Origin of the sequence: Micromonospora sp. HM134, from assembly GCF_007833915.1 — a bacterium.
Taxonomy (GTDB): Bacteria; Actinomycetota; Actinomycetes; order Mycobacteriales; family Micromonosporaceae; genus Micromonospora; species Micromonospora wenchangensis.
Genome location: NZ_CP041061.1, coordinates 4409996 through 4868672 on the forward strand (window position 1 = coordinate 4409996; position 458677 = coordinate 4868672).

Here is a 458677-nt window from a genome sequence, read left to right on the forward strand (position 1 = left end):
ACGGCTGCAACCGGCGGCGGGTCGGCGCGTCCCGGTCGGGCACCCGGTAGTCGAAGGTGACCTCGCGGCGGTCCCGGGCGGCGGCGGTGAGCGGGGCGAACGACGGGTCGACGGTGACCATCGGCTCCAGCCCCAGGGTGGCCTGCGGGTCGACGTCGACGCCGGCCGCGCGCAGCTTGGCCAGCCCCGAGGAGGCGGCGGCGGCCAGCCCGGCGTGCTGCCACAGCCGGGCGGCGATGCCCACTGCGGCGGCCTCGTCCGGTTCGAGCGGGATATCGGGCAGGGCGTACTCCCGGTGGGCGATCCGGTAACCGGGTTCGGCGTCGAACACGCTGGCCGTCCCGGTCTCCAGCGGCACCCCCAGCTCGCGCAGTTCCGCCTTGTCCCGCTCGAACTTGCGCTGGAACGCCTCGTGTTCCCGGGCGTCGTCCGGATCGTGCTCGTAGCCGGGCACGGTCGCGGCGATCTGCGCGGCGGTCAGGAACCGCCTGGTGGACAGCAGACAGATCACCAGGTTGACCAGGCGTTCGGTACGACTCCGCGACACGGGGTGAACGCTAGCAGCCCGGGCGGGATACCCGTGCACCCGCGCGGGGTGTGGCGTGACGGACAGCCCGCCGCCCAGCGGGGGCGGCCCGGCGGACTTACGGTGACCGCATGGCGGAGGCCGAAGTCAAGAGCGAGAGCGTCGGCACGGTCGTGGTGGCGGGGGCGGCGAACCTCGCCATCGCGGTGGCGAAACTGGTCGCCGGGATCATCTCCGGCTCGGCGGCGATGCTCTCCGAGGCGGCCCACTCGGTCGCCGACACCACCACCGAGGTGCTGCTCTACCTGGCGCTGCGCCGGGGTGCCCGGCCCGCCGACGTCCGGCACCCGTTCGGGTACGGCAAGGAGAGCTACGTCTGGGCGTTCCTGGCCGCGCTGTTCACCTTCGTGGCCGGTGCCGGCTTCGCGATCACCCACGGGGTGACCACCATCCTGGTGCACGAGCACAGCGGCGACTACCTGATCTCGTACGTGGTGCTGGCGGTCTCCTTCGCCATCGAGTCGGTGTCGCTTACCCGCGCGGTACGCCAGGTGCGCGGCGAGTCCCGCCGCTGGGGGACCACCCCGCGCCGGTTCCTGCGGCTGACCGCCGACACCACCGTCAAGGCGGTGTTCCTGGAGGACAGCGCCGCCCTGATCGGCCTGCTCATCGCCGGGGTCGGGCTGGGCCTGTCGCAGTGGACCGGCGACGAGCTGTTCGACGGCATCGCCTCGATCCTGATCGGCCTGCTGCTGCTCGTGGTCGCCGCCATCCTGGCCAAGAGCAACATTTCGCTGCTGGTCGGCCGGGCGGTGCCCGAGCGGCTGCACCACGAGATCGAACGCGAGCTGGCCGACCTGCCGACGGTGGACCGGGTCGACACCCTGCTGACCATGCAGCTCGGCCCGGACGACATCCTGGTGGCCGCCAAGGTCGACTTCCGGGACGAGGCGACCGGGGCCGACATCGAGGCCGCCGCCGACGAGGCCGAACGGCGGCTCACCGACCGCTACCCGGAGATCGGGTACGTCTTCCTCGACCCCACCCGGTCGCTGCCCGGCGCGGCCGGCCGCCACGCCCGGCGTACCCAGGAGGAGCCCGGCCCGGTGGGCGACGCCCCGCTCGGCACGGCGTACCCCGGCCCGGTCGCCGACGCGCGCCCGACCGGTGGGCCGTCCGATCAGGAGGCCGACGGGCGGGACTGACCGGCGGCGGCCCCGCACGCGGCCGGCCGGGCGGTCGGCGATAGCGTGCCGGGCATGGTGCGATGGCGGTCCGGGACGGTCACGGCGGTTCGGCGACGGTGGGCCGGCGCGGTGGAACTCGACGTCGCCCTGCCCGACGGGGCCACCATGCGCGCGCTGGCCTACCCGGAGCTGGTCGGGGACCCCGTCCCCGGCGACCGGGTGCTGCTCAACGCCGGCGCGCTGCTGATGGGCCTCGGCACCGGCGGGTACGCCCTGGTGGTCGCCCTGCCCGACCGGCTGCCCGCCGACCCGCCGCAGGCCGGCGACAGCCGCGACGCCGGTCACCTGGTCAAGGCCCGGTACACCCCGTTGCAGCCGATCATGCTCGGGGTCGACGAGGAGGCGTCGCCGCACCACGCGCTGCTCGCCGCCGTCGACAGCCTGGACGGGCTGCCGGTGGTCACCGCCGACCTGCACTCCGCCCTGCCGGCGGTCCTCGCCGGCATCCACGCCGACGCCCCCCGGGCCCGGGTGGCGTACCTGCTCACCGACGGTGGCGCGCTGCCGGCCTGGTTCTCCCGCACCCTCGACGGGCTGCGCGACGCGCTGGTCGGGACGGTCAGCGTCGGGCAGGCGTTCGGCGGGGATCTGGAGGCGGCCACCCTGCACACCGGTCTGCTGGCCGCCCGGCACGTGCTCCGCGCCGACGTGGCGATCGTCGCGCAGGGGCCGGGCAACCTGGGCACCGGCACCCGGTGGGGTTTCTCCGGCGTCGCCGTCGGCGAGGCGGTCAACGCGGTGGCGGTGCTGGGCGGCCGGCCGGTCGGTTCGCTGCGGATCTCCGACGCCGACGCCCGACCCCGGCACCAGGGGGTGTCGCACCACAGCCTCACCGCGTACGGCCGGGTGGCGCTGGCCCCGGCGGAGCTGGTGGTGCCGGACGGCCTGCCGACGGAGCTTGCGGCCCGGGTGGACGCCGCGCTGGCCCCGCTGGCCGCCCGGCACACCCTGGTCCGGGTGAACACCACCGGCCTGGACGCCGCGCTGCGCGCCCTGCCGGTGCGGCTGTCCACGATGGGTCGTGGGCTGGACGCCGACCACGCCTACTTCCTGGCGGCGGCCGCTGCCGGCCGGCACGCCGCCGCCCTGGCCGGCTGACCGGTCGGCGGCACCGTCCACCCGGGGCGGTGGACCAGCGGTCAGGCCGTGTAGCCGTGCTCGACGATCCGCGCGGCGGTCGCCTCGTAGCCCTCGCCGTCGGGGGCGTAGGTGCCCAGGCCGTCGACGTAGCGGTTGAACATGCAGAACGCGGCGGCGATCAGCACCGCGTCGTGGATCTCCAGGTCGGTGGCGCCCTCGGCACGGGCCGCGTCGACCAGTTCGGTGGTGACCTGCCGCCCGCCGGCCTGGACCGCCGCGCCGATGCGCAGCAGGGCGCGCAGCTTCGCGCTGATCGGCGCGGTGTCCGGGTCGGCCCGCACCTGGTCGACCAGGGTCATCCCGGTGGGCAGTTGGGCGGCGGCGAACGCCGAGTGGGAGGCGCAGCAGAACCGGCACTCGTTGAGCCCGGAGACGTAGGCGGCGATCAGTTCCCGCTCGCCCGGCGTCAGCGTCGGGTGCGGGGTGCGCAACAGCACCTCGGCCAGCTCGTTCAGCGGCTTCGCGGTCTCCGGCCGGTAGCGCATCGGCCCGGTGATCCCCGGGAACGCCTTCTCGTCGAGACCCAGATCGATGTGCGCCACCGGCACCCCCTGACTCGTCGGCCACCCCCGACGGGCCGCCGTCGCACCAGGGTGCCAGCACCGGTGGGCCGGCTCATCTTCCCGATTGCTCAATCGGGCCGTGTCGGCCCGACGGGCGGTGTGCGGCGCGGACCGCGGCGGCCGGTGGGGGCGTCAGCCGACCAGGAAGATCAACGCGAGCCAGCCGACCACGATGACGACCAGCGCCACGGTCAGCACCCAGGTCGGCACGGTGTACTCGCCCCGACGGTTACGGGCGATCTCGTCGCGGATCTTCGCCCGACGGCGGTCGATCCAGTTGAGCCGCTGGGTGTCGCCGCGCTCGCGGTCGGCGGGTTCGGAATCGTTCATCGCCCCGCCAGCGTACCGGTGGGCCGGCGGCCGTCACCGACCGCCGGCCCCCTGGTCACATGCTCGCGATCAACCGCTCCACCCGCTCGTCGTACGCCCGGAAGGGGTCCTTGCAGAGCACGGTGCGCTGTGCCTGGTCGTTGAGCTTCAGGTGCACCCAGTCGACGGTGAAGTCGCGCCGCTTCTCCTGGGCGTGCCGGATGAACTCGCCGCGCAGCCGGGCCCGGGTGGTCTGCGGCGGGGTCTCCTTGGCCTCGAAGATCTCCGGATCGGTGGCCACCCGGTCCACCTGGCCGCGCCGTTCCAGCAGCCCGTACAGGCCCCGGCCCCGGCGCAGGTCGTGGTAGGCGAGGTCCATCTGCGCCACCCGGGGGTGCGACAGCGGCAGGTCGTGCTTGCGCTGGTAGCGCTCGATCAGCCGGAGCTTGCTCACCCAGTCGATCTCCCGGGCCACCGGGTCCAGGTTGCCGCTCTCCACCGCGTTCAGCACCCGGCCCCACAGCTCCACCACCCGCTTGGCGGTCTGGTCGCCGCCCCGACGCTCCACGAACTCGGTGGCCCGCGCCAGGTACTCCTGCTGGATCTCCAGGGCGCTGACCTCCTTGCCGGAGGCGAGGCGCACCTTGCGCCGGCCGGTGATGTCGTGCGACACCTCCCGGATGGCCCGGATCGGGTTCTCCAGCGACAGGTCGCGCATCACCACGCCCGCCTCGATCATCCGCAGCACGATGTCGGCCGAGCCGACCTTGAGCAGCGTGGTGACCTCGTTCATGTTGGAGTCACCGACGATGACGTGCAGCCGGCGGTAGCGTTCGGCGTCGGCGTGCGGCTCGTCGCGGGTGTTGATGATCGGCCGGCTGCGGGTGGTCGCCGAGGAGACGCCCTCCCAGATGTGCTCGGCCCGCTGGGACAGGCAGTAGACCGCCCCGCGCGGGGTCTGCAACACCTTGCCGGCGCCGCAGATCAACTGCCTGGTGACCAGGAACGGGATGAGCACGTCGGCGAGCCGACCGAACTCACCGTGCCGGGACACCAGGTAGTTCTCGTGGCAGCCGTACGAGTTGCCGGCCGAGTCGGTGTTGTTCTTGAACAGGTAGATCTCACCCGCGATGCCCTCGTCGTGCAGCCGCTTCTCCGCATCGACGAGCAGGCCCTCCAGGATGCGCTCACCGGCCCGGTCGTGGGCGACCAGGTCGGTGACCGAGTCGCACTCCGGAGTGGCGTACTCCGGGTGCGACCCGACGTCCAGGTAGAGCCGGGCCCCGTTGCGCAGGAACACGTTGCTCGACCGGCCCCACGACACCACCCGGCGGAACAGGTACCGGGCGACCTCGTCTGGGGACAGCCGTCGCTGCCCGCGATAGGTGCAGGTGACGCCGTACTCGGTCTCGAGGCCGAAGATTCGCCGCTCCATGATGTGACACTAGCCGCCCGGAGGGTCGGTTCGTCACTGTCACAGCACAGGTCGTGTGCTCCGGTCGATCAGATCCCGTCGGTGTACGGCATCCCGTCCGGCCCCAGACCGGCCACGAACTCCCGGCAGGCGGCGTAGTCCGGCAGCGCTCCCGCCGCCCGGACCTGCGCGAACGTCGGTGCCGCCGCGTCCCGGGCGGACAGTTGCGGCACCTGCGCCGGCCACTCGATGCCCAACTCCGGGTCGAGCGGGTGCACCGCGTGCTCCCCGGTCGGGTTGTAGGTGGTCGAGCAGAGGTAGCTCAGGGTCGCGTCGTCGGTCAACGCGCAGAAGCCGTGCCCCAGGCCCTCGGCCAGGTAGACCGCCCGCCGGTCGGTGTCGTCCAGCCGGACGCCCTCCCAGCGGCCGAAGGTCGGCGAACCGGTCCGCAGGTCCACCACCACGTCGAGCACCGCGCCCCGTACGCAGGTGACGTACTTGGCCTGGCCGGGCGGGACGTCGGCGAAGTGGATGCCGCGCACCACGCCCCGGCCGGAGATCGACAGGTTGGCCTGGGCAAGCCGCAGCGGATGGCCGACCGCCTCGGCGAGCTGGTCGAACCGGTACCACTCCATGAACAGGCCACGCGGGTCACCGTGCTGCTGCGGGGTGACCTCCCAGGCGCCCTCGATGCTCAGCGGACGAATCTTCACCGCGCCCCCTCCGTTCCCGGCTGTGCCGCGCGCAGCACCGCCTCGTCGTGCTTGTCGGCCAGCAGACCGAGCAGGTAGTCACCGTAACCGCTCTTGGTCAGCGGCTCGGCCAGCGCGCGGAGCCGGGCGTCGTCGATCAGGCCGGCCCGCCAGCAGACCTCCTCGACGCAGCCGATCTTCATGCCCTGCCGTTCCTCGATCACCCGGACGAACTCGCCGGCCTGCATCATCGAGGTGAAGGTGCCGGTGTCCAGCCAGGCGGTGCCCCGGTCCAGCACGGTCACCGACAGCTCCCCGGCCTCCCGGTACGCCTCGTTGACCGCGGTGATCTCCAACTCGCCCCGGGCGCTCGGGGTGAGCTTGCCGGCGATCTCGACCACCCGGTTGTCGTAGAAGTACAGGCCCGGCACCGCGTAGCGGGACTTCGGCCGGGCCGGCTTCTCCTCGATCGACAACACCCGGCCGTCGGCGTCGAAGTCGACCACCCCGTACGCCTGCGGGTTGGCCACCGGGTAGGCGAAGACCCGCCCGCCGACCAGGTCGCCGTTGTCGGCCAACTGCCGGCCGAGGCCGACGCCGTGGAAGATGTTGTCGCCCAGCACCAGCGCCACCGAGTCGTCGCCGATGAAGTCCGCGCCGAGGACGAACGCCTGCGCGATGCCCTCCGGGCGGGCCTGGGCGACGTACTCCAGGCGCAGCCCCCACTGGCCGCCGTCGCCGAGCAGCCGCTGGAACTGGTCCTGGTCCTCCGGGGTGGTGATCACCAGGATCTCCCGCACCCCGGACATCACCAGCGTCGACAGCGGGTAGTAGACCATCGGCTTGTCGAAGATCGGCATCAGCTGCTTGGACACCGCCCGGGTGATCGGCCACAGCCGGGACCCGGTGCCACCAGCGAGAAGGATTCCACGCACCGGGGGAGCCTACCGGGACCGACGCGAACCGGACACCGGGGTCGCGGTCCCCGGAGCGGCGGGCCGATGCGCGTACACTTCCGTCCCCGTGAGGATTCTCGTCACCGGCGGAGCCGGATTCATCGGGTCGGAGTACGTACGGATGCTGCTGGGCGTGCCCGGCGGCGACGCGTCCGGGGTGCCCGCCGTCGAGCCTGCCACGGTGACCGTGCTGGACAAGCTGACCTACTCCGGCAACCTGGACAACCTCGCCCCGGTGCGCGAGGACCCCCGGCTGCGGTTCGTCCGGGGCGACATCTGCGACCCGGCGACGGTCGACGAGGTCGTCGCCGGCCAGGACGTGATCGTGCACTTCGCCGCCGAGTCGCACGTCGACCGCTCGATCGCCGGCGCCGCGCCGTTCGTCACCACCAACGTGCTGGGCACCCAGACCCTGCTGGACGCGGCGCTGCGGCACGGCACCGGCCGGTTCGTGCACGTCTCCACCGACGAGGTGTACGGCTCGATCGACGAGGGGTCCTGGACGGAGACCTGGCCGTTGGCCCCGAACTCGCCGTACTCGGCCTCCAAGGCCGGCTCGGACCTGCTGGCGCTGGCCTACCACCGGACCCACGGGATGGACGTGGTGGTGACCCGCTGCTCCAACAACTACGGGCCGTACCAGTATCCGGAGAAGGTCGTCCCGCTGTTCGTCACCAACCTGCTCGACGGGGGCACGGTGCCGCTCTACGGCGACGGCGGCAACGTGCGGGACTGGCTGCACGTGCACGACCACTGCCGGGGCATCGCGATGGTGGCGCACGCCGGCCGCTCCGGCGAGGTCTACCACATCGGTGGCGGCACGGAGCTGAGCAACAAGGAGCTGACCGGGCGGCTGTTGGAGGCGTGCGACGCCGGTTGGGACCGGGTCGTCCCGGTGACCGACCGCAAGGGCCACGACCGCCGCTACTCGCTGGACATCAGCAAGATCAACACCGAGCTGGGGTACGCCCCGAGCATCGACCTCGACGAGGGCCTGGCCCGGACCGTCGCCTGGTACCGGGACAACCGGGCCTGGTGGGAGCCGCTGAAGACGGCGTCGGGCGCATGACCCGGATCCTCGTCACCGGCGCGGGCGGCATGCTCGGCCGGGACCTGTGCGACGTGCTGTCCACCCGGGGCGACCTCAAGGTGACCGCCACCACCCGCGCCGACCTCGACCTCACCGACGCCGACGCGGTCCGGGCCGCCGTCGCCGGGCAGGACGTGGTGCTCAACGCCGCCGGGTGGACCGACGTCGACGGCGCGGAACGCGACGAGGCGGCGGCGACCGCGATCAACGGCGACGCGGTGGCCCACCTCGCCCGCGCCTGCGCCCACACCGGCGCGCGCCTGGTGCACGTCTCCACCGACTACGTCTTCGCCGGCGACGCGGACACCCCGTACGCCGAGGACGCCCCCACCGACCCGATCAACGCGTACGGCCGCAGCAAGCTCGCCGGGGAGCGGGCCGTGGTCCGATTCCTCCCCGAAACCGGCTACGTGGTACGGACCGCCTGGCTCTACGGGGCGCACGGGCGCAACTTCGTCACCACCATGATCGGCCTGGCCGCCACCCGGGACCACCTCGACGTGGTCGACGACCAGCAGGGCCAACCCACCTGGTCGTACGCGCTGGCCCGGCACCTGGTGGCGCTCGCCGACGCGGCCCTGGCCGGCCGTGCCCCCGCCGGGATCTACCACGGCACCTGCACCGGCCGGACCACCTGGTACGGACTGGCCCGCGCCGCCTTCGCGCTGGCCGGCCTCGACCCGGACCGGGTCCGACCCACCACCAGCGACCGGTTTCCCCGTCCGGCCGCCCGACCCGCGTACAGTGTGCTAGGGCACGACCGGTGGGCCGAGGCCGGCCTGCCCCCGCTGCCGGACTGGCGCGACACGCTGTCCGACGCCTTCGCCTCCCCGACTGCACCCGCCCCGTGGAAGGTCGCATGAAGCTCACCCTCGTCACCGGTCTGACCGGCCTGATCCTGCTCGCCACCATCGTCGAGCTGCTGCGCCGCCGCCAGCTCCGCGAGAAGTACGGCATGCTCTGGCTCGGCGTGCTGGTCATCGTCATCCCGTTGTCGCTGTTCCCCCGCCTGCTGGACAACGTGGCCGGCTTCTTCGGCGTGGTCTCCGGCGTCAGCCTCGTGCTCTTCCTCGGCATCGTCTTCCTGCTGCTGGTCTGCGTGCACCTGAGCTGGGAGGTCAGCGCGCTGGAGGAGGAGACCCGCACCCTGGCGGAGGACTTCGCCCTGCTCCGCGCGCAGATCGACGCGGAACGCGCCGCCCGCCTCGCCGACGGCGCGCAGGTCACCGCAGCCACCCGAGACGAACTGGTGTCCCACGATGGTTAACGGCAAGCGCGTCCTGATCATCATCCCGGCGCTCAACGAGTCCGGGTCGATCGCCGACGTGGTCGGCGAGGTCCGGGGCGAACTGCCCGGTGTCGACGTGCTCGTGGTCGACGACGGCTCCACCGACCGGACCGCCGCCGTGGCCGCCGCCGCCGGTGCCCGGGTGGCGAAGCTGCCGTACAACCTCGGGGTGGGCGGGGCGATGCGGCTCGGCTACCGGTACGCCCGGGACAACGACTACGACGTGGCGATCCAGATCGACGCCGACGGCCAGCACGACCCCCGCTACGTGCCCAAGCTGGTCGACCTGCTCGACGACAACGACCTGGTCATCGGTGCCCGGTTCGCCGGTGAGGGCGACTACTCCGTACGCGGTCCCCGACGCTGGGCGATGGTCATGCTGTCCGGGGTGCTCTCCCGGGTCGCGAAGACCCGGCTGACCGACACCACGTCCGGGTTCCGGGCCGCCAACCGGCGGGTCATCGAGATGTTCGCCGGCTGGTACCCGGCCGAGTACCTCGGCGACACGGTGGAGACCCTGGTGCACACCGCCCGACGCGGCTACCGCATCCGTCAGGTGCCGGTGGCGATGCGCAAGCGGATGGCGGGCACGCCCAGCCACTCCCCCGCCAAGGCGATGATCTACCTGGGCCGGGCCTTCGCGGTGCTCACGCTGGCGCTCATCCGCCGGTGATGCGGCGGCTGCTCCACCTCGTCCCGCCCGGCACCCTCGCCGTCGGAGGCGGGCTCGCCCTGCTCGGGCTCGCCTCCTACGTGCACCTCGCGGTGGCCGGGCACGCCCTCGACCTCGCCGACTACTCCTCGCTGTCGGTGCTCTGGTCGATCGTGTTCACCCTCGGCATCGGCGTGTTCATCCCCGTCGAGCAGGAGGTGGCCCGGGTCGTCGCCGCCCGCCGCAGCCAGGGGCTGCCCCCGGGACCGGTGCTGGCCCGGGGGGCGGTCGTCGCCGCCGTCGTGCTGGCGCTGCTGGTCGTGGTCACCCTGGCCGGCTACCGGGCGCTCACCGACCGGCTCTTCGCCGGTGACGGCAGGATGGTCGCCGTGCTGATCGGCGCGCTGGTCGGGATGGCCGTCGCGTACACCACCCGGGGCGTGCTGTCCGGCCTGCAACTCTTCCCCTGGTACGGCACCCAACTCGGCGTCGACGGCGGGCTGCGGATCGCGCTGGTCGCCGGGCTCGGCGTCGGCGGCGTCACCGACCCGGTCTGGTACGGCGTGGTGCTGGTCGTCGCCCCGCTGCTGTCGGTACTGGTGACCCTTCCGCCGGTGCTGCGGGCCGTCGGCGGGGGCGTCCCCGTGGCCTGGGGCACCCTGCTGCGCGGCCTCGGCCTGCTCACCGTCTCCAGCCTGCTCTCCCAGGTCGTGGTCAACGTCGGCGTGATCAACGCCCGGCTGATCGACCCGGCCGACGTGGCCACCGCCGGTGCGCTGCTCTCCGCCCTGGTACTGGTCCGCATCCCGCTGTTCGTCTTCGGCTCGATGCAGGCGTCGCTGCTGCCCGGCCTGGCCACCACCGCCACCACCGGCGACGTGGCCGGCTTCCACGGCCTGCTGCGCCGGGCGCTCGGCGTGGTCACCGCCCTCGGCGTCGCCGGGGCGATCGGCGCGGTGGCGCTCGGCCCGTGGCTGGTGCACCGGCTCTTCGACGCCCCCGGCGTGCTCGGCCACGGCGACTTCGCCTGGCTGGCCGTCGGCACCCTCGCCTACCTGTGGGCGATGGTGCTCGGGCAGGCGCTGCTCGCCCTCGACCGGCACCGCGCCCAGGCGGTCTCCTGGACGATCGGGGTGGCCGCCCTGCTCGCCGTCACGGTCGTCCCGGCCCCGGTGGCGCTCCGCGTCGAGTTGGCCTACGCCGTCGGTTCCGTCGTGGTGGCCGCCACCATGGCCGTCCTGCTGCTGCGCCGGGGCGCCCGGCCGGCCACCCCCACCCCCACCCGGCCGCTCGACGACGTGGTGGCCACCGGCGTCTCCGGAGGTCTGTAGATGTCCCGCCCCCAGGTGTCCGCGGTGATGCTCGCCTACGGTGCCGAGCCCTACCTGGTCGACGCCGCCCGCGCCGTGCTGGCCAGCGTCGACGTCGAGATCGAGCTGATCGTGGTCGACAACGGCTGCACCGGTGACGGCATCGACGTGGTCAAGGGCTTCGCCGGGGTGCGGGTGGTCCGCCCGGAGGAGAACACCGGCTACTCCGGCGGCTGCCGGGTCGGTGCCGCCGAGGCCACCGGCGAGTGGCTGGCCTTCGTCAACTCCGACGCCGTCGTCGCCCCCGACGCGCTGGCCCGCACGGTGGCGGTGGCCGGCGAGCCGGGCGTGGGCGCGGTCATGGCCTCGATCCGGCTCGCCGAGAACCCCGACCTGATCAACACGTCCGGCAACCCGCTGCACTACATCGGGCTGTCCTGGGCCGGCGGCAACGGCCAACCGGCCAGCGCCCACGCCCGACGGACCACCGTGCCGTCGATCAGCGGCTGCTGCTTCGTGATCAACCGGGCGCTGTGGCGGGAGCTGGACGGCTTCGCCGCCGAGTACTTCGCCTACCACGAGGACACCGAGATCAGCCTGCGGCTGTGGCAGCGCGGGCTACGCCAGGAGTACGTCCCGGACGCCGTGGTGGTGCACCACTACGAGTTCTCCCGCAACAAGCTCAAGCACTACCTGCTGGAACGCAACCGCCTGATCTCGCTGCTCACCGCGTACGAGACGCGGACGCTGGTGGTGCTGGCCCCGATGCTGCTGCTCACCGAGGCGGCGATGCTGGTGGCCGCGCTGCTCGGCGGCTGGAGCCGGGAGAAGACGCGCGGCTGGGGTTGGCTGTGGACCAACCGGGCCTGGGTGCGGGCCCGGCGTCGGCAGCTCCAGCAGGAGCGGACGGTCCCCGACGGGATCATCGCCGAGCTGATGACGGCCAAGGTCGACCCGTCGAACGTCGAGTCGCCGCCCGGGATGGGCATCTTCAACGTCATCGCCGCCGGCTACTGGGCCCTGGCCCGGCCGCTGCTGCGCAAGGCATGACCGCAGGAACACCGCAGGGGCCGGGGTGCGTCACCCCGGCCCCTGCCCACGTCTTCGGTCAGGCTTCCGGCTTCTCCTGCGGCTGACCCTCCAGGTCGGCCGAGCCGGCCGAGGTGGTGGGCTTGTGCGCCTCCTCGGTCGGCACCGTCGGGGTCTTGGCCCGGCCGTCGGCCGGCGCGGCGTCACCGGCCGCGTCGCCCTCCAGCAGCGCGGTCAGCGCCGCCCCGGTGATCCGCCGGAAGGTACGCCCCACCCGGCTGCGGTCCAGGACCGCCACCTCCAGCTGGTTGGGGGCGATCGTGCGGGCCGCGCCACCCTCGCCACCGACGCTGCTCAGCGCCTTCATCGCCACCCTGACCGCCTCGCTGAGCGACAGGTCGGGGCGGTGCTCGGACTTGAGCACGCCGGTGATCGCCTCGGCCTGACCGCCCATCGCCATCCGGCCCGGCTCGTCGTTGACCGAGCCGTCGTAGGTGAGCCGGTACAGCTCGTCCTCCTCGGCCGTGGCACCGACCTGCGCGACGCAGATCTCCACCTCGAACGGCTTGGACTGCTCGGTGAAGATCGCGCCGAGGGTCTGCGCGAACGCGTTGGCCAACGCCCGGCCGGTCACGTCGCGCCGGTCGTAGCTCAGGCCGTTGAGGTCGGCCATCCGCACCCCGGCGCGGCGCAGGTTCTCGAACTCGTTGTACCGGCCGACGGCGGCGAAGCCGATCCGGTCGTAGATCTCACTGACCTTGTGCAGGGCGCTGGAGAGGTTCTCCGCGACGAAGAGCACCCCGCCGGTGTAACTCAGGACCACCGCGCTGCGACCCCGGGCGATGCCCTTGCGGGCCAGCTCGGAGCGGTCGCGCATGATCTGCTCGGGCGAGGCGTAGAACTGCATGGCCACGGCGGCGGTTCTCCTTCTGGCGCTGTGCTGACGACTGCTGGCTGGTGGGGGTGGGGACGGCGTCAGCCGCCCGGGTTCTCCATCCGCCCGGCGACGACGGCCTCGGCGATGGTGGCCGTCTCGGCCTCGGTGAGCCGGTGGGTGCCCTCGGCGGTCGCCGTCATCACCACCGGGTAGATCCGCCGGGTCAGGTCCGGTCCACCGGTGGCCGTGTCGTCGTCGGCGGCGTCGTAGAGCGCCTCGACGGCGAGCCGGGTCGCGTCGTCGATGGAGATGCCGGCCCGGTAGCGCTTCTTCAACGCCGACTTGGCGAACAGCGAACCGGAGCCGATCGCGTCGTAGCCGGTCTCCTCGTAGGGGCCGCCGGTGACGTCGAAGCTGAAGATCCGCCCCGCCCGGGCCGGGTCCCGGGCGGCCAGGTCGAAGCCGGCGAAGAGCGGGACGACCGCGAGCCCCTGCATGGCGGCGCCGAGGTTGCCCCGGATCATCGCGGCGAGCCGGTTGGCCTTGCCGTCGAGGGAGAGCATCGCGCCCTCGATCTTCTCGTAGTGTTCCAGCTCCACCTGGAACAGGCGCATCAGCTCGATGCCGATGCCCGCCGTGCCGGCGATGCCGACCAGCGAGTACGCGTCGGCGGGGTGCACCTTCTCGATGTCGCGCTGCGCGATCAGGTTGCCCATGGTGGCCCGGCGGTCGCCGGCCAGCACCACGCCCCCGGTGGCCGAGATGGCCACGATGGTGGTGGCGTGGGGTGCCAGGTCGGCGGCCATGCCCGGCGGCAGCGGCCGTCGGCCGGGCAGCATCTCGGGGGCCACCCTGCTCAGGAACGAGGTGAAGGAGGACGTCCCCGCGTTGGTGAACACATCTGGTAGACGCCCGGATGGATCAAAGCCCGCTGCCACGTGGTTCCTCTCAGGTACGTGATCGCCCTGGCCAGCCTCGTGGGACTGTCACGGAACTGGCCAAGACCACCGTTGCAGTTGAAGCAGAGTATCCCGCGCACCCATCCGGTGCGGTGATCGTGGTCCACATGTTGAGGATCTTCCGCGCCACAGACGGCGCAGACCCCGCCCTGCTCGGCGAGCAGCTCCCGAAACTCCTTCTCGCCGATCCCGTAGCGGCGACGCAGGTGGTACTCCCGACTGCCGCCGTAGAGCCGCTGCCTGACTTCCTTGGTGCGGCTGTTGTGGCACGGCTTGCAGTACGTGGCATAGCCCGTACTGTCGGCCCGGTTGCGGGGGAAGTCGACCACGGGCTTGACGGTTCCACAGTCGGCGCAGAAGCGATGACCTTCCGGAACTTCCCGAGTCGGCCTCACCTCTCGACGATGCTTCTCCTTGACCCGTTTGGCGTAACTGGCCTTCGAACGGTTGTTGAAGCAAGGTTTGCAGTAGCTGCCACGACCGCTGGGACGCTTGCTGCTCACACAGAACTCGGCGAGCGGCTTCCATTCCCCGCAGTCGCGGCAACGACGACGGCCGTCCTGATCATCCAGGGGGAGCGGCATGTCCGTTTCGACCCAGTTTGTTCACTGGCCTCCTTTTTGCACGTAACCCCTCACAAATTCCTCGGCGTTCTCCTCCAGGACCGAGTCGATCTCGTCGAGGAGGTCGTCGACGTCCTCGGTGATCTCGGCGTGCCGCTCGGCGACCTCCGGGTTGGCCTCGGTGGTGACGTCGTCGATCTCCTCGGCCTGGTGCGACTTGCCCGACTGCGTCTGGCCGCCCTCTTGTGAAGCCATCTCGCTGCCTCCTCCACGATCGTCTGCGATGAACTTACCTCGCGGAGACGACGAAAAGCCCGTCGCGCGCCGGCATCCGACGCACGACGGGCCACCGTCACCGGACGGGTCAGCCGCCGGTCAGGGTCTCCAGCAGGTCCTTGGCGGTGTCGCACCGGTCGAACAACGCGCCGACGTGCTTGCGGGTGCCCCGCTCCGGCTCCATCATCGGCACCCGGACCAGCGACTCCCGGCCCACGTCGAAGATCACCGAGTCCCAGCTCGCCGCGACCACCTCGGAGGCGTACTGGGCCAGGCAGCGGCCCCGGAAGTAGGCCCGGGTGTCCTCCGGCGGCTCGGTCATCGCCCGGCGGGTCTGCTCGTCGTCCAGCAGCGTCTTCATCGAGCCCCGGGTCACCAGCCGGTGGTAGAGGCCCTTCTCCGGCCGGACGTCGGAGTACTGGAGGTCGACCAGTTGGAGCTTGTGCGAGCCCCAGCCCAGCTTCTCCCGCTCCCGGTAGCCCTCCAGCAGCCGCAGCTTGGCCACCCAGTCGAGTTCGTCGGCGCAGAGGAACACGTCGCGGCCCAGCCGGTCCAGCACCCGCTCCCAGCGGTCCAGCACGTCCCGGGTCTGCGCGTCGGCGTCGGCGCCGTAGCGTTCGTCCACGAAGGAACGGACCCGCTCGTAGTAGGCCCACTGGAGGTCCAGGGCGGTCAACCGGCGGCCGTCGCGCAGCCGCATCCGGTGGGTCAGGGACGGGTCGTGGCTGACCGCACGCAGCTCGGCGACCGGGTCGGCGATGCCCAGGTCGGCACCGAGCGCCTTCTCCTCGATCATGGTGAGGATCAGCGCCGTGGTGCCCACCTTGAGGTAGGTGGAGATCTCCGACAGGTTGGCGTCGCCGATGATGACGTGCAACCGGCGGTACTTGTCGGCGTCGGCGTGCGGCTCGTCGCGGGTGTTGATGATCGGCCGCTTGAGGGTGGTCTCCAGCCCCACCTCGACCTCGAAGAAGTCCGCCCGCTGGGAGATCTGGAAGCCGCTCTGCCCGCCGTCCTGCCCGATCCCGACCCGGCCCGCGCCGCAGACGATCTGCCGGGTCACGAAGAACGGCGTCAGGTACGCCACGATGTCGGCGAACGGGGTCTGCCGCCGCATCAGGTAGTTCTCGTGCGCGCCGTAGCTGGCGCCCTTGTTGTCGGTGTTGTTCTTGTAGAGGTGGATCGGCTGGGTGCCGGGGATGGTGGCCGCCCGCCGGGCCGCCTCGGCCATCACCCGCTCCCCCGCCTTGTCCCACCGCACCACGTCGAGGGGGTTGGTCACCTCGGGGGTGGAGTATTCCGGGTGGGCGTGGTCGACGTAGAGCCGCGCGCCGTTGGTGAGTATCACGTTGGCCAGGCCGAGATCCTCGTCGGCGAGCGCCTCCGCCGGGTCGTAGGCCGCGCCGGAGTAGGTGAACCCCCGGGCGTCGCGCAGCGGCGACTCCTCCTCGTAGTCCCAGCGGGCCCGGCCGCCACGGTTGAGTTCCGGGCGCGCGCCGTACGCGTTGACCACCTGGGACGAGGTGACCATCGGGTTGGCTCCGGCCTGGCCGGGCACGGAGATCCCGTACTCGACCTCGGTGCCCATGATCCTTCTGACGCTCATCGACCTACCCGCTCCGCTCGCCTCACCCGGTCCGCCGTCACGTCGAGCGTAGTCCGCCTCACCGGGGAAGGGGGCATGCCGCCTCGGCCGGGTCGGGTGTCGCGGTCTCGGTGCCCGGCGGGGGCGGCTCGTCGGAGGGGGCCACGTCGCACTCGGGGACGGTCAGCGGCACCCAGCTGAGCCGGTGCCGCAGGGCGGGTTCGTCGCGCAGCATCCGGTGCACCCGACGCTCGCCCTTGGGGTCGGAGGTGATGAACCGGATCGGCCCGGACACCCGGCGGACGATGATGTCGGTGCGGTCGGGTTCGAGGAACGGCAGGTTGTAGATGCCCGGGTCGGTGGCCGCGGTGGTGCCGTGCAGCGCCGACAGACAGAGCGAGATCAGGTACGACCGCATCGGGCCACGGTCGATGACCAGGGTGGTGGTGCCGGGCTTCTCGGGGTAGCGCTGCTGGGCGTCGGCGCACACCCAGGCCACTCTGGACGGCAGGGTGAGATCCTGGTGGACCCAGCGCTGCGCCCAGGTCTGCTCGTCGACGACCAGCAGACTGCGGTGCCACCCGGTGACCCCGCAGAGGGCCACCGCGACGGTCATGGTGAGCGCGGCGGCGAGCACCCCGGCCCCGGTGCTGCCGACCCCCCGCCAGCTCAACGCTGGCCGGGGCACCGGCAGCAGCCGGACCACCGCGGCGGTGCCGACGATCAGCAACGCGGTGGCCAGGTGGGTGGCCTTCACGAAGTAGTAGCCGGGCTGCACCCCGTCGTTGACGTTGAGCTGCGCGATGGTCAGCGGCAGGGCCGCGCCGACGACGCAGACCAGCAGCCAGCGCCGCCAGGCCGGGTCGGCGCGGGCGACCTGGACCAGCAGGGCCACCCCGACGATGCCGCCGAGCCAGATCAGCGCCCGCCAGCCCTCGACGGCCTGCGACGAGCCGATGACCAGCGCCTCGGTCTGCCCCGCCCGCAGCACGCCGAGCAGCGGGGCGACCAGGGCGAGGGCGGCGCCGGCCAGGCCGACCGTCAGCACGGTGAACCACCGGCGCAGCGCCTCCCGCCAGTGGGTGAGCACCCAGCAGAGCACCAGCACGGCGGCGGCCGGCAGGAACAGGTAGTAGGTGAACCCGAGGGCGGCGAGCAGGGCGCACAGCAGCACGACCTGTTCCCGGGTGCCGGGGACGGGCCGGGCGACCAGGGTGGCGATCAGCACGGTCAGCGTCAGCCCGAGCACCTCGGTGGGGTAGCCGGCGTTGAGCAGCCGGGGCAGCTGGGTGCCGAGGATCAGCGCGCCGACGACCACGGTGAGCACCGTGCGGTGCAGCAGGTGGATCGGGCCGGAGAGCCGCTGGGCGGCCCAGATCAGCACGAGGGTGAGCAGCCCGAAGCCGGCGATGGTCCAGCCGAAGTAGTGGGCGACGAGGTCGTCGGCGCGCGGTGCGGTGGGGGTCAGGAAGCCGTCGAGCAGGGCGGTGATCAGGTGCCAGCCCTGCGGGTAGTAGACGAGTTGGGCGGTGATCTGCTCCCGGGCGGCGGCCGGGTCGACGAAGGTGTAGCCGTCGAGGCGTCCCATCACGTCGAACAGGGCGAGGTGCCGCCAGTTGTCCTCGCCCATGCCGAGGACGGTGAGCCGCTCGGCGAGGTCGGCGGCACGCTGCCAGGGTTGGCGCAGGTAGATCACCATGGCGGCGGCGCCGGCCAGCGGGAACAGGTCGGCCCAGCCGGGTCGGGGCAGCCGGGGGCGGCGGCGCAGCAGCGCCGCGACGAGGACGAGCGCGGTGAGGGCGATCCCGGTGACCGGCACCGGCCGCATCCCCCAGGGCCAGACCGGGAAGACCAGGCCGGCGACGGCGGCCAGGCCGAGCAGCAGGCCGAGGGCCAGCATCAGCCGGTCGAGCAGGGTACGACCACCGCGCAGCACGCTGGCCGTGGCGAGCAGGACGATCGGTGGGAGGAGCCACTCCTGGTGCAGGGCGTGCCCGGCGAGGGGTACGGCCCACGCGGCGACGAGGGCGGCGAGCAGGAGGGGAATCCACCGCCACCGCCGGGCCGGCGGGCGCGTCGGGAGGGTGGGGGGCGCCTGGTCCACCACCGGGGACAGCGGCGGATCGGCGACGGAGAGCTCGGGCGGCACGCGGTTCCTCGGAGTCGACTACGCGGTGGGGGAAGTCTACCGACGAGTCCGGCATTCCACCCGCCGGACGCGGGGTGGCCCGGTTAACAGTGGGTGACGAAGACGAGCGGGCCCGCGACGCGTCGCGTCGCGGGCCCGTCCGATCGTCCGGTCAGAGGTACTGGCCGGTGTTGCTGGCGGTTTCGATGGAGCGGCCGGCCTCGGTGCCCTTGCCGCCGGAGACGAGCGTGCGGATGTAGACGATCCGCTCGCCCTTCTTGCCGGAGATCCGGGCCCAGTCGTCCGGGTTGGTGGTGTTGGGCAGGTCCTCGTTCTCCCGGAACTCGTCGACGCAGGCGTCGAGCAGGTGCTGCAACCGCAGCCCCTTGCGTCCGGAGGTGAGGAACTCCTTGATCGCCATCTTCTTGCCCCGGTCGACAATGTTCTGGATCATCGCGCCGGAGTTGAAGTCCTTGAAGTAGAGGACTTCCTTGTCACCGTTGGCGTAGGTCACCTCGAGGAAGCGGTTCTCCTCGGTCTCCGAGTACATCCGCAGGACGACCGCGTCGATCATGGCCGCCACGGTGGCCTGGGGCTCGCCGCCGTGCTCGGCCAGGTCGTCCGGGTGCAGGGGCAGCCCGGCGAGGATGTACTTGGAGAAGATGTCCTTGGCCGCCTCGGCGTCCGGACGCTCGATCTTGATCTTCACGTCGAGCCGGCCGGGGCGCAGGATGGCCGGGTCGATCATGTCCTCCCGGTTGGAGGCACCGATCACGATCACGTTCTCCAGGCCCTCGACGCCGTCGATCTCGCTCAACAGCTGCGGGACGATGGTGTTCTCCACGTCGGAGGAGACACCGGAGCCACGGGTCCGGAAGATCGAGTCCATCTCGTCGAAGAACACGATGACCGGGGTGCCCTCCCCGGCCTTCTCCCGGGCCCGCTGGAAGATCAGCCGGATATGCCGCTCGGTCTCGCCGACGTACTTGTTGAGCAGCTCCGGGCCCTTGATGTTGAGGAAGAAGCTGGTGTGCCGGTCCTTGCCCAGCCGCTCGGCGATCTTCTTGGCCAGCGAGTTGGCCACCGCCTTGGCGATGAGCGTCTTGCCGCAGCCCGGCGGACCGTAGAGCAGGATGCCCTTCGGCGGCCGGAGCTGGTGCTCCCGGAACAGGTCGGCGTGCAGGAAGGGCAGCTCCACCGCATCGCGGATCTGCTCGATCTGCGACTGGAGGCCGCCGATGTCGGTGTAGTCGACGTCGGGCACCTCCTCCAGCACCAACTCCTCGACCTCGCTCTTCGGGATCCGCTCGTAGGCGTACGCCGAGCGGGGCTCGATCATGAGCGAGTCGCCGGCCCTGATCGCGGTGCCGATCAGGGTGTCGGCCAGGTGGACGATGCGCTCCTCGTCGGAGTGCGAGACCACCAGCGCCCGGTCACCCGGAGCGCCCTCGGGACCCGCGAGGATCTCCTTGAGCATCACCACCTCACCGACCCGCTCGTAGCCGAACGCGTCGACGATGTTGAGCGCGTCGTTGAGCAGGACCTCCTGGCCGCGCCGCAACTCCTCGGCGTCCAGTGAGGGTGAGACGGCTACCCGGAGCTTGCGTCCGCCGGTGAAGATGTCCACCGTGCCGTCGTCGTGTCGCGCGAGGAAGACGCCGTAGCCGGACGGCGGCTGTGCCAGCCGGTCGATCTCCTCCTTGAGCGTCACGATCTGCGCGCGAGCCTCCTTGAGGGTGCTCACGAGCCGGTCGTTGTTCTCGGTGAGCCGCGCCAACTGTGCCTGGGTGGCCGCCAGCCGCTCTTCGAGCTGCCGGACGTGTCGGGGGCTTTCGGTCAACTTGCGCCGCACCAGAGCGAGTTCCTCCTGAAGGAACGCGACCTGCGTGGAGAGATCGTGGGCCTCCTTCTCCCACCGTGCGGCGCGCGAGTCCGCGTCGTCACTGCGTGCCACGTCCCACCTCCCCGGGGGGCTTGAACGTTCTGCCCTAACACTAGCCGCTATGAGGCCGATTCGGTCCCACGCAACGCCCTCGTCACCGAACCTTGATCGCCACGGGACGCCTGAGGGGCAGGTCCGGCCGTTCGGGTACCGTCGGGGAGTGGGACGGGAGAACATGGGGGGTGCCGGGTGACCGACGTCGCTACCGACCAGTTGCAGGTCTGGGTGGACCAGGATCTCTGCACGGGTGACGGGCTCTGCGTGCAGTACGCGCCGGAGGTCTTCGAGTTCGACGTCGACGGCCTGGCGTACGTCAAGGGCGTCGACGGTGAGCTGCGGCTCGCCCCCGGCAGCCGGGTCGACGTGCCGGAACACCTGCGGCTGGAGGTGATCGACTCCGCCAGGGAGTGCCCGGGTGAGTGCATCCACGTGGTGCGCGGCAGCGACGGCGTCGAGGTCGCCGGCCCCGAGGCCGAGGACGACTGACCGCCCCCGGGCCGGGGTCGCCCCGACGTCGCCCACGGCCCGGTCGCGGTGCTACAGCAGCGGGCGGCCGACCACCGAGGCGACCAGCCGGGCGAACTCCTCCAGCCGGGCGATCTGGCCGGCCCCGCCGTCGTCGAGCGTCTTGCCGAAGCGCAGCGCGTCGTGCCGGGGCGCGCCGACCATCTCGTCGCCGGGCGGGGCCTCGTCCAGCGAGGTGAGCAGCAGGTAGACGTCGATGCTGTCCACCCGGACCTCGCCGTTCTCGGCCCGGGTGAGCCGCCGCCGGCAGCCCACCTCGGTGACCGTGGAGACCGGCACCACCCGCAGCGACGACGTCATCGACCCGGGCGGGCCCTCCCCCGGCGGCACGTCCTCGCCGTGCCAGAGCACCAGCCGGCTGCCGTCGCAGACGACGACCTCCTGCCACACCCCGTTGACCTCGTTGACGAACCGTTCCAGGGTGAAGCCGAGCACCGAGGCGCCGCGCAGCACCCCGCCGAGCGCCTCCAGGGCGATGTCCGGGTCGCGCAGGTAGGCCCGCGCCGCCGACTCCAGGTCCTGGTACGGCGACCAGTCGGGGAACACGGCCGGCAGCTCACCACCGCCGAAGCCCGGCCGACTCATGCGCACTCCCTGCGGTCACACCGTCGGCCCGCACCGGCCGTCGGGTTCTGCCCGTTCACGCCCAGCTGCTCCGATCCGCCGTCACGGCCGGTCCTCCCCGTCGGCGCGGGCCCCCGACGCGGCGGCGGTGGCCTGCGCCGCCGCCTCCCGGGCCGCCGCCGCCTCCCGCAGCGCCTGCTTGCGTTCCGCGTACGCCTCGGCGCCCTTGCTGGGCTTGCGGCGGCGCGGCGGCGCGGTGACGCCCGGTGCGAGCTTACGCGCGGAGACCAGGAACGCGGTGTGCGCGATCATCCGGTGGTCGGGGCGGACGGCGAGCCCCTCGGCGTGCCAGTCGCGCACCAGCGACTCCCAGGCCCGCGGCTCGGTCCAGCCGCCCCGCTCGCGCAGCGCCTCGACCAGCTCGGACAGCTGCGGGGTGGTCGCCACGTAGCCGATGAACACGCCGCCGGGCAGCAGCGCCCGCTCGACCATGTCGAGGGTCTCCCACGGGGTGAGCATGTCCAGGATGATCCGGTCGAAACCGGTCTCCGGGCAGTCCGCGACATCGCCGACGTGCAGCCGCCAGGCCGGGTGCGGCGCGCCGAAGAACGCCTCCACGTTGCGCCGGGCGATCTGGGCGAAGTCGTCGCGCACCTCGTAGGAGTGCAGCTCACCGCCGGTGCCGACGGCGCGCAGCAGGGAGCAGCTCAGCGCTCCCGAGCCGGCACCGGCCTCCAGCACCTTCGCGCCGGGGAAGATGTCGCCCATGGCGACGATCTGCGCCGAGTCCTTCGGATAGATCACCTGGGCGCCGCGCGGCATGGACAGCACGTAGTCCGACAGCAGCGGACGCAGCGCCAGGAACGCCGTCCCGCCGCCGGCGGTGCTGACCACGCTGCCGTCGGGCTGCCCGATCAGCGCGTCGTGCGCCAGGATGCCCCGGTGGGTGTGGAACTCCTTGCCGGGCTCCAGGGTGACGGTGTGCATCCTCCCCTTCGGGTCGGTCAGCTGCACCCGGTCACCGGGGCGGAACGGACCCCGGTGCACCGGGGGGAGTTCCGCGACGGCGGTGGACGTCGGTGTGCCGTTGGGGGCCGGGAGGGCGGGGGGATGTGCTGCGGTCACCTGTTCATCTTCCGTGTGGGTTCGAGGACCTGGGCGAGATCCGCGATGTGCAGAACGCCGACCACATCTTCGCCTGACGTCACCACGTAGCGCGCGCCCGGGTGGGCCTGGACGGCCGCCATCAGCCGCTCGCCGTCGAGACCGAGCGGCACCGCCGGCAGCGCGGCCAGCGGCCGGGCCACCGCGTCCACCCCCAGCCAGGGCCGACGCTCCACCGGTACGGCGTCCGCCGCGGCCGGGTCGACCAGGGCGACCGGCCGGCCCGCGCCGTCGACGACCAGCACGGCGGACCCGGGTGGGCCCTGCTCGGCGTGCCGGCGCTGCGCCTCGGCCAGCGGCGTGCCGGTGGGTACGGCGACGACCGGGCGGGCCAGCCGGGCCAGGTCGAGCAGCGGTACCCGGCGGCTGATCCGGGCGTACCGGATCGACTGACCGGCGCCGCGCCAGAGGGTGACCGCGACCAGCAGCATCAGCGGCAGCGCCAGCGGCACCAGCACCCGCTCGACGGTGAGCAGCACGACCAGCCCGGCGGTGCCCACCGCGACGGCCCGGCCGACCCAGCCGGCGACCTCGGTGGCCCGGTGCCGGTCGCGGGTGACACGCCACAGCACGGCGCGCAGCGCCCGGCCGCCGTCCAGGGGCAGGCCGGGGAGCACGTTGAACACGGCGACGATGACGTTGCTCAACGCCAGTTGCAGCGCGAGCTGGTGGGCCAGGGTGTGGTCGGGGGTGGCCAGGGTGGCGGCCACGGCGAGCCCGCCGAGCAGCGCCGAGACGGCCGGGCCGGCCAGCGAGACCAGCAGCTCCACCCGGGGGGTGGGGGCGTCCCGGTCCATCTCGGTGTAGCCGCCGAGCAGTTCCAGGGTGATCCCGCGCACACCGATGCCGTGGTACCGGGCGGTCAGCGCGTGCCCCAGCTCGTGCAGCAGGACCGAGCCGAGCAGCGACACCACGAAGCCGAGGCCGATCAGGTAGCCGCCGAGCGGGGACAGGCCGAGCCGGTCCCGGGCGAACTCGGCGTAGGTGACGGTCACCAGCAGGGTGAGCAGCAGCATCGACACGTTGAGGTGCAGCGGCACCCCGAACACCCGGCCGACGGTCAGGCCGCTGCGGGGCCGACGCGGCGGGCGGGGACGGGACTCCACCGCCCCGATGCTACGCGCCGACCCGATCATGCCCGGTGCGGCGAGCACGGCCCTGTCACACCGGTGTCCTAACCTTCGGGGCATGACGGCGGAACCGGTGATCGACCAGCAGCATCCTCCGGCGGCGCTGCCCGCCACGGTCCGGGCCTCGCTGTCGCCGTCGCGGGCGGCCGACTTCAAGACCTGTCCGTTGCTCTACCGGTTCCGCAGCATCGACCGGCTGCCCGAGCGGCCCAGCGTCGAGCAGGCCCGGGGCACCCTGGTGCACGCGGTGCTGGAGCGGTTGTTCGACCTGCCGGCGGGCGGGCGCACCCCGGAGGCCGCCGGTGACCTGGTCGGCCCGCAGTGGGACCGGCTGGTCACCGAGCAGCCCGAGCTGGCCGGCCTGTTCGACCCGGGCGACGAGCCGGGCACCGCCGAGTTCCTCCGGTCGGCGGCGGCCCTGCTGGAGGGCTACTTCGCGGTGGAGGACCCGCGGCGGCTGGAGCCCGCCGAGCGGGAGAGCCTGATCTCCGCGGTGGTCGACGACGAGCTGCTCATCCGGGGTTACCTCGACCGGCTCGACGTGGCCCCCGACGGGGCGCTGCGGGTGGTCGACTACAAGACCGGCGGCGCGCCCCGGGAGGCGTTCGAGGCGCGGGCGTTGTTCCAGTTGAAGTTCTACGCGCTGGTGCTGTGGCGCACCCGGGGTGTGGTGCCCCGGGTGTTGCGCCTGCTCTACCTCAAGGACGCCGAGGTCTGCGACTACTCCCCCGACGCCGACGAGCTGCTGCGGTTCGAGCGCACGGTGGTGGCGCTCTGGCAGGCCATCGAGCAGGCCACCGCGCGGCAGGATTTCCGGCCCCGGCCGAGCCGGCTCTGCGACTGGTGCAACCACCAGGCGCACTGCCCGGCCTTCGGCGGCACCCCGCCGCCGTTCCCGCAGCGGGCCGGGGCGGCCGACCCGTTGCGCGACGCCCGGTCCCGACCGGCCACCCCGGGGGCCGACGAGTAGCGCCGGCACCCGCGGGGCGGAGGCCGGGTCCTCCGTGAGGAGGAGACGAGGTTCACCGTCGGCGACGACCGGACGCCCCGGCGGGCGGCTAGCGTCGCGGTATGACCGAGGGACCCGAGCGGTGGTGGGTACGCCGGCCGCTGGCCGGGGACGCCCTGTTCGCCGGCGCGCTGGTGCTGGTCGAGGTCGCCTTCGTCCTGCTCACCCCGCGCGAGTTCTGGCCCCGGCAGTTGTCGTCCGCGCTGGCCTGGAGCGTGCTGTGCGCGACGCCGGTGGCGTTGCGCCGGGCCGCGCCGTGGCCGGCGGTGGTGGCGGCGCTGGCCACCCTGGTGGTGCCGGCGGTGCTCGGGCACGCCCCGACCACGCAGAGCCTGACGTTCCTGGTGCTGACGTACACGATGGCGGTGCACCGGGCGGTGCTGCCGGCGGTGGCCGCCACGGTGCTGCTCTGGGTGCCGGTGGCCGCCCTCAACGTGTTCACCCCGCTGGACACCGGGCTCGACGTCGGCCCGGCGTACCTGGTGCTCAACAACCTGCTCACCGCCCTGCTCGCCTATGCGGTGGGGCGGGCGGTGCGGGCCCGGCGCACCTCGCTGCGGGCGCTGCGGGAGCGGGCCCGGGCGGCCGAGGACAACCAGCGGGCGCTGGCCGAGCAGGCGGTGGCCGACGAGCGGCGGCGGATCGCCCGGGAGCTGCACGACGTGGTCGCCCACCACGTCAGCGTGATGGGGGTGCTGGCCACCGGGGCCCGGCGGGTGCTGCACCGCGACCTGGCCGCCGCCGACGAGGCGATCGCCACCATCGAGGACACCAGCCGGGTCACGCTGCGGGAGATGCGCCGGCTGCTGGACGTGCTGCGCACCGACGCGGAGCCCGCCGCCGACCTCACCCCGCAGCCCGGCCTGGCCGGCATCACCGCGCTGGTGGAGCAGGTACGTGAGGCGGGGCTGCCGGTCACCCTGGAGGTCACGGAGCCGGTGCCGACGGTCGACGAGGGGGTGTCGCTGACGGTGTACCGGATCGCCCAGGAGGCGTTGACCAACGCGCTCAAGCACGCCGGGACGGCCACCGCGACCGTCCGGCTGGGCGTCGACGGCGGCGGCCTGACCGTGGAGATCACCGACACGGGGCGGGGGCCGGAGCCGGGGCCCGACCGGATCGGGCACGGTCTGGTCGGGATGCGGGAACGGGTGGCGCTCTACGGTGGAACCCTGCGGATCGGGCCTCGGCCCGGCGGCGGCTTCCGGGTGTACGCGAGAATTCCCGTGGAACCGGCCGGGACGGTCCCGGCGTGACGGGGGAACGGGGACAGCAGATGGGCCAGACGTACGGCAGCCCTGCGTCGTCCGCGCCGGACGGGCGGGCCGCCGGGCACCCGCCGGGGCGGCCGGTGCGGATCCTGCTCGCCGACGACCAGCCGTTGCTGCGCACCGGGTTCCGGATGGTGCTGGGCACCGAGGACGACCTGGACATCGTCGCCGAGGCCGGGGACGGTCAGGAGGCGGTGGAGTTGTCCCGGCGGCTGCTGCCCGACGTGGTGCTGATGGACATCCGGATGCCCCGGATGGACGGGGTGGCCGCGACCCGGGCGATCGTCGAGGCCCGGTTGCCGGTGCGGGTGCTCATCCTCACCACCTTCGACCTCGACGAGTACGTGGTGGGGGCGTTGCGGGCCGGGGCGAGCGGTTTCCTGGCCAAGGACGTGCCGGCCGACGACCTGGTCACCGCCATCCGAACGGTGGCCGCCGGGGAGGCGGTGGTGGCGCCGCGCATCCTCAAGCGGCTGCTGGACCGGTTCGCCACCGTGCTGCCCGACCCGGCGGCGAGCCCACCGAAGGCGTTGGGCACGTTGACCGAGCGGGAACGGGAGGTGCTCGTCCAGGTGGCCCGGGGGTTGTCCAACGCGGAGATCGCCGCCGCGCTGTCGGTCAGCGAGACGACGATCAAGACGCACGTCGGGCACGTGCTGACCAAGCTGCGGCTGCGCGACCGGGTGCAGGCGGTGGTGCTGGCGTACGAGTCGGGGCTGGTCCGCCCCAAGGCGTAGCCGGGCGGCGTCGGATGCCCCTGGGGGCGTACCCAGGGTGAGGCCGGTGGGGGACGGCGGCGTTGCCGCGCTCACCTACCGTGACGAAAGACGGCGTGGCGCGGTTGACCGTGACGTGGCGTCAGATCCTGACGTCGATGCCGGGGTCCCGCCGCAGGGTGGGGCGGCGCGACCCGTCGCCGGCTCAGGGACAACCCTGAGCCGTTCTCCGGGCCGACCCGCAGCGGGAAATCCGCGCCGGGTCAGTCCGTGGTCGGACGGATCCGCGCCGACCGGCACCGAGGATGGGATCGACCCCACCGACCAGCGGGGGCGGTGGGGGCACACACAGCCAGACGGAAGAGGTAGATGACGTGAGCGCGACGGTAGGCCGGCATGCGCAGGCCGCGGCCCGGGCGAACGACGTGTGGAAGGTGTACGGCACCGGCGAGGCGCAGGTCGCCGCGCTGCGGGGGGTCAGCGCCGAGTTCGAGCGGGGCAGGTTCACCGCGATCATGGGCCCGTCGGGCTCGGGCAAGTCGACGCTGATGCACTGCCTGGCCGGGTTGGACTCGGTGAGCAAGGGCACGGTGCAGATCGGCGACACCACGGTGACCGGACTGGGTGACTCGGGTCTGACGAAGCTGCGCCGGGACAAGGTGGGCTTCATCTTCCAGCAGTTCAACCTGCTGCCCACGCTCACCGCCCAGGAGAACATCCTGCTGCCGATGTCGATCGCCGGCCGCAAGCCCGACCCGGCCTGGTACGACACGGTGATCGACACCGTCGGCCTGCGGGACCGGCTGGGGCACCGGCCCGCGCAGCTCTCCGGCGGCCAGCAGCAGCGGGTCGCCTGCGCGCGGGCGCTGGTCGCCCGACCCGAGGTGATCTTCGCCGACGAGCCGACCGGGAACCTGGACTCCCGTTCCGGCGCGGAGGTGCTCAACTTCCTGCGCAACTCGGTACGCGAGCACGGGCAGACCATCGTGATGGTCACCCACGACCCGACGGCCGCCGCGTACGCCGACCGGGTGGTCTTCCTGGCCGACGGGCAGATCGTCTCGGAGCTGATCGAGCCGACGGCCGACACGGTGCTGGACACCATGAAGAAGCTGGACACCCCGGTCGAGGTGGCCGGCTGATGTTACGGGCCACCCTCAAGAGTCTGCTGGCGCGCAAGGTGCGCCTGCTGCTGTCCGGCCTGGCCGTGGTGCTGGGCGTCATGTTCGTCTCGGGGGCGTTCGTGCTCACCGACACGCTGGGCCGCTCGTTCGACGCGGTCTTCGCCGACGCGTACGAGGGCATCGACGTCAACGTCGCCGGCAAGCCCAAGGTGGCGCTCAGCGAGATGCAGGGCGAGCAGGTGCCGACCACGGTGCCGGCGGCGACGGTGCAGCGGATCGCCGGGGTGCCCGGGGTGGCCGAGGCCACCGGCGTGGTCGCCACCGACGGGGCCCAGCTGATCGGCAGCAACGGCAAGGTGGTCACCTCGTTCGGGCCGCCGCAGCTCGGGTCGAACTGGCAGGGCGAGAGCGACCTGGTGAAACTGCGGGAGGGCCGGGAGCCCCGGGCGGACGACGAGATCGTCGTCAACGCGGCGCTGGCGCAGGCGGGCAAGGTGAAGGTCGGCGACCGGGTCGGGGTGCTGACCCCGCTGTCGCCGAAGGAGACCTTCACCCTGGTCGGGGTCTTCGGGTACAGCGGTGACCGGGACTCGATCGGCGGGGTCAACGAGATCGCCTTCACCACGCCTGTCGCGCAGCGGCTGCTGCTGGGCGAGCGGGACGTCTTCACCAACGTCACGGTCCGGGCGGCGGCCGGGGTCGGCGACGCCACGTTGCGCGACGACGTGGCCCGGACGCTCGGCGGCGACTTCGAGGTCAAGACCGGCGCGCAGTTGTCGGCGGACGCCTCGGCGAGCCTGAAGGAGGGGCTGTCCTTCTTCAACAAGATCCTGCTCGGGTTCGCCGCCGTCGCGCTGCTGGTGGGCACGTTCCTCATCCTCAACACCTTCTCGATCATCGTGGCGCAGCGGACCCGGGAGCTTGCGTTGATGCGGGCGATCGGGGCCAGCGGCCGGCAGATCATCGGTTCGGTGGTGCTGGAGGCGGTGGCGATCGGCCTGATCGCCTCGGTGCTGGGGCTGGGCGCCGGCATCGGCATCGGCGCGCTGCTGGCGTTCGTGTTCGGCAACCTGGCCGGTGGGCTGACGCTGGCCGGGATCGGGGTGCCGGCGTCGGCGGTGATCGGCTCGTTCGCGGTCGGCCTGGTGATCACGGTGGTGGCGGCGCTGTTGCCGGCGCTGCGGGCGGCGCGCATCCCGCCGATCGCGGCGATGCAGGACGTGGCCACCCCGGACCGGCCGTTGACCAGGGTGACCGTGACCGGTGGGGTGATCACCGGGATCGGCGCGGTGCTGTTGTTCCTCGGGCTCAGCGGCAACGCCGGGGACAACACGCTGGCGGTCATCCTGGGCGGGGTGCTGTTCGCCTTCATCGGGGTGGCGCTGCTGACCCCGCTGATCAGCCGTCCGGTGGTGTCCCTGCTGGGGGCGATCTTCGCCTGGTCGGTGCCGGGCAAGCTGGGTCGGTTGAACTCCGGCCGTAACCCGCGCCGGACGGCGATCACGGCGGCCGCGCTGATGGTCGGCATCGCCCTGGTGACCGGGGTGACGGTGATCCTGGACTCGGCGAAGGGCAGCATCGGCGCGCTGGCCCAGGACACCATCAAGGCCGAGCTGGTGATCTCGGGGGCGTCGACCGGTCCGCGTCCGGCGAGCTTCGACCCGGCGGTGCTGACGAAGGTGGCGGCGCTGCCCGGTGTGCAGCTGGCCGACGGCGAGTACGGCGACATGGGCATGGTCGACGGGAAGGTCACCTGGCTGGCCGCGTCCAGCGACGTGACCGCGTTGCAGCGGATCTTCGGGGCCAGGACGACCGCCGGTGACATCAGCCGGCTCGGCCCGGACCAGATGCTGTTCAGCTCCGACGCCGCCAGGTCCCGCAACGTGTCGGTCGGCTCGACGGTGACCGTGCAGGCCTCCCGGGGCGAGCCGCGCACCTACACGGTCAGCGGCATCTACGAGAGTTCCGAGCTGACCAGCCCGGTGCAGTTGCCGCCGCAGGCGGTGAAGGACTTCGCCATCCCGAAGCCCAACCAGGGGTTCATCCAGCTCGCCCCGGGCACCCGGGTGGCGGACGTGCAGCCGCAGGTGGAGGCGCTGCTGGCGGACAGCCCGGAGGTGTCGGTGGCCGACCGGGACGCGTTCATCGAGCAGCAGACCGGGTCGCTGGACAGCCTGCTCACGATGATCCAGATCCTGTTGGCGCTGGCGATCGTGATCGCGGTGCTCGGCATCGTCAACACGCTGGCCCTGTCGGTGCTGGAGCGCACCCGCGAACTGGGCCTGCTGCGGGCGATCGGGCTGCGCCGGGCGCAGACCATGCGGATGATCACCGTGGAGGCGGTGGTGATCTCGGTCTTCGGGGCGCTGCTCGGGATCGTGGTGGGCGTCGGTCTCGGTGCCGCGGTGGTCCGGGCGCTCAAGGACGACGGCATCACCGACCTGATCCTGCCGTGGGGCCAGATGGGGTTGTTCCTGCTGCTGGCGGCCGTCATCGGCGTGGTCGCGGCGGTGCTCCCGGCGGTGCGGGCGGCCCGGATCAACGTGCTGGGCGCGATCGCGCACGACTGATCCCGTCCGCCGCGAAGGGGGTTCCGCCGGCCGGCGGGACCCCCTTCGTCGTGGCCGTGCGGGTCCGGGCGGCTCAGGCGGGTGGCTCGCCGAGCAGCGCCGCCAGCAGCTCCAGGTCCGCGCCGGTCAGGCTCTCCACCTGGTGTACGCCGTCGGTCGGCGGCACCGGCACCTCCGCCGGCACGGCCAGCACCGCCGCACCGGCGGCGAGCGCGCTGGCCACCCCGGTCGGCGAGTCCTCGATCGCCACGCAGCGGCCGATCGGCACGTCGAGCAGCCGGGCGGCGGTCAGGTACGGCTCGGGGTGCGGTTTGGCCGAGTCGACCTCGTCGCCGCAGACCACGGCGTCGAAGCTGTCCCGGCCGAGGGTGTCCAGGGCCACCTCGACCAGCGGCCGGCCGCTGGAGGTGACCAGCGCGGTGGGGATGCCGGCGGCGCGGACCGCCCGCAGCAGGGTCAACGCGCCCGGCCGCCAGCGCAGCCCGGTGCGGAACAGCTCCAGGATCCGCGCGTTGATCCATTCGGCGCTGGCCTGCGGGTCCCGCTCGGGTTGGCCGAGGTCGTCGTGGAGGATGCGCATCGACGCGGCCATCGCGGTGCCGATCATCGCCCGCCGGGCCGGACCGGTGAGCGTCCCCCCGTAGACGGCCGCCAACTCGTGCAGGGCGACGTCCCACAGCTTCTCGCTGTCGACCAGGGTGCCGTCCATGTCGAAGAGCACGGCGGCGGGGTGTGGGCTGCTCAGCGGAATCCTCCTGGCGCTCGCGGGTGGTCTCCGGGCGATCCTGCCAGGCGGACCCGGGGCGTCCGTCGCCGTACCGGCCGGACGTGACCTGCTCCTCAGCGCAGGTTGCAGGCGTCCAGGGACCGCTCGTAGCCGCGAAAGAACCAGTCGGTGCGCTGTTCGGCGGTGCCGTGCGAGCCCTCGGCGAACCACGGCTGGTCGGGGTCGTCGCCGACGGCGAGCAGCCCCTCCCGGAACTCGTCGAGGTCACCGGCGTCGAGCTTCAGGGTGCCGTCGCGGACGGAGTCGCCGAGGTACGCCCCGGCCATGCAGTCGGCCTGCAACTCCTGCTGGATGGTGAAGTCGGCGCGCAGGCCGAGGCGGACCTGGATGCCGTGGGCGTACTCGTGGCCCAGCAGGTAGAACACGAACGCGTCACCGACCTGCCGGAACGCCGACACCGACCAGTTGACGTCGTAGGCGATGAAGTCGCCCCGGGAGCAGTAGACGGCGTTGTTGCGCGGCAGCGCCTGCCCGGCGCAGGAGACCTCGCCCTCGCGCTGGTAGGGCACGATCCGGCTGATCGGGCGGAACTGCTGGCCGGAGGCCCGGAACTGGGCGGCCCAGTAGCGTTCGGCGATGGTGACGGCGTCGGCGATGTCGCTCTTGAACTCGGCCACGCTGGTCGTGCCGTCGGCGCGGGTGGTCTCCGCCTCGGGGGAGGCGGGGGCCGCCGGGCGCGTCGACTGCCGGGGGGCCGGTTCCCGGGGTTCCTGCGGGCCGCTCTCCCCCACCCCGCCGGCCGCGCAGCCGACCGCCACCACCAGCGCCGTCAGCGCGGCGAGCAGTGGTCCGTGCGAGCGGCGTCGCGAGCCTGCCGTCACCGTGTGCCTCCCAGGCGTGCCGGTCCTGCGGCCGGTTGGTACCCCGACCGTGGAACGATCATGCCCGGCCGGCGTCCCGTTGACCATGGGCGGCCCGGATCGACCCGGCCGACGGTCAGTGGTGCTCCTGGCCCCGGTGGATCGTGTCGCCCTGGGCGAAGTGGCGTTCCGCTTCGTACCGGTGCTGTCTGGCCTGGGCGTCCCGCCGGGCGGCGCGGTCCTCGGCCCCGACGGTGCGGGCCCGGTCGCGCCAGGCGGCCCAGCCGACCGTGCCGATCATCACCAGGGCCACCACCCCGAGCACCAGCCACATCGTCGTCATGCGGCCACGGTAGGTGACCGCCGCCACCGGCCCGGTCGGCGGTTAGCCTCGGGTCCGGTGTCCGGATCGGCCCGGCGGCTCCGACGTCCCGGATGTCCGGCCGCACCCGGCGGCCGAGAGGAGGGCCCGTGAAATACATGATCATGTTGTACGGCTCGCAGCGCGACTACGACGCCATGGCCGGCCGACCCGGGGCGCAGCCGCCGATGACGCCGGAGCAGGTCGCCGCGATGCACGAGCACATGGCGGCGGTGCACCAGGAGCTGGCCGAATCCGGCGAACTGGTCGACGGGCAGGGGCTGACCGCGCCGGTGCACGCCCGCCGGGTACGGCTGCGGCAGGGCACGACGGTGGTGACCGACGGGCCGTACCCGGAGACGCAGGAGGTGCTGGCCGGGTTCACCATCGTCGACTGCGCCGGCTTCGACCGGGCCACCGAGATCGCCGCCCGGTTCGTCGACCCGGACACCGAGGGCGGGTACGTCGACGTACGACCGGTCGCCGACGGCATCGACGACCTGGACGGCTGACCCGGCGCGATGGGACCGTCCACCGTCGAGGACCTGTTGCGCGTGCTCGCGCCGCAGGTCCTCGGCGCGCTCGTCCGCCGGTACGGCCACTTCGACACCGCCGAGGACGCCGTCCAGGAGGCGCTGCTGGCCGCCGCGACCCGCTGGCCGGTCGACGGGCCGCCGGAGCAGCCCAAGGCCTGGTTGATCACCGTGGCCGCCCGTCGGTTGACCGACCTGCTCCGCGCCGAGCAGGCCCGGCGACGGCGGGAGGACGACGCCGGCCGGGGGCGACGGTGGCTCGCCCCGCCGGCCGACCACCGGGAGCCGGGCGACGACAGCCTGGTGCTGCTGTTCCTGTGCTGTCATCCGGCGCTGCCGCCGGCCGCCCAGGTGGCGTTGACCCTGCGCGCCGTCGGCGGGTTGGGCACCGCCGAGGTGGCGCGGGCGTTCCTGGTGCCCGAGGCGACCATGACCCGCCGGATCACCCGCGCCAAGCAGCGCATCCGGGACAGCGGGCTGCCGTTCGCGCTGCCCGACGCCGACGAGCGCGCAGCCCGGGTCGACGCCGTCCGGCAGGTGCTCTACCTGATCTTCAACGAGGGGTACGCCAGCACCACCGGCCCGCGCCTGCGCCGGGTGGACCTGTCCACCGAGGCGATCCGGCTGACCCGGCTGCTGCACCGGTTGCTGCCCGACGATCCGGAGGTGACCGGGCTGCTGGCGTTGATGCTGCTCACCGAAGCCCGGGGCCCGGCCCGGGTCGGCCCGGACGGTGAGCTGGTACCGATGGCGGAGCAGGACCGGAGCCGCTGGCGGGCCGACCAGATCGCCGAGGGGGTGGCCCTGGTCAGCGCGGTGCTGCCGCGCGGCGACATCGGGCCCTACCAGCTCCAGGCGGCGATCGCGGCGGTGCACGACGAGGCGGCGAGCGCCGGGGCGACCGACTGGGCGCAGATCGAGGCCCTCTACGGGGTGCTGCTGGGAATGTCGGACAACCCGGTGGTGGCGCTCAACCACGCGGTGGCGGTGGCCATGGCCCGGGGTCCCGCCGCCGGGCTGCGCCTGCTCGACGCGCTGGCCGACGACCCCCGCGTCGGCGACGACCCCCGCCGGCACGCCGCCCGCGCGCACCTGCTGGAACGCTGCGGCGACCTCGCCGGCGCGCGGGCGGCGTACGCCCACGCGGCCCGCCGCTCGACCAGCCTGCCCCGCCAGCGCTACCTGTACGGCCGGCTGGCCCGGCTGGCCGACGCCGGGGACGGTGAGCACGGCAACGGATGACCGTCACCGGGCGGCGCTGCGATGGTGGACGGGTCGCCTGGCCAGGCCCGTCACTGTCTTCGAAGCTGGAGGGCTCGATGGACCATCCGCGCGATCTGCTCGACGCCGCGACGAAACTGCGCACCGAGATGGTGGACCGGCTGGGTGTCCTGGTCGCCGCCGAGTCGGCCCCCGGCGACCTGCCCCACCTGGAGTCCTGCGCCGACCTGCTCGCCCGCTGGGGCGAGGAGGTGCTCGGCCGGCCCGCCGAACGCATCGTCGTCGACGGGCTGCCGCACCTGCTGTGGCCGGCGGCCCGGCAACGGGTGCTGCTGCTCGGCCACTTCGACACGGTCTTCCCCACCGGCACCGTCCGGTCCCGGCCCTTCACCGTACGCGGGGACGTCGCCACCGGCCCCGGGGTGTGCGACATGAAGGCCGGGATCGTGCAGATGTTCACCGCACTGGGCCTGCTGGCCGACACCTCCCGGGTGGGGGTGCTGCTCACCTGCGACGAGGAGAGCGGCTCCGGCACCTCCCGGCCGCTGATCGAGCGCGAGGCGCGCCGCTCGGACGCGGTGCTGGTCTGCGAGGCGGCCACCCCGGACGGGCAGGTGAAGGTGGCCCGCAAGGGCGGCTCGGTGTACCGGGTCATCGTGCAGGGCCGGGCCGCCCACGCCGGGGTGGAACCCCAACGGGGGGTGAACGCCACCGTCGAGGTCGCCCACCAGATCCTCACGCTGCGCGCCCTCGGCGCGGGGCACAGCGCCGGCACCTCGGTCACCCCGACCCTGCTGGCGGCGGGCACCACCACCAACACGGTGCCGGAGCTGGCCAGCCTGGCCGTCGACGTCCGGGCGTGGACCAGTGCCGAACTCGAACGCGTCGACCGGGCCATCCACGGGCTGGTGCCGTTCCTGCCCGAGGCGACGGTGGCGGTGGAGGGTCGTATCGGCCGGCATCCGATGCCCCCGGAGCTGGCCCGGCCGCTGCTGGAGGTCGCCCAGTCGGTCGCCGGCCGGCTCGGCCTGCCGGCGCTGGGCGGGGCGCACGCGGCGGGCGCGTCCGACGGCAACTTCACTGCCGCGCTGGGGGTGCCGACCCTGGACGGGTTGGGCGCGGTGGGTGGTGGGGCGCACGCCCGCGACGAGTACGTCCACCTCGACCGGATGCCGGAGCGCACCGCCCTGCTGGCCGGTCTGGTCGACCAACTGTCCATGAAGGAGTGCGCCTGAGCGCGGTCCGGCCGGCGGGGCCGTAGGCTACCCCCTGTCGGCGAGCGACCGACGGGCAGGGGTCGGACGCGCGCATGAGTACGGCACAGCGGTCGGGGTCGTCCGTTCCCCTGCTCGGCGTCGAGGAGGAGTTCCTCGTCGTCGACGCCGAGCGGGGCGAGGTGACGCCGCACGCCGCCACGGTGGTCGACCGGGCCCGCCCGGCGCTCGGCGGCCGGGTGGGTGGCGAGATCACCGAACTGCAGATCGAGACCCGTACCGATCCCTGCCACGCGGTGGCGGATCTGCACGCGCAGCTCGTCGAGGCGCGTGCGGCGTTGCAGGCGGCGGCGGGTCGGGACGGGCTGCGGGTGGTCGCCACCGCCTCCCCGGTGCTCGGTCCGGCGGTGCCGCCGCCGATCACCCAGGGGCCCCGGCAGGACCGGGGCAACGCCACCTACCGGGGGCTGCACGACGACCTGGCGATCTGCGCGGTGCACGTGCACGTGGAGCAGCCGGACCGGGACCGGGCGGTGCTGGTCGGCAACCACCTGCGTCCGCACCTGCCGGTACTGCTGGCGCTCACCGCCAACTCGCCCTTCTGGCGCGAGCGCGACACCGGCTACGCGAGCTGGCGCAGCCTGACCTGGCAGCGCTGGCCGGTGGCCGGGCCGCCGCCGTTCCTGACCTCGGCCCGGCAGTACGACGCGCACATCGACCTGCTGCTCGACGCGGGCGCGATGGTCGACTCGGGGACGATCTTCTGGGACCTGCGGCTGTCGGCCCGCCATCCCACCCTTGAGGTGCGGGTGGCCGACATGCCGATCACCGCCGCCGAGTCCGCCGGGTTCGCCGCGCTGGTCCGGGCCCTGGCGATGGTCGCCGCGATCGCCGTCGAGCGGGGCGACGAGGGGCCCCGCACCGACCCGGACCTGATGCGGCTGGCGTACTGGCGGGCGGCCCGCGACGGGATGGGCGGCCACGGTGTCGAGGTCGGCACCGGCCGGCTGCTGCCCGCCGGGGTGCTCGCCGCGCAGCTGGTCGAGCTGGCCCGGCCGGCGTTGGAGGAGACCGGCGACGGCCCCCGGGTGCAGCGGTGGCTGGCCGGGCTGGCGGCCGACGGCGACGGGGCGGCCCGGCAGCGGGCGGCGGCGGCCACCCGGGGCCGGCTCACCGACGTGGTCGCCGCGCTGGTCACCGCGACCGCTCCGGACGTGCCCGATGGGCAAGACAGCACACTGGCGTAACGACGAACCGGCGCGCCTCGGAAATGCTGGGAGCAGCCGGCCCACGCAGCCCTCGCGTCCACTGTGGACTGAGGACAGGCGGTGGTCGGCGGTGGTTCTCCCAGGGAGGCGACAGATGGCCGACACGGTCCTGCTACCCACCGTCCCGATCCGACTCGAACGCCGTCCGGCGGCGGACATGGTCCGCGCGGCGGAGGCGTTCGCCGAGCAGATGGCCCGCCGCCGTTCGGTGCGCGACTTCGCCCCCGACCCGATACCCGAGGGGGTGATCGAGGCGGCGATCAGGGCCGCCTCGACCGCCCCCAGCGGGGCCAACGTGCAGCCGTGGCGGTTCGTCGTGCTGACCGACCCGGCCCGCAAGCGCCGGCTGCGCGCGGCGGCAGAGGCCGAGGAACGCGACTTCTACCAGCGGCGCGCCCCGCAGGAGTGGCTGGGTGCGATCGCCGCGCTCGGCACCGACTGGGAGAAGCCGTTCCTGGAGACCGCACCCGCCGTCATCGTCGTGTTCGAGGTGCACCAGGGGCCGCACAGCCCCAAGCCGTACTACGTCAAGGAGTCCGTCGGCATCGCGGTCGGCCTGCTGATCACCGCGCTGCACCAGGTCGGGCTGGCCACCCTGACGCACACGCCCAGCCCGATGCGGTTCCTCAACGAGGTGTGCGAACGCCCGCCGGAGGAACGACCGAACCTGGTGCTGCCGGTCGGGTACCCGGCGCCGGACGCGCGGGTGCCCGACCTGGCCCGCAAACCGCTCGACGAGATCATGATCCGTCAGTGAGGTCCCTGCTGAGGAAGCGCACCAGTGGCTCCACGTGCCGGTCCGGCCGCCGCCACTCGGCCAGCAGGTCCTCCAGCAGGTGCTGCTCGGCCACCAGTTCGCCGTGGCGGTACCGCCGGATCACCGGGTGGATGAAGGCGCTCTCCCGGGCCCGGTCCGGGATCGGGTGCCGTTCGATGGCGAACACGTCGCCGTAGTCGTCGCGGCCCCAGCGCAGGGCCAGGGTGTAGCAGTGGGCGGAGTCGGCGAACCGCTGCACGGCGTAGTCCTCCGGCAGGTCCTCGTAGTGCCGGAAGTCGCCGGTGGCGTCGTCGCGGACGAAGACGTCGCAGAGGTACTCGAACTGGGTCCACAGCGCCGAACTCCAGTTGACCCGGTCCAGCATCACCTTGGTCAGCGAGGCCGGCTCGCCCGACGCGGTGGCGACGGGCAGCGGCACGTCGTCGTACCGCTCCCGCAGCAGCCGGGTGAAGGTCCGCAGGTTGTACCGGAACCCGTCGATGAACGGCGACGAGGCGTGCTTCACGTCCCGCGCCTGGGCGATGGTGCCGGCGAAGTACAGGTCGTCGACGTTGCTCGACTGCCAGTCGGGGCGCAGGCCCGGCATCCGGCCGTCGCGCACCATGTCCGGGGCGCAGGAGGCGTCGAACAGGGAGGTGTCCATCCGGAAGCCGGTACAGCGCAGCACCTCGTGATAGTCGAGTTCGGCGGTCTCGCCCTGGGCGTGGGTGTAGGTGATCGAGACGCGGAACCTGCCGTCGACCGGCCGGATCTCGTCGATGGTGCAGTCGAGCACCGAGTGCAGCGTCTTGAACTGGTAGCTGTCGAGGATCGCGCCGTACTGGCCCCGGACGTCGCCGGGGTGCTTGGTGTTCCAGGCCAGCCGCAGCGGCTGCCGGCTGGCCAGGTGCACCATCGAGGCCTTGCCGAGGATCGACGAGGCGGTCTCGAACGCCGAGTTGCCCTTGCCGATGATCAGGACCCGCTTGCCGGCGTACCGGTCGGGGTCGACGTCCATCTCCTCGTAGCCGGTGGCGTGCTCGATGCCCTTGATGTCCGGCACGAACGGCCGCCCCCAGCCGGTCGCCACGATCAGGCACCGCGCCCGCACCACCCCCCGGTCGGTCCGGACGGTGAACCCGTCGTCGTCGCGGGAGACGTACTCGACGGTGGTGCCGTAGCGGACCCGGAGCTGGTGCACCCGCTGGAACTCGGCGAGGTACCGCACCAGGTCGTCGGCGGCCGGCAGGTACTCCTGGCTGAACTTCGGGAACAGCAGCTCCGGGTCGTCGTTGAGCAGCGAGTTCCAGTCCCACCGCAGCCGGATCTCGGGGTCGCTGCTGTCGGTGTGCACCTTGTTGAGCGAGATCAGGCGGCGGTGGCGCGGGAACCGCCGGAAGAAGCCCCCCGGCTCGGCGCCACGTTCGAGCGTCAGGTAGTCGGCGCCCTGCTGCTGAAGGTAGTAACTCAGCTGTAGGCCGGCGGGCCCGGCTCCGACGATGACGTACGTGTGCGCGGTGTCGACCATCAGGTAACCCTTCGATGCGGAGGCGGTTCCTCCGACGATGAAGTGGACCACGAGATGTGTCAATGGTCGACGGCCGGGCGACGGCGGTCGGTCCCCCGGGGACGGCGGCGGAGGGCCGCCGGCTACGACGCGATGGTGAAGGCCGCCACCACGCCGTTGTGGTCGGACCTGGTGCCGCTGACGATGCTGTAGTCGGTCATCCACATCTCGCGGTACTCCTCCAGGCGCTTCCAGAAGTAGACGTAGTCGATGTGCCGGTTGCCGTGCGTCCCGGTCCCCTTCTCGCCGTACAGGTTGTAGCAGGAGCGCAGGTTCGGCAACTCGTTGGCCTCGAACACCTGCCAGGGGAACTTCTGGTAGCCGTACGCCCGGTCGGCGCTGAAGTCGACGTTCAGGTCGCCGCTGACGATGACCTGGCCGGAGTCCTTCTTGGCGGCCGCCAGCGTCTTGAGGGCCTGGAACTGCTGCTCGGCGCAGGCGGTCCGGGGCAGATCCTCGGGCCGGCCGTTGTTCTCGATGCTGGCGTTGGCGTGCGCGTTGAGGTGGTAGACGCTGCGTCCGGTCGCCTTGTGCCGGTAGCGGACCCAGTTGTTGTAGCGGGCCGGCGGCACCTCGCCCGGCCCGTTGGTGTCGCACACGAAGTTCGACCCCTTGTCGAGCACGTCGAACATGCTCTTGCGGGCCAGCAGCGCCTCGTTGGCCGCCTGCGTGGGTTCGGGCGCGTACAGCCACCAGCCGTTCGCGGCGGCCCAGTCCTTCAGGTACGCCTTGCGGTTGCCCACCTCGTTGAGCCCGACCAGGTCCGCCTTCGCGGTGACCAGTTCCAGGTCGTGGACGAAGTCGGCCTGGTTCAGCTCGTTGAGGATGTTCAGGGTCCCCGCCGTGAAGGTGGAGTTCGCGGCGGCGGGAGTGGCCGGCACCAGGCTCACCAGCAGCACCGCCGCGCCGACGAGCGCACCTGCGCCACGCGCCGACCATCGTTGTCCGCGTGCCATGGCTGTCCTCTCCGGAGCGCTGACGACCGGCGCGACACGATCCGACCGTGAAGGAAGGTTACCTTTGTCAACTCCGGGCAGGTAGCTTAGTTTCACTCTCCGGACAACGGGAACGCATTGTCGGCAGTGAATAACCGATTGCTGCCGGGGAGATCCCATGCACCCACGAAGGACCTGGCGACCGGCGCTGATCCGCCGGGCGGGCCGTCGTGGGCCGGTCAGTCGTCGCGCTGGCGGCCCGACCGGCGGGTGGCACGGGCGACCACGACGGCGGCGGCGAGGCTGAGCGCGGCGGCACCCAACTGCAACAGGCCGTCGAGCAGATCGACGAGGTCGGCGAGAGAGGTGGATTCCACTGTGGCCTCCGGGGGTTGGTCCCCCGCCGTCCGCGTGCTGCGGAGGCGGCCCCCCGGGCCCGACGGTGACATCCACGGGCGCCACCGGAATTATGGCACGGCGGTCCGAACGGCGTCACCCGCCGACCACTGCCCGTCGCCGGGCCGGGCCGGCACCGGGGCGACGCCGGCCGGTCAGAGCTGGCCGGGGTAGAAGCCGTACCGGGCCAGGGGTTCGACGATGTTCCGTTCCTCGTAGGACAGGTGCGACAGCAGGGTGTCGGTGAGCACGTCCACCGCCTGCTGGAGGTCGGTGAGCCGCCCCGGGTCCCCGATCAGCGCGACCAGGGCCCGGTCGACGCCCTCGACGACCTCGTGGATGACGACGTGTTCCTGCTCCAGCCGGTCGATCACCGGGGCCAGCCCCGGATCGGCCCGCCGCAGGTGCGGGAAGATCGCGTCGTCCTCCAGCCCGTGGTGCTGGGTGACCAGCGTGCAGTAGGCGGCGCAGTACGCCCCCAGCGTCCAGTTGTTCTGCCGCAGGGTCATCCGGTTGAGCGCGCCCCGGGCGTCCCCGGCGGAGACCACCCCCCGGCGGACCTGGTCGAGCAGGTCGCGGATCTCCCCCAGTTCCCGACGCAGGTGGTCGTGCACGTCGACCAGGTGCCCGCCGACAGCCTGGGCCTGCGGGGAGTAGACGTGCCCGGCCGGGGCGGGCGGGGCGACGGGCCGGGTCGACTCGTCCCAGAGCCGGTGGTCGCTGTGCCGTACCTCCGGTGCGGGGGTGGGGGTGACCGCGAGCCCCGGCACGCCCCCGGCCCGGACGGTCTCCCGCCGGCCCTGCGCCGGTCCCGCCGCACCGGCCGGCTCCGCAGTACCACCCGCCGGCCCGGCCGGCTCCCCCGGCGGTGGCACGGCCGGCGCGGGGGCGGTCGTGCCGGCCCGCTCGGCGGCGACGAGTTCGCGGACGCCGGGGGCGACCTCCTGGGCGAAGAGCTGGATGCTGGCAGGGTCGTCGGTGCCGAGGACGAACCCGGAGGTGCCGTGCTCCAGCACCAGGTCGGTCAGCTCCCGCACCCACTGCCGGGGCGGCCCGTCGAGGAACCCCGTGCCGGTCCGGGCGAACCGGCCGGAGACGTTCAGCAGCCGCCGCACCTCGGCGGGGTCGCGCCCGGCCTCCGCCGCACCCTCGTCGACGAGCGCGTTGAGCCCGGCCAGGTCCGCCGGCCCGTTCGACAGGTACGCCAGCGACGGCAGCCAGCCGTCCGCCGTGCGCCCCACCAGCCGCAGCAGCCTCGGCTTGTACGCGCCGACCCAGATTCCCACCGGGTGCGCCGGGGCGGGGCCGCGCTTCGCGCCGACCACCCGGTAGTGCTCGCCGTCGACCCGTACCCCGCCGCGCCGGTCGGCGGCCCACACCTCCCGGATGATCCGGATCGCCTCGTCGAGGGCGTCCACCGCCTGCCCGGGGGTGCGCCGTCGGCCCCCGTTGGCCTCGATGGCGTCCCAGAACGCGCCCGCGCCGAGGCCGAGTTCGACCCGGCCGCCGCTGAGCAGGTCGAGGCTGGCGACGCTGCGGGCCAGCACCACCGGCTGCCGCAGCGGCAGGTTGAGCACGTTGCCGGCCAGCCTGATCCGGCTGGTCGCCGCCGCCAGGTAGGACATCAGCGTCCAGGTGTCGAGGAAGCCCGGCTGGTAGGGGTGGTCCTGGAACGTGACGAGGTCCAGGCCGACCTGTTCGCAGAGCCGGGCGCGGGCGACGACCTGCTCCGGGTGCCCGGCGTCGGGGGTGAGGAAGCCGCCGAACAGCAGCTCGTGTCCGTAGTCGGTCATGACGCTGCCGTCACCTGCCCCCTCGTCGCGTCCGGCGTCGCCCGGCCCGGTGGGGCGACCGGCCCACCGTAGCGCCGACCTGCGCCGACCCGCCGGGCGGTCGCGGGTTTCGGGTCAGCGCGGGGTGGGGCGCCGGTGCGCTCAGACGTCGACGGTGAGGTGCACGGCCACCCGGTCGCCCACCGCGAGCCCCTCGGCCGTCCGCACCCGGGTCTTCACCGGCACCAGGTAGCGCCTGTCACGGGGAAACAGCGACGTCCGCCAGCGGGTGTCCCCGATCCGGGCCGTGACCGGGACCATCCCCCAGCCGTAGCTGAACGCGGCGGACGCCGCCGCGAGCGCCGCGCACCCGTCGTCGGGGACGGTGACGAAGTGCCAGGGCGCGGGCCCCCTCCACCACCACAGTTCGCCGCTGAACGCCAGTTCCACCCGGTCAGGATAGGAACAGCGCCCCGGCACGGCCACCGGGACGATCACGACTGGCACATCTTGCGACCGCTTGCGAGGCTAGGAGCCGTGTATGACTACGACCTGTTGGTGCTGGGCTCCGGGCCCAGCGGTCAGAAGGCGGCGATCGCCGCCGCGAAGCTCGGTAGGCGGGTCGGCATCGTGGACCGCCGCGACATGATCGGTGGGGTGTGCATCAACACCGGCACCGTCCCCTCCAAGACGCTGCGGGAGGCCGTGCTCTACCTCACCGGCCTGAGCCAGCGGGACCTGTACGGCAGCAGCTACCGGGTCAAGGAGGAGATCACCGTCGGTGATCTGGCCGCCCGGACGCAGCACGTGATCAGCCGGCAGACCGACGTCATCCGCAACCAGCTCGCCCGTAACCGGGTCGCGTTGATCACCGGCACCGGCCGGTTCGCCGACCCGCACTCGATCTGGGTGGACGGTGGCTCCGGCCACGAGTCCAAGATCACTTTTGACAAGATCGTCATCGCTGCGGGCACCCGCCCGGCCCGGCCGGACAGCGTCGACTTCGACGACCGGACGATCGTCGACTCCGACGGGGTGATCAACCTCCAGGCCGTGCCGCGCAGCATGGTGGTGGTCGGCGCGGGCGTGATCGGCATGGAGTACGCCTCCATGTTCGCCGCGCTCGGCACGAAGGTGACCGTGGTGGAACGCCGCGACGGGATGCTCGACTTCTGCGACGAGGAGATCGTCGAGTCGCTCAAGTACCACCTGCGCGACCTGTCGGTGACGTTCCGCTTCGGCGAGGAGGTCGCGGCGGTCGAGAAACACGAGACGGCCGCGCTGTGCGTCCTCAAGAGCGGCAAGAAGATCGTCGCGGACACCGTCATGTACTCGGCCGGCCGGCAGGGGCAGACCGACGACCTGGCCCTCGACGCGGCCGGGCTGGAGGCCGACCGGCGCGGCCGGATCGCGGTGGACGAGCACTACCGCACGAGCGTCGAGCACATCTACGCGGTCGGTGACGTGATCGGCTTCCCGGCGCTGGCGTCCACGTCGATGGAGCAGGGCCGGATGGCGGCGCTGCACGCCTGCGGGGAGCCGGTGCGCGAGCTCCAGGAGTTGCAGCCGATCGGCATCTACACGATCCCGGAGATCAGCTTCGTCGGGAAGACCGAGGATGAGCTGACCAACAGCGCCACCCCGTTCGAGGTCGGCATCGCCCGCTACCGCGAGCTGGCCCGGGGGCAGATCGTCGGCGACTCGTACGGCATGTTGAAGCTGCTGGTGTCCCCGCAGGACGGGCGGCTACTCGGGGTGCACGTGTTCGGCACCGGCGCGACCGAGATCGTCCACATCGGGCAGACGGTGATGGGCTGTGGCGGCACGGTCGACTACCTGATCGACACGGTCTTCAACTATCCGACCCTGTCCGAGGCGTACAAGGTCGCCGCGCTGGACGCGTCCAACAAGATCCGCAACATCACCCGGATCGAGGGGTGACCCGCCGGCTGTCACGGGCCCGGCGTCGGGCCCGCGACAGCCGGCGGGCACGGTCACCGTCCGGGTACGCGAGGTGGCTGGCGGCCGTCGACGCCACTACCCTCGACGGGTAGTCAACCGCCGATCGACAGGGTCCGCCTCGTGATGCCGAGAAGTCCGACCGTGGACGGGCAGTCGCCGGGTGACAGCCGCCGCCGGAGCCTCGGGGCGCTGCTGCGGCGGGTGCATCTCGGTGGCCCGGTGTCGCGGGCCGGCCTGGCCGAGTGGCTGGGCGTCAACCGCAGCACGGTCCTGGCGCTCACCACGGAACTGGTCGCGGCCGGCCTGGTCCGGGAGGGCTTCCCCGAACTGACCGGGCGGGCCGGTCGGCCGTCCCTGGTGGTCCGGCCGGCCGCCGACCGGGTGTACGTGCTCGCCTTCGACATCGCGGTGGACCGGCTGGTCGCGGCCCGGGTGGGGCTGGGCGGGGCGATCCAGGACCGCCGCGAGGCGCACCGGGCCCGCGCGGGCGCGGACCTGGACACCGTCGTCCGCGTGCTGGCCGACCTCGGGCGGCAGTTGCACGGCACGGCGGCGTCGGGGGCGACCTGCGTCGGGATCGGCGCGTCGTACTGCGGGATGATCCGGCCGGGCGACGGGATGGTGCGCTTCGGGCCGGACATGGGCTGGGTGGATCAGGCGTTCGGCGCGGAACTGGCCCGCCGGCTCGATCTCGGGCTGCCGGTCCTCGTCGGCAACGAGGCTCACCTGGGCGCGGTGGCCGAGCACCAGCGCGGGGTGGGTGTCGGGGTGAACAACCTGGTCTACCTGCACGGCGACGTCGGGGTCGGCGGCGGGATCATCGTCGGTGGCGAACTGCTCGGCGGCGACGGCGGGTACGGCTCCGAGGTCGGTCACATGCTGGTCAACCCGTACGACGGCAGACCGTGCGGGTGTGGTTCGCGCGGCTGCCTGGAGGCGGAGGTCGGGGAGCGGGCGCTGCTCGACGCGGCGGGTCGACCCGCCGACCGGATCGGCCGGGGCGCCGTCCGGGAGGTGGTGGACGCGGCGGACCGGGGCGACCCGACGGCCCGGGAGGCGCTGCGGACCGTCGGCGACTGGCTGGGCATCGGGGTGGCGAACGTGATCAACCTGTTCAACCCCGGCATGGTGATCTTCGGCGGGATGCTGCGGGAGGTGTACCGGGGCTCGGCGGCGCACGTGCGGGAGCGGATCGCCGTCAACGTCCTGCCGGTCTCGCGTACCCGGGCGCAGCTGCGGGTGTCCGCCCTCGGCGACGACGCCACCCTGGTCGGCGCGGCGGAACTCGGCTTCACCCGGCTGCTCGCCGACCCGTTGGGGATGCCGGTCGGCTGAGCGGCCGGCCGAAAACCGGTTGGCGGGAGCGGTCCGGTGGGCCAGGCTGACGGGCATGACGTACTGACGGACACCTCCGCATCCCGCCCGCGCCGCGCCGCGCGCCCTCGCACGCCGTCGTGCCGCCGCGCGCCGTCCGTCCGTTCCCGTCACCCGAAACGAGCGTCCGTGTCCCCACAGCATTCCCTGCCGCCGTCGACCACGGCCACCGTCACCGTCTTCGCCTCCCCGACAGCTGGATCGAGTCCGACGCCGTCCGGCAGTGCCACCAGGTGGCCGCCCTCGACGGCATGCGGCACGTCGCCGCCATGCCCGACCTGCACCCGGGCAAGGGCGCCCCGATCGGCGCGGCGATGGCCTCGACCGTGCTCTACCCGCACCTGGTGGGCTCCGACATCGGGTGCGGCATCGCCGTCTTCCCGATCGGCCTGAAGCGGGCCGTGCCCGAGCGGATCGCCGCCCGGTTCCCGGATCTGGACCGGTCGCCGGACCCCGACGATCCGGCCCGGGCCGTCGCGCCCGGCGAGCCGCCCGCCGGTCACGTCGAGGGGCTCGGCACGGTCGGTCGGGGCAACCACTTCGTCGAACTGGCCCGGATCGACACCGTCCTCGCGGCGGACCACGCGGGCCGGCTCGGGCTCACCACCGGTGACCTCGTGCTCATCGTGCACAGCGGGTCGCGGGGCCTGGGCGAGCGGATCCTGCGGGCCCACACCGAGGCGTACGGCGCGGGGCCGGCCCCCGACCCGGCCGGCTACCTGGCGCGGCACGACGCGGCGGTCCGCTGGGGTGCGCTCAACCGGCGGGTGCTGGCCGCCCGGGTCGCGCACGCCCTGGGGGCCGAGCCCACCGAGCCGGTCGTCGACCAGTGCCACAACCTGGTCGAGGTCCGCGACGGCGGATACCTGCACCGCAAGGGGGCGGCCCCGGGCGACGGCCGGGACGTGCTGGTCGCCGGCACCCGGGGCACCCCGTCGTACCTGGTGGCCGGGCACGCGGGCCCGGCGGCCAACCACTCCGTGGCCCACGGCGCGGGTCGCAAGATGTCCCGCGCCGACGCGCTGCGCCGGGGGCGGGCCAAACACACCGTCGCGCAGCTGCGGCGTACGCCGGTGGGGTCGCTGGTGGTGTGCGGCGACCGGCAGTTGCTGTTCGAGGAGGCCCCGACGGCCTACAAACGCATCGAGCAGGTGATCGCCGACCTCGTCGCGCACGACCTGGCCACCCCGGTGGCGAGCACCGTCCCGCTGGTCACCTACAAGACGCCCGACCTCGGGCCGGCCCGCCGGGACGGGCGTCGGCGGGGTCGGGGGTGAGCGTCCACCTGCTCCTGTCGGCCGGGCGCGGCCCGCAGGAGTGCGCCTGGGCGGTGGCCCGGCTGCTGGGCCGGTTGGCGGCCGACGCCGCCCGGCACCGGGTGGACAGCCACCGGGTCGAGTCCGTCCCCGGTGACCGGCCGGGCACCTACCGGTCGGTCCTGGTCCGGCTCGACGGGCCCGGCGCGGCGGCGTTCGCCGCCGGGTGGACGGGCACCCTGTGCTGGCAGGCGCCCAGCCCGTACCGGCCGGCGACCGGTCGGAAGAACTGGTACGTCACCGCCCGGCCGTGCCGGGTGGACACTCCGAGCACCGCGTTCGTCGAGGCCGACGTGCACGTCGTCGCCTGCCGCACCGGCGGACCGGGCGGTCAGCACCGGAACAAGGCCAGCACGGCGGCGCGGGCGACCCACCGCCCCTCCGGCACCGTCGTCGTGGTCGACACCGAACGGCAGTTCAGCCTCAACCGCGCCGCCGCCCTGCGGCTGCTGCGGCGGCGCCTCGCCGAGGGCGACGTGCGCGCCGGCCGCGCCGTCACCGCCGCCCGCCGACGCCTGCACGACGAACTCGTCCGGGGCGAGCCCGTGCGGGTCGAACGTCCCCACCCGCCCGGGGCGACCGGGGACCGGGTCAGGAGCCGTCCCGCAGGTCGGCCAGCCGGTCGCGGGTGAAGCGGATGTCGTCGAAGACGACCCGGCAGCCGTCGCCGGTGGGCGACTGCGCCTCCAGGCCGATCGTGGCGGCGGTGGCCGCGCCGTCGATGCCGAAGTACCTGACCATCCGCCAGGTCCGTCCGTCGACCGAGGCGTGGTACGCGAACGCGTGGTCGATCCGGGACACCCGCAGCCAGACCGTACGGGCGTCGACGACGAAGGCGTTGGCGTCGTCGGCGACGCCCCGGGCGACCACCGAGACGATCATCGGTTCGCCGTCGGGAGAGAGTTCGAAGCAGAGCTTGCCCCAGTGCCGCTCGTCGACCCAGAGCAGCAGCACCCCGGCGTCGTAGGTGGCCGCGAAGTCGACGGTGACCCGGGCGCTGAACTGGAAGTCGCCGTCCGGAGGCGGGCCGAGCAGGGTCGCCGCATCGAGCGTCGCCCCGGCGGCCGGGTCACCCGCCGCCGGGTCGATGAAGATGTCGCTGCGCGGGGCCGCCGACCCGGTCACCGCGCCGTCGGCCTCGGCGAGCGTCCACGCCGCCTCGGGCGACGGTGACAGGGCGAACGGCAGACCCGGGACGTTCCAGCTGGTGGTCATGGCGGCCATTATCCGCCGACGCTGCGGCGCACCTCGCCCGGCCGGTCCCCTGCCGGGTCGGTGCCCGCCGCGTATCCGCCGACGCTGCGGCGCACCTCGCCCGGCCGGTCCCCTGCCGGGTCGTTGCCCGCCGCGTATCCGCCGCCGCCGCAGCGCGTCGTCCGGCCGGCTCCCCTGCGGGCCGGTGCCCGCCGCGGTCGGTCGGGCCGCCTAGGGTGAGGGCATGGCTGAGCGAGGTCTGACCCTGATGGCGGTGCACGCGCACCCCGACGACGAGGCGACGAGCACCGGTGGCGTGTTGGCCCGGTATGCGGCGGAGGGCATCACGACGGTGTTGGTGACCTGCACCGACGGCGGTTGCGGCGACGGCCCCGGCGGGGTCAAGCCGGGCGACCCGGGGCACGACCCGGCCGCCGTGGCGGCGATGCGGCAGGCCGAGTTGGAGGCCAGTTGCGCGGCGTTGAAGGTCAGCCACCTGGAGACGCTCGGCTACGCCGACTCCGGGATGATGGGCTGGTCGACCAACGAGTTGCCGGGCGCGTTCTGGACCACGCCGGTGGCGGAGGCGGCGCAGCGGCTGGCGGAGCTGATCCGCCGGTACCGGCCGGACGTGGTGGTCACCTACGACGAGAACGGCTTCTACGGCCACCCGGACCACATCCAGGCCCACCGGATCACCATGGCCGCCGTCGAGCTGACCGACATCCCGGCGAAGGTCTACTGGACCACCGTGCCGCGGACGGCGTTCGCGGAGTTCGGCCGGGTGATGAAGGAGTTGGGCGTCGAGTGGGCCGAGCCGGACGAGACGGAGGGCGCGGAGGGGGCGGGCCCGCAGCTCGGCCTGCCCGACGACGAGATCACCACCTGGGTGGACACCAGCAACTGGGGGGCGCAGAAGTTCGACGCGCTGGCCGCACACGCCAGCCAGACCGAGAACATCTTCTTCCTGCGGATGGGGCGGGACCGCTTCGTCGAGCTGATGGGCCGGGAAACCTTCGTCCGGGTCCGTGACACCACCGGGGCGGCGCTACCCGAGGACGACCTGTTCGCCGGTCTGCGCTGACCGGCCGGCGATTGTTGCCGGCGTGTTCCAGCCGTAACCGGGACGGAACACCTCGGGGGTGGCTCGCCGGTCATCACCTCGGGAAGATGGATACTTCGGTATGGTTATCCATCGATAACCGTCTTCCCAGACTCTCCACAGCCGACGATGATCGCGTCATCGAAAGATGCGAGAGCATCTCGGATTGGGGAGGTCAGTTTGAGATCAGCCCTAGCGCTGGCCGGCGTCACCATGCTGGTCGGCAGTGGTCTCGTGGTCACCACCACGGGTGCGTCCGCCGCTCCGCCCGCCACCCCGGGACCGGCGCTGGTCGCCGCCGCCGACACCGCGCTCAAGGAGCACTCCCGCGCCGTCCGGACCTCGGCGAAGGACCGCTACGCCGTGCACAGCAGCAAGCGGGACGCCCAGGGCCGGGGCACGGTCCGCTACACCCGCACCTACGACGGGCTCCGGGTCTACGGCGGGGACGTCGTCATCCGCACCGGGGCCGACGGTGACTACGCCGGCAGCTCGGTCGGCCTGGCCGCGCCGCTGAGCCTCGCCACCACCCCGAAGGTCAGCGCCGCCAAGGCCCGCAAGGCGGCGACCACCGCGTTCTCCGGCCGGATCACCGGCACCGGGGCGGCGGAGCTGTTCGTCGACGCGAGCAGCGGCACCGGACGGCTCGCCTGGGAGACCGTGGTCACCGGTTGGGCGCCGGACGGGCAGACCCCCTCGAAGCTGCACGTGATCAGCGACGCGCTGACCGGCGCGCGGATCGGCTCGTTCGACGAGATCGAGTCCGTGGTCGGCACCGGCAACAGCGTCTACGCCGGCCCGGTCTCGATCGACACCACGCTGTCCGGGTCGACCTACAGCATGATCGACCCGACCCGGGGCAACGGCCGTACCTGCGACATGAACAACGGCACCTCGACCTGCACCACCTTCACCGACGCCGACAACGTGTGGGGCACCGGGGCGGCCTCGAACCGGCAGTCCGCCGCCGTCGACGCGCACTTCGGCGCGGCCATGACGTTCGACTACTTCACGAACGTGCACGGCCGCAACGGCATCTTCGGCAACGGCACCGGCGTGCCGAGCCGGGTGCACTACGGCAACGCGTACGTCAACGCCTTCTGGGACGGCGCGCAGATGACCTACGGCGACGGCTCGGGCAACGCCCGGCCGCTGGTCGCCCTCGACGTGGCCGGGCACGAGATGTCCCACGGCGTCACCGAGAACGTGGTCCCCGGCGGCCTGACCTACTCCGGCGAGTCCGGCGGCCTGAACGAGGCCACCAGCGACATCTTCGGCAACATGGTGGAGTTCTACGCGAACACCACCGCCGACCCCGGCGACTACCAGGTCGGCGAGAAGATCAACATCAACGGCAACGGCACCCCGCTGCGCTACATGTACAACCCGACGCTGGACGGCTCGTCGCACGGCTGCTGGTCGAGCAGCACCAACAGCATCGACGTGCACTACTCCTCCGGCGTGGCCAACCACTTCTTCTTCAACCTGGCCGAGGGCTCCGGGGCGACCTCGTACGGCACCTCGCCGCTGTGCGGCTCCGCGCCGCCGGTGACCGGGATCGGTCGGGCGAAGGCGGAGAAGATCTGGTTCCGCGCCCTGGACGCGTACTTCGTCTCGAACACCCGCTACGTGAACACCGCCCAGCCGACCAACACCGCGCGGCTGCACACCCTCTCGGCCGCCACCGACCTGTACGGCCTGTGCTCCACCGAGTACAAGGCCGTGATGGCCGCCTGGACCGCGGTGAACGTCACCGGCACCGAGTCGTGCGCCGCCAACGACTTCACCGTCGCGGTCGCCCCGGCGACGCTGACCATCGACCCGGGCACCTCGGGCACCGCCACCGTCACCACCACGGTCATCCGGGGCACCGCCGAGACGGTCACCTTCTCGACCGGCCCGCTGCCGGCCGGGGTGAGCGTGTCGTTCTCCCCGGCGTCGGTCACCGCCGGTGGGTCGACCACGGTGACGGTCACCGCCGCCGCCACCGCCGGCAGCGGCACGGTGCCGATCACGGTGGTGGGCACCGCCCCCTCGGTGGCCCGGACGACCACGCTGAACGTGACGGTGAACGGGCTGCCGGGCTGCTCCGGCAGCAACGGCACCGACGTGCCGATCGCCGACAACTCGACGGTGGAGAGCACCATCGTGATCAGCGGCTGCGCGGCGACCCCGTCAACCACCAGCAAGGTCGAGGTGCACATCGTGCACACCTACATCGGTGACCTCGTGGTCAGCCTGATCGCCCCGGACGGCAGCGTGTACACGCTGCAGAGCCGCTCCGGGGGCAGCGCCGACAACATCGACCAGACGTACACCGTGAACCTCTCCTCGGAGGTGGCGAACGGCGCCTGGCGGCTTCGGGTGCAGGACGCGGCGAGCCTGGACACCGGTTACCTCAACAGTTGGAGCCTGAACCTCTGACGCGTCGGTGACACGGGCGGGCCATCCGGGTTTCCCGGGTGGCCCGCTCGCGCGTCGGCGACCCGACCCCACCCCGGTATAGTCATGTGCATCTATTGGTGTCGCCGTCCCGACGCCGGCAGGTCCCCCACCACCCCACCACCGAGGAGGTCCGGATGACTCCGTACCGATCCCGCCTGCGGGCCTGGGCCGTCGCGTTCCTCGCGGCGGTCGCCCTGCCGGCCGCCCTGCTCGGCCCGCCGACGTCGGCGTCGGCCGCGAACACGCTGACCATGCTCGGCGCGGACGTCTCCTCCGTGCAGCGCAGCCTGGACCTCGGCGCGCGGTACTACGACGCCGCCGGCACCGCCCGCGACCCGCTCGACATCCTCAAGGGCCTCGGCGTCAACTACGTCCGGCTCCGGGTCTGGAACAACCCGGCCAGCGGCTGGAATAACAAGGCGAAGGTGCTGGCGTACGCGAAGACGGTCAAGGCCAAGGGCCTCAAGCTCATGATCGACTTCCACTACTCGGACACCTGGGCCGACCCGGGCAAGCAGTACAAGCCGGCCGCCTGGGCCAACCACGGCATCGGCCAGCTCCAGACCGACGTCTACAACTACACCTACGACGTGTGCACCAGCCTGCGCAACCAGGGCACCACGCCGGACAGCGTGCAGATCGGCAACGAGATCAACGTCGGCATGCTGTGGAACGACGGCAAGGTCGTCAACAACGACTTCACCAACCTCAGCCTGCTGCTCAAGGCCGGCTACCAGGCGACGAAGCAGTGCAACGGCGGCACCCAGGTGATCATCCACACCGCCAACGCGGACAGCATGGACCACGCCCGCTGGTTCTACGACGGCATCCGGGCCAAGGGCGTGCAGTGGGACCTCACCGCCCTGTCGTACTACTGCATGTGGCACGGCACGCTGACCAACCTCTACAACGTCATCACCGACGTCCGCACCCGGTACGGCAAGCCGGTGGTGCTCACCGAGACGGCGTACCCGTTCACCGCCGCGAACGCCGACGGCGAGCCGAACGCGATCAACGGCACCGAACCGTGCGCGGGGCACCAGGCGAGCTGGGCCGGCCAGGCCACCGAGTTCTCCTGGGTGCAGGACACCGCCCGCAACGCCGGCGCGGTCGGCGTCTTCTACTGGGAGCCGACCTGGTACGCGGTGCCCGGCAACGGGTGGGACCCGGCGAACATCAACGGCACCGGCAACCAGTGGGACAACATGGCCATCTTCAACTGGACCGGGCAGGTGAACCCGAACATCCGCTGGCGGCCGTAGGCGTCGCCGGTGCCGGCCGGGGCGGGGCCGCCGTCCCGGCCGGGTGGGACGGCCCACCGTCGGCGACCCGCCGGCCGGGCACTACCCTGGCGCGGTGCGATACGACGAGTGCGACTCGGCCATCCGTGAGCTGGTCGACGCGGCCGACGAGGACGACCTGCACGCCTTCGGGCAGGCGACCGTCACCCGGGTGCTGGCGTCCGGCCTGGCCGACGGGGCCGGCGAGGACGACCTGGACGAGGACGCCTGGGCGGCGCTGACCGCCGCCCGGGAGAGCGTCGCCACGGCCGACGCGACCGAGCTGCGGGGGCACCTCGACCGCATCGACGCGGGCATCCTCGCCGACGGCGACATGGACCCGGGCCTGATCGTCGCCCTGTCGGCCCTGGAGCACTGGACCAGCTACCTCGAGGAGCACCGGCGCGGCGAGCTGTACGAACTCGCCATCCGTTCCCTGGAGGAGGTCGACCACCGGGTCCCGGCGGCGCTCGACGACTTCCTCGCCGAGCCGGAGATGGCCGCCGAGTACACCCGGATCACGGCGTCGCTCACCGCGTAGCGCGCCGCCACACCTCGTCGACCGCTCCTTTCGACCACCGGGTCCGGCCCGCATCGACGCCGGTCGGGCCACCGCGCCGCGGCGCTGCCGCCCGGTGGACGGCAGCGCCGCGCCGCGGGTTCAGCCCCGCCCGGTCCGGGCGCGTGCCGGCACGTCCACCGCCTGCCGGCCGGCGGCGACGGTCACCGGCCGCAGGCCAGGGTCAGCGCGCCGGGCGCACCGGTCCAGACGAGCATGCCGAACGTCGTGGTCGCGCCCGGGGCCAGCGTCCCGTTGTAGGAGGCGTTGCGCACCGTGACGTCGACGCCGGAGGTGCTGAGCACCCCGTTCCAGAGTGCCGAGATGCGTTCGTCGCCGGACCACCGCCAGGTGACCTGCCAGCCGTTGAGCGTCTCCGCCGCCGTGTTGCGCACGGTCACCGTGGCGGCGTACCCGCCGGTCCACCGGTTGTCGACGGTGATCGTCGCCCCGCACGTCGGCGACGCGGCGGACAGCGTCCGCACCGGCCCGCTGATCACGTACGGGTCGTGCTTCTCCCCCGCGCTGAACCGGAACCAGTACTCGCTGTCCGGGGTCAGGCCCTCGACGGTGATGTCCCCGTACCGTTGCGGGCCGGACACCGCCGAGGCCACCGGGTTCCGCCACGCCGTGGCGTCCTCGCGGCTGGCGAAGAGGACCAGGGTCATCGGCGGGTCGTACCCGCACGGCGGGCTGAGGAGCATCGAGTAGCGGACGGTGATGCTCGTGGTGGTGGCCGACAGGAACTGGCCGGAGACCGGCAGCGCCGGGGGGCACGCGTAGGTGGGGGTGGGCGTGGGGGTGGCCGACAGGACCGGCTGCGCCTGGGCGCCGGTGAGCGTACCGGCCCAGCCGGCCAGGGTCAGGGTCGTGGTCGCCAGCACCACGCCGAACGTGCGGAGCATCCGTACCTCCGAGGGGTTGCGGGGCGGAACCGGCGGCCGGGACGGGCCTGGGGTGCCGGATTCCGGGACTGTCGCCCACCGTGCGGTGGGCGGGTGGGGTGCCGCGCGACCGTCGACCGTCGTGGCCGGGGAATGCCGGCCGACCGGTCGGCCGCGTGCCCCGGTCGGGCGCGGGCGGGTGACCGGTGGTCAGCGTCGCGGACTGCCCGGCGCGGGATGGCGCGGCCACCTCGCGTGTCCGACGGACCGGTGCACGAGTGGTCACGCTGGCTCCCGAGCGTGACGACGCCAGAACAGTCTGGCATTCGATAAACATCGATGCAATGCCGTCCCGGCCGGCCGCCGCGCCGCCCCGGACGGGCGCGGGCGCGGGCGCGCCACCGCCGGGAGCGGATCGGATCAGCGGCTACGTGGCGGGGCGGCGCTGTCCCGGACGACCAGATCGGTGGCGAGTTCGATGCGTGGGCTCTCGATCGTCTCGCCCCGGGCCAGCCGCAGCACGGTACGGGCGGCCAGCATGCCCATCTCGGCCAGCGGTTGCCGGATCGTGGTCAGCGGCGGCGAGCACCAGCGGACCTCCGGCAGGTCGTCGAAGCCGACCACGCTGACGTCGTCGGGCACCCGCAGGCCACGCTTGCGGACCGCCTCGTAGACGCCGAGCGCCATCTGGTCGCTGGAGGCGAAGATCGCGGTGGGCGGTTCGGGCAGGCCCAGCAGGTGCATGCCGGCGGTGTATCCGGACTCGTGGTAGAAGTTGCCGGGCCGCACCAGCCGGTCGTCGACGGCGAGGCCGGCGGCGTCGAGCGCGGCCCGGTAGCCGTCCATCCGGGCCCGGCTGCACATCAGCTGCGGCGGACCGGCGATGAAGCCGATCCGCCGGTGGCCGAGGCCGAGCAGGTACTGGTTGGCGCGCAGGCTGCCCGCCCAGTTGGTGGCGCCGATGGTGGGGGCCTCCTGGGGGGCCACCCCGGCCGGGTCGACGATGACCACCGGCAGCCGCAGCCGGCGCAGCTCGGCCTGCAACGGCGGCTCCACCATCGAGGTCACGAAGATGACCCCCTCGGTGGAGCGGGTGCGCATGTTGTCCAGCCACTGTTTGGCCGACGAGGTGCGCCGGTGGATGGCCGACACGACCGTGCCGGCCCCACTGGCCTGCGCGACGTCCTCCACCCCACGGATGATCTCCACGGCCCACGGGCTGTCCAGGTCGTTGAAGACCAGGTCGATCAGGGCGGACTGGGTGCGTCGCGCCGCCGAGCGGGGACGGTAGCCGTGCCGGGTGAGCAGTTCCTCCACCCGTTCCCGGGTCTGCGGGGCGACGTCGGACCGGCCGTTGATCACCCGGGAGACCGTGGGCACGGAGACGCCCGCCAACCGCGCGATCATCGCGATGGTGACGTTCCTGCCGTTCTCGGAGCCCACGGTCGCCCTTTCGGTCGGGGGAACTACGGTCGCAGAAGGCTATCGCAGCAGGTCGGGGTCACCCCTTCACGCTGCCGGAGAGCCCACCGATGAGCTGACGTTCGGCGATGGCGTAGAAGCCCAGCGCCGGGATCATCGACAGCACGACGTAGGCGAGCACCTTCGCGGTGTCGTCGGAGTACTGCCCCTGGAACGCCTGGACCCCGAGGGGCAGGGTCCACCAGCTCTGGTCGGTGAACACCACCAGCGGCAGCATGAAGTTGTTCCAACTGCTCACCAGGGCCAGCACCGACACGGTGGCCAGGGCGGGCCGGGCCATCGGCAGCAGCACCCGCCAGAAGAAACCGAACGGGCCGCAGCCGTCGAGGGTCGCCGCCTCCTCGACCTCGCCGGGAATGGTCCGGAAGAACTGCCGCAGGATGATGATGGTGATCGGCAGGCCGAACGCGGCCTGCGGCAGGATCACCCCGAGCGGGTTGTCCAGCAGCCCCATCCCGCGCAACAGGATGAACAGCGGCAGGATCGCCACCGCGAACGGGAACATCAGCCCGATCGCGAAGACGGTGACCAGGAACTCCCGGCCCCGGAAGGCGAAGCGGGCGAAGACGTACGCGGCCATCGCCGCCGCGGCGACCACGACGAACGTGCTGGCCACGGCGATGAAGACGCTGTTGCCCACGTTGCGCCAGAACACCCCGGCGGTGACGATGTCGAGGTAGTTGCTCGGCGCCCACGGGTCGGGCAGGCCGAGCGGGTTGGTGGAGAGCTGCCCGTTGTCCTTGAACCCGCCGATCACCCCGAACCAGACCGGCACCACGATGAGCGCGCCGACGGCGATGGAGATGAGGTGCAGCAGGAGGCGGCGGGCCCGCTGGGCCGGGTTCGCCGGGCTGGTCATCGCTGGTCTCCTTGGACGGTGAGGGCGCCCTCGGTGTCGCGGCGCAGGACGATGCGCTGGTAGATGAGGGCGAAGACGAGGCTCAGCAGGAACATGATGATGCTGATCGCGCTGGCGTAGCCGACCTCGAAGCGGCGGAAGCCGTACTGGAACATCGTCACGGCCATGGTCTCCGAGGCGTGGATCGGGCCGCCGCCGGTGAGCACCCAGACCATGTCGAAGAGCTGGATGGTGCCGATGACCGACAGGAACACGCTGATCCGGATGGTCGGACCGAGCAGCGGCAGGGTGACGAGCCGGAACGCCTGCCACGCGTTGGCCCCGTCGGTGACCGCCGCCTCGTTGAGTTCCTTGGGGATGTTCTGCCGGGCGGCCAGGAAGAGGATCATGTAGAGGCCGAAGTACTTCCAGGAGACCACCAGGAAGACGGCGTACAGGACGGTGTCCGGGTCGGCGAAGACGGCCCCCGCGTCGGCCCCCAGGAACCGGGAGATCGCGTCACCGAACCCCCGGTTGGGCGAGAACACCAGGTTGAACAGGACCGCGGTGGTGACCTCGGAGAGTACGTACGGGGCGAAGAAGATCACCCGGTAGATGGCGCGTCCCCGCAGCGGCTGGTTGAGCAGCATCGCCAGGCCCATCGCGACCGGCAACTGGACGACCAGGGAGAGCACGATCAGCACGAGCCCGTGCCACAGGTCGCCCCGGAACACCGGATCGGCGAAGGCCCGGGTGTAGTTGTCCAGCCCGACGAAGTTCTCGGGCAGACCGAAGCCGTTCCACTTGTACAGGCTGGCGTAGCTGGCCACCACGATGGGCGCCAGCACCAGCAGCAGGAACAGCAGCAGGGACGGGGTGAGGAAGATGGCCAGGGCACGGCGACGGCCCGGCCGGGGCCGGCGGCCGGTACGGCGGACGCCGCCCGGCCCCGGCCCCGACGGTTCGGTCACTCGGCCGCCGGGTCCCGCATTCGACAGGATCGATGGCGTGGTCATGCCTGCTCCACTCAGTTCTCGCCGGCGGCTGGTGATCGGTGGGGGTGGGACGTCACTACTGGGTCTTCGCCACCTGGGTGATGTCCTTGAGGATCTGCGCGGGTGACTTGCTGCCGGCGACCAGGGCGGCGACGCTGTCGTTGACCTGCTGGCCGACGGCCGGCGGGTACGCCTGGTCGAGGTAGAGCTGGAAGCCGGTGGCGGCGGCCAGGGTCTGCGCGACGACCTTGGCGTTCGGGTCGGCGATGGCGTCGGTGGCTTCCTTGACCGTCGGCAGCACCGCGCCGGTCTTGGTGCTGCGGCGCTGCACGTCGACGCTGAGCAGGGTCTTGAGGAAGTCCATGGTGGCCGGCGGGGCGTCCTTGCCGATGGCGAAGCCGTTGCCCCCGCCGAAGACCTCGGTGGCCGAGCCCTTGCCGCCGTCGACGGCCGGGAACGGGAAGAAGCCGAGCTTGTCGCCGAGCCCCTTCTTGCTGGTCGAGCTGGACGACTGCACCGACGGCGCCCACTGCCCCATCAGCTCCAGCGCGGCGCCGCCGTTGCCCATGGTGGCGGCCTGGCCGTCCGGGGAGCCGTACTCGGCGCCGAGGAAGCCCTTCTGGAACGGCTGGAGGTCGATCAGCTCCTTGAACCGCTCGCCGGCGGCCACGAAGTCGGGGGTCTCGAAGTTCTTGTCCTTGGCGGCCTGCTGGAGGGCGCCCAGCCCGCCGATGCGCATGGACAGGTAGGCCCAGTAGAAGTGGGCCGGCCACTTGTCCTTGCCGGCCAGCGCCACGGGGGTGACCCCGGCGGCCTTGAGCTTGCGGACCACGTCGAGCAGCTCGGCCCAGGTGGCCGGCGGCGCGGCGATCTGCGCCTTGGCGAAGAGGTCCTTGTTGTACCAGAAGCCGACCATGCCGATGTCGAACGGCACCCCGTAGATCTTGCCGTCCACCGTGTACGGCTCCAGGGACAGCGGCAGCAGGCTGTCCTTCCACGGGGCGACGGTCTCGGTGAGGTCCTTGACCAGGCCCGCGTCGACCTGCTGCTTGAGCACCCCGCCGCCCCAGGACTGGAACAGGTCGGGCGGGGAGCCGGCCTGGGTGGCGGTGGTCAGCTTGGCCTTGAACGCCTCGTTCTCCAGCGGCTGGATCTCGATCTTCACGTTGCTGTGCGCGCTCTGGTACTCCTGGGCCACGGCCGCCCAGACCGGCAGCATCGGCTCGGTGTTCTGGATGTGCCACCAGTTGATCGTCTGGGGCGCGTCCGGGTCGTCGGACGCGTCGTCGCTGCAGCCGCTGAGCAGGTAGGCGCCGGCGCCGGCGCCGACGAGGCCGAGCAGCGATCTGCGGGAGAGGTGCGCTGTCATGATCCATCCCTTCAGGGACTCACGAGGTGCTCGGGCGCCGGCCGGGCCGGCGGGTTTCGAAACGTGTATCTCCGGAACTTTCAGAGCGTCGCCGGTATTACCGATCGATGGCGGGCACGCTACGAGTTGTTTCCACGCGGGTCAAGCCCTCTGTCCTATCGCGGCGAAAACGGCTAGCGTGTGCAGGGCTTCACCGACCACGGCCCTGATTCCGAAAGTTTCGAGAGCTGCCCGAGGAGTGCACGTGTCGACCGACACCGCTGAAGTGGCGACCGTTGCCCGGTCGATCCGCAATCCCGTCCTCGCCGGGTTCCACCCGGATCCGTCGATCCTGCGGGTCGGCGACGACTACTACCTGGCCACCTCGACGTTCGAGTGGTATCCCGGGGTCCGCCTGCACCACTCGCGCGACCTGGTGCACTGGCGACCGCTCGGCGGGATCATCACCGACCGCCGCCTGCTCGACCTGCGCGGCTGCGGCGACTCCAACGGCGTGTGGGCACCCGACCTGACCTACCACGACGGGCAGTTCCACCTCGTCTACAGCGACGTGGCCAGCTTCGCCAGCGGCTACTGGGACCCGCAGAACTTCCTGATCACCGCGCCCGACATCACCGGCCCCTGGTCGGACCCGGTGAAGCTGCACGGGCGCGGCTTCGACGCCGCGCTGTTCCACGACGACGACGGCACCACCTGGCTGCTGGCCATGAGCGCCGACTGGCGGCCCGGCCGGGACCGCTTCGGCGGCATCGAGATCCAGCAGTACGACCGGGCCGCGCGCCGGCTCGTCGGCCGGCCCCGCATCCTGTTCACCGGCACCCCGGTCGGGGTCACCGAGGGCCCGCACCTCTACCGCCACGACGGCTGGTACTGGCTGATCACCGCAGAGGGCGGCACGAGTTGGGAGCACCAGGTCACCGTGGCCCGCTCCCGCGAGCTGTTCGGGCCGTACGAGGTGGACCCGGACGGCCCGCTGCTCACCTCGGTGGGCCGACCCGACCTGCGGTTGCAGAAGGCCGGCCACGGCAGCCTGGTCCGCACCCCCGACGGCGGGTGGTACCTCGCCCACCTGGTCGGCCGCCCCTACTCCCCGCTGGGCAGCTGCGTGCTGGGCCGGGAGACGGCGATCCAGCGGGTCGAGTGGCCCACGGGCGGTTGGCCCCGGATTCCCGGCGGGGTGCCCGCCGACGAGGTCGACGCCCCCGCCCTGCCGGCGCATCCGTGGCCGGCGGAGCCCGCCACCGACGACTTCGACGCCGACGAGCTGGGCCCGGCGTGGTCGACGTTGCGCCGGCCGGCCACCCCGGACTGGATCGACCTGCGCTCCCGGCCGTCGCACCTGCGGGTCCACGGTGGGCAGTCGCCGGTGGGACGGCAGGCCCCCAGCCTGGTCGCCCGCCGGGTCGGCGCGACCCGGTGCGCCCTGGAGACCGTCGTCGAGTTCGACCCGGTCGACCACCGTCAGCTCGCCGGGATCACCGCGTACTACAACACCCTGAACTGGCACCACCTCTACCTGACCCGGGCCGACGACGGCCGTACCGTGCTGGAGCTGCTCAGCTCCGACAACGGCCGGCGCACCGCCTACCCGGAGCTGACCGTGGACACCGACGGCGTCACCCGGGTCGGCCTGCGCGCCGAGTTCGACGGGCCGGTGGTGCGCTTCGGCTACGACCTGGGCGCCGGCTGGCAGCAGCTACCGGCCGAGCTGGACGCGACCATCCTCTCCGACGAGCACGCCGCGCTGATCATCGACGGCGAGCCGGCCGCCTGGGGGTTCACCGGGGCGTTCCTCGGGCTCTGGGTGCAGGATCTCGGCGGCGACGGCGGGCACGCGGACTTCGACCGGGCCACCTACCGGGAGCGCTGACCGCCCGGCACACCACGATCGACCGCACCACGACCGGCTCCGGCGGGGCCGGTCGTGGTCGTGCCCGGAGCCGGTCGGCGTCGAAACTGTTGCGATCCACGGCCGGGGGCGTGACCAGGAGTTCCGGAAGTATCGATGGTTGACCCCGGGGGTCCGCGCTCGTAACGTTCCAGGCGACTTCCGGAAATCGATAGTTGACTATCGGTAGGTTCCGGCGCGGCCGTCCCCCCGCGCGCATCGGTGGCCGCACCGCGCCCCTGCCCCACCTCGCCGCCGTCGACCCGTCGACGTGCCTCGGGAAAGGAACGCAGATGATGCTCAGACGGTGGATGGCTGCCGGGTTGGTCGCCGTCGCGACCGCCGGTGTGTTGAACGCCGTACCGGCCGCCGCCGAACGGCCGTACGACCCGACCGCGCAGAGCCTGCGCGCCCTGGGCCAGCGCCACGGCCTGTACGTCGGCACCGCGGTCGACATGGCCGCCCTCGCCGACCCCGCCGAGCCCCGCTACCGGGAGATCGTGCGCGACGAGTTCTCCACGGTCACCGCCGAGAACGTGATGAAGTGGGAGTCCCTGGAGCCGACCCGGGGCAGCTACGACTGGTCGGCGGCCGACGAACTCGTCGCCACCGCCCGGCGCAACGGCCAGAAGGTCCGGGGGCACGTGCTGGTGTGGCACAGCCAGCTGCCCAAGTGGCTCACCGACGGGGTGGCCGACGGCTCCATCGACAACACCGAGCTGCGGTCGATCCTGCGCAGGCACATCACCACCGTCGCCAGCCGCTACCGGGGCAGGATCTGGCAGTGGGACGTGGTCAACGAGGCCGTCAGCGACCCCTGGGACACCCCGTCCACCCTGCACTACAAGGGGTTCTGGGCCGAGCACCTCGGCCCCGGTTACGTGGCGGACGCGTTCCGCTGGGCGCGCGCCGCGGACCCGACCGCCCTGCTGTTCTACAACGACTACAACATCGAGGCGTTCGGCTCCGGCGACCCGGCCAACGACAAGACCCAGTTCGTCTACGACATGGTCAAGGGCCTGCTGGCCCGGGGCGTGCCGATCGACGGGGTCGGCAGCCAGGGCCACCTGGGCACCCAGTACGGCAACTACGACACCCTCCAGGTCGCCGACGCGCTGCACCGGTTCGCCGGGCTCGGACTGTCCACCGCGTTCACCGAGGTCGACGTGCGCAGCCGGTTGACCGACGGGGTGCAGGCCGGTGACTCGGAGGAGATCAACCCCCGGCTCCAGGCGTCCGCGGCGAACTTCCACGTGCTGTTGCAGGCCTGCCTGGCCGAGCCGCGCTGCCTGTCGTTCACCGTCTGGGGCTTCACCGACCGGCACTCCTGGGTGCCCGGCACCTTCGACGACCCGCCGCAGGGCCTGGCCACCATCTACGACGAGAACTACCAGCCCAAGCGGGCGTACCAGGTGATGAAGGCCGACCTTATCTACGCCGGACCGCCGTACGTGCGGATGCGGGCGACGCCGAAGCCGCGCCGGTAGGCCGGCCGGTGAGCGCCGACATCCTCGACACGGCCCGGGGCGGCGGGCGGACGGTCAGCCTCACCTTCGACGACGGCCCGAACCCCACCGACACCCTGCGCCTGCTCACCGTCCTGCGGCGGCACCGGATCGCGGCCGTGTTCTTCCTCTGCGGCGGGCAGGTCGAGGCCCACCCCGAGGTGGTGCGCAGGATCGTGGCCGACGGCCACCGCCTGGGCAACCACAGCATGCACCACGACGACATGACCACCTGGTCGCCCGAGCGGATCGAGGCGGACCTGCGGGAAACCAACGAGGCCATCCGGCGGGCCGTGCCGGCGGCCAAGGTCCGGTACTTCCGGGCCCCCTACGGAGCCTGGGGTGCCACGCCGGCGGTGGCCGCCGCGCTGGGCATGCGGCCGCTCGGGTGGCGGCTGGCCGTCGGGGACTGGGAGCCGCCGGGCACCGACGAACTCGTCCGCCGGCTGCTCGACGGGGTCACCCCCGGCGCGGTGGTGCTGCTACACGACGGTGGCGGGGACCGCAGCCAGAGCGTCGCGGCGGTCGACCGGGTCGCGCCCGTGCTGCGCGCACGACGCTGGCGGTTCACCCTGCCTTCCGGGTGAAGCGCTGCCGGCCCGCCCAGGCGGAGCGGGCCGGCAGCGTACGGAACGGACCGGCCGACCGGTTACGGCCGGTGCGGGTGGTGGGTGGAGGGTCGGGGTGTGCCCGCCCACCCACCACGCCGTCGGGGTGCCGCCGGTCCACGTCCCTGGACGCGGCGGCACCCCGACCTGGACGCTCACGGCAGGCGTGACCTACCGGAGGACGCCCCCGCCACCACCGCTGTTGCCACCGCCGCCCCGCCGATGCTGGTCACGGGTGCGGTCGGACCCGTTGCGCCGGTTCACCGGCTCGTGCGACGAGCCGCTGTCGCGGCCGCTGGTGCGGGAGGTGTGGGTCCGCGACGTGTGGTTACGGGAGGTGGCCCCGCCCCTGCGGTGCGAACTTGCGGTGTCGGCGACGTCCCCCCGGGCCTCCGTGTCCTGCCGGGAACGCCTCGGCTGTTCCCGGGGGCCCCGGGTGACCATGAGCCCGGAGCCCACGCCGTGCACGATGGCCCCCGCGTTGCCGGCCGTGACGTCCTGGCCCGGCGCGTAGCCGACACCCCAGGTCATCGCACCTGCCGCAGCCACCGCGCCGTAGGCGGCCCGCACCAGGTCACCCTGCTGGCCGTTGCGCAGCGAGTTGATCACCTCCTTGCCCACCACGTACATGCCGGGGCCGGCGGCCAGGGCCAGACCGACGCTGTTGGCCACCGCGTTGCCCCGTAGCCCGGCGCTGCCCTGCACCCCGGGCGACGCGACCAGCGACACGAAGTTGACGATCTTCTCGTCGTTCTCGTAGACCCACCGGCCGGCCTGCTGTGCCCAGGTCATCACCCGGTTCTGGCTGTCCAGCGAGTGCTCGCTGGTCTCCCCCTCGTTCCACTGGACGCTGATCGAGTCCCCCGGGCCGGGGCTGCTGCGGCCGGAGGAGTTCGACGTGTTGTACGGCTGACCTACCAAGTCCTGGTAGTCGGCCGCGCCGTACTGGCCGTAGCCCGTCGGCCCGGAAGACGTGCTCGGGGCGCCCTGGCTGTAGTTGCTCGGCGTGTAGGCACCCGGGGCGTAACTGCCCTGGCTGTAGTTGCTCGGCGTGTAGACGACCGGCCCGTACTCGCTCTCGGTGGGCGGGTAGTGGATGCTGTTGTTCGCGCTGCCGGTGGGACTTCCGGTCCCGCCCGGTGGCGGCTGATGGGGTGAGGACACCTGGGCTCCTTGATGCTCGACCAGCGGTTGACACGCTCTCTACGACCGACCAGGCGGGCCGGTTCAGCCGACGGCGGGGGTTTCTCGCCGGTCAGTCGGCCACGGCGTCGTGGCGGCCTTGCCGGCCGCCCGCTCGGTGATCGCCGCGACCTCCTGCCGGGCCTGGGCCGAGATCCGCGCCGCATCCGGCTCCCTGTACCAGGGCCGCAGCCTGATCACGGCGGGCCGGATACCGGTGGCGAGCAGCAGCGCGGTCCCCTTCGGCAGGGCCCGGATCCGGTCCGGCGGCAACACGTGCTCCTGCCGGTACGAGGTCGACCGCGACGATCCGTCCCGGCTGCGGGAGACGCTGACCGTGCTCACGTCGTGCTGCCCGACCAGTTTGGAGACCTTCTCCACGAAGTCGGCGTCGTCGAGCCCCGCACCGAGCAGCTTGATGGTGGCCGCGCCCCACAGCGCGTCCATGCCTGCCTCGCCCCAGACCCGTGACCCCTGCCGGTAGCTCTGCAACAGGGTGACCACGTTGATCCCCCGCGATCCCAGGTGCGAGTAGAGGTCGGGCAGGTCCGAGATGCGGCACACGTTCGCCGCCTCGTCCAGCACCGCCGTCATCGGGGGGTCGAGCCGGCCGCCCATCCGTTCGGCGGCCACGACTCCCGCCCGCAGGGTGGCGTCGGCGAGGCCGGCGATCACCCCGGCGGCGGAGCCGCCCCCGTCCTTGGACAGCAGGAAGAGGGTGTCCCGGCCGAGCACGTGCTGTTCCGGGCGGAACTGCGGCAGGTACGGGTCCGGGGACACCCAGGCCAGGATCTCCGGGTCGAGCAGGCACGCCACGCACTGCCGGGCCGTCTCGTAGATGCCGTCGCGGGTCTCCACCGCCCCGCGTACGGTGCCCTGGAGCTGCTCGGCCATCGCCGGCAGGCCGGCGTCACGCAGCAGGTCGATCGGGGTACGGTCGGCCGGGTCGGCCAGCCAGCCGAGCAGTTCGGCGACCGGGGCCCGCCCCCGGGCGGCGGCCAGGAAGAGCGCGGTCAGGGTGTTCTGGGCCGCCGAGATCCAGAAGTCCTTCTTGGCGGTGTCGTCGTTGACCGACGCCACGAAGTGCCCGGCCAACCGACGGGCCCCCTCGATGGTGGCGCAGTCGGCGAGGATGTCCCACCACATCTGCCGGGGGACGTGGGCGATGCCCTGCGGGTCGAACGTCCACACCGTACCGACGCGTTCGCGTTCGGCCCGGGTCACCGCGTACACGTCGGACTTGTTGGAGGTGAGCAGCACCGCACCCCGGGCCCGCAGCACCCGGGGCACCGCGATGCCTGTGGACTTGCCGGCCCGAGGGGCCATCAGGTCCAACTCGACGTCCTCGAAGGAGGACCGCAGCTCCGGGCCGTTGGGCGACAGGTCACCGAGCAGGTTGCCGGTGTCGTCCGGGGTGAGCTGCCGTACCCCGGCCAGCGAGGGACGCAGCTCCCGGGCGCGGGCCGCGATCCCGGCGGGAGTCAGCGGGGCCAGGTCACGCACCCGGGCCAGCCCGACACCGCGTCCGCGCAGGTCCAGCAGCCGGCGTCCGGCCAGCACCGCCGGCACCACCAGCAGCAGCGCCACCACCAGCATCCCGGCGTAGACCGCGTACGGCGACGCGCCGGGCCAGAGCGTTCCGGTGTCCCCGGAGATCAGCGCCAGGTACGCGCCGAGCGTGAACGGCGGCGGGTGCCAGCCGTGCCCGGTCACCGCGGCGCCCAGGGTGCCGCCCAGCCAGGCGACCGTGAACAGCGCCGCGTTGGCGAGGACCACCAGGCAGAAGGCCCAGAAGAACAGGTCCGCCCCCCGGGGCGCACCCGACGACATCCGGCTCACGCCCGCCACCCCCGCTCGCCCGCGACCGCACCGTCGGCGAACTGCGCCAGCTCCGGCCGGGTGGCCAGGTTGCCCAGTTCCGCCTCGGCCTCGAAGGCCGCCTGCCGGGCCGCCGCCCGCTCGGCGGCCTGCTGGGCGGCGTAGCCGTTCTGCACCCAGCGCTGGTTGGTGTCGTGCAGCCGGCGCTCGGTGTCGGTGATGGACACCCGGATCGGGATGCCGGGCCGGCCACCCACCTTGATCAGGAACCGGCCCCGCCCGGGTGGCTCCTCGTTGCTGCCCGTGCTCGCCCAGCCCGGCGGCGACGACCAGGAGGAGACCAGTTCGATCTCCCGTTTGGACAGGCCGATCACCCGGCCCAGGTCGGTCATCTCCGCCGCCGGCAGCCCGGCGCAGGCGACGATCCCGGCCCGCTCCACGAAACCGCGCGCCTTGGCCCGGTCGGCGTCGGAACCCAACGCCTCGGCGTCCTTCAGGGTGTGGGTGATCTTGGCGTCGCCGAGGCCGAGCGACCGGTTGAGCCGGGTCAGCGCGTCGATCCGGTCGACGATGCCGGAGGCCGCCCGCAACGGTCGCCACAACTCGTCCAGGATCGTGAAGAACCAGCGGCGCGGGGCCAGGCCGGCGTCGGCCAGGGCGTGCGAGGCGGCGACCGTGCCCAGGCCCTCGGACCAGGCGGCCAGCATCGCCGCCGCGGTGAGCTGGGTGTCGGACTCGCCGATGCGGGAGATGTCGATGCACACCGCGGGGGCGTCCGGGTCGATCCGGGTGGAGGTCGTCGAGCCGAAGGTGTCGCCCAACGCGCCGTCGAGGATGCCCAGCAGCGACCGGTGCAGCGGGTCCACCGCGTCCCGGTAGCGGCTCTCCTGCCCCCGGTCCAGGGTCACCGCGCGGACCCGGTCCGGCCCCTCCTCCAGCACCCGCAACAGGTCCGGCAGCAGCGGGGCCCGGCCCTGCGGGGTGTGTTCGCGCAGGTGCCGCAGGCAGGCGGAGAGCACCGACTGCTCGTGGTCGTCCAGGGCCCGGCCCCGCACGATGGTCAGCAGCGCCGCCACCATGTTCAGCACCCGGCCGTGCGTCTCGGCGGCCAGCGCCCGGCCGGCCCGGCCGCCGATGCGTTCCGCGGCCAGCCCCATCGCCCCCGGGTCCAGCACGTTGATCCCGCCGACGCCACGGCCGATCGGGATCACCTGCCCGCCGAGGGCGCGGACCGTGTCCGCGTAGTCCGGCTTGAGATCGCCGAGCACCAGCGGCACCACCCCGGTCGCGGCCAGGCCCACCGCCATCCGGTTGATCAGGGTCGACTTGCCCAGGCCGGGCATGCCCAGCATGAACAGCGACGGGTTGGAGATGTAGCGGGCCCGGGTGAACCAGGAGATCGGATCACCGCAGACCGTGGCGCCGGTGTAGAGGTGCTGACCGAGCGGCACCCCGGACATCGGCGCCCCCGAGCCGGCCGAGAACGGCCACAACCCGCACGCCTGCACGGTGGTGGCCCGCCACATGGTGGGCGCGTCGAGGTAGCCGACCCGGCCACCGCCGGGCCCCTCCCACCCCCGGGCCGAGGTGGGCAGCTCCCGGCGGGGCCGGGGGGGCCGGGTGTTCTTCGGCGGTACGGGGGCCTCGTCGTCCGGGTCGCCGACAAGCCCGGTCAGCGCGGTACGCGCCCCCGAGGTACCGGCCGGCCAGCCCGCCCCGAGCCCGTCCACGCGGGCCACCGGTGCGCCGCTCACATCGCCTCCTGGAGTTCGTGTGGCAGCACGGTCTGCTCCCACGGAAGGATTCCGGCCGGCAGGGTGCAGGTGAACGCCGCCGCCTGCATCCGGTGGGCCGGCCGCATCGCGATCCGGGTCGCCCCGGTCATGTTGCGTACCAGCACCGACGCGTCGTCGAGCTGGGACCGGTCGTCGACGGTGACGGTGAGCATCAGTGAGAACTCCACCAGCCCCGCGCCGGTGGCCTCCTCGGCGGCGGCCTGCTCGGCGGCGCGGACCTCGGCCGCGGCCCGCGCCTGCACCATGCCCCGCCCGGAGGTGGCCATGAACTGCGCCGTACGCCGGTCGGCCTCCACGATCCGGGCCGACGTCGCCGGATCGATCGGCCGGTAGAGCAACGCCACCCGCTTGCGGCGGGTGCCGGCGGACGCGTCGAGCATGGTGCGCAGCACACTGGAGCGCACCGTGCCCCGGGGGGCCAGGGTGAGCAGCCAGGTCCGGGAGACCCCCGAGTCGTGCTGGTAGGCGTCCACCGACTCGACCGCGGCAACCGGACCGCAGTCGGCCCACTCCAGCCCGGTCCGCCCGTGCTCGGCCCGGACGCTGAGCACCTCGGCGGCGCACGCCGGGTCGTACGCCACCCGCACCACCTCGGCGATCTGCTCGGCGGACAGCGGCTCGGCGACACCCCCGCCGGCCCCGATCAGCCCGGTCAGCAGGCTCGGCACCCGGATGGCCAGGTCGGTGACCACGTCCTCCGGGTCCCGTCGCGCCCCGCCCACCGGGGCGTAGGTGAGGGTGATGTACGAGTTCATCTCCGACGACGCGGACGGGTAGTCGTCGACCACCTCCTCCAGCACGGCGCGCGCGGCGGCGGGGGCGGCGGCGTCCAGCCGGGGCAGCACCTCCGCCGCGAGCCGGGTACCCGGGTCCGGGGCGGTCTCCACCACCACCGACGCCCCGCGCAGCCCCGGCTCGTGGGCGAGCCGGGACAGCCACTCCCCCCACAGCGACACCCACGTGTCGACCTGCTCCGGGTCGACCAGCGACCCGCCGTCGGGCTCGCACCGCAGCACGATCGTGTAGAGGTTGCGGCTCTTGTGGTGCAGCACCCCGAACGGCCTGTCGTAGGCGTCCCGGCCCTCCCGGGCGAGCACCCCGCTGAGCAGGCCGGGCGGCGGGAACCGGCCACCCGGCCGGGCCGAGAGCGGCCCGGAGACGTACAGGTGCTCCCGGCGGGACACCCGACGCGACCAGCCGATCCGCAACGTCAGGAGCTGGTACATGTTGCGGCCGTCCTGGGTGCGTACGGCCATCGGCAGCAGCGCCACCACGAGCGGCACGCCGACCACGAACGCCGCCTGCAACGACGCCAGCGAGGCCAGCAGCACCAGCACCAGCCCGCCGAACACCCCGACCGTGCCGACCAGGCCGAGCGGGCCCAGCCCGGCCCGGCGCGGCCGACGCCAGTTGCCGTACGTCGGTTCGATGACGGCTTCCGTCGACATTGCCTCTCCCTCGTCTCACCGGGGCGACGACCGGCCGGCCGCCGCCCCGCGCTGTCAGTTGTGGCCGGCGTCGCCGTCCGCGCCGGACACGGTGCCGGCCGCCATGCTCCGGCCGGCGCGGGCCGCCCGGTGCGCCCCGTCGATCGCCGCCCCGACCGGTCCGGCCAGCCGGGCGGCGGAACTCGCGGCCGCCGCGCCACCGGCGGAGCTGCCCGCGTTACGGCCGGTCCGGCCCTCGCTGCCGGACGGTCCCTGCCGGCCGGTGTCGCCCCGGTTGCCCTGCGGCCCGCGTGCGCCGGACGGCGCACCACCGCCCCCGCCGCCGGAGGACAGGGCGGACCCGGCGACCCGTTTCGCGCCGGAGGCGACCATGCCGCCCGCAGCCGAGACGGCGGTGCCGGTCGGGTCGCCGGTGCCCAGCGCCGCCGTGGCCGGCACCACGATCTTGAGCAGCGCCGGCAGGGCGATCGCCGACAGCAGCAGGACGCCGATGCCGGCGATGCGGATGTGCGAGGAGTTCTGGGTCCGGCTGCCGACGGCGAGCATCTCCGCGCCGGAGAACATGATCAGACCGACGGCGGGCTTGTAGAGCAGCCAGGCCACCGTCCAGCCGATGTGCTTGCGCCACCAGCCGGCGCCCCAGTTCGTCATCGACGCGGCGGCGGCCAGCGGCAGCGTGCCGAGCATGATGGTCATCACGCCCAGCCGCAGATAGAGCATCAGCACGTGCACGATGGCGGCGATCAGCAGCAGGAAGGCCAGCACCAGCAGCAGGAACGACTCGATGGAGGAGCCGTTGTCCACACACGGCACACCCATGATCACCTGCATGGCCGCCGACCTGAGCAGGTGGTCGGAGAAACCGTCGGAGAGGCTGGCCGCCCGGCCCACCACCCACGAACCGGCCCCGGCGACCAGGATGACCCGCAGGAAGCCCTGCAACGCCGTCCGCCCGGCGGTGCCCTTGCGCTCCATCGCCATCCGGGCGGCGGCGAACAGCACCGACCCGATCGCCAGATAGGTGACGACCCACTCGATCTGGTCGCTGATCAGGCTCGGTACGTCGTCCGGGCCGCCCTCGGTCGTGGTGCCCAGGGTCGGCACCGAGGCGCTCAACTCGGCGAAGATGGAGATCGCGGCGGCCAGCATCAGGTTGGCGATCATCCGGACCAGGGTGCCGATCGGGTCACCGAGGAACGAGAAGAAGCCGGTGATGATGTCGAGGGGACTGGGAGGTGAACACCCGCCCATCTACTTCCTCCAGAGTGTGTAGCCGGCGCTGCCGGTGACCGTGCCGAGCGAGGTGTGCACCACCCCGGCCCGGGACGGGGTCAGCTTCCAGTCGCCGGCCTCCCAGCGCAGCGCGACCAGGGTCGCCACGTAGCCGCCGGCGCCGGTCTTGACCAGCAGCTGCACCTGGGCGGCGTCGGCCGCGTACCGGACCAGGGCGAAGCCTGCGTAGCTGCCGCCGCCACGGCTGGTGACGACCCCCGCGGCGGCCTCCAGCCGGGCCACCAGCACGTCCCGGCCCGGCCCCGGCAGCACCTGCCGGTCGGCCACGGCCCGCCAGGCGGGCCCGGCCAGCTGGGTGGGCACGGCGTGCGCCGCCAGCACCGCACCGATCGGGGTGTGCGCGAAGCAGCCCAGTACCCCGTCGGCGGTGCGCGACGGTCCCTGCGTCGCGGAGACCGGCACCCGGTCCCCGCCGTCGAGGGTCCGCCACGTCACGTCGTCGGGCGGCACCGCCGGCCCGGCCGCCACCACCGGTCGGGACGGACACTGCGCCACCTGCGCCTCGGCGGCGGTCCGGGCCACCGGGTCGACAGACGTCTGCCGGGTCGCCCCGGACGCCCAGACCCCCGCCGCCAGCAACGCCATGCCGGCGAGGAACGCCACGGACAGCAGCCAGCCGCGCTCGGTCCAGAACGGCGGGTCCGCCGGGGACCGGCCTCGCCCGCCGGTCACTGCGGTTGGCCTTCGGTGGTGCCGGCACCGCCGAGGAAGAAGTTGGCCAGCGGACCCGCGACGGCGACCAGGATGCAGCCGCCGAGCACCAGGCCGAGGCGGGACATGTGCTCGGAACTCTCGCCCCGCTTCACCGAGATCGCCATCATCGTGCCGGTGATCAGCACCCCGGCCACCCCGGCGGCGGTGCCCGCCCAGGCGATCAGGCCCAGCAGCTTGTTCACCAGGGTGGTCAGCTGGCCCGGGGCACCGGGCTTGGGGTTGATCCCGCTGCCGGGTCCCGGGTCGGGTGCCATCGGGAGGCGGGCGAACAGGTAGGCGGCGGCGTACTGGGAAAGGCTCGTGAACGACATCGGAGTTCTCCTTCGGGCAGGCACCGGCACCGGAGGCGTCGACGACGCTCCGGCGGTGCGGGGTGGGACTGGCCGGCAGTGCGGGGTGCGCTGTCCGGCCGGCGGCGATCCGGCTCAGAGTCCGAGGTCGCCGAAGAACGTGACGAGCGGTCCGGCGGTCGCGCCGAGCGCGCAGCCGATCGCGATGAACACCGCCCCGCGGAAGTGGTCGCTCATTTCCCCGGGTACGCCCCGGTTGAGTTGGATGGCCATCGAGATGCCGAGGATGAGCAGCCCGGCGACGCCCGCCGCGCTGACCCCCCAGGCGAGCAGGTTCAGCAGGTCGTCGGCCGCGCCACCGGCCGGGTTGTACGGCGGTGGGGGCTGGAACGCCGGCAGCGGGGAGGGCGCCGCCGCCGGACCACGCGCCAGGAACGCGGCGACGATCCCGTGCCCGGAGGTCACGGTGTCCTCCCCTCGCCGGCCAGCCCGGTCGCCGCCCGCAGCCGGTCCAGGGCCTTGGGCATCCGTGCGGGCTGCTGTCCCAGCCGCCACGCCGGAATCCACGGCACCCGGTGCACCGGCGCGACCGACCGCAGCACACGGATCCGGCGGGCCAGCGCCGGCGGCAGCCGGCCCGGGGCGTCGGCCAGCAGCACCAGGCCGACCAGCCGCATACCGGGCGGGTGACGCCCTTCCCGCAGCACGTTGAGCGCCCGGGACATCGCCCGCATGCCCTCGGCGTTGGTCCGGCCGACCAGCATCACCGTGGCCGGCTCCGCCCGCGCGGCGTCCGGCCACCGGCAGCCGAGATCGACGCCGCCGAAGAGCCGGGTCAGCGTCGTCGTGCCGGCGCCACCGTGCGCCGCGATCCAGCCCAGCCCCGTCTCGGACAGGGACCGCCGGGACGCCGCCGTCGCGGGACCGGTCCGGGCGGACGGCGGCCCCGGTGGCATCCGCGGTGCCGGGTCGGTCATCGTCGCGGACCCCATGCACCCACCTCCTCGGAAATGTCGCTCCACGTCGTCGCCGTCCCGGTTGAACCACCCCGGGTCCGGACCCGTCGGTACGGCGGGCCGGGCGGTCGACGGACGCCACTACGACGGGTCCCGCCCCCCGGTTCACGCCGGGGACGAACTTTTTCCACCGCGATGACGACCAGGCACGGGAGGCGACATGGCAGCGTCCGACAACGACGGCGCACAGCCGACGCAAGGGTCCAACCGGAGCAGCGCGGCGCTGATCGGCGCGGCGGTCGCGGCCGGGCTGAGCTGCCTGGCCACCCCGGTGGTCGGGGTGGTCGGGGCCGCCGCCGTGTTCGTGATCGGCGCGTTGGGCGTGCTGCTGGCCCCGCTCGTCGCGCTGATCCTGCTCTTCGGCGGCGGCGGGGGCTCGGCCGACCCGGTCAGCGTCGCCGACGACTCGCTGGCCGCCGCACAGGGCGACGGCAAGGGCACGCTCGACCCCGACCAGGTGCCCGAGGGGCTGGCGGACAGCATCGAGGACGCCGGGAAGACCTGCACCCAGATCGGACCCGTGGTGATCGCCGCGCAGATCGAGGTGGCCTCCGGGTGGGACCCGGCGAAGGTCGGCCCGAACGGGGAGAAGGGCATCTCCCAGCTCCCACCCGCGGTCTTCACGCAGTACGGCGAGGACACCGACGACGACGGCGACACCGACGCGGTCGACGAGGAGGACTCGATCGCCGCCCAGGCCAAGCACGTCTGCGCCCTGGCCGGGCAGGCCCAGGCCCTGCTGGACAACGGTGAGGCGATCGGTGAGGTGCTCGACCTGACGCTCGCCGCGTACGCCGTCGGCATCGACGAGGTACGCCGGGCCGGTGGCGTCCCCTCCACCAACGCCGCCCAGCTCTACCTCGCGCAGGTCCGGTCCCTGTTCGCCAAGTACCAGGGGCTCGGTGGTCCGCCGCCGTCGTTCCCGCCCACCGCCTCGCCCAGCCCCACCGCCTCGGGCGACTGAACCGCACCGACCGGCGGAACCGATCCGACCGGCAGACCGATGAGGAGTGTCCATGACGGTGACCACCCCGCAGGAGCAGACCCGCGCCGACGACGCGCCGCCGGACGACCGGCCGCCCACCTCACCGTTCATCCTCTACCTGCGCGACGACGAGTACGTCGAGGAGCTGGAGTTGCTCAGCAATTGGGTCCGGCTGCTGCTCGTGCCGATCTACGCCCGGGAGGCGTCCTCGACCGCGCCCTGGTGCGGGCAGTGGTGGCGGCACCCCGAGGCGGTGGCGCAGTTGCACGGACTGTGGTTGGCGTGGCAGGAACTCACCGGCCCGGAGGCGGGGCTGTGCGGCCCGGCCAACTGGCACCGCGACTACCTGGAACCGGTGCTGACCAGCCTGCGCAACCCGGCCGGGCCGTTCGCCGGCTGCAAGGCGGGCGCGCACCGGGCCAAGGAGGTCCCGCACACCGACCCGTACTGACCACGGCGTCCCGTCCGGCCCCGGACCTGACCTGCCGGTCCGGGGCCGGACGGGATCGGGCCCGGGCAGATCGGGGCCGGGCAGGGTCGGGCGGGTGGCTCAGCGGGAGATCGGGGCGGTGACGATCGCGGTGCCGTCCACCAGGCCCACGGTGACGAAGGCCAGGTCCGCGACCGGCAGCGACAGTTCGCCGGTCACCTCCTGCGGGCCGGTCGAGGCGGTCCAGTCCCGTACCACGTGGGTGACGCCGTCGCGGGTCACCGCGAACAGGCGGTACCGCAGGCCCTGGCGCAGGCCGGTGGCGGTGATCCGGATGGTGGAGCCCCGCCCCTCGTCGGTGGTGATCGCGACGGAGAGGCTCACCCCCTCGGCCGGCGCCTCCCCGGTCGCGGTGAGCACCACGCCGCTGCGGTCGCCGAAACCGGAGACCACGGCGATCCCGCCGGCCAGCACGACGGCCACCAGCGCGGCGGCCACCCCGCCCCAGAGGACCATCCGGCGACGGCGGGACGGATCGGCGGGACGGGTGCCCCCCGTGCCGGAGGCCGTCGCGGGCCGGTCCCCGCCGGGGCGGCTGCCCGCCCCCCGGCCGGTGGTACGCGGGCCGGCACCCCGACGGGCACCCCGGCGGGGTGCCGCGACCGGCGGTACCTCGGTGAGCGGCTCGGCGTCGACGGCCGGGGCCGGGCCGTCGGCTGTCACCGGCCCGCCGTCGGCGGTGGGTGACGTCGGCAGGGAGTCGGCGGGCGGACGCGCGACCGGAACCGGTGCCGCCGGCTCGTCGGCGGGCGGACGGGCGACCGGAACGGGCGTCGCCGGCTCACCGGAACCGGTGGGGGGCGGCGGGTCCACCGACGGCGGGCCGCCCGACAGCGGGTCGACCGGCGGCGGGGTCGCCGGGGCCTGGGCGCGGTCCGGCGGTGGGCCGAACTCGGGCGGCAGCGGGAACTCGGGCGTCAGGCCGGCGAGGTCGTCCCAGTCGGCGGCGTCCAGCCCGCCGAGGGCGCTGGTCACGCCGCCCATCTCACCCGCCGCGGACAGGCACTCGTCACAACCGGCCAGGTGGGCCTCGAACGCCACCCGGTCGGCGTCGTCGAGCGCGCCGAGCAGGTAGAGGGCCAGGGCGGCGTGCTCGGCGGTGGGATGTTCACCCCCGGTGCGCATCACGCCCTCCTTCTCGACCCGGAGACACCGGTGACGGTGTGACGACCCCCGGGACGGCAGCCGTCCGGCGGATCGAGCGGGAAACCGACACGTCGCGTCATCACGACGACTCGGTCGGGCCGATCGCTGCGTGCAGCGCGCGCACCGCATAGTACGTTCTGGACTTTACCGTACCCTCCGGGATTCCCAGTCGCTGCGCGGCCTCGGCGACCGAGGAGCCCTTGTAGTACATCTCGACGAGCACCTCACGGTGCTCCGGTTTGATCTGCTGCAACGCCAACCGGACGGTGTGGGTGCTGACCACCCGGTCCATCTCGTCGTCGGCGGAGGCGAGCCGGTTGAGGTCGGGGATGGCCACCTCGGGCGGGCGGGACTGCCGGGCGCGCATCGCGTCGATGGCCACGTGCCGGGCGACCGTGTAGAGCCACGGGGCGATCCGGCGCGGGTCCTCCGCCAGCGTCTCCAGGTTCCGCCAGGTACGCAGGAACGTCTCCTGGACCAGATCCTCGGCGAGTTCCTGCCGGCCGAGGACCAGCCGGGTGAGGAACCGCAGCAGCGGTCCCCGGTACTGCTCGTGGATCCAGCGCATCAGGGCCTCGGGGGAGGCCCGCTCGGTCGCCGCGTCGCCGGTCACCCCGGGCGCTTCGTTGGGCACCGCCGACACAGAACGCCTCCCCCTGACGTACGGGTCACCCCCGTACGGCCGCGCCGTCGTCTCGACGTCGAGCCCGCCTAGGAAGAGAGCATAACCGTGCTCATCGGACGGTCGACCGGGCCGTCGACCGGTCGACCGGTGACGCCGGGACGCGGCGGCGGACGGCGCGGCGGCGGACGGCGCGGCGGCGGCCCACCGGTCGGTGTCGTACGCCGGGGCGACGAGGGTGGCCGCGCTCATCGGGTGAAACGCAGCCAGCGGACGTTGACGAACTCCTCGGGTTGCCCGCTGGCGAACGTGAGGTAGACGTCGTGCACCCCGGTCACCGGGGCGAGGTTCCCCGGCACGGTGACCCAGTTCTGCCAGCCTCCGGTGCTGGCCACCGCGATGGTGCCCACCGGCGGCAGGCCGGGGGCGTCGAGGCGTACCTCGATCAGGCCGGAGACCCCCTGCGGCGCGCCGGAGGCCACCCGCACCTGGAACTGGGTCGCCGGCTCGCGACCGAAGTCGACCCCCCGGTATCCGGCCCAGTCGCCGTGGGCGAGGAAGCCCAGGTGCTCGCCGCCCTCACTGGACGGTTCGGTCCGTACGCCCTGCTGCCGGTCGAAGCCGGCCGCCGGGATCTCCTGGCCCACGCCCCGGGCCGCGGCGGCGACGACCGGTGGCCCCTCGACGACCTGGCGCTCGACGACCACCGGGCGCTCGACCTCGGGTTCCGGTTGCCCGGCCGCGCCCCCGCCGAACGGGGTCAGCGTGATGGTCACCTCCCGGGGCGCGGTGTCCTGGATGTAGGAGGCGTCGTCGGCGACGTCGTCGAACGGGAAGCCGTACGCCCGGCCGTCGGCGCTGTGCCGGTGCAGCACCCGGGAGTAGTGGTTGGTCACCGGATGCTGGTAGTAGGCGTCCCGACTGGTGGTCGGCTGGTCAGGCTGGTCGAGCACCGACCGGTTGAACCCGGCCCCGAGGACCGCCGCCACCGGCCCGGACCGCCCGTCGTTGGGTGCGGCGAGCGCCCCGTCGCAGTGGAACACGTTGAGCGTGGAGGGCCGGTCGAAGGCGCGTACCCCGCCGTCGAAGGTGAACCGTCCGTCGACGACCCGGCCCCGGAAGGTGCCCGTCGGCCCGTGGACCCGCAGCTCGGTACGGCTGTACCGGTCCCAGGTCTCGGCGATGTAACCGTCGTAGTACGCCGGGTCGAAGCGGCCCGTCTCGATGCCCTTACCCGGTGCGATGACGCGCAGCCCGTCGCCGAGCACCAGCCGCTCGAAGCCGGGCTGGCGGGCCAGCTCGGCGAAGATGGCGTCCCGGCCGCCGTCGACGAGCTTGCCGGTGGCCTGCTCCACGTCGCCGAGCAACCGGATCGACAGCGGGATGCTGAACATGTCCACGGTGGTGGTGTTGCAGAACATTCCCGAGGCGTTGTAGGTGAATTCACAGCAGTCGTGCAGCACGCCGAAGCTCGGGTCGTCGGCCATCCAGCCGACCGGGTACTGCAACGCCGGCCGGCCGTTGCCGTCGGTGACCACGGTGAACCGCAGCTGGCCGTCGATGGCGAAGTAGATCCGGCCCGACATCATCGGCAGGACGAACCGGGTCACCCCGGAGTCGGCCAGCCGGACGCCGATGTCGGCGGCGCCGTCCGGGCCGTTGTGCGCCGGGTCGGCCGGGGTGAACCGTCCGCTCTCCCGGACGTAGCCCATCGCCCCGGTCTCCGGGTCGGTGCCGACGACGTACATCCGGATCGCCGAGTTGGCGAACCGGCCCGTGCTGTTCACCACGTTCAGCGGCAGGCCGCCCGAGGCCCGCGCCCGCGAGATCAACGGGGCCGCCACCAGCGGCACGCCGACCACGGCGGCGCCGGCGAATCCCATCCCGAGTACCCTGCGGCGAGAAAGCATCTCAAGCTCCGATCAACGACACGGCCATCGCCGCCGATGCCCGGTGTGACTCCGGCCCGGCCCGGCGGTAGCCACGTTGACGGCCCGCTACGCCCCTCGGTTCAATGTCGACCGGACCAAAATCATCCGATCCGATTCGAGCCCGGTGAACCAAGGACATCGCGCATCCGTCACGACAGCGATGTCGCCACGCCGGAAGGGACACCTCCCGTGAAATCCGATCACCCCTCCGTACTCGCCCGACTGGGGTCGATCCCCCGTCGTACCGCAGCCTTCGTCGTCGCCGGACTCGCCGTGCTGTCCATGGTGGTGGCCGCTGTCGGCTGGGGCGCGGCCGAGGCCCGCGACGACGACCTGACCGGTCGGCCCGTCTCCAAGGAACACCTGACGACCATCCAGGCCGCCGCCCGTTCGTGCCCGACGCTCACCTCGGCCCGGCTGGCCGGTCAGCTGATGGCCGAGTCGGGCCTCGACGGCCGGGCCAGCCGGACGGCCTCCGGCGGGCAGGGCATCGCCGGTCTCGACGCCGCCGCGTGGAAGGCGTGGGCGCCGTGGCCCGGCGCGGAACGCTCCGACCCCGCCGCCAACATCCTCGCCCTGGCCCACCTGATGTGCGACCTCAGCGGCCAGGTCCGGCTGGCGGACGTCCCGGGTGACACCTGGCGGCTCTCGCTGGCCGCGTTCCACACCGGCCTCGACGAGGTACGCGACGCCAAGGGGGTGCCCACCGACGCGGTCAGGTACGTCGACCAGGCCAGCGGGTACGCCGCCTACTACGGCAAGCTGACCGCGTTCGGCGGTTCCGGCCAGGCCCGCCCCAGCTCCGGCGTGCAGCAGCCCAAGGCGGTGCCCGGCAGCTACACCGCGCTCGTCGTCCGGGCCGGCTCGGTCTGCCCCGAGGTGACGCCGCCGCTGGTCGCCGCGCAGTTGATGGCGCTGTCCGGGTTCGACGCCAACCTGCTCGGCCCCGAGGGGCAGCGGGGCGTCGCACAGTTCCGACCCGAGGTGTGGCAGGCGTACGGCCCGTCCGACGCCTCGGCCTGGGACCCGCAGGAGGCGATCCCGGCGTCCGGCACCGCCCTGTGCGCCCTGCACAAGGAGCTGTCCGGGCTGGAGGGTGACCCGTCGCTGCTGGCGCTGGCCGCGTACCGCAACGGGCCCGCCGCCGTCCGCCAGGCCGGCGGTGACCTGGACGCCGGGACGCAGGCGTACCTGCGGACCGTGCGGGAGCACGCCGACTACTACGCCCTCGACAACCGGCTGCGGCCGAAGCCGCCGTCGGCGTCGCCGTCCGCCAGCCCGACGGTGACGCCACCGGCGTCACCATCGCCCAGCCCGGAGGGCAGCTCGGCCGCACCGCCACCGCCCGCGAGCCCGTCGGCCAAGCCGGCGGCGGCGCCGACCCGACCGGCCGGCACCAAGCAGCTCGTGGGCAAGGAGACCGGGCTGTGCGTCACCGCCGGGACCAGCGACGGGGTACGGGCGGTGCTGAACAAGTGCCGGGAGGAACGCTCGCAGTGGTGGGACTTCCGCTCCGACGGCAGCGTCCGGGCCAACGGGCTCTGTCTCGACGTGGCCTGGGGTGAGAAGCGCGACGGCACGCCCGTGCAGGTCGCCATCTGTAGCGGCAACCCCGCCCAGAAGTGGGAGTGGATCGAGTACAACGGCCGCACCTCCCTGTTCAACCGGGAGACCGACCGCTGCCTGGACGTCGACGGGCACGGCGTCGGCGCGCCGATGATGTCCTGGATCTGCGTGTTCAATCCGAAGCAGACCTTCAGCCGGCGGTAGCCGACCCCGGGTCGCGGGCTCCGGTGGGCCGTCCTGGTCCACCGGAGCCCGTCGGATGTGGGGCCACCTCGGGGCGTTCCTCGTCGAGTTGTGGTGGCGGACAGGCGGACGCCGGCGTCAGCGGTCGGGCCGGTGACGGGCTCAGCCGGCGAACCGGCGGCGACGCAGCCGCAGGCCGAAGACCACGCCGACGCCGCAGAGCAGCGCGATGCCGAGGATGACGGCGAGTGCCGCGCCGGTGTTGCCCTCCTGCTGGCTGGCCACCTGGTTGCGGTCGTCCACCGCCACCGACACCGAGGCGGCCGGGTTGATCATGCCGGAGCCGTACTTGGCGTCGGGGGCCGCGCCGATCGCGTCGGCGGTGCTGCGGATGCGCTCCTTGACCTGGGCGGCGGTCAGGTCGGGCTGGGCCGCCCGGATCAACGCCGCCTGCCCGGCGACGAACGCGACGGCGAACTCGGTGCCGGTGTTGCTCACCGCCCGGCCACCGCCGACCCCGAGGCTCGCCACGTCCACCCCGGGCGCGACCACCTCCACCGCGCCCTCCACGTACTGCTCGGCGAGTTGGTCGCCGGCACCGACGCCGCCGGTGAACAGCAGCGCGCCGCCCCCGGACCGGCCGGCCGGGGACGGCGGCGTCATCGCCTTGGTCGGCGCACCGACCACCAGCAGGACGTCGTGGTCGAGGGCGGTGGCCACGGAGGACGCCACCGCCGGGTCACCGAGGTCGACGTGCGAGCCGACCGCGACGACCGACGCGCCGGCGCTGACCGCCACCTCGATGGCGTTCGCCGCGTCGGCCGCCCGCGCGGCACCCGAACCGCGCACCACCCGCACGGGCAGGATGGTGGCGTCCGGCGCGATACCCACCGGGCTGCCGTCGACACTGCTGTCACCGGCGATGATGCCCGCCATGGCGGTGCCGCTGCCCAGGCAGTCGGTGTCCCCGCGCCCGTTGCCGACGGTCACGTCCGCGCCGACCGCCACCCGGCCGCTGAGCTGCTGCACACTCGCGTCGACGCCGGTGTCGACCACCGCCACCTTGACCCCGTTGCCACGGGTCAGGGTCCAGGCGCTGTCGGCGGCCATCCGCAGCTGCGCCCAGTCCGACCGGCTGCTCGACCCGGTGGTGGCGGTGCACTTCGGGCCGGTCGCGCCCGGTCGCGGGCTGCCGCCCGTCCGGGTCGGGCTCGGATTCGGGCTCGGGCTGACCGCGTCGGGCGTGGGACCGGCCGCGCCGGAGGGCCGGGCACTCGGGGTGGGCCGCCTGCCGGTCGGGAGCTGGCCGTACTTCACCCCCTCACCGGCCGCGTCCCAGGGCAGCACCAGCTGCCAGCCGGCCTTCAGACGGCCCGGGTCGGTCAGCCGGGACCCGTCGGGCTGCACGCGGCCGGTGTTGAGGTGGTAGATCTCCGCAGACCGTTCGCCGCTGCCGAGGAACCGCCGGGCGATCGCCGTCAGGCTCTCCGGCTGGCCCTGGTACTGCGCCGCGACCACGTAGTACTTCACGTACGGCTGCGGATCGTTGGTGGCCTTCGCCACAGCCGGCCCGGTCGGCGCCATCAGCACGCAGCCGGCCATCGCCACCGCGAGCAGGCGGGCAAGGATCGAGCGCTTCGCCAGCACTGGGTGTCCCCCTTCAGTCACCATGGCCGAGCGTCACCGGCCTTCACCGTCTATTGCGGATCAGCGGCCGGTCCGTTCAAATCAATCTGAACCAGATTTCCATGATCCTCGTCATGAGGTCAGCCGAGGGTACCGGCCGCCGATGACGGGAACATCTCCTCGGGCCGTCCCCCGGTGGAGACGGGTGACCGGCAGGCGGACGTCCGTCCACCACCGACGGTGGCGACGAACGGCGGGCCGGGCGATCAGGTGCCGGTGGAGACGAAGGTGGGGCGGCGGTGAACGGGCTCGGGCGCACGGCGGAGCCGGCGGGCGGCAACGGCTTGGACCGGGTGCCGGCCACCCGCCGCTTCGACCCGCGCCGGCACCGCCGCATCGCCGGCCTGTACGACCTCTGGCTGGCCCCGGGCCCCGGCGGACGACTGGTGGTGCCCACCGCCCCCGGCCGGCCGCTCGACGCGCGGGCCGTCGCCACCCTGGTCCGGCACGGCGCGGACGCGGCGCAGGACGTCCGGATCCTCGCCGACGACGGGGCCCGGCACCTCGACCTGTTCACCGAGGTGGCCGGGCTGCTCGGGCACGACGTGCTGGTCAGCCCGGACGGCTCGGACATCAGGCACACCATCGACCGGTCGGCCACCGGCCCCGCCCGGCCGGCCCCCGACAGCGGGCCACTGGACGCGGTGCCGCTGGACCGGGTGACCCGCCAGCCGATGGACTGGCTCGTGCTCCAGCCACCGGATCTCGCCACCTCCCTGCCCGGCTGGTTCGCGGTGGACGACGGGCTGGTCCGTCCCCGTACCGGGGTGGTGGGGTTGCCGCTGCCGGACGGCCTCGCCCTGGCCACCAGGGCCGACTTCGTGACCAGGCGGGCCACCGCGCACCGCCTCGGCGCGTCGACCGGGGTGGTCACCGTCGCCGTCACCGCCCGCTCCGGCGGCTTCCTCGTCGGCACCTACAGCGGCACCCAGGACGTGCACAGCGGCGGGCAGCTCGCCGCGCTCCTCGGCGACCTGCCGCTCTACGGCGCCGACCTGCGGCTCTGGTTGACCTGGCCGTCCGACGCCGACGAGCAGGCCCGGCTCGTCGCGGAGGTGGCCGAGCTGGCCGAGACGACCGGGGCCACCGTCTGGACCCCGCCCGCAGGCGGCCGGGCCGAGCTGATCGACGACCGGCGTGACCTGCGGGCGTTCGACCCGACGGGCGCGGTCGCCGCGTGGCAGGCACACCGACCGAGGTACGCCGACGGCCCGTCGACCCTGGACGCGACCCCCGAGGGGCTGCTGGTGTCCCGGCGGGACCGGGAACGGATCGTGGTCGCCTCCCCCGCCGCCGGGGTCGTCGACAGCGGGCCGGCCGACGGGCACCCGGCACCGGCCCGCGTCGACGATCCGACCCCCGGACCGGACGGCACCGCCGCTTCCTCCCCGGCCGACGTGACCGCCCCGACGCCGGTCGGCGACGACGCCGGGGCGGCGGAACAGCCGGCCGTGCCCCTCCCCCGGCCCGCCCTGGTCACCGAGAGCCGCCGCGCGGCCGACTACGGCCCACCCTGGTTGCGGCGCGGCCAGCAGGTCAACGCCGCGACGTTCGAGGCGTACGTCCTCGTCGAGGGTGATCCGGCGCGGGCGGTCGGCGACGGGGTGCCCGGCGTCGAGTTGTTCGTGGCCGCGTTCCTCGATCCCCGGTCGGCCCCGGCCGGCAGCGACCTGCTGCGGGTGCGGATCTCCCCGGGCGGCGCGATCCCGATGGCGGTGCTGCGGGCGCACGTGCCGGCGCGGTTCAAGTACGTCCTGGGCAGCCCCGACACCTACCTGCTGCCGGCCGCCCGGCTGGACCGGGTCCGACTGGTGGGCGGCTTCCGCTCCGACGGGTTCAGCCGGCTGCTGCCCACCGTGGACGCCGACGGCGAACCCCTGCGGATCCGTGCCGCGCCCACCAACCGGTCGGTCGCCGGGATGCCGAACGACGTCCGCCGCTGGCCCGGCTTCGGCACCCGGCAGGCGTACGCGCTGCTGCCGGCCCGGTCCCGGGGGCTGCCCCGGGGCTGGTTGCCGCTCTACCAGCAGCGGCCGGTGGCCCGGCCGGGCCGGCTGCTGGTGGAGGTCCGGGTGCCGGCGGGACGCACCGTCGACGTCGGGGCCACCCACACCATGCTGGCCGGGCTGACCCTGGTCCGGACCAGGGTGGACCGGCTGCACCGGGCCGGGGTGGACCTGGTCCTCGGCAGCCGCTCGTACGACCGGATCGTGGTGCAGCGCGCCTTCCGGGCGCAGGCGGGCGGGTGGCAGCGGATCGGGGAGGTCACCCCGGGGCCGTTGCCGTCCGCCGTCGCCGGCCTTCAGTCCGCCGTACCGGCCCGGGTGGTGGACCCGCCGTCGACCGGGGACACCTGAACCGACCACCGGCCGGCCGGCACCGGTCCGATCACCACCGGCACGCACCGCCCCCCGGTGTCCGTGGCGAGTCGCCGTGCCCCGGCCAGCTCCGCACCGGCCAGGCCCGGGGTGAACACCACGTACGGCGCGGGCGGATCGACGCCGGGGGCGGTCGCCGCCGGGAGCCCCGACAGTGGACGGCAACCCTCCGGGGCCTGCCCGCCGAGCACGTCGCCCACCGTGGCCACGCCGATCCCGCCGGCCCGCAGCCTCCGGGCGAACAGGGCGGCCGTCTGCCGGCAGTCGTCGGTGTCGCCGACCAGGGTGAGCACGTCGGGCGCCCGTCCCAGGTCGACGTGCAACCGCCACGGCCCCAGGTGGCCCAGCACCAGGGGCAGGGTCGCCGGGGGCGCGGCCTCGTCCGGGCCGAGCCAGGCGTACGCGGGCGCGCCCCGGCCCGCCGCGACCCCGACCAGCCTGACCCGGATCGGCCCGAGTTCGGTCGCCAGCTCGGTGCTCAGGTACGGGACCTCGTTGCCGGTCGGCACCGCCGGACGCGGCAGCTCCACCCCGACCCACGCACCGTCGGTCCCGGTGGGTGCCACGCCGGCCGACGCGGCGGTAATCCCGGTGGATGCCGTCGCGGTCGGTGCGGCGACGGTCCCGGTCGACTGCGGCGTCGGGGCCGACGGCACCGCCGGAGCCGGGCCAGCCGGCGGCTGCGGGACGGCCGACGGCGCTGACCGGACGACCGCCGAGGGGACGGCCTGCGGCTGCGGTGGGACGGCCGGTAGGTCGACCGGGGTCGGTCGGGGTGGTGCCGACTGTGGTGCCCGGGGCGGCCAGACCGGCTTCACGGGCAGCCCGCCCGCCGTCGCCGGGGGCGACGGTCGGGTACCGGGGCCCGCCGCCTCCGGTGCCGCCACGTCGGTCCCCGGCCCCGGCACGGACTCCGACGCCGGCACGGACGTCGATCCCGGGACCTGTTCCGCCGCCGGGAGTTCCGCCGACCCCGGAGCCGACGTAACGGCCCGGCCTGCGGTCGACTCCGGTGGGGACGGCGGCCCCTCGACCGGTTCCGGCACCGGTGGTGCTACCGGCCCCGGCAGTGACGCCGATGCCGGCGCTGCGGTCGGTTCTGGCAGGGAGGCCGGTCCCGGCAGGACGGCCGGGTCCGGGCGGACCGATGCCGGCGGGGGCGCGGCGGCCGGCAGCGGTGCCGGTTCCGCCGCCGGGGGCGACGCCGACGGGGCGGTGGGCCGGACGGCGGTACGCGGTGCCGGCAGGACCACCGACGGCGGCGGGGGCAGGATCGGCGGGGTGACCGCCGGCGGGGCCGGTCGCCGTGCCGGTGCCGTGACCGGCCGGGTGAGCGGCGGTGCCGGCGGGGGCGACGGCATCGCCGCCGACGTCGACGCTGCGGACGACGGGCGGGTGACCGGGGGCGGCGGGGTGTCCCCCTCCTCGGCCACCGGTCCGGCGGCGAGTTCGGCGGGAGTCGGGGTGTGGTGTCGCTGCGGCGGCCACGGCCCGTCGTCCTCCAGCACCAGCCGGCGGGGCCCGCCACGACGCAGCAGCAGCACGGCCACGGCAGCGAAGAAGACCGCCAGCAGCCCGGCGCCGACCCGGATCAGCAGCGGGTCCAGCCCGCCACCGGCCTGCGGAGGGTCGGGGGGCCGGGCGACGGCCCGGGTGGTCGCGGCGGCGGTCCCGGCCGGACGGGAGGGCGCTGCGGAGGACGGGGCCGCCGTACGCGGGGTCGAGCTGGGGCGGGATGGGGTCGAGGCGCGTGGGCTCGGGCTGGCCGGAGCCGGTGACCGTGGGCCCAGTTGCGGCAGCCGGCCGATCCGTACCCCCTGGCCCTGTGCGTCCTTGGGCAGCACGAGCCGCCAGCCGGGGCGCAGGACCACCCCGTCGGTGAACGTCTCGCCGTCGGGCTGGACCCGGCCGACGTTGAGTTCGACGATCTCCCGGAACCGGTTGCCGTTACCGAGGGTACGCAGCGCGATGGCGTAGAGGTACTCCCGTTGCCCGTCGACGGGTGGCCCGACGACGTAGTACCGACCGGTTTCGGCCGGCACCGCGCGGACCGGCCGTACCGCACCCACCGGTTGCGTCACGCCCGCCGGCTGTGCCGCCTGCGCCGGCTGTGCCGCCACGAGCAGCGCGATCCCGGCCAGCAGCACCGTGACAAAGGCCCGCCGCATCCCCACCATCGCTTTCCACACCCTCGGTCCCACCGACATCCTCCCGTCCCGGCCCCCTTATACGAACCGGGGTGCCGACGGTTCAACCCGGGCCGGATCGTCCTGCGGGGCGGGCGCCGGTGCGCGCGGGGTCGTCCCGTCCGGCCGGTGGCACGCCGCCCGCGCGCACCGCGTCCGACGGTCATGCCAGGATGTGGCGATGTCGTACCCCCCTCAGCCGTCGTACCCGTCCGCGCCCGGCCCCGTCGCGCCGCTGATCGCCTACCCGCAGCCGATCCCCCCGCCGCCGGGGCACGCCGTGCTGGCCGTCTCGGTCAACCGGGGTCCGTATCTGGTGCCCGTCCCGTCCACCAGCCGTTTCAAGGTCGACAGACGGTTGGTGTCGATCCCCGGCGAGGGAACCTGGTACGTGGCCGTGCCGGCCGGGGCGCACGACATCCGTTACACGGACTTCATGGGCATCCCGATCGTCACCACCGCGCTCACCGTCCAGCCCGGAATGGTCTACCCGCTGTCGTTCCGCTTCGGCGGTTGGCGCAACCGGGTCCACGACGGGCAGGGCACCGACGTGACGAAGTTCGGGATGTGGTCGAACTACAGCATCCTGCTCGTCACGCTGGCCGTGCTGGGGGTGCTCTGCTGCGGGGGCTTCGGCCTGATCAGCACGCTCTCGACCTCCCCCTGAGCCGACCGGGGTCGGCCGGTCACCCGGGGCGGGGCGACCACCGGCCGGAGGCGGGGCGCGACCCGGTCCCGGGTGCGTTGGAGCAGCACCACGCTGACCAGCACCTGCCGGCCGCCGGCCGGGCCGGTGACCCGGTCACCGCCGACCGGTGAGGGCGCGCCGGGTCACCACCGCACCGCCGGTCGGACCGCGGCCGGGCCGGGCAGGGGGGTGCCGGTCGGGTGGCCGCCCGGACGCCGGGCCACGGGGGTCAGCGCAGCCGGCGGGCGGTGAACCGGGCCGGCGGGTCGGCGATGGCGTCCTGGGCGGCGACCAGTTGGATCTCCCGGGTGCCTGCGGCGAGGGTCCGCTCCAGCACGGTGAAGACCGAGGCGATGGTGCGTTCCAGCGCGATCGCGGGTGAGCCCGTCGTGCGCAGGTGGGCCAGGTAGAGCGCGGCGGTGACGTCGCCACCGCCGTTGGGGTTGATCGGCAGCAGCGGCGTGGTCACCGCCCAGGCGCCCTCGTCCGAGACGGCCACCACCTCCAGCGAACCGGCCGGCACGTCGTCGTGCAGCACGCTGGTCACCAGGACGTCCCGGGGCCCGGTGGCACGGACCACGTCGACGGCGTCCAGCACGGCGGTCAGCGAGGTGGTCGTCCGGCCGGCGAGGAAGTCCAGCTCGAAGTGGTTCGGGGTGATGATGTCGGCGCGCGGGACCACCACGTCCCGCAGGTACTCCGGAATGCCGGGCCGGACGAACATCCCCCGGCCCGTGTCGCCCATCACCGGGTCGCAGCAGTACACCGCGTCCGGGTTGGCCGCCCGGACCCGGTCGGCCGCGGCGAGGATGACCGCGCCCATCGCCGGGTCGCCCTGGTAGCCCGACAGCACCGCGTCGGCGGTGCCGAGCACCCCCCGGTCGGCGATGCCCTCGATCACCTCCGCCACGTCGGCCGGGGCCAGCAGCGGCCCGCGCCACGCGCCGTACCCGGTGTGGTTGGAGAAGTGCACGGTCAGCACCGGCCAGACCTCGTGCCCGAGGCGCTGGAGGGGGAACACGGCCGCCGAGTTGCCGACGTGGCCGTAGGCGACCGAGGACTGGATGGACAGGATCTTCACCGGCTCATCATGGCCGTTCCCCCCGACACCCCGGGGGCGGGCCCACCGATTCACCCCCGCGTCGTCGACCTCCCGGGGTCGGGCCGGGCTGTCGCGGTTGCGGCCGACCCCGGCGGCGTACGCGGGGTCGGCCGCAACCGCGCTCAGGTCAGATCGAGGGTGTACTGCGCGGTGTGCACCTTCCCGTCGACCTGGAAGTCGAAGAACGCCCGGTAGCGGCCCGCGCTCGGGGCGGTCAGCCAGAACCGCACCGTCCCGTCCACCAGTTCCTGGTCCGGGTGGACGTGCACGTAGCCCAGGTCGCCCTCGCGCACCACCACCAGGTGCCCGTACGCCCCCAGGTAGCGCTCCAGGCGGGCCGGGTCGACGCCGTCGAGCCGGAAGGACAGCGGCACGGTCACCCCGACCGTGGGGGCGCCGCCCATCGTCACCGTGAACGGTCCGGCCGTCGACTGCGACGCGGCCGGCGGCAGCGGGACCGGGGTGTGCGCGCCGGGTACCTGGTGGTCGACCCCCAGCACCAGCGGGACCGTGGTGCCGTCGACGCCGGTCACCGAGAAGTCGGCATAGATCCGGTAGCCGCCGGGCCGGGTCAGCGTCAGCGGGACGCTCCAGGTGCCGTCCGACGCCATGGTCGGGTGCAGGTGCTGGTAGCCGCTCAGGTCCCGCCCCACCACGACCAGGTGCAGCGGCTTGTCGTGGACGACCGCGAACCGGGTCGCCGGTTTGCCGTCCGCGCCGACGACGCGGAACCGGTAGTCGGCGCGTGCGCCCGCCGGCTGGGTCCGGGCCGCCGGCTGGAGGGTGTAGCCCCCGGCGTTGACCGACAGCCCGGTCACCTGTGCCTGGGCTCCACCGGCGTCGCCGGGATGGGTGTGCGCCCCGGTGCCGGGCCCGTGCTGGTGCCCGTCCCCGGCCGCCAGCGCCGCACCGGTGGCCGGCGGGGCGGCGGTGGTGCTGTCGGTGGGCCGGGCACCGGAGCCGATCCGGCCGAGCCCGAAGCCCGCGAGCAGGGCCACCACCAGCCCTCCGACCAGCAACGCGAGACCCGTGTTGCCCAGTCGACCCCCGGGGGTCGGCGCGGCTCCGGCCGGGGTGGACACCGTCCCGTCGGCGTCGGACGTCGTCGCTGCGGATGCCGTTCCCTCGGTGCCGGAGACGCTCCCGTCAGCTGCGGCACCGGCCGTGACCGGTGCCGCCTGCGTCGTGGCGGGTGCCGCGCCGGCGGTGGCCCGGGTCGCCTGCGTCGTCGCGGATGCCGCCCTGGCCGTGGCCCGGGTCGCCGGCGCCGGGGTCGTCCCGGTCCTGGTGGGTGTCGGCACCGGTGCGGTGACCACCGCACGCGGGGCGGCGGCGGGTCGGGCCGCCTTCCGGCCACCGCCCGCCGTCTTCGACCGGTTGACGCGGGCACCCGCACCGGGCCGGCCGGCCGTCCCCCGGGTACGCGCTCGACCGGCGGACCGGCCGGCGGGCCGGGTCGCCGGCACCGGGCGACGCCGCCACGCCGCGAAGCCGACCGCCGCCGCGACCAGCACCGCTCCGCCGGTCCAGGCCAGCCATCCGAGGCCGCCCTCGTCGTCGTCGGGGGCGGCGGCCGGTGGGGAGGCCGGCCCGGCGGCGGTCGCCGGGGCGGTCGGCACCGCGGAGGCCGACGGGCCGGCGGCGTGGCCGGAGGTGGCATGCTGTTCGGCGGCGGCCACCAGCGCCGGGTCCGGCTGGTCGACCGGGGGCTGCCAGCCGGACGGCGCGGCGGTCGCCGGTCCGGTGTAGCGGAAGGTCATGGTGCCCCGGACCGGCTCGCCGTCGGAGGCCACCGACAGGTAGCTGACCGCGTACTGGCCGGCCGCCGGCAGGTGGGCCAGCGTCACCACCGCCGGGTAGCCGGTGCTGTACTCCTTCGGCTCGAACTTGCCGTCGACCAGCAGGTACTCCCGGACCGGCTTGTCCAGGGGGCGGGGGGTGCCGTGCCGCCAGCCGTTGTCGACGCGGCCACCGCCGGGCCCGGTCACGGTGAAGTACGCGTTCGCCGCGACCTGCTCGGTGAAGTACAACTCCACCGTCGTCAGCGGCTCGGCCACCGTGGCGTTGGCCGCCGGGGTGGACATCGCCAGCGTGCCGTGCGCCTGCGCCGGGGCGGTGGGCAGCAGGACCACCGCCACGGCGAACACGAGGGCGAGCAGGCCGGCGAGGGTACGCCCGGCGGGTCCGGTGGCTGGAGGGGGACAGCGCATCGGATCATCCTCACGAAGAGCGGACTTCAATCAATAGTTCACTAACTTTTTACGCAGATAGCAAAAGTTTTGGCTACGGCGTCCCAACCTGAGGCCAGGATGATCAAAACTCGTCCACGGCTGCGCACCCCGTGCCCGGCTGGTCACGATGGGCCTCCGGTCCCGACACCCGGTACGGATGATCCGCCGACGCTTCCCGTCCGTACCAGTGGGCGGGGGTGACGCCGGGTATGCCGTACGCTCACCCGGGACCTACTACACCCCGTCGTTACCGTTGACGGACGACGACGGAGCACGGCAGGCGGCAGAACCGGACACGGAGGTGGCAGGTGGGCGACGACGACGCGGAGATCACCGCGTGGGCGCTGGCCGCCGGTCGGGGTGACCGGGAGGCCGCGGCCCGCTTCATCCGGGCCACCCAGCAGCACGTACGACGGTTCGTCGCGCACCTGATCAGCCCGGCCGAGGCCGACGACCTCACCCAGGAGACGTACCTGCGGGCGATGCGGTCGCTGCCGTCGTTCGCCGCCCGCTCGTCGGCCCGTACCTGGCTGCTCGGCATCGCCCGCCGGACCGCCGTCGACCACGTCCGGGCCGCCACGTCGCGTCCGCGTACGGTGCCGCTGTCCGAGTGGCACGACACGCCCGACACCCGGGGCAGCGGCTTCGACGGCGAGGTGGTCCTCAACGACCTGCTGCTGGCCCTGCCCGCCGACCGGCGGGAGGCCTTCGTCGCCACCCAGGTCCTCGGCCTGTCCTACGCCGAGGCGGCCGAGGTGTGCGGCTGCCCGGTCGGCACCATCCGGTCCCGGGTCGCCCGGGCCCGCGAGGACCTCGTCGCGGCGGTCGAGGGGAACCCTCAGGCGATCCGTCGCCGGCCGGGAAGCGCCGCCGGCTGACCGCCGACCCGGGCGGCGACCGTGCCCGGGGAGAGACCGCGGGAACCACCACGCCCTGCCGGCCGACTACCCGTACATGGGGTGTGAGCAGTGGCGGGAGATCCTGTCGGCACAGTTGGACGGCGAGGAGACCCCCGCCGAGCGGATCGCGGCGGACGCGCACCTGGACGGGTGCGCGGACTGCCGGGTCTGGTGTGACCGGGCCGCGACGGTGACCCGGCGGTCCCGCCTGACGCTCTCCACCGCCGACCGCTGCGAAGCGACGGTCGACACACCCCACCGGCTACGGTCGGCGACCGCCGTCCCGGCAGGGCCGGAGCCGGGAGCCACGGCGGCCGGTCCCGATCTCGCCGACGTCGTGCTGGCCGCCCTCCCCGCCCCCCGCCGGCTGCGGGACCGGCTCGTGCCGGGCCTGCGCACCGGGCTGGCCCTCATCGGCGCCCTGCAACTGGTGCTGGGGCTGGCCCAGGTCGGCCGGGGCCCGGCCACCGGGCACGCCCACGGCGCGCTCGACACGTTGGCGTCCGGGCACCTGTGGCACGAGTCGGCCGCGTGGAACATCGCCGTCGGCGCGGGTTTCCTCTTCGTGGCCGCCCGGCGCACCCCGACCGGGGGGCTGCTGCCGATGTTGAGCGCCTTCGTCGCCGCGCTCGTGCTGCTCTCGGCCAACGACCTGGTCACCGGCCGGGTGGGGCCGACCCGGCTGGTCAGTCACGGGTTCCTGCTCACCGGCTATCTGATCGTGGTCGCGCTGTCCCGGCCCCGGCTGTGGCCGGACGGCCCGGCCGGACGTGGCCGGGGCGACCGGCCCGCCTGGCGGCTGCGCGCGGACGACGTACCCGCCGCCGCCCCGACGTTGCGCCTGCTGCCGCCGCACGCGGGCTCGGCGCGGACCCGCGACCGGTCGGCCGCCTGACCCGGACGCCCGGCCCGGTGCCGCCGCCCGCAGGGCGGCGACGGCCGACGACGGCGGGACGGCCCGCCCGGTCACCCGGCGGGGCACAATCCCGACCGGCCGGAACTTTCGGTGAGCGGTGACCGACCAACGGGACAGAGCATCAGCACAACGGAGGAAGAACCCATGCGTCCCACCGGTCCACTCGGCGCGAATCGACGCGCGCCCGTCGTCTTCGCCGCCGTCACCGCCGCCCTGCTGGCGGTCGGCACCGCCGGCTGCGGCCCGGCCGACCCGGCGTCGGGCACCCGGGCGGGCGTCTCGGCCCCGGCGAGCACCCCCGCCGGGGTGATCGGCATCCGGGACCCGTGGGTGAAGGCGGCCGACAAGGGCATGACGGCGGCCTTCGGGACGCTGGTCAACGACAGCGACACCGACGTCACGCTCACCGGCGCCACCACCGCCGTGTCGGCGCTGGAACTGCACGAGATGACCATGCAGGACGGCAAGATGGTCATGCGGCAGAAGCAGGGCGGCATCGTGATCAGGGCGAAGGGCACCCACGTGTTGGAGCCCGGCGGCGACCACCTGATGCTGATGGACCTCCGCCGGCCGGTGCGGGCCGGCGACGAGGTCACCGTGACCCTCACCTTCGCCGACGGCCGGACCCAGCAGTTCACCGCCGTGGCCAAGCCGTTCACCGGGGCGCAGGAGAGCTACGCCCCCGGCCACGGCGCACCCGCGACGCAGCCGAGCGGGCAGCCGGAGATGAGCGGACAGCCGACGACCGGCCCGACGTCGTGACCGGACACCCGGGCGTCCGCGCGGTGAGCCGGCGTGGCCTGCTCGCCGGGGGGACCCTGGCCGCAGGGGGCGCGCTGGTCGGCGGCGCGGTGGTCGGCGCCGGGCGGGACGGGCCGACCGACGGGCCGGGCGCGCCGCAGCCGAGTCCGGTGGCGGCCGTCGGTGGCCTGGTCGAGCCGTTCCACGGGCCCCGGCAGGCGGGGGTGGCCACCGAACCGCAGGCCCACGCCGCGTTCGTCGCGTTCACCCTGCGACCGGGAACCGACCGGGCGGCGTTGGGCCGGCTGCTGCGGCTGCTCAGCGACGACGCCGCCCGGCTCACCCAGGGCCGACCGGCGTTGGCCGACACCGAGGCCGAACTCGGGCTGCTGCCGGCGCGGCTGACCGTGACCTTCGGTTTCGGTCCCGGCCTGTACCGGGCCGCGGGCGTCGACGACCGGCGGCCACCGTCGGTGGCCGACCTGCCGGCGTTGCGGATCGACCGGCTCCAACCGGCCTGGTCCGGTGGGGACCTGCTGGTGCAGATCTGCGCCGACGACGCGGTCACCGTCGCGCACGCCCAGCGGGTGCTGGTCAAGGACAGCCGGCCCTTCGCCACCGTCCGCTGGGTGCAGCAGGGCTTCCGGCGCAGCCCCGGCGTCGAGCCCGCCGGGCACACCCAACGCAACCTGTTCGGCCAGCTCGACGGCACCGCCAACCCCCGCCCCGGCGTCGCGTTGGACACCGCCGTCTGGGTGCCCGACGGTGCGGACTGGCTCCGCGACAGCACCACCCTGGTGGTCCGCCGGATCAGCATGAACCTGGAGACCTGGGACCTGCTCGGCCGTACCGACCGGGAACTCGCCGTCGGCCGCCGGCTCGACACCGGCGCCCCGCTCACCGGGACCGGCGAACACGACGAACCCGACTTCGCCGCCGTCGGCGACGACGGGCTCACCGTCATCCCCGACTTTTCCCACCTCACCCGGGCCCGGGTCACCGACGACCGGTTGAAGATCCTGCGCCGCCCGTACAACTACGACGGCACGCCCACCCCGCAGGGGCACGCCGACAGTGGCCTGATCTTCGCCTCGTACCAGGCCGACGTCACCGCACAGTTCCTGCCCATCCAACGTCGACTCGCCGACCGGGATCTGCTCAACGAGTGGACCACGCCGATCGGCTCCGCCGTCTTCGCCGTCCCGCCCGGCTGCCCGCCCGACGGGTGGATCGGCCAGCAGGTCCTCGGGTGAGCCGGCCCATGACGACCACGTCACCGTCCCGCCGGGCCGCCGGCCGGTTCGTCGCCGCGCTGCTGGCCGGCGTCCTGACCCTGTTCGTCGCCGCCACGCCGGCCCGGGCGCACAACGGCCTGCGGTCCGCCTCGCCGGCCCGGGACGCGACGCTGACCCGCGCGCCCACCGCGATCACGCTGGAGTTCCTGGCCCGGCTCGACCCGACATTCACCACCATCGTGCTCACCGACGGGACGAAACGACGAGTCCCCACCGGAGATCCGGTGGTTTCCGGCGCGACGGGTAGCGTCCGGGTGACCGGTCCCCTGCCCAACGGGACGTACACCGTCGCGTACCGGGTGGTCTCCGCCGACGGGCACCCGGTGCAGGGGTCGTACCCGTTCACCGTGGCGGACCCGGCCGGCCCGGCCGCGCCGTCGGCCGGCCCGGCCACCGCGTCGGCCGCGCCGGCCGCCGCGCTCGCGTCGGGGCGCGGCGGCGGCCGGGCCACCGTCGTCGGTGTCGCCGGCAGCGTGCTGGTCGTCCTGCTGGCGGCGGCGGCCGTGCTGGGTCGGCGACGCCGGTCGCCGCGCCCCTGAGGCCACCCTCCGCCGGTACGCCGCAGGCGCTTGCGGCCCCGCAGACCCGGTGCCGGTCCACCTTCGAGACGTCCGCCGTGGACCGGAGACGTCGCCGTCCCGGCCGGACATGTGCCGGGAACCGCAGGGACGTCCGCTGCGACTACCTCACCGGGCGACGCCGACCGTACGGACACCGGCTGACCCGCAAGCACGGGGCGACCATCGGATACATCCCGACACATCTGATCGGATGAATATGTCTGTCACTGAGTTGTCCGACCCGCCGAGGCCGGAACCCGCGTCATCCGCCGCCCCGCCCGCCCGGCCGGCCCGGGGCGCGTCCCCGTTCGGCGCGCTGCTGCTGCGGCTGCACTTCTACGCCGGCGTCCTGGTCGCGCCGTTCCTGGTGGTCGCCGCGTTGACCGGGCTCGCCTACACGGTGGCCCCGCAGGTGGACGCGGCGCTCTACGGCGACCGGTTGACCGTGACGCAGGTGGGTGAGCGCCCGTTGCCGGTGGCCGACCAGGTCGGGGCGGCCCGCAACGCCCACCCGGAGGGCAGCGTCAGCGCGGTGCAGCCCGGCACCGGTGACCGGACCACGAAGGTGGTGTTCACCGTGCCGGAACTGGCGGACAGGCAGCACACCGTGTACGTCGACCCGTACACCGGCCGGGTGCAGGGACAGCTCACCACCTGGTTCGGGTCCACACCGGCCACCACCTGGCTGGACGACCTGCACCGCAACCTGCACCTGGGCACGGTCGGCCGGCACTACTCGGAGCTGGCCGCGAGCTGGCTGTGGGTGCTCGCGCTCGGCGGGGTGGTGCTGTGGTGGCGTCGCCGCCGCGCCTCCCGGGCCACCGCGCGGCACCTGCTCGTACCGGACCTGACCGCCGCCCGGGGGGTACGGCGGACCCGGGGCTGGCACGCCACCACCGGAATCTGGCTCACCGTCGGCCTGCTGTTCCTCGCGGCCACCGGGTTGACCTGGTCCCGGTACGCCGGGGCGAACTTCGGCGCCGGTCTCGACGCGCTCGACGCCCGCGCCCCGCAGCTCTCCACCGCCCTCGCCGCCGGACCGGGCCCGACCGACACCGGCGGCGGCCACCACGGCGCCGCCGGGGCCGGCGGGGTGGTCGAGTCGGCCGCCTTCGACCGGGTGCTGGCAGCCGCCCGGACGGCCGGGCTGGCCGGACCGGTCGAGATCGCCCCCGGCGCGCCGGGCTCGGCCTGGACGGTCACCCAGGTCGACAACACCTGGCCGGTCGCCAAGGACCGCGTCGCCGTCGACCCCACCGCGGGGACGGTCACCGCCCGCAGCGACTTCGCCGACTGGCCGGTGCTGGCCCAGCTCAGTGGACTCGGCATCCAGGCCCACATGGGGGTGCTCCTCGGCCCGGTCAACCAGGTCCTGCTCGCCGCGCTGGCCCTCGGGCTGCTCTGCGTCATCGTGTGGGGCTACCGGATGTGGTGGCAGCGCCGGCCTACCCGGGCGGACCGGCGGGCCCGCACCGGTACCCCGCCACCCCGGGGTGGCGTACGCGGCCTGCCGTGGTGGGCGGTGCTCGTCGGCGTACCGGTGGTGGCGGCGGTCGGCTGGGCGCTGCCCCTGCTCGGGCTGAGCCTGCTCGCCTTCCTCGTCGTCGACGTCGCCCTGGGCGTGGCGGCCCGACGACGCCGCCGCGACACCGCCCCCGGCTCCCCCGCGCCGGTCGGCGGGTGACGTGCCGGCCCCGGCCGGCACGTCACATTCCCGGGGTGACGATTGACCGGTCGGGGGTCGCGCCGTTACGGTCGACCCACTATCTGCGGCGTCGCGAGGTAAGCCGGTGGGAATCCGGCGCGGTCGCGCCACTGTGAGCGGTTCCGTCGTCGACGGGCCCGCGAGCCAGGACGCTCGGTCGTCCGCAGCCTTGCGATGGGGACGCGTCATCCCCGGGAAGGTTCGAATCCCATGTCGAGTCCCACTCCTGCCCAGCCGCTGGTGCACCCCGTCGGGTCCGCCCGTCTGTGGTGGGCGGCCCTGGCCGTCGTCGGCGTACTCCTGCTGCTCACCTACCTGGTCGCGTTCGACCAGGGTGCGGTCTCGCGCAGCGGCATGTTCCTGCACGAGCTGATGCACGACGGCCGGCACCTGCTCGGTGTCCCGTGCCACTGACCCCTGCCCACAACCCACCCACCTTCGTCACCGTCCTGATCCGCGGGCTGCTCGCCGGTCTCGTCGCCGGCCTGCTCGCGGGGGGTTTCGGCTACCTCGTCGGTGAACCGCGCATCGACGCGGCCATCGCGATCGAGGAGGCCGCCACCCACACCGGGCCGGTGGCCGACGACCACCACGCCGACGACCTGGTCGGTCGGGACGGGCAGCGGTTCGGCCTGTTCCTGGCCACCGGGCTGTTCGGGACGGCGATGGGTGGCCTGCTGGCGACCGCGTACGTGTTGCTGCGCCGACGGTTCCCGGCCGCCGACGACGGCCGGTCGACGTTGCTGCTGGCGGGCGGCGCCCTGCTCGGCCTGGTGCTCGTGCCGTTCGGGAAGTACCCGGCCAATCCCCCGGCGGTCGGCAACCCCGACACCATCGACCAGCGCACCGCCGCCTACCTGGCGTTGGTGGTGCTCGGCCTGGTGGCCGTCTGGGCGGGCACCCTGGGCTACCGGTCGGTCCGCGCGGACGTGCCGCCCTGGCAGCGGTACGGCGCGGCCCTCGGCGGCTTCGTCCTGGTCGTCGGCGTCGGGTACGTCGTCCTGCCGTCGTTCCAGGAGGTGCCGGACGACTTCCCGGCGACGCTGCTGTGGAACTTCCGGCTGGCGTCGCTCGGCACCCAGGTGGTGCTGTGGACCGCCCTCGGTCTGCTGTTCAGCGCCCTGATGAGCCGACGCCCCGGCGGGCCGCGCCCCGACGACCGGGCCCGCGAGCCGCTGACCGGTCAGGGCACCCCGGCCCGCCCGTGACCTCGACCAGCCTGCGGCTGGTCGCCCACGCCCACACCGGCGCGCTACGGCGGGCGGTGTTCGGCTCGGGCGACGACGACCTGGACGAGGGCGGTCGACAGGCCGCTCTCGCCCTGGCCGGTCACGGGCGGACCGGGCCACTGGGCACGGTGGACACCTGCCTGACCAGCCCGGCGACCGCGGCGGTGCAGACCGCGTACGCCCTCGGGTTGCGGCCCACCGTCGAGGCCGCGCTGGCCGACTGCGACTACGCCGGCTGGGCCGGGCGCAGCCTGGCCGACGTCGGGGCGCGGGAGCCCGGGGCGTTGCGACAGTGGTGGGATACGCCCGGGGCGACGCCGCACGGTGGGGAGTCCCTCGCCGCGCTGCGCGACCGGGTCGCCGGCTGGCTCGACGACCGGCTCGGGCCGGGCCGGCGGATCGTCGCGGTGACCCATCCGATGGTGGTCCGGGTGGCGATCGTGCACGCGCTCGGCCTGCCGATGGCCGCCCTGCCCCGGCTGGACGTCGCCCCCCTGGCGGTGGTACGCCTCAGCCGGTACGGCCCCCGGTGGCAGCTCCGGTTCACCGCGCCGGCCGGGCCCGGGGACCGGCACCCACAATGACCGGCCGGTCCGCCTCCGGCGAATCCGGTGGCGGTGCGGGCCGGGTGGTGGCGAGACTCGACGTGTGCCAGAACCGGACCGTTTCCGCGTCGCCGTCCACACCTGGGCGGCCGGCGGCCCGGACTCGGCGCAGGCCGCGGTGCTCGCCCGCCGCCTGGCCGGTGCCGGGCTGACCACGGTGGTGCTCGTCGAGGGGGTCAGCGACCGCGGCGCGGTCGAGGCGCTGGCCGTACGGCGTGGCCGCGACCTGCCCGCCGAGGGCGTCTGCGTGCTGCCGATCGGCGGTGCGACGAGCGTCGGCCGGTTCCTGCGGCTGCTCGGTCCGCCGGGTCTCGGCCTGACCGTCCGGGGGCTGTGCGACGAGGCCGAAGAGGGCTGGTTCCGACGCGGCCTGGAGCAGGTCGGTCTCGGCGTCGACCTGGACCGCCCCGCGATGGAGGCGCTGGGCTTCCCGGTCTGCGTCGCCGACCTGGAGGACGAACTGATCCGCGCGTCGGGTCCCGCCGGAGTCGAGGACGTCCTCGCCGCCGAGGGTGACCTGCCCCGGTTCCGGGTCTTCCAGAACCAGCCCGCCCAGCGCGGCCGGTCCGTCGAGCGGCAACTGCGCCGGTTCCTGGGCACCACCAGCGGCCGCAAGGCCCGGTACGCCGCCGCGCTGGTGCACGCCCTCGACCCGGACCACGTGCCCCGGCCGTTGGACCTGCTGCTTCCCGCCCGACCACACCGCACCGACCGCCCCCCGGACGCACCCGGGCGGCGGGGGCACGGCCGCCGGCCCGGGTAGGGTCGCGCAGATGACCGGTGACCCGCCACTGCTCGCTGCCGACGATCCGCTGGCGGTCGCGGTGACCGGGGCGATCCGCGACGGCGACCTCGCCCGGCTGCGGTCGCTGCTCGACGCGCATCCGGGGTTGGCCGCCGCGCGCATCGCCGACCGGGTCGGCGGGGTCCGAACCCTGCTGCACGTGGTCACCGACTGGCCGGGCCGGTTCCCGCGTGGCGCCGCCACCGTCGCCGCACTGGTCGCCGCCGGTGCCGACGTCGACGCCCGGTTCGCCGGGCCGCACCGGGAGACCCCGCTGCACTGGGCGGCCAGCTGCGACGACGTGGACGTCGTCGACGCGCTGCTGGACGCCGGCGCCGACCTCGAAGCTCCCGGGAGCGTGATCGCCGACGGCACGCCGCTGGCGAACGCGCGGGCCTTCGCCCAGTGGCGGGCGGCGTACCGGCTGGTCGTCCGGGGGGCCCGCACCACCCTCGTCGACGCGGCGACGCTCGGCCTGCACGACCGGGTGGAGCGGGCCTGCACCGGCGACACCCCGCCGACGCCCGACGAGATCGACTGGGCGTTCTGGGGTGCGTGCCACGGCGGGCGGCAGTCCTGCGCCGGGTACCTGTGGGCACGCGGCGCGCGGCTCAACCGGGTACCGCCGTGGGAGCACCGCACCGCCCTGGACGCGGCCGTCCGGCGGGGCGCCACCGAGCTGGTCGGGTGGCTGCGGGCGCGGGGCGCCGTCACCGCCGCCGAGCTGGACCCGCGCCCGCCCGACGCCACCGGCTGACCCGGCACGCCTGTCGCGCGTCACGACGGGACGGCACCGTCGGCAGGGGGCTACTCCCCGGCGGCCAACTGTTCCTTGGCCTCGTCGTAGCCGGCCGCCGCCGGCGCGTCGGTCGGCGCGTAGATCACCCGGATCACCCCGGTCGGGTACACCTCGGTCGTGGTCACCCGCAGGTGGTACGGGGTGTTCCCGTCGTCGAACAGCCTGCGGCCCTTGCGCGCCGCCACCGGGTGCACCAGCAGCCGCAGCTCGTCGACGAGCCCGGCGGCGAGCAGCTGCTGCACCACCGAGATCGAGCCGGGGATGAGGACGCCGCCGACACCGGGGTCGTCACGCAGCGCGGCGACGACGTCGAGGAGGTCACCGTCGAGCACCTCGGAGTTGCGCCAGGGCAGCTCCCTCGCCTGCCGCGTGACGACCACCTTGCGCAGGTCGCCGAGCTGCTTGGCGAAGGGGGCGTCGTCACCGCCGGCGGCCTCCCGGTCGGGCCACGCCCCGGCGAAGCTGTCGTAGGTCTCCCGGCCGAGCAGCAGCACGTCGGCGGTGTCGTAGTCCGCGCTGACGGCCCGCCCCATGTTGTCGTCGAAGTACGGGAAGTGCCAGTCGGGGTCGATCTCGGCCACGCCGTCGGCCGAGATGAACAGCGTGGAGATGACCTTTGCCATCGGGAGGTCCCTTCAGGTCGGTAGCCGGACCGGCCCAGCATCCCAAACTTCCCGATCGGACATCGCCCATCCCCCGGCCGACGGTCCGGCCCGTCGTGAGCGGGCCCTAACCGCGCAGCCTGATCCGGTAGCGTCGGGTGGGGCCGAAGCGGGTGTCCCCGATGCCCTCGAAAAGGCCGCCGCACCGTTCGATCGTCCGGGCCGAGGCAACATTGTCGGTCGCGCAGACGACCAGCAGCCGTTCCCGACCGAGTAGCCGTGCCTCGGCGAGCATCCGTCGCACCGCCCAGGTGGCCAGCCCCCGGCGGCGTGCGGAGGGACGGATGCCGTACCCGAGATGGCCGGCCCAGTGCGCCTGTTCGTCGTGGTCGGGGCGCAGGGCGATCCCGCCGAGCACCTGCACCCGTCCCGGCTCCCGCTCGATGATCCAGCGGTACGTGCAGGTGTGGTCGGTCGCCCCGGACCGGTCCGGCGGTGGCGTCAGTCGTGCCAGCCAGGCGGCGAACCCGGCCGGCGTGTCCACCTCGTCGGACGGGCGCAGTCCGAAGCCGTCCTCGTGCTGCCCCGGCCCCCATTCCGCGTGCGCTTCCTGCCATGCGTCGCGCAGGTGGGCGGTGGGGGCGATCAGGTCGGGCATCCGCCGAAGGTACCCCCGCCGGACGAGGGGGTGGGCGCGCCGACGCCGCGGTCCGGTCGCCGGCGGAAAAGATCGTGGTGGGCGGTGAAACCGGGGGGCCGTTCCGGACGTCCTGAGGGGTGAGTCGGGTACCGGCGGCGACGACCGGGCCGGTACGTCGACGGAGATCCCCCACCAGAAGGAGCGAACGATGTCGACGAAACGATGGCTCGCGGGCGTCGGGCTGCTGGCCCTGACCGGCGCGCTGGCGGCCTGTGCCCAGTCGCGGCCCGGGGCCGACGCGCCCCCGGACGAGCCGCAGCGGAAGACGGCGGCGGTGGCGGTGGGGCTGTCCGCCACCCCGCCGAAGACGAGTTCCGCCCCGCGCGGGTTCACCGGCACCCGGCAGTACACGATCGTCCGGGTCGGTTCGTTCGAGGGCGGCCTGTCGCTGACCGACTCCGGGCGGCTGGCCGAGGTCGACGACGACCAGGGGCGGCAGCTGTTCGTGCCGACCCCGCTGGGCGGTGGGAAGTACCTGATCAAGGCGTACGCCCGGACCAGTGCCGGCCCGTTGTGCTGGCGGGTGCATAATCCGGGCAACAGCCAGCCGTTGGTGGTGCAGGCCGCCACCTGCCGGACCGACGACGCGCGCCAGCAGTTCGAGATCCTCGCGGCGGCCGGCAGCACGCCGTCGTACCTGATCAGCAACGCCGGGGCGTTCCTGCGGACCTCCGCCCGCTCCGGCCTCATCCTCGAGGAGCTGGGTGACGCCCCGCCGACGAGCAGTTTCCGGTTCACCGACAACGGGCCGGCACCGGCCGACCGGTGACGGTGGGCCGGTCGGGTCGGCCGGGGGCACGGCTCCGACCGACCCGACCGGAACGGGGATCGACAGGGGGCGGGCGGGGCAGGGCCGGGCGGGCCGCGCCCCGGGTGGGACGGGACCAGAGGCGACCGGGTGGGTGGAGAGCGTGATCGATGCGTGACGCCGAGGAGTTCGACGCGTTCTACGCCTCGTCGGCCCAGCGGGTGCTGGGGCAGGTGTACGCGATGGTCGGCAGCCGTACCGAGGCCGAGGACGCGGTGGCCGAGGCGTACGCCCGTGCCTGGGGCCGCTGGTCGACGGTGCGGGAGTGCGACAACCCCGAAGCGTGGGTACGCAAGGTGGCGTACCGGGTCGCGGTGAGCGCCTGGCGCAAGACGGTGAACCGGGTGCGGGCCCACCGCCGGGAGGCGGTCGCCCAGCAGGTCGAACCGGTCTCGGTCGATCACGTCGTGCTGGTCGAGGCGTTGCGGCGCATCCCCAGCGAGCAGCGCCGGGCGATCGTGCTGCACCATCTGGTCGGCCTCAGCGTGGCCGAGATCGCCGTGGAGACCCGGGCGAATCCGAACACCGTCAAGACCCGGCTGGCCCGGGGCCGCCGGGGCCTGGCCGGGTACCTGAGCGGGGACGGACAGCAGACGACGGCGGGGAGGGGCCATGGGGTCTGACGACATGCTCGACGACGCCCTGCGGGGGCTGGCCCGGCACGCCGGGCAGACCGGTCGGCTCGCCGCGGTCGCCGAGGTCCGTCGGCGGGGCGACCGCAGGCGTCGGCGTCGGCACGTCGCGACGGCCGCGGTGGGGGTCGTCGTGCTGGGGGCGCTGGGGGCCGGTTTCGCCGTGGCCCGTCTGGCGGGGCCGCCGCAGGCCACCGTGCCCGTCGGCCCGCCCGCCACGACGTCGGCGCCGCCCACGGCGACCCCGTCCACCGGGCCGACTCCGCGTACCCCGGCCACCGGCGGACCGACGCCCGGCACGACGGGCGCCACATCGGGTACGCCGCAGGGTTCGGTGTCCGCCGATCCGTTGCGGCTCGGGCAGCGCCGGTTCGCCCTGGTCCGGTCCACGGCGGCGGAGGGCGCGGTGTCCCTGCTCGACGACGGTCGGCTCGGCGAGGTCGACGGCGACGAGGGCCGGTCGCTGTTCGTCTTCGTGCCCCAGGGGTCCGGCGGTTACCTGGTCCGCACCGCCGAACCGGACGCCGACGGTGACCTGGCCTGCTGGCAGGTCCGCTCGTCGGGTTCCGATCCGCTGACCGTGGTGGCGGCCCCGTGCGCGCCGTCGGAGCCACGGCAGCTGTTCTCGATCGTGGTCGACGGCACGGACGGCGGCCAGCGGACCTACGCCATCAGCAACAACTCCGCCTACCTCCAGTACTCCAGCCGACGCGGGCTGATCCTGGAGGAGTTGGGCGACGCCCCGCTGACGACGGTGTTCCGGTTCGTCGACAACGGCCCCGCGCCGCAGCGCTGACCCCGGCCGGGCGCGGGGTGGGCCGCGCTCACCGCCGGGGCAGGCCGCCCACCCAGCGGTCCAGTTCCGCCGGGGAGTCGAAGCGCAGCACGGGCGGTCCGGTGGGGTCGGCCTGCCAGGCCCGCATCCGGCGGCGGGCCCGGCCGTACGCGCCGACGTGCCAGACCAGGATCGAGTCCCGGGACAGCACGCTGCCCAGCGTCTCCCGGTTGCCGTTGCAGATCTCCTCGCCGGTCACCAGCCGGCGGAGGGTACGGCGCAGCAGCCGGCCGAAGGATCGCCAGCGCGGGTAGTCCAGGGCGACGACCAGGTCGGCGCGGGCCAGCGGCACGTCCCGCCAGCCGTGGTAGGCCCCGTCGATGATCCACCGCTCGCCCTGGCAGATCTGCGTGATCCGGTGGCGTTGCTCGGTCACCGGCACCTCGACCCAGCCGGGCAGCCACAGCAGGTCGTCGACGGGGTGCCAGGGCAGGCCCAGCCGGTCGGCCAGCTGCGCGGCGAGTGTGGACTTGCCCGCGCCGTACACCCCGTAGACCAGGATGCGGGACGGTGCGCTCATCCGGGCAGCCTACGCAGCAGGTACGGGGCCCGCACGGTGTGCCCGGGGCGGTCCGGCGCGACGGTCGCCGGGCACGGGTGGTCCGTCGTCGGCCGGCACGGCGGGCGTCGATGCCTCTTGTCGGAATCTCCCGCCGTCCATTAGTTTGTTTAACATCCAGACCAACTAGCTCCACTTCCACCTGCGAATCCACCACCAGCCCTTTCCAAGGGGGGACCGATGACACCCCAGCAACCCGGCTCGACAGCCTCGCGCCGCCACTTCCTCGGCCTGGTCGGCCTCGGCACGGCCGCCATCGCCGGCGGCCCCCTGCTCGCCGGGTGCTCCGAGAAGCCGGCCGGCTCCGGCGCCGCGCAGAACCTGGACTCGTACGCCAACCTGCTGCCGACGCAGAAGGACCTCGCCCAGAGCATCAAGCCCGACATCATCGGCACCCGACCGGTGCCCGACGGCTACACGAAGTACCCGTCCGCGCTGGTCGACGCGATCACCGAGCGGCCCGGCACCAGCGGCAAGGAGATCACCGCGATGACCCCGGCCTGGGGTCCGGCCCCGCCCGGGGTCGCGCAGAACGCCTACCTCCAGGCGGTCAACGCGGAGCTGGGTACGCCGGTGAACTTCACCATCCAGGACGGCAACACCTACGCCGACAAGCTCAACGCGATGCTCGGCGCGCGGGACGTGCCGGAGCTGCTCTGCGTGCCGGGTTGGGAGGTGCAGAAGATCCCGCGCTTCTCCGAGGCGATCAAGGTGCTCTTCGAGGACCTCACCGACTACCTCAAGGGCGACGCGGCCAACGCGTACCCGATGCTGGCCTCGTTCCCCACCGGCGCCTGGCGCAACTCGCTGTGGAACGAGCGGCTGATGGCCGTGCCCAACCCGACCGACGGGCCGTTCCCCTGGGCGTTGTTCACCCGCAAGGACCTGCTCGACGCGCGCGGGCTGGCGGTGCCGGCGTCGCTCGACGACCTGCTCACCGTGGCCAAGCAGGTCACCGACCCGGCCAAGAAGGTGTGGGCGTTCGACAACGTCTTCGAGATGATCCAGATGTACCACAAGGTGCCGGCCTCCAAGCAGGGCTGGCGGCTGAAGGCCGACGGGACCCCGGAGTTCAAGTACGAGACCCCGGAGTACCGGCAGGCGCTGGAGGTGATGGCCAAGATCTACAAGGACGGTCTGGTCCACCCGGAGATCGTCGCCAGCAAGGGCGCGGACAACGTCCAACTGTTCGCCAAGAACGGCGCGATCGTCTTCACCCGCAACGGCGTGGGCTTCTGGCAGGGCGCCCAGGCCGAGCACCAGAAGGTCAACCCCAAGCTGAACATCCAGCCGGTGCCGGTCTTCTCGGCCACCGGCGGCGACCCCTTGGTCTGGGGCGACGACGAGCCGATCTCCTTCACCTTCGTCAAGAAGGGGCTGGGCAAGGAGCGGGTCGAGGAGCTGCTGCGGATCATGAACTGGTGCTCCGCGCCGCTGGGTTCGCAGGAGGCGCAGCTGCGTGACTACGGGGTGGCGGGCAAGCACCACACCAGCACGCCGAACGGGCCGGTCAAGACCGACCTGGCGTTCAAGGAGATCGCCAACCAGTACTTCTTCATCAGTGGGCGCAACCCCACCATCGGCCCGTACCCGGAGACCCCGAACTACGTGCCGGACCTCCTGAACTACTCCAACGCCATGGTGAAGTTCCTGGAGAAGGACCCCTGGGACGGGGTGAAGCTGGAGATGCCGGCCGCGTACAAGGCCAACCAGGTGCCCACCGAGGACAAGTTCACCGACCTCCTGCGCGGCCGCCGGCCGCTCTCCGACGTCGATGCCATCGTGCAGGAGTGGAAGGCCAACGGGGGCGAGGAAGCGCGGGAACTGCTCGCCAAGTCCCTGCCCAAGGCCGGGCGATGACCACTCGCGACACCACCGTCGCGGCCGGGTCCGACCGGACCCGGCCCGACGGGCCCACCCGGGCGGGACGCGGGCGCCGCCCCGCCCGCCGCCGGGTGCCGCTGGGCACCCGGCTCGCCCGGGACTGGCAACTGCTGGTCATGGTGACGCCCGGCTTCCTCGTCCTGCTGGTCTTCAGCTACCTGCCGATCCTGGGCAACGTCATCGCCTTCCAGGACTACAACCCCTACCTGGGCGACAACCCGTTGCAGGCGTTCGCCCGCAGCAACTGGATCGGCTTCGGGCAGTTCCAGCTTCTGTTCGAGGACTCGGCCTTCTGGGAGGCGTTGCGCAACACCCTGGCGATCACCGCGTTCCAGCTGGTCTTCTTCTTCCCGCTGCCGATCTTCCTGGCGATCATGCTGCACAACCTGCTCTCCCGCCGGTGGCGCGGCTTCGTGCAGACCGTCGTCTACCTGCCGCACTTCTTCAGCTGGGTGCTGGTGGTCAGCTTCTTCGTCGCCATGCTCGGCGGCGCCGGCCTGCTCGCGCAGACCATGCGCGAGGCCGGCATGCAGCCGTGGAACGTGATGACCAACCCGGACACCTTCATCATCCTGGTCACCGCCGAGGCGGTCTGGAAGGACGTCGGCTGGGGCACCATCGTCTTCCTCGCCGCGCTGTCCACCATCGACCCCAGCCTCTACGAGGCGGCGGCGGCCGACGGGGCGGGCCGGTGGCGGCGGCTGTGGCACATCACCCTGCCCGGCCTGCGCCCGGTAATCGTGCTGCTGCTCATCCTGCGGCTGGGCGACGCGCTCTCGGTCGGCTTCGAACAGTTCCTGCTGCAACGCGACGCGGTGGGTCGGCAGGCCGCCGAGGTGCTCGACACGTTCGTCTACCACTTCTCCATCGCCACCGGGAACTACGGCTACGGCGCGGCGGCCGGCCTGTTCAAGGCGGCGATCGGGCTCGGCCTGATCCTGGCCGCCAATCGGGTCGCCCACCTGCTCGGCGAACGGGGGATCTACTCGAAATGACCACGACCGTCGCACCGAGGGCCCGCGCGGGGCGCGACCGCCGGCCGGTCTGGGAGGAGCCACCGACCCGGATCGGCCAGGGACTCAAGGCCGTCTTCCTGGCCCTGCTCGTGCTCAGCGTACTCTTCCCGCTCTGGGTGATCCTGGTGACCAGCCTGTCCTCCCGGGAGACCCTCGCCGAGGCCGGCGGCCTCGTGGTCGTCCCCCGGGGCATCGACACCGCGGCCTACGAGACGATCTTCGCCGGTGGGGCGGTCACCCGGGCCCTGTGGATCAGCACGCTGGTCACCGTCATCGGCAGCGCGCTGGCGCTGACCGTGACGGTGCTGGCCGCGTACGGGCTGTCCCAGCCCCGTTCGGTCGGCTACCGCTGGCTGTTGATCTACTTCCTGATCCCGTTCCTGGTCTACCCGCCGCTGGTGCCGAAGTACCTGGTGGTGACCGGGCTGGGCCTCAAGGACACCATCTGGGCGCTGATCCTGCCGCCGGCGATCAGCGTGTTCAACCTGGTCGTGGTGCGGGGCTTCTTCCAGGGCATCCCGCAGGAGCTGCTGGACAGCGCCCGGGTCGACGGGGCCAGCCACTTCCGTACCCTGCTGCGGATCGTGCTGCCGTTGTCCCGGGCGGTCATCGCCGTGGTGGGGCTGTTCTACGCGGTGAGCTACTGGAACGTCTGGTTCGACGCGCTGCTGTTCATCGACCGCAACGACATGTACCCGATCCAGCGGGTACTACAGAGCTACCTGCTGGCCGGTCAGGCCCCGCACACCTCGGGCGGCACCACCGGGGTGTCCATGCCACCGACCGAGGCGATCAAGATGGCGGTGGTGGTGCTCACCGTCGCCCCGATCGTCGCGGTGTACCCGTTCATCCAGCGGCACTTCATCAAGGGCGTCCTGATCGGCGCGGTGAAGGGCTGACCGCTACGGCGGGCCGGGTCGGCGGGGGTGCCGGCCCGCGTGCGACAGTGGGCGGTTGTGAGCACACTTGCCGTACGCGGGTTGACCCGCCGGTTCGGCGCGCTGGTCGTCCTCGACGAGGTGCGCTTCCAGCTCGACGCAGGTCAGATAGCCGTCGTCGTCGGGCCCAACGGCTCCGGCAAGACCACCCTGCTGCGCTGCGTCGTCGGGGCGGACCGCCCGGACGAGGGCGAGGTCCTGCTCGACGGCCGGCGCTGCGACGAGACCGACCCCCGGGTCCGGGCGGCGGTCGCCGCCGCCCTCGACGACATCGACTTCTTCCCCGACCTGTCCGTCGTCGAGCACCTCGAACTGCTCGCCTACGCCCACGGCGGTACGGCCGATCCCGTCGCGGAGGTGCTCGCCGAACTGGGTCTCGAACCGGCCCGCGACCAGCTTCCGGCGACGCTGTCCAGCGGGCAGCGCCGCCGCCTCGCCCTCGCCTCCTGCTTCGTGCGCCCGCGCCGGCTGCTCGTCCTCGACGAGCCGGAGCAGCGCCTGGACGTCCGGGGCCGGGCCTGGCTGGCGCAGCGGCTGCTGCGGGAGAAGGCGGCCGGCACGGCGGTGCTGATGGCCTCGCACGACACCGAACTGATCGACACGGTCGCCGACCGGCGGATCGCGATCGGCGGTTGAGGTGACATCGACCAGGACCTTCCCGCCGGCGGTCGCCGGGCCCACGCCCCGGCAGCTGCGGGCCCGGCTACGCCACGCCCGCCGCCGGCACCATCCCGGTTCGCTGGGCGAGGTGCTCACCGACGCCTACGTCGTGGTCCTGTTCGTCGCCCTGTACGGCTGGTTCGCCGTCGCCGCGGTCCGCGATCACCTGGCGGCCCCGCAGGTCGCCCGGACCGACCCGGGTGACAGGTACTGGATCGCCGTGGCCGCCGTGACGGCGGGGGCCGGGCTCGTCTGGTGGGGCCTGCGGCTGACCGGGCCGCTGCTGGTCACCCCGGCGGCCCAGGCCTGGCTGGTCAGCTCCCCGGTGGACCGCCGGGCGTGGCTGCTCCCCCGGTTCGGCGGCCTGGTCGGCGGCGGCACCGTCGGCGCCGGTGTGCTGGCGGTGGCCGCCGCCGTCGCCGGTGGCCGCGACCGCCCCGTCGACCTGGCCTGGGCGGCGCTGGCCGGCCTCACCTGCGGGGCCGCCGCGACCGCATGGGCCGTCATCGCCCAGGGCGTGGCCCCCACGCCCCGCTGGGCGGGACGGCTCGGCGTCGGCCTGTCCGCCGCCGGAGCGACGATCGCGGTGCTGGTGGTGCTCGGGCACGCCACCGGATGGTCCCTCCCGCTGCCGCCGGTGCCGCTCACCCCCGTCGTCGGCCTGGTGCTGCTGCCGGTCGCGCTGGCGTCGACCGCCAGCGCGTACCGGCGGCTGCCCCGGGTGGACCGGGCGGCGCTGACCACCGGGGCGCAGTTCGCCAACGCCGCCACCACCGCCGCCGTGCTGCTGGACCCGTCGCTGCTCGCCGCGCTGGTGGAGAGCCGCCGGTGGCGCGCGGTCGGCCTGGTACGCGGCCGACCTTTCCGGGCCGGCGGCCGGTTCGCGGTGCTGCTCCAGGCGGAGGTACGCCGGTTGTCGCGCCGTCGGGGCGCCCTCGTCGGCTGGGCCGGGGCGCTGCTGACCATGTACGCCGTCGCGGTGGCGCTGCCGTCGATCGCGGGTCCCGCGCACCTGGTCCTGGCGTACCTGTCGACGGGTCGGCTCACCGGCGGGCTGCGCGCGGTGAGCCGGTCGGCGGGCCTGCGGCGGTCCCTCGGCGGCAACGACACCCTGCTGCGGCTGACGCACCTCGTCGTGCCGGGTGTCGGTGCCACCGTGTGGTACCTGGCCACCCTGCCGGCGCTGCGGCCGGTCCCCGTCCCGCTCGACGCGGTGCTGCTGCTCGGGGTCGTGACGGCCGCCTTCTGGGGCGGCACCCGCCCACCCATGCGGTACGGCGGGGCGATGGTCAACACCCCGTTCGCGATGGTGCCCGTCGACCTGGTCCGTCAGGTGCTGCGCGGCCCGGACCTGGTCGCCGTGCTGGTCGTCGTCCAACTGCTCGGGGGGTGACGGCGGCGGCCGGACACTCAGCGGGCCGGCAGGCAGACCTTCCCGGTGAACGCCGGGTCGGGTTGCCGGTTGCCCGCCCAGGCCGGGTTCGCCGCGATCGGCAGCGGCGGCGCCTGCCAGGCGGCGGCGAAGCTCTGCAACAGCGGGTACTCGGCCCGGGTGTGGGCGATCGGCTTGCCGAGCAGGAAGTCCATCAACCGGTCCTGGAGCAGCCTGCGGTCCAGCAGACCCCCGTGCACCCCGGGGATCTGGAAGACCGGGATCCGGCTGTACTCCCCCGGCGGTGCCTCGGTCGCCGTCGCGGTGGGCAGGAAGGCGACGATCCGGACCCCCGGCACGGGACACATCAGCTGGTTGCGGTAGAACGGCGCGTCGTCGAGCAGCGACCGGATGAACGGCTCGTCCGGGCCGCCGCCGACGTCGGCGAGACCGAAGATGGCCCGCAGTTGCCAGCCGGTGACCACCCCCCACCCCTCGTCGTGGTGCGGGGGCGGGTAGTAGGCCCGGCCGGCGTAGATCAACGGGCTGAACATGACGAGGATGTCGACCGCCGGGTCGCGTTGCCGGGCGAGATAGGTGCGGGCCACCATCGCCCCCTCGCTCTCCCCGATCAACGCCACCTGCCGTCCGGTGCGCCGGTGCAGCAGCTCCACCTGCCGGGCGAGCAGGGCCACGCTGTCCGCCATCGACCGGGTGGTGTCCGCCGACCGGTACGCCAGCGGCTTCCCGGCGGGGTCGAGCCCCCGGTAGGAGAAGCGCTGCACCCGGGGGTCGGACGGCTGCTCACCGTCGTAGTCCGAGCCGTAGCCGGTGAGCACGATCACCGCGTGGGTGACCGCGGCGGGCAGCGGTCGTTCCAGCACCGCCGTCCTGATCCACTGTTCGTTGCCCGGGACCAGGTCGGTCACCGGCGGGATGACCAGCGGCACGGCGACGGCCAGCAGCGCCGCCAGCGGGGTCACCGGCACCCGGGCCCAGCGCACCCGCGAGGGCAGCAGCGCCGCCCGCACGGTCCGGTTCCACAGCACCCCGTTGAGGGCCCCCGCCACGCCGGCCACCGGCACCGTCCACCAGCCGGGCACCACCCAGCACAGCGCGCCGGCCACGGTCAGCACCACGAAGTTCAGCAGTGACCAGCCGACCAGCGAGATCGACGGCAGCCCCCGCCACCAGTGCTCCACCACGGCCACCCGTTGCAGGAACGGTGCGAGCAGGAACATCGGCAGCAGCGACGCCAGCAGCACCCAGGACAGGGCGACCACCGACGCCGCCACCGAGATCGCCGCCCAGGGCGCGACGAACCCGCCGACCAGCACGCCGAGCACGACGTTGCGGCGCAGCAGCCACCCCAGCGACGGCCGGGGCACCCCGGCCGGCCAGGCCAGCAGCACCAGGCCGGTGGTGAACAGGCCCCGGGCGACCAGCACGTAGGTCAGCCAGAGCACGAACTCCCACCACGACCGGTGGTAGACGTAGAGCCACCGCAGGTCGTGGTAGGTGTCGTACGGCCAGAGGGCGGTGACCTGCGGGGGGATGCCCTCGGCGGCCCGGAATCCGAGGGCGACCAGCACGGTGGCCTCGATCATCGGCACCAGGCCGGTCACCAGCAGCAGCCCGACGAACCTTCGATTCAAGATCACCCCGTTCCGCCGTACCGTGCGCGATCGCGTCTCTCGCAGGCTCCACCGGAACGAGGGCCGGCGTCGGCGAAACCGGCACATTGCCCCGGTTCGACCGACGCCGGTGTGTTCCCGTCGGCGGCGACGACGCGACCGCGTTGCCCGGACGGGCCCGGGCGGCGCGGCGGACGGCGGCCGGCCCGGGGTGCCCCGGACCGGCCCCGTCGCGGATCACTGGACCAGGCAGGTACCCCCGTTGAACTGGAACGCGGCCGGACGCGGGTTGCTCGCGCCGGAGGTGCCCTGGACGCCGAAGCTGACCGTGCCGCTCTGCGGCACGCTGCCGTTCCACGCGGCGTTACGGGCGGTCACGGCGGCGCCGGACTGGGTGACCTGCGCGTTCCAGGCGTTGGTGATCCGCTGGTCGGCGGCGAAGGACCAGGTCAACGTCCAACTGGTGACCGGGAACCCCAGGTTGGTGATCGACACCTCGGCGGTGAACCCACCGCTCCACTGGTTGGGCTGCCAGACGACCCGGCACGAGACGGGCGGCAGGGTGGTGGGCGGAGGCGTGGTCGGCGGCGTGGTGGTGGGCGGAGGCGTGGTGGTGGGCGGCGGGGTCGTCGGCGAGGGGGTGGTGTCCCTCGGCGGGAAACGCAGGATGCGGTCGTCGGTCGCCGCCGGGGTGCCACGCCCGTCCCGGTTGCTGGTGGTGACCCAGAGCCAGCCGTCCGGCCCGTACTCGACGGTGCGCAGGCGGCCGTACGCGCCGGTCAGCTCGGCCGTCGGGGTGCCGACCCCGCCGGTGCCGGTGAGCGGCACGGTCCACAGCCGGGTGCCGCGCAGGGCGGCGACGAAGAGCCGGTTGCCGGCGACCGCCGCGCCGCTCGGGGACGCCTCCGCGGTCGTCCAGACCAGCAGCGGGTCCCGGAACCGGGGGTCGTTGGCCCGCCCCTCGACCGTGGGCCAGCCGTAGTTGCCGCCGGGCACGATGAGGTTGACCTCGTCCCAGGTGTTCTGCCCGAACTCGGCGGCGTAGAGCCGACCCTGGGCGTCCCAGGTCAGGCCCTGTACGTTGCGGTGCCCGAGGCTGTAGACCAGGGAGCCGGCCGTCGGGTTGTCCGACGGCGCGGACCCGTCCGGCCGCATCCGGAGGATCTTGCCGTTGCGGCTCTGCGGGTTCTGCGCGTTGGCGGTCTGCCCCGCGTCACCGACGCCGGCGTAGAGCATCCCGTCCGGGCCGAAGGCGATCCGGCCGCCGTTGTGGATGGTGGACCGGGCCAGGCCGGTGAGGACCGGCTCCTGGGTCTGCGGCGCGGTGAGCCGGAAGCGGACGATCCGGTTGTCGGTGGCGGTGCTGAGGTAGACGTAGACGTAGCCGTCCTGGGCGTACCCCGGGGAGACCGCGAGGCCGAGCAGGCCGCCCTCGCCGGTCGCGGTCACGCCGGAGATCTGGGCCACCTGCTCCGGGGCCTGCCCGGGGCGGACCCGCAGCACCTGGCCGGAGTTGCGCAGCGCCGTCAGGGCGCTGCCGTCGGGCAGGAAGTCCATCCCCCAGGGGACGGTCAGGCCGGTGGCCACGACCTGCGGACGGGTGAAGTCGAAGTCGCCGAGGGCCAGGGTCGTGGCGGCCGGGGCCGGGCCGGCCGGCGCGGCCCCGGCGAGCGTCGCGGTGCCGACGCCGGTGGCCGCGAGCCCCGCCGCAACCGCTGCCGCCACCATCGAACGGACTCTCACGTCGGGCACCTCCAGAGCAGTAAGTGACTTGCGTCAATATAGCCCGACCTCGGTGAAAGCCGCAGCGGTGGACGAAACCGACGCCTGCCGGCGGGTCCCCCGCCGACCGGCGCGGCGGGCCTGTCGGGGGCGGCGGTTAGCATCCGCCGGTGACCCTCACCCCTGACGAGCTGACCGGCTACGTCGAACGTGACCTCGACGCCGATCTCGCCCGCTGGTTCGCCGACCGTCCACCGGTCATCGTGCCCGCCTCGACCCGGCCGGTGACGCCGCTGCTCGACCGGCTGCCGCCCCCGGCCGCCTCGGCGTTGGCGGCGTTCGACCGCCGCGTCCGGTCCGGGCGGATGCCCCAGTTCCTCGACATCCACGACTGGTCCTACGGCTTCGACTTCGCCGGGAACGACTGCCAGCTCCTCGACGCCGACTACCGGCCGACGCTCACCGACGACGACGTCTACTCGATCGGCGCCGACGGTGGCGGCAACCTGCACGTGGTCCTCGTCACCGGGCAGGTCGGCCTCTGGTTCCACGAGGAGGAGGTCGTCGAGGGCGGCACCCGCTTCGACACCCTCGACGTCTTCCTCTGGTCGGTCGTGCGCTACCACGCGGTGCGGGCGGGCCGGCTGGAGCGGGCCGCCGTCGAGGCCGACTTCCGGTCGTTGGGCCAGGACGGCGCCCTGAGCCCGGAGGTCGGGCTACTGAGCACGATGGCCTGACACGACACCCCGACCCGGACACCCCCGATCCGTGGTCCCCGCCCCGGGCCGGGGTGCCGGGCCGTCGCGCTAGCCGGCCCGGCCGGCGTCGCCGGACTGGGCCCACTCCTTGGCCAGCAGCTGGTAGGACCGCACCCGGTCGGCGTGGTCGTGGGTGATCGTGGTGACCAGCAGTTCGTCGGCGTCGGTGACGTCCCGCAGGGTGCGCAGCCGCTCGGCCACCGTCTCCGGCGCGCCGACGAACCGGGTTTCCAGCCGGTCGGCGACGAGTTCCCGGTCGGCGTCGGTCCACGGCAGGGCGGCGGCCTGCCCGGGGCTCGGGTACGGGATCGCGCCCGCGCCGCTGCGGATGCTGCGTACCCAGTGCCCGTACGGGCTGGCCAGCCGACGCGCCTCGGCGTCGGTGTCGGCGACCACCACGTCGGCGGAGACCACCAGGTACGGCTTCGCCAGCGTCGCCGACGGCCGGAACGCCGCCCGGTACGCGGTGACCGCGTCGAGCACCGTCGCGGGGCTGACGTGGTAGTTGGCGGCGAACGGCAGGCCCCGTGCCCCGGCGAGCCGGGCGCTCTCCCCGCCGCTGCTGCCCAGCAGCCACACCTGCAGGTCCGCCCCCTCCCCCGGCACGGCGTGCGCGTCGAGGCCGTCGGCGTCCCGGTAGTCGCCGCGCAGCAGCGCGAGGATGTCGTCGAGCTGCCCGGCGAACCCGGGTGGTCGCGCGCCGGCCTGGTGCAGCAGCGCGGTGGCGAGGGCGTACCGGGGGGCGGCGGCGAGGTGGGCGTAGGAGAACGGGGCGGGGATCAGCAGCCCGTCGACCACCCGGGCCCCGGCCGGCGGTGCGGCGGGTGCGGCGGGTTCCCGGGCGGCGTCCGCGCGGGGTGGTCCGGACCGGCCGATGCCGAGGTCGATGCGGCCCGGGTGGAGGGTGGCGAGGGTGCCGAACTCCTCCACCACCGACAGGGCGGTGCGGTGGCCCACCAGCAGCGCGCCGGAGCCGACCCGCAGCACGCTGGTGGCCGCGGCGACCTGCCCGATCAGCACGGCCGGCGCGGAGCTGGCCACCCCGGCGGCCAGGTGGTGTTCGGCCACCCAGTAGCGGCGGTAGCCGAACTGCTCGACCCGGCGGGCCAGGTCGACGGTGTGCCGCAGCGCGTCGGCGACGGTGCCACCGGCGGGCACCGGGGACAGGTCGAGCACGGACAGCGCGGTCGATGGCATGGGTGACCCCGTTTCTGCTCAGAGCGGCGCGGCGGCGGACGCCGGCGGACGGAAGGGACGGCTGGGGATCTCCCGGCGCAGCACCGGCGCCACCTCGGCCTGGAACAGCTCCAGGCTCCGCCGGTGGGCCTCGGCGGTCAGGCCGTCCTGGTCGGCCCGCAGGTGCATCACCTCGTGGCCGAGCTGCCCGTGCTGGCGCAGCACCTTGTCGACGATCTGCTGCGGGCTGCCCACCAGTAGGGAGCTGCGGGCCACGGCGTCCTCGATGGTGGGGAAGACCGGCTCCACGCCGAGCTGGCGGGACGCGGCGACCCGGGCGTCGAAGATCGGCCGGTACGTCTCGACCGCCTCCTGCGAGGTGCGGGCGGCGTAGAAGCCGGCGGTGCCGGCCCCGACGAGGGCGTCCGCCGGATCGTGGCCGTGGTGCACCCACCGTTGCCGGTAGTACCGGACCAGCTCCGCGTACGGCTCGATCGGATTGACGACGTTGGCGGAGAAGATCGGGTCGCCGTGGCGGGCGGCCAGGTCGACCGATTCCCGGCTGGTGGCGCTGCCGTGCCAGATCCGGATGGTCTCCTGCAACGGGCGGGGCCAGGCCTCGGCCTCGGTCAACGCCGGTCGGTACCGGCCCGACCAGGTGACCCGGTCCTCCCGCCAGAGCCGGCGGAACAGCTCGTAGCCCTCCCGGCTGCGGTCCCACTGGTCCTCGGCGGTGACGCCGAAGAGCCGGGCCTGGGCGGCACCGTTGCCCTTGCCGATGATCAGTTCCAGCCGGCCGTCGGAGAGGTGGTCGAGGGTGGCGTAGTCCTCGTAGGCGCGGACCGGGTCGAGCAGGCTCAGCGTGGTGACCGCGGTGAACAGCCGGATGGTACGGGTCCGGGCCGCGATGTGGCTGAGCACCACCGGCGGCGCGGAGGAGATGAACGGGCGTTCGTGGCGTTCGCCGACGCCGAAGCCGTCGAAGCCGAGTTCCTCGGCGAGCACGGCGGTGTCGACCACCTCCCGGAACCGTTCGGTGGTGCTCCGCCGTCGCCCGGTGACCGGGTCGGGCAGGTGGGTGATCAGGGTGACCAGCAGGACCTTCATGCCGGGACCGGGGTCTTCCGCCGGGTGCCGGGCTGGATCACCAGCGCGAAGCAGCGGGAGTAGGGCAACGTGTCGTACGGCGGGAAGACCGCGATCGGCCGGTAGCCGGCGCGTTCGTAGCGGCGGACCGCGTCGGGCTGCCGGTCACCGGTCTGGAGCACGATCCGACCCGCGCCGAGCTGCCCGGCCGCCTCCCGGGCGGCGTCCAGGAGCTGGTCGGCGACGCCCCGCCCCCGGTGGGTGGGCGCCACGTACATCCGTTTGAGTTCCAGGTCGCAGCCGTGCCAGCGCAGCGCGGCGTGCCCGACCGGGGTGGCGTCGGCGGTGTAGGCCACCCCCGTCCAGGCCACCGAACCCGGCGGGAACACCCGGGCCGGGGGCAGGTGGATCGGGTCGTACGGGCGGTCGGCGTAGCGCTGGCGCAGTTCCCCGGTCATCGCCGCCCGCAGGGTCACCGCGTCCGGGTCGTCCGGGCGTAGCCGGCAGACGGTGACCGGCGTCGACGCCTGCGGGGTGGTCATGCCGCACCGACCGGGGTGACCGCCCGGGCGGCCCGCAGGCCGAGATGTTCCCGCAGGGTGGTGCCGGTGTACTCGGTGCGGAACACGCCACGGTCCTGGAGCAGCGGGACGACCCGGTCGACGAACTCGTCGAGCCCGCCCGGGGTCAGGTGCGGCACCAGGATGAACCCGTCGGCGGCGGCGGACTGCACGAAGTGGTTCATCCGCTCGGCGACCCGCTGCGGGGTGCCGATGAAGGACTGCCGGCCGGTGACCTCGATGATCAGGTCGCGGATGCCGAGGCCCTTCTCCTGCGCCAGGGCCCGCCACTGCCGGGCGGTGCCGACCGGGTCCGGGTACATGCCGGCCCGGCCCCGGCTGATCGCCTCGGCGGAGACGTCGGGGTCCTCGGCCGGCAGCGGGCCCTCCGGGTCGTACCCGGACAGGTCCCGGTTCCACAGCTGCTCCAGCAGCAGGATCGCGGTCTGCGGGCTGACCTGCTGGCGGCGGATGTGGTGGGCGCGTTCCTGCGCCTCGGCGTCGGTGTCGCCGAGCACGAAGGTCACCCCCGGGATGATCTTCAGGTCGTCGGGGGCACGGCCGTGCCGGGCCAGCCGGGCCTTCACGTCCCGGTAGAACTCCCGACCGGCCTCCAGGGTGCCGTGCCGGGAGAAGATCGCGTCGGCGCTGGACGCGGCGAACTCCCGGCCGTCGGGCGAGTCACCGGCCTGGAGGATCACCGGGTGCAGTTGCGGGCTGCGGGGCACGGTGAAGTGCCCGGCGATGTCGAACTGCCCGCCGTGGTGGGCGAAGGCCCCCGGGTCGGCCCCGCGGACGTACCGGCCGTCGGCACGGTCACCGACGATCGCGTCCGCCGGCCACGACTCCCACAACCGCCGGGCGACCCGGACGAACTCGGCGGCCCGCTCGTAGCGCAGCGACCGGTCGAGGTAGCCGCCCCGGCGGAAGTTCTCCCCGGTGAACGCGTCGGAGGTGGTCACCACGTTCCAGGCGGCCCGACCGCCGCTGAGGTGGTCCAGGGTGGCCAACTGCCGGGCCAGTTCGTACGGCTCCCGGAAGGTGGTGTTCAGGGTGCCGGCCAGCCCCAGGTGGGTGGTGACGGCGGCGAGCGCGGCCAGCACGGTGAGGGTGTCCGGCCGGCCCACCACGTCCAGGTCGTGGATCCGGCCGCGCTGTTCCCGCAACCGCAGCCCCTCGGCCAGGAAGAGGAAGTCGAACCGGCCGCGTTCGGCGGTGCGGGCCAGGTGGACGAAGGAGGCGAAGTCGATGTGGCTGCCGGAGGCCGGATCGCTCCACACGGTGGTGTTGTTCACGCCGGGGAAGTGCGCGGCCAGGATGATCTGCTTGGGCATGGGGTTCTCCCGGGGGGTCAGCGGGGGCCCGCGACGGCGTACCGGTTGGCCGGCCGGGGCAGGCCGAGCAGGCCGCGTAGCGTGCCACCGGGGTAGCCGGCGCGGAACAGGCCCCGGTCCCGCAGCGCGGGCACCACCGACCGGGTGATCCTGGTCAGGTCGTCGGGCAGCACGGCGGGGCGCAGCCGGAACCCGTCCACACCGGCCCGTTGCCACGCGGCGAGCAGGTCGACGAGTTGCGCGGGGCTGCCGGTGAAGGTGGCCGCGTCGGAGGTGTGCCCCGTCCCGTGCAGTTCGTCCAGCCGGTCCCGTCGCCGCCGGGCCGCCTCCGGGGTGTCGTCGACCAGCACCTCCAGGTCGGCGAGGACCCGCAGGGGCGGTCCACCCCGGCCGACGGTCTCCTCGACGGCCCGGACCTCGGTGACGACGGCTTCGGCGTGCCCGGTGTCGGTGGGGGTGACGAAGACGACGTCGGCGTGCCGGGCGGCGAACTCGTACGGCACCGTCGCGTGGGCCAGCACGGCGACCACCGGCTGCCCCTGGGGTGGCCGGGGCACGATCGACGGTCCCTTGACCGAGAACCACCGGCCGGTGAAGTCGGTGTAGTGCAGCCGGTCCCGGTCGACGAACCGCCCGGTGGAGGCGTCCCGGATCTCCGCGTCGTCCTGCCAGCTGTCCCAGAGTCGGCGGACCACCTCGACGGCGTCGGCGGCCTCGGCGAACAGGTCACCGACGAGTCGTGCCCGCTGCGGTTCGGCCGGTCGGGTCGGGTCCGGCGGGGGCAGGTCCCGGCGGCCGAAGTGCCCGGCCTCGGCGCGGCGGGCGGAGATCCGGGGTCGCCAGCCGGCCCGGCCGCCGCTGACGTGGTCGAGGGTGGCCACCGCGGTCGAGACGTGGAACGGCTCGGTGTGGGTGACGCTGGTGGTCGGGACCAGGCCGATGTGCCGGGTCAGCGGGGCGACCCGGGCGGCGACCAGCAGCGCGTCGAGCCGGCCCCGGACCTGGTCGACCCGGCCGTCCGGCCCGTCGGGCAGGGACGACTGGAGGTCCAGCGAGTCCTCGATGGTGACCAGGTCCAGGGCGGCCTGTTCGGCCTGGCCGACCAGGGCGGCCCACCAGCGGGGGAACAGCGGTGCCGCCGGGTCGGCGTGGGACAGTCGCCAGGCGGCGGGATGCCAGCCGAGGCCGTCGAGGGCGACGGCCAGGTGCAGGGTCGGATCGGGCATGGGTTCTCCTCCTCGGTCAGCCGGCGGTGACCAGCGTGGGCAGCGCGTCGAGCAGGGACCGGGTGTGGGCGTGCCGGGGGTAGCTGAAGACGTCGCCGACCGGGCCCTGCTCGACCACCGCGCCGTCGTGCAGCACCAGCACCCGGTCGGCGAGGTGGTGCACCACGCCCAGGTCGTGGGAGATGAACAGCAGGGCGGTGCCGTCGGCGGCCCGCAGGTCGGCCAGCAGGTCGAGGACCTGGGCCTGGACGGAGACGTCGAGGGCGGAGACCGGCTCGTCGCAGATGATCAGGCTGGGTCGGGGGGCGACGGCACGGGCGATGGCGACCCGTTGCCGTTGCCCGCCGGACAGCGACCGGGGGTGCCGGTCGAGCAGGTCCGGGCCGAGGCCCACCCGGCGCAGCAGGGCGACCACCCGGTCGGTGCGCTCCGGTCCCGGATCGAGGTTCTCGGCGACCAGCCGGCCGACGGTGTACCGGGGGTCGAAGGAGCCCAGCGGGTCCTGGGAGATCACCTGCAACCGGCGGCGCAGCGGGCGGCGGGTCCGCTCCGGCACCCCGGACCACCGGGTCGACTCGAAGGTGACGGTGCCGGCATCGGGGGCGAGCAGGCCGGCGACGAGCCGGGCGACCGTGCTCTTGCCGGAGCCGGACTCCCCCACCAGCCCCAGCGTCTCGCCCCGGGCCACGCTGAACGAGACGTCCCGGACGACGGTGTGCGGGCCGTAGCGTCGGGTCAGGCCGGCCGCGTCGAGCACGGTGTCGTCCGCCCGCACGGCGGGCCGCGCCGGCAGCGGGGTCCGCCCCAGCACCGGCACCGCGCAGCCGTCGCGCAACCGGGCCGGTTCGCCGAGTCGACGTCCGCGCGACGAGGCCGACGGCACCGCGGCGAGCAACTGCCGGGTGTACGGGTGCCGGGGCGCCTGCAACAGCCGGCCGGTCGGCCCCTCTTCGACGATCCGGCCGTCCCGCATCACCAGGACCCGGTCGGCCACCTGGGCGACCACCGCCAGGTCGTGACTGATCAGCAGCAGCCCGACCCCGGTGGCCCGGCGTTCGGCGAGCAGCCGCAGGATCTGCGCCTGCACGGTGACGTCCAGCGCGGTGGTCGGCTCGTCGGCGACGAGCAGGGCGGGTTCCCCGGCGATCGCGGAGGCGATCAGCGCCCGTTGCCGCAGGCCGCCGGAGAGCTGGTGCGGATACTGCCGGGCCCGCCGTCCCGGTTCGGGCACGTGCACCTGGTCGAGCAGGTGGGTGACCCGGCCGCCGCGTTCCCGTCGGCCGACGATGTCGTGCGCGGCGAGCACCTCGCCGATCTCCGCGCCGACGGTGCGTAGCGGGTCGAGGGAGACCAGGGCGTCCTGCACCACCAGCCCGGCGAGCCGGCCCCGCACCCGTCGCCAGTCCCGTGGCCGGTAGCCCCGCACGTCCCGGCCGGCGAGGTCGAGCCGGCCGGCGCGGACCCGGGCGTCGACGCCCGCCAGGCCGACCAGGGCACGGGCGGTGACGCTCTTGCCCGATCCGGACTCCCCGACGATCGCGACGCACTCGCCGGCCCCGACGGTGAAGCCGACGCCCCTCACCGCCGCCACCGGGCCGGTGGGGGTGTCGAAGGTGACGTGCAGGTCCTCGACGGCGAGCAGCGGGCCCATCAGGGACGCCGCCCGTCGAAGCGGGCCTGCCAGTGCCGGCCGACGACGGTCAGCGCGACCACCGTCGCGGTGACCGCCGCACCGGGCAGCACCGTCATCCACCAGGCCACCTGGAGGTAGTTGCGCCCCTCGGAGAGCATCGCGCCCCACTCCGGTGACGGCGGTTGCGGCCCGAGGCCGAGGAAGCTGAGCCCGGCGGCGGCCAGCACCGCCTCGCCGAGCCCGATCACGGCGAGGACCGGCACCGGGCCGACCACGTTGGGCAGCACGTGCCGCAGCACCAGTCGGGGCCGGGACAGGCCGAAGCTGACCGCCTGTTCGACGTAGCCGGCCCGGCGGACCAGCAGGGTCTGCCCGCGTACCACCCGGGCGTGGTGCGGGAGGGTGGCGATGCCGATGGCGACGACCAGGCTGGCGGTGCCGGGACCGGCGACCGTGATGAACAGCAACGCCAGCAGCAGCAGGGGGAACGCCGACAGCGCGTCGAAGGACCGGCTGAGCGCCTCGTCGGCGAACCGGTGGGTAAGCCCGGCGAGCAGCCCGAGCAGCACCCCGCCGGTGACCGCGATCGCGGTCGCGGCGAGGCCGATGGTCAGCGAGTGCCCCGCGCCGTGCACGACCCGGGTCCACACGTCCCGACCGAGTTGGTCGGTGCCGAACCAGTGTGCCGCGTCGGGTGCGGCGAGCACGGCGCGCGGGTCGGCGGCGAGCGGGTCGCCGGGGGCCGGCAGCGCCGGGAGGACCGCCGCGACGACCAGCAGGACGAGGTACGCCCCGGCGACGAGCAGGCCGGGTCGTGGCCGGGACCGGCGGCGGGCCGGGGCGGGCGGGTCGGTGGCGAGCGGGACCGCCGCGACGGCGGTGGCCGTGGGCCCCAGGGTGACGGTCATCGTCAGCTCCTTCGCAGGCGCGGGTCGACGAGCAGGTAGGTCAGGTCGGCGGCGGTGTTGACCACTACGTAGACGGCGGCGGAGAGCGTCACCACGGCCAGCACCACCGGCATGTCCTTGCTGGTCACCGCGCTCAGGGTGACCTGACCGAGGCCGGGTCGGCCGAACACCTGCTCGACGATGACCGCGCCGCCGAGCAGGATGCCGAACAGCCAGCCGGCGAGGGTGACCGCCGGCAGCAGGGCGTGCCGCAGGGCGTGGCGCAGCAGCACCGTCCGTTCCCGTGTGCCCCGGGCGCGGGCGGTCAGTACGAACGGCTCGTCCAGCGCCCGGTCCAGGCCGTCGCGGAGCACCTGGGCGAGCAGGCCGGCGATGGGCAGGGCGAGGGTGACCGCCGGCAGCACCAGGGCGGTGGGCCCCTGGTCGCCGGCGACGGGGAACAGCCCGTACCGGAAGGACAGCACGCTGAGCAGCACGATGCCGATCAGGAACGGCGGGGTGGAGACCAGCAGCAGCTCGGCTGCGGAGCTGACCCGGCGCGGCCAGCGCCGGCGACGGCCGGCGGTGCCGACCGCCGCCACCACGGCCAGCAGCACCCCGAGGCCGGCGGCGGCGACGGCGAGCGTCGCGGTGGGGGCGAGCTGCTCGCCGATGACCTCGGCGACCGGGCGTTGCAGCAGGTAGGAGCGGCCCAGGTCACCGCCGGCCAACCGCCGCAGGTAGTCGAGGTACTGCACGACCGGCGGCCGGTCCAGGCCCCACTCGGTGATGATCTGGGCCCGGATCTGCGGGGTGTCCGCGCCGTCGCCCACGATGCTGTCCACGGTGTTCCCGGGCGCGGCCAGCAGCGCCAGGTAGGCGGCGGTGGCGGCGGCCCACAACACGACGAGTCCGGCTGCGACCCGACGGGCCGCCGCCCGCAGCAGGATCATCGTGCGATCCACAGGTCGTACGCGCTGGCCGGCACCCCGGCGGTGGGCTCGAAACGTACGCCGCCGACGGCGGTGCTGGCGGCGATCTGGTCGGCCGGGGCGTAGAGCGGCAGCGCGAGCGCCTGGGTGGCCACGACCCGCTGTTGCAGCTGGGCGTAGCTGTCGGCGCGTCGGGCGGGGTCGGTGGCGGCCTGCCCGGCCTCCAGGAGCCGGTCCAGTTGCGGGTCGGCGACCCGGGTGCGGTTGATGCCGCCTCCGGAGTGCAGCAGCAGGTTCAACGCCGCCGCGGCGTCGGTGTCGGCGCGGGAGTTGTCGAAGACCTCGTACTCGTTGCGGTCGAACGCCTGCTGGGCGGTGCCCTGGTCGACCACGGAGACCTTCAGGTCGATACCGGCGTTCTGTTTCACCGCCGCCTGCACGGCCTGGGCGAGCACGTCACGGCGGTCCCGCACGTACGGGGCGGCCTGCACCAGCCGTACGGTGAGCCGCCGGCCGTCGCGGGTGCGGTAGCCGTCGGCGTCGCGGGTGGTCCAACCGGCCTGGTCGAGCAGGCGGTTCGCCGTGGCGGAGTCACCGCCGTAGCTGCCCTCCAGCCGCTTGTCGTAGAGCGGGCTGGACGGGCTGACCACGCTCCACGCCCGGGTCGCGGTGTCCCGGTAGACCGAGGCCAGCACGGTGTCGACGTCGACCGCCTCCCGGAACGCCTGCCGGACCCGCAGGTCGTCGAAGGGGGCGTGGGAGACGTTGAGGTAGTAGGCGTAGGCGGAGCCGGAGTTCAGCGCGCGGGTCAGCCGCAGGCGGGGGTTGCCGGTGATCAGCGGCTGGTCGGTGGCGGGCACGCCCTCGATGAGCTGCACCTGGTTGGCGGTGAGGGCGCCGACCCGGACGGCGGATTCCTTGAGGAACCGGTAGGTGATCTCGTCGAGGTGGGCCGGGCCGGTGTGGGTGGCGGTGGGCGGGGCCCAGTCGTAGCCGGGGTTGCGCCGGTAGTGCAGTTCCCGGCCGGGGACGTAGCGGTCGAGCACGAACGGTCCGGTGCCGACGACGTCGACGCCGCCGGCCTTGAGGTTCCTGGCTTCCCGCAGCGATCTCGGGGACACCTGGGCGCCCTGCGGGGAGGCGAGGAAGTCGAGGATGAGCACGTCGGGGGCGGTCAGGGTGAGTCGTACGGTGTGCGGGTCGACGACCTCGACGGCCTTGAGGTGGCGCAGTTGCACGGCGGCGACGGCGGGGGCGTACCCGGGTTCGCGGAGCTTGTCGAGGTTGGCCTTGACGGCGGCGGCGTCGAACGGGGTGCCGTCGGTGAACGTCACTCCGGCGCGCAGCGGGAGGGTGTAGGTCAGGCCGTCGGGTGTGGTCTGCCAGCCGGTCGCCAGCCAGGGCACCAGCGCGCCCCGCGTGTCGTAGGTGAGCAGCGACTCGAAGCTGTTCCAGACCAGCAGGCGGGCCTTGGCCTGGCTGTACTGGTGCGGGTTGAGGGTGATCGGTTCGGTCTCGACGGCCCAGGTGAGCGCGCCGCCGGGGCGGGGTTGCCCGGCGGCCTCGACGGCCGGGGCGGTGGCGGTGGCGCAGCCGGCGGCGAGGGCGAGCACGGCGGCGACGGCGAGGGTCCGCAGCGGGCGGACGGGCATGACGGATTCTCCTGTCCAGGCAGGCGATCGGGTACGCCGACACCCGGCCGGGCGTGGGGCGCGGGCCGGTGCGGTGTCGGGGAGGGTGCGGCGGTCGGCTCGGCGGTGAGCCCCACCTCGACGGGCCGATGGGGCGCGTCGGGTCCGGGTGTGGGTGCCGGGTCAGGCCAGACAGGAACTCGACCACACGCGACCGAAGTCGATGTGGCCGCGGATCGTCAGCCGCAGCTCGCTGGACATGGGTCGAGTCCACCTCCGGGGTGCCGGTGGTGTCAACGGAACGCGCGACGGATGTCGGCTATCGCACCGATGGATGCCGATCCGTTGACGCAATACCTACTAATACTATAGGGTTTGCAGGAATTGCGTCCGTCAGGCGGCGGGCCGCCGGGCCGCACCCTCCGGGCCACCGGACAGCCCGGCGTAGCGGCCCCGGTGGTAGAGCAACGGCGACCCCACGTCGGCCTGCTGGACCAGTTCCGGTTCGGCGAGCACGATCGCGTGGTCGCCCACGGGCACCCGTTCGACCACCCGGCAGAGCAGCCAGGCCAGGGTGTCGTCGAGGATCGGCACCCCCTCCGGCCCGGTCCGCCACCGGGTCGGCGCGGCGAACCGGTCGATGCCGCTGGTCGCGAAGGTACGCGCCAGGTCCTGCTGGTGGTGGGCGAGCAGGTGCACCGCCACGTGCCGGCTCCGGGCCACCGTGGGCCAGCTCGACGCCCCGAGGTTCAGGCAGAACGAGACGATCGGCGGGGCCAGCGACACCGAGGTGAACGAGGTGGCGGTGAAACCGACGGCCGGGGCGCCGGGGGCGGTGACCACCACGACGGTGCTGGCCTGGTGGCGCAGCAGCGTACGCAGGGTGTCGGCGTCGGCCTCGACCGGCGGTGGACGATGGTCGGACTCGGTCATCGGACGGCCTCCCGCACGGGGGTCGAAGGGTCACGGCGGCACGGCGGACGCCGCGCGGGCGTACGGAATCCTGCCTGCCGGCGGCGACGACGGCCGGCGCTGCGGTGCGGCGACCGCAGCCGGTCAGGCGGCGGGGGACGGCCGGGGACACCGCTGGGTGGCGACCCGCATCAGGTCGACGACCCGGCGGGAGGTGAACAGCCGGACGAGCAGCACCGGACCAGTTTCCTATCGAATCGATAGGATTTCAAGCCCCCACCCGGCGCCGGCCCCTCCCCCGCTGACCGACGGGTCAGGCGGGCCGGCCGGCACCGGACGGGCCCGGCGACCGTCACCGGCGCAGGGTGAGGGTGACCGCGCCGGTGGCCGCGCCCGACGGGTCCACCACGACGGTGTAGTCGCCGGTGGCCGGCAGGACGGTCGCGCCGATGCCACCGCTGCCGCCGACCACACAGCCGGCGGCCACCGTCGCGCCGTCGGCGTCGCGCAGGGTCAACGGGGAGCACTGGTCGGGCAGGGTGGCGTCGCCGGCCGTCACGGTCACCGACGTGCCGGCCGTGCCGGTGAACCGGTAGCTGAGCACCGCGCCGGGCCGGTCGACGGTGGCGACGACCGGCGGGCCGTCGACGGTGATCGCGCCGACCCGGTCACCGGTGACGAACAGCCGCAGCGCCACGGTACCGACGGTACGGTCCACCGGGTCCACCAGCACGGTGTACGTCCCGTCGGCGGGCAGCAGCGTGCCGTCGACCTCGCCGACGCCGCCGACGACACAGCCGCCGTCGAGCCGTCGCCCGTCCGGGTCGAGCAGTTCCAGCGGTGAACACTGGTCGGGCAGGGTGCTCTGCGGCACCTCGACGAAGACCCGCTGGCCGGCCGAACCGGTGAACCGGTACCGGGCCCGGCTGCCCGGCACGTCGAGCGTCGCGGTGACCGCCGGGGCGTCCGGTCGCAGGGTGCCGGTGCTGTCCCGGGCCGCGTAGACCCGCACGGTGGCCCGACCGGTGCCGGCGGTGGCGTCGACCACCACCGCGTACCGGCCGTCGCGGGTGAGGTCGGTGCGGTCGATGTGGCCGAGACCGCCGACGGTGCAGCCGCTGGCCACCTCCGTCCCGGTCGGGTCGAGCAGCCGCAACGGGGAGCATCCGTCGGCCAGGCCGGGCGCGCCGACGTCGACGAACACGGCGTCGCCGGCCCGGGCGGGAAAGGTCAGCGCGGCACCACCCGGGGTCAGCGACCCGGTGGCGAGCGGGGTCGCGGCGATCGGCGCGGCGGCCGGCGGCGCGACCCGCTCGGTGCCGACGCCACTGACCGCGAACTCGGGACGGCCGGTCACCCCGACGTCGAGGACACACTCGGCGAGCTGCCGGGCGTCGGTGATGCCGGCCCACCGGCACACCTGCTCGGCACGGGCCCGCCGGGCCGGGTCGAGGTCGTCGACGGTCACCGCCCGGTCCGGGAACGTCCGGTCGGTGAACGAGCCGGTGTCCTGCCCGTCGGCGTAACTGAACAGGGAGGCGTCCCCGGTGACCCGCCAACCGTCGGCGTAGGACGGGTAGAGCTGCTCGAACGGCACGGGTTGGCGCAGGGCCGCCCCGGCGGGGGCGGCGACGTCGTCGGCCGGGTCACCGTCGAAGTCGCCGAGCAGTCCGCGTACCTTCCCGGCCCGGCCCGGGGCGAGCTTCACCAGCACCCGGTAGCCGTACGGGCCGATCGGGTCGACGGCGGCGGCGGAGCCGTCGGGCCAACGCAGGTCGTAGCCGTCGGCGGCGCCGGTGTCGGAGTCGCGGCGGGTGAGCCCGGCCCCACCGGGCAGCTCCGTCCCGCCCGGCGGCACGACCCGGGCCGCGCCGTCGACGCGGACCTCGGTGCTGCCGTCGACCAGGGTGAGGGCAACCCGGTGCGCGCCGATCCCGAAGCCGACGGCGGAGTTCACCGACACCGTCCGCGAGTCACCCATCGGCGTCTGCCGGACCTGCACCGCCAACGGGTCGCCGGAGGTGGACGCGACCAGCACGAACTCGCCGACGGCCTGGAAGTCGTAGTAGTGCCGGTCGAAGGTGACCAGGTGCGGGTCACCGTTGGTGCCGCCGCAGTCGCCCCCGTCCTCGCAGAGTTTCACCGGCCCCTTGGGTGGCGGGGTCTTCTTCGTGGGCTTCTTGCACTCGTCCAGGCTCTTCGGCAGGGTCTTGCCGTCGTACTCGGTGCGCGGCGGCAGGCCCTTGGCGGCCCGGTACCGGTTCTCGGCCAGGGTCGCCTTGACCTCGGCGGTCCTGATCCCGGTGCCCCCGCACGCGCCCTGCGGCACGGCGTCGCGGGAGATGTCGTCGGAGTGGTTCAGCTCGTGGTACAGCGCCGCGCACGGGTCCCGGGCGACCCCGTCGCCGTACGGCTCGACCGAGGTCGGGTTCCAGGTCACCGTCGAGGAACCCTTGCCGTCCTTGCTGTCCGGGGTCTCGAACGAGCCCGATCCGCCGGGGGTGGGGATGATCCGCACCCGGGGGGTCTTGGCGTCCCTGAGCCGGGGCAGGATGCCCGCCGGGTCGCCGCCGGCAGCCGCGAACCCCTGGAGGCAGCCGTCGACGGCGGCCTGGAAGTCGACGCCGCTGACCGGCACCCCGGCGCTCGGGTCGACCTGGTAGTCGGCCCGGGCTGGCCGGGCGCCCCCGCCGACGACCGCCCCGACGGCGACGAGCAGCAGCGCCACGGCGGCGACCGGGCGACGGCGGGCCCGCCGCAGGAGCAGCAGTGCCAGCCCGCCGACCACGACCACCAGCAGCACCGCCCCGCCGAGCAGCCAGCGCCACCATCCCCGCCCGGCGGTGTCGCCGCCGACGGTGAAGCCGGTGGTCCGCAACGCCGTCACGCCCGTACACGGGGTGTCGAGACCGGTCACCGGCAGCGCCGTCCAACTCGCCGTCACCTGATAGCTGCCGGGTGACCCGACCGGCCAGAGGGTGTCCAACCCGCCGCCGTCCGGGGTCGCCGTCACCGACCGCAGCACCACGGCGTCGTCGCCGCCGCCGTCGTGCACCCGGACGCTGACCAGTGGCACGGTCACGCTCCGCCCCCGTGCCAGGGTGACCGTGCCGGCGGTGGCGGCGGCGCCGATGCCGTCGCCGTAGAAGCTGCGACCCAGGGCCGGGGTCAGCTCCTGCCCGTCCCGGCGGACCGAGGTCACCTGCACGGTGCCGTCGGCCACGGTGGCCAGCGTGCAGGCCGCCTGCGTCCTGTTGGTGACCGCGAGCGTCAACCGGACCGCCTCGCCCGGGGCGTACCGGGGCGTGCTGGTCCGCAGGTCCAGCCCGAGGCCCCCGGCGGGCGGCGCGGCGGAGGCCGGCACCGGCCCCGCCGCCAGCACCGCCACGAGGACGGCGCACCCGCCGACGAGTCGCACGATCAGCGTCATGCGCGGCACTCTAGGGCCGCGACGCCCACCGTCCGCGTGACTGTCGCGCATCGGTCGCCACCGCCCGACCGCCCCCGGTACGCGGACCGGACCGGCGGCGCCCCACCGTCACCCGGCGATGACCTCCCGCAGTCGGACGGCGAACCCGGCGGGGTCGTCGGCGAAGCCGATGTGCCCGCCGGGGAACATGGTGGGCGGCACGCCCAGTGCGGCGGCCAGCGCGCGGGAGCTGCGGTCGCACAGTTCCCCGGCCGACTCCTCGCCGAGGCCGACCAGCACCCGGGTCGGGCCGTCGCGCAGGGCGGTGACGTCCGGCTGGTAGCGGGTCGTGCCGCGCAGGGTGTGCAGGTACTGGTAGCGCTCGTCGGCGGCGTCCTGCGGGTCGGGTTCGCGGCCGAACATGCCCTGGACCATCTCCTCGGGCATGACGATGTTGGCGTTGGCGAGGAACTTCCGCCAGGCACCCAGCCGGTCCCCCCGCCGGTAGGTGGCGACCATGTCGTCCTCCCGGGCGAGCAGTTCGTCACGGTCGTCGAGCAGCAGCACCAGCGGCGGCTCGTGGGCGATCACGGTGTGCGCCGCCTGCGGGTGCGCCTGGGCGAGCGCCAGGACGGTGACCGCGCCACCGCTGGAGCCGAGCACCGCCGCCGGGCCCGCGTCGAGGTGGGCCAGCAGCCGGGCCAGGTCGTCGGCGCGCAGTTCGGGCGTGGAGTCCTGCTCCGGGTCGTGCAGCCGGCTGCGGCGGATGCCCCGTGGATCGGTGGTGAGCACGGTGTGGTCGGTGGCGAGCAGGTCGGCCAGCGGGGCGAACGCCCGGGCGTCCATCGGGGCGGCGACCAGCGCCACCAGGGGCCCCTGGCCGCGTACCTCGAAGTGCAGGGTCCCGTCGGGGACGGCCAGGGTGGCGGTGGTCACCGGCATGGTGGTGGAACTGCTCATGATCGGGTCCTCCGGGTCGTGACGTGCGGCTCTTACACGGTGCAGACTCCCGGCGTGGGGCAGAATCGTCGGTCGTGAGCACGATTCTTGCCGAGATCACGGCCGACGACCATGACGCGAAGCTGACCCGGGCCCGCGGTGGGGACGACGCCGCGTTCACCGCGCTGGTCGCGCCGCTGCGGCCGGAACTGCACGCGCACTGCTACCGGATGCTCGGTTCCCCGCACGACGCCGACGACGCGTTGCAGGAGGCCCTGCTGCGGGCCTGGCGGGCGCTGCCCCGGTTCGAGGGGCGCAGCTCGCTGCGGACGTGGCTCTACACCGTCGCCACCCGTACCTGCCTGGACCTGGCGACCGGGCGGGGACGGCGGGCGTTGCCGGTCGACCTGGGGCCGGCCAGCGAACACGCCGTGCCGGGCGGCGTCGCCGCCGACCACGTACGGTGGCTCGGCCCGTACCCCGACGCCGGCCTGGCCGCCGGCCCCGCCACCCCGGACGCCCGTTACGAGCAGCGGGAGGCCGTCGAGCTGGCGTTCGTCGCCGCGCTGCAACACCTGCCCGGCAACCAGCGGGCCGCGCTGCTGCTGTGCGACGTGCTCGGCTTCACCGCCGCCGAGATCGCCGCCATGACGGGCGCCACCACCGGGTCGGTCCACTCGGCGCTGGCGCGGGCCCGCCGGGTCGTCGCCGAGCGGGTGCCCGCCCGCAGCCAGCAGCAGGCGCTGCGTACCCTCGGTGACGCCCGGCTGCGGGAGGTCGCCGCCGGCTACGCCACCGCCCTGGAGAACGGCGACGCCGACGCCCTGGTCGCCCTGCTCACCGAGGACGTCACCTGGTCGATGCCGCCGCTGCCGCACTGGTACGCCGGCCGCGCCGCGGTGCTGGACTTCGCGCGGGCGATGCCGTTGGGCAGTTGCGGCAGTTGGCGGCACGTGCCGGTGGCGGCCAACGGCCAGCCGGCGGTCGCCAACTACCTGCGCGCGGGTGACACCGGCCCGCACCTGCCGTGGTCGGTCACGGTGCTGACGGTGCGCGACGGTCGGATCGCCGAGCTCGTCTCGTTCCTCGACGGCACCCTGTTTCCGACGTTCGGCCTGCCGGCCACCCGCTGACGGCCGGTGGGCGTGCCTCCCGCCCACCGGCCGACGCGCCCGGACGCTCAGGCCAGCGGCGCGGTGAGGGTGTAGGAGGCGTCCCCGGCGAAGGTGCTGCCGGCGGCGTACGGGTCGACCCGCAGCGCGTAGTCGTAGTGGCGCAGGTAGCGGCCGGGGTGGTTCCACGACTCGAAGGAGTAGCTGCCGCCCCCGGCCAGCCCGGTCCGGCTGCAGAAGGTGGCGTCCCCGGCGAAGACGGCGCTGCCGTCGTTGCCGGCGAGCCGGATGGTGAAGTCCCAGTGTCGCAGGTAGGAGCCGTTGACCGCGCGGAACGAGTAGCAGGAGGAGTTGGCGAGGCCGGGGACGATCTGGAAGGTGGCGTCCTGCCGGTCGGCCAGCGGGCTGCCGCTGCCGAGCACGTCGATGCGGGCGAGGTTGTCGCGGTGGCGGACGTACCGGTCGGGGAAGTTCGCCGAGCGCAGCGAGCGGTTGCCGGTGGGCGGGGCGGAGGTGTCCCCGACGCTCTCCCGCAGCACGGTGAAGTGGCGCACCGTGCCGGACAGCCCGGCCAGTTCGGTCTTGCCGGTGAAGCCGTACAGGTCGCTGCTGTCGGCGGAGTAGTAGCGGCCGGCGCCGTACTGGTCGAAGTAGATGCGCCACCGGTTGTCGGGCAGCCGGACCAGGGCGGGTCCTTCGAGGCCGGAGCCCCAGCCGGCCCAGTTGCCGGTGCCGACCCAGCTCCACGGGCCGGTCAGCGCGGGGGCGGTGGCGTGCTCGATGTACTTGGTGGTCTCGTTCTTCATGAAGTTGTGGTAGGTGTTGCCGACCTTGACGATGAAGCTGTCGATGTGGTTGGTGCCGATGCCGTTGAGCGCCGCCGGGGCGCTCCACGCCGACAGCGCGCTGTTCGTCGCCGTGATCCGGTAGGGCTGGAACTGCCCGGCGGTGCCGGTCTGCGAGACGGAGACGACGATGTGCACGCTGCCGTCGCTGTCGACGAACCACTCCGGGGCCCAGGTGCTGCCGTTGGCCGGTGCGACGGGGACGGTGACGTTGCGCTGGAAGGTCCAGGTCAGGTAGTCGGCGCTGCGGGCGATGCCGATGGTGTTGCCGGTCCAGCCGGTGGTATAGACGAGGTAGTAGTAGCCGTCGGTGTGCCGGATGACGCTCGGGTCGCGGACCAGCCCGGACGGCGGGGTGTAGGCGTTGGCCCGCTGGAGGGTGAACCGGGTGGCGTCGGCCGAGTCGTAGACGTACATGTTGGATTCGCTGCTGTTGGTGAACGCGGTCATCAGGTAGTGCGGGACCGGCCCGGCGGCGTTGGCCCGCGCCGGCCCGGCGACCAGCAGGCCACCGAGCACGCAGAGCACCGCCGCCAGAGCGCCGTACCGGAGACGTTCCATCGACACACCTCTCTCAATAAATCGATGGTTGTCATCCTGCACTATTGCCAACGGTTTTCGTAAGTGTTGCGATAAGCGCCATGGCCCGGACCTCCCGCGACATCCGCTCCGCCAACCGGCTCACCGTCGTCCAGCAGGTCGTCGCCGCCGGCACCACCAGCCGGCAACGCCTCGCCGTCGACACCGGGCTCAGCCTCGGCACCGTCGCCACCCTGGTCGCCGAACTCACCGACCTGGGGCTGCTCACCGAGGCCGGCCGGGAGGACTCCGGCGGCGGCCGGCCCCGCGGCCTGGTCACCGCCGACCCGCACGGCGGCCTGCTGGTCGGCGTCGACGTCGCCGAGACGTACGTGCACGTCGACCTCTTCGACACCACGCTGACCCGGCTGGCCGGCGCCGAGGAGGCGCTGCGCCCGCTGGAACGCCGCCCGCACCAGGTGGTCCGGCACATCGTCAGCGGCATCGACACCGTCCTGGCCGGCACCGGGGCCCGGGTGCTCGGCGTCGGCGTCAGCGTCCCCGGCCAGGTCGACCGGGAGGGCGGCGTGTCGGTGTTCGCGCCCAACTGGAACTGGCACGACGTACCGCTGCGGGACCTGCTCGCCGACCGCCTGCCGCTGCCGCTGCACCTGGACAACCCGCTACGGGCGGCGGTGCTCGCCGAGCTGTGGGCCGGGGCCGCCCGGGGCCGCGACGACGTCGCCGTGATCAACCTGGGCACCGGCGTCGGGGCGGGCCTCGCCTTCGGCGGCACCCTCTACCGGGGCAGCAGCAACAGCGCCGGCGAGTGGGGGCACACCACCCTGGTCCTCGACGGCCGGCTCTGCCGGTGCGGCAGCCGGGGTTGCGTCGAGGCGTACGTCGGCGCGCCCGGCATCATGCAGACGCTGCGCGACCTGGCCCCGACCAGTCCGCTGCTGCACCCCGAGGACCAGACCGCCACCCTCGACGCCCTCGCCGCCGGGCTCGCCGACGACGACCCCACCGCCACGAAGGTGGTCGCCGAGACCGCCCGCTACCTCGGCGTCGCCGTCGCCGACCTGGTCAACCTGATCAACCCGGAGGTCGTGGTGCTCAGCAGCTGGGTCGCCGACCGGCTCGGCGACCGGCTGCGCGACGAGGTCCGCGCCGTGGTCGCCCAGCACGCGCTGCGCCGCCCGCTCGCCGCCACCGGGATCGTCCGCTCCCCCGTCGCCGGCAACCCGGTCAGCCTCGGCGCGGCCACCCTCGCCCTGGAGGGCTTCCTCACGCAGGGACGGTAGCCCGCCGCATCCGCGGCGCGACGTCGACCCGGTGCGTCGATGCCGCCGCCGGTGCCGGCGGCGGCAGCTCCCCGCCGCCCCCGGCACCGACGGGGTCCGCACCCCGACCGCCCGACCCGATCCGGTCCGGCGCGGGTCTGGCGGGGCGCGGGGGTAGCGTCAGCGGCCGACGTAGGCCGCGAGGTGTTCGCCGGTGCGGGTGGACCGGGCGGCGACCAGGTCGGCGGGGGTGCCCTCGAAGACGACCCGCCCGCCGTCGTGGCCGGCCCCGGGACCGAGGTCGATGATCCAGTCGGCGTTTGCGATCACCGCCTGGTGGTGCTCCACCACGATGACCGAGGTGCCGCCGTCGACCAGTCGGTCGAGCAGGCCGAGCAGTTGGGCCACGTCGGCGAGGTGCAGCCCGGTGGTCGGCTCGTCGAGGACGTACACACCGCCGGGCTCGGCCATCCGGGTGGCCAGCTTGAGCCGCTGCCGCTCGCCGCCGGAGAGGGTGGTGAGCGGTTGACCGAGGCGCAGGTAGCCGAGCCCGACGTCGACGAGCCGACCGAGGACGGCGCTCGCCGCCGGGGTGCGCGCCTCGCCCGTGCCGAGGAACTCCGCCGCCTCGGTCACCGACATCGCGAGCACCTCGCTGATGTCCCGACCGCCGAGGCGGTACTCCAGCACGGCGTCCTGGAACCGGCGGCCCTCGCACTCCTCGCAGACGGTGGCGACCCCGGCCATCATCGCCAGGTCGGTGTAGATCACCCCGGCGCCGTTGCAGCCGGGGCAGGCCCCCTCGGAGTTGGCGCTGAACAGTGCGGGTTTCACCCCGTTGGCCTTCGCGAACGCCTTGCGGACCGGGTCGAGCAGACCGGTGTACGTCGCCGGGTTGCTCCGCCGCGACCCCCGGATCGTCCCCTGGTCGATCGCGACCACCCCGTCGCGCCCCGACACCGAGCCGTGGATCAGGGAACTCTTGCCCGAACCGGCCACCCCGGTGACCACCACCAGCACGCCCAGCGGAATGTCGACGTCGACGTCGCGCAGGTTGTGGGTGTCCGCGCCGCGTACCGCGAGCACGCCCGACGGCCTGCGCACCGCCGGCTTCACGGCGGCCCGGTCGTCCAGGTGCCGCCCGGTCAGGGTGCCGCTGTCCCGCAGCCCGGCGACGGTGCCGGCGAAGACCACCTCGCCGCCGGCCGAGCCGGCACCCGGGCCGAGGTCGACCACGTGGTCGGCGACCGCGACCACCTCCGGTTTGTGCTCGACGACCAGCACCGTGTTGCCCTTGTCCCGCAACCGCAGCAGCAGGTTGTTCATCCGCTGGATGTCGTGCGGGTGCAGCCCGACGGTGGGCTCGTCGAAGACGTAGGTGACGTCGGTCAGCGAGGACCCCAGGTGGCGGATCATCCTGGTCCGCTGCGCCTCCCCGCCGGACAGGGTGCCGGCCGGCCGGTCCAGCGACAGGTAGCCGAGGCCGATCTCCTCGAACGAGTCGAGAAGCCGTTGCAGCCCGGACAGCAGCGGGGCCACCGAGGGTTCGTCGAGGTCCCGCAGCCAGGCGGCGAGGTCGCTGATCTGCATCGCGCAGACGTCGGCGATGTTCTTCCCGCCGATCTTCGACGACCGGGCCTGCGGGCCGAGCCGGGTGCCGGCGCACTCGGGGCAGGTCGTGAAGGTCACCGCCCGCTGCACGAACGCCCGGATGTGCGGTTGCAGGGTGTCGACGTCCTTGGCCAGGTACGACTTCTGGATCTGCGGGATCAGCCCGGCGTACGTCAGGTTGATGCCGTCCACCTTGATCCTGGTGGGTTCCCGGTGCAGCAGGTCGTGCAGCTCGGACTTCGTGTACCGGCGGATCGGCTTGTCCGGGTCGAAGTAGCCGCAGCCCCGGAAGATCCGGCCGTACCAGCCCTCCATGCTGTAGCCGGGAATGGTCAACGCACCCTCGTTGAGGGATTTGCTGTCGTCGTAGAGCGCCGACAGGTCGATGTCGGTGACCGCGCCCATCCCCTCGCAGCGCGGGCACATGCCGCCGAGGCGGTGGAAGGTCGCCTTCTCGGTCCTCGTCCGGCCGGCGCCCCGCTCGACCGTGATCGCGCCGCTGGCCCGCACCGAGGGAACGTTGAACGAGTACGCGTTGGGCGGGCCGATGTGCGGCTGCCCCAGCCGGCTGAACAGGATGCGCAGCATGGCGGTGGCGTCGGTGGCGGTGCCGACGGTGGAGCGGGCGTTCGCCCCCATCCGCTCCTGGTCCACGATGATCGCCGTGGTCAACCCGTCGAGCACGTCGACCTCGGGTCGGGCCAGCGTCGGCATGAAACCCTGCACGAACGCGCTGTACGTCTCGTTGATCAACCGCTGTGACTCGGCGGCGATCGTGCCGAACACCAGCGAACTCTTGCCCGACCCGGAGACCCCGGTGAACACGGTCAGCCGCCGCTTCGGGATCTCGACGCTGACGTCACGCAGGTTGTTCACCCGCGCGCCCTGCACCCGGATCAGATCGTGGCCGTCGGCCCCGTCCGGCCCCGGCGAGCGGCCCTGCGTCATCGCGTCTCCCCCTCCGTCGGGCGGGTCCGGCCCGCCCCCACTGCCCGCATGATCCTCCCCCGCCCCGCCCCACCACCCCGGGCCGCCCTGCATGATCGACCCGATGTCGGAGATCCAGCGGTATCGGAGCGGTGGGATACCGCTGGATCACCGACATGGTGAGCGACCCGTCTCCCCCGGACCGGGACAGTCAGTCCAGGATCGCCGTCGCCTCGACCTCGACGAGAACGTCCGGCTCGAAGAGATAATCGACGCCGATGAGCGACGACGGAGGCAGCGGCTGCGGCAGGCCGAGCTCCCCCGCCACATCCTCCACCCCGGCCATGAAGTCACCGATCCGCTCCGGCGCCCAGTTCGTCACGTAGAACGTCAGGCGGACGACGTCGGCGAAGCTCGCCCCGGCACCGGCCAGCCCGTACCCCGTGTTGCGCAGCGCTCGGGCGACCTGACCCCGCAGGTCGCCGGTGGCGACCGGCCGGCCGGCCTCGTCCCGGCTGATCTGGCCGGCCACGTGGACGTGGCGCGACCCCGACGCCACCGCGACGTGGTGGTAGGGAACGGGCTGCGTCATGCCCGGCGCAGAGAAAAGCTGGACACCCATCTGACTTCCTCCCTCTAGGTATCTCATGGATACCTGGTGCACCGAGGGAACTTCAACGAGACTAGGTGTCATGCCCGAAACCACACCCCTGCCGGCGGAAGCCCTCCAGATCACCCCGCCCCACCGCGAACTGCTGGACCAGGTGCTCGACAAGTGGTCGCTGGAAGTGCTCAACCAGCTCTGCGAACGGCCCTCCCGGTTCAACGAGCTGCGCCACGCCATCCCCGCCGTCTCCCAGAAATCACTGAGCGCCACCCTGCGCCGGCTCGAACGCAACGGCATCGTCGCCCGGCACGTCCTCTCGTCGCGGCCGGTCGCCGTCGAGTACCGCATAACGCCGCTGGGAAAGACGCTCCGGCACCCGGTCGACGTGCTCCTCGACTGGGCCGGGCAGCACCTGCCCGCCATCGAGGCCGCCCGCCGCTCGTACGACGAGACCAGCTGACGGCGCGCGACCGCCACCTCCAGCGCCGGCAGCATCCGGTGGGGTTTGACCTGCTACGAACGAGCCGGGACAGCACCCGTCCGATGATCGTCATCCCTTCGCATCACGGCCCCTGCCCCGAGGGCCCGGCGGGGCGGGGGCCGTGATGTCCGCGCAGTTCAGTGCCGTCGAGGGGACGGCGTCACTTGGCGTTGAAGTAGTTCGCCTCCGGGTGGTGCACCACGATCGCGTCGGTGGCCTGCTCCGGCACCAGCTGGAACTCCTCCGACAACTGCACCCCGATCCGCTCCGCCCCGAGCAGCTCCACGATCTTCGCCCGGTCCTCCAGATCCGGGCAGGCCGGGTAGCCGAACGCGTACCGGCAGCCCCGGTAGTCGTTGCGCAGCAGCCCGGCAAGGTCGGTCGGGTCGCCGGTGGCGACCGTGCCGCCGCCCGGCAGGGTCAGCTCGGAGCGGATACGCCGGTGCCAGTACTCGGCGAGCGCCTCGGTGAGCTGCACCGACAACCCGTGCACCTCCAGGTAGTCGCGGTACTCGTTGGCGGCGAACATCTTCGCGGTGTAGTCGCTGATCGGCTGGCCGACGGTGACCAGCTGCAACGCCACCACGTCGAGCCCGTCGTCCTTCGGGCGGAAGAAGTCGGCCAGGCAGAGCCGCCGCTCCTGCCGCTGCCGGGGGAACGAGAACCGGGCCCGCTCGCTGTTGCCGTTCTCGTCCAGCACCACCAGGTCGTTGCCCTCGGAGTACGCCGGGAAGTAGCCGTACACCACGGCCGCCTCCAGCACCTGGTCGGCGATGAGCCGGTCCAGCCAGTAGCGCAGCCGGGGCCGCCCCTCGGTCTCCACCAGTTCCTCGTACGACGGGCCCTGGCCGCCCCGCGACCCGCGCAGCCCCCACTGGCCGAGGAAGGTGGCCCGTTCGTCCAGCAGCGCCGCGTACTCGGCCAGCGGCACCCCCTTGACCACCCGGGTGCCGAAGAACGGCGGGGTGGGCACCCCCACGTCGGTGGCCACGTCGGAGCGGACCGAGGAGTCGTGCAGTTCCGGCAGCACCTCGGTGACCATCGTGCGCTGCTTCTCCCGGCGGGCCCGCCGGGCCGCCAGGGCCGCCTCCCGCTCCGGGTCGATCACGGGTGCGCCGCCACGCTTGGCGGTCATCACCCGGTCCATCAGGGCCAGCCCCTCGAAGGCGTCCCGCGCGTAGTGGACCTGGCCGGGGAACATCGCCCGCAGGTCGTCCTCGACGTACGCGCGGGTCAGCGCCGCCCCGCCCAACAGCACCGGCCACCGCTCGGCGACCCCGCGCGACGCCATCTCGGCGAGGTTCTCCTTCATGATGACCGTGCTCTTGACCAGCAGCCCGGACATCCCGATCGCATCGGCCCGGTGCTCCTCGGCGGCGTCGAGGATCGCGCCGATCGGCTGCTTGATGCCGATGTTGACGACCTCGTAGCCGTTGTTGGACAGGATGATGTCGACCAGGTTCTTGCCGATGTCGTGCACGTCGCCGCGTACGGTGGCCAGCACGATCCGGCCCTTGCCGCCGTCCTCGACCGCCTCCATGTGCGGCTCCAGGTAGGCCACCGCCGTCTTCATCACCTCGGCGGACTGGAGCACGAACGGCAACTGCATCTGCCCGGAGCCGAACAGCTCACCGACGACCTTCATGCCGTCGAGCAGGATGTCGTTGATGATGGACAGCGGGGACCGGCCCTGCGCCATCGCGGTGTCCAGGTCGGCCTCCAGGCCGTTGCGCTCGCCGTCGATGATCCGCCGCTTGAGCCGTTCGTCCAACGGCAGCCCGGCCAGCTCCTCGGCCCGGGTGGCCCGCGCCGACGCGGCGTCGACGCCCTCGAACGCCTCGATGAACCGCTGCACCGGGTCGTAGCCCTCGCGCCGCCGGTCGTAGATCAGGTCGAGGGCGACCTCGCGCTGCGCCTCGGGGATCTTCGACATCGGCAGGATCTTGCTGGCGTGCACGATCGCCGAGGTCAGCCCGGCCTGCACGCACTCGTGCAGGAACACCGAGTTGAGCACCTGCCGGGCCGCCGGGTTGAGCCCGAACGAGACGTTCGAGATGCCCAGGGTGAAGTTGACCCCCGGGTAGCGGGCGGCGATCTCCCGGATCGCCTCGATCGTCTCGATGCCGTCCCGGCGGGTCTCCTCCTGGCCGGTGGCGATCGGGAAGGTCAGCGCGTCGATGAGGATGTCCGACCGGTCCATCCCCCACCGGCCGGTCAGGTCGTCGATCAGCCGGGCCGCCACCCGGACCTTCCACTCCCGGGTACGGGCCTGCCCCTCCTCGTCGATGAGCAGCGCCACCACGGCCGCCCCGTGCTCGGCGATCACCGGCATCACCCGCGCGTAGCGGGAGTCGGGGCCGTCGCCGTCCTCGAAGTTGACCGAGTTGACCACGCAACGCCCGCCGAGCATCTCCAACCCGGCCTCGATCACCGCCGGCTCGGTGGAGTCCAGCATGATCGGCAGGGTGGACGCGGTGGCGAACCGGCCGGCCAGCTCCCGCATGTCCTGCGTGCCGTCCCGGCCGACGTAGTCGACGCACAGGTCCAGCAGGTGCGAGCCGTCGCGGGCCTGGCTGCGGGCCACCTCGACGCACGCCTGCCAGTCGGCGGCGAGCATCGACTCACGGAACGCCTTGGAGCCGTTGGCGTTGGTCCGTTCCCCCACCATCAGCACCGAGGCGTCCTGGGCGAACGGCACCGGGTGGTAGATCGACGAGACACCCGCCTCGTGCCGGGGCTCCCGCGCCGCCGGGGTCGCGCCGTGCAACCGCTCGGCCAACGCCCGGATGTGCTCCGGGGTGGTGCCGCAGCAGCCACCGATCAGCCCCACGCCGTAGTCGGCCACGAACCGTTCCAGGGCGTCGGCCAGCTCCACCGGGCTCAGCGGGAAGTACGCCCCGTCGGCGGTCAGCACCGGCAGGCCCGCGTTCGGCATCACCGACAGCGGAATCCGGGAGTGCTGCGACAGGTAGCGCAGGTGCTCGCCCATCTCGGCCGGGCCGGTCGAGCAGTTCAGCCCGATCAGGTCCACCCCCAGCGGCTCGATGGCCGCCAGCGCCGCCCCGATCTCGCTGCCCACCAGCATGGTGCCGGTGGTCTCCACGGCCACGTGACAGATGATCGGCACCTGCTGGCCCAGCTCGGCCATCGCCCGCTTCGACCCGACCACGGCCGCCTTGACCTGCAACAGGTCCTGGCAGGTCTCGATGATCAGCGCGTCCGACCCACCGGCGATGAGCCCGGCCGCGTTCTCCTGGTACGCGTCGCGCAACGTCGCGTACGGGGCGTGGCCGAGGGTGGGCAGCTTGGTGCCGGGGCCGATCGAGCCGAGCACGAACCGGGGGCGCTGCGCCGTGGCGTACGCGTCGGCGACCTCCCGGGCGATCCGCGCGCCGGCCTCGGACAGCTCCCGGATGCGCTGCGGGATGTCGTACTCGGCGAGGTTGGCGAGGTTCGCGCCGAACGTGTTCGTCTCGACGCAGTCCGCGCCGGCCGCCAGGTAGGCCTCGTGCACGCCGCGCACCACGTCGGGCCGGGTCACGTTGAGGATCTCGTTGCAGCCTTCCAGCCCCTCGAAGTCGTCGAGGCTCAGGTCGGCAGCCTGGAGCATTGTCCCCATCGCGCCGTCGGCGATGAGAATCCGGTCGGCCAGCACATCCCGCAACGAAGTCCGCACCACATCAGGTTAGTGCGAGGAATCCGGTCACCGTCGACGCCCGGTCGCGTCCCACTATGTGTCCATCCGCTCCCCGTCCCGGTTCGTACCGGTTCGGCGGCGGGGTGGGCCTACGTCCCGGCGCGGCCGACGGGCCACGCGCCGCGCCGGGACGTAGGCTTGCGGACGTGAAGGACATCAGGGACGCCACCGTGCACGGCGGGCGGGTGACCGGGCCGACCCCCGGCGCCGTCGGCGACGAGCGGGGCGAGGTGACGGCGTGACCGAGTTCGACGGGCTGCCGGTGCTGCGGTCCCCGGTGGCGATCGCCGCCTTCGAGGGCTGGAACGACGCCGCGGACGCCTCCACCGCCGCCGTGGAACACCTCGAACAGGTCTGGCAGGCCCGCCAGATCACCGAGATCGACCCGGAGGAGTTCTACGACTTCCAGGTCAGCCGACCGACGATCACGATGTCCGACGGCGAGACCCGCCGGGTGGAGTGGCCCACCACGAAGTTCATGGTGGCCAGCCCCGAGGGCACCGACCGCGACGTGGTGCTGATCCGGGGCATCGAGCCGAGCATGCGCTGGCGCACGTTCTGCGAGCAGGTGCTGGAGATCTGCCACAGCCTTGAGGTGGAACGGGTGGTGCTGCTCGGCGCGCTGCTGGCCGACGTGCCGTACACCCGGCCGTTGCCGATCAGCGGCAGCGCCTCCGACGCCCAGGCGGCCCAGCGCTACCAGCTCACCCCCACCCGCTACGACGGTCCCACCGGCATCGTCGGGGTACTCCAGGACGCCTGCACCCGGGCCGAGGTCGACGCGGTGTCGTTCTGGGTGCACGTGCCGCACTACGCCAACAACCCGCCCTGCCCCAAGGCGACCCTGGCCCTGCTGCACCGGGTCGAGGACGTGCTCGACCTGCCGGTGCCGATGGCCGACCTGGCCGAGGAGGCCGCCGAGTGGGAGCAGCGGGTACGCGGCGCCGCCGAGCAGGATGCCGAGCTGGGCGAGTACGTGCGTGAGCTGGAGGAACGGGTCGGCGACGCGGGGATCACCCCGTTGACCGGTGACGAGATCGCCCAGGAGTTCGAGAAGTACCTGCGCCGTCGGGGCGGTTCCGCCGGCCCCACCGCCGGCTCCTGGTAGTCGTCCCCGACAGGCCCCGGACGTCGTGGCGTCCGGGGCCTGTCGGCGTGTCCGGGGTGGCGTCGTCGCCCCGTCTGGGGCATCCTAGGAACCTAGCTGTCAGGAGGAGGCGGGCGTGCAGATCAACCCGGGAGCCGCCGAGTTCCCGCACCGGCAGATCGCCGCGCAGCTCAAGGCCCAGGTGCGGCGGGGCGACTGGGGGCCGGGCGAACGGCTGCCGTCCATCCCGGCCATCGCCGAGATGTTCGGGGTGGCGAAGCAGACCGTGCAACGCGCCGTCGACCAGCTGCGGGTCGAGGGCATCCTGATCACCAAACCCGGCTCCGGCACGTACGTGCGGGGCACCCGGCGGCGGCTCAACCGGCTCTCCCGGGGCCGGTACGGCGGATTCCGGGGTTACCACACCGACCTCGCCGCACGGTACCGCCAGCAACTCGTCTCGGTCGGTCGGGCGCCCGCCCCACCCGAGGTGGCCGACGCGTTCGGGGTCGCCGACGGCACCGAACTGCTCTGCCGCCGGCACCTGGTGCGCACCGACGACTCCCCGGTGGAGGTAGGTGCGTCCTGGTTCCTGCCGAAGGACACCGCCGGCACCTCGCTGGAACGGGCCGAGGCGTTCGGCCGGCCGCTCTACCAGGAGGCCGAGGAGGCCACCGGCCGGCGGTACACCACCGCCGCCGACACCATCAGCGCCCGCCAGCCCAGCCGGGAGGAGGCCGAGACGCTCCAGATCCGCCCCGACACTCCCGTGCTGCACCTGCTGCACGTCGCCTACGACGCCCACCGCAAGCCGATCGAGGTCGCCCAGGCCACCTGGCCCGGCCCGATGACCACGCTGACCGAGGAGTACCAGGTTCCCGCCCCCGCGCCGGACCCCGACCCCGACCCCGGCCTGGTCCTCGGCTGATCCCGGCCGGGCACCGCCCACCGTCCCGGCCCGGCCCACGTACGGGGCCGGGCAGCACCGGACGGACGGGGGGCTGCCGGGCGGCGGCCACCGCAGGCCGGGCAGGGGTGGCGCAACCGCCGGGACGGCACCGGGCGTACGGGGCCAAGCCGTGCCTCAGGTGACCGCGGTGACCACGACGACGGTCGCTCCGAGCGCGACGACGATCAGGGAGGCGACCACCCCGAGCAGGTCGGCGACCCGTACCGGGACGGTGGCGCCCAGGGCCGCGCCGATCGTGGCGAGCCCGGCCTGCCAGAGCAGGGAGGCCAGCCCGGCGGCGACGACGAACACCCCGGGCCCCGTCCAACTGCCCGGCACGGCGTTCACCGTCCCGCCCAGGGCGAAGAAGTACACCAGGGTCAACGGGTTGACCGCGGTGAGGAGCACGAAGCGGACGAAGACCGGTCCGGCGGCGCTCCGGGCCGGACGCTCCCCGCCGGTGCCGTCCCGCTCGGCTCCGGCGCCGGTACCGCCGGGGTGTGCCGGGGCGCGGCGCAGGGTGACCAGTTGGTGGCAGCCCAGCCCGACGATCACCAGACCGGACAGGTAGCGGGGGGCGTCCCCCCACGAGGCGATCACCGGCGCGAGCGCCGCCCCGGTCAGCAGCGCGCCAAGGCAGTAGAGGGTGTCGACGGTGGCGACGCCGGACGCGGCGGCCAGGCCACTGCGGCGGCCGCGCAGCATCCCCTCCCGGACGATCAGCACCCCGATCGCCCCCAGGGGCATCGCCACCCCCAGTCCGGCGGCGAACCCGGCGACCGCCAGGAACACGATTCCTTCAGCCATCCGCCGAGTCTGGGTCACCCCGCCGGGCGCGACCGACAGATGAGCGGTGTCGGCGTACGATTATCGGTGTGGACCGGCTGGACGAGCAGATTCTCGGCATCCTGCAGGAGAACGCGAGGTGTTCGTTCAGTGAGATCGGTCGACGGGTCGGTCTGAGCACGAACGCCACCGCCGCCCGTGTCCGCCGGTTGGAAGCCGACGGCGTCATCCTCGGGTACACCGTCGTCACCGGCCACGACGCGCCGGAACTCCGGGGCGGGTTGGAGGTGTTCATCGACGTACGCCTCGACGCCGGGACCGCCTACGAGACGTTCGTCGACGCCATCGCCCCGATCGAGCAGATCGGCGACGCGGTGCACATGACCGGGCCGTACGACTACCTGCTGCGGGCCCGGCTGCGGGACACCGCCGCCCTGGACGCGCTGCTGCGTCGGCTCAAGAAGAGCTGCGGCGTGGTGCAGACCCAGACGCGGGTCGCACTGCGCCAACCCGCCCCGCCGCCCCGCAGCCGGTAACCCCGTTACCCCCCCCGTGCCCCACCACGCCCACAGCCGACCGGACCCGGGTCCCCCTGCGTCGATCATGGAGTTGCGGGGCTCCGCATAAGTCGCATGTGGGGGCTCAACCCCCACCACAACTCCATGATCGACGAGCCGCCCGGGACCACGCTGAGACGGGGCGGGTGGGCGCGGGCGTCAGAGGCGGATGCCGAGCAGGGCGTCGACGGTGCCGGCGAACAGCGCGGGAGCCTGCGGGTCGTCGCCGGTGCCGGCCAGGGCCGCCCCGGCCCAGTCGTCGGCCAGGACGAGGGCGCCCGGCGTGTCCAGGTCGTCGCCGAGGCGCTCGCGTACCCCGGCCAGGAAGGCCGCGCCGGACGGCCCGGACGGCGCGGCGGCGGCCCGCCGCCAGCGGTCCAGCCGCTGCTGCGCGGCGGTCAGCACGTCGTCGGTCCAGGCCCGGTCGTCCCGGTAGTGGCCGGACATCAGGCCGAGCCGGACGGCCATCGGGTCCACCTGGTCGGCGCGCAGCCGGGAGACGAAGACCAGGTTGCCCTTGGACTTCGACATCTTCTCGCCGTCCAGGCCGATCATGCCGGCGTGCACGTAGTGGTCGGCGAAGGGAGCCGTGCCGGTGAGCCGCTCGGCGTGCGCGGCGGAGCACTCGTGGTGCGGGAAGATCAGATCGTTGCCTCCGCCCTGCACGTCGAGCCGGTCGCCGAGCAGGTTCAGCGCGATCACCGTGCACTCGATGTGCCAGCCGGGCCGGCCGGGGCCCAGCTCACCGCCCGGCCAGGACGGCTCGCCGTCGCGGGCACCGCGCCACAGCAGCGGGTCCAGCGGGTCGCGCTTGCCGGCCCGCTCCGGGTCGCCACCGCGCTCGGGGAAGATCTCCAGCATCTGCTCCCGGGTCAGGTTCGACTCGTAGCCGAACGCCGGGGCGGCGGCGATGTCGAAGTAGACGTCGCCGGTGCCGTCGTCGAGCCGGTAGGCGGCACCGTCCTTGAGCAGTTCCTGCACCCGGTCGGCGATGTCCGGGATCGACTCCACCGCGCCCACGTAGTGCGCGGGCGGGATGATCCGCAGCGCCTCCATGTCCTCGCGGAACAGCGCCGTCTCCCGCATCGCCAGGACCTTCCAGTCCTCGCCGTCGCGCTCGGCGCGTTCCAGCAGCGGGTCGTCGATGTCGGTGACGTTCTGCACGTACCGGACGGTCAGGCCGGCGTCGCGCCACATCCGCTGTACCAGATCAAAGGTGATCATGGTGGCGGCGTGGCCCAGGTGGGTGGCGTCGTACGGGGTGATGCCACAGACGTACATGGTGGCGGGGCCGGCGGGGCGGCTCGGGTGGACACCGCGCCGCGCCGAGTCGTACAAGCTCAGGGGCCCGCCGTCACCCGGCAGCCGTGGCACCTCGTGTCCCGCCCAAGACTCCATGACCGCCAGCCTAACGAGCCGCCCGGCCGCCCGGAGAAACCGCCCGGGTGATCAACATGACAACGGCTCAGATCGGCGGCCACGGCATCGCCGGCCACTCCTGCGGCGGCAGCGGATACCGGCCGGTGTCCCGCAGCCGCCGCACCCGGGCGGCCACCTCGGCGACCTCGCCGAGGGTCAGGTGCTCGGCCAACTCCTCCCCCAGCTCGCCGGTGAGCTGCCGGTCGAGGGCGTCGAGCACCTGCACCGCGTCCGGTGGGAGCTGCCGGCCGGCCCAGCCCCACAGCACGGTCCGCAGCTTCTCCTCGACGTGGAAGCAGACCCCGTGATCCACCCCGTAGATCCGGTCGTCCGCGCCGGCCAGCACGTGCCCGCCCTTGCGGTCGGCGTTGTTGATGACCGCGTCCAGCACGGCCAGCCGGGCCAGCCGGGGGTCGTCGGCGTGGGCCAGGGCGTACGCCGCGCCGTCGTCGTCGCGGGCGGCGGCCACCGGGAACCAGCGCGGCGGCACCGCCTCGGCCGGCACGAACCCGACCAGCGGCTCGACGTCGTCCGGCTCGTCGATCCAGAGCTGGCACGACCCGGGCCCCAGCGGCCCGTCGCGCAGCACCGTCGGCGGGACCAGATCCCAGCCGGTGGCCCGGGAGACCAGGTAGGCGGAGACCTCCCGGCCGGCGAGGGTGCCGTCGGGGAAGTCCCAGAGCGGGCGCTCGCCGCGCACCGGCTTGTAGACGCACCGGGCGGTACGGCCGTCGAGGGTCAGGATCGCCCGCAGGGTGGTGTTGGAGGCGTCGACCAGCCGACCCTCCAGCTCCAGTTCACCGTCGCACAGCAGCCGGAGCGCGGCGCTGACCTCCTGGCGCTGCACCTCCGACGACGTCACCGGTGGTAGCCGTTGTGCCGGGGGCAGAGGTGACCGGCCGGGTCGAGCGGCTGGCCGCACAGCGGGCAGGGCGGACGGCCGGCGTTGACCACCCGGCGGGCCCGTTCGATGAACTCGCGGGTCGCCTCGGGGGTCAGCCGCACCCGCAGCCGGTCGAGGTCCTCGTCCGGTTCCTCGTCGTCGTCCTCGTCGACCTCGTCGTCGCCCAGCTCGACCTCGGCCTCCGCCTCACCGGCGGCGATCGCCTCGATCACCACGGTGGCGGAGTCCACGTCGAACGCCAGCCCGAGGGTGCCGACCCGGAACTCCTCGTCGACGGGATTGTCCAGCGGGTCGTTGTCGCCGACGGCCGCGGGCACCTCCGGCAGCTCGACGCCGAAGCGGCGCTGCGCCTCGGAGAGCAGTTCCTCCAGCTTCTCGGCGAGCAGGGAGACCTGCACCTTCTCCAGCGCGACGCTGACCAGCCGGCCGCCACCGCGGGCCTGGAGGAAGAACGTGCGCTCCCCGGGCGGCCCGACGGTCCCGGCGACGAACCGCTCCGGCGGCTCGAAGGCGTGCACCTGGTGGGTCATACCCACGACCCTATCCGGAGCGTGGAACGGTCGCGCAAGGCACCGACGCCGAATCAGCCGAGGGCGAAACGGCGCGACCCGCGACCGGCGGCGGACGGCCCCCGGCGGGCCGGCTCAGCCGGTGGCCCCCGCGCCCCCGCCGACGGCCGCGTCGGAGTCGGCCGGCCGGGTCGCCCGACGCCGCCGCTTCGCCGGTGGCGGCACCAGGGAGGCCAGGTCACCGCCGGTGTCGTTGAGCCGGACCAGGAACGGCCGCAGCGGGGTGTAGCGGATCGCGGTGACCGAGGCCGGGTCGGCGACGAGGCGCTGGAACAGGTCGAGGTGCAGGCCGAGGGCGTCGGCCACGATGGCCTTGATCACATCGCCGTGGCTGCACGCCAGCCAGACCGCCTCCGGTCCGTGGTCGGCGGTGATCCGGGCGTCCCAGGCGCGTACCGCGGCGACCGCGCGGGCCGACATCTGCGCCATCGACTCCCCGTCGGGGAAGACCGCGGCGCTGGGGTGCTGCTGCACCACCGGCCAGAGCTTCTCCTTGGCCAGCTTCTTCAGCGGCTGCCCCTCCCAGGCGCCGTAGCCGCACTCGATCAGGCCGTCCTCGACCACCGGGGTGGCCTGCGGAAGGGCCAGCTCCAGGGTCTGCCGGCAGCGGATCAGCGGGCTGGTCACCACCGCCGCCAGCGGCAGGCCGCGCAACCGCTGGCCGACCGCGCCCGCCTGGGCCCGCCCGGTGTCGTCCAGCTCGACCGGCTGCCGGCCGGCCAGCCCGCCGTCGGCGTTCGCGGTCGTCCGGCCGTGTCGCAGAAGCAGAAGGGTCGCCACGCCCCCACCATAGGGGCAGCCGGACCGCAACCGGCCCCCGACACCGGCGGTGGTGTCGGGGGCCGCAGGTCGACGCCGGTCAGGTGGCGCTGATCGTGCCGGTGAGCAGCAGCGCCTGCACCAGGGTGCCGAGCGCCACCCGGTAGAGCACGAAGACGTACAGGGTGTGGTGTGCCACGTAGCGCAGCAGCCAGGCGATGGCCGCGTAGCCGATGCCGAACGCGATGATCGTGGCGACCACCATCTGCGCCACCGAGGGCACCGAGGTGCCCGGGGCGGCCGGTTCGAAGACGTCCCCGACGCTGAAGATGCCGGACATCACCACCGCCGGGATGGCCAGCAGGAACGAGTACCGGGCGGCGGCCTCCCGGGTCAGGTTGAGCAGCAGGCCGGCGGTGAGCGTGCCGCCGGAGCGGGACACCCCGGGGACCAGCGCCATCGCCTGGGCGAAGCCCATCACGATGCCGTCGCGCATCCGGAAGTTCACCAGGGTGCGGGTCTGCCGCCCCCAGTACTCGGCGAAGGCCAGCACGAAGGCGAACACGATGAGCGTGGTGGAGACCACCCACAGGTTGCGTCCGGCGGTGCGGATCTGGTCCTTGAACAGGAAACCGAACAGCCCGATCGGGATCGAGCCGACGATCACGTACCAGCCCATCCGGTAGTCGAGGCTGGAGCGCACCGAGCGGTCCCGCAGCCCCACCAGCCAGGTACGGGTGATCCGCCAGATGTCCTTGGCGAAGTAGATGAGCACGGCCGCCTCGGTGCCCAGCTGGGTGACCGCGGTGAAGGACGCGCCCGCGTCCCGGTCGAAGAAGATCGCCGAGGTGATCCGCAGATGCCCCGACGAACTCACCGGAAGGAACTCGGTGAGCCCCTGGACGATGCCCAGGACGATGGCCTCGACCCAGGTCACTCGCCGACTCCCGAGAGGTCGAGGGCCTCGGCGACGGTCCGCAGCGTCTGCACGCCGCTGTCCCGGTCGGCCACGAACAGGGTGACCGACAGGGTGGTCACCCCGGCGGCCGCGTACTCCCGCATCCGCTCGGCGATGCGTTCCTTGGGGCCGAGCAGCGAGGTCCGGTCGATGAACTCCATCGGCACCGCCGCCGCCGCGTCCCGCTGCTGCCGGGCCAGGTAGAGGTCCTGCACCTGGCGGGCGGCGTCGCCGTAGCCCATCCGGGTGGCGAGCTGGTTGTAGAAGTTCTGCTGCCGGCTGCCCATGCCGCCGACGTAGAGGGCGGCGTACCAGCGGACCAGTTCGGCGCAGGTGGCGATGTCGTCGCCGACCACGACCGGCACCGAGGGGACGACGTCGAAGCCGGCCAGCTCCTTGCCGGCCTTCGCCCGGCCGGCGCTGACCGAGGCGAGCTGCTCCTCGGCGAACTCGGGGGCGTAGAAGACGGCCAGCCAGCCGTCGGCGATCTCGCCGGCCAGTTCCAGGTTCTTCGGGCCGACGGCGGCCAGGTAGATCGGGATGTGATCGCGCGGCGGGTGGAAGCCCAGCCGCAGCGCCTTGCCGGGGCCGTCGGGCAGCGGCAGGGTGTAGTGCTCGCCGGCGTAGGCGACCTCCTTGCGGGCCACCGCCAGCTTCACGATGTCGACGTACTCGCGGGTGCGGGCGAGCGGCTTGCCGAACCGGACGCCGTGCCAGCCCTCGGAGACCTGCGGGCCGGAGACGCCCAGGCCGAGGCGGAACCGGCCGCCGGAGAGGGTGTCGATGGTGGCCGCGGTCATCGCGGTCATCGCCGGGGTACGGGCGGGGATCTGCATCACCGCGCTGCCCACGTCGATCCGTTCGGTCTGCCCGGCCATCCAGGCGAGCATGCTCGGGGAGTCCGAGCCGTACGCCTCCGCCGCCCACACCACCGAGTAACCCAGGCGGTCCGCTTCCTGGGCAAGCGCCAGGTGGTCCGCCGGCGTACTCCACGCCGTCTGATATCCGAGGCTGAGCCCGAGTCGCACTGATCCTCCCCATCCCGCACCACAGGTCGCATCAGGTTACGCAATGCCCCGGGGCCCGCCGCCCACCGGCTCGCCACCGCCCGGCCGGGCATCCGGGACGCCGGGCGGGGCGGGCGGCCGGGAGGGGCGGGGCGGGTGGACAGCCAGCGACCGGACCGGCGCATCCGGTGCACAACGTGGCGTCGCGGGCGGCGGTGACGGTCGGATCGGCGACGCGACAGGCAGAGATGCCGGGAGCGAGGATATCGGTTGCGCCGCGTTCGAAATAAGGTTCACCCATGCAACAGCGACCGCTCGGCCGAAGCGGGCTGGCGGTTTCCCGGCTCGCGCTCGGCACCATGACCTGGGGCCGGGACACCGACGCCGACGACGCGGCGGCCCAGCTGAAGAGTTTCCTGGACGCGGGCGGCAACCTGGTCGACACCGCCGACGTGTTCGCCGACGGCGACGCCGAGTCGGTGCTCGGGTCGCTGCTGGGCACCCTGGTCCCCCGCGAGGACGTGCTGATCGCCACGAAGGCGGGGCTGCGGCCGGGCAGCGGCCGGCGGCGGGACGGCTCGCGCGGGCACCTGCTGCGTACGCTGGACGCCTCGCTGCGCCGGCTCGGCACCGACCACGTCGACCTGTGGCAGGTGCACGGCTACGACCCGGACACCCCGCTGGAGGAGACGCTGGCCGCGCTGGACCACGCGGTCGCCTCGGGCCGGGTCCGCTACGTCGGGGTGTCGAACTTCTCCGGCTGGCAGACCGCCCGTGCCGCCGCCTGGCAGGCGGCCTGGCCGGGGCGGGCGCCGGTGGTCGCCACCCAGATGGAGTACTCGCTGCTGGAGCGGGGGGTGGAGCGGGAGGTGCTGCCGGCCTGCGCCGCGTTGGGCCTGGGCGTGCTGCCCTGGTCGCCGCTGGGGCGGGGAGTGCTGACCGGCAAGTACCGCAACGGCCGCCCGGCGGACTCGCGGGCGGCCTCGGCCCACTTCGAGGCGTTCGTCGCCACCTACCTGGAGCCGCGCTGCTCCAGCATCGTCGAGGCGGTGAGCATCGCCGCCGGTGGGCTGGGCGTGTCGCCGCTGGAGGTGGCGCTGGCCTGGATCAGGGACCGGCCGGGGGTGACCGCGCCGGTCCTGGGTGCCCGCACGGTGGGGCAGCTGCTCGGCGCGTTGCAGGTGGAACGGATGACCCTGCCGGAGGAGATCACCACGGCGCTGGACGACGTGTCCGCCGTGCCGGTCGGCTACCCGGAGCGCGAGGGCTGACCCCTGCGCCGGCGCACAAGGTGGCGGACCGGACCAAAAGCACACCGGTACGTGTCAATTCCACCGAGCACGTGCCAACTCCACCGATCGTCCTTTACCAACTGCCACTCTCCCATATTTCATTAAGGCCGCTTGCGATGTTCCGTCCGAATAGGCGGCTTCGGGACCCCCTGGCGCTGTTGGCCCGGGTTTCGGCGTCCACTTTTCGGTGGGCCTGTCCGGAAAGCGATTCGGCCCGGCGGAAACTGCCCGATCCGGCTGCCGTAAACATTGTGGCGAACCAATGACGGTGCTCTAATGATTGCGGCGTGAGCGACCCCCGCCGCGTCGTTTCTCCCATTTCGTTGGAGGACCCGTGGACCGTAAGACCGACGTCAAGCGCAAGCCCGCCAAGGTCGTCGTGCGCAAGCTCGAGCGGCTCGAGACCACCGTCGCCATCATCAGCGAGCCGGGCTGCCGCAACGACGTCTGCGGCTGACCCACCCCGTTTCGGCCGGGGCGCGGCACGCCGCGCCCCGGCCGGCCACCCTCCAGGAGGTCTTCGCCCGATGCAGCGGCCCCGGATCAAGGGCATCCACAAGCCGGTACGGCTCCACCCGACCCTGATCAACATCGGTGGTCGGCAGCTGGGGGTCGGCGCGGAGATCGACGACGAGGACGGCAGCCTCTGGGAGCTGCTCGGCCTGATGGACGGCACCCGTACCCGGGCGGAGATCGTCGCCGCGCTGCTCGCCGCGCGCCCGGAGATGGCCGCCGAGGACGCCACCGACGCGATGCAGACGATCATCGACGCCGGGTACGTCGAGGACGCCGCCGCCCCGCCCCCGCCCGAGCTGAGCCCCGCCGAGGTCGACCGGTACGACCGGGCGTTCACCTACCACGCGTGGGTGGACCTGACCCCGCGCACCTCCCGCTACGAGGTGCAGGCCCGGCTCAAGGCGGGCCGGGTGGTGGTGCTGGGGCTCGGCGGCTCCGGTTCGGCGGTGGCCGCCTCCCTGGTGGCCGCCGGGGTCGGCGCGGTGCACTGCGTCGACTTCGACGTGGTCGAGGCGGGCAACCTGACCCGGCAACTGCTCTACACCGAGGACGACATCGGCGCCGCCAAGGTGGACACCGCGGTGGCCCGGCTGCGCCGGATGAACTCCCACGTCACGGTGACCGGCGAGGAGGCCCGGGTCGACTCGACGGCGGACGTGGCGGCGTTGATGCGCGACCGCGACCTGCTGGTGCTCTGCGCCGACCAGCCCCGGCACGCCATCCGGGAGTGGACCAACCGGGCCGCCCTGGCCACCGGCACGCCCTGGATGCTCGCCCAGTACGCCGGCCCGATGGCGGTGATCGGCCTCTTCGTGCCCGGTCAGACCTGCTGCGAGGCGTGCCTGCCGAGCGTCACCGACCGGCTGCGCGAGGAGCACGGCACCGAGCCGGAGGAGTTGTTCCCGTTCACCGGGCACGCGGTGATCGCCCCCACCGCCAACCTCACCGGGCACCTGGCCGCCCTCGACGTCGTCTACCACCTCGCCGGCATCCCGACGACCACCCGGGGCCGGATGTTCCACCTGAGCCTGACCGACCTGACCTACCACTACGTGGTCAATCCCCGGCCCGGCACGAAGTGCGACACCTGCGGCTGGTTCCAGGAGGAACGGTGACCGTGCTCGGGTTGGACAGCCGCCCTCCGGTGGCCCACCTGGTGGTCCGCCAGGAGGAGGACGACGAGTACGTCGTCGGCGACCTGGCCAGCGGGAACTTCGTGGTGGTGCCCGAGGTGGGGGCACGGCTGGTCGCGCTGTTCGCGGCCGGCCGGACCGTCGCCGAGGCCGCCGACGAGGTGGAACGCGAGACCGGTGAACCGGTCGACGCGCTGGACTTCGTGGAGGTGCTCGTCGAGGCGGGCGTCATCCGGCCGCCGTCCGACGACGGGCCGCCGCCGACGCAGGCCCGCCCCTGGTCGGTGTCCCGCATCCCGGCCCGGCTGGTCCGGCCGCTGTTCGGCCGGGTCGCCTGGACGGTCTACGTCGGCGCGCTGGTCGCCACGCTGGCGATGTTCGTCGCCGAACCGTCCCTGCTGCCGACCTACGAGGACACCTTCATCTTCCCGGACGTGGTGCTCAGCCTGCTGATCACCAACGTCACGGTGGCCCTGCTCACGGTGGTGCACGAGGCGTGGCACGCGTTCGCCGGGGCGGCCGTCGGCGTCCGGTCGCAACTGCGGTTGGAACGCCGGGGGATCTTCCCGGTGCTGGAGACCGACCTGACCGGGCTGTGGGCGCTGCCGCCGGAACGCCGCTACGGCCCCTTCCTGGCCGGCATGGCCATCGACGGCATCCTGCTGTTCGCCGCCGTCGCGCCGCGTTTCGCCTGGTCGCGGGGCTGGCTGGAGCTGCCGCCGGGAATGGTGCGGTTCCTGGCCATGGTGGTGTTCAGCCAGGCCGTCAAGCTGGCCTTCCAGACGCTTGCCTACCTGCGCACCGACATGTACCTGGTGATGGCCACGGCGACCGGCTGCCGCAACCTGCACGAGGTGACCCGGCTCAGCCTCAAGAAATGGATTCGCCGGCTGACCCCGGCTGAACGCACCGTGCTGCGCGACGCGCACGCCCGGGATCTGCGGGTGTCCCGCTGGTACCGATTGTTGTATGTCGCCGGAGTCATCTGGATGGTCTGGTTCGCCATCCATTTTCTGCTACCGGGGGCGAAAGTGACACTCGGGTGGGCCGCCGGGGTGCTGATCGGAGCGCCGTTCGGCAGCGCCTACTGGTGGGAGGGAATTGCATTGGCCGCATTTGCCTCGCTGAACGTGCTGCTTCCGCTCGGGGTGGTCGTCCGTAATCGTTACCGCGCCGGAAAGTTGGCCACGTGAACCGCAGATGGCTCGGCCCGGTGGTCAGTGTCGTGGTCACCGTGCTCAGCGTGGCGACCATGTCCAGCCTCGGGGTGGGGGTGCTGGTCGGGCTGGTCGACGGGGACACCGCGCTGCCCTGCGACCGGCTGCCCGGCACGGCGCAGCCGTTCGAGGGCAACCGGCACATCGCGTACGAGGGGGCGCCCCACGAGCCGTACCGGACGTTGCCGCCCACGTCGGGTCCGCACTCGCCCCGGGTCGTCGTGCCCGGCGTCTACCGCGACGCGGTGCCGGAGGAACTCCAGGTGCACGCCCTGGAACACGGGCACGTGCTGGTGCAGTACGCCCCGGACGTCCCGCCCGGCGACGTCGAGAAGCTGGAGCGGCTCGGCCGCCGCCATCCCCGGGACGTGGTGGTGGCCCCCTACCCGGCGCTGGGCCACGGCATCGGGTTGACCGCCTGGCAGCGGCTGGAGCGGCTGGACGCCCTCGACGAACGGGCGGTCGAGGAGTTCATCGAACGGCTCGCCGGCCGCTACGACCACTCCTGGCAGCACGGGGCGACCGACTGTGCGGCGGTCTGACCGGCGACACCGGGTGGCGCGACGCACCGGTCAAAGGGTGGCGCGGGGCCGCCGGGCTGGGCAGCATAGGTGCCATGGACTACGAATACGCGCCGCTGCGGTTGCCGCCGAATGTCGACCGGTTGACCGCCGCGGCGCAGCTGGCGATCCAGGCGGAGTTCTCCGGGTGGGAGCTGGCCCGGGTGCAGTTGTTCCGGGACGGCACCCGCAAGGTGGTGCTGCGCCGCCGTCGGGTCAACCAACCCCAACCGGGCCTGTCCTACTGACCCCGGCGGGCCGGCGGCACCGGGGCCGCCGGCCGGCCCGCGCCGGGCGACCCCGGTGCCGCCGCCGGGCGACCCCGGCCGCCGCCTAGTGCTGGTGCCCGGCGTGGTCGTGGTCGTCCTCGTCGAGGAACGGGTGCTCGTCGAGCCGGCCCACCAGCCGGTCGTCGGCGGCCGGCGTGAACGGGCCCACCGGGTCGTCGTCGTCGAACGACTCCAGGTCGACCGGGGTGCCGACCTCGCTGACCATCACCACGCCGTCCAGCGGCTCCAGCTCCGGCACGTCCAGGGCGCTGAGCGAACCGTCGCCGCTCTGCAACAGCTCCAGCACCGCCTCGCCGACCCCCTCGACCGGCGCCGGCTCGTCGTCCTCGGGGGTGCCCTCGCGGCGGGCCACCTCGGCGACCCGCAGCAGCGCCGAGACACTGGGCACCCGGTAGTCGCGGCGCTGGCGCACCGAGATGACCTGCGGGTGCGGGTCGGTGGCCTCGGCGTCCCCGGCCGCCCCGCCGAACCGCTCGTCGGCCTCGTCCGGGTCGATCGACTCGACGTCCCAGGGCGTGACCTCGCCGAACGCGTCGAGCAGCTGCTCGTCGTAGGCGAAGGAGGCGTTGTTCAACGCCACGTACGCCTGCCAGACGTCGTCGTCGTCGATCCGACCCTGCGCGGCCCGCACGGCCGTCAGGTGGGCGCGGGCCGCGTCGATCACGCGTTCCAGGGCGGCGTCCAGCTCACCGTGCTGGTCGGTCATGAGGCTGTCCCTTCGAGACATGGGGGGAGGTGCGGCACCGGGTCCGGTCAGCAGTTGCGGAGGAACCGGTCGAGCACCCGCACGCCGAACTGTAGTCCGTCCACCGGTACCCGCTCGTCGATGCCGTGGAACAACGCCGAGAAGTTGAGGTCGGCCGGCAGCCGCAGCGGGGCGAAACCGAAGCACCGCATGCCGAGCTGCGCGAACGCCTTGGCGTCGGTGCCGCCGGAGAGCATGTACGGCACCGGCCGGGCCCCCGGGTCCTCGGCCCGCAACGCCGCCGACATCGCGTCGACCAGATCGCCGTCGAAGGTCGTCTCCAGGGCGGGCTGACGCTGGATGTACTCGATCTCGATGTCCGGGCCGACCAGCTCGCGCAGCTGCCGTTCCAGCAGCTCCGACTGGCCGGGCAGGCTGCGGCAGTCGATGGTGGCGGTGGCCCGGCCGGGGATGACGTTGTCCTTGTAGCCGGCGGCCAGCCGGGTCGGGTTGGCGGTGCTGCGGACGGTCGCGCCGATGATGTTGGCGATCGGGCCGAGCTTGGCGATGGCGGTCTCCGGGGCGTCCGGGTCCAGCTCGACGCCGAGCACGTCGGACAGCTCGGTCAGGAACGCCCGGACGGTCGGGGTGACGGTGAGCGGGAACCGGTGCCGCCCGATCCGGGCCACCGCCTCGGCCAGCGCGGTGACCGCGTTGTCGTCGTGGACGAACGAGCCGTGCCCGGGGCGGCCCTTGGCGTGCAGCCGCATCCAGTCCAGCCCCTTCTCGGCCGTCTCGATCAGGTAGAGCCGCTGGGCGTCGCTGATCGAGTAGGAGAAGCCGCCGACCTCGCCGACCGCCTCGGTGCAGCCATCGAAGAGGTCCCGGTGCTGCTGGACGAGGAAGTGCGCGCCGTAGTCGCTGCCCGCCTCCTCGTCGGCGGTGTAGGCCAGCACGATGTCGCGGGGCGGGCGGACGCCGGTGCGCTGCCAGTGCCGTACCACCGCCAGCACCATCGCGTCGAAGTCCTTCATGTCGATCGCGCCCCGGCCCCACAGGTAGCCGTCGCGGACCTCCCCGGAGAACGGGTGCACCGACCACTCGTCGGCGTCGGCCGGCACCACGTCCAGGTGGCCGTGCACGAGCAGGGCGTCGCGGCCGGGGTCCGTGCCGGGGATGCGGGCGATCAGGTTGGCCCGGCCCGGCGCGGACTCGTGGATCTCGGCGGCCACGCCGACCTCGGCGAGCTTCTCCGCCACGTACTCGGCGGCCCGGCGCTCGCCCGCGCTGGTGTCGTTGTCGCCGGTGTTGGTGGTGTCGATGCGCAGCAGGTCACGGCAGAGGTCGACGACCTCGACGGTGGGGTCGGGCACGGCGGAGGCGGCATCGCTCGTCATCGCCTCTTTCTACCAGTCGCCGGTCCGGCCGCGAACGGCCCGGCCACCCGGGGACCACCCGCCGCCGGGGGTGCCGGCCGGCGGGGCCGGTAGCGGCGTGGGCGCCGCCCCGGTTTGCCGATCACCGGGTGCGGGTACCGGCGCTGGCGTCCCCGTTCCGCCCGCCGCACCGGCCGGCGACCCGCGCCGGCCCCGCCGAGGAGGACGTCATGTCCGCCGTTCCCCTGCCACCGCTGCCGCCGTCCGCCGACGACGCCTACCGCCCCGGTGGGCGGAGCATGGCCGACCTCGCCGACACCGAGCACCGGCAGCTGCTCGCCCTGGTCGACGAGGTCACCGACGCCACGGTGTCCCCCGCCCGGCGGCGGGAGGTGCTCCAGGTGCTCACCGCCATGGTGTCGCGGCACCTGTCGGCCGAGGAGCAGTACCTGCTGCCCACGGTCCGCGCGGCGCTGCCCGACGCCACCGCCCGGGTGGAGCGGGAGATCGCGGCGGACGCGGCGCTGCTGACCGCGCTGAAGGCCCTCGCCGGGCCGGACGACCCGACGCTGTCCGACGTCGCCGCCCGGGTCCGACGGCACGTCGCCGCCGTGGCCGAGCTGGTCACCCCGCTGCGCGAGGTGGCCTCCGACGCGGAGCTGATCCGGCTGGGCAACCGGTGGGAGATCGCCGAGGAGGCGGCACCGACCCGGCCGCATCCGGGCACCCCGGCCACCCCGCCGTGGAACCGGATCGTCGAACCGGCCGTCGGGGTGGTGGACAAGCTGCGCGACGCGGTGACCGGCCGGCGCACCCAACTGGCCGACCTGAACCGCCGTCCGCGAGAGTGATCGACCGGCCCCGATCCGTCAGGTTCACCGGCCCGGTTCGGTCCGGGGCCTTCCGTCTATCGACGTGTGGCCATACCGTCACCATATGAATCTGGAGCTGCGTCACCTCCGGGTGGTCTGCGCTATCGCCGAGACGGGCAGCGTGACGAAGGCCGCGTCCACCCTCGGCCTGGCCCAGCCGGCCCTGACCGCCCAGCTTCAGCGCATCGAGCGGGCGCTGGGCGGTCCGCTGTTCGAACGCGACCGGCGGGGCGCCCGGCCGACCGCCCTGGGCGAGCTGGTGCTGTCCCGGGCCCGGGTGCTGCTGCCGGCGATGAAGGGCCTGCAGGACGAGGCGGCCCGGCTGGCGGGGGCCGACGACGCCCTCGGCCGGTACCGGTTCGGCGGGGTGAACAGCCCGATCCTGGGCCGGCTGGTGCACCGGCTCGCCGCCGAGCAGCCGCACGCGCAGATCACCACGTACGCGTCCTGGTCGGCCGACGAGTTGGCCGCCCTGGTCGCCGGTGGCCGGCTCGACTTCGCGCTGACCGGCGTCTGCGGCGACGCCACCCCACCGGCGGAGTTCGGGCTGGCCTGGCGGGAGGTGGCGGTCGATCCGGTGCTGGTGCTGCTGCCGTCCGCCCACCCGTTGGCCGACCGCGACGAGGTCGGCCTGGCCGACCTGCGCCACGAGCAGTGGGTGGCCGCGCCGGGCGACGGCTGCTTCGGCGACTGCTTCGCCGCCGCCTGCGCCCGCGCCGGCTTCACCCCCCGCAAGGTGTACGAGACCGACGTGCGCGGCTGCATGGACCTGGTCGACGCCGGGGAGGCGGTGGCGTTGTGCCAGGCCACCTTCCGCCCGGTCGCCGGCCTGGTGACCCGGCGGCTGGCCGGCACCCCGCTGCGCTGGCGGCTGCTGCTCGGCTGGCACCCGGAGTCCCCGGCGGCCCGGGTCGCCGAGGCGGTGCTGGACGACGCGGTCGCCGCGTACACCGACTCGCTGGCCGCGCACCCGGACTACCTGGCCTGGCTGCTGCGGCATCCCGAGTTCGGGGCCCGGGACACCGGCACGGTCCGCCCGGCCTCGCGGGTGCGAACGGCGTGACGGCGGGTATCAGCCCTGCATGACCGATCTCTATCCGGCCGCCGACCAGCGGGAGCTGCTGCGTCGGGCGGCCAGCGCGCACACCGCCGCCACCCGCGACGTCGAGACGTTCCTGCGCCGGCTGCCCGAGGTGCCCGACCCGGCCGACATCACCGAGTACGCGACGCTGCTCACCCGGGAGGAGCAGACCCGCACCGAGCGGCAGGACGCCGCCGACGCCGCCGGCCTGCGACTGCCCAGCCTGGAATCCGAGTAGCCCGCCCGACGGACGCGGCACCCGGGACGGCGTCCCGGGTGCCCGCGCACGGGTCGGGTCAGCGTTCGACGAGGACGTCGTGGCCCAGATCGAGCAGGGCGTGCCGCCACTCGTCGTCGGCGTTGCCGTCGCCGGGTCTCTCGTCCACCAGCGACCGGATGCGGTCGATCGCCGTCCGCATCACCGCGACGTCGGCCGGGGTGAGGTCGACCTTGCGCTTGCGCAGCACCGCCAGGATCTGCCGGCCGGGCTCGGGCAGGTCGAGGTCCGGGTCGGGGCCGAACGCCTCCTCGCCCGACCCCCGGGTCAGCAGCCACTGCCGCAGCTGCTCGGAGGGGACGTTCACCTCGGCGTGGAAGTCCTCCCAGATCAGCTCGACCTCGGGGTCGAGTCGCTGTTCGCGTGCCATCACGCCTCCTCTTCCGGTGGCCCGGGTGGTGCCGGGTCCCCGTCGTCGGTCCACTGCCCCGGGCCCTCCGGCGGCACCTGGACCCGGGCCGGGTTCGCCGTCGGGGGCGCGAGGATGGGTGCGGTCCGCTCGGCGTACTCCTGCGGCTGCTCGGGTTCGGTCATCGCGGCCCTCCGGTCATCGCGGATGCGAGGTGCTGGCGGGGGTGTGGTCGCGGTCGCCGGCGGACACGTCGAAGGCGAGCGCGCCGTCACGCGCGTCGACGGTGACCCGCTGGCCCGGCGAGAGCTGGTTCTCCAGCAGCATCCGGGACAGCCGGTTGTCCACCTCCCGCTGGATCACCCGGCGCAGCGGGCGGGCCCCGAACTCCGGCTGGTAGCCGTGCTCGGCCAGCCAGTCGGTGCCGGCCGGGGTGACGTCGACCTGGATGTCCTGGGCGTGCAGCCGGCGTCGGGTCTCCTCCAGCAGCAGCCCGGTGATCTGGCGCAGCTGCTCGGCCTCCAACCGCTGGAAGATGATCGTCTCGTCGATCCGGTTGAGGAACTCCGGGCGGAAGTTCTCCTGGAGCCGGCGCATCAGCCGCTCCCGCAGCTCGTCGGCCTCCTGCTGGTCGCCCTGCGCGCCGACGCCGAACCCGACCGTACGCTGGCTGCCGGTGATCAGCTCCGAGCCCAGGTTGCTCGTCATGATCAGAACCGTGTTCTTGAAGTTGACCGTACGGCCCTGGCTGTCGGTGAGCCGGCCGTCGTCGAGCACCTGCAGCAGGACGTTGAACACGTCCGGGTGGGCCTTCTCGATCTCGTCGAGCAGCACCACCGCGTACGGGCGGCGGCGGACCGCCTCGGTGAGCTGGCCGGCCTCCTCGTAGCCGACGTAGCCGGGCGGCGCGCCGACCAGCCGGGCCACCGTGTGCCGTTCCTGGAACTCGCTCATGTCCACCCGGACCATCCGGTCGGCCTCCCCGAACAGCGCCTCGGCCAGGGCGCGGGCCAGTTCGGTCTTGCCGACGCCGGTCGGGCCGAGGAACAGGAAGCTGCCCATCGGCCGGTTCGGGTCGGCCAGCCCGGTACGGGAGCGGCGGACCGCCTCGGCGATGGCGCTGACCGCGTCGTCCTGGCCGATCACCTTCTGGTGCAGCTGCCCCTCCAGGCGCAGCAGCCGGTCCCGTTCCTCCTCGGTGAGCTGGCTGATCGGGATGCCGGTGGACCGGGAGACCACCTCGGCGATCTCGGTGGTGCCGACCGAGGGGACCTGGGTGTCCCCGCCGTCGCCCCGGGCCCGGCCGATCTGCGCCTCCAGCTCGGCGAGCCGGTCGCGTAGCGCGGACGCCTTCTCGTACTGTTCGTCGGCGACCGCCTGTTCCTTGTCCCGGCGAACGTCCTCCAGTTGCTGTTCCAGTTCCCGCACGTCCGAGGCGGGGGTGCGGGTGCGCAGCCGGACCCGCGCACCGGCCTGGTCGATCAGGTCGATCGCCTTGTCCGGCAGGAACCGGTCGGTGACGTACCGGTCGGACAGTTCGGCGGCGGCGACCAGCGCCTCGTCGGTGAACCGGACCTGGTGGTGGGCCTCGTAGCGGTCCCGCAGGCCGCGCAGGATCGCCACGGTGTCCTCGACGCCGGGCTCGGGCACCAGCACCGGCTGGAACCGGCGGGCCAGGGCGGCGTCCTTCTCGATGCTGCGCCGGTACTCGTCCAGCGTGGTCGCCCCGATCACCCGCAGCTCACCCCGGGCCAGGGCCGGTTTGAGCATGTTGGACGCGTCCATGCCACCCTCGCTGCCGGCGCCGCCCGCGCCGACCAGGGTGTGGATCTCGTCCAGGAAGATGATCAGCTCGTCCCGGTGGGCCCGGATCTCGTCGATCACCTTCTTCAGCCGCTCCTCGAAGTCGCCCCGGTAGCGGGTGCCGGCGACCAGGCCGGCCAGGTCGAGTTGGATGACCCGCTTGCCGAGCAGCGTCTGCGGCACGTCGCCGTCGCAGATCCGCTCGGCCAGGCCCTCCACGATGGCGGTCTTGCCGACGCCGGCCTCGCCGATGAGCACCGGGTTGTTCTTGGTACGCCGGGACAGGATCTCGACCGCCTGCTCGATCTCGTCGGCGCGCCCGATCACCGGGTCGATCTGGTCGTTGCGGGCCAGGTCGGTGAGGTCCTGGCCGTACTGGTCGAGGGTGGGCGTGCCCCGGTCCGGTTTCGGGCCGGCCATCGGCCCGCGTTCGGCCCCGGCCGCCTGCAACGACTCGGGCTGGATGCGGCCGGCGGCGAGCATCCGACCGGCGGGCGACTCGGGGTTGAGCGGCAGCGCCATCAGGATGTGCTCGGGTCCGATGTAGTTCGCCCCCATCGCCCGGGAGAGCTGGTGGGCGTCGAGCAACGCCCGTTTCGCCGCCGGGGTGAGGGAGAGGTTCGGGGGCACCTCGCCGCGCGGGGCGCCGTCGGCGCGGCCACCGAGCGCGTTGACCAGGGTGTCCGGGTCGGCGCCGGCACGGCGTACCAGGTCGCGCAGCGGTTCGCGCTGCAACGCCGCCCAGAGCAGGTGGTCGGTGTCCAGGTCGGTGCTGTGCTTCTGGGCGGCCCGCCGGGCGGCGTCGGCCAGCATCTCCCGGGCGTCGGCGGTCATCAGCCGGGTGATGTCGACCCGATGGGCCGGCCGGCGTCCGCCCTCACCCCGGCCGAAGTACCGGGCCAGGAACTCGTCCCACGGGTCGGAGCCGAAGTCACCGGGTCCCATCATGTCTGTCCCCTCCGCTCCTCGGGCGCGGCCGGGCCGCCGAGGGCGGCACGCAGGCGCGACACGATCGCCGGTGGCTACCCGACGGTCGCCCCGACAAACGCCGACAGGTGGCAGGGTGGGGGGCATGGACACCCATCCGCTGCTGATCGTCGACGGTGCGAACGTGGTCGGTTCCCGGCCGGACGGCTGGTGGCACGACCGGGCCGGTGCGGCGGCCCGGCTGCGCGACCGGCTGGTCCCGGTGGCCGACACCGGCGTACCCCCGGAGCTGCCGGCGCCCGTCGAGGTGGTGCTGGTGGTGGAGGGCGCGGCCCGCGACGTGCCGGGCGTGGCCGGGGTACGCACCGTCGCGGCCCCCGGTTCCGGCGACGACACCATCGTCGACCTGGTCCGGGCGGCGGCGGACCGGCGGCGGCTGGTGGTCACCGCCGACCGGGAGCTGCGCGGCCGGGTGGGCGAGCTGGGCGCCGAGGTGTACGGCCCGCGCTGGTTGCCCTCCTGACCCCCGTCCGGGGCGCGGGCGGGTGGTGCGGCACCCCGCCGGGGCGGTCCCGTCGACGGGATTCGGTGTCCCGCTACCGGGACGGGGTCGGCGGCTTCGCGCACGTCAGGGCGGTAACCGGACAGCGGGACGGCAACACCGCCAGGGCGGATGTTCTCTCCCCGTCGGGTATACGTTGTAATGGAGATCTCCCCGCCCCCAGGAGGTCACCCGTGGCGAGCGTCGCCGAGCTGAAGGCCGCGATCGACATCGCCCTCCAACAGATCGGTGACGGGCAGAGCGCCGTCCAGGCCGCCGGGGAGAAGCTCGCCGAGGCGCAGCAGACCCTCGCCGGGGCGCTGGAGGGCAGCGGGCACGAGACCGTCGAGGCCGCCCAGGCCTCCCTCACCCAGGCCGGCCAGGAGCTGGAGGAATGTCTCGCCGCGACGCTCGTCGCGGTGGAACAGGCGCAGCTCTACGTGTCGTCGCTGTAGCGGGGCGTCGTGTCGATCGTCGAGGACGTCGGAGCCCAGGTGCGGGCCGCCGCCGAGGAGTTCCCCCTCGCCCAGCTCGCCCTGGCCCTGGAGAAGTTCGGGCAGGCCACCGAGCGGCTGCGCTGGGTACGCCAGGAGTCGGCCAACCCGATGGGGGTGCCGGAACTCGCCGCCGCCACCGAACACGCCGAGTCGGCCGGGCACGCCCTGCGGGTCGCCCAGGAACAGCTCTCCGGCTACCTGGCCGCCATCGGGCTGGCCCCCGACGGCCCGCCCCCGGCCCGCGCCGACGGCCCCGCACCACGCCACGACGGGCCACGGGGCGACACCACCGCACCGCCGGCCGCCCCGGCGCCGGCCGCCGACGAGGACCCCACCGTCAAGCGCTGGTGGGCGGTCCGGGTCGCCGAGCTGACCGGCGGCCGGGAGGGCCCGCCCGAGCAGCCGGACGACCGGGTCGCCGACTCCCGGGAACTGCTGCACCGGGTCGTCGCCGGCATCCGCTCCGGCGACCGGGACCGGCTGCACCGGGAGCTGCGTGCCGCGCACGCCGACGTCGGCCTGGGGCTGGCCGCGATCGCCCCGCCGCTGCTGCGCGACCTCGCCGGGGAACTGCTCGGGCACCCGCCCCGCGCCGACGACCTGCCCCGGCTGCGCCGGGAACTGGACGGCCGGGTCCGCGACCTGCTGCCCGGCCTGCCGCCGCCGGTGCTGCACACCCTGCTCACCCGGGTCTGCCGGATGCCCCCGCCCCGCCGGGGCGAGGACGGGCAGGAACAACCGCACGCCGCCGACCCGGCCGTCACCGCCGGTGTGCTGACCGGCGTGCTGCTGGCCCGGCTCGGCCGTGACCTGCCCCGCGAGGAACGCGACCCGCAGCGGGAGCCGACGCCACGGCGGACACCGGAACCCGACCGGTCGCCGCCGCGCCCACCCGCCGACCGGCACACCGAGCCGCGCCGTCCCGAGCCGGCCCCGCGCCGTCGGCCCGAGCCGCCGCCCGCCGGGTCGGCCACGCCCCGCCCGAGGAGCCCGTGGGCGGACGGTGGGTCCCGTGGCTGATCTGCGGGCCCAACTGGCGACGCGGGTACGCGGAATGCTCTCCGAGGCGCTCGGCGTCACCCGTACCCGGGTCGCCACGGCCGAGTCGGAGCTGGCCGCCGCCCGGGACCGGCTCGCCCGGGTCCGGCGGGCCGCCGCCGGCGTGCCGGAGCGGGTCGGCGTCGAACGCGACCGGCGGCTGACCGAGATCGACAGGCGGCACGCCGCCCGGCTCGCCGAACTCGCCCACCGGGCCGCCGAGGCGGCCCGCCGGGAGGCCCCCGGCGCGGCCAGCGCCCCCTGGTCCCACTGGCAGGTCACCCCGGCCGGACGCGGCGAGAGCCCCGGCCCGCTGCGGGTCGGCACCCTGCGGGTCGCCGACGCCGAACCGGTCCCGGCGCTGGTGCCGCTGCTCGACGCCGGGCACGTGCAGCTGCACGGCGACGACCGGGAGGGCGCCGAGGCGGTGGTGTCGGCGCTGCTGCTGCGTGGTGTCGGCCGGACCGACCCGGGCGCGGTGCGGCTCTACGGGTACGACCCCGAACACCTCGGCGGCGGACTCGCCGGCTTCGCCCCGCTGGGCACCGCCGGGCTGCTGACCTTCGTCGGGCCGGGCGGATTGGCCCGGCTCCTCGACGACCTGGTCGAGCAGATCCGCCGGATCAACGAGACGGTGCTGGCCGGCGAGTACGGCTCGCTGCGTGCCCTGGCCGCGGCCACCGGCCGGCGGCCCGAGCCGTGGCGGGTGGCGGTGCTGCTCGGCGGGGACGAGCTGTCCCGGCACGAACGCGGCCAACTCGACCGGGTGGTCCGTACCGGCGCGGCCTGCGGCGTGCACCTGGTGGTACACGGCATCGACCTGCCCGACGACCCCAGCCTGACCCGGGTCCGCACCGGCGTGGACGGAACCCGGATCGGCACCCCGCCCGGCCCCCGGTACGCCTCGACCCGCCCCCGCCGGCCACCCTGGTCACCGAGACCTGCCGCGAGATCGCCACCCGGGTCAACGCCGGCCCGCCGCCGACCCCCTTCACCGACCTGCTCCCCCCACCGGAGCAGATGTGGAAGGAGGACTCGGCACCCGGGCTGACCGCCCCGATCGGCGAGGGGCCACACGGCCGCCCGGTGCTGCTGACCCTCGGCGACTATCCCCCGCACGCGCTGATCGGCGGGCCGTCGGGCACCGGCAAGACCAACCTCATCTTCGCCTGGATCGGCGCGCTGGCCGCCCGCTACTCCCCCGCCGAGCTGGAGTTCTATCTGCTCGACTTCAAGGAGGGGGTGTCCTTCGCCCGGTTCGCCCAGGGTCGGCGCGACCCGAGCTGGCTGCCGCACATGCGGCTGGTCGGCATCAACGTCAACACCGACCGGGAGTTCGGCCTGGCGCTGCTGCGGTTCCTCGCCGAGGAACTGCGCCGGCGGGCCGACGCGGCCAAGAAGCACGAGGTCACCAAGCTGTCCGAGCTGCGGGCGGTGGACCCGACCGGGCACTGGCCCCGGATCGTCGCGGTGGTCGACGAGTTCCAGGCGCTGCTCGCCGGCCGGGACGTGGTGGCCCGGGAGGCCGCCGACCTGCTGGAGGACCTCGCCCGGCGGGGCCGCTCGCAGGGCATCCACCTGGTGCTCGCCTCGCAGGACGTCCGGGGCATCGAGGCGCTGTGGGGCCGGCCCGCGCTGGTCGCCCAGTTCACCCTGCGGATCGCGCTGCCCAAGGCGCTGCGCATCCTGGCCGAACGCAACGACGCCGCGCAGGCGTTGCCCCGCTACCACGCGGTGGTCAACGCCGAGTCGGGCCTGACCGAGGGCAACGAGGTGGCCCGCATCCCGTCGGCCAGCGACTGGGAGACGTGGAGCGAGTTGCAGCACCGGCTGTGGCGGATGCGGCCCGCCGATGCCGCCCCGGCGCGGCTCTTCGACGGTGACGCCATCCCCCGCCTCACCGAGGCCCCCGACTTCCGGGCCCTCACCCCGCCGCCGGGCGACACCGCGCCGCGCGGCCCGGTGGCCGTGCTCGGGGAGATCATCGACGTGCAGTCCCGGTCGGCGGCGCTGCGGCTGCCCCGGGCACCCGGCCGCAACCTCGCGGTCCTCGGCACCCGGGTCGACGAGGCGTGCGCGGTGCTCGACGCCGCCGCCCGGTCGCTGGCCCGGCAGCACCGCCCCGGCACCGCCCGGTTCTCCATCGCCTGCCTCGACCCGGACGCCGACCCGGCGGCCCGCGCCCTCTACGAGGACCTCGCCGACGACGCCGCCTGGTACGACGAGGAGACCGTCGCCGAGCTGATGGCCGAGACGGCCACCGCGCTGACCCGCCCCGGCACCTCGGGCACCCCGCACTACCTGCTGCTGTTCGCCGTCGACGCGGCGGCCGGGGCCCTGGCGACCGGCTCACCCGGCTCGACCGGCCTGGACCGGCTGCGCCGCATCCTGCACGACGGGCCGGAGCGGCGTACCCACGTGCTGGCCTGGTGGCGCGGGGTGGCCCGGATGCGGGCGGACCTGGGCGGGCCGGCCGCCCGCACCGACCAGATCGGCGCCTGGGTGGCCCTGGACGTGCAGGGCGGCGAGCTGGGCTCGGCGCTCTACCCGGGTTCCGGCGGGCCGGACTGGTACCCGCGTCCGTGGCGGGGGCTCTTCTTCGACCGGGCGGTGCACCGCACCGGACAGGTGATCATCCCTTATGGTCCGTCCCGATGAACGAACCCGTCCCCAGTGACACCTACGCCACGTACGTGCGCCGGCTCGCCGAGCTGACCGGCCGGGTGGCCGCCCAGCGGGCCGAGGCGCAGGCCTGGCACGACCAGCAGTGCGCCGCCGCCGAGCGGGCCGTCGCGCAGGCCACCGCCCAGCTCCACGACGCCGAGCAGGAGGTCGTCGACGCCCGGTCGATGCTGGAGCGGGTCGACGCCGAGGTGGGGCACCTCTGGGCCGAGCTGCGGTCCCGGCTGGGCACCCGGCGACCGGGCGACCCGCCGGGGCCGGCCCGGGACGTCGCCGGTGACCCGGTGCCGCTGCTGCGCGGGGTCCGCGAGCTGTTGGACCGGGCCGGCCAGCGCGGTGAGCTGCCGGGGTCGGTGAACCCGCTGCTGGCCCTCTGCGGGGTGGCCGGCGCGGTCGTCGCGTACGCCCTGGGGGCCGCCGCCCGCGCGGTGGGCCAACGCTACGGCGGCGACCTGGCGGTGGGCATGCCGGTGCTGGCGCTGGTGGTGACCCTGCTCGGCCCGGTGGCCGGGCTGGCCCCGGCGAAACGGTTGGCCGACCGCCGGCATGCCCTGCTCGGCCCCCGCCCGCTGGCGATCGTGCTGGCCGCCGGGGTGCTGACCACGGTGCTGCTGCTGGTGTCGGCCCGCTGACCGCCCCGGGCGACGCCCGGGGCGGCAGGGTGACTCAGGCCGGTACGGCGACCGCCTCGCGCAGCAGCCGGCGGGCCAGCACCAGCCGGTCGGCGTCGTCGTCCAGGCCGGGCAGGTCGCCCACCCGCAGCCCGGTGGAGCCGAGCAGGGCGTGCAGCGCCGGCGCGCACTGGTCGGGCAGGGTGACGGTGCGGTCGACCAACCGCAGCGCCACCCGGGCGTCGGCGGTCGGGGTGAGCTGCCAGCGCAACCCCGGACGGGGGGCGATCCGGCTGTCGGTGGTGAGCGCGGTGAGCGCGGCGGCCTGCGCCAGCGGCCGGATCGGCGCCGGGCGGGCGGCCGGCCAGGCCCGGCCACGCAGCCGGGCGGCCACCGCGGCCGGGTCGGCCCGCAGCAGCCAGTCGCGCAGCGCCTCCACCGTCTCGGTCAGCTCCGGTTCGATGGCGTCCGGGTCGGCGACGTCGGTGCCGAACGGCAGCCCGGCCCGCAGCCGGGGGTCCTCGGCGGCCAGCGCCAACAACTCCTCCACCAGGGCGTACCGGGTCAACGCGCGGATGCCGACGGTCAGGTGCAGCGAGCTGGTCTCCTGCGCCTGGGCGCTGTGCAGCCAGCCGCGCGGCAGGTAGAGCGCGTCGCCCGGTTCGAGGACCACGTCCAGCGCCGCCGGCCCGTCGGCGGTGGCGGACACCTCGTCGGCCCGGCCGCCCCAGGGCTGCCTCTCCAGCGGGTCGGTGAGCACCGGCGGGTGGATGCGCCAGTGCTTGCGGCCGTCGGCCTGGAGCACGAACACGTCGTGGGTGTCGTAGTGGGTGGCGAAACCCTGGTTGCCCGGCGGGGTGAGGTAGGCGTTGACCTGCAACGGCTGTGTCAGGGCGGTGCCCAGGTCACGGGCGAAGTCGATCAGGGCGGGCCAGAGCCGGTGCAGCCCCTGCAACACCAGGGTCGCGCCCCCGGCGTACAGCTCCAGGACACGGTCGTCGAGAACCTGGTCGCCGATCTCCGCGCCCGCGCCGCCGCCGCCGGTGAACCGGGCCGCCGGCACCAGCTGGCCGTCGCGGGCCACCCGCAGGAACGGGGTACGCAGACCCCGCCGGCTGAGCAGCTCGTCGGCGTCGGCCGGGCTGAGCAGATCGGTGAACCCGTCGGGGTTGGGCAGCTCGGCGGCCCGCGACAACAGTGGTGCGCGGCCCCAGTGGGCGGCGGCGAACTTGGCCGGTTCGACGCTGACGCAACGCTCCAGCGCCCGCGTCGCGGCCGACGGGACCGCCGGGCGGCCGTGGCCGCCCGGCGGGTCGATGGTCGTCATGGGTGTCGGTCAGCGGGCGCTGCCGTCGGCGCCACCGTCGTGCTGACCGGGCGTCGCGCCACCATCGGCCGGACCCTCCGCGCTGCCGTCCGCACCACCGTCGTGCTGACCCGGGGTCGCCCCGCCGTCGGCCGGGCCCTCCGCGCTGCCGTCGGCGCCACCGTCGTGCTGACCGGGCGTCGCGCCACCATCGGCCGGACCCTCCGCGCTGCCGTCCGCACCACCGTCGTGCTGACCCGGGGTCGCGCCACCGTCGGCCGGACCCTCCAGGCCGCCGCCGCTGGTGGTCTGCATGTCGTCATCGTTCAGTGCCATGGGTGCTCCCTCGGGTGTGCCGCCCCGCCGCAGGGCGGGGTCTGTCGTACGCGGGTGGTACCCCCCACACGATCTTCTCTAACCACACCGTAGACGGCCTGTCCGACGCGCGGGACCGATCGCCGGCCCCGGACCGTGCGGGCTCGCCGGTCCAGGGCCGGTCGGGGTCAGGGAATCAACCGTTGCAGGTCGCGGGGCATGCCGGCCTTCACGTCCTGCCACTCGCCCTGGGTGACGTGCCGGCGCAGGGCGTCCAGCACCACCCGGGCCACCCGCTCGGGGCCGCCCTCGACGTCGTAGGGGAAGCCCTGCCGGACCTCGTAGAGGAAGTCGTCCCGGTTGAGTTTCACCGGCACGTCCTCCGGCTGCCACCCGTCGAAGTAGATGCCCCGGACCAGCACCGGGAGCTGGGCGGAGAACTCCGCGCACTCCTGCACGGTCATCCGGTCACGCAGCAGGTGCAGCACGGTGCGCAGCGCCGCGTACGACTGGTTGCGTTGCGCCCGGGGCCACCCGTAGGCGTCCTCGATGTCCTTGAGGATCAGGTTGGTCTTGTCCACCGAGGACTCGAACGCCGACATCAGCTGCTCGGCCATCGGGTCACCCCCCGTCCTTCGGCTCGCCGCCCCAACGCCGGTCGTCGGCGCGTCGGGGTGGCCCCGACGGGCCCCGCCCCTGCCGGGCCGGGCTGCCGAACCGTGCGGGCCGCTCCGGTCGGCGGGTGTCGCCACCCGTGCCGACGACGTGCAGCACCGCACCACGTCGGGGATCCGCCACCACCCGTACCGTCATCTCGGTCACCTCCGTACCCGTGCGCGGTCTTCCCGGCCGCAGGGTGCGGCCGGCACCGTCGATGCTGCCCGCCGGCCGGGTGAGCCGCCCTCACCCGGCCGGGGTGAGGCGCGCCGTCGGGTGACCGGCGGTCGGGGCCGATGTGGCGGCACCCGTGGGGATGCCGCTTCATCGGCTCCCCGGAGCTGATCAGCGTGGGTGGGGTGGGCCGGCAGCCGGTGTCCGGCGGTGCCGGTCGGCCGCCGGCTCAGGCGGCGCGCCGCTCCCGGGTCTGCTTGCAGCCGACGCAGGAGGTGGCGGACGGGAAGATCTCCAGCCGCTCCACCGGGATGGGCGCGGTGCAGCCCTCGCAGAAGCCGTAGGTGCCCTCGTCCAGCCGGGTCAGGGCGTGCTCGAACTGGGCCCGCCGGTCGAGGATGGTACGGAGCAGGGACTGGGCGGTGTCCCGCTCGGCGGTCTTGGTGCCGCTGTCGGCCTGGTCGTCGCCGGCGGTGTCACCGACCTCCACCAGCCGCAGCACCTGGCTCTGCGCGACGGCCTGCTCGTACTCCGCGGACAGCTCGTCGTAGCGGGCCCGCAGGGAGGCCCGGATCTGGTCGGCCTCCGCCGTGGTGCGGGCGGTACCGACGGTGTCGTGGACGAGCATCGCTGCCTGCCTTTCCTGGGACCGGCGCGACCCGAGGGCGCTCCGGGCTCGGCGGGCACGGTGAGATCATCCCGTGCCGTGTGAGTGCGGCGATTACCCACCGCCCCGTCCCGCCAAACCACCGGTTTCGCCACCGTCGTGGCGGGCGCACCGGGCGTCCCGCCGGACCGGTGGGGCCCCGCCACGGCGGGGATTCAGCCGACCCCGTCGGTGCGCTGCACCCAGGCCGGGTGCCGGGGGTCGTCGACGCGCAGGACCACGTCGGCGAAGGACTGCGGGGCGACCTCGTCGGCGTACCGGGCGAAGGCGGGCAGGGTCCACCGCTGCGCCGGGTCGGTACGCCGGGCCAGCGCGGCCGGCGAGAGCACCAGGTGCACGGCGAGGTCGAAGGGCAGTCCCCCGCCGAGCAGGAGCGCCCCGCTGACCAGCAGCACCGTGCCGGGCGACAACTCCCGGTAGGCGGCCCGGCTGGCCCGGTCGGTCCGGGCGTCCCAGAGTGAGGGCAGCACCCGCCCGGTGCCGCCGGGGCCGGCCGGGTCGAGCACCTCCCGGCGCAGGCCGGCCTCGTCGATCCAGCCGTCGTAGTAGGCGTCGGGGTTGGTCCGGCCGAACTCGAAGCGGACGGAGGCGGGCCGCAGGAAGTCCCCGGCGCGCAGGTGCAGCGCCGGGCGGCCCCCGGCACGCAGCGGGTCGACGAGCGCGTCGGCGAGCCGGTCCGGGGCGGCTGCGGGCGGACCGTCGACGGCGACCCGGAGGTGGGCCGGCGGCGTGGCACCGTCGCCGGTCGGCCCGGACGCGACGGTGAGGAGCCGTTCGGTCAGCTCGGCGACGAGCCGGTCGGGTGAGATCGGACGGACGCGCATCCGACCATGGTGCCCCGTGGGCCGGCGGCCGGCCCGGCGGCCCGCGCACCGGGCGACGGGGCCCGGCGCACCGGTCGGGTCACCGCGGCGGGCCGCCGCCGAGCCGGCCGCCGGTCCGGTCGACGGGACTCGGGGCGACAAAATTCTGCCCCGGCGGTGACCCGGAACCGGGCGATCCCGGCCGTGGCCGGCGGCACGGCACGGCGCAAGCGCTTCGGTGGGGGCTGCCCGCCGGCGGGCGGTGACGGCGGTCCGGGCGGAACGGTTCAGCCGGTGCGGTCGACGGTGACCCGGGCGTCGTCGGCGAGCCGGTAGCCCACCCCGTAGACCGTGGTGACCAGCGGGACGTCGACGCCGACCTTGCCGCGCAGCCGACGCACGTGCACGTCCACCGTGCGCACCCCGGCGTGCTCGTAGCCCCAGACGGCGTTGAGAAGTTGCAGCCGGGTGAACACCCGGCGGGGGTGGGCCACCAGGTGCAGCAGCAGGTCGAACTCCAGCCGGGTCAGCGGTAGCGGCTCGCCGTCGCGCAGCACCGACCGGGAGGAGGCCAGGATGTGCAGCATCGGGATGGTGGCGGCGAGGGACCGCCCCGCGGACCGGCCGGCCGGGACCTGGTCGGGTCGCCGTTCGGCGGGCACCCCGGTGGTGGCGATGGTGCCCTCGCCGCGTTCCAGCATCTCCCGGGCCGCCTCCAGCAACCGGCGGGCCGGCGCGGTGAGCGACTCCTCGCTGGCCAGCGGAATCGACAGGGTCACGGTGAGCACGGGGGTGGCGGCGGTGGCCGGACGTCGCTGACCGCCGGGAGGCCGACCGGGAACCGAGGGCTGGGACGTATGCCATCCGGCGCGCGACGATGCGGGGCTGACCGACATGGTCCTCCTTGGGCTGGTCCGGGTATCTCCCCACGGCCCGGGACGCCGCTGCATCGATGCTTCCCGGCCCCTGGACGAGGGTCAAGGGGCGACCGCGTTGCATGAATGTGACAATTGACGAACAGTTCGCAGCCGATCCCTCGCTCTGCGTACGAGCCAGATGATTACAGCAGAAGCGTCGAAGTGCCCGGGTACGGGGGTGCCCGCCGGTCGGATCACGGCGGGCACGCCGCGACGCACCCGGCTCGGGGCGGGCCGGGTGCGTCGCGGAATGGTCGAAAGGTCAGCGGAACCGGTCGACCCGTACCCTCGCCTCGTCGGCGAGCCGGTAACCCACCCCGTACACGGTGGTCACCAGGGGGGTGTCCACGCCGAGCTTGGCGCGCAACCGCCGGATGTGCACGTCCACGGTGCGGGCGACGGCGTGTTCGTACCCCCAGACGTTGGCGAGCAGTTGCAGCCGGGTGAAGACCCGGTGCGGGTGCTCGGCCAGGAACAGCAGCAGGTCGAACTCGATGCGGGTGAGCGGGATCTCCCGGTCGCCCTGACGCACCACCCGGGTGCCGGCGAAGATCCGCAGGGTCTCCGGGTGGTCGTCGGTCGGCACGGGCTCCCCGACCACCGGCCTCGGGCGCGGGGCCGACAGCGACGACAGCAGGCGCGGCGCGGTCGACTCGCTCAGCCGGACCACCCCCTCCCCCGCCTCGGCCAGTTCGCCGAGCAGGTCGACCAGGCGGGCCAGCCGGGGCGTCAGCGGCCCGGCGGTCAGGTCGAGGGTGATGGTCAGCGAGGGCGTGGAGCGGGGCCGGCCCGGCACCACCCGGTCGGGACGGCCCGGCGGGTGCGGACGCGCGGTGAGGGCGACGAGGGACATGGGAGCCTCCTGTGTGGCGGTGCGTCCGCCACGCCCGGTGGGGCGCGACGGTCAGTGCGGCGTCCGGCCGGCGGTCACCGGCGGCGCGAAGGACGGGGTATGGTGCGACGGCGTCGGGCCCAGGGTCGGCAGTCCGGCGATCCGCCAGGCGACGAAGCCGCCCACCACGTCGGTGGCCCGGTGCAGGCCGATGTCCTGCAACGCGGCGGCGGCCAGCGACGAGGTGTAGCCCTCCTGGCAGATCACCAGCACCGGCAGGTCGTAGTCGACCGCCTCGGGCAGCCGGGCCGGGCACCGCGGGTCGAGCCGCCACTCCAGGACGTTGCGCTCGATCACCAGCGCGCCCGGCACGGTGCCGTGGGCGGCCCGCTGGGCCGCCGGCCGGATGTCGACCATGATCGCCCCGCCCCGGCAGGCCAGGTGGGCCTGCTCGGGGTCGAGCCGGCGCAGTCGGGTGCGGGCCTCGGCGAGGATCTCGTCGATGCCGCGCGAACCCGGTGGTGGGGCCGGACAGCTCTCGGTGAGGGTGGCGTGTTGCGGCATCGTCGCGGTCCTTCCATGGGCGAGCCGGCGGGTGGGGGAAACGGGGGCGGGCGGCGTCACCAGGAGACGCCGGCCCGGGCGACCTCGGCGACCCGGAGTCGCCCGTCGACGAGGTGGTACCGGGTCATGTGACGCAGCGCGGGCAGGTAGACGTGCACGCTGACCGCCGGCTGGTCGCCGCGGTTGGTCACCACGTGCACGTGTCGGGGGCCGAACCGGCGACCGGACCCGGCGGCGAGGCGGTGCGGGCGCAGCCGCCCACCGGAGACCGTCTGTTCGGTCAACTCGCCGGCGACGACCAGGAAGGCCCCCGAGGAGCCCCCGTGGTCGTGCAGGTCGGTGCCCTGGCCGGGTAGCCAACTCAACGCCCAGACCTCATGGTCGTCGGCCGAGGCGAGCCGGGTGTACCACCGCTCGGTGCGGTCGAAACGCAGCGGCACCGACCAGGTGGTCGGGTCGGCGTACCGGCCGGCGACGGCGAGCAGGTCGGTGGCGTGGATGCTGGTCATGGCTTCTCCCGTGTGGTGCGTCCCCCGACACTCTAGACTGTAAAGCCTATAGGTTTAGTAGGTAATACCGAATGTTGGGACGCGGGAGGCGGGCACGCTCCCGTCCCCGGCGGCCACCCGGGCACGGGACTCTAGGCTGAGCGGATGACCGAGGAGTTCGACGCCGAGACGCTCGCCTTCGCCCACCGGATGTTCGACCTGGCCCGCACGGGTGAGGCCACGGAACTCGGTGGCCACGTCGACGCCGGGCTGCCGGTGAACATGACCAACGACAAGGGCGACACGCTACTGATCCTGGCCGCCTACCACGCCCGTCCGGAGACCGTCGCGGCGCTGCTGGCCCGGGGCGCCGACCACACGCGGGTCAACGACCGCGGGCAGACCGCACTCGCCGCGGCGGTGTTCCGGCGCAACCCCGAGGCGGTACGCGCCCTGCTCGACGCCGGGGCCGACCCGGACCACGGGACCCCCTCGGCGGTGGAGACGGCCCGCTTCTTCGACCTGCCGGAGATGCTCACCCTGCTCACCACCCGCTGACCGCCCCACCCGCGGGGCCGCCGATGGCCGGCTTGACGGCCTCGATCAGGAAGCGTCGGGAGTGGGCCACGAAAGCGCCCTCGGCACGGATCTGCGCGTGCAGCCGTTCGAGCCGCGGGCGGTACCGGTCGACGTCGAAGTCCGGCACGGTCCACACCACCTTGCGCAGGAACCAGACCACCGCGCCGATGTCGTGGAACACCGCCCGCAGGGTGGCCCGCTCCAGCCGTACCACGTGCAGGCCGGCGGCCCGGGCGGCGGCCACCGCCTGGGCGGTGTGCCGGGTGGCCGGCGGCGGCAACGGGCCCAGCACCGCCTCGCTCAGCTCCCGCATGGTGCCGGCGCCGATCTGCTGGGACAGGTAGCGCCCGCCGGGACGCAGCACCCGGGCGATCTCCACCCACGGGGTGTCCACCGGGTGCCGGCTGGTCACCAGGTCGAAGGCGGCCGCCCGGAACGGCAGCCGGGACACGGGAGCGACCTGCACCACCCGGGCGTCGACCCGTCGCAACGTCCGCCGGGCGACCACGACGTTGGGTGGCCACGCCTCGGTGGCGACCAGCAGCGGCGGCGGTTGGGGCAGCTCGGCGAGCACCTCGCCCCCGCCGGTGTCGATGTCCAGCGCGGCCGTGACCGTCGCCATCCGCGCGGCCACCTGGCGGGCGTAGCCCCACGGTGGACGCTCCTCGGTGGCCCGCCCGTCCAGCCAGCCGAAGCCCCAGCCGTCGACGGGGGCGGCGGCGGCCTCGGCGATCAACTCCGCACAGCTCGGCTCGACCATCCGCCCACCCTGCGGCAGAGGCCGTACGGCCGGCAACCCGATTTACCCCGGGCGGCACGACCCGCACGACCCCGGCCGGGCGGCGCGACGGGTCAGGGGGCGGGGCGGAGGATCTCCACGGTGGAGCCGGCCGGGACCCCGTCCAGGCTGTCGAACCCGGTGGGCTCGCGGCGGCCGGACTCGAACTGGCGCATCAGCCGGGCACCCAACCCGACGCCGACCGCACCGACGAGCAGCGCGACCAGCTCGGTCGCCAGCAGCACCCCGGTCGCCCCACGCTGCGGGGCATCCGCCCGGACCAGGCAGGACAGCAGGAAGAGCGCGGCCATGCCCGCATTGACCATGTTGAAGGTGACCATGGTGCGACGGTGCGGCCCCGGCCGTACGTCCCACAGGTCGATCATGCCGGCCACCGCGGCGAGCCCGGCGGCCACCAGCGCGGCGATCGCCGTCCAGTAGCCGACCTCGCCGAGGAACGCCGGGCCGCCCGCCACGTCGGCGAGGTCGAAGACGGTGGCACTGACGAAGAGCCCGAACGGGAACGTCACCAGCATCGGTTGGATGGGATGCCCCTGCACCCTCAGGCGGCTCTCCATCGTTTCCTCCCCGGGATCGGCTCAGCTCACCGGTCCAGGGTGCTACCCGGGGGCCGCTTCGACGAAACGGTCGGGCCGGGATTCGCGGGTCCGGAGAGAAACGACACCGCCGGCCGCCCGGACCGCCCCGGTGGACGGTCCGTGTCGGGTCGCTCGCGGCGGGTCAGGACTCGCGGGGGCGGGAGACGGTGGTGACCAGCCGTTCGGCCACCTCCCGCAGCGGGATGTCCAGCGAGGACGCGGCGCTGCGCAGCACGTCGAGAGCCTCCGGCGCCGGGCAGCCCCGCTGGGTCATGATCACCCCGACGGCCTGGCCGACGACGTTCTCCCCGAGCAGCGCCCCGTCGCGTTCGCTGTCCCGCTCGGCCCGCCGGGCCCGGTCCCGGACGGCGGCCAGCAGCAGCCCCGCGTGCTCGGCGAGCAGCATCGCGGTGAGCTGGTGCCTCGTGCCCAGCGTGCCGGGCCGGCCGGCGTACAGGTTGATCGAGCCGATCGCCCGCTCGTCGACGTCCACCGGAGCGGAGATCACCCCGCGCACGCCGAGCCGGCGGGCGCGGTCGGTCCAGGCCGGCCACCGGTCCTCGACGGTCAGGTCCGCCGCGATGATCATCTCGCGGCGGCGGATGGCGTTCATCGCGGGTGACTCCGCGCCGTGCCCCAGGTCGTCCAGCTCGGCCAGCCGGGGGTCCGACGCGGCCACCCCGGCGGGCTCACCGGCGCGCAGCGCGGTGAAACCGCACCAGAGCACGCCGGGCACGGCGTCCGCGGCGATCCGGACCAGCTCGGTCAGCGCCTCGTCGAAGTCGTCGACCGCGATCAGTCCGGCGGTCAGCTCGCGCAGCAGGGCGGCCGTCTCCAGTACCCCGAGCGTGTCGATGGTCAGCTCCCGCATGTCCAGGTTCACCGGTCCGCGCGCCCCGTCGTACACCTGCCGCCCGGCACCGGCGTCATTGCCTGTGTCATCGTGATGATCTCTCTCCCGAGTCGTGGGCCCCGGGCTACTACCCTCGCAAAACAGGATCGAAACCGCGTAAAGGAACCCCTCCGGCGCATCCCGCGTCGGAGGGGTTCCCGGGCCGCTCAGCGGGCGGCGGCGAGCCGACGGCCGACGGAGGCGATCAGCCGGTCCAGTTCCGAGCCGAACGGGTTGTCGTGCACCAGGTACGTCCAGGTGGCGCTGGGCCGCACCAGCTTGGCGGCGTCCGGCTCCCAGTCCTCGGCGAACTCGGTCTCCTCGAAGGTCGCCAGGGTCCGCGTCTCGATCTCGGGGATGAGGTTGGTGAACGCCGGCACCGCCGCCCGGTGGAACTCGTCGAGCGGGTCGAGCCGGCCCAGCGCCCGCAGGTGCACGCCCTCGCGCACCTCGGACAACTCGGCCAGATGCTCCGCCCAGAGCCGGTCGGTGTGGTAGAGCGCGATGGAGCGGGCCACCCGGGCCAGCAGGTCCTCGTCCATCTCGCCGGCCTTCTCCGGCATCCGGTCGAGCAGCATCAGCGCGGCCACGTCCGAGGTGAGCAGCCGCTCCCGGCGCTCGGCCAGGGCGATCCGCTGCTGCTCGATGACCACGCTGTAGCGCCAGGTGTTGCGGTGGATCTCGTGGTTGACGCCCTCGGCGACCCGCTGGGCGTGCTCCACCGCGTAGTCGACCTGCTCGTCGGTGACGAGGCCGTCGGCGTTCATCCGGGGCGAGGCCGGGACGGCGTCGCCCGCGTGCCGCACGACCAGGTCGTCCTCCAGGCTGACGAAGAAGACCGAGCCGCCCGGGTCGCCCTGCCGGCCGGCCCGGCCGCGCAGCTGGTCGTCGACCCGGCGGCTGTCGTGCCGGCCACTGCCGATCACGTAGAGCCCGCCGAGCTCGGCCACCCGTTCCTGGTCGACCTGCTCGCTGCCGCCGAGCCGGATGTCCACGCCCCGGCCGGCCATCTGGGTGGAGACGGTCACCGCGCCGTACGCGCCGGCCTCGGCGATGATCTCCGCCTCCTCGTCGTCGTTCTTGGCGTTGAGCACCACGCACGGCACCCCGGCGGCGTGCAGGCCGGCGGCGAGCCCCTCGGACTCCCGCACGTCGAGGGTGCCGACCAGCACCGGGCGGCCCGCCTCGTGGCAGCGCCGGATCTCGTCGATCAGCGCCTCCTCCTTCTCGGCCCGGGTCGCGTAGATCCGGTCCGGCTCGTCCTCGCGGACGCAGGGGGTGTTCGGCGGGATCACCGCCACCTCCAGGCCGAAGAACTCGCGGAGCTGGTCGCCGACCAGCACCGCGGTCGCCGTCATGCCGCACAGCTTGGGGTAGAGGGCGATGTACGCCTGCACGGCGATGGTGCCCAGCACCTCCCCCTCGGCGGTGGCGTCCAGCCCCTCCTTCGCCTCCACGGCGGCCTGGAGGCCGTCGGGCCAGCGGCGGCGCTGGGCGACCCGGCCGCGCATCTCGTCGATCAACTCCACCGAGCCGTCGCGGACGATGTAGTCGACGTCGCGGTGCAGCAGGGCGTGCGCGTGCAGCGCCACGTTCACCGCGGAGAGCTGGCCGACGTGCTCGGTGTCGTACAGGTCGATGTCGCCCAGCTTGGCCTCGACGGCGGCCAGGCCCTCGGTGGTGAAGGCGACGCTGCGCCCGTCCTCGGCGACCGTGTAGTGCCGGCCCTTGCGCAGTCCGCGCACCAGCGCGGCGGCGGCGTGCACCGGGTCCTGCTCGCCGGTGACCGAACCGGCCAGCACCATCGGCACCCGGGCCTCGTCGATCAGGATCGAGTCGGCCTCGTCGACGATGGCGGTGGCCAGCGGCGGCTGGACCCGGTCGGCGAGGTCGGTGACGAGCTGGTCGCGGAGGAAGTCGAAGCCGGCCTCGCTGACCGAGACGTACGTGACGTCGCAGCCGTACGCGGCCCGCCGCTCGGCCGGGGTGGACGCCTCGTTGACCCAGCCCACGGTCAGCCCGAGCAGCCGGTAGACCGGCGTCATCCACTCGGCGTCCCGACGGGCCAGGTAGTCGTTGACGGTGAGCACGTGCACCGGCCCGTTGCCCAGCCGGACGTGCCCGTAGGCGGCGACGGTGGCGGTGAGCGTCTTGCCCTCACCGGTGGCCATCTCGGCGACCTTGCCGGACAGCAGCGCCATCGCGCCCAGCAGCTGCACGTCGTACGGCCGCTGGTCGAGACCGCGGCGGGCGGCCTCGCGGCCGACGGCGCAGATGTCCACGTACTCCGTGGCGGCGCCGGCGGCCTCGGTCAGCGCCTCGTCGTCGAGCGCCGACAGCTCGTCCTCGCGCGCGGCGATCCGCGGCAGCAGCTTCTCCAGCGGAGCCAGGTCGACCGTCGTCCCCGGGCGTTGGAGGAACCGGCGGAACCTGCTCTTCAACCGTTGCGACACACCCATGAGCGGCAACGGTACGCGAATCCGGCCGGAAACGGCTGCCCGGTCTGTCCGACGCGGCCCCGGTGTCCGGTTACCGGCACGTTCGGGCAGGTCAGCGCGGGGGTGCCGGTTCGCCCGGCGGACGACTGCGGGCGCCCCGCCGGCCGGGGCGGGGGCTGACGGCCGTCGATGACCACCGGGCCGGGGCTGTCAGGGGGTGAGGACGACCTGGAGTTCGTGGCGGCGGCGTTGCGCCAGGTCGGTGAAGAGCGCCGGGGCGTCCGCGAACGGGACCACGGCCGAGATCAGGTGCTCGCGGACCAGGTCGCCGTGGCGGCGCAGCAGGTCGATCGTCTCGGCGGAGAGGCGTTCCCGGTCCCAGGTGGGGGCGAGACCGCGCGGCACCCGGCCGATCTGGGCGCAGCGCAGCGACAGCCCGTTGTGGTGGAACTCCTCGCCGAGCCGGACGGCGTCCGCGCCGCCCGGGTAGAAGGCCAGGTCGATCACGGTGCCCTGGGGGCGCAGCAGGCGCAGCGCCAGGTGCAGCGCGTGGTCCTGACCCCGGCACTGGAAGACCACGTCGGCCCCCCGGTCGCCGACGCCGTGGTGCCAGCGGGTCTTGAGCACCACCGCCGGGTCGTCGGCCCGCGGGTCCAGGGTCTCCAGCCCGAGGGCCCCGGCGACCTGCCGGCGCTGCGGCGTCGGGTCCAGCACCACCACCGAGGCGGCGCCGTGCCGGCGGGCGAACAACGCGGTGAGCAGGGCGACCACGCCGCCGCCGACGACCGCCACCCGTCGTCCGCGCACCCCGTCGCCGAGGGTGCGCACGTCGGGGCCGTACAGGTCGGCGGCGGCGTGCAGCAGCCCGTTGGCGCAGATCGGGCCCATGTGGGCCACGTAGACGCCGAGCATCGGGTCGAGATCGTCGGGCAGCGGCACGAACCGTTCGGCGACCGGGTCGGCGACGTGCCCGGTGCGGTGGCCGTACGTCATCGCCCCGAGCGTGCCGACGGCGATCGCCGGGGTGCGACTCTCCACCACCTCGGCGACCTGCATGTAACCGAACCGGGTGACCGGGTACGGGGTGTCGGCCGCGCCGGGCCGGAACAGGCCGAGGCCGGGGTCGAGGGTGCCGGTGAGGTGGGGGTTGGTGCCCTTGACGAAGCTCAGCTCCGTGCCGGCGGAGATCCCGCTGTAGCGGGTCCGCACCCGGACGGTGCCCTCGCGCAGCTCACCGGCCTCCTGCTCGACCAGCGCGACGCGCCCCGGGCCCTCGACCACCAGCACCGTGTCACGCATCGACGGCCGCCCCGGTGGGCGTGCCGGGCCGGTCGTCGGCTGCCGGCGGGCGGGCGGCCGGGCCGGTGGGCAGGCTGACGCTACGGCCGGTCCGGGCGCTCTGCGCGAGCGCGACCGCCAGTCGTTGGGTGCGCAGCGCCTCCGCGTACGGGACCCGGATGTCGTCGCCGACCCCGGTGACCGCGTCGACGAAGGCCCGGTCGACGGCGACCCGGGCGGCGTCGGGGTCGGCCGGGAGGTGGCGTTCCCCGGCGGCGTCCCGGACGGTCAGGCCGTCCTCGGCCAGCGACAGGGCCAGCCCGTCGGCGAGGATCTCCAGTCCGGCCCGGTGCTTCCAGCCGAGCACGCAGGCGGCGGCGAGGGTGCCCACCGCGCCGGAGGCGAAGCGCAGCGTGGCGGCGGTCACCGAGTCGATGTCGGCGTCGTCGACCGGGGGTGGGCTGCCGTCGCCGTAGGCGGTCACCTCGACGGCCTCGCCGACCAGCACCCGGGTCAGGTCCAGGACGTGGGCGGCCTGTTCGACGACCGGGCCGCCGGAGCGGTCCCGCACCGCCCACCAGGCCACCGGGGGCACCCGGTCCAGCCAGGCCCCGTTGACCATCCGCACCGGACGGTCGGCGAGCAGTTCGCGGGCCCGCGTCACCACGTGCAGGTAGCGCCAGTGGTGCCCGACGGCGGTGCGCAGTCGCCGCTGCTCGACCAGGGCGGCGATCCGTTCGGCGGTGTCCAGGTCGACCGCGACCGGCTTCTCCACGAACATCGGCACCCCGGCCGCGATGACGGCCTCCTCCACCGGCCCGTGGGCGAACGGCGGCACGCAGACGTATACCGCGTCGGGGCCGGCGGCCAGCAGGTCGTCGACGTCGGCGAAGGCCCGGGTCGAGTGCGTGTCGGCCAGCCGGGCGGCGGCGGCGCGGGTCACGTCGGTGACCCCGACCAGTTCGACGTCGGCGAAACTCCCCAGCACGCGGGCGTGGCGTTGCGCCACCCCGCCGGCCCCGACCAGCCCCACCCGGCACGTACGCATACCCTCGGCCCTCTCGACGCGGTCGGCACCACCGCGGACAGCACTGCCCCGGCGGGGCGGGGCGAAACCCCGGCGGGCCCCGCAACACAGCGTTCATCTGCCGGGAACCGGCCGGTGGAGCCGCCGTGATCAAGCTGTTAGGGAATATCCAGTTAACGAATGTGCAGAGATGGGAAAACCAAGTCTGCGTTTTCCGCCATGGATCTGGGGGTTTGCCAGTGCGGGACACAGAACCGATCGTCTCCCCTGTCGTGGAGGCATGGGCCACCTACCGGACGACGTCGGCGCAGGACTGGCCCACGCGACGGCTGATCAGGGCCAAGGGGGAGAACCGGGTCAGCGTGGTGCTGCCCGCCCGCAACGAGGAAGCCACCGTCGGGGCGATCGTCGCGACGATCCGGGAACATCTGATGGACCGGGTCCCCCTGGTCGACGAGCTGATCGTGGTCGACTCCCGGTCGACCGACCGGACCGCGCAGGTGGCCCGGGCCGCCGGCGCGGAGGTGGTCGGCCAGGACGAGATGACCCGGGGCCTGCCCCGGCTGACCGGCAAGGGCGACGCGCTCTGGGCCGGCCTGGCCGCCGCCGAGGGCGACATCGTCGCGTTCGTCGACGCCGACCTGCGGGAGTTCCGGCCGCACTTCGTGACCGGTCTGATCGGCCCGCTGCTGGTCGATCCGTCGGTGGAGTTCGTGAAGGGCTTCTACCACCGGCCACTGGTCGGCACGACCAGCGTGGAGACCGACGGTGGCGGGCGGGTGACGGAGCTGATGGCCCGGCCGCTGCTGAACCTGTTCTGGCCGGAGCTGGCCGGTTTCGTGCAGCCCCTCGCGGGCGAGTACGCCGGCCGGCGCGAGGTGCTGGAGCGGGTGCCGTTCGTCACCGGTTACGGGGTCGAGACGGCCATGCTGATCGACCTGCTGGAACTGGTCGGCCTGGACGCGTTGGCCCAGGTCGACCTGGGCGAGCGCAAGCACCGGCACCAGGACACCGCGGCCCTGGGCCGGATGTCCGCGCAGATCATGCACACCGCCTGGGCGCGGTTGCAGCGGCGCGGCTGGGCCGCCCCGGGCACCAGCCCGGGCGCCCTGCTGACCCAGTTCCGGCGGGGCGGCTCGGAGGCGCTGCCGAATCTCGACCGGGAGGTCGTCGTCACCGACGTCTCGGTGCAGGAACGCCCGCCCCTGGCCGAGCTGCGGCCCCGGCTGCCGCGCCGGCGGGTGGCCGCGTGACGGTGCGCCGCGCCACCCGACGCGCGGGGTCGAGACCCGCCCGGGACCCCGTCCGTCCCGAGAGGAAGTCCCGATCATGAGCCTCACCGTGCTGATGAACGCCGGCCCGTGGCTGTCCGTGCCGCCACCCGGCTACGGCGGCATCGAGAACGTCGTCGCCACCCTCGTGCCGGAGCTGCGCCGGCTCGGGGTGAAGGTGGTGCTGGCGTCGGTGGGGTCGAGCACCCTGCCGGTGGACGAGAAGTTCTCGGTCTACGCCGACGGGCAGTTCGCGGCGCTGCAACGGCCGTACAACCAGGTGTGCGGGGTGTCCCAGGCGCACCTGGCCGGGGTGGTCCGGCAGGTGCGCGGCCGCGACGACATCGACCTGGTGCACGACCACGTGGAGGCGGTCGGGCTGGCCACCCTGGCGGCGATGGGGCCGGCCGCCCCACCGGTGCTGCACACCCTGCACTGGGACCTGGCCAAGCACCCCGAGCTGTACGGCACCCTCGACGGCGGGGCGCGGGTACGGGTCAACGGCGTCTCCGCCGCCCAGTTGGCCCGCGCGCCCCGGGCGCTGCGGGAGCACGCGGTCGGGCACGTGCACCTGGCGACCCCGCTGGCGGTGCACGCCGACCGGACGCCCCCGCCGGTGAAGGGCGACTACACGGTCATCCTGGGCCGGATCAACCCGGGCAAGGGGCAGGACGTCGGCGCCCGGCTGGCCCGGCGTACCGGGGTGCCGCTGGTGCTCGCCGGCCCGGTCGGGCCCTACCACCGGCCGGCGGACCTGGCGGCGGCGGGCGGCGAGGCCCGGCAGAACCCGGACGTGCGGTTCTTCCACGACCAGGTCGCCCCGCACGTCGACGGCGACCTGGTCCGCTGGGTCGGCACGGTGGCCGGCCACGAGCGCGACGACCTGCTGGCCGGAGCACGGGCGGCGCTGTTCCCGCTGCGCTGGGAGGAGCCCGGCGGGACCGCCGTGGTGGAGTCGCTGGCGTTGGGCACACCGGTGGTGGCGACCGCCCGGGGCTGCCTGCCCGAACTGGTCGAGCACGGGCGTACCGGGCTGCTCACCGACGACGAGGACGAACTGGGTGAGCTGCTGCTGGCGGCGCGGCGGCTCGACCCGGACGAGTGCCGCCGGGAGGCCGCCGAGCGGTTCACCCCGGCGGTGATGGCGCAGCGGTACGTCGCCCTCTACGAGACGGTCCGCGCCGCCGCCCGGGTGCCGCACCTGCGGGCCGCCTGAGCCGGCCGCGACCGCCCACGGCCGGCGGGCGTCGACGGTACGACCGGGCCCGACCGTCGCCGAACGTGGGCCCGGTTTCGGTCCGCCGGGGCCCGGGTACCTGGCGGTTCTCCCCAGCACCACGAGCGGAATCGAGGGGCCGATGGTCAGCCGGATCACCTGCGAGGTCAGCGACGCGTCACCGGTGACCGTCGTACGCCTCGCCGGCGCGCTCGACCTGGGCACCATGCGCGCCGTGCACACCGTGTTGGACCGCTGCCTGACCACGCTGCCGGACGCGCTGGTGGTCGACCTGGGCGGGGTGACCGTCGCCGACCGGCTGGCGCTGTCGGTGTTCGCCGCCACCGCCCGGCAGGCCGCCGACTGGCCGGCGGTGCCGATGGTGCTCTGCTCTCCCCCGCCGGACGCCGCCGCCTGGCTGGCCACCTCCACCACCTGCCGGGTGGTGCCGGTGCGGCAGGACTGCGCGGAGGCGACCCGGTGGGCCGGGGCGACCGCCACGCCCCGGCTGCGGGCCCGGTTGGAGCCGGTGGCGGGGGCCTGCCGGCGGGCCCGTGAGCTGGTCGGTGACGCGTGTTCCCGGTGGAACGTGCCGCACCTGGTGGAGCCGGCGTCGCTGGTGCTCAGCGAGCTGGTCGGCAACGTGGTGCGGCACGCCCACACCCCGATGCGGATCACGTTGACCCTGCACCAGCCGTACCTGCGGGTGGCCGTGGCCGACGGCAGCCGGACGGCGGCCCGGGCGGCCGGCCCGGACCTGTCCGCCGAGGGCGGCCGGGGGCTGCTGCTGATCCGGGAGATGGCGCAGCGCTGGGGCAGTTCCCCGCTGGCCGACGGCAAGGTGGTGTGGGCACTCCTGCCGGCGAATTGACCGAAATTCCCCCTGTCGCCTGGTTACATGGGCGGAGGGCGGGTAGTCGCGCCCGTCCTTTCTGTCGTCACGACGGGGTGAGAGAGCCATGCCCAGACGGGTAACCACGGAGCCCGCACGAGACCGGGGGCCGGCCATCCTCGCCCCGGCCCGGTTCGGCGGCTTTCCCGGGCCGGTCCGCCCGGCGCTGCCCGGCAACAAGCTGCTACGGCTGCTCGGCACCACCGACGCCAAGCAGATCGGTCTGCTCTACCTGGCCACATCGTTCGTGTTCTTCCTGATCGGTGGGGTGCTGGCCCTGCTCATCCGGGCCGAGCTGGCCCGGCCCGGGATGCAGTTCCTCTCCCCCGAGCAGTACAACCAGGCGTTCACCATGCACGGCACGATCATGCTGCTGCTCTTCGCCACCCCGCTGGTGTTCGCCTTCGGCAACTACATCGTCCCGTTGCAGATCGGCGCCCCGGACGTGGCGTTCCCCCGGCTCAACGCGTTCGCGTACTGGCTGTACCTGTTCGGCGGGACCATGGTCGTCGGCGGCTACCTCACCCCCGGCGGCGCCGCCGACTTCGGCTGGACCGCGTACAACCCGCTCAGCGACGCGACGAACTCCCCCGGCATCGGCGCGAACCTGTGGGTGGTCGGCCTGGTCGTCTCCGGTCTGGGCACCATCCTGGGCGCGGTCAACCTGATCACCACCACGCTGACCCTGCGCGCGCCCGGCATGACCATGTTCCGGATGCCGATCTTCACATGGAACATGCTGCTCACCGCCGTCCTGGTGATCCTGGTCTTCCCGCTGCTGGCCGCCGCGCTGCTGGCGCTGGGGGCGGACCGGCTGCTCGACGCGCACGTGTACGACGCGGCGACCGGCGGGCCGATGCTGTGGCAGCACCTCTTCTGGTTCTTCGGCCATCCCGAGGTCTACATCGTCGCGCTGCCGTTCTTCGGCATCATCACCGAGATCATCCCGGTCTTCAGCCGCAAGCCGATCTTCGGCTACACCGGGCTGGTGCTGGCCACGGTCGCGATCACCGTGCTGTCGATGACCGTGTGGGCGCACCACATGTTCGCCACCGGCCAGGTGCTGCTGCCGTTCTTCAGCTTCCTCAGCTACCTGATCGCGGTGCCCACCGGGGTGAAGTTCTTCAACTGGATCGGCACCATGTGGAAGGGGCAGCTCACCTTCGAGACACCGATGCTGTTCGCCATCGGCTTCCTGGTGACCTTCCTGCTCGGCGGCCTCACCGGGGTGCTGCTGGCCAGCCCGCCGGTGGACTTCCACGTCACCGACTCGTACTTCGTGGTGGCGCACTTCCACTACGTGCTGTTCGGCACCATCGTGTTCGCCGCGTTCGGCGGGGTCTACTTCTGGTTCCCCAAGATGACCGGCCGGCTGCTCGACGAACGGCTCGGCAAGCTGCACTTCTGGACCATGTTCGTCGGCTTCCACGCCACCTTCCTCGTCCAGCACTGGCTGGGCGACGAGGGCATGCCCCGCCGGTACGCCGACTACCTGCCCAGCGACGGCTTCACCACACTCAACATGATCTCCACGGTCGGCTCGTTCGTGCTCGGCGCGTCCACCCTGTTCTTCCTCTACAACGTCTGGAAGTCCTGGCGGTACGGGGCGCTGGTGACCGTCGACGACCCGTGGGGGTTCGGCAACTCCCTCGAATGGGCCACCACCTGCCCACCGCCGCTGCGCAACTTCGACCGGATGCCCCGGATCCGCTCCGAGCGCCCCGCCTTCGACGCCAAGTACGGCCCGCTCGTCGCCGACCTCGGCCGGGACCTGCCGCAACGCACCACCCGCCCGCCGCAGGAGCTGCACGACGAGCTGCACCACGAGCGGCACATCCCCGAGTCACCGGCGGCCGAGGGCGCGCACGGGGCCCGGGACGCGGTGGCGTACCAGCCCGCGCCGCAGTCCGGCGCCCGCCCGGTGGTGGTGCCCGAACCGGAGGACGTCCGCCGCCCCGGCTTCGCGCACTCCGACGCCCCCGAGGACGACCGGCCCGACGACCCGGACCCCGGCACCCCGCAGCGGTGGCGGCACCCGCACGGCCCGGACGACGACCCCGGACGGCACTGACCGACGACCGTCGGGGCCGGCACACCCTGTGCAGGGTGCCGGCCCCGGCTCGTCGCGCCCCGGCGGGGCGGGTTTCAGGCGTCCACGGTGGCGGGCAGGCCGGCAGCGGCCAGCGAACGGCGCACCGCCGGCTGGACCCGGGTCAGCCGCAGCGGCACCCCGGTGCGGACGGCGGCGTCCCGGCCGGCCACCAGCGCGGCGATGCCCCCGGCGTCCACCCCGCCCGCGCCGTCCAGGTCCACCACCAGTTCGCGGGGCTGCCCGGCGACCGCCTCCAGCATCATCCGGCGCAGCTGGTCCGCGCCGTCGCGGTCGATCTCGCCCCCGACCTCGACCACCGTCCGCTCCGGGGTGCGTTTGACCGCGATCCGGTTCCGGCCGGTCTCCGCCTCGGCGGTGCCGTTCTGCCACGGCGGCGGGGTGTCGGCGAGCATCGCCTGACGCAGCCAGGTCAACGCCCGCGACAGCAGCCGGGACACGTGCATCTGGGAGATGCCGAACCGGGCGGCGATCTCCGCCTGGGTCTGGTTGCCGTAGAAGCGCATCGCCAGGATGCGCCGCTCCCGCCAGGGCAGCCGGTGCAGCAGCCCGCTGACCGTCACCCGGTCGTCCACCGACTCCAACGCGTTGTCCGACTCACCGACCAGGTCACCGAACTCGGCGGAACTCTCCCCGCCGACCGGCGCGTTGAGCGAGGCGGGGCTGTAGCCGGCCGCCGACTCCAGGGCGGCGAGGATCTCCTCCTCCGGCGTCTCCAGCCGGGCCGCCAGCTCGGCCACGCTCGGCGCCCGGGACAGCTCACTGGTCAACGCCGAGGTGGCCTGCCCGACCTCCAGGATCAGGTCCCGCAGCCGGCGGGGCACGTGCACCCCCCAGGTGCGGTCCCGGAAGTGCCGCTTGATCTCACCGACGATGGTGATCGCGGCGTACGCGGTGAAGGAACCCCGCTCGGGGTCGTACCGGTCGACGGCGTTGACCAGCCCGAGCCGGGCCACCTGCTCCAGGTCCTCCAACGGTTCACCCCGCCCCCGGTAGCGGCGGGCCAGCCGGCCGGCGAACGGCAGGGCGAACCGGACCAGGTCCTCGCGGGCCTCCCCCCGGCGCTCCGGTGGCAGGCCGGCGATCCGCGCGGCGTACGCCAACGCGGCGGCGTCCAGGTCCTCCAGCCCCCGGTCGGTCGGAGGTGGTGTGGTCGTGGTGGTCTGTCCGAACATCCGCGCCTCCCTCAGGAAGGTCCCCCGCCCGGATCGGGCCGGTTCGGCGCGTGGTGGCACCACGCACCGGGTCGGAAGTGGGGTTTCACGTGCCGCGCCGGGATCACCGGACACGCGCGGGCGACGACCGGCCGCCACGCGGCGGACCGTCGCGGCGAGCGGTCTTCCCGCTCCCCAGGTACTCAATCACGCGTCCCCGGGTTCGCGAGGATGTTTCGGTGTGCCGGGTCCGGCCGGGCGGCGCGGACACCCCCGGCGTCCCCTTTCCGGGCTACCGGCCGGCCGTCTCCGGCCCGGCCGCGCCGTGGGACCGGGGACGGTCAGGACACGGCGAGCCCCAGCGGCGCGCCCGCCTCGCGGAGCCCGGCCAGCGCGTCACCGACGCTCAGCGGCGGCGGCGTCGGCAGGTCGTACGGCTGCCCGCGCAACACCTCGGTGGCCCGCCGGGTGGCCACCGACGCCACCGGGTAGCCCCGGGCGGCGGTACGGTCCAGGGCCCGCCGACGACGACCGAACGCCGCCACCGCCAGCCACTGCGGCAGCCCCGCCACCGCCGGTGAGCGCAGCCCCGGCGACTCGGGCAGCACGTCCACCGAGCTGAACGGCTCGCTGCCGGCGAGCCACCACTCCACCTCCTCGACGCTGCGCCTTGTCGCGTTCTCGCACCAGTACGGCACCAGCCCCGCCCGCACCACCTGCCACGGATCGAACACCCGGCCGCACTCGACCACCAGCCGGTCGCCCGTCTTGCCGGCCCGGCGCAGCCACCGCCGGTACAGGTCGGCGGTGGCCGCGCTGAGCGCCCCCGGGTGCGGCACCCGCACCTGCCGCAGCTCGTGGCCCCGACCGTCGGCCCAGTGCCCCAGCGCGCGGGCGAACCCCGGCTCCACCCCGTGTTCGGCGGACTCCCCGGCGGCGGTGACCGCCGGCGGTTCCCACCCGTCCCCGGTCGCGCCGGCGGCCCGCAGCACCTGACGCAGGGCGGGCGAGTCCGGGTGGAAGTCCACCGGTCGCAGGCCGCTGGCCGGGCAGCCGAGCTGGAAGCTGTGCCCCTGCCCGGAGTCCGACACCGGCCACCGGCGTACGTCGTCGACCAGCAGCACCGCCGCCCGGTGGGTCAGCCGGTCGGCCAGGAACCGGGCGTACGCCACCGGCAGCGCCCGCCAGCGGGCCACCAGGCTGATCGCCGCGCCGGCCAGCGCGCCCCGGCTCGCCGGGCAGTGCACCTGGCGCAGGTGCAGGCCGGAGTTGCCGGCGAGGACCCGGGCGGCGAACGCGGCCCCCTGGTCGAGCGCGGCGGCGGGACGGTCCACGGCGCCGTGCGTCCAGTGGGCGGTCATCTCGAAGCCGGTGGGCAGCCAGGGCACCCCGAGCGCCACGGCGAGGTGCACGGCGGCGGCGTGCGGCGCGCCCAGCACCACCGCCGGGTACCGCTCCCGGGGGTACTGGTCGACGATCCAGCCGGCCACCCGTTCCCCGTCCACCTCGCTGGCCTGGGCGGCGGTGAGCGCCACCCGGCCGGCGTTGCGCGCGACGGCGAACCGGGACGCGGACGTCGGGTGTCCCAGGTCGGCGCAGTCCACCCCGCGCAGCGCGCGGGCGGCGGCGGCCACCAGCACCCGTGCGGTGCTGCCGGCCGTGACGACCCGGTCGCCGGCCAGTCCGGCGCCCCGGGCCGTCGGCCCGGCCGGTGCCGTCCGCACCGGCTCCACCCCGCCTCGTTCGCTCACCACGCGGCCCGGCTTCCCGCCCCTTCGGGGTCTAAACGGGGCATCGCGTCCCGACGGGCGCAATCCCCGACCCGCCCGCCGGTACGCCCTACCGGTGCACCCCGGTCGGCGACCGCCCAGCCCGGTCCGGGCGGGCCGGGCGGGGTTTCGGGGTGACCGGGCGGCGCACATCCGGACTAACGGCGGTCGGTGGGAAGGACGTCGCGCCTCCCCGGTGACTGGTGGGGTCAGGGATGCCGGGGGCCGGGGGCTAGACGAGATCCTCCGCCTCGACGACCTGCCGCTCGGCCGCCATCATCCGGTCCCGGATGCGTCGGGTGGCGTCACCGTCGGCGAACAGGCCCCGCAGGTCGGCCAGGGAGGGCTCCGGAGCGCCGGGCGACACCGTCGGGTCCACCACCGCCTCCAGCACGCACGGCCGGTCGGCGGCGAGCGCCTCGTCCCAGGCCGCGCCGACCAGTTCCGGCCGGTCCACCCGGACGCCGTGCAGGCCGAGTAGCCGGGCCCAGCCGGCGTACGGCACGTCGGCCCGGCGACCGGGCACGCCCGGCTGCCAGCGGCCGTCGCCGAGCCCGGAGTGGTCCCGGTTGTTGAGCACCAGCACCACCAGCCGGGGGTCGGCCCAGTCCTGCCAGCGGTGGGCCACGGTGATCAGCTCGGCGAGGCCGTTGAGCTGCATCGCCGCGTCGCCGAGCAGGGCGAGCACCGGGGTGTCCGGGCGGGCCAGCTTCGCCGCGAACGCGTAGGGCAGGGCGCAGCCGAGCGAGCCGAGGGCGCCGCAGAGCTGTGCGTCGACCCCGGGTGGCAGCACCAGGTGGCGGGCGTACCAGGAGAGCACCGAGCCGACGTCGACGGCGACCGACCCGGTGTGCGGCAGCCGGGCGGACAGTTCCCGCAGGACCAGTTGCGGGTTGACCGGTTCGGCCGGCGCGGCGGCGTGCGCGGCGGCCTCCGTTCGCCACCGGTCGACGGCACCCTCCACGGTGGCCCGCCAGTGCCGGTCGGGGCGGTCGGCGACCTGGCCCAGCAGCGCGCGCAGGGTCTCGGTGGCGTCGCCGACCAGGGGCACGTCCACCGGGTACCGGGTGCCGATCCGTCGCCCGTCGATGTCGATCTGGATGGTGCGGGTCTGGCCGGGCATCGGGAAGTAGTCGGTCCACGGGTCGTTGGTGCCTACCAGCAGCAGGGTGTCCGCGCCGCCCATGAGCTGCGCGGCGGCCGTGGTGCCGACCTCGCCGAGCACCCCGGTGTGGAACGGCAGCCGTTCGTCGAGCACCGGCTTGCCCAGCAGCGAGGTGGCCACCCCGGCGCCGAGCCGGTCGGCCAGCGCCACGATCTGTTCCGCCGCGCCCCGGCCGCCCTGCCCGACCAGGATCGCCACCCGCTGCCCGACGGTGAGCAGCGCCGCGGCGGCGTCCAGGTCGGCCTGGTGCGGCAGCACCCGGGCCAGCGGCTCGCCGGGCGTCGCGGTGAGCACCCCGGCGGTGTGCGGTTGCAGCTGCGGCACGGCGGCCTCCTGCAACGCCCGGGGCAGCACCACGCAGGTCGGGCTGCGGGTCGCCGCGGCGGTCCGGAACGCCTGGTCGAGCAGGGCCGGCACCTGCTCCGGGGTACGCCCGTAGCGGACGAACTGGTGGCACACGTCGCCGAAGAGCCGGCTCAGCCCGATCTCCTCGTGCACCTCGCCGAGCGGCCCGGTGACGTCCTCACCGACGATCGCCACCACCGGTTTGCTGTCCAGCTTCGCGTCGTACAGGCCGTTGAGCAGGTGCACCGCGCTGGGGCCCTGGGTGGCCAGGCAGACCCCGATGCCGCCGGTGAACTTGGCGTGTCCGGTGGCCATGAAGGCGGCGCTCTCCTCGTGCCGGGCGGGGACGAACTCCGGGTCCCCGCCCGCGGCGTCCAGGGCCCCGACCACCGGGGCGATCGCCTCCCCCGGGCAGCCGAAGGCGCGGGGCACCCGCCAGGCCCGCAACCGGTCCACCACCAGGTGCGCGACGGTGCGGTCAGCCATGGTCGCGTCCCGGGGTGGCCGGGTCGACGTAGCGCAGCACCGCGCCGACGCCGTCGGCCAGCTCGGGGGCCTCGTCCGGCCCGAGGACGGTCAGGTCGGCGTCGGTGCCGACCAGGGCCCGGACCAGGGCCGCGTCGGCCCGGACCCGTTGCGGGTCGGACACGGCGGCGAGCTGGTCGGGCGCGGTGGCGATGTCGGTGGCCCGGGGGCCGATCCACAGCTCGCCGACGGCCGACGGGTCGTCGACCAGCAGCATGGTGTCGACCTGGTTGCGTTGCAGGGCGGCCACCACGGCGTCCAGTCCGACGCCCACGTCCTCCTGGGTGCCGAACCGGTCCAGCGCGGCGGTGACGTGCTGGTCGGCGGCCTCGGCGATGGTCTGCACGGTGACGTCGTCCATCGCGGCCGGGTCGGCGCCGCCGGCCCGGGAGCCGGCGTCGGTGCGGACCACCACGTCCTGCCAGCGGCGCGGCAGTTGGGCGGCGATCATCCCGGTGGCCCGGACGTCGCCGGCGACCACCACCACGTCCGCGCCGACCCGCTCGGCCAGTTCGGCGGTGGCTGCGGCGGCGTCCCCGGCGTTGTGGTGCCAGGCCTCCGTCGCGGCCCGCTGGTAGCGGGACTGGGACCAGCCGCCGGGTTGCACCCGGCGCAGCGGGTAGCTCTGCCGGCCGGTGACGTGGGCCCGTCGGGGCACCCCGCCGGCGCTGACCGCGACGGCGTCCGCGCCGGTGCGGTCGGCGAGCACCCGGACCCAGGCGACCTGTTCCCCGCGCTGCGCGAGCAACGGCATGACGTGCGGCAGTGGGGCGTACGCGGCCAGGTCACGCAGGGGCGGCGCGGCGAGGTACTCGGAGAGCACCACCCGACCCCGGTTGGCGAACGCGGCGAGTCCGTAGTCGCCCGGCAGCGGGTCGTGGCCGCGGACCACCCGGTCCAGCGCCGCGATGGTCGGCTCGTCCGCGCCGTCGGCGGCGAGCTGCTCGGCCAGGGCCCGCCAGCGCAGGTCCAGCGCCGGACGCGCGTCCTGGGTGTCCCGGGAGGCGTCCAGGTAGACCGAGCACCACGGCCCGGGACGGTCGTAGAGCGGGTGCAGGAAGGACAGCTGCATGCTCGACCCCTTTCCGGCTCGGCCGCCCGCTTACCCGCGCCGCCCGGGATGTCACCTCGACCGGTCCGGGTGGCGTGACACCCGGTTCATTCATGTCATTCGACCCGGAAGACGGATACCATCAGTGAACGGAACCGGACTCTCGGTGGTGAACATGGACAGCGATCTCCGTAATCGGGTGATACGCCCGACGCAGCGGATATTCACCGGGCGGGTGGTCCGGTTCATGGACGGCTACACCCGCGAGGTGAGGATCGGCCAGCCGGTGCTGGTCGCGGTGCTGACCGCGGCGAGCGTGGCGGGCCTGCTGGTGATGCTGGTGCGCACGGCGCTCTCGCAGGCCGGCGGCGGCAGCCGCCGCAAGTGGAAGGATCTCAAGAAGGGGCCGGAGTTCCTGGTCACCCCGGTCCGGCTGCGCGACGACAAGGGCCAGCTCTACGAGGTGGAGCTGCACGGGCACCTGGCGCAGAGCGCGGTGCACCCGTCCGACTGGGTGCAGCTCACGCTGAGCCCGCAGGACGTCGACCTGCCGCCGCGCATCGAGCGGATCGTCAACCTGACCACCGGGCAGTTGCTCACCCCGCGTACCGCCACGGTGTGGAGCCACCTCGGCCCGCCGCTGCTGATCCAGGCGGTGCTGGGCGCGGTGCTGGTGCTGCTGGTCGCCGCCGCCGTGGTGCTCACCTGACGTCACCCGACCGGCCCGCGCCCGCCCCGACGGGCCGGGGCCCGCACGGCAGGGGCCTGGGCGGCAGCAGGCGGCGACGGGTGGCCCGGGGCGGTCAGCCGACCGGGGTCAGCGGGCGCTGCGGCGCGGTGGTCCGCAGCAGGCCCCGGCGGGCGGCCCAGCGTTCGAAGAGCAGGGTGGCGAACGGCGGCACCGCGCAGACCAGCGCCACGAAGGTCACCCCGAGCGACCACCGGTGCAGCCGGGCCACGGCGAGCACCAGGATGCCGTACGCGACGAAGAGCGCGCCGTGGATCGGCCCGAAGACCTGCACGCCGATCTCGTTGCCCGGCGGGCCGTACTTGACCGCCATGCCGACCAGCAGGGCCAGCCAGGAGCAGGCCTCGGCGATCGCCGCCGCCACGAACAGCCGGGTCGTCTTCTCGCGCATCGCGCCATGCTATCCAGCCGCCGTCGCCTTCCGGCCCGCGACGGGCGGCGGGCGACGGGGATCACCCGGGTCGCCGGTGGGTACGTAGGGGGTCCTTCGGGTCTTCCCGGTTCGCCCGGGACGTGCGAGGTTTGTCGGGACCAACGGTGACAGGGCGGTGACCATGGGCGAGGAAGTCGGGGCGCGCACGTTCAGTCGGGAGGACCGGGCCCGCTACCGGGAGAAGGTCCGCCGGTGTCTGGACGTCTTCGCCGAGATGCTGCGGGAGTCCCGGTTCGACGTGGAGCGGCCGATGACCGGCCTGGAGATCGAGCTGAACCTGGTCGACGACGACTCGCGGCCGACGATGCGCAACGCCGACGTGCTCGCCGCCGTCGCCGATCCCAGTTTCCAGACCGAGCTGGGCCAGTTCAACGTGGAGATCAATGTCGCGCCCCGGCGGCTCGTCGGCACCGGCACGGCCGAGTTCGAGCAGCACGTGCGGGCCAGCCTGAACGCCGCGGAGGAGAAGGCCCGCACGGTCGACGCCCACATGGTGATGATCGGTATCCTGCCCACCCTGGAGCCGGGGCACCTGACCGCCGGGGCGCTGTCGGCGAATCCGCGCTATGCGCTGCTCAACGAGCAGATCTTCGCCGCCCGGGGCGAGGACCTGCGGATCTCGATCAGCGGGGTGGAGCGGCTGGCCACCACGGCCGACACCATCACCCCGGAAGCGGCCTGCACCAGCACCCAGTTCCACCTCCAGGTCAGCCCGGCCGACTTCGCCGGCTACTGGAACGCCGCCCAGGCGATCGCCGGGGTCCAGCTCGCGCTGGGCGCGAACTCGCCGCTGTTCTTCGGCCGGGAGCTGTGGCGCGAGACCCGGGTCCCGCTGTTCCAGCAGGCCACCGACACCCGCTCCGAGGAGATCAAGGCCCAGGGGGTACGCCCACGGGTCTGGTTCGGCGAGCGCTGGATCACCAGCGTGTTCGACCTGTTCGAGGAGAACGTGCGCTACTTCCCGGCGCTGCTGCCGGTGTGCGACCCGGAGGACCCGGCCGAGACGCTGGCCGCCGGTGACGTGCCGAGGCTGGCCGAGCTGCGGTTGCACAACGGCACCATCTACCGCTGGAACCGCCCGGTGTACGACGTGTGGAAGGGCCGCCCGCACCTGCGGGTGGAGAACCGGGTGCTGCCGGCCGGGCCGACGGTGGTGGACACGATCGCCAACGGCGCGTTCTATTTCGGGCTGGTCCGGGCGCTGGCCGAGTCGGACCGGCCACTGTGGTCGCAGATGTCGTTCAGCGCGGCGGAGGAGAACTTCACCAGCGGGGCCCGGCACGGCATCGACGCGCAGGTGTACTGGCCGGGGCTGGGCTACCTGCCGGCGACCGAGCTGGTGCTGCGCCGGTTGCTGCCGTTGGCCCACCAGGGGTTGGACCGGTGGGGGGTGGACCCGGCCGAACGTGACCGGCTGCTGGGCATCATCGAGCAGCGCTGCCTGACCGGGCGTAACGGCGCGAGCTGGCAGGTGGCGACGTTGCACCGGCTGGAGTCGGCCGACCACCTCGACCGGCCGGAGGCGTTGCGCGAGGTGGTCCGGCAGTACGTCGAGCTGATGCACAGCAACCGGCCGGTCCACGAGTGGCCGGTGACCGATTGACTTTCGATAGTTTGCGAGCGATAGTCGATACATGACGACGGCACGCTGGGCGGTCACCGCCCTCAGAGTCTTTCTCGTGGTCCTGTTCGCGGTGCTCGTGCTGTTCCAGACCATGTCGCTGCCCGGCCAGTTCGCCCACCTGGCCCGGGAGTCGCCCGAGCAGGCGTACCTGCGCTGGCCGGCCACCGCCGTGACGGTGTTCTGGGTGCTCTGCGTCCAGGTGGTGATCGTCGCCACCTGGCGGCTGCTCACCCTGGTCCGCGACGACCGGATCTTCAGCGAACCCGCGCTGGTCTGGGTGGACGCCATCGTCTGGGCGATCGCCGCCGGGTGGCTGACGCTGGTGGGCGTCTTCGGCTACGTCGGGTTCCACGCCGACGACCCCGGCCTGCCGATGCTGCTGTTCCTGCTGTCCGTCGGGGTCACCGTGCTCGGACTGCTGATGGTGGTGATGCGGGCGCTGCTGCGCCAGGCCACCACGCTGCGCTCCGACATGGAAGCGGTGATCTGATGCCCATCGTCGTACGCATCGACGTCGAGCTGGCCAAACGCAAGATGAGCGTCGGCGAGTTCGCCGAGCGGGTCGGGCTGACCCCGGCGAACGTGGCCGTGCTGAAGAACGGCCGGGCCAAGGCGGTGCGGTTCAGCACCCTGGAGGCGATCTGCCGGGTGCTCGACTGCCAACCGGGCGACCTGCTCGAATTCGTCGACGACGGGGAGCCGACGCCGTGAGGTACCTGCTCGCCCCCGCCGCCGCCGTGCTTCTGGCCGCCGGGGCGGCCGGTGTCGTGCTCGGCGAGTCCGACGACTCCCCCGGGCTCCAGCTGCTGGGCGGCCTGCTGGTCATCGGCGCGATCGGGATCGGCGTACGGGTCTTCCGGGTGCTGCGGTAGCGCCCACCGGGGCCGGTTCAGGGCGCCGGCCAGTGGCGCAGCAAAGCGTCGAGGGCGTCGAGGACCCGGGTCCAGGTCTGCCCGGTGTCGGGGGCGCTGTGGTCGAACCCGCCGCCCAGTTCGAGGTTGACGTAGCCGTTGAAGACGCTGCCGAGCAGCCGGACCGCGTGGGTCTGGTCAGGTTCGTGCAGGTCGTAGCCGCGCAGGATGGCCCGGGTCAGCCCGGCGTGCCGCCTCCCGGCGCTGGCGGCGGCCGTGGCCGGGTCGAGCCTGAGCTGGGCGGCGGCCCACCGGCCCGGATGCTCGCGGGCGTAGTCGCGGTAGACGCCGCCGAGGGCGGCCAGCGCGTCCCGGCCGGCCCGGCCGGCGAGGGCGTCGGCGGCGCGGACGGCCAGCTCGTCGAGGGCGAGCAGGGCGATCCGGGTGCGCAGGTCGGCGGAGTTGCGCACGTGCGCGTAGAGGCTCGCGACCTGCACGTCGAAGCGCCGGGCGAGCGCGGAGAGGGTCACCTGGTCGAACCCGACCTCGTCGGCCAGCTCCGCGCCGGCCCGGGTGAGACGGTCGGTGGTCAAGCCCGCACGTGCCATAACTCATTATGGGTTTGCCTAAAGGTTTTAGGCAAATTACCGTGGCCGTCATGGAGCCACTGACCGAGCAGGAGATCCGTTCCGCGTTCGTCAACTGCACCAAGGGCGAGAGCAAGCGGCTGTACGTCCCCCGCGACCTGGCCGACCGCCCCTGGCCCGACCTGGACTACCTCGGCTGGCGGGACCCCCGCGCCCCCGACCGCGCCTACCTGGTCACCGAGGTCGACGGCCGGCGGACCGCCCTGGTACTGCGCTGCCCCACCCCGACCACCCGGCAGCCGCCGCGCGGCATGTGCGCCATCTGCCTGACCACCCCCGCCGGCGGCGTCAGCCTGATGGTCGCGCCAAGGGCCGGCAGGGCCGGGCAGCAGGGCAACTCGGTGGGCACCTACCTCTGCACCGACCTCGCCTGCCCGCTCTACGTCCGCGGACGCAAGGACGCCGGCCCCGGCGCCCGGATGCAGGAATCGCTCACCACGGCGGAGAAGGTCCAGCGGCTGACGGCGAACGTCGCCGCGTTCGTCGCCCGGGTGACCGGCTGACCGTGCCCGGCCGGGACGACGCGGCCGGTGGCGGGACCGCGCGACACCCGCCCGACGCGCACCGGGCCGCGCGGCGGCGTTCACCCCTCGGGTGACGCCGCCTCGTCGATCACCATCCCGGCGTGACCCGCCATCTCGCCGAGGATCTCGCGCACACTCCGCCGGTGGTCGAGCCGTGCCCCGGCGAAGCTGACCGGACCGTGGAACGTCGCCCGCCCGTCGCCGCCGAGCCGGAAGGCCGCCCCGGTGAAGACGCTCCCCGCGAACCCGGTGCCGCCGTGGAACTGGGCGCCGGTGAAATCGGCGTAGCCGACGTGGCAACCGCCGAGGTCGAGGTCGACCAGGGTGGCCCCGCAGAGCATGAGGTCCGTTCCCGCCCAGTGCGGCGGCCCGCCCGGGGCGTGCGTCGACGGACGCAGCCGCGCCGCGAGCATCCGCTGCGCGGTACGCCGCAGTTCCAGCTCGGCGGCCTGCCCGCCGGTGCGGGGCCCGGCCAGGTCGAACGACAACGGCGTACGCAGGTAGCCGCAGACCGCGTCCACCACCCGCTGCCGCAGCTCCGGCCGGGCGTCACCGAGGTCGGCGAGGACCGCCAGCCCGGCCCGGCGCACGTCCGGGTCGGCGTCGGCGAGCTGACCCGCGTACGGGTGGACGGCGTCGTCGGGCACCAGCTCCGCCCCGTCCGGCCCGGCCGGTGCCGGCGTCCAGCCGAGCGGCCAGCACACCGGGCCGTCGTCGGCCCTACCGGCCCAGGTCGCGCCGGTGAGGTCCACGGTGGGCTGGTCGAGGTGGACCGGCCCGGCGAACCGGGCCTGTCGGAACGTCACGGCGGCCCCGAACCGCGCCTTGAAGAACCAGGCCGGACCGGCGAAGCGGACCTGCCGGAACGACACCGGCCCGACGAACCGGGCGCCGTCGCCGCCCTCACTCCACTCCTGGTAGTCACCCATCAGCACGGCGACGGGCCAGTGCGGGTCGTCCTCGTTCGGCTCGTCCCAGGGGGCCGGCGAGATCTCCTCGATGGTCTCCCAGGCCGGGTCGTCCTCCCACAGCTCGTCCTCGCCTCGGCCGAACCAGGCGAACGCGGCGAACCGGGCCCCGGTGAAGTCGGCGTCGGCGCGGAACCGGGCCCGACCGAATGTGGCATGGCCGAGGAACCGGGCCCGGGTGAACCGGGCCGGGCCGGGCCAGACGGTGCGGGCGAAGTCGGCGTCGCCGGTGAACCGGACGTCGGCGAACGAGGTGTTCCCGAGGAACCGGGCGTCGGCGAACCGGGCCGCACCCAGCACCGCGCCACCGAGGTCGAGGTCCACCAGGGTGGCCGCCCGCAGGTCGAGGTCGACGGCGGGCGGCGGCTCCGGATCGGCGGTCGGGGTCGCCGGCCCGGCCGGGTCCTCCGCCGCCGGGCTCAGCAGCGTGGCCAGCACCCGGCCCGCCTCCCGCCGGGCGTCGGGGTCCCACCCGTCGGCCCCCACCGGTGCCCGCAGCCCGTCGGCGAGCGCCGCGACCGCCCGGGGCCGCAGCCCGGGGCAGCCGGCCACCAGCTCACCGAGGCCACGCAGGGCGACGATCCGGCCCGCGCCCGTCTCCTGCGCCACCGCGCGGACGGCTACCTGGAACGCCACCGAGTCCGACTCCCCGACCGTCACCCGACCTCCCACCCGAGCCCCCGCCGGGGACGCCCCGGCGTCGCGCAGGATAGCCGGGCCGACCGACAGCGGCCCCAGGCGGGCGGCGCGGTCAGCCGTCCCCCGGTGGGCGCGGTCAGCCGCCCCGGGCGAACAGGGCCAGGCGTACCCGGTTCGGGCTGTCCGTCTTGGTCATCAGGCTGGTGATGTGGGTCTTGACCGTGGTGACGCCGATGTGCAGCCGGTCGGCGATCTCGGTGTTCGACAGCCCCTCGGCCACCAGGGCGAGCACGTCCTGCTCGCGGGCGGTCAGCCCGGCCACCGGTCGGGGCGGCTCGGCGCGGGCGTGCACCGCCCGCCGGACCAGCCGCTGCAACACCTCCTCACTGAACGGGCTGCCCCCGGCGGCGGCCCGGCGCACCCCGTCGACCAGGTCGCCGGGCGGGGCGTCCTTGAGCAGGAATCCGCAGGCCCCGGCGGTGAGCGCGGGATAGAGGTGGTCGTCGTCGCCGAACGTGGTCAGCACCAGCACCCGGGTCGCCGGCCGGTCGGCGAGGATGCGGCCGGTCGCGGTGATCCCGTCGACGCCGGGCATCCGCAGGTCCATCACCACCACGTCGGGGACGAGCCGGGCGGCCAGGGTGACCGCGTCGCGGCCGTTGTCGGCCTCCCCGACCACCGTGATGTCCGGCTGCGCGTCACAGAGCATGCGCAGGCCCGCGCGGATGAGGTGCTGGTCGTCGACCAGCAGCACCCGGATCACGCCGGCTCCGCCGCGTACGGGCCGCCCGACCCGGGCGGGCCCGCCGTACCGCCCGGGGGTGGGCCGGCCGGGTCCGGGCCGGCGGCGGACGCCACGGCGGGCAGCACCGTCCGGACCCGCCACCCGGTGCCGGCGGGGCCGGCGTCCAACCGGCCGCCGAGCACCTCGACCCGTTCCCGCATACCGGTGAGGCCGTGCCCGCCGCCGGGTGGCACCGCCGTCGGCGCCCAGCCCCGCCCGTCGTCGGCCACCTCCCAGTGGACGGCGTCGTCGACCACCGACACGGTCAACCGCGCCCGCGCGGACGTTCCGGCGTGTTTCACCACGTTGGTCAGCGCCTCCTGGGTCAACCGCAGCACCGCCAGCCCGCGTACCGCGTCGAGGGTGCCCACCGCCGGGGCGACGTCCGCCGCCACCGTCACCCCGGCCTGCCGGGCCCGGTCGACCGCCGCCCCGAGCGCGGCCGGCAGCGCCGACGGCTCGATCGCGGTCAACGTCGCGTCGCCGTGCGCCACGTCCGGATCGCGCAGCACCGCGACCAGCCCGCGCAGGTCCGCCAGCGCCGCCGTCCCGGTGGCGTGCACGTCGTCGAAGACGGCACCGACCCGGGGGTCGAGGTCGGTGAGGACGTGCCGGGCGACGCCGACGCGCAGCACCATCGAGGCCACGTGGTGGGCGACCACGTCGTGCAGCTCCCGGGCGATGGCGCTGCGTTCGTCGGCGCGCGCCGCCCGCTGCTCCGACTCGCGGTGCAGGTGCTCGGCCCGGTCCCGTTCGTCGGCCTGCCGGCCGAGTTCCCGGTTGGTCCGCACCACGGTGCCGATCAGCAGCGGCAGGCCGACGTCCACCAGCAGCCCGAACACCGTGCCGGTGACCCCCCGGCCGGTGTGCCCGGACGGGTCGAACGCCGCGACCACGGTCAACCCCACGGCCGCCCACCAGCCGGTGCGGGGACGCCGGGACCGCATGGTCACCTCGAGCAGCGCCCAGCTCGCCCCGACCTGGTTGATCGTGGTGTCGTCGAGGACGACGATCGCGGCGACCAGCAGGGCGGTCTGCGCCGTCAGGTTGAGCAGCGGCCGGCGGTGGGCCAGCAACGCGACGGCGAAGGCGACCACCGCGAGCGCCCACTGCGGGCCCGTCGGCGGCTGACCGGTCTTGGTGCCGAAGAGGAGGTAGCACAGGCCGCTGAGGTCGAGCAGGACCATCCGCACCAGCGTGTCCCGCGTGTCGAACAGTCGTCCCAGCCAACCCACGTCGGTCAGCCTACGGACCGCAGGGCCGGCGCAGGACCCGCCGGGTGGGTGGTGGTCACGCGGCCAGCGCCAGTTCCGGGCGACGCCGCCGGGACGCCACCACCGCCGTCACGGCGAGCGCGGTCGCGGCCACCAGGGCGGCCAGCGCGGCGAGCGTGGTCAGGTCCGGCCGCAGCAGCGGCTGCCCGCGCAGCGCCTGCCAGGTCAGCAGCAGCGTGAGTACGCCGTACCCGGTGCCCGCGACGGCCAGCAGCCGGACCCGGTCGGCCTCGTCGAGCCAGCGGCCCAGGTAGCGGCGCAGGAAGAAGGCCAGGATCGGCAGCGCCTGCATGGCGTGCAGCCCGACGAAGTGCCCGATCCGCAGGTCGCCCCCGGTGGTGCTCCAGCCGACGACGGGCAGCCCCGGCCCGCCGTCGGGCACCCCGACGCTGTGCGCCCCGGTGATCCCGGCGTCGGCCGACGCCTGTCCGGGCTGGGTCATCGGCACCGCCACCAGCATGCCCAGCGCGGACAGGCCGAGCCCGAACCCCATCGCCCACCGGGTGGCCCGGTCCCCGGCCCGCCGCACCAGCAGGGTGACCGCGACGACGACGTGCGCGACGAACAGCACCATGACGGCCGCGCCCATCACCTGCCAGAGCGCGGCGTTGAGCGGGCTGGTCTCGTTGTAGTGGCTGGTCGTGCCGCGCAGCACCTGCCCGACGATCACCGCCATCTCGATCAGGGCCGTGGCCACCACCACGCTGCCGGCCCACTCCCCGACCCGGCTGCGGCGGGGCAGTTGGGCCAGCATCCAGGCGAGGGTGGCCCCGTAGAGCACGAAGGACACCGAGAACTTGAACGGCTTGAGCCAGATCGGCGCGCCGGTGAGCACCCGTGGATCGGCGAGCAGGCCGACGGCCGTGACCACGGCGAGCACCGCCATGGCGGCGCTGAGCAGAACCAGGGGGCGGTGCCGTCGGGTCGCCCGGGACATCACGTCAGTCATGCCTGTAGACGTTCGCCGGTCGGCGGCCCGACCGCGTCCGACCGGGAGCCCCGGTCGTGGCCCCGGGTCGGAGGTCGGCTCCTCCCCAGGGTGGAGGCGGGCCGCCGCCCGATTGACGGCATCGAGAACGGTCAGTACCGTGGGAGGGAAAGCGCTTACCTGCTCGAACTGACTGGTCAGCGCCTCGGGAGCGGCCCAGGTCGTCCCGACGGCAACACCTCGCGTCCGACGATCCGGGCTGGTCCGGCGCGAGCGGTCCCTCCCGTGACGGGCCTGTAGGGCGGGCCCGCCTGCCCCGCCCCCGCCGGGCACCGGCGTCGCCGGTCCCCCGCGCGGGCTCCCTCACCACATCCACAGGAGAGAACCATGATCCTTCGCCAGCGCCGCACGGCGTGGTGGATCTCCGCGGTCGCCGCGACGGCGCTCACCACGGCCGGCACGGTGGTCACCGCGAACGCGGCCCAGGCCGCCGCCGGCTGCCGGGTCGACTACGCGGTGGCCAGCCAGTGGTCCGGCGGCTTCACCGCGAGCGTCACCCTCACCAACCTCGGTGACCCGATCAGCTCCTGGGCGGCCACCTGGTCGTTCACCGCCGGCCAGCGCGTCGACCAGGGCTGGAACGCCACGTTCAGCCAGAGCGGCAGCACCGTCAGCGCGGCGAACGCCGACTACAACGGCGCCGTCGGCACCAACGGCACGGTCACGTTCGGCTTCAACGGCACCTGGACCGGCAGCAACCCGACCCCGACGGGTTTCGCGGTCAACGGGGTGGCCTGCACCGGCGGCACCACCCCCACCACCGCGCCCCCGACGACCGCACCACCCACCACCGCACCGCCCACCACCCCACCCCCGACCACCCCGCCACCCACCACGCCCCCGCCGACCACCCCGCCGCCCACGACCCCGCCGCCGAGCGGCAGCACCCTGTACGTGGCGACCAACGGCAGCGCCGGTGCGGCCGGCACCCAGGCGAACCCGACCACCCTCGCCTCGGCCATCACCCGGGTCACCGCCGGCGGGACGATCTACGTCCGCGCCGGGACCTACAACCTGGCGCAGACCGTCACCATCGAACCCGGCAACAACGGCACCGCCAGCGCGCGCAAGAAGCTGTTCGCCTACCCGGGTGAGAAGCCGGTGCTGAACTTCTCGGCGATGAGTGAGGACCCGGCCAACCGGGGGCTCGCCCTCAACGGGTCGTACTGGCACGTCCAGGGCCTGATCGTGGAGCGGGCCGGCGACAACGGGATCTTCGTCGGCGGCAGCAACAACATCATCGAGCGGACGGTGACCCGGTTCAACCGGGACAGCGGGCTCCAGCTCTCCCGGATCGCCTCCAGCACCCCCCGCGACCAGTGGCCGTCGAACAACCTGGTGCTCAGCGCCGAGTCACACGACAACGCCGACTCCGACGGTGAGGACGCCGACGGCTTCGCCGCGAAACTCACCGTCGGCACCGGCAACATCTTCCGGTACGCGGTGTCCCACAACAACATCGACGACGGGTGGGACCTCTACACCAAGACCGACACCGGCCCGATCGGCCCGGTGACCATCGAGGACTCCCTGGCCTACAACAACGGGACGCTCAGCAACGGCACCCAGAACGGCAACGGTGACCGCAACGGCTACAAGCTCGGCGGCGAGGACATCGGGGTCAACCACATCGTGCGGCGCAACATCGCCTTCCGCAACGGCAAGCACGGCTTCACCTACAACCGCAACCTCGGCACGATGACGGTCTCGAACAACCTCGGCATCGACAACACCGAGCGCAACTTCTCGTTCGACGGCGGCAGCTCGGTGTTCCGGAACAACACCTCGTGCCGCAGCGGCAGCGGGTCCAACGACAAGATCGTCGGCAACAGCGACAGCTCCAACCAGTTCTGGACCGGCAGCAACGGCTCGCGCTGCGCGTCGTACACCGGGGCCATCGGGTGGTCCTTCGCCTCCGACGGGCGGCTCGTGGTGACCCTCGGCGGCCGGCAGGTCACCCTGTAACCGCCCTTTCTCGGGGTGGTGGCCCGGCCGGTCGGACCGGCCGGGCCACCCCTGAAGGCAACTCATGGTCAGCGCGGGGTGAGGCCGACCAGCGTGGCCAGTCGCGCGACGCCGGCCACCGTCGGTCGCCCCCGGGCCAGTTCGGCGATCACCGTACGGGCCACCGGTCGGCACCGCACCTCGGCCGGCGCGATGCCGTCCGCCTCGATCAGCACCCGACCCGCCCCGAACAGGTCGCCGACCTGGAGGTACGCCCGCGCGGCATCGACCAGACCGGCAGCGCGGTACTCGGCCGGCAGGAGCCGCCAGCCCTCCCGACGGACCACCTGCTCGTGCCGGTGGACCGCCTCGCCGGCGTCGCCCACCTCGATCGCCACCACCATCCGGGCCAGCTCGACGGCGACCGGCCCGAAACCACCGTGGTGCGGGTCGTCGCCGGCCCCGACCCGGGCGGCGATACCGGCGGCCAGGTCGATCAACTCGTCGGCCCGGCGGGGGTCACCGTGCTCGGCAGCGGCCAGAGCGGCCTGGAGCAGCAACGTCCCGCAGAGCGCCTGCCGTGCCGCCGGGGCGTCGCGTACCGGCCTCGGGGCGACCCGGCGCGCGGCCGTCACCGTCACCGCGAGCGCCAACCGCCCACGGCCCAGCGCACGCAGCGCCTGCCCGACCGCCACCGCCGCCGTCCCGGCCAGCTCGGGGTCGTCGCCGGCCACGGCCACCGCCCGGTCGGCGGCCAACCACCCGAGGTCGGCCTCACCGAGCTTCACCAGCACCGCCGAGGTGATCCGGTACGTCTGCACCAGCAGTTCCGCCGCTCCCCCGGGTGCTGTCGCGTGCCGGCTGCTGGTGGCGTCGAGCAACCCCGGCAGCGCCCGCACCACCTGCGCGTAGTGCCCGTGCTGGTAGGTCAGCCAGGCGTGTGCGACGTGCCGTTCCAGGACCGCCGACGGCACCACGGCCGCCGTGTGGTCGTAGCGGGCGAGGGCGGCGCGCAGCCCGTCCACCCCGTCCAGCTCGGCGATCCGGCCCGACGACGGCAGCCGGGTGCCGAGCAGCAGCGCCGGATCGACCCGCAGCACCTCGGCGATCTCCTGGATCACCGAGTACCGGTCCAGCGTGCGGACCCCACGTTCGACCTTGTCCACCCAACTCTTCGACTTGCCGAGCCGGTCGGCGAAGACCTGCTGGCTCATCCGACGGCGCACCCGCCAGCGCGCCACCCGCCGCCCGACCGGAAGGTCGTCAGCGCCCACGCCGCCACCGCCGATCCGGCACGGCGCGCGTCGTGTCCTCGACGGGTATCCGCTCCGCCTCGGCCTGCGCGAGAATGCGACGCTTGGCGGCCTCGTGCTCGGCGGCCTCGGCCTGCTCTCCCCGACTCGCGATCCGCTCGTTCCCCTGCTCACGCATATCCGCCTCCGTCGACACTCCGGGGGCCTTCGCCGGCTCCCCTGATGGGCTCAGCGAAGTCGACTGCTGGCCGACCGACCAGATGACGAGCCGTGTGCGCGATTGCGCCGCCCCTACCCAGGGTTGCGTGGGCTTGCGTGGGTCCCTGTCACGCCAGTTCTCCCTCTACGCTCGTCGCTGGTAGTAGCCAGTCGACTCCCGGGGGTAGATGAATGGCGCGGTCGGTAACGAACAAGGCTCTTGATGCCCTGCTGTTCGCCGCTGGCTACGGCAATGCGCATGCCGCATTCGCCCGCCAGGTCAACCATGCGGGCCGGGCTCAGGGCATCTGGCGTTACGACGCGGCCAGCGTCTACTGGTGGCTTCGTGGACGTCGGCCAGCTGAGCACGTGCAGATCGCGATGGCGGAGACGATCGCCCGGAAGCTCGGCCGTCCCGTGGAGATTTCGGAACTCGGATTCGTCGGCACCGATCTCGCGGATGCCGCCTATCCCTCGACTGCCGGCGGTGCCATCGATGCTGCCGGACGGCTCTGGACGCTCCTCGCCCATCGGGTCAACTCACCGATCGGAGGGGTGTTCCACAGCGGAGCGGCGCTACAGGCCGCGTTCGCCTGGCGGTACGACCTTCCCGACCCACAGGTGACCCGCGATGGGCGACCGTCGTTGACGGCGGCCGACATTCAACCGCTGCACCTCCTCGCCGGACACTTCGCCGACCTCGATCGACGCCACGGCGGCGGCTCCCCGCACACCCGCGCACTCATGGCCGATCTCCTCGCCCGGCAGGTAATTCCCATGTTGCATGGCGCCTATGCAGATGCTGTCGGGCGTGATCTCATGCGCGCCACCGCGGCGCTCTGCGGCCAGCTCGCCTTCATGTCCTACGACGCAGGTGAACACGGCATCGCTCAGCATCACGTCACCATCGCGCTACGACTCGCCAAGGCCGCAGATGACCGCCTCTACGGTGCACATCTCCTGGCAAACCTCGCCACTCAGGCCTCTTATCTCGGGAGTACCCGGGACGCCGCCCGACTCGCGGAGGCAGCCGTCGAGGGGGCAGGCCGCGCCCCCGCTGCGGTCCGAGCCCGGCTCTACACCACGGCAGCCAGCGCATACGGCCGTTCCGGGGAGAGACGCGCCTGTCGAGCAGCGCTCGCCAAGGCAGAGCGGGCTGTCGATCGGATGCGGAAGGACGAGAGCCCACAATGGGTGAGCTACTTCAGCCCGGCCCACCTCGCGGGTGCCACCCTGAAGTGCCTCAGCGACCTACGCCTGCACCGGCAAGCACTACGGCACGCATCCGACGCGATCACCCTCGCCAGCCCGAATGCCCGGACGCGCGCATTACACAGCGCCCTGATCGCGCTGACCCATGCTCAGGCCGGAGACATCGAAGCAGCCTGTACCTGGGGCCGGGAGGCCGCACGACACGCGTCGCAGGTTAGCTCTGCCCGGGTGACGCAGCGCGTCCAGGAACTCACCGCCGTGTTGAACCCCCACCGAGCGATGGCCGACGTCCACGACCTCCTCAGCACGCTCGCACCCGTACCGTCATCGCGCCCGCACCCGGGGCCGTTGAAGTAACGCAAGCTCGCATCGACACCTCCGGCTAACGTCACACACGTGACGTGGACGGAGCCCAGCACCTGGTATGCGAACCTGCCCGCCTTCCATGCCGCCACGGCCGCCTTCATCACCGACGCGGTGGGCGATGTGCTCCTCGTCAAGCCCACCTACCGCGATCACTGGGCCTTCCCGGGCGGGTACGTGGAACAGGACGAGTACCCGCACCAGGCATGCGCCCGCGAAGCCCGGGAAGAACTCGGCATCGCCGTGGCGGTGGGTGAGCTACTTGTCGTGGACTGGGCACCCCCGGCCGGGCAACGGCCGCGTGCCCTCGTCCACTTCACCTTCGACTGTGGGACCGTCACCCGACACGACGGTTTCACCCTGCCGAGGCAGGAGATCGAAGACGCTGGTTTCTTCGCACCTGACGAAGCCCAACAACGCCTTCCCGGCAACGTCGCCCCACGGGTGGGTGCCGCGATTCGCGCACGAACCCGTCGTACCCCGATCTACCTCGCCGACGGCGGAACCGCTGCACGGCAATGCCGGCAGGATTGATCTACCCGAGACCTTCCCGACCTTTTCCTGCCTGCTGTGGGCCGGCGTGAGCGGCCGGGTCTGGAGCCTCATCGTGGCTTCCGCCGCGTTCAGAGGGCCACGATCGCCGCCGTCTCCGCCGGCAGCTCGACCCGGTCGCGCATCACCGTGACCCCCTCCCCGGTGGTGAGCAGCACCCGACGCGCTACCCCGGGCAGGGTGACCCGCTGCCGTCGGCCGGCGAGGTTCGCCACCACCAGGCACTCGCCCCGGCGCATCACCAGGAACTCGTCGCCGTGGCGTACCTCCACGCGGTGCAGGCGGGGGTCGGACAGGTCGGCCCGGCTCTTGCGCAACGCGATCAGCCGTCGGTAGAACTCGTACATCTCGCGGTGTTCGGGTTTGTCCAGCTCGGCCCAGTCGAGCCGGGAGCGTAGGAAGGTCTGCGGGTCCTGCGGGTCGGGCACCTCGCCGGGCGGCCAACCGTGCGCGGCGAACTCCCGCCGCCGGCCGGTCGCCACCGCCGCCGCCAGCTCCGGCTCCGGGTGGCTGGTGAAGAACTGCCACGGGGTGCTGGCCGCCCATTCCTCCCCCATGAACAGCATCGGGGTGAAGGGCGCGGTCAGCAGCAGCATCGCCCCGACCCGCAGCAACGCGGGCGACAACCCGGCGGAGATCCGGTCACCGGTGGCGCGGTTGCCGACCTGGTCGTGATTTTGCAGGTAGGCCACGAACCGGTGGCCGGGGACGGTGTGCCGGTCCACCGGGCGGCCGTGGGTGCGGTTGCGGAAGCTGGACCAGGTGCCGGCGTGGAAGAACGCGCCGGTCAGCACGTCGGCCAGGCACTCCAGCGAGCCGAAGTCGCCGTAGTAGCCCTGCCGCTCCCCGGTGAGCAGGGTGTGCAGGGCGTGGTGGGCGTCGTCGTTCCACTGGGCGTGCAGCCCGTAGCCGCCGGCCTCCCGGGCGGTGATCAGCCGGGGGTCGTTGAGGTCGGACTCGGCGATCAGCGACAGCGGCCGGCCCAGGTGGGTGGCGAGCGCCTCCACCTCGACCGCCAGTTCCTCCAGCACGTGGGTGGCCCGGGAGTCGGGCATCGCGTGCACGGCGTCGAGCCGCAGTCCGTCGACGTGGTAGTCGCGCAACCACATCAGCACCGAGTCGATGATGTAGCGGCGCACCCCGTCGGAGTGCGGGCCGTCCAGGTTGACCGTGCGACCCCACGGGTTGCTCTGCCCGCTCAGGTACGGCGCGAAGCTCGGCGCGTAGGCCCCGGAGGGCCCGAAATGGTTGTAGACGACGTCGAGGATCACCCCCAGGCCTTTGGCGTGGGCGGCGTCGACGAGCCGTTTCAGCCCGTCCGGCCCGCCGTAGGGTTCGTGCGGGGCGAACCAGCAGACCCCGTCGTAGCCCCAGTTGTGCTCGCCGTTGAAGGCGTTCACCGGGAGCAGCTCGATCAGGTCGACGCCGAGGTCGACCAGGTGGTCGAGGCGGTCGATCGCCGCGTCGAAGGTGCCCTCCGGGGTGAACGTGCCGATGTGCAGCTCGTAGAGGATGCTGCCGGACAGTTGCCGGCCGGTCCAGCCCTGGTCGGTCCAGTCGAAGGCGGCGTGGTCGTAGCGCCGGCTCGGCCCGTGCACCCCGGCCGGCTGCCACGCCGAGCGCGGGTCGGGCAGCGGGGTGTCCTCGTCGTCCAGCAGGAACGCGTAGTCGGTGCCGGGGCCGGCGTCGGGCACCTCGACCCGCCACCATCCGTCCGGCCCGGCCCGCATGTCGTGGTCGGCGACGCCGGGACGACGCAGCCGGATCCGGGCGACGTCGGGCGCCCAGACGGTGAACTCGGTCATGCGGCAGCCTCCACGGAGTCGGTGGGAGCCAGGGCGGTGGGCGCGAGGAGAGCGACGGGGTAGGTGCTCAGCAGATCATGAAGGAGCAGCTCAGACCCACTGTAGACCTGTCCGGTGAACACGTCGGTAACACTGTTGCCGGGCATCGACAGGCGGGTGTCGCGCCAGCCGCCGTCGCGGGCCAGCCCCACCGGCAGCCGGGTGGCCACCGCGACCGCGCCACCCCGGTCGAAGGCGACCACGTGCGCGGCGGCCGGCCCGTGCGCGGCCACCGGCCGGTAGCCGGCGAACAACTCCGGGTGGTCGCGGCGCAGCCGCAGCGTGCGGGAGACCACCAGCAGCTTGGCCGCGCCGTCGGCGGCCACCGCCGGCTGCCAGCCGGCATCGAGCCGGGCCAGCAGCTCCCGGCGTACGGCGAAGTCGACCGGGCGGCGGTTGTCGGGGTCGACCAGGGAGTTCTCCCACAGCTCGGTGCCCTGGTAGGTGTCGGGCACCCCGGGCATGGCGAGCTGCACCAGCTTCTGCCCGAGCGCGTTGGACCAGCCGGCCGGGGTGATCCGGTCGGCGAACGCGGTGATCTCGGCGTGCAGTTGCGGGTCGTCGTACATCCGGTCGACCAGGGCGTGCAGGTCGTGCTCGAAGGTCGGGTCGGGGTCGGCCCAGCTCGTCGAGACCGACGCCTCCCGGGCGGCCTTCTCCACGTACGCGTGCAGCCGTTCCCGGTCGATCGGCCAGGCGCCCACGGCGGTCTGCCACAGCAGGTGGGCGAAGGCCGGATCGGCCAGCGGCGCGCGGGCGGTCCAGTCGCCGACCTGCTCCGCCCAGCGGGCCGGCAGCTCGGCGAGCACGGCGAGCCGGGCCCGGACGTCCTCGCCGCGCTTGGTGTCATGGGTGGACAGCGTGGTCATGCCGGTCGGCCAGCGGACCTGCCGGGCGGTGGCGAAGCGGTGGAACTCGGCCGGCGGCACCCCGAAGTGCGCCGGTGAGCCGCCGACCTCGTTCAGCGCCACGAACCGGCTCCACCGGTAGTAGGCGGTGTCCTCCACCCCCTTGGCCATCACCGCGCCGGTGAGCTGCGGGAACCGGGCGGCCAGCTCGTGCTCGGGGCGACGCAGCAGGGCGGTCACCGCGTCGAGGGTGGCGGTGAGGTCGGGTCGGCGGCGACCCGCCTCGGCGCGGGCGGCGGCCAGGTGCCGGGCCCCGTGCGGCGGGTAGCCCCGGTAGACCGGGAAGCAGGCGGCCAGCTCCGCCAGGGCCGCCCGGGTGGCGTCCCGGTCGAGGTCGGGGGCGAGGGCCGCGAGCCGGCCCAGCTCGGCGGCGAGCAGCCGGGTGGCGGCCTCCAGCTTGGTGGCGTGGGTGAGGTCCTGCCAGGAGGTGTGGTGACCGGTGAGCCGGGCGTCGAGGGCGGTGAAGTCGCCCTCCGCGCGCCCGTCGACGAACAGCCCGCAGACGGCGGCCAGCGCGTCGTAGCCGGTGGTGCCGTCGACCGGCCAGTCGGGCAGCTCCTCGCCGTACTCCAGGATCTTCTCCACCACCAGCCAGGCGTGCGGGGCGGCGGCGCGCAACCGGGCCAGGTAGCCGGCCGGGTCGCGCAGGCCGTCGGGGTGGTCGACCCGGATGCCGTCGACCTCACCGGCGGCGACCCAGCGCAGCACCTCGGCGTGGGTGGCGTCGAAGACCGCCGGGTCCTCCACCCGCAGCCCGGCCAGGTCGGACACGGCGAAGAACCGGCGGTACGTCAGCTCGCTGTCGCCGCGCCGCCAGGAGACGAGCTGGTAGTGCTGCCGGTCGTGCACCTGGCGGGGGCTGCCCGTGCCGGTGCCGTCGGCGACCGGGAACCGGTGCTCGTGGTAGCGCAGCTCCCCGTCGACCAGCTTGAGGTCGTCGAGCGCGTCGGGGGTGTCGGCGAGCACCGGCAGCAGCAGCCGGCCCCGGTCCCAGTCGATGTCGAACCAGTCGGCGTACGCCGACGCCCGGCCCCGGCGCAGCACGTCCCACCAGGCCGGATTGGCGGCCGGCTGGGCGACCCCGGCGTGGTTGGGCACGATGTCGACGACCAGGCCCAGCCCGGCCGCCCGCAACGCCCGGACCAGCCGCTGCCGGCCGGCCTCCCCGCCCAGCTCCGGGTTGACCGCGCGGTGGTCGACCACGTCGTAGCCGTGCGCGGAGCCGGGGGTCGCGGTGAGCAGCGGGGCGCTGTAGAGGTGGGTGACGCCCAGCGCGGCGAGCCAGTCGGCCAGCCCGGCGGTGGTGTCGAGATCGAACCCGGGTCGGACCTGGACGCGGTAGGTCGACCCGACCGTCGCCGTCGGGTCGGGTCGGGGCTCTGCGGGCATGTCAGACCGTCCTCTCCAGGACCACCAGGGAGCGGTCCGGCACGCCGACCGTGCCGCCCGCCTCGACCACCGTCGGCTTCTCCGGTTCCGGTTCCGCGGTGCTGATCACCAGCTCCCAGCGCTGGCCGAACTCCGCGCCGGGCAGGGTGAAGTCCAGCGGCGCGTCGTGGGCGTTGAAGCAGAGCAGGAACGAGGCGTCGCGGTGCCGCTGGCCGTACTGGCCGCGTTCGGGGATGCCGTCGCCGTTGACGAACAGGGCCACCGACCGGCCGAAGTCGTTGCCCCAGTCCTCGCCGGTCATCTCCCGGCCGTCGGGGGTGTACCAGGCCAGGTCGGGCAGCCCCGCCTCGGCGTTGCGGCCCCCCACCGGCAGGCCGGTGAAGAACCGGCGGCGGCGGAACACCTGGTGCCGGTTGCGGAAGTCGGTGAGCCGCCGGACGAAGTCGAGCAGCTCGTCGTCGGCGTGCTGCCAGTCGACCCAGGCCAGTTCGCTGTCCTGGCAGTAGGCGTTGTTGTTGCCGCGTTGGGTGCGGCCCAGCTCGTCGCCGTGGCCGATCATCGGCACGCCCTGGGAGAGCATCAGGGTGGCCAGGAAGTTGCGCCGTTGCCGGGCCCGCAGGGCGGTGACGCCCGGGTCGTCGGTCTCCCCCTCGACGCCACAGTTCCACGACCGGTTGTGGCCCTCGCCGTCCCGGTTCTCCTCGCCGTTGGCCTCGTTGTGCTTGTCGTTGTACGACACCAGGTCGTTGAGGGTGAAACCGTCGTGGCAGGTGACGAAGTTGATGCTGTGGAAGGGGCGGCGGCCGTCGTCCTGGTAGAGGTCGGCGGAGCCGGAGATGCGGGAGGCGAACTCGGCCAGGGTGGCCGGCTCGCCGCGCCAGAAGTCGCGGACCGTGTCGCGGTACTTGCCGTTCCACTCCGTCCACAGGGGTGGGAAGTTGCCGACCTGGTAGCCGCCGGGGCCGACGTCCCACGGTTCGGCGATCAGCTTCACCTGGCTGACCACCGGGTCCTGCTGCACCACCTCGAAGAACGTGGACAGCCGGTCCACCTCGTAGAACTCCCGGGCCAGGGTGGCGGCGAGGTCGAAGCGGAACCCGTCGACGTGCATCTCGGTCACCCAGTAGCGCAACGAATCCATGATCAGTTGGAGCGAGTGCGGGCTGCGTACGTTGAGGCTGTTGCCGGTGCCGGTGTAGTCGACGAAGTAGCGTCTGTCCTCTTCGGACAACCGGTAGTAGCTGGGGGCGTCGACGCCCTTGAAGCTCAGCGTCGGGCCGAGGTGGTTGCCCTCGGCGGTGTGGTTGTAGACCACGTCGAGGATGACCTCGATGCCGGCGGCGTGCAGCGCCTTGACCATGCCCCGGAACTCCTGCACCTGCTGGCCGAGCCGGCCCAGCGCCGAGTAGCCGTGGTGCGGGGCGAAGAAGCCGATGCTGTTGTAGCCCCAGTAGTTGCGCATGCCCAGGTCGGCGAGCCGGTGGTCGTGCACGAACTCGTGCACCGGCATCAGCTCGACGGCGGTCACCCCGAGCTGTCGGAAGTAGTCGATCATCACCGGGGAGGCGATCGCCGCGTAGGTGCCGCGCAGCTCCTCCGGGATGCCGGGGTGGCGCATGGTCAGCCCGCGCACGTGCGCCTCGTAGATCACCGAGTGGTGGTAGGGGGTACGCGGCGGCCGGTCGTTGCCCCAGTCGAAGTACGGGTTCACCACCACCGACTTGGGCATGAACGGGGCCGAGTCGGTCTGCGACATCCGGTCCGGGTCGCCGCCCAGCTCGTAGTCGTAGACCGCCGGGTCCCAGGTGACCTCCCCGTCGACCGCCTTGGCGTACGGGTCGAGCAGCAGCTTGTGCGGGTTGCACCGGACCCCGTTGGCCGGGTCGTACGGGCCGTGCACCCGGTAGCCGTACCGCTGGCCCGGCTCGATCCCGGGGATGTACGCGTGCCAGACGTACGCGTCGACCTCACGCAGCTCGACCCGGCGCTCGGCGCCGGTGTCCCACTCGTCGAACAGGCACAACTCGATCTTCTCGGCGACCTCCGAGAAGATCGCGAAGTTGGTGCCCATCCCGTCATAGGTGGCGCCCAGGGGGTAACGCTCACCCGGCCAGACCTGCATGTCGCTCCTTCGGCCCATGATCATGAGCACACCGGCCGGGTCGGAGACCGCCGGTGCGCACGCCGCTAATGCCCCGCGCCCGGTCCGGCCAATCCACCCGTTCGGACGGCGCCCGACATCCACCCGTCCGAGGGGTCACGTACCGTCGGGTGTCGTCCGTCACGATAGGCCCTTTCGAGATGCGCCGGGCCGCGTGATGCCCTTTGCTTGACGCGGACGCGCCCGCGCGGGTGGGTCCGCCTCGGCCCTCGGCCACCCCTCACCACCGCCACCGTCACCGCCGCCACCGATGCCGGCGCGACCCTGCGTGCATGGACGGAGACTGATGTGACCACCCTGCGGGTCAGCGACCAGCTCGCGACCGCTGTGGACCGGACCTGCCGGCCCACCCCCACCTCCCGGCCCACGATCCCCCAGCAGGGCGGCGGCTCCGGCGTGCCCCCGCGCACCCGGCGCATCCTGATGCTCTCCTGGGAGTACCCGCCGGTGCTGGTGGGCGGGCTCGGCCGGCACGTGCACGCCCTGTCGGTGGCGTTGGCCGCCGCCGGGCACGAGGTCACCGTGGTCACCCGGCACACCGACGGCGCGCCGCTGGAGGAGTACGCCGACGGCGTGCGGATCGTCCGGGCGGCCGAGGACCCGGTGACCTTCCCGCTGGCCACCGACTCGTTGCTGGCCTGGACGATGGCGTTCAACCACACCCTGACCCGGGCCGCGCTGCGGGCCGCCGAGTCCGGCGCGTACGACGTGATCCACGCCCACGACTGGCTGGTCGCGCACACCGCCATGACGCTGCGCGCGCACCTGGACGTGCCGCTGGTCAGCACCATCCACGCCACCGAGGCCGGCCGGCACCAGGGCTGGCTGCCGGGCGAGATGAACCGCACCATCCACGGGGTGGAGCAGTGGCTGGCCGCCGAGTCCGGCCGGATGATCGTCTGCTCCGGCTACATGCGCGACGAGGTGAACGCGCTGTTCGACGTGCCGATCGGCCGGGTCGACGTGGTGCCCAACGGGGTCGAGCCGCACCGCTGGAAGGTGCCGGCCTCGGCGGTCACCTCGGCCCGCGCCCGGTTCGCCGGGGACGGGCCGCTGGTCACCTTCGCCGGCCGGCTGGTCTACGAGAAGGGCGTCCAGCACCTGCTCGCCGGCCTGCCCCGGCTGCGCGAGCGGCACCCCGGCCTGCGCGCGGTGATCGTCGGCGACGGGCCGTACAAGGCCCAACTGGAGGCCGAGGTGCACCGGCTCGGGCTGGGCGGCACGGTGGCCATGCCGGGCTTCCTCGGCGGCACCGACCTGCCGGCCGTGATGGCCGCCTCGGACTGCTTCGCGGTGCCCAGCATCTACGAGCCGTTCGGGATGGTCGCCCTGGAGGGGGCGGCGGCCGGCGCGCCGCTCGCGGTCGCCGAGACCGGTGGGCTGGCCGAGATCGTCGAGCCGGGGGTGACCGGGGTGACCTTCGCCCCGGAGGACCCGGCCGACCTCACCGAGGCCGTGCACGCGCTGCTGTCCGACCGGGAACGCGCCCGGGTGCTCGCCCGCCGGGCCCGCGCCATGGTCCACGAGCAGTACGGCTGGTCGGCGATCGCCCAGCGCACCGCGACGGCGTACGCCTCGGCGATCGCCGGGGACGCCGCGTTCACCGCGCAGCGCGCCGAGCAGCGGATGGCCACCGGCCGAGTCACCGCCCCGATCCCGGCGGGCAACCTGCTCGTCGCCGCCGGCCTGCGCTGAGCCCGCAGTGTCCACGACGAAGGCCGCCGACCCTCGACGGGTCGGCGGCCTTCGTGCGTGACCGGGAGGGTCAGCGCTGCCCGATCGCGGTGAACTCCCGCTCGGGCGCACCGGTGTAGATCTGCCGGGGCCGGCCGATCTTCGTCTCCGGGTCGCTGATCATCTCGCGCCACTGGGCGATCCAGCCGGGCAGCCGGCCGAGCGCGAACAGCACCGTGAACATCTTGGTGGGGAAGCCCATGGCCTTGTAGATCAGGCCGGTGTAGAAGTCCACGTTCGGGTAGAGCCGGCGGGACACGAAGAAGTCGTCGGCGAGCGCGATCTCCTCCAGCTGCATGGCCAGGTCCAGCAGCGGGTCCGGCTTGGCCATCCGGTTGAGCACGTCCTGGGCGGCCTTCTTGACGATGGCGGCCCGTGGGTCGTAGTTCTTGTAGACCCGGTGGCCGAAGCCCATCAGCTTCACGCCGTCCTGTTTGTCCTTGACCTTGCGGACGAAGGACGCGACGTCGCCGCCGTCGGCCTCGATCTTCTCCAGCATCTCCAGCACGGCCTGGTTCGCCCCGCCGTGCAGCGGGCCGAACAGGGCGTTCACCCCGGCCGAGACCGAGGCGAAGAGGTTGGCGTTGCTGGAGCCGACCAACCGGACGGTGGAGGTCGAGCAGTTCTGCTCGTGGTCGGCGTGCAGGACGAACAGCATGTCCAGCACCCGGGCCACCACCGGGTCGACCTCGTACGGCTCGGCGGGCACGCCGAACGTCATCCGCAGGAAGTTGTCCACGTAGCCCAGCGAGTTGTCCGGGTACAGCAGCGGCTGACCGATGGACTTCTTGTAGGCGTACGAGGCGATGGTGGGGACCTTCGCCATCAGCCGGACCGTCGACATCTCCACGTGCTCGGAGTCGAACGGGTCCAGGCTGTCCTGGTAGAAGGTGGAGATGGCGCTGACCGCCGAGGACAGCACGGCCATCGGGTGGGCGTCCCGGGGGAAGCCGTCGAAGAACCGGCGCATCTCCTCGTGCAGCAGGGAGTGCCGCCGGATCCGCTCGCTGAACTCGGTCAGTTGCTGCTGGGTCGGCAGCTCACCGTAGATGAGCAGGTACGAGACCTCCAGGAAGGAGGACTTCTCGGCCAGCTGATCGATCGGGTAGCCGCGGTACCGCAGGATGCCCGCGTCACCGTCGATGTAGGTGATCGCGGAAGAGCAGGAGGCGGTGTTCACGAAACCGGGGTCGTATGTTGTCATCCCGGTTTCCTTGAGCAACTTACTGACCCCGATGCCCGCAGGGCCCTCGACCGCGCCCTGCACCGGCATCGAAAGCTGCCCACCGGGGTGGTCGAGCTTGACTTCCGTCATGTGGTTCCTCGCTTCGCCGGCGAATCTTCGTTGAATTGCCTTCGCTTTTACCGTAATCGCGGTCGCGGGGATACCGCCCGCCGTGGTTCTGCGGTGAGGTATGCGTCACCCGTTTCCCGACCCGGCGGCGCGGAAACCCGTCCCGGCGCGGGCGGGTCACCCGCGACCGGACGCCCGGAACGGCACGGTGGAAAGCGGCGAAAGCCGACTAAAGCTCAGGAGAGGGTCAACCGGCGCAATGCGCCGTCGGTGCCCACCCGGTAGATGTCCAACCGGTTCGCCCCGGCCCGGAACAGATGGTCGTCGGCGAGGAACGCGGCGAAGCGGCGACCCCCCTGATCCTTCGGCACCACCGGGACGACCGCGCCGACCCGGCCGTTGACCGCGACCGCGAGCAGCGTGCCGTCCGGCACCTGCCGGGGCACGGTGCCCCACACCAGGGCCGGCAGCTCCCCCGACCCCGGATCGACGTGGTCGAACGCGCCCAGGTGCGCCACCGAGGCGGTGCCACCCGACGGCTTCTCCCCCACCGTCGTGCCCACCAGCGGATGCGGGGCGGGCGGGGCGGGCCGGGCCGGCACCCCGCCGGGCAGGACCACCCGCTCACCGGGCCGGTCGTAGAAGTACTTCTCGGTCCGCTCCCGGGGCGGCTGCTTCGCCGAGCGCCCGTCGAGCCGCCACGGGACCCGCACGTGCACCTCGTCGGCGATGGTGGGCAGCAGGTCCACGTGCTCCCAGTTGCGGTCGTCGACCCGGCCGGCGCGCTGGCCGGGCTCCTTGACGAACAGCGGCACCCAGGCCACCTCGCCGGGCGCGTGCGTGATCGCGTCCAACCCCCGGCCCTGCCAGTCCCGGGTGAAACTCACCCCGTGGTCGGCGGTGAGCACGATAAGCGATTTGTCGTACAGGCCGGTGGAGCGCAGCGTGCGCAGCGTCTCGCCGAGCAGCCGGTCGGTGTACCGCAGCTGGGCCAGGTGCCGGGCCCGGGCCAGGTCGACCCACCCCGCCCCGTCGTTGGGCAGGTCGTCCGGCGCGTCGTAACGCGCCCCGGACGGCAGGTACGCCCACGGCGGGTGCGGCATCAGCAGGTGCAGGAAGTGCAGGGTCGGCCGGTCGGCCGGGCGCAGGCCGGCCAGGAAGCTGGTGAACCGGGCCGGCTGGTTGTCGTTCAGGCTGTCCCAGCGGAACTTCGGGTCGGCCGGGACCGGTTCGGCGGCGTCCAGGCCCACCTCGGCGGCGGTCTGCTCCCGGTACGACTCCTGCGGGTCGATGCGGCTGTCCACCGGGGCGGCGATCCGGCCCAGCAGCGCGCCGCTCTCCCGCACCAGCACGCCGAGCCCCTGCTCCGGGGCGACCGGCTGGTCACAGCGGCTGGGCGGGCAGAGCCGGGTGATGCTCTCCTGCGCGCGGATGTCGTACAGGCCGCCGAGGGCGGTGAAGAGGTTGTCCGGGTACTGCGAGTAGTGCGGGGCGGACGGGGTCGACGGGTACCGACCGGTGAGCATCGCCGGCAGCGCGTACGGCGTCCACCCGCTGACCCCGGTGGCGTTGCGGTACCAGGTCGAGCCACCGGCCAGCTCGGCGAAGTTCGGGTAGCGGGTCGCGTCGATCCGCCCGTCCGGGCCAAGCAGCGACACCAGCGGCAACTCGTCCAGGACGATCATGACGACCGGCGGGTGCGAGCCCGGCCCGGCCACCCCGGCGGCACCCTCGTGCGCCCGGGGCAGCACCACCGCCGAAGCCGGCGAGGCGAACAGGAACAACCCGACGAAGACGAGCGGCCCGAGGGCGGCCACCCGCAGCACCCGGCCGAGCACCGACCAGCGCCGGTACGCCGCCGCCCCGCCCGCCCCGACCAGCGCCGCCACCACCAGCAGCGGTACGCCCCGCAGTGGTGTCGCCTGCCGGCCCACCTGCACCGCCAACGCGGCCAGCAGCAGCCCGACGACCACCGTGTGGACGCCGGCCCGGACCCGGACCCCGGCCAGCCGGGTCGCCGCCCCGAGCAGCACCACGGCGGCACCGGGCACCAGCGCGACCAGCGCCACCAACGCGAGGACGTCCCCGCCGGTGGCCCGGTGGAACAGGAAGAAGTCGGGGCTGCGCCCGAGCACGTCGAGCAGGGGCTGGGTGACCACCAGACCGACCAGGGCCACCACCTCGCCCGCCCGGCGCAGCTCCACCCGCCAGCCGGCCGGGGTGGACGTCCCGTCCGGGACCGGCGGCGCGACGGGTGCCGGCCGCCGGACCGCGGTGCCGGTCGGGGCCGGCTCAGCCACCCGCCACCGCCTGGTAGAGCGTCCGGGTGCCGCAGGGCAGTTCCAGTTGCCGCTCGACGCGGCAGCGGGCGGCGAGCAGCCGGGCGAACTCCTCGCGGTGGTAGTCGGGGAAGAGGCCGGCGGGTTTGTTCGCCAACAGCCGCCGCGCCATCGGGTCCTGCGGGTGGACGAACTCCACCACCAGCCGTCCGCCGGGCCGGACGTAGCCGACCAACTGCTCTACCACCTCGGCCAGTGGCACGTTGCGGCCGATCGCCAGGTGGTGCACCACGGCGAGGGCGAGCACCACGTCGGCGTGGGCGCGGTCGGCGAACCCGGCCCGTTCCACCCCCCGCCAGCCGCCGCCGGGCGACGGGTCGGCGAGGTCCATCACCAGCGGCAGGATGCGCTGGTCGCCCTCGGCGCGCAGCGCCCGGTAGAGGGCGTCCACCACGGCCGGGTCCTGCTCGACGGCGACCACCTGGGCGGCGTGCCGGGCGGCGATCCGCGCGTACCGGCCGTCGTTCGCGCCGAGGTCGAGCACGAGCCCGGCGTCGACGCCCGCCACCGCCGCCTCGACGAAACCCTCCTTGGCCGCCCGGTCCGCCGTGCTGTAGCCGCAGGTGCGCTGGTAGTCGATCCAATGACCGCCGCCGACCCGACGGTCCAGCCGGCGGACCAACCGCGCCAACCGGCGTACGGTGGCCAGCGCCAGGTCCCGGGAGTAGCCGGCGTCGCGGAGTTGGGCGGCGACGGCGCTGCTGCTGGCCCCGGCGTTGCGGGCCTGCATCGCGCCGTGCAGGTGCACGTGCGTCGGCACCCCGGGCAGCAGCCGGCGGACGCCCCGGAACAGCGGGCGCAGCTGGTCCGGTTCGATGCCGTCGACCCGGGCCCGCAGCCAGGGCTGGAAGTCCACGCCCAGGTGGGCCTGGAGCAGCAGCGGGTAGAGCAGGGTCTGGCAGAACTGCCGGTAGCCGGCCCACGGCTCGCCCTCGGTCAGCGGCACGAACGAGCCGACGTCGATGAAGACCGGTGTGGCGCCGCGCCACTGGAGGTTGTAGGCCGACCCGTCCTTGGTGGTGAACCCCGCCTCGAGGGCCCGACGCAGGATCTCCAGGTGCAGCAGGGCGGCGTCCCGCAACATGCCGAACGACCACTCGTAGGGGTGCGAGACGAACGGGATGCGCTCGTGGCGCAACACCGTCGTCCACCCGGTGTGCGGCAGCGTCGCCGGGTCGACCGGGGTGGTGCCGCAGACCTTGCCCTCGGCGAGCAGCGCGGCGAAGAACTCGCTGCCGGCGAGCGCCCGCCAGTCGGCGGCGCCCTGCGGGCCGAGGCCGCGCAGCACCTGGTCACCCAGGTGGAAGACCCGGTTGGCGGGGTCGCGGAAGGAACCGGGTTCCGGCCGGATACGCAGGTCGGCGGCGGTCATCGGTACGCCACCGGTCAGTTGCCGGCGGGCTGGCGCGGCTGCCGCTCGGTCCCGGCGGGCTGGCCGACCTCGGCGGGTTCCGTGGGCTGGCGGCGGAACCGGGCCGCCACCCGCCGCCAGTAGAGCTTCGCGGCGACCGCTGCGCCCGCTGTTCCGCCGACCACCGCCTGCACGATCAGACTGCCGGATCCCGCGTCCAGGTAGGCCAGGTGCATCATCGGCCCGCTCCCCTTTCCTCGCCGTCATGGACCGCCGACAGGCGCACCCGATGGGGCATTTGCACCTGAAAGACGGATTGCTCCCCTGACACCGTACGTCGTCCGGTCCTACCGCGAGGTGCACATGGTTTCCTCGGCCCGGTCCGTTCCGTTCAAGACCCCCGGGTGGACGCCGCCCTACCCTGGCCACATGACGCCCCGCTTCGATCTCATCGGCACCGCGGTCACCGACATGGCCCGCACCCTGGACTTCTACCGCCGGCTCGGGCTGGACATCCCCGCCGGGGCCGACCACGAGGACCACGTCGAGGTCACCCTGCCCGGTGGGCTGCGGCTGGCCTGGGACACCGTGACGATGCTGCGGAGCTTCCACCCCGACTGGACGCCGCCCAGCGGCAGCCCGCGCGCCAGCCTCGCCTTCCTGTGCGCCGACCCGGCAGAGGTGGACCGGTACTGGACCGCGCTCACCGAGGCGGGTTTCCACGGCGAGGTCGCCCCGTGGGACGCGTTCTGGGGTCAGCGGTACGCCATCCTGCACGACCCGGACGGCAACGGCGTGGACCTGTTCGCGCCCCTCGACGCCGCTCCCGACCGGAGCTGACCCACCGGCCCCACCGCACCCCCGCCCGCAGGAAGCTCCGCCCCGGAGCAGGGCAGGCCAAGTACAGGCAGGCGTAAGCAGGGCAGGAGCAAGCAGGGGCAGGAGTATGCGGTGCGGGTCCTTTCGAGCTGATGACGCTTACGGTTCACCTCGGCCGGGCCTCCGTTCGACGCCGGTGCGCCCGGTTCGAGCCGTCCGGGCGGGACGCCGACACCTCCGTGGGGCTCTCCGCCGTCTGGTCGAGGTGCCGGCGGTGGGGGGGCCAGGTGGGTCCGGCGGATTCGGCGACGGCGGCCGGGGAGCGGTCCGGTCCCGCCGCACCCGAGGGCCTCGGGAAGGCCGGCTTCCGAGTTCCCGCCGAGCGGCGACGTGACCCGGCCGGACGACGGACCCGGGAGACACCCGGACCCCTGGCCGGCCCGGACGACGATCGCCGGGATGCCGCGCCAACCGAACGGGTGCGGCGGCAGGTCGACGGCTACCACCTGCCGGCGGCCCGGCAGGTGAGTCGTCGACGTCATCAGCTCGAAAGGACCCGCACCACATGTCCTCGACCAGCCACGGCGGCGGTGCCGCGGGGCGGGCGGGCGGTGCCGCGAATCGGCAGGGCGGTGCCGCGGGGCGGGCGGTGCAGCGAGTCGGCAGGGCGGTGCCGCGGGGCGGGCGGACGAACGGCCGGTCGGGTGCGTCCACGGTCGGGTGCCGGCCGGTCAGCATGCCTCCGGGGCACCCGGTGGCCCGACCGGACCGTGGGAGAGCCCGACGACGGGCCGCCGGAAAGACGCACGGCCCGGGGCGCGGGACCGGCGACCCGGACCCGCCACGGCCGTCAGCGGGCGAGCAGGGTGGTCGGTGGGACGCCGGCCAGGTCCCGGACGTCGCGGGTGAGGTGGGCCTGGTCGGCGTAGCCGGCGCGGGCGGCCACCTCGGCCAGTCCGACGCCGCGCCGGGCCAGCGCCAGGGCGCGGTGCAGCCGCAGGATGCGGGCGAGGGTCTTGGGGCCGTACCCGAAGAGGGCCTGGCTGCGCCGGTGCAGGGCGCGCGGACCGAGGCCGACCTCGGCGGCGGTCGCGGTGACCGTGGCGCCGGCGGCGAGCATCTCGGCCGCCCGGGGGCCGAGCGGGTCGACGCCGCCTCCCCGGGCTAGCCGGACGGCGGCGACCGCGGCCAGGGCGGCGGCGGTGGGCGACGCGCCGAGCTGCTCGGCGAGCCGGACGGCGGCACGCCCCCAGAGGGCGTCGAGGGGTACCCGGCGGTCCCGTAGCTCGTCGGCGGGGACACCGAAGACGGCCGGACCCACCCCGGGCGGCAACCGGACCCCGCGCCAGCGTTCCCCGGGCGTCGACACGCTGAGCTGCGCCGTGCGGTCCGGGCCGGCGACCAGCAGGCCCGCCCGGCTGGACCAGAGCAGGTCGAGACAGCCGTCGGGCAGCACCCGGGTCGGCGGGGCGTCCGGGCGGCTCTCGCTGGCCCAGAGCACCGCTCCGTCGATCACCCCGGCGGGTCGTTCCCGGTACACGGTCCCAGCCTGCCACGCCGCCGGCCGGCCGCCGCGACGCGACACCGCGGCGGCCCGGGAACCGGACGACGACGGACACCGCAACAGGCGCGACATCCGTACGTCATCGACCCGGCCACCGATCCATAACTTCTACGGGTTCACGTTCCCGCAGCTCTTGTGTAGGGCGAACGTTTGTGCAACTGTCATCACCTCGATTGAGCAATCGTTTGCGCAAAGGGGGTGTGGCCGGTGCGGATCGCGGTTCTGGCAACCGGTGGGACGATCGCGTCGCGGTGGGACCCCGACGAGGGCCTGGCCGTGACCGACTCCGTCACGGACCTGCTGAAGAACGTCACGGGCACGACCGACGCGGAGATCCACGGCTTCGACCTGTCCTGCCGGCCGAGCTTCACGCTCTCCCTGGACGACATGCTGGCCACCGTCCGGGCGGTGCGGGCCAAGCTCGCCGACGGTTTCGCCGGGGTGGTCGTCACCCACGGCACCGACACGCTGGAGGAGGCCGCCTACCTGACCGGGCAGTTCACCGGGCCCGACGCCCGGGTCGTGCTGACCGGGGCGCAGCGCGGCGCCGACGAGCCCGACTCCGACGCCGGGCGCAACCTCGCCGACGCGATCCGGGTGGTCACCGCACCCCGGCCGCTCGGCGCGGCCACGGTCATGGGGGGCGTCGCGTACGCCGCCGTGGAGAGCCGCAAGGTGCACACCTCGGCGGTCTCGGCGTTCTCCGGCGGCACGGCCGGCGTGCTGGCCCTGGTCGACCCGGACGGCGTGCTGCGGGTCTCCACCGCCGCCCGGGGCGGCCACTACGCGCACCTGCCGATCCCCGCCCGGCTGCCCCGGGTGGACCTGGTCAAGCTCGTCGCGGGCGCGGACGGCACCCACCTGCGCGCGTCGCTGCACGCCGGGGCCGCCGGGATCGTGGTCGAGGCGTTCGGCGCCGGCAACGCCCCACCCGCGGTCGCCGAGGCCATCGCGGAGGCCCGCCGCCGCGGCGTACCCGTGGTCATCACCAGCCGGACCGGCGCGGGCCGGGTCCGGCCGGTCTACGCCGGCGGCGGGGCGACCCTCGCCCGCGCCGGCGCACTCTTCGCCGGTGACCTCACCGGCACCCAGGCCCGGGTCGCGTTGACCCTCGCCCTGGCCGTCGAAGAACCCGGCGCCGTGCCGGAAGCCCTGCGCACCATGGTGGAAGGACGTCGCGCGTGAAGACCGAAGCAGTGACCATGAACGGGTACGGCGGCCCCGAGACGCTCACCCTCACCGAGGTCGACCTGCCCGCCCCCGGCCCCGACGAGGTCGTGCTGCGGGTACTCGCCGTCGCCGTCAACCACCTCGACGCCGACCTGCGCAGCGGGGTGTCCCGGATGCCGCTGCGGCTGCCGCACGTGCTCGGCCGCGAGGTCGTCGGCGTGGTGGAGCAGCTCGGCTCCCGGGTCACCGGCCGGGCCCCGGGCGACCGCGTGCTGGTGCTGCCCAACACGCCCTGCGGGAGCTGCCCCCGCTGCCTGACCGGGCGGGCCAACCTCTGCCCGAACGCCGACATGCCCGGCATCACCCGGTGGGGCGGCTACGCCCGGCACGCGGTGGCCCCGGCACGCGGCCTGCTGGACATCGGCGACCTCGACCCGGTGGTCGCCGCCGCCACCCCGATCTCCTTCGGCACCGCCTGGCGCACCCTGTACTCCATCGGCCGGCTCGCCCCCGGCGAGTGGGTCCTCGCCCCGGGCGCCGCCGGTGGGCTCGGGCACGCGGTGGTCCAGCTCGCCAAGCTGGGCGGCGCCCGGGTCGTCGGCCTGATCGGCGACCCGTCGAAGGCCGACTTCGTCTCCTCGCTCGGCGCGGACGCGGTGCTGAGCACCCGCGACCCCGACTGGGCGGCCGAAGCCCGGAAGATCACCGGCGGCGCGGGTTTCGACGTGATCGTCGAACACATCGGCGGCGACGTCTTCGAGGCCGCGCTGGGCACCCTCGCCCCCACCGGCCGGCTGATCGTCGGCGGGGGCCACGCCGGGGAGCACCCGCACCTCGACCTCATCGAGACCTTCCGCAACGAGTACGAGCTGCGCGGGTCGCGCAGCCAGCGTCCCGACGAGATCGCCCGGGTGCTGGGCCTGGTCGCGGCGGGCCAGCTCACCCCCCGGGTCGACGCGGTCCTGTCGTTGGCCGACGCCGGCCGGGCCCACCAGGCGCTCGCCGACCGGCGGGTGCTCGGCAAGCAGGTGATCACACCGTGACCGGGCACCGGCGGGGGGACGCCCGCGGCGACGTGCTGGCCATGCTCGTCGCCGGTGCCGTCGAGGCCGCCGACACGCTGCTGGCCACCGGCACCGGACAGGTGCTGGTGCGGCAGGTGGCGGCCCGGCTGACCGCCAACGCCGTCGCGGCCCGTGGGCACCTGCCCGCCGGGCTCGACACCGCGGGCGACCCGGACGGCCGGTGCAGCCTGCTGGCCGCGCCGGGCGGGACGGACCAACCGGCGCGGGCCGCCGCGGTGACGGCGGCGGCGATCACCGTCAGCCAGTGCGACGAGGGTCTGCGCGAATCCCGGGGGCACCCGGGGCTGCACGCGTACGCCGCCGCCCTGGCCGCCGCCGAGGTCGACGACCGTAGCCTGCGGGTGTTCCTGCGGGCGCTGGCGGTCGGCTGGGAGGTGGGCGCCCGGCTCGGGCTGCTGCTGGGCGCGCCCCGCCCCGGGGTCCACCCGCACGGTGGGTGGGGCACCGGCGCGGCGGCGGCCGCCGCCGGGACCGTCGCCGGTCAGGACGCCGCCGGGTTGACCACGACGGTGAACCTGGCGCTGACCGTGGCGCTGGCCGGGCCGGAGGCCGACACCCGGCGGGGCCACGCCGCCCACTACCTGCTGCCCGCCCTCGGCACCGCCAACGGGCTGACCGTCGCCCGGCTCGCCGACGCCGGGTTCCCGGCCACCGGCCCGGCGCTGCCCCACCTCGGCCGGACCGTCCACCAGGGCGACACCGGCCGGCCGGTGGACGCCGCGCTGCTGCCCCGACCGCTGCTGCCCGACGCGTACTTCAAGCCGGTCGGGGTGTGCGCGCACACCCTGACCGGGTGGACGGTGGCCCGCGCGATGGCCCGGGACCTGCCGGCCGACGAGGTGGCGGCGGTGACCGTGCACACCTACGCGGGGGCGGCCCTGCTCGCCGAGCGTCGTCCGGTCGGGCGGCTGGCCCGCCAGTTCAGCATCCCGTGGGTGGTGGCCTGCGGGCTGCTCGGCGCCGACCCGGGCGCCCCGGACGGGCCGGCGGACGACCGCCGGGCCCGCGCCGCCCGGCTCGCCGAGCGGGTGACCGTACGCCACGACCCCGGGCTGGACCAGGGATATCCGGCGGGTCGACCGGCGGTGGTGGAGGTGACGACCCGCGGCGGCGCCCGGCTGACCGGGCGGGCCCGGTTCCACCACGGCGACCGGGAGGACCCGATGACGGCCGACGACCTGGCCGCCGTCGACGCCGCGCTGCTGCGTACCCCGGGGGTGCCGGCCGGGGCGGCCGACCTGCTGCACGGGCTGGCCCGCGCGCCCGGGGCGACCCGACTGCGAGACCTCACCGCGCTGGTGCGCGGCGGGGCACCGAATCCGGACGGCGGCCCGCCGCCGGTTCCCGCTGGGCCCGGCCCATCCGGCAGAAAGGACACGACGACATGGTGATCAAAGTCGAACCCGGCACCGAGCGGGACTTCATCGGCTACGGCGGGGACCTGCCCCGCGTCGAGTGGCCCGGTGGCGCCCGGGTGGCGGTGAGCCTGTGCCTCAACTACGAGGAGGGCGCCGAACACAGCCTCCTCGACGGCGACAGCGTCAACGAGTGGGTCGGCGAGATCTCCTACACGCCGACCAGCGCCGAGCACCGGGACCTGTCCCAGGAGTCGGTCTACGAGTACGGCAGCCGGGCCGGGGCGTGGCGGCTGCTGCGGCTGTTCGACCGGACGCAGACCCCGGTGACCGTGTACGGCTGCGCCGAGGCGCTGGCCCGTAACCGGCCGCTGACCAAGGCGTTCGTCGACGCCGGGCACGAGATCTGCTCGCACGGCCTGCGCTGGCGGGAGCCGTCGGGGATGACCGAGGACGAGGAACGCGCGGAGATCCGGCAGGCGGTGGCGACGATCACCGAGCTGTGCGGGGAACGGCCGGTCGGCTGGTACTCCCGGTACGCCCCGTCGGACCGTACCCGTCGGCTGCTGGTCGAGGAGGGCGGCTTCCGGTACGACTCGAACGCCTACAACGACGACCTGCCGTACTGGGTGCAGGTGGCGGGGCAGCGGCATCTGGTGGTGCCGTACACCCACACCTACAACGACGGCCGGTTCGCCTTCAGCCCCGGCTACGGCAACCCGACCGACTTCTTCGAGAACTGCCGGCGGGGCATCGAGTACCTGTGGGAGGAGGGCGAGACCTCCCCCAAGATGATCTCGATCGGGCTGCACGCCCGGCTGATCGGTCAGGCCGGTCGGGCCTCCGCGCTGCGGGACCTCATCGCCTGGGCGCAGGACCTGCCCGGGGTCTGGTTCGCCCGGCGGCGCGACATCGCCGACTGGTGGCACCACAACTACTCCGACCTGCCGGCCCACGGAGGGCAGTGACCATGCGCATCGAGATCGACAATGTGGCCAAGGGGTATCCCCGGGCCGACGGGAGCCGACTGTCGGTGGTCGGCAGCCTCAGCACCACGATCGAGGCGCAGGAGTTCATCTGCGTGATCGGGCCGAGCGGGTGCGGCAAGTCGACGCTGCTCGGCCTGCTCGGCGGGCTGCGCCGGCCGGACGACGGGGAGATCCGGTTCGTCGGGGAGCGGACCGCCGCCGGCCCGCTCACCTCGATCGTCTGGCAGGACTACGCGCTGATCCCGTGGCGCTCCATCGCCGACAACGTGGCGTTCGGCCTGGAACTGCGCGGGGTGCCCGCCGCGAGGCGGCGGGAGGTGGCCCGGGAGCACCTGACGATGATGGGCATCGAGGCGTTCGCCGACAACAAGCCGCACGAGTTGTCCGGCGGGATGCGCCAGCGGGCCGGGATCGCCCGGGCCCTGGCCAGCGACCCCGAGGTCCTGCTGATGGACGAGCCGTTCGCGGCGGTGGACGCCCAGACCCGGACCCTGTTGCAGGACGAGCTGCTCCAGGTCTGGTCGAGGCACCGCAAGACGGTCCTGTTCATCACGCACAGCATCGAGGAGGCGCTGCTGCTGGCGGACCGGATCATCGTGCTCGGGCCCCGACCGACCCGGGTGGTCGAGGAGATCCGGGTGCCGTTCCCCCGGCCGCGTACCCGCGACGTCGAGTTGGACCCGCGCTTCACCGAGCTGAAGCGCCACCTGTGGGCGCAGTTGCGGGACGCCACCCTGGCGGCCGAGTGGGCGGAAGCGAAGGGGGACCGATGAGCGAGCAGACCGTGCCGACCCGGGAGCGGGCGGCCGACGAACCCGTGGTCCGCTACGCGGTGGACCCCCGCGCGGAACGCCCGCCGGGTCGCGGGTTCAGGCTGCTCAGCAGCGGGCTGGGCAGCATGGTGCCGGTGATCGTGGTGCTGGCGCTGTGGCAGGGCGGCAGCATGGCCGGCCTGATCGACAAGACCTTCTTCCCGGCCCCGTCGGAGTGTGTGCAGGCGCTTGTCGACCTGTTCTCCTCCGGGGAGCTGCTGCCGAACATCGGGATCACCGCCCAGCGCATCCTGCTCGGTTTCCTGCTCGGCGTGATCCCGGCGACGCTGCTGGGCATCGCGATGGGACGGTCGCGGTGGGTGCGGGTGCTGGTCGATCCACTGATCGCCATCACGTACCCGATCCCGGTGGTGGCGATCCTGCCGCTGCTGCTGGTCATCTTCGGCACCGGCGGGCGGCCGATCGTGGTGCTCGCCGGCATCATCTCGTTCTTCCCGGCGGTGGTGAACGCGATGTCGGGGGTGCTCCAGGTCGACGAGCGGCTGATCCTGATGGCCCGCAACCTGGGCGCGAGCCGGCAGCAGATCCTCTGGAAGATCGTCCTGCCGGGCGCGTTGCCGTCCATCTTCGCCGGCATCCGGCTGGCCGCCGGGCTTGCCCTGCTGGGCACGATCGCCGGTGAGTTCCTCGCCGCCAGTGACGGCGTCGGGTCGATGACCTGGCGTTACTGGCAGATCTATCAGATCGACAACATGTACGCCACGCTCGCGGTGATCGCGGCGATGGGCTTTTTCCTCACCACGGTGACGCTGCGGGTGCAGCGGCGCTTCTTCAGCTGGACGGAGGGCCAATCATGACAATCAAGCGGATCACGACAATCAAGCAAAAAGGTGTGATCGCCGCGCTGTTGGGGGCGAGCCTGCTGCTCGGCACCGCGGCCTGCGGTGACGACGCGGAGTCGACGGGCTCCGGCGGCACCGACAAGGTGACGGTCAACTCGCTGGAGATCCTCTCGCTGGCCCCGATGATGGTGGCCGACGCGAAGGGCTTCTTCGGCAAGCACCAGGTCGAGGTGGAGTTCAGCAACGCCGACATCTACTCCCGGCTCGCGGTGCAGGGTCAGGGCAAGCTGGACGTGAACATCCCGGGCACCGGTGGCGCGTTGTTCAACGCGGTCAACCAGGGGCTGCGGGTGCGGGCGGTGGCCGACCGGCAGCAGTACCGGTGCGCGTCGGACAACCTCCTGCTGGCCCGGACCCAGGCCTTCGACGGCGGGCTCAAGAGCGTGGCCGACCTCAAGGGTAAGAAGGTCGCCATCCTGGCCAAGGGTTCGACCACCGAGTACTGGCTGGACCGGGCGCTGGGTGAGGTCGGGCTCAAGCAGTCCGACCTGGGGCAGATCGTGACCCTGAGCTACCCGGACACGGCCAACGCGCTCAAGAGCGGTGCGGTGGACGCCGGCTTCGTGGTCCAGCCGCTGGCGTACCAGCTCATCACCGACGGGCAGGCCAAGCGGGTGCTGGCGATGAACGAGGTGGCCCCGAACCAGGAGCAGGGCCTGATCACCATGTCGCAGGACTTCATCAGCAAGCGGCCCGAGGTCGCGGCCCGGTGGATGGCCGGCTGGCTGGAGGGTGTGCGCTACTACCAGGACCCGGCCAACAAGGACGACGTCATCAAGATCGTGGCCGAGCGGACCAAGGTGCCGGCGGAGACGATCACCAAGCTGTACGGCACCGACCAGTGGCCGTACATGGACCCGAACGGTCGGGTGGACACCGCCACGGTGGTCGCCGAGGACGGCAAGTGGCTGCTCGACAACAAGATCATCGAGAAGCTGCCGGAGGTCGGTGAGTGGCACGACGGTTCCGTCGTCGACGCCGCCCTGAAGATCGTCGGCGAGGTGCCGGCCAACCGCGACTGCGGCAGCGTCCAGAAGCTGGAGTCCTGATGTTTCCCCGTCCGAGCCGGCTGGCCGAGGTGCTGCGTGACGGTGGCGTCGCCCTCGGCAGCCTGACCCTGCTCCAGGAACCGGCGATCGGCGAGATCCTCGGCGCCCTCGGCTACGACTTCCTGATCGTCGACACCGAGCACGCCGCGGCCGACGAGCAGAGCGTGCTGGCGATGGTCCGGGCGGCCGGCTCGGCGGGGACCACCCCGCTCGTCCGGCTGCGCCGGATCGAGGAGAAGGACCTGCTCTGGTCCCTGGACAGCGGCGCCGGTGGGGTGGTGCTGCCGCTGGTGGAGACCGGGGCACAGGCCGTCGAGGCGGCCCGGCTGACCCACTACCCGCCGGTCGGTGACCGGACGCTGTGCTCGGCGGCGCGGGCCGCCGGGCACGGCACCGCCCGGGGCGACTTCGACCGCTACCTGACCTGGGCCGGGCGGAACACCACGGTCGTCGCCCTGGTCGAGACCCCCACCGGACTGGCCAACCTGGACGACATCCTCGCCGCCGACCTCGACGTGCTGATGCTCGGCCGGGCCGACCTGTCGGTCAAGCTGGGCCTGGGCTACCAGCCCACCCATCCGGAGGTGGAGAAGCACGCGGTCGCGTTCGTCGACCGGGTGGTCGCGGCCGGCCGGGTCGCCGGCATGCTGGCCTACTCCGCCGAGGAGGCCCGCCGCTGGATCGACCGGGGCGTCCGCTTCGTCGTCTACTCCCAGCCGGAGATGCTGCTCTCCGACGCCTACCGGCGGGCCCGCGACGAGATCCTCGGCGGTACGTCGTGAGCCTGCTGGTGACCGGCGGGGCGAGCGGCATCGGCGCGGCGGTGGTCGCCGCCGCCCGCGCCCGGGGCGAGACGGTGCACGTGCTGGACGTCTCCACCGGCGTGGACGCCGCCGACCCGGTCGCGGTGGGCGAATTCGTCGACGCGATCGGCACCCCGCGCCGGGTGGCCCACCTGGCCGGGGTGGTCAGCGCCGGTGGCATCGAACAGACCAGCCTCGCCGAGTGGGACCGCACCCTGCGCAACAACCTCACCGCCGCGTTCGTCGTCGCCCAGGCCGTGGTGCCCCGGATGGCGGCGGCGGGCGGCGGGTCGCTGGTGCTGATGAGCAGCCTCAACGCCCGCGACGGCGGCACCCGGCTGTCGGGCACGGCGTACGCGGCGGCCAAGGCGGGGGTGCTGGGCCTGATGCGGCACCTGGCCGTCGACTTCGGACCGCAGGCGGTACGGGTCAACGCCGTCGCGCCCGGCCCGGTCGCCACCCCGATGCACGACCGGCTCACCGCCGAACAGAAGGCGGGGCTGCGGGCCCGGATGCCGCTGGGCCGGGTCTCCTCGGCGGAGGAGATCGCCGACATCGTGCTGTTCCTGCTCTCCGATTCCTGCGCCACGGTCACCGGCATGACCTTCGATGTGAACGGGGGCAGTCATCTCAGCTAGGTTGCCGGGTACGGATACCGGCGCGGCACGGGAGGCACAGTGAACAAGCGGGTGACCCTGCGCGACGTCGCCAGCCACACCGGGGTGCACGTCTCCACGGTTTCCCGGGTGCTGCGCGGCGACGACGTCCGGGTCGCCCCGGCGACCGCGGCCCGGATCGTCGCCGCCGCCCGGGAACTGGGCTTCCACCGGGACCGTTGGGCGGCCAGCCTGCGCAGCGGCAAGACCGGGGTGATCGGCGTGCTGGTCCCCCGGATCACCGACATCGTGCTGGCCACCGTCTTCGAGGGCATCGACGCCGCCGCTGCCGCCGCCGGCTACCAGGCGGTGGTCAGCAGCAGCTGGGACGACGACGAGGCGCGGGCGCTGCGCATCCAACGGTTGATCGGGGAACGGGTGGACGGGCTGATCATCGGTGACGCCCGCCGCAACGATCCAATGCTGGCCCGGCTGGCCGCCGACGGGGTTCCGTTCGTGCTGGTCAGCCGGGCCTCCCGGGGTTTCCCGTCGGTGACCGGCCGGGACCGGCTCGGTGGTCGGCTCGCCGCCGAGCACCTGATCGACGTGGGCTGCCGGCGGCTGGCGGTGATCGCCGGTCCCGGGCACGCCAGCACCGCCGCCGACCGGGTCGCAGGGTTCCTCGCCGCGGCGAAGGCCCGGGGCGTGCCGGTCGACCCCCGGTGGGTCGCACCGTCCACCTTCGACGTCGCCGGTGGGGCCTCGGCGATGGCCGGGCTACTGGACACCGGTCGTCCCGACGGGGTCTTCGCGGTCAACGACTTCGCCGCGATCGGGGCGATGGGCACCCTACGCGACCACGGCCTGCGGGTCGGCCGGGAGGTGGCGGTGGTCGGCTACAACGACATCGACGTGGACGCCCAGCTCCTGGTGCCGCTCACCTCGATCCGTACCCCGCTGCGGGACATGGGCTCGCAGGCCCTGCACGCCCTGCTCGCCCTGCTCGGCTCGGGCAGCACCTCGTCGGTGCGGCTGGCCCCGGAACTGGTCGTCCGGGCGACCACCGCCGACTTCTCGCCCGGGGCCACGGGAGCGGTGGCGCGTACCGTCGCGCTGCCGGAGGTGTCCCGGGTGGTCACGCCGGTGAACTGACGCCGGACCGGCCACCGGCATCAGCCCCGGTCGACGACACCGGCGGCGGCGAGGCATGCCCGGGTCCTGCGGGCCCGCGCGCCGCCCGGGTGCCGGGTGGCCGTCCGTGCGGGGCCCGGGGGCGACGACGCGCCGGCCCGGCCCGTCAGCCCCGGCGGTGGTGCATCGCCAGGCGCAGCAGCAGGAACCGCAGCGCCGTCGCGGCCAGGTTCGCGACCACCAGCACGGCCAGTTCGACCGGCCGGGACGGGGTGCTGACCGCGTGCAGGCCGGCGAGCGCGCCGCTGGTCAACGCGAGGCCGAGGGCGAAGGCGAGCAACCCCTGCAGGTGGTGCCGGCCGGCCGCCCGCCGCCCGGTGATGCCGAAGGTGAGCCGGCGGTTCGCCGCGGTGTTGCCCACCGCCGTCACCAGCAGCGCCAGCAGGTTCGCCGGTTGCGCGCCGAGCATCCCCCGGGTCGCCACGAACAGCACCAGGTACGCCACCGTGCTGACCACGCCGACCAGGGCGAACCGGGCAAGCTGTGCGGGCAGTCCGGCCGGCACCCGCGCCGGTGCGGCGGCCAGCGGCGCCCGTCCCCACTGCGCGCGCAGCGCGGCCAGCGGCAACGCCCCGGTGACCAGCGCCCGCCCCAGCCGGCCGATGCCGCGCAGGTCGGCCAGGGCGGTGGCCACGATGTCGACCCGGCTGTCCGGGTCGTCGACCCAGTCCACCGGCACCTCGTGGATGCGCAGTCCGGCGCGCTGGGCGAGCACCAGCAGTTCGGTGTCGAAGAACCAACCCGTGTCCTGCACCAGCGGCAGCAACTCCCGGGCCACGTCCGCGCGGATCGCCTTGAACCCGCACTGCGCGTCGGAGAACCGGGCGGCGAGGGTGCCCCGCAGCAGCAGGTTGTAGGCCCGGGAGATCACCTCCCGCTTGGCGCCCCGCACCACCCGGGAGGTCCGGGCCAGCCGGGTGCCGATGGCGAGGTCCGAATGGCCGGAGATGAGCGGGGCGACCAGCGGCAGCAACGCGGCCAGGTCGGTCGACAGGTCCACGTCCATGTACGCCAGCACCGGGGCGTCCGAGGCCGACCAGGCGGCCCGCAGCGCCCGGCCGCGTCCCTTGGCGTCCAGGTGCCGTACCTCGACGTGCGGGAGTTCGGCGGCGAGCGCCTCGGCCACGGCGAGGGTGCCGTCGACGCTGGCGTTGTCCGCCACGGTGATCCGGAACGGGTACGGGAAGTGCGCACTGAGGTGCTCGTGCAGCCGGCGTACGCAGGGGCCGAGGTCGGCCTCCTCGTTGTAGACGGGCACCACCACGTCGAGCACGGCGGTCGGGGTGCCGGTCCGGGTCTCGACGGCGGGCCGGGGGCTACCGATCGTGGTCATCCCTGTGCCTCCTGTCCGGCGCTGGTCAGGTCGTAGACGGTGACCCCGTCCACGGTCTGTGCGGTGAAGTTCTCGGCGACCCAGGTGGCGATCTCCTGGGAGGCGGAGCTGCCGCCGTTGGCCCGGAAGCCGCCTCCGCCGACGAAGTAGTGGATCTTCCCGGCGGCCACGTACTCCTGGAACCGGGCCAGCGTGGGCGACGGGTCGCTGCCGTTGAAGCCGCCGATCGCCATCACCGGCCGGCCGGTGGCGAGCTGGTAGCCGGAGGCGTTGTTGGAGCCGACGGTCGCCGCCATCCAGGTGTAGTCGTCGGCGTCGGCCGTCAGCAGCGCCTTCAGCGCGGCGCTCGGCTCCCGGGAGTCGAGCAGGCCGCCCATGCCGCCGGCCATCCGCCCCTGGCCACCCCCGGTACGCCCACCATCCTGGCCGGTGCCGCCGTTCTGACCGGGGCCGCCGTTCTGACCGGTGCCGCCGGGGAAGCCGGGAGGCTGACCGTTCTGGCCGGTGCCGCCGTCCCCGTTGCCGGCCGGGAAGCGGCCGCCACCCGGGAAACCGCCGCCACCGGGGAACTCCATGCCGTCGCCCATCCGGCCGCCGGGCCCACCACGACCCGGACCGAAGCCACCCTGCACGTTCGGGCCGGCGCTCGGGATGGACCCGGTGTGCGGGGTGCCGGCGGTCTGCGCCGCGTACGCCGCCGGGCCGGCCAGCGCGGCCGACGCGCCCAGCACCAGCACCACCGGCACCAGCCGCCGGGGCAGCCGCCGGGTGAGCAGGATCAGCACCGCCACGGCGAGGCCGGCGACCAGCACGGCCGGCCGCAGCCAGGGCTGGAAGTCGGCGCTACGGCCCAGCAGCCGCCACGACCACCAGGCGGTCACCGCCAGGGTGCCGGCGAGGGTGCCGGTGGCGAACCACCCCTGCCACCGCCGGGACCGCCGACCGCCGGTCGCCGACGCGGTCGCGGGGGCGCCCCCGGGGGCCGTCCCGGCGTCGACACCCGGGGCGGCGATCGGCCCGGCGGGCACCGCGGGACCGGTGACCGGGGTGACGGGTCCAGCGGCGGCCCGGCGTTCCCGCCAGAGCAGGACGGTGCCGATGCCGACCAGCGCGCCGACCGCCGGCGCCAGGGCCACCGTGTAGTAGGCATGGAAGATGCCGGACATGAAGCTGAAGATCAGCCCGGTGACCAGCAGCCAGCCGCCCCACAGCAGCAACCCGGCGCGACGGCGGTCGGTGCGCGCCGCCCGGCCCGCCAGCACCAGGCCGGCGACGAGCAGGATCAGCGCGGCCGGCAGCAGCCAGGAGATCTGGCCGCCGACCTCGGTGTCGAACATCCGCAGCCAGCCGGTCTGCCCGGAGAACGGCCCACCGCCGCCGCCCATCCGGGCACCACCACCGACGCTGCCCTCCTCGTCGCCGGTGATCCGGCCGAGCCCGTTGTAGCCGAGGGTCAGCTCCAGGATGCTGTTCTGCTGCGAACCGCCGATGTACGGCCGGGCGCTGGCCGGGACCAGTTCCACGGTGGCCACCCACCAGCCGGCGGCGACGACCAGGCCCAGGCCGGCCAGCAGCAACTGACGGATCCGTCGCCAGAAGCCGGTCGGCGCGGCCAGCAGGTAGACCCCGGCGAAGACCGGGACCACCAGGAACGCCTGGAGCATCTTGGTGAGGAAGCCGAAGCCGACCAGCACCCCGACCAGCACGATCCACCGGGTGCTGGCGGTCTCCACCGCCCGCACGGTGGCGTACGCGCCGCACACCAGCAGCAGGACCAGCAGTGCATCCGGGTTGTTGAACCGGAACATCAGGGTGGCGACCGGGGTGAGCGCCAGGACCGTCCCGGCGATCAGGCCGGCGGCCGGGCCGTACCAGCGGCGGACGGTGGCGTACAGGACGCCGACCGAGGCGACGCCGAGCAGCGCCTGCGGCACCAGGATCGCCCAGCTGTTCAGCCCGAAGATCCGTACCGACAGGGCCATCAGCCACAGCGCGGCCGGCGTCTTGTCGACGGTGATCGAGTTGGCCGCGTCGGAGGAGCCGTAGAAGAACGCCTTCCAGCTCTCGGAGCCGGCCTGCACCGCCGCCGAGTAGAACGAGTTCGCCCAGCCGGACTCCCCCAGGCCCCACAGGTAGAGCAGGCCGGTGCCGAGCAGAAGCACCGCCAGCGCGGGCCTGACCCAGCGCGGGTCGCGGCGTGCCGCGGGGTCGCCGTCCGGGTGGGCCGACGCCGCGCGGGCCGGCGGTGCGCCCGCCGCGGCGGGCGGACCCGATGCGGGTGCGGTCGCGGTGTCGTCCGGCGGGCTGGCCGGCGTCGTCAGCAGGCTCTCGGTTCTGTCCATGCGGCCAGCCTCGACGAGCGGGTTGGGGCGGCCCCATGACGGAGCTATGCGTGGGCTGTGGAATCCGGCGGCGCCGGCGCGGCGTGGTCCGGGGGCGTCGGGGAGGCCGGCAGCCGGACGGTGAAGACCGTGCGGCCCGGCCGGCTCTCCAGCTCGACGGTGCCGTGGTGGGCCTCCACCACGGCGGCCACGATGGCCAGGCCGAGGCCGGTGCTGCCGTGCTGCCGGGACCGTGAGCTGTCGCCCCGGGCGAAGCGTTCGAACACCTCGTCGCGCAGTTCCGGGGGCACCCCGGGACCGTCGTCGGTGACGCTGAGCTCCACCGCGTCGGGCACCGGGGCGATGCGGGTGGTGACGGTGGTGCCGGGCGGGGTGTGCACCCGCGCGTTGGCGAGCAGGTTCGCCACCACCTGGTGCAGCCGGACGGCGTCGCCGGGCACCTCCACCGCCTCGTCGGGCAGGTCGAGCTGCCACCGGTGTTCGTCGCCGGCCACGTGCGCGTCGCTGACCGCGTCGACCACCAGCGCGGTCAGGTCGACCGGCCCGGTGGCCAGCGGTCGGCCGGAGTCCAGCCGGGCCAGCAGCAGCAGGTCGTCGACGAGGCTGGTCATCCGGGTGCTGGCCGATTCGACCCGGCGCAGCGCGTGGGCCACGTCCGGGGGCACCCGGTCCCGGCCCCGGCGGGCCACCTCGGCGTAGCCCCGGATCGCGGCCAGCGGGGTGCGCAGCTCGTGCGAGGCGTCGGCGACGAACTGGCGTACCCGGGTCTCGCTGGCCTGCCGGGCGGCGAGCGCGGCGGCGACGTGGCCCAGCATCCGGTTCAGCGCCGCGCCCACCTGCCCCACCTCGGTACGCGGGTCGGTGTCGGCGGCGGGCACCCGTACCGACAGCGCCACCTCACCCCGGTCCAGCGGCAGTTCGGCGACCCGCCCGGCGGTGGCCGCCACCCGGTTCAGCGGGCGCAGTGTGACCCGGACGATCAACGCGCCCAGGCTGCCGGCGACGAGCAGGCCGGCGGCGGCGACGCCGGCCTGGGCGACGACCATCCACCACACCGTCTCCTGCACCACGTCGAGCGGGATGGCGAAGACCAGGATGTCGCCGTCGGGGAGCTGGCGGGCCGCCGCCCGGTAGTCGCCCCGGTCGCCGAGGTCCACCGTGCGCGGCCTGTGGTCGGTGGGCAGGCCGGTCAGCGGGGCGGCCTCGGCGGCGCTGAGCGCTTCGGTCGGGCCGGAGAAACTGGTCCGGATTCGCGCCACGGTCTCCCCCTGTGGGGTGACCCGGACCCCGATCGAGCCGACCTGGAAGGTCGGTGGCGGCTCGGGCTGCCGGCTCGTCACCTGGTCGAGGGGCCGCTGCTGATCCGGGGCCCGTTCCCAGGGCAGCCTGCTGTCGTGGCGGCGGTCGCCCATGGCGAGTTGATCGTCGACCTGGCTGATCAGGAAGTGCCGCAGCGCGACCGTGGTCAGCCCGCCGATGCCGATGCTGACCAGCGCGAGCAGCGCCACCACGGCGAGCACCAGCCGACGACGCAGCGACCAGCCGGCCCACCAGCGACGCAGCCGGTCGGGCCGGTCACGGCGCGGGTTTGAGGACATAACCGGCGCCGCGCAGGGTGTGGATCATCGGCGCCCGTCCCACGTCGATCTTCTTACGCAGGTACGAGATGTACAGCTCGACGACGTTGGCCTGCCCGCCGAAGTCGTAGTTCCACACCCGGTCGAGGATCTGCGCCTTGCTGAGCACCCGGCGCGGGTTACGCATCAGGTAGCGCAGCAGTTCGAACTCGGTGGCGGTCAGGGTGATCAGGTCGTCGCCCCGGCGTACCTCGTGGCTGTCCTCGTCGAGGGTGAGGTCGCCGACGGTGAGCACGGCCTCCTCCCGGGCGGTCACCGCGAAGCCGGTACGCCGCAGCAGGGCGCGCAGCCGGGCGATGACCTCCTCCAGGCTGAACGGCTTGGTGACGTAGTCGTCGCCGCCGACGGTGAGCCCGGCGATCCGTTCCTCGACCGCGTCGCGGGCGGTCAGGAAGAGCACCGGCACGGTCGGGGTCTGCTCGCGCAGCCGGCGCAGCACCTGGAAGCCGTCCAGGTCGGGGAGCATCACGTCGAGCACCACCGCGTCGGGCTGGAACTGCCGGGCCGCGCTCAGCGCCGCCATCCCGTTGCCCGCGCTGCGCACCTGCCACCCCTCGTAGCGCAGCGCCATCGACAGCAGGTCGGTCAGGGTGGGTTCGTCGTCGACCACCAGCACCCGGACGGGTTCGCCGTCGGGGCGGCGCAACTCGATCCGGTGTGGTGCGGTCTGCCCGTCGGTCACCATGCCCCCATCGTGGGACCGGTTACTGGCGCTGACCTATGCGCATCCTGTGTGCCCGCTGTGCGGGTGCGGCGGCCCCGCTCGACCGTACCGGGCCGGGCGGCGTCGGGGGGCCGTTCCGGGAGCGCGGCCCGGCCGACCGGGTGACTACTGGCCCACCCCGGTCGGGTAGGTGTGCACGAACGACATCGTCCAGTGGCCGTCGCCGGCCGGCCGGTCCCGCTGGTAGAGGTGGTCGGGGCCGCCCCCGCCGGGGGTCGGCGGGGTGTCCGGGTGGCGCAGCACCCAGCGGGCGGGCGGCGTCCCCGCCGGGTCGGCCGGCAGGGTACGGACCAGGTCGTGGGCCGGCCCGCCGACGAAGCGTACGGTCACCTCGCCCATCGGGGCCTCCCTCCGGTGGCCGGCGGTCGCGCGGGCCACTGACGGCAAGCTACCGCACCCGGGACCGGGCCGGGGTCGCTCGACCGGGTCCACCCGGGTGCGGGGCGCAGCGGGCACGGTTTGCCCAGCGCAGCGGCCGGGTACCGGCTCGACAGCGCCATCGCCACCCCGGCGACGCGGTCGGCATGGACGGGAGCGGGTCGATGAGGACGCTGGCCGGGCGGTACCAGCTCGAACAGCGCATCGGCATGGGTGGGATGTCGGAGGTCTGGCGGGCCCACGACATCGTCCTGGACCGGCCGGTCGCGGTGAAGCTGATGTCCCCCGCCCACCGGGGCGAGCAGACCTCGGTCGAGCGGATCAGGGCCGAGGCCCGGTCCGCCGCCCGGTTGGTGCACCCCAACGTCGCCAGCGTCCACGACTTCGGCACCTCGACGACCCTGCCGGGCCGGGAGATGCCGTACATCGTGATGGAGCTGGTGGAGGGCGAGACCCTCGCCGCGCACCTGCGGGCCGGCCCGTTGGACTGGCGTATCGCGGTCCGGGTCTGCGCCGAGGTGGCCGCCGCGCTCGCCGCGGCGCACGCCCACGGGATCGTGCACCGCGACGTCAAACCGGCCAACGTGATGCTCACCCCGTCGGGGGCGAAGGTGCTCGACTTCGGTATCGCCACCCCGGCCGGCGCCCCCGACCACAGCCCGGACGGCATGCTGGTGGGGACTCCGGCGTACCTGGCCCCGGAGCAGTTCGACAGGCAGCCGGCCACCCCCGCCGCCGACATGTACGCCGTCGGCGTGCTGCTCTACTACTGCCTCACCGGGAAGTTGCCGTACGCGGCGGGGACCACCGCCACCCAGCTGGTCGGGTCCCGCCGGAAGATCACGCCGGAGCCGCTGCCGCCGGTCGCGGGGCTGCCGCCCGAGGTGGCCGACCTGTGCCGGCGCTGCCTCGCCGACGATCCGCGCGAGCGGCCCGGCAGTCTGGTGGCGGCCCTGGAGCTGGCGGAGGTGGTCGACGCCCGGGTCTACGTGCCGATGCTGGCCTCGGTGCCCCGGCCCCGCACCGCGCCGGTGTCGCCGTGGACCGAACGGGCGGCCGCCGAGGCGACCGAGGCGGTGGCGTTGCCCGACTGGTCCCGGACCGGACAGGTCTGATCCCGGCCGGCGGCGTGTCCCGGGCGTTTCACCCGTTCGTGGCCGGGAATCCGGCCGACGGATGAGGGGGGAACGCGATGCCGGATCCGAGTTCCTGGCTGCACGAGGCCAGCGCGACCGCCACGGGCGGGCACGTACGCACCGACGACGGTGAGCTGTCCACCGCGCTGGCGTCGCCGCTCGCGCCGCACTGCACCGGGTTGACCCCGGAGCAGCTGCTCGCCGCCGCCTTCGCCTCCTGCCTGCACCACGCGGCGGTCGAGGCGGCCGGGGAGATCACCGACGAGGCGCACACGGTGCAGGTGACCGCCGAGGCGAAGCTGGGACGCGACGACGACGGCCGGTACCGGGCCGACGTGCACGCCAGCATCTCGTCGGCCGGGTTGAGCCGGGAGCAGTTGGCCGAGCTGGTCGCGTACGCCGACCGGCTGTGGCCGTTCTCCAGCGACGACGGCAGCCGGCACCGGCTGACGGTGAGCGCGGCCGAGAACGGCCGGCACTGAGCCGGCGGCCCCGCCACGTCCGGGTGAGGCGGCCCCGCCGGGACGGCGGGTCGTCGCCTCCGCCGTTCGGCTGATGCCCCGCCTGCGGCCCGCGAGGGCCGAAGCCTGCCCGCTCCATCACGATATGACGGCGATGGCCGACACTAACGACATGCGTCGTTCACGGCTTTGACAGGGGCATGCGGGGAATATCCGGGCGGATTCCGGCCGATTGTGGCGTAGGCCACCCATACCACCGCCGGTCCGTGGCCGAAACCTCTCTAACCTCGTCGGGTGCACCCCGACGAGACCGCCGCGCCGCAGCCGCCCCGGAACCGCCCGGCCACCCCTTCGACCCCGGTGGCCTCGGACGAACGGAGGATCGGCCGGCACCGCGCGCCGGAGCCACCCCGACGGGGCGCCCGCGCCGCGCTCGCCTCGACCCCCGCCCGGATCGCCCTCGCCGGGGGTGTGACCTGCTGCCTGGGGCTCGTCGCGCTGGCCGGGACCCACCGGGTCGACCGGCAGCCCCGGCCGGTGCAGGAGGTGCTGGCCGACCGGGCCTCCGAGGAGCAGCGGGCCTCCCGGGCCCGGGAGCGGACCGCCCTGCCGGCCAGCCCGCTGCCGGCCAGCCCCCGCCCGTCGGCCACCCGCAGCACCGCGCCGAAGCCGACCAAGCCGGCCCGGCCCCGCCCGGTCGCCGGGCTCACCCCGGTGCAGATGGCCAACGCCCAGGTGATCGTCGAGGTCGGCGTCGAGCTGGGGGTGCCGCGCCGGGGCCTGGTGGTCGCCGTCGCCACCGCCATGCAGGAGAGCGACCTGCACAACCTCGCCAGCGACGTGCTGCCCGAGTCGTACGACCACCCGCACCAGGGCAGCGGCTCGGACCACGACTCGGTGGGCCTGTTCCAGCAGCGCCCGAGCAGCGGCTGGGGCACGGTCGCCCAGCTGATGCGTCCCGCCTACGCGGCGCGGGCGTTCTACTCCGCGCTGGCCGAGATCCCCGGCTGGCGGCAGCTCAGCATCACCGCCGCCGCGCAGGCCGTGCAGATCTCCGCCTACCCCGGCGCGTACGCGCGGCACGAGGACCGGGCCACCACCGTGGTCGACGCGTTGACCTGACCCGGCCCCGCCTGGTGGTTCAGGCGACCCGGGTGCCCGGCTCGGGCTGGTCGACAGTCACCTCGTCGGTGCCGGTGGCGACCCGGGTGGCCGGGACACCCCCGGCGGCGGCGGTCGGGGTGTCGACCGGCACCGTCTCGACGCTCAGCCCGGTCAGGAGCTGGTCGACCCGGGCCGCCCGGTGCCGCCGTTCGTGCAGCGACGCCTCGAACTCGCGGCGGGCCTGCACCGCCTCGGCGTACACCCGCTCGCGCAACTGCCGGGCCTCCTCCCGGGCGGCGTCCAGCTCGGCCCGCGCCCGGGCCAGCAGTTCGTCGGCCGCACCCGGGGCCGCCGGCCGGGCCGGGCCCCGGTCGGCGTCGGCCCGCCGCCGGTCGACCATCGCCAGGAGCAGGGTGGTCTCCTGGCGGATCTGGTCCCAGTCCCGCCCCGCGCCGGCGATCACCTCCGCCCGCGCGGCGAGCCGGGTCAACCGGACTCCGAGCTCGTCCAGGCAGGAATCGACCTGTCGCCGGTCGTAGCCGGACTCAACGACGGAGAACCTCATACGTGTCGCCCCCCAGGAAGCTGGTACGTCTGTCCCAGCTCGATCCTCGCGGCAGCCGACGACCCCCGGGGCGGTTCGAGAAAAATGTTCAGCAATTGCGGGGCGGCTCTTCGGGCCGACGACCGGGACGGACCCGACGCGCCGGGACACCCCGGGCGGTCAGGAACGCTTGGGCAGCACCACGACCCGACCGAAGAACTCGTCGATCCGGCGCACCACGTCGTTGAAGTCGTCCAGGTCGATCGGCTTGGTGACGTAGGCGTTGGCCTGGAGGCTGTAGCTGCCCACGATGTCGGTGTCCGCGTTGGAGGTGGTCAGCACCACGATCGGGATGGTGCGCAGGTCGTCGTCCTGCTTCACCTCGCCGAGCACCTGCCGCCCGTCCATCCGGGGCATGTTCAGGTCGAGCAGGATCACGTCGGGCCGCCGGGCGTCGACGTGCCGGCCCTCCTGCCGCAGGAACTCCATCGCCTCCTGGCCGTCACCGACCACGTCGATGACCTTGGCGATGCCGGAGTCCGCCAGGGCTTCCTCGATCATCAGCACGTCACCCGGGTCGTCGTCGACCACCAGGATGCGGACGGGGTTCGTGGCGCCTCGGTCCATGGGTCCAACCTGTCTGTGTCGGCGAGCGGGGGACGACGGTCTCGGTACCCCGTTGGCGGCCTGACCGAACGCGGTCACCCGCGGAGCGGGAACTGCGCGGTCACCCGCTGGCGGGGAAATTTAGCCCATCACCGGGCGGACGGCGACCGCGGGTCGGCGGTGTCGGGCTGATAGCGCAGCACGTCGGCCAGGCCGGTGATCTGAAGGACCCGGTCCACCCGGCCGGTCGCCCCGCACAGCCGCAGCCAGCCACCCCGGGCTGCGGCGAGGTTGTCCCCCCGGACGAAGGCGGCGATGCCGGTGGAGTCGCAGAAGGTCAGCTCGGTCAGGTCGAGCAGCAGGTGCCGCTGGCCGCCCGCGGCGAGCCGGTCGATCTCGGTGTTGAGTACCCCGGCCGAGCTGAGGTCCAGCTCACCGGCGAGCCGCAGACACACGCCGCCACCGTCCCGCTCGGCGTGCGTCACGGTGAAGGTCAACATCGTCCCTCTCGCTCCCACCACAGGCAGACCCTTGCAGTGCAGCAAGTATACGCAGCGCTCCCCCGGGGGCCCGCAAGGCGCGTCAGTGCCGCACCCCGCCGGACGCGACGGTCGCCGCCGCGCCGAGCGCCAGGAACCGCCCCGCCCGGGGGAAGTCCCGCAGGATGCGCGCGTAGTGCCCCAGGGTGGAGGCGACCGACCCGGCCGGCACCCCCCGGCTGGTCAGGATCGCCACCAGCCACGTCACGAAGTCGGTGAACAGCTCCGCGTCGTCGACGTAGAGGGCGGCGGCCAGGAAGTCCACGATGTACCCCAGGTCGCTCGTCGTGGCGTCCCACTGCGCCGGGGTGTAGTCCCCGACCGCCGGCATCCGGGCCCGCAGGTCCGCCACCGCCGAGTCGATCAGCTCGCCGCGCCGCTTCACCAGGCTGGCGTACTCGTCGTCGGCGAGGTGGGCGAGGTCGGCCGGGGGCACCCGGCGCAGCGCCCGCTCGTCGGCGACCAGATCGGCCGCGCCCGGGGCGTCCGGCGCCCAGGCGACCCCGAGCCGCCGGGCCCACCGGCCGTCCGCGCCGAACCCACGGCCACCGACCACCACCGGTACGTCCGAACGCCGGCACGCCTCGATCATCCGGTGTGCCTGCGGCAACCGCATCGGCAGGGCGCAGGCCAACGCGACCGCGTGCGCGTCGTGCCGGTGCAGGTACGACACCAGGTGGGCGGCCGGCACGCTGGCGCCCAGGAAGGTCACCTGCCAGCCGCGCAGCCGCAGCACCTCGGCTACCAGCCGGGGCGGCAGGGCGTGCCACTCACCGTCCATGCAGGCCACCACGATCCGTCCCCGGGTCGGACGTGGAGCGGCGTACCCGGCGACCGCCGCCACCGCCCGCTCGCTGATGTGCGTCGCGGCGTGCTCCTGCGCCACGCTCCACTCGTTGCGGGCCCACCGCTCGCCCACCTCGGTCTGCGCCGGGGCGACCAGGTCGAGCAGCACCCGCTCCGCCGGGACGCCGGCGTCGAGCAGCCCGGTGACGACCTCGATCGCGCCGTACTCGTCGGCCTCCTCCAGGCAGGCGAGGAAGTCGCCGAAGGCCCGGTACGGGTCGGCCGGGACGGTCGGGGCGGTCACGGTCGGGACGTCCTCTCCTCGGCCGGGTCCGGCACGGCCGGCACCGAGTGCAGGTGCCGCCGGGGGCGGCCACCCGGCCCGGTGGCCCGCAGGGCGAGCACCGCGATGTCGTCGTGGTCGCCGTGCGCCAGCCAGTCGCAGGTGACCTGCTCGACCCGCTCGGCGAGCGCCGCGGCGGGCATCCGGTGACAGCCGGTGACGGCGTGGACCAGCCGGTCCTGACCGAACTGCTCGTCGCCGCGCCGACCGCCCCGGGCCTCGGTCACCCCGTCGCTGTAGAGCAGGCAGGTCTCCCCCACCGCCAACCGGACGGTGACCTCGCCGATGCGGGGGTCGGGCACCACGCCGATCAGCATGCCGCTCAGCGGCACCGTCTCCACCTCGCCGCCGTGGCGCAGCACCAGCGGCGGCAGGTGCCCGCCACCGGCCAGGGTCAGCGACAGGCCGCCGTCGCGGTGCGGGCGGACCACCCCGAGCACCATGGTGGCGAAACGGCCCTGCCCGTGCGCCTGGGTGGTCTCCAGCAGGGCGTCGTTGAGCAGCTTCAGCAGCCGGCCGGGCCGCGACTCGACCCGGTAGAGCGCCTGCAGGCACTGGCGGAGCTGGCCGGTGAAGACCGCCGCCTCCACCCCCTTGCCGGAGACGTCACCGAGGAAGAACACCGCGCCGCCGTCGGCCAGCCGGTGCGCGCCGTAGAAGTCGCCGCCGATGCGCAGGCTCGCCTGGGAGGGCCGGTAGGCCGTGCCCCACTGCCCCCCGGCCACCTCGGCCGGTTCCACCGGCACCAGGCTGGCCTGGAGGGTGTCGGCCACCTCGGCCTGGTTGCGGTAGAGGACCGCGGTGGTGAGCGCCGCGCCGGCCCGGGCGGCGAAGGCCCGCACCAGCTCCACGTCGGCGTCGTCGTACCAGCGGGTACGCCGGGCCACCAGCAACACACCCGCCGGGGCGTCCCGACCGGGCAGCGGGACCACCCGGGCGGTCACCTCGCGGGCGCTGAGCCCCGGCAGCCAACCGGCCTCGACCGCCTGGTCGACCAGCCAGTCGACCGTGTGCGGCTCCACACCGGACAACCCCTCGACGATCGCCGGGGGTAGCGCGGCGGCGGGCAGCATGCCGCTGTCCACCGTGGGCGACTCGTCGTCGGCCCGGGTCGCCCGCCACCACCGGGCCCGCCCGGAGCGGGGGGCGAGCACCAGCACCGCCACCTCGGCCAGGGTCGGCACGGTGAGCCGGACCACGGCGGCGGCGGCCCGGTCCGGGTGCAGCGGGTTGCCCAGCTTCTCGCCGACCACGGCGAGGAAGGCCGACCGGGCCCGCTCGGCGAGCAGCGCGTCGGCCCGGGACACGCTGTCGGTGACGTCCTCGACGTACAGGCAGCTGCGGGAGCCGGACAGCGGCACCCGGCGGATGCGCAGCCGCCGGCCGTGGTGACCGAACCCGTCGGGCTCGGCGGCGGCCCCGGTCAGCACGGCGAGACCGGCGGCGGCCAGCGGACGGCCGGGGGACACCTCGGGCAGCAGCCGCGCGGCGACCGGGCTGACGTGCCGGACCATCCCGTCGGCGTCGCAGACGACCAGCCCCTCCCGGAAGTGTTCGACGACCTCGGACCAGGCCGGGTCGACGCGGTCCGGATCGGGCCGGACGGGGTCGGGCCGGGCAGGGTCGGGGCCGACCCGGTCGGGGGCCAACGGCGGCAGCCCGGTGGGCGCGCCGGCGGACCGCGCCGCAGCCCGACCGGCACTCGGCGTGGAGATCCGTCCGTCGCCCGGGTCGAAGCCCCTGACGTCGGCAGCACTCACCAGCTGAGCCCCACTCCCCTTGTCGCCATCCGGCGCATCCCGGATGTAGGCCGTATGTTCCAATCTATTCCGCTCAGCCTACGCCGGAACGCGGTCACCGCCACCGCACGGCGTCCTGCGCGGATGCGCATCCCTGCGGGTCCACCGGCGGGTTGTTACGATCCGGCGTAGTCCGGCCCGACCGTCGGCCCTCGCGGAAAGGCGTGCTGTGGTGCCCCCTGGAAGGAAACCCGAGGCTGCCCCGTTGACCATGTCGGTGGACCGCTCCGACCCCGGGGCGCCGGTCCTGTCGGTCGGCGGTGAGCTGGCCTACGCCACCTCCCGCCCGTTGCGGGTGGAGGTCGACCGGGTGCTGGTGGAGCGCCCTGCGGTGGTCGTCTTCGACTTCTCCGGGCTGGCCTTCATCGACAGCACCGGCCTGTCGGTCATCGTGCACGCCTGGCGGGAGGGGCAACGGGTCGGGACGCTGGTCCGGCTGCGGGCCGTCCCCCGCTTCCTGACCACCATCCTCGACATGACCGGGGTCACCGGCCTGCTGGCCCGTCAGTTGCCGCAGCAGTCCACCCCCGCGCCGCAGCGCCCGGCCGCGTCCGCCTGAACCCGGGCACCGGGACGCCCGGTCCGGGGCGACCGTAACGCCCGGCGCGGGGCGAACCGCCCGTACCGGGCGTGCGGGGACCGCGTCGGCCGAACCCCGGCGTTTCCCGATCACCCGTTGCTGGGAACATGGGGACATGCGCCCGCAGCTGTTGACCATCGAGGTGACCCGGCTCGACGCCGGCACCGCCCGGCTGCGGCTCACCGGCGACCTCGACTTCGACACCGCGCCGGAGCTGGTCGAGGCGGCGGCCGGGGTCCGCGCGGACGGTCACCGCACGCTGATCATCGACCTGGGCGGGGTCGGCCTGTGCGACTCGTCGGGGCTCAGCGCGTTCGTGGTGCTCAGCCAGGGCGGGGCCGGCCCGGTCCGGTTGACCGGGGTCGGCGCCCGGCTCCAGCAGCTGCTCGACCGCACCGGTTTGGCCGAGTTGCTGGCGGTGCAGGAGCAGCCGGCGGCCGGCACCGGCGACGACGTCCGCGAGGTGGGCTGAGCCGTCCGGCCGGGGTGGCCCCCGACCCTGGGACCAGGGGCCGGGGGCCGGGAGGAGGGCCTGGGCGGGTCACCGTCACGCGCTGACGACAGCCTCCTGCGCCTCGACGGCCGGTTGCCGGCGCGGCCCGGTCGACCGGGGCGCGGCGGACGACGGGGGTTCGACGTCCTCCGGAGGACCGGAATCGGGCAGTTGGAACAGGTACCGGACGAATCCCCCGCCCGACTCGTTGTCCTCCGCGCCGGGCCACTGCCCGGCACAGTCCATGCCCACCACCTCGCGGCCCGAGCCGTCGGCCTCCTCCACCAGCGCCCAGAGGCTCACCGGGTAGCACCGGGTCACCTCGGGGCCGACCTGCCAGCGGGAGTACCAACCGGGACGGGCCGGGACAATCTCCACGATCCTCTTCATGACGACCTACCCTTCCGCGTGCCTCGGAAGACCTCCGGTCGTCCCGATGGTCTGTCCCGCGCGGGTGAGCACCCCTCACCCCACGGGAGTGAAGCCGGGGCGGAGGTCGTCGCCGGGTCTCGCAGGCGTCCCGTGGCCGTCCGGGCGGCACCGGCTCAGCGGGTGCGCACCGGCACCTCGGGCGAGGAACTCTCCAGCGGCACGGCGTGGGCCGGGACCAGGCCGAGCTGCGTCGCCGGGCGGGGCAGCGCGGCGTCGAGCACCCAGTCGGCGCTCACCCGCGCCCGGTTGCCGGGCATCGCCAGCAGGTGGTAGCCCCGGGTGACCGCCTTGGCGGCCAGCCCCGACAGCGACAGCTTCAGCGGGTTCGCCGCCGCGTCCTTTCCGCCCAGGTCGACCACCCAGCCCAGGTCGTGGTGCTTGTACGGGCGACGCCGGCCGTGCCCGTAGGAGGCGGCGATGTTGTGCGCGGCGAGCTTGCCCTGCCGCTGCGCGTGCTGGGCGGTCATCGTGCAGAGCTGCCCGGGGCGAGTCAGGTCCGGCACGGCGGCGGCGTCGCCGCAGGCGTACACCTCGGGGAAGCCGGGGACGTTGAGATACTCGTCGACCACCAGCCGGCCCTTCTCGGTACGCAGGCCCAGCTCGGCCACGAACGGGTCGGGGCGGACCCCGACGCACCAGGCCAGCGTGCAGGTCGGGACGTACTCGCCGTCGGTGAGGTGCACCCCGTCGGCGGTGGCCTCGGCGACGGAGGTGCCCATCCGGACGTCGACCCCCCGGCGGCGCAGCACCCGGTCGGCGGTCTGCGACATCCGCTCGTCCAGCTCCGGCAGCACGCGGGGGGCGACGTCCAGCAGCATCCACCGGGGCCGGACGGTCAACCGGGGGCGTTGGGCGTGCAGCGCGTCGGTGAAGAGTTGCCCGTGCGCGGCGACCTCGGTGCCGGTGTAGCCCGCGCCCACCACGACGAAGGTGGACCGGGCCCGCTGCTCGGCCGGGTCCTGCGCCTGCTCGGCCAGCTCGATCTGGCGGACCACGTGGTCGTGCAGGTAGACCGCCTCGGGCAGGCCCCGGAAACCGTGGGCGTACTCGGTCACACCGGGGATGGGCAGCAGCTTGTTGACGCTGCCGACGCAGAGCACCAGCCGGTCGTAGGCGAGCTGGCCCCGCTCCCCCTCCGGGTTGGTGAAACCGACCCAGCGGTGGCGCAGGTCGACCCGGTCGGCCTCGCCGACGACCACCCGGACCCCGGGCAGGGTGCCGGTCAGCGGGACCGAGATCCGGGTGGGCTCGACCACCCCGGCGGCCACCTCGGGCAACAGCGGCAGGTAGAGGAAGTAGTCGGTCGAGTTCAGCAGCACGATCTCGGCCCGTCCGCCGGCCAGCCGACGCAACGTCTTCGCCGCGTGGTAACCGGCGAAACCGGCCCCCACGATCACCACCCGAGGTTTCGTCATGTCCGCTCCCTTCCCGGCGGTCAGCCCGACAAACGTGTCGGTCGCACCGGCACCGCCGCGCCGGAGCGCGGCGGACGAGGCCGTCGGGGGCAGTTTGATACATCAGTGACGGGCTCCCGACTGTAGTCACACCGCGTAGCCGACACCGTTGCTTTGGGCGCGCCTTCCGCTCACGCTGAGTTCCTGTTCGACCACCACCGATCGGAGGAACAGATGAGAGTTCGCCGTGTCGTCGCCGTCGCACTGGCCGCCCTGGTGGCTGCCGTGGGGCTCGCGCCGGCCGCACCCGCCGCGGCCGCCACCGCGGACCGCTGGGGCTTCGCCTACGTCGACAACCCCACCGTCACCAGCTGGACCGTGCTGGACACCAGCCGGCAGTGGGGCACCTGGAAGACCGCCTTCCCGGCCGCCTGGGCCGACGGCGTCAAACTCGCCCCGGGCCGGTTCCAGGTGCGCTTCCCGCAGATCGGCGCCGGTGCGCGCGGGGTGCCGCACGTGACGCCGGTCGACCGGGCCGGGCACTACTGCACGGTGGTGCGCTGGTTCCAGTCGGGCACCGACGAGATCGTCGACGTGCAGTGCTTCGCCCCCGGCGGCACCCGCGACGACAGCCGGTTCACCGTGCTGTGGACCGCCAGCTCCGGGGTGCTGCCGGCCGGCACCGCGCACGCCTACGTCCAGGGCGGGGTCAGCGGCCTGGTCCAGTCGTACGTGTCGACCGGGGCCCCCGCCGCGCTGGCCCCGCTCGGGGTCGGACAGTGGTCGGTGAAGCTGCCCGGGGTCGGGCTGGCCGGGGTGCTGGCCGGCAACGTGCAGGCCACCGCGATCCAGCCGAACGCCGGTCCGCGCCGGTGCACCGTCGCCCGCTGGGGCGCCTCCGGCACCGACGTGCTGGTCTACGTGTTCTGCTTCGACCAGGCCGGCGCGCCCGTGAACACCGACTTCACCCTCTCCTACCACCGGGGACGGTCGGTGGTCGGGTCGCTGGCCCCGCCGACGTTCTTCGGTCACCTGGCCAGCGCGGCGGGCGGCCCCACCAACGACAACTCCCAGCTCGGGGTGGGCGTCAACACCATCGCGCCGCTCGCCCCGGCCGGCCGTTACCTGGTCACCTTCAAGCAGCTCGGGCAGAAGGAGACGCACGCGCAGGTCACCGCGCAGGGCACCGGGCCGAACTACTGCAACCTGACCCAGCCGTGGTCGTACGCGGTGGACGCCCCGGTGGACGTGATCTGCTTCGACAACACCGGCAGTCCCGCGCCGTACCAGGTGCTCGTCGCCTTCACCTCCCGGATCTGAGCCGTGCGGCGCCGCCCGCCGGTGGGCCCGGCGGGCGGTGCCGCACGGGGCGGACCGGACCGCCGCCCGGCGACCCACCGGCACCGCCGGGCGACCATCCCGTGGGCGGGGCCGTTGGTGATCTCCACCGGTGGGTCCGTTCGGCTAGCGTTGGCGGGCCGGCGGGTCCGACCGCCGAGTCACGAGCGACACGAAGGTGAACCGATGGGACCGAAGGCGAGCATCCGGGACGTCGCCGCCGCCGCAGGTGTCTCGGTGACCACCGTCTCCCACGTGCTGAACAACAAGTCCGGTACCCGGGTCAGCGCCCAGACCCGGGAACGGGTCGAGACGGTGGCCCGCCAGCTCGGCTACGCGGCGAACGGGCTGGCCCGGGGGCTGCGGCTGCAACGGTCGTACGCGCTGGGGCTGCTCGGTGACGTCGTCGCCGCCGCCGGCCAGGCCGGGCGGCTCGTCCTGGGCGCGCAGGAGACCGCGTCGGCGCGCGGGTGGGTGCTGCTGCTCACCACCGGCCGTGACCCCGAGGTCGAACGGCGGGAGATCCGGGCCCTGGCACGGCACCGGGTCGACGGGGTTCTTTACGCGACCATGGACCACCGGGTGGTGCGGGTCCCCGACGAGCTGCGCCCGATGCCGGTGGTGCTGCTCAACGCCCGCAGCGCCGACGCCACGGTCCCCTCGGTGGTGCCGGACGAGCGCGGTGGTGCCGCCACGGCGGTGCGGGAACTACTCGCCCACGGACACCGGCGGATCGGTTTCGTCACCACCGTCGACGACGTCCCCGCCGCCCGGGGCCGGCTGCTCGGCTACCGGGAGGCGCTCTGGGCGGCCGGGGTGCCGTACCGGCCGGAGCTGGTGTACGCCGACGTCGGCGACCCCGCCGGGGGGCACCGGGCGGCCCGCGCCCTGCTCGGCGCGGCCGACCGGCCGACGGCGCTGTTCTGTTTCACCGACGCGATGGCGATGGGCGTCTACCGGGCGGCGGCCGAACTCGGCCTGCGGGTCCCGCAGGAACTCTCGGTGGTCGGCTGCGACAACCAGGAGGTCATCGCCGACGGGCTGTTCCCCGCCCTGACCAGCGTGGCGTTGCCGCACCACGGGATGGGCGCGTGGGCGGTGGAGACCATGGTGGAGCTGCTCGACCGGCCGAAGGGGGCCCGCCGTCGGGTGGCCCGGCACGTCGCCCTGCCGTGCCCGCTGGTGCGCCGGGCGTCGGTCGCCGCCGCACCGTGATCAGCGCAGGGACGGCGGCGTGGTCGGCGGCATCGGCACCTGGAGGTAGGTCGCGCCGCGCAGGTCCAGCCAGGCGCGGTCGGGGGCCCGGACCAGCCGGAGCATCACCTCGGCGCAGGCCGGGCAGCGACCCACCAGCCCGGGGGCGTGGGCGTAGACGCGCAGGCCGGCCATCGGGCCGACCATGCCGCAGGACGCGCACCGCCCGGTCGCCGCGCTCAGGTCCACGGCGAGCAGCTCGCGCAGCGGCCCGTCGAGCATGTTGCCGTCCAGGTAGGACATCTCGGTCATCGGTTCTCCTCGCCGGTCAGCCGGTGGGCCCGAACCGTTCGGTACGGACCCGGCGGGTCGGGTGGCCCAGCCCCACCAGCAGGTCCGCGACGGTCTCCACGAAGCCGGTCGGGCCGCAGACGTAGCAGAGCGGCTCCAGGTCCGCCGGCCAGCCGTGGGTGTTCACGTCGGCCAGGCCGATCCGGTGCGGTTCGCCCCGCCATCCGTCGGGGGCCTCGCGGGTGTAGACGTAGGTGACGTCCAGGCCGAGGTCGTCGCGGGCCCGGGTGCGCAGCTCGTCGGCGTAGATGACGTCCGCCGGGGTGCGTACCGAGTAGATCAGCCGGAACGGCGCGCGGTTGCCGGCGGCCCGGCGGGCCCGCACCATCGCCATCAGCGGCACCACCCCGGAGCCACCGGCGACCAGCAGCACCGGCGCGGTCTGCTCGGGTCGCCAGACGAACCAGCCGCCGACCGGGCCGCGTACCTCCACCGGGTCCCCCTCGGACCAGGTGTCGATCAGGTACGGCGACACCTCGCCGTCGGGCACCCGCTGCACGGTCAACGCGATCCGCTCGCCGTCGGCCGGACCGGCAAGCGAGTACGACCGGGCCGCCTGGTACCCGTCGGGGGCGGTGAGCCGGACGTCGACGTGCTGCCCCGGCAGGTGCCCCGGCCAGCCGGGCACCGACAGCACGAGGGTCTGCGCGGTGGGCGTCTCGATCCGGCGCTGCGCCAGCCGGGCCACCCGCCAGCCCAGCGGCGTGGCCAGCCGGCCACCCGCCCCGGTCACCTCAGTCGCCCTGGTAGCGCTGCTCGCGCCACGGGTCGCCGTAGTCGTGGTAGCCGGCGGTCTCCCAGAAACCGGGTTCGTCCTCGACGGTCAGCCGCAGGCCGCGTACCCACTTGGCGGACTTCCAGAAGTAGAGGTGCGGCACCAGCAGCCGGGCCGGGCCGCCGTGTTCGGCGGGCAGCGGTTCGCCGTCGTAGCCGTGCACCACCCAGGCCCGCCCGTCGCGCAGGTCGTCCAGCGGCAGGTTGGTGGTGTAGCCGCCGTACGAGTGGGCCTGGGCGTAGTCGGCGGCGGTGTCCACCCCGTCGAGCAGCACGTCCAGCGAGACGCCCTGCCAGTTGGTGCCGAACTTCGACCACCGGGTGACGCAGTGGATGTCCACCGTGGGGGTCTCCTGCGGCAGCTCCATCAGCTCCGCCCAGGACCAGCGGACCTCGTCGCCGGTCTCGGTGGTGAGGACGAACTCCCACCGGTCCGGCGGGACCCGGGGGGTCGGCCCGGCGGACAGCACCGGGAAGTCCTCGGTCAGGTACTGCCCCGGCGGCAGGGCCGGGTCGGTCGTCCGGCGGCGGCCCTGGAAGCCCGGTGACACGATTCCCACCCGTCAGTCGTACCACCCGGCGGGCGTGGGCGGGAGGGTTCCGGCGGACCGGGCCACGACGGCGGCGGCCCCGTCGCGGGCCGCCGCCGGTCGCGTACCGTCAGTGCTTGTCGACGACGACCTCGGCCTCGCCGGGCTCCCGGTCACGGGTGGCCCGCAGGCTGGTGAGGGTGACCACGACCAGAACCCCGATGATCACGCCGAGTGAGGCCAGCGTCGGGATCTCCGGCACGCCCGGCCAGATGCCGTGCGCCCAGTGCAGGCCGAGCTTGACGCCGATGAAGGCCAGGATGATCGCCAGGCCGTAGCTGAGGTGCACCAGGCGGCTCAGCGCGGCGTGCAGCACGAAGTAGAGCGCCCGCAGCCCGAGCAGCGCGAACGCGTTGGTGGCGAAGACCAGGTAGGGGTCCTCGGTGATGCCGTAGACGGCGGGCACCGAGTCGACCGCGAAGACGATGTCGGTGGCGAGCACCGCGACCACCACGAGGGCGAACGGGGTGAGCGCCCGCCGGCCGTGCTGCCGGATCGTCATCCGGGTGCCGTGGTACTCGTCGACCACCGGCATGAACCGGCGCAGCAGCCGCACCGACCGCATCCTGTTGATGTCGATCTCCTGCTCGTGCCCGGAGAGGGCGTCGCGCAGCAGCTTGACCGCGGTGGCGATGAGGATGATGGCGAAGATCAGGAAGGCGAAGTCGAGGGTCTGCAACGCCGCCGCGCCGAGGGCGATGAAGACCGCACGCAGCACCAGCGCGCCCGCGATGCCGTAGAGCAGCACCCGCTGGGCGAGCACGGCGGGCACCGCGAAGGCGGCCAGCAGCAGCATGAACACGAAGAGGTTGTCGACCGACAGCGACTTCTCGACCAGGTAGCCGGTCAGGTACTCGACGCCCTGCTGGGAGCCGAAGCGGTACCAGACCCAGCCGCCGAAGGCCAACGGCAGCGCGATGTAGAACGCCGACCAGCCCAGCGCCTCCCGGATCGACACCTCGTGCGGCCGTCGGGTGACCAGGAAGTCGAGCACCAGCAGGGCGAGCACGCCGACGATGGTCACCGCCCACAGGGTGGGGGTGCCGACCGACGACAACCCACCGGCAGCAAAGTACGACAGATCGGTCATGGAGCCTCCTCGAACACCGTGCCATGTTCGAGGTCTCCTTCACCCACGTTCGCCGTGGGCAACCACCCGAGGCGCGCCCGGGGCACGCCGTACTGACCGGAATGGTTCGTGGGAAGTACTCCCCTCGTGCCGACCAGGTTAGGCCAGGTCCGGACGACTCGCCAAGTCAGGGCGGACTCCCGTTCCGGCGTGGTTGCCCTGGTCAACGGCTGTGTGCCCCGGTCCACCGCCCGGGGCGCGGCCGGTGGGTCAGGCCCGGCGCGGGGTGGCCATGCCGGGGGCGAGCGCCGGCTCCACCAGATCGCGGTAGTCGCGGGGCAGCCGGGTCACCAGATCGTCGAACTCGCCGCCGCTGACCGCCTCGTGGACGGTGCCGAAGACCACCCGCACCCCGTCCCGCGCGGCCGGCTCGTCCAGCTCGGCCCGGTGCGCCACCCGGGCGACGAACTCGGCAGCGCCGAACAGCTCGGCCGCCTCCGTACCGGGGCGGGGCCGCAGCGCCAGCCGCAGCGGCGCGGGCAGCTGCGTCGCCAGGTCGAGCACCTCACCCCCGGTCAACCGTTCGGCGAGGGTCGCCAGCGTCGCGTGGATCAGCACCACCGCCCGCTGCGGGTCGGTACGGACCCGCCGGGCCACCTGGTCGACGAAGGTGTCGTAGTTCATGCGGGGCTCCCTTCGACATCAGGCGGCTCGGTTACCCGCCGGGACGACCCGGAAACGACGCCGCCCGCCCCGGCCCGCCCGGGTTTTCCGCCCGTCGGCGCGTGACCGGCCGCCGGGCGGGTAACCGCCGCCGATCGTGACCGGATCGAGGCGGCGAGGAGGCCCACCGATGGCCAGTCGGACCGATGTCCTGCGGTACCTGTCCAGCCTGGACTACCCGGCGGCGAAGGAGGCCGTGGTGCGCCAGGCCGAACGGGAGGGCGCACCACCGGACGTGCTGCGGGCGTTGCGGGCGCTGCCGCCGGTGGACTACGCCAACGACGCGGAGGTGGCCCGCTCCGCCCGGATCGACCCCGCCCCGGAGGTCGACGCCGCCCGGCGGGCGCAGCAGGCGAGGGAGAAGCAGCACCAGCGGGTCGCGCAGCACCTGCGGAGCATCTGACCGTCGCGCAGCACCTGCGGAGCATCTGGCCCCGGACAGGCGGGCGCCCCGGGTCACGAACCGCGACCTGGGGCGCACGCGTGCCTGTTCACCGGCGAACCGCCGGGTGGCCACCCGAACCGGGTGGGCATCGCTGCCACGATCATCATAGGCCACGCCATCACCCGTACGGCTGATTCTGGAAATACTGTGGGCGAGCACACCACCGGGGCGGGCCGGTCAACCGTGCAGGTCCCCCCGCCGGTCCCGGGCCTTCAACCGGACGGTCGGCAGGTCCGGGGCGGGCAGCGGCGGGGCCGCGTCGTCGGTGACCCGCCCGAACCGTCGGCCGGCCATCCAGTCCTGGCGGGCGGCGGCCACCTCCTCGTGCGAGCGGCCGACGAAGTTCCACCACATGACCAGGGGCTCGTCGAACGGCTCACCGCCGAGCAGCATCAGCCGGCTGCCCGGCTCGGCGCTCACCTCCAGCCCGCCCCGCCCCGTGCCGAGGTAGAGCAGCGCGCCGGGCTCCAGCGACACGCCGTCCACCCGGGCCCGGCCGGACATCGCCAGCAGGGCGTACTCGAAGCGGGGTCGCAGTCGCGGCGTCGCCGGGGCCGGGCCGTGCGCCGCCAGTTGCACGCCGAGCAGCGGGGTGTGCACCACCGCCGGGGACGCCTCGCCGGCCAGCTCGCCGACGAGCAGGGTGTGGTCCCAGTCGCCGGACCGCCAGCGGGGCAGGTCGGCGTGGTGGGCGAAGCCGGCGGCACCGGCACGCGCCGGGTCGGGCAGCGCCACCCACAGCTGCACGCCGTGCATCAGCGGCGGATGGATGGCCGGGGACCGCTCGGAATGGGCGATACCGTGCCCGGAGGTCATCACGTTGAGCTGGCCGGAACGGATCGGCTGGACGTTGCCGAGACTGTCCCGGTGCACGATCTCGCCGTCGAGCAGCCAGGTGACCGTCTGCAACCCGGTGTGCGGGTGCGGGGGCACCTCCATGCCGGGGCGCTGCGCCACGTCGTCCGGGCCGAAGTGGTCGACGAAGCACCACGCCCCGACCATCCGGCGGGCCCGCTGCGGCAGCAGCCGGCGCACCGTGGTGTACCGGCCCAGCGGCACGTCGTGGCCGGGCAGCAGCACGCTGCCCGGGTCCTCGGGGGCGACGCCGGGTGGTCGGGTCTGCGCCGGCAACGATTCGGTACGGTCCACCGCCCGACTCTATGCCGGCCGGCCCGCGACGGGTCCGTCCCGGGACGGTTCGGTCCTCGACGACGGTTCAGTCCTCGACGACGGTGACGGTGTTCGCCCCTTCCACCAGGTCGAGGTAGAGCCGGTCGGGTGACCGGTCCCAGTTCGGCGAGCCGACCGTCGCGCCCCGGGCCAACCCGTCGCGCCGGTCGCCGTACCACACGACGCTGCCCGCGCCGGAGGCGGCGCGGACCCGGACCGGAGGGCCGCCGGGGGCGTGGACGACGAACTGGTTGACGCCGCCGGTCATCCGTACGGTGCGGGTGCCGGTGGTCGGCGGCAGCCGCAGGTCGATCCGGGCCGCGCCGCCGATCAGCTCCACCCCGGACAGCCGCGCGCCGGTGAGGTCGAGCACGTGGTCGCTGACCCCGCCGATCAGCCGCAACCGCCAGGTCAGCCGCGCGTTGAGCGTCACGTCGACGACGCCCCGGCCGGGCCGGTCCCGGCGGGTCACCCGCAGTTGCACCCGGTCGCCGGAGACCTGGGGGCGGGGGGTGAGTCCGGCGTCGGCGGGGCTGCTGATCCGGTACAGGTCGGCACCGAGGTCGTCGGTGCGCAGCCGGAACGAGGTCACCCCGTCCATCAGCTCGAAGGTGGCCCGGCGCAACCCGTCGGCCGGCGCGGTCAGGGTCCGCCCGGGGGCCTCGGCGGCGCCCGCGCCACCGGGATCGGCGGTCGCCTGCGCCGGGGGCGCGGCGGTACGGTCACCGGAGGAGACGATCCCCAGCCGGTCGGGGTTCGCCATGGTCACCACCACCGCGATCGCACCGAGCGCGACCACCAGCGCCGCGGCGGCGGCCAGCAGCCGCGCGCCCCGGGGCCGGGGTGAGCGGTACGCCGCGTCCCCCGTCGCCTCGACCGGTTCCCTGGTCACCTCGATCACCGGCTCGAAGACCGGTCGCTGCTCTCCCGTCGCCGGACGGTACTCCTGCCCCGGCTCCGCCATCGTGCCTCCCCTGTCCCGGTCCCCGCACAGCAGTACGGCCCGGCCGCCGCAACGGATCATTCGGCCTGCCCGGAACCCGGCCGCCGCGACCGGTCAGTCGGTGTCGCGTCCCCAGAGGCCGCCCCGGTAGACGGTCCCCCGGTAGGGCGGGCCGTCGGCGACGTCCGGCCGCCCCGCGACGTCACCCCCGGACGCGTCGGCCGACCGGACGTCGGCGGCCGGGCCGTCGGCGGACCAGGCGTCGGTGGTCGGGGCGGCGGCGCGGGCGGCCCGCGCCCGGCGGACCCGGTTCACCACGAACCACCCGGCGGCGGCGACACAGACCACGATGACGACCTTCTGGAACGACCCGACGTACTCCTCGACGACGTGCCAGTTGTCGCCGAGCAGGAACCCGGCCATCACGAAGGTGGTGTTCCAGATCAGGCTGCCCAGCGTGGTGTAGAGCAGGAAGGTCATGATCGGCATCCGCTCCACCCCCGCCGGGATGGAGATCAGGCTGCGGAAGATCGGGATCATCCGGCCGAAGAACACCGCCTTGACCCCGTGCTTGAGGAACCACGCCTCGGTACGGTCCACGTCGCTCAGTTTCACCAGCGGCAGTCGGGCCGCGATGGACCGCATCCGGTCCCGCCCCAGCGCCGCGCCGATGCCGTAGAGCACCCACGCGCCGACCACGGAACCGAGGGTCGTCCAGAGGATCGCCGAGACCAGGCTGATCCGCCCCTGGGCGGCGGCGAAGCCGGCCAGCGGCAGGATCACCTCGCTGGGGATCGGCGGGAAGAGGTTCTCCAGCGCCACCGCCAGCCCCGCGCCGGGTCCGCCGAGCCGCTCCACCAGACCGGTGACGAACCCTACCGGCCCGTCCGAGGGGGGCTCGGCGGAGACGACCGTACGGGGGCTGAGCGCCAGGGAGCGTGGGATCATCCGACAAAGTTACGAGCCGGACGACGAATCGACCACGCGTACCGACGACACCCCACCGGTACGCTGGGCCGGTGCCGGCCCGACTGACCGAACTGTGGCGGTATCCGGTCAAGTCGATGCTGCGGGAACCGTTGCGCGACGCCACCGTGGACGGTCGGGGGCCGGGGACCGTCGGCTCGCCGTGCTCGACCGTCCCGACGCCGACCTGGACGCCGCGCTGTCCCGGCTGCCCGGCCGGGAGGTCACGCTGACGCCACCTCCCGGGCGAGGACGCCGGCCCGCCGGCACGTGTACCGCGACGGCCGGGCACCTGCGCACCGGCCCGACGGCCGGGTGCCGGTCAGGGCTTGCGGGCCACCGCGCCGTACACGCTGACCTCGTCGACCGTGGGCCGGGGCTGCGGTTCGGCCTCGGCCCGCCACTCGGCCACCGAGACGACGCCGGGTGCGACCAGGTCGAGGCCGTCGAAGAAGCGGGCGAACTCGTCCCGACTGCGCAGGTTGATCATCCCGGGCGGGGTGCCGTTACGGTTGCCCGCCCGCGCCTCCTCGGCCACGGCGGGTGGCAGGTAGTCGTAGGTGGCGTGCGACGCGGCCAGGTAGCTGCCCGGCGGCAGCGCCGCGAGCAACCGGCCGACCACCCCGTACGGGTCCTCGGCCTCCGTCACGAAGTGCAGGATGGCCACCAGCATCAGGGCGACCGGCTGCTCCAGGTCGAGGGTGCGGCGCAGTTCGGGGTGGTGCAGGATCTTCTCGGGTTCACGCAGGTCGGCGTCGATGTAGGCGGTGGCGCCCTGGGCCGAGCTGGTCAGCAGCGCCCGTGCGTGGGCCAGCACGATCGGGTCGTTGTCGACGTAGACCACCCGGGCCTGCGGGGTGATCGCCTGGGCCACGTCGTGGGTGTTGTTGGCCGTGGGGATGCCGGTGCCGATGTCCAGGAACTGCCGTACGCCGGCCTCGCGGGCCAGGTGGGCGACGGCGCGTTGCAGGAAACGGCGGTTCTCCAGGGCGGAGGTTCGTACGGTCGGGAAGGCCGCGGCCATCGCGTCGCCGGAGTCCCGGTCGGCCTGGAAGTTGTCCTTGCCACCCAGCCAGTAGTTGTAGCGGCGGGCCGGGTGGGCGACCGAGGTGTCGATCCGGTCGCTGGGGTGCGGGGCGGCGCCCGTCGGGGCATCGGCGGTCACAGGATCCTCCATGACTCCGCGCCATCCGGTCGTCGATGGCGTCCGTCCACTGTCTCCGGTCGATCATCGTAGAGGCCGCCCTGGTGGGGCCGACGGCCCGGTGCGGCCGTCACTGCGGGTACAGCTCGTCACGCAGTCGGGTGAGCACCTCGGGCGTGCGTTCCGGCGGGGTGGCCTCGACGCAGAGCCGCTCCATCGCGGCGGCGTAGTAGTCCAGGTCCTCCCGCTTGTCGAGGTAGAGCGCGCTGGTCAGCTGTTCGATGTAGACGATGTCGGGCAGGTCGTCGTCGCCGAAGCGCAGGATGGTGAAGGCCCCGCCGGCGGCGGCGTGGCCTCCGGCGTCGAACGGGATGATCTGTAGTCGGATGTGCGACGAGCGGGTCGCCTCGATCAGCGCGGTCAACTGCCCGTGCATCACCTGCGGGCCGCCGATCGGCCGGCGCAGGGCGGCCTCGTCGATCACCGCCCACAGCTGCGGCGGGTTCTCCCGGTGCAGCACCTGCTGGCGCTGGATGCGCAGCTCGACCCGCCGGTCGACCTCCTCGACCGCCGCGCCCCGGTGTCCGAGCAGGACCACCGACCGGGCGTACTCCGGGGTCTGGAGCAGGCCGGGGACGAACTGCACCTCGTAGCTGCGGATCAGCACGGCGGCGGCCTCCAGGCCCAGGTAGGACTGGAACCAGCCGGGCAGGACGTCGCCGTAGCGGTGCCACCAGCCGGGGCTGTTGGCGTCGCGGGCCAGCTTGAGCAGCGCGTCGCGTTCCTCGGCGACGGTCACCCCGTAGAGGGTGAGCAGGTCGGCGACGTCGCGTTCCTTGAAGCCGACCCGGCCCAGCTCCATCCGGCTGATCTTCGACTCCGAGGAGCGGATCTCCCAGCCCGCGCCCTCACGCGTGACACCGCTGGCCTCCCGCAGCCGGCGCAACTGCGCGCCGAGCAGCATCCGCAACACCGTGGGGCCGGTGGCCGGTCCCCCCTCGGCGGCAACCATCGTCACGTGCCCCGCCCCTCCGCGCTTGCCCACACCAACCGATCGCGGCCCCTGGCCCCCGCCCGACCGACGAGTAAGCATGCCATGGACCGACGGTGAGGTGAACATCCTCCGGACGGATACGGTCCCGTGGGCGGGACCGTCGGGCGTCAGCCGATCAGATGGTCGAAGTCCCCGTCGCGGGCGCCGAGGACGAACGCCGTTATCTCGTCCACCGTGTAGATCAGGGCCGGGCCCTCGGGATGGCGCGAGTTGCGCACGGCGATGCCGGCCCCGCCGGGTAGTTCGGCCAACTCGACGCAGTTGCCGCTGGGATTGCTTCGCCGGCTCTTCTCCCACCTCAGCGGGGGCAACTGGGTGGTGGGGACGCCGTTCTCTGGCTGCTGCATGGATGTCTCTCTGTCGGGGTGCGGAGCCACTGTCGCGAGGGGACGTTGCGGTGCCGAAGGGGCGGTGCGACATCAGATCCGGCCGTGCTGCACGTGCATCTGCTATTGCATCTGCATCGGACAGCGAGCATGATAACGCACGTGGGCGGTACTTATCCGTTCACTTTGGGTTACCAGGCTCAGGGCTTCCACCTGGGCAAACAGCGACCCGGCGGGGCACGACGGCCGCCGCCGCACGGGTCGTGCGCCGACACTGCGAGGGAGGACCCGTGCCGGATCCGTTGACCGTCGCGTCCGGCGTTTCCGCAGCCGGGGCCCTGGTCTCGGTGTGGCAGCTACGCCGCCGGGCCCTCCAGGCCGAGGCGGAACTGGAGCACCTGCAGGCCGAACTGGCCGCGGAACGGCACGCCGCCAGCCACGACCCGCTCACCGGGCTGCCCAACCGGCGGGCCTTCTACCGGCTGGCCGCCGCGCTGCTCACCGACGCCGGCGGGCAGCCCCTCATCGCGGTGGTCCTCGACCTCAACGACTTCAAGCAGGTCAACGACCGCTACGGACACGCCGCCGGCGACCAGGTGCTGATCAGCGTCGCCCAACGGCTGGCCGCCTTCGCCGGCGACAACCTGGTCGCCCGGCTCGGCGGCGACGAGTTCGCCGGCCTGCTGGCCAGCCCCTCGCTCGACCGACGCTGGATCGACCACGCCACCCGGCGGCTCTGCGAGGCCATGGCCGCCCCCATCCCGCTGGGCGCGTGCAGCGTCCGGGTCACCGCCTCGGTCGGGCTCGCCCCGGTCACCGGCCCCACCCAGCTCGCCGACGCGCTCTGCCGGGCCGACGCCGCGATGTACCGGGCGAAGGGCGTCACCAGCCGGCAGTCACCCCGGCAACTGCTCGACGCCGCCCGCCTCGCCGAATGCTGAACCGCACGCCCCGTCCGGAGCGCCACCAACGACAGCGGCGGCACCGACCGGTCAGCGCCAGCCGTAGCCGGACCGCAGCGCCTGCCCGACCCGGTCGAAGCGCCCCCGGTCCAGCACCGCGCCCTCCCGGCGGATGCCGTCCTCACGCATGGTGAGCACCCGGTCCAGCCGTACCCAGCTCGGACGGGCGTCGCGGTCCCACTCCCCCGGGCCCAGCGCCAGCCAGTGCCGCTGACCGTCCCGATCGCTCTGGCTGGACAGCATCAACCCGAACAGGGTGCGGCTGGACCGGCCGACCACCAGCACCGGACGGTCCTTGCCCTGCTTCGGGTCGTCCTCGTAGGGGACCCAGGTCCAGACGATCTCCCCCGGGTCGGCCTGCCCGTCCGGCTCCGGGGCGTACGACAGCTCCCGCCGTTGCAGGGCGCTGACCTGACGCCGCCGGGCCACCTGCGCCGGGATCGGACCGGGGGTGGCGCGCTGCGCGCCGGTCACCCGGCCCAGCCGGGACGCCACGTTCCTCAACAGACCTGCCACGGCGGGCAGCCTACCGCCAGCCGGACCGGATCACCCGTCGAGGTCGTCGGCCCGACGCAGCAGCACCGCCCGTTCCCGCACGTTGCGGCACAGCCGGGCGGCGAACTCCAGCTCGGCGCGCGCCTCCGCCGTCCGGCCGAGCCGGGCGAGCAGCTCGCCACGGACGCCGGGCAGCAGGTGCGACCCGGCGAGGCGGCCCCCGGCGGCGACCTCGTCCACCACGGCCAGCGCCGCCTGCGGACCGTCGGCCATCGCCACGGCCACGGCCCGGTTCAGCTCGACGACCGGCGACGGCGCCACCCGGCCGAGCGCCTCGTAGAGCAGCACCACCCGGGCCCAGTCGGTGCCCTCCACCGAGGGGGCGGCGGCGTGGCAGGCGGCGATCGACGCCTGCAACCCGTACGGCCCGAGGCCGCGCCCCGACGCCACGGCCCGGCCGAGCGCCGCCATCCCCCGGCGGATCGCCGACCTGTCCCACCGCCGCCGGTCCTGGTCCGTCAGCAGCACCGCCTCGCCGTCGGCGTCGACCCGGGCCGGGAACCGGGCTGCGGTCAGCTCGCACAGGGCGAGCAGACCGTGCACCTCCGGCTCGCCGGGCAGCAGCGCGGCCAGCGTCCGGGCCAGCCGGATCGCCTCGTACGCCAGGTCGGGGCGGAGCAGGTCGACGCCGGCCGTCGCCGTCGACCCCTCGGTGAAGATCACATAGAGCACGCCCAGGACCGCGCCGAGGCGTTCCCGCCGCTGCGGCGGCTCCGGCAGGGCGAACGGCACCCGCGCGGCAGCGATCGTCTTCTTCGCCCGGGTGATCCGCGCCTGCACGGTGGGCACCGGCACCAGCAGCGCCCGCGCGATCTCCTCGCTGGACAGGCCGCCGACCACCCGCAGCGTCAACGCCAGCCGGGCCGGCGGCGCGAGCACCGGATGACAGGCGACGAACATCAGCGCCAGGACGTCGTCGTCGACCCGGTCCGGGTCCCACGGCAGCTCCCCGTCCCCGGACGCCGGTTCGGCGAGCTGGCCGGCGAGCACCGCGTACCGGTCGTCGAGCGCCGCCCGGCGGCGGAACGCGTCGACCGCGCGCCGCCGGGCGGCGGTGAGCAGCCAGCCCACCGGGTTCGCCGGCACGCCGTCGCGCGCCCAGCCGACCAGGGCCTGCGCCACCGCCTCCTGGGCGACGTCCTCGGCGAGCGCGAAGTCGCCGGTGTACCGGGCCAGCGCGCCGACGATCCGGGCCGACTCGATGCGCCAGAGCGCCTCGACGGCCCGCCGGGCCGACTCGGCGCCCGGCGGGCCGTCGGTGGGGACCACGCTCAGAGCTGGCCGGTCCGCTCGCGCCACTCCCGCTCCCGGACGATGAACTCGTTGTCCTGCGGGAACTCGTCGATGCCGGGGACCCGGCGCACCTCGCACTTGCTGCCGTTGACCGCCGGCATCCGCCGGGCCCACTCGACGGCCTCCTCCTTCGACGCCACGTCCAGCAGGTAGAAGCCGCCGAACAGCTCCTTCGTCTCGCCGTACGGGCCGTCGGTGACGACCGGGGTCTCCCCGCTGTAGTCGACCACCACGCCCTGCGCCGGGTCCTCCAGGCCCTCGGCGGCGACCAGCACGCCCGCGCGGATCAACTCGTCGTTGAACCGCCCCATCGTCTCCAGCATCTCCTCGAAGGGGATCTTCATCATCGTCGCCAGGGAATCGTCCGTGTTCCGCATGATCAGCATGTACTTGGCCATCGTCGCTCCTCGTTGTCGGGTCGCCGTTCGACCCGCTCACCCTCTGGTCGAACGGCGACCGGGCCGGATCGACACGACCGTCCGGTGAATTTTCGTCAGGCCGGCCGCCGGGCCAGCACCAGGGTGGTCCGCAGGTCGAGGGTGACGGTGCCGCCGAAGCCGTCGACGGCGGCCCCGACCGCCGCGAGGACCCGCTCCCGCTGCTGCGGTGGGCGGCGCAGCTGCGGCGAGAAGGTGCCGACCAGCCGCTGGTACTGCGCCGTGGTCAGCGGCACCGACCGGCGCAACGCCGTCGACCGGACGTCGGTGAACAGCCCGCTGCCGGTGACGTCGGCGTGGAACCAGTCCTCCGGCTGGTCGTGGTGCGGCACCGGGTCGACCGACTCGAACGCCGCCCGGATCGCCGCCGACTGGGCCGGGTCGACGTAGTCGTACCGGTGGGCGAAGACGGCCAGGGTGCCGCCGGGGGTCAGCGCGTCGTGGGCCCGCCGGTTGCGGGTGGCCGGGTCGAGCCAGTGCCAGGCCAACGCGCAGGCCAGCAGGGGCACCCCGGCCGGCGGCGGGGACCACTGCTCGAACCGGGCCACCACCACCTCGACGTCGGGAAACCGGGCGGCCAGCACCGCCGCCATCCGCGCGTCCGGCTCGACGCAGGTCACCCGCGCCGGGACGGCCCCGGCCGCCGCCGGACGTGCAGGGGGCGGCCCGTCGGGGTGGGCGAGATCACGCAGCAGCGCGGTGGCCAGGCCGGTGCCCGCGCCGACCTCGACCAGCCGGGCGGGGGGTCCACCGTGATAGGCGAGGATGGTGGCGGCGAGGGCGGCCGGATAGCCCGGCCGGATCTCGTCGTAGTCGTCCGCCACCTCACCGAAGAGCTCCACCATGATCGCCATCGTCGCACCGCCGCCGCCCGGACGGTGCCCCGTCGAGGGAGGCCCATGACCGAACTGCCCCGGGACCTGCCGGTGGTCGAACGCACCGCCGTCCGGCTGGTGGTCCGCGACCGGGACGGCCTGATCCTGCTGTTCCACACCCGTGACCCGGAACACCCCCGGCTGGGCACCTGGTGGGAGCTGCCCGGCGGGGGCGTCGACCCCGGTGAGACGTACCCGCAGACCGCCCTGCGGGAACTGCGGGAGGAGACCGGCTTCGTGGTCACCGCCGCGCAGCTCGGCCCGCCGACCTGGCGGCGGCGGGCCAGCTTCATCCACCGCCGGTTGCGCCACGTCCAGGACGAGGTGGTGCTGACGGTACGCCTCGACGCCGCCGCGCCGGACGTCGACGGAGCGGACCGGCTCGACTACGAGGTGGAGGACTACTTCGGGTTCCGCTGGTGGTCGGCCGAGGAGATCGTGACCAGCCCCGCCCGGTTCTACCCGGGTCGGCTGCCCGCCCTGCTCACCGCGTTCCTCGCGGGCGAGCGGATCGACGAACCGTTCGAACTGTGGTCCTGAGCGGGTGCCGGTGGCCCGCACGGTGGGCACAGTGGAGGGCATGACGACGCTCCCGCACGACCCGCTGGCCCGGTACGCCGCCCGGCTGCACGCCGACCTCGGCGACCGGCACCACGTCGCCTCCCCGCTCGGGGCCTGGCTGCTGCTGGCGCTCGCCGCGCCGGCCGCCACCGGCGCGGTCCGGGCCGAACTGGCCGAGGTGCTCGGTGTCGACGTGGCGGTCGCCGCGCAGGCGGCCGCCGCGCTGCTGGACCGGCCGCACCCGCTGGTGCCGTCGGCCACCGCCGTCTGGCACCGGCCCGGCGCGGACCCCGACCGGTTGGCCGGCTGGTGGGACGGGCTGCCCCGGAGCACGGCCACCGGCCCGCTGCCCGACCGGGCAGGCCTGGACGCCTGGGCCCGTGAGCACACCCTCGGCCTGGTCGACCGGTTCCCGCTGACCGTCTCCCCCCGGGTGCTGCTGGCGCTGGCCAGCGCCCTGGCCACCCGGATCTCCTGGGCCACCCCGTTCGACCTGGTGCCCGGCGCGGCGCTCGGCCCCGACGACCCGCGCGACGCGGCCCGACCGGACGACGGAGACGGGCCTGACCGCCGGCACGGGCCGGACGAGGGGCGCGGGCCGGCCGGCCCGCAGCGGCGCGACGTGCCCAGCCGGGACGGTGGGGGCGGCGGCTGGGCCGGGCGGCTGGGCCGGGCGTTGCGCAGCCCGGAGCACGGACACCGGGTCTGGATCGCGGCGACCGGGCCGGCCGGTGACGTCGCCGTGCACGCCGCCGAGGCGGTGGAGCGCGACGGGGCCGGGCTGGTGGTGCTCTCGGTGCTCGCCGATCCGGCGGTCCCGCCCGCCGACGTGCTCGCCGCCGGCTACGCGCTGGCCGGCGCGGCGGTGGACGGCGAACCGGCCCGCCGGTCGCTGTTCGACCTGCCGCTGGGCGCGGGTCCCCTCGGCACGCTGCGCGAGGAGCGGGTCCGCACCGCCGCCCGCGACGGCCGGGAGGAACGCCACCGCGCGGTGCTGCCCTGCTGGTCGGCCCGGGACGAGCACGACCTGACCGCCCCCGGGCTGGGGTTCGCGGCGGTGGGGCGGGCGCTGGGTGGGCTGCTCGGCGTCGACGTGGGCGTCGAGGCCCGGCAGGCGACGGTGGCCCACTACGGCCGGTACGGCTTCGAGGCCGCCGCGGTGACCGGGGCGTTCGCCCTGACCAGCCTCCCGCCGGAGGGCGTACGCCGCAGCGCCGAGTGGCGTTTCGGGCACCCGTACGCGGTGCTGGCGGTGGCCACCGACCACCGCGACGGCGGCACCGGGCCGTGGCACGGGCTGCCGGTCTTCTCCGCCTGGGTGGCCGAGCCCCGGGAACCGGCGGACACCGACCTCACCGATCCGGTCGAGTCCTTCTGACCAGGGGCGAGCCCTGCTGAGCAGCGCTGCCCAGGCCCGACCGCGACGTACGCCCCCGAGGCGGCACCGTCCCCGGGGGACCCGCCGCGGTCGGGGGTCCCGCTGCCGCGCGGGCACGACGCATGTCGCCGTGCCCGCGCGGGTGCTCAGCCGGCCACCGACACCGGCTCCGGGCGGGCCTTCGCCCGCTCGGCGAGCCGCCGCTGCCGCTCCTGCGCCCCGATCAGGTCGTCGGGGAGCGAGTCGGGCACCTCGATGTCGAACCGGCGCAGCATCCGGATCGCGAACCCGCCGAGCGTGATCAGCACCAGGGCCAGCCCGAAGCAGACGTACGCGAAGCCGATGCCCCGGCCCGGACCGGTGCCGATCACCGCGCCCACCGACCCGGCGAGTGACCCGCCGTCGGCGAGCATCGGCTCGAACAGCGCGGTCGCGCCCGGGGCGAGCAGCGCGAACCCGATCGGCAGGGTCGACCAGGAGATCGTCTGGTTCAGGCTGAACACCCGACCGTGGAACCGCTGCGGCACCTTCACCTGGACGATCGTGGCGTAGATCGACTGGGCGGTGGTCATCGCCATGGCCAGCCAGAACGCCCCGAACGCGATCATGACGACGGAGGCGTCCAGGCCGATCAGCACACAGCCGACGGCGGTGCCCAGGTTGCCGATCAGCACCCCGATCATCCGCCGCTGCCGGGGCCCGCCCCACAGCGACATCAGCACCCCGCCGGTCACCGCGCCGATCGCCTCGGCCAGCGCCACCTGTGCCACCTGGGTGGCGTTGCCGAACGACAGCACCAGCGGGGTGGTGAGCACCAGCGCCGGGGCCAGGAAGACGTTGCCCAGCGCGAAGTAGCCGAGCATCAGCCGGAAACCCTTGTGCCGCCACGAGTAGCGCAGGCCGTTGGCGATCGCCACCAGCAGCCGTTCCCGGGGCCGCCAGCCGAGCAGGTCGGGGAAGCGGACCACGGCCAGCGTCAGCACCGCCACCAGGTAGCTCGCCACGTCGATCAGCAGGATGCCCTTGAGGCCGATCGCGGCGAGCAGACCGGCCGCGAAGACCGGCATCAGGAGCATCGCGAAACCGCTGGAGAGCTGGGTGATGCCCATCGCGTGCCCCAGGTAGCGCTTCGGCACCAGCTGCGGCACCGCCGACTGGAAGGCGATCCGCTGGAACGACCCGGCCACCTGGCTCAGCGCCACCAGCCCGTAGATGTGCCACAGGGCGAGGTTGTCGGTCCAGAGCAGGGCGGCGAGGACGAGCTGGATGGAGCCCGACACGCAGCTCGCGATCATCATGATCCGTCGCCGGCTGACCCGGTCGGTGAGCGCGCCGGCCACCGGCAGCATCAGCACCCCGCAGATCAGCGCCAACGCCCACAGCAGGCCCAGGTCGGCCACCGACCCGGTGCGGGTGAACAGCCAGATCGGCAGGGCGAACGCGGTCAACGCCGAGCCGGTGGTGGAGACGAGCTGGCCGGCGGTGACCGCGACGAACCGGGCCATGCTCGGCTTCACCACCGCCGGGGCCGGCCGGTCGGCGTCACCGATCCGCTGGTGGTCGGCGACCACCCAGCCGGCGTCCTCGCCCCGGGCCGCCGGACCGAGCGCCGTCACGTCCCCGGCCCGCACGGCCGGGTGCACCTGGGTGACGATCTCGGCCAGCTCGTCGGCCCGGTACTTGAGGAAGAAGTGGCCGGCCTGGTCGAGCACCACCAGGCCGAGGGTGTCGCTGAGGAACTGCCACTCCGCGTACCGCTCGGCGTGGTAGTCGGTCACCGGGTCCTCGGAGCCGACCACCGAGACGATCGGCGCGCGCAGCTTCGCCGCGCCCCGGTCGAGCAGCCCGGTGAAGTACTCCTCCGACGCGCGGGAGTCGGCCCGCATGTTGCTGATGATCCGGTCGGCCTGCTCCGGCTCCAACTCGTCGGTGTCCACCCCCATGCTCTTGAGCCAGCTCGCGTAGTGCCGGTTGCTGCTGAGCTGCTCCAGCCGGTTGCGCAACGCCGCGAAGGCACCCTTCGGGCGGGCGAACGGGAACATCGCCCCGATGTAGACGACCTCCAGCTCCCGGCCGGCGGCCTCCACCTTGCGGGCCACCTCGGCGATGATCGCGCTGCCCACCCCGCAGTGGCCGTAGAGGGCCAGCGGCCCCTCGATCCGCTCCACGATCTCGGCGGCCACCCGGCTGGTCAGCTCGTCGAACGGCAGGGCGTCCTCGGTCAGCCCGACGTCGTGACCGGGGATGGCCAGCGACCACAACGCGTGCCCGGCGGGCAGCGCGTCGGCCAGCGGCTGGTAGACGATGGCGCTGCCGCCGCCGTACGGGACGCAGACGTAGCTGAGCACCCGCCTGCCGGCCGGGATCGGCTTGGTCAGCTCGTAGAGCAGCCGACGCGGGCCGGCCGCCCCGGCGTCACCGGTCATGAACGTGGCCAGCTCGCGGATGGTGCGCTGCTGGAACAGGTCCATCACGCCGACCGCCCGGCCACCGTGCTCGGCCCGGCGGATCTTCGCCACCACCTGCGTGGCGAGCATCGAGTGCCCGCCCAGGTCGAAGAAGTCGTCGTCGATGCCGAGCGTCGGCACGCCCAGCACCTCCGACCAGATGCCGGCGAGCAACCGCTCGGTGTCGTCACGCGGCTCCACCAGGGCCACCGACGCCTCGCGGGTGACCACCGGCGCGGGCAGCGCACGGCGGTCGAGCTTGCCGTTGGGGGTCAGCGGCAACGCGTCCAGGGTGACGAACGCGGCCGGCACCATGTACTCCGGCAGGGTCTCCTTCAGCGCCGCCTTGAGCGCGGCGTGCTCGGCGTCGCCCACCAGGTAGGCGGTGAGCCGCTTGTCGCCGGGGCTGTCCTCGCGGACGACCACCGCCGCCTCGGTCACCGCCGGCTGCTCGCGTAGGGCGCTCTCGATCTCACCCAGCTCGATGCGCAGGCCGCGCAGCTTGACCTGGTGGTCGATCCGGCCCAGGAACTCGATCACCCCGGCCGGGTCGGCCCCGGCCGTCGGCCCCGCCGGGTCGGGCACCCAGCGGGCCAGGTCGCCGGTGCGGTACAGCCGGGCACCCGGCTCACCGGAGAACGGGTCCGGCACGAACCGCTCGGCGGTCAGCGCCGGCCGGCGGTGGTAGCCACGGGCCAGCCCCACCCCGCCGATGTGCAGCTCACCGGCCACCCCGACCGGGCACTCCCGGCCGGCCGGGTCGAGCACGTGCAGCCGCAGGTTGGCGATCGGCCCACCGATCGGCACGCCGGTCGACCCGGCCAGCAGCGCCGGGTCGCAGTGCCAGGCGCTGACGTCGATCGCCGCCTCGGTCGGGCCGTACAGGTTGTGCAGGGCGCAGTGCGGCAGCCGGGCGGTGAAGTCGACCGCCGAGGCCAGCGGCAGCTCCTCGCCGGAGCAGATCACCCGCCGCAGCGCGGTGGCCGCCTCCACCCCCTCCTCGGCCAGGAACACCGTCAGCATCGACGGGACGAAGTGGGCGGTGGTGACCCGCTCGGCCACCAGCACGTCGCGCAGGTAACCGGCGTCCTTGTGGCCGCCGGGCTTGGCCAGCACCAGCCGGGCCCCGGTACGCAGCGGCCAGAAGAACTCCCACACCGACACGTCGAAGCTGGCCGGGGTCTTCTGCAACACCGCGTCGTCGACGTCGAGCCGGTAGGTCTTCTGCATCCAGTCGAGCCGGTTGACGATGCCCCGATGGGTGTTCGGCACCCCCTTCGGGCGACCCGTCGACCCCGACGTGTAGATCACGTACGCCAGGTGTTCCGGGCCGGCCAGCGGGGTCGGATCGGTCTGCGGCTGGTCGGCCCAGACCGCCGGGTCGTCCAGGGCCAGCACCGTCGCGTCGACCGTGGGCAGCACGTCACGCAACTGCTCCTGCACCAGCACCACCGGCGCGGCGGCGTCGGTCAGCATGAAGGCCAACCGGTCGGCCGGGTACTCCGGGTCCAGCGGCAGGTACGCCCCACCGGCCTTGAGCACGCCGAGCAGCCCGGCGACCAGCTCCACGGAGCGTTCCGCGCAGACCCCGACCAGGGTCTCCGGGCCGACGCCGGCCGCCCGCAGCCGGTGCGCCACCCGGTTCGCCGCAGCGTTGAGCTGCGCGTACGTCGTCGATACGCCCTCGATGGTGACCGCCACCGCGTCCGGGGTGGCCGCCGCTGCCGCCTCGATCGGGCCGTGCAGCGTCTCGGCGGTCGGGAAGTCGGCGGTGGTGTCGTTCCAGGACGCCAGCAGCGCCCGCTCCCCGGCGGGGAGCAGGTCCAGCGCCGAAACCGCCACGTCCGGGGTGGCCGCGACCGCCCGCAGCAGGGTGCACCAGCGGCCGGCCATCCGCTCCACGGTGGCCCGGTCGAACAGGTCGGTGTTGAAGACCAGCTTGCCCCAGAGCCCGTCGGCGGTCTCCACGGCGTGCAGCTCGAAGTCGAACCGGGTGGCCCGCAGCTCCATCGGGGTCCAGTCGAACGTCACGTCGGTGGCGTCGGAGACCCCGGTGAACCGGCCCATCTCGTAGTTCTGCAACACGAACATGGCCTGGAACACCGGCGAGCGGCTGACGTCGCGGGGCAGGCCCAGTTCGTGGACCACCTTCGCGAACGGCACCTCGGCGTGCTCGAAGCCGTCCAGCACGCTACGCCGGGTGCGTTCCAGCAGCTCGGTGAAGGTCGGGTCACCGGCCAGCTCGGCGCGCAACGGCAGCATGTTGATGAACATGCCGACGACGTTCTCCAACTCCGGGGCGGACCGGCCGGCCACCGACGCGCCGACCGCGAAGTCCTCCTGGCCGGCGTGCCGGGCCAGGAACACCTGGTACGCGGCGAGCAGCGTCATGAACAGCGTGCCACCGGACTCCCGGGTCAGCGCCGTCAGCCGCCCCGTCTCCGCCCCGTCGAGCCGGAACTCGACGAAGTCGCCCCGGTAGGTCTGCGTGGCCGGGCGGGGCCGGTCCAGCGGCAGCTCCAGCGGGGTGATCCCGGCCAGCCGGGACTTCCACCAGTCCAGGTGCGACCGGGCCGCCGGGCCGCCCAGCTCCTGGGCCTCCCAGACGGCGAAGTCGCCGTACTGCACCGGCAGGGTGGGCAGCTCGCCGCCCCGGTAGGCGGTGATCAGGTCGCGCAGCAGCACGTCGACCGACCAGCCGTCGCCGACGATGTGGTGCTTGCTGAGGAACAGCACGTGGTCGTCGGCGGCCAGCCGGATCAGCAGCGCCCGCAGCAGCGGCCCGGCCGCCAGGTCGAACGGCGCGAGCGAGGCCGCCTCCACCAGCTCCCGGGCGGCCTGCTCGTCCGGGGCGTCGACCACGGTCAGCGGCACCTCGACCGCGTCGGCGACCACCACGGTCGGCTTGCCGTCGGCGTCGGCGGGGAACCGGCTGCGCAGCGACTCGTGCCGGGCGGTCAGCGCGGCCAGGGCGGCGCGCAGCGCCGTGACGTCGAGCGGGCCACGCACCCGCAACGGCACCGCGATGTGGTACGCCGCCTCGCCCGGGGCGAGCTGGTCCATGAACCAGACCCGCTCCTGGGCGTACGACAGCGGCACCTCGACGTCGTCGGGTCGCGGCGTGACGCGGGCGGCGGGGGTGGCCTGTCGTCGGCGCAACCGCTGGGCGATCAACGCCGCCCGGGCGGCCTCCCGGGAATCCTTCAGGTCCGTCATGCGGGGGTGTCCTTCTCCGCCGCCAGCAACGCGGCGACCTCGGTCTCGGAAAGGTCGTCCAGTTCGGCGGCGATCTGCGCCTCGATCTGGGCGGCCAGGTCGGCCACCACGGGGCTGCCGAACAGCGCCCGCATCGGCAGGTCGACGTCCACCTCGGCGCGGATCCGGGCCATCGCCCGCATGCCGCGCAGCGAGTTGCCGCCGAGGGCGAAGAAGTCGTCCAGCGCGCCGACCTTCTCCACCTGGAGGATGTCGGCGTACACCTCGGCGACCAGGGTCTCGGCGTCGGTGCGGGGCGGGACGTAGCCGTCGCCGGCCACGGACTCCGGCGGGGCGGGCAGCGCCGCCCGGTCGAGCTTGCCGTTCGGGGTCAGCGGCAACGCGTCGAGCCGGACGAACGCGGCCGGCACCAGGTGCGCCGGCAGCTCCCGGGCCAGCTCGGCGGCGAGGTGCGCCTCCTCGGCGGTGCCGACGTGGTAGCCGACCAGGGTCGGCTCCCCCGAGTCGGTGCGCACGGCCACCGCCGCCTGGTGCACCTCCGGGTGCTCCCGCATCGCCGCCTCGATCTCGCCCAGCTCGATCCGCATCCCGCGCACCTTGACCTGGTCGTCGCGGCGACCCAGGTAGTCCAGGGTGCCGTCGGCCCGCCACCGGGCCAGGTCACCGGTGCGGTACATCCGCTGCCCCGGCGGGCCGTACGGGCAGGGCAGGAACCGCTCGGCGGTCAGGCCGGGCCGGCCCAGGTAGCCCCGGGCGAGCTGGTCACCGGCGACGTACAGCTCACCGACCACCCCCGGCGGGACCGGCTGCCAGGCGGCGTCGAGCAGGTACACCCGGCTGGTGGCGGTGGGCCGGCCGATCGACACCGGGCCGGCGGGCACCGGCTGCCCGGGGGCGAGCCGGGCGGCGACGCAGCCGACGGTGGCCTCGGTCGGGCCGTACTCGTTGACCACCGCCACGTCCGGATGCGCGGCCCGCCAGTCGGCGAGCTGCTCACCGGTGAGCGCCTCGCCGCCGATCACCAGGTCGGTGGTGGGTGACAGGGCCTCCTCCAGCAGCGGCAGGTGGCTCGGGGTGACCTTGAGGAAGGTCGGCCGGCCACCCACCCGGGCCGCCGGGGAGTCGATCCCGGCCAGCCGGACGGTACCCCCGGCGGTGAGCGGGCCGAGCAGCCCGGTCACCGTCAGGTCGAACGAGACCGGCGAGTGCAGCAGGGCGGTGCCGGCCAGCCCCGGGTAGGTGTCCCGGGCCCAGGCCAGGTAGGCGACGATCGCCCGGTGCTCCACCACGACACCCTTGGGCCGGCCGGTCGAGCCGGAGGTGTACAGCACGTAGCCGGGGTGTTCCGGGCGCAGCGACGCGACCCGGTCGGCGTCGGTGAGATCGCCACCGCCGTCACCGTCGGCGTCGAGCACCCCGTCGACCAGCAGCGCGTCGGCCGGCACCAGGGCGGCGGTCTCCGGCACCGCCAGCACCAGCGCCGGCGCGGCGTCGGTGAGCAGGTAGCCGATCCGGCCCGCCGGGTAACCGGTGTCCACCGGCACGTAGGCACCGCCCGCCTTGAGCACGGCGAGGATCGCCACCAGCAGCTCCGGGCCACGCGGCAGGGCCAGCGCCACCCGGGTCTCCGGGCCGACGCCCCGACCCACCAGCACCCGGGCCAGCCGGTTCGCGGCGGCGTTGAGCTGCGCGTACGTCAACGTGACGTCCTCGCAGACCAGGGCGGTGGCGTCCGGGGTGGCCGCCACCTGCCGCTGCACCTCGTCGACGACGGTGGACGCCGGTCCGGTCGCCGCCACCCCGGCCCACCCGCCGAGGACCAGGTCCCGTTCGGCGTCGGCGAGCAGCGGCAGCGCGGAGACCGGCCGCTGCGGGTCGGTCACCGCCGCGTCGAGCAGCCGGACGTAGCGGGCCACGACCGCCTCGGCGGTGGCCCGGTCGAACAGCTCGGTGCGGTAGACCAGCCGGCTCTCCCCGGTGGTGATGTCGAACGCAAGGTCGTCCTTGGTGGTGCCCAGCTCCACCGGGTCCAGCCCCGAGTCGGGGATGAAGTTCAGCGCGGTCTGGAAGATCGGCTGCACCGACGGGTCCCGCTCCGGGGCGACCGCCTCGACGATCGCCTGGAACGGGGTCTGCCCGTGTTCCAGGGCGTCGACCAGCCCGTCGCGGACCCGACCGAGCAGCTCGGCGAAGCGCGGGTCGCCGCCGACGTCGCAGCGCAACGCCACCGGGTTGACGAACATGCCGATCAGCGGGGTCAGCTCGGCGGTCTCCCGACCGGCCGTGGAGACCCCGACCACCACGTCGGTGTCGCCGGAGATCCGCGACAGCAGCGCCGCGAAACCGGCCAGCAGCACCATGTACGGGGTCGCCGCCGACCCGGCGGCCAGCCGGGTGATCCGGTCCAGCAGCCCGGCGGGCAGGTCGAAGCGGACCTCGTCACCGGCGAAGCCGAGCTGGGCCGGGCGGGGCCGGTCCAGCGGCAGGCCGGTGGCCTTCGGGGCACCGGCCAGGTGCCCGGTCCAGAAGGCGAGCTGCCGGTCCCGTTCCGCGCCGGTGAGCTGGTCGCGCTGCCACACCGCGAAGTCGGCGTACTGGATGGGCAGCTCCGGCACGGCGGCCGGCGCGCCGGTCGACGCGGTCCGCGCGAACGCGGCGACCTCGGCGCCGAACAGCACCGCCGAGTGGCTGTCGAAGACGGCGTGGTGCACCACCAGCAGCAGCGTCCACCCGTCGTCGAAGCGGATCAGCCGGGCCCGCCACAGCGGCGGCGCGTCCAACGGGATCGGGGTCCGGGCCAGCTCGGCACGCAGCGCGTTGGACCGCCGCACGCGCTCCGGCTCGGGCAGTCCACGCAGGTCGTCGACGGGCAGCCGGGGCGGCTCGTGCTCCCGGACCACCTGCACCAGGGTGCCGTCGTCGACCCGTAGGTGGGTACGCAGCGCCTCGTGCCGGGCGACGACCTGGCTGAACACCTCGGTCGCCGCCTCGGCGTCCAGGTCGGCGGGCAGCCGGCACGGCACCGACACGTTGTAGACCGGGGAGGCCGGGTCGAGCTGGTTGGCGATCCAGACCCGTTCCTGGGCGAACGAGGCGGGGAAGGTCCACTCGCGGGTCATGCCGTCTGCTCCCGTACCGAACGCGGACGCATGTCGGTCCAGACCTCGTCCACGTGGGCCAGGCACTCCTCGCGGCTGCCGGAGAAGCCCGCGTCGTGCCAGCCGGCGGGCAGGTCGCGGTCGGCCGCCCAGATCGAGTACTGCTCCTCGTCGTTGCGCACGACCAGGAATCGGGTGTCGGCCATCAGTTCGCTCCAGCGGTGTCGGGGGTGTGCGGTTCGGCCATCGCGACGGCGATCTTGCGGGGGCCGGTGAACGGCTCCCGCCCGTGCGCGGCGGTCATGTTGTCGACCACCAGCACGTCGTCGCGCCGGTAGTCGAAGCGGACGCTGGCCGCCCGGTACGCGGCCCGCAGGTGGTCCATCACGTCGGCGGGGATCTCGCCGCCGTCGCCGTAGTAGGTGTTCGCCGGCAGCCCCTCGGGGCCGAACATCGCCAGCAGTCCCTCCTGGTAGTCCTTCGGCAGGGTGCTCAGGTGGAAGAAGGTGGCGTGGTTGAACCAGCGCGGGGTGTCCGAGCCGGGCCGGTGGTGCACCACGTCCCGCACCGCCCGGGTCCGCAGCCCGTCCCTGCCCACCCACTCCAGCTCGATCCGGTTCGCCGCCGCGTACGCCTGCACCTGCGCCCGGTCGTCGGTGCCGAAGACGTCCTGCCAGCGGGTGCCGAAGTCGGCGTGGAAGTTGCGCACCAGCAGCCAGCGCCGCCGGACGAACTCCTCGCGCACCGCCGGGTCGATCTCGGCGTACACCCGGCGCACGTCGGCCAGCGGGGTCGCGCCGAGGGTCTGCGGCGCGGTGAGGCAGTAGAAGAACAGCGTCAGCGGCCAGCGCGCCTGGTACGAGTTCTCGTTGTGCAGGAAGATCTCCTCGTCCGGCGGGTAGTCGGTCGAGGTGTAGACCTTCCCCTTGATGGCGTGCCGGGGCGAGGACCGCTCGGTGTAGGTCAGCGGTTCGCCGGAGAACGCCCGCACCACCGCGTCGAAGCCGTCCACCCCGCCCACGTCGAAACCGCGGAACAGCAGCCCGCCGTGCGCGACGAGGGTGTCGCGCAGCTCGGCCCGGCGGCGGTCGATCAGCTCGGTCAGGGGTGTGCCGTCGTTCTCGACGACCACCGGCAGCGTGGCGATCGTGTCGCTCATTGCGTGGTCTCCTGCTTTCTCGACGTCAGGCGCGGGGTAGCCGCGGGATGGCGGGGATGGTGGCCGGCGCGGCCGGTTCGTCGGCGGCGGCGGCCCGCAGCTGGGTGATGCGCTCGGCCAGACCGGCCACGGTCGGGGTCTCGAAGAGGCTGCGCATCGGCAGCCGGACCCCGGTCGCCTTACGCATCGCGGCGATCAGCTGCACCGCGACCAGCGAGTTGCCGCCGAGGGCGAAGAAGTCGTCGTCCACCCCGACCTCGGCCACCCCCAGCCCGTCCCGCCACACCCCGGCGATGGTGATCTCCAGTTCGGTACGCGGGGCCGCCGAGCCGCCGCCGGTCGACGCCCGGGCGGCGGTCGACGGCTCCGGGTCCTGCTCCAGGCTGTCGGTGGTGACCCGGGAGGCCCGCCGCCGGATGTCCGCCACCGTCCGGGTGGCGATCACCACCTGCGGGCCGAGGCCGGCGGTGAGGCTGCGCCGGAACGCCTCCGCGCCGTCGACCGGGCGGATGTCCTCGGTGAGCGCCCCGGCCGCCGGTTCGGCCGGGGCCGCGTCGGCGGTGCCGGTCAACCCGCCGGTGACCGCGCCCTGGTCGACCCGGCGCAGCACGAAGTCACCGATCGCGACGAGTTCCCGCCCCTGCGGGTCGGTCAGCGACAGGTCGGCGGCGACCACCTCGTCGGTGGCGCTGGCCCGGTGCCGCAGGTGGCTGTGGAACACCGCCGGCAGCGGCCCGCGCACCACGATCCGCCCGTACGACAGCGGCAGGTAGGTGCCGTCGCCCTGCCCCCGGCCGAAGGCGGTGGCCACGTCGAGCAGCGCCGGGTGCAGCCCCCACGCCGGCAGGTCGGCGCGGACCGGTTCCGGGGCCTCGATCCGGGCCAGTTCCTCGCCGTCGCCGAGCCGGTGCTCGGCCAGCGAGGCCCAGCGCGGGCCGAAGGTCAGCATGCTGGTGCGGCCCCGGCCGAACGAGGCGTCGTCGTCGACCCGCCGGCCGTCGACCACCGGCACCCGGGCCGGCGGGGCGGCCTCGACGGTCCAGCCGGCCGAGCCGCGCACGTGGGTGCGGAGCTTGCCGGCGGCCAGGCTGCGGACGGCGAAGTCGACGCCGTCCTCGGCGGCGGTCAGCTCCACCCGGTACTGGGCGACGGTGCCCTGCGGCACCGCGAACGGCTCCAGGAACACCACGTCGCGCAGCTCCACCACGGCCTGCGGGGCGGGGCCGGGCACCGCGGCGGCCACGGCGGCCCGTACCGACTCCAGGTGGGCGGTGCCGGGCACCACCGGCACCCCGCCGATGCGGTGCTCGTCGAGCAGCCAGTGGGTGTCCGCGGAGACCAGCCCGTGCAGCACCGTCGACTCCGGGCCGACCACCTTCGTGGTGAGCACCGGGTGCTCCACCGGCGTGGTGACGGTGTCCCGGCCGGCGGCCCGGAACGCGGCCGGCGCGGCGGTCTCCACCGCCATGCCGACCTCCGCCCAGCCACCCCAGTTCTGCGACAGCACCGGGGCCCGGAAACCCGCGCCGGAGCGGGCGAAGGCGTCGAGGAAGGCGTTCGCCGCGCAGTAGTCGACCTGGCCGAAGCCGCCGATCACCGAGGTGATCGACGAGCACAGCGCCACGAAGTCCAGCGGCAGGTCACCGAAGACCTCGGCCAGGGCGAGGGTGCCGGTGAGCTTCGGGGCGAGCACCCGCTCGGCCTCGGCCCGTTCCTTCACCTCGGCCATCCCGCCGCCGGGCAGACCGGCGGCGTGCACGATGCCGTCCAGCCCGCCGAACTCGGCCTCCACGGTGGCCCGGACCCGACGCAGGTCGGCCGGGTCGGTGACGTCGGCGGCGAGCACCAGCACCGTCGCGCCGGCCGCCTCCATCCGGCGGATCGCCGCGATGGCCCGACCGGCCCGGTCCGCGCCGCCGTGCACCGCCAGGTGGTCGTCCCACCGCTCACGCGGCGGCAGCCCGGAGCGGGCCAGCAGCACCAGTTTCGCCCCGGCCCGCCGGGCGAAGTCCTCGGCGAGGGTGACGCCGATGCCGCCCAGGCCACCGGTGACGAGGTACCGGCCGCCGTCGCGCAACGCCCCCGAACCGGTTTCGGCGGCGACGGTCACCTGCTCGTAGCCGGTCACCCAGCGGCGGGTGCCGCGCAGCGTCACCTCCGCCCGCTCCGGGTCGACCGGGCGGCGCAGTTCGGCGGCGAGCGCGTCGACCCCGTCGCCGGCCGGGTCGGCGTCGACCAGCCGTACGGCCAGGCCGGGCAGTTCGGCCGGCAGCACCCGGGCCAGGCCGGCGAGGGTGGCGTGCTCGGGGCGGACCAGGTCGGCACCGGTGACGTCGCCGACGCCCGCGGTGACCAGGTCGAGGGTGAGTGGCTGCTCCCCGGCGGTCACCCCCGCCCCGGCGAGCGCCTGCACCAGGTGCAGGGCGTCGAAGAAGCCGCGCTGCTGGGCGTCCCAGGTGGCGGCGGCGTCGAGGCCGGCGGGCGTGCCGTCCAGGGCGAAGGCGTGCACCAGCCGGGTCGGCATCCCGCCGACGGTCAACGCCGCGACCAGCGCGTCGTGGTCCTCGCGGTGGCCGGGGCGCAGCCGGTACCCGTCGTCGGTCGCCGCGAACGCCGTGCCGGGGCGTACCACGACCGGGTCATCGCCGGCGGCCCGCAGCGCGGCGACCAGCGCGTCGGCGCGCGGGCCGGCGGCGAGCACCAGGCAGCGGCCGCCGGGCACGGTCACCGGGTCGGCGGCGGCCTGCCGCCACACCGGCACCGCGAACCACCGCTCCAGCGCCTGCGGGCCGGCGTCGGCCGGGGCGTCGGGCGTCGCCGCCACCGGGTCCGGGTCCACCCAGTAGCGCAGCCGCTCGAACGGGTACGTCGGCAGCGGCACCCGCCGGGCGGCCGGGTCGGCGTCGAGCCGCACCCCGGTCCCGGCGCACCACAGGGCGGCGGCGCTGGTGAGCAGGGTGGCCAGGTCGCCGGTGGGCTCACCGGGGCCGGGCAGGCTGCCCAGCGGGGTCAACGCCCGCTGCGCCGGGGAGCCCTTGGCGACCTGCATCCGGGCCAGGTTGGCCAACTGCCGGCCCGGCCCGCACTCCAGCAGCGCCCAGGTGCCCGCGCCGAGCAGGGTCGCCACGCAGTCACCGAAACGCACCGGCCGGCGCAGGTGCGCCGCCCAGTACGCCGGGTCGGTGGCCTGTTCGGCGGTGATCCAGGTGCCGGTCACGTTGGACAGGAACGGGATGGTCGGGGCGTGCAGCGGCACCGTCGCCATCAACGCGGTGAACTCGGCCAGGATCGGGTCCATCATCGGCGAGTGGAACGCGTGCGAGGTGCGCAGCGGCTTGCTCTTCTTGCCGCCGAGGCTGTCGGCGAACGCGGCGACAGCCTCGCTCTCGCCGGCCACCACGCAGGTGCCGGGCCCGTTGACGGTGGCGATGGACAGCCCCTCGGGCAGCCGGGCGGCGACCTGCGTCTCGTCGAGCGACACGGCGAGCATCGCCCCGGCCGGCAGCGACTGCATCAGCCGGCCCCGGGCGGCGACCACCCGCAGCGCGTCGGGCAGGGTCAGCACCCCGGCGACGGTGGCGGCGACGTACTCGCCGATCGAGTGGCCGATCATCGCCGCCGGGCGTACGCCGGCCCGCTGCCAGTGCAGCGCCAGGGCGTACTCGACGACGAACAGGGCCGGCTGGGTGTAGCGGGTCTCGGTGAGCTTCTCCGCCGCCTGCGGGTCCCGGCCGAGGATCAGGTCCCGCAGGTCCAGGCCCAGCTCGGGCCGGAGCAGCGCGGCGCACTCGTCGACGGTGGCGGCGAAGGCCGGCTCCTCGGCGTAGAGCTGCGCGCCCATCCCGGCGTACTGGGCGCCCTGGCCGGAGAAGAGGAACGCGGTGCGGGGCGCGGCACCGTCGACCACCCCGGACTGGCGGCGGCGCGGGGTACGCAGCGCGGTCACCGCCTCGGCCAGGTCGGTGGCGACCACGGCCACCCGGTGCGGGTACTCCTGCCGGCCCACCCGCAGCGTGTGCGCCACGTCGGCGAGCAGTCCCGGCCCGCCGTCGGTGGTGGCCGCCAAGTGGTCGGCGAGCCGGGTGACGGCGCTGTCCAGCGCCGACGCGGTCTTCGCCGACACCGTCAGCAGGTGCGCCGGGCGGACCCGCCGGTCCGCGCGGTGGGCCGCCGGGGCCTCCTCCAGGACCACGTGGGCGTTGGTGCCGCCGATGCCGAACGAGCTGACCCCGGCCCGGCGCGGCCCGCCGTCGGTGTCCCACTTGGTCAGGGTGTTCGCCACGTAGAACGGGGTGTCGGCGAAGTCGATGCCCGGGTTGGGCGTCTCGTAGTTGATCGTCGGGGGGATCAGCCCGTGCTCCATCGCCAGCACCGTCTTGATCACGCTGACGATGCCGGACGGCTGGCTCAGGTGCCCGATGTTGGACTTCACCGAGCCGATGCCGCACCAGCCCCGCTCGTCGGTGTCCCGGGTGAACACCGCCGACAGGGCGGCCACCTCGATCGGGTCGCCCAGCGCGGTGCCGGTGCCGTGCGCCTCGACGTAGCTGATGCTGCGCGGGTCGACCCCGGCCATCCCGACCGCCTGGGCGATCGCCTCGACCTGCCCGTCGACGCTGGGGGCGGTGAAGCCGACCTTCCCGGCGCCGTCGTTGTTGATCGCGTTGCCCAGCACCACCGCGCGGATCGTGTCGCCGTCGGCGACCGCGTCGGAGAGCCGCTTGAGCAGGGTCACCCCGACGCCGCTGCCCCAGACCGTGCCGTTGGCCCCGGCGTCGAACGGGCGGCACCGGCCGTCGGGCGAGGTGAAGCCGTCCATGCCCAGGTAGCCGATGTGCGGCAGCTCCACGTTGACGCCACCGGCCAGCGCCATGTCGCACTCGTGGTTACGCAGCGCCTCGCAGGCCAGGTGGAAGGCGACAAGCGAGGTCGAGCAGGCGGTGTGCACGGTCAGGCTCGGCCCGCGCAGGTCCAGCCGGTACGACACGTTGGTCGCCACGTAGTTGGGCGAGTTGCCGGTGGCCAGCGAGACCGCGCCGTGCGGGTTGCCGCCGACGCGCTTGTTGCGCAGCACGTACCGGTGCAGATAGGTGTTGCCGCCGGTGCCGGCGTACACGCCGACCGCCCCGGGGTAGCGGGCCGGGTCGTAGCCGGCGTCCTGCAACGCGGTGTAGCAGCTCTCCAGGAACAGCCGGTGCTGCGGGTCGGTCATCTCCGCCTCGCGGCTGGTCATCCCGAACAGCCCGGCGTCGAAGGTGTCGTACCCGTCGATCAGCGGGGCCCGGTTCACCCAGCCCGGGTCGTCGACCTCGTCGGCGGTCGCGCCCCGGGCGAGCTGCTCGTCACGGCTCAGCTCGGTGACCGACTCGACGCCGTCGACCAGGTTGCGCCAGAACTCGTCGACGTCGGCGGCGCCGGGCAGCCGCGCGGCGAGCCCGACGATGGCGATGGGTTCGATGCCGTCGTCGGTGGGCGACGCGGTGGCGAAATCGTTCTGCATCGGGGTTGTCCTTTGTCGCAAGGTGCCGCCCGCGGGCGGTGGGGAGGGAGGCGTCGTCACTGTTGGTGCGGTCGGCGGGGCGGTGGGGTACGACGGGTCCGGCCGCGCCGGGCGGCGGCGCGCAACGCGGCGCGGGCCAGCTCGGGTCGGTCGGCGGCCCCGTCGAGGCTGGCGGCGAGCGCCCGGACGGTGGGGTGCCGGAACAGGTCGAGCATGGTGATCGACCGGCCGGTCGCGGCGGTGAGCCGGGCGTGCACCGCCGCCAGGGCCAGCGAGTGCCCGCCGATGTCGAAGAAGTTGTCGGCGACCCCGACCCGGTCGCGTTCCAGCACCTGCCGCCAGATGCCGGCGATCAGCTCCTCGGTCTCGGTCAGCTCGTCCGGCCCGGTCGGCACCGGCGCGACCCGGACCGGTTCGGTGGCGGCCACGGTCATCGCGCCCAGCGCCGCCACCCGCACGGTCGGCCGGGGCAGCGCCGCGGCGACCGCGCCGGCCGGGGTGTCGGGGTCGGCGGCGAGCGCGCCGACCAGGTCGGCGAGGTCGGCCAGGAGCGCGTCGATCCGGTCGGCGTCGAACAGGTCCGGGTTGTAGACCACGTCCACCCCGCACCGGCCGTCGCGCTGCACCACGTAGACCGTGATGTCGAACGGGGAGCCGGGCTTGGGCACCGGCAGCGCCTCGGCGGTCAGCCCGGTCAGCGTCAGCCGGGGCGCGGTGAAGTTGAGCACGTTGAACAGCACCTGCACCAAGGGTGCCCGGGAGGTGTCCCGGCCGACGCCGAGGGTCTCGACGAGCTTCTCCAGCGGCGCGCCCGGGTGGGCGGTCGCCTCGTGCAGTTCGGCGGCGCACCTGTCGACCAGTTCGGCGAATCCCACCCCGGCCGGGCCGTCGGGGCCGGTGCACAGCCGCACCGGGACGGTGTCGATGAAGAAGCCGACCACGTCGTCGAAGGCGGCCAGCCGGCGGTCCGCGACGATCGCCCCGACCACGTGGTCGTCGCCGCCGGTGAGCCGGCGCAGCAGTTCGGCGAACCCGGCCAGCAGCACCGCCGCGACGGTGCTGCCGCCCCGCTCGGCCAGGTCCCGGACCGCCCGGTCGGCGGTGGCGGTCAGCGTCACCGCCGCCTCCGCGCCCGCGTACGTCTGCACCGCCGGGCGGGGACGGTCGCGGGGCAGGTCCAGCACGGTCGGCACACCCCGCAGGTGCTCCGCCCACCAGGTGAGGTCGGCGGGGCCCTGCCGGCGGTCCCGCGCGTCGCGCCACACCGCGTAGTCGGCGTACGAGGCGGCCAGGGCCGGCAGCACCGGCGGGTCACCGGCGACGGCGTGGGCGTACCCGGTGGCCAGGTCGGCGTAGAGGACGGCCTCGGACCAGCCGTCGAAGACCGCGTGGTGCATGGTCATCGCCAGCACGTGCTCGGCGGGGCCGAGCCGGTAGACGGTCACCTGCCAGGGCGGTCCGGTGGCCAGGTCGAAGGCGTGCGCGGCACCGGCGGCGAGCATCCCGGCCAGTTCGGCCTCGGCGTCGGCGCGGCCGGTCAGGTCGACCACCGGCACCGCCACGTCGGTCGGCTCCTCGCACACCGCGTAGGGCACCCCGGCGGTCTGCGGGATGCGCCAGCGCAGCACGTCGTGCCGGGTCGCCACGGCCCGCAGCGCCGCGCCGAGCGCCCCGGTGTCCAGCGGGCCGCGCAGCCGGTGCGCGACCGCGATGTTGTAGGGGGCGCTGGAGGGGGCGAGCTGGTCGACAAACCACAGCCGGCGCTGCGGCGGGGACAGCGTGGGTGGGTTGCCGGTGGTCAGCCCGTCGGCGTCGGCGGGCGCGGCGGCCCGCAGCCGGGCGGCCAGCGCGGCCGGGGTGCGCCCGGTCAGCACGTCCCGGGTGTCGACGTGCCGGCCCAGCTCGGCGCGGAGCGCGGCGACCAGCCGCATCGCGGCGATGGAGTTGCCACCGGCGGCGAGGAAGTCGGCGTCCGGGGCGGGTGCCGCGCCGAGCAGCCGGGTCCAGGCCCGCCGGACGGCCCGCTCGACCGGGTCGGCCGGCTCGTCGGTCGGCCCGGCAGCGGGGGCGGCGGTCAGGGCGGCGTCGGCCAGCGCCCGCAGCGCCGGCCGGTCCAGCTTGCCGGTGGTGGCGCTGACCGGCAGGTCGTCGCGGCGCAGCAGCCGCGCCGGCAGCATCGCGGCGGTCAACCGCCCCCCGGCGTACGCCCGGACGGCGTCGTCGTCGGGCGCGGTGGCCGGGGTGAGGAAGGCGACCAGTTCGGTCCCGGCCGGGCCGGGCACCGCCTCCACGGCCACCCGTCCGACGCCGGGCACGGCGGCCAGCACGGCCTCCACCTCGCCCAGTTCGATCCGCTGGCCCCGGATCTTGACCTGCCGGTCGGCCCGACCGAGGTAGACGATCCGCCCGTCGTCGCCCTGCCGGACGAGGTCGCCGGTGCGGTAGAGCCGCTCGCCGGGCAGCCCGGAGAACGGGTCGGGGACGAACCGGTCGGCGGTCAGGCCGGGCCGGTTGAGGTAACCGTCGGCCAACCCGGGGCCGCCGATCAGCAGCTCACCGGTCTGCCCCGGCGGCACCGCCCGCAACGCGTCGTCCACCACGTACGCCCGGTGGTTGGGCAGGGGCAGCCCGATCGGCACCGGGTCGGTGTCGGCGGCGGTCAGTGCGCCGCTGACCGCCAGCACGGTGGTCTCGGTGGGGCCGTAGCCGTTGAGCAGCCGTCGTCCCGGCGCCCAGCGGGCGGCCAGCTCGGCGGGGACGGCCTCGCCGCCGCAGAGCACCGTCCGCCAGCCGGGCACCCGGGCCGGGTCCAGCATGGACAGCACGGTCGGGGTGATGAAGCCCCAGTTGACGTCGTGGGCGGCGATGAACCGGGCCAGCCGGTCCGGGTCGGAGCGGTCGTCGCCGCCGAGCAGTTGCACGCTGCCGCCGAGCAGCAGCGGGACGAACAGGTCGATGCTGGCCGCGTCGAAGCCGAGCGAGGCGATGCCGAGGCTGCGGACCCCGGCGTCGGCGGCGCTGAGCGCGGCGCAGCCGGTGACGAACTCCACCACGTTGCGGTGGGTGGTCAGCACCCCCTTGGGCCGTCCGGTGGAGCCCGAGGTGAACAGCACGTACGCCGGGTCGCCGGCCCGCGCCGGGCAGGGTGCCAGCGGGGCCGGGCCGGTGGCGGTGACCACCTCGATCCCGGGGGTGTCGGCGAACTCGACCGCCGCCGCGTCGCCGACCACCAGCGTCACCCCGGCGTCGGCGGCGATCTCCCGCAGCCGCTGCCGGGGGCCGCCGGGCTCCAGCGGCACGTAGCAGCCGCCGGCGAGCAGCACGCCGAGGACGTCGACCACGAGGTCGGGGCGGCGGTGGGCGCAGATCCCCACCCGGGTCTGCCGGCCCACCCCCCGGGCCCGCAGGGCGGCGGCCAGGCCGGCCGCCCGGCCGACCAGCTCCCGGTAGGTGAGCCGGTCGTCCCACTGGCGCACCGCCACCGCGTCCGGGCAGCGGGCCGCCCGCTCGACGATCAGGTCGGCGAGGGTGCCGTCCGGCCAGGGCAGTGCCTCCCCGGCGACGGCGCTGACGGTCAGGATGTCGGTCACTGCACTCCCCGTACGGTGGCGGGGTCGGCTCCCCGGTGGCTGGCGGGTTCGACGCCCGGATAGGTGGCCGGGTCGGTGATCAGCAGGCGCAACTCGCTGACGTGCCCCCGGCCCGCCGCGTCGGGAACCCAGCTGTCGGCCGGGGTGGGCAGCAGCTCGGTGACGACCAGCGGGACGTCCGGGCCGGTCCGGACGGCGGTGTCGACCATGGCGCACAGCGACTGGGCGTACAGCGGGCCGGTCAGGTCGACGTAGCAGGGCTTGACCTCGGTGCCGACCTTGACGAACACCCGCTCGGGCAGGTCGGCGGCGGCCCGGAAGCGGCGCACCGCGAGGTAGCGGGCCGTCTCGTCGGGATGCCCGGCGAGGCCGCTGGCCCCCACCGTGGTCCGCCAGGTGCGCCGGGCCACCACCAGCCGGTCGATGACGATCCGGGGCATGTGCGGGGCCGGGTCGAGCAGCTTGAACGCGTCCAGCAGCAGCGCGCCGAGGACCTGGGCGAAGACCTCCACCAGCGGCCAGCGGGCACCGTCGGGAAAGACCGCGACCAGTTCGTCGCCGTCGTAGGAGACGGTGACGGCGGTGGCCGCCACCAGCCGGTCGACGTCGGCCCCCTGCGCGGTGTCGATGCCCAGCTCACGGTCGGTGGGGCCGGGCAGGCCGTAGGTGGTGCGGGTGGCCCGCCGGGGAAAGCTCTCCGGCCACAGCACCCGCAGCCGGGTCGGGCCGAGGTCGGTGTCGAGATCCGCCCGCAGCGCCGCCGGATCGGGGTGGAACATGCTGAGCACCGCGCTATCGAACGCCATCGCGGCCGGATGCAGCTCGCCGAGGACCAGCAGGAACTCCCCCCGCGCCAGCGCCTGCGGGGAGGCGGCGGCGATCTGCACGTCGGGGTTGTGCAGCCGGGCCGACGGCCAGCCGGGCCGGTCGGCGGGGAAGACCGCGTGCACCTGCCCGGCCAGGTCGGCGGCGGACAGCCGCAGCTCGACGCAGTCGGCCGGCAGGTCCCGTAGGCCGAACAGCCGCGCCCACCGCTCGGTGAGTTCGGCTCCCGCGGCGGCGACCGGCCCGTGCGGGGCGACCAGCGTGCCCTGGGCCAGCGACCAGATGTCGGCCAGCCGGACCGGCCCGTCGGCGGCCAGCTCGTCGTGCAGTTCGGCCAGCAGGGTGGTGACCCCGACGCCGATCTCGGCGGTCAGCCAGCGGGCGGCCTGCAACACCACCGCCAGCGGGGCGGCCAGCGCGTCGAGGACCGGCGCGCCGAGACGGAACTCCAGGTCCCGGGCGGAGTCCTCGTAGCAGACGGTGCGGCCGGCGTACATCTGGCCACGGTGGCGGGTGGCGGGCCGGCCGGTGACGGCGGTGAACTCGGTGTTGAGGCCGGCCAGCGCGGCGGCGAGCCGGTCCGGGTCACCGGCGGCGGCGGCGACCTCGTCCCGGGCCGCCCGCAGCCGGTCGAACCCGGCGGCGGCCCCGGCGCGGGCCTGGTCGTCGCCGATCGCGGCGATCCGGTCGGCGAGCACCCGTTCGGCGTCCGGGCTGACCGGCAGGTTGGCCCCCCAGGAGAGCTGTCCCCGCTCGACCCAGCGGTCCAGCAGCAGGTAGCCGTCGTCGACGCGGTGCACCAGCCCGTCGGCGTGCAGCCGCCGGACCAGCTCGACGGCGGGGGTCCGGCCGTCGCAGTCGGCCAGCAGCCGGGCCTCGGTGGCGGTCAACGCGATCGGCGGGTGCAGCGGCCGGCGCAGCCGGCGGTCCTCGACGGTCAGGTGCGGTTGCCGCATCGGGGCCCACCACCGGCGCACGGCGAGGTCGTCGGCGAGCCGGTCGGCGTACTCGGTCAGCGCCCACGCCTCGAAGAACACCTGCCGGCGGGTGACCAGGGCCGGGCCGGGCCGCAGCTCCGCGCCCGGGTGGGCGGGGTCGAACACGCCCCAGCAGACCGGGCCGAAGAAGCCGATCGTCTCGGCCTTGCCGCAATACCGCTGCCAGTAGCGCAGCAGCCGGGCCTCGCGCTTGCGGCGGGGGGAGTTACGCACCGCCGGATCGGTGCGCAGCAGCCCGTCCAGCGCCGCCAGCATGTCCGGGTTCTGCCAGGTGATCGCCTCCCGCAGCAGCGGGTCGGCGGCGATCTCCCCGGCGACGGCCGAGGACTCCAGGAAGGCCGCGCCGAGGATCTTGCCGAAGACCTCCGGCGGGACCTCCCCGGCGAGCACACCGTCGGCGGCGGCGGCCGCGCCGGGGGCGGCGAACCGGTCGAGCCCGGCGGCCGGGAAGCCGGCGCTGCGCAGCACCACGTCCCGCCACACCGACCAGCCGGTGCCGCCCAGAGGTATCAGGTGGCTCATCGGGTGGCCTCCCCGGCGGGGGCGTCGACGATCTGCAACCGCAGCTCGCTGAAGTAGCGCCGGCCGGCGGCGTCGGGCACCCACGCCTGGTCGGGGGTGGGCAGCATCTCGCTGACCACCAGAGAGACCGCGTCGCCGCCGTCGACCCGGGCGGCCCGGACCATGGCGCAGAGCATGTTGGCGAAGGCGGGGCTGCTCAGGTCGACGAAGCAGGGCTTGGTCTCGGTGCCGAGCTTGACGTAGACCTGCTCCGGCAGGCCCAGGTGCCGCCGCCAGGCCCGGACGGCGAGGTAGCGGTCGCGTTCCCCGCGCGCGTCGGCGAACCCGCACGCGCCGACGGTGGTCCGCCACGTCTCGCGGGCCACCACCAGGTTGTCCAGCACGATCCGGGGCGTGCGGGGCGCGGCGGCGACCAGCTTGAACCCGTCGACGGCGTGCGCGCTGAGCAGCTCGGCGAAGATCTCCACCAGCGGCCACCGCTGCCCGTCGCCGGCGGTCGCGACCAGGTCGCCCCGCTCGTCGGTGACGGTGAGGTCCACCGTGGGCAGCAGCCGGGCCGGGTCGCCGCCGGGGGCGGGCAGGAACGCCAGGTGCCGGTCCGTCGGCCCGGTCAACGCCTCGGCGGTACGACTGGTCCGGCGCGGCCAGTCGGTCGGGAAGAGCAGCCGGACCCGTCGTGCGCCGAGGTCCTCGGCGAGCGCGGCGCGCAGCCGCTCCACGTCCGGGTGCGCGGGGGTGAACACCGAGCAGTCGAACGACGACCAGCCGGCGTGCAGTTCGCCCAGCACGACGGTGTACTCCCCGCGTCGCAGGGCGCCCACGTCGGTGGCGCAGATCTGCAGGTCGGGGCTGTGCAGCAGGGCGTTGGACCAGGTGGGTCGGGTGGCGGGGAAGGTCGCGTCGATCCGGTCGGCGAGGTCGGCGACCCGCAGCCGGACCGGCCCGGCGTCGGCGGGTCGGGTGTCCAATCCGAACAGTCCGGCCCAGCGGGCCGCGAACTCGGCGGCCACCGCGTCGACCGGCCGCTCCCCCTCGCCCCAGAACAGGCCCTGGACGAGGAACCACAGGTCGGACAGGGCGACCGGACCGTCGCCGGCCTCGGCGCGCAGCTCCTCGTAGAGCGAGCGGAACACCGCGTCGTACGCCTGCGCCAGCGCCTGCACCAGCCAGCGCGCGGCGCGCAGCAGCACGTCGAGCGGGGCGGCGAGGTCGGCCAGCAGGGGTGCGCCGAAGACCGCGTCGAGGTCCCGGCTGGTGTCCTCGTAACAGATGGTCCGGCCGGCGTACATCTGGCCCTCCCGGCGGCGGGGGGCGGCCCCGGTCAGCGCGGTGAAGGTGTCGTCCAGCTCGTCGAGGGCGACCCGCAGCCGGTCGGGGTCGCCGGCGGCCGCGGCGACGGCGTCGCGGGCCGCCCGCAGCCGGTCCCAGCCGGCCTGTGCGGTCAGCCGGGCCGGTTCGTCGCCGATCGCGGCGATCCGGGCGGAGAGCACCGGCTCGGCGTCGGGGCTGACCGGCAGGGCGGCGTCCCAGGTGAGCAGTTCCCGGGCCACCAGCCGGTCCAGCAGGGCGTAGCCGTCCTCGGGCCGGCGCAACCCGACGGCCGGGTCGGCCACCAGGTCGTACGCCGGCCGGTGGCCGTCGACGGCGGCGAGCAGCGCGGCCTCCACCGGGGACAGCGGGACCGGCGGCCGGCCGGGCCGCCATACCTCCCGGCCCCGGACGCTGAGCTGGGCGCAGAGCCGGGGCGGCCACCAGCGGCGGACCGCCGGGTCGGTGCCGATCCGGTCGGCGTAGGCCGCCAGCGCCCACGACTCGAACCAGACCCACCGGCGGCGGGTCAGCGCCGCGCCGTGGTCGACCCGGGCCACCTCCGGCTGCTGCGGGTCGACGGTGACCCAGCAGCTGGGCCCGAAGAAGCCGACCGTCTCGTTCTTGCCGGCGTAGCGCTGCCAGTACTTGAGCAGCGCCCGCTCGCGGTCGCGGCGGCGCACGTTGCGGGCCGCGTCGCCGCCGCTGCGGGCCAGCCCGTCCAGGGCGACCAGCGCGCCCCGGTTCTGCCAGGTGACCGCCTCCCGCAGCAGAGGGTCGGCGGCCAGTTCGCTGCACCGGTGCGCGGCGGCGCGGACGGCCTCGGTGAACTCCTTGTCGAACCGGTCCGGTGGGGTGTCGCCGTCGAGCAGGTCGTCGGCGGCCGCGGCGACCTGCGGCGCGGCGAAGCGGGTCAGCCCGTCGGCGGGGAAGCCGGTGCCGCGCAGGATCGCGTCGCGCCACACCGACCAGCCGGTGTCGCCCAGCGGCACCCGGTGGCCGCCGACCCCGGCCGGAGCCGCGTCGGCGCGGGTGGCCGGGGCGGGGGTTTCGCTGGCGGCGGCCAGGTCGGCGCGGATCAGCCGCAGCAGCTCGGGCAGCCGGTCGTGCAGGAAGAAGTGGCCGCCGTCGAGTTCGTGCAGGGTGAAGCCGGCGGCGGTGTGCTCGGCCCAGGCGGCGCTCTGCTCCCGGCTGACCGCCCGGTCGTGCCGCCCGGCGAACGCCACCACCGGCACCGGCAGCGGCGCCTCGGGCAGGTACCGATAGCTGTCGACCCGGCCGAAGTCGGCGCGCAGCAACGGCAGCAGCAGTTCCACCAGCTCCGGGTGGTCCAGCAGGCCGTCGGGCAGGCCACCGCCGGCGGCGAGCCGGCGCAGCAGCTCGTCGTCGTCCACCCGGGACAGCCCGTCGAAGAAGCTGGCCGCGGTGACGTGCGGGGCGCGGGCACCGCCGACGTACAGCCGCACCGGCAACTCCCGGCCGGTGCGGCGCAGCTCCCGGATCACCTCGAAGCCGACCCGCCCGCCCATCGAGTGCCCGTAGACCGCGTACGGGCGGTCGGCCCGGTCGGCGATGGCGGTGGCCACCTCGGCGACGGTGAAGTCCGGGTCGTCGCCGATCCGGTTCTCCCGGCCGGGCAGCTGCACCGGCAGCACCTCCACGTCCGGGCCGGCCTCTGACTGCCAGCGGCGGAACGCGCTGGCGCCACCTCCGGCGTACGGCAGGCAGAACAACTGCACCGGTGCCTGGGGTCGGCTTCCGGGCGAGACGAACCAGTTCACCGTGCGCCTCTCTGCGGTGGGTCGATCCAGTGCCGCCGGCGCTGGAAGGGGTAGCCGGGCAGTCCGGTGCGCCGGACGGCGCCCTCCGGGTGCAGCGCGGCCCAGTCGACGTCGCGGCCGGCCACCCAGCCGGCGGCCAGGTCACGCAGCGCCCCCGGCGCACCGGCCACGGTGGCGTCGGTGGCGAGCAGTTCGTCCAGTCCGGCGACCGCCCCGGCCAGGTCGGCGGCGACCACGGCGGCCCGCCGGGCGAAGGACCGCCGGCCCAGCGCCAGGGTGGCGGCCACCTCGGGCAGGGCCGGCCCGACGCCGGCCAGGTGGTGCCGCAGCCGGGTCAACGCCGCCCGCAACGCCTGCGGGGTACGCGCCGACACCGGCAGCAGCCAGGCCCGTGGGGGCGACGGCTCGGCCGGTACGGCCGGTGGCGGCTGTTCCACGACCACGTGCGCGTTGGTGCCGCCGAGCCCGAACGCGCTGACCCCGGCCACCCGGCGCGGCGCGTCGGGCCAGTCCCGCGCCTTGGTCGGTACGTAGAACGGGCCGCCGGCCAGGTCGATCTCCGGGTGCGGGCGGGTGAAGTGCAGGTTCGGCGGGATCACCGCGTGCTGGACGGCGAGCACCGTCTTGATCAGCCCGGCGATGCCGGCCCCGGCGTCGAGGTGACCGATGTTGGTCTTCACCGCGCCGAGCGCGCAGGACTCGGCGGGGGCGGCTCCGCCGTACACCTCGTGCAGGGCGGCGACCTCGATGGCGTCGCCGAGGGGCGTGCCGCTGCCGTGGGCCTCGATGAAGCGGACCTCGCCGGGGGCGACCTCGGCGGCGGCCAGGGCGTTCGCGACGGCGGCGGCCTGCCCGGCGGGGCCGGGCACCGCGAAGCCGGCCCGGTCGGGGCCGTCGTTGGTGACCGCCCAGCCGGGCAGGACGGCGTAGATCCGGTCCCCGTCGGCCTGGGCGTCGGCGAGCCGGCGCAGCGCGACCACACCGACCCCGGAGCCGAAGCCGGAGCCCTCGGCGGCCTCGTCGAAGGCGCGGCAGCGGCCGTCCGGGGAGGCCAGCCCGCCGGGGGTGGCCCGGTAGCGGGGCCAGGTGACGTTGACCCCGCCGGCGAGGGCGATGTCGCACTGGTAGTCGGCGAGGCTCTGGGCGGCGACGCAGACCGCGACCAGGGAGCTGGAGCAGGCGCTCTGCACGGCCACCGCCGGCCCGGTCAACCCGAGCCGGTACGCCACCTGACCGGGCAGGTGGTCGGTGGCCTGCCGGCCGATCAGCCGGGCCTCCCAGTCGTCCGGGTCGACGTCGCCGACCACGGCCGGGTTGTCCATCAGGTGGAACAGGAAGTAGCGGTTGGCGGAGGTGGCGGAGTAGACGCCGACCAGGCCGGGGAAGCGGGTCGGGTCGTGCCCGGCGTCCTCCAGCGCCTCCCACGCGGTCTCCAGGAAGAGCCGGTGCTGGGGGTCGGTCCGGGCGGCCTCCTCGTCGCCCATGGCGAAGAACTCGGCGTCGAAGTCGGTGACCCCGTCGAGCCGGCCGGTGGCCCGCACGTGCCGGGGGTCGGCGCGCAGCCGCGGCCCGATGCCGAGGGCGGTCAGCTCGGCGTCGGAGTGGTCGTGCACCGAGTCGACGCCGGCGCAGACGTTCCACCAGAAGGTGGCGGCGTCGGGTGCGCCGGGGAACCGGCCGGCGAGTCCCACCACCACGATCTCGTCGCCGGTGTACTCGCGGGCGGCGACCGGCGGCGCGGTCGGGGTGGGCAGGGTCGGCGCGGGGAGCGGGGCGGTGCGCTCCGCCCGGGCCGGCGGCCCGTCGACGCCGGGGTCGAGCAGTCGGGCCTGGGCGGCGATCGTCGGGTGGGCGAACAGCCGCACCATGGGCAGCGTCGTGCCGAACCGGTCGGCGATGCGCTGCTGCACCTGGCCGAGCAGCAGGGACTGTCCTCCGGCGTCGAAGAAGCTCTCCTGCCGGCCGACGGCGGCGCGGCCGAGCACCGCGCACCAGATGTCGTGCACGGCCCGCTCGGTGTCGGTGGCCGGCTCCTGTCCGGCGGGGACCGTCCGGGGCGGGTCGGGCAGCGCCCGCTCGTCGATCTTGCCGGTGACGGTGAGCGGGAACGCGTCGAGGACCAGCACGGCGCGGGGCAGCGCGTAGTCGGGCAGCCGTCGGGCGAGGGCGGCGTGCAGCGCCGCCGGGTCGAGGTGGCCGCCGGCCGGCACGGCGTACGCGAGCAGCGCCCCGTCGCGGGCGATGGCGCGGACGGCGGCGATGCCGGGCTGCGCGGCGAGGACGGCCTCGACCTCGGTCAGCTCGACCCGGAATCCACGCACCTTGACCTGGCGGTCGAGCCGGCCGAGACAGACCAGGTCCCCGCCGGGCAGCAACGCGCCCAGGTCGCCGGTGGCGTAGGTGGGCGTCCCGTCGGGGTCGACGCCGAACCGGTCGCTGTGCCGGCCGAGGTAGCCGGGGGCGAGGTGCGGGCTGTGCACCACGATCTCGCCGGAGTCGGCCAGCCGCAGCGTGTAGCCGGGCAGCGCCGTGCCGATCGGCAGCGGGCCGGCGCCGGCCGGGTCGGCGTCGGCCAGCGGCAGCGCGTACCGGGCGGCGAACGTCATCTCGGTGGCGCCGTAGCCGTTGACCAGCAGGCATCCCGGGGCGAACCGGTCGCGGCCCCGGGCGGCGTCGGCGTAGGTGGCCTGCTCGCCGCCGAGCAGCACCACCCGGATGTTGTCCAGCCGCCGCTCGCCGAGGGTGTCGAGCAGGAACCGGTAGACGGTCGGGGTGGAGTGGTAGACGGTGACCCGGTGCCGGGCGAGCTGCCCGACGGCGTACGCCAGGCCGTGCCGCCGCAGGTCGACGGGGACGACGGCGGCCCCGGTGAGCAGCGCCGGGTAGAGGTCGGGGATGGCCGCGTCGAAGCTGAACGAGGCGAGCAGGCTGAGCCGGTCGGCCGGGCCGATCCCCAGGGTGCGGATCTGGTTGTCGACGACGTGCCGCAGGTTGCGGTGGGTCTGCGCGACGGCCTTGGGGGTGCCGGTGGAGCCGGAGGTGAACAGCACGTACGCCGGGCTGTCGGGGTCGACCGGGAGGGGGTGCAGCCCGGCGGTGGCGGTCGGGTCGAGGACCAGCACGGCGGTGCCGGGTCGGGTGGCGCACAGGGCGTCGGCGAGGTCGCGGTGGTCGGGGGCGCAGGCGATGACGCGCACGGCGGCGGCGGCGAGCATGTGCCGGAGCCGGTCGACCGGGAACCCGGGGTCCAGCGGCACGTACACGCCACCGGCGGCGAGGGTGCCGAGGACGGCGGCGATGGTGCCGGCGCCGTGCCCGGTGAGCAGGGCGACCCGGTCGCCGGGGCGGACGCCGGCCGCGGTGAGCGCGACGGCGTGCCCGCCGACGGTGGCGGCCAGGGCGGCGTAGCTGACCTCGTGGGTCTCGCCGAGGATCGCCGGGTGGTCGGTACGGGTGGCCGAGACCTCGGCGAACTGTTGGATGATCGTCGATTGCGCCATGTCAGCGGATCGGCTCGGCTCCACTGTGGGCAGCCGCGCAGGAACAGCCAATTGTGATCATGATCCCCCCCAGGACTTCACAATGGAAGCAGAATAGGACGACATCCGGCCGAGGAAAGATCATCGATCGGAGTCGGACCGAAGGGCCCACCGACCCCTGAAGATCGGACGGCGAAAATCGGCCGATCATCCCCCTAGCGCGAAAAGGAGTTTCAGCCTAAGTGTCTACCGACAAGTAATTTTGCGGTGAAAGGGCCTGCAAACCGGCTATTTTCCACCATGGACGGCACCTTAACGCCAGGTCAGGTGGGTTGCCGCAACCGTGGGCCCCCGCCATCCTAGGGACGCCCGACCACCCGGGACCTCCGGCCCACCCCGATCCGGTCCTGCGCCCCTGCCCCGGGCCCCGCCCGCCACCTAGCGTCGGAGGCGGGACCGAGGAGGACGCCATGCGGACGTGGCAGGTGCAGGACGTGATGACGGTCGACGTGCTCACGGTGGACGAGGACACCGGGTACCGGACGGTGGTGGACCTGCTCACCGCCCGGCACGTCACGGCGGTGCCGGTGGTCGACGGCACCCGGCGGGTGCTCGGCGTGGTCTCCCAGGCCGACCTGCTGCACAAGGTGGAACGGCTCGGGCAGCCGCACGAGCGGCGGATCTTCCCCGGTCGCCGTACCCGCACCGGGTGGGCCAAGGCCGCCGCGACCCTGGCCGGGGACCTGATGACCGCACCGGCGGTCACCGTCTCCCCCGGCGTGACCCTCGCGCAGGCCGCCCGGATCATGGACCGGCGGGGCGTCAAGCGGCTGCCCGTCGTCGACGACCTGGGCCGCCTCGTCGGCATCGTCACCCGGGGCGACCTGCTCCGGGTCCACCTCCGGCCGGACGCCGACATCCGTCGCGACGTCGTCACCGACGTGCTGCACCGGGTGCTCGGGGTGCCCGACGGCACGGTCGAGGTGACCGTGCACGGCGGTGTGGTCACCCTCACCGGCCAACTGGACCGGTGGTCCACCGTGCACCTGGCGCTGCGCCTCAGCGCGCAGGTCAGCGGCGTGGTCGAGGTGGTCGACGCGCTCGGCTACGCCGTCGACGACGCCCCGCTGGCCGCGCTGCGGGCCGGCGGCGTCACCCCGGCCGGCATCGCCTGACCCGGGGCCGGAGTCACCCCGGCCGGCGGCACCTGACCCGGGAGGCGACGCCGACGCCACCGGCCCGACGGGCCACCGCGACCCCGGCCGGCACCCAGGGTCGAACCCCGCACCACCCTGTGTCACCAGCCCCGACCCGCCCGCCGTGGGGGCTGACGATGGCCGCCCGGGTCCGTAGCATCTGTCGGGTGTCCGCGTCGGCGCGGGCACCCGACGGCCGGCGGCGTGCCCTCCCGCACGCGTGCCGGGTGGCGACGTTTCCGCGACGGGCAGAGAGGCCGGCGATGAGTCGAGCAGAGCAGGACACCGCGGCGGGCACCGAGGGCGAGGACTACACCCAGCGGTTGCAACGCCTCGGTGGCGCGCGCTGGAAGCAGGTGCTCGACGTGCAGGCGCCGTACCGGTGGAACCTCCAGCGGCTCGACCTGGGCCGGACCCTCGACGTCGGCTGCGGCCTCGGCCGCAACCTGGCCAACCTGGGTGAGGGCGCGGTCGGGGTGGACCACAACCCCACCTCGGTGGCGCACGCGCGGGCCGCCGGGCTGGAGGCGTACACGATCGAGGAGTTCCACCAGTCCCCGCACGCCCGACCCGGCGCCTTCGACGCGCTGCTCGCCGCCCACCTGCTGGAGCACCTGCCCGCCGAGGCGGCCCTGGAGGTCATCTCCAGCTACCTGCCGTTCCTGCGCTCCGGCGGCACGGCGGTCTTCATCACCCCGCAGGAGCGGGGTTACGCCAGCGACGCCACCCACGTCCGGTTCGTCGGGTTCGACGAGGCCGCGCAGGCCGCCCGGGATCTCGGCATGACGGTGGTCAAGCAGTACTCCTTCCCGTTCCCCCGGTCGATGGGCAAGGTCTTCACCTACAACGAGTTCGTCACGGTGGCCCAACTGCCCTGAGCCCCGCCGCGACCGGCCCGGTCCCGCTCCGGGTTCCCGGGCACGGTGGGCGGTGCCGTGGACGCCGCGGCACGCCGGGCCGGCCGGATACCGTGGCGGCATGACCAACCCGACCCGGTGGGCGACCGAGACCGGCCCCGAACACTCCCAGTGGTACATCGACCGGTTCCGGCGGCTCGCCGCCGAAGGGGCCGACCTGGCCGGTGAGGCCCGCCTGGTCGACGCGGTCGTGGCCCCCGGCTCCCGCATCCTCGACGCCGGCTGCGGCACCGGACGCGTCGGTGCCGCGCTCGCCGCGCGGGGGCACCGGGTGGTCGGGGTCGACGCCGATCCCGTCCTGGTCGAGGCGGCCCGCACCGACCACCCCGGGCCGCGCTGGCTGGTCGCCGACCTCGCCACGCTGGACCTCGCCGCCGACGGCGAGGCGGAGCCGTTCGACGCCGCCGTGGTGGCCGGCAACGTGATGGCCTTCGTCGCCGCCGGCACCGAACCCGCCGTGCTGACCCGGATCGCCACCCACCTGCGCCCGGACGGGGTGGTGCTTGTCGGTTTCGGCCTCGACCGGGGCTACCGGCTCGACCACTTCGACAGCGACCTGGCCGCCGCCGGCCTCCGCCTCGAACAGCGCTTCGCCACCTGGGACCTGCGCCCCTGGCGGGACGATGCGGACTTCGCCGTCAGCCTGCTGCGCCGCCCCAACTGACTTACCTCCCCGGGGAGCGCGCCGGACGCCGCCGGTCAGGACGGGGCGGCGACCGCCCGGGCGGCGGCCGGATCGAGGGTGCTGCCGGCGGGAACGAGGCTGACCAGGCCGGCGGGGAGCCGGACCGGGGTGACCCCCCGGTAGCCGAGCATGCCGAGCACCCCCTCGTCGGCGAGCACGTAGCGGCGGCCCAGGTCGGTGACCACCGACACGGCCCCACCGTCCGCGCCCGGCGCGGCCACCGACTCGACGACCGCACCGCGTCCCGGCTCGACCAGCACCTGATCGGCGCGCACCCCGCCCGGCGCGTCGGTGCTGCGGGCGGCGGTGAGGTCCGGCACGGTCGGGTCGACCCGTACCTCGCCGACCGTGCCGTCGTCGCCGATCCGGGCGCAGAGCGCGCCGCCGTCGACGCCGGCCAGGCGGGGCGGGGCCGGTGGTGGCGCGGTCGGCCCGGTCGGCACCAGATCGGGCAGCTTGGGCGACGCGGCGAACCGGCCCAGGCTGATCGGGGCCGGCTCGTCCTGGCCGGTACGGGCCATCAGCAGGGCCGCCTGGAGTTCGGTGATACCGGCCAGGCCGTCGCGCCCGGCGACCGCGTACTGCCGACCACCGCCGGAGTTGCGGACCAGGAAGACGTCCCCGACCGTGGCGTCGGTGACCCCGGACGAGGGCTCACCGAGCCCGGCCAGCGACGGCGGGGCCAGGTCGACGCCCGCCGGCAGGGCGTTGAGCAGTGCCGGGGCGGCGGGAACCGCGCGTTCCCGGGTGGTCGCCAGCGCGGCGAGCACCCGGGGGGTGTCACGCAGCAGGTGCCGACGCTGGTGCCAGATCAGGTGCAGCCCGCCGTCGGGGTGCCGGACCAGCACCGCCTCCTCGGCGAGCCGCCGCCCGCCGGTCGCCTCCCGGCCGATCAGCAACGCCGAACGGGGTACGGCGCCCGCCGCGTCGGCCGGCGCCCGCGAACAGACCGTCCACGGCGCGGTGGACAGTCGCCCGGCGGCCGGCAGCGAGTCCGGGGCGTCGGCGATGCCCAGCGGCAGCCCGCGCGGCACCCCCTCGATGGACCGGCGGGACACCAGCACCGTACGGGACCGGTCCGCGCCGACGATCAGCAGCGCGGAGGCGTAGTTGAGCACCGGGTGCAGCCGGTCGTCGCGGTAGACGAACCGGGCCCCGGACTCCTTCTCGACGATCACCGCGCCGGTGTCGCGCCACGTCGACCCGCCCCCGACGAACAGGCCGTAGAGGGCGCAGCCGCCCAGCCCGATCGCCGCCACCAGGACGCTGGCCAGCCCGGCGCCGGCCAGCCGGCGAAACGGCGACCGCGCCGGGTCGGTCTCCCGCATGACCAGGGCGGCGACGGCCCGCTGCACGGTGAACTGGTAGGAGTGGAGCTGGTCCTGCCGCGACGGCATGGCGTCCCTTCCGCGAGTCCTCGGCGGACAGGATATGCGCTGCGTCGATGTCCCGTGGACCCTGCGTGGTGGCCCGGCGGCGGCCGGCGCCGTCCGCCCGGCCCGCGCCGCCGCGCGCCGATGCCGCAGGCGAACCGGTCGTCCCGGTAGCATCCCGGCACGACGACGGTGGAGGGACGGCCCGGTGGGCGTGCGATTCGAGGAACTGGCCTGGCGGGAGACCCCGATCGGCGCCATCAGCCTGCGCCGGCGGCGGGAACCCGCGCTCGACGTCGACGTCTACGAGGTGAAGCTCGACGACGAGTACCTGATGTCCAGCCTCTTCCCGGTCGCCGAGATCGAACTGGCCCGGCTGGGGCTGGCCCCGTTGGGCGACGGGCCGCTCGACGTGGTGGTCGGTGGTCTCGGCCTCGGCTACACCGCCCGTACCGCGCTGGAGGACGCCCGGGTACGCACGGTGCTGGTGGTGGAGACGATCGAGGACGTCATCGACTGGCACCGCCGGCAGTTGCTCCCCTTCGCCGCCGGTCTCGCCCCGGACCCACGGACCCGGTTCGTGCGGGCGGACTTCTTCGCCGCGGTCGCCGACGGCAGCGGTTTCGACCCGGAGCAGCCGGGCCGCCGGTTCCACGCGGTGCTGCTCGACGTCGACCACTCCCCGCGCAACGTACTGCACCCCAGCCACGCCGCCTTCTACACCCCCGAGGGGCTGCGCCGGCTGGCCGACCTGCTGCTGCCCGACGGGGTGTTCGCGCTCTGGTCGGACGATCCGCCGGACGACGCGTTCGGCCGGGTCCTGGCCGAGGTGTTCACCACCTGGCAGGCGCACGTCGTCCCGTTCGCCAACCCGCTGACCGGCGGTGAGTCCGCCAACACCGTCTACGTCGCCCGCCGACGGCCCGACCCGCACTGACCCCGCTCCCCGTGGCGTGGGGGCATACGGCGGCCCGGAACGGGAAGGCTGCCCGGTCAGTGAGTCACGGGAGGTGGACATGCGGGCCATGCTCTGGGTCGTCGGTGTCGTCGGCGGCGCACTCATCCTGCTCGGGCTGCTGCTGGAGGCGGTCCGTTGGCTGGCCATCATCGGCCTCGTCGCGCTGCTGGTGGTGATCGTGCTGGCGTTCGTGCGGGGGCGGCAGGTCATGCACCGGCATTCCGCGGGCCGCCGCTAACGGCCGCGCCGCAGCCGGCCGCCCCGCACCGGGGCGGCCGGCTCAGTGCGCCCCACCGAGGTTGAGCACGACCACTCCCCCGATGATCAGACCCACCCCGACCACCTTCGTCAGGCTCAGCGGCTCACCGAGGAAGGCCGCGCCGACGGCGACGATCGCGGCGGTGCCGAGCCCGGACCACATCGCGTACGCCACCCCGACCGGGATGTCCCGGACCGCCAGCGCGAGCATGCCGAAGGCCGTCAGGTAGGCCACGGCCAGCCCGACCGTGGGCCAGAGCCGGGTGAACCCCTGCGTCGCCTTGAGCAGGCTGGTGCCGGCCACCTCGGCACCGATCGCGATCAGCAGGAACAGGTAGGCCATCGTATTCCCTCCGCCGGGTCCCCCCATGATCCCGCACGGGCGGGCCACCCGACGCCGTCGCGCCCACGGACCGCCCGGCGCGCTGCTCCGGCCACCGGCGTGAGGCCGTCGGGTGTGCGGGCCGCCGTGGCGCGGGCCGTCGGGAGCGGTCGCGTTCCGGACAGCGCGTAACCCGGTGCCCGGCTCGACCGTCATACAGGCGTCACCGTCGCCCGGTCCGCCGGGCCGGCCGCACCGCACGACCTGCCCGCGCCCGCCCACCGGCGGGCCGGACGCGGCGGGCCGGGGCGCGGTCCCCCACCACCACGTCCGATGGGAGCCACCATGATCCGTCACCGCCTGCTCGCCGGGGCCGTCGTCGGCCTGCTGACCGCCGTGCTGGGCCTGCCCGGCACCGCCCCCGCCGGACCACGCCGGGACGGCCTGCGCCTGTGCGCGCTGCATCCGCTGCCCCTGCCCGCCGGGGTGGCCCACGGCCGGGCCACGGCCGTCGATCCGACCGGGCGGTACGTCGCCGGCATCGGCACCCGGATCACCGACGGGGTGTGGGAGCCGGCGCTGCTGCTCTGGCAGGGTGCCCGGGTCACCGTCGTGGACACCGCGCTGGCCGAGGACGTGGTGGGCGTCAACAGCGCCGGCGTGGTGATCGGCAACGCCTACGTCACCGCGGTGCAGCGGCCGTGGCGCTACCAGAACGGCGGGCTGACCGACCTGCCCGTCCCGGGGAGCGTCTCGGGCGCCTGGGCCGCCGGGATCAACGGACGCGGGGACGTCGTGGGGTACGGCGCGGTGGAGGCGACCGAGAGCATGATCGCGTTGCGCTGGCCGGTGGACCGACCGGGCACGGTCGAGACGATCGACACCCCGCCCGACGGGGTCGCCGTCACGGTGCTGGACGACGGCACCGTGGTCGGCTCCGCCCGGGTGTCGGCGGGCTCGTCGTCCTACGCCGGCTGGGTGCGCCGCCCCGACGGGCAGTTCGTCCGGCTCACCGTGCCCGGCAGGTCGAACGCCTGGGTGTTCGCGGCCCGGGGCGGGTGGGCGGCCGGCACCACCGGCGACGACCCCGACGGACAGCGGCAGCCGGTGCGGTGGGAGTTGGGCACCGGGAAGGCCACCGTCGTCGACCCGGCGGTGGAGCCGGTGCAGGACGTCACCGCCGGTGGGGCGCTGCTCGGCCCGCGGGCGGTGTGGCACGCCGACGGGGTGACGCCGCTGCCGGGGGCGGTCGCCGGGTTCCCCGGTGTGCAGGCGCGGGCGGTCACCGACACCGGCACGGCGGTCGGTTGGACCACCACCGACCGGTTCACCCCGGTGCGCTGGACCGGCTGCTGACGGGCCACCGGCCCGCCCGGTCGGGTCCTGTGGCCCTGTCCGCGACCCGCCGGGGCGGCGCAGGGTGGGGGCAGAGCGACCAGGAGGTGTCTGCGATGACCTCGCCGTCCACCCGGCCGGGCCCGGTGCCGACCGTACGCGAACTGACCGCCGCCGCCGAGCTGTCCCGGTACGCGCCGTCGGTGTTCAACACCCAACCGTGGCGCTGGCGGGTCACCCGGGGGCTGTTGGTGTTGCACGCCGACCCGACGCGGCAACTGGCCAGCACCGACCCGGACGGGCGGTTGCTCGCCCTGAGCTGCGGCGCGGTGCTGCACCACGCCCGGGTGGCGCTGGCCGCCGCGGGGTGGCGGGTCGAGGTCGACCGGCTGCCCGACCCGGCCGACCCGGGGTTGCTGGCCCGGCTGCGGGCCACCGGGCCGGGTGGGCTGGACCTGGCCGCCGCCCGGTTGACCGAGGCGATCCCCCGGCGGCGCACCGACCGGCGGGCTTTCGGCGACCGGCCGGTGCCCGACGAGGTGCTGACCGGGTTGCGGGCGGCGGTCGAGGCCGAGGGCGCGCACCTGCACGTGGTCCGGGCCGACCAGATGCCGATGCTGGCCGTGTCGACGGGCCGGGCGGCCGACGCCGAGCTGGCCGACCCCGGCTACCGGGCGGAGCTGCACCGGTGGACCCACCGGCCGGCCGGCAGCGGTGACGGGGTGCCGGCGGCCACGGCGGTGCGCCCGGGGCCGCGTCGGGTGCCGCTGCGTGACTACGCGCCGGGCGGTGCCGCCGGGTTGGCCGCCGGCGTCGACTTCGACCGGGGTGCGGCGTACGTGATCCTGTTCGGTGACCGGGACGACCCGGCGGGGTGGCTGCGCGGGGGCGAGGCGCTGTCGGCGCTGCTGCTCACCGCGACCGCGGCGGGGCTGTCCACCGCCCCGATCAGCGACACCATCGAGCTGGCCTGGCCGCGCCGGATGATGCGGGAGCTGCTCGCCGACGTGGGCGAGCCGTACCTGGTGGTCCGGGTGGGGTGGGGGCCACCGGCGGCGGAGCTGCCGGCGGCGCCGCGCCGCCCGGCGGCCGAGGTGATCCACGTCGACGGGGACGGCTGACCGTCCGACGCCGGCCGGGCGCTGTGCCGGGCCGGCGTCGGACGGTGCTCAGACGCCGGAGGTGGCGAGCACCCGGGCCGGGGGTTCGTCGATGGCCGGCGGGGCGGTCTCCCGGTTGGGCAGGGAGAGCCGGATGACCTTCCACCAGGCGGAGGCGACCTGCTTGGGCAGTGGGCCCGTGGTGTAGGTCAGCCCGTACCTGTCGAACAGCGCCCGTACCTGCGGGGCGATCTCCTGGTAGCGCTTGCTGGGCAGGTCGGGGAAGAGGTGGTGCTCGATCTGGAAGGACAGGTTGCCGGTCATGATGTGCAGCAGCCGGCTGCCGCTGATGTTGGCCGAGCCGAGCATCTGCCGCAGGTACCACTCGCCCCGGGTCTCGCCCTCGATCGAGGTCTTGGAGAACGTCTCCACCCCGTTGGGGAAGTGGCCGCACATGATCACCGAGTGGCTCCACAGGTTGCGGATCAGGTTCGCGGTGAAGGTCGCGGCCAGGGTGGTGAGGAAGGACGGGCCGGACAGCAGCGGGTGGATGACGTAGTCCTTGAGCACCTGGCGGCGGATCTTGCGGCCGACCGCGCGCAGCCGGGCCCGGAACTCGGGGGTCTTGTGCCGGCCCTTGCGCAGGTTGCGGCCCAGCTCCAGGTCGTACGCGGCGATGCCGTACTCGAAGAAGCAGGCGTTGACGAAGTTCCACAGCGGCTGGCCGAGGTGCATCGGGTACCACTTCTGGTCCTCGTCGACGCGCATGATGCCGTACCCGAGGTCGTTGTCCTTGCCCAGCACGTTGGTGTACGTGTGGTGCAGCTGGTTGTGCGAGTGCTTCCACTGGTCGGCCGGGGAGACGTGGTCCCACTCCCAGGTGGTGGAGTGGATCTTCGGGTCGCGCATGAAGTCGTACTGGCCGTGCAGGATGTTGTGGCCGATCTCCATGTTCTCCAGGATCTTGGCCACCGCCAGACCGGCGGTGCCGACCACCCAGGCCGGCGGGAAGAGTGAGAAGAGCAGCACCGCGCGGCTGCTCATCTCCAGGGTCCGCTGGGTCCTGATCACCTTGCGGATGTAGGCCGCGTCGCTCGCGCCGCGCTCGGCGAGCACCCGGTCCCGGATGGCGTCGAGTTCCCTGCCGAGCGTCTCGATGTCCTCGGCGCTCAGGTGGGCGATCGGGTTGACGGGCTTGTGCTGGATGACGGTCACGTCCGGCCTCCGGTCAGAGATCGATGTCGCAGGTACCGGCCGCCGCCGACACGCAGGTCTGGATGAGCACGCCGTCACCGGGGACGGCGGTGGTGAGTTCCCCGGTGCGCAGGTCCCGCACCGCGCCCTGGCGCAGCGGCAGGACGCAGCCGTAGCAGATGCCCATCCGGCAGCCGGACGGCATCAGCGCGCCGGCGGCCTCACCGGCGTCGAGGATCGGGGTGCCGCCGTCGGCGGCGAGGGTGAGGCCGGTGCGGGTGAAGGTGACGGTGCCGCCCTCGCCGGGCGCGATGACCGTCGGCCGGAACCGTTCGGTGTGCAGCCGGTCGGCGACGCCGGCCGCCGTCCAGTGCTCCTGCACCGCGTCGAGCATGCCGACCGGGCCGCAGGCCCAGGTCTGCCGGTCGAGGTGGTCGGGGACCAGGCCGGCCAGCTCGTCGACGCCGAGCAGGCCGTCCCGGTCGGTGTGCCGTTCGACCAGCCGGATGCCGCCCTGCGCGGCCAGCGCACGCAGCTGCGGGCCGAACACGACGTCGTCGGGGGTCGGCGCGGAGTGCAGCACGACCACGTCGGCGCGGGTGTGCACGCCGGCGCGGAGCATGCCCATCACGGGGGTGATGCCGCTGCCGGCGGTGAGGAACAGCACCCGGGCGGGGACCGGGTCGGGCAGGACGAAGTCCCCGAGCGCCTGGTCGAGCTGGACGACCGTGCCCACCCGGGTCCGGTGGACCAGGTGGTTGCTGACCCGGCCGTCGGGGATGGCCTTGACGGTGACGCTGATCAGGCGGTCGGGGCGGTCGGGGGCGGAGGTCAGCGAGTAGGCCCGCCACTGGCGTACCCCGTCGACGTCGACGCCGAGGCGGACGTACTGGCCGGGGGTGTGGCCGCGCCAGTCGCGGCCGGGCCGGATGGTGAGGGTCGCCGCGTCGGGGGTCTCGGGCTCGACGGCGACGATCCGCCCGCGCAGGGCGGCCCCGGCGCGCAGCGGCGCGACCAGGTCGAGGTAGTCCTCCGGCAGCAGCGGGGTGGTGACCGTCTCGGCCAGCCGCAGGAGCCGGTCCCGGACGGTGGTCTTCGCCTCAGGGTGCGGGACGGTGGTGGTCATGAACCCAGGGTCCTCGCACTTTCGCATAACATCTTGACCGGGGAAGGTGAATCGGACGCGGTAACTTGTTCGAAGGGAACAACATGTCGGAATCGGGGGCGACCAGCCACCTGGGCGGCCGGCTGGAACTCGACGCGCAGGTGGCCGCGCGGTTACGCGGTCGGCTGCCGATGGTCGCCGCGCACACCGTCACCACCATCACCGCCGAGGTCCCCGCCTACTCCGGCACCCTCACCGGCCAGATGCGCGAGAAGATCGAGAACGCGGTACGCATCGCGTTGGGCACGTTCCTCCAGCTCATCGAGCGGGCCGGTGGGGCGGCCGACCCGAGCACCCCGCTGAACCGGGCGCTGGAGGCCGCGTACGCGCTGGGCGCCGGGGAGGCGCGGGCGGGGCGGAGCATGGACGCGCTGCTGGCCGCCTACCGGGTGGGGGCGCGGGTGGCCTGGCGGGAGGTCTCCACCACCACCGTGCGCAGCGGGTTGTCCGCCGAGACGGTCGCCGAGTTCGCCGAGCTGATGTTCGCCTACATCGACGAACTCTCCGCCGCGAGCGTCGCCGGCCACTCCGACGAGCTGGCCAACGTCGGCCGGGCCCGGCGGCGCGACCTGGACCGGCTCACCCAGCAACTGCTGGCCGGGGAGCCGGAGGAGGTGCTGCGGCGCGGCGCCGAACGGGCCGAGTGGCCCCCGCCGCAGACCCTGACCGTGGTGGTGCTGCCCCGCAGCAGCCTGCGCGGGGTACTCGCCGTGCTCCCCCCGCACACCCTGGAGAGCGGCGAGGAGCTGCCCGGGGCGCAGTGGGCCGAGGAGGGGGCGCTGCTGCTCGTCCCGGACATGCACGGCGGGCGGCGGCGGCAGCTCGCCACGGCGCTGCACGGGCACCACGCGGTGCTCGGCCCGGCCCGGCCCTGGGTCGCGGTGGCCCGGTCGTACCGGCGGGTGTTGACGGCGCTCGCCGTCGGCGTGCCGGCGCCCGCCGACGGCGCCGCGCTGGACACCGAACAGCACCTGGCCCGGCTGGTGCTGCACACCGACCCGGAGGCGCTGGCCGACCTGCGCGCTCAGGTGCTCGCGCCGCTGGCCACGCTCCCGGCGGCGACCGCCACGCGGCTGGCCGAGACGATGCGTTCCTGGCTGCTGCACCAGGGACGCCGCGACGACGTCGCCGCCGACCTGTTCGTGCACCCGCAGACGGTCCGGTACCGGATGGGCCGGCTGCGGGAGCTGTACGGCGACCGGCTCAACGAACCCGGCACGGTGCTCGACCTGACCGTGGCGCTGGCGTTCCCGCCCGCCGGGCAGACCGACCCCGCCGACTCCTGAGCCGGCGCGCAAATCCCACCGGACTCGGTCGTGGCGGTGGTCCGAGGTGGACGGTCGGTGGGACTGTGTCGACAGGACGACAGGAGAGCGTCCGGCGGCTGACACCGCGTGACGGCATGGGCCATGATGGCGGCATGCGTCTGATCTTCTCGGTCTCGGACTCCGACGAGTCGCCGGTGCACGACCTTCGCGACGAGCTGGTGGCCGACCCGGAGCTGCGCGACGGCCGGGTCCGGCTGGTCCACCGGGCACCCGAGCCGGGCACCCTCGGGGCCGCCGAGGTGCTGGAGTTCGTCGGCCAGGACGTGCTGCTGCCCGTGGTGATCCAGGCGGTGTACGACTGGTTCCAGGCCCGGCGTAGCGCCCGGCGCGGTGGCGACACCACCGTCACGGTCACCCTCACCGACAGCCCGGACGGCAGCCGGGAGGTGAAGATCGAGGCCAGCGGCTCGGCCGAGGACGTCATCGCGGTGCTCCAACAGGGCCTGCGGTGACCGCTGCGCACCAACCACGGTTCGACCCGGCCCAGTCCCAGGCCGTCCTGCTGGGGGTCAGCACCTACGACCATCTGGGGCTGACCGTTCCCGCCGCCCACGACAACGTCGAGGAGCTCGGCAGGGCCCTCGCCGCCCGCGAGGTCTGGGGTCTGCCGGGCTGGAGCATCCAGACCGCGCACGATCCCACCTCCGCCGAAATGGAGGGGCGGGTCCGCAACGCCGCCAACTCGGTCGGCCCGGACGGCGTGCTGGTGGTCTACTTCGCCGGTCACGCCGTACTGGTGGGCCGGTCGCTACGCCTCCTTCCCCGCGAGGCCCCGGACACCTCCGGCACCGAGTTCCCGGTGGAGAGGTTCGTGGCGGCGGCCAAGGGCAGGGACGCCCGGCGGTGCCTGCTGATCCTCGACTGCTGCCACGCGGGAAACGCCAGCCTGGTCCTGCCGTCGGAGGCGCTGCATCTCGACGAGGACCGTGGCTGGCAGCTGATGGCGGCCGTCCGCAGCGGGCCGGCGCGCGACGCCGGCCCGGACGAGCTGCACACCCCGTTCACCCGGGCCCTGCTGGAGGTCTTCGGGCGCGGCCGGGCGGACGCGCCCGAGTGGCTGAGCCCGACGGAGGTGCTGCGGGAGGCCGGGGAACTCCTGGCCGGCGAAGGCTTTCCCGCGCCGGCCCGCAGCCCGGTCGAGTTCGACCGGGGCTGGGTGCGTAACCCGGCGTGGCGTCCGCCGCAGCGGCGTGCGGTGCCGTTCCCCCGCCGGCCGGCCGGCTTCCCCACCGACCAGGGCGAACGGTCCGGCTTCGAGAGCGCCTGGCCGGCCCGGCAGGTGCCGTTCGCCGGCCGGGTCCCGGAACTGGCCCGGGGCGGGGCCAGCCTGCGCCTGCCGCAGGGGGCGGTGCTGCCGGTCGTCGGGCCCCGGCACGCCGGCAAGCGGTACTTCGTCGACGAGGTGCTGGCCCGCTTCGCCGAGGAGGCCGGGCAGCTCGACGAGGTGGCGCTGCTGCGGCTGGACATCCCCAACAGCAGCGCGCCCGAGCCGGTGCTCGGGGTGCTCGCCCGGGAGCTCGACGTCACCATCGACGACGTCACCGACTACGGCATGGACTACGCCGAGGCGGTCCGGACGACCCTGGTCGAGGAGTTGCAGCGGCAGCTGCACCGCCGGCGGCTGATCCTGTTCGTCGAGGGTTCCCGGTTGGGCACCCGGCCGGAGGCGGTCCGGGCGCAGCTGGACCGGCTGCTGGAGCTGTCCGTGTTCGACCGGGCGCTGGTCATCATCGCCACCCGGGCGGAGGTCCACGTCAGCGGCGACAACCGGCTGCGCTACCTGCCGGTGGTCCAGCTGCGGGAACTCAGCGAGGACGAGGCCACCGCGCTGGTCGACCAGGTGCTCGCCGACCCGCTGTACGGCGGCGGCCTGACCATCACCGGCCTCGCCGAGGGTCGACTCTGGACGGAGCTGGACGACAAGCTCGTCCGGCTGCCCGGGGTGCTGCACAACGGGGTCGACGAACTCGCCAACGACGTGCTGAACAAGCGGATCGAACAGCCGGGTGTCGAACACCTCGTCGACGCGCTGCTGCGCCGCTCGGCCGCCACGGTCGGCGCCGGGCTGCGGGACGTCGACTGCTTCGCGCTGTGGACGGGCGTCGACGGCGGGCGTGGCCGGCCCGGTGCGCTGGCCGTGCTGACCGCCTGGGCGATCACCGACGGGCTGTGGATGTCCACCGAGCTGCTCGAAGCGATGGACTGCGGGCTCACCCCGCAGGCCACCCACCATCTGGTCGAGGCCCGCATCCTCACCCAGCAGGAGCACGACGGCACCCTCTGGCACGACCTGGGCCGGTCGACCCGGCACGCGCTGAGCAACGCGTTGACCGCCACCCTGCGCGGCAGCGGCGGCGACAACGTCTACGGGCGGGCGCTCGTCGACGGCGTCGAACTCACCCCCGACCAGCTCGACGAGCCGGTGGCCGAGGCGATGTTCGCCCTGGTCACGGCGATGCTGCGACAGCGGCAACGACACCCCGACAACTCCGACCGGCACGTCATGAAGGGCGTCGACCGGGCGATCGGCTGCCTCGACGAGGCGGTGCTGGGCGGGTATCCCCGGCTGCGGGAGACGCTGACCAACCTCGCCGCCGCGCACTCCGGCGACGCCGCGTTCAGCCCGGTGCTGCTGGAGGCCACGGCCGTCCCGGCCGTCGACGAACCGGTCACCACCCCGACCGACGCCGTCGCGCCGCCGGTCGACGCGGACGTCCCCGCCGGCCGGCCGGTCCGGGCCACCGGCTACCCGGTGGTCGCCGGTGCCGCCCGGCTCAACCAGGCGATGCGGGCCACCGGGCAGGGCCAGCAGGTGCGCGAGGCGTTCGTGGCCGCCGCCGACGTCGTGGCGGAGGCGATCGGGCAGGCCGACCGGGACGCGCTGTCGCACCGGCTGCTGAAGTCGATCGACACCGCGCTGTTCATCGGTGGCCGCCGGCTGCGGGCGGGGACGAGCCTGCTGCCGGCCCGGGAGCGGGCCGCGCCGGTGCTGGCCGACTGCGCCCGGGTGGCCGGCGGCAGCCGACCGGATCTGATCACGGTGGCCATCTCCTGGCTGCTGAACACCGTCGACCTCCAGCTCACCTCGGGGCGGGTGCCGGCCGCGCGGGCCGCGCTCGGCACCGCGTTCGAGCTGTTCGACCTGATGCCCGAACCGGTCACCCTGCGGGACCGGTTCGCGGTGTTGCAGATGCGCCACCGGCTGCTGTGCGGCCGCGCCCGGGGGCAGCGCACCCTGGCGGAACGGGTGACGACGCTGTCCGAGGCGACGGCGGCGGTCAGCGAGGGGCTGGCCCTGTCCGGGTCGGACAGCGACCGGGGCCTGTGGAGCATGCGGCTGTGCGGGGTGGCGACGCTGCTCGTCGCCGAGCAGCCGACCTTCGCCGACCAGGCGGCGACGGGCCGGCGGGTGGTCGAGGAGCTGACGGCGGCCTGGGGTTCGCCGGCCCGCTGGCCGGGCGACACCCGGATGTACGTGTGGCGGCTGCTGCACGCCGTCCACCGGGGCGACCCGGACGTGGTCAGCCAGTTGGACGCCGCCCGGCGGACGATGGCCCTGGTGCTCACCGACGGCGAGTTCCCGCTGTTCCCGGGGATCGAGGCGGAGGTGCACCTGTTCGTCGCGCACTGCCTGCGCCGCAACAACCAGTTCGCCGAGGCGACGACCGAGGCCGAGGTCGCGCTGGAGTGCGCGCGGCGGGCCCACGAGGACCGACCGGGCGCCCAGTCGCTGCTGCGGGAGCTGCGCATCCAGCGGGAGCTGGGCGGCTGGCGGGCCGAGGTCGACGCGCCCCCGCGCGCCGGCGACGCGCCCCGGACCCGGCCACGGGACCAGAAACTGCTGCGCCGGATCAGGGAGGTGCAGACCTGGCTGGCCGAGCAGGAGCACACCACCTGGCACCACGCGGTGCTCGACCTGTGGTGCCACCGGGCCCGGTGGAGCAGCGAGGGTAACCTGCTGGCCGCGTCCACCCCGGAGGGGCGGGAGAGCAGCACCGTGCCGCCGCCGGAACGGCTGGTCAACATCCGTCGGCTCTACCGGGTCCGCCGGGACAAGCTCGACGGGCACCTGCGCCGGTTCAGCCACTCGATCGAGCTGCTCCAGATGGAGGTGGGGCTGGAGCGGCAGTACCGGCGCTGGCTGGGGGTGCTGGAGACGTACCGGGACGAGCAGGGGGTGAACCGTCGTAACGACGTCGACAACAGCGCGGTCTGGGAGCTGATCCGGGCCGCCGAGCGGCGTTGGCCGGAGCATCCGGGGGTGCTGGAGGTCCGGGCGGAGTTCCACCGCTACATCTGGGAGTACCGGCAGGCGATCGAGACGTACCGGCGACTGATCGTGACCGCGTCGGACGGTCGGGGACGGTTGCGGCACGGGCTGGCCATGGTGGAGGCCGTCGTCGGGTACGCCCAGTTCGCCTGGCCGCGCAACGACCCCGACCCGCGTCCGCTGCTGCTGGAGGCGGGCGAGCTGCTCGCCGCCGAGGAGCGGGAGGGGCCGCTGCTGGAGCAGTTGGTGATCCTGCGGACCCGGGTCGACCTGGAGCTGAACCGGGAGATCGCCTGGAACGACGTCGAGAGGGTCGCCACCGAGATCATGAGCAACGGCGGCTACACCGAGGGTGTGGCGGCGATGCTCAACCGGCGGTGGAGCGGCGACTCCGTGGTCACCAGCCTGGCCGACCCGGGGGTGTGGCGGATCGCCGAGGACAGCGCGTTCGCCGACCAGCTCCACCGGCTCTTCGGCAGCTCGCCCCGGGTGCGTCCGCCGGCCGACCGGGAGGTGACCGACGAGTCCCACTCGACGATCGCCGACTTCCTCCGGGAGAACTTCACCGAGGTGCAGCTCCTGCGCGGCCTCGGTGCGGTCTACCTGCGGATGGCGGAGCTGCGCCGGGACCCCGACCAGGCGGTGCGGGCGTTCCACTTCTTCGACGGGTGCCGGGTGTTCCAGCAGGTCCACCTGGGCGGCCGGGTCACCCCGGTCACCAACTTCCTGATGGCCCGGGCGATCCTGCTGGCCGCCGAGCTGACCTCCTCGGCCGATCCGGTCGCCGAGCCGTGCCCGTGGGAGGGCCGCAGCTGGCTGGAGTACGCCGAACGGCTCCTCCAGTCGAGCAAGGACGAGTCGGTGGGCGAGTTCGGCAAGCAGTGCAGCCACTTCCGCAAGGAGACCAGCAACCTGCTGCGTACCGTCCGGGTCCGGCAGGGCATGGAGAAGATGCGTAACCTGCGCCGTCCCCGGTGACCGCGCCGGGTGGCCGTCAGTCGGCGGGGCGGGTCGCTCCCTGACCGACGCCGGCCGGGGAACGTCGGGCGCAGCTCAGCGCGGCGAGCGCCGCACCGGCCGCGAGGCCGGCCAGGCCGGTCCACAGCGCCGGGTCGGCCCGTACCCCGCCGGGTAGTTGCCGGACCAGCACGAAACCGCCCATGACCAGGACGAACCAGCCGAACGACCGGCGTAGGACCTCGGCCGGCACCCGGCTGGTGAGCCGCCCGCCGAGCAGGCTGCCGAGCACGGCGGCGGCGGTGACGGCGAGCGCCAGCGGCCAGTGGATGTCGACGGTCCAGAGGTAGCCGGCGAGACCCGCGAACGACTTCATCGCGATCACCACCAGCGAGGTGCCGATGGCGACCGGCATCGGCAGGGGGTCGGCAGGTCGGCGACGTAGACCAGCAGCGGCACGGCCAGGATGGAACCGCCGCCGCCGAGCAGGCCGAGGCTGACCCCGATCAGCACGGCCAGCCCGACGGTCAGCGGCAGGGTGGCGTTCACCCCTGCCGTCCGGTGTCACCGCGCAGCTGGGCGACGACACCGTCCAGGTCGCGTCCGGCGCCCCGGTTGTAGGGCAGCCGACCCATGGCACAGGTGTCGGTGAGGGCGGCGACGGTGAGCCCGCCGCCGATCAGCGCGGCGACCCACTTCAGCCCCGGCACCAGCACCGAGCCGAGGACGCTGACCAGCACGATCGACCCGGCGACGAGGCGTACCTGCCGTTCCAGGTCCCGGCGGGGGGTGCCCCGCCGTACGGGAGCCGGGATCTTCTCCCAGGCGAGCATGCCGCCGTCGAGGACCCGCAGGTGGGGCAGGCCGGCGGCGGCGAGCGCCCGGCCTGCGTCGGCCAGGGCATGCAGGGTGTCGGCGTCGACGGTGGCCGCGCGGGTGGGGTCGGTGCGGTCCATCTCTCCTCGTTTCGGGGTCCACCGCAGCGGTGGTGGGGGCGGCCGGGTTCAGGCGGGGGTGGTCAGGGCGAGGCCGGCGGGCGCGGCCCGGTCGAACCGGTCGTCGACGACGACCACCGTGCGGCCGGCGTTGGCCAGCAGGGACGCGGCGGCGCTGGCCCGGTAGCCGGAACCGCAGTGCACCCAGATCACCCCGGTGGGGATCTCGGCGAGCCGGGCCCGCAGGTCGGGCAGGGGGACGTGGACCGCGTCGGTGAGGTGCCCGGCCGTCCACTCGTTGGTCATCCGCACGTCGAGGACGACCTGCGGGGTGGGCAGTCCGGCGGGCGGGTTCCCGGCGCGGGCGGCGGCCAGGGCCGCGAAGTCGGCGGTGGGCTGCTCGCGGAGCTGGCCGGGGTCGACGGCCCACCGTTCGGGGCCGCCGGTGGCCTGGGCGGCGGGCCGGTCGATGCCGATGCGGGCCAGCTCCCGCTGGGCCTCGGCGAGCTGTTCCGGGGTCTCGGCGAGCAGGGTGAGCGGGGTGCCCCAGTCGATCAGCCAGCCGAGCCAGGTGGCCATCGGCCCGTCGAGGCCGAGGCTGACCGTGCCGGTGAGGTGCGCGGCGGCGTACGCCTTGCGGTGCCGCAGGTCGACCACCCACTGCCCGGCGGCGATCCGTTCGCGCAGCTGCCCGGCGTCGGCGCGGGTCGCCGGGGTGAGGTCGATCGGCGTCGGGCCGGCGGCGTTGGTGGCCCCCATGTGCGCGTAGTACGCGGGGTGGGCGTCCAGGCCGGCGAGGATGTCGGTGACGAAGTCGTCGGCGGCGAGCCGGAGCACCGGGTTGACCTGCCGCTCCCGACCGATGGTGGAGTCGGGGGCGTCGGCCTGGGTGGCGGAGCAGAAGCTGCCGAAGCCGTGGGTGGGCCAGACCTGGGTGCCGTCGGGCAGCAGGTCGGCCAGCCGCCGGGCGGAGGTGTGCTGGTGGTGGGCGAGTTCGTGGGCGTGCTGCTGGCCGAGCAGGTCGGTGCGGCCGGTGGTGCCGAAGAGCAGGGAGCCGCCGGTGAAGACGCCGACCGGCTGCCAGCCGCCGTCGGTGGCGGTGTCCAGGACGTAGGACAGGTGGTGGAAGGTGTGGCCGGGGGTGGCGACCACCCGTAGCCGCAGGGTGTCCGACACGGGCACCTCGTCGCCGTCGTCGACCGGGGTGCGGGGGAAGTCGACCTGGTCGGCGGCGGCCACCAGGTATTCGGCGCCGGTGAGCCGGGCGAGTTCCCGGCCGCCGGAGACGTAGTCGTTGTGCAGGTGGGTCTCCACCACGTGGGTGATCCGGACGTCCCGCTGGCCGGCCAGGCGCAGGATGCGGTCGACGTCGCGTTGCGGGTCGACCACGACCGCGATCCGGCCGTCGGAGGCCAGGTAGCTGCGGTCGCCGAGGGAGGACGTGCTGAGCACCGTCACCTCAACAGTCATGACAGACCTCTCTTTTCGCCTATACCCCTGGGGGTATGTAACCGACAGACGGGTGCACGTGTTCCGGGGTGGGGAGTACCCGCCCGGGGCCCACTCAGGCGGGCCGGGCGGGATGCCGATCGCGGGTCAGGCCAGCGCCAGGAAGAGCTTCTCCAGCTCGGCCTCGGCCATCTCGGGAGTCTCACCGCGCGCACGCGCCGCGTCGCAGTGCCGCATCCCGGAGGCGATGATCTTGAAACCGGCCCGGTCGATGGCCTTGGAGACCGCCGCGAGCTGGGTCAACGCCTCCCGGCAGTCCTCGCCGTTCTCCATCATCTCGATCACGGCGTTGAGCTGACCCCGGGCCCGCTTGAGCCGGGTCAACGCGTCGCCGGTCATCTCCGGTCGCAGTTTCACGGTGCACCTCCTGCCACCAACATACCCCCGGGGGTACCCGAACCGCCACCCGCCCCGCAACGGCCGCGTCGGCCCGCCCCGGGGAGAGGGCGGGCCGACGCGAGGGGGATGCGGGTCAGTGCCGACGTCGGCCGTACGTGCCGGCGAGGAGGGCGACGCCGATGGCCGCGAAGGCCACCTGGAGGAACAGCTCGATCCAGTCGATGCCCGGTGTGTCGTCCACCCCGAGCGCGCCGGCGAGCAGGGTGCCGAGGATCGCGGCCACCACGCCGATGGCCAGGGTGAGCAGGATCGAGATCTTCTGCTTCCCGGGCACCACGAGGCGACCCAGGGCACCGATGATCAGACCGATGATGATGGCGGTGAAGAAGCCCTGTACTTCCACGTGTGTCGTCCCTCCACGAGTCGCTGTCGACCTCGCTTCTGCCCCGGGTGGGCGGGCGGTGAAACCACGACGGGACGCTGCGGGCCAAATGTCACGCGACTGTCATGCCCCCGCGTGGGGACCGTCATCCGACCGCCACGCCGCACCCCGCAGGGTCCGCTCCAACAGGTCGAACAACGCCGTCCAGTGCCGCTCGGTGGCCCCCTCGTCGTACATCGCGGTGTCGGCCATCGTGAAGCCGTGCGGCGCGCCGGCGTACACCTCGGAGCGGTAGGCGACCCCGGCGGCGTCGAGCGCCCCCTCCAACGTGGCGATCTGGTCGGCGGTCATCGACTCGTCCCGGTCGGCGTGGGCGAAGTACAGCTCGCCGGTGACCGCGCCGACGCCGAGGTGCGGGCTGTCCGGAGCGTCGGTGACGACCCGTCCGGCGTGGAAACTGGCCAGCGCCGCGATCCGGTCCGGGTGCGCCGCGATCGCGCGCAGCGCGTTGGTGCCACCCATGCAGTACCCGACGATCGCCACCGGCCCGTCCGCGACGTCGTCACGGGCGGCGAGGAAGTCCAGGTAGGCCCCGGCGTCCCGGGCCACCAGCTCCGGGGTGAGCGCGCTGATCAGCGGCACGATCCGGCCGAACAGCTCGCCGCGCCGCTGCGGGTCGGCCAGGTCGGCGAGGTCGACGCGCGGCATCGGGCCGGTGCGGTGGAACAGGTTCGGCACCAGCACCAGGTAGCCCCGCGCGGCGATCCGCTCGGCCATCTCGGCGAGCCGGGGACGCAACCCGAAGGCGTCCATGAAGAACAGCACCGCCGGGAACGGCCCGTCGCCGTCCGGCCGGACCAGGTACGCGTCCGCCGCGCCGTCGCTGGTCGGAACCTCCACCGTCGTCGTGCCCACCATGGTGTCTCCTCACCCGGGTGCCGGCGCACCCACCGGCGGAACGCTACCCGGCGGCGGCCCGCCCGGCGGGGCACCGCGACCCGTCCCCGGGAGCCGCCGGGCCGGCCCCCGGATCGGGGGTGTCACGGATCGGCGGCCCCGCCGGTCGTACGGGTGGAGGGCGGCGCGACCGCCATCGACGGACAGGGAGTGGATCAGCCATGAAGATCGTCGTCATCGGGGGCAGTGGACTCATCGGCAGCAGGCTGGTGACGCTGCTCGGGCGGCAGGGCCACCAGGCGGTGGCCGCCTCGCCGCGGACCGGGGTGGACACGCTCACCGGCACGGGGGTGGCCGAGGCGCTCGACGGCGCCGACGTCGTGGTGGACGTGTCGAACTCCCCGTCGTTCGAGGAGACCGCCGTCCTGACCTTCTTCGAGACGTCCACCCGTACCCTGCTCGACGCGGAGGAGAAGGCCGGCGTACGGCACCACGTGGCGCTGTCGATCGTCGGCACCGACCGTATTCCGGACAGCGGGTACATGCGGGCCAAGGTGGCGCAGGAGGCGCTGATCGCCGCGGCCGGGATTCCGTGGACGGTGGTGCGGGCCACCCAGTTCTTCGAGTTCGTGCCGGCCATCGTCGAGTCCGCCGTGGTGGGCGACGAGGTGCGCCTGCCCCCGGCGCTGATCCAGCCGATCGCCGCCGACGACGTGGTGACGGTGCTGGCCGAGATCGCCGCCGGCGCACCGGTCGACGGGATCGTGGAGCTGGCCGGACCACAGCGGTTCCCGCTGGACGAGCTGGGCCGGGAGACGTTGGCCGCCGCCGGTGACCCCCGACCGGTGGTCACCGACCCGCAGGGACGTTACTTCGGGGCGCTGCTGGCGGAGCGGTCGCTGGTACCGCTCGGCGCGGCCCGTACCGGCGAGATCCGGCTGGCCGAGTGGCGCGGGCGCTGACCCTGTGCGCGGGCCCGACGTCGGGTGACGTCGGGCCCGCGCGTCGCACCGCCTACGGTAGGCGCATGACGACCGGGTCCGGGACCGCCGCCGAGACGGGGCGGGTCGTCCCGGCGGCGGACCTGGCCGCGTTCCTCGACGTCCGGCCGAGGCTGTTCGGGTTGGCCTACCGGATGCTGGGCAGCGTCGTCGAGGCCGAGGACGTGGTGCAGGAGGCGTGGCTGCGCTGGCAGGGCGCCGACCGTCGCGGGGTGCGCAACCCGGCGGCCTTCCTCACCACCACGACCACCCGGTTGGCGGTGAACGCGGCCACCTCGGCGCGGGCCACCCGGGAGACGTACGTGGGGCCGTGGCTGCCGGAGCCGGTCGACACCAGTGCCGACCCGACCCTCGGCGCGGAACGGGCGGCGGCGTTGGACGTCGCGGTCCTGCTGCTGCTGGAGCGGTTGGCCCCCGCCGAACGGGCCGCGTACGTGCTGCGCGAGGCGTTCGACTACCCGTACCGGGAGATCGCCGGGGTGCTCGGCACGTCCGAGCCGAACGCCCGGCAACTGGCCAGCCGGGCGCGGCGGCACCTCGCCGCCGAGGGGTCCACGCCCGCCCCGCCGGCCCAGCGGCGACGGCTGGTGGAGGCGTTCCTCGGCGCGGCCCGCGACGGCGACCTGGCCACCCTGGAACGGCTGCTCACCGACGACGTGGTGGCCCGGTCCGACGGTGGCGGCCGGGTGTACGCGGCCCGTCGGGACGTGTGCGGGCCGGCCCGGGTGACGAACTTCCTGGACAACGTGCGGCGCAAGTACTGGCGCGCGACGACTGTCGACCTGGTGGAGGTCAACGGCGGTCCGGCGGTGCTGGTCACCGCGGACCGCCCGGTCACCCTGATCACGCTGGACACCTCGGTACGGGGCATCGGGCGGCTGCTGCTGGTGGTCAACCCGGACAAGCTGGGTCGGCTGCCGACCCGCCGCTGACCGGCGAGTTCCGCCACCGTTCACGCAACGAGGTGCCGCTCGCCGAGGCGTGGGACTCCGGTGCGCGCAGCTGGAGCACCAGCCGCCGCCAGGCGTACGCCAACGACCTCGGCGGCAGCCGGCCGCTGGCCGCCGTCACCGACAACGTCAACCAGGCCAGGAGCGACCAGGACCCGGCGACCTGGCTGCCGTCGTACAGCGCCGCCCGCTGCCGGCTCACCGTCGACAGCGCCGAGAAGAGCGCCCTGACCAGCCTGGCCGGCGGCTGCCCGAACGCCACCATCTCGGTCACCTACGCGTACCGAGGGGAGCCGCCCCCGCCCCGTCCCAGTCCGGTGCCGGCCGGGGCGGGGGTGGCGACGGGCGGACGGCCCAGCAGCCGCAGCGCGTTGGCCCCGGCGACCAGTCGGGCCTGCGCCCCGTCCAGGCCGGCCGCCGCCAGCGCCGTCTCCACCCGCTCGCGGGTCGTGTGACGTCGCCCGATCGGCCAGTCTCCGCCGACCAGCACGTGGTCGACGCCCAGCAGGTCGGCGGCGAACCTGATCGCGGCCGGCGCGAACCCCATGGTGTCGAGGTAGACGTGCGCCCCGGGCGCACCCGGGGGCCGTGCGGTCAGCACCTCCCCCTCGTCGTGGGCGGCGGCCAAGGCCAGGCCGGCCACCCCCAGCATCGGAAAGACCACGTGCAACCCGGAGAGTTCGGCCAGGACCCCGTCGTGCAGCAGGGACAGCAGCGCCGCCGCGTTGATCGTGCCGCGCGCCAGGGAGGTGCCGAACCCGCCCAGGCCGGCGAAGGCGGTCGTCAGCAGCTCCGGGCTGACCGGGTGGGCGAAGACCGGCACCCCCAGCTCGGCCGCCGCCGTCAGGGTGGGTCGGGCGGCTGCCGCGCTGAGCAGTTGACCGTCCGTGGCGCAGTCGACGACCAGCCCGGACAGCCCCAGCTCCCGGACCGCCCGCACCGCCTCCTCGGCCGCCGCGTCGCCGCCGAACGCGTCGATGGTGGCCAGCCCGCTGAGCCGGTCCGGCGCCGTCGCCACCGTCTCGGCGAGACGGTCGTTGAGCCGCCGCAGGTCCGCCGGGCGGGTACGTTCGCCGTGCGGCGTCACCAGTGCCGGTGGCGCGCTCAGCACCCGCAGGTCGACGCCGAGCCGGCCGGACTCGGCGAGCAGGTCGTCCAGGTCGGCGATCCGGCGGGCCAGGACCTCCCACCGTCCGGCCAGCTCCGCGGAGCTGTTGCGGGGCGGCAGCGCCGGATGGTCCGCGGCGGCGTGGTGGGTGTGGAAGTCGGCGACGTACAGCGGCCCGGCACACTCCGCACCCATCAGACGTCGATGAAGGTGTAGGTGAAGCCGCGCCCGGCCCGGTGCACGTACCCGGCGGCCGGGAACGGGAAGTGGGCCGGCACCAGCAGGTCACCGGAGTCCGCGGCCCGCTCCAGCAGCCGACGGCGCTGGTCGGCGGAGTCGCCCGGCACCACGCAGTACCGGATGCTCCACTCCGGACGCTCCAGCTGGACGCCGTGGTGCAGCATGTCCCCGGCGAACAGGGCCCGCTGCCCGGCCGACTCGACCACCAGGTAGACGTTGCCGGGGGTGTGGCCGAACGCCGGGACGAGGTGGATCTCCGGGGTGAGCACCTGGTCGGCGGGGACCAGGTCGAGCACCCCGGCGGCGCGCAGCGGCAGGATGCTGTCCGCGAGGTAGTCCCCGGTCCGTTCCAGCGCCGCCGCGCCCTCGGGGCCGGTCCACCACTCGAACTCCTCCCGGACCACCAGGTAGCGGGCGTTGGGGAAGGTCGGCACCCAGCCGCCGGCCCCGTCCGCGCTGGTGGCGAAGCCCACGTGGTCGACGTGCAGGTGGGTGAAGACCACCGTGTCGATGTCGGCGAGGGAGACCCCGGCCCGGGCGAACTGTTCCAGGAACGGCCGGTCCGCGCGGTCGAACACGCCGCCCCGGCGCGGCTTGCCGTTGCCGCCGCCGGCATCGACCAGGATGAGCCGGTCCCGGGTCCGGAGCAGGTGGGCCTCCTGGTTGAGCCGCAGCCGCCCCTCGTGGGTGAACGGCTCCCGGGTGTAGAAGGCCCCCTCGGTCCAGGAGCCGGACTCCAGTTGGGGGAAGAAGTCCGTCGGCACGGGGAAGTAGTCGACCTCCCGGATCGGGAAGACCTCGACCTCGCCGACGTGGAACGACCACAGCGGGCCCGCTCCCCCGCCGGTGTCGACCCACCGGGGTTCCGTCGACGCGTCGGTGTGCCCATGCTGGTCGGCTGTTGGTGTGCTCACGGTGCCACGTTCTCCAGTCGGTCGGATGGTTGCCTGTCGGGGTGCTGCGGCACGCCACGCACCTGGGCATGGACCCGGGCGCGCAGTTCGCCGAACCGGGGCAGCGAACGGGTGCCGATCTGGTCGCGTTCGGCCGGCAGGTCGATCGGGATGTCCGCCCGCAGGCCGGCCGGGGCCGCGCCGAGGACGACGACCCGCTGGCTGAGGTAGACCGCCTCGTCGATGTCGTGGGTGACGAACAGGACGGTCATCCCGTACCGCCGCCACAGCCCGGCCAGCAGGTCCTCCAGGTCGCCCCGGGTCTGGGCGTCGACGGCCGAGAAGGGCTCGTCCATGAGCAGCAGCCGGGGCCGGTAGGCGATCGCCCGGGCGATCGCGACCCGCTGCTGCATGCCGCCGGAGAGCTGCCACGGGTACGCGTCGGCGGCCCGGGCCAGCCCCACCGCGTCGAGGGCCTCCGCGACGAGCCCCCGACGCCCGGCACGGGTGTAGCCGCGGTGCCGCAGTGGCAGCTCGACGTTCTGCCGGACGGTCTTCCAGGCGAACAGGCTGCGGCCGTACTCCTGGAAGACCACGGCGAGGTCGGCCGGCGGCTCGGTGACCCGTTGCCCGCCCAGGTGGACGGCGCCGGTCGAGGCGGGCAGCAGCCCGGCGACGATCTTCAGCAGGGTGGTCTTGCCGCAACCGGACGGTCCGACGACCGCGACGAACTCGCCGTCACGGATCGACAGGGTGATCCCGGTCAGCGCGTCGACGTTGCGTTCCCGGGAGCGGTACGACCTGCCGAGGTCGACGATGCTCAGCAGGGTGTCGCTGGCTGGTGTGGTCATGATGCTCCCTCTCGTCCGGTGACGCCGCGATGCCAGCGCAGGGCCCGGCGCTCGACCAGTTCGAGCAGCTTCGCCAGGGCGAATCCGAGCGCGCCGAGCAGCAGCACGCCACTCCACATCTCCGGGATCGCGAAGCTGCGCTGGAACCGGATCACGGTGAAGCCCAGCCCGTCGGTGCTCATCAGCATCTCGCTGACCACCATCACGATGATCGAGACACCGAGCGCCTGACGGGCGCCGGCGAAGACCTGCGGCAGGGCCGCGTGCAGGAGCAGCCGGTGCCGGGTCCACCTCGGCAGGCCGAACACGGCGGCGGTCTCCCGCCCGACGTCGTCCACGGCCCGGACCCCGTCGGCGGTGTTGAGCAGGATGGGCCAGAGCGCGCCCGACACGATGACGATCAGTTTGGTGCCGTCGCCGATCCCGACCGCGACCAGCAGCACCGGGATCAGCACCGGCGACGGCAGCACCCGGAAGTACGCCAACAGCGGGCTGGTCAGGTCGCGCACGACCGACCACCGCCCGATCACGTACCCGGCGGCGACGCCGAGCAGCAGCGCCGCGCCGTAGCCGACGGCGAGCCGCCACAGGCTCGGTACGACGTCCCGCAGGAAGACCTCGGAGAGCCACACCTCGCGGAACGCCGCGACGATGACGCGCAGCGGCGGCAGGAAGATGTTCGTGCTGTCCGCGCTGGCCACCCACCAGAGCACCAGCAGGACGACGGGCAGACCGAGCGCCCGGCCCACCGCGCTGCCGGCCCGACCGGGCCCGCCCGGGGCTCCCGGCCGTCGACCCCCGGCGCTCACCGGGCCCACTCCCGCCGGGTGGCGACGTGCCAGTGCAGCAGCCGCCGCTCAGCCAGCCGGGCGAGCAGGTCGAGCACCACCCCGATGCCGCCGGTGAGCAGCACCAGCGCGTACATGCCGGTGGACTCGCCGGACTCCTGGCTGCTCCAGATCAGCTCACCGAGGCCGGCGGCGCCCATCACCAGCCCACCGGTGAGCGCCAGGGCCAGCGCCACCGACACGATCAGCCGCAGCGCCGTGCCGAGGTACGGCAGCACCGTCGGCCAGGTGACGTGGACGACCCGCCGCAGCCGGCCCAGCCGGAAGCTGCGGGCCGTGTCCACGGCCACCTGGTCGACCTCCCGCAGGCCGTACAGCACCTGGAACAGCACGACCCAGAAGCAGGAGACGGCGACCAGCAGCACGGTGATCTGCCCGACGTCGAGCACCAGGATCAGCACCGGGATCAGCACGATCGACGGCACCGGGCGGAGGAAGTCCAGGGTGGAGGAGGTCACCCTGAGCAGCCACGGCACCGAGCCGACCGCGAACCCGACCAGGATGCCCGCGACCACCGCGATCAGCAGGCCCTGGACGGCGGCCAGCAGGGTGCGCCCGGTCGCCGTCCAGAACCTCGCCCCGGTGAGCAGTTCGACGGCCTCCGGGACGACGGCGGTCAGCGGCGGCACGTGCAGCGGCGAGAAGAACGCCCGGCTCAGCACCTCGTACGTCACCGCCGCCCCGGCCAGCCCCACCGCGCCCAGCAACTGTCGGTGACCCCACCTGCCGCCGACCGGCCGGCGGGCCGGCGGATCGCCGTGGCCGGGGGTGGTCACGGCAGGATCAGCTCGTCGAGGTTCGGCGCGTCGGTGATCAGGCCGTCGCGTTGCGCGTACCCGACCAGCTTCTCGGCCGCCTGGCGGCTGACCTGGTCCCGCCATCCGGTGATGGTGATCCGGTTGGCGACCTCGGGGGTGATCTGGGTGAACGTCGGGATCTTCGCCCGGACCTCGTCCTCGTGCTCGCGGGCGTAGGCGTACGCCTCCCGGACCGCGTCCCGGAACGCCGTGGTGACCTTCGACTGCTCCCGGGTGTACGCGCCGGAGGCGTACCAGGCCGACACCGTGAGGTCCTCGGCCAGGTCGGTGAAGCCCCAGCCGATGGGGACCGCGCCCTGGGCCTTGGCCGCCGACAGGAACGGCTCGACCACCCACGCGCCGTCGACGCGCCCCTCGCTGAGGGCGGCCGGCACCTGCGGGAACGGGATCTCGACGAGCTTCACCTTCGCCGGGTCGCCGCCGTCGGCCCGGATCGACTCGCGGGCCGCCGCGGCGGCGATGTTGGTGAGGATGTTGACCGCGACGGTCTTGCCTTCGAGCTGTTTCGGGCTGGTGATGCCGGACTTGCCGGCCACGACGAGGGCGCCGTAGTCGGCCCCCGCCTTGCCGGTCGAGGCGGAGGCCGGCAGCAACGCCTTGACGTCCAGCCCCTTGGACCGCGCCACGATCAGCGTGGTGAGGTCACCGGTGGCGAAGTTGACCTTGCCGGCGAGCACGGACGGCACGGATGTCAGGTCCGAGGTCTCGGTGTCCACCTCGACGCGCAGGCCGTGCCTGGCGAAGATGCCCCTGTCCTGGGCGAGGTAGATCGGGGCGAGGTGGGCCAGCGGGGCCGAGGCCAGCGTGACGGTGGTCAGGCCGTCGGCGTCGGCCCCGGACGCCGCCTCCTCCTCGCCGCAGGCGACGAGGGGGGTGACGAGCAGCGCGGCGGTCAGCAGGCCGGCCAGGCCGCGGCCGGAACGGCGACGCGGGGAGCGGGTGGATGTCGACGACACGGTCGTTCTCACTTTCGGCAGAGGGTTCGGACGAGCGGGTGTCCGGGTCGGCGGCGCGGGCGCGGTCGGACCCGGGCGGGTCAGAAACGCAGGCGCAGGTCCAGGTCCCGGACGTGGTCGGGGAAGGGGGTCGGCCCGCCCAGGGCGAGTGCGCCGAGGCTCGACACGGCCGCCTCCTCGATCGCCACGACCAGGCTCGCGGCGTGGGTGGCCGAGTCGCCGGCGACGAGCAGACCGTGGTTGCCGAGCAGCACCCCGTACGTCTGCGGGTGGGCCCGGTAGGTCTCGGCGATGGAGCGGACGGCCTCGGCCGTGCCGCGCGGTGCCCACGGCGCGACCGGCAGGTCGACGGCCTGGCCGTGGACCAGCAGCGCCTCGTACCGGGCGGGCAGGCTGACCGAGGCGAGCGCGTAGCTGGTGGCGTACGGGGAGTGGGTGTGGATGACCGCGTTGACGTCCGGCCGGGTCCGGTAGACGCCGACGTGCATCTTGAGGATCGCGGCCACCGACGGGCTCGGCGTGCCGTAGCGGACCTCGCCGTCGAGGTCGACGACGACGACCTCGTCGTTGACGGTACGCAGGCCCGCAAGCCCGACCCGCAGGTCGTCGGCGGGCCACGGGCGCAGCAGGTCACCGGCGTTGACGGCGAGGAGATCGTCGTGGCCGGGCAGTCGGACGCTGATGTTGCCGTGTCCGCTGGCGGACATCGCCGAGGCGGCGAAGATCCGGTTGATGCCGGTCGTCAGGCCGGCTCTGGCGGCGGCCAACTCGTCGGCGGCGAACGTCGTGCGTCCGGTCGGAGGGGCGGAGGGGCGGGATTCGGTCATGGCGGGGCGACCCTGTCGTCGAGGCGGTCGTGCGTACGCACCCGGGAAGGTCGTGCGTACCGGCACGGGGAGATGAGCGGTTCGCGGTCGGACGATCGCGGACGCGTGGACCCGCGCGGTGGCGCGGGAGTCAGACAGCGGAGCGGGGGCGACGGTGCCGTCGTGGCGCGGTGGCCGGTGAGGGACGGCGGGCCGGGTCAGCGGCTACAACAGAGCGCGCTGCCGGTGCGGCCGTAGTCGACCGCCCGGCAGGCGGTCAGCAGCGTCGACATAACCCCAGTATGCCCCTAGGGTTTGTAGGCAATCAAGGTGCCCCCACCAGTGATCTGCGCCCCACCCGCGACACCCCCGCCGAACCCCCCGTGACAGGATCGACAGGTGCCGAAGATCAACGTCTATCTGCCGGACGCCCTCGCCGACCGGGTACGGGAGGCACGACTACCGGTCTCGCGGATCTGCCAGGTCGCGCTGACCCAGGCGCTGGACGGCAGCGACAACGCCACCCACGACGCGCCCGCCGAACTCGCGCTGCCCGAACAGGTCGCGCTGACACCCCCGCCCAACCACCACGTCGCGGCGATCCTGCGCCAGTCCTACGACGTCGCCGCCGCCCGTGGTGCGGCCACCGTCGAGACCATCGACGTCCTCCAGGCGTTCCTCGACGAGGGGGAGAGCCTGGTCCTGAACACCGTCGAACTGCTGGGCTTCCCGGTCGCCTCGATCCAGGCCGCCGTCACCGACGAGGTCGACGCCCGGGCCACCACCGGGGCGGGCCACCCGTCGGCCGCCGGTGCCGCGCCCACCATGGCGGCCGGGGCCCACGCGGCGCTGGCCGTCGCCGCCGGCCAGGCCCGCGCCCACGGATCGGCCGTCACCGCCGGCAGCCACCTGCTGCTCGGGCTGCGGGAGGACCCGGGCGCCGCGGGTCAGGTGCTGCGCAGGGTCGGCGTCTCCGAGGCCGTCACGCCAGCCGTCCTGTCCGCCCTCTTCCACGGGTTCACCTTCGGCCGGATGAACCTGGACCGGGACGCGGACAGCGCCGCGCTGCGGTCGATGATGCTCACCCTCATCGACCGCATCGACCAGTTGCAACAGCAGCTCGCCGCCGGCCGGTAGCGGCCGGCGCGCCGACGGCGGAGGGCCCCGGCCACCCCGGGTCACCGCCGCGCGGGTGCGCCCACCCACCCGGCGCGCCCGCCGCACACGGCCAGGGAAGCGGGAGGCCGCCCACCGCCACCCCGCGCGGCGGGCGGCGTCACACGCCGGGTGCCCGGACCGCGTGGCGCGGTCCGGGCACCCGTTCGGGCACTGCCCGCCTCCGGTCACGACGTCCCGCCGCCCGCCGGCGGCAGGGAGCCGCCCGGGTCCGACGCCTGACGTCGGCCGGCTGCCCCGCGCCCGACCGGCGCGGGGCAGCCGGTCAGGGCGCGGTCTGCGCCGGTACGGCGTCGGCGTCGCGCGCCGGGGCGTCGTCCGCACCGGCCGGCCGGTCGCGGACCATGGTCAGCACCGCCACGGCGAGCAGGACGGTGATCACGGTGCTGATCGTGCCGATCACGTTCAGCCCGTCGGTGAACGCCTCCCGGGCGGAGGCCAGCAGCGTCGCACCGACCTCACCGGGCAGCCGTTCGGCGGCGGCGACGGCGGTGGCCAGCGTGTCGCCCGCAGCGGCGCCCTCGGGAACGGTCACCTGGCTGCGGTAGACGATGGTGCCGATGCTGCCCAGGATGGCGACGCCGAGCGCCATGCCCAGTTCGGTGCTGGTCTCCGAGACGGCCGAGGCGGAACCGGCCTGCTCGGGCGGTGCCGACCCGACGACGATGTCGGTGCCGAGGGCGATCAGCGGTCCACCCCCGGCGTAGACCAGGAGGAAGCCGACCACCAGCTGGGTGAGCCCGCCCTCGCTGCCGATCAGGGCCAGGCTCAGGTGCCCGACCGCCGAGACGGCCAGGCCGGCGGCCACCACGTGCGCCGGGGCGAACCGCCCGGCCAGCACCGGCGAGAGCATCGAGGTGACGATCAGCGCGATCGCCGCCGGCAGCAGCCACAGCCCGGCCCGCAGCGGGGAGAGCCCCACCACGAGCTGGAGGTACTGCGTGACGAAGAGGTACGTCCCACCGGCGATCAGCATGCTGAACAGCATCGCCACCAGGGCGGTGGTCAGCGCGCGGTTGCGGAACAGCCGCAGGTCGATCAGCGGGCTGGTGAGGCCCCGCTGCCGGCGGACGAAGAACACGCCGACGGCCAGGCCGGCGACGATGGCGAGCACCGGCAGCAGGCCCGGGTCGTCCTTGGCCAGCTCCTTGAGGCCGTAGATGACGGGCAGGATGGTGGCCAGGGACAGCGCCACGCTGGTCAGGTCGAGCCGGCCGGCGTCGGCGTCCCGGTACTCGGGCAGCAGGCGCGGGCCGGCCAGCAGCAGCACCGCCATGATCGGCACGTTCAGCAGGAAGACCGAGCCCCACCAGAAGTACTCCAGCAACGCGCCGCCGACCACCGGGCCGAGCGCGATGCCGACGGAGAACATGGTGACCCAGACGGCGATCGCGATCCCCCGCTGCTTGGCGTCCTGGAACATGTTGCTGATCAGCGCCAGGGTGGACGGCATCAGGGTGGCGCCGGCGATGCCGAGCGCGGCGCGCGCGGCGATCAGCATGGCCGGGCTGTCGGCGTACGCGGCGATCACCGAGGCGACCCCGAACGCGGCGGCGCCGATCAGCAGCAGCCGACGCCGGCCGATGCGGTCGCCGAGCGTGCCCATGGTCACCAACAGACCGGCGATCATGAAGCCGTAGATGTCGATGATCCACAGCATCTGCGGCGCGCTGGGCAGCAGGCTCTCGCTGATGTGCGGCACCGCGAGGTGCAGGACGCTCATGTCGATGGAGAGCAGCAGCGTCGGCAGCGCCAGGACTGCCAGGCCGAGCCATTCCCGGGGGCTGGCCCGGTGCTGTGGTTCGCTCGTGGTGCCCAAGGTGGTTCCTCTCTGGATCGTGCGGAGTGGTCAGCGCGACAGCGTCGCACTGGGGTGGGACATTTCTTGATGTTCCGCCATATGTGGGAAACAAAGCTGTAAAAGATGTTCCGCGATGGTTGCCGCAGTGTCCGGGGCGTACAGGTAGAAGTGGCCGCCGGTGAACATCCGGCGGGTGAAGGCCCCCGTCGTCTCCAGCGCCCACAGGTGCAGCCGGTCGGCGACGACCACCGGGTCGTCCACCGCGCCCAGCGACAGGATCGGCACCGCCACCCCGGTCGGCGGCCGGCGGTAGGTCTCCATGGCTTCGAGGTCGGCCCGGATCGCGGCCAGCGCGGGTCGCACCAGGTCCCCCCGGTGCAGCAGCTCGGGGCCGATCCCACCGATCTCCACCAGGTGCGCGAGCAGTTCGGCGTCGGTCCGGCGGTGCGCGAACGGCGGCTCGCCGGGAAAGCACGGCGGTTGGCGGGCCGACACCGTGAGCAGCCGGGGCGGCCGGCCGGCCCGCTCCATCGCCCGGGTCAGCTCGTAGCCCAGCACGCTGCCGAAGCTGTGCCCGACGATGGCGTACGGCAGCGGCGGCAGCTCCGCGACGGCGCGGCTGAGGCCGTCGACGAGCGGCTCGACCCGCCGCAACGGCGGCTCGGCGGCCCGCAACCCCCGGCCCGGCAACTGGGCGACCAGCAGTTCGACCCCCGCCGGCAGCACCGGCCGCCAGGACCGGAACGCCGACGGCCAGCCCCCGGCGTGCGGCAACGCGATCAGCCGCGCCCACGGCCCGCCGCGCGCCGGGCCGGCGGGACGGGACCCGCCGTCGACCGGGTGCCGCAGGCCCGCGCCCACCCGCATCAACCAGCCGTTCATCGGCTCCGCCCTCCTCATGTCAGCATCGGGTGGTGGGCTTCGAGGTGCTCGACCACGCGGCTCTGCTGCGGTCGCAGCCGTTGCCCGGGAAGGTGCTCCAACGAGTGCAGGAAGGGATCGGGCGGCGCCGGCAGCCCGGCGATCGCCGACGCGATGGCCAGCACCAGCGTCGGCTGGTACCAGGCCGAGTAGCCGCCCTCGTGGACGAAGACGATCCGTCCGCCGGTGAGGTCGTCGGCCAACGCGCACATGCCCTCGGTCAGCGCGTGGAAGGTCCGGCTGGTGCACATCATCCGACCCATCGGGTCGTGGCCGCTCGCGTCGACACCGGCCGCGACGAGGATCAGCTCCGGGCGGAAGGCACGCGCCGCCGGCACGACCAGCCGGGACAGCGCCGCCAGGTACGCCTCGTGCCCCGACCCGGCCGGCAGCGGCACGTTGAGGGTGCGGCCCGCGCCGGCCCCGGCCCCCGTCTCGGTGACCAGCCCCGACGCGGGCGGGAACAGCCCCTCCTGGTGGATCGAGACGTAGAGCACGTCCGGGTCCTCGTAGAAGGTGCGCTGGATGCCGTTGCCGTGGTGCACGTCCCAGTCGAGCACCAGCACCCGGCGTACCCCGTGCCGCTGCGCCGCCCGCGCGGCGATCGCCACGTTGTTGTAGAGGCACAGTGCCATCGCCCGGTCCGGCTCGGCGTGGTGTCCGGGCGGCCGGACCAGGCAGTACGCCCGGTCGAAGCGCCCGTCGAGCACGGCGGTGGCCGCCTGCACGCAGGCCCCCGCCGCCACCCGGGCGGCCTGGGCGCTGTGGTGGTTGACGTACGCGTACACCCCGGCGTCGCCCGCGCCGAGCGCGGAGGCCGCCTCGACCCGGCCGAGGTGCTCCGGCACGTGCACCAGCAGCAGGTCGTCGTCGCTGGCCGGCTCGGGGGTGACCCGGGTGTAGTGGTCCAGCACCCCGGCCAGCCGGACCAGTCCCTCGGCCCGCCGCAGGTCCGGGTCGACGGCGTGCTGGCGCAGGGGTTCGATGCCCGGACCGACCGGCAGGTAGCCCGATCCCGGTCCGGGGTCGTGCCAGAAGCAGATCTCGTGGCTGTACCAGGCGAGCTTCGACATGTGCGACGTCCTCGGCGCTCGACGATCGGGCAGGGGCGGGTGGCCGGGGCGCGCCACCGACGGGACCGGGTCGGTGGCGCGCCCCGGACCGGACGCCGCCGGTCAGGCGGCGACGGTGGCCGGTGCCCGGGTCACCCCGGACACCTCGGCGATGTAGCGGTGGTAGTGCTCCCGCTCCTCGGCGGGGGTGAGCTTGGCCCGGAACGTGGCGTCCAGCCAGCCCAGCACCTGCTCGGCCTCGGCCCGGGTGAGCGCCCGGTCGCCGAGTTCCTTCTCGAACTCCCGGATGCGGGCGGTGGGCGTCAGGACGCCCTCGGCGTAACCGGTCTCGTCGGTGTTGTGGTTGCGGGTGCAGGCGACGGCCTTCAGGACGGCACCGAAGAAGGCCCTGCTGTCGATGTCACTCACTGCGTTCTCCTCTCGACGGGGTTCCTCCGCCGGCCGCCCGGTCGGGCGGCCGGCAACACGGGTGGGTCTCGGTCGGAGCGCGCCGGCGGTTCTCAGGGAATGAGCCCGACCTGCCGGCCGGCCCGGGTGAAGACGGCGACGGCATGGTCGAGGTCGTCGGCGCAGTGGCTGAGGTTGACGATGGTGCGCAGCCGGGGCAGCGCCTTGGGCACGGTGGGATAGACGATGGGCTGGACGAAGATGCCGTCGGCCTGGCAGAGCCGGGCCATCTCCTGGGCCTGCCCGGCGCTGGCGCAGATGATCGGCACCACCGGCGTCTCGCTGGCCAGGGTGTCGAAGCCGAGGCCGCGCAGCGTCGCCCGGTACCGGTCGGTGAGCGCCCGCAGTTCCCCGGTGAGCTGCGGAGCCGCCTCCATCACCTCCACCGCGGCCCGCGCGGCGGCCACCTGCATCGGGGTACCGGCGGCGGAGAACATCCAGCCCCGGGCGTTGTTCTTCAGGGCGAAGACCAGGTCGCTGGAGCCGGCCACGTAGCCGCCGGTGCTGGGCACCGTCTTGGACAGCGTGCCCATCTTGACCGCCACCCGGGCCGGATCGATGCCGAAGTGTTCGGTGATGCCCCGGCCGGTGGCGCCCAGCACGCCGAGGCTGTGCGCCTCGTCGACCATCAGCGGCGCGTCGTAGCGCTCGCACAGCGCCAGGATGCCGGGCAGGTCGGCGATGTCGCCGTCCATGCTGAAGACCGCGTCGGTGACCACCAGCTTCCCGGCGTCGCCCGCCCGGCGCAGGGCGCGTTCCAGGTCGGTCAGGTCGTTGTGCGCGTAGGTGATCACGGTCGCGCCGGACAGCCGGTAGCCGTCCAGGATGCTCGCGTGGTTGTAGACGTCGCCGATCACCACGTCGCCCGGCCCGACCAGCGCGCCGATCGTCGCCACGTTGGCCATGTAGCCGCTGGTGTAGACGATGGCGTCCTCGGCCCCGAGGAACCGGGCGATGCCCAACTCCAGCTCGCGGTGCAGGTGCAGGGTGCCGGCGAGCAGCCGTACGCCGTGCGCGCCGGTGCCGTGCCGCTCCAGGGCCCGCTGCGCCTGGTGGTTGATGTAGTCGTGGCCGATCAGCCCGAGATAGCTGTACGACGCGAAGTTGAGGAACCAGCGGCCGTCGAACTTGATCCAGGCGCCCTTGGAGTCCTCGATGACCGGCTCGTAGAAGTAGTCGTCCTGGGCGATGACCACCCGGTCGTCCACCGACAGCGCGTCGATGCGCCGGTCGAGGAAGGAGCCGTCCGGGTGGTCGCCGAGCCGGCCGGGCAGGGTGCGGCGGGGCACCGACGCGCCGACCGGGACGGCGACACCGGGCGGCCCGGACCGCTCCCGGGCGGTAGGCGGGCCCGCCGTCGGCCGGTGTCCGTCCGCCACCGGGCTCCCCGCCGCCGGACCGACGCCGGCACGGTGGTCGGGCCGGGACGGGTGCCGGTCGGCGGCACCGTCGACGTCGCGGTAGCGGTCCCAGTCGGGCACGAAGCGCGGTGTCGCCGACGCGGCCACCGGTTCCGGCGACGCACCGGCCGGGCGGACGGCGGCCGGGCGGACGGCGGCCGGCCCGGCCGGTACGGCGGCGGACCCGGACCGCCCGACGCCCGGCGCAGCCGGCCCGGCGAAGGACGGCGTCACCGGTACGGCCGGGGCGGCCTGGCCGGTGGGAGCCGGGGCCGGGCTGGTGGGGGCCGCCCCGGGCGGGTGGCGCGGCAGCCCTTCCAGGTGCCGCACCAGCGCGCCGACGTCGGGGTGGTCGAACATGGCCACCGGATCGACGTCCAGTCCCTCGCCGGCCAGCGCGGCGGAGACCTCGACGGCCATCATCGAGTCGAGCCCCAACTCCAGCAGGTTGTCGTCGGGCGACACCTGGTCGACGTGCAGGGTCCGCTTCAGGATCGCCGACAGCGCCGGCCACAGCCGGGTGTCGACAGGGGTCACAGGGGTCATCTGGTCGTCCTCCGGTTCGTCGACTGCGGACACGACGTAGTTCGCGGGAGCCAGTTCGAGGGTGTGCCGCAGCAGCGCGATGCCGTCGGCGACGGTCAGCGCCGGGATGCCGCGTGCCGCTGCGGCGTCGGCGATCCCCGCACCCATGCCGACGCGCCACAGGCCCCAGCCGAGGCTGTACCACGCCTCCCCACCGGCCCGGCGGCGCGCGGCGTAGCCGTCGAGGTAGGCGTTGGCGGTCGCGTACGAACTCTGGCCGAGGTTGCCGTGGGTCGCCGAGATGGAGGAGAACAGCACGACGAACCCGGGCCGCGCGTCGGCGGGGAACGCCTCGTCGAGCGCGTGCACCCCACCGATCTTCGGCCCGAACACCTCGTCGATCCGTTCCGCCGACAGGCTGCGCGCCAACCCGTCGCGGAGCACTCCGGCGGCGTGGAAGACCCCGTCGAAGGGCTCCGCGCCGCGCAGCACGTCCGGCAGCGTACGGACGTCGGCGGTGACGATCCGCAGGTCGCAGGTGGCGGCGAGGCGGTCCAGCCGGTCCCGGGTCGGCCCCCCGGTCGGTGCCGTGCGACCGACCAGGGTGAGGTGGGCGCCGCCCGCGCCGGCCAGGAACTCCGCCACGTGCAGGCCGATGCCGCCCAGGCCGCCGGTGACGAGGAACCGGCCACCGGCCACCGGCCGGGCCGACCGCCCGGGTACGACCGCGGCCGGGTGGGTGGGGGCGTACCAGGAGCCGTCACGCCAGGCGAGTTCCGCCTCGCCGTGCCGCACCTCGTCGAGGGTCGGTGGCGGGGTGCCGCCGCCCAGGCCGATGTCGACGAGGCGTACCCGGGCCTGCGGGTGCTCGATCCGCAGGGTGCGCGCCAGGCCCCACAGCGCGGCCTGCCCGGGCTCGACCGGCTCGTCCCCGGTGACCTGCTGGGCGGCGCTGGTGACGATGGTGAGGGCGGGCATCGGTGGCTGCGCCGCGAGCCGCCGGACCAGGGTGAAGACGCCGTGCAGCAGCGCGACGGCCCCGGCCCGGTCCCGCACGGCGCGCGGGGCCACGTACACCACCTCGGCGGGCGGCGTCTCCGCGCGCGCCCGGTCGAGGTGGGCGTCGTGCAGGTCGGCCGGGGTGAGCAGGAGCGGCCCGCCCTCGTACGACTCGACACCGGGCTCCCCCGACACCACCCAGGTGCGGCCCGGTTCGGTGGCCGGTTCCGGGGTGGGGACGACCGGCCGCCAGGTCACCGTGGTGACCGACCCCGCAGGCACCGGCTCGGCGGGCAGCGGGCTGACGGGTAGCGGGTCGGTGGGCAGCGGGGTGGGGCGGGTCGACGGGGGTCGACGGGGGGTGGCCGCCGGGGCGGTGGTGGGGCCGGCCGCCTTGAGGACGATCCGGTCCAGCTCCAACAGCACCTCGCCCTGCTGGTTGCAGACCGTGGCCCGCCCGCGCACCGCGCCACCGGCCCCGCCCGCCGGGTCGGTCCGCTCGACGAGGGCCAGCACGGTGCCGGTGACCGGGCGGCGGGCGGTGATCCGCCCGACGTACCAGGGCAGGCAGGCGCCGGCGGTGCCGTCGTCGAGCATCCCGAGGCACTGGAAGACGCTGTCCAGCAGCGGCGGTGGGACGAAGTGCCGGTCGGTCAGCCCACCGGACGCGCGGAGCACGGCCAGGATCCGGTCGGGCCCCCGGTGTGCGGCGCGGATCGCCTGGAACGTCGGGCCGTACGCGATGCCGCTGGACCGCCGCCACTCGGCGACGGCGGAGAGCGGCACCTCGTCGACGCAGCCGGCGCGCAGCCCCGCCACGTCCCGGTAGCTCGGCGGGGCCAACGCGCTGCGGGTGGCCCGGGCCCGGCTGTGCAGGACCGGGCCGGACCCGTCCGGCTGCCACGAACCGAGCGTGCACTCCCCCGCCGGGGTGAGCACGGTCTCGATCTCGACCGACCCGCCCGGCGCGACCGGCAGCGGCACGAGGAACGCCACCTGGTCGAGACGCCAACTCCCGCCGTCGTGGGCCGCCGCGCAGGCGCTGAGCATCGCGTCGAGCTGCGCCGCCGCGGGCAGGACCGGCGTGTCGCCGATCCGGTGGTCGCGCAGCACCGGGTGGTCGGCGGCGAGCGGCGTACGGGGGCCGTTCACAGCCGGAGGTCGAATCTGTCCGTGGCCAGCACCTGGCCGTTGACCTGGATGTCGACGAGGTGCTCGCCGGGGTAGTAGCGCCGGGTGGAGACCTCCCGGACCGGGTGCGACTTCTCCACCGTCCGGCGTTCGCCGGGGCCGAGTTCCAGCGTGGTCAGCTTGAAGACCTTGGGGATGCGTTGGCCGTTCTTGCGGACGTGGTGCACGACGTAGTCCACGGTGACGGTGTGCCGGCGGCTGTCGGTGTTCTCGACGTCGAGGCGGATCATGGTCGACTCACCGAGCGCCAGGGTGCGCGGGTGGAGCCCCATCGAGGGCACCCGGATGTGCTCGCCGCCGGTGACGCCCACGATCGCCAGCGCCTCCTGGTTGCCCTTCTTGACCAGCGTGCGCAACGCGTGCCGGACGATCCAGGTGGTCTCCGGGGTCGGGCTCTCCTGCGACCAGCGCAACGCGGTGGCCACCGCGACGTCGGGCGAATCCTTGGAGATGTCGTTGAGGTTGTTCGCCACCGACTTGCGCACGTACTCGGAGGGGTCGCTGCGCAGCGGTTCGAGGATCTCCAGTACGGGCTGCGGGTCCCGCACGAAGGCGGTGAGCGTACGCGCCCAGGGAAGCCGGGGACGCACGCCCTCGCTCGCCATTCTCCGGACGTTGTGGCTGGGGTCGCGGGCCCAGTCGGCCATCCGGGCCATCGTCAGCTCGTAGTGCTGCTCGATGAAGGGGCGGATGGCGTACTCGGCGGTGTGCCGCTTGGTGATCTCGACCAGCGCGTCGAGGGACACCTCCGGGTGGTCCAGGCCGTACTCCTCGACGAACCGGGCCACCGGCATGAGGTACCAGCTCACGTTGAACATCCCCTCGCCCTCGGCGAGTTCCTCGCCGAGGATGGCCAGGAGGATCTTCACGCTCTCGGCGTAGTCCTCGGGGAGCCGGCTGCGCAGCCCCTCCGCCAGGACGAGGACGCGGTCCTTCAGCTCCTTTCCGGGAATGCGACGCTCCACCTCGGCGGTGTACTCCTCGACGTCGAAGTCCGGGTGGACCTCGCGGATCTTTCCGCCGATGAGGCGGGCGGCGTCACCGTTGAAGTGACGCTTGAGTCCGTATTCCGTAGTCATGACATCCGGTCCTTGTCGACGTAGTTTTCCCGGGCGGGCGGATAGAGGTGGATCTTACGTTCGCATGGCTCCCGCCTCACGGATGCCGGCCGGGCGGAGGCGGCATCCGCCACCTCGTCCGCTCCACCGTGGACCCAGAATCTCTGCCGTTGGAAGGGGTAGGTGGGAATGGTCGTGGTGCGGTGTCCCTTACCGTGATGCACCCCGGCCCAGTCGATATCACCCAGACCCCGGCTGTAGAACGACGTGACGGCCGTATGGAGCTGCGTCTGGTCGTCGTGGTCCCGTCGTAGCGTCGACAGCCAGGTCAGATCGGTATCGGTGAGGGTCGCCCGCGCCAACCCGGTCAACACCGGATGCGCACCGATATCCCAGAACACCCGCCCACCAGCCGCATACACCGCCTCAACCGCCTCAACGAAACGCACCGGCTGACGAATCCCCGACCCCCACAACCGACCATCCGCCACCGACCGCGCATCATGCCAACGACCCGTCACCGTCGATGCGAAACCAATCCGCGGGGGCGACACCACCACCTCACCGAACGCCTCCGCAAACGGCCCCACCGCACCCGCCATCACCGACGAATGAAACGCATGACTCACCGTCAACCGCTGCGTCCGCAGCCCCGACCCGGCACCGAACGCCTCCACCGCCTCGACCGGGCCGGAGATCGTCACACTGCGCGGGGCATTGAACGCCGCGATCTCCACCCCCGGGAAGGACGGCAACACCGCCTCCACCGATCCGGCGTCGGCGAACACCACCGCCATCGCCCCACCCGACGGCTGACCCTGCATCAACCCACCCCGCACCACCACCAGCCGCAACAACTCCCCCAACCCGAGAGCCCCCGCCGCCCACGCAGCCGTCAACTCCCCCACGCTGTGACCCACCACCAACCCCGGCCGAACACCCCACGACTCCAACAACCGCACCAACCCCACCTGCACCGCCACGATCCCCACCTGCGCAAACCGCGTCTGCACCAACTCACCACCCCGCTCCCCCAACACCACCTCCCGCAACGGCACGTCCCCACACGACGCCACCAACTCGGCGCACTCATCGAACGCCGCCCGGAACACCGGCTCAGTCGCGTACAAACCCGCCGCCATCCCCGGATACTGCGAACCCTGACCCGAAAACAGGAACACCGACACCGGCGGCTGATTCGACAACCGACCCACCGGCCGATCCCCACCCGCCACCAAGTTCAGAGCACCCGCCAAACCCGACCCGTCAGAACCCTGCACCGCCACCCGGAACCGATGCGACGCCCGGCCCACATTCGCGGTGAAACCCACGTCACCCAACGCCGACGAATCCACACCCGACAACACCCGCGCATACTCCCCCGCCAACCGACGCACCCCCTCCTCACTCGCCGCCGACACCTTCACCACAAACGACTGCTGCGGCAACGACTCCCGGACAGCCGGGAGCGGGGCCTCCTCCACAATCACGTGAGCATTGACCCCGCCCATCCCGAACGCCGACACCGCCGCCCGACGCGGAACACCCACCACCCGAGGCCACGGCACCGGCTGATCCGCCACGAAGAACGGCGTGTCCTCAAACCGGATATGGTCGTTCGGCCGCACCACATGCAACGTCGGCGGCACCACCTGATGCTCCAACGACAACAACACCTTCACCAACCCGGCAAGGCCCGCCGCCGGCTCCAGATGACCAATGTTCGACTTCAACGAACCAATCGCACAGAACTGCGTCCGCGACGTGAAACCCCGCCACGCCCGAGTCAACCCCTCCACCTCGATCGGATCACCCAACGACGTCCCCGTCCCATGCGCCTCCACCATCCCGAACCCCTCCACACCAACACCCGCATCCCGCAACGCCGCCACAATCACCTCCCGCTGGCCGGCGGGGCTCGGGGCGGAGTAGCGGGTGGTCCGGCCACCGTGGTTCACCGCCACGCCCTTGATCAGGCCCCGGATGCGGTCGGCGTCGCGTTCGGCGTCCGCCCGGCGGCGGAGCACGATCGCCACCGCGCCCTCACCGGGCACGAACCCGTCGGCCTCGACGTCGAAGGCCCGGCAGCGGAAGCTGGGCGAGAGCGCGCGCAGGTCCCGCATGGAGTCGAAGTACTCCGGGCTGATCGCGGCGTGCACGCCACCGATGACGGCGGTGTCGATGTCGCCGGCCCGTAGGTGCTGCACGGCGGTGTGCAACGCCACCAGCGACGACGAACAGAGCGTGTTCACCACGACGCTCGGGCCGTGCCAGTCCATCAGGTACGACAGCCGGTTCGGGATCATCGCCTCCAGGCCCAGCCCGCGCCCGTCGGCCACCCCGTGTCGGGACCGTTCCTCGTGATAGTGGTCGTGGCTGTAGGCGATCCACAGCCCGATCCGGTTGTCCGGGCTCCCCTGCCCCGTCCGGCCGGCGTCCTCCAGGGCCTGCCAGATGGTCTCGTACACGATGCGGGCCTGGGGGTCGATCAGCGGCGCCTCCCGGGCGGAGATCCGGAACGGCACGGGGTCGAACTCGTCGACCCGCTCCAGGAAGGACGCCTGCGGTACCGGGCCCTCCAACGGCTGCCACCGGCCCTCGGGCAGGGCACCGACGGTGTCGCGCCCGTCGGTGAGCAGCGTCCAGAACGCGTCGAGGTCGCCGGCGGTGGGCACCCGGATCGCGGCACCCACGACGGCGATGTCGCGTCCCGGGTCCGTCCCGTCGGCCTCCGCCCTCCCCGCCCCGTCGGCAACCGGCGGCACGGCAGCGGCCGGGGTCGACCCGGCCGACGGTGACGGTACGGCGGCCGACGGGGTGGGGATGTCCCCGGTCGGCGGGGTGGGGACGCTGCCGGCCGGCAGCGGGGTGGGCACGGACCCGTCAGGCGGCGGCGCGGTGCCGGCCGACGGCGACGGGGAGGAGGTGGGCTCGGCCGACGGCGGGGCGACGGGGGCCGACGTGACGGGGGGCGGCGGCGCGGCCAGCGCGGCGACGAACTCGGGTGCCTCGTCGACGAGGTGCTGGGCGAAGCTGCGGGGGGTCGGGTACTCGAAGAAGACGGTCGGATACAGCGACAGCCCGTGTTCCCGGGACAGTCGTTCGCTGAGCCCGACCAGACCGACGGAGTCGAAGCCGGCGGAGAGGAACTCGGCGTCGACGTGCTCGGCGTCCGTGCCGGCCAGGGCCAGGAACCAGGCGAGCGCCCGAGCGAGCGGTGTCGTCCCGGCCACGCCGGCCGGCCCGGCGACCCCGACCGGGCCAGCGGACGGGGCCGCCACGACGGCCGGTTCCGGGGCGGGGGCCGGCGCGGCTAACGGCTCAAGGGCGGCGGCCGGCGCGGCGGACGACTCAGGGGCGGGTCGCGGGGCGTCGGCCGGGGGCGGGTCGCTGAACGCGAGGACGGGCACCCGCTTGGAGGAGATGTCCCCGAAGGTCAGCAGGGGTACGCCCGCGGCGTCGAGGACGACCTGGGTGACCCGGCACGCCTCCTCGTTCCAGAAGGACACCTCGGTACGGACGTAGGCGGCGTCGGCCAGCGCACCGTGCACGCTCACCCGGTCGACGGAGAGCGGGATGAACGCGGTGGCGTGGTCGGTGCCGAAGACAGGGTTGTCCGGGTCGATCGCCGCGATGGTGACGCTGTCCAGCAGCCCCGGGAAGAGCTGGACGTCCGGGGGGTTCAGGGCGCGTTGCCGACCCCCCTCGATCCGGGCGAGGGTGCCGCCGCCGGGGAGGCTGGCGACCCAGGAGATGTTGCGGTAGTACCGGCCGTGCTGGTAGCCGATGCGACGCAGCCAGCGGTACACGGTGGACCCGGCATGCACCCGGGAGCAGGTGTCGAGCAGCGCCGCGAGCGGCTGCGGCGCGGGCACCGGATCGGGCTGGGGGGCGTACCGGCCGGTGACGAAGGGGGTGCCGTCGGCGTCGGCGACGGTGAACCGCCCCTCGGCGTCGACCCGGCACACCACCCGGTGCGCCCCGGTCGGGATGAGCGGACGGTGGAAGAGCACGTCCCGCACCCCGTGGAACAGCTCGCCGCGCAGTTCCGCGCCCTGGCGCAGGAAGTCGAACCAGGCGACACCGGGGAGCATGATCCGGCGGTACACCGAGTGCTGGGCGATCGGCACCTCGCCCGGCCCGAAGACCCGGGAGAAGGCGTACCCGGCCGGGCCGGCGTCGTCGTCGAGGGCCAGCGGGCCGCCGGGCTCGGCGGAGCGCAGCGGCTCCCGCAGGTCCAGCGCGGGGCCCCGGGCCTGACCGACCGGCAGGAGGCGTTTGCGCCAGGCGACCGGCCACTGGAACGTGGCCCAGTCGATGTCCGCGCCGGCTTCGTAGAGTTCCGCCGTGACGGCGGCGAGCACCCCGGCGACCTCCCGCTCGTCGGTGGCGGCGGCGAGGCGCGCACAGAGGTCCACCGCGCCCCCTGCGGGGGTCGGGGCGTCGGTGGTCGCGGCCCCGGCGGCCAGCACCGTGCTGAGCGCCTGCTCCAGGGAGGTACGTCCGTGCACGAAGTCGGTGATCGACGCCCAGCCGGGCGGCAGGTCGACCGCCTGCTCGGGTACCCCGGCGTCGCGCAGCGCCACGGCCAGCACGACCCCCGCGCAGATCCGCAGCAGCGGGCCGGAGAACGTGGTCACCGGGCTGCCGACCGCGGTCTCGAACCGGCCGACGATCTCCCGTACCGCCGGCACGTCGTGGTGGAGCGCGAGCAGCCATGGCGGCGGCGCGGACCCGGCCACCGGGCGGACGGCCACCACGGGCTGCCGTCCGGTGGGTTCGCCGAGCGGGACGTCGGCCCGCAGCAGCCGGGCACGCAGCGCGGCGGCGAGGCGGTCGGCGTCCGCTCCGGCGACCGCGCAGCGTACGGCTCGGGCGGGGCGGCCGAGCCGGGCGGTGGCGAGCACGTCGGCGAGCACGTCGGCCGTCGACGGGAGGAACTCCACCCACTGCGCGACCAGTTCGCGCAGCACGTCCGGGCTGTCGGCGGAGAGGGCCAGCACCTCGACGTGCCGCCCGGCCCCGGTGGTGGTCGGGGCGGGCCCGCTCGCCGCCTCGGCCACCACGTGCGCGTTGGTGCCGCCGAAGCCGAAGCCGCTCACGCCGGCCCGGCGGATCGGGGCCGCCGGCCAGGGGCGGGGGCGCGACGGCAGGTGCAGCGGGCCGGCGTCCAACCGCAGTCGCGGGTTGACCGTGGGCACCGGCACCCCGGGGACGATCTCGTCCCGCAGGCAGAGGACGATCTTGGCCAGGCCGGCCAGGCCGGACGCCGAGTGCAGGTGCCCGATCCGCCGTTTCAGCGAGCCGAGCGCGATGCTGCCGGGGGCGACGCCGCGCCGGCCGAACACGTCGGTGAGCGCCCGCACCTCGATCGGGTCGCCGATGGCGGTGCCCGTGCCGTGGGTCTCGACGTACTGCACGGTGGTGGGGTCGATCCGCCCGTACACCCGGTCGAGCAGCGCGATCTGGGCCTCCAGGTTGGGGGTGGTCACCCCCATGGTGCGGCCGTCGTTGTTGACGCCGGTGCCGGCGATCGCGCCGAGGATCAGGTCGCCGTCGGCCACCGCCGTGGCCATCGGCTTGAGCACCAGGGCGACGGCCCCCTCGCCGGGGACGTACCCGTTGGCCCGCTCGTCGAAGGTCTGGCACAGCCCGTCCGGGGAGAGCGCGCCGGTGCGGGACAGCAGCACGAAGGTCAGCGGGTCGAGCAGCAGGTCCACGCCGCCGACCAGGGCGATCTCGCAACTGCCGGCGGCGAGGCTCTGGCAGGCCAACCAGACCGCCGTCAGCGAGGACGAGCAGGCGGTGTCGACCACCAGGCTGGGGCCGGTGAGGTCGAGGCGGTCGGAGAGCCAGGCCGCGACGAAGTTCTGCGACCGGCCCCACAGTGCCGCCGGGACCGGCCGGCCGGTGCCGTCCGGGCCGGTCGGGACCAGCCCACGGCCGTGGTCGAAGCCGTAGGAGTTCATCCGGGCGCCGACGAAGACGCCCGCGTCGAGACGGCGGCGGACGGAGCGGTAGCCGGCATCCTCCAGCGCCCGCGCGCCGACCTCCAGCATCACCCGCTGCTGCGGGTCGAGCAGGACGGCGTCACCGGCGGTCAGGCCGAACGCCTCGTGGTCGAAGGAGAACGGGTCCTGGAGGAAGGCGCCCCGGTGGTGGGTGCCCTGGTGGTCACCGTCGCCGAGGTAGTGGTCGCGGGCCCACCGGCTGGGCGGGACCTCGTCCACCTCGACCGAGTCGTGGGTCAGCAGCCAGCGCAGGTCCGCCACGTCCTCGGCACCGGGAAGCCGTACGGCCATGCCGATCACCGCGATTCGACTGTCCGTCATGTTCGCGTCGCTCCTTCCGTCACACTCGGTGGGCAGGTCAGTGGCGCGGCTGCTGGCCGGTCGCGAGCAGTGGCCGCAGCAGGGCGCTGAGGCTCGCCGTGGGCACCGGGTCGCCCGGGCCGGGCGCGGACGGCACCGCACCGGCCGCCCTGATGACCGGGTCGGTCCCGGACGCCGGGGCGGGTGGTTCGGCCCGGTCGGTGAGCCGGGCCGCGAGGTCGGCCATGGTGCGGGACCGCATCACCAGCGAGGGGTCGACGGTCGTCCCGCTGAGCCGCTCGATGGCGCTGGTCAGGTCGGCGATGACCAACGAGTCCAGCCCCAGGTCGCGCAGGGGGAGATCTCCCGGGTCCTCACCGAGCACGTCGACGAAAGCGTCCCGCACCAGCCGGTACGCGCCCCCCGGGTCGCCGTCCGACGGCGGCCCGGCCGGTGCGGCGTCGCCGACGGCGGAATCAGCCGGGAGGGGGGCGGCCGGGGCGGGCTCGGGGTGCGCCGTCGACGCGGCCCGGTGGGCGGCCTGCGGCGGCGGCGCGGAGACGGTGGTCGGCTGCGGTACGGCGCTGCCGGGGAACACCACGGCACCCCCGGTGAGCAGGTACGCGTCGAAGCCGGCCAACGCCTGGTCGAGGGTGATCGAGTGCCCGGCGGAGAAGGACTCGTCCGCCGCCATGCCGATGCCGGACCAGTTCGGCCAGGCGTGCGCGGTCACCGTCGGGCCGTCGTCGCCGGCCTGCCCGGCCAGGGCCAGCTGGTACGCGTTGGCCAGGGCGTAGTCCACCAGACCCCGGCCGGCGTCGGGCAGGGCACCGGCGATCGAGGAGACCAGGGCGACGTGGTCGGCGCCCTCGGTGCGGGCGAGCCGGATCACGTTGCGGGAGCCGGCGACCTTCGGGGCGGTCACCCGGGCCGCCTCCGGCCACTGCCGACGACGCAGCGACCCGAACTGGTTGACCCCACCGGAGCAGTGCACGATCCCGCGTAGCCGGCCCCACCGGCGGGCGAAGGACGCGGCGGCGGCGGTCAACGCGGCCGGGTCGGCGACGTCGCACCGCTGGTAGTCCACCTCGGCTTCCGGGCGCAGCCCCCGCAGGAAGTCCTCGGCGGCCCCGTCGACCGGCGACCGGCCGACGATGCCGACGCGCCGGGCGCCGCGCGTCACCAGGTGCGTGACCAGTCGCCGGCCGACCGCGCCGAGGCCGCCGGTGACCAGGTGGTAGCCGTCCCCGGTGAGGTCGGCCGGTGGACCCGGCCGGGCCGCCGAGGGGGTCGGAACGTACCGGACGCCGCCGCGGTAGGCCACGACGGTGTCCGCGCCGGGGCGCAGCGCGGCGAACTCGGCGGCGATCTGCCGGGCGCGGATCTCGACCGGATCGGCCGGGTCGAGGTCGAGCACGGCGACGGTGAACCGGTTCTCGGCGGCGGCGGCGCGGACCGCGAACGCCCGCGCGGCGGCCTCGGGGTCGAGCAGCGCGCGGTCCGCCTCGTCGACGGTGGCCGACCGGTGTGCGACCCAGACCATCCTGCCCTGGGGTGGGACGGTGGCGGCGTAGGAGCGGAGCTGCCCCCAGAACCCGCGCAGGTCCGGTGCGGTGTCGGCGGAACCGGGGACGGCGTCGACCACCACCAGGGCGCGGGGGTTCACCCCGTCGGGGGCCAGGTCGGCGCCCCTGGCGGCGAGCGCGGCGGAGACCGCACCGCTGAGGTCCCAGTCCGCCACGACCACCCGTACGGTGACCCCGTAGGCCGATGCGCCGGGCGGCGGGTCGGCGGGTCGCCACCGGATGACCAGGGCCTCCGGTGCCGGCATCGATGCCGGGTTACCGGAGTGGCCGCCGTCGGCGGGCCCGGGGTCCACCGGCGGGGTGTGCTCCGGGGGCAGCTCCACAGTGGTGACCGGGGCCGGCCCGGTCACCGTCGCGGCGGGGCGGGTGTGCCAGTAACGGCCCTGGTCGAACGGGTAGGTGGGGAGCGCGACGATCCGTGAGCCCGGCACGGACAGGGCGGCCCAGTCGACGTCGGCGCGGCCCTGCCGGACCTGGTCCACCACCACCGCGTGCCGCTGCGCCGGGTCGGCGGGGAGCGGGTCGGCGGGCCGGTGGCAGTCGACGCGGGCGACCGGGACCCGGCCGTCGGCGACCGCCCGGAGCTGCTCGGCGAGGGCCTGCCCGGTGGGGCCGCTCACCGCGGTCTGGTAGTCGAGCGAGGAACGGCCCACGTTGGCGGTGTGACAGAGGTCGGCGGTGGCCCGGTCGTCGGGGGCGGCCGCGAAGGAGTCGGCGTACGCGGCGGCGAGGCGGCGTACCGCAGCCTCGGTGGCGGCGGAGACCTTGACCAGATGCGACTGCTGCGGCAGGGGTTCCCGGGTGGCCGGGAGCGGGGCCTCCTCGACGATGACGTGGGCGTTGACCCCGCCCATGCCGAACGCCGACACCGCCGCCCGACGGGGTGCACCCGCGACGCGGGGCCACGGCACCGGCTGATCCGCCACGAAGAACGGCGTGTCCTCAAACCGGATATGGTCGTTCGGCCGCACCACATGCAACGTCGGCGGCACCACCTGATGCTCCAACGACAACAACACCTTCACCAACCCGGCAAGGCCCGCCGCCGGCTCCAGATGACCAATGTTCGACTTCAACGAACCAATCGCACAGAACTGCGTCCGGGACGTGAAACCCCGCCACGCCCGAGTCAACCCCTCCACCTCGATCGGATCACCCAACGACGTCCCCGTCCCATGCGCCTCCACCATCCCGAACCCCTCCACACCAACACCCGCATCCCGCAACGCCGCCACGATCACCCTCCGCTGCGCGGCACTACTCGGCACCGTCAACCCACTCGTCCGACCACCGTGATTCACCGCCGAACCCCGAATCACCCCCCGCACCCGATCCCCATCCCGCACCGCATCCACCAACGGCTTCACCACCACCGTCACCACACCCTCACCCGGCACGAACCCATCCGCCCCCGCATCGAACGCCCGCGACGCACCCGTCGGGGAGAGGGCCCGCAGGTTCCGCATCGCGGTGTAGTGCAGGGGGGACATCGCCAGCCGCACCCCGGCGACGATGGCCTGGTCGCACTCGCCGCTGCGGATGCTGCGCACGGCGGTGTGCAGAGCCACCAACGACGACGAACACAACGTGTCGATCGTCATGCTCGGCCCCGACAGATCCAGGAAATAGCTGACCCGGTTCGCCAGGAACGCGTTGTGGTTGCCCAACCCGCTCGGCGCGTCCAGTTCCGGGGCGAGGTTGTAGTCCTTGTAGTGCTGGTAGCTGGCACCGACGAACACGCCGGTCGCGGCGGGGGTGGACAGCGGGGCGATCCCGGCGGACTCCAATGCCTCCCACGCGGTGCGCAGCAGCCAGCGGACCTGCGGGTCGAGCACCTCGGCCTGCTTGGCGAAGAAGTCGAAGAACCGGGCGTCGAACTCGTCGATCGGGCCCAGGAAGCCGCCGATCGCGGCCCCGTCGCCACCCCCCGCCCAGCGGAAGGCGGGCGCGGGACCGATGCCGCTGCCCCCGCGCGCCAGCAGGGACCAGAAGCCCTCCGGGTCGGTGGCCCCGGGCAGCGCGCAGGCGATCCCGATGACGGCCAGGTCGCCCCGGTCGCCGCCGTCCGGCCCGGCCGGAGACTGTTCCCGTACGGCGGGGGAGCCGGGACCGGCCGGTCGGTGGGGGCGGGGGCGTCGTCGGCGGCGGGCACGGGAATGTCGGCCCCGGCCGCCGGGGCGTCGTCGGTGCCGGCCACGGCCGGGGCGCTGGGCGGCGGGGTGGTCGGTTCGGGCAGGGCGGACGCCACCACGGCGGCCAGCGCCCGGCAGTCCCGCGCCTGCAACACCTCCACCGGGCTCAGCGTCACCCCGAGCCGTTCCTGGAGTTCGGCGGCGACCATGGTGGCGAGCATCGAGTCGATGCCGGTCGCGGCGAGCGACCCGGTCGCGGTGACGTCCGGGTCCCGCAGCACCGTGCGGACCACCTCGACGACGGTCCCCTCCACCGACCGGGGGGTGGCCGGCTGCCGCCCGGCCGTCGACGCCGGGCCCTCCGCCGGGGCGGGGTCCGCCGCCGGCCGGTCCGCGACGGGGTTGTCGGTCGGTGCGGCGACCGGCCGGTAGACCACGTCGGTGAGGGCGACCAGGACCCGGCCGGCGGTGTCCAGCAGCGCGACGTCGGCCCGGCGGCTGCCGTCGACGTCCTGGCCGGTGAGCCGCAGCCGTACGTGCCGGGTGTCGGCCGGGTCGGCCCAGCGCACCGCCCGGCCGATCGACACCGGCAGGTAGGTCAGCGCGGAGGCGGCCGGATCGGCCAGGGTCAGCACCGCCATGCTCTGCAGCGCCGCGTCGAGTGCGGCCACCGCGCGGGTCGCCGGGTCCGCGTCGGTGTGGTCGACCCGGACGAGCACCCCGGTCGTGCCGTACGCGATGTGGCCGATGACCCGCAGTGCCGCGCCGAAGTCGACCCGCTTGGCGGCGAACCACGCGTACAGGCCGGCCGGGTCGAGCGTGCGGGGGTGTGCGGCGTACTCCCGGTCCACCGGCAGCGGTGCGGGGGGTGGTCCCTCCGGCCGGACCGCGCCGGCAGTGAGATGGCCGATGACCTGGCCGCCGTAGCGGAACGTCACGGTGCTACCGGCGGTCGTGTCCGCAGTGAGCCGGTGGTGCCCGGTGCCACGGGCGGTGAAGGCGAGCCGCTCCAGGACGGCGGCGGTGGCGAACCCCCGGGTGACGAGGAGCGCCGCCGGCACCGTCTGCCGGCCGAAGACCCGGTGGGCGTCCAGCAGCCGGTCGAGGTCGGGTCCCCGGTGCCCGTCCGCCGGGTCGGGGGCGGCTGCCGCAAGCGGCGTCGACGGCGCGGACGGTTCGGGGGCGGGGCGGGCGGGCACCCGGTCGGCGCGGTCCCGGAACGGGTAGGGCGGCAGGGCGAGCCGGCGGAACCCACCACCGCCGTACAGCGGTCGCCAGTCGACGTCGCGGCCGGCGACGTACCAGCCGGCCAGCGCGGTGAGCAGCCCGTCGTCGGGGGTACGCAGTTCGGCGGCGATCCGCTCGGCGGGCCACGGCAGGTGGCGTGCCAACCGCTCGGCGAGGTCCCGCCCGACCGGCACCGGGTCACCGGCGAGCACCGTGTCGCCGCGCAGCACCGTGCCCGGCAGTTCGGGCCCGAGGCGCAGCGCCCGGCGCAGGCCCGCGCCGAGGGCCGCCCCGGTCGCCCCGAGCACGGCGACCCGGTACGGCAGGTGGACCCGCCCGACCGAGGCGGAGAAGCACAGCGCCCCGACGTCGACCGTGTCGTCCGCCTCGATCAGCCGCCGTACGTCCGCGACCCGCCGGGTCAGCAGGTCGGGGGTGTGTGCCGAGAGGACCAGCAGGTGCTCGCGCGTCGGCCCGTCGGCGGGTCGGGCGGCCGGGGCGGGGGTGTACTCCTCGACGACGACGTGGGCGTTCGTTCCGCCCATGCCGAAGGCGCTGATGCCGGCCCGACGCGGCCCGGTGGCCCGCCACGGTCGCGGTGCGGTCGGGATGGCCAGCCGGCCCGGGGGCAGGGTGATGTGCGCGCCGAGCGTGCTGAACCCGGCCAGCGGTGGGATCTCACCGTGTGCGAGGCAGAGCAGCACCTTGGCCAGGCCGGCCAGGCCGCTCGCCGGTTCCAGGTGACCGATGTTCGCCTTGACCGAGCCGAGCTGGCAGGGTTCGGGCCGGTCGCCGTCGAAGACCTCGGCCAGGGCGGCGATCTCGATCGGGTCGCCGAGCCGGGTCGCCGTGCCGTGCGTCTCGACCAGGGAGATGTCGGCCGGGGTGAGGGCGGCGTCGGCCAGCGCGGCCCGGATCACCGCGACCTGCGACTCGCTGCGCGGCACCGGCAGGGCGCTGCCCCGGCCGCCGTGGTTGACCGCCGCGCCCCGGATCACCCCGTGGATGCGGTCACCGTCGCGTTCGGCGTCGTCGAGTCGTTTCAGCATGACGGCCACCGCGCCCTCGCCGGGCACGAACCCGTCGGCCCGGTCGTCGAACGGCCGGGGCCGGGTCGGCGACAACGCGCCGAGCTGGCTGAGGCTGCGGTAGTACCAGGGCGTCAGCCCGACGTGGCAGGCGGCGACGATGGCCGCGCCGCACTGCCCGGTACGCAGGCTGACCACCGCCTGCTGGAGGGCGACCAGGGACGACGAGCAGAGCGTGTCGACGGTCTGCGAGGGGCCGGTCAGGTCCAGCGCGTAGGAGATGCGGTTGGCCAGGACGGCGTTCATCGAGCCGAGGGCGGTGTGCGGGCCGACGGCCGCCAGCCCCTGCGCGTCGCGGTGGTGGGTGTAGGTGGCCCCCACGAACACGCCGATGTCCCGCCTCCCGGCGAGCCCGCTGTCGTCCACCACCGACCAGGCGTGCTCCAGCAGCAGCTTCTGCTGCGGGTCCATCTCCTCGGCCTCCCGGACGGCGATGCCGAAGAACTTCGGGTCGAAGCGGTCGATCCCGGCGACGAACGCGCCGGTCCGGCAGTAGGTGCCCGTCATGTCGGGGCCACGGTGCTGGTAGTGGTCGTCGATGTTCCAGCGCTCCGCCGGGATCTCGGTGAAGGCGTCCGCGCCGGCGCGGAGCATCGGCCACAGGTCGGCCAGGTCGCGTCCCCCGGGCAGGTCGCCGGAGACGGCCACCACGGCGATGTCGCCGGCCCGCCGCGTCGCCGGCCCGGTGTCGGACGCCGGTCCCGTAGCCGGGGCCGGCACGGTTCCGGACACCGGGCGGGGCGCGGGGAGCGGTGCCGGCACCGTTGCCGACGTGTCCTGCGGCGTCGGCGTCGACACCGCGTCGACCGTCGGGGCGACATCGAGCGGGGAGGCGGCGGCCGGCGACGGTGAGGCGGCGGCCGGCGGGGATGTGGCGGCGGCCGGTGCCGGCTGGGGTGCGGGTGGCCGGGCCCCGTACCGGGTGGCGAGCGCCCCGGCCAGCTCGGCGAAGTCGCCGTACTCGAGGAAGAGGGTGGCCGGGAGGGCGACCGCCCACCGCCGGGACAGCTCCTCGGCCAGCTCGACGCTCATGATCGAGTTGATGCCGTAGTCGGTCAGCGGGGCGGTCCGGTCGAGGTCGCCGAGGCCCAGCCGCTCCGCGAGGAAGTCGGCGAGCCCGTCCTCGGTGCGCCCGGCGTCGGTGTCGTCACTCCCGGACGAACCGCGCGGGGACGCACCGGGCCCGGCACCGCCCGGGGCCGGGCCGGCGGCGGCCGGCGGTGCGGGGGCCGGGTGGGCGGGAGCCGCGCCGGCACCGGTCTCCTCGCCGGTGACGCCGGACCCGACGCCCGGCGCGGCGTCGGGATGGGCGATAACGACCTGCCGGACGTCGTCGCGCAGGACGGTCATCAGCGCGTCCAACGCCTCGACCGTGCCCAGCGGCCGGACGCCGCGCCGCCGGAGCTGCGCGGCGACCGCGGTGCCCATGCCCACCTCGCCCCACAGCCCCCAGTCCACACTGGTCCACGGGTCGCCCTGGGCGTGCGCGAACGCGTCGAGGTAGGCGTTGGCGGCGGCGTACCCGCCCTGGCCCAGGTTGCCGAAGGTCCCGGAGACCGAGGCGAACAGCACGGCGAAGTCCAGCGCGGTGCCGGTGACGGCGGCGGCCAGCTCGTGTGCCCCGTCGACCTTCGGGCGCAGCACCTCGGCCACGTCCCCGGCGGTGGTGCCGCGCAGCAGGCCGTCCTTCAGCGCGCCGGCCGCGTGCACCACCCCGTGCAGGTCGCCGAAGCGGTGGCGGATCTCCCGCACCACCTCGGCCAGCGCGCCGGGGGCGCCGACGTCGGCGGCGAACGAGACCACCCGGCAGCCGTACGCCTCGATGCCGGCCAGGGCGGCCCCGTCGATGCCGGTGCCGCCGGAGCGGCTGACCAGGGCGACCAGGCCGGCGCCGTCGGCGGCGAAGCGGCGGGCCACCGCCAGGCCCAGTCCGCCGTGGCCGCCGAGGATCAGGTAGCGGCCGGCCGGCCGGACCGGCGGCCGACCACCGTCGGACGCGGCCAGGGGCACGCGGACCGGCACGTGCCGTACCCCGGCGCGGTAGCCGGTCTCCACCGGTCCCCCGTCGCCCAGTTCGGCCGGCAGGGCGGCGGCCGAGGCGGGGTCGAGGTCGACGAGGCGGGGCCGCAGCCCCGGGTACTCGATGGCGGCGGTGCGGACGAGGCCCCACAGCGCGGCGCGGGCCGGCTCCGGGGTGTCGCCGCCGGCCACCGGTTGGCCGCGTTCCGTGCCGACCAGGAAGTGCCCGGAGCGCTGCCGCTGGCCGAGGGTCTTCAGGGCGGCGAGGCAGGAGTACAGGCCGAGACGCAGTTCGGTGGGTTCCGGGCGGGTCGGGCCGGTGTTCCACAGGTGCACCACTCCGGCGACCGGCTCCGCCAGCTCCGCCCAGAGCTGCTGGAACGCCGGCTCGTCGGGATCACGGATGACCCGTTGGTCGGCACCGGGGCCCGACGCCGGTGGCTCGGGCAGCACCTCGACCACCCGGGCCCCGGCGGCGCGCAGGGCCCGCACGGTGGCCGTACCCGGGCCGTCCCGCTCGCCGTGGTGCAGGACCACCCAGGTACCGGCCGCCGGCACTGCCGGGGCGGGGGCGTCGGCGGGGACCCAGTCGATCCGGGTGAGCAGCCGCCCGGTCGCCGGCACGGGCGGCGCGGCCGGCAACCGGCGCATCCGTACCCCGGTGAGCTCGGCGACGACCCGGCCGGTGTCGTCCACCAGGATGGCGTCCGCGACGGACCAGGCCTCCTGCACGGCGGTACGTCGTACCCGGACGGTCACCCCGGCGCTGAGCGGGGACAGCTCGGCGTGCAGGGCGAGGCGTGCCACCCCGATCGGCAGCATCGGCCCCGGCGGGTCGCCCCCGGCGAGGTCCTGGAGGGCGCAGCTGACCACCTGGAACACGCCGTCGATCAGCAACGGGTGGGAGTACCAGGGCAGCGGCTGGGCCACCGTCTCCAGGGCCGCCTCGGCGGTGCCCGCGCCGACGGCGAGCCGGCGTACGGTCCGGAAGTCCGGCCCGTACGCCAGGCCGGCGGCCGACCAGCCGTCGTAGACGCGCTCCGGCGGGACCGGTACCGGGCAGCTCACCGCCCAGGCGGCCGGTGGGTGGGTGCCCGACGGGATCGGCCCGCCCGACCCGGTGGAGACCGTCCTGCGGCCCTCGGGGGTCACCGCACCCAACTCGAACCGGGTCCGTTCGCCCAGGGTCACGTCCAGGCGGCCGGTGACCTGCTCGCCGTCGGCGACCGTGAACGGCCGGACGAAGGCGACGTCGACGAGTTCGAGCGGGCGGAACGCCCGGCGCTGGGCGACCCCCAGCAGGGCCATCTCCAGTTGCACGGCGGCGGGCAGGATGCCGAGGCCGCCGGAGCGGTGCTGGGCGATGAACGGCTCGTGTGCGGCGAAGGTCTTCTCGTAGGTCTCAACCCGGTACGTCACGTTCCCTCGCTCAGTGCTCGTAGTGACGGTCGAACAACGGGTGGCCGACTGCCCCATCACCTGCTGCGGGTACGGAAACCTCCGGCTCCGGTCGACGCCGCGCGGCGGCGGACTCGCTGACCCGGGGCGCGCTCAACTCCCGGCGCTCGAAGGGGTAGGTGGGGATGGTGGTGGTGCGGTGTCCCTTCCCGTGGTGCACCCCGGCCCAGTCGAGGTCGCCCAGACCCCGGCTGTAGAACGACGTGATGGCCGTGTGGAGCTGCGTCTGGTCGTCGTGGTCCCGTCGTAGCGTCGGCAGCCAGGTCAGATCGGTATCGGTGAGGGTCGCCCGCGCCAACCCGGTCAGCACCGGATGCGCGCCGATCTCCCAGAAGACCCGTCCGCCGGCGGTGTGTACCGCCTCGATCGCCTGGGTGAAGCGGACCGGTTGGCGAATCCCCGCCCCCCACAACCGGCCGTCGGCCACCGACCGGGCGTCATGCCAGCCACCGGTCACCGTGGAAGCGAATCCGACCTGCGGCGGGGACACCACCGCCTGCCCGAACGCCTGGGCGAACGGGTCCACCGCACCGGCCATCGCCGCCGAGTGGAACGCATGGCTGACCGTCAACCGCTGCGTCCGCAGCCCCGACCCGGCACCGAACGCCTCCACCGCCTCGACCGGACCCGAGATCGTCACACTGCGCGGGGCATTGAACGCCGCGATCTCCACCCCCGGGAAGGACGGCAACACCGCCTCCACCGATCCGGCGTCGGCGAACACCACCGCCATCGCCCCGTCCGAGGGTTGCGCCTGCATCAACCCACCCCGCACCACCGCCAACCGCAACACCTCCGGCAACGACAGCACCCCCGCCGCCCACGCGGCCGTCAACTCCCCCACGCTGTGACCCACCACCAACCCCGGCCGAACACCCCACGACTCCAACAACCGCACCAACCCCACCTGCACCGCCACGATCCCCACCTGCGCAAACCGCGTCTGCACCAACTCACCGCCCCGCTCCCCGAACACCACCTCCCGCAACGGCACATCCGAACACGACGCCACCAACTCGGCGCACTCATCGAACGCCGCCCGGAACACCGGCTCAGTCGCGTACAAACCCGCCGCCATCCCCGGATACTGCGAACCCTGACCCGAAAACAGGAACACCGACACCGGCGGCTGATTCGACAACCGACCCACCGGCCGATCCCCACCCGCCACCGCACCCAACCCACCGGCCAACTCCGACCCGTCAGAACCCTGCACCGCCACCCGGAACCGATGCGACGCCCGACCCACGTTCGCGGTGAAACTCACGTCACCCACCACGGACGCATCCACACCCGACAACATGCGCGCATACCCGTCTGCGAGCCGACGCACCCCGTCCTCACTGGCCGCGGACACCTTCACCACGTACGACCCCTGCGGCAGGGGTTCCCGGGTGGCCGGGAGCGGCGCTTCCTCGACGATCACGTGGGCGTTCACCCCGCCCATCCCGAACGCCGACACCGCCGCCCGACGGGGTGCACCCGCGACGCGGGGCCACGACACCGGCTGATCCGCCACGAAGAACGGCGTGTCCTCAAACCGGATATGGTCGTTCGGCCGCACCACATGCAACGTCGGCGGCACCACCTGGTGCTCCAACGACAACAACACCTTCACCAACCCGGCAAGGCCCGCCGCCGGCTCCAGATGACCAATGTTCGACTTGAGCGAACCGATCGCACAGAACTGCGTCCGGGACGTGAAACCCCGCCACGCCCGAGTCAAACCCTCCACCTCGATCGGATCACCCAACGACGTCCCCGTCCCATGTGCCTCCACCATCCCGAACCCCTCCACACCAACACCCGCATCCCGCAACGCCGCCACGATCACCTCCCGCTGCGCGGCACTACTCGGCACCGTCAACCCACTCGTCCGACCACCGTGATTCACCGCCGAACCCCGAATCACCCCCCGCACCCGATCCCCATCCCGCACCGCATCCACCAACGGCTTCACCACCACCGTCACCACACCCTCACCCGGCACAAACCCATCCGCCCCCGCATCGAACGCCCGCGACGCACCCGTCGGGGAGAACGAGCGCAGGCGGGAGCCGAGCTGGAAGTACTGCGGGGACATGGCCAGGTGGACTCCGGCGACGATGGCCTGGTCGCACTCGCCATTGCGGATGCTGCGCACGGCGGTGTGCAGAGCCACCAACGACGACGAACACAACGTGTCGATCGTCATGCTCGGCCCCGACAGATCCAGGAAATAGCTGACCCGGTTCGCCAGGATGGCGTTGTGGTTGCCCAGCCCGGCGGCGGTCTGCACCACGTCGCCCACGACCATGTCCCGGTAGTGCTGGTAGCTGGCGCCGACGAACACACCGGTCGACCGGCCGGCCGTACGGCCCGACAGGCCGGCGTCCTCCAGCGCACGCCAGGCGGACTGGATGAGGTGGCGCTGCTGCGGGTCGATCCACTGGGCCTCGGCCGGTGAGATCCGGAAGAACGGGGCGTCGAAGTCGGTCAGGTCGTCGACGAAGCCCGCCCGGCGCAGGTAGACGGTGCCGGGTTCGGCCGCGTCGGAGTAGTAGTCGTCGATGTCCCAGCGGGACTTCGGGACCTCGCGGAGGCAGTCCTCGCCCCTGGTGAGCACCTCCCACAGTTCGTCCAGGTTGCCGGCGTTGGGAAAGACGCCGTCGATGCCCACGATGGCGATGTCGTGCCGGTCCGTAGCTGCCGGGGTCGCCACGGCGACCGACGTCACCGCCGCCGAAGCCGGAGCCGCCGGAGCCGGGGAGGAGACAGCCGGACCTGCCGGACCCGGGGCAGCCGGCGCCGGCGTTACCGGCACGCCGACCGGCGGCACGTCGGCCGCCGGCACGTCCACCGTCGGGGAACCGCCGTCCGGGGCACCGCCGAGCGGCGCGGACGGCACCGGGCCGGGCGTCGGCGCGGCACCCGGTACGGCGGTGACGCCGTAGGTGTCGCGCAGTTCCCGGGCGAGGTTCTCCACCGTCCCCACTTCGAGCAACAGGGTGACCGGGATGTCCACGCCGAGCCGGGTGCGGATGTCCTGGGCCAGCGAGACGGCCAGCATCGAGTCGAGCCCCTGGGCCTCCAACGGACGGTCCAGTTCGAGGGTCTCGACGTCGGTCTCCAGGCCCTCGGCGATCCACCGGGCCAACGCCCGGCCGAGGTCGCCGGCACCGTTGACCGGAAGGTGACCTGCGGCGGCGGTGCCGGGTCCGGAGCCGGCCGGGACCCGACCGTTGAGGTCGGCACCGTGGCCCGGGACGACGCCGGACGGGGTGCCGGGGTACGCGGTGGTGCCGGGCGGGATGGTGCCGTCGAACCGGGCCCGGTCGTGCGCGCCCGCCGGGGTGGGCGGGGTGGGCGGCGGGGCCGGGGAGATCCGACGCCAGGTGACGCCCTGGGCGGTGAGCACCGGGCGGTCGCCGTCGAGCACCACCAGACTCGCGGTGAGCAGCCCGGCATCGGGCGCGCTGCCCCGGTCCCGGCGGGCGTGCACGCGCACCTCACCGGTGAGCCGGCCCCGCACGGTCAGCCGGGAGACGGTGAACGGCACGTAGAGGCCCTGCGCCCCGCAGGCGGCGAGGGCCACCTGGAAGGCGCCGTCGAGCAGCCGGGCGTCGACCGGTCCGGCGTCGGGCCCGGCGTCGACCCGCAGGGTGCCGGTCGCCGCGCCGTCCGCCACCGACAGTTGGCGTACGCAGCGGAAGCTCGGGCCGTACCGTAGGCCGTTGCGGTCGAAGTCGCGGTACATGCCGTCGAGGTCGACCGGGGTGAGCCCGGCGGGGTCGGCGGGTGGGGTGAGCGTCGGATCGACCGGCTCGGGGTCGGCCACCTCCAGGTCGCAGACCACGGCGGTGGTGCCGTCGCGGAAGGTGACCCGGGTGCCGTGCCGCTCGGCGGTGAGCGTCGCCGGGGGCCGTACGGTGGCCCGGAAGGTGAGGTCCCGCAGGGTGAAGGCGTCCCGCCCGAGCAGCTCGGCGACCTTGCCGGGGTAGCCGGCGCCGGGCAGCGTCGGGTCGCCCAGCACCACGTGTTCCAGGGCCTCCGGGTGGTCGCGCCACGACCGTTCGGTGGGCGACCCCGTCGCCGGGAGCTGCCCCGCCGTCGACGCGGGTGCCAACCACAGGTGCTTCTCCTCGTGCGGGGCGGTGGGGAAGCGCACCGGGGCGCGTTCCTCGGCCACCAGGCCGTCGCCGGCCACGAAGTGGCGGGCCGCCGTGTCGAGGGCGTCCCGTCCGGGTGCATCACCCAGTGGGGGCAGGGTCCGCCCCGACGGGGTGGGGGCGACCCCGGTGTAGAGGTTCCGGGTGCCCTCGGCGCGGGCGAGGAACAGCATCAGCTTGTCGTCGAGCTGTTCGACGGTGTCCACCACGCAGGCGAGCCGGTACGTCGCCGCCGGCCGCTGCCGGCTGGCCACGCAGATCCAGGCCAGCGGCGGGCAGTACGGCGACCGGAGCAGGTGCACGAGTCGGCCGGCGAGGGTGCGCAGCCCCTCCTCCGAGCCGGCCGAGAGGGTGAGCAGGCCGGGACCCGTCCGGGCGGGCACCCGGGTGGGCGACGGGGCCGCCGCGAGGACGGCGTGCGCGTTCACCCCGCCGAAGCCGAAGCTGCTGACCCCGGCGACCCGGGGCCCGTCCCACGGGACGAGCCGGTCCGGGACGAACAGCGGCGAGTCCTCGAAGCGGAACGCCCGGTTCGGGAAGGTGAGGTGGGCCGAGGGCGGAATCCGGTCCGCCTGGAGCGCGAGGATCGTCTTGATCAGGCCGGCGATCCCGGCCGCCGGTTCGAGGTGGCCGATGTTCGTCTTCACCGAGCCGACCGCCACCGTGCCCCGTCGGGCCGGGCCCAGGGCGGCCTGCAACGCCTCCAACTCGATCAGGTCACCGAGCTGGGTGCCGGTGCCGTGCGCCTCGATGTAGCCGACCCCGTCCGCCTCGACGCCGGCCCGCCGCATGGCGCTGCGGATCACCGCCTGCTGGGCGGTGCTGCTCGGTGCGGTCAGGAAACCGGCGGCACCGGTGTGGTTCACGGCGGACCCGCGGACCACCGCGAGGACCGGGTCGCCGTCGCGTTCGGCGTCGGCGAGCCGCTTGAGGACGATCACCCCGCAGCCCTCGCCCCGGACGTACCCGTCGGCGTCGTCGTCGAAGGTGCGGCACACCCCGGTCGGGGAGAGCATGCCGTTGCGCAGGAAGGACCGGGTCTTGGTGGGGGTCAGCACCAGGTTGGCCGCGCCGACGACGGCGGCGTCCACCTCCCCGGCGCGCAGGTGCATGGCCGCCTGGTGCAGGGCGACCAGCGAGGACGAGCAGGCCGTGTCGACGGCGAAGCTCGGCCCCGACCAGTTGAAGGCGTGCGAGAGCCGGTTGGCCACCATCGACACCGCCGTGCCGGTGGCCACGTGCGGGTCGCCGGCCCCGATGCTGCCCGCCACCAGTTCGGGGAAGTCGCTGGCGATGGTGCCGATGAAGACGCCGGTGGCGGTGCCGAGGGAGGCGGCGGTGTGGCCGCAGCTCTCCAGGGCCTCGTCGGTGACGCTGAGCAGCAGGCGCTGCAACGGGTCCAGCCGTCGGGCCTCCCGGTCGGTGAGTTGGAACCGGGCGGCGTCGAAGTGTTCGACCCGGTCGATCCAACCGGTCGGCACCTCGTCGGCGGCGGACCAGAGGTGACCCCAGCCCCGGTGTCCGGTCGGCGCGTCCCCGACGCTGGACACCCCGTCGGCGAGGTTGGCCCAGAACTCGTCGGGGGTGGCCGCGCCGGGGAACCGACAGGCCAGCCCGATGATGGCGAGCGCCTCCTCGACGGTGTCGGGTGCCGGGGTGCCGGACGGGGCCGCCGGGGCGCGGTGGCGGGGCGGCTCCGGCCGTACGGTGTCGGGTCCGGCCGGGTCGCCGGTGGCGGCCCGCGGTCCGCCGGTCGCACCGGCCGGTGCGGGGTGCGCCGGCTCCGTCGCGGCGTCGCCGGCAGCGTCGGCGGTCGCGTCGGTGGTGGCCGCGACGACCGCCTCGGCGGCGGCGACGACGGCCTGCTCGGGGGTCGTCCCGGTGGTGCCGGGCCGGGTGCGTTCGGGCACGGCGGGCGCGGGTCGGAGCAGTTCGGCGAGCCGCTCGGGGGTGCCGGTGGCGAAGATGGCCGGTGGGCTCACCGCGACGCCGAACTCCTCGGTGAGCGCCAGCGCCGCGCGGGTGACGTTGGCCGAGTCACCGCCGAGGTCGAAGAAGTTGTCGGTGACCAGGAACTCGTCGTGGCCGAGCACGGCGGCGAAGACCCGCGCGATGCGCTGCTCCGGCGCGACGGTCGATGCCGGCACCACGGCGGGCTCCGGCACGGTGGTCGGCTCGGGCACCACGGCGGGCTCCGGCGCGACGGTCGACTCCGAAACGACGGTGGGCGACGGCGCGACGGTCGACTCCGGTGTGCCGGTCGGTTCCGGGGCGGGCCCGGTGACCGTCGGGGTCGCGGCGGGCGCGACGGAGGGGACGCCGGTGCGGATGATGGTGTGCCGGTCCGGCAGCGGCAGCCGGCCACGGGCGATCTTGCCGTTGTCGGTCAACGGCATCGCGTCGAGCCGTACGTAGGCGTCCGGCACCATGTACTCGGGCAGCCGCCGGCCGACGAAGGCGTCCAGCTCCGCCTTGACCAGGGTGCGGTCGCCGACGAGGTACGCGGTCAGCCGCGGTTCGCCCCGGCCCTCGAAGGCGACGGCGATGACGGCGGCGGCGGTGACGCCGGGGAACTCCGCCAGGACGCGTTCGATCTCGGCCGGTTCGATCCGGTTGCCCCGGACCTTGACCTGCGAGTCGGCCCGGCCCAACCACTCGATCGCGCCGTCGGCGTGCCGCCGGACGGTGTCCCCGGTGCGGTAGAGCCGCTGGCCGCTGACCGGGTGGGTGAGGAACACCTCGGCGGTCCGGTCCGGACGGTTGACGTAGCCCCGGGCCAGGCCGACGCCGGACAGGTACAGCTCGCCGGTGTCGGTGGGGTTCAGATCGGCGTCGAGCACGTGCAGGGCGAGGTTGGGCAGCGGTTCGCCCAGGGGCAGGAACGCGCCGACCGACTCGACCCGGTGGGCCGACGCCCAGATCGTCGCCTCGGTGGGGCCGTAGAGGTTCCACAGGGCGTGGGCGGTGCCGTGCAGTTGCTGGGCGGTCGCCGGCACCAGGGCCTCGCCGCCGGACAGGACGGTGAGCTGGGGCGTCGGCGTCCAGCCGGTCTCCAGCAGCAGCCGCCACATGCTCGGGGTGGCCTGGGCGACGGTGACCTCCCCGATCAGGTCGGCCAGCCGGTGCGGGTCGCGGGCCACCGCCCGCGACGCCAGGGTGACGGTCGCGCCGACGGTCAGCGGCAGCAGCAGTTCCAGCAGGGAGATGTCGAAGGCGACGGTGGTGTGCGCGAGCACACGGTCGGTCTCGGTGGTGCCGAGCCGTTCCCCGATGCCGGTCAGGAAGTTCGCCAGCGCGGCGTGCCCGATCTCCACCCCCTTCGGTTCACCGGTCGACCCGCTGGTGAACAGCACGTAGGCGAGGTCCGCGCCGGTGACGGTGGGCGGCACGGCCAGCGCGGACCCGTCCGGGCCGGGGATCGGCAGCACCGGCCCGACCGACTCGCCGCACGCGAGGCTGGGTGCGTCGGCGAGGATCAGGTCGCACTCGGCGACCTGCACGTAGCGGCGCAGCCGCTCCACCGGGTAGTTCGGGTCGAGCGGCAGGAACGCCGCACCGACCCGGAGGATGCCGAGCATGGCCGGGACCAGGTCGGGGCCGCGCTCGGTGAGCAGGCCGACGACGGACCCGGCGCCGAGCCCCTGGTCGTGCAGGTGGGCGGCGATGGCGTCGGCCCAGGCATCCAGGGTGGCGTAGTCGATCGTCCGGGCCCCGCTGCGGACCGCGACGGCGTCCGGCCGGGCCGCCACGGTCGCCGCGACCAGGTCCAGCACGGTGGGTACGGAGGCTGCTTCCTCGGCCGCACGGTCCGGGTGGGACGCGACGTCGGTCGGCCCGGCGGCGTCGGACCCGCCGGGGGGCGTCGGACCGGCCGGTGCCGCCCGGTCGGCGGAGTCGGGTGCTGCCGACCCGGTCGCAGCCTCGTCGGCAGCGGCAGGTGTCGATGCGACGGTCGGCGCGGGCATCGGCGCGGCGGTGCCGAGCAGCATCGCCCCGAGGGCGAGGTCCTCGACCCGCTCGGCGAACTCCAGCGCCTCGTCGTCGGACATGGCGGTTTCCCGGACGAACACCGTGGGCGGGCCGTCGTGCAGGCAGAGCAGGGCGATCTCGGTGTCCGGCTCGGTGGCCGCCTCATCGTCGGGATGCCGCTGGAGGACGGCGATCCGGGTGAAGGTCGGCCCGTCGGAGCCGACCGGGCGGTACGCCAGGCCGAGGCGTACCTCCAGGTCGGTGGCGTACCCGTGCCGGGCGGTCGCCTCGTCGAGCCGGGCGGTCAGTTCGTCGGCGGCGGCGGCGTCGAAGCGGACCGGGACGCGGGCGACGGCGAGCCCGTGGGTCGCCTCGGCGAGGGCCGGCGCGGACGAGGCCGACCAGGCGAAGTCGAAGCTCGGCGCCTCCATCCGTTCGGCGAGCACGGCGAGGAAGGCGCGGATGACGGTGACCGTCTCGGCCCACGACCGGGGCAGGTAGGCCAACTCGTACCGGCCGTAGTGCGCGGACGCGGCGGAGAAGTCCTCGGCGGGCAGCGGCGCCGGCCGCAGGTCGGTCAGGCGGGCCTTCCACCAGGACTCGTGCCGGCGCAGCGGTCCCTGCGCCTCGGCGATCGCGGCCAGCCGCCCGGGGGGTGCGGCCGGCAGCGGCCGGCCGGGGGTGATGCCCAGCCGTTGGGCCACGGCCCGGCCGCTGAGGGCGCTGCCGTCCGTCGCCGTGAAGTCGCTCAGCAGCAGGTCGCCGTCGGGGGTGGACAGGGTCAGCGCGGATTCGGTGACGGCCGTCACGACGGTCACCGGGGGCGGGTCCTCGCGGGGGATACGGCGGATCTGCCGGACGAACACCGCGCCCTGGGCGGTGACCAGGGCCGGCACCCCGAGCGGGTTGGGGAACGTGCCGTAGTCGAGGGCCTTGGCGATGCGTTCGGCCTCGACGGCGGAGGTCCCGGCGTGGATGAGGCCGCCGCCGGCGATCCGGTCCCGCTGGTGGTAGAAGCGACGCTCGCGGTCGCCGGTGTCGACCGGTTCGGGCAGTGCGCGCCGCAGCAGGTGCCCGACGAGGTCGGCGAAGAGCGCGATGCCCACCTCGGCGGTCTCGTAGGTCAGGGACAGCGCGGTGGAGTGGGTCCGGACCGGGAACCACCGTTCCAGCAGCACGGGGCCGGCGTCCACCGCCTCGGTCATCCGGTGCCAGGTCGCGGCGTGCCGGCCCGCGCCCTCGTAGAGCGCCCAGGCGGCGACGTTGCTGCCGGAGTAGCGGGGCAGTGGACCGTCGTGGAAGTTGATCGCGGCCACCCGTGGCAGCGCCAGCACCGGGCCGGGCAGGATCCGGAAGTTGACGATGCTGAACAGGTAGTCGACCTCGGTGGCGGTGAGCGCGGCGGCGAGGTCGGCGTGCGGGTCGAGCACCGGGACGTCGTGCGCGTCCGCCCAGGCGACGGCGACCGGTTCGTCGGTGAAGACGCCCTCGATCCGTACCCCGGCCGCGACGAGCTGGTCGGCGCAGCGGGCCAGGACCCGGGTGCCGCCGATGAGGAAGCAGTTGACCACGGCCGTCATCCCTCGGTGTCGACGGGGTCGGCCGTCTCGCGCGCCACCCAGGCGTCGATCTGGGAGACGACCTCCTCGTCCAGGGAGAGCTGGCCGGGCGACCAGAGCGGGTTGGACAGGCCGCGGTGGGTCCGCTCGCACATCTCCCAGTCCTCGTAGTTGGCCTTGTCCCAGAGCGCGAAGACGGCCTCGTGCGAGAAGTCGCTGCGGGCCGTCTCGGAGGGGTGGAACAGCCAGAAGTGCCGCACGTAGCAGGTGCTCGGGCTCTCCGGCCAGACCCACTGCATCATCACGTAGTCGGCGGTGAAGCCGAAGAGCAGGTTCGGCAGGATGGTGATCCAGTTGATCTTCTTGAGGTCGGCGTCCGGGACCAGCGGCATGGGTGCCCGGTCGCTGCGTCCGGTCATCGACACCGAGTTGTACTTGTCCCGGATGACCTGCCACGCGCCGACGATGTCGCCCTTGAGCTCGTAGGTGCCCGCGTCGTCGAAGTCGGTGATCCGGTGCAGGTCCTTGTGCGCCGTCGGGAAGTGCAGGCTCTCGTTGACGTTGTGCGCCACCAGCTTCCAGTTGGAGGCGACCGGGTAGTCCTTGGCCTGCACGCACTTCAGGTCGGCCAGCTCGTAGACCCGGGCGAACTCGCCGAACTCGCCGAGGGAGGCGTCGAGGTCGGGCGCGTCGTCGGAGAAGGTGATGAAGACGACCCCGAATCGGATCTCGGTACGCACCGGCAGCAGGCCGTTCTTCTCCTTGTCGAAGAAGTGGTCGAAGTACGTGCCGTTGAAGCTCTTGAGCTTGCCGTTGCGGTCGTAGACCCAGCAGTGGTAGATGCAGACGATGCTCTGCCGCTTGCCGGTGGCCTCCTCCACCAGCCGGTACCCCCGGTGGCGGCAGTAGTTGTGGTACGCCTGGATGCCGTTGTCGCCGTTGATGATCAGGATCGAGCCGGTGCCGATGGTCAGGGTCGCGTAGGAGCCCTTCTCGGTGAACCGGGAGACGTGGTCCACCGGCAGCCAGCGGCGGCGGTAGATCCGTTCCAGCTCCCGCTGGTGCTGCTCCTCGCCGGTGTAGAACGCGTGGGACCGGCCACGGCCGCCGGTGTCGTAGTACGGCCGTTGGTCGTCCTGTTGGCCGATGAGATCGAACATGCTGGACGCGCGCGTCATCTGCCTGCCTCCTCCGTGGGGGGTCAAGTGCCACGAACGAACGGCGGAGGACGGGGACGTCCTCCACCGTCGTGCCGCGCCTGTCCCGCGCGGCCTCACGCCGATCAGGACGGTTCGTAGATCCGCTTGTGCTGGGGTACGCCGGCGTCGTCGTAGATCCGGTCCAGGTTGTCGGGGGCGAACAGTTCGTGCCCCTCGACCCCGCCGGCGATCATGCCGAGCATCTTGGTGGTCCACTCCCGGCTGGTGCTGATCGCGCCGAGCACCGCCTCCAGGTACGGGTCGAGGGCCAGCTCGGCCATCGCCGTGGTGTAGTCGTAGACCGGTGCGCTCTCCTCGTCGCGCACCTTGACGTAGTCGGCGAGTGCGTCGTCCATGGTCCGCTCGCCGGAGAGCGCCTCGTGGATGCGGTCGGCGAGCAGCTCGCCGTGCAGGAAGGCGTCGGTCATGCCCCACCCGGTGATGGGGTCCTTGTGGTAGCCGGCGTCGCCGACCAGCGCCCAGCCGGGGCCGTGCGAGCGGCGGTAGTAGTTGTCCGGGTAGCGCATCGGCCGCAGCGGCTCCTCGCGCCGGCCCTGCTCGCGTAGCTGCGCGCCCATCTCCGGCTCGACGTCGTCGAAGACGGCCAGGAAACGCGCCTCGGGGTCCTGGCGGAACTCCTTGAGCTGCCGGCGGGTGCAGATGACGGCGACCATGTTGACGTCGCCGTTGGTCGGCCAGGTGCCGAACCACTGCTCGTGGAAGCCGGTCTTGTGGTGCAGGCCCCAGTCCAGGCCGCTGTAGTAGGAGTAGTAGGTGAACCCGGCGGCGGGCCGCACGTTGTACAGCTCCGCGCCGACCTTCCGGGCCACCGTCGAGTGGAAGCCGTCGGCGCCGACCACCACCGTGGACCGGAACTCCTGCTCCGGCCCGTCGCCCTCGCGGCCCCGGATGCCGACCACCCGACCGTCGGAGAAGACCAGGTCGGAGACGGTGAACTGCTCCAGGACCTCGACGCCGGCCCGGCGGGCGGCGTTGACCAGGATCTCGTCGAGCACGATCCGACGCGGGCAGTAGACGGCGTCGATCCCGTCGATGGGGTCGGCGAACCCGATCAGCGGGATGCCGTGGTTGGCGTAGTTCATCGTCCGGATGGCCGGCGTCTTCGCGTCGATCACCTCGTCGAGCAGTCCCCACGCCTGGAGGCGGGACAGCCCGGCCTGGTGGATGTAGTGGGTCGACACCGCGTCGCTCGGAAAGGAGGAGCGGTCGACCATCAGAACCCGGTGGCCTTGCCGGGCCAATAGCATTGCCACGGGCGAACCCGCGCAGCGTGCACCGACAACGATTACATCGAACATGGGCCTGCTCCGATCAGTCGTCAGCCCTGGAAAGCAACCGTCCAATGCGGATGTGGGATTGCCACGAGAGTACGTTTCCACGTTCCTCATGGTCAATACGCAGGTTCGCCGGCGGGTGGTGAATGAGAACGCTAACAAGAAGGAGTCCCTGCTTGTGGACCATGCTCGAATCGGCAGAGTGTGACGTGGGTCACATGCATAAAGCAGCCTGAATGAAAGCTGAGAATTGCACTGAGCTGGGATGATCACTTTCGGTTTACCAAATCACCCCGACCAATCACAGAATCGAGTCGGGGTGAACGACCCCGCAGCCACCCCGGAAGCAGGACCATCCGGCGAAGCGCCCGCCTGGGCTAATCGGTGGCGAGGTGCTCCCAGGGCGGGCCAAACCCCCAAGAGGGGCAACGATCCCCCGTTAACACTTACCGCAACATTTCGGTCATGGCTGCCCTGAACAGGAGATACATCTACGAGAATCGAAGTTGATCGATTAACATCCGGTCAACACCGCAATGGTGAACAACCCTGATGATTGCCTCCGGCAATCTCTGGCTCGCCATTTGGTTGCCTCGACGAATCGTTGCCCCGGGCGCTTTTCTCTGCGACGGACGACGAAGGTCGTACACCCGGGACGGCACCACCCGACCACCCGCCGCCGACCAACCCGCGCCACCCGGACACGCCGACCTCACCGTCGCGGGTAGCCGACAGTTTCGGTACCCACTGAGACAGTGGAAACGAGTCGCCGAATAACTTTCCGGTCGGTCGGCGGGACGGTTTCGGGCACCGGAATCACGGAAAGAACCGTCGGACCAGAAATGCCGACGCGTCGGGGACAATTCGATACGGCCCGTGACAGCGATGCGGAGAGAAACGGTCACCCGGGCATCGCACCGGCCGACGCGGCCGGGTGACGACACCTTTCCCGGCGCCGGGGAATCACATCTTTCGCGCGGACGTCACGTTGCGGTCGCCCGCTCGTCGGATTACACCGGTATTCGGCCCCACCAGCCCCCGATCCGCCCGGCAGACCGGCCGGTCAACGTTCCCGACCCGCCCGGCGTACCGATGTGCTCCGGCCCGCCCGGCCGCGCGGCGGGATCAGCGGGGTGCCATCCGGAGGGCGCCGTCAAGGCGGATGACCTCGCCGTTGAGGTAGTCGTTGCCGATCAGGGAGAGCACGAGGGCGGCGTACTCCCCCGGATCGCCGAGGCGGCCCGGGAACGGCACCCCGGCGGCGAGGCCGGCCCGGTACTCCGACGACACGGTCTGCATCATCGGCGTCAGCATGATGCCGGGCGCGATAGTCATCACCCGGATGCCGTGCGGGGCGAGGTCACGGGCGGCCGGCAGGGTAAGCCCGACGACGCCGCCCTTGGAAGACGCGTACGCCGCCTGGCCAACCTGGCCCTCGTAGGCGGCGACCGACGCGGTGTTGACGATCACGCCCCGCTGGCCGTGCCCGTCCGGGGCGGTTTCCGCGATCCGTTCCGCGGCGAGCGTCAGCACGGTGAAGGTACCGATCAGGTTGACCCGGACGACGCGGGCGTACAGGTCGAGATCGTGGACGCCGCGCCGGCCGAGGATCCGCTGCGACGGGGCGATGCCGGCGCAGTTCACCACCGTCCGCAGGGGATGGTCCCCGGCGGCGGCCCGGTCGACCGCCGCGCGGACCGCCGCCGGGTCGCACACGTCGACGTCGACATGGCGCACCCCGGCCGGCGCGTCACCGGCGGCGGCGATGGCCGGCCCGAGATCGAAGCCGTGGACGGTGGCACCCGCGCCGGCCAGCGCGGCGGCGGTGGCCGCGCCGAGGCCGGACGCGGCGCCGGTGACGATGGCGGTGGTACCTGCGAGTTCCATCCTGTGCTCCTTCGTGCCGGGGGCGGGGTCAGACGTCGGTGACGCGCAGGCCCGCGTGGGCCCGGTAGCGCCGGTTGACCGAGATGAGGTTGGCGGTGAACGCCTCGACCTGGTGGGCGTTGCGCAGCCGCCCGCCGTAGACGCCCCGCACCCCGGGGATGGCGGCGGCGAGTTCCCGGACCAGGTCGGTGGCCTCGCGGTCGTCGCCGAGCACCAGCACGTCGGTGTCCACCCGGTCGAGGTCCGGGTCCTCCAGGTGTACGGCCGAGACGTGGTGGAACGCGGCGACGACCCGCGACCCGGTGAGGATCGCGGCGGCCTGTTGGGCGGCGGAGCCCTCCGCGACGGGCAGGGCGTAGGCACCCTGCTTGTCGAAGCCCAGCGGATTCACGCAGTCCACGACGATCTTCCCGGCCAGGGCCGGAGCGAGCGTGGTGAGCAGCTCGGCGTGCCCGTCCCAGGGCACCGCGACCACCACGATGTCGGCCTGCGCGGCGGCGTCGGCGTTCGACCCGCCCCGGACCCGGCCGGGCAGCGCGGCGGCCGTCCGGGCGGCCCGCTCGGCGTCCCGCGACCCGAGTACGACGTCCAGCCCGGCCGCCCCGAACCGCCGGGCCAGCCCCCGCCCCTGCGGCCCCGTCCCGCCGAGCACACCGACGGTACGGCCCCGCAGTTCGTCACTCACACTCACGTAGATCTCCTTCTCGTCCACTACCGCCCGCCCCATGCGGTCCCCTCCCGCCCCTGCCCTGCCCCGCGTTGCGGTGATCAAGAGATTCGCGTCAGTTGATCAAGAGAAAAGCGTCATCGTGGAGATCACCCCTGACGCTTTTCTCTTGATCACCGGAGCGGGCGGGGTGGGGCAGGCGGGGCGGAGCGAGGGCGGGGGGGTGGGGGGTGGGTCAGGGGTGGGGTTGGTAGAGGGTCAGGGGGTTGCCGGTGGGGTCGGTGACCAGGGCCCGGCGTTCGTGCGGGCCGGTGGTCGGGGTGGAGACGGTGACACCTGCGGCGGCCAACTGGGCGAGGCAGGCGTCGAGGTCGTCGACCTGGATGCTGAGCACGGTGCGGCCGGTGACGGGTTGCTGGCCGGCGTCGGCCAGGCCGATGGTCACCGTGCCGTCGGTGACGGCGGCGTACCGGTCGCCGTCGCGGAACTTCACGGTCAGCCCGAGCGCGGTGTAGAAGGCGAGTTGGGCGTCCAGGTCGTCGGCGGGGACGATCACGTGACCGATCTTCATGGCCGGAACCTCGGCATCACCTCGCGGGCGAACCGCTCGACGATCTCGATGGACCGTTCGATCGGCAGGCCGAGCCATTGGGCCCGGAAGACGAAATGGTTGTATCCGGCGTCGGCGAAGTCCCGGATCTTTGCAGCAATGTCGTCGGGCGAGCCGAAAAAGAGCGCCTTTTCCTTGATCGCGTCCCATTGGGACTCGAAGAAGTCCATGCCGTACTGGACGTACTCGCCGTAGGAGCGTTTCACCTGTTCACCGGCGACGGCGAACGCGGCGTCGGCGGAGTCGGCCACGCACAGGTCCCGGTGGATCGGGAAGACCGCGTCCCGCTCGTCGAACCCGGCGGCCCGCCGCTGTTCTCGGTAGTCGGCCAGGTTGCCCACGGCCCAGTTGCGGCGCACGTTGGACGGGGCCAGCCAGGGCAGCCCCTGCCGGGCGATCCGGGCGATCCCGGTCGGGCCGTTGGCGCCCACCCAGACCGGCGGATGCGGACGCTGCACCGGCAGCACGCTGCACCGCACCCCGTCCAGGGTGAAGTGCTTGCCCTGGTGGTGCACCGGCTCCCCGGTCCACAGCTGCTGCATCACCGCCAGCGCCTCGTTCATCCGGGACACCCGGGTCCGCCGTTCGATGCCGAACGCGGCGAACTCGACGTCGCGGTAGCCCGAGCCGATGCCGAGGACGAACCGGCCGCCGGACATCTGGTCGATGGTGGCGATCTCCTCGGCCCAGTGCACGGGGTGGCCCAGCGGCAGGATGAGGATGCCGGTGCCGAGCTGCATCGTCCCGGAGTGGTCGATGAGCCGGCTGAGCAGCGGCAGCGGCTGCGGGGTGCTCAGCGACGACAGGTAGTGGTGGATGCCGAAGACCGAGTCGTAGCCCAGGTCCCGGATGTGCTGGACGTACTCGACGGTCTCACCGACCCGGCGACCCAGGTCGTCGCCGGGGGCGTACTGGTGGTCGAGCAGGATGCCGAACTTCACGCCGGTCGCCTACTCTTCCCGCGACCGGCTGTCACTGAGCCGGAAGTAGGGGGCGACGAGCCGGTCCCGGTCGGCCAGCGCCTGCGCGATGCCCTTCTCCCGGCGTTCCTTGAGGAAGTTCCAGTCGCCCTCGGCGAAGCTGACGTTGGTGGCCCAGCCGTGCCCGACCCAGCCGGTCATCGCCCCCAGGCCCTTGCCCCGGGCCTCCATGACCACCTGCATCATCGACTTGCCCATCATCAGCGAGTCCAGCGGCATCACCGCGATCGCGTCGGCGTAGTCGTCGACCCACTTCTGGAGTTCGTCGCGGGGGACGACCTTGGTGACCAGGCCCTTGCGTTCGCCCTCCTCGGCCCCGATCGCCCGCATGGTGAGCATGACGTCCTTCATCGTGGTCAGGCCGACCTTCTCGATCCAGTGGTACATGTCCTGCGGCGCGGGGCCGAGGTAGCGGAACGCCGGGTGGGTGAAGCGGGCGTCCGGGGAGGCGATGACGATGTCGGCGGAGAGCGCGATCTGGAAGTGCCCGCCGTAGCAGTAGCCCTGCACCTGGCAGATGGTCGCCTTGAGCGACTCGATGATCGGCCGGGTGAAGCCGGAGCTGAGCACGTTGCGGTCCGGCAGGATGCGCTGCCGCTGCGCCGGGCGACGCCGGGACGCCTTGTCGGTGCCGGTCCGGTAGCCGATGTAGTGGCCGAGTTCGGCGGCGTCGGCACCCGTGCCGAAGTGCTCCCCCTCCCCCGTGAACACGATGACCTTGACCCGGTCGTCGGTCTCCGCCTCGCGGACCAGGTCGCCGACCCGTTCGAAGGCGGCCACCGGGATGGCGTTGAGCCGCTCGGGACGGTCGAAGGTGATGGTGGCGACGGCCCGTTCCTCGTCGACGTCGTAGCGGACGTACTTCGCGAGGACCTCGGGGTCGACCTCCATGTTCTCGACGTCCCACTGGTTTTCCAGCAGTTCGGCTTCGGTCTTCTTCACGGCGAATTCCTTAGGTCAGGTGGTGGTACGGAAGGCGGGGATCACGTCGGTGGCGAACAGCCGCAGCGAGGCGCGCAGCTTCTCGGTGGGCATGCCCAGCCACCCGGGCCGGAAGATGAGATGGTCGAACCCCAGGTCCCGCAGGGCGGAGATCCGCTCGACGAGGAACTCGGGCGAACCAAGCAGCAGCGTGTTGCGGACCAGCTCGTCGAACCGGTCCCGCTGCCAGCGCAGCGCCGGGTACTCGGCGTACGTCGAGTACTCGACCCGGGCGTGCGGCAACGCCTCCGCGACGGCCTGCTCGGTGCTCGGCGCGCAGTACAGCTCCACGCCGACGGGCCGCTGCACCGTCGCCGGGTCCCGCCCGTACTCGGCCAGCGCCTCGTTGTAGACGGCCAGGTGCTCGGGCAGGAAGCGGCGGCTCGGGGAGTTGCCCGGCGCGTACCAGGCGTCGCCGAGCCGGGCGGCCCGGCGGACCGCCTTCTTGCCGCCGGCGCCGATCCAGATCGGTGGGCCGCCCGGGGTCAGCGGCGGGATGCCGATGGTGGCGTCGACCTGCGGGTAGAACTCGCCGTCGTGGGTGACCGGCGCACCGCTCCACAGCGCCCGGATCAGCCGCAGGCTCTCGTCGAAGCGGCGGAACCGGGTCTCCGGGTCGACGCCGAAGGCGGCGAACTCGTTCTCCCGGTAGCCCGCCCCGACGCCGAGGATCACCCGCCCGCCGGAGAGGTGGTCGAGGGTGGCGAACTCCTCGGCGACATGCACCGGGTGGAACATCGGCAGCAGCAGGATGCCGGTGCCGAGCAGCATGTCCCCGGAGCGCGGGATGAGGCTCGCCAGCATCGAGATCGGCTGCGGGGTGGCCAGGTTGGACTGGAAGTGGTTGATCGTCCACACCGAGTCGTAGCCCAGTTCGGCGGCGAGTTCGACGGTGCCGAACAGGTCGTCGAGGTGCCTGCGGAGGTCGTCGCCGGGCGGGTACTGGTGCGACGCCATGATGCCGAACCTCATCGGTTCCCCCTTGCGTGCGGCCGGTCGGTCCCGCCGGCATCCGAGCCGGGCGTCGCCGCCCGGCTGGTCCCGTCCGGCCCGGTCGCGGGGGCCGCTGCGCGGCTGATCTTGCCGGTGGCGCTGCGTTCCAGGACGGGCACGAACTCGATCCGCCGGGGGGTCTTGAAGTGCGCCAGCCGCTCCCGGGCGTACGCGACGAGCCGCGCGGCCAGGTCGGTGTCGTCGACCGTGTCGTCGACCGCGCGGACCACCAGCGCCACCGGGATCTCGCCCAGCCGGTCGTCCGGCCGGCCGAGCACCCGGACGTCGCGCACCAGCGGGTGCCCGCGCAGTTCGTCCTCGATCTCCTCGGGCCACACCTGGAAACCACCGCACTTGATCATGTCCCGCTTGCGGCCGACCAGGAAGAGCACCCCGTCGGGGTCGACGTAGCCGATGTCGCCGGTGTGCACCCAGCCGTCGCGGACCAGCTCGGCCGAGGCGGCGGCGTCGTCGACGTACCCCCGGGTCAGCGCGGAGCGGACCACCACCTCGCCCTCCGCGCCGGTCGGCAGCGCGGCCCCGGCGTCGTCGCGGATCTCCAGCTCGACGCCGGGGTAGACCCGGCCGGCCGAGCCGGGCTTCCACCGGCCGGCCTTCATGTCCCGGCCGGTCCAGCCGGCGATGTGCCCGGCCTCGGTCGAGCCGTAGTTGACCAGGATGGGCACCCGGTAGCGCTCCTCGAAGGCGCGCCGCACCGGCCAGGAGATCGCCTGCCCGGCCACCAGCACCGACCTGACCCCGGCGAACGGCAGGTCCCGTTCGGCGTGCACGATGTCGAAGACCATGGTGGGCAGCAGGAACAGGTTGTCGAACCCGAACCGGGGCATCAGGTCGGCGAGCCGGTCGACGCCGAAGCGTTCCCAGACCACCGCCGGCCGCCCCACGAAGTACGCGAACAGCAGCGCGTGCTGGCCGCCGCTGTGGAACAGCGGCAGCGCGATCAGGTTGGGGCGGGCGTCGCGGGTGGCGCTGCCCTCGGCCTCGGTGCCGGTGGTGACCCGGGCGAGCCGCATCAGCGACTCCCGCGTCCCGCCGTGGGTGACGCTGACCGCCTTGGGTCGTCCGGTGGTGCCGCCGGTGAACAGGATGCACGCCTCGGCCTGCGGCCCGACGTCGACGCCGGTGACCCGGGTCTCCTGCCGCCACGGCAGTTCGGGCACGTCGGTCAGCGCCGCCGCGACCGAGCGGACCGGGATCCGCCCGGCGTCGCCGTCGGCGGCGAGGAACGTGGCGACCACGTCGGGCCGCCGGTCGTCGACCAGCAGCAGCCGGGGCGCGGTCTTCGCCACCGACTCGGCCAGCTCGGCGGCGTTGTAGAGGCTGCTGACGGTGACCGGCACCGCGCCGATCTTCCAGGCCCCGAAGAGCAGGAAGACGATCTCGGGGCCGTTGGTCAGGTAGCAGGCGACCCGGTCGCCGGGGCCGACACCCTCGGCGCGTAGCGCGGCGGCGACACCCCCGGCGAGCAGGTCGATCTGGTCGAAGGTCCAGGAGCGGCCGTCCTCGCCGTACAGGCCGGGCAGGTCGCCCCGGTCGGCGCACCGGCCCTCCAGGACGCCGACCAGGTTGCCGGCGCTCACCGGGTCACCCCGGGCACGGTCGTGGCGACCCTGGGGATGACCTCCGCGCCGAAGCGGGCGAGCTGTTCCATCGCCTCGTCCTGGCTCGCGCCGACGAACTGGTGGCGCAGCGAGACCTCGGTGATGCCCAGCTGGGTCTCCCAGCGGCGCAGCTTGGCCACGATCTCGTCGGCCGAGCCGACCAGGCAGTCCTCGGCCAGGTACCGGTCGAGGTCGAGGGACTGCGCGTCGTCCCAGGACTTGTAGCCGGCGTACTGGCGTTGCAGGTGCGGACGGACGGCCGCGACCGCCGCCGGGTAGCTGTCACCGAGGTACGCCTCGCGGCTCATCGGGTACTCCCGGTCCAGGGGGAAGCCGCGCTCTTCCAGGTCGGCCCGGTAGATCCCGAGCAGTCGGGCCAGTTCGGCGTCGTTGCCCTTGGGGCCGATCAGCCACGGGGCGTCCAGCCGGGCGGCGCGCCGGACGGCCGGTTCGGCGAACGCGCCGATCCACAGCGGCGGGCCGCCGGGCTGGGCCGGGCGCAGCGCCAGCGACGCGCCGGGGACCTCGCCCCAGCTGCCGGCGGCGTCGATCGTCTCGCCGTTCCACAGGGCGCGCAGGATCGGCACGTACTCCCGCAGCCGGCGCAGCCGGTCCTCCCAGGCGACGCCGAACGCGGTGGTCTCGCGCCTGCGGTAGCCGGCACCGATGCCGACGGTCAGCCGGCCGCCGCAGAGCACGTCGAGCGAGGCCAGGTCCTCGGCGAGGGCGACCGGGTTCAGCAGCGGGGCGAGCAGCACGCCGAACCCGATCCGGACCCGGGAGGTGGCGTGGGCGAGGTAGCCGGCCAGCGGGACGGGTTGGACGAACGCCGACCGGGCCAGGTAGTGGTGGCCGAGGTAGACGGCGTGGAAGCCGGCCGCCTCGGCGGCAGCCGCCTGGGCCAGTACGCCGTCGATGCCCTCGGCGGCGGATGCCGACGGATCGAACTGGGCACTCAGGAAGCAGCTGATCTTCACCCGAGGACCGCCTCGGCGGCGGGCACCCGCTCGGCGGCGCGGTCCTGGGCCCGGAAGTGCGGGATGACCTTGTCGGCGAACTCCTCCATGGAACGCAGCGCGGCGGTACGGTCCAGCGACGGAATCCGCAGCCAGCCGATGTAGTGGTTGATGCCGAGCTGTTCGCGCAGCATCTCGATGGTCTCGATGACGCGCTGGGCCGAGCCGAAGTTCCCACCGTGGGTCAGCGTCTGCTCCAGGGTCAGCAGCTCGATGTTCTTGGCGACCGCCGCGTAGTAGGCGCGTTCCTTGGCGATGGCGTCCTCCGAGCCGGGGATGACCTTGCCGACGGACTTGTAATAGTTCATCGCCGCCTGGGCCGCCGCGCGCAGGCCCTCGTCGCCGTCGCCGCACCAGACCTGCTGCATGAACGGCAGGTCGTAGGTGGACAGGTCGAAGCCGTTCTCCCGCATGCTCTGCCGGTAGAGGTCGAAGTTCTTCTGCATGATGCCCAACGGCGTGAAGTTCGGTGAGGTGATGATCGACTCGCCGACCGCGCCGCGTTCCCGGAAGCTCTCCGGGGAGACCGTGCCCTGCAGGATGGGCGGCCCGCCGGGGGTGAACGGCCTCGGGTAGGTGGTGACGTTGTCGTAGTGGAAGATCTCGCCGTGGTAGGAGAAGTTCTCCTGCGACAGCGCGAGCCGCAGGATCTCCAGGGTTTCCTGGTAGCGCTGCTTGGACTCCTCCAGCGGCACGCCGAAGCCGGCGAACTCGGCGGGCTGGTAGCCGCGGCCGACGCCGATGGAGACCCGGCCGCCGCTGAGCACGTCGAGGGCGGCGATGTCCTCGGCCAGGCGCAGCGGGTGGTGCAGCGGGAGGACCAGGACGGCGGTGCCGATGGTGATCCGGCGGGTCCGCTCGGCGACGGCCATGCCGAAGTTCACCGGGCTGCCGAGGATGCCGTACTTCGAGAAGTGGTGCTCGGCGAGCCAGACCGAGTCGAAGCCCAGCTCGTCGGCCAGCTGGATCTCCTCGAGGGTTTCTCGGAGCACCTGATGGTCCGATGCGCCGTCGGCCACCGGGAACAGGTTCATGATTCCGAACTTCACGGCCTTCTCCTCATTTATTCCGACCAGACGGTATGTTACTGCTCCGGGCTGGTGCCCGGCAAGACTTCCGCAGGTCAGCCCCGCGCTGCCCGACGTGCCCGGATGCGCAGCTCCCCGGCCCGCCGCCGGTGCCACGACCCCCGCCCGCAGCGGGCGTCGAGCACGAACGCGCGGCGCAGGAACAGGTGCGGGTCCGCCTCCATCGTGATGCCCATCCCGCCGTGCACCTGGATGCACCGCTCGGCGGCGAACACCGCCGCCTGCCCGGCCGCCGCCTTCGCCGCGTGCACCTGGACCCCGGCGTCCGGGCGTCCGGTGTCGACCGCCCACGCCGCGTACAGGGTCAGGTCCCACGCCGCCTTGCGCGCCGTGGCCGCCTCGGCGAGCGGGAACGCGACCCCCTGGAACGACCCGATCACCCGGCCGAACTGGCGGCGGGTACGGGCCTGCTCGGCGGCCAGGTCGATCGCCCCCTGCGCCACCCCGCACAGCTCGGCCGCCACCACCAGCGCCGCCCGCAGCGGCCCGGCACCGGCCGGCTGGGGCCGCTCGGGCGCCGCCAGCGTCAGGTCCGCCAGCGGCACCGACGGGTCCAGCGACTGCCGCGCGGTGATCCGGACCGGGTCGGCGAACCAGACCCCGGCCGGGCCGAGCGCGACGACGCCGTCGGCCTGCGCCGCGTACGGCACCAGGGTGCGTACCAGCGGGTCCACCGACGCCGCGTCGGCCCAGCCGGAGTTGCCCGGCACGTCGACCGCCGTGGTGAGCACCCGGCGACCGTCGAGCACCTCCTCGGGCAGCGGCCCCCGTTGCCCGTCGCCGCAGAGCAGCTGCACGGCCGCCGCGTGCGCCGGGAACCGGCTGGGCACCAACCGCCCACCGAGCGCCTCGACGGCGACCAGCAGGTCGATCAGGCCCGACCCGATGCCGCCGGCCGGCTCGGGCACCCCGAGCAACCCGAAGTCACGCAGCAGCGGCCCGTCCCCCGCCGGGGCCCGCCAGCCGCCCGACCACGCCGCGCGGGCCGTGCCCCGGTCGGCGTCCGCGAGCGCGCCCACGGTCCGGCCGATGTCCTGCTGTTCCTGGGTGAATGTCGCGCGCACCGGACCACCTCGCTCAGCGGGAGCGGGGCAGGCGCAACACCCGCTCCGCGAGAATCGACTTCTGGACTTCCTCCGTGCCGCCCTCGATGGTGTGGGCGCGGGCCCGCAGGTAGCGGCGCATCCGGGCGGCGGCGCCGTCGCCGTCGACCAGCACCCCGCCGGCCTCGTCGAGCTGCACGGCGAGCCGGTTGGCGTTCTGCACCACCCGGGCCCACAGGCTCTTGAGCGCCGAGGTCTCCGGGCCCGGCACCCCGCCGGCCCGGCTCTCGCCGAGCATCCGCATCGACCCGATCCGGACCGCCTCGGCGTCGCACTGCAACGCGCCCACCGCGTCGACGAAGGCGCTGTCGTCGGCGACGCCCCGCTCGAGGGCGACGTCGATCAGCCGGTCGACCGCCTGCCGGGCCCAGACCCACAGGTTCAGCGCCATGCTGCCGCGCTCGAAGGCGAGCGTGGTGAGCGCGACCGGCCAGCCGTTGCCGACCCCGCCGAGCACGTCGTCGTCGGCGACGAACACGTCGTCGAGGAACATCTCGTTGAACTCGGTGTCCCCGTTGATCATCACCAGCGACCGGACGGTGAACCCGTCCATCGGGGCGAGGAAGTAGGTGATCCCCCCGTGCTTCGGCGCGGCCGGGTCGGTACGGGCCAGCAGCAGGCAACGCGAGGCGTTGTGCGCGTTGGACGTCCAGATCTTGGCCCCGTTGATCCGCCAGCCCCCGTCGACGCGGGTCGCCGCCGTGGTCAGGCTCGCCAGGTCGGACCCGGAGCCGGGCTCGCTGAACCCCTGGCACCAGTACTCGTCGCCGCGCAGGATGCCGGGCAGGTGCCGGGCCTGCTGCGCGTCGGTGCCGTGCGCGATGATCGTCGGCCCGGCCAGCATCATGCCCACCCCGTTGAGCGGGTACGGCGCGCCGCGTACCGCGGCCTCCTCGTTGAAGACGGCCTGCGCCAACGCGTCCATCCCCCGGCCGCCGTGCGCCGCCGGCCAGGACAGCCCGGCCCAGTTGCCGGCGCAGAGCCGGTCCTGCCACACCCGGGACCAGTGCTCCCGCTCGTCCTGGGTCAGCTCCTCCTGGTCGGGCACGTCGGCCAGCGCCCCGTCGAGCCACCTGCCGACCTCGTGCCGGAACGCCAGGTCGCTGTCGCTGTCAGCGAAGTCCATGCCCACCCCCCTGTGGGTCGTCGGTGTCGCCGGTCATGCGCTGGCCTCCTCGGCGGGCACGAGCCGGGCCTTGTAGAGCTTGCCGTTCGGGTCGCGGGGCAGCGCGTCGCGCACGACGTAGGACTGCGGGCGCTTCGGCTTGGCCAGCCGCTCGGTGAGGTACCGGCGCAGCTGCGCGACGGCCGTGTCCGGGTCGGGCGCGGTGTCGGTGAGCACGACGTGCGCCTGGGGCACCTCGCCGAACTCCGGGTCGGGCACCCCGACGACCCCGACGTCGGCGACCCAGTCGTGGCCGATCAGCGCCGCCTCGATCTCGGCCGGGTAGACGTTGACCCCGCCGACCAGGATCAGCTCGGCCGCGCGGCCGGTGATGTAGAGGAAGCCGTCGGCGTCGACGTGGCCGACGTCCCAGACGGTCATCAGGCCGTCGCGGCGCGCGCCGTCGGTCTTGCCGGGGTCGTTGTGGTACTCGACCCGGTCGTCGCCCTGGCGCATGTAGACGATGCCGGTCTGCCCGACGGGCACCTCGTTGCCCAGCTCGTCGAGGATGCGCAGGGTGGAGATCGAGGCCGGCCGGCCGACCGTGCCCGGGTGGGCCAGCCACTCGTGCGGGCGGGCCACGGTGGTGCCGACCTCGGTCGAGCCGTAGTACTCGTAGACGACCGGGCCGAACCAGTCGAGGATGCGCTGCTTGACCTCGCGCGGGCAGGGCGCCGCGCCGTGCAGGACATAGCGCAGCGAGGACAGGTCGTAGCGGTCGCGGACCGGATCGGGCAGTTGCAGCAGCCGGTAGAAGTGGGTCGGCACCATGCTGGTGCCGGTGACCCGGCGGGCCTGGACCCGGTGCAGGAAGCCCTCCGGCGTCCAGCCGTCCATCAGCACCATCGTGCCGCCGGCGTGCAGCGCGCCCATCGCCGGGGTGATGTTGGCCGAGTGGTACATCGGGGCCGACACCAGCCAGGACCCGAACGCCTCCCGCTCCATCCCGAACTCCCGGAACAGCCAGACGTAGGTCAGCGCGCCGGTGTCGGCGTCGACGCCGCTGAGCGGGCGCTTGACCCCCTTGGGCCGGCCGGTGGTGCCGGAGGTGTACATCATCAGCGAGCCGGCCGGGGTGTCCGCCGGGCTGGTGGCGGGCATGTCGGCGGTGAGCGCCGAGAGCGGTCGGGCCCGGTCGGTGCGGGGCGTGCCGTCGACGAAGACCTGGATGCCGGGCACCGCCGCGGCGGCGTCCACCACGACGTCCTCGACCCGGGCGGAGCCGACCACCACCCGGGCCTCGCTGTCGGCGAGGATGTAGCCGACCTCGGGGGCGGTCAGGTGGTAGTTGAGGGTGACCAGGTAGAGCCCGGACTGCATGGCCGCGAGATAGAGCGCGACCAGGCCGGGGCTGTTGGTCATCACCGCCGCGACGGTGTCGCCGGGCCGCAGGCCCGCGTGCGTACGCAGCCCGTGCGCGATCCGGTTCACCTCGGCGAACAGGTCACCGTAGGAGATCCGCCGGTCGTCGGCGGTCACGATCGCGCACAGCTCCGGTTCCGCGGCTGCCCACAGCCGGAACCCGGTCCGCTCCTGGCTCATCGGACTCCTTGAGCTAGATTCCGACCATCCGGTATGTTGGTGTCCCACAGTAAGGGAGCCTCCCGACGATGTCCATACCCGTGAGCGACGCCCACGCCGCCAGCTGGCGGGCCCGCCAGGTGCCGGTCCCCGCGCAGGTCGTCGACGGTGTCTGGGCGATCCCGGTCCCCCTGCACGGCAGCGCCCTGCGGTCCATCACCGTCTTCCTGATCACCACCGACGACGGCCCGGTCCTCGTCGACGCCGGCTACGACCACCCGAGCTGCTGGACGTCGTTCCAACGGTCGGTGGCGTCCATCGGCCAGCGGGTCGACACCATCGCGGCGGTCCTGCTCACCCACAACCACCCCGACCACGTCGGCTTCGCCGACCGGGTACGCGCCGCCTCCGGCGCGCGGGTGGTGATGGGCGCGGCCGACGACTTCGCCACCATGCACCACCGGCGCGGCACCTTCCTCCAGCAGGTACGCACCGCGCTCGACCTGACCGGCGCCCCGCCCGACGTCGTCACCGCCATGTACGCCGACGCGGTCGCCGTCGCCGTGCACCGGGAGGACCTGCGGCTCGACGTGGCCGTGGAGCACGACACCGAGTTCCGCTTCGGCGACGTGACCGTCCGCGCCCTGCCCGCCCCCGGGCACACCTACGGCCACACCGTCTACGCCGACACCCGGGGGCTGGTCTTCACCGGCGACACGATGATGGCCGAGGGGCCCACCCAGCTCGCCATCGTCAGCCGCCCCGACGACGACCCGGCCGCCGACCTGTTCGGCACGCTGGCCCGCATCCGCGACCTCGGGGCCGCCATCGCCTGCCCCGCCCACCAGTTCCCCTACCGCGACGTCGCCGCCCGCGCGCAGGCCCTCGCGGCCTTCCACCGCGACGAGGTCGAGACGGTCCGGGGCCTGGCCCGCGACGGCGACACCGCGTGGGACGTCGCCCGGCGGATGACCTGGAAGAAGCCGTGGGACGAGCTGGGCCGGGGCACCCGGCGGTTCGCCCTCGTGCACACCCTCGCCCTGCTCCGCCACGCCGCCGGCCGGTAGCGCGCGCACGCGGTGGCCCGCACCGGCACGGCGGCCGGCTCAGTCGCGTCGGGCGTCGTCGTACGTCCAGTCCGGGTGCAGGGTCGAGCGCAGCTCCCGCAGGGTCCGCTTGAGCACCTTGCCGGACGGGTTGGTGGGGAACTCCGGCACCAGGTAGACCTCCCGGGGCACCTTGAACCGGCCGAGCCGCTGCCGGGCGTGCGCGATCAGCGCCTCGGGCGTCAACCCGGGCCGGGCGACCACGAACGCGGCCGGCACCTCCTGCCATGTCGGGTGCGGGGCCGCCACCACCGACGCCGCCAGCACCAGCGGATGGTCGGCCAGCACGTTCTCGATCTCGGCGCTGGACATGTTCTCCCCGCCGCTGCGGATCATGTCCTTGAGCCGGTCGCGGATGTAGAGGTAGCCGTCGGCGTCGAAGCAGCCGATGTCGCCGGTGTGGAACCAGCCGTCCCGGAACGCGGCGGCGGTCGCCGCCGGATCGTCGAGGTAGCCGGGGCTGACCTTGGGCCCGCGTGCGACCACCTCGCCGTGCACGCCCACCGGCACGTCCGCACCGTCCGGGTCGACCACCCGGACCTGGACCCACGGCACCGGCAGCCCCACCGACCCCTGCTTGGACTCCTGGTGGGCGGCGTCGAGGTAGGTCAGCCCGCTGCACGTCTCGGTCAGGCCGTACCCCTCGATCAGCCGGGCGTTCGGGAACAGCCCCCGGGCCACCCCGAACAGCGCCGAGGTGACCTGCGAGAAGATCAGCCAGCGGACCGACGACAGGTCGGTGCCGGCGGCGGTGGGCTCACGGCGGACCATGTCCAGCATGGTCGCCGCCACCACCATGCCGGTGATCCGTTCCGTCTCGATCGCCCGCAGCACGGCCGCCGGCACGAACCGGCGGTGCAGCACCATGGTGCCCCCGACGTGCCAGATGCCGAAGCCCGGCAGGTCGGTGCCGCCGACGTGGTAGAGCGGCGCGACGTTGAGGATCCGGTCGGTCGGCCGCAGCCCCAGCTCGACGATCTGGGCGTGCATGTTCCGGTTCACGTTGCCGTGGGTGAGCAGCACCCCCTTGGGCAGGCTGGTGGTGCCGGAGGTGTAGACGATCCGTTGCAGGGCCGCGTCGTCGAGGTCGGCGTCGGCGACCCGCGCGCCCCGGTGCGCCGCGACCAGTGCCCGCACGTCGGTCCAGCCGTCGCCGATCGGCTCCAGCGCGAACCGGCGTACCTGCGGCAGGTCGGCGAGGGCGGCGGTGGTGAGCGCGGCGAACTCCGGCACGGTGGCGACCGCCCCGACCCGCGCATGCGCCAGCAGCCGGGCCAACTCCCCCGCCGTCAACCGGTAGTTCAGCGGGACGAAGACCGCGCCGAGTTTCGCCAGCGCCAGGGAGAGGATGAGGAACTCGGGGACGTTGTCCGCCACGATCGCCACCCGGCTGTCCCGGCGTATCCCCTCGGCGGCCAGCCCGGCGGCCAGGGCGTTGACGTCGTCGTCGAGCTGCCGGTGGGTCCACCGGCGGTCGGCGAAGACCAGCGCGTCGGCGTCGGCGAAGCGGCGGGCGTTGCCGGCCAGCATGGCGGCGAGGTTCGCGGTGCTCACCCGGACACCGCCGCCTCACGCAGGGCCTTCTTCAGCACCTTGCCGGAGTCGTTACGCGGCAACGACGTCACGAGCTGCACGTACCGGGGGACCTTGTATCGGGCCAGTTCGGCCCGGCAGTGCGCGCGCAGGTCCTCGGCGGTGCCGGTCGCGCCGTCGCGGAGGATGACGAACGCCTTCGGCACCTCGTCCCACTGCGGGTCCGGCACCCCGATCACGGCGACCTCGGCGACGTCGGGGTGCTGGGCGAGAACCCGCTCGATCTCGGCGCTGGCGATGTTCTCCCCACCGGACTTGATCAGGTCGGCCCGGCGGTCGACGAACCACAGGTAGCCGTCGGCGTCGATCCGGCCCACGTCGCCGGTACGGAACCAGCCGTCGCGCCGGCTGCGCCGGTTGGCCTCGTCGTCGTTCCAGTAGCCGGGCGACACCTTCTCCCCCCGGACGACGATCTCCCCCTCGACGTCCGGGCCGACCGGCCGGAAGTGCTCGTCGACGATCCGGATCTGCACCCCCGGGAACGGCGCGCCGAGCGCGCCGAGCTTGCTCTGCTCGTGGGCGGCGTCGAGGTAGCAGACGCCGTTGCACAGCTCGGTCATGCCGAACGTGTCGATCAGCCGGACGTGCGGCAGCCGCCGCTTCACCTCCTGCCGCACGCTCGGCGCGACCCCGGCGAAGAGCAGGTAGCGCAACGTCCCGAGGTCCGGCGGGTCGTCGAGGTCGAGCAGGCCGAACAGGATCTGGGCGGCCAGCACCATGCCCGTGATCCGCTCCTCGGCGGCGATCCGGGCGATGTCGGTCGGCTTGAACGTCGGCGTGAGCACCATCGTCGCGCCGGCCACGAACGTCGCCAGGCCCGGCGCCTCCAGCCCGCTGACGTGGAACAGCGGCGCGGAGACGAGGATCCGGTCGGCGTCGGTCAACTCCAGTTCGAGAACCTGCGCGAAGTGGTTCGCGGTGAGGTTCCCGCAGGTGTGCACCACCCCCTTGGGGCGGGCCGTGGTGCCCGAGGTGTAGAGCAGCCGGTGCACGTCGGCGGGGCCCTTGTCGGCGTCGGCGACCCGCACCCCCGGCGGCTGCCCGGCGAGCAGGTCGGCCAGCCGCCGCGCGTCACCGACGACCGTGTCGCCGTTGGCGACCAGCGTCCGCAGCCCGGTCATGGTCGCCAGCCGGGCGGCGTCGGCGGCGAAGTCGTCGTCGTAGAGCAGGCCGGTGACGCCGGCCTGGTCGATGACGTACGCCTGCTCGTTGGCGTGCAGCCGCCAGTTCAGCGGCACCGAGACCGCGCCGAGCCGGCTCAGCGCCAGCAGCTCGATGACGTAGGTGGCGGTGTTGCGCCCGAGCACCCCGACCAGGTCGCCGTCGCCGATGCCGGCGTCGCGCAGGGCCGCGGCGTGCCGGTCCACGTCGGCGTCCAGCGCGGCGTACGTCCAGCGGGCCGCCCCGTCGACCAGGGCCTCGGCGTCGGCGCGGCGCAACGCCTGCCGGCGCAGCGTCTCGGTGAAGTTGCTGCCGCCCATCAGTCGCCGTCACCCCGCCGCCGGGCCAGGATCTCCTCCCGGGACGGCAACGACACGAACTCCAGCAGGTTGCCGTCGAGATCCCGGGCGGCGAACGCGGTGATGTACCCGTAGTTGTCCAGCAGCACCCGGTTCGGCGCGGACAGGCACTCCGCCCCCAGGTCGGTGAGCCGCCGGTGCAGCTCGTCCAGCTCGTCGCGCGGCACCTCGAAGCTGAGCAGGAAGGTGCCCAGCTCCAGGTGGCCGGCGGTGGCCGTACGGGTCTTCACGCCGTTCCACTCGATGAGTTCGAGCTGGCCGACCCGGCTGGGGCCCTGGAGGTACTGGACCCGGCCGGTGGTGCCGGCGGGCAGCCCCAGCGACACCTCGATCCCCGGCCCGCCGACCTCGGTGCGCAGCGTCCGGCGGTAGCCCAGGGCCCGCTCGTAGAAGTCCGCGGCGCGGTCGACGTCCGAGACGGTCATCGCCACGTGGTGCACTTCGCTGACCGGCATGATGCCTGCCTTCCTGTTGGTTCGCGCCGGATCAGGCGGACGGTCCGGCCGGCCCGCCGAGGACCCGTTGGATCAGGGTGACCTCGTCCGCGCCGCTGTCGGGCACGATGAAGTCGTCGAGCCGGCAGATGTCGTCCACCGCGCCGAGGATGTCGTCGGGCGAGGCCGGCGTGGGTCCGCCGTACCAGCCGGGGGTGACGCCCAGGAAGATCCGCCCGACCCGGCCGCCGCCGACGGTGAGGATGTGCCGGTTGAGCTGGCACTGCTCGGAGGCGAGGAACGTCGCCACCGCCGCCACGTGCTGCGGGTCGAACCGGTCGGTCAGCTCACCGAGCAGGTTCTCGGTCATCCGGGTCGCGGCGGTGGGCGCGATCGCGTTGACCAGGATGCCCCGGCGGGCCCCCTCCAGCGCGAGCACGTTCATCAGCCCGATCAGGCCGGTCTTGGCCGCGCCGTAGTTGGCCTGGCCGAAGTTGCCGAACAGCCCGGACGACGAGCTGGTCAGCACGATCCGGCCGTACCCCTGGGCGACCAGGTGCGGCCAGGCCGGCCGCAGCACGTGGAACGCCCCGGCCAGGTGCACGTCGAGCACCGCGCGGACGTCCTCGTCGGACATCTTGGCCAGCGTCCGGTCCCGCAGGATGCCGGCGTTGTGGATGACCGCGTCGAGCCGGCCGTACGTGTCGATCGCCCGGCCGACCAGGTCCGCGCCCCCGGCGGCGGTGGCCACCGAGTCGGTGGAGGCGACGGCGGTGCCGCCGGCCGCGCGGATCTCGGCGACGACCTGTTGCGCCGCGCCGGAGGAACCGGAGCCGTCGACCGTCCCGCCGAGGTCGTTGACGACCACCGACGCGCCGCGTGCGGCGAGGGTCAGCGCGTGCGCCCGGCCGATGCCGTTGCCCGCGCCGGTGACGACGACGACCCGGCCGTCGAGGGTGACCCGGGCGCTCATCGCTCGTTCCCCAGGACCGCCACGAACGCGACGCAGGAGCCCGGCTGCCCGCCGAGGTTCTGGGCCACCGCCAGCCGCGCGTCGGGCACCTGTCGGGGACCGGCCTCCCCGCGCAGCTGGGTGAAGCACTCGAACATCATCCGCAGTCCGGTCGCGCCGATCGGGTGGCCGAACGACTTGAGCCCGCCGTCGGTGTTGACCGGCAACGCCCCGTCGAGGTCGTAGCGGCCGTCGAGGATGTCCCGCCATGCCTTGCCGCGGGCGGAGAAACCGAGGTCCTCCATCAGCACCACCTCCGTCGGGGTGAAACAGTCGTGCACCTCGGCCAGCGAGATCTGCGCCGCCGGGTCGGTCACGCCGGCCTGCTCGTACGCCTCGCGGGCGGCGGTGACCACCTCGGGGAAGGTGGTGAAGTCGTAGCCGTCGGCGGCCAGGCCGGCCCCGGACCCGGCGACGAAGCTCATCCCGCGCAGGTAGACCGGTTTGTCGGTGTACCGGTGGGCGTCCTCGGCGCGGACCAGGATCGCCGCCGCCGCGCCGTCGGAGACGCCGGAGCAGTCCATCACGCCCAGCTGCCCGGCGATGCGCGGGGACCGCTCCACCGTCTCGGCGGTGACCGCCCGGCGGAACTGGGCGCGGTCGTTGCGGGCCCCGTTGGCGTGGTTCTTCACCGCGACCCGGGTCATCGCCGCGCGCATCTCCCGCTCGTCGATCCCGTGCGCCGCCTGGTAGGCGGGGGCGAGCAGGGAGAACCCGGCCGGGGCGGTCCAGTCGACGTCGGTGCCGTCGGCGGGTGGGAAGACCGCCGACAGCCCGGAGTACGAGGAGTCCTTGAGCTTCTCCACCCCGGTCGCCATGACCATGTCGTACGCGCCGGAGGCGACGGCGAAGGCGGCGTTGCGGAACGCCTCCGAGCCGGTGGCGCAGTAGTTCTCGACCCGGGTGACCGGCTTACCGGCCAGCCGCAGCGGGCGGGCCAGGGTCTGCCCGGACAGCCCCGAGCCCTGGGTGCCGACCCAGAACGCGTCGACGTCGTCGAGGGTGACGTCGGGCAGCGACCCGACGCACTCCTGCACGGCGTCGACGAGCAGGTCGTCGGCGGAGGAGTTCCAGTGGTCCCGGAAGGGGGTACAGCCCATCGCGACGATCGCGACGTCGTGGGTGGTGCGCCTACTGGCCATCGGCGGTGTCCTTCCCTGGCGGGGCGTCCGCGGGTGCCGGGCGGAGCTTCCAGAAGTAGTTGTGGATCGAGTCGGTGGTCCAGAGCCGGCGGAACACGGCGGTCACCGGCATGCCCACCGCCACGTCACCGGGTGCCACGTCGGTGACGTACGTGCTGAGCCGGCCGCCGCCGTCGACGTCGGCGACGACGATCGCGACCTCGGGTTCCGGCATGGTGGTCAGGTGGTCGCGGGTCACCGAGACCACCCGGGCGGTGCGGTCGCGCAGCGACACCGTGGCGGTGCCCGCCCCGGCGGTGCCGCAGGAGGCGCAGACCCGGCCGGGGGGTGTGGTGACCCGGCCGCAGGCGTCGCAGCGGCTGCCCTCCAGCCGGTACTTCCAGCCGGCCCGGCGGTGCATGGGTGGGGCGGCCGGGGCGGGGGCGGCCGGCCGGGCCGGGCCCTGCACGTCGAGCAGCCCGCGCCAGCGCAGGTAGCGGCCGTAGCCGAGGCGCTGCCGGGCGGCGAGCTGGGCGCGGACCGACGGCCCGCCCCGGGCGGCGCGGACCCCGTCGCCGACCCGCAGCACGAACGCGTCGGCGCCCTCGGTGGCCGACAGCAGCAGGATGGTCTGTCCGGGTTCCGCCTCGTCGAGGGCGGCGGCGAGCAGCAGTCCGGGGTGGGCGACGCCGGTGAAGCCGGTGGCCCGTTCGACAGTCGCGTCCCGTCCCGCGCCACCGAGCGCCTTGCGCAGCGCCGCCGCGGCGCGCGGGTTCGACGACGACACGACCACCTGGTCGACGGTGTCGAGGGACGCCCCGGCCAGGGCCCGGCGGACGGTGTCGAGGCCGGCGGCGACGAGGATCTCGGCGGTGAACCGTTCGTCCCAGACCCGGTCGTGCCGTTCGCCGGGCAGCCGCCAGCGGTCGAGCACCTCGCTGGTGTGGCCGGCGCGGGCGAGGAGCACGGCGGCCCGCCCACCGCTGACGAACGCCGCGGCGGCGTCGCCCTGGGCCAGTTCGTCGGGGGCGCCGGGCCGGGTGGTGCGCACGTCGGCCAGGGCCGCCGTGGCGACACCCCGCAGGACCAGGTCGAGGGCGGACGCGCCGGCCCGGTGGCCGCGCAGGTCGAGGGCGGTGACCCCGGGGTCGAGGCCCAGCGCCTCGTGCGCCACCCCGGCGGAGGTCTTCGTCTCGTACGGTGCGCTGGTGGTGGCCAGCAGCAGGTGCCGCCCGGCCGGGGTGTCGGCGGGGACGTGCCGCAGCGCCTCGACGGCCATGGTGACGGCGTCCTCGTCGTAGCCGGCGACGCTCCGGGTGGGGCCGCCGGTGCGGGCCGGGCCGGTCGGGTCGAGCCGGTTGTCGTCGAGCACGTACGCCGGGAGGTAGGCCGCGTAGGCGTCGATGCCGGGTTGTTCGGGCATGGGTCGCGGGTTCTCCTTCAGCTCCACGAGGGGATGGCGGCGAGCAGGCGTCGGGTGTACTCCTGCTGCGGTCGGTCCAGCACGGTCAGGGCGTCGCCCTGTTCGACGACCCGCCCGCCGCTCATCACCGCGATCCGGTCGCACAGGTCGCTGGCGAGCATCAGGTCGTGGGTGACGAAGAGCAGGCCGATGCCGAGTTCGTCGACGAGGGTGCGGAACAGGTCGACGACCTTGGTCTGGGTGGTGACGTCCAGGGCGGTGGTGCACTCGTCGGCGATCACCAGCGCGGGGCGGGTGACGACGGCGAGCCCGATGGCGACCCGCTGCCGCAGGCCGCCGGAGAGCTGGTGCGGGTAGCTGGCCAGCACCCGGCCGGGGTCGTCGATCCGCATCTGGGCCAGCACCTCCACCGAGCGGCGTTCCACCTCGGCGCGGCTGATGTCCCGGACGTGCCGGCGGAGCACCTCGGCGAGCTGGGTGCGGACCTTCAGCAGCGGGTTCAGCGACCGCGACGCGTCCTGGAAGACCATGCCGACGGCGCTGCCCCGGACCCGCGCGGTGCGGTCGACGCCGGGGGCCACCACCTGCTCGTCGGCGACCGCGATGGCGCCCCGGTCGACCCGGACGTTGCGGTCGAGCAGCCCGACGACGGCGCGGGCCAGGGTGGTCTTGCCGCTGCCGGACTCGCCGACGACGCCGACGATCTGGCCCCGGCGGATCTCCAGGTCGACGTCGTCGAGCAGGGTCAGCTCGCCGTCGGCGAGCCGGGCGGTGATGGACAGCCCGGAGAGCTTCAGCAGTGTGCTCATCGCCGCCTCTTCCGTGGGTCGTGGTGGGTGAGCAGCGCGTCGCCGAGCAGGTTCACCAGCAGCACCAGCACGGTGATGGCGAGGCCGGGGAAGAAGGCGATCCACCAGGCCTGGCTCAGCTCGTCCTGGCCGGAGGCGAGCATCGAGCCCCAGCTGTTCATCGGCGGCACCACGCCCAGGCCGAGGAAGCTCAGCGCGCTCTCGACGAGGATCGCGGTGCCGACCTGGAGGGTGCCGAGCGCGACGATGGTGCCGGCGAGGTTGGGCAGGATGTGCCGGAAGACGATCCGGGGCTCGGACGCGCCGGCGGCGCGCAGGCCGACGACGAACTGGCGTTCCCGGATGGCCAGGGTCGCCGCGCGGGTGACCCGGGCGCACACCGCCCAGCCGGTGAGCGCCAGCACCAGGAACAGCACCGGCAGGGAGCTGCCCCGGTTGGCGATGATGGCGAGGGCGACCAGGATGAACGGCAGGGCGAGCTGGGCGTCGATGAGGATCGAGATGACCCGGTCGACCCAGCCCCGGAAGTAGCCGGCCAGCAGGCCGAGCAGCGTGCCGGGGCCGATCGCGACGAGCGCGCCGACCAGGCCGATCACGATGGTCAGCCGGCCGGCGGAGACGAATTGGGTGAGCAGGTCCTGGCCGAGCTTGTCGGTGCCGAGGGGGTGGGCCCAGCTGCCGCCGGCCAGGAACGCGGGCGGCCGGCGGGTCGCGTCGAGGTTCTGGCCGCCGTCGGGCAGCAGGCCGGTCAGCGGCAGCACGAACACCGCGACGGCGGCCACCGCCAGCGGCAGGGCCAGCCAGAACACCGAGGTGCGACCACGTCGGCCGGCCCGGCGCGGTGGCGGCACCGGGGCGGTGACCGGGTCGAGTTCGAGTTGGCTCATGCTCACCGCACCCTCGGGTCGACGATCGAGTGCAGGACGTCGACGAGCAGGTTCAGCAGCACGAACACCAACGCGCCGAACACCACGATCGCCTGCACCAGCGGGAAGTCGCGGAACTGGATGGCCTGCAACGCGAGCTGGCCGAGGCCCGGCCAGGAGTAGACGTACTCGACGGCGACCGCGCCGGAGAGCAGGATGCCGGTCTGGAGCACGACGATGGTGAGGATCGGCATCATCGCGTTGGTGAAGGCGTGCCGCCACACCACCCGGCGGGTGCTGATGCCCCGGGCGCGGGCGGAGTCGATGTACGGCTCGGCCAGCGCGTCGCTCATCGACGCCCGGGTGAGCCGGGCGATGTGCGCCATCGGGTAGACCGACATGGTCAGCGCGGGCAGGATCAGGTGTTTCGGGCTGCCGGACTGGCCGGCGGGCAGCCAGCCGAGTTTGACGGCGAACAGCACCACCAGCATCATGCCGAACCAGAAGACCGGCACGGACTGGCCGAGCAGGGCGAGGGTGGAGGCCCCCCGGTCCCACCAGGTGCCCTCCCGGGTCGCCGCGAGCACCCCGAGCGGCACGCCGACCAGCAGGGCGAGGGCCATGCCCGCGCCGACCAGCTGCAACGTGTACGGCAACCGGTCGGCGATCATCGAGGTGTTGGACTGGTAGAACTGCAACGACTGGCCGAGGTCGCCGGTGAAGACGCCCTTGAGGTAGTCGAGGTACTGCACGACGACGGGCAGGTCCAGGCCGAGCTGGTGGCGCAGCGCCTCGCGTTGTTCGGGCGGGGCCATCGGGCCGAGGATGGTGGCGGTCGGGTCGCCGGAGAGCCGGCCGAGCAGGAACGCCAGGCTGAGCGCGATGAGCAGCGAGGCGAACAGCGACGCGAGCCGGCCGCCGACGCGGCGTACGGTGCTGGCCTTCATCGGCGGGACCTCCAGCGCGCGCCGGGCATCGCGGCGAGCAGTTCGCGGGTGTAGTCGTTCTCGGGGGTGCCGAAGACCCGGTCGCAGGGTCCCGCCTCGACGACCCGGCCCCGGTACATCACGTGCACGACGTCGCAGAGCGAGCGGACCACGGCCAGGTCGTGACTGATCATCAGCAGCGCCGCGCCGGTGGTGGCCCGGATCTGCCGCAGCAGGGCCAGCACGTCGGCCTGCACGGAGACGTCGAGGCCGGAGGTCGGTTCGTCGGCGACGATGAGGCGGGGCCGCATGAGCAGCGCGCGGGCGATGCAGACCCGCTGCGCCTGTCCCCCGGAGAGCTGGTGGGGGTAGCGGTCGAGCAGGTCCGGGGCGAGCCGGACCCGGCCGAGCAGGTCGGCGTCGTCGATCCAGGAGGTCCGTTCGGGTTGCAGCGCCCGCAGTTCCCGCAGCCCGGAGCGGACCGACTGGCGGGGGTCGAGCGAGCCGTGCGGGTCCTGGAAGACCACCTGCACCTCGGGGCGCAGCCGACGCAGTTGGGCACGGCTGACCGCCGAGAGCGAGTGGCCGAGCAGCCGGATGTCGCCCCGGCCGCGCGGGCCCAGCCCGGTGGCCGCCATCGCGAGGGTGGTCTTGCCGGAGCCGGACTCGCCGACGACGGCGACGCTCTCGCCGGCCGCGATGCGCAGCGACACCTGGTCGACCGCGCGGAAGATCGTGCCGGTGCCGCCGTCGCGGTGCTCGACGACGAGGTCGTCGAGCTCCAGCACGGGGAGGTCCGATTCCGGGGTGCGGGGGTGCCGGGCGAGGTCGTCCGGCACCCCCGTCTCCGCTACCTCGGACATCGTCAGCGGGTCGTCTTCGTGAAGTCCACGGTGTTCAGCGGGCCGAACACCACACCGGAGACGCCGGGGCCGGTCGCGTAGTTGAACACCTGCCGGTACAGCGGCACGTAGCAGTGCTTCTGGACCACGCCGATCGTGTTGAGCTGCTCGTAGATCGGGGCGGCCTGCTGGGCGTCGTTCTGTTCCAGCGCCTGCTGGGCCAGGGTGTCGATCTGCGGGTCGGGGCAGTTGCCGGTGATCGACTTGGTCTTCATGAAGCCGCTGACGAAGTAGTCCGGCACGGCGACGTTCGGCACCCCGGCGAAGATCGAGATGCCGGGCACCTGACGGCCGATGATCCGCTTGACCAGCGTGCCGTAGTCCAGCGGCACGTAGCTGACCTTGAAGCCGGCCTTCTCCAGGCTGCCCCCGACGGCCTGGGACACCTCTTCGATGTTGGTGTACTGGGCTGCCGGGTAGGTGATCTGCACGGTCGGGCTCGCCCCGCCGAGGAGTTCCTTGGCCTTGGCGGCGTCGGCGGTCACGCTCTGCGTCGGCTGCTGGCCGGGCTTGACGTTGAGCAGGCCGGCGTCGGCCACCGCCTGCCCGTCGAAGATGCCCTTGACGATGGCGTCGCGGTCGATGGCCAGGGCCGCCGCCTCGCGCAGCTTCGGGTCGTCGAACGGTGCCTTCGTGGAGTCGAGGAAGGCGATGATCTTCATGGCGGTCTCGGTGCTGACCACCTCGACCCCGGCGGCCTTGGCGGCGCTGGCCTGAGCCGGCGGCAGGTCGAAGGAGACGTCCACGCTCTTGCTCTGGATCAGCGCGAGCCGCTGGGCGGCCTCGTTGGCCCAGGTGAAGGTGACGCCCTCGTTGGTCGCCTTGGTGCCCCAGTAGTCGGGGTTGCGCTTGACCGAGATGTCGCGGCCGGCGTTCGCGCCCGACCAGACGTACGGGCCGGTGCCGACGGGTGCGGCGGCGAAGCCCTCCGAGCCCTTCTCCTGGTAGTACTTCGGCGGCACCAGGTAGACGGTGGTGAGCAGGTCGGGGATGTCGTACTGCGGGGTCTTGGTCTTGACCACGACGGTGGTGGCGTCGGGCGCCTCGATCGCGGTGACGTTGCCGAAGTACGACTTGAGCTGCGAGGCCGCGCTGTCGCGGGTGAGCGTGATGGTGTTGGCCACCGCCGCCGCGTCGGCCTTCTCGCCGTTGCTGAAGCTGATGTCGGGCCGGACCTTGAACGTCCAGGTCGTGGCGTCGGTACGGGTCCAGCTCGTGACCAGGCCGGTGTCGGTCGGCGCGAGGTCGCTACCGGTGTTGATCAGGGGTTCGAGCATCGTCGCCCAGACGATCTGGGCGGAGCGCGCGCCGACGATCGGGTCGAGGGTCGCCGGTTGGGCGGCGAGCAGCGCCCGGATCGGGGCGTTGCCCGACGCGCCGGAGTTGTCGGAGTCGGAGCCGCCGCACCCGGTGAGGCCGGCGCTCGCGACGGTCAGCGCGGCGGCCAATGCCAGGAAGCGCCGGGAGCGCAGGGATTTCATGATCATCATGGGTGTCCTTCACTGCGATGGACCCGTCATGTCTCCGCGTGAGGCGGCGGTGACGTTCGCCACAAAGTACCGACCAGCCGGTATCAAGTCAACGGGTCGACCGGGTATCTCGCTCGTGACATTCGCGTGACAAAGGCCCGCCGGCCAGCGCCGTTGTGTTCATACCGACCGGTTTGTATGATACCGCGGTGACCATCACCCTCACCCATGGGCACGACGGCCGCCTCGCCCGGGTCCGCTACGACAACGCGGCGCGCGGCAACTGTTTCGACACCACGACGCTGCACCGGCTCGTCGACACCCTGGAGACCGCCGCCGACGACGGGAACTGCGCGGTCATCCGCCTGGACATGGCCGGGCGGCACTTCTGCGCCGGCTGGGACACCTCCTCCTTCGCCGCGCTGGCCGGGGCCACCCGGGAGGAGGTCGCCGCCGACCTGCGCGCCAGCGACACCGCGTTGCAGCGCATCCGCCGGCTCCCGGTGCCCGTCGTCGCCGCCGTCCGGGGGCGGATCATCGGGTTCGGCGTCGGCCTGCTCAGCGCCGTACACCTGCCGGTCGCCGCCGCCGACGCCCGGCTGTCCCTGCCGGAGGCACGCTACGGCTTCGCCCCCGCCGGGGTCGGCCACACCATCGCCCGGTCGGTGCCCCGGCCGCACGCCTACCACCTGCTGACCGGCGTGGCGGAGGCGACCGCCGGGCAACTGCGCGACTGGGGCCTGGTGGCCCGGGTGGTCGCCGACGACGCGGTGGACGGGGCGGTCGACGAGCTCGTCGACGCCCTGCTGGCCGTGCCGGGGGCGACCCTGCGGGCGGTGGTCGGGGTCGTCGAGTCGAGCCTGGCCACCGGGACCGCCGACCAGGCGTACGACATCTCGGCCCGCACGATCGTCGCGGGCCAGGCCACCAGGGGGGCAACCGGATGAGACCACGATTCCAGCCCGGCGAGGCGGTCTGGGTGGAGCTGTGCACTCCCGACCCGGCGCAGGCCGAGACCTTCTACGCCGCACTGCTCGGCTGGACGGTCCGCGCCGAACGCCTCGGCGGCACCACCTACCGGATGTGCAGCATCGACGGGCGGGACGTCGCCGGGATCTCCGACGCCGCCGCCCTGCACGGCGACCGCCCCCGGGGCTGGCTCACCTACTTCGCCGTCGACGACATCGCCGCGTCCGCCCGGCAGGCGGTGGCGCTCGGCGGCGAGTTGGTCGCGCCGCCGCGCTACCTGCCGGCGGCGGGCACCGGCGCGGCGGTGATCGACCCGTTCGGTGCGGCCTTCGGCCTCTACCAGGGTGAGTCGCGCGTCGGCGTCCAGGCGGTCAACTCGGTCGGGGCGCTGTGCTGGAACGAGCTGGACACCGGTGAGCCGGCCGAGGCGGTGGCCTACTACCGCACGCTGTTCGGCTACACCACCCAGCAGCGCGACGACTCGCCGACGGCCCGGCCCTACACCGTGCTGATGCTCGGGGACGTGCCGGTCGCCGGGGTCCTCGAACTCGACAACGCCTGGCCGAACCCCATCCCGTCGACGTGGGTCACCTACTTCGCCGTCGCCTCCCTCGACGACACGCTGGCCCGGGTGACCGCCCTGGGCGGCAAGCCCACCGTCGGGCCGGTCGACACCCCGCACGGGCGGCTGCACCTGGTGAAGGACCCGGGTGGGCACACCCTGTGCCTGATCCAGCTCGACACCGGGCTGCGTCCCGACCACGACTCCTGCGACCCGGCGGTGAACCGATGATGGCCGAGCCCCTGTTCGACTCCGCCGAGTTCCGCCAGGTGTGCGGGCACTTCCCCACCGGCGTGACCGCGGTGACCGCGGTGACCGCCGCAGGCGCCGTCGCCGCGCTGACCGTGAACTCGTTCACCTCGGTCTCGCTGCAACCGGCGAAGGTGCTGTTCTGCGTCACCAGCTTCTCGTCGAGCTTCCCGGTGCTGATGGCCGCCGACCGGATCGCCGTCCACATCCTCAGCCAGGACCAGGAGGACGTGGCCCGGCGGTTCGCCACCTCCGGGCTGTCCGGGGAGCAACGGCTCGACGGGGTGTCCTGGGTGCCCGGCCCCGACGGCGTCCCGCTGCTGCCCGACACCCCGGCGATCCTGGCCGGACGACGCGACGAGGTGATCACCAGTGGCGACCACGTGATCGTCCTGATCGACGTCGACCAGGTCCGCCTGAAGCCGACCGACGTGCCGGCGTTGTCGTTCTACCGGGGCCGGTTCGTCGCACCGTCCCGGACGACCGAGTGACCGCCGGACGCCGGGCCGGATGACCGCCGGCCCGGCGTCGGCCGGGTCCCGGCCGACGCCGGGACCGTGCCCCGCTCAGGCGTAGTAGCGGAACAGGATCTCCGCCACGCAGCAGGGCTGCGACGTGTCGGCGAACTCCACCGCCACCGACGCCTTGGCCTGCACCCCGGGGGTGGCCTCCGGGCCGGGCGCGGTGATCGCGGTGGCCGCGACGAGCGTCGCGGTGCCCTGGATCTCGACCCCCGGCGGCAGCGGCCGGACGAACCGGACCCGGTCGAGGCCGTAGTTGACCCCCATCGAGAAGGTCCGCACCTCCAGGATGTCGGCGAGCAGCCGGGGGACGAGGGCCAGGGTCAGGAACCCGTGCACGACGGTGCCACCGAACGGCCCGGACCGGGCCCGTTCGACGTCGACGTGGATCCACTGGTGGTCCCCGGTGACGTCGGCGAACTGGTCGACCTGCCGCTGGGTCACCACCTGCGACGCGCTGACGCCCAGCTCCGTGCCGACCAGCCCCAGCAGGTCGGTCGGGGTGTCGACGGTGGTCCGTCTCATGGTGCGCATCGGGGGTGCTCCGTTCCGGGTGGTCGGTCCAGGGTGTCGGGTCGGGTCGGTGACCCGGGGGTGTGGCGGTCGGGCGGGGAGGTCGATCCGGCACGGGCCGTCGCCTGGGCCGTGACGTGCGCGGTGAGGGTCTCCCACTCCCGGTCCCAGTCCGCGTCGGCTACCGGCGGGCGGGCGACGGTGAGCATCCGGCGGACCGCCGCCGGGTCGAGGGCCGCGACCGCCCCGGCCAGCGCGTCGACGTGCCCGACGAGCCGGTCGTCGGCGACGGCGGCGCTGACCAGTCCCCGGTGTGCGGACTCCTCGGCCGACCAGGTCTCCCCGGTGAGCAGCAGGCGTCGGGCGAGCGCCGGGCCGACGGCGAGGGGCAGCAGCACGCTGGACCCCCACCCGGGGACCTGACCGACGGCGAGGTGCCGGTCGCCGATCCGGGCGCTGTCGGCGGCGACCGCGATGTCGCAGGCGAGCAGCAGTTCGAGGCCGCCGCCGAAAGCCGCGCCGTTGACCGCGGCGACGGTGGGCACCGGGGCCGCCCGGATGGCGCGTACCAGGCGGCGGCCCCGGTCGAGGTGGGCCAGCAGCGCGGGCAGGTCGCCGAGCAGGGCGGTGGCCTCGGCGAGGTCGGCCCCGGCGCAGAAGCTGCGGCCGGTGCCGGTGAGCACGAGCACCCGTACGCCCGGGTCGGTCGCGGCGGCGAGCCACCGTTCGAGACCGGCCAGCACCGTGCCGTCGCAGGCGTTGCCGACGCCGGGCCGGTCGATCCGCGCCCAGAGGGCGGCCCCGCGCCGGGTCAGCACCACGGAGGTCACGTCAGGCTCACGCAGAGCTTGCCGAACGCGGTGCCGGCCAGCATCCGGCCGGCCTGGGTCCGGATGTCGGCGAGGTCGACGACGCTGTCGACGACGGGTCGAATGCGGTGGGTGTCGACGAACCCGACCAGCGCCACGAACTCGTCGAGGGTGCCCATGGTCGCGCCGTGCACGCTGATCTCCCGGGCGAACAGCCGTGGCAGGTCCAGCTCGGCGGTGAAGCCGCTGGTGCCGCCGCACACCACGATGGTGCCGCCGGCCCGGGTGCAGCGGGTCGAGTGGGCGAAGGTGGCCGCGCCGACGGTCTCCACCACGATGTCGGCCAGCTCCGGGGTCCGCGCGCCGCTGTCCAGGGCGACGGCCGCGCCGAGGGCGAGCGCCCGTTCCCGTTTGGCCGCCGAGCGGGAGGTGACCATGACGGTCGCGCCGGCGGCCACGGCGAGGCTGATCGCGGCGGTCGCCACCCCGCCGCCCGCGCCCTGCACCAGCACCGTCCGTCCGGGGCCGACCGCCGCCCGGGTGAACAGCATCCGGTACGCGGTGAGCCAGGCGGTCGGGAGGCTGGCGGCCTCGGCCCAGCTCAACCCGGCGGGCTTGGCGACGAGGTGCGCCGCCGGGACGACGGTCCGCTCGGCGAGCACGCCGTGGCCGACGTCGGGCAGCAGGGTCGCGTGCGGCACGGTCCGGCCGTCCGGCGCGGTGGGCAGCACCGGGTAGACGATCACCTCGCGGCCTGCGGCGACGCCTGCCGCGTCGCTGCCGATGACCCGGGGCCCGTCGTGCCGGGTGGTGCCGACGCCGCGCAGCGTCCACAGGTCGTGCATGTTCAGCGCGCCGGCCCGGACGTCGACCTCCACCCAGCCCGGTGGTGTCTGCGGGGCGGCGACGTCGCCGACGAGCAGCGCGCCGACCGGGTCGTCGGCGCTCGGGGTGCGGACGTGGGCGGCTCTCACTGGGTCGCCGATCCGGCCGGCTCGGTGGGCCCGTTCCAGAACGCCACGTCGGCGAGGTCGGCGCGGGCGGCGGGGCGGAAGTCCAGGCCCCGGGTGTAGGCGACCGGGACGAGGGTCACCGGTCGCCAGTCGGCGGGCAGGCCGAGCACCTCGCGTACCCGGGTGGCCCGGTGGGCCAGGGCGGTGGCCAGCACCGAGCCGAGGCCGCGCGAGCGCAGGGCGAGCTGGAACGACCAGGCGAACGGGAAGATCGACCCGTAGTAGCCGGACGCGGTGCCGCCGACGGGCCGTTCGGGGACCGGTTTGGTGCTGCACAGCACGACCAGGACGGGCACCTGCGCCAGGTGGTCGACGAGGTGCTTGACGGCGGCGAGGACCCGCTGCTGCCGGGCCTGGGCCTGCGGGTCGGCCCGCACGCCGGGCGACAGCCGGGTGGTGGTGGCCGCCTCGCCGTCAGCCAGCGGACGGGCGACGGTGGCGTGCCAGATCTCGGTGTACAGGGTGGACAGTTCCCGTTTGAGCCTCGGGTCGTCGACCGCGACGATCCGCCAGTCCTCCAGGTTGGAGCCCATCGGCGCCTGCTGCGCGAGGCGCAGGCACTCCTCGACGACGGCGCGGCCGACGGGCCGGTCGAAGTCCAGCCGGTGGCGCACCGCGCGGGTGGTGGTCAGCACCTCGTCGATGTCGGTGATCACTGCGCCGGTCATCGGTGGTCCTCTCCGGTGAGTCGGTCGACGGGCTTGTCCCGGTAGGGCAACGGCGTCCCCCACCGGTCGAGATAGCTGACGCTGTCGACGGGTCGGCGGGCCGCGACCCTGAAGTCGGTGCCGAGGGTGTACGCGACCGGCAGCATGGTGATCTGTACCGCGTCGTCGGGGATGCCGAGCAGCGCGGCGACGGCGGCGGCGTGGTGCAGGTGCAGGGTGGTGATGACGGTGCCGAGGCCGCGCGCCCGCAGCGCCAGGTTGAACTGCCAGATCGCCGGATAGAGCGACCCGTAGAGGGCGGAGTTGGTGCCGGGGCCGCCGGTGGCCGGGTCGGGTCGGGTCGCGCACGGGATGACCAGGTACGGGGCCCGTCCGATGTGCTGCGCGAGGTGTTCGGCCCCGGCGAGGATGCGGGCGGTGCGGGCGCTGACCTTGCCGTCCGCGTCGACGCCGCCGAGGCGGCCCCGGACCAGGTCGTTGCCGGTGCCCGCCGCGCTGTGCAGCGGCTCGTGCACGTGGGTGCGGTAGGCGGCGTGGTAGAGCGTCGCCAGTTCGGCCTTGAGCGCCGGGTCGCCGACGACGAGCCAGCGCCAGTCCTCGGCGCCGCCGCCGGTGGGTGCCTGGACGGCGAGTTGGAGGCACTCGCCGACGAGGTCGAGCGGGACGGGGCGGTCGTAGTCGAGGCGCAGCCGGACCGACCGGGTGGTGGTCAGCACGTGGTTGAGGTCGGTGAACGGCAGGGTCATCGGTCGACCTCCGGGGCGACGCCCAGCAGGTCGGTGACGTGCAGGGTGTCGCAGTACTCGCGGACTGCGGCGATGCCGCCGGGCTGGACGTCGACGATCCAGAGGTAGCGGTTCTGGTAGCGGGCGTCGTCGCCGAGGACGGCGTGTCCGTGGGCCTCGACGGCGACCAGGGTGTCGTCGACGATCCACCGGTCGGCGGTCACCGCGATCCCGGCCGACCGGTAGGTCCCGCCGGCCAGCCGGGCCCGCATCGCGGCGAGTTTCCCGCTCATCGCGACCCGGCCGTGCAACGGGCCGTTGGCGTCGAGGTCGCCCCGGCCGTGGTGCCGGCCGAGGTCGCGGCGGCGGCCGGAGTCGGTCCACCAGGTGGCGTCGGCGGTGAAGAGCGCGCCGAACGTGTCGAGGTCGCCCCGGGCGAGGGCCGGCCACATCGCCAGCGCGGTCGCCAGCGCCGGGGGCGCGTCGGCCGGGTCGGACGGGTCGCGGTGCGGGGGGTCGTCGAGGCTGCTGCGGGGTACGGGGGCGTCGTCGCCTACGACGTGCTGCGCGTGGGCGGTGTCGAGGTACTCCCGTACTGCGACGATCGCGCCCGCCCGGTCCACGTCGACGACGAAGCCGTAGCGGTTGGCGTACTCGCGTCCGCTGGCGTGGACGCCGTACCCCTCGACCTCGATGACGCAGGTGTCGTCCCCGGCGACGATCCGGCGGGGGATCTGTCGGCAGCCGGTGGGGAACGCGTGCGGTCCGAGGGAGCGCATCAGCGCCAGCTTGTCGTCCATCCGCATGAGGCCGTGCAGGGGGAAGCGTCCGCTGCCGTGCGGGGCGAGAGCCGGATCGCCGCCGCGACGGTCCGGGCCGGTGTCCACCCACCAGGTCGCGTCGGCGGCGCACAACCGGGCGAGGCCGCCGAGGCTGCCCCGGTCGAGCGCGGAGACGAAGTCCATGCCTGCCCGGACCGCGCGGGTCATCCGGCCTCCCACATTCCGACTGGTGGGTATCTAACACCTCCGGGCCGGACAACTCAAGGGGTGCATTACATACCGACCAGATGGTATTTTACGACGCCGGTAGTTCTGACGAGGGGGTCTGTGGTGTTCGAGGCGTACCAGCTACCCGAGGAGCACGACGCGGTCCGCGAGGCGGTCCGCGAGGTCTGTGCCGCCAAGGTGGCCCCGTACGCGGCCGAGGCCGACGAGACCGGGGAGTTCCCCACCTCGTCGTACGACGCGCTGCGTGCCGCCGATTTCCACGCCCCGCACATCCCCGTCGAGTACGGCGGCGCGGGCGCGGACGCCCTGGCCACCGCGATCGTCATCGAGGAGGTGGCCCGCGCCTGCGCGTCGTCGTCGTTGATCCCGGCGGTGAACAAGCTGGGCACGATGCCGTTGCTGCTGGCGGGTTCGGAGGAGTTGAAGCAGCGCTATCTGACTCCGGTGGCGGCGGGTGAGGCGATGTTCTCGTACTGCCTGTCCGAGCCCGAGGCCGGCAGCGACGCGGCCTCGATGACCACCCGGGCGGTACGTGACGGGGACCACTGGGTCCTCAACGGCGTGAAACGGTGGATCACCAACGCCGGGGTGTCGCAGTTCTACACCGTGTTCGCGGTGACCGACCCGACCGCCCGGTCCCGGGGCATCTCCGCGTTCGTCGTCGAGAAGTCCGACCCCGGCGTCAGCTTCGGCGCACCCGAGAAGAAACTCGGCATCAAGGGCTCCCCCACCCGCGAGGTCTACCTCGACAACGTCCGTATCCCCGCCGACCGGATCATCGGCGAGCCCGGCACCGGCTTCGGCACCGCGATGCGCACCCTCGACCACACCCGCGTCACCATCGCCGCCCAGGCCATCGGCATCGCCCAGGGCGCCCTCGACTACGCCAAGGGCTACGTGCGGGAGCGCAAGCAGTTCGGCAAGGCCGTCGCCGAGTTCCAGGGCGTCCAGTTCATGCTCGCCGACATGGGCATGAAACTCGAAGCCGCCCGACAACTGACGTACGCCGCGGCCGGGAAGTCCGAACGCGGCGACGCCGACCTCACCTACTTCGGCGCCGCCGCCAAGTGCTTCGCCTCCGACGCCGCCATGGAGATCACCACCGACGCCGTCCAACTCCTCGGCGGCTACGGCTACACCCGTGACTACCCCGTCGAACGCATGATGCGCGACGCCAAGATCACCCAAATCTACGAAGGCACCAACCAGGTCCAACGCATCGTCATGGCCCGCCAACTCCTCAAGGACTGACGGACCGACGCCCGGCCCCGCACGCCCCGGCGGCCCGGCCCCGGGGCGACTCAGGCGGTCAGGCCCTCCAGCACCATCGCGCTGAACTGGCGGGCCACCTCGTCGACACTGAGCGGTCCGCCGACGTTGAGCCACTGGTAGGCCCAGGCGCACATGCCGACCAGCCCGAAGGTCGCGATCCGCGAGTCGACGTCCGCCCGGAACGCCCCCCGGGCGACCCCGTCGGCGATCATCCCGGCGAACGCCGCCTCCACCAGGCCGCGCTTGCGGGTCACCTCGGCGAACAGGTCACCGGAGAGGTAGCGCCGCTCCTGGTAGAAGATCGTCACGTGGGCCCGGTACTCGGCCACGCTGGTGAGGCTGAACCGGATCAGCTCGCGTACCCGTACCGTCGGGTCGTCGCTGTCGGTCTCGATCTTCTGGATCGCGGCGAGCTGCGCCTCCAGGTACTCCTCCTGGATGTGCCGCAGCAGGTCGTCCTTGCTGGCGAAGTGGTGGTAGAAGGCGCCCTTGGTGAGCTGCGCCTGGTCGGCGATCTCCTGTACCGAGGTGCGGTCGAAGCCCCGTTGCTCGATCAGCCCCAGCGCGCTCGTGATCAACGAGTTGCGGGTGTTCTCCGGGTCGTACCCGTCGGGCCAGCGTTGCCGGCGTCGGGTCGACTCCGGTCGGGACGTCGCACGCGCCATGAATGGCCTCCTGTCCGCGATACAGCCAGACAATGCTACCGTCCGGTCGGAAGGAAACGAAGGGAGCCACCCCGATCGATCCGCCCGAGAAGTGTCGCGCACCCTCGACCCGAGGGGAAGCCCCTGCGGCGACACGGCCGTACGCGGGACGGACTCAGCGGCGGGTCTCCCCCGAGCGGCCCCGACCCGGCCCGGCGGCGCGGTGGCCGACCCGTGGCGCGCGTACCACCGGGGACGTCGCGGCGCCGGGACGGAACTCGCGGGCCGCGGCGGCGACCAGCTCGTCCGGGTCGTCGGTGAGCGCGCGCCGCAGGTGCGCCGGGACGAGTCCCGACGTCGCCACCGCCATCCGCACCTGCGTCGACCGGTCCTCGACCAGGGGACGCAGGTCGGCCTCGTCGAGCGCGACGGCGGACACCAGCGCGGCCCGGACGTCCGGCACCGGGTCCTGGGCCAGCGCGCGACGGTGCTCGGCGGTGGTCTGCGGATTGCGCGCCAACCCCTTGCGTACCCGGGCCGTGCGGTCGGCCAGCAGCGTGGTCATCACGTCCGGATCGTGGGTGTGCGCGGCGAGGCGTTCCCGCACCTCGGGTGAGACGTCGTCGACCAGCCGCACCGCAAGCTCCGGCTCCAGGTCACGCGACTCGGCGAGCAGGCCCCGCAGTTCCTTGTCGGCGGTCTGCGCCATCGCCCGGCGGACCGACGCGTCGCAGGCCGGGTTGCCGGCGACCGCCCAGCGGACCCACCGGTCGGCGTCCCTGACCAGACGCAGCAGGTTGGCGGTCGAGGTGGCGGGGTTGCGCGCCACCGCCTCCCGCACCTCCCGGTCACGGTCGCGGGTGAGCGGGCGCAACGCCTGGGCGGGCGCGTCGGCCCGGGTGGCGACCGCCCGGCGGACCGCCGGCGACGGGTCGGCGGCCAGGTCGATCAGGGTCAGGTGGGTGGTGCCCGGGTCCTGCGCGAGGCGGAGCCGGGCGTCGACGTCGCCGTCCATCGCCGCAGCCGGGCCGGCGCCCGCCCCACCGTGCCGGTCGGGCCGGTCGACGTCCTGCTGATTCCCCATGGGCGTCATCATGTCACGGGCCGCACGGGCCGCTGCGAGGCCGACCGACGCACGGTCGATGAGCCGGCGGACGACCACGGACGCGGCGTCCGTGCCGCGTCGGCGGTGGGTTGGTGATGGCTTCCCCGGACGCCCGCGTCGGCACCGGCAACGGGAATGTCGTCAGGATGGTGGGGCTGCTCGCCGTCGGGTGGGTGCTCTGGCGCCGGCCCGTCGACGCCGCGTCGGGTGGGCCGGCCGGGCCGGCGGTCGCGCGGGGGTGGTCGCGGCCCGCCCACCCCGGCCAGCCGCCGGATGCGCCGGCCGGCCGGGGTGGGCGGTGGCGGGACTCGTCGTTCACCCCGCCGCCGAGCCGGGTGGCCGGCGCGTTCGTCGACCTGTGGTGGAGCGGGCCGGCGCACCGGCTGTTCGCCTCCGACGCGTTCGTCGCCGACGTCGGCGCGAGCATGTTCCGGCTGCTCATCGGCTACGCCCTGGCGGTGTCGGTGGGCACCCTGGTCGGCGTGGCGCTGGGCCGCAGCCGACGCCTGGAGTGGCTGTGCGCGCCGGTGGTACGGCTCGGCGTCGCCACCCCCGCGGTGGTGCTCATCCCGATCGCGATCGTGCTGCTCGGGATCAACGACCGGATGCCCATCTTCGTCATCGCGTTCGGCTCGATCTGGCCGGTCGTGTTCAACACGATGGACGGGGTGGCCAACGTCGACCGGCTGGCCCTCAACAGCGCCCGCGCGATCGGGCTGCGGCGGGTGGACCGCTTCCGGTTCGTCGTGCTCCCGGCGGCGCTGCCGCGCATCCTGGCCGGCGCACGGGTCAGCCTGGGCATCGCGGTGGTCCTGATGGTCAGCTCCGAGTTGTACGCCTCCACCTCGGGCGTCGGCTACCAGATCCTGCTCCAGCAGCAGAAGTTCGACACCCCCCGGATGTTCGCCGGGGTGGTGATGGCGTGCGCGATCGGCATCCTGTTCAACGCACTCTTCGGCCTGTACGAGCGGTGGGCGTTCCGCGGGCGACCGACGGTAGGGAGATCGGCATGAGCGAACCGGAGAACACCTCGGCCGCGCTGGTCGTGGCGGGACTGTCCAAGACGTACACCACGAACGGGGTCGACCACCTGGCGATCGAACAGGTCGACCTGGAGGTGCACGCGGGCGAGTTCGTGTCCATCGTCGGGCCCTCCGGCAGTGGCAAGACGACGCTGCTCAACTGCATCTCCGGGCTGATGCGGCCCAGCACCGGCGAGGTACGGTCGTTCGGCCAGACCATCGGCGACGGCCCCTCCGACGACATGGCGATCGTGTTCCAGGACTACAGCCGCTCGCTGTTCCCCTGGCTCACCGTCGAACGCGACATCGGACTGCCGCTGCGCCGTACGGGGGCGAGCCGGGCCACCGTGGCCGGCGCGGTGGACAGCCTGCTTGCGGCCGTCGGGCTGCCCCGTTCGGTGATCGGCAAGTACCCGTGGCAGCTCTCCGGCGGCATGCAGCAGCGGGTCGCCATCGCCCGCGCGCTGATCAACAAGCCGAAGATCCTGCTGATGGACGAGCCGTTCGCGTCGGTCGACGCGCAGACCCGGATCAGCCTGGAGGACCTCACCCTGCGGGTATGGCGGGAGTGGAACAAGTCGGTCCTGTTCATCACCCACGACATCGACGAGGCCGTCTACCTCTCCGACCGGGTGGTGGTGCTCAGCAAGGGCCCGTCGACGGTGAAGGCGACCATGGACGTGCCGCTGCCCCGCGACCGGGACCAGATCCTCACCAAGCAGGAACCCCTGTTCGGCAAGCTGCGCAGCGAGGTGATGGACCTGGTCATGGGGCACTGACCGACCCGCCGCAGGCCACCGGGACCGTCGTGCCGGCGGGCGGATCGGCGGCCCCACGGGCGGGCCGGTCGGCGGCGTCGGCCGTACGGTGGTGCGACAATCTGTCGGGGTGACCGCCGAACAGCCCGTCCCCGACGTCCGCACCCCCCGGGCCCCACTCGGGTCGAGCCCGCAGCACCTGCTGGCCACCCTGCTCGGCGAGTACCTCGACCCGGCGGCGGCCGACCTGCCGTCGGCGGCGGTGATCGCGATGCTGCGGGAGTTCGGGGTCACCGAGCCGAGCGCCCGTGCCGCACTGTCCCGGCTGGTCAAACGGGGTCTCATCGCGGCGCGGGGCGACACCCGACCGCCGGTCTACCACCTCACGCCCGAGGCGGTCGCCCGGCACCGCTCCCGGATGCGGCACTTCCTGACCTTCGGCGCGCAGCCGCCGCGCTGGACCGGGGACTGGGTGCTGGTCTCCTACTCGATCCCCAGTTCCGGTCAGGCGGCCCGGCACGCGGTGCGCCGGGCGTTGACCGGACTGGGGTTCGTGGGCCTCTACGACAGTGTGTGGATCAGGCCGGGTGTCGACGCCGCGCCGGTCCGGGCGGAGCTGGCGGCGCTGCTGCACCCCGTCGCGGGGGCCCGCTGGTCGGTGCTGCACGCCCGGTTCGACGAGGAGGCCGGACCGCACGGCCCGGCCGCCGCGTACGACCTGACCGGTCTCGCCGCCGGCTACGCGGCGTTCGTCGCGCGGTTCGCGCCGTTGCGGGCGGCGGCCCGCCGGGGCGCGGTCGACCCGGGCACGGCGCTGGTGGCGCGCACCTCCGCGATGGACTCCTGGCGTCGGTTCGCCGACACCGACCCGGATCTGCCCGCGCACCTGCTGCCGCAGCCCTGGCCACGCCGTCAGGCCAGGGAGACCTTCCTCGACATCCATTCCGGGCTCGGTGCGCTCGCCCGGGCCCGGCTGATCGAGGTGACCGCGCCGCACTGGCCGGACGCCGCCCGGTGGATCACCCACTTCGACGCCCCGGCCGACCCCGCCCGACCGGAACCGGCCGGCGGCCCGCGCGGCGTCGCACGCCACACCGGATGACCGTGGCCGCGCGGGGGTCGCACCCGCCCGCCAGACGGGCAACACATTGACACTTTTCGTTACCCCGGTGATAGTAACTGCATACCGCGACCGCCTGTGGGGACCACGGCCGGGCGGTCGACGCGTCCACGTCGACCCGCCCCGTTGCCGGCGCTGACCACCTGGTCGGGCCCGGCGGCAGACCCGCCACCGCAGGGGTGCCACCGCCGACACCCGCAGGAGGGTGCATGCCAAGGAGATCGAAGCTCTACGCGGGCCTGACCGCCGCGCTCGTGCCGGCAGCCGCCGTGCTGATGGCCCTCGGCGCGACGCCGGCCGACGCCGCAGTGGGCGGTTCGGGGCCCTACCCCGCCGACTACGAGACCGCGGCCAGCCTGCCCAACCACACCATCTTCCGGCCCCAGACGCTGCCGACCGAACGCCTGCCCCTCCTCGTGTGGGGCAACGGCGGCTGCTCGGCCAACGGCCTCTCGCAGGGCAACTTCCTGCGCGAGATCGCCTCGCACGGCTTCCTGGCCATCGCCAACGGCGGGCCGAACGCCTCCGGTTCCACCAACTCGCAGATGCTCACCCAGTCCATCGACTGGGCGGTGGCGGAGAACTCCCGCCAGGGCAGCAAGTACTACAACCGGATCGACACCGGCAAGGTCGCCGTCGCCGGCTTCTCCTGCGGTGGCCTGGAGGCGTACGCCGTCTCCAACGACCCCCGGGTGACCACCACCGGCATCTTCAGCAGCGGCCTGCTCAACGACGCCGACGACTACCAGCTGCGGCGGCTCACCAAGCCGATCGCCTACTTCGTCGGCGGGCCCAGCGACATCGCCTACCCCAACGCCATGGACGACTGGGGCAAGCTGCCCGCCGGGCTGCCCGCCTTCATGGGCAACCTGAACGTCGGGCACGGCGGCACCTACGACCAGCCCAACGGCGGCGAGTTCGGCCGGGTGGCGGTGCTCTACCTCAAGTGGCGGCTCAAGGGCGACACCACCGCCGGCAGCAACTTCGTCGGCGCGAACTGCGGGCTGTGCCGCACCCAGTGGACCGTCCAGCAGAAGAACCTGACGCTCGACGGCCCGCCGCCGACCACCCCGCCACCCACGACCCCACCACCCACCACTCCCCCGCCGACCACCCCGCCGCCGACGACTCCCCCGCCCGGTGGGGCCGGCTGCACCGCCGTCTACGCCGTACAGGACCAGTGGAACGGCGGGTTCGTCGCCAACGTCAGCGTCACCGCCGGGTCCGCCGCGCTCACCGGCTGGCGGGTCACCCTGACCCTGCCGGGCGGCGCAGCGGTCAGCTCGGTGTGGAACGGCGTCGCCACCGGCACCAGCGGCACCATCACCGTCACCAACCAGAGCTACAACGGCAGGCTGGGTGCCGGGCAGAGCACCAGCTTCGGGTTCCAGGGCACCGGAAGCGGCACCGGAACCACCGCCACCTGCACCGGAAGCTGACCGTCGCGCCCGCCGCACGGGCGGGTCTCCCGGTGCGGCGGGCCGGTACCGGGTACCGGCCCGCCGCACCGTGTTCTAGGGTGCCGGCATGACGAGCGCGCCCCGGGAGGCGGAGACCCGCATCGGGCCGGTCGGCGCGCTGCTCTGCCGGCTGCTCTTCCTGGCCATCTGCCTGCCCGGCCCGGTCCTGCTCGCCGCCGGCGTGACCGGCGACCTGCCGGTGTCGTCCGGGGAGCGCTGGGGTCTGGTCGCCGGCGGGGTGTTCACCACCATCGTCGGGGTCGGCTTCGGTGTCTTCGGCTGGCGGGTGGTCGACCGGTCCCGTAGCGATGCCCGCCAGCTCGACGCCACCGGGGTCGCCGCCACCGCCGAGATCCTCACCGTGGCGCACCACCTGGGCGGGGAGAGCCCGGAACTCGACCTGCACCTGCGGATCAGCGGGCCCGGCTTCGCCCCCTTCGAGGCGGACACGGTCCGGCCCGACGACCCGGGGCTCGTGCCCGGCAGGCTGCTGACCGCCGTCGTGGACCCGGCGAGCCGGCTCTACCGGGTCCAGTGAGGACGCCGGGCCCTCACCCGCCGCGCAGGTCCTCCTCGATCCGCCGGGCGGTGGCCAGCAGCGGCGGCAGCAACTCGCGCCGGATCAGCTCGAACGACCCCCGGCTGGCATGGGCGGACAGGTTCACCGCCGCCACCACCGCGCCGTGCGCACCGTGGATCGGCGCGGCCAGCGACCGCAACCCCTCCTCCAGTTCCTGGTCCACGATCGCGTACCCCTGGGCGGCGATCTTCGTCAGGACGGCGCGCAGCTTCGCCGGGTCGGTGACGGTGCGCCGGGTCAACGGTTGCAACCGCGCGGTGGCGAGGTAGTCGGCCAACCGGTCCGCCGGTTGCGCGGCGAGCAGCACCCGCCCCATCGACGTGGCGTACGCGGGGAACCGGGTGCCGACGCTGATCCCCACCGTCATGATCCGCCGGGTGGGCACCCGGGCGACGTAGACCACCTCGTCGCCGTCGAGCACCGACACCGAGCAGGACTCGTGTACCTGCGCGACCAGCGCCTCCATGTGCGGTTGGGCGATCTCGGGCAGCCCCAGGCCGGACAGGTAGGCGTAGCCGAGGGCGAGGATCCGCGCCCGCAGGGAGAACAGCCGGCCGTCGGTGTGCACGTAGCCCAGCTCGACCAGGGTGAGCAGGAACCGGCGGGCCGCGGCCCGGGTCAGCCCGGTACGTCGGGCCACGTCGCTCAGGGTGAGCTGCGGATGCTCGGCGTCGAACGCCCGGATCACCGCGAGCCCACGCTCCAGCGACTGCACGAACTCCGGTGACCGCGCCGCCTGACCGCCCACCCTCACCCCGCCTCCCGCCGCAGTGCCTCCCGGGCCACCGTGAACGCCCGGTTCGCCGCCGGTACGCCAGCGTAGACGCCGACCTGGAGCAGGACCTCCGCCACCTCCTGTTCAGTCAGCCCGTTGCCCAGCGCGGCCCGCACGTGCATCGCCAGCTCCTCCTCGTGGCGCAGGGCGGCGAGCACCGCGAGGGTGATGCAGCTGCGGGTACGCCGGTCGAGGCCGGGCCGGGTCCACACCTCCCCCCAGGCGTAGCGGGTGATGAAGTCCTGGAAGTCGGCGGTGAACGCGTCGGTGCCGGCCACCGCGCGGTCGACGTGCGCGTCACCGAGCACCTGCCGGCGTACCGTCATGCCGGCCTCGTGCCGTTCGCGGTCGTCCATCATCCACCCGCCTGTTCGAAGTGTTCCCGCAGGAGTCGGCCCACCGGCGCGGGTTGTTCGACGTTGGCCAGGTGGGCCGCCGCGTCGAGGACGACCAGCCGCGCCCCGGGGACCAGGTCGACGATCTCCCGGGCGTGTCCGACGGGGATCGCCGGGTCGTCCGCGCCCGCGACGACCAGCGTCGGGACGCCGATCCGGCCCAGGTCGGGGCGCAGGTCCAGGGCGGCGATCGCCTCGCAGCAGGCCGCGTAGCCGGCCGGGGAGGTCGCGGTCAGCATCGCGCGGTACCCGGCCACCAGGTCCGGGTGGGCGGCGGCGAACGGCGGGGTGAACCAGCGGGTCACCACCGCGTCGGCGATCGCCGGCAGGCCACCGGCGCGGACCGTGGCCGCCCGGTCCCGCCACGGGTCGGGCGGGCCGAGCCGGGCCGCCGTGCACAGCAGGGCCAGCCGGCGCACCCGGTCGGGCGCGTGGACGGCGAGCCACATGCCGACCATGCCGCCGAGGGACAGCCCCGCGTAGTGGACCCACGGCACGTCGAGGTGGTCCAGCGTCCGCAGCACCTCCCGGCCCAGCAGGTCCACCGTGTACGGCCCGGCCGGCGTCGCCGAGCGGCCGTGACCGAGGTGGTCGTAGCGGATCACCCGGAACCGTTCGGCGAGCGCCGCGACCTGGGGTTCCCACATCGCGCCGGTGGTGCCGAGGGAACTGCCGAGCAGCAGCACCGGCGCGGTGGGCGGGCCGTCGACCCTCAGGTGCAGCCGGGAGGTCACGGCCCCGCGCCCCGGGCGGCGGCCAGCGCCGCGTCGACGAACCGGCCGGCCGACCCGAGCCACCGGCCCGGGTCGAGCGCCTCGTCGATCTCCGCCCCGGAGAGGTGGGCACGGATCCCGGGGTCGGCGAGCAGCGCGGCGCGGAACGCGGGCGCGGCGGCGGCACGGGCGACCAGGTCGTGCGCGACGTCGCGGCCGACGGCAGGAGCCAGCCGGGCGGCGACGGCCTCGGCGAGCAGCCGCCCGCCGGTGGCGTCGAGGTTCGCCCGCATCCGTCCGGGATCGACCCGCAGCCCGGCCAGCAGCCGGGCGCACCGGGCGCTGACGCCGCCGGCCAGGTGCAGCAGGTCGCGCAGCGGCTCCCACTCGGCGTGCCAGCCGCCGGCGGCCCGTTCGTGCTCCTGCACGGCCGCGGCGAACAGGGTGGCGACGAGGCCGGGGCCGCGGCGCGCGGCGGCCCCGATCAGGATCGCGTCGACCGGGTTGCGTTTGTGCGGCATGGCGGAGGAGCCACCGCGCCCGTCGCCACCCTCGGCCACCTCTCCGACCTCGGTCTGGGCGAGCAGTCCGACGTCGAGTGCGATCTTGCCGGTGGCCGCGAGCAGGCCACCGACGGCGGCGGCCAGATCGAGGCGGGGCTGCCGCTGGGTGTGCCAGGGCAGCACGCTCGCGGGCAGCCCCAGGTGGGCGGCGAACCGGGCGGCGACGTCGGGGCCGGCCGGGCCGAGCGCGGCCAGGGTGCCGACCGCGCCGCCGAGTTGCGCGGGCTGCCCGTCGCCGGCCTGCCGGAGCCGGTCGCGGGCCTGCGCCAGGCCGGTCAGCCAGCCGGCCGCCTTGAGCCCGAACGTGGTGGGTGCCGCCTGCTGGCCGAGGGTCCGGGCGACCAGCACGGTGCCCCGGTGGGTGTCGGCGAGCCGGGCGGCGGCGTCGACGGCGGCGTCGAGGTGCCGGCCCGTCGCGTCGAGCGCCCGGACGGCCAGCAGGCTCAGCCCGGTGTCCAGGATGTCCTGGCTGGTCGCCCCGAGGTGCACCCAGGGCCGGGCCGGGGCGGGCACGGCGGCGGTCAACTCCCGTACGAGGGGGACGACCGGGTTCCCGGCGGCGTCGGCGGCCCGGCCCAGCGCCGCCGGGTCGTACCGGCCGGGGTGGCACGCGGTGACGATCGCGTCGGCCGCCGGGGCGGGCAGGACGCCGGCGTCCGCTCCGGCCCGGGCGAGCGCGGCCTCCGCGTCGAGCAGCGCCCGCAGCAGGGCCGGATCGTCGAGTTCCGTGTCCACCTCCGGGCTGCCGGACAGGCCGGTGAGCAGGCCGTCAGACGGCGAAGAAGATGGTCTCACGGTCGCCCTGGAGGTGGATGTCGAAGCGGAACCCGTCCGGCGCGGCGCTGGCCAGCAGGGTGCCCCGGCGGTCGGTCTCCACGCTGCCCAGCACCGGGTCGACGGCGTTGGCCGCCGGCTCGTCGGGGAAGTAGAGCCGGGTCACCAGGCGGTGCAGCAGCCCCCGGCCGAGCACCGACAGGGTCAGGTGCGGCGCCTCGGTGCCGCCGTCCGGGTCGGGCAGCGGCCCCGGCCGGACCGTCAGCAACCGGTAGCACCCCTGGTCGTCGGTCTCGCTGCGGCCGAACCCCCGGAACCCCACGAGCCGCGGCGGCCGGGCCCCGCGCGGGTCGTCGGGATGGTCGAACCGGCCGTCCGGGTCGGCCTGCCAGCTCTCCACCAGCGCGTCGACCACGGGTTCCCCGGTGCCGTCGACGATCCGGCCCCGGATCCAGAACGCGCCGGGGGTGCCCTCGGGGACGACGTACGGGCCGTCGGGCCAGTGCAGGCCGATGCTCAGGTACGGCCCGACGGTCTGCGCCGGGGTGACGCCCAGCCGGTCACTCATCGTCGTCCCCGTCCTCGAAGGGGGTGCCCTCGCGGCCCCGCAGCACGATGTCGAAGGCGTAGGCCAGCGCCCACTCGGGCTGCGTGGCGGTGTGGTCGTAGCGGGCGACCAGCCGTTGCCGGGCCATCGGGTCGCGCACCGAGTGCAGCACCGGGTCCTGGAAGAACAGCGGGTCGCCGGGAAAGTACATCTGCGTCACCAGCCGCTGGGTGAACGCCCGGCCGAACAGCGAGAAGTGGATGTGCGCCGGCCGCCAGGCGTTGTCGTGGTTGCGCCAGGGGTAGGCCCCCGGTTGGACGGTGACGAACCGGTAGCGCCCCTGGTCGTCGGTGAGCGCGCGGCCCACCCCGTCGAAGTGCGGGTCGATCGGGGCCGGCCAGGTGTCGCGTGCGTGGCGGTAGCGCCCGGCGGCGTTGGCCTGCCAGATCTCGACGAGCGTACGCGGCACCGGCCGGCCGTCGCCGTCGCGGACCCGGCCGTGCACGATGATCCGCTGCCCCTGCGGTGGCCCGTCGTGCTGGCGGGTCAGGTCGTGGTCGAGGTCGCCGAGGCGTCCCTCGCCCAGCAGCGGCCCGGTGATCTCGGTCAGCCGCTGCGGCAGGTGGGCAAGCGGTTGCCGGGGGGCCCGCGTCACGGTCGACCGGTAGCCGGGGCTGAACAGCGGTGGGTGGGCGTCGACGTCGTCGCGCCGGTACGCCGGTAGCAGCAGCCCACGGCCGGCGGTGTCCTCGGTCATGCTCGGCTCCCCTCGGCCGTCGCCTGTAACGCGCGCAGCACCGCCAGTTCGTGTGCCGTGGGCGGGTCGTTCGTGGTCAGCGGCTCGGCGACGGCGAGGTCCCAGCCGGTGGCGGCCCGCGCCTGCTCCCGGGTCACGCCGGGGTGCAGCCGGGTGAGGGTCAGCTCGCAGCTGACCGGGTCGGGTGCCAGGACGCCGAGGTCGGTGATCACCAGTCGGGGGCCGCCGCCGCGCAGGCCGAGCCGTTCCCGGTCCCCCGGGCCCGTGCCGTAGCCGACGGAGGTGACGAAGTCGACCCGCGCGGTGAAGGTGCGCGGGTTCTGCCGGACGATCACCACGACCTCGCGGCAGGAGGCGGCGATCTCCGGGGCCCCGCCCGCGCCGGGCAGCCGGACGGTCGGGGTCGCGTAGTCGTCGCCGACGACCGTGGTGTTGAGGTTGCCGTACCGGTCGAGCTGGGCCGCGCCGAGGAAGCCGACGTCGATCCGGCCGGGCTGGAGCCAGTAGTTGAACACCTCGGGCACCGACACGACCGCGTCGGCGGTGTCGGCGAGGACGCCGTCGCCGATGGACAGCGGCAGCCGGTCCGGTTTCGCGCCGAGGCAGCCGGACTCGTAGACGAGCACCAGGTTGGGGGCGTGGGTGGCGCGGGCGAGGTTCGCCGCGGTGCTGGGCAGCCCGATCCCGACGAAGCAGGCGTCACCGTCGCGGAGTTGCCGGGCGGCGGCGACGGTCATCATCTCGTCGGCGGTCCACCGGGCCGGCGGGGGCGGGCCGCTCACGTCGGCGGCCCGGGTCGGGGGGTGTGTCGGGCGGTCACGTCGCCGCCCCGGCCCGGTGCACGTGCCGGTCGAGCCAGGCGCGGAAGGTGTCGCGGTCCCGGCTGACGGCGTCCCAGGCCCGGTAGAAGTCGTTGTCCCGGACCGAGTAGCCCTGGGCGTAGGAGGGGTGGGCGCCGCCGGGCACCTCGGCCACGGCGGTGACCGCCCAGCCGGGCAGCACGACCTGCCCGGGGACGGGGGTCAGTTCGGGCACGACCTCCTCGACGGTGACCAGTGACCGGTGGGCGGCGAGGACCGCCTCCTTCTGTACGCCGGTGATGCCCCACAGTTGCACGTTGCCGGCCCGGTCGGCGCGTTGGGCGTGCACCACGGTCACGTCGGGGCGCAGGGCCGCCACGGCGGTGAGGGTCTCGCCGGTGAAGGGGCAGTCGACCGTCCGGACGTTGGCGGTGTGCCGGGGCAGGTCGGTGCCGGTGTAGCCGCGCAGGACGGCGAACGGCAGGCCGGACGCCCCGGCGACGTAGCGGTTGGCCATCCCGGCGTGGCTGTGTTCCTCCAGTTCCAGCGGACGCGGCCAGGAGTGCTGCACGGCGTCGCGGAACCGGTGCAGCGATCCCACGCCGGGGTTGCCGCCCCAGGAGAAGACCAGCCGGCGGGCGCACCCGGCGCCGATGAGCTGGTCGTAGATGACGTCGGGGGTCATCCGGACCAGGGTCAGCTCCTGCCGTCGCTGGCGGATGATCTCGTGGCCGGCGGCGAACGGGATGAGGTGGGTGAAGCCCTCCAGGGCCACCACGTCGCCGTCGCGGACCAGTTCCGCCACGGCCTGCGCCAGCGGGACGAGCGTCGCCATGGGCCTCCCGCCTCACCTCGGACCAGTGTTCGCCATGCGGACCATCGTGCTCATGTCGAACGTACGGCCGGCGGCGACATCCGTCAATGTCCGCATCGGGCCCCGGCGTCGGGGCGACCACCGTCCGGGCAGGACGTTGACGGGAGCCGGGTCACGTGCCAACGTTCAATACGAGAACACCCGTTCGCTCAGCGAACGCTTTCGGTGGCCCGCCGCCGGGCCCCGGTGTCGGGCCGGCGTCCAGGAAGGACGGACCGGGATGCGTACCCAGGTCGGCATCGTCGGCGCCGGGCCGGCGGGGCTCATGCTGTCGCACCTGCTGCACCGGCAGGGCATCGCCTCGGTGGTGCTGGAGAGCCGCAGCCGCGAGCACGTGGAGCACCGGCTGCGCGCCGGGGTGCTCGAACAGGGCTCGGTCGACCTGCTCTGCCGCACCGGCCTCGGCGAGCGGCTGCTCCGCGAGGGGCTGCGGCACGAGGGCATCGAGCTGCGCTTCGCCGGGGAGTCGCACCGGGTGCCGATGACCGAGCTGACCGGGCGGGCGATCACCGTCTACGGGCAGCAGGAGGTGGTCAAGGACCTGATCGCCGCGCGCCTCGCGGCCGGCGACACGATCCTGTTCGACGCCGAGGTGGTCCGGCTGGACGGGCTCGACTCCCCCGACCCGGTGGTCCGCTACCGACGCGACGGCCGGGAGGAGGAACTGCGCTGCGACTTCGTGGCCGGCTGCGACGGGTTCCACGGGGTGAGCCGGGGCGCGGTGCCCGACGGGGTGCTGACCAGCTACGAGCGGGCGTACCCGTTCGCCTGGCTGGGGGTGCTCGCCGCCGCCGCGCCGGCCGTGGAGGAACTCGTCTACGCCCATCACGAGCGGGGTTTCGCCCTCTACAGCATGCGCTCGCCGCAGGTCTCCCGGCTCTATCTCCAGGTCGCCCCCGACGAGGACATCGCCGCGTGGCCGGACGAGCGGATCTGGGCGGAACTGCGGCTCCGGCTGGAGACGGTGCCGGGCTGGTCGCTCACCGAGGGTCCGGTCCTGGAGAAGTCGATCACGCCGATGCGCAGTTTCGTGGTGGAGCCGATGCAGTGGGAGCGGCTGTACCTGGCCGGAGACGCCGTGCACATCGTCCCGCCCACCGGGGCCAAGGGCATGAACCTGGCGCTGGCCGACGTGGCGCTGCTCGGCGAGGCGTTCGCCGCCTGGTACTCCCACGGCCGCACCGACCTGCTGGCGGGCTATTCGGCCACCGCGCTGCGCCGGGTCTGGCGGGCCCAGCACTTCTCCTGGTGGATGACGTCGATGCTGCACCGGCTGGCGCACGACGACCCGTACGAGGCGAAGTTGCAGACCGCGACGCTGCGGTACGCCGCCACCTCGCGGGCGTACGCGACGAGTCTGGCCGAGAACTACGTGGGCCTGCCCGAGGTCTGAGCTACACCGTCATGACGCAGCGTCGTTCAACTTATCCATGACGGGCGTCAGAAATTCTTGACTTTCGATGCCGGGGTGGCTGACCATGGCCAACACAGCGGCGTGCGCCCCCACGCAGCGGTTGGTTCCCCCCGCAGGTCCGAGGCATCCCGCCGACTTCCGACGCACCCCACCACCCCCGCCCAGGAAGGGCCTCGTCAATGAAGAAGGTCATGGCTCTCGGGTTGATCGCCGCCACGATCGCCCTCACCGGATGTACCGACTCCGACGCGTCCACCCCGTCCGCACCGACCTCCGGCGACCTGCGCAAGGTGCGGGTCGCGGCACTGCCGATCACCGAGACCGCCGCGCTGTGGGGCGGCATCAAGGCGGGCCTCTTCGCCGAGCGCGGGCTCCAGGTCGAGGTGCTCCCCGCGCAGGGCGGCGCGCAGGCCATCCCGGCGCTGATGAACGGCGACATCGACTTCGCCATCGGCCAGCCCTTCGGCCCGTTCCGCGCCGACCTGCAGAACCTGGGCGTCGTCATCATCGGCAACTACGCCTCCTCGTACGCCCAGGGCGACGACATCAACGCCGTGGTGGCCTCGGCGAAGTCCGGCATCAGACGACCGGCCGACCTCGCCGGCAAGCGGGTCGCGGTCAACAGCCTGGGCGCGGCCGGCGACGTCACGATCATGGCGGCGGTGGAGAAGGACGGCGGCGACCCCAAGAAGATCAAGTTCGTCGAGGTGGCCTTCCCGGATACCCCGGCCCAGCTCGCGGCCGGCAACATCGACGCCGCCTGGGTGCCGGAACCGTTCGTCACCCAGCTGAAGAGCCGGGGCGACACGTTCGTCGTGGCGCCCTACCAGGCGGTGGTGCCCGGCCTGGCCACCCTCACCACCATCACCACCACCGCCCGCCTCGACAAGGACGCCAAGCTGGTCGAGGACTTCTCCGCGGCGATGAAGAAGACCCTCCAGTGGGCGCAGGACCCGGCCAACGCGCCGGCCGTGCGGCAGGCCATCAAGGACAACCTCCAACTGCCGCCGCCGGTGGCGGAGTCGGTCAGGCTGCCGGCGTTCGGCTGGGACGTCGACCGGGCCAGCCTCCAGACCCTCGCCGAACTCGCCGGCCGGTACCGGGTGCTCGACCGGCAACCCGACCTCGACCGGCTCATCCGCCAGCAGTAGCCGACCCGGCGTCGCCCGGCGGCCGGGCCGCCGGGCGACGCCGACCACGCCACCTTCGGAGGTGACCCGCCCGTGCCCACCACCCGACGGCCACCCGCGTTGCGCAGGGCGCTGCTGGGCGTCACCGGCCTCGCCGGCTTCCTCGTCGGCTGGCAGGCGATCCCCGCGCTGGGCCTGATCGACCCGCAGTACCTGCCGTACGTGACGGACGTGCTGGCGCGGCTCGCCGAACAGCTCGTCGACCTGGCGTTCTGGCGGCGGTTGGGCAGCACCATGACCTCCTGGGCGATCGGGCTGACCGTGGCGACGCTCGCCGCCGTCGCCCTCGGCACCGTCGTCGGCCTGGTGCCGTTCCTGCGCCGCACGACCCACACGATGGTCGAGTTCCTGCGCCCCATCCCGTCGGTCGCGCTCATCCCGCTCGCCGTGCTGATGTTCGGCATCCAGCGGCAGGCCGCCCTGGTCATCATCGTCTACGCGTCGTTCTGGCAGGTGTTCGTGCAGGTGATCTACGGGGTCGCCGACGTCGACGCGGTCGCCCGGGACACCGCCCGCAGCTTCGGTCTGCGCCGCCGCGAGCAGTGGACGCACCTCGTCCTGCCGACCACCCTGCCGTACCTGATGACGGGCCTGCGGCTGGCGGCGGCGGTGGCGCTCATCCTGGCCGTCACCGCCGAGATGGTGATCGGCAACCCCGGCCTCGGCCGCATGATCGAGCTGTCCCGCTCCGGCGGCGACGCCGTCGGCCTGTACGCCCTCGTCGTGGTCACCGGCCTGCTCGGGCTGGCGGTGAACCTCGTCTTCCGGTTCGTCGAACGGCGGACGCTGTCCTGGCACGAGTCCGTCCGTGGGGAGCGGGCACGGTGACCGCGTACCCGGGCCGGATCGTCGCCGCGCCGCGCCGCCGGGCCGGCACGCGGGCGGTGGCGGGCCTGCTGCACGCGCTCGGGCTGCCGATGCTGCTGCTGGTGCTCTGGGGCCTGGTGGCGACCAGGGCGACGAACCGGTTCTTCCCCGACCCGGTGACGATCGCCGACGCCTTCGTCGACACCTGGATCGGGCCGGCGTTCGTCCAGGACGTGCTGCCGAGCCTCTACCGCCTCGGCCTCGGGGTCGCCGCGTCGATCGTGCTCGGCGTCGCCGCCGGCACCGTCATCGGCCTCACCCCGTGGCTGCGCGAGCTGCTCGAACCGCTGCTGGAGTTCCTCCGGGCCGTCCCGCCGCCGGTGCTGATCCCGGTGGCGATGCTCCTGCTCGGCATCACCGACACCATGAAGGTCGTGGTGATCGTCTCCGGCGCGGTCTGGCCGATCCTGCTCAACACGGTCGAGGGGGTCCGGGGCACCGACAGCGTGCTGACGCAGACCGCGCTGTCGTTCCGGATCACCCGGTGGGAACGGCTGTGGTTCCTGGTGCTTCCCGCCGCCAGCCCCCGGATCATGGCCGGGGTCCGGCAGGCCCTCTCGGTCGCGCTCATCCTGATGGTCATCTCCGAGATGTTCGCCTCGTCGGCCGGGCTGGGCTACCGGATCGCCTACTTCCAACGCAACTACCTCATCGCCGAGATGTGGAGCGGCATCCTGCTGCTCGGCGGGGTCGGCGTGCTGCTCGCCGTCGTCTTCGGGGTCGTCGAACGGCGCGTGCTGCGCTGGTACCACGGAATCAGGGAGGTCAACCGTGTCTGACCGGGGCACCCTGCTGCGGGTGACGCAGCTGAACAAGGTCTACCAGGCCCGCACCGGCGACGTCGAGGCGATCGGGGACCTCAGCTTCACGATGGACGCCGGCGAACTCGTCTGCATCGTCGGGCCGTCCGGGTGCGGCAAGACCACCCTGCTGAAGTGCCTCGCCGGACTGCTGCGCCCGACCGGCGGCACCGTCGAGATGCACGGCGCTCCGGTGACCGGCCCCAGCCCCGCCATGGCCGTGGTGTTCCAGGAGTACGGCCGCAGCCTCTACCCGTGGCTGACCGTACGCGGCAACGTCGAGCTGCCGCTGCGGCACAAGCGGCTCTCCCGCGCGCAGCGGCACACCCTGGTCGCCGACGCGCTCGACGCGGTGGGTCTGGCGCACGCCGCCCGCAGCCACCCGTGGCAGCTCTCCGGCGGGATGCAGCAGCGGGTGGCGATCGCGCGGGCCGTCGCGTACCAGCCGGAAGTCCTGATCATGGACGAGCCGTTCGCGGCGGTGGACGCGCAGACCCGGGCCGACCTGGAGGACCTGGTGCGGGAGCTGCACGCCCGACGCGGGATCTCGGTGCTGTTCGTCACCCACGACATCGACGAGTCGGTCTACCTCGGACAGCGGGTGCTGGTGCTGTCCCACGCGCCGACCCGGGTACGGGAGGATCTGGTGATCGACCTGCCGGCCGAGCGGGACCAGATCACCACCCGCGCCCTGCCCCGGTTCACCGAGCTGCGCACGCACGTCTACGGCGAGATCCAGCGGGCCAAACGCGGGCAGAATGTGGCCCCGCGACCCGCGCCGTGAGCGTGCCGGGCGACGGAGGTGTCGGAGGGGATGACTGTGGCTAGGCGGCAGCCGAAGCAACTGGTGCTCGCCTTCTTCGGCGAGCACGTCGTCGACGGCGACACCGGGCCGATCCGGGCCAGTGTCCTGATCACCGTGCTGGAGGGGGCCGGCGTCGCCGCGCCGGCGACCCGGGCCACCCTCGACCGGCTGGTGCGCAGCGGCATCCTGGCGAGGGGCCGCAGCGGCCGGGAGACGCTGTTCTCGCTGACCGAGCACGGGGCGGCGGTGCTGCGCGAGGCGACGTACCGGGTGCGCGGGCCCCGGCCGTTCGACCCGCAGGGCAGCGGTTGGACGCTTGTCACCTTCTCGATCCCGGAGGAGCAGCGGACGCTGCGGCACCGGCTGCGCTCCACCCTCACCTGGGAGGGCTTCGCGCCGATCCGCGACGGGCTGTGGCTGGCCCCGGGCGAGGTCGACCTCGCCGGGTCGTTGGAGCCGCTGCGCCAGGATCTCGCCCCGCACCCCGTGGTCGCCTTCCACGCCCGCGAACTCGCCGGCTTCCCGATCGGCGACAGCGTGCGCGCCGCCTGGGACATCGAGGCGATCCGGCGCGAGCACCTGGCGTTCATCGACCGGTGGGCCGACCCGGCCGCGACCACGGCGACGACGGGCGCGTTGACCCTGCGCACGATGCTGGTGGCGGACTGGCTGGCGCTGCTGCGGGCCGACCCGAGGCTGCCGGCCGAGTTCATGGACGCGCAGTGGCCGGCCTCCCGGTCGGCGCAGACCTACCGTCGGGCGCACCGGGCGCTGGCCGAGGCGTCCACGGCGGAGTTCGCCGCCCTGGTCACCCACCGGCCCTCGGTCAGCCGGCGAACCGCGCCCGCAGCTCGGCCTTCCTGACCTTCCCCGACGCGGTCCGCGGCAACTCGTCCACGATGACCACGTTCTTCGGCAGCTTGTAGCGGGCGACCCGGCCGTCGAGGTGGGCCCGGACGGTGCCGGTGTCCACCGACGCCCCCGCCCGGACGGTCAGCACGGCCCACGGCACCTCCCCCCAGCGGTCGTCCGGCACCCCGATCACGGCCGCCGACACCACCCCGTCGATCTCGCCGAGCAGCAGTTCGAGTTCGGCCGGGTAGATGTTCTCGCCACCCGAGATGATCATGTCTTTGAGGCGGCCGGAGACGTAGAGGTAGCCGTCGTCGTCGAGGCGGCCCAGGTCGCCGGAGCGGAACCAGCCGTCGGGGGTGAACGCCTCGGCGGTCGCCTCCGGCAGGCCGTGGTAGCCGGGGAAGACGTTGGGCCCGGCCACCTCGATCTGACCGACCGCACCGGCGGGCAGCACCGCCCCGCCCGGGTCGGTGACCCGGACGTCGGTGAAGAAGTGCGGCAGGCCGACGCTGCCCTGCTTGGCCCGGGTCATCGCCGGCGGCAGCGCGGTCGCGCCCGGCGACGCCTCGGTCATCCCGTACCCCTGGGAGAACGACAGGCCGCGCGCCTCGTACGCGTCGAGGATGCGGGTCGGCACGGCGGACCCGCCGCAGGTGAGCTTCGTCAGCGTGGACAGGTCGGTCGCGGCCCAGTCGGGGTGGTCGGCCAGCAGTTGGTAGGTGGTCGGCACCCCGCTGAGCATGGTGACCCGGTGCCGGGCGATCTGCGCGAGCGCCCGGCCCGGTTCGAAACCCCGCTCGATGACCATCGTGGCCCCCTTGAGGATGACGGGCAGGGCACCCATCCCCAGCGAGGCGACGTGGAACAGCGGCGAGATCATCAGCGCCACGTCGGTGGAGACGACGTCGTAGTCGACCACGCAGTTGAGCGCCACCCAGGTCAGGTTGCCGTGGGTGAGCACCGCGCCCTTGGCCCGGCCGGTGGTGCCCGAGGTGTAGACGATCGCCGCCGGGTCGGTGGGGCCGGGGTCGGCGTGCCCGGCCCGTCCCGGGTCGGCGTCGCGGGTCAGCGTCGCCAGGCCCGGCCGGTCCGGGGTGCCCCCGCCGGTGACCAGGACCCGTGGGGGCCGGGCGGTCGGCAGCGCGGCGGCCACCGGCACCGCGAAGTCCGGGTCGTGGATCAGCACCCGGGCCGCGCAGTCGGTCAGCACATGGCCGATCTCGGGGGGTGCGAGCCGGGTGTTGACCGGCACGAACACGGCACCGAGCCGCACCGTCCCGAACATCACCTGAAGGAACTCCGGGCTGTTCTCACCCAGGTAGGCGACGGTGTCTCCGGCGTCGACGCCGTGCTCCCGCAGCACCGCCGCGACCCGGTCCACGGCGTCGGCGAACTGCGCGTAGGTGACGGTCGCGCCCGCGCCGTGCACGAGAGCGACCTTGTCCGGGGACCTGAGCCGGCGCCGGGCCACCCAGGCGCCGATTCCGTGCTGGTGCATCAGCAGTCTCCTGGTGGTGGAGGTGGGATGATCACCTGGCCGGACGCCCGGGGTCTCAGGCGTGGAAGCGGTACAACCCGCGGGCGACGACCGCCGGCTTGGTGCCGCCCTCGATCTCGATGGTCTGGTCGACGGTGAGCTGGTAGCCGCCCCGCACCTCGGCCACCTCGACGACGGTGGCCCGCATCCGTACCCGCGCGCCGACCACGACCGGTGCGGGGAAGCGCACCCGGTCGAGGCCGTAGTTCACCTTGGTGGTCACGCCCTTGACCTCCAGCAGCTCGGTCCAGAACGGCACGGCCAGCGACAGGGTGAGGAAGCCGTGGGCGATCGGCGCACCGAACGGGCCGGCCGTGGCCCGCTGCGGGTCGACGTGGATCCACTGGTGGTCGTCGGTGGCGTCGGCGAACAGGTTCACCTGGTCCTGGGTGACCGTCCGGTAGCCGGTGTGCCCCAGGTCGGTGCCGGCGAGATCGGCGAGCTGGTCGTAGGTGATGGTCGTCGTCATGGCGACTCCTCTCGTCGGTGCGGGGCGAGGCCCAGCAGCCGGGCCGCGTTGTCCTTGAGGATGCCCGGGAGCACCTCCGGCCTCAGGTCGGTGGCCGCCACGTCGCGCAGCCACCGGTCGGGGGTCAGCAGCGGGTAGTCGGTGCCGAACAGCACCCGGTGTTTCAGCACCGAGTTGGCGTGACGGACCAGCGCGGCCGGGAAGTACTTCGGGCTCCAGCCGGACAGGTCGATCCAGGTGTTGGGTTTGTGGGTGGCCACCGACAGCGCCTCGTCCTGCCAGGGCACCGACGGGTGGGCCATGACGATCTGCAGGTCGGGGAAGTCGGCGGCGACCGGGTCGAGCAGCATCGGGTTGGACAGTCCGAGCCGCAGGCCGTACCCGCCGGGCAGGCCCGCGCCGATGCCGGTCTGTCCGGTGTGGAAGATCGCCGGGAGGCCGGCGCGCTCGATCAGGGCCCACAGCGGGGCGTACGCCTCGTGGCCGGGGTCGAAGCCCTGCACGGTGGGGTGGAACTTGAAGCCGCGTACCCCCTCCTGCTCGATCAGCCGGGCGGCGAGGTCGAGGGCCGCCGCGCCGGTGCGCGGGTCGACCGACCCGAAGGGGATGAGCACGTCGGCGTGTTCGGCGGCGGCGCGGGCGATCTCGGCGCTGGACAGCGGCGGGTGCCGCAGCTGGGTGCCCGCGTCGACGGTGAAGACGACGGCGGCCATCCTCCGCTCGCGGTAGTACCGGGCCACCGCGTCGACGGCGGGCCGGGGCCCGTCGGTGCGGAAGTACTTCGACACGGCGGCCACCAGCGGTTCGGGCAGCGAGGCGTGGCCGTGGTCGTCGACCTCGATGTGCACGTGCATGTCGATCGCGGTGACGGCGTCGAGGTCGATCGCGGGCTGGTACATGGGGGCGGCCTCCGTCGGGCGGGTCCGGTCCGGCGGGTCGGGCGGTCTCGTCGGTCGGCCGGGTCAGGGGTTCGCCGGCTGGAACCGGGCGGGCAGCTCGGGGAAGCGTTCGCCGACGCTCTGCGCGGCCCCGTCGAACGTCGTCGGCCAGGCCTCGACCAGCGCGTCGTAGGTCCAGCCGCCCTCGCGGTAGGCGGTCAGCGCCGCCTCCGGGTGGGTCCAGATCTGCAGGCGGTCGCCGCCGACCCCGATCACCTGCCCGGTGACCTGGGCCGCCGCGTCGGAGGCGAGGAAGGCGACCAGGCCGGCCACGTCGGCGACGGTGCCGAAGCCGAGGTCGTGCCGGAAGAACGCGGGCATCGGCTCACCGTCGGCCTCGGCGCGTACGGCCGCGGCGAAGTAGGGGACGGTGGCGGTCATCGCGGTCGCGGCGACCGGGACGACGGTGTTGGCGGTGATGCCGGCCCGCTTGAGTTCCAGCGCCCAGGTGCGGACCATGCCGACGATGCCCGCCTTGGCCGCCGCGTAGTTGGTCTGGCCGAAGGTGCCCCGCTGCCCGGTGGGTGAGCCGATGCAGATGATCCGGCCGCCCCCGCCGGCCTGCCGCATGTGCCGCACCGCCTCGCGGACGGTGGTGAAGGTGCCGCGCAGGTGCACGGTGACGACGGTGTCGAAGTCGTCGTCGCTCATCTTCCACAGCACGGTGTCGCGCAGGACGCCGGCGTTGGTGACCAGGGCGTCGAGCCGGCCGAACGCGGCGAGGGCGGTGCCGACCAGTTCCTCGGCGGTCTCGGTCGGGCCCACCGGCGCGGTCACCCCGACGGCCCGGCCGCCGGACGCCTCGATCGTGGCCACCGCCTCGGCCGTGGCGTCGGCGTCGATGTCGTTGACCACGACGTGGGCGCCCCGCCGCGCCAACTCCTGGGCGTAGGCCAGGCCGAGGCCGCGCCCGGAGCCGGTGACGATGGCGACTTTGCCGTCCAGTGACATGGGCACTCCCTTTCGTCGATGCGATCTGAGCACGAACCGTTGAGAATGTCAATTATTCAGGAACCTTGCTACCATCGTCGCCATGCCCGCCGAACGGACCCGGTCGACCGGCAGCGACCGGCTGCGGGACAGCGCGCTCGCCGGTGACCTGAGCTTCCTGCTGGCCCGCGCCAACGCACTCGCCCTCGCCGCGGCGAACGCCGCCCTGGCCACCCACGGCCTGAAGGCCCGCTCCTACTCCGTGCTCGCCCTGGCCGCCGACGACGTCCGCCCGACCCAACGGGAACTCGCCGAGTTCCTGCGGCTCGACCCGAGCCAGGTCGTCGCCCTCGTCGACGGGCTGGAACAGCGGCACCTCGTCGAGCGGCACGCCGACCCCGCCGACCGGCGGGCCAACGTCCTCGTCGCCACCGACGCCGGCCGGGACCTGTTCGCCCGCGCCCGCGACGCCGTCCGCGCCGTGGGAATCGACTCGCTGTCCGTCGTGCCGGCGCAGGACCAGGCCCGCCTGGCCCGGCTGCTGCGGCTGCTGGCCTTCCCCGACTGAACCCCCGGTTCACCCGGGCGTGCTGCCCAACGCCCGGGACAGCACCCGGCCCGCCGCCTGCACCAGCGGGGCCAACGCCACCGGGTCCGCCCGGTCGTGGGCGACCACCAGCGACAGCGCCGCCACCACCCCCTCCGGGGCCCGCACCGGCGCGGCCACCGACAGGGCGTCCATGGTGACCTGCCGGTCGCTGACCGCGTACCCGGCCCGGCGCACCTCGGCCAGGCAGCGACGCAGCCGCCCCGGATCGGTGACGGTCAGCGCGGTGTACCGCTCCAGCGGCGCGGCCAGCACCCGTTCCTGCACCTCGGCCGGGGCGTGGGCGAGCAGCACCAGCCCGACCCCGGTGGCGTGCAGCGCGAACCGGCCACCCACCCGGGTGAGCACCGGCACCGCCCGCCGGCCGGCGATCCGTTCGATGAAGACCAGTTCGAGCCCCTGCCGGACGGCCAGCTGCACGTTCTCGTGCGTCACCTCGTACAGGTCCTCCATCACCGGCAGGGCCACCTCGCGCAACCCCAGGCCCCGGGGCGCGAGCGAACCCACCTCCCACAGCCGCAGGCCGATCCGGTACCGCCCGTCGTCGCCCCGCTCCAACGCGCCCCAGGCGAGCAGCTCCGCCACCCGGCGGTGCACGGTGGACAGCGGCAGCCCGGCCCGGCGGGCCAGCTCGCTGAGCGTCAGGGCCGGACTGGCCGGGGTGAACGCGTCGAGCAGCGCCAGCACCCGGCTGGTCACCGTCCGGCCCGGCTGCCCGCGCATCCCACCATCCTCCCCGCCCGCGCCGGCCGGTCACAGTTCCAGGACGAGCCGGGGGGTACGGGCCCGCGAGACACAGATCAGCATGGTGTCCCCGGCGGCGCGGTCCTGCGCGGACAGCAGGCTGTCGCGGTGCTCCGGCACCCCGGCCAGCACCGGCGTCTCGCAGGTGCCGCAGGTGCCCTCCCGGCAGGACGACAGGACCGGCACCCCGGCCTCCTCCACCGCCCGCAGGATCGGCACCCCCGGCGGCACGGTCACCGTCCGCCCGGACAACGCGAGTTCCACCTCGATCGCCGTCTCCGGGCCGGCCATTTCCTCCCTGGGGGCGAACCGCTCGACGTGCAGCCGGCCCGGCGGCCGGTCCCGGCAGTGCTCCTCCACCGCCCGCACCAGCGACTCCGGGCCGCAGCAGTAGACCAGCCCGTCGCCGGCCCCGGCCAGCAGCCCGGCCAGGTCGAGCAGACCGGTCTCGTCCTGCGGGTACAGGCCGACCCGGTCGCCGTACCGGTCGCGCAGCGCGGTGGCGTACGCCATCGCGGATCGGGTCCGCCCGCCGTACGCCAGTCGCCAGTCCGCGCCCGCGGCGTCGGCGGCGGCGACCATCGGGACGATCGGGGTGATCCCGACGCCACCGGCGACGAAGAGGTACCGGTGGGCCGCGACCAGCGGGAACGTGTTACGCAGGCCGTGCATCCGGACGGTTCCGCCGACGGTGAGCCGCTCGTGGGCCGCCCGGGAGCCGCCGCGCCCCGCCGCCTCCCGCTGCACCGCGATCCGCAGGACGGTCCGGTCGGCGGGGTCACCGCAGAGTGAGTACTGCCGCAGCAGACCGGGGCCCAGTTCCAGGTCGACGTGCGCGCCCGGAGCCCAGCCGGGCAGCGGTCCGCCGTCCGCGCGGGCCAGGCCGAACTCGACGACCTCGACGGTCACCTGCTGGCGGGCGACCACGACGAGGTCCGTTCCGGTCACGCCGGCACCGCCCGCCGACCGGTCGGGGCGGTCGGCGGCACCGCCCGGGCGCGGTGGCCCTGCGGGTGGCCGAGCAGCCACTGCCACAACTCGACCGGTTCCTCGGCGAGCCGCTGCGCGCCGCAGTGGCAGGTGCCCCGCAGGGTGTCGGTGCCCGGCACCCAGTGGACCCGGTAGACCCGGCCCCCGCCGGCCCCGGGCGTCACCGGGGCGCTCCCGCCGTCCCCGACCCGACCAGCCGGGCCAGCAGCCGCCGGGCGGCCAGCCCACCGGTGTCGATGTTGATGCTCAGCTCCTGGTACCGCTGCGGTTCGGCCGCGATCACCCGCTCCAGGATGTTCAGCGCCGCGACGTCCTGCATCACCACCGTGTGGTTGCTCTGGTGCAGGTACGCGCTGACCGACTCGTCGTCGACCGCGAAGTCCCGGGCCACCGCCCAGAAGTCGTACGTGCTGTGCGCGGTCGACGGGGTGATGGCGTAGACGATCTCGGCGTGGAAGGCGGCGCTGTCCTCCCCCTGCGCGGGCGGGTAGACGCCCTGCGGGGCGATCCGGCTGTGCAGCAGGTAGAGGCACGGCGGGTGGTACTCGATGTCCTGCCAGCGGGTGATCCGACCCTGGATGCCGGTCGAGCGGGCGTAGAACGGCGGGCACTCGGCGTCGTCCATGTGCCGGCTGACGTGCACCACGCCCCGGTCCTCGTCCACCTCGGTGGTGATCGGGGTGTCCGCCACCTCGGGGGTGCCGATGTAGCCGCCGTGCAGGTAGGTCTCGTGGGACAGGTCCATCAGGTTGTCCACCAGCAGGCCGTAGCGGGCGTCCAGCGGGGCCATGCCACGGACCACCGCGTACCGGGGGTCGGCCAGCCACGGCGCGCGGGGGATCGTGGCCGGGTCGGCCCGTTCCCGGTCGCCGATCCACACCCAGACGAAGGAGTCCTGCTCGACCACCGGGTACGCCGCGACCCGCGCGGTGCGCGGAATCCGCTGTTGCCCGGGGACGAAGACGCAGGTGCCGGTCGGGTCGTAGGTGAAGCCGTGGTAGCCGCAGACGACGGTGTCCCCGTCGAGCCGGCTCTGCGACAGCGGGTAGCGCCGGTGCACGCACCGGTCGGCGAGCGCCACCGCCTCCCCCGCCCCGGTGCGGTACAGCACCAGCGGTTCACCGAGCACGGTACGGGCGAGCAGGTCCCGCCCGACCTCGACGCCGTGGGCCGCCACGTACCACTGGTCCCGGGCGAACTCCATCCGCACGACCTCCTAGCGGGCTGACCATCGATGGAGACGAATCATCGCGTCCGGGGCCGCAGCCGGGGAGCATGCCTTCCGTTGAGTGGAAGGAACGTGGAGGACGTCGGCCGGGGCACCGTAGCTACGCGTCGTACGGCACGATGGTCGGGTGGACGCCCGGGGCTACGCCTTCGACAACGCCAGCGACCAGGCCACCGCCCACCACGACGCGCTGGCGGACCTGTTGGACGAACCGACCCGGGCCGCGCTCACCGGGCTCGGCGAGCTGACCGGCCGGCGCTGCCTGGAGGTGGCCGCCGGGGCCGGCAGCATCGCGCTCTGGCTGGCCGGACGGGCCGCCGAGGTGGTCGCCACGGACATCGCCCCGCAGCACATCCCGGCCCGGCCCCGCCTCGTCGTACGCCGCGAGGACATCGTCACCGACCAGCCACCGGGCACCTTCGACCTGGTGCACGCCCGGCTGGTCCTCGGGCACCTGCCCCGACGGGAGGAGGCCCTGCGGCGGATGGTCGCCGCGCTGCGGCCCGGTGGCGCGCTGCTCATCGGCGAGTTCGCCCACCCGCCCGTCGACTTCGTCGCCGACGCGCCCGACACGGCCACCGCCGACCTGCTGATCCGCTACCTGGCCGCGCACGTGGCGACGCTCACCGCCCGGGGCCTCGACCCGGGGTGGGCACAGCGGGCCCCCGCCGTCTTCGCCGACGCGGGGCTGACCGAGGTGCGGTCGGGCACCACAGCAGGGCGCTGGCGTGGCGGCGGGCCGGGCTGCCGGCTGCTGCGGGCCGGCATCCCGCAGCTACGGGCCGCCCTGCTGACCCACGGGCTGACCGACGTCGACCTCACCGCGACGACGGCCGCCCTCGACGACCCCCGGGTGGTAGTCAACGGCTTCCCCTTCGTACAGGTCAGCGGTCGCGCCCCGGACCATCCCGGCCCGGCCTGACACTGTCGGGCCCGCCGGACGCGGCACGGGTCCCGCCGGCCCGTCAGAGCGGGCTGCGGACGAAGGTCTGTTCGCTGCGTGAACCGTCGGCATCCGTCCTGATCACGAGCCGGTCGGCGGTGCAGCGGTAGGTTCCGCCGAAGTCCTCCGGCGGCCCGGTCAGCGGCAGTTCCCGGTCGTCGACCCGCAGCACCCGGTCGCTGGCGGCGACCTGGTCACGTTGGGCGTACCGGCCGGCCCCGGCCGACCACCGGTAGGTGACGGTGCCGCGCTGCACGCTGCGGACGGTGTGCCCGTTGAGGGTCCCCTCGGCGACGAACAGGTCGTACAGGTCGGTCGCGGTGCCGTCCACCCGGTAGGCGGTGGCGTGGCCGCCCGCCGCCCCGGTGGACAACTCGACGGCGGTGTCGGCGGTGAGGCCGGCCATCCTGCCCAGCGGCGAATCGGCCGCGACGGGCAGGTGGGTCCGGCCGGCCGCGAGCCGCCACACCCCCACCAGGCAGGGGTCGTGCTCCCGGGCCGGCGGTGGCCGGCGGCCGGTGGCCACGACCGCCCCGCCGGTCACCAGAAGCAGCGCCACCACGGCCGTCGACCACCAGCGACGCCGGCCCGCCACCGCGAGCCCGGCCGTCACGGCGGACCCGACGGCGGCACCGAGCGCCGCCACCACCGGTGCGACGACCAGGGCGTGGGTGAGGACCCGAACGGCGGTGTCGGGATCGACGGCAAGGGCGCAGCCGGGCGCACCGGCCACACACGACAGCAGCACGTCGGCGACCAGCACGGCCGGCGTCAGCAGCGCCCCCGCCGTGAGGGCGGCCAGCAGGCCGTGCGGCAGCGACAGCCGCCGGGTGGCGACCGCCGCCACGGCGACGCCCAGCTCGACGAACGTGACCGGCAACAGGGTGTGGCTGGTGACCAGGGTCGCCGCGGTGGCCGTCGCCAGCCCGGGGTCACGCACCGCCGCGCCGACGCCGAGGGGCACCAGCGGCAGCACCAGCGCGCCGACCACCCCGGCGGTCACGCCCAGCCGCAGCGCCCGCCGGGTGGCGCCCCGGCCGGCCAGGACCGGAAACAGCGCCGCGAGCAGCAGCAACACGATCAGGTACGGGGCCGAGGCGGCGGTGATCCGCAGGTAGAAGGCGATCATGTCCAGCAGGGTCAGCGGGGTCGCCGCCCCGACGCCCTCGCGGGCGGCGACCAGGCGCAGCATGCTCCACCCGTCGTCGACGGCCCCGGCGTCGAGGATCAGCAGCATCGCCACGTACCCGGCGGTGAGCACCGACGTGGCCAGGGTCGCGCCGGCCCACGCCCACCGGGTCCGGCGCACCGCCGACGGGACGAGCCACCGCAGGTGGGCCCGCGCGCCGTCGGCCACCCACCGGCCCAGCAGCGCGCCACCGGCGATCCACAGCACGGCGAGCAGCGCCTCGACCCACCAGGCCCGCAGGTCGTCGGCGTACGCCACCCGCCAGGCCAGGCGACGGCCGACGAGCAGGCCGCAGGCCAGCGCCGCGCCGAACACCACGCCGGAGGTGGCCCGGCTGCCGGTGTGCCGGGCCCACCAGGCGGCGCGCCACAGCGCCCCGGTGACGACCAGGGCGAGCGGCACCCCGAGCAGGATGCCGGTGACGAAGGCACTGCCGGTGACCGGGTCGGTGCCCGGCAGGACGGCGGGCAGGCTGGTCGTCAGGTCCCGCAGCGACGGTGCGGCGATACCGGCGGCGAGGCCGGCCCCGAGCGCCTCGACCGGGCGGGCGGTGAACCGGCGGCCCGGATCGTCGAGGGTGTCGGCGCGGGCCCGGGCCAGGGGGTGGAACCGGAACACCGCGCCGAGGCGGGCCCACCGCCCGGTCCGCCGGTGGTCGGCGGCGAGCAACGACCGGACGGTCGCGGCGTCGGCGGCGGTGAGCCGGGCGTCGGCGGTGAACTCCCGGGCCCGCAGCACCGACCATGCCGACACCTGCACGATCAGCGCGAACGCGGCGAGCCGCCAGGAGTCGGCGAGCAGGTGCCGGCCGGCGCCGGAGCGCAGGTAGGTGACCGTGACGGGGACGAGCACCCCGAGGGGGAACGCCCACGCCTGGGCGATGGTCAGCCGGGTGAGGTGGATGTCGGCGTTGCGGACGTGGGCCAGTTCGTGCAGGACGACGGCGCGGAACACCCCGGGCGCCACCCGGTGGGTGTGCACCAGGCCCAGGTCCAGCCGGACGTACCGCCACGGGCCGGCGCCGAAGGTGTTGCCGCTGATCCGCGCGGACCGGGACACCACGAACGTCGGCGGCCGGCGCAGCCCGGCCTGGCGGACCAGCTCGGCCAGGTCGGCCCGCAGCGCCTCGGTGCCGGGGACGCGGTCGAGACGGCGCAGGCCGCGCAGCCGGCACTCGCACCAGGGTGCGACGAGATAGGCCAGCGCGGTCACCGCCGCGAGCACGGCGAGCCCCACGAGCATCTGGCGGACCACGTCCGCTCCGAGGCCGGCGGTGCAGCGTCGGATGGCGGCCAGGCCCGTCTCGTCGACCGCGCCGGTCCGGACGTCGACCGGGAACGGCCGGGCCCGCAGCACGTCGCTCACGCACTGCGCGCGGGCCCGGGTCGCGTCGCCGTCGACGAGGACCGTCGACCAGCCGAACATGCTCGTGCCGACGACCGCGGTGACCGCGGCCACGAACCGGCCGAGCGTCGTCGAGGGCAGCGCGGGCGTCGGCGCGGCGGCCGGGGCGGTGGGCGTGCGGGTGCCCTCAGCCACCGTCGACATCGGTTCCGGGGGCGTCGTCGCCGGTGGTGCCGAACCGCCGGGCGAACGCGTCGCGTACAGCGTCGCGCAGCAGGGCGACCTGGTCCTCGGTGAGCGCCCAGCGGGGGTCGCGGGCGGCGGCGGTGACCGCCTCCTCGATCCGCAGCAGCTGTCCCGGCCGCAGCCGCACCACGGGCGGTGGCGCGGGCAGTGCCCGGTCGCGGCGGCCACGCCACCGCCGACCGAGGCCGCGCAGGCCGCCGCGGACCGCCTCGGCGGCCTGGTCGCGGACGCCATCGCGCAGCGCCTCCAGCGCGATCCCGGTGAGCACCAGCAGGTACGGCAGGAGCGGTTCGACCACCGTCTCGAAGCCGCCGCCGCCGGCCTCGCCGCCGCCGACCCGGGTCAGCCCGGCCGGGTCACGCCGCCAGTGGCCGGGGCGGCGGTGGTACTCGGGGGTGAGGAGGGCCAGCAGCGGCTCCTCGTCGGGGGCGACCGCCCGCACGGCCGACCGGACCAGGTCGTCGACGGTCGTGTCCCGGCCGGTCGGCGGCGACGTGCTGCGGGTCATCGGGCCTCCGACGGTGCTCGACGCGGTCTGCGCGGTCACCGTACGCGGGCCGGCCGCCGGTCGCGGTCGGCAACCGGACAGTCCACCCCGGCCGTCGGGCGTCGGCCGTGGGTGCGCCGGTCAGGCCCGGACCCGGCGGGCCGAGCGGGGTGCGGGGCGGGTGGGTCGGCCGACCCGGGTGACGTGCAGCAGGCGCTGCGGCGCGACGTCGAGCAGCGCACCGAGCGCCGTCCGGGTGGTGGGGACGTCGATGAGCTGGCTCAGCGGGTGGGCGGCCAGGCCCGCCGTGTGCAGGGTCAGCCAGGCCCGCAGCAGCACCCGTCCGAACTCGACCTGGCCGGGCGGGTCGAGGTGCTCCGGGGCGAGCAGGACCAGCACGGTGCCGCCGCGGGCGAGGGGGTCGTCGGCGGCGGCGAGCAGCCGGGGCAGGCCCAGCGGACGCAGCACCGGGTACCCGGCCAGTGCCGCGCGCAGCCCGACGGCGGCGGGACGCGACAGGGTGAGGCACCTGTCGGTGAGCCCGTCGGCGTGGTAGCCCGGATGTGTCGGGTCCAGCCGCAGCCAGTGCCGCAGTTCCGCGACGACCGCCGGGTCGGCGTACTGCCGGCGGTCGGCGGTGCGCAGCAGGGTGCCGAGCCGGCCGGCGTCCGGCACGGCCCGCACGCCGCCGCCGGCAGGGCGGGCGACCGCGTCCAGCGCGGCGCGGGTGTCCGGGCCCACCGCCCCGGCGAGGACGCCCCGGTGGGTGCGGCGTTCCCACACGTCGGTGGTGCGGAACGGCGTCGGGTGACGCTCGGGCGCGGGGCGCAGCAGCCCCACCCACCGGTGGTGTTCGTCGTGGTCGGCGACGTACTCCAGCCGCAGGCCGGCGTCGGCCGCGACGATCAGGCAGGTTTCGACGAACGCGCCGAGGGACAGCCGCAGGTCCCGGCCGGTGGGGTCGCCGACGGGCAGGGTGTGGGCGGGGTCCCAGCCGATCCGGATCGCGTCGGGTTCGTAGCGCAGCCGCCACGGCTGGGTGTTGTGCGCGCTCGGTGCCCGCCAACACCACGGTTCGAGGGCGCGGAACGCGTCGTGGTCCATCAGCGCTCCCTGGCGTAGAAGGTGTACCCGTGCAGCGGGCGACCGCCGAGGCGGCGGTACTGGGCGGCCGAGGCGGCGTTGTCCCGCCCGACGTAGGTGCTGCGCAGTGTGGTGTAGCCGCCGGTGTACAGGTTGCGGTGCAGGTGGGTGGAGAGCAGCCGTTGGTAGCCGCGTCCCTGGTGCTGCGGGAGCACCCCCTTGACGATCAGCACGGCCTCCCGGCGGTAGCGGCGGCGGGCGGCCAGCAACCGGGCCTGGTTGAGCAGGTGCAGGTCGCCCCGGACGGCGATCAGGAACTCTGAGATGTCGGGTACGCATAGCACGAACGCCACCGGTTCGCCGTCGCGGGTCAGGTAGAGCAGCAGCGACTCGTCCAGCAGGTACGCCAGCCCGTCGGTCTGCCGCCGTAGCTGCGCGGCGGAGATCGGCGTGTAGTAGCCGAGCTGGGCGAAGGAGGCGTTGAGCATTCCGCGTAGCAGGTCGAGCTGTTCGTCGAGGCGGCGGACGTCGCCCCGGTGCAGTGCGATCCGCGCGCCGTCCGGGTCGACGTGCACGGGCGGGACCGGCTCCGGCGGGGCGGGCACGGGGCAGATCCAGGTGTCGGCCTCGAACCGGCGGACGAACCCGGACGCCTCGTAGGCGGTCGCGTACCACGGCGGGTTCCAGGCGCTGTCGACGAAGCCCCGCTCGGCGTGCCCGGAGGTGATCACGCCGCCGGCCTGGTTGGGGAGCAGCGCCACCGGGCCGAACATCAGGTCCCGGTCGGTGCCGGCGTGCGCGGTGATCGCGTCGAACAGCGGCTGCGCCGCCGGCTCGGTGAACTCGGTGAGCCCGAAGAGCTGGCACCGGCGGCCGAGCTTGGCGTCGAAGTCCGCGTCGGTGTGCAGGGTGGTCCGGCCGACGACCGTGCCGGCGGCGTCGCGCAGCAGGTACAGCGGTACGCCGTCGCGCCACCAGCGGCGGATCTGCTGGCGGGGGGTGGGCACGTGGCGGGGTTCGCCGACGTAGAGGCGGTCGCCGAAGGCCAGGAACTGCCGCAGGCCGCGCCGGTCGGTGACCCGGGTGAACCGGTGCCGGGCGGGGCTCATCGGCGTACCGCCGGCCCGGTCGTCTCCGCGCCCAGCGGGGTGAAGGTGGCGATGTGACCCATCTCGGGGCCCTCGGCCCGCCAGGTGCCGTTGGAGTAGCCGTCGGGGCTGGCGGTGTAGAGCCGGATGAAGCCGGCGGTGGCGTTGCGGGTGCCGTCGGTCAGCCAGACCATCAGCCGGCGGTGGTGCCGGGTACGGGCGAAACGCAGCATCGCGTCGCGGTCGGTGAAGAACGCGATGGTGCCGAGGGTCAGCGGGAACTGCCAGTAGACGGTGTGCCAGCAGTAGCCGTTCATCCGGCGCATGTCGCGCAGCATCCGGAACCAGGAGGGGGCGAGCCGCAGCAGCACCAGCGGGTTGGTGTAGCGGGTGCCGCCGATGAACATGGCGCCGGCGCGGGCCTGCGCGGGGGCTCGGGAGAAGTCACGGGTACGCATGGTCACCTCACCAGGTAGCTGTTCTTGATCTTCTGTTGCCCGGCGAACGGGCCGGTGCCGGGGGTGTGCAGCTCGACCCGCAGGTCCCCGGCGGTGGAGTCCTCCACCAGGGACTGCGCGAAGTCGCGGGAGACCGAGGTCAGGTGCCGGCGTACGCCGAGCCGGCACGCGTCGGCGAGCGCGGCGCGTTGCGCGGCGGCCAGCGGGCGGCGCAGTTCGAGGTGGATCACCGGCCGGCTCTCCAGCGTCGCGTCCTCGACCAGCGCCAGGCAGAACCGGCTGATCTCGGCGGCGTACGGGTTGCCGACGTAGAGGCCGTACTCGACGTCCTGCGGGTAGAGGTTCGCGCCGAGGTAGGAGATGGTGGAGTCGCTGCGACCGAAGAGCAGCAGCAGCGGCAGGGTCATCCGCTCGGCGGCGAGCGCGGTGCGCAGTTCGGCCCGGCGTACCGGGTCGGCGCAGACCAGGTCGACGGCCCGCCGGTACGGCACGAGCAGCGCCTCGTCCCCGACGTTGTACCGCAGCCGGGGCTGGAGCACGTCGCCGCCGGTGACCGTGCAGAGCAGTTCCCGTCGCTCGTTGGTCTCCAGGTAGGTGGCGAACGGGTTGTACTGGAACACCATCGGCAGCCGTTGCTCGTCGGTGCCGAGCAGGGCGTCGCGCAGCCCCCGGTCGGTCTGCAGACGCCTGCGCAGCCACACCGTGAAGCGGGTCTCCGCGCCGATGCCGATGCTCAGGTCCGACGCCCCGTACGCCGACCGGACGAGGGTGAAGCGTTGCTCCAGGTAGTCGCGCAGCGCCTCGGTCATCCCCTCCCCGCCGCAGCTGGCCGCGACGCGGTAGCGCGACCAGGGGAAACCCTCGGCGTCGAGCCGGTCGCGCAGGTGTTTGAGGAACGGCGGGTAGGCGGTCACCAGGTAGTCGAATTCGGGCCCGAACTCCCGCAGCGTGTCGATGATCTTCCCGAGGTCGGGGCCGGTGTTCTTCACCACCGCGATCCGGGCCATCGCCGCGCCGGTGGTCGTCCCGGTGGCCCAGGCGCCCATCGAGTAGGCGTTGATGACGAACGGTCGGCGCATCGGGAATACCAGCCCGGTGTAGCCGGCGATGTCCCGGTGCACGGCGCGCAGTTCCCGTTCGCTGCGCGGCCAGTTGAACGGCTGCCCGGCCGAGCCGGCCGACTCGTCGACGACCACCCCCCGGGTGGGCAGCCGCCCGTGCCGGCACCGGGCGGCGGCGTCGTGCGCCGTCACATAGCTGCGCTTGTCGGTCTCGGGGAAGTCGGTGAGCCGGCGGCGTACGCCCGCCGGGCGGGCTTGCAGGAAGGCGCGGTAGGCGGGGACCTGCCGGGCGGCCCGCGCGCACACCGTCCGGGCGTGCGCGGCGGCCAGCCCGTCGAGCACCGGGTGGTGCCGCCGGGCCGTCCAGCGCCAGCCGGCGGGGTGCCGGGCGGCGAGCCGGCCCAGCGCGGCCACCGCGCGGCCGAGGGCCCCCAGGCCGACCTGCCGGCCGTGCGCCACCACGGCCGGCAACGGCGATTCGACGGTACGCAGGGCGACGGGTCGGTGCGGTAGCTCGGCCATGCCGACCACTCTGTCCGGGCCGGCGCGCCGGGTCCTGAGGCCGGGTGCGGTGGATACCTGAGTATTCCTACTCGGTCGGCCGGCCCGGCCTGGCCGTGCCGGGGTGTTCCCGGCACGGCCAGGCCGGCAGGGGTCAGCCGGTGGGCCGGCCGAACCAGCGGGTCAGGTGGTCGTCCAGGTCGGCCCGGTCGTCGCCGAGCCAGGCGACGTGACCGTCGGGGCGCAGCAGGACGCAGGGGGCGTCCAGGGCCGCCGTGGGGTCGGCGAGGTGGTCGACCCGGTCGGCCCAGCCGGCGACGCCGAGCCGGCCGGTGCGGTCCAGCAGCAGGCCCCGGCCGTGGCGCAGCCGGTCGTAGAGGCGACCCGATCGCAGGTCGAGGTCACGCAGCCGCCGGCCGAGCAGGTCGGGTCCCGGGCCGAGGTCGTAGCGGACGCCGATCCCGGTGATCTTCTCGGTCAGGTGGCGGTTCACCGCGTCGAGGCCGACCAGTTCGGTGAGCAGCCGGCGTACCGCCGCCGGGCCGGGTCCGGTGGACAGCAGTTCCGTCTGGGCGCGGGTGTTGTCCAGCACGTCCGCGGCGACCGGGCGGCGTTCGTCCTGGTAGGTGTCCAGCAGGGTGACCGGTGCCCAGCCCCGGATCTGGGCGGCCAGTTTCCAGCCGAGGTTGACCGCGTCCTGCACGCCGAGGTTGAGGCCCTGCCCGCCGATGGGCGGATGGATGTGCGCCGCGTCGCCGGCCAGCAGCACCCGCCCCACCCGGTAGGCGTCGGCGAGCCGGGTGGCGTCGCCGAAGCGGGACAGCCAGCGCGGGGAGTGCACCCCGAAGTCGGTGCCGGCGACGGCGCGCAACTGCTGTCGGACGTCGGCGATGGTGGGTGGCACCGTACGGTCGGCGACCCCGGCGGCGGGGACGACGACGCGGCAGGACCCGCCGCCGAAGGGGGTGAGGCTGAAGCGTCTGTCGACCTCCCCGAGCCCGGCCAGCGTGGCCGCGATCTCCTCGGGCGACATGCCGACCGCCATCTCCCCCATCAGCGTCTCGGTCCGGGTGGGCTCCCCGGGGAAGCCGACCCCGAGCAGCTTGCGCACGGTGCTGCGGCCGCCGTCGCAGCCGACGAGGTAGCGGGCCCGCAGCCGGTGCCCGTCGGCCAGGGTGACACGCACCCCCGCGTCGTCCTGGTCGAGGCCCACCACCGGCGTGCCGTGGCGGACCTGCGCCCCGAGGCCGGTCGCGTGCTCGTCGAGCAGCCGCACCACGACCGGCTGCGGGATGCCCAGCAGGTAGGGGTGGGCGGTGTCCAGGCCGGGGGGCGGGGGCGCGGCGATGGCGGCGAAGAAGCCGGCGGCGGGTCGTCGCCGGCCGTGTTCGTGCAGGCGGTCGAGCAGCCCCCGCATCGCCATCAGCTCGATGGTGCGCACGTGCAGGCCGACGATCCGCACCATCGACGGGGGTTCGGTCTCCCGCTCCAGGACGAGCACCCGGATGTCGTGCAGGCGTAGTTCGGCGGCGAGCATCGCGCCGGTCGGGCCGCAGCCGACGATGATCACGTCGGCGTCCCGGGGCAGCGGACCGGTGCCGGCCGGTGGCGGAAGGTCGGGGCCGGGGTCGCCGACCGGGGTGGGCACGGTCGGGTCGACGGGCGAGGGGGTGGGGAACTGCGGCCGGGACACGGGGAGCCTTTCGGGAGAGCCTGGCGGTGGGGCACTCCCGGGCGACGGCTACGTCGGTCGCCCGACCGTGACGGGACGGGGGAGCACCCACATCGGTACGACGTTCACGGGGTCTCACCTCCTCGGGCGGTGCGGACGGGGCAGCGGCAAGGTACGCGTCGGATCGGCGGCCTGTCCAGCGCGTTTCCGCCGACGGGCACTCCGGGGTTTCGAATGTTTCGGCGTCCGCCCGGTCAGCGGCGGACCCGTCCGCGCGCCATCCCCCCGCCGGCCCCGGCCCGCCTCGCGTCCACCTGCGCGAACCTGCTCCCCGCCGGATCGCCAACCCCGGAGAGGTTTCCGGAACATTTCCGAAAGTTGTTGACAGTATGGTCGACCGGTATCGATACTGACCCTTCGATAGGCATACACATGCATCGATTATTGAAGTCGTGTACCGAGGAGGGTCCGTGGGCAGCAGCCTGAGGCGACGCAGGATAGTGAGCAGAACAGCCTTGCCGGCGGCGGTGTTGCTACTGGTCGGCGGCGCGGTGGCGGTCCAGTCCGGCACCCCGGCCGCCGCCGCCGAGACCACGCTGCGGGCCGCGGCGGCCAAGGCCGGTCTGTTCTTCGGCACCGCGTCCTCACCGAACCGGCTCTACCCGATCCTCGCCCAGGAATTCGGCCAGCTGACCCCCGAGAACGACATGAAGCCCGACCGGATCGCCACGTCGAGCGGTGGGCTGCAGAACACCAGCGGCGCGGACCAGCTGGTCAACCACGCGCAGAGCAACGGCATGCTGGTCCGGGGGCACACGCTGGTGTGGCACTCCCAGGCCGGCGCGCTCCAGGGGGCCAGCCAGGCCACGCTGAACACCTTCATCGGCAACGCCATCAACCGCTGGGGCAGCAAGATCGCCTACTGGGACGTGGTCAACGAGTCGCTGGAGGACAACAACACCGGCCGCCGCCGCAACCAGTGGCCGCACACCATGAACCGGGACGCCAACGGCGACGGCGACTTCTTCGACGCCGGGGACACCGACGTCATCCGGGACTCGTTCATCCGGGCCAAGCAGGTCGTGCAGGCCGGCGGATACTCCACCAAGCTCTGCATCAACGACTACGACGTCGAGGGGCTGACCGTCCAGGGCGGTGGCCCGAACCGCAAGGCCAACGCGCTGTACGACATCGTGCGGACCTACCGCCAGTACATCGACTGCGTCGGGTTCCAGTCGCACTTCAACGACAACCCGAACAGCATCATCAGCAACGACCTCCAGGCCAACATCCAACGCTTCGCCGACCTCGGCGTCGAGGTGCACCTGTCCGAGGTGGACATCGACGACGACCTGAGCAACAACGACATCGGCACCGGCCAGGCGGAGAACTACCGCAAGGTCGTCCGGGCCTGCCTGAACGTCGCGAAGTGCACCGGCATCACCGTCTGGGGCATCTCCGACAGCGAGTCGTGGCGCTCCTCCGAGCGGGGCCTGCTGTTCACCGGCGGCAACGGCAGCTACCAGAAGAAGGCGGCGTACTACGCCGTCCTCGACGAGCTGAACAAGGGCCGGGGCACGACCCCGCCGACCACCACGCCACCGCCCACCACGCCACCGCCGACCACCCCGCCGCCCACCACCCCGCCGCCGACGACGCCGCCCCCCACCACCCCGCCGCCGACGACTCCCCCGCCTACCACGCCGCCGCCGACGACCGGCTGCACGGCCACGGTGTCGTTGAACTCCTGGACCGGCGGTTTCGTCGCCACCGTCCGGGTGACCGCCGGCAGCGCGCCGATCCGGGGCTGGAACGTCCAGCTCACCCTGCCGTCGGGCGCCGCGGTCACCAGCGTGTGGAACGCCAACCGCACCGGCACCAGCGGTAGCGTCCAGTTCAGCAACGTCAACTACAACGGCTCGGTCGCCGCCGGCCAGTACACCGAGTTCGGCTTCCAGGGCACCGGGTCCGCCGGCGGCCTGACCCCGGTCTGCACCGCCTCCTGAACACCGCCTGTCCCGGGTGGGCGCGGGCCGCCCGCCCGGGACAGGGGGCGGAAGCGGCTTCTGACGGCGCGGGGACGACCCGGCGGGTGACCGCCGCGTCGTCCCCGCGACCCGGTGGTCCGCCGGCCGGTCCGGTCGCCCGGCGGCAGGCTAGGTTGCACGGATGAGTCTCCTCGATGAGGTCGCGCAGCGGGACGGTTGGCGATGCTGGGTGTGCGACGAGCCGGTCGACGCCGACATGTCGGTGAACCACGCGCGTGGCCCCAGCGTCGACAGCCGCACCGCCGACCGGAAGGCCAAGGTCGTGGAGCGGCTCGCCCACCGCGCCTGCAACAGCCGCAAGGGGGCAGTCAAGGTCGTCATCGCCTGGCCGGATCACCTGCACGTGGTGGAGCCCGCGCCGCTGATCACCGTCGCCGAGCGGCTCTCCCGCAAGGCGGGCCGTGAGGTGGTCGCCCGCTGTCCGCGCCGCAGGGACGCCCAGGAGACGGCGGACTGGCTGGTCGACCGGTTCTCCCGGCTGGTGCCCGGACTGCCGGTGACCGCCAGCGTCGAGGAGGGCGGCGGGCAGTATCTCGTCGCCCTGACCAGCGGTCGTCGCTGACGGCGGGGGGCTCGGCACTCCCCCGGACGTCGGGCTCAGCGGGGCAGGGCGTCGCCTCCCGCCGACCCCGGGGCCGTCGCCATGGCCGTCGGCCAGCGCAGGTCGACCCCCCGCCGCGCCAGCTCGGACTGGAAGTCCTCAAGCGACTTCGCGCTGTCGCGGACCCCGTGCGGCGGGATCTGCCGGTCCAGGCAGTACGCGGCCAACGCGCCGGCGGCCTCCCCGATCGACCACTCGGCCGGGTGCACCCGGTAGCAGCCGTTGGTGATGTGGGTGGTGCCGACGGCCTTGCCGGCGGCGATCACGTTGGTGACCCGCTCGGGCAGCAACGCCCCCAGCGGGATCTCGAACGGGTGCGCCGCCACGTCGAGGTAGCCGTCGCCGCCGGTCGTCGGGTGCAGGTCGATCCGGTAGTGGCCGGTGCCGACCGTGTCGGGATAGTGGACCGCACCGGCGGCCCCACGCACCGCGACCGACAGGTCCTGCTCGGTCGGCGTGGTCACCGCCACCAACCGGCGGGCCTCCCGGATGTACGGCGCCTGCGCGAAGCCGTCGGCGGTGCCGGTCACGTCGGGGCGCAGCCGCAGGCCGGGGAAACCGGTGCCGCCGTCCGGGCGGGGCGCCTCGGTCTGCAACCAGTACAGGAACGCGTGGCTGGCCTCCCTGGCCCGCCGGACGTGCCGCGCGGCGTCCGGCACGTCGAACAGCGGCCCGTCCAGGTAGTCGTTCATCGGCCAGTTGACCAGCGTCACGTCGCTGGCGAACAGGCCGGGCCGGAACGCCTGCCGGTCGATGACCCGCCGGTACGTCCACAGCTCCGGCGCCATCAGGCCCTCCTCCATCGAGGTCGCCGTCGAGCGGGGGTTGGGGGTGAACCGGCCGGTGACCGGGCGACCCGTGCGCGGATCGGGGTAGGTCCAGCTGAACAGCGGGCCCGGCCAGCCGGGCGCCGTCCGGGTCCGCCAGTGGTCGTAGTCGGCAGGCCGGTCCACCGTGTGGTCGCCGTCGACATGGTCGAGGGCGAAGCAGACGGTGGCCGCCTGCATGTTCAGCGGGGCGGGCCGGTCCGGGGCGCTCGGTTCGCCGGTCTGCGCCTGCGACTCGGTGCCGGTGCGGTGCTCGATGCCGGCCAGGGCCAGCAGCTCACCGGTCTCGCTAGCCTCCAGGACGAGGCTAGCGCCGAGGTGGCGCAGCGTGCCGTCGGCGAGTCGGACGGTCAGGGTGGTCACCGTGTCCCCGTCGGTGTGGGCCCGCTCGACCTGCGCCCGGGTGTGCACGGTCAGCCGCCCCGCCGCCCGCCAGGGGGCGGTCATGGCCTGGAGCACCGCCAGCGCCGCCCGGGGCTCGTGACACAGTGGACTGACCCAGCCGTTGCCCGGGTTGAGTGGCCGGGTGGACTCGTCGGACGCCAGCGGGTACCAGGTCCGGTAGTGGTCGCGTACCGCCTGCCGGAACCGGCGGTAGCTGGCCGTCGAGCCGTGCGTCTCGATCCACGGGTGTTCGTCCGGCGGCACCGCCTGCGAGGTGAGCTGTCCCCCGATCCACCCGTACGGCTCGATCACGACGACCCGGGCGCCGCCCTCGCAGGCGGCCAGCGCGGCGGCGATCCCGCCCACGCCCCCGCCGACCACCAGGACGTCGGTGTGCTGCTCCGCCGGGGTGGTACGCATCAGTCCGCCTCGCCTCGTCGTGCCGTCAGGGAGAAGTGGTAACGGTCGCCCCGGTAGAGCGACACCGCGCGTTCGACGGCCCGGCCGCGTCCGTCGTAGCCGATCCGGCGTACCTCGAGCAGCGCCGCCGAGGGCGGGATCTCCAGCAGGTCGCACTGCCGGCGGGTGGGCACCACGGCGGCGATCATCTGCTGGGCCACGGTGACCTGGACGTGGTACCGGTCCTTCATGATCCCGTAGAGCCCGTTGTCGAGGTTCTCGACCAGCAGCCCGGGGAACAGGTCGGCCGGCAGGTGCACCTCTTCGAGGCACATCGGTGCGCCGTCGGCGAGCCGGAGCCGCTCCACCCGGTAGAGCAGTGACCCCTCGGGCAGGCCGAGTTCGGAGGCCGTCGCGTCGCGGGCGACCATCGCGTCCGCGACGATCAGCTTGCTGCTCGGCAGCAGGCCCCGGGCCAGCATGTCCTCGGTGAACCCGCTGAGGCTGGTGCCCTTGGCGATCCGGGTGTCCGAGACGAAGGTGCCCTGCCCCCGGATGGTGTAGACCAGGCCGGCGTCGAGCAGTTCGCGCAGCGCCTGGCGCAGCGTCGTCCGGCTCACGCCGAGTTCCTCGGCGAGGTCCCGTTCGCGGGGCAGGGCCGAGTGCGCCGGCAGGCCCGCGACGCGGTGCCGGAGTTCGGTGCGGATCTGGCTCAGTTTGGTGGTCATCACGAGTCCAACCGGGGATGCGGGCAGGCCTGCGCGAACCTGCGCGTGGTGTTGACCGGGTCCGAGATGGCGGTGCCGACGACGACTGCCCATGCGCCCTCGTCGAACGCCGCCGCGACCTGGGTACGGGTACGGTATCGCCCCTCCGCGATGACCGGAACCGGACAATGTCGACTGAGCGTCCCCACCAGGGTGATGTCCGGTCCGTCCGGGACGGGGCCGGTGACGTATCCGGACAGCGTGGTGCCGACCAGGTCGGCACCGGCGTCGACGGCGGCCATGGCCGCGTCCAGGCTGTCGACGTCGGCCATGAACAGCGCCCCGCCGGCGTGGGTCGCCGCGACGAGGTCGGACAGCTTCTCCCCGCCGGGCCGGGGCCGGCCGGTGGCGTCGGCCGCGACGATCTGCGCCCCGGCACCGGTCAGCGCGGTCACGTCGGCCTCGGTCGGGGTGATGTAGACCGGGCTGCCGGGGGTGTGCCGCTTGACCAGCCCGACCACCGGCACCCCGAGATCGACCATGCCCCGCACGTGGTCCACGCCCTGCCCCCGCAGCCCGGCGGCGCCGCCGAGCACGGCCGCGGCCGCCATCGCCATCATGTGTCCGGTGTCCCGGAACGGGCTGCGGCCCTGGGCCTGGCAGGAGACGACCAGGCGTCCACGGATGGCATCGGCCACGTTCATCGGTGTTCTGCCTTTGCGTCGAAGTCGGTCTGGACGGTGAGTGCGGCGAACGGGCCGGGCGGTGCGTCGGCCAGGGCCAGCGCACCGGCGAGCGGGTCCCCGGCGGCCGGCACCGGCTGCGCCGCGGGCGCCGCGGCGCGCAGCGCCGTGGTGAACGACGGCCAGAGCAGGTCGGTGGCCCGGAAGACCCCGCCGGTGCCGGCGACCGGGACCGGGGCCGCACCGAGGCCGGCCCGGAACAGCGCCCCGGCCACCGACTCGGCGAGCAGTTCGCCGGCCCGGCACCAGATCCGTCCGGCGTCGTCGTCGCCGGCGCGGGCCAGGTCGGCGACCGTGGCGGCGAAGCCCGCGACCCGTTCCGGGGTCGGCGGGTCGGCCCGCCAGCGGGCCGGCAGCGTCTCGACCGGCCCCCAGGCGGCGGTCACCGCGTCGGCGAGCCGGCCGGGCGCGGCCCGGTCCCGGTCGCGCAGGGCGAGCCGGATCGCGGTCCGGCCGATCCAGTGTCCCGAGCCCCGGTCGCCGAGGTCGGCGCCCCAGCCGTCGGAGCGGGCGGTCCGGCCGGCGGCGTCGGCGGCGAGGGCCACCGCGCCGGTGCCGGCGGCGACGACCGCGCCGGCGACCGGGCCGAGGGCACCGAGGTAGGCGGTCACGCTGTCGTCGGCGACCCGCAGCCGCCCGGCCCGACCGAGGGTGCTCAGCCCGGCCCGCAGGGCGTCGGTCGCCGGGGGCCGGCCGTTGAGCCCGGTCATGCCGACGCCGACCAGCACCGTCGGGTCCGGGCCGAGCGGGCCCAGGTCGGCCAGCGCGCCGGCCACCGCCTCGGCGATCCGGGCGTCGGCGTCACCGGCCCAGAAGCCCGGGGTCTCGGCGTGCCCGGTCGACCGGCCGTGCCGGGCCACCGCACGGCAGCCGCCCTGGCCCAGGTCGACCCCGACCCGGACGGCTTCGACGCCGCTCACCGGGTCACCGCCGGGTGCGACGGTGCGCTGTCGGCCAGGCTGGCCTCGGCGTAGTGGCAGGCGACCTCGCGTCCGGCGACCGTGCGCAGTTCCGGTTCGACCTCGGCGCAGCGCGGCTGGGCGAGGCGGCACCGGGTCCGGAAGCGGCAGCCGGACGGTGGCGAGGCCGGGGACGGCACCTCGCCGGTGAGCAGGATGCGTTCGGCCGGCGGGCTCGCCCAGGGGCGGGGCACCGGGGCCGCCGAGATCAGTGCCCGGGTGTACGGGTGGGCCGGGGTGTCGTACACCGTCGCCGCCGGGCCGGTCTCCACGATCCGGCCCAGGTACATCACCGCGAGGTCGTCGCTGATGTGCCGGACCACCGACAGGTCGTGCGCGATGAACAGGTAGCCGAGCCCCAGGTCGGCCCGCAGGTCGGCGAGGAGGTTGAGGGTCTGCGCCTGGACCGACACGTCCAGCGCGCTGACCGGCTCGTCGCAGACCAGGATCCGGGGCGACATGGCCAGGGCGCGGGCGATGCCGACCCGCTGGCGTTGACCGCCGGACAGCTGGTGCGGATACCGGTCGGCGAGTTCGGCGGCGAGACCGACCCGGGCCAGCAGGTCGGCGGTGCGGGCCGGCCACTGGTCGCGGGGGACGGAACCGCGGTGCACCCGCCACCCCTCGGTGACGATGAAGGACACCTTCTTGCGGGGGTTCAACGACGAGTACGGGTCCTGGTAGACCATCTGGATCTCGGCGGTCAGCCGGCGTCGGCGGGCCGCGTCGGCGGTGTCGACCCGTTCGCCGGCGTACCAGATCTCGCCGCCGGTCGGTCGGCGCAGGCCGACGATGGCCCGGGCCAGGGTGGACTTGCCGCAGCCGGACTCGCCGACCAGGCCCAGGGTGCGGCCGGTGGTGACGGTCAGGCTGAGCCGTTCCACCGCGTGCACGGCCGCCGACCGGTGCAGCAGACCGCCGTGGGTCGGATAGCTGACCCGGAGCTGCCGGACCTCAAGCCGCGTCTGCGACGTCGACACCGGCCATCACCTCCTCGGCGTAGTGGCAGGCCGCCTCGTGGCCGGCGGCGACGGTGCGCAGGGTCGGCCGGTCGGTGCGGCAGGCGCTGCGGGCGACCGGGCACCGGGGGTGGAACGGGCAGCCGGCCGGCGTCGCCAGTGGCGACGGCGGCATCCCCTCGATCGGCGTCAGCCGCTCGCCGGGGCGGTCGGGGGCGGGGACCGAGGCCATCAACCCCCGGGTGTACGGGTGGGCCGGGGCGTCGTACACGGTGCGCAGCGGGCCCGACTCGACGACCGTGCCGGCGTACATGACGGCGACCCGGTCGGCCACGTCGGCGACCACCCCGAGGTCGTGGGTGATGAGGATCATCGACATCCCGTCGGCCTCGCGCAGTTCGCGCAGCAGGTCCATGATCTGCGCCTGCACCGTCACGTCCAGCGCGGTGGTCGGCTCGTCGGCGATGAGCAGCCGGGGGCGCAGGGCGAGGGCCATCGCGATCACCACCCGCTGGCGCATCCCGCCGGAGAACTGGTGGGGGTAGTCGTGGGCCCGACGGGCGGCGTTCGGGATGCCGACCCGTTCCAGGCCGGCGACCGCGCGCCGCCAGGCCTCCCGGCGTGAGGTGCGCTGCCGGACCCGGAACAGTTCGGCGATCTGCTGGCCGACCCGGACCACCGGGTTGAGCGCGGTCAACGAGTCCTGGAAGACCATCGCCATCTCGGTGGCGGACAATTCGCGGGTACGCCGTACCGGCAGCGCGGAGATCTCCTCGCCGTCGTAGCGGATGGTGCCGCGTTCGATCGTGGCGCTGTGCCGGGGCAGCAGCGCCATCACCGCGCGGACGGTGACCGACTTACCGGACCCGGACTCCCCCAGGATCGCCAGGGTCTCGCCCCTGCCGACGGAGAACGAGACGCCGTTGAGCGCCCGGTAGGCGCCGAGCGGGCCGTCGAACGAGACGACGAGATCGTCGACCGTCAACAGGGGACGGGGGGTGTGCGGTGGTGCGACCATCGGGTCCTCCGGGTCCGGTTCTCGGGTCAGCGCAGCGACACGCCGGCGAAGTCGGGCAGGTCGTTCGGGGTCGGGGTGAACCCCTCGACGTTGCCGCGCAGCACGACGTTGCCGTTGAGGTCGAGCGGGAAGATGCCCACCGCCTGGTCCCAGACGATCTTGCCGGCCTGGGCGTACAGGGTGGCCCGCTTGTCCTGGTCGAGTTCGGCGCGGGCGGCGAGCAGGATGCGGTCCAGTTCCGGGTTGGCGTAGCCGTTGCGCTTGGCGGTCGACAGATACAGCCGGGCCAGGGTGAAGTCGGCGTCGCCGGTGACCGTGCTGCCGGTGGTCATCGTGCTGTCCCAGTCGAGCTTGAGCAGCTTGTCCAGCCAGGTGGCCCGTTCCAGTTCCTGGGGCTTGACCACGATGCCGACCTTGGCCCAGTCGCTGATCATCGCGTCGGCGAAGGAGTTGCCGTTGGTGCAGCAGCCGCTGCTCCACATCATCGTGGTGCTGAACCCGTCCGGGTAGCCGGCCTCGGTGAGCAACTGCCGGGCCCGGTCCGGATCGTAGGCGTACGGGTTCTGGCCGGCGGCGCCGAACACGGCCTCCGGCAGCGGGCCGGTGGCCGGGGTCCCGGCCTGGTCGAACAGCGACTTGCTGATCTTCGCGAAGTCGACCGCGTGCCACATGGCCTGCCGGACCCGCGCGTCGGTGAACGGCTTGCGGGAGCTGTTGAACCAGATGTAGTAGTTGGCGTACGTCGGGAACGACCGGACGGTCAGGTCCTTGTTGTCCCGCAGCCCGGTCAGCTGGTCCGGCGGCAGGCCCCAGGTCACGTCGATCTCGTTGTTCGACAGCGCCGTCACCCGGCCGGACACCTCGGGGATGTAGCGGTAGGAGATGCTGGTCAGCTTCGGCCGGTCGCCCCGGTAGTTGTCGTTGCGGACCAGGTTCACGCTCTGGCCGGCGGTGAACGACGAGACCTTGAACGGGCCGGTGCCGTACGGGGCGTCGAAGAACGCGTTGTCGCCGAGCTTGGCGGCGGGGGCGATCCAGAGCAGGGTGAGGTTGCTCAGCACGGTGCCGAGCTGGCTCGTGGTGTGGATGGTCAGGGTGCGCTCGTCGGGGGTGCGGATGTCGTCGACGGTGGCCCACAGCCCGGCCAGCGGCCCCTTGCCGTCGATCAGCGCCCGGAGCGACGCCTTGGCGTCGGCGCTGGTCATCGGCGTCCCGTCGGCGAAGGTGACGCCGCTGCGCAGCACGAACTGCCAGGTCAGCGGGTCGGGGTTGGTCCAGCTCTCGGCGAGCTTCGGGGCGATCTTCCCGTCCTCGCGGACCACGAGGGTCTCGAAGACCTCCTGGACGACGGTGAGGGTGGGTTGGTCCGCCGAGTTCGCGGCGAACGGGTTCAACGAGACCACCGGGGTCGGGTTGGCTACCCGCAGGGTGGTGACGCCGCCGCCGTCACCGGCGGGGTCGTCGGAGCCGAAGGAGCACGCGGTCAGTCCGAGTACGCCGGCGAGGGCCAACGCACCGAGTCGGATGGTCGAAGATCTCATGTCTTCCCATTTCGCTGACGGGTTACCGGGTGGAGAGGTTCGGATCGGAGCGGTCCCGTAGTTCGTCGCCGAGCACGCCGACGCAGACCACGAAGACGGCCAGGACCAGGCCTGGCAGGGTGGCGATCCACCAGGCGCTGGCCAGGTAGTCGCGGCCGTTGGCGATGGTGGTGCCCCAGCTCGGCGTGCCGGCCGGGATGCCCAGGGACAGGAAGCTCAGCGACGCCTCGGCGACGATGACGAATCCGAGCTGGACGGTGGCGATGACCAGCAACGGGCTGGCCACCGCGGGGAGCACGCAGTGCCGTACGACGTGCCACGGCCCGGCGCCGAGGGTGCGGGCCGCGTTGGCGAAGTCCCGGGAGCGGGTCGCCATGGTCTGCGCGCGGGCGACCCGCGCGAAGATCGGCCAGGTGGTGATGGACAGGGTGAGTACGACGTTGGTGACGCTGGAACCGAGCACGCCGGCGACGAAGACGGCGAGCAGGATGGACGGGAAGGCCAGTTGGATGTCGGCCAGCCGCATGACTGTCGCGTCCACCACCCCGCCGAGGTAGCCGCAGAGGATGCCGACCGCAGCGCCCACCGTTCCGGCCAGCAGCAGGGTCGCCGCGCCGACCAGCAACGAGATCCGGGCGCCCTGCATGATCTGGGGTAGCAGGTCCCGGCCGACCTGGTCGGTGCCGAGCAGGGCCAGGCCGCCGTCGGACATCCGGCTGCCCGGCGGGAGCAGCCGGTCGGCGACGGAGGTCGCGATCGGGTCGTACCGGGCGATCAGCGGCCCGATCACCCCGGCGACCAGGTAGGCGGCGATCACCCCGAGGGGGAGCCACAGGCGCAGCCGGCGACGTCGGCGGCGGGGTGGGGCGGCCGGCGGGGTCGACGTCGCGTCGGGCGGACCGCCGTCGGTGGGCACGAGCGGGGCGCCGAGCACGGCCGGGCCGGGTACGCCGTCGGACACGGTGGTCACCTCTCAGACGCTCTCGCGGACCCGGGGGTCCAGCCGGACGTACAGCAGGTCGACGAGCAGGTTGATGACGATGAAGATCACCGCGACGGTGATCACGCAGGCCTGCACGACCGAGTAGTCGCGGGCGGCGATGGCGTCGGTCATCAGTCGCCCCACCCCCGGCCAGGCGAAGACGGTCTCGACGATCACCGCGCCGCCGAGCAGGCTGCCGAACTCCAGGCCGGCCACGGTGACGACGGGGATCAGCATGTTGCGCATGGCGTGCCAGCCGACGACCCGGGTCTCGGACAGGCCCTTGGCCCGGGCGGTGACCACGTAGTCCTCGTGCAGCACGTCGAGCAGCCCGGAACGCACCAGCCGCAGCACCACGCTGAGCAGCGGCAGGGCCAGCGTCACCGCCGGCATGACCATCGCGGCCGGGGACGCGGCACCGGAGCTGGGCAGCAGGTGCAGGAACCGGGAGAAGACCAGGATCAGCATGATGCCGACCCAGAACGTCGGCAGGGACTGGGTGAGCATCGACAGCACCGAGACCACCCGGTCCACGACGCCGTTGGGTCGGGTCGCCGCCAGGGTGCCCAGGGCGAACCCGAGGACCAGGGCGATGGCGAAGGCGGTCAGCGCCAGGGCGGCGGTCGCCGACAGGTGGGTGAGCACCAGGTTCGTCGCGGCGTCGTGCAGCCGGAACGACTCACCGAAGTCGAGGGTGGCGGCCCGCCGGAGGAACTGGACGTACTGGACGGGCAGCGAGGCGTCGAGCCCGTACTCCCGGCGCAGCGCCTCGACGGCCGACTGGTCGGCGTCCGGGCCGAGCACCGCGGTCGCCGGGTCGCCGGAGACCGCCCGCATCGCGAAGAAGACCACCGTCGCCGCGCCGAACAGGACCAGTACCGAGATCGCGAGGCGACGCAGCGCGTACCGCAGCATCCCGGACCCCTCAGTTGCCGGGCGGCGGGTCGCCGGCCAGCGCCGCCTCGATGTCCTCGACGACGGCGACGGCCGCGCGGCCCTCCTCGCCGCTGACCGGTGTCGGCCCGCCGGTGAGCGCGGCGTCGACGAAGGCCTCCAGCTCGGTACGCAGGTTGTAGGCGCCGCCGCCGTCCCGACTGGGCCAGAAGTACGTGTCCATGAAGCTGGCCACGCCGTCGCGGCGGGCGTACAGCAGGTCGTTGTGCGAGAGGTTCATTTCGAGGATGCCGTGCTCGCCGACGATCCGCAGACCGGCGTCGGCCCGCGACGGCCGGGAGTGCGGCAGCGTCCAGTTGTTCTCCATCGTGCCGATGGCCCCGTCGGCGAAGCGGACCGTGGCGTGCACGACATCGTGGCTGGGCGAGAGCACCTTGCGGCCGACCGCGCCGGTGACCTCGACGTCGTGGCCGGTCACGAACCGCAGCAGGTCGGCGTCGTGGATGCCGAGGAACCAGGCGACCGAGGTCCGGTCCCAGATTCCCTCCCCGACCGCCTGCGAGGTGCACCGCCACACCTTGACGTGCCAGATGTCGCCGAGTTCGCCGGAGCGCACCACCTCGCGCAGCCGCAGCACCCGGGGGTCGAACCGCAGCACGTGGCCGATCATCAGGGCGTCGGGGTCGGGCCGGCCGGCGATGATCCGGTCGCAACTGGCCGTGGAGAGCGCCATCGGCTTCTCCAGCAGCACCCGCCTGCCCGCCGCGAGCGCGGCGAGGGTCGCGTCCTCGTGCAGGTGGTCCGGCGTGCAGATGCTGACCGCGTCGACCTCGTCGAGGAGGTCGCCGATGTCCGGGACGGCCCGGACGCCGAGGTGGGTCTCGGCCCATTGACGGTTACCCGGCGAGATGTCGGCGACGGCCACCAGTTCGGCCTGCCGGACGTCGCGCAGCGCGCGGGCGTGCAGCTGTCCCTGGACCCCGACTCCGACGACACCGACCCTTAAGCGGTCCACACCCGGCCCCCACTGTTGCGTACCAACGAAAGCTAGATGTGTACCTAGCTGCGATAGTTGTACACCTGCGGTCCGGGTCGCGCAAGACACGAATTCACCTCCGCATCCGGCCTCCGACCTGCGGGATCGACGATCGCCGGTGGCCACCCGCGCGGCGACGGCGCAGCACCACCAGTGCCGCCGACAGCAGCACCACCCCCGCGCCGACGCCGGCCGACAGCCACCGGACCGGCCCCGGCGACGGATCGACCGTGTCGGCGATCCACCCGCCGAGGACGTCGGTACGGGCGCTGAAGTCGGGACCCGGGTGCGGACACCCCGGACCGGTGCTCACCACGGCGACCAGGACGGCCGTACCGTCGGCCCGCTCCCGGAAGTACGGGCCGCCGGAGTCGTGCGGACACGGACTGGTGTCCGTCCGGGGCCGCCGGCCGGAGGTCTCGACGACGTCGGTACCGACCCGACCGACGGTGAACTCGCCGGTCTGGAGCCGCTGCGTCGGCGCGGCGGCGTCGGCGGCCGTCAGCCCGTACCCGGTCAACCGCAGCACCTCGCCCGCCACCGGCGGCACGTCGGCGAGCCCCAGCGGTGCCACACCGGTGATCGCGGTGTCGAGTTCGACCAGGGCCACGTCCGCGCCGTCCGCCTGACGGACCGCGACGACGCCGGCCTCGTAGCCGTCCCGGCCGCCGAGGTCCGTCCGCCCGACCGTGACGGTGGTCCGCCCGGCCACCGTCCGGCCGACCCGCCGGCCGTCCGGGGTACGGAAGCAGTGGCCGGCCGTGATCACCCAGCGCGGGGCGACCAGCGCGCCGGAGCACCAACTGTCCCGGGTGCCACCGCCGGCCGCCGGCAGACCGGTCATGGTCAGCCGGGCGGTGAACCGGTACGCGCCGTCGGCCGCGTCCTCGCCGTGGGCGATCGCCGACGCCGGCCGGGGAGCGACGGGAGCGACGGCAACCACCGTGGCCGTCAGGACGACCATGACACACTGTGTGGCGAGTCGGAGCACGGGTTCACCAGCCTGTACGTACGGGAGCAGGAACGCTGCGATGCTGCGGCCCCGGCCGTCCGGGCGGCGTCAGCGGCGCCCTTATCGGTTCTTTATGCGCCGGGTGCCAGCCTTGCGGGCGGTCCCGGGCACGGGGGAACGACGGGAAGGGGGGCGGCGTGCGGGTGCTGATGGCCGACGACGAGCGGGTGCTGGCCGACATGGTGGCCGAGGGGCTGCGCCGGTTGTCCATGGCCGTCGACGTGGTCTACGACGGCGACAGCGCCCTGGAGCGGCTCGCCGTCAACCGCTACGACGTGGCCGTGCTCGACCGGGACATGCCCGGCCAGAGCGGCGACGAGGTGTGCCGGTGGATCGCCGGCTCCACCACCGGCACCCGGGTGCTGCTGCTGACCGCCGCCGCCGGCATCCGGCAACGCGTCGAGGGTCTCGGCCTGGGCGCGGACGACTACCTCACCAAGCCGTTCGCCTTCGCCGAACTCGTCGCCCGGTTGCAGGCGCTGTCCCGGCGCTCGACTCCGGCGCTGCCCCCGGTGCTGGAACAGGACGGCATCGTGCTGGACGTCACCCGGCACACGGCCACCCGCGACGGGATGCCGCTGTCGCTGTCCCCCAAGGAGTACGCCGTCCTGCACGTGCTGATGCGCGCCGGCGGCCGGCTGGTCAGCGCCGAGGACCTGCTGGAACAGGCGTGGGACGAACACGCCGACCCGTTCACCAACACCGTACGGACCACCGTGATGACCCTGCGCCGCAAGCTCGGGGACCCGCCGGTGATCCACACCGTGCCCCGCGTCGGCTACCGGCTCGGGGCATGAACCTGCCCTCACCGGCCCGGCGGATGCTCCTGGTCGTCGGGGCGCTCCTGCTCGTCGCCCCGTTCGTGACGACGGCCGCCGACATGCTGCTCGCGCTGTGGCGGGAGTTCGGCCCGTCCTGGTGCGCCACCCCCGCGTTGCAGGCCCCGGCGGGCGACGCCCCGTTCGTCTGCGTCCAGGTGTTCCGACGGCCGAGCATCCCCCTGGCGATCGCCGTCACGGTGGTGCTGCTGGCCCTGCTGGCCGCCGCCTACCCGGCCGTCCGCTGGTGCCTGCGCCCGCTGCGGGACCTCGTCCCGGTGATCGCCGACGTCGGGCCGCAGAACCTGGGCCACCGGCTCAGGCCCGGCCCCGGCCGCGACGAGCTGGCCGTCCTCGGCCGCACCATCGACGAGATGATGGACCGGATCGCGGTGGGATACGAGGCGCAGCGCCGGTTCGCCGCCGACGCGTCCCACGAGCTGCGCACCCCGCTCGCCGTCCAGCGCACCCTGATCGAGGTCGGCCTGGCCCGCAGCCTCACCGACGACCAGCTCGCACTGCTCGCCGCGCAACTGCTGGAGACCAACGAACGCAACGAACGGCTGATCGAGGGGCTGCTGGTGCTCAGCGAGAGCGACCGTGGCCTGCTGACCCGCGTCCCGCTGCGGCTCGACCGGATCGTCGCGACGGTGCTCGACGCCCACCGCGGCCGGGCCGAGCAGGCCGGGGTCACGGTCGTCAGCCGGCTGAGCCCCCGGCTGGTCGTCGGTGAGCAGGTGCTGCTGGAACGGCTGGTCGTCAACCTGGTGCAGAACGGCCTCAAGTACAACCGGCCCGACGGCACCCTCACGGTGCGGGTGGGCACCGACCCGGCGCTGGTCGTCGAGAACACCGGCGACGACGTCCCCCCGGACGAGGTCGCCGCCCTGTTCGAGCCGTTCCGACGCCGTTTCGGCAAGCGCATCGACCACAGCGGCGGCGCGGGCCTCGGGCTGGCGATCGCCCGCTCGATCACCCGGGCGCACGAGGGCATCATCACCGCCTCCTCCACCGGCCGCGACGGGCTGCGGGTGCAGGTCACCTTCCCGACGGTGGACACCGGCGCGAACGACGGCTGAACCGCCGCCGACCGGCGGCGCACCGGCCCGACGCTCAGTCGCTGTCGCCGGGGCGGGCGACCGGTTCGCCGCCGATGCAGCCCACGTTCACCTCGAACTCCCCCGCCGGGCCGGCGAAGGTCACCTCGGCGTCGTCGTCCGGGCCCCGGTCCACGTCCTTCACCCGGTAGCCCTGCGCCGGGGCCCAGGAGACCAGCCGCACCTCGGACCCCACGCACTCGGCGACCGCCGTACCGCCGGGGGTGGAGAAGCTGCGGCGCAGGCCGGGCGTCGTAGCGGGGCCGGCGGTGGGGGACGACGGCGCGGACGCCGCCGGGGCCGACGGTGTCGGCTCCGGGGCCGCCAGGGCCCGCTCGACCTCGGCCTGGCTGCGCACCCCGCCGGGGGTGCCGGTGATGCTCTCCCCGACCAGCCGGATCGCGGCCACCCCGATCAGGGTGGCGAGCACGGCGGCGGCCAGCCAGCCGGCGGTGGCGAGGAGCGTACGGCGACCCATGCCCCGACTATGCCCGACCGGCCGCTAAGCCGGGCCCGGCGGCAGGATAAGCGGAGGTTAAGAGCCGACCCGTGGTCCGGTGGCACCGGCTAGCCTGCCTAGCGGTGGCAACCCTGCTCCTGATCGGGGACGACGGATGAGACGGCGGCTGGCGCTGCTGGTCGCGGCGACCAGCTGCCTGACCCTGGTGGCCTTCCTGGTGCCGCTGGCCCTGCTGGTGCGCACGGTCGCCGAGGACCGGGCCACCGTCCGGGCGACCGCCGACGTGCAGGGGCTGGTGCCGGTGGTCGGCACCGCCGACACGGCGACGATCCGGTTGACCGTGGAACAGCTCGCCGCCGAGTCGGGGCGGCCGGTCAGCGTCTACCTGCCCGACGGCACGGTGCTCGGCGCGCAGGAGCCGCGTACCCCGGCGGTGGCGCTCGCCGCCCGGGGCCAGAGCCTCACCGCGGAGCTGGACGGCGGTCGGGAGATCGTGATCGCGGTGCAGGGCCGGGCCGACGGCACCGGCGTGATCCGCACCGTGGTGCCCCGCGCCGACGTCACCGCCGGGGTGGCCCGCGCCTGGCTGGTGCTGGCCGCGCTCGGCGTCGTGCTCGTGCTGCTCGGCCTCGCCGTGGCCGACCGGCTGGCCCGCACCCTGGTCCGGCCGATCACCGAACTGTCCTCGGTCTCGCACCGGCTGGCCAACGCCGAGCTGACCGCCCGCGCCGAGCCGGCCGGCCCGCCGGAGCTGCGGGAGGTCGCCGGTGCGCTCAACCACCTGGCCGCCCGGATACAGGTGCTGCTGCGGGAGGAACGCGAGCAGGTGGCGGACCTGTCGCACCGGCTGCGGACGCCGTTGACGGCGCTGCGGCTGGAGGCGGAGTCGCTGCGCGACCCGGACGACGCGGCCCGGGTGGCGGCGGCCGTGGACGGGTTGGAGCGGGCGGTGACCGGCCTGATCCGGCAGGCGCGCTGGCGCAGCGACCCGGCTGACGGCGGTCCCGGCGCGGTCACCGCCGACGCCGCCGCGATCGTCGGGGAACGGGTCGCCTTCTGGTCGGTGCTGGCCGAGGACACCGGCCGGACCGTCGACCTCGACCTCGCGGCCGGGCCGCTGCCGGTCGGGGTGCCCGCCGACGAGTTGGCCGCGGCCGTGGACGCGCTGCTGGGCAACGTCTTCGCGCACACCCCGGAGGGCACCGGCTTCACCGTCCGGTTGACCCGGGAGGCGGCCGGGGCCGCGCTGACCGTCTGCGACGCGGGGCCGGGGATACCGGCCGCCCTGGTGGAGCGGGGGGCCAGCCAGGCCGGCTCGACCGGGCTCGGCCTGGACATCGCCCGGCGGGCCGCGCAGGCCAGCGGCGGCCGGCTCGACCTGGGGTCGGGCGCGCAGGGCGGCGCGGTGGTGACGCTGCGGCTCGGACCGCCCAGGTCGGCTTAACCGGAGCTTAGGGTCGGCGCAGCGCGCCGCTATCCACCGCCGGAGCACGCTGAGCGCACCAACCGAGAACTCCGGAGGTACGCATCATGAAGCGCACATCCCTGCTCCTGGCCGCTGCCGGCGGCGCGGCCGTCCTCGCCGTCACCGGCACGGCGATCGGCGTGTCCGCCGCGGAACGGGCCCCCGGCCCCACCGCCGCGACGACCGCTCCCGCCCCGGCGGACCCCACCGTCGCGCCGACGGCCGGGACCCCCGGCGGCACGCCGACGGCCGGGACGCCGGACGGCGGCCCGACGGCGGGGACTCCGGGCAGCACCGCCCCGGCCACCGACGACGCGGTGAGTCAGCAGCGGGCCGGTGAGATCGCGCTGGCCAAGGTGGGTGGTGGTCGGATCACCGAGATCGAGCGGGAGCGGGAGGAAGGCCGCCCGGTCTGGAGTGTGGAGATCATCAACGGCGACACCGAGCACGAGATCGAGGTCGACCGGGAGAACGGCGGCATCGTCAAGTCCGAGCAGGAGAAGGCGGACGCCGACGACCGGTCCGGTCGGGACGACGACGACCAGGACGACGACTCCGACGACCGGGACGACGACGGCGACGACGACTGAGCGTCCGGATGTGGGGTGGGGACACCCGGCCCGGTCCGGACCGCCGACCGGGCCGGTGCCGCCATCGCACGGTGACGGGGTGGGCCGCCCCGGCGACCTCTGCCGGGGCGGCCCACCCCGTCGGTGCCGGCGGTCAGAAGGTGTGCAGGTCGACCGTGAGGCCACCGGTGCCGGAGTGGCTGACCGCCACCCAGTCCGTGCCGGCTCCGGCGAGCCATCCCGGATAGCGGCCGAGCTGGCGGCCGGTGTCCGCCTCGAACACCAGCACCATCGGGCGGTCGTCCTCGGCCCCGCTGACCGCCACCAGCCGGGCCGTCACCGCCGACCGCCAGCTCGCCGACGTACCGGGCAGCGCCGGGTCCGGCGCGGTCCAGCGGGCGACGCCGGTGGCCAGGTCGAGCAACGCCAGCGCGCCGCTGTCGGCGGTGTCGCGGACCAGGACCGACCGGTCGTCGCCGTCGATCGGGACACCGGCGGCGACGCCCTGCCAGACCGTCCGGCCGGTACGCAGGTCGACCAGTTGCGGCCGTTCGTCGGCGGTGACCGCGACGAGCCGGGTCCCGACCCCGATCAGCTCCTTCCCGCTGCGGTCGTTCGCCAGCCGCTTGGCGCACTCGCCGTCCTGCCGACGCCCGCTGTAGACCGCGCCGGACCAGCCCTTGGCACCGGTGCCCGCGTTGACGCTGGCGATGCTGACCGTGCAGCGCCGGTCCCCCTTGGGCGGGTCATGGTCGGTGCTGACCAGCAGGTCGTCGGCGGCGAAGCCGAACCAGGCCCGGTTCGGCAGCCGCCCGGCGCCGGCCCGCCCGGTGGTGGGGGCGACCGGGGTGTAGGTGGCCGCCCGGCCGGAGGTGCCCAGCCGCACCACCACGTACCGGCCGGTGGCCGGCGCGTACGGCGGGCGCGCGCCGAGGGTGACGTCGCCGACCCGGGCGAACCGGTCGGACGGCAGTTTCCACAGTTGACGACCGCTCTCCAGCTCCCTGGCGATGATCACGCAGGTCGCCGCCGTCCCGGCACCGACGCAGTCCCGGGCGTAGACGGCCTGCCCGTCGACGACCACGTCCTGGCTGCCGGCGGCCCGCCACCGGGTGGCACCGGTGAGCGCGTCGAGCACGTCCACACCGCCGTCGTTGTTGTCGCTGACCACGATGGACCCGCCGGCGATGACGTACCGGAAGCTGCCGTCGAACGGGTGCGCCCACCGCTGCTGCCCGGTGGCCCGGTCCACCGCCCGCAGTTCCCGCCCGTCGGGGACGACGATGAGCCGACCGGTCTCCCCCAGCTCCTGGTCGATCCGCCGCACCGACACCGACCAGGCCGCCTGCGGGACCTGCGGGGTGGGTGACCTGGTGCCCTCCCGTAGGCGCTCCGGGGTCTGCTCGACAGGCGTCGGCGGACGCTGCGGGCGGGGCGCGGCGCAGGCGGGAAGCCCGACGACCAGGGTCAGGGCGACGGCGGTGGTACGCCAACGGGCTGGTCGGTGTGACGGCAACGGGTTCCCCCTCGGTGGACGGTCGAGCCGTCACCCTAGGACCCGTGCGCATCCCGTGCCACCGGACGGTCGAGGTGCCGGTCCCGGCGGCTCGGGACATCCGCCCCTGGCCGGCGGGACGGGGCGCGGAACAGGCTGCGCTGCGCGTCCGCCGGCCCGGCGGCGTCCAGTGATCCGGAGGGAAGCCCGTGGGGGTGCCGGTGCGGTCCCCGTCGTCGCCGACGGGAAGCGCGGTCCGTGGCGGCGGCGGTGGTCATGCTGAGACAGTGGACCGGCCATGCCGAACGTATCTCTGACCGCGCGGTCGACCGGGTGGGCGGTTCTCACCGGCACCGTCCTGCTCAGCCTCGGCGCGGTCGTCGCCTGGGCGGTGGCGACCCCGCCGTGGTCCGCCACCCAGCTCTACTCCCTGGTCGACCTGCTCGACGGCATCGTCTACGGCACGTTGGCGTGGCTGATCCTGAACCGGCAGCGGACCGGCAGCCGGGTGCCCGCCGTGATCGCCTGCGCGGCGGCGCTGGGCGGCGCGGTCGCCGCGTGCGCCGGCCAGTGGCAGCTCGCCGTCGGCGGGCCACCGGCGCTGACCGCGCTGCACCGGTGGGCCTGGGTGCCCGGCCTGTACGCGCTGGTCGTGGTGATGCCCTGGCTGCTACCGGACCGGCCGCTGGACCGGTTCGGCCGGGGCGCGGTCGCCGCCGGGGTCGGCTACGTGGTGGTGACGATGGCCGCCGCCGTCACCGCGCCACCGCCGCTGGGGGTGCTGCCGCTGCCGGACGGGCTGCGTGGCGTCCGGGCCGCGCTGCTGCCCGTCCTGCCGTACCCGCTGGTCGGGCTCGGTCTGCTGGCCTGCGCCGGGTTGGGGTGGCGGTGGCGACGCGGCCCCGCCGCGCAGCGCCACGGCCTCGGCTGGGCGACGGCCGGCAGTGGGCTGCTCACCCTCGCCTTCCTCGCCACCCTGCTGCCCCCGGTCGTCCCGGCGGCCCTGCCGGCGCTGCTGATGCTCGCCTCGCAGGCGTTCTTTCCCGCCGCGGTGGCGGTGGTGGTGCTACGTCAGCAGCTGTGGGGGCTGCGGCTGGCCGTACGCCGCACCCTGGTGTGGTACCTGATGACCGCGGTGGTGATCGCCGCCTACTGCGCGACGGTGACGCTGCTCGACCGGCTGCTGCCGCAGCGTCTGCCGCTGCCGCAACTCGTCGTGACCGGGGTGCTCGCGGCGGCCTTCCAGCCGATGCGTGAGGCGGTGCAGCGGCGGGTGGACCGCCTCGTGCACGGCGAGGCCCCGGGACCGCTGCTGCACCGGGTGGCGCACAGCGTCGGCAGCACCACCGAGATCAGCGCGACGATCGCCGCCGCGCTCCGGCTCGCCGAGGTGCGCATCACCGAGGGCGGGCCGCAGCCACCACCGCACCCGTACGGCCGCCCGTTGACCGTGCCGTTGACCAGCGGCGACCGGCTCGTTGGCCAGTTGCACGCCTGGCCCCTGCCCGGTGAGCTGCTCGACGGCCGGGCCCGCGAGCAGCTCACCGTCCTCGCCCCGGTGGTCGCCGCGGTCGTGGACCTGGCCGGCACCAACCGGGACCTGGCCCGCTCCCGGCAACGGCTGGCCGAGGTACGCGACGAGGAGCGCCGCTCCCTGCGTCGGGATCTGCACGACGGCCTCGGCCCCGCGCTCAGCGGCATCGGGTTGGGGTTGGCCGCCACCCGCAACCTGCTGCGCCGCGACCCGGAACGGGCCGAGAACCTGCTGGACCGGTTGACCGGCGAGCTGACGGCACGGGCGGCGGAGGTCCGGGACATGGCGCACGGCCTGCTGCCCCCGGTGCTCGCCGACGGCGGCCTGAGCCCCGCCCTGCACCTGCTGCGGGACCAGTACGCCCGTAGCGGCCTGCGGATCGTGCTGCACGGGCCGGCCACCCTGACGCCGCTGCCGGAGCCGGTCGCGACCGCCGCCTACGGGGTCACCGCCGAGGCGATCCGCAACGTGCAGCGGCACGCCGGGGTGGACCGGTGCACCGTGTCGCTGGACCAGCGGCCCGACCGGCTACGGGTCACCGTCACCGATCAGGGTCGGGGCCTTCCGGCCGGCCCCACCAGCCACGGCGTCGGCCTGCACGCGATGCGGGAGCGGGCCGAGGCGGTGGGCGCGACCCTCACCGTGGGGCCGGCCGGCCCCCGGGGCACCACCGTCTGCCTGACCGTCCCCCTGGAGCAGCCGTGACCGACACCCCGATCCGCGTCGCCGTGGTGGACGACCACCCGGTCTTCCGGCTGGGCATGGGCGCGTTGCTCGACACGTTGGGTGGCATCGAGTGCGTGGGCGAGGCCGCCGACGCGTCGACCGCCCTGGCGCTCGTCGCCCGGGTACGCCCGGACGTGGTGCTGATGGACCTGCACCTCGGCCAGGGGTCGGGGATCGAGGTGACCCGGCTGCTGCGCCGCGACCATCCGGCGGTGCGGGTGCTGGTGGTGAGCATGCTCAACGACGACGCGTCGCTGGTCGCCGCGCTGCGCGCCGGGGCCCGTGGCTACCTGCTCAAGGGTGCCTCGGCCGCCGACGTGGAACGGGGTATCCGGGGGGTGGCCGGCGGCGACCTGATCCTCGGCGGTCCGCTCGCCGACCGGGCCGGCGCGCTGCTGGGTGCCCGCGCCGACGCCCCGTTCCCGCAGCTCACCGACCGGGAACGGGAGATCCTCGAACTGCTCGCCCGGGGGCTGTCGAATCCGCTGATCGCGCACCGGCTCGGGTTGAGCGCCAAGACCGTCCGCAACAACGTCTCGGTCATCCTGGTCAAGTTGCACCTGGGCAGCCGCGCCGAGGCGATCGCCCTGGCCCGCGATCACGGGCTGGGCGCGCCCAGCCCGGCCGAGGCCCCGGCCACCCCGGTCCCGGACCGGTCGGCGTGACCGGGGGCGACCGCTGCGGGGCCGGGTTCGGGCGGTCACCCGCCGTCGCCCGGCGCGCTACCGCCGTCGGCCGGTCAGCTCGGCCGGGCGTCGGGCAGGGTGACGCCGGTGAGCTGCGCGCAGTAGGCCAGCAGTTCCTCCCCGAGCGGGGCGAGCCGGGCCGGCGACGGCCGCCAGTCGCGCGCGCTGACGTACCGGCCGCTGACCAGGACGTCGGGGTCGGTGCCCACGGCGAGGCGCACCTGGGCGCGGGCGGCGTCGTCGGGGCTGGTCGGGGCGGCGGCACCGCCC

The 458677-nt window shown here is 74.0% G+C and carries 396 protein-coding genes, 6 pseudogenes and 1 riboswitch (2 of these 403 cut by a window edge); of the genes and pseudogenes, 152 read left to right on the forward strand and 250 right to left on the reverse strand.

Features of this window, described 5'->3' with window-relative positions; all coding sequences use genetic code 11:
- Positions 1–547 carry the 5' portion of a YafY family protein gene (locus FJK98_RS18870; RefSeq protein ID WP_145920195.1) on the reverse strand. Its footprint begins 452 nt before the window's first position, so only the first 547 of its 999 coding nucleotides appear in the window; it begins with the start codon at positions 545–547; the stop codon falls past the left edge of the window.
- A 110-nt stretch (positions 548–657) separates the two neighbouring features.
- Here FJK98_RS18870 and FJK98_RS18875 point away from each other — a divergent pair, with 110 nt between their 5' ends.
- Positions 658–1731 carry a cation diffusion facilitator family transporter gene (locus FJK98_RS18875; protein WP_145920196.1) on the forward strand — a complete coding sequence of 358 codons (1074 nt, stop codon included), beginning with the start codon at positions 658–660 and terminating at the stop codon, positions 1729–1731.
- 54 nt (positions 1732–1785) lie between these two features.
- A complete protein-coding gene (locus FJK98_RS18880) occupies positions 1786–2871 on the forward strand; it encodes a DUF3866 family protein (RefSeq protein WP_145920197.1) in 1086 nt (361 codons plus the stop codon).
- A gap of 41 nt (positions 2872–2912) precedes the next feature.
- Here the strand turns inward: FJK98_RS18880 and FJK98_RS18885 are convergent, their stop codons facing one another.
- The 5 genes from FJK98_RS18885 to rfbA all read right to left on the reverse strand — a co-directional run bounded on the left by FJK98_RS18885 (position 2913) and on the right by rfbA (position 6826).
- Entirely contained in the window at positions 2913–3455 is a 543-nt protein-coding gene (locus tag FJK98_RS18885; protein WP_145920198.1) for a carboxymuconolactone decarboxylase family protein, read from the reverse strand.
- Positions 3456–3608: 153 nt separating this feature from the next.
- A complete protein-coding gene (locus tag FJK98_RS18890) occupies positions 3609–3806 on the reverse strand; it encodes a hypothetical protein (RefSeq protein WP_145920199.1) in 198 nt (65 codons plus the stop codon).
- 55 nt (positions 3807–3861) lie between these two features.
- Positions 3862–5220 (reverse strand): Pup--protein ligase, encoded by a 1359-nt coding sequence (pafA, locus tag FJK98_RS18895; protein ID WP_088646860.1) that lies wholly within the window; start codon positions 5218–5220, stop codon positions 3862–3864.
- Between the two features lie 68 nt (positions 5221–5288).
- Complete coding sequence (gene rfbC, locus FJK98_RS18900; protein ID WP_145920200.1) at positions 5289–5912, reverse strand: dTDP-4-dehydrorhamnose 3,5-epimerase; 624 nt, start codon at positions 5910–5912, stop codon at positions 5289–5291.
- Positions 5909–6826, reverse strand: a complete 918-nt coding sequence (gene rfbA / locus FJK98_RS18905) for a glucose-1-phosphate thymidylyltransferase RfbA (RefSeq protein ID WP_145920201.1) — start codon at positions 6824–6826, stop codon at positions 5909–5911. Before rfbA ends, rfbC begins: the two co-directional genes overlap by 4 nt.
- 88 nt (positions 6827–6914) lie before the next feature.
- Between rfbA and rfbB the strand changes: the two genes are divergently transcribed.
- The 6 genes from rfbB to FJK98_RS18935 are packed head-to-tail and all read left to right on the forward strand — an operon-like array spanning position 6915 to position 12237.
- Entirely contained in the window at positions 6915–7916 is a 1002-nt protein-coding gene (gene rfbB / locus FJK98_RS18910; RefSeq protein WP_145920202.1) for a dTDP-glucose 4,6-dehydratase, read from the forward strand.
- Positions 7913–8800, forward strand: a complete 888-nt coding sequence (rfbD, locus tag FJK98_RS18915) for a dTDP-4-dehydrorhamnose reductase (protein WP_145920203.1) — start codon at positions 7913–7915, stop codon at positions 8798–8800. The genes rfbB and rfbD overlap by 4 nt, the downstream gene beginning before the upstream one ends.
- Positions 8797–9204, forward strand: coding sequence for a DUF2304 domain-containing protein (locus FJK98_RS18920; RefSeq protein WP_145920204.1), 408 nt, complete (start codon positions 8797–8799; stop codon positions 9202–9204). Before rfbD ends, FJK98_RS18920 begins: the two co-directional genes overlap by 4 nt.
- Positions 9197–9898, forward strand: coding sequence for a glycosyltransferase family 2 protein (locus FJK98_RS18925; RefSeq protein ID WP_145920205.1), 702 nt, complete (start codon positions 9197–9199; stop codon positions 9896–9898). Before FJK98_RS18920 ends, FJK98_RS18925 begins: the two co-directional genes overlap by 8 nt.
- A complete protein-coding gene (locus FJK98_RS18930) occupies positions 9898–11208 on the forward strand; it encodes a polysaccharide biosynthesis protein (protein WP_240762155.1) in 1311 nt (436 codons plus the stop codon). The genes FJK98_RS18925 and FJK98_RS18930 overlap by 1 nt, the downstream gene beginning before the upstream one ends.
- Positions 11209–12237, forward strand: coding sequence for a glycosyltransferase family 2 protein (locus tag FJK98_RS18935; RefSeq protein WP_145920207.1), 1029 nt, complete (start codon positions 11209–11211; stop codon positions 12235–12237). It begins immediately after the preceding gene.
- A gap of 58 nt (positions 12238–12295) precedes the next feature.
- On the opposite strand, the gene prcA is transcribed toward FJK98_RS18935, so the two are convergent.
- The 7 genes from prcA to arc all read right to left on the reverse strand — a co-directional run bounded on the left by prcA (position 12296) and on the right by arc (position 20558).
- Positions 12296–13129: a proteasome subunit alpha gene (prcA, locus tag FJK98_RS18940; RefSeq protein WP_145920208.1), complete on the reverse strand. Its 834-nt coding sequence runs from the start codon at positions 13127–13129 to the stop codon at positions 12296–12298.
- 62 nt (positions 13130–13191) lie between these two features.
- A complete protein-coding gene (gene prcB, locus FJK98_RS18945) occupies positions 13192–14031 on the reverse strand; it encodes a proteasome subunit beta (protein WP_194820837.1) in 840 nt (279 codons plus the stop codon).
- The gene (locus tag FJK98_RS18950) at positions 13950–14636 is read right to left on the reverse strand and encodes an endonuclease VII domain-containing protein (protein WP_145920210.1); all 687 of its coding nucleotides are present in this window, start codon (positions 14634–14636) and stop codon (positions 13950–13952) included. Before FJK98_RS18950 ends, prcB begins: the two co-directional genes overlap by 82 nt.
- A gap of 21 nt (positions 14637–14657) precedes the next feature.
- Positions 14658–14870 carry a ubiquitin-like protein Pup gene (locus tag FJK98_RS18955; protein WP_091239691.1) on the reverse strand — a complete coding sequence of 71 codons (213 nt, stop codon included), beginning with the start codon at positions 14868–14870 and terminating at the stop codon, positions 14658–14660.
- A 109-nt stretch (positions 14871–14979) separates the two neighbouring features.
- Positions 14980–16497 (reverse strand): depupylase/deamidase Dop, encoded by a 1518-nt coding sequence (dop, locus tag FJK98_RS18960; RefSeq protein ID WP_145920211.1) that lies wholly within the window; start codon positions 16495–16497, stop codon positions 14980–14982.
- A 58-nt stretch (positions 16498–16555) separates the two neighbouring features.
- Positions 16556–18625 (reverse strand): hypothetical protein, encoded by a 2070-nt coding sequence (locus FJK98_RS18965; protein WP_145920212.1) that lies wholly within the window; start codon positions 18623–18625, stop codon positions 16556–16558.
- A gap of 151 nt (positions 18626–18776) precedes the next feature.
- On the reverse strand, positions 18777–20558 hold the full coding sequence (gene arc / locus FJK98_RS18970; protein ID WP_145920213.1) for a proteasome ATPase: 1782 nt from the start codon (positions 20556–20558) through the stop codon (positions 18777–18779).
- 177 nt (positions 20559–20735) lie between these two features.
- Between arc and FJK98_RS18975 the strand changes: the two genes are divergently transcribed.
- A complete protein-coding gene (locus tag FJK98_RS18975) occupies positions 20736–21032 on the forward strand; it encodes a ferredoxin (RefSeq protein ID WP_145920214.1) in 297 nt (98 codons plus the stop codon).
- Positions 21033–21083: 51 nt separating this feature from the next.
- On the opposite strand, the gene FJK98_RS18980 is transcribed toward FJK98_RS18975, so the two are convergent.
- The 3 genes from FJK98_RS18980 to FJK98_RS18990 all read right to left on the reverse strand — a co-directional run bounded on the left by FJK98_RS18980 (position 21084) and on the right by FJK98_RS18990 (position 23848).
- Entirely contained in the window at positions 21084–21656 is a 573-nt protein-coding gene (locus FJK98_RS18980) for a hypothetical protein (RefSeq protein WP_088646669.1), read from the reverse strand.
- An 81-nt stretch (positions 21657–21737) separates the two neighbouring features.
- Positions 21738–22682, reverse strand: a complete 945-nt coding sequence (locus tag FJK98_RS18985; protein ID WP_145922870.1) for a tRNA (adenine-N1)-methyltransferase — start codon at positions 22680–22682, stop codon at positions 21738–21740.
- A gap of 74 nt (positions 22683–22756) precedes the next feature.
- Positions 22757–23848, reverse strand: a complete 1092-nt coding sequence (locus tag FJK98_RS18990) for a site-2 protease family protein (protein WP_370517087.1) — start codon at positions 23846–23848, stop codon at positions 22757–22759.
- Between the two features lie 139 nt (positions 23849–23987).
- Here FJK98_RS18990 and FJK98_RS18995 point away from each other — a divergent pair, with 139 nt between their 5' ends.
- From FJK98_RS18995 to FJK98_RS19015, 5 genes are all read left to right on the forward strand, one after another.
- Positions 23988–24899, forward strand: coding sequence for a PD-(D/E)XK nuclease family protein (locus FJK98_RS18995; RefSeq protein WP_145920216.1), 912 nt, complete (start codon positions 23988–23990; stop codon positions 24897–24899).
- A gap of 101 nt (positions 24900–25000) precedes the next feature.
- A complete protein-coding gene (locus tag FJK98_RS19000; protein WP_145920217.1) occupies positions 25001–26194 on the forward strand; it encodes a sensor histidine kinase in 1194 nt (397 codons plus the stop codon).
- A gap of 20 nt (positions 26195–26214) precedes the next feature.
- Complete coding sequence (locus tag FJK98_RS19005; protein ID WP_370517088.1) at positions 26215–26946, forward strand: response regulator; 732 nt, start codon at positions 26215–26217, stop codon at positions 26944–26946.
- 353 nt (positions 26947–27299) lie between these two features.
- Positions 27300–28067, forward strand: a complete 768-nt coding sequence (locus FJK98_RS19010) for an ABC transporter ATP-binding protein (protein ID WP_145920218.1) — start codon at positions 27300–27302, stop codon at positions 28065–28067.
- Positions 28067–30619 carry an ABC transporter permease gene (locus FJK98_RS19015; RefSeq protein ID WP_145920219.1) on the forward strand — a complete coding sequence of 851 codons (2553 nt, stop codon included), beginning with the start codon at positions 28067–28069 and terminating at the stop codon, positions 30617–30619. The genes FJK98_RS19010 and FJK98_RS19015 overlap by 1 nt, the downstream gene beginning before the upstream one ends.
- 73 nt (positions 30620–30692) lie before the next feature.
- Here the strand turns inward: FJK98_RS19015 and FJK98_RS19020 are convergent, their stop codons facing one another.
- From FJK98_RS19020 to FJK98_RS19030, 3 genes are all read right to left on the reverse strand, one after another.
- On the reverse strand, positions 30693–31340 hold the full coding sequence (locus FJK98_RS19020; protein WP_145920220.1) for an HAD family phosphatase: 648 nt from the start codon (positions 31338–31340) through the stop codon (positions 30693–30695).
- A 119-nt stretch (positions 31341–31459) separates the two neighbouring features.
- Complete coding sequence (locus FJK98_RS19025; protein ID WP_240762161.1) at positions 31460–32227, reverse strand: neutral zinc metallopeptidase; 768 nt, start codon at positions 32225–32227, stop codon at positions 31460–31462.
- 115 nt (positions 32228–32342) lie between these two features.
- A complete protein-coding gene (locus FJK98_RS19030; protein ID WP_145920222.1) occupies positions 32343–32549 on the reverse strand; it encodes a hypothetical protein in 207 nt (68 codons plus the stop codon).
- A 137-nt stretch (positions 32550–32686) separates the two neighbouring features.
- Between FJK98_RS19030 and FJK98_RS19035 the strand changes: the two genes are divergently transcribed.
- From FJK98_RS19035 to FJK98_RS19055, 5 genes are all read left to right on the forward strand, one after another.
- Positions 32687–33079 carry a YciI family protein gene (locus tag FJK98_RS19035; RefSeq protein ID WP_240763017.1) on the forward strand — a complete coding sequence of 131 codons (393 nt, stop codon included), beginning with the start codon at positions 32687–32689 and terminating at the stop codon, positions 33077–33079.
- 9 nt (positions 33080–33088) lie between these two features.
- Positions 33089–34342: an RNA polymerase sigma factor gene (locus tag FJK98_RS19040; RefSeq protein WP_145920224.1), complete on the forward strand. Its 1254-nt coding sequence runs from the start codon at positions 33089–33091 to the stop codon at positions 34340–34342.
- A 77-nt stretch (positions 34343–34419) separates the two neighbouring features.
- Positions 34420–35556: a M20 family metallopeptidase gene (locus FJK98_RS19045; RefSeq protein WP_145920225.1), complete on the forward strand. Its 1137-nt coding sequence runs from the start codon at positions 34420–34422 to the stop codon at positions 35554–35556.
- Between the two features lie 74 nt (positions 35557–35630).
- The gene (locus tag FJK98_RS19050; RefSeq protein WP_145920226.1) at positions 35631–36782 is read left to right on the forward strand and encodes a glutamate--cysteine ligase; all 1152 of its coding nucleotides are present in this window, start codon (positions 35631–35633) and stop codon (positions 36780–36782) included.
- Positions 36783–36960: 178 nt separating this feature from the next.
- Complete coding sequence (locus FJK98_RS19055) at positions 36961–37560, forward strand: nitroreductase family protein (protein ID WP_240763019.1); 600 nt, start codon at positions 36961–36963, stop codon at positions 37558–37560.
- Here the strand turns inward: FJK98_RS19055 and FJK98_RS19060 are convergent.
- The 5 genes from FJK98_RS19060 to FJK98_RS19075 all read right to left on the reverse strand — a co-directional run bounded on the left by FJK98_RS19060 (position 37544) and on the right by FJK98_RS19075 (position 42680).
- On the reverse strand, positions 37544–39088 hold the full coding sequence (locus FJK98_RS19060; RefSeq protein ID WP_145920228.1) for an NAD(P)-binding domain-containing protein: 1545 nt from the start codon (positions 39086–39088) through the stop codon (positions 37544–37546). The two genes, FJK98_RS19055 and FJK98_RS19060, sit on opposite strands and share 17 nt — an antisense overlap.
- A gap of 122 nt (positions 39089–39210) precedes the next feature.
- A complete protein-coding gene (locus tag FJK98_RS19065) occupies positions 39211–40083 on the reverse strand; it encodes an endonuclease/exonuclease/phosphatase family protein (protein WP_145920229.1) in 873 nt (290 codons plus the stop codon).
- A gap of 218 nt (positions 40084–40301) precedes the next feature.
- The gene (locus FJK98_RS33270; protein ID WP_168222505.1) at positions 40302–40439 is read right to left on the reverse strand and encodes a hypothetical protein; all 138 of its coding nucleotides are present in this window, start codon (positions 40437–40439) and stop codon (positions 40302–40304) included.
- Between the two features lie 174 nt (positions 40440–40613).
- On the reverse strand, positions 40614–42251 hold the full coding sequence (locus tag FJK98_RS19070; protein ID WP_145920230.1) for an LLM class flavin-dependent oxidoreductase: 1638 nt from the start codon (positions 42249–42251) through the stop codon (positions 40614–40616).
- 141 nt (positions 42252–42392) lie between these two features.
- Entirely contained in the window at positions 42393–42680 is a 288-nt protein-coding gene (locus FJK98_RS19075; protein ID WP_145920231.1) for a DUF1905 domain-containing protein, read from the reverse strand.
- An 87-nt stretch (positions 42681–42767) separates the two neighbouring features.
- Here FJK98_RS19075 and sthA point away from each other — a divergent pair, with 87 nt between their 5' ends.
- From sthA to prfH, 4 genes and pseudogenes are all read left to right on the forward strand, one after another.
- Positions 42768–44171 (forward strand): Si-specific NAD(P)(+) transhydrogenase, encoded by a 1404-nt coding sequence (gene sthA / locus FJK98_RS19080; RefSeq protein ID WP_145920232.1) that lies wholly within the window; start codon positions 42768–42770, stop codon positions 44169–44171.
- Between the two features lie 144 nt (positions 44172–44315).
- Positions 44316–45527, forward strand: a complete 1212-nt coding sequence (locus FJK98_RS19085) for an ROK family transcriptional regulator (RefSeq protein ID WP_145920233.1) — start codon at positions 44316–44318, stop codon at positions 45525–45527.
- 168 nt (positions 45528–45695) lie between these two features.
- Positions 45696–46843 (forward strand): annotated as a pseudogene (locus FJK98_RS19090) (RNA ligase RtcB family protein).
- A complete protein-coding gene (prfH, locus tag FJK98_RS19095; RefSeq protein WP_145920234.1) occupies positions 46840–47514 on the forward strand; it encodes a peptide chain release factor H in 675 nt (224 codons plus the stop codon). The pseudogene FJK98_RS19090 and the gene prfH overlap by 4 nt, the downstream one beginning before the upstream one ends.
- On the opposite strand, the gene FJK98_RS19100 is transcribed toward prfH, so the two are convergent.
- Positions 47474–48097 (reverse strand): DUF1349 domain-containing protein, encoded by a 624-nt coding sequence (locus tag FJK98_RS19100; RefSeq protein ID WP_145920235.1) that lies wholly within the window; start codon positions 48095–48097, stop codon positions 47474–47476. The genes prfH and FJK98_RS19100 overlap by 41 nt on opposite strands.
- A 223-nt stretch (positions 48098–48320) precedes the next feature.
- Here FJK98_RS19100 and FJK98_RS19105 point away from each other — a divergent pair, with 223 nt between their 5' ends.
- The 4 genes from FJK98_RS19105 (at position 48321) to FJK98_RS19120 (ending at position 53444) form a co-directional block, all read left to right on the forward strand.
- Positions 48321–49160: a PIG-L family deacetylase gene (locus FJK98_RS19105; protein WP_145920236.1), complete on the forward strand. Its 840-nt coding sequence runs from the start codon at positions 48321–48323 to the stop codon at positions 49158–49160.
- Positions 49161–49358: 198 nt separating this feature from the next.
- Positions 49359–51602, forward strand: coding sequence for a M4 family metallopeptidase (locus tag FJK98_RS19110; protein WP_168222506.1), 2244 nt, complete (start codon positions 49359–49361; stop codon positions 51600–51602).
- A gap of 155 nt (positions 51603–51757) precedes the next feature.
- The gene (locus FJK98_RS19115) at positions 51758–52885 is read left to right on the forward strand and encodes a glycosyl hydrolase 53 family protein (RefSeq protein WP_145920237.1); all 1128 of its coding nucleotides are present in this window, start codon (positions 51758–51760) and stop codon (positions 52883–52885) included.
- 94 nt (positions 52886–52979) lie between these two features.
- Entirely contained in the window at positions 52980–53444 is a 465-nt protein-coding gene (locus tag FJK98_RS19120) for a hypothetical protein (RefSeq protein WP_145920238.1), read from the forward strand.
- Positions 53445–53626: 182 nt separating this feature from the next.
- Here FJK98_RS19120 and FJK98_RS19125 read toward each other — a convergent pair whose 3' ends face one another.
- The 5 genes from FJK98_RS19125 to FJK98_RS19145 all read right to left on the reverse strand — a co-directional run bounded on the left by FJK98_RS19125 (position 53627) and on the right by FJK98_RS19145 (position 59030).
- The gene (locus tag FJK98_RS19125) at positions 53627–54367 is read right to left on the reverse strand and encodes a cellulose binding domain-containing protein (RefSeq protein ID WP_145920239.1); all 741 of its coding nucleotides are present in this window, start codon (positions 54365–54367) and stop codon (positions 53627–53629) included.
- 399 nt (positions 54368–54766) lie between these two features.
- A complete protein-coding gene (locus tag FJK98_RS19130; protein ID WP_228542718.1) occupies positions 54767–55753 on the reverse strand; it encodes a LacI family DNA-binding transcriptional regulator in 987 nt (328 codons plus the stop codon).
- A gap of 94 nt (positions 55754–55847) precedes the next feature.
- Entirely contained in the window at positions 55848–56687 is an 840-nt protein-coding gene (locus FJK98_RS19135; RefSeq protein ID WP_145920241.1) for a carbohydrate ABC transporter permease, read from the reverse strand.
- Positions 56684–57682 carry a carbohydrate ABC transporter permease gene (locus FJK98_RS19140; protein WP_145920242.1) on the reverse strand — a complete coding sequence of 333 codons (999 nt, stop codon included), beginning with the start codon at positions 57680–57682 and terminating at the stop codon, positions 56684–56686. Before FJK98_RS19140 ends, FJK98_RS19135 begins: the two co-directional genes overlap by 4 nt.
- A 55-nt stretch (positions 57683–57737) precedes the next feature.
- Positions 57738–59030 carry an extracellular solute-binding protein gene (locus FJK98_RS19145; protein WP_145920243.1) on the reverse strand — a complete coding sequence of 431 codons (1293 nt, stop codon included), beginning with the start codon at positions 59028–59030 and terminating at the stop codon, positions 57738–57740.
- Positions 59031–59274: 244 nt separating this feature from the next.
- Here FJK98_RS19145 and FJK98_RS19150 point away from each other — a divergent pair, with 244 nt between their 5' ends.
- The 3 genes from FJK98_RS19150 (at position 59275) to FJK98_RS19160 (ending at position 63010) form a co-directional block, all read left to right on the forward strand.
- Positions 59275–60900 carry a glycoside hydrolase family 43 protein gene (locus FJK98_RS19150; RefSeq protein WP_145920244.1) on the forward strand — a complete coding sequence of 542 codons (1626 nt, stop codon included), beginning with the start codon at positions 59275–59277 and terminating at the stop codon, positions 60898–60900.
- A 311-nt stretch (positions 60901–61211) separates the two neighbouring features.
- The gene (locus FJK98_RS19155; protein WP_145920245.1) at positions 61212–62405 is read left to right on the forward strand and encodes an endo-1,4-beta-xylanase; all 1194 of its coding nucleotides are present in this window, start codon (positions 61212–61214) and stop codon (positions 62403–62405) included.
- A gap of 8 nt (positions 62406–62413) precedes the next feature.
- A complete protein-coding gene (locus tag FJK98_RS19160; protein WP_145920246.1) occupies positions 62414–63010 on the forward strand; it encodes a polysaccharide deacetylase family protein in 597 nt (198 codons plus the stop codon).
- A gap of 192 nt (positions 63011–63202) precedes the next feature.
- Here FJK98_RS19160 and FJK98_RS19165 read toward each other — a convergent pair whose 3' ends face one another.
- From FJK98_RS19165 to FJK98_RS19205, 9 genes are all read right to left on the reverse strand, one after another.
- Positions 63203–64195 carry a hypothetical protein gene (locus tag FJK98_RS19165; RefSeq protein WP_145920247.1) on the reverse strand — a complete coding sequence of 331 codons (993 nt, stop codon included), beginning with the start codon at positions 64193–64195 and terminating at the stop codon, positions 63203–63205.
- 63 nt (positions 64196–64258) lie between these two features.
- The gene (locus tag FJK98_RS19170) at positions 64259–66043 is read right to left on the reverse strand and encodes a type IV secretory system conjugative DNA transfer family protein (RefSeq protein WP_145922873.1); all 1785 of its coding nucleotides are present in this window, start codon (positions 66041–66043) and stop codon (positions 64259–64261) included.
- A gap of 5 nt (positions 66044–66048) precedes the next feature.
- Entirely contained in the window at positions 66049–67785 is a 1737-nt protein-coding gene (locus FJK98_RS19175) for an ATP/GTP-binding protein (RefSeq protein ID WP_240762164.1), read from the reverse strand.
- On the reverse strand, positions 67782–69275 hold the full coding sequence (locus FJK98_RS19180) for an SCO6880 family protein (RefSeq protein WP_145920248.1): 1494 nt from the start codon (positions 69273–69275) through the stop codon (positions 67782–67784). Before FJK98_RS19180 ends, FJK98_RS19175 begins: the two co-directional genes overlap by 4 nt.
- A gap of 54 nt (positions 69276–69329) precedes the next feature.
- Positions 69330–70526, reverse strand: a complete 1197-nt coding sequence (locus FJK98_RS19185; RefSeq protein WP_145920249.1) for a hypothetical protein — start codon at positions 70524–70526, stop codon at positions 69330–69332.
- Complete coding sequence (locus FJK98_RS19190; protein WP_145920250.1) at positions 70527–71240, reverse strand: hypothetical protein; 714 nt, start codon at positions 71238–71240, stop codon at positions 70527–70529.
- The gene (locus FJK98_RS19195) at positions 71237–71593 is read right to left on the reverse strand and encodes a hypothetical protein (protein ID WP_205789046.1); all 357 of its coding nucleotides are present in this window, start codon (positions 71591–71593) and stop codon (positions 71237–71239) included. The genes FJK98_RS19190 and FJK98_RS19195 overlap by 4 nt, the downstream gene beginning before the upstream one ends.
- A gap of 114 nt (positions 71594–71707) precedes the next feature.
- Positions 71708–72037: a hypothetical protein gene (locus FJK98_RS19200; protein ID WP_205789048.1), complete on the reverse strand. Its 330-nt coding sequence runs from the start codon at positions 72035–72037 to the stop codon at positions 71708–71710.
- Positions 72034–72564: a hypothetical protein gene (locus FJK98_RS19205; protein ID WP_228542701.1), complete on the reverse strand. Its 531-nt coding sequence runs from the start codon at positions 72562–72564 to the stop codon at positions 72034–72036. The genes FJK98_RS19200 and FJK98_RS19205 overlap by 4 nt, the downstream gene beginning before the upstream one ends.
- A 184-nt stretch (positions 72565–72748) precedes the next feature.
- Between FJK98_RS19205 and FJK98_RS19210 the strand changes: the two genes are divergently transcribed.
- Positions 72749–73552: a lytic transglycosylase domain-containing protein gene (locus FJK98_RS19210; RefSeq protein WP_145920251.1), complete on the forward strand. Its 804-nt coding sequence runs from the start codon at positions 72749–72751 to the stop codon at positions 73550–73552.
- A 52-nt stretch (positions 73553–73604) separates the two neighbouring features.
- Positions 73605–74024 carry a DUF4913 domain-containing protein gene (locus tag FJK98_RS19215; protein ID WP_145920252.1) on the forward strand — a complete coding sequence of 140 codons (420 nt, stop codon included), beginning with the start codon at positions 73605–73607 and terminating at the stop codon, positions 74022–74024.
- 99 nt (positions 74025–74123) lie between these two features.
- Here FJK98_RS19215 and FJK98_RS19220 read toward each other — a convergent pair whose 3' ends face one another.
- The 3 genes from FJK98_RS19220 to FJK98_RS19230 all read right to left on the reverse strand — a co-directional run bounded on the left by FJK98_RS19220 (position 74124) and on the right by FJK98_RS19230 (position 77714).
- Complete coding sequence (locus FJK98_RS19220; protein WP_168222507.1) at positions 74124–75188, reverse strand: zf-HC2 domain-containing protein; 1065 nt, start codon at positions 75186–75188, stop codon at positions 74124–74126.
- Positions 75189–75288: 100 nt separating this feature from the next.
- Positions 75289–75843, reverse strand: a complete 555-nt coding sequence (locus tag FJK98_RS19225; protein WP_145920254.1) for a sigma-70 family RNA polymerase sigma factor — start codon at positions 75841–75843, stop codon at positions 75289–75291.
- Positions 75844–76079: 236 nt separating this feature from the next.
- Positions 76080–77714: a beta-1,3-glucanase family protein gene (locus FJK98_RS19230; protein ID WP_205789050.1), complete on the reverse strand. Its 1635-nt coding sequence runs from the start codon at positions 77712–77714 to the stop codon at positions 76080–76082.
- 237 nt (positions 77715–77951) lie between these two features.
- Between FJK98_RS19230 and FJK98_RS19235 the strand changes: the two genes are divergently transcribed.
- Positions 77952–79532, forward strand: a complete 1581-nt coding sequence (locus FJK98_RS19235; RefSeq protein ID WP_240762168.1) for a ricin-type beta-trefoil lectin domain protein — start codon at positions 77952–77954, stop codon at positions 79530–79532.
- A gap of 141 nt (positions 79533–79673) precedes the next feature.
- Here the strand turns inward: FJK98_RS19235 and FJK98_RS19240 are convergent, their stop codons facing one another.
- Positions 79674–81158, reverse strand: a complete 1485-nt coding sequence (locus FJK98_RS19240) for a S8 family serine peptidase (RefSeq protein ID WP_145920256.1) — start codon at positions 81156–81158, stop codon at positions 79674–79676.
- A 278-nt stretch (positions 81159–81436) separates the two neighbouring features.
- Here FJK98_RS19240 and FJK98_RS19245 point away from each other — a divergent pair, with 278 nt between their 5' ends.
- Positions 81437–83554 carry a hypothetical protein gene (locus tag FJK98_RS19245; RefSeq protein WP_240762171.1) on the forward strand — a complete coding sequence of 706 codons (2118 nt, stop codon included), beginning with the start codon at positions 81437–81439 and terminating at the stop codon, positions 83552–83554.
- On the opposite strand, the gene FJK98_RS19250 is transcribed toward FJK98_RS19245, so the two are convergent.
- Positions 83500–85752 (reverse strand): hypothetical protein, encoded by a 2253-nt coding sequence (locus tag FJK98_RS19250; protein WP_145920257.1) that lies wholly within the window; start codon positions 85750–85752, stop codon positions 83500–83502. The genes FJK98_RS19245 and FJK98_RS19250 overlap by 55 nt on opposite strands.
- 190 nt (positions 85753–85942) lie before the next feature.
- Here FJK98_RS19250 and FJK98_RS19255 point away from each other — a divergent pair, with 190 nt between their 5' ends.
- Entirely contained in the window at positions 85943–86428 is a 486-nt protein-coding gene (locus tag FJK98_RS19255) for a hypothetical protein (protein WP_145920258.1), read from the forward strand.
- A 250-nt stretch (positions 86429–86678) separates the two neighbouring features.
- On the opposite strand, the gene pdxY is transcribed toward FJK98_RS19255, so the two are convergent.
- Positions 86679–87530, reverse strand: a complete 852-nt coding sequence (pdxY, locus tag FJK98_RS19260) for a pyridoxal kinase PdxY (protein WP_145920259.1) — start codon at positions 87528–87530, stop codon at positions 86679–86681.
- A gap of 143 nt (positions 87531–87673) precedes the next feature.
- Positions 87674–89761 carry a copper resistance protein CopC gene (locus FJK98_RS19265; protein ID WP_145920260.1) on the reverse strand — a complete coding sequence of 696 codons (2088 nt, stop codon included), beginning with the start codon at positions 89759–89761 and terminating at the stop codon, positions 87674–87676.
- A gap of 329 nt (positions 89762–90090) precedes the next feature.
- On the opposite strand from FJK98_RS19265, the gene FJK98_RS19270 reads away from it, so the two are divergent.
- The 11 genes from FJK98_RS19270 (at position 90091) to FJK98_RS19320 (ending at position 99273) form a co-directional block, all read left to right on the forward strand.
- Positions 90091–90660, forward strand: a complete 570-nt coding sequence (locus tag FJK98_RS19270) for a sigma-70 family RNA polymerase sigma factor (RefSeq protein WP_145920261.1) — start codon at positions 90091–90093, stop codon at positions 90658–90660.
- Positions 90661–90736: 76 nt separating this feature from the next.
- Positions 90737–91576: a zf-HC2 domain-containing protein gene (locus FJK98_RS19275; RefSeq protein WP_145920262.1), complete on the forward strand. Its 840-nt coding sequence runs from the start codon at positions 90737–90739 to the stop codon at positions 91574–91576.
- A gap of 165 nt (positions 91577–91741) precedes the next feature.
- Complete coding sequence (locus FJK98_RS19280; RefSeq protein WP_145920263.1) at positions 91742–92359, forward strand: copper chaperone PCu(A)C; 618 nt, start codon at positions 91742–91744, stop codon at positions 92357–92359.
- A gap of 23 nt (positions 92360–92382) precedes the next feature.
- Complete coding sequence (locus tag FJK98_RS19285; RefSeq protein WP_145922879.1) at positions 92383–93591, forward strand: Dyp-type peroxidase; 1209 nt, start codon at positions 92383–92385, stop codon at positions 93589–93591.
- 8 nt (positions 93592–93599) lie between these two features.
- A complete protein-coding gene (locus FJK98_RS19290) occupies positions 93600–94172 on the forward strand; it encodes a copper resistance CopC family protein (protein WP_145920264.1) in 573 nt (190 codons plus the stop codon).
- Positions 94173–94410: 238 nt separating this feature from the next.
- Positions 94411–95877 carry a PepSY domain-containing protein gene (locus tag FJK98_RS19295; protein ID WP_145920265.1) on the forward strand — a complete coding sequence of 489 codons (1467 nt, stop codon included), beginning with the start codon at positions 94411–94413 and terminating at the stop codon, positions 95875–95877.
- Positions 95878–95979: 102 nt separating this feature from the next.
- Positions 95980–96048, forward strand: a riboswitch (cobalamin riboswitch).
- A 60-nt stretch (positions 96049–96108) separates the two neighbouring features.
- A complete protein-coding gene (locus tag FJK98_RS19300) occupies positions 96109–96312 on the forward strand; it encodes a CbtB-domain containing protein (protein ID WP_088644932.1) in 204 nt (67 codons plus the stop codon).
- Positions 96303–97106, forward strand: a complete 804-nt coding sequence (locus tag FJK98_RS19305) for a CbtA family protein (RefSeq protein ID WP_145920266.1) — start codon at positions 96303–96305, stop codon at positions 97104–97106. The genes FJK98_RS19300 and FJK98_RS19305 overlap by 10 nt, the downstream gene beginning before the upstream one ends.
- On the forward strand, positions 97103–97711 hold the full coding sequence (locus FJK98_RS19310) for a histidine phosphatase family protein (protein ID WP_145920267.1): 609 nt from the start codon (positions 97103–97105) through the stop codon (positions 97709–97711). The genes FJK98_RS19305 and FJK98_RS19310 overlap by 4 nt, the downstream gene beginning before the upstream one ends.
- A gap of 64 nt (positions 97712–97775) precedes the next feature.
- Positions 97776–98495 carry a TOPRIM nucleotidyl transferase/hydrolase domain-containing protein gene (locus tag FJK98_RS19315; protein WP_205789052.1) on the forward strand — a complete coding sequence of 240 codons (720 nt, stop codon included), beginning with the start codon at positions 97776–97778 and terminating at the stop codon, positions 98493–98495.
- Between the two features lie 10 nt (positions 98496–98505).
- The gene (locus FJK98_RS19320; protein WP_145920268.1) at positions 98506–99273 is read left to right on the forward strand and encodes an ankyrin repeat domain-containing protein; all 768 of its coding nucleotides are present in this window, start codon (positions 98506–98508) and stop codon (positions 99271–99273) included.
- Between the two features lie 50 nt (positions 99274–99323).
- On the opposite strand, the gene FJK98_RS19325 is transcribed toward FJK98_RS19320, so the two are convergent.
- Together FJK98_RS19325 and FJK98_RS19330 are read right to left on the reverse strand one after the other, a co-directional pair.
- Complete coding sequence (locus FJK98_RS19325; RefSeq protein ID WP_145920269.1) at positions 99324–99938, reverse strand: dihydrofolate reductase family protein; 615 nt, start codon at positions 99936–99938, stop codon at positions 99324–99326.
- Positions 99939–100044: 106 nt separating this feature from the next.
- Positions 100045–100575, reverse strand: a complete 531-nt coding sequence (locus FJK98_RS19330) for a GNAT family N-acetyltransferase (RefSeq protein ID WP_088644937.1) — start codon at positions 100573–100575, stop codon at positions 100045–100047.
- 190 nt (positions 100576–100765) lie between these two features.
- On the opposite strand from FJK98_RS19330, the gene FJK98_RS19335 reads away from it, so the two are divergent.
- From FJK98_RS19335 to FJK98_RS19345, 3 genes are all read left to right on the forward strand, one after another.
- A complete protein-coding gene (locus tag FJK98_RS19335; protein WP_145920270.1) occupies positions 100766–101386 on the forward strand; it encodes a hypothetical protein in 621 nt (206 codons plus the stop codon).
- A 149-nt stretch (positions 101387–101535) separates the two neighbouring features.
- Positions 101536–102048 carry a SigE family RNA polymerase sigma factor gene (locus tag FJK98_RS19340; RefSeq protein WP_145920271.1) on the forward strand — a complete coding sequence of 171 codons (513 nt, stop codon included), beginning with the start codon at positions 101536–101538 and terminating at the stop codon, positions 102046–102048.
- Positions 102038–102853 (forward strand): hypothetical protein, encoded by an 816-nt coding sequence (locus FJK98_RS19345; protein ID WP_145920272.1) that lies wholly within the window; start codon positions 102038–102040, stop codon positions 102851–102853. Before FJK98_RS19340 ends, FJK98_RS19345 begins: the two co-directional genes overlap by 11 nt.
- 28 nt (positions 102854–102881) lie before the next feature.
- On the opposite strand, the gene FJK98_RS19350 is transcribed toward FJK98_RS19345, so the two are convergent.
- Positions 102882–103412 carry an adenylate kinase gene (locus FJK98_RS19350; protein ID WP_145920273.1) on the reverse strand — a complete coding sequence of 177 codons (531 nt, stop codon included), beginning with the start codon at positions 103410–103412 and terminating at the stop codon, positions 102882–102884.
- A 219-nt stretch (positions 103413–103631) separates the two neighbouring features.
- Between FJK98_RS19350 and FJK98_RS19355 the strand changes: the two genes are divergently transcribed.
- From FJK98_RS19355 to FJK98_RS19375, 5 genes are read left to right on the forward strand one after another with little or no spacing between them, the layout of a single operon-like run.
- Complete coding sequence (locus FJK98_RS19355) at positions 103632–105311, forward strand: extracellular solute-binding protein (RefSeq protein WP_145920274.1); 1680 nt, start codon at positions 103632–103634, stop codon at positions 105309–105311.
- Positions 105308–106330: a sugar ABC transporter permease gene (locus FJK98_RS19360; protein WP_145920275.1), complete on the forward strand. Its 1023-nt coding sequence runs from the start codon at positions 105308–105310 to the stop codon at positions 106328–106330. Before FJK98_RS19355 ends, FJK98_RS19360 begins: the two co-directional genes overlap by 4 nt.
- On the forward strand, positions 106327–107250 hold the full coding sequence (locus FJK98_RS19365) for a carbohydrate ABC transporter permease (RefSeq protein ID WP_145920276.1): 924 nt from the start codon (positions 106327–106329) through the stop codon (positions 107248–107250). Before FJK98_RS19360 ends, FJK98_RS19365 begins: the two co-directional genes overlap by 4 nt.
- A gap of 57 nt (positions 107251–107307) precedes the next feature.
- Complete coding sequence (ccmA, locus tag FJK98_RS19370; protein ID WP_205789054.1) at positions 107308–107925, forward strand: heme ABC exporter ATP-binding protein CcmA; 618 nt, start codon at positions 107308–107310, stop codon at positions 107923–107925.
- A 1-nt stretch (position 107926) separates the two neighbouring features.
- On the forward strand, positions 107927–109342 hold the full coding sequence (locus FJK98_RS19375; protein ID WP_145920277.1) for a DUF6297 family protein: 1416 nt from the start codon (positions 107927–107929) through the stop codon (positions 109340–109342).
- A 17-nt stretch (positions 109343–109359) separates the two neighbouring features.
- Here the strand turns inward: FJK98_RS19375 and FJK98_RS19380 are convergent, their stop codons facing one another.
- The 3 genes and pseudogenes from FJK98_RS19380 to FJK98_RS19385 all read right to left on the reverse strand — a co-directional run.
- Positions 109360–111063 carry a hypothetical protein gene (locus tag FJK98_RS19380; protein WP_145920278.1) on the reverse strand — a complete coding sequence of 568 codons (1704 nt, stop codon included), beginning with the start codon at positions 111061–111063 and terminating at the stop codon, positions 109360–109362.
- Positions 111064–111192: 129 nt separating this feature from the next.
- Complete coding sequence (locus tag FJK98_RS34145; protein WP_240763021.1) at positions 111193–111450, reverse strand: cellulose binding domain-containing protein; 258 nt, start codon at positions 111448–111450, stop codon at positions 111193–111195.
- Between the two features lie 165 nt (positions 111451–111615).
- Positions 111616–112683 (reverse strand): annotated as a pseudogene (locus FJK98_RS19385) (sorbosone dehydrogenase family protein); the annotation flags it as partial.
- 164 nt (positions 112684–112847) lie between these two features.
- On the opposite strand from FJK98_RS19385, the gene FJK98_RS19390 reads away from it, so the two are divergent.
- Positions 112848–113414: a hypothetical protein gene (locus tag FJK98_RS19390; protein WP_145920279.1), complete on the forward strand. Its 567-nt coding sequence runs from the start codon at positions 112848–112850 to the stop codon at positions 113412–113414.
- A gap of 69 nt (positions 113415–113483) precedes the next feature.
- On the opposite strand, the gene FJK98_RS19395 is transcribed toward FJK98_RS19390, so the two are convergent.
- From FJK98_RS19395 to FJK98_RS19450, 12 genes are all read right to left on the reverse strand, one after another.
- Positions 113484–114632, reverse strand: coding sequence for an LLM class flavin-dependent oxidoreductase (locus FJK98_RS19395; RefSeq protein ID WP_145920280.1), 1149 nt, complete (start codon positions 114630–114632; stop codon positions 113484–113486).
- Between the two features lie 18 nt (positions 114633–114650).
- A complete protein-coding gene (locus FJK98_RS19400) occupies positions 114651–115718 on the reverse strand; it encodes an LLM class flavin-dependent oxidoreductase (protein WP_145920281.1) in 1068 nt (355 codons plus the stop codon).
- Positions 115715–116239, reverse strand: a complete 525-nt coding sequence (locus FJK98_RS19405) for a GNAT family N-acetyltransferase (protein WP_145920282.1) — start codon at positions 116237–116239, stop codon at positions 115715–115717. The genes FJK98_RS19400 and FJK98_RS19405 overlap by 4 nt, the downstream gene beginning before the upstream one ends.
- A complete protein-coding gene (locus tag FJK98_RS19410) occupies positions 116236–117591 on the reverse strand; it encodes an NtaA/DmoA family FMN-dependent monooxygenase (protein ID WP_145920283.1) in 1356 nt (451 codons plus the stop codon). Before FJK98_RS19410 ends, FJK98_RS19405 begins: the two co-directional genes overlap by 4 nt.
- Before the next feature lie 17 nt (positions 117592–117608).
- Positions 117609–118817, reverse strand: coding sequence for an LLM class flavin-dependent oxidoreductase (locus FJK98_RS19415; protein WP_145920284.1), 1209 nt, complete (start codon positions 118815–118817; stop codon positions 117609–117611).
- A gap of 16 nt (positions 118818–118833) precedes the next feature.
- Complete coding sequence (locus FJK98_RS19420) at positions 118834–120468, reverse strand: ABC transporter ATP-binding protein (protein WP_145920285.1); 1635 nt, start codon at positions 120466–120468, stop codon at positions 118834–118836.
- Positions 120468–121358, reverse strand: coding sequence for an ABC transporter permease (locus FJK98_RS19425; RefSeq protein ID WP_145920286.1), 891 nt, complete (start codon positions 121356–121358; stop codon positions 120468–120470). Before FJK98_RS19425 ends, FJK98_RS19420 begins: the two co-directional genes overlap by 1 nt.
- A gap of 2 nt (positions 121359–121360) precedes the next feature.
- Positions 121361–122290: an ABC transporter permease gene (locus FJK98_RS19430; protein WP_145920287.1), complete on the reverse strand. Its 930-nt coding sequence runs from the start codon at positions 122288–122290 to the stop codon at positions 121361–121363.
- A complete protein-coding gene (locus FJK98_RS19435) occupies positions 122287–123921 on the reverse strand; it encodes an ABC transporter substrate-binding protein (protein WP_145920288.1) in 1635 nt (544 codons plus the stop codon). Before FJK98_RS19435 ends, FJK98_RS19430 begins: the two co-directional genes overlap by 4 nt.
- Positions 123922–124293: 372 nt before the next feature.
- Entirely contained in the window at positions 124294–124833 is a 540-nt protein-coding gene (locus FJK98_RS19440) for a flavin reductase family protein (protein ID WP_145920289.1), read from the reverse strand.
- A 331-nt stretch (positions 124834–125164) separates the two neighbouring features.
- Entirely contained in the window at positions 125165–128242 is a 3078-nt protein-coding gene (locus tag FJK98_RS19445; RefSeq protein ID WP_145920290.1) for a VWD domain-containing protein, read from the reverse strand.
- Positions 128243–128350: 108 nt separating this feature from the next.
- Positions 128351–129181 (reverse strand): alpha/beta fold hydrolase, encoded by an 831-nt coding sequence (locus tag FJK98_RS19450; protein ID WP_145920291.1) that lies wholly within the window; start codon positions 129179–129181, stop codon positions 128351–128353.
- Between the two features lie 74 nt (positions 129182–129255).
- Between FJK98_RS19450 and FJK98_RS19455 the strand changes: the two genes are divergently transcribed.
- Positions 129256–130293 carry a sigma-70 family RNA polymerase sigma factor gene (locus FJK98_RS19455; RefSeq protein WP_145920292.1) on the forward strand — a complete coding sequence of 346 codons (1038 nt, stop codon included), beginning with the start codon at positions 129256–129258 and terminating at the stop codon, positions 130291–130293.
- A 47-nt stretch (positions 130294–130340) separates the two neighbouring features.
- Here the strand turns inward: FJK98_RS19455 and FJK98_RS19460 are convergent, their stop codons facing one another.
- Entirely contained in the window at positions 130341–131678 is a 1338-nt protein-coding gene (locus FJK98_RS19460; RefSeq protein ID WP_145920293.1) for a glycoside hydrolase family 43 protein, read from the reverse strand.
- Positions 131679–131758: 80 nt separating this feature from the next.
- On the opposite strand from FJK98_RS19460, the gene FJK98_RS19465 reads away from it, so the two are divergent.
- Entirely contained in the window at positions 131759–132940 is a 1182-nt protein-coding gene (locus FJK98_RS19465) for an ROK family protein (RefSeq protein WP_145920294.1), read from the forward strand.
- 159 nt (positions 132941–133099) lie between these two features.
- Here FJK98_RS19465 and FJK98_RS19470 read toward each other — a convergent pair whose 3' ends face one another.
- Complete coding sequence (locus FJK98_RS19470) at positions 133100–135478, reverse strand: excinuclease ABC subunit UvrA (protein WP_145920295.1); 2379 nt, start codon at positions 135476–135478, stop codon at positions 133100–133102.
- A 190-nt stretch (positions 135479–135668) separates the two neighbouring features.
- Positions 135669–136049: a RidA family protein gene (locus tag FJK98_RS19475; RefSeq protein WP_240762174.1), complete on the reverse strand. Its 381-nt coding sequence runs from the start codon at positions 136047–136049 to the stop codon at positions 135669–135671.
- A 100-nt stretch (positions 136050–136149) separates the two neighbouring features.
- Here FJK98_RS19475 and FJK98_RS19480 point away from each other — a divergent pair, with 100 nt between their 5' ends.
- A complete protein-coding gene (locus FJK98_RS19480; RefSeq protein WP_145920297.1) occupies positions 136150–136524 on the forward strand; it encodes a helix-turn-helix domain-containing protein in 375 nt (124 codons plus the stop codon).
- Between the two features lie 181 nt (positions 136525–136705).
- Here FJK98_RS19480 and metH read toward each other — a convergent pair whose 3' ends face one another.
- Positions 136706–140164, reverse strand: a complete 3459-nt coding sequence (metH, locus tag FJK98_RS19485; RefSeq protein ID WP_370517089.1) for a methionine synthase — start codon at positions 140162–140164, stop codon at positions 136706–136708.
- Between the two features lie 316 nt (positions 140165–140480).
- Here metH and FJK98_RS19490 point away from each other — a divergent pair, with 316 nt between their 5' ends.
- A complete protein-coding gene (locus tag FJK98_RS19490; RefSeq protein WP_145920298.1) occupies positions 140481–141350 on the forward strand; it encodes a PAC2 family protein in 870 nt (289 codons plus the stop codon).
- 115 nt (positions 141351–141465) lie between these two features.
- Positions 141466–142257 (forward strand): GntR family transcriptional regulator, encoded by a 792-nt coding sequence (locus FJK98_RS19495; RefSeq protein ID WP_145920299.1) that lies wholly within the window; start codon positions 141466–141468, stop codon positions 142255–142257.
- Between the two features lie 156 nt (positions 142258–142413).
- Here FJK98_RS19495 and FJK98_RS19500 read toward each other — a convergent pair whose 3' ends face one another.
- Positions 142414–143085: a LysE family transporter gene (locus tag FJK98_RS19500; RefSeq protein ID WP_145920300.1), complete on the reverse strand. Its 672-nt coding sequence runs from the start codon at positions 143083–143085 to the stop codon at positions 142414–142416.
- Between the two features lie 68 nt (positions 143086–143153).
- On the opposite strand from FJK98_RS19500, the gene FJK98_RS19505 reads away from it, so the two are divergent.
- On the forward strand, positions 143154–143600 hold the full coding sequence (locus tag FJK98_RS19505; protein WP_145920301.1) for an Lrp/AsnC family transcriptional regulator: 447 nt from the start codon (positions 143154–143156) through the stop codon (positions 143598–143600).
- 180 nt (positions 143601–143780) lie between these two features.
- Here FJK98_RS19505 and mshC read toward each other — a convergent pair whose 3' ends face one another.
- The 6 genes from mshC to FJK98_RS19535 all read right to left on the reverse strand — a co-directional run bounded on the left by mshC (position 143781) and on the right by FJK98_RS19535 (position 149258).
- A complete protein-coding gene (mshC, locus tag FJK98_RS19510; protein ID WP_145920302.1) occupies positions 143781–145019 on the reverse strand; it encodes a cysteine--1-D-myo-inosityl 2-amino-2-deoxy-alpha-D-glucopyranoside ligase in 1239 nt (412 codons plus the stop codon).
- 67 nt (positions 145020–145086) lie between these two features.
- Positions 145087–145902, reverse strand: coding sequence for an SCO1664 family protein (locus tag FJK98_RS19515; RefSeq protein WP_145920303.1), 816 nt, complete (start codon positions 145900–145902; stop codon positions 145087–145089).
- Positions 145899–146474, reverse strand: coding sequence for a DUF3090 domain-containing protein (locus tag FJK98_RS19520; protein WP_145920304.1), 576 nt, complete (start codon positions 146472–146474; stop codon positions 145899–145901). Before FJK98_RS19520 ends, FJK98_RS19515 begins: the two co-directional genes overlap by 4 nt.
- A gap of 114 nt (positions 146475–146588) precedes the next feature.
- Positions 146589–147293, reverse strand: a complete 705-nt coding sequence (locus FJK98_RS19525) for a histidine phosphatase family protein (RefSeq protein WP_145920305.1) — start codon at positions 147291–147293, stop codon at positions 146589–146591.
- 79 nt (positions 147294–147372) lie between these two features.
- Positions 147373–148209: an undecaprenyl-diphosphate phosphatase gene (locus FJK98_RS19530; protein WP_145920306.1), complete on the reverse strand. Its 837-nt coding sequence runs from the start codon at positions 148207–148209 to the stop codon at positions 147373–147375.
- On the reverse strand, positions 148206–149258 hold the full coding sequence (locus tag FJK98_RS19535; RefSeq protein ID WP_145920307.1) for an LLM class F420-dependent oxidoreductase: 1053 nt from the start codon (positions 149256–149258) through the stop codon (positions 148206–148208). The genes FJK98_RS19530 and FJK98_RS19535 overlap by 4 nt, the downstream gene beginning before the upstream one ends.
- A 278-nt stretch (positions 149259–149536) precedes the next feature.
- Between FJK98_RS19535 and FJK98_RS19540 the strand changes: the two genes are divergently transcribed.
- From FJK98_RS19540 to FJK98_RS19560, 6 genes are all read left to right on the forward strand, one after another.
- A complete protein-coding gene (locus FJK98_RS19540; protein ID WP_145920308.1) occupies positions 149537–150508 on the forward strand; it encodes an aldo/keto reductase in 972 nt (323 codons plus the stop codon).
- Positions 150509–150863: 355 nt separating this feature from the next.
- On the forward strand, positions 150864–150986 hold the full coding sequence (locus tag FJK98_RS34560; protein WP_255470009.1) for a hypothetical protein: 123 nt from the start codon (positions 150864–150866) through the stop codon (positions 150984–150986).
- Between the two features lie 70 nt (positions 150987–151056).
- Positions 151057–152160, forward strand: a complete 1104-nt coding sequence (locus FJK98_RS19545) for a ThiF family adenylyltransferase (protein WP_145920309.1) — start codon at positions 151057–151059, stop codon at positions 152158–152160.
- Entirely contained in the window at positions 152157–153371 is a 1215-nt protein-coding gene (locus tag FJK98_RS19550) for a hypothetical protein (protein WP_145920310.1), read from the forward strand. Before FJK98_RS19545 ends, FJK98_RS19550 begins: the two co-directional genes overlap by 4 nt.
- A complete protein-coding gene (locus FJK98_RS19555) occupies positions 153368–153937 on the forward strand; it encodes a DUF3105 domain-containing protein (protein ID WP_145920311.1) in 570 nt (189 codons plus the stop codon). Before FJK98_RS19550 ends, FJK98_RS19555 begins: the two co-directional genes overlap by 4 nt.
- A gap of 74 nt (positions 153938–154011) precedes the next feature.
- Positions 154012–154203, forward strand: a complete 192-nt coding sequence (locus tag FJK98_RS19560) for a DUF5703 family protein (protein WP_088646215.1) — start codon at positions 154012–154014, stop codon at positions 154201–154203.
- An 85-nt stretch (positions 154204–154288) separates the two neighbouring features.
- Here the strand turns inward: FJK98_RS19560 and FJK98_RS19565 are convergent, their stop codons facing one another.
- Positions 154289–154951, reverse strand: coding sequence for a hypothetical protein (locus FJK98_RS19565; RefSeq protein ID WP_145920312.1), 663 nt, complete (start codon positions 154949–154951; stop codon positions 154289–154291).
- A 47-nt stretch (positions 154952–154998) separates the two neighbouring features.
- The gene (locus FJK98_RS19570) at positions 154999–156327 is read right to left on the reverse strand and encodes a M20/M25/M40 family metallo-hydrolase (RefSeq protein WP_145920313.1); all 1329 of its coding nucleotides are present in this window, start codon (positions 156325–156327) and stop codon (positions 154999–155001) included.
- Positions 156328–156536: 209 nt separating this feature from the next.
- On the opposite strand from FJK98_RS19570, the gene FJK98_RS19575 reads away from it, so the two are divergent.
- The 3 genes from FJK98_RS19575 to FJK98_RS19585 all read left to right on the forward strand — a co-directional run bounded on the left by FJK98_RS19575 (position 156537) and on the right by FJK98_RS19585 (position 158497).
- The gene (locus tag FJK98_RS19575; RefSeq protein ID WP_145920314.1) at positions 156537–157157 is read left to right on the forward strand and encodes a hemerythrin domain-containing protein; all 621 of its coding nucleotides are present in this window, start codon (positions 156537–156539) and stop codon (positions 157155–157157) included.
- Positions 157158–157242: 85 nt separating this feature from the next.
- On the forward strand, positions 157243–158241 hold the full coding sequence (locus FJK98_RS19580; RefSeq protein WP_145920315.1) for a LysR family transcriptional regulator: 999 nt from the start codon (positions 157243–157245) through the stop codon (positions 158239–158241).
- 19 nt (positions 158242–158260) lie between these two features.
- Positions 158261–158497 carry a hypothetical protein gene (locus FJK98_RS19585; protein WP_145920316.1) on the forward strand — a complete coding sequence of 79 codons (237 nt, stop codon included), beginning with the start codon at positions 158261–158263 and terminating at the stop codon, positions 158495–158497.
- A gap of 58 nt (positions 158498–158555) precedes the next feature.
- Here the strand turns inward: FJK98_RS19585 and FJK98_RS19590 are convergent, their stop codons facing one another.
- From FJK98_RS19590 to FJK98_RS19595, 3 genes are read right to left on the reverse strand one after another with little or no spacing between them, the layout of a single operon-like run.
- Positions 158556–158906 carry a DUF3140 domain-containing protein gene (locus FJK98_RS19590; RefSeq protein ID WP_145920317.1) on the reverse strand — a complete coding sequence of 117 codons (351 nt, stop codon included), beginning with the start codon at positions 158904–158906 and terminating at the stop codon, positions 158556–158558.
- Positions 158906–159070, reverse strand: coding sequence for a hypothetical protein (locus FJK98_RS33275; RefSeq protein ID WP_168222508.1), 165 nt, complete (start codon positions 159068–159070; stop codon positions 158906–158908). Before FJK98_RS33275 ends, FJK98_RS19590 begins: the two co-directional genes overlap by 1 nt.
- A 13-nt stretch (positions 159071–159083) precedes the next feature.
- Positions 159084–161636, reverse strand: a complete 2553-nt coding sequence (locus tag FJK98_RS19595) for an ATP-dependent Clp protease ATP-binding subunit (protein WP_145920318.1) — start codon at positions 161634–161636, stop codon at positions 159084–159086.
- Positions 161637–161760: 124 nt separating this feature from the next.
- Here FJK98_RS19595 and FJK98_RS19600 point away from each other — a divergent pair, with 124 nt between their 5' ends.
- From FJK98_RS19600 to FJK98_RS19620, 5 genes and pseudogenes are all read left to right on the forward strand, one after another.
- The gene (locus FJK98_RS19600; protein ID WP_088646223.1) at positions 161761–162138 is read left to right on the forward strand and encodes a hypothetical protein; all 378 of its coding nucleotides are present in this window, start codon (positions 161761–161763) and stop codon (positions 162136–162138) included.
- A gap of 212 nt (positions 162139–162350) precedes the next feature.
- Positions 162351–162611, forward strand: a complete 261-nt coding sequence (locus FJK98_RS19605) for a hypothetical protein (RefSeq protein ID WP_088646224.1) — start codon at positions 162351–162353, stop codon at positions 162609–162611.
- Between the two features lie 9 nt (positions 162612–162620).
- Entirely contained in the window at positions 162621–163673 is a 1053-nt protein-coding gene (locus tag FJK98_RS19610) for a hypothetical protein (protein WP_145920319.1), read from the forward strand.
- Positions 163666–166349: pseudogene (locus FJK98_RS19615) on the forward strand (FtsK/SpoIIIE domain-containing protein). Before FJK98_RS19610 ends, FJK98_RS19615 begins: the two are co-directional and overlap by 8 nt.
- Complete coding sequence (locus FJK98_RS19620; RefSeq protein WP_145920320.1) at positions 166346–167005, forward strand: hypothetical protein; 660 nt, start codon at positions 166346–166348, stop codon at positions 167003–167005. The pseudogene FJK98_RS19615 and the gene FJK98_RS19620 overlap by 4 nt, the downstream one beginning before the upstream one ends.
- Positions 167006–167039: 34 nt before the next feature.
- Here FJK98_RS19620 and FJK98_RS19625 read toward each other — a convergent pair whose 3' ends face one another.
- The 10 genes from FJK98_RS19625 to FJK98_RS19670 all read right to left on the reverse strand — a co-directional run bounded on the left by FJK98_RS19625 (position 167040) and on the right by FJK98_RS19670 (position 173728).
- Positions 167040–168311 carry a cupin domain-containing protein gene (locus FJK98_RS19625; protein WP_145920321.1) on the reverse strand — a complete coding sequence of 424 codons (1272 nt, stop codon included), beginning with the start codon at positions 168309–168311 and terminating at the stop codon, positions 167040–167042.
- 9 nt (positions 168312–168320) lie between these two features.
- Positions 168321–168626, reverse strand: coding sequence for a hypothetical protein (locus FJK98_RS19630; protein WP_145920322.1), 306 nt, complete (start codon positions 168624–168626; stop codon positions 168321–168323).
- Positions 168627–168793: 167 nt separating this feature from the next.
- A complete protein-coding gene (locus FJK98_RS19635) occupies positions 168794–169222 on the reverse strand; it encodes a DUF2267 domain-containing protein (RefSeq protein ID WP_145920323.1) in 429 nt (142 codons plus the stop codon).
- Positions 169223–169226: 4 nt separating this feature from the next.
- Positions 169227–169418, reverse strand: coding sequence for a hypothetical protein (locus FJK98_RS19640; RefSeq protein WP_145920324.1), 192 nt, complete (start codon positions 169416–169418; stop codon positions 169227–169229).
- Positions 169419–169665: 247 nt separating this feature from the next.
- Entirely contained in the window at positions 169666–170064 is a 399-nt protein-coding gene (locus FJK98_RS19645; RefSeq protein ID WP_088647439.1) for a TraR/DksA C4-type zinc finger protein, read from the reverse strand.
- 194 nt (positions 170065–170258) lie between these two features.
- Positions 170259–170927 (reverse strand): uridine kinase, encoded by a 669-nt coding sequence (locus tag FJK98_RS19650; protein ID WP_145920325.1) that lies wholly within the window; start codon positions 170925–170927, stop codon positions 170259–170261.
- Positions 170928–171193: 266 nt separating this feature from the next.
- The gene (locus FJK98_RS19655) at positions 171194–171802 is read right to left on the reverse strand and encodes a winged helix-turn-helix domain-containing protein (protein WP_145920326.1); all 609 of its coding nucleotides are present in this window, start codon (positions 171800–171802) and stop codon (positions 171194–171196) included.
- Between the two features lie 283 nt (positions 171803–172085).
- Positions 172086–172676, reverse strand: coding sequence for a winged helix-turn-helix domain-containing protein (locus FJK98_RS19660; RefSeq protein ID WP_145920327.1), 591 nt, complete (start codon positions 172674–172676; stop codon positions 172086–172088).
- A 51-nt stretch (positions 172677–172727) separates the two neighbouring features.
- Positions 172728–173219 (reverse strand): rhodanese-like domain-containing protein, encoded by a 492-nt coding sequence (locus FJK98_RS19665; RefSeq protein ID WP_145920328.1) that lies wholly within the window; start codon positions 173217–173219, stop codon positions 172728–172730.
- Between the two features lie 56 nt (positions 173220–173275).
- Positions 173276–173728: a cysteine dioxygenase family protein gene (locus tag FJK98_RS19670; protein ID WP_145920329.1), complete on the reverse strand. Its 453-nt coding sequence runs from the start codon at positions 173726–173728 to the stop codon at positions 173276–173278.
- A gap of 144 nt (positions 173729–173872) precedes the next feature.
- On the opposite strand from FJK98_RS19670, the gene FJK98_RS19675 reads away from it, so the two are divergent.
- The gene (locus tag FJK98_RS19675; RefSeq protein ID WP_145920330.1) at positions 173873–174265 is read left to right on the forward strand and encodes an ankyrin repeat domain-containing protein; all 393 of its coding nucleotides are present in this window, start codon (positions 173873–173875) and stop codon (positions 174263–174265) included.
- Here FJK98_RS19675 and FJK98_RS19680 read toward each other — a convergent pair.
- The 6 genes from FJK98_RS19680 to FJK98_RS19705 form a co-directional block, all read right to left on the reverse strand.
- Complete coding sequence (locus FJK98_RS19680) at positions 174252–175046, reverse strand: class I SAM-dependent methyltransferase (protein ID WP_145920331.1); 795 nt, start codon at positions 175044–175046, stop codon at positions 174252–174254. The two genes, FJK98_RS19675 and FJK98_RS19680, sit on opposite strands and share 14 nt — an antisense overlap.
- A 92-nt stretch (positions 175047–175138) precedes the next feature.
- The gene (locus FJK98_RS19685; RefSeq protein ID WP_228544048.1) at positions 175139–175600 is read right to left on the reverse strand and encodes a DUF2231 domain-containing protein; all 462 of its coding nucleotides are present in this window, start codon (positions 175598–175600) and stop codon (positions 175139–175141) included.
- Between the two features lie 205 nt (positions 175601–175805).
- Complete coding sequence (locus FJK98_RS19690) at positions 175806–176546, reverse strand: GAF and ANTAR domain-containing protein (protein WP_145920333.1); 741 nt, start codon at positions 176544–176546, stop codon at positions 175806–175808.
- Between the two features lie 176 nt (positions 176547–176722).
- Complete coding sequence (gene secA2, locus FJK98_RS19695; RefSeq protein WP_145920334.1) at positions 176723–179014, reverse strand: accessory Sec system translocase SecA2; 2292 nt, start codon at positions 179012–179014, stop codon at positions 176723–176725.
- A 189-nt stretch (positions 179015–179203) separates the two neighbouring features.
- On the reverse strand, positions 179204–180292 hold the full coding sequence (locus tag FJK98_RS19700; protein WP_145920335.1) for a zinc-binding dehydrogenase: 1089 nt from the start codon (positions 180290–180292) through the stop codon (positions 179204–179206).
- The gene (locus tag FJK98_RS19705) at positions 180285–181319 is read right to left on the reverse strand and encodes a Gfo/Idh/MocA family protein (RefSeq protein ID WP_145920336.1); all 1035 of its coding nucleotides are present in this window, start codon (positions 181317–181319) and stop codon (positions 180285–180287) included. The genes FJK98_RS19700 and FJK98_RS19705 overlap by 8 nt, the downstream gene beginning before the upstream one ends.
- Before the next feature lie 251 nt (positions 181320–181570).
- Here FJK98_RS19705 and FJK98_RS19710 point away from each other — a divergent pair, with 251 nt between their 5' ends.
- The 4 genes from FJK98_RS19710 to ctaD all read left to right on the forward strand — a co-directional run bounded on the left by FJK98_RS19710 (position 181571) and on the right by ctaD (position 186748).
- Positions 181571–182551, forward strand: coding sequence for a glucosyl-3-phosphoglycerate synthase (locus FJK98_RS19710; protein ID WP_240763023.1), 981 nt, complete (start codon positions 181571–181573; stop codon positions 182549–182551).
- A gap of 76 nt (positions 182552–182627) precedes the next feature.
- Positions 182628–183785 (forward strand): glycosyltransferase, encoded by a 1158-nt coding sequence (locus FJK98_RS19715; protein ID WP_145920338.1) that lies wholly within the window; start codon positions 182628–182630, stop codon positions 183783–183785.
- A gap of 142 nt (positions 183786–183927) precedes the next feature.
- The gene (locus tag FJK98_RS19720; protein ID WP_145920339.1) at positions 183928–184656 is read left to right on the forward strand and encodes an ATP-binding protein; all 729 of its coding nucleotides are present in this window, start codon (positions 183928–183930) and stop codon (positions 184654–184656) included.
- An 88-nt stretch (positions 184657–184744) separates the two neighbouring features.
- On the forward strand, positions 184745–186748 hold the full coding sequence (ctaD, locus tag FJK98_RS19725; RefSeq protein WP_145920340.1) for a cytochrome c oxidase subunit I: 2004 nt from the start codon (positions 184745–184747) through the stop codon (positions 186746–186748).
- Between the two features lie 74 nt (positions 186749–186822).
- Here the strand turns inward: ctaD and FJK98_RS19730 are convergent, their stop codons facing one another.
- From FJK98_RS19730 to FJK98_RS19745, 4 genes are all read right to left on the reverse strand, one after another.
- Entirely contained in the window at positions 186823–187962 is a 1140-nt protein-coding gene (locus FJK98_RS19730; protein ID WP_145920341.1) for a SigB/SigF/SigG family RNA polymerase sigma factor, read from the reverse strand.
- Positions 187963–188282: 320 nt separating this feature from the next.
- Positions 188283–189695 (reverse strand): hypothetical protein, encoded by a 1413-nt coding sequence (locus FJK98_RS19735; RefSeq protein WP_370516913.1) that lies wholly within the window; start codon positions 189693–189695, stop codon positions 188283–188285.
- Between the two features lie 247 nt (positions 189696–189942).
- Positions 189943–191706 (reverse strand): thiamine pyrophosphate-binding protein, encoded by a 1764-nt coding sequence (locus tag FJK98_RS19740; protein WP_145920343.1) that lies wholly within the window; start codon positions 191704–191706, stop codon positions 189943–189945.
- On the reverse strand, positions 191699–192817 hold the full coding sequence (locus FJK98_RS19745) for a Vms1/Ankzf1 family peptidyl-tRNA hydrolase (RefSeq protein WP_145920344.1): 1119 nt from the start codon (positions 192815–192817) through the stop codon (positions 191699–191701). The genes FJK98_RS19740 and FJK98_RS19745 overlap by 8 nt, the downstream gene beginning before the upstream one ends.
- A 145-nt stretch (positions 192818–192962) precedes the next feature.
- On the opposite strand from FJK98_RS19745, the gene FJK98_RS19750 reads away from it, so the two are divergent.
- Positions 192963–193505, forward strand: a complete 543-nt coding sequence (locus tag FJK98_RS19750) for a hypothetical protein (RefSeq protein ID WP_194822840.1) — start codon at positions 192963–192965, stop codon at positions 193503–193505.
- 94 nt (positions 193506–193599) lie between these two features.
- Here the strand turns inward: FJK98_RS19750 and FJK98_RS19755 are convergent, their stop codons facing one another.
- Complete coding sequence (locus FJK98_RS19755) at positions 193600–193935, reverse strand: DUF3817 domain-containing protein (RefSeq protein ID WP_145920346.1); 336 nt, start codon at positions 193933–193935, stop codon at positions 193600–193602.
- A 163-nt stretch (positions 193936–194098) separates the two neighbouring features.
- Between FJK98_RS19755 and FJK98_RS19760 the strand changes: the two genes are divergently transcribed.
- The 4 genes from FJK98_RS19760 to FJK98_RS33280 are packed head-to-tail and all read left to right on the forward strand — an operon-like array spanning position 194099 to position 196473.
- Positions 194099–195580, forward strand: coding sequence for a glutamate--cysteine ligase (locus FJK98_RS19760; RefSeq protein ID WP_145920347.1), 1482 nt, complete (start codon positions 194099–194101; stop codon positions 195578–195580).
- Positions 195581–195611: 31 nt separating this feature from the next.
- The gene (locus FJK98_RS19765; RefSeq protein ID WP_145920348.1) at positions 195612–196091 is read left to right on the forward strand and encodes a DUF2975 domain-containing protein; all 480 of its coding nucleotides are present in this window, start codon (positions 195612–195614) and stop codon (positions 196089–196091) included.
- A complete protein-coding gene (locus tag FJK98_RS19770) occupies positions 196091–196312 on the forward strand; it encodes a helix-turn-helix transcriptional regulator (protein WP_088645242.1) in 222 nt (73 codons plus the stop codon). The genes FJK98_RS19765 and FJK98_RS19770 overlap by 1 nt, the downstream gene beginning before the upstream one ends.
- Positions 196309–196473 carry a hypothetical protein gene (locus FJK98_RS33280; protein WP_168222509.1) on the forward strand — a complete coding sequence of 55 codons (165 nt, stop codon included), beginning with the start codon at positions 196309–196311 and terminating at the stop codon, positions 196471–196473. Before FJK98_RS19770 ends, FJK98_RS33280 begins: the two co-directional genes overlap by 4 nt.
- A gap of 17 nt (positions 196474–196490) precedes the next feature.
- Here FJK98_RS33280 and FJK98_RS19775 read toward each other — a convergent pair whose 3' ends face one another.
- Positions 196491–197045, reverse strand: coding sequence for a TetR/AcrR family transcriptional regulator (locus FJK98_RS19775; protein WP_240762177.1), 555 nt, complete (start codon positions 197043–197045; stop codon positions 196491–196493).
- 65 nt (positions 197046–197110) lie between these two features.
- On the opposite strand from FJK98_RS19775, the gene FJK98_RS19780 reads away from it, so the two are divergent.
- Entirely contained in the window at positions 197111–197602 is a 492-nt protein-coding gene (locus tag FJK98_RS19780) for an FBP domain-containing protein (protein ID WP_145920350.1), read from the forward strand.
- Positions 197603–197682: 80 nt separating this feature from the next.
- On the opposite strand, the gene FJK98_RS19785 is transcribed toward FJK98_RS19780, so the two are convergent.
- From FJK98_RS19785 to FJK98_RS19800, 4 genes are all read right to left on the reverse strand, one after another.
- Positions 197683–199251: a pentapeptide repeat-containing protein gene (locus tag FJK98_RS19785; protein WP_145920351.1), complete on the reverse strand. Its 1569-nt coding sequence runs from the start codon at positions 199249–199251 to the stop codon at positions 197683–197685.
- A 115-nt stretch (positions 199252–199366) separates the two neighbouring features.
- Positions 199367–199993: a response regulator transcription factor gene (locus FJK98_RS19790; protein WP_145920352.1), complete on the reverse strand. Its 627-nt coding sequence runs from the start codon at positions 199991–199993 to the stop codon at positions 199367–199369.
- Positions 199990–201249, reverse strand: a complete 1260-nt coding sequence (locus FJK98_RS19795; RefSeq protein WP_145920353.1) for a sensor histidine kinase — start codon at positions 201247–201249, stop codon at positions 199990–199992. The genes FJK98_RS19790 and FJK98_RS19795 overlap by 4 nt, the downstream gene beginning before the upstream one ends.
- Positions 201250–201304: 55 nt before the next feature.
- Positions 201305–202237, reverse strand: coding sequence for a hypothetical protein (locus tag FJK98_RS19800; protein WP_145920354.1), 933 nt, complete (start codon positions 202235–202237; stop codon positions 201305–201307).
- Between the two features lie 366 nt (positions 202238–202603).
- Here FJK98_RS19800 and FJK98_RS19805 point away from each other — a divergent pair, with 366 nt between their 5' ends.
- Positions 202604–204241, forward strand: coding sequence for a cellulose-binding domain-containing protein (locus tag FJK98_RS19805; RefSeq protein ID WP_145920355.1), 1638 nt, complete (start codon positions 202604–202606; stop codon positions 204239–204241).
- A 68-nt stretch (positions 204242–204309) separates the two neighbouring features.
- On the opposite strand, the gene FJK98_RS19810 is transcribed toward FJK98_RS19805, so the two are convergent.
- Both FJK98_RS19810 and FJK98_RS33285 read right to left on the reverse strand, forming a co-directional pair.
- Positions 204310–205434 (reverse strand): helix-turn-helix domain-containing protein, encoded by a 1125-nt coding sequence (locus tag FJK98_RS19810; protein WP_240763025.1) that lies wholly within the window; start codon positions 205432–205434, stop codon positions 204310–204312.
- Between the two features lie 49 nt (positions 205435–205483).
- A complete protein-coding gene (locus FJK98_RS33285; protein WP_168222510.1) occupies positions 205484–205651 on the reverse strand; it encodes a hypothetical protein in 168 nt (55 codons plus the stop codon).
- A gap of 212 nt (positions 205652–205863) precedes the next feature.
- On the opposite strand from FJK98_RS33285, the gene FJK98_RS19815 reads away from it, so the two are divergent.
- Entirely contained in the window at positions 205864–207240 is a 1377-nt protein-coding gene (locus tag FJK98_RS19815) for a hypothetical protein (RefSeq protein ID WP_145920357.1), read from the forward strand.
- A gap of 39 nt (positions 207241–207279) precedes the next feature.
- The gene (locus tag FJK98_RS19820; protein ID WP_088645251.1) at positions 207280–207780 is read left to right on the forward strand and encodes an NUDIX hydrolase; all 501 of its coding nucleotides are present in this window, start codon (positions 207280–207282) and stop codon (positions 207778–207780) included.
- Between the two features lie 89 nt (positions 207781–207869).
- Here FJK98_RS19820 and treZ read toward each other — a convergent pair whose 3' ends face one another.
- The 3 genes from treZ to glgX are packed head-to-tail and all read right to left on the reverse strand — an operon-like array spanning position 207870 to position 214061.
- Positions 207870–209603, reverse strand: a complete 1734-nt coding sequence (gene treZ, locus FJK98_RS19825) for a malto-oligosyltrehalose trehalohydrolase (RefSeq protein WP_145920358.1) — start codon at positions 209601–209603, stop codon at positions 207870–207872.
- Positions 209600–211939, reverse strand: coding sequence for a malto-oligosyltrehalose synthase (gene treY, locus FJK98_RS19830; protein WP_145920359.1), 2340 nt, complete (start codon positions 211937–211939; stop codon positions 209600–209602). The genes treZ and treY overlap by 4 nt, the downstream gene beginning before the upstream one ends.
- A 1-nt stretch (position 211940) precedes the next feature.
- Positions 211941–214061, reverse strand: a complete 2121-nt coding sequence (gene glgX / locus FJK98_RS19835) for a glycogen debranching protein GlgX (RefSeq protein ID WP_145920360.1) — start codon at positions 214059–214061, stop codon at positions 211941–211943.
- A gap of 327 nt (positions 214062–214388) precedes the next feature.
- Between glgX and FJK98_RS19840 the strand changes: the two genes are divergently transcribed.
- A complete protein-coding gene (locus FJK98_RS19840; RefSeq protein ID WP_145920361.1) occupies positions 214389–215795 on the forward strand; it encodes a glycosyltransferase family 4 protein in 1407 nt (468 codons plus the stop codon).
- A 70-nt stretch (positions 215796–215865) separates the two neighbouring features.
- Here FJK98_RS19840 and FJK98_RS19845 read toward each other — a convergent pair whose 3' ends face one another.
- From FJK98_RS19845 to FJK98_RS19860, 4 genes are all read right to left on the reverse strand, one after another.
- Positions 215866–217149 (reverse strand): citrate synthase, encoded by a 1284-nt coding sequence (locus FJK98_RS19845; RefSeq protein ID WP_145920362.1) that lies wholly within the window; start codon positions 217147–217149, stop codon positions 215866–215868.
- A gap of 215 nt (positions 217150–217364) precedes the next feature.
- Positions 217365–219428, reverse strand: a complete 2064-nt coding sequence (locus tag FJK98_RS19850; RefSeq protein ID WP_145920363.1) for a sulfatase-like hydrolase/transferase — start codon at positions 219426–219428, stop codon at positions 217365–217367.
- Positions 219421–220839: a bifunctional 2-polyprenyl-6-hydroxyphenol methylase/3-demethylubiquinol 3-O-methyltransferase UbiG gene (locus FJK98_RS19855; RefSeq protein ID WP_145920364.1), complete on the reverse strand. Its 1419-nt coding sequence runs from the start codon at positions 220837–220839 to the stop codon at positions 219421–219423. The genes FJK98_RS19850 and FJK98_RS19855 overlap by 8 nt, the downstream gene beginning before the upstream one ends.
- 14 nt (positions 220840–220853) lie before the next feature.
- The gene (locus FJK98_RS19860; RefSeq protein WP_145920365.1) at positions 220854–221057 is read right to left on the reverse strand and encodes a hypothetical protein; all 204 of its coding nucleotides are present in this window, start codon (positions 221055–221057) and stop codon (positions 220854–220856) included.
- Between the two features lie 190 nt (positions 221058–221247).
- Between FJK98_RS19860 and FJK98_RS19865 the strand changes: the two genes are divergently transcribed.
- Positions 221248–221658, forward strand: coding sequence for a VOC family protein (locus FJK98_RS19865; RefSeq protein ID WP_145920366.1), 411 nt, complete (start codon positions 221248–221250; stop codon positions 221656–221658).
- 829 nt (positions 221659–222487) lie between these two features.
- Here FJK98_RS19865 and FJK98_RS19870 read toward each other — a convergent pair.
- On the reverse strand, positions 222488–223177 hold the full coding sequence (locus tag FJK98_RS19870) for a helix-turn-helix domain-containing protein (protein WP_240762180.1): 690 nt from the start codon (positions 223175–223177) through the stop codon (positions 222488–222490).
- A 231-nt stretch (positions 223178–223408) separates the two neighbouring features.
- On the opposite strand from FJK98_RS19870, the gene FJK98_RS19875 reads away from it, so the two are divergent.
- From FJK98_RS19875 to FJK98_RS19920, 10 genes are read left to right on the forward strand one after another with little or no spacing between them, the layout of a single operon-like run.
- Positions 223409–224386, forward strand: a complete 978-nt coding sequence (locus FJK98_RS19875; RefSeq protein WP_168222511.1) for an asparaginase — start codon at positions 223409–223411, stop codon at positions 224384–224386.
- Positions 224383–225414, forward strand: a complete 1032-nt coding sequence (locus tag FJK98_RS19880; RefSeq protein WP_145920369.1) for an alcohol dehydrogenase catalytic domain-containing protein — start codon at positions 224383–224385, stop codon at positions 225412–225414. Before FJK98_RS19875 ends, FJK98_RS19880 begins: the two co-directional genes overlap by 4 nt.
- Complete coding sequence (locus tag FJK98_RS19885; protein ID WP_145920370.1) at positions 225411–226847, forward strand: MmgE/PrpD family protein; 1437 nt, start codon at positions 225411–225413, stop codon at positions 226845–226847. Before FJK98_RS19880 ends, FJK98_RS19885 begins: the two co-directional genes overlap by 4 nt.
- Entirely contained in the window at positions 226841–227779 is a 939-nt protein-coding gene (locus tag FJK98_RS19890; protein ID WP_145920371.1) for a polysaccharide deacetylase family protein, read from the forward strand. The genes FJK98_RS19885 and FJK98_RS19890 overlap by 7 nt, the downstream gene beginning before the upstream one ends.
- 2 nt (positions 227780–227781) lie before the next feature.
- Positions 227782–228573: an ABC transporter ATP-binding protein gene (locus FJK98_RS19895; protein WP_228544614.1), complete on the forward strand. Its 792-nt coding sequence runs from the start codon at positions 227782–227784 to the stop codon at positions 228571–228573.
- Complete coding sequence (locus FJK98_RS19900; RefSeq protein WP_145920372.1) at positions 228570–229430, forward strand: ABC transporter permease; 861 nt, start codon at positions 228570–228572, stop codon at positions 229428–229430. The genes FJK98_RS19895 and FJK98_RS19900 overlap by 4 nt, the downstream gene beginning before the upstream one ends.
- Entirely contained in the window at positions 229427–230524 is a 1098-nt protein-coding gene (locus FJK98_RS19905; RefSeq protein WP_145920373.1) for an ABC transporter substrate-binding protein, read from the forward strand. Before FJK98_RS19900 ends, FJK98_RS19905 begins: the two co-directional genes overlap by 4 nt.
- Positions 230524–231306 (forward strand): HpcH/HpaI aldolase/citrate lyase family protein, encoded by a 783-nt coding sequence (locus tag FJK98_RS19910; protein WP_145920374.1) that lies wholly within the window; start codon positions 230524–230526, stop codon positions 231304–231306. The genes FJK98_RS19905 and FJK98_RS19910 overlap by 1 nt, the downstream gene beginning before the upstream one ends.
- A complete protein-coding gene (locus FJK98_RS33290; protein WP_168222512.1) occupies positions 231303–231965 on the forward strand; it encodes an SDR family NAD(P)-dependent oxidoreductase in 663 nt (220 codons plus the stop codon). Before FJK98_RS19910 ends, FJK98_RS33290 begins: the two co-directional genes overlap by 4 nt.
- Positions 231966–232004: 39 nt before the next feature.
- Positions 232005–233075: a LacI family DNA-binding transcriptional regulator gene (locus FJK98_RS19920; protein ID WP_145920376.1), complete on the forward strand. Its 1071-nt coding sequence runs from the start codon at positions 232005–232007 to the stop codon at positions 233073–233075.
- Positions 233076–233220: 145 nt separating this feature from the next.
- On the opposite strand, the gene FJK98_RS19925 is transcribed toward FJK98_RS19920, so the two are convergent.
- The 5 genes from FJK98_RS19925 to FJK98_RS19945 all read right to left on the reverse strand — a co-directional run bounded on the left by FJK98_RS19925 (position 233221) and on the right by FJK98_RS19945 (position 239489).
- Positions 233221–234447: a glycosyltransferase gene (locus FJK98_RS19925; protein ID WP_145920377.1), complete on the reverse strand. Its 1227-nt coding sequence runs from the start codon at positions 234445–234447 to the stop codon at positions 233221–233223.
- The gene (locus FJK98_RS19930; protein ID WP_205789056.1) at positions 234444–236789 is read right to left on the reverse strand and encodes a glycosyltransferase family 39 protein; all 2346 of its coding nucleotides are present in this window, start codon (positions 236787–236789) and stop codon (positions 234444–234446) included. The genes FJK98_RS19925 and FJK98_RS19930 overlap by 4 nt, the downstream gene beginning before the upstream one ends.
- A gap of 44 nt (positions 236790–236833) precedes the next feature.
- Positions 236834–238387 carry a HAMP domain-containing sensor histidine kinase gene (locus tag FJK98_RS19935; protein WP_145920378.1) on the reverse strand — a complete coding sequence of 518 codons (1554 nt, stop codon included), beginning with the start codon at positions 238385–238387 and terminating at the stop codon, positions 236834–236836.
- Positions 238365–239111: a response regulator transcription factor gene (locus FJK98_RS19940; protein ID WP_088645272.1), complete on the reverse strand. Its 747-nt coding sequence runs from the start codon at positions 239109–239111 to the stop codon at positions 238365–238367. Before FJK98_RS19940 ends, FJK98_RS19935 begins: the two co-directional genes overlap by 23 nt.
- Before the next feature lie 144 nt (positions 239112–239255).
- Positions 239256–239489, reverse strand: a complete 234-nt coding sequence (locus tag FJK98_RS19945) for a hypothetical protein (protein WP_145920379.1) — start codon at positions 239487–239489, stop codon at positions 239256–239258.
- A 203-nt stretch (positions 239490–239692) separates the two neighbouring features.
- Here FJK98_RS19945 and FJK98_RS19950 point away from each other — a divergent pair, with 203 nt between their 5' ends.
- The 3 genes from FJK98_RS19950 to FJK98_RS19960 all read left to right on the forward strand — a co-directional run bounded on the left by FJK98_RS19950 (position 239693) and on the right by FJK98_RS19960 (position 242247).
- Positions 239693–240643 (forward strand): serine/threonine-protein kinase, encoded by a 951-nt coding sequence (locus FJK98_RS19950; RefSeq protein ID WP_145920380.1) that lies wholly within the window; start codon positions 239693–239695, stop codon positions 240641–240643.
- 77 nt (positions 240644–240720) lie between these two features.
- Positions 240721–241146, forward strand: a complete 426-nt coding sequence (locus tag FJK98_RS19955; protein WP_145920381.1) for an OsmC family protein — start codon at positions 240721–240723, stop codon at positions 241144–241146.
- Positions 241147–241419: 273 nt separating this feature from the next.
- Positions 241420–242247 (forward strand): hypothetical protein, encoded by an 828-nt coding sequence (locus FJK98_RS19960; protein WP_168222513.1) that lies wholly within the window; start codon positions 241420–241422, stop codon positions 242245–242247.
- 19 nt (positions 242248–242266) lie between these two features.
- Here FJK98_RS19960 and FJK98_RS19965 read toward each other — a convergent pair whose 3' ends face one another.
- The 5 genes from FJK98_RS19965 to FJK98_RS19985 all read right to left on the reverse strand — a co-directional run bounded on the left by FJK98_RS19965 (position 242267) and on the right by FJK98_RS19985 (position 246807).
- Positions 242267–242794, reverse strand: coding sequence for an ATPase (locus FJK98_RS19965; RefSeq protein WP_145920382.1), 528 nt, complete (start codon positions 242792–242794; stop codon positions 242267–242269).
- A gap of 159 nt (positions 242795–242953) precedes the next feature.
- On the reverse strand, positions 242954–243400 hold the full coding sequence (locus tag FJK98_RS19970; RefSeq protein ID WP_088645276.1) for a response regulator: 447 nt from the start codon (positions 243398–243400) through the stop codon (positions 242954–242956).
- Between the two features lie 128 nt (positions 243401–243528).
- Positions 243529–243879: an STAS domain-containing protein gene (locus tag FJK98_RS19975; RefSeq protein WP_228543643.1), complete on the reverse strand. Its 351-nt coding sequence runs from the start codon at positions 243877–243879 to the stop codon at positions 243529–243531.
- Positions 243880–243961: 82 nt separating this feature from the next.
- A complete protein-coding gene (locus FJK98_RS19980) occupies positions 243962–245008 on the reverse strand; it encodes a B12-binding domain-containing protein (protein WP_145920383.1) in 1047 nt (348 codons plus the stop codon).
- Positions 245005–246807: a PP2C family protein-serine/threonine phosphatase gene (locus FJK98_RS19985; RefSeq protein WP_145920384.1), complete on the reverse strand. Its 1803-nt coding sequence runs from the start codon at positions 246805–246807 to the stop codon at positions 245005–245007. Before FJK98_RS19985 ends, FJK98_RS19980 begins: the two co-directional genes overlap by 4 nt.
- 250 nt (positions 246808–247057) lie before the next feature.
- Here FJK98_RS19985 and FJK98_RS19990 point away from each other — a divergent pair, with 250 nt between their 5' ends.
- Positions 247058–247405, forward strand: coding sequence for an STAS domain-containing protein (locus tag FJK98_RS19990; RefSeq protein WP_205789537.1), 348 nt, complete (start codon positions 247058–247060; stop codon positions 247403–247405).
- A 136-nt stretch (positions 247406–247541) separates the two neighbouring features.
- Positions 247542–247898, forward strand: coding sequence for an STAS domain-containing protein (locus FJK98_RS19995; RefSeq protein ID WP_145920385.1), 357 nt, complete (start codon positions 247542–247544; stop codon positions 247896–247898).
- Positions 247899–247973: 75 nt separating this feature from the next.
- Here the strand turns inward: FJK98_RS19995 and FJK98_RS20000 are convergent, their stop codons facing one another.
- Together FJK98_RS20000 and FJK98_RS20005 are read right to left on the reverse strand one after the other, a co-directional pair.
- Complete coding sequence (locus FJK98_RS20000) at positions 247974–248309, reverse strand: hypothetical protein (RefSeq protein WP_228543644.1); 336 nt, start codon at positions 248307–248309, stop codon at positions 247974–247976.
- Between the two features lie 155 nt (positions 248310–248464).
- A complete protein-coding gene (locus FJK98_RS20005; protein ID WP_145920386.1) occupies positions 248465–249766 on the reverse strand; it encodes an NAD(P)/FAD-dependent oxidoreductase in 1302 nt (433 codons plus the stop codon).
- 213 nt (positions 249767–249979) lie between these two features.
- On the opposite strand from FJK98_RS20005, the gene FJK98_RS20010 reads away from it, so the two are divergent.
- Together FJK98_RS20010 and FJK98_RS20015 are read left to right on the forward strand one after the other, a co-directional pair.
- Entirely contained in the window at positions 249980–251065 is a 1086-nt protein-coding gene (locus tag FJK98_RS20010) for a hypothetical protein (protein WP_145920387.1), read from the forward strand.
- Between the two features lie 204 nt (positions 251066–251269).
- Positions 251270–252298, forward strand: coding sequence for a LacI family DNA-binding transcriptional regulator (locus FJK98_RS20015; RefSeq protein ID WP_145920388.1), 1029 nt, complete (start codon positions 251270–251272; stop codon positions 252296–252298).
- Here the strand turns inward: FJK98_RS20015 and FJK98_RS20020 are convergent, their stop codons facing one another.
- From FJK98_RS20020 to FJK98_RS20040, 5 genes are all read right to left on the reverse strand, one after another.
- Complete coding sequence (locus FJK98_RS20020; RefSeq protein ID WP_145920389.1) at positions 252299–252589, reverse strand: DUF6510 family protein; 291 nt, start codon at positions 252587–252589, stop codon at positions 252299–252301.
- Between the two features lie 16 nt (positions 252590–252605).
- On the reverse strand, positions 252606–253361 hold the full coding sequence (locus tag FJK98_RS20025) for a ferredoxin reductase (protein WP_145920390.1): 756 nt from the start codon (positions 253359–253361) through the stop codon (positions 252606–252608).
- A 1-nt stretch (position 253362) separates the two neighbouring features.
- Complete coding sequence (locus FJK98_RS20030; RefSeq protein ID WP_145920391.1) at positions 253363–253962, reverse strand: sulfite oxidase-like oxidoreductase; 600 nt, start codon at positions 253960–253962, stop codon at positions 253363–253365.
- A 100-nt stretch (positions 253963–254062) separates the two neighbouring features.
- Positions 254063–255082, reverse strand: coding sequence for a TerC/Alx family metal homeostasis membrane protein (locus FJK98_RS20035; RefSeq protein ID WP_145920392.1), 1020 nt, complete (start codon positions 255080–255082; stop codon positions 254063–254065).
- A 249-nt stretch (positions 255083–255331) separates the two neighbouring features.
- Positions 255332–255745, reverse strand: coding sequence for a DUF2267 domain-containing protein (locus FJK98_RS20040; protein ID WP_145920393.1), 414 nt, complete (start codon positions 255743–255745; stop codon positions 255332–255334).
- Positions 255746–255914: 169 nt separating this feature from the next.
- On the opposite strand from FJK98_RS20040, the gene FJK98_RS20045 reads away from it, so the two are divergent.
- A complete protein-coding gene (locus tag FJK98_RS20045; protein ID WP_145920394.1) occupies positions 255915–256187 on the forward strand; it encodes a DUF2795 domain-containing protein in 273 nt (90 codons plus the stop codon).
- Between the two features lie 219 nt (positions 256188–256406).
- Here FJK98_RS20045 and FJK98_RS20050 read toward each other — a convergent pair whose 3' ends face one another.
- From FJK98_RS20050 to FJK98_RS20060, 3 genes are all read right to left on the reverse strand, one after another.
- Positions 256407–257378, reverse strand: a complete 972-nt coding sequence (locus FJK98_RS20050; RefSeq protein ID WP_145920395.1) for a pirin family protein — start codon at positions 257376–257378, stop codon at positions 256407–256409.
- A gap of 67 nt (positions 257379–257445) precedes the next feature.
- The gene (locus FJK98_RS20055) at positions 257446–258363 is read right to left on the reverse strand and encodes a cell wall-active antibiotics response protein (protein WP_240762183.1); all 918 of its coding nucleotides are present in this window, start codon (positions 258361–258363) and stop codon (positions 257446–257448) included.
- 93 nt (positions 258364–258456) lie between these two features.
- The gene (locus tag FJK98_RS20060; protein WP_145920396.1) at positions 258457–259290 is read right to left on the reverse strand and encodes a DedA family protein; all 834 of its coding nucleotides are present in this window, start codon (positions 259288–259290) and stop codon (positions 258457–258459) included.
- Between the two features lie 71 nt (positions 259291–259361).
- On the opposite strand from FJK98_RS20060, the gene FJK98_RS20065 reads away from it, so the two are divergent.
- Positions 259362–259541 carry a hypothetical protein gene (locus tag FJK98_RS20065; RefSeq protein WP_145920397.1) on the forward strand — a complete coding sequence of 60 codons (180 nt, stop codon included), beginning with the start codon at positions 259362–259364 and terminating at the stop codon, positions 259539–259541.
- An 89-nt stretch (positions 259542–259630) separates the two neighbouring features.
- Here the strand turns inward: FJK98_RS20065 and FJK98_RS20070 are convergent, their stop codons facing one another.
- The 3 genes from FJK98_RS20070 to FJK98_RS20080 form a co-directional block, all read right to left on the reverse strand.
- The gene (locus FJK98_RS20070; RefSeq protein WP_194822246.1) at positions 259631–260485 is read right to left on the reverse strand and encodes an SAM-dependent methyltransferase; all 855 of its coding nucleotides are present in this window, start codon (positions 260483–260485) and stop codon (positions 259631–259633) included.
- Between the two features lie 97 nt (positions 260486–260582).
- Complete coding sequence (locus FJK98_RS20075) at positions 260583–261464, reverse strand: helix-turn-helix domain-containing protein (protein WP_370517090.1); 882 nt, start codon at positions 261462–261464, stop codon at positions 260583–260585.
- Positions 261465–261613: 149 nt separating this feature from the next.
- Positions 261614–261853, reverse strand: coding sequence for a DUF397 domain-containing protein (locus FJK98_RS20080; RefSeq protein WP_088645293.1), 240 nt, complete (start codon positions 261851–261853; stop codon positions 261614–261616).
- A gap of 269 nt (positions 261854–262122) precedes the next feature.
- Between FJK98_RS20080 and FJK98_RS20085 the strand changes: the two genes are divergently transcribed.
- The gene (locus tag FJK98_RS20085; RefSeq protein ID WP_145920399.1) at positions 262123–262773 is read left to right on the forward strand and encodes a GGDEF domain-containing protein; all 651 of its coding nucleotides are present in this window, start codon (positions 262123–262125) and stop codon (positions 262771–262773) included.
- Positions 262774–262824: 51 nt separating this feature from the next.
- On the opposite strand, the gene FJK98_RS20090 is transcribed toward FJK98_RS20085, so the two are convergent.
- The 4 genes from FJK98_RS20090 to FJK98_RS20105 all read right to left on the reverse strand — a co-directional run bounded on the left by FJK98_RS20090 (position 262825) and on the right by FJK98_RS20105 (position 265924).
- Positions 262825–263310 (reverse strand): type II toxin-antitoxin system PemK/MazF family toxin, encoded by a 486-nt coding sequence (locus tag FJK98_RS20090; protein ID WP_145920400.1) that lies wholly within the window; start codon positions 263308–263310, stop codon positions 262825–262827.
- Between the two features lie 30 nt (positions 263311–263340).
- Positions 263341–264618: an RNA polymerase sigma factor gene (locus FJK98_RS20095; RefSeq protein WP_205789539.1), complete on the reverse strand. Its 1278-nt coding sequence runs from the start codon at positions 264616–264618 to the stop codon at positions 263341–263343.
- 2 nt (positions 264619–264620) lie between these two features.
- The gene (locus FJK98_RS20100) at positions 264621–265040 is read right to left on the reverse strand and encodes a YciI family protein (protein WP_145920402.1); all 420 of its coding nucleotides are present in this window, start codon (positions 265038–265040) and stop codon (positions 264621–264623) included.
- Positions 265041–265135: 95 nt separating this feature from the next.
- On the reverse strand, positions 265136–265924 hold the full coding sequence (locus FJK98_RS20105) for a trans-aconitate 2-methyltransferase (protein ID WP_145920403.1): 789 nt from the start codon (positions 265922–265924) through the stop codon (positions 265136–265138).
- 54 nt (positions 265925–265978) lie between these two features.
- Between FJK98_RS20105 and FJK98_RS20110 the strand changes: the two genes are divergently transcribed.
- Entirely contained in the window at positions 265979–266494 is a 516-nt protein-coding gene (locus FJK98_RS20110) for an NUDIX hydrolase (RefSeq protein WP_145920404.1), read from the forward strand.
- 40 nt (positions 266495–266534) lie between these two features.
- Complete coding sequence (locus FJK98_RS33640; protein ID WP_205789061.1) at positions 266535–267893, forward strand: hypothetical protein; 1359 nt, start codon at positions 266535–266537, stop codon at positions 267891–267893.
- Positions 267894–268039: 146 nt separating this feature from the next.
- Here FJK98_RS33640 and FJK98_RS20120 read toward each other — a convergent pair whose 3' ends face one another.
- From FJK98_RS20120 to FJK98_RS20160, 9 genes are read right to left on the reverse strand one after another with little or no spacing between them, the layout of a single operon-like run.
- Positions 268040–273556, reverse strand: a complete 5517-nt coding sequence (locus FJK98_RS20120; RefSeq protein ID WP_145920405.1) for a non-ribosomal peptide synthetase/MFS transporter — start codon at positions 273554–273556, stop codon at positions 268040–268042.
- The gene (locus FJK98_RS20125) at positions 273553–276675 is read right to left on the reverse strand and encodes a non-ribosomal peptide synthetase (RefSeq protein ID WP_145920406.1); all 3123 of its coding nucleotides are present in this window, start codon (positions 276673–276675) and stop codon (positions 273553–273555) included. The genes FJK98_RS20120 and FJK98_RS20125 overlap by 4 nt, the downstream gene beginning before the upstream one ends.
- Positions 276672–276860: an MbtH family protein gene (locus FJK98_RS20130; RefSeq protein ID WP_145920407.1), complete on the reverse strand. Its 189-nt coding sequence runs from the start codon at positions 276858–276860 to the stop codon at positions 276672–276674. Before FJK98_RS20130 ends, FJK98_RS20125 begins: the two co-directional genes overlap by 4 nt.
- A complete protein-coding gene (locus FJK98_RS20135; RefSeq protein WP_145920408.1) occupies positions 276860–277813 on the reverse strand; it encodes a TauD/TfdA family dioxygenase in 954 nt (317 codons plus the stop codon). Before FJK98_RS20135 ends, FJK98_RS20130 begins: the two co-directional genes overlap by 1 nt.
- Positions 277814–277838: 25 nt before the next feature.
- On the reverse strand, positions 277839–283313 hold the full coding sequence (locus FJK98_RS20140; protein ID WP_145920409.1) for a type I polyketide synthase: 5475 nt from the start codon (positions 283311–283313) through the stop codon (positions 277839–277841).
- Positions 283314–283369: 56 nt separating this feature from the next.
- Positions 283370–286903 (reverse strand): non-ribosomal peptide synthetase, encoded by a 3534-nt coding sequence (locus FJK98_RS20145; RefSeq protein WP_145920410.1) that lies wholly within the window; start codon positions 286901–286903, stop codon positions 283370–283372.
- Positions 286900–289248 (reverse strand): lantibiotic dehydratase, encoded by a 2349-nt coding sequence (locus FJK98_RS20150; protein ID WP_145920411.1) that lies wholly within the window; start codon positions 289246–289248, stop codon positions 286900–286902. The genes FJK98_RS20145 and FJK98_RS20150 overlap by 4 nt, the downstream gene beginning before the upstream one ends.
- On the reverse strand, positions 289245–292337 hold the full coding sequence (locus tag FJK98_RS20155; protein WP_145920412.1) for a thioesterase domain-containing protein: 3093 nt from the start codon (positions 292335–292337) through the stop codon (positions 289245–289247). Before FJK98_RS20155 ends, FJK98_RS20150 begins: the two co-directional genes overlap by 4 nt.
- A complete protein-coding gene (locus FJK98_RS20160; RefSeq protein WP_145920413.1) occupies positions 292334–295837 on the reverse strand; it encodes an AMP-binding protein in 3504 nt (1167 codons plus the stop codon). The genes FJK98_RS20155 and FJK98_RS20160 overlap by 4 nt, the downstream gene beginning before the upstream one ends.
- Before the next feature lie 449 nt (positions 295838–296286).
- Here FJK98_RS20160 and FJK98_RS20165 point away from each other — a divergent pair, with 449 nt between their 5' ends.
- The 3 genes from FJK98_RS20165 to FJK98_RS20175 all read left to right on the forward strand — a co-directional run bounded on the left by FJK98_RS20165 (position 296287) and on the right by FJK98_RS20175 (position 298593).
- Complete coding sequence (locus FJK98_RS20165) at positions 296287–296991, forward strand: CBS domain-containing protein (protein ID WP_145920414.1); 705 nt, start codon at positions 296287–296289, stop codon at positions 296989–296991.
- A gap of 284 nt (positions 296992–297275) precedes the next feature.
- Entirely contained in the window at positions 297276–297890 is a 615-nt protein-coding gene (locus tag FJK98_RS20170; protein ID WP_145920415.1) for a methyltransferase domain-containing protein, read from the forward strand.
- A 100-nt stretch (positions 297891–297990) separates the two neighbouring features.
- The gene (locus FJK98_RS20175) at positions 297991–298593 is read left to right on the forward strand and encodes a bifunctional 2-polyprenyl-6-hydroxyphenol methylase/3-demethylubiquinol 3-O-methyltransferase UbiG (RefSeq protein ID WP_145920416.1); all 603 of its coding nucleotides are present in this window, start codon (positions 297991–297993) and stop codon (positions 298591–298593) included.
- Positions 298594–298628: 35 nt separating this feature from the next.
- Here FJK98_RS20175 and eccB read toward each other — a convergent pair whose 3' ends face one another.
- Complete coding sequence (gene eccB / locus FJK98_RS20180) at positions 298629–300011, reverse strand: type VII secretion protein EccB (protein WP_145920417.1); 1383 nt, start codon at positions 300009–300011, stop codon at positions 298629–298631.
- Positions 300012–300195: 184 nt separating this feature from the next.
- On the opposite strand from eccB, the gene FJK98_RS20185 reads away from it, so the two are divergent.
- Positions 300196–300924: a spermidine synthase gene (locus FJK98_RS20185; RefSeq protein ID WP_145920418.1), complete on the forward strand. Its 729-nt coding sequence runs from the start codon at positions 300196–300198 to the stop codon at positions 300922–300924.
- A 79-nt stretch (positions 300925–301003) separates the two neighbouring features.
- Entirely contained in the window at positions 301004–301183 is a 180-nt protein-coding gene (locus FJK98_RS20190; protein WP_145920419.1) for a hypothetical protein, read from the forward strand.
- A 42-nt stretch (positions 301184–301225) separates the two neighbouring features.
- Here FJK98_RS20190 and FJK98_RS20195 read toward each other — a convergent pair whose 3' ends face one another.
- Positions 301226–301546, reverse strand: a complete 321-nt coding sequence (locus tag FJK98_RS20195; protein WP_145920420.1) for a multidrug efflux SMR transporter — start codon at positions 301544–301546, stop codon at positions 301226–301228.
- Between the two features lie 324 nt (positions 301547–301870).
- Between FJK98_RS20195 and FJK98_RS20200 the strand changes: the two genes are divergently transcribed.
- Positions 301871–302881, forward strand: coding sequence for a hypothetical protein (locus FJK98_RS20200; RefSeq protein WP_145920421.1), 1011 nt, complete (start codon positions 301871–301873; stop codon positions 302879–302881).
- 95 nt (positions 302882–302976) lie between these two features.
- Positions 302977–303981, forward strand: a complete 1005-nt coding sequence (locus tag FJK98_RS20205) for a nitroreductase (protein ID WP_145920422.1) — start codon at positions 302977–302979, stop codon at positions 303979–303981.
- A 48-nt stretch (positions 303982–304029) separates the two neighbouring features.
- Here FJK98_RS20205 and FJK98_RS20210 read toward each other — a convergent pair whose 3' ends face one another.
- Positions 304030–305175: an acyl-CoA desaturase gene (locus tag FJK98_RS20210; RefSeq protein WP_145920423.1), complete on the reverse strand. Its 1146-nt coding sequence runs from the start codon at positions 305173–305175 to the stop codon at positions 304030–304032.
- 13 nt (positions 305176–305188) lie between these two features.
- Positions 305189–306280, reverse strand: a complete 1092-nt coding sequence (locus FJK98_RS20215; protein ID WP_145920424.1) for a ferredoxin reductase — start codon at positions 306278–306280, stop codon at positions 305189–305191.
- Positions 306281–306363: 83 nt separating this feature from the next.
- Here FJK98_RS20215 and FJK98_RS20220 point away from each other — a divergent pair, with 83 nt between their 5' ends.
- The 3 genes from FJK98_RS20220 (at position 306364) to FJK98_RS20230 (ending at position 312895) form a co-directional block, all read left to right on the forward strand.
- Positions 306364–307605, forward strand: a complete 1242-nt coding sequence (locus FJK98_RS20220; protein WP_145920425.1) for a CdaR family transcriptional regulator — start codon at positions 306364–306366, stop codon at positions 307603–307605.
- Between the two features lie 134 nt (positions 307606–307739).
- The gene (locus FJK98_RS20225; protein ID WP_145920426.1) at positions 307740–308099 is read left to right on the forward strand and encodes a hypothetical protein; all 360 of its coding nucleotides are present in this window, start codon (positions 307740–307742) and stop codon (positions 308097–308099) included.
- On the forward strand, positions 308096–312895 hold the full coding sequence (locus tag FJK98_RS20230) for a caspase family protein (protein WP_145920427.1): 4800 nt from the start codon (positions 308096–308098) through the stop codon (positions 312893–312895). Before FJK98_RS20225 ends, FJK98_RS20230 begins: the two co-directional genes overlap by 4 nt.
- A 16-nt stretch (positions 312896–312911) precedes the next feature.
- Here the strand turns inward: FJK98_RS20230 and FJK98_RS20235 are convergent.
- The 6 genes and pseudogenes from FJK98_RS20235 to FJK98_RS20260 all read right to left on the reverse strand — a co-directional run bounded on the left by FJK98_RS20235 (position 312912) and on the right by FJK98_RS20260 (position 316957).
- A pseudogene (locus FJK98_RS20235) lies at positions 312912–313423 on the reverse strand (TSUP family transporter).
- Positions 313420–313770: pseudogene (locus FJK98_RS20240) on the reverse strand (DUF2892 domain-containing protein); the annotation flags it as partial. The pseudogenes FJK98_RS20240 and FJK98_RS20235, both read right to left, overlap by 4 nt.
- 108 nt (positions 313771–313878) lie before the next feature.
- Complete coding sequence (locus FJK98_RS20245; RefSeq protein ID WP_145920429.1) at positions 313879–315279, reverse strand: MBL fold metallo-hydrolase; 1401 nt, start codon at positions 315277–315279, stop codon at positions 313879–313881.
- Positions 315280–315405: 126 nt separating this feature from the next.
- Entirely contained in the window at positions 315406–315675 is a 270-nt protein-coding gene (locus FJK98_RS20250; protein WP_145920430.1) for a metal-sensitive transcriptional regulator, read from the reverse strand.
- Positions 315676–315790: 115 nt separating this feature from the next.
- Positions 315791–316060 carry a GlsB/YeaQ/YmgE family stress response membrane protein gene (locus FJK98_RS20255; protein ID WP_145920431.1) on the reverse strand — a complete coding sequence of 90 codons (270 nt, stop codon included), beginning with the start codon at positions 316058–316060 and terminating at the stop codon, positions 315791–315793.
- 102 nt (positions 316061–316162) lie between these two features.
- Positions 316163–316957, reverse strand: coding sequence for a dienelactone hydrolase family protein (locus tag FJK98_RS20260; RefSeq protein ID WP_168222514.1), 795 nt, complete (start codon positions 316955–316957; stop codon positions 316163–316165).
- A gap of 200 nt (positions 316958–317157) precedes the next feature.
- Here FJK98_RS20260 and FJK98_RS20265 point away from each other — a divergent pair, with 200 nt between their 5' ends.
- Together FJK98_RS20265 and FJK98_RS20270 are read left to right on the forward strand one after the other, a co-directional pair.
- The gene (locus tag FJK98_RS20265) at positions 317158–317898 is read left to right on the forward strand and encodes an SDR family oxidoreductase (protein WP_145920432.1); all 741 of its coding nucleotides are present in this window, start codon (positions 317158–317160) and stop codon (positions 317896–317898) included.
- A 65-nt stretch (positions 317899–317963) separates the two neighbouring features.
- Entirely contained in the window at positions 317964–318869 is a 906-nt protein-coding gene (locus FJK98_RS20270) for an RNA polymerase sigma-70 factor (RefSeq protein ID WP_145920433.1), read from the forward strand.
- On the opposite strand, the gene FJK98_RS34835 is transcribed toward FJK98_RS20270, so the two are convergent.
- The 8 genes from FJK98_RS34835 to FJK98_RS20310 form a co-directional block, all read right to left on the reverse strand.
- Positions 318829–319161 (reverse strand): hypothetical protein, encoded by a 333-nt coding sequence (locus FJK98_RS34835; protein ID WP_194823160.1) that lies wholly within the window; start codon positions 319159–319161, stop codon positions 318829–318831. The two genes, FJK98_RS20270 and FJK98_RS34835, sit on opposite strands and share 41 nt — an antisense overlap.
- On the reverse strand, positions 319162–320190 hold the full coding sequence (locus tag FJK98_RS20280; protein ID WP_145920434.1) for an amidohydrolase family protein: 1029 nt from the start codon (positions 320188–320190) through the stop codon (positions 319162–319164).
- On the reverse strand, positions 320190–321149 hold the full coding sequence (locus FJK98_RS20285; RefSeq protein WP_168222515.1) for an MBL fold metallo-hydrolase: 960 nt from the start codon (positions 321147–321149) through the stop codon (positions 320190–320192). The genes FJK98_RS20280 and FJK98_RS20285 overlap by 1 nt, the downstream gene beginning before the upstream one ends.
- The gene (locus FJK98_RS20290) at positions 321146–321979 is read right to left on the reverse strand and encodes an ABC transporter ATP-binding protein (protein WP_145920436.1); all 834 of its coding nucleotides are present in this window, start codon (positions 321977–321979) and stop codon (positions 321146–321148) included. Before FJK98_RS20290 ends, FJK98_RS20285 begins: the two co-directional genes overlap by 4 nt.
- Positions 321976–322788, reverse strand: a complete 813-nt coding sequence (locus tag FJK98_RS20295; RefSeq protein ID WP_240762192.1) for an ABC transporter permease — start codon at positions 322786–322788, stop codon at positions 321976–321978. The genes FJK98_RS20290 and FJK98_RS20295 overlap by 4 nt, the downstream gene beginning before the upstream one ends.
- Positions 322785–323603 (reverse strand): ABC transporter permease, encoded by an 819-nt coding sequence (locus tag FJK98_RS20300; RefSeq protein WP_240762194.1) that lies wholly within the window; start codon positions 323601–323603, stop codon positions 322785–322787. The genes FJK98_RS20295 and FJK98_RS20300 overlap by 4 nt, the downstream gene beginning before the upstream one ends.
- Complete coding sequence (locus tag FJK98_RS20305) at positions 323600–324601, reverse strand: ABC transporter substrate-binding protein (RefSeq protein WP_168222516.1); 1002 nt, start codon at positions 324599–324601, stop codon at positions 323600–323602. The genes FJK98_RS20300 and FJK98_RS20305 overlap by 4 nt, the downstream gene beginning before the upstream one ends.
- Before the next feature lie 80 nt (positions 324602–324681).
- Positions 324682–325428: a class II aldolase/adducin family protein gene (locus FJK98_RS20310; RefSeq protein ID WP_145920439.1), complete on the reverse strand. Its 747-nt coding sequence runs from the start codon at positions 325426–325428 to the stop codon at positions 324682–324684.
- 378 nt (positions 325429–325806) lie between these two features.
- Here FJK98_RS20310 and FJK98_RS20315 point away from each other — a divergent pair, with 378 nt between their 5' ends.
- A complete protein-coding gene (locus tag FJK98_RS20315; protein WP_145920440.1) occupies positions 325807–326544 on the forward strand; it encodes a Clp protease N-terminal domain-containing protein in 738 nt (245 codons plus the stop codon).
- A gap of 304 nt (positions 326545–326848) precedes the next feature.
- Here FJK98_RS20315 and FJK98_RS20320 read toward each other — a convergent pair whose 3' ends face one another.
- The 24 genes and pseudogenes from FJK98_RS20320 to FJK98_RS20440 all read right to left on the reverse strand — a co-directional run bounded on the left by FJK98_RS20320 (position 326849) and on the right by FJK98_RS20440 (position 377643).
- Positions 326849–328306 (reverse strand): MFS transporter, encoded by a 1458-nt coding sequence (locus FJK98_RS20320; RefSeq protein WP_145922891.1) that lies wholly within the window; start codon positions 328304–328306, stop codon positions 326849–326851.
- Between the two features lie 126 nt (positions 328307–328432).
- A complete protein-coding gene (locus FJK98_RS20325) occupies positions 328433–329266 on the reverse strand; it encodes a thioesterase II family protein (RefSeq protein ID WP_205789069.1) in 834 nt (277 codons plus the stop codon).
- A gap of 14 nt (positions 329267–329280) precedes the next feature.
- Positions 329281–330378 (reverse strand): class II histone deacetylase, encoded by a 1098-nt coding sequence (locus tag FJK98_RS20330; RefSeq protein WP_145920442.1) that lies wholly within the window; start codon positions 330376–330378, stop codon positions 329281–329283.
- A 102-nt stretch (positions 330379–330480) separates the two neighbouring features.
- Positions 330481–330786: a hypothetical protein gene (locus FJK98_RS20335; RefSeq protein WP_088647687.1), complete on the reverse strand. Its 306-nt coding sequence runs from the start codon at positions 330784–330786 to the stop codon at positions 330481–330483.
- A 92-nt stretch (positions 330787–330878) separates the two neighbouring features.
- On the reverse strand, positions 330879–334901 hold the full coding sequence (locus tag FJK98_RS20340) for a bifunctional SDR family oxidoreductase/pyridoxal phosphate-dependent aminotransferase family protein (protein ID WP_145920443.1): 4023 nt from the start codon (positions 334899–334901) through the stop codon (positions 330879–330881).
- The gene (locus FJK98_RS20345) at positions 334898–336019 is read right to left on the reverse strand and encodes a DNA alkylation repair protein (RefSeq protein WP_145920444.1); all 1122 of its coding nucleotides are present in this window, start codon (positions 336017–336019) and stop codon (positions 334898–334900) included. The genes FJK98_RS20340 and FJK98_RS20345 overlap by 4 nt, the downstream gene beginning before the upstream one ends.
- A complete protein-coding gene (locus tag FJK98_RS20350) occupies positions 336016–342330 on the reverse strand; it encodes a type I polyketide synthase (RefSeq protein WP_145920445.1) in 6315 nt (2104 codons plus the stop codon). Before FJK98_RS20350 ends, FJK98_RS20345 begins: the two co-directional genes overlap by 4 nt.
- 37 nt (positions 342331–342367) lie before the next feature.
- The gene (locus tag FJK98_RS33650; RefSeq protein WP_240763028.1) at positions 342368–346165 is read right to left on the reverse strand and encodes an SDR family NAD(P)-dependent oxidoreductase; all 3798 of its coding nucleotides are present in this window, start codon (positions 346163–346165) and stop codon (positions 342368–342370) included.
- Positions 346166–346203: 38 nt separating this feature from the next.
- Positions 346204–351837: pseudogene (locus FJK98_RS34170) on the reverse strand (SDR family NAD(P)-dependent oxidoreductase); the annotation flags it as partial.
- Positions 351791–361516: a polyketide synthase gene (locus FJK98_RS20370; RefSeq protein WP_145920447.1), complete on the reverse strand. Its 9726-nt coding sequence runs from the start codon at positions 361514–361516 to the stop codon at positions 351791–351793. The gene FJK98_RS20370 and the pseudogene FJK98_RS34170, both read right to left, overlap by 47 nt.
- Positions 361513–362673 carry an SRPBCC family protein gene (locus FJK98_RS20375; protein ID WP_205789073.1) on the reverse strand — a complete coding sequence of 387 codons (1161 nt, stop codon included), beginning with the start codon at positions 362671–362673 and terminating at the stop codon, positions 361513–361515. Before FJK98_RS20375 ends, FJK98_RS20370 begins: the two co-directional genes overlap by 4 nt.
- 104 nt (positions 362674–362777) lie before the next feature.
- Positions 362778–364103, reverse strand: a complete 1326-nt coding sequence (locus FJK98_RS20380; protein ID WP_370516914.1) for an NAD(P)/FAD-dependent oxidoreductase — start codon at positions 364101–364103, stop codon at positions 362778–362780.
- Positions 364104–365114: 1011 nt separating this feature from the next.
- Positions 365115–365876: an SDR family NAD(P)-dependent oxidoreductase gene (locus FJK98_RS20385; protein WP_145920449.1), complete on the reverse strand. Its 762-nt coding sequence runs from the start codon at positions 365874–365876 to the stop codon at positions 365115–365117.
- 28 nt (positions 365877–365904) lie between these two features.
- Entirely contained in the window at positions 365905–366567 is a 663-nt protein-coding gene (gene npdG / locus FJK98_RS20390; protein ID WP_240762196.1) for an NADPH-dependent F420 reductase, read from the reverse strand.
- 211 nt (positions 366568–366778) lie between these two features.
- Positions 366779–367114 (reverse strand): VOC family protein, encoded by a 336-nt coding sequence (locus FJK98_RS20395; RefSeq protein ID WP_145920451.1) that lies wholly within the window; start codon positions 367112–367114, stop codon positions 366779–366781.
- Positions 367111–368094, reverse strand: a complete 984-nt coding sequence (locus FJK98_RS20400; protein ID WP_145920452.1) for an LLM class flavin-dependent oxidoreductase — start codon at positions 368092–368094, stop codon at positions 367111–367113. Before FJK98_RS20400 ends, FJK98_RS20395 begins: the two co-directional genes overlap by 4 nt.
- A gap of 9 nt (positions 368095–368103) precedes the next feature.
- Complete coding sequence (locus tag FJK98_RS20405; protein ID WP_145920453.1) at positions 368104–369075, reverse strand: enoyl-CoA hydratase/isomerase family protein; 972 nt, start codon at positions 369073–369075, stop codon at positions 368104–368106.
- Positions 369076–369090: 15 nt separating this feature from the next.
- On the reverse strand, positions 369091–370086 hold the full coding sequence (locus tag FJK98_RS20410; RefSeq protein WP_145920454.1) for an LLM class flavin-dependent oxidoreductase: 996 nt from the start codon (positions 370084–370086) through the stop codon (positions 369091–369093).
- Positions 370083–371708 (reverse strand): class I adenylate-forming enzyme family protein, encoded by a 1626-nt coding sequence (locus FJK98_RS20415; protein ID WP_145920455.1) that lies wholly within the window; start codon positions 371706–371708, stop codon positions 370083–370085. The genes FJK98_RS20410 and FJK98_RS20415 overlap by 4 nt, the downstream gene beginning before the upstream one ends.
- Entirely contained in the window at positions 371705–372706 is a 1002-nt protein-coding gene (locus FJK98_RS20420; protein WP_168222517.1) for an LLM class flavin-dependent oxidoreductase, read from the reverse strand. The genes FJK98_RS20415 and FJK98_RS20420 overlap by 4 nt, the downstream gene beginning before the upstream one ends.
- Positions 372703–373794, reverse strand: coding sequence for an LLM class flavin-dependent oxidoreductase (locus FJK98_RS20425; RefSeq protein ID WP_145920457.1), 1092 nt, complete (start codon positions 373792–373794; stop codon positions 372703–372705). Before FJK98_RS20425 ends, FJK98_RS20420 begins: the two co-directional genes overlap by 4 nt.
- 74 nt (positions 373795–373868) lie before the next feature.
- Positions 373869–374897, reverse strand: coding sequence for an acyl-CoA dehydrogenase (locus FJK98_RS20430; RefSeq protein ID WP_145920458.1), 1029 nt, complete (start codon positions 374895–374897; stop codon positions 373869–373871).
- Between the two features lie 13 nt (positions 374898–374910).
- Complete coding sequence (locus FJK98_RS20435; RefSeq protein WP_145920459.1) at positions 374911–376062, reverse strand: acyl-CoA dehydrogenase family protein; 1152 nt, start codon at positions 376060–376062, stop codon at positions 374911–374913.
- Between the two features lie 33 nt (positions 376063–376095).
- Complete coding sequence (locus tag FJK98_RS20440; protein ID WP_145920460.1) at positions 376096–377643, reverse strand: AMP-binding protein; 1548 nt, start codon at positions 377641–377643, stop codon at positions 376096–376098.
- Between the two features lie 68 nt (positions 377644–377711).
- Between FJK98_RS20440 and FJK98_RS20445 the strand changes: the two genes are divergently transcribed.
- Positions 377712–378689, forward strand: a complete 978-nt coding sequence (locus tag FJK98_RS20445) for an MBL fold metallo-hydrolase (protein ID WP_145920461.1) — start codon at positions 377712–377714, stop codon at positions 378687–378689.
- 39 nt (positions 378690–378728) lie between these two features.
- On the opposite strand, the gene FJK98_RS20450 is transcribed toward FJK98_RS20445, so the two are convergent.
- From FJK98_RS20450 to FJK98_RS20500, 11 genes are read right to left on the reverse strand one after another with little or no spacing between them, the layout of a single operon-like run.
- The gene (locus FJK98_RS20450) at positions 378729–380282 is read right to left on the reverse strand and encodes a class I adenylate-forming enzyme family protein (protein ID WP_145920462.1); all 1554 of its coding nucleotides are present in this window, start codon (positions 380280–380282) and stop codon (positions 378729–378731) included.
- A complete protein-coding gene (locus FJK98_RS20455) occupies positions 380279–381802 on the reverse strand; it encodes a class I adenylate-forming enzyme family protein (protein ID WP_145920463.1) in 1524 nt (507 codons plus the stop codon). The genes FJK98_RS20450 and FJK98_RS20455 overlap by 4 nt, the downstream gene beginning before the upstream one ends.
- Complete coding sequence (locus tag FJK98_RS20460) at positions 381802–382296, reverse strand: VOC family protein (protein WP_145920464.1); 495 nt, start codon at positions 382294–382296, stop codon at positions 381802–381804. Before FJK98_RS20460 ends, FJK98_RS20455 begins: the two co-directional genes overlap by 1 nt.
- Before the next feature lie 31 nt (positions 382297–382327).
- Complete coding sequence (locus tag FJK98_RS20465) at positions 382328–383248, reverse strand: SDR family NAD(P)-dependent oxidoreductase (protein WP_145920465.1); 921 nt, start codon at positions 383246–383248, stop codon at positions 382328–382330.
- A complete protein-coding gene (locus FJK98_RS20470; protein ID WP_145920466.1) occupies positions 383245–384429 on the reverse strand; it encodes an acetyl-CoA acetyltransferase in 1185 nt (394 codons plus the stop codon). Before FJK98_RS20470 ends, FJK98_RS20465 begins: the two co-directional genes overlap by 4 nt.
- Complete coding sequence (locus FJK98_RS20475; protein ID WP_145920467.1) at positions 384419–385831, reverse strand: OB-fold domain-containing protein; 1413 nt, start codon at positions 385829–385831, stop codon at positions 384419–384421. The genes FJK98_RS20470 and FJK98_RS20475 overlap by 11 nt, the downstream gene beginning before the upstream one ends.
- Before the next feature lie 17 nt (positions 385832–385848).
- The gene (locus tag FJK98_RS20480; protein ID WP_145920468.1) at positions 385849–386640 is read right to left on the reverse strand and encodes an ABC transporter ATP-binding protein; all 792 of its coding nucleotides are present in this window, start codon (positions 386638–386640) and stop codon (positions 385849–385851) included.
- The gene (locus FJK98_RS20485) at positions 386637–387527 is read right to left on the reverse strand and encodes an ABC transporter permease (RefSeq protein ID WP_145920469.1); all 891 of its coding nucleotides are present in this window, start codon (positions 387525–387527) and stop codon (positions 386637–386639) included. The genes FJK98_RS20480 and FJK98_RS20485 overlap by 4 nt, the downstream gene beginning before the upstream one ends.
- A gap of 2 nt (positions 387528–387529) precedes the next feature.
- Positions 387530–388453 carry an ABC transporter permease gene (locus tag FJK98_RS20490; RefSeq protein WP_145920470.1) on the reverse strand — a complete coding sequence of 308 codons (924 nt, stop codon included), beginning with the start codon at positions 388451–388453 and terminating at the stop codon, positions 387530–387532.
- Positions 388450–389295, reverse strand: a complete 846-nt coding sequence (locus FJK98_RS20495; RefSeq protein WP_145920471.1) for an ABC transporter ATP-binding protein — start codon at positions 389293–389295, stop codon at positions 388450–388452. The genes FJK98_RS20490 and FJK98_RS20495 overlap by 4 nt, the downstream gene beginning before the upstream one ends.
- A 2-nt stretch (positions 389296–389297) precedes the next feature.
- Positions 389298–390824, reverse strand: a complete 1527-nt coding sequence (locus tag FJK98_RS20500; RefSeq protein ID WP_145920472.1) for an ABC transporter substrate-binding protein — start codon at positions 390822–390824, stop codon at positions 389298–389300.
- A 188-nt stretch (positions 390825–391012) separates the two neighbouring features.
- Here FJK98_RS20500 and FJK98_RS20505 point away from each other — a divergent pair, with 188 nt between their 5' ends.
- The 3 genes from FJK98_RS20505 to FJK98_RS20515 are packed head-to-tail and all read left to right on the forward strand — an operon-like array spanning position 391013 to position 393074.
- A complete protein-coding gene (locus FJK98_RS20505) occupies positions 391013–391750 on the forward strand; it encodes an enoyl-CoA hydratase/isomerase family protein (protein ID WP_168222518.1) in 738 nt (245 codons plus the stop codon).
- Positions 391747–392565 (forward strand): VOC family protein, encoded by an 819-nt coding sequence (locus FJK98_RS20510; RefSeq protein ID WP_145920474.1) that lies wholly within the window; start codon positions 391747–391749, stop codon positions 392563–392565. Before FJK98_RS20505 ends, FJK98_RS20510 begins: the two co-directional genes overlap by 4 nt.
- On the forward strand, positions 392562–393074 hold the full coding sequence (locus FJK98_RS20515) for a flavin reductase family protein (protein WP_145920475.1): 513 nt from the start codon (positions 392562–392564) through the stop codon (positions 393072–393074). Before FJK98_RS20510 ends, FJK98_RS20515 begins: the two co-directional genes overlap by 4 nt.
- 75 nt (positions 393075–393149) lie before the next feature.
- Here FJK98_RS20515 and FJK98_RS20520 read toward each other — a convergent pair whose 3' ends face one another.
- The 6 genes from FJK98_RS20520 to FJK98_RS20545 are packed head-to-tail and all read right to left on the reverse strand — an operon-like array spanning position 393150 to position 397821.
- A complete protein-coding gene (locus FJK98_RS20520) occupies positions 393150–393638 on the reverse strand; it encodes a MaoC family dehydratase (RefSeq protein ID WP_145920476.1) in 489 nt (162 codons plus the stop codon).
- Entirely contained in the window at positions 393626–394447 is an 822-nt protein-coding gene (locus FJK98_RS20525; protein ID WP_168222519.1) for an enoyl-CoA hydratase/isomerase family protein, read from the reverse strand. Before FJK98_RS20525 ends, FJK98_RS20520 begins: the two co-directional genes overlap by 13 nt.
- Positions 394444–395400, reverse strand: a complete 957-nt coding sequence (locus tag FJK98_RS20530; RefSeq protein ID WP_145920478.1) for a zinc-binding dehydrogenase — start codon at positions 395398–395400, stop codon at positions 394444–394446. The genes FJK98_RS20525 and FJK98_RS20530 overlap by 4 nt, the downstream gene beginning before the upstream one ends.
- Positions 395397–396107 carry a nitroreductase family protein gene (locus FJK98_RS20535; RefSeq protein WP_145920479.1) on the reverse strand — a complete coding sequence of 237 codons (711 nt, stop codon included), beginning with the start codon at positions 396105–396107 and terminating at the stop codon, positions 395397–395399. Before FJK98_RS20535 ends, FJK98_RS20530 begins: the two co-directional genes overlap by 4 nt.
- Positions 396104–396853, reverse strand: a complete 750-nt coding sequence (locus tag FJK98_RS20540; RefSeq protein ID WP_145920480.1) for a nitroreductase family protein — start codon at positions 396851–396853, stop codon at positions 396104–396106. The genes FJK98_RS20535 and FJK98_RS20540 overlap by 4 nt, the downstream gene beginning before the upstream one ends.
- The gene (locus tag FJK98_RS20545) at positions 396850–397821 is read right to left on the reverse strand and encodes a nuclear transport factor 2 family protein (protein ID WP_145920481.1); all 972 of its coding nucleotides are present in this window, start codon (positions 397819–397821) and stop codon (positions 396850–396852) included. The genes FJK98_RS20540 and FJK98_RS20545 overlap by 4 nt, the downstream gene beginning before the upstream one ends.
- Before the next feature lie 123 nt (positions 397822–397944).
- Between FJK98_RS20545 and FJK98_RS20550 the strand changes: the two genes are divergently transcribed.
- Positions 397945–399093, forward strand: a complete 1149-nt coding sequence (locus tag FJK98_RS20550; protein ID WP_240763032.1) for an acyl-CoA dehydrogenase family protein — start codon at positions 397945–397947, stop codon at positions 399091–399093.
- Between the two features lie 50 nt (positions 399094–399143).
- On the opposite strand, the gene FJK98_RS20555 is transcribed toward FJK98_RS20550, so the two are convergent.
- Positions 399144–399779 (reverse strand): TetR/AcrR family transcriptional regulator, encoded by a 636-nt coding sequence (locus FJK98_RS20555; RefSeq protein ID WP_145920483.1) that lies wholly within the window; start codon positions 399777–399779, stop codon positions 399144–399146.
- Positions 399780–399933: 154 nt separating this feature from the next.
- On the reverse strand, positions 399934–400842 hold the full coding sequence (locus FJK98_RS20560) for a DUF2336 domain-containing protein (RefSeq protein ID WP_145920484.1): 909 nt from the start codon (positions 400840–400842) through the stop codon (positions 399934–399936).
- A 116-nt stretch (positions 400843–400958) separates the two neighbouring features.
- Here FJK98_RS20560 and FJK98_RS20565 point away from each other — a divergent pair, with 116 nt between their 5' ends.
- The 5 genes from FJK98_RS20565 to FJK98_RS20585 all read left to right on the forward strand — a co-directional run bounded on the left by FJK98_RS20565 (position 400959) and on the right by FJK98_RS20585 (position 405761).
- Positions 400959–401876: an ABC transporter permease gene (locus FJK98_RS20565; protein ID WP_228544668.1), complete on the forward strand. Its 918-nt coding sequence runs from the start codon at positions 400959–400961 to the stop codon at positions 401874–401876.
- Positions 401873–402664, forward strand: a complete 792-nt coding sequence (locus FJK98_RS20570; protein ID WP_145920486.1) for an ABC transporter ATP-binding protein — start codon at positions 401873–401875, stop codon at positions 402662–402664. The genes FJK98_RS20565 and FJK98_RS20570 overlap by 4 nt, the downstream gene beginning before the upstream one ends.
- Positions 402665–402773: 109 nt before the next feature.
- Positions 402774–403745: a PaaX family transcriptional regulator C-terminal domain-containing protein gene (locus tag FJK98_RS20575; RefSeq protein ID WP_145920487.1), complete on the forward strand. Its 972-nt coding sequence runs from the start codon at positions 402774–402776 to the stop codon at positions 403743–403745.
- A gap of 227 nt (positions 403746–403972) precedes the next feature.
- The gene (locus tag FJK98_RS20580; protein WP_145920488.1) at positions 403973–405202 is read left to right on the forward strand and encodes a cellulose binding domain-containing protein; all 1230 of its coding nucleotides are present in this window, start codon (positions 403973–403975) and stop codon (positions 405200–405202) included.
- Positions 405203–405290: 88 nt separating this feature from the next.
- Positions 405291–405761: a hypothetical protein gene (locus FJK98_RS20585; RefSeq protein ID WP_145920489.1), complete on the forward strand. Its 471-nt coding sequence runs from the start codon at positions 405291–405293 to the stop codon at positions 405759–405761.
- Between the two features lie 13 nt (positions 405762–405774).
- On the opposite strand, the gene FJK98_RS20590 is transcribed toward FJK98_RS20585, so the two are convergent.
- From FJK98_RS20590 to FJK98_RS20625, 8 genes are all read right to left on the reverse strand, one after another.
- Entirely contained in the window at positions 405775–406557 is a 783-nt protein-coding gene (locus tag FJK98_RS20590) for an IclR family transcriptional regulator (RefSeq protein ID WP_240762198.1), read from the reverse strand.
- A complete protein-coding gene (gene pcaC / locus FJK98_RS20595) occupies positions 406554–406934 on the reverse strand; it encodes a 4-carboxymuconolactone decarboxylase (RefSeq protein WP_088642633.1) in 381 nt (126 codons plus the stop codon). Before pcaC ends, FJK98_RS20590 begins: the two co-directional genes overlap by 4 nt.
- On the reverse strand, positions 406934–407707 hold the full coding sequence (gene pcaD / locus FJK98_RS20600; protein ID WP_168222520.1) for a 3-oxoadipate enol-lactonase: 774 nt from the start codon (positions 407705–407707) through the stop codon (positions 406934–406936). Before pcaD ends, pcaC begins: the two co-directional genes overlap by 1 nt.
- Positions 407704–409044 (reverse strand): 3-carboxy-cis,cis-muconate cycloisomerase, encoded by a 1341-nt coding sequence (gene pcaB, locus FJK98_RS20605; RefSeq protein ID WP_145920490.1) that lies wholly within the window; start codon positions 409042–409044, stop codon positions 407704–407706. The genes pcaD and pcaB overlap by 4 nt, the downstream gene beginning before the upstream one ends.
- Positions 409019–409591 (reverse strand): protocatechuate 3,4-dioxygenase subunit alpha, encoded by a 573-nt coding sequence (pcaG, locus tag FJK98_RS20610; protein ID WP_145920491.1) that lies wholly within the window; start codon positions 409589–409591, stop codon positions 409019–409021. Before pcaG ends, pcaB begins: the two co-directional genes overlap by 26 nt.
- On the reverse strand, positions 409584–410327 hold the full coding sequence (gene pcaH / locus FJK98_RS20615; RefSeq protein ID WP_145920492.1) for a protocatechuate 3,4-dioxygenase subunit beta: 744 nt from the start codon (positions 410325–410327) through the stop codon (positions 409584–409586). Before pcaH ends, pcaG begins: the two co-directional genes overlap by 8 nt.
- Positions 410324–411067, reverse strand: coding sequence for a CoA-transferase subunit beta (locus tag FJK98_RS20620; RefSeq protein WP_145922896.1), 744 nt, complete (start codon positions 411065–411067; stop codon positions 410324–410326). Before FJK98_RS20620 ends, pcaH begins: the two co-directional genes overlap by 4 nt.
- A 76-nt stretch (positions 411068–411143) precedes the next feature.
- Complete coding sequence (locus tag FJK98_RS20625; RefSeq protein WP_145920493.1) at positions 411144–411962, reverse strand: CoA transferase subunit A; 819 nt, start codon at positions 411960–411962, stop codon at positions 411144–411146.
- Between the two features lie 259 nt (positions 411963–412221).
- Here FJK98_RS20625 and FJK98_RS20630 point away from each other — a divergent pair, with 259 nt between their 5' ends.
- The 6 genes from FJK98_RS20630 to FJK98_RS20655 all read left to right on the forward strand — a co-directional run bounded on the left by FJK98_RS20630 (position 412222) and on the right by FJK98_RS20655 (position 417941).
- Entirely contained in the window at positions 412222–413394 is a 1173-nt protein-coding gene (locus FJK98_RS20630; protein ID WP_145920494.1) for a 4-hydroxybenzoate 3-monooxygenase, read from the forward strand.
- Between the two features lie 212 nt (positions 413395–413606).
- A complete protein-coding gene (locus FJK98_RS20635; RefSeq protein WP_228544053.1) occupies positions 413607–414566 on the forward strand; it encodes an ABC transporter substrate-binding protein in 960 nt (319 codons plus the stop codon).
- A 72-nt stretch (positions 414567–414638) separates the two neighbouring features.
- A complete protein-coding gene (locus FJK98_RS20640; protein WP_240762203.1) occupies positions 414639–415433 on the forward strand; it encodes an ABC transporter permease in 795 nt (264 codons plus the stop codon).
- On the forward strand, positions 415430–416251 hold the full coding sequence (locus tag FJK98_RS20645) for an ABC transporter permease (RefSeq protein WP_240762205.1): 822 nt from the start codon (positions 415430–415432) through the stop codon (positions 416249–416251). The genes FJK98_RS20640 and FJK98_RS20645 overlap by 4 nt, the downstream gene beginning before the upstream one ends.
- Positions 416244–417056, forward strand: coding sequence for an ABC transporter ATP-binding protein (locus FJK98_RS20650; RefSeq protein WP_194822844.1), 813 nt, complete (start codon positions 416244–416246; stop codon positions 417054–417056). The genes FJK98_RS20645 and FJK98_RS20650 overlap by 8 nt, the downstream gene beginning before the upstream one ends.
- A gap of 30 nt (positions 417057–417086) precedes the next feature.
- Positions 417087–417941 carry a PaaX family transcriptional regulator C-terminal domain-containing protein gene (locus tag FJK98_RS20655; RefSeq protein WP_145920496.1) on the forward strand — a complete coding sequence of 285 codons (855 nt, stop codon included), beginning with the start codon at positions 417087–417089 and terminating at the stop codon, positions 417939–417941.
- Here the strand turns inward: FJK98_RS20655 and FJK98_RS20660 are convergent.
- From FJK98_RS20660 to FJK98_RS20675, 4 genes are all read right to left on the reverse strand, one after another.
- On the reverse strand, positions 417904–419430 hold the full coding sequence (locus tag FJK98_RS20660) for a long-chain fatty acid--CoA ligase (RefSeq protein WP_145920497.1): 1527 nt from the start codon (positions 419428–419430) through the stop codon (positions 417904–417906). The two genes, FJK98_RS20655 and FJK98_RS20660, sit on opposite strands and share 38 nt — an antisense overlap.
- A gap of 55 nt (positions 419431–419485) precedes the next feature.
- On the reverse strand, positions 419486–419938 hold the full coding sequence (locus FJK98_RS20665; RefSeq protein WP_145920498.1) for a MaoC family dehydratase: 453 nt from the start codon (positions 419936–419938) through the stop codon (positions 419486–419488).
- Positions 419935–420837, reverse strand: coding sequence for an amidohydrolase family protein (locus FJK98_RS20670; protein WP_145920499.1), 903 nt, complete (start codon positions 420835–420837; stop codon positions 419935–419937). The genes FJK98_RS20665 and FJK98_RS20670 overlap by 4 nt, the downstream gene beginning before the upstream one ends.
- Positions 420838–420900: 63 nt before the next feature.
- A complete protein-coding gene (locus FJK98_RS20675) occupies positions 420901–421827 on the reverse strand; it encodes an SDR family NAD(P)-dependent oxidoreductase (protein ID WP_145920500.1) in 927 nt (308 codons plus the stop codon).
- A gap of 82 nt (positions 421828–421909) precedes the next feature.
- Between FJK98_RS20675 and FJK98_RS20680 the strand changes: the two genes are divergently transcribed.
- Positions 421910–422374 carry a MarR family winged helix-turn-helix transcriptional regulator gene (locus FJK98_RS20680; RefSeq protein ID WP_145920501.1) on the forward strand — a complete coding sequence of 155 codons (465 nt, stop codon included), beginning with the start codon at positions 421910–421912 and terminating at the stop codon, positions 422372–422374.
- A gap of 9 nt (positions 422375–422383) precedes the next feature.
- On the opposite strand, the gene FJK98_RS20685 is transcribed toward FJK98_RS20680, so the two are convergent.
- The 4 genes from FJK98_RS20685 to FJK98_RS20700 are packed head-to-tail and all read right to left on the reverse strand — an operon-like array spanning position 422384 to position 425351.
- Positions 422384–423136, reverse strand: coding sequence for an IclR family transcriptional regulator (locus FJK98_RS20685; RefSeq protein WP_145920502.1), 753 nt, complete (start codon positions 423134–423136; stop codon positions 422384–422386).
- A gap of 30 nt (positions 423137–423166) precedes the next feature.
- Positions 423167–424105 (reverse strand): PDR/VanB family oxidoreductase, encoded by a 939-nt coding sequence (locus FJK98_RS20690; RefSeq protein WP_145920503.1) that lies wholly within the window; start codon positions 424103–424105, stop codon positions 423167–423169.
- On the reverse strand, positions 424102–424311 hold the full coding sequence (locus FJK98_RS20695; RefSeq protein WP_145920504.1) for a hypothetical protein: 210 nt from the start codon (positions 424309–424311) through the stop codon (positions 424102–424104). The genes FJK98_RS20690 and FJK98_RS20695 overlap by 4 nt, the downstream gene beginning before the upstream one ends.
- Entirely contained in the window at positions 424308–425351 is a 1044-nt protein-coding gene (locus FJK98_RS20700; protein WP_145920505.1) for an aromatic ring-hydroxylating dioxygenase subunit alpha, read from the reverse strand. Before FJK98_RS20700 ends, FJK98_RS20695 begins: the two co-directional genes overlap by 4 nt.
- Before the next feature lie 151 nt (positions 425352–425502).
- Here FJK98_RS20700 and FJK98_RS20705 point away from each other — a divergent pair, with 151 nt between their 5' ends.
- On the forward strand, positions 425503–426297 hold the full coding sequence (locus FJK98_RS20705; RefSeq protein WP_145920506.1) for a class I SAM-dependent methyltransferase: 795 nt from the start codon (positions 425503–425505) through the stop codon (positions 426295–426297).
- Between the two features lie 43 nt (positions 426298–426340).
- Here FJK98_RS20705 and FJK98_RS20710 read toward each other — a convergent pair whose 3' ends face one another.
- From FJK98_RS20710 to FJK98_RS20740, 7 genes are all read right to left on the reverse strand, one after another.
- Positions 426341–429046 (reverse strand): M48 family metalloprotease, encoded by a 2706-nt coding sequence (locus tag FJK98_RS20710; protein WP_145920507.1) that lies wholly within the window; start codon positions 429044–429046, stop codon positions 426341–426343.
- Complete coding sequence (locus FJK98_RS20715) at positions 429039–429605, reverse strand: hypothetical protein (protein WP_145920508.1); 567 nt, start codon at positions 429603–429605, stop codon at positions 429039–429041. Before FJK98_RS20715 ends, FJK98_RS20710 begins: the two co-directional genes overlap by 8 nt.
- 120 nt (positions 429606–429725) lie before the next feature.
- Positions 429726–430688, reverse strand: a complete 963-nt coding sequence (locus FJK98_RS20720; RefSeq protein WP_145920509.1) for a nitroreductase — start codon at positions 430686–430688, stop codon at positions 429726–429728.
- On the reverse strand, positions 430688–431776 hold the full coding sequence (locus FJK98_RS20725; protein ID WP_145920510.1) for a GNAT family N-acetyltransferase: 1089 nt from the start codon (positions 431774–431776) through the stop codon (positions 430688–430690). The genes FJK98_RS20720 and FJK98_RS20725 overlap by 1 nt, the downstream gene beginning before the upstream one ends.
- A complete protein-coding gene (locus tag FJK98_RS20730; protein WP_145920511.1) occupies positions 431773–432213 on the reverse strand; it encodes a DUF4188 domain-containing protein in 441 nt (146 codons plus the stop codon). Before FJK98_RS20730 ends, FJK98_RS20725 begins: the two co-directional genes overlap by 4 nt.
- Before the next feature lie 2 nt (positions 432214–432215).
- Positions 432216–433796, reverse strand: a complete 1581-nt coding sequence (locus tag FJK98_RS20735) for a phenylacetate--CoA ligase family protein (protein WP_145920512.1) — start codon at positions 433794–433796, stop codon at positions 432216–432218.
- A 133-nt stretch (positions 433797–433929) separates the two neighbouring features.
- Positions 433930–435312, reverse strand: coding sequence for an FAD-dependent monooxygenase (locus tag FJK98_RS20740; protein ID WP_145922900.1), 1383 nt, complete (start codon positions 435310–435312; stop codon positions 433930–433932).
- A 635-nt stretch (positions 435313–435947) separates the two neighbouring features.
- Here FJK98_RS20740 and FJK98_RS20745 point away from each other — a divergent pair.
- Together FJK98_RS20745 and FJK98_RS20750 are read left to right on the forward strand one after the other, a co-directional pair.
- The gene (locus FJK98_RS20745) at positions 435948–437453 is read left to right on the forward strand and encodes an endo-1,4-beta-xylanase (RefSeq protein WP_240762207.1); all 1506 of its coding nucleotides are present in this window, start codon (positions 435948–435950) and stop codon (positions 437451–437453) included.
- A 163-nt stretch (positions 437454–437616) separates the two neighbouring features.
- Complete coding sequence (locus FJK98_RS20750) at positions 437617–438057, forward strand: hypothetical protein (protein ID WP_145920514.1); 441 nt, start codon at positions 437617–437619, stop codon at positions 438055–438057.
- A gap of 35 nt (positions 438058–438092) precedes the next feature.
- Here the strand turns inward: FJK98_RS20750 and FJK98_RS20755 are convergent, their stop codons facing one another.
- The 11 genes from FJK98_RS20755 to FJK98_RS20805 form a co-directional block, all read right to left on the reverse strand.
- Positions 438093–439727 (reverse strand): FAD-dependent oxidoreductase, encoded by a 1635-nt coding sequence (locus tag FJK98_RS20755; RefSeq protein WP_145920515.1) that lies wholly within the window; start codon positions 439725–439727, stop codon positions 438093–438095.
- Positions 439727–440434, reverse strand: a complete 708-nt coding sequence (locus FJK98_RS34690) for a GntR family transcriptional regulator (RefSeq protein ID WP_168222521.1) — start codon at positions 440432–440434, stop codon at positions 439727–439729. The genes FJK98_RS20755 and FJK98_RS34690 overlap by 1 nt, the downstream gene beginning before the upstream one ends.
- The gene (locus tag FJK98_RS20765) at positions 440434–441117 is read right to left on the reverse strand and encodes an N-acetylmannosamine-6-phosphate 2-epimerase (protein ID WP_145920517.1); all 684 of its coding nucleotides are present in this window, start codon (positions 441115–441117) and stop codon (positions 440434–440436) included. Before FJK98_RS20765 ends, FJK98_RS34690 begins: the two co-directional genes overlap by 1 nt.
- A complete protein-coding gene (locus FJK98_RS20770; protein WP_168222522.1) occupies positions 441114–442076 on the reverse strand; it encodes an N-acetylglucosamine kinase in 963 nt (320 codons plus the stop codon). The genes FJK98_RS20765 and FJK98_RS20770 overlap by 4 nt, the downstream gene beginning before the upstream one ends.
- Positions 442073–443095, reverse strand: coding sequence for an ABC transporter ATP-binding protein (locus tag FJK98_RS20775; protein WP_145920518.1), 1023 nt, complete (start codon positions 443093–443095; stop codon positions 442073–442075). Before FJK98_RS20775 ends, FJK98_RS20770 begins: the two co-directional genes overlap by 4 nt.
- A complete protein-coding gene (locus tag FJK98_RS20780; protein WP_145920519.1) occupies positions 443070–444092 on the reverse strand; it encodes an ABC transporter ATP-binding protein in 1023 nt (340 codons plus the stop codon). The genes FJK98_RS20775 and FJK98_RS20780 overlap by 26 nt, the downstream gene beginning before the upstream one ends.
- 26 nt (positions 444093–444118) lie before the next feature.
- Positions 444119–445633 carry an ABC transporter substrate-binding protein gene (locus tag FJK98_RS20785; protein WP_145920520.1) on the reverse strand — a complete coding sequence of 505 codons (1515 nt, stop codon included), beginning with the start codon at positions 445631–445633 and terminating at the stop codon, positions 444119–444121.
- A 22-nt stretch (positions 445634–445655) separates the two neighbouring features.
- Positions 445656–446603, reverse strand: a complete 948-nt coding sequence (locus FJK98_RS20790) for an ABC transporter permease (RefSeq protein ID WP_205789078.1) — start codon at positions 446601–446603, stop codon at positions 445656–445658.
- A gap of 3 nt (positions 446604–446606) precedes the next feature.
- A complete protein-coding gene (locus tag FJK98_RS20795) occupies positions 446607–447530 on the reverse strand; it encodes an ABC transporter permease (RefSeq protein WP_145920521.1) in 924 nt (307 codons plus the stop codon).
- A 10-nt stretch (positions 447531–447540) separates the two neighbouring features.
- On the reverse strand, positions 447541–448524 hold the full coding sequence (locus tag FJK98_RS20800; protein WP_145920522.1) for a Gfo/Idh/MocA family protein: 984 nt from the start codon (positions 448522–448524) through the stop codon (positions 447541–447543).
- A 94-nt stretch (positions 448525–448618) separates the two neighbouring features.
- Positions 448619–449509, reverse strand: a complete 891-nt coding sequence (locus FJK98_RS20805; protein ID WP_145920523.1) for a trypsin-like serine protease — start codon at positions 449507–449509, stop codon at positions 448619–448621.
- Between the two features lie 185 nt (positions 449510–449694).
- On the opposite strand from FJK98_RS20805, the gene FJK98_RS20810 reads away from it, so the two are divergent.
- Positions 449695–450354, forward strand: coding sequence for a response regulator transcription factor (locus FJK98_RS20810; RefSeq protein WP_145920524.1), 660 nt, complete (start codon positions 449695–449697; stop codon positions 450352–450354).
- A complete protein-coding gene (locus FJK98_RS20815; RefSeq protein ID WP_145920525.1) occupies positions 450351–451454 on the forward strand; it encodes a HAMP domain-containing sensor histidine kinase in 1104 nt (367 codons plus the stop codon). The genes FJK98_RS20810 and FJK98_RS20815 overlap by 4 nt, the downstream gene beginning before the upstream one ends.
- Positions 451455–451488: 34 nt before the next feature.
- On the opposite strand, the gene FJK98_RS20820 is transcribed toward FJK98_RS20815, so the two are convergent.
- A complete protein-coding gene (locus FJK98_RS20820; RefSeq protein WP_145920526.1) occupies positions 451489–451950 on the reverse strand; it encodes a septum formation initiator in 462 nt (153 codons plus the stop codon).
- A gap of 136 nt (positions 451951–452086) precedes the next feature.
- Between FJK98_RS20820 and FJK98_RS20825 the strand changes: the two genes are divergently transcribed.
- The gene (locus FJK98_RS20825) at positions 452087–453376 is read left to right on the forward strand and encodes a HAMP domain-containing sensor histidine kinase (protein WP_145920527.1); all 1290 of its coding nucleotides are present in this window, start codon (positions 452087–452089) and stop codon (positions 453374–453376) included.
- 86 nt (positions 453377–453462) lie between these two features.
- Entirely contained in the window at positions 453463–453987 is a 525-nt protein-coding gene (locus FJK98_RS20830; RefSeq protein ID WP_145920528.1) for a PepSY domain-containing protein, read from the forward strand.
- 133 nt (positions 453988–454120) lie between these two features.
- On the opposite strand, the gene FJK98_RS20835 is transcribed toward FJK98_RS20830, so the two are convergent.
- Positions 454121–455482: a PQQ-binding-like beta-propeller repeat protein gene (locus FJK98_RS20835; protein ID WP_145920529.1), complete on the reverse strand. Its 1362-nt coding sequence runs from the start codon at positions 455480–455482 to the stop codon at positions 454121–454123.
- Positions 455483–455759: 277 nt separating this feature from the next.
- On the opposite strand from FJK98_RS20835, the gene FJK98_RS20840 reads away from it, so the two are divergent.
- The gene (locus FJK98_RS20840) at positions 455760–457700 is read left to right on the forward strand and encodes a sensor histidine kinase (protein ID WP_145920530.1); all 1941 of its coding nucleotides are present in this window, start codon (positions 455760–455762) and stop codon (positions 457698–457700) included.
- Positions 457697–458386, forward strand: a complete 690-nt coding sequence (locus FJK98_RS20845; RefSeq protein ID WP_145920531.1) for a response regulator transcription factor — start codon at positions 457697–457699, stop codon at positions 458384–458386. Before FJK98_RS20840 ends, FJK98_RS20845 begins: the two co-directional genes overlap by 4 nt.
- A 74-nt stretch (positions 458387–458460) precedes the next feature.
- Here FJK98_RS20845 and FJK98_RS20850 read toward each other — a convergent pair whose 3' ends face one another.
- Positions 458461–458677: the end of an SDR family NAD(P)-dependent oxidoreductase gene (locus tag FJK98_RS20850; RefSeq protein ID WP_145920532.1), read on the reverse strand. The gene runs 566 nt beyond the window's last position; 217 of the gene's 783 nt are visible here — the last part of the coding sequence; its start codon lies beyond the right edge, outside the window — the gene reads right to left on this strand; the stop codon is at positions 458461–458463.

What these genes read in the sequence shown, in the direction of transcription:
- FJK98_RS19630 (WP_145920322.1), bottom strand. Translation starts at nt 168,626, where the DNA reads ATGGCACTGAACGATGACGACATGCAGACCACCAGCGGCGGCGGCCTG.
- FJK98_RS19520 (WP_145920304.1), bottom strand. Translation starts at nt 146,474, where the DNA reads ATGACCCACCAGGTGCACGCCTTCGAGCCGCCGGAGCGGTTCGTCGCC.
- FJK98_RS19470 (WP_145920295.1), bottom strand. Translation starts at nt 135,478, where the DNA reads ATGACGCAGGGCCGCTCGCCGGGGCCGGACGGGGCCGACGGCCACGAT.
- FJK98_RS20495 (WP_145920471.1), bottom strand. Translation starts at nt 389,295, where the DNA reads ATGTCCGAGGTAGCGGAGACGGGGGTGCCGGACGACCTCGCCCGGCAC.
- FJK98_RS20465 (WP_145920465.1), bottom strand. Translation starts at nt 383,248, where the DNA reads ATGAGCGCCCGGGTCACCCTCGACGGCCGGGTCGTCGTCGTCACCGGC.
- FJK98_RS20540 (WP_145920480.1), bottom strand. Translation starts at nt 396,853, where the DNA reads ATGACCCTGCCGTTCACCGACCTCAACCACGTGCTGACCACCACCCGG.
- FJK98_RS19975 (WP_228543643.1), bottom strand. Translation starts at nt 243,879, where the DNA reads ATGTTGACCTTCACCGTGACGCACGCCGAGCGGGACGGTGGCGGCGTG.
- FJK98_RS20720 (WP_145920509.1), bottom strand. Translation starts at nt 430,688, where the DNA reads ATGGACCACGACGCGTTCCGCGCCCTCGAACCGTGGTGTTGGCGGGCA.
- FJK98_RS20000 (WP_228543644.1), bottom strand. Translation starts at nt 248,309, where the DNA reads ATGAAGAGGATCGTGGAGATTGTCCCGGCCCGTCCCGGTTGGTACTCC.
- FJK98_RS20385 (WP_145920449.1), bottom strand. Translation starts at nt 365,876, where the DNA reads ATGGAACTCGCAGGTACCACCGCCATCGTCACCGGCGCCGCGTCCGGC.
- FJK98_RS20625 (WP_145920493.1), bottom strand. Translation starts at nt 411,962, where the DNA reads ATGGCGACGCTCGTCCCGCTGGCGCAGGCCGTGGCGGAACTGGTCCGC.
- FJK98_RS19135 (WP_145920241.1), bottom strand. Translation starts at nt 56,687, where the DNA reads ATGACCAGCCCGGCGAACCCGGCCCAGCGGGCCCGCCGCCTCCTGCTG.
- FJK98_RS19770 (WP_088645242.1), top strand. Translation starts at nt 196,091, where the DNA reads ATGCCCATCGTCGTACGCATCGACGTCGAGCTGGCCAAACGCAAGATG.
- FJK98_RS20060 (WP_145920396.1), bottom strand. Translation starts at nt 259,290, where the DNA reads ATGATCCCACGCTCCCTGGCGCTCAGCCCCCGTACGGTCGTCTCCGCC.
- FJK98_RS19625 (WP_145920321.1), bottom strand. Translation starts at nt 168,311, where the DNA reads ATGACGACCATCGACCCGCCGGGCGGCCACGGCCGCCCGGCGGTCCCG.
- FJK98_RS20725 (WP_145920510.1), bottom strand. Translation starts at nt 431,776, where the DNA reads ATGAGCCCCGCCCGGCACCGGTTCACCCGGGTCACCGACCGGCGCGGC.
- FJK98_RS18955 (WP_091239691.1), bottom strand. Translation starts at nt 14,870, where the DNA reads ATGGCTTCACAAGAGGGCGGCCAGACGCAGTCGGGCAAGTCGCACCAG.
- FJK98_RS20290 (WP_145920436.1), bottom strand. Translation starts at nt 321,979, where the DNA reads ATGACCACACCAGCCAGCGACACCCTGCTGAGCATCGTCGACCTCGGC.
- FJK98_RS19815 (WP_145920357.1), top strand. Translation starts at nt 205,864, where the DNA reads ATGGCGCGGTCGGTAACGAACAAGGCTCTTGATGCCCTGCTGTTCGCC.
- FJK98_RS19070 (WP_145920230.1), bottom strand. Translation starts at nt 42,251, where the DNA reads ATGACCGACTACGGACACGAGCTGCTGTTCGGCGGCTTCCTCACCCCC.
- FJK98_RS20630 (WP_145920494.1), top strand. Translation starts at nt 412,222, where the DNA reads ATGCGTACCCAGGTCGGCATCGTCGGCGCCGGGCCGGCGGGGCTCATG.
- FJK98_RS20755 (WP_145920515.1), bottom strand. Translation starts at nt 439,727, where the DNA reads ATGCGTACCACCCCGGCGGAGCAGCACACCGACGTCCTGGTGGTCGGC.
- FJK98_RS20520 (WP_145920476.1), bottom strand. Translation starts at nt 393,638, where the DNA reads ATGCGCACCATGAGACGGACCACCGTCGACACCCCGACCGACCTGCTG.
- FJK98_RS19740 (WP_145920343.1), bottom strand. Translation starts at nt 191,706, where the DNA reads ATGGCTGACCGCACCGTCGCGCACCTGGTGGTGGACCGGTTGCGGGCC.
- FJK98_RS19445 (WP_145920290.1), bottom strand. Translation starts at nt 128,242, where the DNA reads ATGACGCTGATCGTGCGACTCGTCGGCGGGTGCGCCGTCCTCGTGGCG.
- FJK98_RS19035 (WP_240763017.1), top strand. Translation starts at nt 32,687, where the DNA reads ATGATCATGTTGTACGGCTCGCAGCGCGACTACGACGCCATGGCCGGC.
- FJK98_RS20175 (WP_145920416.1), top strand. Translation starts at nt 297,991, where the DNA reads ATGACCAACCCGACCCGGTGGGCGACCGAGACCGGCCCCGAACACTCC.
- FJK98_RS20215 (WP_145920424.1), bottom strand. Translation starts at nt 306,280, where the DNA reads ATGACCACCACCGTCCCGCACCCTGAGGCGAAGACCACCGTCCGGGAC.
- glgX (WP_145920360.1), bottom strand. Translation starts at nt 214,061, where the DNA reads ATGCAGGTCTGGCCGGGTGAGCGTTACCCCCTGGGCGCCACCTATGAC.
- FJK98_RS20570 (WP_145920486.1), top strand. Translation starts at nt 401,873, where the DNA reads ATGAGCGAACCGGAGAACACCTCGGCCGCGCTGGTCGTGGCGGGACTG.
- FJK98_RS19810 (WP_240763025.1), bottom strand. Translation starts at nt 205,434, where the DNA reads ATGAGCCAGCAGGTCTTCGCCGACCGGCTCGGCAAGTCGAAGAGTTGG.
- FJK98_RS20320 (WP_145922891.1), bottom strand. Translation starts at nt 328,306, where the DNA reads ATGAGCGTCCTGCACCTCGCGGTGCCGCACATCAGCGAGAGCCTGCTG.
- FJK98_RS20220 (WP_145920425.1), top strand. Translation starts at nt 306,364, where the DNA reads ATGTCGGAATCGGGGGCGACCAGCCACCTGGGCGGCCGGCTGGAACTC.
- FJK98_RS19380 (WP_145920278.1), bottom strand. Translation starts at nt 111,063, where the DNA reads ATGTGCCGGTTTCGCCGACGCCGGCCCTCGTTCCGGTGGAGCCTGCGA.
- FJK98_RS19420 (WP_145920285.1), bottom strand. Translation starts at nt 120,468, where the DNA reads ATGGGCCCGCTGCTCGCCGTCGAGGACCTGCACGTCACCTTCGACACC.
- FJK98_RS19050 (WP_145920226.1), top strand. Translation starts at nt 35,631, where the DNA reads ATGAGTACGGCACAGCGGTCGGGGTCGTCCGTTCCCCTGCTCGGCGTC.
- pcaH (WP_145920492.1), bottom strand. Translation starts at nt 410,327, where the DNA reads ATGACCGAGGACACCGCCGGCCGTGGGCTGCTGCTACCGGCGTACCGG.
- FJK98_RS18995 (WP_145920216.1), top strand. Translation starts at nt 23,988, where the DNA reads ATGACGGCGGAACCGGTGATCGACCAGCAGCATCCTCCGGCGGCGCTG.
- FJK98_RS20135 (WP_145920408.1), bottom strand. Translation starts at nt 277,813, where the DNA reads ATGAGCGACACGATCGCCACGCTGCCGGTGGTCGTCGAGAACGACGGC.
- FJK98_RS20565 (WP_228544668.1), top strand. Translation starts at nt 400,959, where the DNA reads ATGGCTTCCCCGGACGCCCGCGTCGGCACCGGCAACGGGAATGTCGTC.
- FJK98_RS20730 (WP_145920511.1), bottom strand. Translation starts at nt 432,213, where the DNA reads ATGCGTACCCGTGACTTCTCCCGAGCCCCCGCGCAGGCCCGCGCCGGC.
- FJK98_RS19715 (WP_145920338.1), top strand. Translation starts at nt 182,628, where the DNA reads ATGAGCCTCACCGTGCTGATGAACGCCGGCCCGTGGCTGTCCGTGCCG.
- FJK98_RS20485 (WP_145920469.1), bottom strand. Translation starts at nt 387,527, where the DNA reads ATGAGCCAACTCGAACTCGACCCGGTCACCGCCCCGGTGCCGCCACCG.
- FJK98_RS19700 (WP_145920335.1), bottom strand. Translation starts at nt 180,292, where the DNA reads ATGCGTGACACGGTGCTGGTGGTCGAGGGCCCGGGGCGCGTCGCGCTG.
- FJK98_RS20190 (WP_145920419.1), top strand. Translation starts at nt 301,004, where the DNA reads ATGCGGGCCATGCTCTGGGTCGTCGGTGTCGTCGGCGGCGCACTCATC.
- FJK98_RS19040 (WP_145920224.1), top strand. Translation starts at nt 33,089, where the DNA reads ATGGGACCGTCCACCGTCGAGGACCTGTTGCGCGTGCTCGCGCCGCAG.
- FJK98_RS20510 (WP_145920474.1), top strand. Translation starts at nt 391,747, where the DNA reads ATGAGACCACGATTCCAGCCCGGCGAGGCGGTCTGGGTGGAGCTGTGC.
- FJK98_RS20460 (WP_145920464.1), bottom strand. Translation starts at nt 382,296, where the DNA reads ATGCCGGTCAGCGAAGTGCACCACGTGGCGATGACCGTCTCGGACGTC.
- FJK98_RS20125 (WP_145920406.1), bottom strand. Translation starts at nt 276,675, where the DNA reads ATGACCCGCGAGTGGACCTTCCCCGCCTCGTTCGCCCAGGAACGGGTC.
- FJK98_RS20045 (WP_145920394.1), top strand. Translation starts at nt 255,915, where the DNA reads ATGGCCAGTCGGACCGATGTCCTGCGGTACCTGTCCAGCCTGGACTAC.
- FJK98_RS19930 (WP_205789056.1), bottom strand. Translation starts at nt 236,789, where the DNA reads ATGGACAGAACCGAGAGCCTGCTGACGACGCCGGCCAGCCCGCCGGAC.
- FJK98_RS19330 (WP_088644937.1), bottom strand. Translation starts at nt 100,575, where the DNA reads ATGCCCGACCTGATCGCCCCCACCGCCCACCTGCGCGACGCATGGCAG.
- FJK98_RS20260 (WP_168222514.1), bottom strand. Translation starts at nt 316,957, where the DNA reads ATGGTGGGCACGACGACGGTGGAGGTTCCGACCAGCGACGGCGCGGCG.
- FJK98_RS20205 (WP_145920422.1), top strand. Translation starts at nt 302,977, where the DNA reads ATGACCTCGCCGTCCACCCGGCCGGGCCCGGTGCCGACCGTACGCGAA.
- FJK98_RS19360 (WP_145920275.1), top strand. Translation starts at nt 105,308, where the DNA reads ATGACCACTCGCGACACCACCGTCGCGGCCGGGTCCGACCGGACCCGG.
- FJK98_RS20350 (WP_145920445.1), bottom strand. Translation starts at nt 342,330, where the DNA reads ATGACGGACAGTCGAATCGCGGTGATCGGCATGGCCGTACGGCTTCCC.
- FJK98_RS20620 (WP_145922896.1), bottom strand. Translation starts at nt 411,067, where the DNA reads ATGATGACCGTCGCCGCCGCCCGGCAACTCCGCGACGGTGACGCCTGC.
- FJK98_RS20685 (WP_145920502.1), bottom strand. Translation starts at nt 423,136, where the DNA reads ATGCGCGGGCAGCCGGGCCGGACGGTGACCAGCCGGGTGCTGGCGCTG.
- FJK98_RS19430 (WP_145920287.1), bottom strand. Translation starts at nt 122,290, where the DNA reads ATGATCCTGCTGCGGGCGGCGGCCCGTCGGGTCGCAGCCGGACTCGTC.
- FJK98_RS19905 (WP_145920373.1), top strand. Translation starts at nt 229,427, where the DNA reads ATGACAATCAAGCGGATCACGACAATCAAGCAAAAAGGTGTGATCGCC.
- FJK98_RS19230 (WP_205789050.1), bottom strand. Translation starts at nt 77,714, where the DNA reads ATGGGATTCGCCGGCGCCGCCGTGGTCGGCGTGCCGCTGGTGGCGGCC.
- FJK98_RS20740 (WP_145922900.1), bottom strand. Translation starts at nt 435,312, where the DNA reads ATGCTCGCCGCCGAACTACGCCTGCACGACATCCGGGTGCTCGTCCTG.
- FJK98_RS19410 (WP_145920283.1), bottom strand. Translation starts at nt 117,591, where the DNA reads ATGCCCAAGCAGATCATCCTGGCCGCGCACTTCCCCGGCGTGAACAAC.
- FJK98_RS19480 (WP_145920297.1), top strand. Translation starts at nt 136,150, where the DNA reads ATGCCCGAAACCACACCCCTGCCGGCGGAAGCCCTCCAGATCACCCCG.
- pcaC (WP_088642633.1), bottom strand. Translation starts at nt 406,934, where the DNA reads ATGGACGACCGCGAACGGCACGAGGCCGGCATGACGGTACGCCGGCAG.
- FJK98_RS19100 (WP_145920235.1), bottom strand. Translation starts at nt 48,097, where the DNA reads ATGACCACCAGCTGGAACGTCCCGGGTCTGCCGTTCGCCCTGTCACCG.
- FJK98_RS20795 (WP_145920521.1), bottom strand. Translation starts at nt 447,530, where the DNA reads ATGCTGCGGTACGCGCTGCGTCGCCTCGCGATCTCGGTACTGGTCCTG.
- FJK98_RS20105 (WP_145920403.1), bottom strand. Translation starts at nt 265,924, where the DNA reads ATGGTGGAGCTCTTCGGTGAGGTGGCGGACGACTACGACGAGATCCGG.
- FJK98_RS19910 (WP_145920374.1), top strand. Translation starts at nt 230,524, where the DNA reads ATGTTTCCCCGTCCGAGCCGGCTGGCCGAGGTGCTGCGTGACGGTGGC.
- FJK98_RS20470 (WP_145920466.1), bottom strand. Translation starts at nt 384,429, where the DNA reads ATGGCCAGTAGGCGCACCACCCACGACGTCGCGATCGTCGCGATGGGC.
- FJK98_RS19560 (WP_088646215.1), top strand. Translation starts at nt 154,012, where the DNA reads ATGGACTACGAATACGCGCCGCTGCGGTTGCCGCCGAATGTCGACCGG.
- FJK98_RS20545 (WP_145920481.1), bottom strand. Translation starts at nt 397,821, where the DNA reads ATGACCCGCGCGGTCCGGGCAGGCATGGACTTCGTCTCCGCGCTCGAC.
- FJK98_RS20010 (WP_145920387.1), top strand. Translation starts at nt 249,980, where the DNA reads ATGAGAGTTCGCCGTGTCGTCGCCGTCGCACTGGCCGCCCTGGTGGCT.
- FJK98_RS20440 (WP_145920460.1), bottom strand. Translation starts at nt 377,643, where the DNA reads ATGAGCCAGGAGCGGACCGGGTTCCGGCTGTGGGCAGCCGCGGAACCG.
- FJK98_RS20040 (WP_145920393.1), bottom strand. Translation starts at nt 255,745, where the DNA reads ATGAACTACGACACCTTCGTCGACCAGGTGGCCCGGCGGGTCCGTACC.
- FJK98_RS20225 (WP_145920426.1), top strand. Translation starts at nt 307,740, where the DNA reads ATGCGTCTGATCTTCTCGGTCTCGGACTCCGACGAGTCGCCGGTGCAC.
- FJK98_RS20490 (WP_145920470.1), bottom strand. Translation starts at nt 388,453, where the DNA reads ATGAAGGCCAGCACCGTACGCCGCGTCGGCGGCCGGCTCGCGTCGCTG.
- FJK98_RS19125 (WP_145920239.1), bottom strand. Translation starts at nt 54,367, where the DNA reads ATGCTCCGCACGTTCGGCGTGGTGCTGGCGACCACGACCCTGACCCTG.
- FJK98_RS19575 (WP_145920314.1), top strand. Translation starts at nt 156,537, where the DNA reads ATGTCCGCCGTTCCCCTGCCACCGCTGCCGCCGTCCGCCGACGACGCC.
- FJK98_RS20815 (WP_145920525.1), top strand. Translation starts at nt 450,351, where the DNA reads ATGAACCTGCCCTCACCGGCCCGGCGGATGCTCCTGGTCGTCGGGGCG.
- pcaG (WP_145920491.1), bottom strand. Translation starts at nt 409,591, where the DNA reads ATGAGTGACCGGCTGGGCGTCACCCCGGCGCAGACCGTCGGGCCGTAC.
- FJK98_RS19255 (WP_145920258.1), top strand. Translation starts at nt 85,943, where the DNA reads ATGTCGTACCCCCCTCAGCCGTCGTACCCGTCCGCGCCCGGCCCCGTC.
- FJK98_RS20270 (WP_145920433.1), top strand. Translation starts at nt 317,964, where the DNA reads ATGACGACCGGGTCCGGGACCGCCGCCGAGACGGGGCGGGTCGTCCCG.
- FJK98_RS20445 (WP_145920461.1), top strand. Translation starts at nt 377,712, where the DNA reads ATGTCCATACCCGTGAGCGACGCCCACGCCGCCAGCTGGCGGGCCCGC.
- FJK98_RS19955 (WP_145920381.1), top strand. Translation starts at nt 240,721, where the DNA reads ATGCCGGATCCGAGTTCCTGGCTGCACGAGGCCAGCGCGACCGCCACG.
- FJK98_RS20655 (WP_145920496.1), top strand. Translation starts at nt 417,087, where the DNA reads ATGACTGTGGCTAGGCGGCAGCCGAAGCAACTGGTGCTCGCCTTCTTC.
- FJK98_RS20555 (WP_145920483.1), bottom strand. Translation starts at nt 399,779, where the DNA reads ATGGCGCGTGCGACGTCCCGACCGGAGTCGACCCGACGCCGGCAACGC.
- FJK98_RS20750 (WP_145920514.1), top strand. Translation starts at nt 437,617, where the DNA reads ATGAGTCTCCTCGATGAGGTCGCGCAGCGGGACGGTTGGCGATGCTGG.
- FJK98_RS19660 (WP_145920327.1), bottom strand. Translation starts at nt 172,676, where the DNA reads ATGTCCCTCGTCGCCCTCACCGCGCGTCCGCACCCGCCGGGCCGTCCC.
- FJK98_RS19665 (WP_145920328.1), bottom strand. Translation starts at nt 173,219, where the DNA reads ATGCCGCAACACGCCACCCTCACCGAGAGCTGTCCGGCCCCACCACCG.
- FJK98_RS20195 (WP_145920420.1), bottom strand. Translation starts at nt 301,546, where the DNA reads ATGGCCTACCTGTTCCTGCTGATCGCGATCGGTGCCGAGGTGGCCGGC.
- FJK98_RS20535 (WP_145920479.1), bottom strand. Translation starts at nt 396,107, where the DNA reads ATGACCGGCGCAGTGATCACCGACATCGACGAGGTGCTGACCACCACC.
- FJK98_RS20670 (WP_145920499.1), bottom strand. Translation starts at nt 420,837, where the DNA reads ATGTACCAGCCCGCGATCGACCTCGACGCCGTCACCGCGATCGACATG.
- FJK98_RS20370 (WP_145920447.1), bottom strand. Translation starts at nt 361,516, where the DNA reads ATGACGGCCGTGGTCAACTGCTTCCTCATCGGCGGCACCCGGGTCCTG.
- FJK98_RS34690 (WP_168222521.1), bottom strand. Translation starts at nt 440,434, where the DNA reads ATGACCACCAAACTGAGCCAGATCCGCACCGAACTCCGGCACCGCGTC.
- FJK98_RS19055 (WP_240763019.1), top strand. Translation starts at nt 36,961, where the DNA reads ATGGTCCGCGCGGCGGAGGCGTTCGCCGAGCAGATGGCCCGCCGCCGT.
- FJK98_RS20055 (WP_240762183.1), bottom strand. Translation starts at nt 258,363, where the DNA reads ATGGCGGAGCCGGGGCAGGAGTACCGTCCGGCGACGGGAGAGCAGCGA.
- FJK98_RS19295 (WP_145920265.1), top strand. Translation starts at nt 94,411, where the DNA reads ATGTCTGTCACTGAGTTGTCCGACCCGCCGAGGCCGGAACCCGCGTCA.
- FJK98_RS20585 (WP_145920489.1), top strand. Translation starts at nt 405,291, where the DNA reads ATGACGAGCGCGCCCCGGGAGGCGGAGACCCGCATCGGGCCGGTCGGC.
- FJK98_RS20765 (WP_145920517.1), bottom strand. Translation starts at nt 441,117, where the DNA reads ATGAACGTGGCCGATGCCATCCGTGGACGCCTGGTCGTCTCCTGCCAG.
- FJK98_RS19005 (WP_370517088.1), top strand. Translation starts at nt 26,215, where the DNA reads ATGGGCCAGACGTACGGCAGCCCTGCGTCGTCCGCGCCGGACGGGCGG.
- FJK98_RS19745 (WP_145920344.1), bottom strand. Translation starts at nt 192,817, where the DNA reads ATGCAGCTGTCCTTCCTGCACCCGCTCTACGACCGTCCCGGGCCGTGG.
- FJK98_RS19215 (WP_145920252.1), top strand. Translation starts at nt 73,605, where the DNA reads ATGACGGTGACCACCCCGCAGGAGCAGACCCGCGCCGACGACGCGCCG.
- FJK98_RS20280 (WP_145920434.1), bottom strand. Translation starts at nt 320,190, where the DNA reads ATGGGTGCGGAGTGTGCCGGGCCGCTGTACGTCGCCGACTTCCACACC.
- FJK98_RS20785 (WP_145920520.1), bottom strand. Translation starts at nt 445,633, where the DNA reads ATGAGATCTTCGACCATCCGACTCGGTGCGTTGGCCCTCGCCGGCGTA.
- FJK98_RS20830 (WP_145920528.1), top strand. Translation starts at nt 453,463, where the DNA reads ATGAAGCGCACATCCCTGCTCCTGGCCGCTGCCGGCGGCGCGGCCGTC.
- FJK98_RS19990 (WP_205789537.1), top strand. Translation starts at nt 247,058, where the DNA reads ATGTCGGTGGACCGCTCCGACCCCGGGGCGCCGGTCCTGTCGGTCGGC.
- FJK98_RS20035 (WP_145920392.1), bottom strand. Translation starts at nt 255,082, where the DNA reads ATGACCGATCTGTCGTACTTTGCTGCCGGTGGGTTGTCGTCGGTCGGC.
- FJK98_RS19205 (WP_228542701.1), bottom strand. Translation starts at nt 72,564, where the DNA reads ATGGGGTCCGCGACGATGACCGACCCGGCACCGCGGATGCCACCGGGG.
- FJK98_RS19145 (WP_145920243.1), bottom strand. Translation starts at nt 59,030, where the DNA reads ATGACAGCGCACCTCTCCCGCAGATCGCTGCTCGGCCTCGTCGGCGCC.
- FJK98_RS20015 (WP_145920388.1), top strand. Translation starts at nt 251,270, where the DNA reads ATGGGACCGAAGGCGAGCATCCGGGACGTCGCCGCCGCCGCAGGTGTC.
- treZ (WP_145920358.1), bottom strand. Translation starts at nt 209,603, where the DNA reads ATGACCGAGTTCACCGTCTGGGCGCCCGACGTCGCCCGGATCCGGCTG.
- FJK98_RS19950 (WP_145920380.1), top strand. Translation starts at nt 239,693, where the DNA reads ATGAGGACGCTGGCCGGGCGGTACCAGCTCGAACAGCGCATCGGCATG.
- FJK98_RS33275 (WP_168222508.1), bottom strand. Translation starts at nt 159,070, where the DNA reads ATGACCGAACCCGAGCAGCCGCAGGAGTACGCCGAGCGGACCGCACCC.
- FJK98_RS20005 (WP_145920386.1), bottom strand. Translation starts at nt 249,766, where the DNA reads ATGACGAAACCTCGGGTGGTGATCGTGGGGGCCGGTTTCGCCGGTTAC.
- FJK98_RS19290 (WP_145920264.1), top strand. Translation starts at nt 93,600, where the DNA reads ATGACGACCACGTCACCGTCCCGCCGGGCCGCCGGCCGGTTCGTCGCC.
- FJK98_RS18925 (WP_145920205.1), top strand. Translation starts at nt 9,197, where the DNA reads ATGGTTAACGGCAAGCGCGTCCTGATCATCATCCCGGCGCTCAACGAG.
- FJK98_RS19365 (WP_145920276.1), top strand. Translation starts at nt 106,327, where the DNA reads ATGACCACGACCGTCGCACCGAGGGCCCGCGCGGGGCGCGACCGCCGG.
- FJK98_RS19275 (WP_145920262.1), top strand. Translation starts at nt 90,737, where the DNA reads ATGGGGTGTGAGCAGTGGCGGGAGATCCTGTCGGCACAGTTGGACGGC.
- FJK98_RS19705 (WP_145920336.1), bottom strand. Translation starts at nt 181,319, where the DNA reads ATGCGTACGTGCCGGGTGGGGCTGGTCGGGGCCGGCGGGGTGGCGCAA.
- FJK98_RS19435 (WP_145920288.1), bottom strand. Translation starts at nt 123,921, where the DNA reads ATGCCCGTCCGCCCGCTGCGGACCCTCGCCGTCGCCGCCGTGCTCGCC.
- FJK98_RS19195 (WP_205789046.1), bottom strand. Translation starts at nt 71,593, where the DNA reads ATGTCGTTCACGAGCCTTTCCCAGTACGCCGCCGCCTACCTGTTCGCC.
- FJK98_RS19130 (WP_228542718.1), bottom strand. Translation starts at nt 55,753, where the DNA reads ATGATCGCGCGGTTGGCGGGCGTCTCCGTGCCCACGGTCTCCCGGGTG.
- FJK98_RS18980 (WP_088646669.1), bottom strand. Translation starts at nt 21,656, where the DNA reads ATGAGTCGGCCGGGCTTCGGCGGTGGTGAGCTGCCGGCCGTGTTCCCC.
- FJK98_RS20635 (WP_228544053.1), top strand. Translation starts at nt 413,607, where the DNA reads ATGGCTCTCGGGTTGATCGCCGCCACGATCGCCCTCACCGGATGTACC.
- FJK98_RS20245 (WP_145920429.1), bottom strand. Translation starts at nt 315,279, where the DNA reads ATGACTGTTGAGGTGACGGTGCTCAGCACGTCCTCCCTCGGCGACCGC.
- FJK98_RS19030 (WP_145920222.1), bottom strand. Translation starts at nt 32,549, where the DNA reads ATGACGACGATGTGGCTGGTGCTCGGGGTGGTGGCCCTGGTGATGATC.
- FJK98_RS20735 (WP_145920512.1), bottom strand. Translation starts at nt 433,796, where the DNA reads ATGGCCGAGCTACCGCACCGACCCGTCGCCCTGCGTACCGTCGAATCG.
- FJK98_RS19210 (WP_145920251.1), top strand. Translation starts at nt 72,749, where the DNA reads ATGGCAGCGTCCGACAACGACGGCGCACAGCCGACGCAAGGGTCCAAC.
- FJK98_RS19940 (WP_088645272.1), bottom strand. Translation starts at nt 239,111, where the DNA reads ATGGTGACCGACGGGCAGACCGCACCACACCGGATCGAGTTGCGCCGC.
- FJK98_RS19895 (WP_228544614.1), top strand. Translation starts at nt 227,782, where the DNA reads ATGCGCATCGAGATCGACAATGTGGCCAAGGGGTATCCCCGGGCCGAC.
- FJK98_RS20130 (WP_145920407.1), bottom strand. Translation starts at nt 276,860, where the DNA reads ATGGCCGACACCCGATTCCTGGTCGTGCGCAACGACGAGGAGCAGTAC.
- FJK98_RS19805 (WP_145920355.1), top strand. Translation starts at nt 202,604, where the DNA reads ATGATCCTTCGCCAGCGCCGCACGGCGTGGTGGATCTCCGCGGTCGCC.
- FJK98_RS19065 (WP_145920229.1), bottom strand. Translation starts at nt 40,083, where the DNA reads ATGGCACGCGGACAACGATGGTCGGCGCGTGGCGCAGGTGCGCTCGTC.
- FJK98_RS19720 (WP_145920339.1), top strand. Translation starts at nt 183,928, where the DNA reads ATGGTCAGCCGGATCACCTGCGAGGTCAGCGACGCGTCACCGGTGACC.
- FJK98_RS20165 (WP_145920414.1), top strand. Translation starts at nt 296,287, where the DNA reads ATGCGGACGTGGCAGGTGCAGGACGTGATGACGGTCGACGTGCTCACG.
- FJK98_RS19265 (WP_145920260.1), bottom strand. Translation starts at nt 89,761, where the DNA reads ATGCGCTGTCCCCCTCCAGCCACCGGACCCGCCGGGCGTACCCTCGCC.
- treY (WP_145920359.1), bottom strand. Translation starts at nt 211,939, where the DNA reads ATGCCCGCAGAGCCCCGACCCGACCCGACGGCGACGGTCGGGTCGACC.
- FJK98_RS19220 (WP_168222507.1), bottom strand. Translation starts at nt 75,188, where the DNA reads ATGCGCACCGGGGGTGAACATCCCACCGCCGAGCACGCCGCCCTGGCC.
- FJK98_RS20715 (WP_145920508.1), bottom strand. Translation starts at nt 429,605, where the DNA reads ATGACCCGCAGCACGTCGCCGCCGACCGGCCGGGACACGACCGTCGAC.
- FJK98_RS19945 (WP_145920379.1), bottom strand. Translation starts at nt 239,489, where the DNA reads ATGGGCGAGGTGACCGTACGCTTCGTCGGCGGGCCGGCCCACGACCTG.
- FJK98_RS20075 (WP_370517090.1), bottom strand. Translation starts at nt 261,464, where the DNA reads ATGGTTGCCGCCGAGGGGGGACCGGCCACCGGCCCCACGGTGTTGCGG.
- FJK98_RS20475 (WP_145920467.1), bottom strand. Translation starts at nt 385,831, where the DNA reads ATGCCCGAACAACCCGGCATCGACGCCTACGCGGCCTACCTCCCGGCG.
- FJK98_RS20100 (WP_145920402.1), bottom strand. Translation starts at nt 265,040, where the DNA reads ATGGCCAAGTACATGCTGATCATGCGGAACACGGACGATTCCCTGGCG.
- FJK98_RS19085 (WP_145920233.1), top strand. Translation starts at nt 44,316, where the DNA reads ATGCCGAGAAGTCCGACCGTGGACGGGCAGTCGCCGGGTGACAGCCGC.
- FJK98_RS20480 (WP_145920468.1), bottom strand. Translation starts at nt 386,640, where the DNA reads ATGAGCACACTGCTGAAGCTCTCCGGGCTGTCCATCACCGCCCGGCTC.
- FJK98_RS19460 (WP_145920293.1), bottom strand. Translation starts at nt 131,678, where the DNA reads ATGGAACGTCTCCGGTACGGCGCTCTGGCGGCGGTGCTCTGCGTGCTC.
- FJK98_RS19580 (WP_145920315.1), top strand. Translation starts at nt 157,243, where the DNA reads ATGAATCTGGAGCTGCGTCACCTCCGGGTGGTCTGCGCTATCGCCGAG.
- FJK98_RS19765 (WP_145920348.1), top strand. Translation starts at nt 195,612, where the DNA reads ATGACGACGGCACGCTGGGCGGTCACCGCCCTCAGAGTCTTTCTCGTG.
- ctaD (WP_145920340.1), top strand. Translation starts at nt 184,745, where the DNA reads ATGCCCAGACGGGTAACCACGGAGCCCGCACGAGACCGGGGGCCGGCC.
- FJK98_RS20110 (WP_145920404.1), top strand. Translation starts at nt 265,979, where the DNA reads ATGACCGAACTGCCCCGGGACCTGCCGGTGGTCGAACGCACCGCCGTC.
- FJK98_RS20200 (WP_145920421.1), top strand. Translation starts at nt 301,871, where the DNA reads ATGATCCGTCACCGCCTGCTCGCCGGGGCCGTCGTCGGCCTGCTGACC.
- FJK98_RS19565 (WP_145920312.1), bottom strand. Translation starts at nt 154,951, where the DNA reads ATGACCGACCAGCACGGTGAGCTGGACGCCGCCCTGGAACGCGTGATC.
- FJK98_RS19865 (WP_145920366.1), top strand. Translation starts at nt 221,248, where the DNA reads ATGACGCCCCGCTTCGATCTCATCGGCACCGCGGTCACCGACATGGCC.
- FJK98_RS19595 (WP_145920318.1), bottom strand. Translation starts at nt 161,636, where the DNA reads ATGATGGGACCCGGTGACTTCGGCTCCGACCCGTGGGACGAGTTCCTG.
- FJK98_RS19395 (WP_145920280.1), bottom strand. Translation starts at nt 114,632, where the DNA reads ATGCCATCGACCGCGCTGTCCGTGCTCGACCTGTCCCCGGTGCCCGCC.
- FJK98_RS20395 (WP_145920451.1), bottom strand. Translation starts at nt 367,114, where the DNA reads ATGAAGATCGGTCACGTGATCGTCCCCGCCGACGACCTGGACGCCCAA.
- rfbD (WP_145920203.1), top strand. Translation starts at nt 7,913, where the DNA reads ATGACCCGGATCCTCGTCACCGGCGCGGGCGGCATGCTCGGCCGGGAC.
- FJK98_RS19400 (WP_145920281.1), bottom strand. Translation starts at nt 115,718, where the DNA reads ATGAAGGTCCTGCTGGTCACCCTGATCACCCACCTGCCCGACCCGGTC.
- FJK98_RS19015 (WP_145920219.1), top strand. Translation starts at nt 28,067, where the DNA reads ATGTTACGGGCCACCCTCAAGAGTCTGCTGGCGCGCAAGGTGCGCCTG.
- mshC (WP_145920302.1), bottom strand. Translation starts at nt 145,019, where the DNA reads ATGGAGTCTTGGGCGGGACACGAGGTGCCACGGCTGCCGGGTGACGGC.
- FJK98_RS18920 (WP_145920204.1), top strand. Translation starts at nt 8,797, where the DNA reads ATGAAGCTCACCCTCGTCACCGGTCTGACCGGCCTGATCCTGCTCGCC.
- FJK98_RS20580 (WP_145920488.1), top strand. Translation starts at nt 403,973, where the DNA reads ATGCCAAGGAGATCGAAGCTCTACGCGGGCCTGACCGCCGCGCTCGTG.
- FJK98_RS19340 (WP_145920271.1), top strand. Translation starts at nt 101,536, where the DNA reads ATGCGTGACGCCGAGGAGTTCGACGCGTTCTACGCCTCGTCGGCCCAG.
- FJK98_RS19425 (WP_145920286.1), bottom strand. Translation starts at nt 121,358, where the DNA reads ATGACCGTCACCCTGGGGCCCACGGCCACCGCCGTCGCGGCGGTCCCG.
- FJK98_RS19685 (WP_228544048.1), bottom strand. Translation starts at nt 175,600, where the DNA reads ATGCTGGTGACGTTCCCGTTCGGGCTCTTCGTCAGTGCCACCGTCTTC.
- FJK98_RS19180 (WP_145920248.1), bottom strand. Translation starts at nt 69,275, where the DNA reads ATGTCGACGGAAGCCGTCATCGAACCGACGTACGGCAACTGGCGTCGG.
- FJK98_RS19680 (WP_145920331.1), bottom strand. Translation starts at nt 175,046, where the DNA reads ATGGTCGAGCCGAGCTGTGCGGAGTTGATCGCCGAGGCCGCCGCCGCC.
- dop (WP_145920211.1), bottom strand. Translation starts at nt 16,497, where the DNA reads ATGAGCGTCAGAAGGATCATGGGCACCGAGGTCGAGTACGGGATCTCC.
- FJK98_RS19115 (WP_145920237.1), top strand. Translation starts at nt 51,758, where the DNA reads ATGACTCCGTACCGATCCCGCCTGCGGGCCTGGGCCGTCGCGTTCCTC.
- FJK98_RS20080 (WP_088645293.1), bottom strand. Translation starts at nt 261,853, where the DNA reads ATGCAGCAGCCAGAGAACGGCGTCCCCACCACCCAGTTGCCCCCGCTG.
- FJK98_RS20120 (WP_145920405.1), bottom strand. Translation starts at nt 273,556, where the DNA reads ATGACGGACCTGAAGGATTCCCGGGAGGCCGCCCGGGCGGCGTTGATC.
- FJK98_RS19405 (WP_145920282.1), bottom strand. Translation starts at nt 116,239, where the DNA reads ATGACCACCCCGCAGGCGTCGACGCCGGTCACCGTCTGCCGGCTACGC.
- FJK98_RS20380 (WP_370516914.1), bottom strand. Translation starts at nt 364,103, where the DNA reads ATGAGGAACGTGGAAACGTACTCTCGTGGCAATCCCACATCCGCATTG.
- FJK98_RS19250 (WP_145920257.1), bottom strand. Translation starts at nt 85,752, where the DNA reads ATGGTGGGGATGCGGCGGGCCTTTGTCACGGTGCTGCTGGCCGGGATC.
- FJK98_RS19650 (WP_145920325.1), bottom strand. Translation starts at nt 170,927, where the DNA reads ATGCGCGTCCGTCCGATCTCACCCGACCGGCTCGTCGCCGAGCTGACC.
- FJK98_RS19970 (WP_088645276.1), bottom strand. Translation starts at nt 243,400, where the DNA reads ATGGACCGAGGCGCCACGAACCCCGTCCGCATCCTGGTGGTCGACGAC.
- FJK98_RS19500 (WP_145920300.1), bottom strand. Translation starts at nt 143,085, where the DNA reads ATGGCTGAAGGAATCGTGTTCCTGGCGGTCGCCGGGTTCGCCGCCGGA.
- FJK98_RS20160 (WP_145920413.1), bottom strand. Translation starts at nt 295,837, where the DNA reads ATGGCGCAATCGACGATCATCCAACAGTTCGCCGAGGTCTCGGCCACC.
- FJK98_RS19060 (WP_145920228.1), bottom strand. Translation starts at nt 39,088, where the DNA reads ATGGTCGACACCGCGCACACGTACGTCATCGTCGGAGCCGGGCCCGCC.
- FJK98_RS20310 (WP_145920439.1), bottom strand. Translation starts at nt 325,428, where the DNA reads ATGACCGAATCCCGCCCCTCCGCCCCTCCGACCGGACGCACGACGTTC.
- FJK98_RS19760 (WP_145920347.1), top strand. Translation starts at nt 194,099, where the DNA reads ATGGGCGAGGAAGTCGGGGCGCGCACGTTCAGTCGGGAGGACCGGGCC.
- FJK98_RS20780 (WP_145920519.1), bottom strand. Translation starts at nt 444,092, where the DNA reads ATGGTCGCACCACCGCACACCCCCCGTCCCCTGTTGACGGTCGACGAT.
- FJK98_RS19590 (WP_145920317.1), bottom strand. Translation starts at nt 158,906, where the DNA reads ATGGCACGCGAACAGCGACTCGACCCCGAGGTCGAGCTGATCTGGGAG.
- FJK98_RS20410 (WP_145920454.1), bottom strand. Translation starts at nt 370,086, where the DNA reads ATGAGGTTCGGCATCATGGCGTCGCACCAGTACCCGCCCGGCGACGAC.
- FJK98_RS19925 (WP_145920377.1), bottom strand. Translation starts at nt 234,447, where the DNA reads ATGACCACGATCGGTAGCCCCCGGCCCGCCGTCGAGACCCGGACCGGC.
- eccB (WP_145920417.1), bottom strand. Translation starts at nt 300,011, where the DNA reads ATGCCGTCGCGGCAGGACCAGCTCCACTCCTACCAGTTCACCGTGCAG.
- FJK98_RS18880 (WP_145920197.1), top strand. Translation starts at nt 1,786, where the DNA reads ATGGTGCGATGGCGGTCCGGGACGGTCACGGCGGTTCGGCGACGGTGG.
- FJK98_RS20805 (WP_145920523.1), bottom strand. Translation starts at nt 449,509, where the DNA reads ATGGTCGTCCTGACGGCCACGGTGGTTGCCGTCGCTCCCGTCGCTCCC.
- FJK98_RS19845 (WP_145920362.1), bottom strand. Translation starts at nt 217,149, where the DNA reads ATGACGGAAGTCAAGCTCGACCACCCCGGTGGGCAGCTTTCGATGCCG.
- FJK98_RS20820 (WP_145920526.1), bottom strand. Translation starts at nt 451,950, where the DNA reads ATGGGTCGCCGTACGCTCCTCGCCACCGCCGGCTGGCTGGCCGCCGCC.
- FJK98_RS19655 (WP_145920326.1), bottom strand. Translation starts at nt 171,802, where the DNA reads ATGTCGGTCAGCCCCGCATCGTCGCGCGCCGGATGGCATACGTCCCAG.
- FJK98_RS19570 (WP_145920313.1), bottom strand. Translation starts at nt 156,327, where the DNA reads ATGACGAGCGATGCCGCCTCCGCCGTGCCCGACCCCACCGTCGAGGTC.
- FJK98_RS19300 (WP_088644932.1), top strand. Translation starts at nt 96,109, where the DNA reads ATGTCGAGTCCCACTCCTGCCCAGCCGCTGGTGCACCCCGTCGGGTCC.
- FJK98_RS19900 (WP_145920372.1), top strand. Translation starts at nt 228,570, where the DNA reads ATGAGCGAGCAGACCGTGCCGACCCGGGAGCGGGCGGCCGACGAACCC.
- FJK98_RS18930 (WP_240762155.1), top strand. Translation starts at nt 9,898, where the DNA reads ATGCGGCGGCTGCTCCACCTCGTCCCGCCCGGCACCCTCGCCGTCGGA.
- FJK98_RS19675 (WP_145920330.1), top strand. Translation starts at nt 173,873, where the DNA reads ATGACCGAGGAGTTCGACGCCGAGACGCTCGCCTTCGCCCACCGGATG.
- FJK98_RS19545 (WP_145920309.1), top strand. Translation starts at nt 151,057, where the DNA reads ATGCAGCGGCCCCGGATCAAGGGCATCCACAAGCCGGTACGGCTCCAC.
- FJK98_RS19475 (WP_240762174.1), bottom strand. Translation starts at nt 136,049, where the DNA reads ATGACGCAGCCCGTTCCCTACCACCACGTCGCGGTGGCGTCGGGGTCG.
- FJK98_RS19620 (WP_145920320.1), top strand. Translation starts at nt 166,346, where the DNA reads ATGAACGAACCCGTCCCCAGTGACACCTACGCCACGTACGTGCGCCGG.
- FJK98_RS20665 (WP_145920498.1), bottom strand. Translation starts at nt 419,938, where the DNA reads ATGACGACGACCATCACCTACGACCAGCTCGCCGATCTCGCCGGCACC.
- FJK98_RS20660 (WP_145920497.1), bottom strand. Translation starts at nt 419,430, where the DNA reads ATGCACCAGCACGGAATCGGCGCCTGGGTGGCCCGGCGCCGGCTCAGG.
- FJK98_RS19860 (WP_145920365.1), bottom strand. Translation starts at nt 221,057, where the DNA reads ATGATGCACCTGGCCTACCTGGACGCGGGATCCGGCAGTCTGATCGTG.
- FJK98_RS20170 (WP_145920415.1), top strand. Translation starts at nt 297,276, where the DNA reads ATGAGTCGAGCAGAGCAGGACACCGCGGCGGGCACCGAGGGCGAGGAC.
- FJK98_RS19140 (WP_145920242.1), bottom strand. Translation starts at nt 57,682, where the DNA reads ATGACCACGCCATCGATCCTGTCGAATGCGGGACCCGGCGGCCGAGTG.
- FJK98_RS19755 (WP_145920346.1), bottom strand. Translation starts at nt 193,935, where the DNA reads ATGCGCGAGAAGACGACCCGGCTGTTCGTGGCGGCGGCGATCGCCGAG.
- FJK98_RS18950 (WP_145920210.1), bottom strand. Translation starts at nt 14,636, where the DNA reads ATGCCGCTCCCCCTGGATGATCAGGACGGCCGTCGTCGTTGCCGCGAC.
- FJK98_RS20265 (WP_145920432.1), top strand. Translation starts at nt 317,158, where the DNA reads ATGAAGATCGTCGTCATCGGGGGCAGTGGACTCATCGGCAGCAGGCTG.
- FJK98_RS19600 (WP_088646223.1), top strand. Translation starts at nt 161,761, where the DNA reads ATGGACACCCATCCGCTGCTGATCGTCGACGGTGCGAACGTGGTCGGT.
- FJK98_RS20500 (WP_145920472.1), bottom strand. Translation starts at nt 390,824, where the DNA reads ATGATGATCATGAAATCCCTGCGCTCCCGGCGCTTCCTGGCATTGGCC.
- FJK98_RS18875 (WP_145920196.1), top strand. Translation starts at nt 658, where the DNA reads ATGGCGGAGGCCGAAGTCAAGAGCGAGAGCGTCGGCACGGTCGTGGTG.
- FJK98_RS20680 (WP_145920501.1), top strand. Translation starts at nt 421,910, where the DNA reads ATGCCCGCCGAACGGACCCGGTCGACCGGCAGCGACCGGCTGCGGGAC.
- FJK98_RS19800 (WP_145920354.1), bottom strand. Translation starts at nt 202,237, where the DNA reads ATGACTGACGTGATGTCCCGGGCGACCCGACGGCACCGCCCCCTGGTT.
- FJK98_RS20070 (WP_194822246.1), bottom strand. Translation starts at nt 260,485, where the DNA reads ATGGAGGATCCTGTGACCGCCGATGCCCCGACGGGCGCCGCCCCGCAC.
- FJK98_RS19170 (WP_145922873.1), bottom strand. Translation starts at nt 66,043, where the DNA reads ATGTCGTCGGGTGCGCCCCGGGGGGCGGACCTGTTCTTCTGGGCCTTC.
- FJK98_RS19325 (WP_145920269.1), bottom strand. Translation starts at nt 99,938, where the DNA reads ATGGCAAAGGTCATCTCCACGCTGTTCATCTCGGCCGACGGCGTGGCC.
- FJK98_RS20825 (WP_145920527.1), top strand. Translation starts at nt 452,087, where the DNA reads ATGAGACGGCGGCTGGCGCTGCTGGTCGCGGCGACCAGCTGCCTGACC.
- FJK98_RS19585 (WP_145920316.1), top strand. Translation starts at nt 158,261, where the DNA reads ATGACCGATCTCTATCCGGCCGCCGACCAGCGGGAGCTGCTGCGTCGG.
- FJK98_RS20330 (WP_145920442.1), bottom strand. Translation starts at nt 330,378, where the DNA reads ATGTCGAAGCTCGCCTGGTACAGCCACGAGATCTGCTTCTGGCACGAC.
- FJK98_RS19320 (WP_145920268.1), top strand. Translation starts at nt 98,506, where the DNA reads ATGACCGGTGACCCGCCACTGCTCGCTGCCGACGATCCGCTGGCGGTC.
- FJK98_RS19440 (WP_145920289.1), bottom strand. Translation starts at nt 124,833, where the DNA reads ATGACCGAGTCCGACCATCGTCCACCGCCGGTCGAGGCCGACGCCGAC.
- FJK98_RS19935 (WP_145920378.1), bottom strand. Translation starts at nt 238,387, where the DNA reads ATGTCCTCAAACCCGCGCCGTGACCGGCCCGACCGGCTGCGTCGCTGG.
- FJK98_RS20515 (WP_145920475.1), top strand. Translation starts at nt 392,562, where the DNA reads ATGATGGCCGAGCCCCTGTTCGACTCCGCCGAGTTCCGCCAGGTGTGC.
- FJK98_RS20675 (WP_145920500.1), bottom strand. Translation starts at nt 421,827, where the DNA reads ATGTCACTGGACGGCAAAGTCGCCATCGTCACCGGCTCCGGGCGCGGC.
- FJK98_RS18935 (WP_145920207.1), top strand. Translation starts at nt 11,209, where the DNA reads ATGTCCCGCCCCCAGGTGTCCGCGGTGATGCTCGCCTACGGTGCCGAG.
- FJK98_RS19465 (WP_145920294.1), top strand. Translation starts at nt 131,759, where the DNA reads ATGGCCCGGACCTCCCGCGACATCCGCTCCGCCAACCGGCTCACCGTC.
- pafA (WP_088646860.1), bottom strand. Translation starts at nt 5,220, where the DNA reads ATGGAGCGGCGAATCTTCGGCCTCGAGACCGAGTACGGCGTCACCTGC.
- FJK98_RS19995 (WP_145920385.1), top strand. Translation starts at nt 247,542, where the DNA reads ATGCGCCCGCAGCTGTTGACCATCGAGGTGACCCGGCTCGACGCCGGC.
- FJK98_RS19635 (WP_145920323.1), bottom strand. Translation starts at nt 169,222, where the DNA reads ATGGCCGAGCAGCTGATGTCGGCGTTCGAGTCCTCGGTGGACAAGACC.
- FJK98_RS19855 (WP_145920364.1), bottom strand. Translation starts at nt 220,839, where the DNA reads ATGACCGCCGCCGACCTGCGTATCCGGCCGGAACCCGGTTCCTTCCGC.
- FJK98_RS19670 (WP_145920329.1), bottom strand. Translation starts at nt 173,728, where the DNA reads ATGACCAGCATCCACGCCACCGACCTGCTCGCCGTCGCCGGCCGGTAC.
- FJK98_RS20560 (WP_145920484.1), bottom strand. Translation starts at nt 400,842, where the DNA reads ATGGGGAATCAGCAGGACGTCGACCGGCCCGACCGGCACGGTGGGGCG.
- FJK98_RS19965 (WP_145920382.1), bottom strand. Translation starts at nt 242,794, where the DNA reads ATGAGGTTCTCCGTCGTTGAGTCCGGCTACGACCGGCGACAGGTCGAT.
- metH (WP_370517089.1), bottom strand. Translation starts at nt 140,164, where the DNA reads ATGGGGACAATGCTCCAGGCTGCCGACCTGAGCCTCGACGACTTCGAG.
- FJK98_RS19645 (WP_088647439.1), bottom strand. Translation starts at nt 170,064, where the DNA reads ATGCTCGTCCACGACACCGTCGGTACCGCCCGCACCACGGCGGAGGCC.
- FJK98_RS19730 (WP_145920341.1), bottom strand. Translation starts at nt 187,962, where the DNA reads ATGTTCGGACAGACCACCACGACCACACCACCTCCGACCGACCGGGGG.
- FJK98_RS20345 (WP_145920444.1), bottom strand. Translation starts at nt 336,019, where the DNA reads ATGACTACGGAATACGGACTCAAGCGTCACTTCAACGGTGACGCCGCC.
- FJK98_RS20150 (WP_145920411.1), bottom strand. Translation starts at nt 289,248, where the DNA reads ATGAGCCACCTGATACCTCTGGGCGGCACCGGCTGGTCGGTGTGGCGG.
- FJK98_RS19185 (WP_145920249.1), bottom strand. Translation starts at nt 70,526, where the DNA reads ATGGGCGGGTGTTCACCTCCCAGTCCCCTCGACATCATCACCGGCTTC.
- FJK98_RS20020 (WP_145920389.1), bottom strand. Translation starts at nt 252,589, where the DNA reads ATGACCGAGATGTCCTACCTGGACGGCAACATGCTCGACGGGCCGCTG.
- FJK98_RS19350 (WP_145920273.1), bottom strand. Translation starts at nt 103,412, where the DNA reads ATGAGCGCACCGTCCCGCATCCTGGTCTACGGGGTGTACGGCGCGGGC.
- FJK98_RS19000 (WP_145920217.1), top strand. Translation starts at nt 25,001, where the DNA reads ATGACCGAGGGACCCGAGCGGTGGTGGGTACGCCGGCCGCTGGCCGGG.
- FJK98_RS19780 (WP_145920350.1), top strand. Translation starts at nt 197,111, where the DNA reads ATGGAGCCACTGACCGAGCAGGAGATCCGTTCCGCGTTCGTCAACTGC.
- FJK98_RS19640 (WP_145920324.1), bottom strand. Translation starts at nt 169,418, where the DNA reads ATGACGGTACGGGTGGTGGCGGATCCCCGACGTGGTGCGGTGCTGCAC.
- FJK98_RS20375 (WP_205789073.1), bottom strand. Translation starts at nt 362,673, where the DNA reads ATGACGCGCGCGTCCAGCATGTTCGATCTCATCGGCCAACAGGACGAC.
- FJK98_RS19345 (WP_145920272.1), top strand. Translation starts at nt 102,038, where the DNA reads ATGGGGTCTGACGACATGCTCGACGACGCCCTGCGGGGGCTGGCCCGG.
- FJK98_RS20840 (WP_145920530.1), top strand. Translation starts at nt 455,760, where the DNA reads ATGCCGAACGTATCTCTGACCGCGCGGTCGACCGGGTGGGCGGTTCTC.
- FJK98_RS19155 (WP_145920245.1), top strand. Translation starts at nt 61,212, where the DNA reads ATGATGCTCAGACGGTGGATGGCTGCCGGGTTGGTCGCCGTCGCGACC.
- FJK98_RS20700 (WP_145920505.1), bottom strand. Translation starts at nt 425,351, where the DNA reads ATGGAGTTCGCCCGGGACCAGTGGTACGTGGCGGCCCACGGCGTCGAG.
- FJK98_RS18890 (WP_145920199.1), bottom strand. Translation starts at nt 3,806, where the DNA reads ATGAACGATTCCGAACCCGCCGACCGCGAGCGCGGCGACACCCAGCGG.
- FJK98_RS20140 (WP_145920409.1), bottom strand. Translation starts at nt 283,313, where the DNA reads ATGCAGAACGATTTCGCCACCGCGTCGCCCACCGACGACGGCATCGAA.
- FJK98_RS33285 (WP_168222510.1), bottom strand. Translation starts at nt 205,651, where the DNA reads ATGCGTGAGCAGGGGAACGAGCGGATCGCGAGTCGGGGAGAGCAGGCC.
- FJK98_RS19280 (WP_145920263.1), top strand. Translation starts at nt 91,742, where the DNA reads ATGCGTCCCACCGGTCCACTCGGCGCGAATCGACGCGCGCCCGTCGTC.
- FJK98_RS33640 (WP_205789061.1), top strand. Translation starts at nt 266,535, where the DNA reads ATGACGACGCTCCCGCACGACCCGCTGGCCCGGTACGCCGCCCGGCTG.
- FJK98_RS20435 (WP_145920459.1), bottom strand. Translation starts at nt 376,062, where the DNA reads ATGGACTTCGCTGACAGCGACAGCGACCTGGCGTTCCGGCACGAGGTC.
- FJK98_RS19450 (WP_145920291.1), bottom strand. Translation starts at nt 129,181, where the DNA reads ATGAGCAGTTCCACCACCATGCCGGTGACCACCGCCACCCTGGCCGTC.
- FJK98_RS19890 (WP_145920371.1), top strand. Translation starts at nt 226,841, where the DNA reads ATGGTGATCAAAGTCGAACCCGGCACCGAGCGGGACTTCATCGGCTAC.
- FJK98_RS19045 (WP_145920225.1), top strand. Translation starts at nt 34,420, where the DNA reads ATGGACCATCCGCGCGATCTGCTCGACGCCGCGACGAAACTGCGCACC.
- FJK98_RS20325 (WP_205789069.1), bottom strand. Translation starts at nt 329,266, where the DNA reads ATGAACGGCTGGTTGATGCGGGTGGGCGCGGGCCTGCGGCACCCGGTC.
- FJK98_RS20455 (WP_145920463.1), bottom strand. Translation starts at nt 381,802, where the DNA reads ATGGGCGGCAGCAACTTCACCGAGACGCTGCGCCGGCAGGCGTTGCGC.
- FJK98_RS19415 (WP_145920284.1), bottom strand. Translation starts at nt 118,817, where the DNA reads ATGCCCGATCCGACCCTGCACCTGGCCGTCGCCCTCGACGGCCTCGGC.
- FJK98_RS19335 (WP_145920270.1), top strand. Translation starts at nt 100,766, where the DNA reads ATGTCGACGAAACGATGGCTCGCGGGCGTCGGGCTGCTGGCCCTGACC.
- FJK98_RS19105 (WP_145920236.1), top strand. Translation starts at nt 48,321, where the DNA reads ATGGCTGAGCGAGGTCTGACCCTGATGGCGGTGCACGCGCACCCCGAC.
- secA2 (WP_145920334.1), bottom strand. Translation starts at nt 179,014, where the DNA reads ATGGGTGTGTCGCAACGGTTGAAGAGCAGGTTCCGCCGGTTCCTCCAA.
- FJK98_RS19355 (WP_145920274.1), top strand. Translation starts at nt 103,632, where the DNA reads ATGACACCCCAGCAACCCGGCTCGACAGCCTCGCGCCGCCACTTCCTC.
- FJK98_RS19540 (WP_145920308.1), top strand. Translation starts at nt 149,537, where the DNA reads ATGCAACAGCGACCGCTCGGCCGAAGCGGGCTGGCGGTTTCCCGGCTC.